Raw genomic sequence first — 460,082 nt, 5'->3', positions numbered from 1 at the left:
AAGGTGATGGTGCCGGCATCAAAGTTGATGTGGCTGCGCGTCAGATACTGGTCGGTATATTTGACGTAATCCTTCGGCCCGGCGATCAGAACTTCGTTCAGACCCCAGATATTTTCGATGTTGTGGGCGAACTGCCCCATCAGAATGTCGAAGCCGTTGGTGTCTTTCACCCAGGCTTCGTTGAACTCATCGCTTTTTTTACCGGAACAGGAAATCAATAAAGGTGCTATCACTAGCAAAGCTAAAATTTTCTTCATCTTAAGCCGTATTTTGATGAATGTAATCGGGCATTGCAGGGGCCAGCGCCGGCCCCGAAACAGGTTATTCGCTCGGCGGCGTGTAGCCTTCGATGTGGACGTCGTGGCCCTCAAACAGGAAGCGCACCATCTCCGCCTCCAGCAGCTTGCGGTCGTCCGGGTTCATCATATTGAGCTTTTTCTCGTTGATCAGCATGGTCTGTTTCTTCATCCACTCGCCCCAGGCTTCTTTCGAGATTTCGTTGAAGATGCGTTTACCCAGCTCGCCCGGATACAGTTGGAAATCCTGCCCTTCGGCGTCGCGCTGCAGGTAGGTACAAAAAATGGTTCTGCTCATGCTAGTTCCTCATCGGTGGCGCTGTTGCCAAATAGATTCGATTGGGTCGGCGGCTGCTTGACCAGCTGTTGCAGCAGGCGCTCAACAGGTGCGGCCAGCCCGACCGACGGCGGCTGCGCTAAGTTATACCAGAGACCGTCGCCTTCATCCATGGCGCCGCCGGCGTTGTCGAGCGGCAGCCACATCGGCACGATATCCAGATGGAAATGGCTGAAGGTATGGCGAAACGCCGTCAGCTGCTGCGCGTGCTCTGCGTTCAGACCCCGCTGCTGCAGCCAGAGTTCCATCTCCTGCCGGACGGCGAACTGCGGGAAACAGAACAGGCCGCCCCACAGGCCGACCGCCGGGCGCTGCTGCAGCCAGACGCGTTCGCCCTGTTGCAGCAGCAGGAAGTAGGCGGTTTTTTCCGGCAGCGTCTGCTTCGGCTTCTTGCCCGGATAGTTGGCCCAGCTGTGGTTGGCATAGGCGATGCAGCCGCCGCTGAGCGGGCACAGTTCGCACTTCGGCTTCGAGCGGGTGCAGACCATCGCGCCGAGATCCATCATCGCCTGGTTAAACTGGCCGACGCCCTGCGCCGGGGTGACCTCGCCGCTGAGCTGCCACAGGCGGTTTTCCACCGGCTTTTTACCCGGCCAGCCTTCTACCGCGTAGCAGCGCGCCAGCACGCGTTTGACGTTGCCGTCGAGGATCGGATAGTGCTGCCCCAGCGACAGCGATAAAATAGCGCCGGCGGTGGAGCGGCCGATGCCGGGCAGCGCGGCGATTTCTTCGAAGCTGGTCGGGAATTCGCCGCCGTGTTGTGCGACAATGGTCTGCGCCGCCTTGTGCAGATTACGCGCGCGCGCGTAGTAGCCAAGCCCGGTCCACAGATGCAGCACTTCGTCCAGCGGCGCGGCGGCCAGCTGGCTGACGGTGGGAAAACGCGCCATAAACCGCTGAAAGTATGGAATGACGGTGGCAACCTGGGTCTGTTGCAACATCACCTCGGAGAGCCATACTTGATAGGGCGTTTTATCTAATTGCCACGGCAGCGTTTTGCGCCCGTAGCGTTGGTACCATTCAAGCACCTGGTGCGAGAACTGGCGGGCTTGCATCATAATCGGGTTTCGTATCAGACAGATATTGATGCGCGATTGCAGCATAGTGCGGTGGTGGTGTAAACCGGAACTTTCCGACGCTGACGCTATCCGCGTCCCCGGCGGCGGGAAAGATGCCGCACAGAGAAGATGAACACTTGCTAAACCGGACTATCTTTGCATAATGCGCCTTTCCCTAATTGGCAGCCAAACAGACAGAAAGCACTATGATTAATGACGTCATCTCCCCGGAATTCGATGAAAACGGCCGCGCCATGCGCCGCATCCGCAGTTTTGTGCGCCGCCAGGGGCGGCTGACCAAAGGCCAGCAGCACGCGCTGGACCACTACTGGCCGGTGATGGGCGTGGAATATCAGACGCAGCCTGTCGACCTGACCGCGCTGTTCGGCCGCGATGCGCCGGTGGTGCTGGAAATTGGTTTTGGCATGGGCGCCTCGCTGGTGACCATGGCGGGCAACAACCCGCAGCAGAACTTTTTAGGGATAGAAGTCCACTCGCCGGGCGTGGGCGCCTGCCTGGCCGACGCTCATGAGGCGGGGCTCAGCAACCTGCGCGTGATGTGTCATGACGCGGTGGAGGTGCTGGAGAATATGATCCCGGACGGCTCGCTGGAGATGGTGCAGCTGTTCTTCCCGGATCCGTGGCATAAGGCGCGCCATAATAAACGCCGCATCGTGCAGACGCCGTTTGTCGAGCTGGTGCTGCGCAAGCTGAAGGTCGGCGGCGTGTTCCATATGGCCACCGACTGGCAACACTATGCGGAACATATGTTAGAGGTGATGAGCGGCGTGGAAGGCTACCGTAATCAGTCGGAAACCGGCGATTACGTCCCGCGTCCGGCATCGCGTCCGTTAACCAAATTTGAATTACGCGGCCAGCGTCTGGGACATGGCGTTTGGGATTTGATGTTTGAGAGGAAAGCATAATGGCTAAGAACCGCAGTCGTCGTTTACGTAAAAAGTTGCATATCGAAGAGTTTCAGGAACTGGGCTTCTCCGTCGCCTGGCGCTTTGCCGAAGGCACCGCGGTTGAGGATATCGACGCAACCCTGGACGCCTTTATTGATGAAGTGATCGAGCCTAACGGTCTGGCCTTCGACGGCAGCGGCTATCTGCAGTGGGAAGGTCTGATCTGCCTGCAGAAAATGGGGCACTGCACGGAAGAGCACCGCGAGCTGGTGAAAAAATGGCTGGAAGCGCGCAATATGGCGGACGTGAAAGTCAGCGACCTGTTTGATATCTGGTGGGACTGATCGCCGGTTGTGAATAACGGAGCCGGCTGCGTCCGGCCCGTCATACCGCGGAATTGTCGGAAGGTGCCTGAGGGCGCCTTTCTTTTATCCGGAGAATAAAGAGTTGGTAACAGCATTGGATAACGCGCTGCTGGCGGAGATTCTGCAGCAGGTGCGTCCGTTGATCGGCAGCGGCAAGGTCGCTGACTATATTCCCGCGCTGGCGGAGGTGCCGGCGGAGCGTTTAGGCATGGCCGTTTGCACCGTCGATGGCGCGCTGTATCAGGCCGGCGACGCGGCGGAACGTTTCTCCATCCAGTCGATTTCCAAAGTGCTGAGCCTGACGCTGGCGCTGACGCGTTATCAGGAGAGCGAGATCTGGCAGCGGGTGGGCAAAGAGCCTTCCGGCCTGCCGTTCAACTCGCTGCTGCAGCTGGAAATGGAGCAGGGCAAGCCGCGCAACCCGTTTATCAACCCCGGAGCGCTGGTGGTGTGCGATATGCTGCAGACCCGCCTGAGCGCGCCAAAACAGCGGATGCTCGAAGTGGTGCGCCAGCTGGCCGGCGAAGACGACCTGGCCTATGACGCGCGCGTCGCCCGCTCTGAGTTTGAACACTCCGACCGCAACGCGGCGATCGCCTATCTGATGAAGTCGTTCGGCAACTTCGAAAATGACGTGCTGACCGTGCTGCATACCTACTTTCACTACTGCGCGCTGCGCATGAGCTGCGTTGAGCTGGCGCGCAGCTTTGTCTATCTGGCCAATAACGGACGCGATCTGCAGGGTAATGCGGTGATCTCCCCGCTGCAGGCGCGGCAGATCAATGCGCTGATGATGACCAGCGGCATGTACGACGGCGCCGGCGAATTCGCCTACCGGGTCGGTATGCCGGGCAAGTCGGGCGTCGGCGGCGGCATCGTGACGATCGTGCCCGACGAGATGGCGATTGTCGTCTGGTCGCCGGAGCTGGATGCCTCCGGCAACTCGCTGGCGGGAACTGCGGCGCTGGAATTGTTGTCTCAACGGATTGGTCGTTCGATTTTTTAGATCCCGCAGTTGGTTACCCGCCTGACGGGTATACGGTTGGAAGGGAGTCTCAGGAGAAATTATGTTGAAGAAAACCGCTTTGGCGTTATTGCTGTTTACCGCGGCGCAGGCGCACGCCGCCTACCAGTGCAATGTTAAACCTCAGGACGATGTGATTATCAGCCCGCAGAGCGTGCAGGTGGTGGGCGCCAGCGGCAATCTGCAGATCTCGCCGGACGGCGATGTGACCCGCGACGGCCAGGCGCTGACGCTGAGCGACAGCCAGCGCCAGCAGGCCTTCCGCTACCAGACGGCGCTGCGTAAAGAGCTGCCATGGATCGATAACGGCGCGCAGCAGCACCTGGAAAAGGCGCGTGCGGCGCTGGACAAGGTGATCGTCAAGGAACTGGGCAGCGACAGCAACGTGCGTAACCGCCTGACCACCCTGAACGGCCAGCTGAAGCAGCAGATGAACCGGATTATCGAACACCGCAGCGACGGCCTGGCGTTCCACCACAAGGCCATTGCGCAGGTGGAGCAGGACGGCCGCAATCTGGTGCAGCAGAGCATGGGCGGCGTCCTGCAGGACAGCCTGAACGAAATGGGCGTCAAGCAGGCGGCCAACAGCGGCGGCAACCCGCTGCAGGCGATTATGGGCAACCTGGGCGGCCTGCAGAAGGCAATTCAGAACGAGTGGAACAATCAGGAGCAGGACTTCCAGAACTTTGGTCACGACGTCTGCAACCGCGTCACGTCGCTGGAAGAACAGCGTAAGGCGCTGCTTGGCTCGTTAAAGTAGCTGTGCATTTATTGTGGATAATGCGCTTGCCATAGGGTGGGGATTCTGACAGGCTGGTTAATCTATAATCAACGAAAAAGGAATGACGTTGATGCCTGTTGTATTACGTTTTCGCGGGTGCCGGTTTTTCTTCTATTCGAACGAAGGCAATCCGTTGGAGCCAGCGCATATTCATGTCAGGGATGCCGAGTGCGAAGCTAAGCTGTGGCTTATGCCTGAGGTGCGGCTGGCATATAACGACGGCTTTAGCGACAAGATGTTGAAAGTGCTGATGGCGGTAACGCAAGAGCATCATGCTCTGTTTCTGGAGGCGTGGAATGACTATTTCGGCTAAAAATGTTCGCTTTGATGATGTTTCGATGTGGGTGGAACTCAGCGATGGCAGAACGCTTGGCGTGCCGTTGGTTTGGTTTCCTCGTCTGCAGCATGCGAGTTCTGCTGAACGGGAAGAGTATGAACTCAGCGCCAGAGGTATCCATTGGCCGTTACTGGATGAAGATATCTCAATTGCCGGATTGCTCAAGGGGCGGGGGGATATGACCCGGCGGCCCCACCATGCAGCCTGATAAAAAAGCGCCGGATTCGGCGCTTTTTTTATGGTTACTCGTCGGCTAAAAACAGCTCCAGCAGCGAGTTAAGGAACAGCTTGCCATGTTCGGTAATCTGCCAGCGGTCGGCATTTTCCGTCAGATAGCCTTGCGCCAGCGCCCGATCCAGCTGCGGGCGGATAACGCTCTCATCCAGCCCGGTATAGATGCGGAACTCGTCGCGCGGCGCGCTTTCCAGCAGCCGGAAGCGGTTCATAAAGAACTCAAACGGCCGGTCCGCCGCCGCCACCTCATGCTGCTTCGCCAGATAGTTGCCCTGCATAAAACCGCGCGGATGCTTGGTTTTCTCGGTGCGTACAATGCGTCCGTCGCTGAAGGTCAGCTTGCCGTGCGCGCCGCAGCCAATGCCCAGATAGTCGCCGAAGCGCCAGTAGTTCAGGTTGTGCCGGCACTGGTAGCCCGGCTTGGCGTAGGCCGAGGTTTCATACTGCTGGTAGCCGGCGGCGGTCAGCAGCTCGTGACCCTGCTGGAAAATATCCCACAGCGCGTCGTCATCCGGCAGCGGCGGCGGACGCGAGCCGAACAGGGTATTCGGCTCAATGGTCAGCTGATACCACGACAGGTGCGGCGGATTCAGGGCGATGGCCTGACGCAAATCATCCAGCGCTTCTTCCAGCGACTGGTCCGGCAGGCCGTGCATCAGATCCAGGTTAAAACTGCGCAGGCCGAGGCCGGTGGCCAGCTGCGCCGCGCGTTTGGCCTCTTCCGGCCCGTGGATACGGCCAAGACGCTCCAGTTTCTCGCTGCTGAAACTCTGCACGCCGATGGAAATGCGGTTCACGCCGGCGCGCTGATAGCCGCTGAAGCGGTCGGCCTCAACGGTGCCGGGGTTGGCTTCCATGGTGATTTCGGCATCCTTGGCGACGGGTATGCGCGCCCGCACGCCGTCCAGCAGGCTTTGCATCGCCTCCGCGCTCAGCAGGCTGGGGGTGCCGCCGCCGATAAAGATGGTGCTGACGGTACGGCCGCCGGTGAGCGGCAGGTCGGCATCCAGATCCGCCAGCAGATGGTCGACGTACTCCTGGTGCGGCACCTCGCCCTTCAGCGCATGCGAGTTAAAATCGCAATAGGGGCATTTCTGCACGCACCACGGAATATGGATGTACAGGCTGAGCGGCGGCAGTTGCACGGCGTTACTGGGCATTGCGCATCGCTTCCAGCAGCAGTTTCAGCGCCTGACCGCGGTGCGACACGGCGATCTTCTCCTCGCGCGTCAGCTCGGCGGCGGTGCGCTGCAGCGCCGGCACGTAGAAGATCGGATCGTAACCGAAGCCGCCGCGGCCGGCGGAAGTGGTGGTGATCTCACCGGCCCAGCTGCCGTGGAACACCAGCGGCGTCGGGTCGGCGGCGTGGCGCAGATAGACCAGCACGCAGTGGAAGCGGGCGCCGCGCTGCCCGGCGGGCACCGCCTGCATGGCGTCCAGCAGCTTGTCCAGGTTCTGCTGGTCGCTGGCGTCTTCGCCGGCGTAGCGGGCGGAATAGATGCCCGGCGCGCCGCCGAGCGCGTCCACCGCCAGACCGGAGTCATCGGCGATCGCCGGCAGGCCGGTGACCTGCGCCGCGTGGCGCGCCTTCAGAATGGCGTTTTCGATAAACGTCAGGCCGGTTTCCTCGGCGGACTCAACGCCCAGTTCGGTCTGCGCCACGATGTCGAGGCCGAAATCGGCCAGCAGCGCGGCAAGTTCGCGTACTTTGCCGGGGTTGCCGGTGGCAAGAACGACTTTTTGCATAGTAATACCTTGAAGCTTTAATCAATCAGCGCCGCAATAACCGGCGGGCGCTGTTGCGGATGAATAATGCGTAACTGTTTATGCCGCCCCAGTTCGCCTTTTTCGATAGTGATGTTGCTCTTCGCCACTTTGAACTGCTTGGCGAGAAACTTGACCAGATGGGCGTTGGCCTGGCCGTCCACCGGCGGCGCGGTGATGGCGACTTTTATTTCGTCGCCATGCAGACCGATAATCTGGTCACGGCTGGCCTTCGGCTGAATATACAGCCTGATGACCAGCCCGTCCGGCAGCAGGGTGACGGCGCTCACAGCAGGAACCAGATCTCGCCGAACAGATCCATGCCCAGGTAGTTGATGAGATACAGGATCAGAATCACCACCATCGCCGAGAAATCAATGCCGCCCATGGCCGGAATGATGCGGCGGATCGGCGCCATTAGCGGCTCGGTCAGCTGATACATCACGTAGTCAATCGGGCTGCGGCCCTGGCTGATCCAGCTCATCAGGGCGCGGATAATCATCACCCAGAAGATCAGGTAGCCGGCGGACTTCACCAGCGAAATCAGGCCGAACAACAGATTATACGGGCTGAGCGCCATGGCGCCGCCCTGAATCAGCAGCAGCAGCGGATACTTGATGGTCATCAGCAGGAACGCCAGCAGCAGCGAGGCGCTGTCGATCGGCCCCAGCGAAGGCAGCACGCGACGCAGCGGGCCCACCACCGGCTGGGTGATTTTCACCACGAACTGGGAAAACGGGTTATAAAAATCGGTGCGCGCCCACTGCATCCAAATGCGCAGCAGCAGCACCATAACGTAAATATCAATAACGGTCTTGACCAGAAAAGTCAGCGTCAGCATTGCGTGGTTCGCTCCTTAATTAGAATGATTTTTCCATTTCCTGCGCACGGGAAACGGCCGCCTGCATCGCCTGAGCGACGGTTGCCGGCAGGTGTTGTTCGTTAAACACGCGCAGCGCTTCGGCGGTGGTGCCGCCTTTGGACGTTACCTGCTCGCGCAGGGTCGACAGCGATGTCTCCGGGTTGGCTTCCACCAGCGCCGCCGCGCCGCTGGCCGCCTGCTGCACCAGTTCGCGCGCCTGCTGACGGCTGAAGCCCATCTGCTCGGCGGCCTGCTGCATGGACTCCATAAACAGGAAGAAGTAGGCCGGCGCGCTGCCCGCGGCGGCAATCACGCCGTTAATGCCGTTCTCGTCGTCCACCCAGCAGACCTTGCCCACCGAGCCCATCAGCGCGCCGGTGAAGTCGCGATCCTGCTGGCTGACCTGCGGCGGCGCGTACAGGCCGCTCATGCCTTTTCCGACCAGCGACGGGGTGTTCGGCATAATGCGCACAATATTGAGCGACTGGCCGAGCAGCTGATAGAAACGCTCAACCTGAACGCCGGCGGCGATCGACAGCACCAGCTTGCCGTCAAAACTGACCTGGCCCTGCAGCGCCTGGCAGACGTCGGCCATCAGCTGCGGTTTGACCGCCAGCACCACCACATCGGCCTCCTGCGCGCAGGCGGCGTTGTCGGCGCTGCTGATAATGCCATAGTCGGCGGCCAATGCATCGCGATTGTTCGGCGACGGCGCGCAGACGCTAATCAGATTGGCCGGATAACCGCCGCTGACCAGACCGGCGATGATAGCGCGCGCCATATTGCCGGCGCCAATAAAAGTAATCTTGCGGTGTTGCATATCGTTCCTCGTCTGTGCTGTCAGGCCTGCGAATAATCACGGGCGCCAAATATCGCGGTGCCGATGCGCACCAGGGTGCTGCCGGCGCTAATCGCCGCGGACATATCATCGGTCATGCCCATCGACAACGTATCCGCCTGCGGGTAGTGCTGCTGCAACTGCAAAAAGGCCTGCTGCATGCGGCCAAAGACCTCCCGCTGCCGCTGAGGATCGGTCTCCGGCGCCGGGATGGCCATCAGCCCGCGCAGCGTCAGGCGCGGCATGGCGGCGACGGCCTGCGCCAGCATCTCCAGCTCGTCCAGGCCGATGCCGGATTTGCTCTGCTCATCGCTGATGTTGATCTGGATTAACACGTTGAGCGGCGGCATGTCGGCCGGACGCTGGTCGTTCAGCCGCTGGGCGATTTTCAGCCGGTCGACGGTGTGACACCAGGCGAAGTGTTCGGCGACCAGGCGGCTTTTATTGGATTGCAGCGGGCCGATAAAGTGCCACTCCAGCGCTGCGCCCTGTGGCTGCGCGCTGAAATGCTGAATTTTGTCGACGCCTTCCTGCACGTAGTTTTCACCAAAGGCCCGCTGTCCGGCCGCAATGGCTTCTGCGAGCGCCGCCACAGGTTTGGTTTTACTGACGGCAAGCAGCGTCACCTCTTCCGGAGCGCGTGCGCAACTTTCGGCAGCGCGAGCAATACGGCTCCTGACATCCTGCAGATTCTGTTGGATAGTGCTCATTCTTGACCCGGGAGATAGATATGGATATCGATGAATTTGTGGCCCTTAGTGTAAAGCATAATGCTTCCGATCTGCACCTTTGTACCGGCCAACCGTTGATGATGCGCATCGATGGTGAACTTCAGCCGCTGGCGGGCGGCGCCGTCCTGCCCGCCGAGGCGGTGCAGCGGCTGTGCGCGGCGCTGCTTGACGAGCCTCAGCAGCGGCAATTACGGCGCGCCGGGCAGCTGGATTGCGCATTGACAACCGCGGGCGGCGCGCGGCTGCGCGCCAACTTTTTTTATCAGCGCGCCGGCGTGTCGCTGGCGCTGCGTCGTATTGCGGAATGCTGTCCGACGCTGGAGCAGCTGCAGGCGCCGGCGATTATCCCGGCGCTCACCGAGCGTGAGGAGGGGCTGATTCTGGTCACGGGCGCGACCGGCAGCGGTAAATCCACCACGCTGGCGGCGATGATCGACCATATCAACCGTCATCAGCGGCGGCATATTCTGACGCTGGAAGACCCGATTGAGTTTATCCACCACAGCGCGCTGTCGCTGATTCAGCAGCGCGAACTGGGGCGCGACACCCGCAGCTTCGACGCGGCGCTGAGCGCCGCGCTGCGCGAAGATCCCGACGTGATCCTGGTCGGCGAGCTGCGCGACAGCCTCAGCATCCGGCTGGCGCTGACCGCCGCGGAAACCGGCCACCTGGTGCTGGCGACCCTGCATACCCGCAACGCGCCGCAGGCGGTTGAGCGGGTGATCGACGTCTTCCCGGCGGAGGAGAAAGCCTACGTGCGCGCCCAGCTGGCCAGCGGTTTGCAGGCGGTCATCGCGCAGAAATTATTGCGCAGGGCCGAAGGCGGCAGAACGGCGGTGTTTGAGATCCTGACGGCGACGCCGGCGGTAAGCAGCATGATCCGTGAAGGAAAAACGCATCAGCTGGCCAGCGTGCTGCAAAGCGGCGCGCAGGCGGGCATGCAAACCTTTGCTCAGGGAATGCAGCAACGTATTGCGCAGGGAATTTTATAATGACACAATCCCGACGCGAGAATGATAATATGGATGTTGTGGTCTTTTATTTATAATTGGGCTGTTGCTCTTCCTTACGGTTATTAATTTCCCGGGAGGGCATAGTTATATTCTGGTTTTCTTGCCCATGAATAAGGATATTCTTATGGATACCTGGCTGGTGGTTGACGATCACCCGGCAATCTGTTTTGCCGTCAAAACAATGCTGGCGCAATTAGGTGATAATGTAATTATAACGGCGAATGGCGGCACCGAGGCGCTGGCGAAAATAAAAGAGAGCCGGCCCGGCATGGTGATTCTGGATATCATGCTGAATAAAATGGACGGCCTGCAGGTTCTCCAGCGCATTCGCCAGTTGGACAGCGCTATCAAGGTTATTGTCTATACCGGTCTCCCCGCAGAGAACTACGCGGAGCGGGCCATGCGCGCCGGCGCGCGCGGTTTCTTTCATAAAGATCGGGATATCAGCCAGCTGGTGCCGCTGTGCCAGCTGGTGCTGCAGGGTTACGCCTGTTTTCCTCATGATGCGGTGACGCCGCTGCTTAATACCTCGGTGCGAAATAATAATGCGTTGGCGCGCCTGTCCGATCGTGAATTAACGGTGCTGCGTTATTTGTCTGAGGGGCTGAGTAATAAGGAGATTGCCGACAGATTATTGCTGAGCAATAAAACTATCAGTACTTATAAGAGTCGTCTGATTGAAAAGTTCAATGGCAAATCATTAGAGGAAGTTTATGCGCTATTGAATGAGCAGGGAAGCTCGGAGACTCATGGCTAGATATCTATTATTTTTTTTGGCGCTGTTTTCCGGCGGTGTTTATTCCGTCACGCTATCGCCAAGCCGGGAAATCAATTTGGTCAGCCGCGGGCAGCAGGTGCAATTGGCGGATCCCGATCTGAGCAGCGACGACTGGCTGTGGCTGCGGCGTAAACGGGTATTGGTCTTCGGCCTGGCGCCGCCGAATTACCCGCCGTTTGATATTACCAGCGGCGCCAATGATTATGGCGGCATCAATGCCGATTATCTCGGCATTCTCGCTTATAACCTCAACGTGCAGATCAAGGTGCGTTACTACGAAAATGACGCCGCTCTGCGGCAGGATCTGCTGAAAGGCGTGGTGGATATGGTCGGCAACGTGGCGGCGATGGGCGCAGAAGACCCCGGCCTGCGGCTGACCAGAGCCTATGTGCCGGCGGCGCCGGCGCTGGTGCTGCGCACCGACAGCCTGCTGCGCTTCCAGCCGCTGAAGGAGATTGCGATTGAGAGCCTGTACCGCAATAACCCGCGCATACTGCAGCGCTTCCCCGTTGCGCACTACCAGAGCCTGGACGTTCCCCGCCGCGCGCTGGAGGCGCTGTCTTTCAAGAACCTCGACGCCTTTATCGGCGATGCGACGGTCGCCCGCTATCTGATTAATCAAGGTAATCTGAACAACCTGCGCATTCAGCTGCTGCCGCCGCAGGAGGTGCGCGGCTTTTCCTTCGGCCTGGCGCCGGACAACGTGCGTCTGCAGAAGATCCTCGATGCGGTGCTGTCGATCATTCCCGAAAGTACGCAGGCGGAGATCCAGAGCCGCTGGAACGGCGGCATTCCGATGTCGCAGGGGGGAGAGCACCTGCTGCTGACCTCGCTGGAGCGCAAGTGGGTTGAGGATCATCCGCACGTGCGGGTGGTGGTCAACGGCGACTTTCCGCCGCTGAGTTTCTTCGACGTGCAGGGCGGGTTTCGCGGGCTGAGCGCCGATGTGATGGACGCCATCTCCGACCGGACCGGCCTGAAATTCGATATTATCCGCGCCCGCTCGCTCAAGGACTCGCTCAATGCGGTGCACGCCGGCAAGGCGGACGTGGTGGTAGGGCTGACGCTGGATTCCGTCTGGCCAAACGGCCTGATGACCACCCGCTCGTTTCTGATCAACTCCTGGGTGTTAGTCGGGCTGGAGAGCCAGAAGGCGCAGGGCGAGCCGCAGGTGATAGCGCTGGTGGACGGCCATCCGCTGAAGGCATTTTTGCAGGAGCGCTACCCGGAAAGCCGCATTGTCAATGTGGACTCGCCGCAGGCCGGCATTGACGCCGTCAAAAAACGCCGGGTGGAGGCGTTGGTGCTGCCGATGATTAGCGCGGATTTCTTCCTGGCGCATGAACAGCCGTCCGGGCTGCATATTCTGGAGTCGCTGGATACCGAGCCGGCGCACTTCGTGATTGGCGTCGCCGGCACCGAATACCCGCTGGCGACCATTCTGGATAAGGCGCTGCTCAATATACCGCCGGAAGATATCCACGCCATGACCAGCAACTGGTACAACAATACTTACCTGCTTGAAGGGGCGCGCAGCAGCGGCAAGCGCTGGTTCCGCTACTATCCCGCGCTGCTGTTCGGCACCAGTCTGATGCTGATTCTGCTGGCTACGGCGTATTTCATCAGCCAGGTGCGCAACAAGCGGCAGCTGAGCCGGCGTTGCCAGCTGGTGATGGACGCCGTGCCGCTGCCGATCTATATGACCAACCTGCAGGGGCAGATCGTGATGGCGAACGCCTCGTTTTACCGCGCCATCGACGCTACGGCTGAGCAGATTATCGGCACCTCGCTGGATGATATCCCGCTGGGGCTGCCCGGCGCGTCGGACATTGCGCTGACCGACGGCGAAAAGGGCAAGGGGATGTTCGTCACCCGCTATTTACAGAGGGGTGAGCAGCGCCACACCCTGCAGCAGTGGAACTCGCTGTGGATCACCGAAGGGCATCGGGCGGAGGGGAAAATCGGCGGCTGGTTCGACGTGACCGAGCGCGACCGGCTGATCGAGCAGCTGAGTCAGGCAAAAGAGCATGCCGACCGCGCCAACCGCGCCAAAACCACCTTCCTGGCGACGATGAGCCACGAGATACGCACGCCGCTGAATGCCATTATCGGCATGCTGGAGCTGCTGCTGAACCGCCAGCCGGGCGATGAGCTGGCGGATATCGAACTGCTGGGCGTGGCCCATGAGTCGGCGCACTCATTGCTGACGCTGATCGGCGATATTCTGGATATTTCGCGCATTGAGGCCGACCGTCTGGTGCTGCACCCGCAGCGCACCGATATCCGGCGGCTTATCGAGTCGATGGCCATGCTGTTTGACGGCCTCGCCCGGCAGAAAGGACTGGATTTCAGGCTGGAGATCGATGCGGAAATTACCGGCGACGTATTGGTCGACCCGGTGCGCTTCAAGCAGGTGCTGTCGAATCTGGTGAGTAATGCGATCAAGTTTACCAGCCAGGGGCAGATCACGCTAAGCGCGGTGGTGGAGAAGGTCACCAAAGAGCATTTCGATCTGCGCCTGCAGGTTTCCGACACCGGCAAAGGCATCGATGCCCGCACGCTGAAGCGACTGTTCCAGCCGTTTACTCAGGGGCAGAACGACGTTGGCGGCGCGGGGCTGGGCCTGTTCATCTGCCGTAAGCTGGTGGCAATGATGGGTGGTTTTATCAGCGTCAACAGCGAGGTCGGGCTGGGCAGCGAGTTTACCGTGGCGCTCTCCGTGGCGCGCCTGCTGCAGGTGCAGGCGCCGCCGCCGAACGACAGGGCGCTCCCCAAGCCGGCGCGGCGTCTGCGGGTGCTGGTGGCGGAAGATCACCATGCCGGGCGCATGCTGCTGAGCCGGCAGCTGACGTATCTCGGCCACGCTCCCACCGCGGCGGAGGATGGCGAGCAGGCGTTGGCGCTGCTGGAACAGGCGCATTTCGACCTGGTCATCACCGATTGTCATATGCCGAATATGGACGGCTATAGCCTGAGCCGGCGGATACGGCTGAATGAGCGCGAGCGGCACCTTGCGCCGTCAACCATCTGGGGGCTGACCGCCAACGCACAGGAGAGCGCGCGCGAAGCGTGCCTGCGGGCCGGGATGGACGATTGCCTGTTTAAGCCGGTCAATCTGGCGATGCTGCGCAAGAAACTGCAGCGCCTGCCGGCGAGGGCGCCGGCGCATCAGGAGGATCTTCTCGCCCGGCTGCCGGCGGAGCTGCAGCAGCCGGCGGTGCTGCAGGAGTTTATCGCCACGCTGCTGGGCTGCCTGCATGAGGACGGCGACCGGCTGCGTCAGGCCATGCGGCGGCGGCCCGTGCCGTGGGACGATATACAGGCGCTGGCGCATAAGCTGGCGGGCGCCGCGCGGCTGCTGCACGTCGAGGCGTTGGACCAGGCGTGCCGGGCGCTGCAGCAGAGCCGCGATATGGCGCTGGTTGAAGCCGTGCTGGATGAAGCGGCGCGGCTGGCCTCACGGCTTGAGGGACTACAGGAGAATCATCCTTTCCTACAGCGTGATTAAGATGCCGTTGGCTTTTAAGGTAAGCGGCAAAACTCTAGACTTGTTGTGGACAGGAAGGGGGGCATCGGGCTCTCCGCGTCCATGTAATGTTTAAGGATAATATGATGAAAAAGATGACTAAAATGGCGGTTCTGCCAGTAGTTATGGCGCTGGGTGTTGGTTTCTCTTCCATGGCGTCAGCCGCTTATAACTGCGACGCGAAGCGTTCTGCAATCGAATATCAGATCCAGCAGGCGGAAAAATACGGCAACTACAACCGCGTAGCCGGCCTGAAGCGCGCGCTGAGCGAAGTCAATGCCCGCTGCTCCACCGGCAGCGCCGTGGTTGACGTACAGAAGAAAGTCGAAAAGTTAGAGCGTAAGCTGATGGACAAGAAAGAAGACGTCCGTGATATCAAGGCCGATCTGCGCGAAGCCCAGGCGAAAGGCGACGTGAAGAAAGTGGCTAAATATCAGCGTAAGCTGCGTGAAAAGCAGGCTGAAGTTAAAGAAGTGGCCGCTGAACTGCGTCAGGCAAAGGCTGAGCTGGCGGCAGCACGTAAATAACCCGACCGACGGCGTTCGCGCACGGAAAGCGGCGAACAACCTGAGTGAGGAGCGAGGCGCTACTATTGCGCCTCTTTTTGGCGTTGAGAAAACGCCGGAACAGTGTGGTTGATACTCAAGGAACGAATGAAGCCCGCCCTGCGTTTTACCTTACTGCCTTTGGCATTTGCCACCACTTGCGCGCTGGCGGAAGTGAACAAGATTTACCTTATTTTTAACGATACCTATAAAGGCCGCGCGGCCATTGAGCTGGATGCGGCGGGCGCACCGTGCGTGACGCCGAGCCTGCTCAGCGAGTGGGGCGTGCGGCAAAGCGTGGCCGCCAGCCTGGCGACCACGCCCGGGGGCTGTATATCGCCCGACGAACCCGGCGTGCAGCTGTTTTATGAACCGGTATCGCAGCTGTTGACGGTGGACGTTGCGCCGCGCATGGTTGGCGGCGGCGATATCAGCCACCGCTGGGACGACGGCGTCAACGCCGGTTTTATCGACTACCAACTCAACTATGGTCACTACTCCGCCGAACGCTATCGGGACGCCGAACGGCGCTATAGCCTGTTTGCGGAGTGGAATACCGGGCTGAACCTGGGCGCCTGGCGCCTGCGTTACCAGCCGATCTACCAGAAAGACGCCTGGGGGCAGCCAAGCTGGCATACGGAAAAAGCGCTGGCCTACCGCGACCTGAAGGCCTGGCGCGCGTTGCTGAGCATCGGCGATAACCATACGCCGTCGACCCTGTTTGATAACGTGAAGTACCGCGGCATTCAGCTGGCGTCGGACGATCGGATGCTGCCGGAGAGCCTGCGGCAGTTTTCACCGTGGATCCGCGGTATGGCGCGCAGCAACGCGGAGATTAAGGTGCGGCAAAACGGCGAGGTGATTTATCAGACCTTTGTCTCCCCCGGCGCATTTATCCTCAAGGACGTTTACCCGCCGGACCCCGATGGCGACATTACCGTTACCGTGCGTGAAAGCGACGGCACGGAAACCGAGCGCAAGCTGCCTTACTCGTCGATGCCGAATCTGGTGCACGGCGGCAGTTTCAGGTACGACCTGACGCTGGGTAAATACCAGCCCTATTTCGGTATCGAACAACAGCAGCCGCAGTTTGGCCAACTGTCCGTCAGCTACGGCCTGCCGGCGAAAACCACGCTGTACGGCGGCGTATTGCTGTCCGGGCTGTATCGCAGCGCCGCCGTGGGCGTTGGCAAAAGCTTTAACCAGTGGGGAGCGCTGTCGGCGGATTACAACTACGCCGCCGCTCGCCAGCCGCGCCGCGGCGCCGACGATCGCGGCGGTATGTGGCGTCTGCGCTATGCCAGAACGATCCCATCCTGGGAGTCCTCCGTCAGCCTGTTGGCGCAATACTACCCGCGGCAGCGTTACCGGACGTTTGGCGATGCGGTGGAGCAGCAGACGCTCTACTGGTGGGATTGGGAGGACGATCTGTTTATCGGCGACTTCGACGCCGAGAAAAAATACCGTCTGGAAGCGCGCTACAATCAGTACTTCTCCGAGTCGGACAGCCTGTATCTGACGCTGGCGCGTGAGGCAAAGCGCGGGCAGGATAAAGGCGAAACCAGCGTGGAGCTGGGGTACAGCGCAACCTGGGGCGAGGTGGACGTTAACCTGTATGCGGAATACAGCCGCAGGAATTACGGCAAAGAGCAGGGGCAGATCGGGCTGTCGTTTTCAGTGCCGCTGGGCAAGCTGGCGCTGCCGCGTATGAAGTTGAACTACGATCACCGGCTGGCGAAAAACGGCGCCGACAGCCGACGGGTCGGCGTCAGCGGCACGCTGCTGTCGGACTACAGCCTGAGTTACGATCTTAGCACCAGTCAGAGCCAGAGCGCCGGCAGCAGCCAGGATGCCAGCGCCAGCTATCAGTACAACGCCGGTTCGCTGCGCCTTGGCTACGCGCGCGGCCGCAACTATCGTCAGCAGAATATCGAGCTGGCCGGCAGCCTGATGGCGCACGCCGGCGGCGTGACCCTGGGGCAAACGCTGGGGGAAACCATGGCGATTGTACAGGTGCCCGGTGCGGCAGGCATCGGCATCGACAACCAGTACGGCGTCACCACCGACTGGCGCGGCTATGCGGTGGTCAGCACGCTGACCCCTTATCGGGTAAACCGGCTGTCGCTGGACACCTTCGAACTGCCCGACGATGAAGAGCTGCCGCAGCCGGAAATCGAGGTGGTGCCGACGGCGGGAGCCATCATGTTCAGCCGCTTCGCGCCGGCGCAGAAGCTTACGCTCCAGGATGCTGCTCGAACCAGCTCTCCAGAATAACCACCGCCGAGGCGGAATCCACGCTGCCTTTATCCAGCGCGCGGAAGCCGCCGCGGTCAAACAGGTGCGAGCGCGCTTCCACGGTGCTCAGACGCTCGTCATGCAGTTCCACCTTCACGCCGAAGCGGCCGTGCAGGCGGTTGGCGAACTTGCGCGCCCGGGCGGTCAGCGGCTGTTCGCTGCCGTCCATATTCAGCGGCAGGCCGACGATAACCAGATCCGGCTGCCACTCCTGCAGCATTTTTTCAATTTTCAGCCAGTCCGGCGTGCCGTCCTGCGCCTTAAACGCCGTCAGCGCACGCGCGGTGCCGGTAATTTCCTGGCCGATGGCCGCGCCGATGCTTTTGGTGCCGAAGTCAAAGGCGATGAGGGTGCGGTTGCTCATCAGGCGTGCCCTGCATGGTTGGCGATGCTGCGGATATCGACGCCGAGACGGTTGGCCGCCTCGCGCCAGCGGTTGGCGATCGGCGTATGGAACAGGATTTCGCTGTCGGCTTCCGCGGTCAGCCAGGCGTTTTCCAGCACTTCCTGCTCCAGCTGGCCTTTTTCCCAGCCGGCATAGCCGAGGGCGACCAGCACTTCCTGCGGCTGCTCCGGCGTGCCCAGCGTCTCCAGCACGTCGCGGGAGGTGGTAATCATGGTCTCCGGCGAAATCTGAATGCTGGCGTCGAAGCCAGGCTGCGGCGTATGCAGAATAAAGCCGCGGTCGTCCGCCAACGGACCGCCGGCGTACACCGGCTTATCCAGGCTAATGGCCGGATCGCGATCGGCCGGCGCAATCTTCAGCTTCTCCAGCACGCTTTCCACCGTAAACTGCTCCACGGGTTTGTTGATCACCAAACCCATAGCGCCTTCTTCATTATGCTCGCAGATATAAATCACCGAGCGTTTGAAGCGGGGATCCTGCATGGTTGGCATGGCGATAAGAAAGTGGTGCTGTAAATTCATGGCGGTCTGTCGATTAGTGAGTAGGGTGGATAGTGGCGCCGCCGCACCGATATGGGCGGAAACGATGTGCAATCGGTAGCGCGGACGCAAACGCCCGCGCTGCCGTCAGCTTAGCGCGTCGCCAGACGTTTTTCGATAGCATCCATCAACATACCGGTGATGGAGATCGGGAAGGCCGCTTCGATTTCACGCACGCAGGTCGGGCTGGTGACGTTGATTTCGGTCAGGCGGTCGCCGATAACGTCCAGGCCGACGAACACCAGGCCTTTTTCTTTCAGCGTCGGCGCCACGGTGCGGGCGATCTGCCAGTCGCTTTCGCTCAGCGGGCGTGCTTCGCCACGGCCGCCGGCGGCCAGATTGCCGCGGGTTTCCCCCTGCGCCGGAATACGCGCCAGGCAGTAAGGCACCGGCTCACCGTCGACCACCAGAATGCGCTTGTCGCCCTCTTTGATCGCCGGCAGGAAGTTCTGCGCCATGCAGAAGCGGCTGCCGTGTTCGGTCAGCGTTTCGATAATCACCGACAGGTTAGGGTCTTCCTGTTTCACGCGGAAAATCGAGGCGCCGCCCATGCCGTCCAGCGGCTTGAGGATGATATCGCCGTGCTGCTGGTGGAACTTGCGGATGTGCGCGGCGCTGCGGCTGACCAGCGTATCCGGCGTCAGCTCCGGGAACCAGGCGGTGAACAGCTTTTCATTACAGTCGCGCAGGCTCTGCGGTTTGTTGACGACCAGCGTGCCTTTAACCTCGGCGCGCTCCAGAATATAGGTCGCATAAATGTATTCGGTATCGAACGGCGGATCCTTACGCATCAGGATCACGTCCAGCTCCTGCAGCGCCAGATCCTGCTCGGCGCCGAAGCTGAACCACGCTTCCTTATCTTCCTTTACGCTCAGCACGCGCGTACGGGCGCGGCCGTCGCCGGCATGCAGATAGAGGTCGTCCATCTCCATATAGTGCAGCTCCCAGCCGCGACGCTGCGCTTCCAGCAGCATGGCGAAGCTGGTGTCTTTCTTGATATTGATGGATGAGATCGGGTCCATCACTATGCCGAGCTTAATCATTGTGCTTTCTCCTTTAACCCAGATCGCCGAAACGTACCTGGAGGGCGGTAATTGCGGTGAGCGCGGTGGTTTCGGTACGCAGAACGCGTGGCCCCAGCAGGATATCGGTAAATCCGTGCCCCGAGGTCATGGCGATTTCATCGGCGGACAGGCCGCCTTCCGGCCCGATTAACAGGCGGACGTGGTTCACCGGCAGCGGCAGCGTATTGATGCTGTGGCTGGCGCGCGGGTGCAGATTCAGTTTCAGGCTGTCGTCCTGCTCGGCGCACCAGGCCTCCAGCGCCATGGCCGGGCGCACCTGCGGCACGCGGTTGCGGCCGCACTGCTCGCAGGCGGCGATGGCGATTTTCTGCCACTGCTGGAGTTTTTTCGCCAGCCGCTCGCCGGACAGCGAGACGCCGCAGCGCTCGGAAAACAGCGGCGTAATGGTGTTGGCGCCCAGCTCGATAGATTTCTGGATGGTAAATTCCATCTTGTCGCCGCGTGAGATCACCTGCCCGAGGTGCAGGTTCAGCGGCGATTCGCGATCTTCCAGCCGGCCTTCGCCGACGCGCACCCGTACGCTTTTTTTATCCGCCTGAGTGATTTCGGCGTCGAACACCTGGTTACTGCCGTCGAACAGCTGCAGCGCCTGGCCCTGACTCATGCGCAACACGCGTCCGACGTGGTTGGCCGCGTCTTCGCACAGGGCGACTTCCGAATGGGAACTCAGCGGTTCCGGGTGATAGATGCGAGGTATGCGCATAGTGACGTTCTAATCCTGACGAAATTCGCAGCCGTTAGCGCTGCGTCCTGAAAGACCAAGAGTATATACCCAAAGGCGGCCGAGCGGCAGCGGCGCCGTGGCCGCTGCCCTTATGCAGACTATTTAGCTTTTACGCTGCTGGCAAGCCTGCTGAATATACGGGTTATGGTTTCCCTGTACCTTAGCGATGCGTGCCTCGCGGCGACATTCCCAGTCGCTGACCGGATACTGCCGGTCCCAGACCTCAAACAGCCGGGTCTGCTGGCGCGACAGGCGCAGCTGGTAGCGATCGCGCATATAGAAATAGGTGCGGGCGATGGCGCCGCGGGCGCGGGCCGGCGGCTCCGCCTGCTTGTGCTTGAAGTCGACCTTCATCGGACACTGGCCGTACTGGCCTTCGCCGCCGCGCCACTGACTGTACATAAAGTTATTGCGGTCGCCGTTCACTTCGCCAATCGCCGGCTGCAGGTTGTGCAGATCGGTTTCAATTTTACGGTACGCCGGATCCTTGTTGCAGTTTTTGCGCCCGCCGTCGCGCCAGCACTGCAGCTGGTGGCCGAACTGCCAGGCCGGCACCACGTGTTCCCACTCGATGCGGCCGGCGCGCTGGGCGTTTTTACGCGCCTGATAGCCGCAGCCGCTAAGATCGGGAACGCCTTTCTTGCCGTGCCACTGGATTTGGCAGCCGCAGTAGAAGCTGCCGGGGGCGTCCTGATTGATTTTTACCGCTGCCGCTTTGGCCTGGGAGAAGTTGTTGATGCCATGCGCGTTCACCGCGCCAGAAAGGAAAACCATTGCGAACAAAATTTTGCGAAGCATATTCCAAAACAGCTCAAAATCGGAAAAGCACGCAGGGTAGCGGAAGTCACCGGCAGTGGCAAATCAGGCTAATTATTTGTTTCTTCGGCAGAGTTGCCGGTGCTGGGCGAGCGGGGCGCTCCGGCCGCTGACGCAGAGCGGCGGCCGGGGGCAAGTTAAGGATCTCTGGGGCGGTCAGTCGCGCAGCTCGCGCGTTTCGCCGGCGGCGAACACCAGTTTCTCGCCGCAGCGGCGGCAGCGATACTCGCTTTCACCGCGCTGGATGCGGTTATGACGACGCACCGTCAGCTGATGCAGCTGGCAACGGCACTGATAGGGGAAGGTTTTGCTCTGCACCGAGGCGATGCCGAACTGATGGGTGCGGCTGGCCGGCGTCTGCAGCACCTCTTCCATCATCCGGCGCCATTCGCTGCCGTGCGGCGCCGCCGCCTGACCGAAACGGCGGTACACCAGCAGGTGCGCCAGTTCGTGCGGCACCACTTCATCAATAAACGCCTGCTTGTTTTCCATCAGCAGCACCGGGTTAAGGCGGATCTCCCAGTCTTGCAGCCAGGCGGTGCCGGCGCTGGTGCCGCGCTGTTGGTAAACGACCTTGGGTTCCGGGAAGTCTTCGGCAAAATGTTGCCGCGCCAGCTGCAGTTTTTCCCGCAGACAGCGCATCACTGCCTGTTGCAGTGCGATAGGGATTCTGATTTTGTTCATCGCCGTTAGCATACGACGCGGCGCGCGGGGCTGGCAATACGCCTCAGGCTGAAAAAAACGTATCGGTTTATGTAGGCGTACGTGCTTTTTTCATCACAATGCTAAGCCGATCGAGCGCTGCGGATTGTAATGAAGGTGTTAACTGCGGGATAATAAAACGTGCCAGATAAGTCTGTACCCGCAGTTCTCACAGGACGTGGTCGAAAAAGCTCAAACGGCGTAGCGCCCGCGATTCAGGGGCGTTTTGCGATTTAGCGCAATAACCGGCTACCTAAAAATAAGTAAGGTGTGGTGAGTTTTTTTGACGCAGCGACCCGAGTCATGCGCTGAAAGTGTGAATTTAACGCAGCTAATTGTTGCAAGTGAGAGATAAATGTCGAATAAACCGTTCCATTATCAAGATCCGTTTCCACTGAAAAAAGACGATACCGAATACTATCTGTTAAGCCGCGACCACGTTTCCGTCGCCGAATTTGAAGGGCAGGAAGTCCTGAAAGTTGCGCCGGAAGCCCTGACCCTCCTCGCCCAGCACGCCTTCCACGACGCATCCTTTATGCTGCGCCCGGCGCACCAGCAGCAGGTTGCCGATATCCTTGCCGACCCGGAAGCCAGTGAAAACGATAAGTACGTTGCGCTGCAATTTCTGCGTAACTCAGAAATCGCCGCCAAGGGTATTTTGCCAACCTGCCAGGATACCGGCACCGCGATCATCGTCGGTAAAAAAGGCCAGCGCGTCTGGACCGGCGGCGGCGATGAGGCCGCGCTGTCGCGCGGCGTGTACAACACCTATATCGAAGACAACCTGCGCTACTCGCAGAACGCCGCGCTGGATATGTACAAAGAGGTGAATACCGGCAGCAACCTGCCGGCGCAGATCGACCTTTACAGCGTCGACGGCGACGAATACAAATTCCTGTGTATCGCCAAGGGCGGCGGTTCCGCCAACAAAACCTATCTGTATCAGGAAACCAAGGCGCTGCTGTCGCCGGGCAAACTGAAAGATTACCTGGTGGACAAGATGCGCACCCTGGGCACTGCGGCCTGCCCGCCGTACCACGTGGCCTTCGTGATTGGCGGCACCTCCGCCGAGGCAACGCTGAAAACGGTCAAGCTGGCCTCCACCAAGTATTACGACGGACTGCCGACCGAAGGCAACGAGCACGGCCAGGCGTTCCGCGACGTGGCGCTGGAAGAGGAGCTGCTGAAAGAGGCGCAGAACCTGGGGCTGGGCGCGCAGTTCGGCGGTAAATACTTCGCCCACGATATCCGCGTGATCCGCCTGCCGCGTCACGGCGCGTCGTGCCCGGTCGGCATGGGGGTTTCCTGCTCCGCAGACCGCAATATCAAGGCTAAAATCAACCGCGACGGCATCTGGCTGGAGAAACTGGAGCACAACCCGGGCCGCTATATCCCGCAGGAACTGCGTCAGGCCGGGGAAGGGGAAGCGGTGAAGGTGGATCTGAACCGTCCGATGGCCGAGATCCTCAAGCAGCTGTCGCAATATCCGGTTTCCACCCGTCTGTCGCTGAGCGGCACCATTATCGTTGGCCGCGATATCGCGCACGCCAAGCTGAAAGAGCGCCTAGAGCGCGGCGAAGGGCTGCCGCAGTATGTGAAAGACCACCCGATTTATTACGCCGGCCCGGCTAAAACGCCGGACGGCTATGCATCCGGTTCGCTGGGGCCGACCACCGCCGGACGGATGGACTCCTACGTGGATCTGCTGCAGTCTCACGGCGGCAGCATGATTATGCTGGCGAAGGGCAACCGCAGCCAGCAGGTGACTGACGCCTGTAACAAGCACGGCGGCTTCTACCTCGGCAGCATCGGCGGCCCGGCGGCGGTGCTGGCGCAGCAGAGCATCAAGAGTCTGGAATGCGTGGAATATCCGGAGCTGGGGATGGAAGCGATCTGGAAAATTGAAGTGGAAGACTTCCCGGCGTTTATCCTGGTGGATGACAAAGGCAATGACTTCTTCCAGAAGATTCAGAGCTCGCAGTGCACCCGCTGTGTGAAATAACGCGGCGGAAATAAAACGGGGACGGGCTGTGCGCCCGTCCCCGGATAAGTTTTCCCTACCAGGGCGCGGCGAAGGTCGCGCCCTGGTCTGTTTTAGCGTGAGCCGATATCGCGCAGCGCTTTGCCGGACATCAGATTACGCTCGATATGCTCCAGCGAAATGTTTTTGGTTTCCGGAATCAGCACGATGGTCAGCACGATAAACAGCAGGTTCAGCGCGGCGTAGACCCAGAAGGTGGGCGCGCTGCCCAGGCTGTTCAGCATGGTCAGGAAGGTGGCGCCGACGATCATGTTGGCGATCCAGTTCACCGCCGTGGAGCAGGTGATGCCGAAATCGCGGCCTTTCAGCGGCTGAATCTCCGAGCACAGCACCCAGATCAGCGGGCCGGCGCTCATGGCGAAACCGACGATAAACATCAGCAGCATCAGGACGGCGAAGTACTGTGCGGCGGTGCTGGCGATGCCGATATTCATCATGGTGCCGAGTACGCCCATGCCGATCGCCATCACCAGGAAGCCCAGCTTCAGCGTCGGCTTGCGGCCCCAGCGGTCAACCAGACCGATGGCGATAAAGGTCGCCAGCACGTTGACCAGGCCGACGATCACGGTGCCCCACATTTGCTGCGAGGTGCTGGCAAAGCCGGCCAGATCGAAGATTTTCGGCGCGTAGTACATGATGACGTTCATGCCGGTAAACTGCTGCATCACCTGCAGCAGAATGCCGAGGTATACCGCGCGGCGGAAATTCTTGTTGTCTTTGAACAGCGCCCAGCCGCTCTGTTTGATCTTCAGGCTTTCGCGGATCTCATCCAGTTCGGCCTTGGCCTGCGCCGTAGTATCACGCAGCATCTCCAGCACCTGGCGCGCTTCTTCATGCCGGCCGCGTGACGCCAGCCAGCGCGGGCTGCGCGGCAGGAAGATCACGCCGATCAGCAGCAGCAGCGCCGGGATGGTGATGATGCCGAGCATCCAGCGCCAGGCGCCGCTATAGCTGAACGCGGTATCCGACAGGTAAGCCGCCAGAATACCGATGGTGATCATCAGCTGGTACATGGAAATCATACTGCCGCGAATGCGCTCCGGGGCGATTTCCGACAGGTACAGCGGCGCGGTGAAGGAGGCGATGCCGACGGCCAGCCCCAGCAGCACGCGGGAAACTACCAGCACTTCGACGTTGGGGGCGAAGGCGGAACACAGTGAACCGATGACAAACAGCACGGCGCCGATCATCAGGCTGTATTTACGTCCCAGCCGGTAAGAGAGCCAGCCGCTGCCGACCGCGCCGACCGCGGCGCCGAACATCATGGAGCTGACCACCCATTCCTGCTGGTGGGCGGTGATTTGGAACTCATCGGCAAGAAACGGCAGCGCCCCGGCAATCACGCCGATATCGAGGCCGAATAGCAGACCCGCCAGTGCGGCGAGGAAGCAGACAAAGAAAGTCATCTGGGCATTTGACCGGCTTTTGCCTGTGGTTGTTACGGTACTCATAACGTCTCCAAAAGGGGAATATAAAACGCCGAATGGCTTTGAGGGTATGTTATTGATCACGGTGATTATTGAAAGTGCGCCGGATCACATTGATGTAATCGGTTACATTTTCAGCCGTTTTTAAGACGATTCTAATCATCGAGAAGGCATTTTGGAAAGCCATCATGGCCAAATAAGCGGCAGTGTCCTGATTGTAATCGTTTTCAGTCTGGCGGGCACGGGCGTGCGCCAGCGTCAAACGGGGGGCCGCCCCGTTGTTTCAGGCAGGATTATGCCACATCAGTGGCGGCGCCCGCCGCTGCGGGACGGATATTTTTTTGCTGCACGATATCGGCCATGACCGCCAGGGCGATTTCCGCCGGGGTTTTACTGCCGAGCGCCAGGCCGATCGGCGCATGGATGCGGCTTAGCTGCTGCGGATTAAATTCGGCAATGTCCTGCAGCCGCTGGCGCCGGCGGGCGCTGTTCTGCTGCGAGCCCATAGCGCCGATATAAAACGCCGGGGTATGGATTGCCTCCATCAGCGTCAGATCGTCCACGCGCGGATCGTGGGTCAGGGCGACCACCGCGGTGTTGCCATGGCAGCCGCCTTCCTCAATAAATTTGGCCGGGAACTGCCGCACCAGCGTCACCGCCGGCGTTAACTGCGCGGCGAAGTTTTCCAGCGCGTCGGGGCGGTTTTCACACACCAGCACTTCAAAGCCCAGCGCGGCGGCGAATTCTGCGCAGTACAGCGCCACGCTGGACAGGCCGGCGATCAGCAGGCGCGGCGCGGCGGCGATATGCAGGACGATCTCCTCGCCGCGGCGTTCAACCCGGGTGGCGCTGGCAAAGGTGGTTTCTTGCAATGCGCTACAGGCGTACGGCAGCGTCAGGCGTTTGACCAGCGCGTGGTGGCCGTCCAGCGCCGCGGCCATCTGCGCCAGATAGCGAATGCTCTGTTCACCGGCCGGCAGGTACTCGATCAGCACGTCCAGCACGCCGCCGCAGGGCAGCGCCACGTTCGGCGTCAGGCCGCCTTCGCCGTAGCGCACCACCTGGCTGGCCGCCTGATAGTCGCCGGCGGCGATGCGCTGCAGAAAATCCTCCTCCACGCAGCCGCCGGACAGCGATCCGCAGTAGCGTCCGTCGGCGCCGGCCGCCATCAACGCGCCGGGAGCGCGCGGCGAAGAGCCATAGGTGGCCAGCACGGTGCACAGCCAGACCGGCTGTTGCTGCAGCCAGGACATGGCCTGACCGACGACGGTGATATCGAGATGTTGCATGGGTTATTCGTTGTCCGCTAGCTGAGAAGGGAGATCAATATCCATGACGATGGCCGGGTTATCAACCGAAATCAGGTGCACCTCGCGGCCAAACAGCACGGAACGTCCACCGTCGTCGCCGTGCAGAGCGCACAGCGCGTTGCGCAACGCGGCGGAAAAGCCGACGGGATGCCCCGGACGGCCGTTAACGCAGGGGCGGACGATCGCATGCTGCTGCAGCGCCGCCGCGGTCTGCCGGAATATATCCGGCGGCACGAAGGGCATATCCGCCAGATGGATCAGCCAGCCGTCCCACTGCGGACGGGCCGCCACGCCGGCGGCGATGGAGTCGCCCAGGCCGTGGCTGTCCAGCAGCACCGTCTCAACCTGCTGTTCGGCGCAGTGCCGGCGTACGCGCTGATTGTCCGGCCGGGTCACCACCACCAGCGGCAGGCCGCTGTCTTGCGCCTGTTGCAGCGTGCGGGCGAACAGGGTGCGTTCGCCCAAGGGCGCATTCAGTTTATTTCCGCTGCCGCCCGCCCGGATAAAGCGTTCACTGCGGCCGGCGGCGGCAATCACAATACCTGTTGTCATACCGATCACCTGCGTTTGCGTAACCACAACCGATTACCAAAACAGTAAAGATGTTAGGGGATCATTATGAGCAATTTTAACGCCTCATGGCGACGTTTTCTCAACGGCGCGGTGATTGCGGGGCCACATTACCAATTATCCGCCGGCGGTTCGCCAAACAGCGGCATGCCCTGTTCATCCCACTCCAGGGTTTTGATGCGCGTATGGCGGTTAGGGTCGTACAGCGGATCGCCGTCGATCTCGGTGTAGTTGCGGGCGTGGTACACCAGCACGTCGCTGCCGTCTTCATCCCGGGTGAAGCTGTTGTGGCCGGGGCCGAACTGGCGGTTGTCGTAGCTGGTGCGGAATACCGGCTGCGGCGATTTATGCCACTGCGCCGGGTCGGTCAGCTCGGCGTCGATGTCCGCCCACAGCAGCCCGAGGCAGTAATTCTCGTCGGTGGCGCTGGCGGAGTAGCTGATGAAGATCCGTCGCCCGTGGCGGATCACCGCCGGCCCCTCATTGACCCAAAACCCCCGCGTTTCCCATGGCAGTTCCGGTTTGCTGAGCATCACCGGTTCCCCCTGCAGCGTCCATGGGTTGGTCATCTCCGCCAGATAGAGGTTGGAATTGCCGCGAATGGCCGGATCCTTCTGCGCCCATAAATAGTAGTGCCTGCCGCGATGATGAAAGTAGGTGGCGTCGAGGGAAAAACTGTCGAGATGGCTGTAAATGCGACCTTTTTCCTGCCAGACGCCGGTGAGCGGATCGGCATCGCTGCACGCCAGCGCGAACATGCGGTGCTGGAACAGGCCGTCTTTGATCGCCGGGCTGTGGGCGGCGGCGAAATAGATGTACCAGACGCCGTCGATCATATGCAGCTCCGGCGCCCAGATCAGGGCGCTCATCGGCCCGCTGGCCGGCTTGCGCCAGATAACGTGCGGCGTGGCCTGCGCCAGGGCGCTCAGGCTGGCGGCGCGGCGCAGCTCCAGCCGGTCGTATTCCGGCACTGAGGCGATAAAGTAGTAGTTGCCGTCGCTATGAAGCAGGATAAAGGGATCGGCGCGTTGCGTAATCAGCGGATTGGGATAGGTTTTCATCGTGCTCTCTCTTAGCTGTGCCGGGTTTCAAGCTGGCGCTCACGGTAGTCGGCCAGCTCCTGGTAGTTGGCGCGGCGTTTGGCCAGGTCGCTCTGGATTTGTTGCATCAGGGTGCGATCCACCTTCAGCAGCCGCACCACGCCGGCGGTGATCAGGTAGCCGATGCCGGGGATAACGGTAAACAGCAGGACGATGCAGTCGAGCGCGCCGGCGCTCTGGCTGGCGGCGTCGGCCTGGTAGCCGGACAGAGACATCAGGAAGCCGACCATCGCGCCGGCCACCGCCAGTCCTACTTTCAGGAAGAACAGATTACCGGAGAAGCTGATGCCGGTGATGCGTTTGCCGGTTTTCCACTCGCCGTAATCATCGACGTCGGCCATCAGCGACCAGTGCAGCGGCGACGGGATTTGGTGCAGGATGTTCAGCAGGAAATAGGCCGCCACGATGCCCCAGGTCAGCTGTGGGTTAAGGAAATAGAAGGCGCAGGAGAACAGCGCCAGCGCAATGTTGGTCCAGAAGAACACCTGCAGTTTGCAGAAGCGGTCGGTGAGCGGCTTGGCCAGCGCGCTGCCGATCATCATGCCGACCACGCCGAGCGCGATAAACAGGCTGGCGAAGGACGATGACTGCTGCATGACATAGGTGACGTAGTACATGGTGGCCGCCATGCGGATAAAGCCGGGGCAGACGTTGCAGAAGGTCAGCAGCAGGATGCGTACCCACTGGTCGTTTTTCCAGACGTCTTTCAGATCGGCTTTTAACGCGTCGTTGGTCGGCACCGCCGGGCGGATGCGCTCCTTCACCGTGGCGAAGCAGAACAGAAACATAAACAGCGCGATCAGCGCCAGCACGCCCATCGCCATCTGGTAGCCGCGCGCCTTGTCAGCGCCGCCGAACCATTCGGCCAGCGGCAGCAGCGTCAGCGACAGCAGCAGGGTGGCGATGCCGACCATGATAAAACGGTATGACTGGCAGGAGACCCGTTCGTGCGGATCGGCGGTGATTACGCCGCCCAGCGAGCAGTAGGGAATGTTGATGGCGGTATAGGTCAGCGACATCAGAAAATAGGTGGCGAAGGCGTAGATTACCTTACTGTTATAGCTCCAATCGGGGGTGGTGAACATCAGCACGCTGAACAGCACGTAGGGCAGGGAGATCCACAGCAGCCAGGGGCGGAAGCGCCCCCAGCGGCTCTGGGTACGGTCGGCGATCGCCCCCATAATCGGGTCGGTGACCGCGTCCAGTACCCGCACCGACAGCAGCAGAATGCCCACCAGCGCCGGCGTCAGGCCGAAGATATCGGTGTAAAAATAGTTGAGGAACAGCATGATGGCGCCGCCAATCATATTGCATCCGGCGTCCCCCATGCCGTAACCGATCTTTTCTTTTATCGAAAGGGCATTGCTCTTCATGGACATTTTCTCCGCGCTGACAGGATCGGACTCAATGATGATGATTATTGTCTTGCCCGGCGGGGGGCGGTCAGGAGCTGATGGTTATAGAGATGGACAAACCCGCCATGGCGGGAGAAGTGTGAGCTTGCTAGCAAACTTGGCCGGGGAAGGGGAGCGGCAACGGCAAACAGCACGGTCGCAAGCCGTGCTGTCGTCAGGATAAGGCCGCTTTCAATGGCTCACGATATGGGAGCTGCCGAGGCGGTGTCCCGGTTTGAAGGCGTATTCGCGGGACGACCAGGCGATGGCGAACGAGATGGCCAGCAGGATCAGCAGCGCCCAGGGAAAAGAGCGGGCTCCCCAGGACTCCAGCAGCATGCCGCCGATGACGCCGCCGCAGGCGATCGCCGAGTTCCAGGCCACCACGTTCATGGAGAGCGCCACGTCGGCGCCGTCTCCCGCCGCATCGGCAAGCGCGGTTTGCAACAGGGTTGCCGCGCCGCCGAAGGTAATGCCCCAGATGATTACGCCCAGATAAATGACGGCGGGGTCTTGCGCACCGACGCCGAAGACCAGCGCGATCAGCGCGAAGGCTGCGAGGCTGGCCAGTACCGAGGTGCGCAGGTGGCGCTCCAGCAGCCTGCCGATGAGCCAGATGCCGGCGAGCGCCGCCGCGCCGAAGGCGAACAGCACCAGATCGGTTCGGTCTGCCATGCCGGCCGGCGCGATAAACGGAGCGATGTAGGTATAGAGGATGTTATGCGCCAGCATCCAGGTGATCACCACCGCCAGAACCGGGCGTACCCCGGGCGTGAGAAAGACCCGGCGCAGCGGCATGCGCTCATGGGCCGGCTGACCGGCGTAGTCGGGGACTTTGGCGTATACCCAGACGATCAGCAGCAGCGTCAGGGCCGACATGATCCAAAATGCGCTGCGCCAGCCGATAAGCGATCCCATAAAGGTGCCCAAAGGCACACCCAGAGAGAGGGCGATCGGGGTGCCCACCATGGCAATGGCCAGGGCGCGTCCCTGCTGAAAAGGCGCGACCATCCGCCGGGCATAGCCGGCCAGCAGGCTCCAGGCCAGTCCGGCGGCAACGCCGGCAAAGAAGCGGGCGATCAGCGTGACGAGGTAATGGGTCGAGAGCGCCGTCGCAGAGTTGAAGAGCAGAAAGCCGACAATGGTCAGCAGCAGGACATTACGCCGCCGCCAGCCGCGGGTGGCAATCGTCAGCGGGATCGCCGCCAGCAGTGAGCCCAGCGCGTATGCCGTCACCATTTGTCCGGCCAGCGACGGGTTAACGCCGAGGCCCTGACTGATTTGCGGCAGCAGGCCGGCGGGCAACGTTTCGGTCACGATACAGATAAAGCCCGTCATGGCCAAAGCCAGCAGGGCGGCGACGGGCAGGCGATCGGCGTTAGCCGGTATCGCCTGAGTGGATGAGTTATTCACGCAAAAGATCCTTTCGACGATGAGAAGTTTCCGGTCGCGCTGGGGCAGCCGGCGTCTGAAATATATCGATATCTATACCGATCGGTATAAATGTAATCATCATCGTCGTCACATTGTCAATGAATTATATATCGATTAGTATATATATCGTGAAAGATAAGGAGTCAGCGATGGCGCAGATGGGACGTCCCCGCAGCTTCGATCGCCAACAGGCCATCGAGCAAGCGATGTACCTGTTCTGGGAACAGGGCTATGAATCAACCTCGCTCAGTCAGCTGAAGGCGAGCATCGGCGGCGGCATTTCCGCGCCGAGTTTCTATGCGGCTTTCGGGTCGAAAGAGGCATTATTCAAAGAGGCCGTGCAGTGTTATCTGGAGAGCTATGCGCGCGTTACGGCGTGCCTTTGGGATGACGCGCTGGCGCCGAGAGAGGCCGTTGAACGGGCGTTGCGCCAATCGACGACCATGCAGTGCGAACCGGGACATCCGAAGGGGTGCATGGTTGCTTTCGGCGCCATGAGCGCGCCGACGCCCGCGCATGCCGACGTGGCCAAACCGTTGGCGGAATCGCGTGCGCGGACGTACGCCGGATTTATCCGCTGCGTCGAACGCGCCATTGCCAGCGGCGAGCTTGCCGCAAGCGCCGATGCCCGGACGCTGGCTACCGTCTTTAACAGTTTTTTGCTCGGCGTCTCAATATCGGCCCGGGACGGCGTTGAGGTCTCAACCTTCCTGGGGGCGATTGCCGAAGTGATGAAAGTCTGGGATGCGCTGCGTAAGCAGACGTAGCGGGCGGGACAAGGTATAAAAGGAAGCAGGCCCGCATCGGCGGGCCTGCGGAAAATCAGCGTACGGTGCTGCCGAGCGCCCGCTGGCTGCGCTGCTTGATGGCGTAGCCTACCGCCAGCACCGCCACCCAGAGCGGGATCAGCAGCACGGAGATGCGAATGCCCGGCGTCAGATACATAATCACCAGAATACCGGCCATAAACATCAGGCACAGGTAGTTGCTCAGCGGATACCAGAACGCCTTGAACTTCGGCTCCACGCCTTCACGGCGTTTTGCCGCGCGGAACTTCAGGTGGGCCAGGCTGATCATCGCCCAGTTGATCACCAGCGCGGACACCACCAGCGCCATCAGCAGTTCAAATGCGCGCCCCGGCAGCAGATAGTTAATCAGCACGCAGAACGCGGTCGCCAGCGCCGAGACGCCGATAGCGACGACGGGCACGCCGCGGCCATCCACCTTCAGCAGGCTTTTCGGCCCGTTGCCCTGCTGAGCCAGGCCGTACAGCATGCGGCTGTTGCAGTAGACGCAGCTGTTATACACCGACAGCGCCGCCGTCAGCACCACGATATTCAGCACCGTTGCCACCAGGTTGCTGTTCAGCGCGTGGAAAATCAGAACGAACGGACTGCCGCCTTCCACTACTTTGCCCCACGGGTAGAGGGAGAGCAGAATCGTCAGCGAACCGATATAGAAGATCAGGATGCGGTAGATTACCTGGTTGGTGGCCTTGGGAATGCTTTTGGCCGGGTTATCCGCCTCGGCGGCGGTGATGCCGACCAGCTCCAGGCCGCCGAAGGAGAACATGATCACCGCCATCGCCATCACCAGCCCGCTGATGTCGTTAGGGAAGAAGCCGCCCTGCGCCCACAGATTAGTGACCGTGGCCTCCGGGCCGCCCATGCCGCTCAGCAGCAGGTAGGCGCCGAAGACGATCATGCCGATAATCGCCACCACCTTGATAATGGCGAACCAGAACTCCAACTCGCCGTACACCTTGACGTTGGCCAGGTTGATGGCGTTGATCGCCAGGAAGAATACCGCGGCGGAGACCCAGGTGGGGATTTCCGGCCACCAGTACTGCACATAGATGCCGACCGCCGTCAGTTCGGCCATCGCCACCAGCACGTACAGCACCCAGTAGTTCCAGCCGGAGGCGAAGCCGGCAAAGTTGCCCCAGTATTTGTAGGCGAAGTGGCTGAACGAGCCGGCCACCGGCTCTTCCACCACCATTTCACCCAGCTGGCGCATAATCAGAAAGGCGATAAAGCCGCCGATCGCGTAGCCCAGGATAACTGACGGGCCGGCCATTTTTATTGTTTGCGCGATGCCGAGAAATAACCCGGTGCCGATTGCGCCGCCTAAGGCGATAAGCTGAATATGGCGGTTTTTCAGCCCGCGTTTCAGTTGGTCGCCCTGTTGTTGACCATCCATCAGTGTTTACCCTCTGTCGTTGCAAATGCTCACACGTTGTAAATGCGTGATTACGATGTCTGTATGTTTTTGTTTACGGCGTTATCGCTATTAATTAAACGGCGCCGCTACCGTTTCATGAAGAATAATGTTATGCGGGAAAGTTTGCATCTCCTTTGTTTTGCTGGTGATTAAGATTTCAGCAGTTTAGGCAACAAAATGCGGATTGTGTGATGAGAACGGCCGTTGTGTGCATGAAATAAGCAATAAATCACATAATTCGCAAAAAGATTGTTCTTACCTTCAACCGATGTCTCATCTTGCTGCTTCTCTGCGGCGGCTAACTCTTTATGGTCATAGCTATTCACCAAAGCGTCATAAACATGCAATAAATCTCCGGCATTGGCGGTTCACTCTGGAAGGATAACGGCGTGCCTCAACGAGGCAATGTGATCTGCGTCACATAAGAAGCCAGGGCGCGCGGGTAAAGCTTTGTAAATGGTATTACCACTGTAGGGGTAGCCGGCAGCGGCGGCGGGGTATTTCAGGTAGTAAAACGTGCGGGCCGTACGGTTTTCGCCAGGGGGCCATATGGACAGGAGGTGAATACTTTGTTACTTTTACCACCACCTTTGTGAAATTGGTATTACCAATTGACTCCGCGCTATTCGCAGAGAAGAAATCACCCATGGCCTATAGCAAAATCCGCCAGCCCAAGCTGTCAGACGTTATCGAGCAGCAGCTCGAATACCTGATACTCGAGGGTACGCTGCGCCCAGGAGAGAAATTGCCTCCGGAGCGTGAATTGGCGAAACAGTTTGACGTTTCCCGCCCTTCTCTGAGAGAGGCAATCCAGCGCCTGGAAGCAAAGGGGCTGCTGTTGCGCCGTCAGGGCGGGGGAACCTTTGTGCAAACCAACCTCTGGCAGAGCTTCAGCGATCCGCTGGCTGAACTGCTGGCCGATCACCCTGAATCGCAGTTCGACCTGCTCGAAACCCGTCATGCGCTCGAAGGCATCGCCGCCTATTATGCGGCGCTGCGCGGCACCGACGAGGATCTGGCGCGCATCCGCGACTGCCATATCGTGATTCAGCAGGCGCAGGACAGCGGCGATCTGGACGCCGAAGCCGACGCGGTCATGCAGTATCAGATTGCCGTTACCGAGGCGGCGCACAACGTTGTGTTGCTGCATTTGCTACGCTGCATGGGGCCGATGCTGGAACAGAACGTCCGACAGAACTTTGAATTGCTCTACTCGCGCCGTGAGATGTTGGCAAAAGTGAGCAGCCACCGCGCCGGGATTTTTGAGGCGATAGTGGCGCGCGAGCCGGAAAAGGCCCGCGAAGCCTCTCACCGCCACTTGGCGTTTATTGAGGAAATCTTGCTGGATCTCAGCCGGGAACATACCCGTCGTGAGCGATCGTTACGGCGGCTCCAGCAACGCAAGGAGTAAGAGCGGTTCCCGTCTTGGGGTAACACCAGCCCAATATCAGGGATAAAGCTCGCAGTGCTTAGTTAAGCACTTTAGCGGCAACTAAACTGATGAGCCTGTCTTCGTGCGCTTTGCCGCAGAGCGCAGGAAGACAGGCTCCAAATAAACCATTAGACAGATAAGGAATACCACCATGTCAGAACGTTTAAACAATGACGTGGATCCGATCGAAACCCGCGACTGGCTGCAGGCGATCGAATCGGTCATCCGTGAAGAGGGTGTTGAGCGAGCTCAGTTTCTGATTGATCAGGTATTGGGTGAAGCCCGCAAAGGCGGCGTTAATGTAGCGGCCGGTTCCGCTGCTAACGACTACATCAACACCATCGCGGTGGAAGACGAGCCTGACTATCCGGGCAACCTGGATCTGGAACGCCGTATCCGCAGCGCGATCCGCTGGAACGCCGTGATGACCGTTCTGCGTGCTTCCAAGAAAGATCTGGAACTGGGCGGCCACATGGCTTCCTTCCAGTCTTCCGCGACCTTCTATGAAGTCTGCTTTAACCATTTCTTCCGCGCACGCAACGCGAAAGATGGCGGCGATCTGGTGTACTTCCAGGGCCACATCTCTCCGGGCATTTACGCACGCGCCTTCCTTGAAGGCCGCCTGACCGAAGAGCAAATGAACAACTTCCGTCAGGAAGTGCACGGCAACGGCCTGTCCTCTTACCCGCATCCAAAACTGATGCCGGAATTCTGGCAGTTCCCGACCGTCTCCATGGGCCTTGGCCCGCTGAGCGCCATCTACCAGGCTAAATTCCTGAAATATCTGGAACACCGCGGCCTGAAAGACACCTCCGCACAGACCGTTTACGCCTTCTTGGGCGACGGTGAAATGGATGAGCCGGAATCCAAAGGCGCCATCACCATCGCCACCCGTGAAAAACTGGACAACCTGGTATTCGTCATCAACTGCAACCTGCAGCGTCTGGACGGCCCGGTGACCGGCAACGGCAAAATCATCAACGAACTGGAAGGCATCTTCGCCGGCGCAGGCTGGCAGGTGCTGAAAGTGATCTGGGGCGGCCGCTGGGACGAACTGCTGCGTAAAGACACCAGCGGTAAACTGGTGCAGCTGATGAACGAAACCCTGGACGGCGACTACCAGACCTTTAAATCCAAAGACGGCGCTTACGTGCGCGAGCACTTCTTCGGCCGTTATCCGGAAACCGCCGCGCTGGTTGCCGACTGGAGCGACGAGCAGATCTGGGCGCTGAACCGCGGCGGCCACGATCCGAAGAAAGTCTTCGCCGCGCTGAAAAAAGCGCAGGACACCAAAGGCAAACCAACCGTTATCCTGGCTCACACCATCAAGGGTTACGGCATGGGCGACACCGCGGAAGGCAAGAACATCGCCCACCAGGTGAAGAAAATGAACATGGAAGGGGTGCACCACTTCCGCGATCGTTTCAACGTGCCGGTAGCCGATGCCGACATCGAAAAACTGCCGTACGTGACCTTCGAGAAAGATTCCGAAGAGTACAAATACCTGCACGAGCGCCGCGAGAAGCTGGAAGGCTACCTGCCGAGCCGTCAGCCTAACTTCAGCGAGAAGCTGGAGCTGCCTTCTCTGGAAGACTTCGGCCCGCTGCTGGAAGAGCAGAACAAAGAGATCTCCACCACCATCGCCTTTGTGCGCGCCCTGAACGTGATGCTGAAGAACAAGTCGATCAAAGATCGTCTGGTGCCGATCATCGCCGATGAAGCACGTACCTTCGGTATGGAAGGCCTGTTCCGTCAGATCGGTATCTACAGCCCGAACGGCCAGCAGTACACCCCGCAGGACCGTGAGCAGGTGGCTTACTACAAAGAAGACGAGAAAGGTCAGATTCTGCAGGAAGGGATCAACGAACTGGGCGCCGGCGCGTCCTGGCTGGCGGCTGCGACCTCTTACAGCACCAACGACCTGCCGATGATTCCGTTCTACATCTACTACTCGATGTTCGGCTTCCAGCGTATCGGCGATCTGTGCTGGGCGGCGGGCGACCAACAGGCGCGCGGCTTCCTGATCGGCGGCACCTCCGGCCGCACCACGCTGAACGGCGAAGGTCTGCAGCACGAAGACGGCCACAGCCACATTCAGTCGCTGACCATCCCGAACTGTATCTCTTACGATCCGGCGTATGCTTACGAAGTGGCGGTCATCATGCATGACGGTCTGGTGCGTATGTACGGCGAAGCGCAGGAGAACGTTTACTACTACCTGACCACGCTGAACGAAAACTACCACATGCCGGCCATGCCGCAGGGCGCCGAAGAAGGCATCCGCAAGGGTATCTACAAGCTGGAAACCCTGGAAGGCAGCAAAGGCAAGGTACAGCTGATGGGCTCCGGCTCTATCCTGCGTCACGTGCGCGAAGCGGCGCAGATCCTGGCGAACGACTACGGCGTCGGCTCCGACGTGTTCAGCGTGACCTCGTTCACCGAACTGGCGCGCGACGGTCAGGACTGCGAACGCTGGAACATGCTGCACCCGACCGAAGAGCCGCGCGTGCCTTACGTTGCTCAGGTGCTGAGCGATGCGCCGGCGGTTGCGTCTACCGACTACATGAAACTGTTCGCCGAGCAGATCCGCAACTTTATCCCGGCCAGCGATTACCGCGTACTGGGCACCGATGGCTTCGGTCGTTCCGACAGCCGTGAGAACCTGCGTCACCACTTCGAAGTGGATGCATCTTACGTGGTGGTTGCGGCCCTGGGCGAGCTGGCTAAACGCGGCGAAATCGATAAGAAAGTGGTTGCCGAAGCAATCGCTAAATTCGATATCGATGCCGATAAAGTTAACCCGCGTCTGGCCTAAGAGGTAAAGAAGAATGTCTATTGAAATCAAAGTGCCGGATATCGGTGCAGATGAAGTCGAAATCACCGAAATTCTGGTGAAGGTCGGCGATAAGGTCGAGGCTGAGCAGTCGTTGATCACCGTGGAAGGCGACAAGGCTTCCATGGAAGTGCCATCGCCGCAGGCCGGCGTGGTGAAAGAGATCAAAGTGGCGGTCGGTGATAAAACCGAAACCGGCAAGCTGATCATGATCTTTGATGCTGAAGGCGCAGCGGCGGCTGCCCCGGCGCAGGAAGCCAAGCAGGAAACGGCTCCGGCTGCGGCGCCTGCTGCTGCGGCGGCGAAAGACGTTCAGGTGCCGGATATCGGCGACGACGAAGTAGAAGTCACCGAGATCATGGTCAAGGTGGGCGACACCGTGACCGAAGAGCAGTCGCTGATCACCGTGGAAGGCGACAAGGCCTCGATGGAAGTGCCTGCGCCGTTTGCCGGCACCGTTAAAGAGATCAAAATCAACACCGGCGATAAAGTGAAGACCGGCTCGTTGATTATGGTGTTCGAAGTTGCCGGCGCAGCGCCGGCAGCCGCTCCGGCTCAGGCTGCAGCACCGGCGGCCGCAGCGCCGGCGGCAGCGGCCGCCAAAGACGTGGCCGTGCCGGATATCGGCGGCGACGAAGTCGAAGTGACCGAAGTGATGGTGAAAGTGGGCGATAAAATCGCCGCTGAGCAGTCGCTGATCACCGTGGAAGGCGACAAGGCCTCGATGGAAGTGCCTGCGCCGTTTGCCGGCACCGTCAAAGAGATCAAAGTCAGCACCGGCGATAAAGTGAAAACCGGCTCGCTGATTATGGTGTTTGAAGTGGAAGGGGCTGCGCCAGCCGCCGCTCCGGCAGCCAGCGCCGCTGCGCCTGCACCGGCTCCGGCCCAGCAGGAAACCAAGGCCGCTGCGCCGGCCGCGAAAGCGGAAGGTAAAAACGAATTCACCGAAAACGATGCCTACGTGCACGCGACGCCGGTTATCCGTCGTCTGGCGCGCGAGTTCGGCGTCAACCTGGCGAAGGTCAAGGGCACCGGTCGTAAAGGCCGTATCCTGCGCGAAGACGTTCAGGCCTATGTGAAAGATGCGGTGAAACGCGCCGAATCCGCACCGGCTGCCGCTGCGGGCGGCGGTCTGCCGGGCATGCTGCCATGGCCGAAGGTGGACTTCAGCAAGTTCGGCGAGATCGAAGAAGTGGAAATGGGCCGTATCCAGAAGATCTCCGGCGCCAACCTGAGCCGTAACTGGGTGATGATCCCGCACGTTACGCACTTCGACAAAACCGATATCACCGAGCTGGAAGCGTTCCGCAAGCAGCAGAACGAAGAAGCGGCCAAGCGCAAGCTGGACGTGAAGTTCACCCCGGTGGTGTTCATCATGAAGGCGGTTGCCGCAGCGCTGGAGCAGATGCCGCGCTTCAACAGCTCGCTGTCGGAAGATGGCCAGAAGCTGACGCTGAAAAAATACATCAACATCGGCGTGGCGGTAGATACGCCAAACGGTCTGGTGGTTCCGGTGTTCAAGGATGTTAACAAGAAAGGCATCACTGAACTGTCCCGCGAACTGATGGCGATCTCCAAGAAAGCGCGCGACGGCAAGCTGACCGCCGGCGAAATGCAGGGCGGCTGCTTCACCATCTCCAGCCTGGGCGGTATCGGGACAACCCACTTCGCGCCGATCGTCAACGCGCCGGAAGTGGCTATCCTGGGCGTCTCCAAGTCTGCAATGGAGCCGGTCTGGAACGGTAAAGAGTTCATGCCGCGTCTGATGATGCCGATGTCGCTCTCCTTCGACCACCGTGTGATTGACGGTGCCGACGGTGCGCGCTTTATCACCATCATCAACAATATGCTGTCTGACATTCGCCGTCTGGTGATGTAAGGAAAAAAGGGCGCAGCATGCTGCGCCCTTATCGCTTCGGTAGCAGTTTTGTCGGTTTTTGCATGATTCGACAAGATTGTTGAGACACGGGTCACTTCGAACATGCTTTGCAGATTATTAACAATTCTGTAAACTGCTCGCGGTGTAAGCGTCCCGGTGGATGAAGGGCGTTATGAATTCGATTAAAAATATACCCTATAGATTTCACATGGCAGCCAGGCGGCAAATTTGTGAATTCCCAGGCTAAGTGGCTGGGGTGAGCGAATGAAGCCAACAACGCGTCCAGGTGAAAGATGACGGGTATAAAAATGACGTCTGACCCGCCGGACAATAAATTAAGAGGTCATGATGAGTACTGAAATAAAAACTCAGGTCGTGGTACTTGGGGCGGGCCCAGCGGGTTACTCTGCTGCCTTTCGTTGCGCTGACTTAGGTCTTGAAACCGTTCTGGTTGAACGTTATTCCACGCTGGGCGGGGTTTGCCTGAACGTGGGATGTATCCCTTCCAAAGCACTGCTGCACGTTGCCAAAGTGATTGAAGAAGCCAAAGCGCTGGCTGAACACGGCATCGTCTTCGGTGAGCCGAAAACCGACATCAACAAGATCCGTACCTGGAAAGAGAAAGTCATCACTCAGCTGACCGGCGGTCTGGCGGGTATGGCTAAAGGCCGTAAGGTGAAAGTGGTGAACGGTCTGGGCAAATTTACCGGCGCTAACACCCTGGTTGTTGAAGGCGAAAACGGCCCAACCACCATCAACTTCGATAACGCCATCATTGCCGCAGGTTCGCGTCCGATCCAACTGCCATTTATCCCTCATGATGACCCGCGCGTGTGGGACTCCACCGATGCGCTGGAGCTGAAAACCGTCCCAGAGCGCATGCTGGTGATGGGCGGCGGCATCATCGGTCTGGAAATGGGCACCGTTTACCACGCGCTGGGTTCCCAGATTGATGTGGTGGAAATGTTCGACCAGGTGATCCCGGCGGCGGATAAAGACGTGGTGAAAGTGTTCACCAAGCGTATCAGCAAGCAGTTCAACCTGATGCTGGAAACCAAAGTGACCGCGGTAGAAGCCAAAGAAGATGGTATCTACGTCACGATGGAAGGCAAAAAAGCGCCGGCGGAACCACAGCGTTACGACGCGGTGCTGGTGGCTATCGGCCGTGTGCCGAACGGCAAACTGCTGGATGCTGACAAAGCGGGCGTGGCGGTTGATGAGCGCGGCTTTATCAACGTTGACAAGCAGCTGCGCACCAACGTGCCGAACATTTTCGCCATCGGCGATATCGTCGGTCAGCCGATGCTGGCGCACAAAGGCGTGCATGAAGGCCACGTGGCGGCTGAAGTTATCTCCGGTCTGAAGCACTACTTCGATCCGAAAGTCATCCCATCCATCGCTTACACCGAACCGGAAGTAGCATGGGTAGGCCTGACCGAGAAAGAAGCGAAAGAGAAAGGCATCAGCTACGAAACCGCCACCTTCCCGTGGGCGGCGTCCGGTCGTGCTATCGCTTCCGACTGTGCAGACGGCATGACCAAACTGATCTTCGACAAAGAAACCCACCGCGTTATCGGCGGGGCGATTGTCGGCACCAACGGCGGCGAGCTGCTGGGTGAAATCGGTCTGGCCATCGAGATGGGTTGTGACGCGGAAGACATCGCGCTGACCATCCACGCTCACCCGACCCTGCACGAATCAGTCGGCATGGCGGCCGAGATGTACGAAGGCAGCATCACCGACCTGCCTAACCCGAAAGCCAAGAAAAAGTAATTTTTCCGGCCTGAACGGTTGATAAACGGCTCCTGAAAAGGGGCCGTTTTTTATGGCGGCGGTAAAAGGCCGCTCAGCGAGCGGCCAGTAGCTTACTTGTTCTGGACTATCACGTTCAGCGTCAGGCTGTTGCCGTTGACCGACCAACCGCCTTTATCAACCCCAAACGCCGCGCCCAGTACAATGAGCAGGATAAATAACGAACTCCTTTTCATTGCGCGATCCCTGTGGAACCACGACCACCGCGATTTCACCGGAAAAATCCCGGCGGAACAAGCGCTTTGTGACGCTCGCATCGCGGTTGTTGCAGCACTGTTCTCAAGCCCGGTGACCGGCTGCTAAACCGGCAGAACAGACCCGGAGAGATAGTAACGTGGAATCACCTTTTCCACATTCTTTTTGTTGATTTTTTAATCGTTATTGCGCAGAATGTCTCTGCTTTGTGGCGCTTGTATCGTACCTAATCGATGTAAGTATTCCGTCCGGCGCCTGCTAACGTCGTACGGAACAAAGAAACCGCCTTAACGGCGGTTTTTTTGTTTTTGTCGCCGGCGTTTTTTCCGCTGTTCAAGCAGTAGTTATTGTAATAGTGTGGACATTATGATGCGCCTGACGGGCGGGGCGCATCTGTCCGGCCGCCTTGTCCTGCCTGCATCGCAGCCGATTACTCTGTGCTCAACGATTCAGCAAAGATTTAATGTTGCTTTTATGTGAACGAATTAACAACCGATTCAAATCCTGATATGCTGGCTGGGCGGAACCGGGCACTGTACCTTACAGTCCAGGACATCGACAGCAGTGCCTCGTAATATCGCCGTGCGCTAAAAAACCCGGTTTGATAACAAATCCGGAGTCTCAGAGGCAGCAGCCGACAGCGCTGCCGCTTCAGCGACGCAAGGTATGGACGCCAGGCACAATAAATGACAATGAGAGCGAGGAGAAAGTCGTGCTAGAAGAATACCGTAAGCACGTGGCCGAGCGTGCTGCAGAGGGCATCGTCCCTAAGCCATTAGACGCATCACAAATGGCAGCGCTGGTCGAATCATTAAAGAATCCGCCGCAAGGCGAAGAAGAATTCCTGTTAGACCTGCTGATTAACCGTGTTCCACCAGGCGTCGACGAAGCCGCCTACGTCAAAGCAGGTTTCCTGGCAGCCATCGCCAAAGGCGAAGCCACCTCCCCCCTGATTACTCCGGAAAAGGCCGTTGAACTGCTGGGCACCATGCAGGGCGGCTACAACATTCATCCGCTGATCGAAGCGCTGGACAACGACAAACTGGCGCCTATCGCCGCCGAAGCGCTGTCTCACACCCTGCTGATGTTTGATAACTTCTACGACGTGGAAGAGAAGGCCAAGGCGGGCAACGCCTACGCCAAGCAAATCATGCAGTCATGGGCCGATGCCGAATGGTACCTGTCCCGTCCGGAACTGGCGGAAAAACTCACCGTTACCGTCTTTAAGGTGACCGGCGAAACCAATACCGATGATCTGTCTCCGGCGCCGGACGCCTGGTCGCGCCCGGATATTCCGCTGCACGCGCTGGCAATGCTGAAAAACGAACGTGACGGCATCGTCCCGGATCAGCCGGGCAGCGTCGGCCCGATTAAACAGATCGAAGCGCTGAGCGAGAAAGGCTTCCCGCTGGCCTACGTCGGCGACGTTGTCGGCACCGGCTCCTCCCGTAAATCCGCCACCAACTCGGTGCTGTGGTTTATGGGCGACGACATCCCGCACGTGCCGAACAAGCGCGGCGGCGGCGTAGTGCTGGGCGGTAAAATCGCCCCGATCTTCTTTAACACTATGGAAGATGCCGGCGCACTGCCGATCGAAGTGGACGTGTCCGAGCTGAATATGGGCGATGTGATCGACATCTTCCCGTACAAAGGCGAAGTGCGTAACCACGAAACCGGCGAGCTGATCGCCAGCTTCGAACTGAAAACCGACGTGCTGCTGGACGAAGTGCGCGCCGGCGGCCGTATCCCGCTGATCATCGGCCGCGGCCTGACCACCAAGGCGCGTGAGTCGCTGGGCCTGCCGCACACCGACGTGTTCCGCGTTTCCAAGCCGGTTGCGGCCAGCAACCGCGGCTTCTCGCTGGCGCAGAAAATGGTTGGCCGCGCCTGCGGCGTAGCCGGCGTGCGTCCGGGCGAGTACTGCGAACCGAAGATGACCTCGGTCGGCTCTCAGGACACCACCGGCCCGATGACCCGCGACGAGCTGAAAGACCTGGCCTGCCTGGGCTTCTCGGCCGATCTGGTGATGCAGTCCTTCTGCCACACCGCCGCCTATCCGAAACCGGTTGACGTGACCACCCACCATACGCTGCCGGACTTTATCATGAACCGCGGCGGCGTCTCGCTGCGTCCGGGCGACGGCATTATCCACTCATGGCTGAACCGCATGCTGCTGCCGGATACCGTCGGCACCGGCGGCGATTCCCACACCCGCTTCCCGATCGGCATCTCCTTCCCGGCCGGTTCCGGTCTGGTGGCGTTTGCCGCGGCGACCGGCGTTATGCCGCTGGATATGCCGGAGTCGGTGCTGGTGCGCTTCAAAGGTAAAATGAAGCCGGGCATCACGCTGCGCGACCTGGTGCACGCCATCCCTTACTATGCGATCCAGCAGGGCCTGCTGACCGTCGAGAAGAAAGGCAAGAAAAACATCTTCTCCGGCCGCATTCTGGAAATCGAAGGTCTGCCGGAGCTGAAGGTTGAACAGGCCTTCGAACTGGCGGATGCCTCCGCCGAGCGTTCCGCCGCCGGTTGCACCATCAAACTGGATAAAGCGCCGATCGAAGAGTACCTGAACTCCAACATCGTGCTGCTGAAATGGATGATCTCCGAAGGTTACGGCGACCGTCGTACGCTGGAGCGCCGTATTCAGGGCATGGAAAAATGGCTGGCGGATCCGCAGCTGCTGGAAGGCGACGCCGATGCGGAATACGCGGCGGTGATCGAGATCGACCTGGCGGAAATCGACCAGCCGATCCTGTGTGCGCCGAACGATCCGGACGATGCGCGCCTGCTGTCCGACGTGGCCAACAGTAAAATCGACGAAGTGTTTATCGGTTCCTGCATGACCAACATCGGCCACTTCCGTGCGGCGGGCAAGCTGCTGGATCAGCACAAAGGCCAGCTGCCGACCCGCCTGTGGGTGGCGCCGCCAACCAAGATGGATGCGGCTCAGCTGACCGAAGAGGGCTACTACAGCGTATTCGGCAAGAGCGGGGCGCGTATCGAGATCCCTGGCTGCTCGCTGTGTATGGGTAACCAGGCGCGCGTCGCCGACGGCGCGACGGTGGTGTCGACCTCAACCCGTAACTTCCCGAACCGTCTGGGCACCGGCGCCAATGTATATCTGGCATCGGCAGAGCTGGCGGCGGTGGCCTCACTGCTGGGGCGCTTACCGACGCCGGACGAGTATCAAACCTATATGGAGCAGGTGGATAAGAGCGCGGCCGATACTTACCGCTATCTGAACTTCAACCAGCTGGAGCAGTACACGGAAAAAGCCGACGGTGTGATCTTCCAGACCGCCGTGTAATTACCGCACGCTGTGAAAACCCGAATCGGGGGAGCCGCCAGGCTCCCCTTTTTTATGTCTGAAGTGTGACCATTTCCGCATTTGGTGTTTCCTAATAAATTGAAGTTTATAGGCTATTTTAAATTATTACTCTTAGGCTAACGGTGTCGCCGGGAGCTTGATTGATGGTAAATAGTTAGCGTCCTAACCTAATCCTGTCCGTAATTCTTACTGCGTGAAGCGTAAATCAATTAAACCGGGGAGGTTTAGCTATGTCGCTTTATCAACAGCCCGCACGCGTCTGGGATACCCGGCGTCAGGAGAAGCAGCGCCGGCTGGCCAGCGTGCAGGGGCAGGTGCAAGGAAAGGTGATCCCCACGGCGGAGCTAACCGCGGTGCTGGAACGGCTGATCGTGCCGGGTGACCGCGTGGTGCTGGAAGGGAACAACCAGAAACAGGCGGATTTCCTTTCCCGCACGCTGGCGCAGGTCGACCCGTCAACCGTGCACGACCTGCATATGATTATGCCGAGCGTCGGCCGCGCCGAGCACCTGGATATCTTCGAAAAGGGCATCGCCCGTAAGCTGGACTTCGCCTTTTCCGGTACCCAGAGCCTGCGTATTTCTCAGCTGCTGGAAGACGGCCAGCTGGAAATCGGCGCCATCCACACCTATATCGAGCTTTATTCGCGCCTGTATGTTGACCTGGTGCCGAACGTGGCGCTGGTGGCGGGCTTCAAGGCCGACCGGCAGGGCAACCTGTACACCGGCCCCAGCACCGAGGACACGCCGGCGCTGGTGGAGGCCGCCGCATTTAAAGACGGGATCGTCATCGCCCAGGTTAACGAACTGGTGGACGACGAAACCGACCTGCCGCGGGTCGATATTCCCGGCTCGTGGATCGACTTTGTGGTGGTGGCGGATCGGCCCTTCTTTATCGAACCGCTGTTCACCCGCGATCCGCGCCTGATCAAACCCGTCCACGTACTGATGGGCATGATGGCGATCAAGGGCATTTACGCCGAGCATCAGGTGCAGTCCCTCAACCACGGTATCGGCTTTAACACCGCCGCCATTGAATTATTGCTGCCGACCTACGGCGAACGCCTGGGGCTGAAAGGCAAAATCTGCAAGCACTGGACCCTGAACCCGCATCCGACCCTGATCCCGGCGATTGAAAGCGGCTGGGTGGAAACCGTGCACTGCTTCGGCGGTGAACTGGGGATGGAGGATTACATCGCCGCGCGTCCGGATATCTTTTTCACCGGCCGCGACGGTTCGATGCGCTCCAACCGCGCATTCTGCCAGATGGCGGGCCAGTACGCGGTGGACATGTTTATCGGCTCCACGCTGCAGATTGACGCCATGGCGCACTCGTCCACCGTGACGCGCGGGCGGCTTTCCGGCTTCGGCGGCGCGCCGAATATGGGCCACGACCCGCACGGCCGCCGCCATGCCACTCCGGCCTGGCTGGATATGATCGAAGAGCCGGATCCGCTGGCGCGCGGCCGCAAACTGGTGGTGCAGATGGTGGAGACCTTCCAGGCCGGCGCGAAGCCGACCTTTGTTGAAAAGCTTGAGGCGATCGACGTCGCCGAAGAGGCCGGCATGCCGCTGGCGCCGGTGATGATTTACGGCGATGACGTCACCCACGTGCTGACCGAAGAGGGCATCGCCTACCTGTATCGCGCCCGCTCACTGGAGGAGCGCCGGGCGATGGTCGCCGCGGTGGCCGGCATCACCGATATCGGGCTGGGGGTGGACGCCGCCAGGGTGGCGCAGCTGCGCCGCGAAGGCAAAGTGGCATACCCGGAAGATATGGGCATCCGCCGCACCGAGGCCGACCGTTCGCTGCTGGCGGCGGGCAGCGTGGCCGATCTGGTGGACTGGTCCGGCGGCCTGTACAACCCGCCGGCTAAATTCCGGAGCTGGTGATGAAACTTTCCCCCTGCAGCAAGGCGGCGCAGGCCGATGCCCTTGCGCTGCGTCTGGCGGACGCCGCCACCCAGGCGCTGATCGACGAGGCGCGCCTCAGCCCGAAGCCGGGGCTGGTGGACGCGCGCGGCAGCGGCGCGCATCAGGATCTGACGCTGGCGCTGATGGAGCGCTCAGCCCTCAGCCTGCATGACACCTTTTATGCGCTGGCCATCGCCGGCTGGCAGCGCCCGGCGGATGGCGCGCTGCGTCAGGAGATTGGCCGCATCGGCCGCGAGGGCGAGCGGCAGATGATGGCGGCGACCGGCGGGGTGAATACCCACCGCGGCGCCATCTGGGCGCTGGGGCTGCTGGTGACGGCGCTGGCGATGCGGGAGGGACGCGCCGACGCGCGACAAACCTGCCTGCGGGCGGCGCAGCTGGCGCAGTTGGCGGACCCCGCCAGCCCGAAGTCGTTCAGCAAAGGGCTGCGCGCCTCGCGGCGTTACCGGGTGCCCGGCGCGCGGGAGGAGGCGCAGCAGGGGTTCCCGCACGTGATGCGTCTGGCGTTGCCGCAGCTGTGGCGCAGCCGGGCCGCCGGCGCCGACGAGCAGGCGGCCAGGCTGGATGCGCTGATGGCGATCATGACCAGCCTGAGCGACACCTGCGTGCTGTCGCGCGGCGGCTGGCCGGCGCTGCAGGCGATGCGGCAGGGCGCGCAGGCGGTATTGCTCGCCGGCGGTTACCAGCGGCCGGCGGGACGGGCGCAGCTGGCGCGGCTGGAGCAGCGGTTGCTGGCCTGTAACGCTTCGCCGGGCGGGGCGGCGGATCTACTGGCGGCGGCGCTGCTGCTCGATCGGGCGGCGGGCTGCTGAACATCTATTCGAGAGGACGTTATGGAACATATTGAATTGAGCTATCCGGCTACGGAACGTGTGGTCGGCCAGCGGTTGGCCGGCGTGGTTGGCTCCGGCGATATGGAAGCGCTGTTTGAGCCAGCGGCGGGCGACGTGCTGCGGGTGGTGATTAAAACCTCGGTCGACGGCAGTCAGCAGCGCTGGCGGCATCTGTTTGAGCGCCTGGCGGCGCTGCGCAGCCTGCCGGCGGGGCAGTTGGAAATCAACGATTTCGGCGCGACGCCGGGGGTGGCGCGTCTGCGGATTGAGCAGGTGTTTGAGGAGGCCGGCCATGCGTGAAGATCTCAGCTTTATTGAACTCAGCGCCCGTGAACGGGCGCGGCAATTACTCGACGACGGCAGCTTCCGCGAGCTGCTGGGGCCGTTTGAACGAATCACCTCGCCGTGGCTGGAGCCGCAGGGCATCGTCACCCAGGCGGATGACGGCATGGTGGTGGCCAAAGGCACCCTGAACGGTCAGCCGGCGGTGGTGGCGGCGGTTGAAGGGGCGTTTCAGGGCGGCAGCATGGGCGAAGTCTCCGGCGCCAAGATGGCGGCGGCGCTGGAGTTGGCGGCGGAGGATAACCGCAACGGCATTCCGACGCAGGCGGTGCTGCTGCTGGAAACCGGCGGCGTGCGTCTGCAGGAGGCCAATCTGGGGCTGGCGGCGATTGCCGATATTCACGCCGCCATCGCCGACCTGCGGCGCTATACCCCGGTGGTGGGCATTATCGCCGGCACCGTCGGCTGTTTCGGCGGCATGTCGATTGCCGCCGGCCTGTGCAGCTACCTGATCGTCACCCGTGAAGCGCGTCTGGGGCTTAACGGCCCGCAGGTGATTGAGCAGGAGGCGGGGATTGAGGAGTACGACTCCCGCGACCGGCCGTTTATCTGGAGCATGACCGGCGGCGACGTGCGCTACCGCAGCGGTTTCGCCGACGTGGAGGTGGAGGATGCGTTGCATCAGGTGCGCGTCGCGCTGCTGGCATGCCTGGCGCGCGGCGTGCCGGCGCGGCACCGCAGCGAACGCCATGACTATTACCTGTCGAAACTGACGCAGTTTGACAGCCGTCAGCAGGCGGACGCCGCCGTGGTGGCGCAACTTTTTGCACGGGAGGAACGCCCATGAGCACACAGACAACCAGCCGCGGTGACTATTGGTTCTCGCTGCTGACGCAGGGAGCCGCGGAGCGGCGCGGGCAGTGCGCCTCGGTCAGGGTGGCCGACGGCGACCTCGACGGCCAGGCGGCGCGTTTTATCGCCGTAGTGCCGGATGCCGATAACCACTACCCGCGCGCCGCGCGCGGCGAGGTGGGGCTGCTGGAGGGATGGACGCTGGCGCAGGTGGTCAGCGAGGCGGTGGAGGCGGATCGGCACCAGACGCAAAAGCGCGCCATCGTGGCGATTATTGATGTGCCGAGTCAGGCCTACGGCCGCCGCGAAGAGGCGTTCGGCATTCATCAGGCGCTGGCCGGCGCGGCGGGCGCCTATGCCGCGGCGCGGCTGGCCGGGCACCCGGTGATTGGGCTGATCGTCGGCAAGGCGATGTCGGGGGCGTTTTTGGCGCACGGCTACCAGGCCAACCGGCTGATCGCCTTTAATGACGACGGCGTCATGATCCACGCCATGGGCAAGGAATCCGCCGCGCGCATTACGCTGCGTTCGGTCGAGGCGCTGGAGAAACTGGCCGCCACGATCCCGCCGATGGCTTACGACATCGGCCACTACGGCTCGCTGGGGTTGCTTGATCAACGGCTGGATATCCGCGATCCGCTGCAGGCGACGCCGCAGGAGCTGGCGCTGGTGCGCACGGCGGTGGTCGAGGCGATCGCGGACAGCCGGCGGCAGGGCTGCGGACTGGAAAACCGCCTGGGGGCGGACAATCGCCGCAGCTCCGCGCTGGTGCGCGAGCGTATGCGCGCCGAATGGTAACAGCGGCTTTTGTTAACGTCAGTTCGTCATAACCGGGCCGGAGAGGGGCAAGCCCTTTCCGGCTGATAACAACCAATCTCTACCTTCATCTGCATCTTGGCTGCGGGCAACCCCCAAACCAGTAATAAGAAACACATCGCACCTGAACTGACTGAAGTTTTTCTTTTTAACAGGTGATTTATGACTTACATCATTATTCATGCGCTGGCGCCAATCTTTGTCATCATGCTGCTGGGTTTTTACGCCGGCAAGACGAAAATGGTCGATAACCAGAATGTTTCTTTGCTCAATATCTTTGTGATGGATTTTGCGTTGCCCGCGGCGTTGTTCAGCGCCACCGTACAGACCCCGTGGCTGGGCATCGTGCAGCAGTCGCCGCTGATTGTGGTGCTGGTGTTGGCGATGTGGCTGACCTACGCGGCGATTTACTTTGCCAGCACCCGGCTGTTCCATAAGTCGCCGCAGGATGCAGCGGTGCTGACGCTGACCGTGGCGCTGCCCAACTATGCGGCGCTCGGCCTGCCGATCCTCGGCAGCGTGCTGGGTGAATCGCCGGGCACCTCGCTGTCGGTGGCGGTCTCCATCGCCTGCGGCTCGGTGCTGATGACGCCGTTCTGCCTGCTGATTCTGGAGCGGGAAAAAGCCCGCGCCGCTGGCGGCGTACAGCAGGCGGGAGCGCGCATGCTGCCGCTGTTGATGTGGCGCTCGGTGATTAAGCCAATCGTCTGGGGGCCGCTGCTGGGCGTGGTGCTGTCGGCCGTTGGCGTGCGGATGCCGGAGATGGTGCTGGCGGCGATCAAGCCGCTCGGGCTGGCGGCCACCGCGGCGGCGCTGTTCCTGACCGGGGTGATTTTGTCGGCGCGCCGGCTGCAGATTAATGCCTCGGTATTGCTGGCCAGCGTCACCAAGCTGCTGATCCAGCCGTTTATCGCCTGGGGCATCGTGCTGGTGCTGGGGCTGCACGGCAGCGTGGCGATCACCGCGATCCTGATGATTGCGCTGTCGGCGGGCTTCTTCGGCATCGTGTTCGGCAACCGCTTCGGCGTGCAGTCGCCGGATGCGGAAGCCACGCTACTGATAAGCTCGGTGCTGTGTATTCTGACGCTGCCGCTATTTATCACCCTGACCGCCGGTCTGTAACGGAGGAAACCATGATACGTCCGCATGACCTGCTATGGACGGATAACGCCGACGCGCTGATCTTTCCCGGCGCCGCGCCGGCATGGGCGACGCAGCGCCGGGAACTGCCGCTGGTGGTGCGGCGCGATTTGCCGCGCGACGGCGCCATTCCGGTAGGCATCCGCGGCGCGACGCGCGGCCAGCGGGCGGCGGCCTGGCTGCCGCCTGCGGCAGTGCGCCGGCGGGTAACGCCGCAGGCGCTGGTGGCCGGGCTGTCGGCGGCGTCGCCGTTTGCCGATTTGCCGCCGGTGCGGGCGCTGCTGAGGCTGGCGGCGCAGCCGTGGCGCTGGACGTGGGGCGTGACCGGCAGTTGCGGCTATGCGCTGGCGACCGGCCTGCCGGTGATGCATGCGGACAGCGATCTGGACCTTACCGTGCGCTGCCCGCAGCCCGTCGATCGTGCGGCGCTGCAGGCGCTGGCGCAGCGGCTGCGTACGCTGCCGTGTCGGGTCGATATGCAGATTGAAACCCCTCACGGCGGCTTTGCGCTCAACGAGTGGCTGCGCGACGGACGGGTACTGTTAAAAACCAACGGCGGCCCTTATCTGACCGATGCGCCATGGTCGGCGCTGCAGGAGTGATGATGAAGATTCTTTTTACCTTTCCCGGCCAGGGGCCGCAGACGCCGCAGATGTTGCACCAACTGCCGGACACTGCCGTCAGCCGCGAACTGCTGACGCAGGCGCGTCAGACGTTGGGGGAGGATCCGCTGGCGCTGGACGGTGCGCAGGCGCTGCAAAAAACGCGTGCGGTGCAGCTTTGCCTGTTGATCGCCGGCGTCGCCTACGCCCGCGAGCTGGAGCAGCACGGCGTGACGGCCGACTTTGTCAGCGGCCTGTCGATCGGCGCGTTTCCGGCGGCGGTGGTGGCCGGCGCCTTGAGCTTTGAGGACGCGCTGCGGCTGGTGGCGCTGCGCGGCGAGCTGATGGAGCAGGCCTATCCGCAGGGCTATGGTCTGGCGGCGCTGGTCGGTCTGCCGCAAAGCCGGGTGGAGGCGTTAATCGCGCAGGTGAACGGCGAGCAATCGCCGCTGTATCTGGCCAATATCAACGCCGATGACCAGATGGTGGTGGCCGGCAGCGATGAGGCGCTGAGCCGGGTGATGACGCTGGCGAAGCAGGCCGGCGCCGCCAGGGCCAGCCGTCTGGCGGTCAGCGTGCCGTCCCACTGCGCGCTGCTGGCGCAGCCGGCGGCCAGGCTGGCGGAGGCGATGCAGGCGGTGACGCTGCGGCGTCCGCGGGTGGCCTATCTGAGCGGCAGCAGCGGACGGGTGCTGTGGCAGCCTGAGCGCATCGCCGACGATCTGGCCTATAACATGGCGCGCACCGTGCGCTGGCACGAGGCGATGCGGGCGGCGTATGAGCGCGAGGTGCGGCTGGCGATTGAGATGCCGCCGGGCGCGGTGCTCAGCGGCCTGACGCGCAAGGTGATGACCGCGGGGGAAGCGCTGTCCCGCTGTCAGCTGGGGTTGGCGGCGGTAGTCGGCATTGTCGAACGCTACCGCCGTCAGGCTTAGCGGGGCCGCTCTGTGCGGGCGTACATGCGGCTCTCCGCCGTCAGCGCCAGCAGGTTCGGGTCCTGCTGCTGATTGCGGTTAATCACCAGCGCGATGGTCTGACGCATCTGGTAGCGTTCGCACAGCGGCATCAGCCGCACCGTGTGTTCGTAAACCTTTTTCATCCGGCCGGGCAGCAGCGTATAGCCGACGCCGGCCTGCACCAGACTGAGCATCGAGAAGATATCGTTGACCCGGGTGACGATTTCCGGCTCAAAACCGGCAATCTGAAAGGCCTCGGTAAAGCCGTGATAGGTGGCGAACCCTTCGGTCAGCGAAACGAATTTCTGGCGGCGGAAATCCTGCAGGTCTGCCGGGCCGTCAACCAGCAGTTCAGAGCTGGCGGGCGCGGCAAGAAAAATATCGTCTTTAAACAGCGGCTGGGTCTCAAAGCGCTGCGGGTCCACCTGGCTGTCGGAAACGGAGATCAGAATGGCGTCCAACTGCTGCGTCTGCAGCTGCGCCAGCAGCGCGGCGTTGGAGCCCATTGTCAGATTGATTTCCAGCTCCGGACGGCGCAGTTTCAGCCCCATAATCAGGCGCGGCACCGTTTCCAGCGTCAGCGAGTAGAGCGTGCCGAGCCGCAGGCGCTGCTGCCCGAAGCCGGCCTTCAGCCGCGTCTCCTCAATGCCTTTCTGGGTCAGCCCGACGATATCGCGGGCGTAGTCCGCCAGCGTATGGGCGGCGGGCAGCGGCTGCAGACTGCGTCCCTGATGAATAAACAGCGGGCAGCGGATGCCGGCCTCCAGCGTATGCAGCGCGCGGTGGACGCTGACGCTGCTCAGCGCCAGCCGTTCGGCGGCGCGGGCGATGTTTTCCGTCTCCATAAAGGCCAGAAAGATTTCCAGTTTTTTCAGGGTAATTTCACTGTCGATCATTGGCGCATCCCTTGGCGGTTTCAGCCCACCATCATAACAACAATCGCGGCGGGCGGCTTCCCATTGCCGCGCCAAGCCGCTATATTGCCCGCCGCAAAAAAAGAGCTGAACTTTGCGAGCGCTCGCTGAAATCGGGGCCGAATAACGCTGTACACTTATCATATACCCTAAATAATTCGAGTTGCAGGAAGGCGGCAGGAGAAGGCATCCCGATGAGCTTACAGCGGTAAGTGATTCGGGTGACTGAGCGCAGCCAACACACCTGCAGCTTGAAGTATGACGGGGAGAAATAGGCCTGGGGAGGGCGCACGATGGATTACGAATTTCTGCGGGATGTGACCGGTCAGGTAATCGTCAGATTTTCTATGGGACATGAAGCCATCGGCCATTGGATCAATGAAGAGCTGAAAGGCGATCTGAATCTGCTGGACCGGATTGAGAGCGGCGCGGCGCAGGTGAAGGGCAGCGAGCGTCAGTGGCAGCTGGAAGGCCATGAATATACGCTGCTGATGGATGGTGAAGAGGTGATGATCCGCGCCAATCAGCTGCTGTTTGAAGGCGACGAGATGGAGGAGGGGATGAGCTATTACGATGAAGAGAGCCTCTCCTTCTGCGGCGTGGAGGATTTTCTGGCGGTGCTGAAGGCCTACCGGCACTTTATGCTGAACTACTGAGCGGGGCCGTTGCCGAGCGGGCGGCGTTCTCCGCCCACACACCTACCCTTTTTGATTAAATAAAATCAAAAAATCATTTATCGGTCGTGATAACTGCGATCGCGCTCTCTATTTTTTATAATTTGATTCAATATAATCATTGTGATTAAAATAAATCAAAAATGTGAGGGTGCGATGAAACTGAAAGCGGCAATAGAGAAGATCCCCGGCGGGATGATGGTCGTCCCGCTGGTGCTTGGCGCGCTGTTGAATACTTTTACACCAGAGGCTTTAGAGATCGGCGGTTTCACCACCGCGTTATTCAAAAACGGCGCCGCGCCGCTGATCGGCGCTTTCCTGCTGTGCATGGGGGCCGGCATCAGCTTTAAGGCGGCGCCGCAGGCGCTGCTGCAGGGCGGCACCATTACCCTGACCAAACTGCTGGTGGCAATGGCGCTGGGGCTGGGAGTGGAGCGGCTGTTTGGCGCTGACGGCGTCTTTGGCCTGACCGGCGTGGCGATTATCGCGGCGATGAGCAACTCCAACGGCGGCCTGTATGCGGCGCTGGTCGGCGAGTTCGGCAATGAGCGCGACGTCGGCGCCATCTCCATTCTGTCGCTCAACGACGGCCCCTTCTTCACCATGATCGCGCTGGGCGCCGCCGGGATGGCCAACATTCCGCTGATGGCGCTGGTTGCGGTGCTGGTGCCGCTGCTGGTGGGGATGCTGCTGGGCAACCTCGATGCGAATATGCGTGAATTCCTGACCAAAGGCGGCCCGGTATTGATCCCGTTCTTCGCCTTTGCCCTCGGCGCCGGCATCAATCTGGAGATGCTGCTGCAGGGCGGGCTGGCGGGCATTCTGCTCGGGGCATTGACCACCTTCGTCGGCGGTTTCTTCAACATCCGCGCCGATCGGCTGGTTGGCGGCTCCGGCATCGCCGGAGCGGCGGCCTCCAGCACGGCGGGCAATGCGGTGGCGACGCCGCTGGCGATAGCGCAGGCCGATCCTTCGCTGGCGTCGGTGGCCGCGGCGGCCGCGCCGCTGATTGCCGCCTCGGTGATCACCACGGCGATCCTGACGCCGATCCTCAGTTCCTGGGTGGCGAAGCGTAATGCGGCGGTGAAGGAGAAGGCGGTATGAAAATGATCGTGATTGCCGATGATTTTACCGGCGCTAACGATACCGGCGTACAGCTGGCGAAAAAGGGCGCGCGCACCGACGTGCTGCTGAATGACCGGCAGCCGGCGCCGCGCCGCGGCGATGTGCTGGTGATCAATACCGAGAGCCGCGCGCTGCCGGCGGCGGAGGCGGCGCGCAAGGTCAGCGATGCGCTGCGCCCCTACTGTGGCGGTGAGCAGCCGCCGCGGGTGTACAAAAAGATTGATTCCACCTTTCGCGGCAACGTCGGCGCGGAAATCGCCGCGGCAATGCAGGCCAGCGGCGCACGGCTGGCGATTGTGGCGGCGGCGATACCGGCCGCCGGCCGGGTGACGCGGGACGGCGCATGCTGGGTGCACGGCGTGCCGCTGTTGGAGACCGAATTTGCCAGCGATCCGAAAACGCCGATCGTCTCGTCGCAGATTAACACCCTGATTAGCCGGCAAACCGATATCGCCATTGAACAACTGGATCTGGCGAGGGTGCGCGGCGCGGCGCTGGACGAGCGGCTGGCGCAGCTGGCGCGGCAGGGCGGCATTGTGGTGGCGGACGCCGAACTGGACAGCGATCTGGCGCTGCTGGCGCAGAGCATCGGCCGGCTTGCCACGCCGGTGCTGCTGGTCGGCGCCGCCGGCCTGGCCAATGCGCTGCCGTCGGCCTGGTATCTCAGCGAGCGGCAGCGGCTGCCGGTGCTGGTGGTGGCCGGTTCGATGAGCGAGGCCACCCGCCGGCAGATTACCTTCGCCGAACAGGAGAAATCGCTGGGCATTATCGATATCGACGTGCGGGCATTGCTGTCGGCGCAGGGCGCACAGGCCTGCGAGGAGATTGCGCAGCAGGCGGCGGCGATACTGCAGGCGCATCGGCACTGCGTACTGCGCACCTGCCGCGACGGCGATGCGCGCCGGCAGGTGGAGCAGCTGTGTGCTGAGCTGGACGTCAGCCGCCAGCAGCTGGGCGACCGCATCAGCCAGTCGCTGGGGGAGATGACGCTCGACATTATCAACCGTACGCGGATTGGCGGCCTGTTCCTGACCGGCGGCGATATTGCGATTGCCGTCGCCCGGGCGCTGGGGGCGGAAGGCTACCGTATTAACGGTGAAGTCGCGCCCTGCGTACCGTGCGGCACCTTTATCAACAGTGAGATTGACGACCTGCCGGTAATTACCAAAGCCGGCGGTTTTGGCGGCGAAACCACGCTGCGCGACGCGCTTTATTTTATTGAGGAGATGTACAGTGGCAAATAACACCATCGCGATTACCATGGGCGACCCGGCAGGCATCGGGCCGGAAATTATTATCAAGGCGTTGGCCGAGGGAGAACTGTCCGGCGCCCGCGCCGTGGTGGTCGGCTGTTTGGCCACGCTGCGGCGCATTCAGGCGCTGGGCATCACGCCGGCGGCGGAGCTACGGCCGATAGAGACGGTGGCGCAGGCGCGTTTTGCGCCGGGAGTGATCAATGTGATCGACGAGCCGCTGGCGGATCCCGCCGCGCTGCAGGCGGGGAAAGTCCAGGCGCAGGCGGGGGATCTGGCCTACCGCTGCGTCAGACGCGCCACCGAACTGGCGCAGGCCGGCGAGGTGCAGGGCATCGCCACCGCGCCGCTGAACAAAGAGGCGCTGCATCTGGCGGGGCATATGTATCCCGGCCATACCGAGCTGCTGGCCACGCTGACCCACAGCCGCGATTACGCCATGGTGCTGTATACCGACAAGCTGAAAGTGATCCACGTATCCACCCATATCGCCCTGCGTAAGTTCCTGGATACGCTGAGCGCCGAGCGGATCGAAACGGTGGTGTCGATGGCGGATACTTTCCTCAAGCGGGTGGGTTTTAGCCAGCCGCGCATCGCCGTCGCCGGCGTTAACCCGCACGCCGGGGAGAACGGCCTGTTTGGCGATGAAGAGATTAAGATCGTCAGCCCGGCGATTGCAGCGGCGAAGGCGCGCGGTATTGATGTCTACGGGCCTTGTCCGCCGGATACGGTCTTCCTGCAGGCTTACGAAGGCCAATACGATATGGTGGTGGCGATGTACCACGATCAGGGGCATATTCCGCTGAAACTGCTGGGCTTTTATGACGGGGTGAACATTACCGCCGGGCTGCCGTTTATCCGCACCTCCGCCGACCACGGTACGGCCTTTGATATTGCCTGGACAGGCAAAGCCAAGTCTGAGAGCATGGCGATCTCGATACAATTAGCCACGCAGCTTGCCTAATCAAGGGACTATGAAGCCACAACATCGTCTGGACCAGATTCTGGACTATTTAAAGGGCCATAATCTGGTCACGGTTGAACAACTGGTTACGGCGATCGACGCATCGCCGGCCACCATTCGCCGCGATCTGATCAAACTGGATGAACAGGGCGTGATCAACCGCAGCCACGGCGGCGTGGCGCTCAACCGCTTTATCCCCGCCCAGCCGACCACCAATGAGAAACAGCTGCTCCATCTGCAGGAAAAGCGCGCTATTGCCCAGCAGGCGCTGGCGCTGATTAAGCCCGGCGATGCGGTGGTGCTGGACGCCGGCACGACCATGCTGGAACTGGCGCGCAACCTGACCCATCTGCCGCTGCGGGTGATTACCGCCGACCTGCGCATCGCCCTGCTGCTGTCGGAGTTCAAGCAGATCGAGGTCACCATTATCGGCGGCCGCATTGATGACAGCAGCCAGTCCTGTATCGGCGAGCACGGTCGCCGCCTGCTGCGCGGCGTCTATCCGGATATCGCCTTTATCAGCTGTAACTCCTGGAGTCTGGAAAAGGGCGTCACCACGCCGACGGAAGAGAAGGCCGGGCTGAAGCAGGATCTGGCGGCAAACGCACGCCAACGGGTGTTGCTGGCGGACAGCAGCAAATACGGTGCCTATTCACTGTTTTGCGCGACGCCGCTGGCCGGGCTGACCGATATCGTGACCGACGGCGCCCTGCCGGCGGAGGTGCAGCAGCAGTTAACGGCGCTGCCCGCGCGGCTGCATCTGGCCCAGTAGAGCGCAATGATGGCGGGCGTCATGCCCGCTCGACGTTATTTCCTTTCCCCGCACTTTTTACCGGCGGACAACGTGAGCTGCCCCCGGTTTAACGTTGATTTGTTTTGTATCCCTACCATTTTTAGGTTACATCTTGTTAATAAATATAATGCTTATTGTTACAAGCATACAACGGTAGGGGGAAGGGATGGATTGGGTAATCGCGGGGTTGTCGGCCGTTAACGGCGTGGTATGGGGCGTCCCGATGCTGATCGGTATTCTGGGCATCGGTATATTTCTGCAGATTCGGCTCTCTTTTTTGCCGATTCGCCGGTTAGGCACCGGCTTTAAGCTGCTGTTCGAGCGCAATCACCACCGCGGCGACGGACAGATTTCACCGTTCAACGCGCTGATGACCGCGCTGTCCGCCACCATCGGCACCGGTAATATTGCCGGCGTTGCCACGGCGGTGGTGCTCGGCGGCCCCGGCGCGCTGTTCTGGATGTGGATCACCGCGCTGGTGGGCATGGCGACCAAATATTCCGAGGCGGTGCTGGCGGTGCGTTTTCGCGAAGTCGACGCGCGCGGACACTATGTCGGCGGGCCGATGTACTACATCAAGCACGGACTGGGTAAAAAGTGGATGTGGCTGGGAACGCTGTTCGCCTTTTTCGGCAGTATTGCCGGCTTCGGCATCGGCAATACCGTGCAGGCCAACTCGATTGCCGAGGCGCTGAACAGTAACTTCGGCGTCTCCCACGCGGTGACCGCCGGCGTGCTGGTGGTGCTGGTGGGCGCGGTGTTGATCGGCGGCATTAAGCGTATTGCCGACGTGGCGGGGAAACTGGTGCCGCTGATGACGGTGGGCTATTTTGGCGCCGGCATTATCGTGCTGGGGTTGAACGTGAGCGAGATCCCGGCCGCCTTTTCGCTGATTATCACGTCCGCCTTTACGCCGGTGGCGGCGCAGGGGGGCTTTGCCGGCGCGGCGGTCTGGGCGGCAATTCGCTTCGGGGTGGCGCGCGGCGTGTTCTCCAACGAGGCCGGTCTCGGCAGCGCGCCGATCGCCCACGCGGCGGCCAAAACGCAGAACCCGATTCGTCAGGGGCTGATCGCCATGCTGGGCACCTTCATTGACACTATTATCGTGTGTTCCATCACCGGCCTGACCATTATTATCAGCGGTAAATGGATCAGCGGCGAGACGGGGGCGGCGCTGACCTCGACGGCCTTCTCATCCTCTCTGCCGGGCGGTAACTACATCGTGGCGGTGGCGCTGGCGATTTTCGCCTTTACCACTATTCTGGGCTGGAGCTTTTATGGTGAGAAGTGCATCCAGTATCTGTTCGGGCCGAAGATGATCGTACCGTTCCGCATTGCCTGGATCATTGCGCTGCCGATTGGCGCCACGCAGTCGCTGGAGTTTGTCTGGCTGCTGGCGGACACGCTGAATGCGATGATGGCGATCCCGAACCTGATTGCGCTGGCGCTGTTAAGCCCGGTGGTGTACCGCCTGACGCGCGAACATATTCATGATGTGAACGCGCCCTCGGTTCAGGTTGACGGTACCAATCAGTAGCGGCGGGGGGACTCAAACAGCGGGGCAGCCTTGGCTGCCCCGCGTGGTTTACAGATGCGGAATATTCCGCCCGTAATAGATCTCCTGCATCTCTTTCCACAGCAGATCGGTAATCCGTTGTCGTTCTTCCTCGCTCAGCGCCTCGGGTTTGGCGTTGAACAGATAGTGCTTCAGATCGAAATCTTTCAGCAGCATCTTGGTGTGGAAGATATTTTCCTGATAAACGTTCACATCCATCATGTGGTACAGCGCCTTCATATCCTCAGACATAAAGTTCTGGATCGAATTGATCTCATGATCGATATAGTGCTTCACGCCGTTGACGTCACGGGTGAAACCGCGCACGCGGTAATCCATGGTGACGATATCCGATTCCAGCTGGTGGATCAGATAGTTCAGCGCCTTCAGCGGGGAAATCACGCCGCAGGTTGAGACTTCAATGTCGGCGCGGAAGGTGCACAGGCCGCCTTCCGGATGGCTCTCCGGGTAGGTGTGTACGCAGATATGGCTCTTGTCCAGGTGTGCCACCACCGTATTGGGCAGCGGGCCGGGGTGTTCCGAGGTATCAACGTCTTTCGGATCGACCGGTTCCTCGCTCACCAGAATGGTGACGCTGGCGCCTTGCGGCTCATAGTCCTGACGTGCGATGTTCAGAATGTTGGCGCCAATGATCGAGCAGGTCTCGCTGAGGATCTCGGTCAGGCGGTTGGCGTTGTACTGTTCGTCAATGTAGGCGATATAGCCGTCGCGGTCGTCCGCGGTTTTGGCGTAACAAATATCGTAAATACAAAAACTCAGGCTTTTGGTCAGGTTATTGAAGCCGTGCAGTTTCAGCTTTTGCAATTTGGTTCACCCCCTTTGTTTCTCTCGGGTCTAACGTGGAATGCGCTCTTGCGCCGCTTATGCCGGTGATTCGGCCAGGGCGTTGAGCAGGTATTGCGGCAAGGCAAAGCTGCCGCCGTGGACCGCCGGGTTGTAATAACGGCAGTGTAAACCGCTTTGGTTAAAGCGTTGTTGCAGCGTGGCGAGGTCAAGCTGACGCAGCGCCGGGTTCTGGCTGGCCCAGGCAAAGGTCATGATGCCGCCGTAGTAGGTCGGGATTGCCGCCTGGTAAAAGCTGACGTCCTGGAAATAGTGGCTTAACCGGGTGTGGCTGTTGACGGCCTCATCCTGCTGCAGGAAGCAGACGCCGTTCTGCGCGACGAAAATGCCGTTCTCATTCAGACAGCGGGCGCAGCCTTCATAGAAGGCCGAGGTGAACAGGCTTTCACCGGGGCCGATCGGGTCGGTGCAGTCGGAGATAATCACGTCGAATTTTTCATCGGTCTGATTAACGAAGTTGACGCCGTCGTCGATCACCAGTTTGAAGCGCGGGTCGTCATAGGCGCCGGCATTGTGGTTTGGCAGGTACTGACGGCAGAACTCCACCACGCCGGCGTCGATTTCCACCATGGTGATCTGCTCAACGCCGCGGTGACGGCTGACTTCACGCAGCATGCCGCCGTCGCCGCCGCCGATAATCAGCACTTTCTTCGCCTGGCCGTGGGCCAGCAGCGGCACGTGGGTCATCATCTCGTGGTAGATGAACTCGTCGCGCTCGGTGGTCTGCACCACGCCGTCAAGCGCCATCACGCGCCCTAACACCGCGTTTTCAAAGATCACCAGATCCTGGTGTTCGGTTTTTTCACGGTACAGCTCTTTCTCTACCGTGAAGTACTGACCGAAGCTGTCGTGCAGCGTTTCATACCAAATTTCTTTTTGGGCCATGTCGGGATGCTCCGTAATAACAGCCATGAAAAATCGGCGCAACATAATAGCTAACTCTGCTACAGGTTGCACGGTGGAATTTCACACAATCGGCGGGAAAGGACGAGCGGCGGCGTAGGGCCGGCCGCCTTTAGTTGGCGTAGGCCAGCAGGCTGAGGGAGTCGCGCGCCAGCGATTTGCACTTGGTTGGCGTAGGGATGGCAATGCCGCTGAGATCGCGGTAGCTGTCCTCGCCCAGCGCCTTCATATCGAAGTGGTCATAATTGCTGAGATCCCAGCGGTTCTGTTGGGCAAAATAGACGATGGCGCGCTTTACCTGCTCGTTAGGCAAGTCTTTGTAACCACAGTTGTTTTTCAGATAGACGAACACCGCAGTCAGATCCGCCAGGTCTTCCGCCTCTGATTCATTGAGCGCCAGGCTGGCGTTGGAAAAGCCCAGCGTACTCAGCAACAGTATCAATAAAGTGGTCTTTTTCATCATGACAATGGGGCCGTTGGTTGTCTGCAGACGTTACCACACTTTTTCCTTTCCCACTCTACTTTCGTCCGCAGGGCGGCTTTACAGCCGATTCGGCCTGCACGTATGATTTCTGTGCGTTTCGCAGGAGGATTAACACAAGGAGTGTATAACGATGACGGCATTAACTTTTCCCTGTACGGTGTTCGAAACCCAGAAACGGATGGATGACTATGGCGCGGCGGATATGCGCAGCGGTGACCTGACGTCCGGGCAGTTAAAGACGCAGTTTCGTTTGACGGACGTTTCCACCAGAGTAGCCCCCTATACGCTAAGGCGCATATTCTTAATGATAAGACTGTAAATAGTTCATTATTAAAAATAAGAAATGCTTTGGATGAAAATATCGATAGGGTTAATGGTTATTTTCTCAATGATAAGCTCTACAGGATAAGGGAAATTATTCTTGAGGGAAGGCTGCCCAAGTTCGATCGGTTGCAGGATAATTTTAACGGTATGGGGATAACCGTTCATGATACATGGGCAACGCACATTACTATAAAGTCGCTCCATATTGAGAATGGCGGCTATCGTGTCGCAGTGAACTACAAAGTACAGGATCACTTCGGTTTGGATACAGAGGATATTTTAAAGTTCAAGTTTAATCAGTTTCGTTTTTTTCGCATCTGGTTTGTACTGCAGCGCTATAACCAGTTTGGTTTTAAGCCGTTTATGACAAATATGGAAGCGGATGTAGAGTTGCAGGGGACGTGGTGATGAAGGGAAAATGTAAGGTAACGTTTGTTGCTTTGGTTGTCGTCATACTGCTTGGATTATTGATATGGATATTGGTTCGTCCGGTAAAAATTGTTGCCGTACATAAAAAAGGGGAGTTTGCTTCTGTTTTAGTTGAAAACTTCCCGCTTAGCGACCGGGGGAAAATGAATTGGTGGCTCAAAAACCAAAAAACACTAACAGAGCAATATGGGATTCCTGCCCCGGCAAAAGATAGCTACTTTTATGTCACATTTTGGAAATTTGGTGACGGTTACAAAGAAGAGGGCAAGTACGATCGACTGTGCTTTGACGATATGAAAGCGCCAAAGAACTGCATTGAAAAAGATGCGGTTTTCTCTGTCAGCCACAGCCGTAATCTGGGCACCGTTTTTACCACCTATGAAGGACGCTACAAACTGCAAGAAAACGGTGAGATTGTCGCATATAAGAGTACGTTTGAAGCCCGATGACGGGAGCGCGGGAGCCGGTGCCTGAATAACTTGACGTAACCTAACAAAACAAGACAAATCAAACTATTATTGAACTTGACCTTCCACCAAGGGGAGGGTTTACGCTGGCCGGATATTTTTATGTAACTGGAAAAGGGAGTCAGCTATGTTACGTCGTGATTTTATTAAATATACCGCCGCATTGGGCGCGGTCAGCGCATTGCCGCTCTGGAGCCGGGCCGCGTGGGCGGCCGATCTGCCCGCGCTGCCGATACCGCCGCTGTTGACTCCGGATGCGCAAGGCAAGCTGGCGCTGGCGCTGCAGACCGGCGAGATGAACTGGCTGCCGCAGGCGGCGACCAAAACCTGGGGCGTCAACGGCGCCCTGCTGGGGCCGGCGGTGCGTCTGCAACGCGGAAAAGCGGTGACGGTCGATATTAACAACCGGCTGCCGGAAGCCAGCACCGTTCACTGGCACGGGCTGGAGATCCCCGGCGACGTCGACGGCGGCCCGCAGGCGCTGATTGCGCCGGGCGCCACCCGCACCGTCCATTTCACCATCGACCAGCCGGCGGCCACCTGCTGGTTCCATCCGCATACGCACGGTAAAACCGGCCATCAAGTGATGATGGGGCTGGGCGGCCTGGTGCTGCTGGAAGATGAAGAGAGCAGCAAACTGCCGCTGCCGAAAACCTGGGGCAAGGATGATATCCCGGTGATTTTGCAGGACAAGCGGCTGGGCAAAGATGCGCAGATTGAGTATCAGCTCGATATTATGAGCGCGGCGGTGGGCTGGTTCGGCGACCGCATGTTCACCAATGGCGCGCAGTACCCGCAGCACGTCGCGCCGCGCGGCTGGCTGCGCCTGCGCTTTCTCAACGGCTGTAACGCGCGTTCGCTGCAGCTGGCCGCCAGCGATCGGCGTCCGCTGTACGTTATCGCCAGCGACGGCGGTTTCCTCGGCGAGCCGGTGAAGCTGACGGAACTGCCGATGCTGATGGGCGAACGTTTTGAAGTGCTGGTCGACGCCAGCGACGGTAAACCGTTTGATATCGTCACCCTGCCGGTCCAGCAGATGGGGATGACGCTGGCGCCGTTCGACCAGCCGCTGCCGGTGCTGCATATTCAGCCATCGCTGGCGCAGGGGATCAAATCGATGCCGGACAGCCTGGTGAAACTGCCGCCGCTGCCTGCCGCCGCCGGCGCACAGCAGCGCGAGTTCCGCCTGATGATGGATCCGAAACTGGATATGCTGGGAATGAAGGCGCTGATGGACCGCTACGGACATCAGGCGATGGCCGGCATGAGTATGGACCACGGCAGCATGGGGCACGGCGCGCCGGAGAGCGGCGGCCAGATGGCCGGTATGGATCACGGCAAGATGGACCATGGCAAGATGGCCGGGATGGATCACAGCAAGATGGATCACGGCAGCATGGCCGGCATGGACCACGGCAAGATGAAGCACGGTGAGCAGCCGTATGATTTCAGCCATGGCAATACCATCAACGGCAAGGCGTTCGACATGAACAAGCCGATGTTTGCCGCCAAACGCGGGCAGTATGAGAAGTGGGTCATCTCCGGCGAAGGCGACATGATGCTGCATCCTTTCCATATTCACGGCACCCAGTTCCGTATTTTAAGCGAAAACGGCAAGCCGCCGGCGGCGCATCGCGCAGGCTGGAAGGATACGGTGCGGGTGGAAGGCGCGCGCAGCGAGGTGCTGGTGCAGTTCAACCATGAGGCCAGTGCGGAACACGCCTATATGGCGCACTGTCACCTGCTGGAGCATGAAGATACCGGCATGATGATGGGCTTTACCGTCGCCTGACGGTAAAAATGGCAGGGCGGCGCACTCGCGTCGCCTCTGCTGTCAGGCTATGCTAGAATCTGCGCCTTTCTTCCGGCAATAGACCTGAATACTATGAAACACACTGTAGAAGTAATGATTTCCGAGCAGGAAGTTAAGACCCGAATCGCCGAACTTGGCCGCCAGATCACCGAACATTACCGCGACAGCGGCAGCGATATGGTGCTGGTCGGGCTGCTGCGCGGCTCTTTCATGTTTATGGCGGATCTGTGCCGCACCATCGAGGTGTCGCACGAGGTCGATTTCATGACCGCCTCCAGCTACGGCAGCGGCATGTCCACCACCCGCGACGTGAAAATCCTCAAAGATCTCGATGAAGACATCCGCGGCAAAGACGTGCTGATCGTGGAAGACATCATCGATTCCGGCAATACGCTGAACAAAGTGCGTGAAATTCTGGCGCTGCGCGGCCCGAAATCGCTGGCGATCTGTACGCTGCTGGATAAACCGGAGCGTCGTGAAGTAGAAGTGCCGGTCGAGTACGTAGGCTTCTCTATTCCGGACGAGTTTGTGGTCGGCTATGGCATCGACTATGCCCAGCGCTATCGCCACCTGCCGTACGTCGGCAAAGTGGTGCTGCTCGACGAGTAAGCAAGATCGGGGGCGACGTGGTTAAACGCGCCCCCGTCAGTTTGGCGTGAGGCAGCAGCCTTATGCCTGCGGCGGCTGTAAGCCTTTGCTCTGCAGCAGCGTCGAAATGCCTTTGCGGTAGCCCTGTTCCAGGCTTTCGCGGCTGGTGGCCGTGACCTCCAGATCGCGCAGGCGTCCGTCCTGAATGCCGTATACCCAGCCGTGAATCATCACTTTCTGGCCGCGCTGCCAGGCGGACTGCATGATGGTGGAGTGGCCCAGGTTATGCACCTGTTCGATCACGTTGATCTCGCACAGGGCGTTGAGGCACTCTTCCTTTTCGAGTTTTTCCAGTTGCGGGCTATGCTTGTACCACAGATCGCGGATATGCAGCAGCCAGTTGTTGATCAGCCCCAGCTCCGGGTTTTCAACCGCCGCCTGCACGCCGCCGCAGCCCAGGTGGCCGCAGATAATGATATGTTCAACCTGCAGCACATCGACGGCGTACTGCACCACCGACAGGCAGTTAAGATCGGTGTGAATCACCAGGTTGGCCACGTTGCGGTGCACGAACAGTTCTCCCGGCTCCATTCCGGTCAGACGTTCGGCAGGCACGCGGCTGTCAGAACAGCCAATCCACAGAAAACGCGGTTTTTGCGCCTGCGCCAGTCGTTCAAAGAATTCGGGGTCTTCCTGGTTGATGTTGGAGGACCACGCTTGGTTATTGGCAATCAGCCTTTGTATCTCTTTCATGGAGGTTATGCGCCTGTAATGAATACTTTGCGTTGGAGTAATATAGGACAAGCGTCACAGTTTTGAAATCGGAACAGTGAATTTAACCGCACGGATTCAACTCGGCAGGCGCGCCGTTGATGGTAAGATCAGGGGAATTATTCAATAACATCAGTCTCGAATACATGGTCATAGGGTACCCTTATCGCTTATGAATTATGCACTGGAATTAACACAGTTGACCAAGACCTACGCCGGCGGGGTCAAGGCGTTGCGCGGTATCGACCTGCGCGTCGAAGCCGGTGATTTCTATGCTTTGCTGGGGCCGAACGGCGCGGGCAAATCCACCACCATCGGGATTATCAGCTCGCTGGTGAATAAAACCTCCGGCAAGGTGCAGGTGTTTGGCTATGACACCGATAAGGACATCGTCAACGCCAAGCGTCAGCTGGGGCTGGTGCCGCAGGAGTTCAACTTCAACCCGTTTGAAACCGTGATGCAGATTGTGGTCAACCAGGCGGGTTACTATGGCGTGACGCGGCGCGATGCGCTGTCGCGCGCGGAAAAATACCTGACGCAGCTGGACCTGTGGGAAAAACGCAACGAGCGGGCGCGCATGCTGTCCGGCGGGATGAAGCGCCGCCTGATGATCGCCCGCGCGCTGATGCATCAGCCCAAGCTGCTGATCCTCGATGAGCCGACCGCCGGGGTGGATATCGAACTGCGCCGCTCTATGTGGGGCTTCCTGAAAGATCTCAATGCGCAGGGCACCACCATCATCCTGACGACCCACTATCTGGAAGAGGCGGAGATGCTGTGCCGCAATATCGGCATTATCCAGAACGGCGAGCTGGTGGAGAACACCTCGATGAAAGGGTTGTTGGCGAAGCTGAAGTCGGAGACCTTTATCCTCGATCTGGCGGCGAAAAGCCCGCTGCCGACGCTGGACGGCTATCACAGCCGGCTGGTCGACACCTCAACGCTGGAAGTGGAAGTGATGCGCGAACAGGGGCTGAACGGCCTGTTCAGCCAGCTGAGCGCGCAGGGCGTGCAGGTGCTGAGCATGCGCAACAAGGCTAACCGGCTGGAAGAGCTGTTTGTCACCCTGGTTAATGGTAATGGAGAAAAAGCATGACACGTTTGTACTGGGTGGCATTGCAGAGCATCTGGGCGAAAGAAGTGCACCGTTTTGCGCGTATCTGGGTGCAGACCCTGGTGCCGCCGGTGATCACCATGACGCTGTATTTTATTATCTTCGGTAATCTGATCGGTTCGCAGATCGGCAGTATGCACGGCTTCACCTACATGCAGTTTATCGTGCCCGGCCTGATTATGATGGCGGTGATCACCAACTCTTACGCCAACGTCGCCTCGTCGTTCTTCAGCGCCAAATTCCAGCGCAATATCGAAGAACTGCTGGTGGCGCCGGTGCCGACCCACGTGGTGATCGCCGGTTACGTCGGCGGCGGCGTAGCGCGCGGCATCTGCGTGGGCGTGCTGGTGACGGCGATCTCGCTGTTCTTCGTGCCGCTGCAGATCCACGCCTGGTGGGTGATTGCCGCCACGCTGCTGCTGACGGCGATTCTGTTCTCGCTGGGCGGCCTGCTTAATGCGGTCTTCGCCACCACCTTTGACGATATCAGCCTGATCCCGACCTTTGTGCTGACGCCGCTGACCTATCTGGGCGGGGTGTTCTACTCGCTGTCGCTGCTGCCGCCGTTCTGGCAGGCGGTGTCGAAGCTGAACCCGATCGTGTATATGATCAGCGGTTTCCGCTACGGCTTCCTCGGCGTGCACGACGTGCCGCTGACGCTGACCATGGCGGTGCTGCTGGCGTTTATCGCCGTGTTCTACCTGCTGGCCTGGTATCTGATCGAGCGCGGCCGCGGTCTGCGCACCTGATGGCCGTTCCCCCTCCCGCCGGCGTGCTGCGGGAGGGGGAAAGTCCGTTATCCCGCCTTTTTCTCCCCACTGTAAATCGTGCTATGCTGATGCACCCTCGACTTTTGGTCATTACGCACGGTTAAAACACTCTCATGCGGTTTCACATCAAGATAGCGGCAACGCTGGCCGGCGTGTTGACGTCGCTGCTGGCGCCGGCGGCGTCGGCCGGCCTGGTGTCGGCAGACAACGCGCTAAAATCCGGTTATATGGAAGCAAAACGCGACAGCGAGATCTATTCGCTGATCGGCGAACAGGTTATTCCGGTGGGCGAAGTGAAGGAAGGGCAGTTGGTGCAGGTCTTTCCGGCGGACGCGGAATATTATGAGCTGAAGTTCGGCCACGGCGTGGGGTTTATCGATAAGGACGACGTCGAGCGCCTTAACCGGGCGCAGGCGGAAAAGGTGAAAGATCCGCTGGGGGAGCTGAATAAGCCGCTGACCAACCAGAACCTGATCACCCGTCAGGCGATCAACGTTTACACCGCGGCGGATAACAAAAGCGAAATCTTCGGCATTCTGGAAGAGAACCTGCGCTATCCGATTATCGGCAGGCTGAAGGATCGGCTGAATAACACCTGGTATGAAATCAATCTCGGCGATCGGCTCGGCTACGTCAGCGAACTGGACTGTGAAGTCGATAATGGCATTCCGGTGCTGACCTATCACCACCTGCTGAAGAACGACGAGAACAAGCGTTTTCGCCACACCTCCACCACCACCTCGGACGTGGCCTTCAGCAATCAGATGACCTACCTGAAGCAGGCCGGCTACGACACCATTTCGCTCTACCAGCTGGAAGCCTATCTGAAGAACCGCATCAACCTGCCGGGCAAGGCGGTGGTGCTGACCTTCGACGACGGGCTGAAATCGGTGTATCGCTACGCCTATCCGGTGCTGAAGCAGTACGGCTTCCGCGCGACGGCGTTTATTGTCTCGTCGCGCATCAAGCGCCATCCGCAGAAGTGGAACCCGGATTCACTGCAGTTTATGAGCATTTCGGAGCTGAAGCAGCTGCAGGATGTGTTTGATATCCAGTCGCATACCCACTTCCTGCACCGTATCGACGGCTATAAGCGGCCGATCCTGCTGAGCCGCAGCCTGCACAATATCACGTTTGATTTTGAGCACTCCCGCCGCGCGCTGTCGCAGTTCAACCCGCATGTGCTGTATCTCTCCTACCCGTTCGGCGCCTATAACCAGAAGGCGGTGCAGGCGGCGGAAGACGCCGGTTTCCATCTGGCGGTGACGACGGTGCAGGGGAAGGTGAAGCCGGGCGACAACCCGTATAAGCTGAAGCGGCTGTATATTCTGCGCACCGACTCGATCCAGACGATGGCGGACCGCATCGCCAATAAACCGGGCACGGTGGTGCAGTAACGCCGATAAAAAAGGGGCTGAACCCGGTTCAGCCCCTTGCCATGTTTTCCGACCGTCAGGCAACCTGTACCGGCACCGCTTTCGCTTTGCGCTGCAGCTGGTTGTCCCCTTCAAAGTAGGCGACTTTCGGGTGATGCTGGCGCGCATCGGCATCGCTCATCTGTACGTAAGAACAGATAATCAGCAGGTCGCCGACGCAGGCGCAGCGGGCGGCCGCGCCGTTGACGGAAATAATGCGCGAGCCGCGTTCGGCGGCGATGGCGTAGGTGGAAAAACGCTGACCGTTATCAACGTTATAAATATCGATAGCTTCATATTCCAGGATGCCGGCGGCATCCAGAAAATCCTGGTCGATGGCGCAGGAGCCTTCATAATGCAGGTCTGCCTGGGTGACTTTCACCCGGTGCAGTTTGCCTTGCAGCATAGTACGTATCATAGCGTTACCTTTCACAGGCGTGAGTTAAGTTCCGACAGCGAACCGCCATATCGTCACCGATCTCCCCGGACTTGTCTACTTGGAAGGTCGGGGGAGTAGTGACGACTGTGCAAAAAATAGTTACTCGGTCAGATCGACCTGCTGATTATCAATCAGTCGGGCTTTGCCCAGCCAGGCGGCCATCAGCACCACCGCGCGCCGGCTGTCGGCGCTGAGCGGCTGCAGGCTGTCGGCGTCGCGGATAAACAGCTCGTCCGGGGTGAAGCCGGCGTCGCGCAGCTGCTCGGCGGTCTGCGCCAGCAGTTCGTCAATCTGCCGCTCGCCGTTGCCCAGCCGCTCGGCCAGCTGGTTCATGATGCGGCTGAGCTGCGGCGCCTTCTTGCGTTCGTCCGCCGTCAGGTAGCCGTTGCGCGAGCTGAGCGCCAGACCGTCCTTGGCGCGCACGGTCGGCACGCCGACGATCTCGATGTCGTAGCCCATATCGGCCACCATTTTGCGGATCAGCGCCAGCTGCTGGTAATCCTTCTCGCCGAAGCAGGCCAGGTCCGGCTGCACCAGGTTGAACAGCTTGCTGACGATGGTCGACACGCCGCGGAAGTGGCCGGGACGGCTGGCGCCCTCCAGCATGGCGGAGATGCCGGGCACCTCGACGAAGGTCTGCTCGCCCAGCCCCTGCGGATACACTTCCGCCGGCGCCGGCGCAAACACCAGATCGACGTTGTTGCGGGTCAGCTTCTCACAGTCTTCCTGCAGGGTGCGCGGGTAGTTGGTCAGATCTTCCGGCCGGTCAAACTGCATCGGGTTGACGAAAATGCTGACCACCACGATATCGCCGCGGGCGCGGGCCTCGTCGATCAGCGTCATATGGCCGTCGTGCAGATTGCCCATGGTCGGCACCAGCGCGATGCGTTTCCCTTCCTGCCGGTAGCGGCGAATATGCTGGCGCAGCAGCGGCAGGGTCTGAATAATTAACATGTTGGCTCCCGGTTCAATAGGGCTGACGCTTAGTTAAATGAGTGCTCGGCCGCAGGGTAAATACCCTGTTCGACTTCCTGAATATACTGTTGCACCGCGCTGCGCAGGTCGCCGCTCTGGGCGAGGAAGTTTTTGGCGAACTTCGGCGTGTGGCCGCCGGTGATGCCGAAGGCGTCGTGCATGACCAGGATCTGGCCGTCGGTGCCGTTGCCCGCGCCGATGCCGATCACCGGAATGGACAGCATGGCGGTGATTTTGCGCGCCAGCTCGGTCGGCACGCACTCCAGCACCAGCAGCTGAATGCCGGCCTGTTCCAGATTCTTCGCGTCTTCAATCAGCTGGTTGGCTGCCGCGTCATCGCGGCCCTGCACCTTGTAGCCGCCGAAGATATTCACCGACTGCGGGGTCAGCCCCAGATGGCCGCACACCGGCACGGCGCGCTCCACCAGCATCTTCACCGTATCGCACAGCCAGCTGCCGCCTTCGATTTTGATCATATTGGCGCCGGCGCGCATCACTTCCGCCGCGTTGGCGAAGGTCTGCTCCGGGGTGGCGTATCCCATAAACGGCAGGTCGGCCAGCAGCAGGCAGGCCGGCGCGCCGCGGCGTACGGCGCGGGTGTGGTAGGCGATGTCGGCCACGGTGACCGGCAGCGTGGAGTCGTGCCCCTGCAGCGTCATGCCCAGTGAGTCGCCGACCAGCATGAGTTTGATGCCCTGTTCTTCAAACAGTCTGGCGAAGCTGGCATCGTAGGCGGTCAGCGTCGCAAACTTGCGCTGCTCCTGTTTCCACTGGCGTAAGTGGGTCACGGTGGTGGGTTTCATCACAACGTCTCCTTGGTAGCGCCGAGTGGCGTGCACCGGCGCTGGCGGAAAAAAAGTGCTGTCATTCTACTGTAACCCTCCGGGGGTGGGTAGCGACGATAGTTATGGTTAAGATGTTCTTAAGAACCTTATGATGTAATAAGTAAATCTCTCTTTACAGATGCCCTGGCCCAGGCGAAAAAATGGCCGCCCGCGGCGAAAATAAGGACGTGCATGAGAATTCTGCTGATTGAAGACGACAAGATTATCGGCGACGGCATCAAGGTCGGGCTGAGCCAGTTGGGCTTTACCCTCGACTGGTTTAGCGACGGCAAGCTCGGCAAACAGGCGCTGGGCAGCGCGCCCTATGATGCGGTGATCCTCGATCTCAGCCTGCCGGGCATCGACGGTCTCGATCTGCTGCGCGAATGGCGGCAGGCCGGCGAGGACGTGCCGGTGCTGATCCTGACCGCGCGCGATGCGCTGTCGCAGCGGGTAGACGGCTTGCAGAGCGGCGCCGACGACTACCTGTGCAAGCCGTTTGCGCTGGCGGAGGTGGCGGCGCGTCTGCAGGCGCTGATTCGCCGCCGTCACGGCAGGCTGAGCGCTCAGCTGACGCACGGCCGGCTGGTGTTCGACACCGCGGCGCGCAGCGTCACGCTGGACGGCGCGCTGGTGACGCTGACGCCGCGCGAGCTGGCGGTGCTGGAGCTGTTTTTACATAACAAGGGGCGGGTGCTGGCGCGGCCGCTGATTCAGGAAAAGTTGTACAGCTGGGACGATGAGGTGAGCAGCAACGCGGTGGAGGTGCATATCCACCACCTGCGCCGCAAGCTGGGCAACGGCTTTATCCGCACGGTGCACGGCGTGGGCTACACGCTGGGGGACGCCGAGTGAAGCGGCTGAGCCTGCGGCTGCGGCTGATTATCCTGTTCAGCCTGTTGGCGCTGCTGACCTGGGGTGTCGCCAGCGCGGTGGCGTGGAATATCACGCGCCACAATCTGAATAAGGTGTTCGATACCCAGCAGATGCTGTTCGCCAAACGGCTGGCGACGGCCAATCTCGGCGATATCTCAAGCGTCGGCAGCCTGCCGAAGACCAAAAAGCTGGTGCGCCACGGCAAGCGCGGCCAGCAGGATGACGACGCGCTGGCGTTCGCCATTTTTGACCGCCAGGGGCGCATGCTGCTGAACGACGGGGAAAACGGCGAGGATATTGTGTTTGACGCGCGGACGGACGGCTTTGTCGACGGCCGCCTGAAAGGGGATGACGACCGCTGGCGGCTGGTTTGGCTGACCAGCCCGGACGGCCGCCAGCGCATCGCCGTCGGCCAGGAGATGGAGTACCGGCAGGATATGGCCTGGGCGCTGGTGACCGGGCAGCTGACGCCGTGGCTGGCGACGCTGCCGCTGCTGATGCTGCTGATTGCCGTGGTGGTGGGGCGTGAGCTGCGTCCGCTGCGCAGCGTGGCGCAGGAGCTGCATCGCCGCGCGCCGGATGATGACGCGCCGCTTCAGGCGCACCGGGTGCCGAGCGAAGTGCGCCCGCTGGTGGACGCGCTCAACGCGCTGTTCGCCCGCATCGGCGCCATGCTGCAGCGCGAACGGCGCTTTACCTCCGATGCGGCGCATGAGCTGCGCAGCCCGTTGGCGGCGCTGCGGGTGCAGACCGAAGTGGTGCAGCTGGCCGGCGATAACGCCGAGGTGCGCGCCCCCGCGCTGGAGAAGCTGACCATCAGCATTGACCGCGCCACGCGGCTGGTGGACCAACTGCTGACGCTGTCGCGGCTGGATGCGCTGCCGGACCTGCACCAGCAGGAGCGCATCGACTGGCATCAGCTGGTGACGGCGACGCTGGCCGAGCAGGAGCGCGATGCCCATCGCGCGGGGATGACGCTGCGCTATGAGGCGCAGGGCGCCCCGACGCCGCGGCCGGGGCAGGCGCTGCTGCTGTCGCTGCTGGTGCGTAATCTGGTGGATAATGCGCTGCGCTATACGCCGTCCGGCGGCACGGTGACAGTCACGTTAACGCCGCGCGCGCTGACGGTGGAGGACGACGGGCCGGGGGTGACGGACGAACATCTGGCGCGGCTGGGGGAGCGCTTCTACCGGCCGCCGGGGCAGGAGCAGACCGGCAGCGGGCTGGGGCTGTCGATTGTGCAGCGCATTGCGGCGCTGCATGGCTTACGGGTCAGTTTCGCCAACCGGCAGGAAGGGGGCTTTGAGGTTCGGGTGATGCTGTAGCGGCAGGGCGCCCGCGGTTAACGGGCGTCAGGCCGGCTGCCACAGCGTCATGCCGTTCATCGGCACGCGCTGCAGACAGGCGGACAGCGGTTCGCCGTCCGGCAGAATCAGGTCGGGGGCGATCTCCGCCAGCGGGTAGAGCATAAACTCGCGCTGTTTCAGGCCGTAGTGCGGCACCGTCAGGCGCTCGCTGTCGATCACGCTGTCGCCGTACAGCAGCATATCGAGATCGAGCGTACGCGGTCCCCAGCGTTCATCCTTGCGCACCCGCCCCTGGTTGCGCTCAATCTCCTGCGTGTGATCGAGCAGCTGTTCGGCGGGCAGCTGCGTATCCAGCGCCGCCACGGCGTTGAGGAAGTCCGGCTGGTTCTGCGGCCCCAGCGGTTTGGTGCGGTAGAACGAAGAACAGGCGACCAGCCGGCTGCGCGGGAGATGCTCCAGCGCCTCCAGCGCGGCCTGAACCTGTTGCAGCGGCTGCGCCAGGTTGCTGCCCAGCGCGATATACACGCGGATCATTATGCCCCTTCTTTACGCGGCGCGCGGCGGCGCGGCCGGCGCTGACGTGAGCGGCGCGGCGCCGGGTCTTCGCCCAGCGAACCGAGCATGGTTTTCTGGCTTGCCGGCGTTGCGTCCTGGAACTCGGCCCACCATTCGGCCAGACGCTGCATCTCCGGGTTGTTCTCCACCTGGGCGCGCAGCGCCAGCAGATCGTAAGCGGCGCGGAATTTCGGATGTTCCATCAGCTTGTGCGCGCGCTTGCCCTGACGACGCGACAGACGCAGCTGCAGCTGCCAGATATCGCGCACCAGCGTGGTGATGCGTTTCGGGATCGCCAGCGAGCGGCACTGCTCGTCCAGCACGTCGTTCATCGCCAGCGCGAAGGCGTCGTAATAGGCCAGGCCGCTCTCCTGCGCCAGCTTCTGCGCGTGCTCCAGCAGCGGATACCACAGCATGGCGGCGAACAGGAACGCCGGGTTGACGCGCATGTTGTTCTGCAGGCGATGATCGGTGTTCTTCAGCACCTGCACCAGGATACGCTCCATCGGCGTATTGTGGTTCGGCGTGAACTGACGGGCGATCAGCGGGAACAGCGGCTGGAACAGCTGGTATTCGCACAGTTTCAGGTAGGTCTGGAAACCGTAGCCGGACTGCAGCAGTTTCAGCGACTCTTCAAACAGGCGCGCCGGCGGAATATCGTGCAGCAGCGATGCCAGGCGCGGGAGCGGCTCGGCGGTTTCTTCGCTGATGGTCATATCCAGCTTGGCGGCGAAGCGCACCGCGCGCAGCATGCGCACCGGGTCTTCGCGGTAGCGGGTTTCCGGATCGCCAATCAGGCGAATCACCCCCTGCTGCAGATCGCGCAGGCCGCCGACATAGTCGCGCAGAGCGAAGTCCGCCACGCCGTAATACAGGCTGTTGATGGTGAAGTCGCGACGCTGGGCGTCCTCTTCAATGGAGCCGAAGATATTGTCGCGCAGCAGCATGCCGCTCTGGGCCTGCTGCGAGGAGTTCTTGTCGTGCTCCGGATTCTGCTCGTGGTGGCCGCGGAAGGTGGCGACCTCGATGATTTCCGGCCCGAACATCACGTGCGCCAGACGGAAGCGGCGGCCGACCAGACGGCAGTTGCGGAACAGCTTGCGCACCTGCTCCGGCGTGGCGTTGGTGGTGATGTCGAAGTCTTTCGGTTTCTTACCCAGCAGCAGATCGCGCACGCCGCCGCCGACCAGATAGGCCTCAAAGCCGGACTTGTTCAGGCGATACAGCACCTTCAGGGCGTTCTCGCTGATATCTTTGCGCGAAATGGCGTGCTGTTCGCGCGGGATGACGGTCATCGGACGCGTGCCCTCGGCTGCGGATGACGGCGCGCGTTTGCGCGGCGCAGAGCGACGGCCGGCGTGCTCCCGCCCTTTATCGGCAGAGCGCTGACGCGGCGCGGCGGGTTCCTGGGCCGCGGCCTGCTCTTCGCGAACCGGCGCTTTATCGTTGGCCGGCGCATCATCGCGGGCCGATTTGTCATCGCCGGTGAGTACCTTACGGCAAAAATTGGCTACTCGGGTAAAAATGGTACACCTCGATAGTGACGGATAAAAATGGCGCGCCCTTGCCGATGGCAAACCACAGCCGTATGGGGCCGCTGTGGTTTGACATCACTCGGGCTTATAAAAAAATAGCGGCTAATCATAGCTCACCATGGCGCCTTTGAGAATGCCGTTATGTTTTGCGGCAGGGCGAGGGCGGTCTGGCGCGGCACGTTCGCCAGCGTCCAGTGTTCGATGGCCCAGCTCAATAATAATGGCAGATCAAGATCTTGCCAGCTTTCCGGCAGCGGTTGCCGCAAAAAATGCAGCGCGGCGATCAGCACCGGTCGCGGGTCGCCGTCCGGCAGCGGCGGGGCGTGATTTTGCTTCGACAGCTTCAGACCGTGCTCCCCCAGCGCCAGCGGCAGGTGGATATAATCCGGCGTCGGCGCCTGCAGCTGGCGGTACAGCGCCATCTGGCGCACCGTCGGCTCAATCAGGTCGGCGCCGCGTACGATCTCCGTCACGCCCTGAAAATGGTCGTCGACCACCACCGCCAGGTTATAGGCGAACAGGCCGTCGCGCCGGCGGATGATAAAATCCTCCTGCGCCAGCGCCGGGTCGGCGCACAGCTCGCCCTGCAGGCCGTCGTGGAAGCGGTAGACCGGCGCGCTCTGGCGCAGGCGGATGGCGGCGTTCTGCGGGCCGAGCCGCCGTTCCCGGCAGTGGCCGTCGTACAGGCCGCCCGCCTGCTGAATGCGGCTGCGGGTGCAGGTGCAGTAATAGCTGAGCCCCTGGCGCTGCAGCCAGTCCAGCGTAGCGCGGTAGGCGTCGTGACGTTGGGATTGATAAAGCACCTGCCCGTCCCAGTGGAGGCCGTAGTGCTCAAGCGCGCGCAGAATACGGTCGGCGGCGCCGGCGACTTCACGCGGCGGGTCAATATCTTCAATGCGAAGCAGCCACTGCCCGTGGCGGGCGCGGGCCTGCAGAAAACTGCCCAGGGCGGCGATCAGCGAACCGAAGTGCAGATCCCCGGAAGGAGAGGGGGCAAAACGCCCCACATAATGACTTTCTGGCATAATAACTCTGTGCGGCGCGCCGGTAAGGCACGCCGCGGGTAATAACGACTGAATCAGCCGGCCATCTGCTTTTCGCGGATCTCGGCCAGAGTTTTACAGTCGATGCACAAATCGGCCGTCGGACGCGCTTCAAGGCGGCGAATGCCGATCTCTACGCCGCAAGATTCGCAGAAGCCGAAATCATCGTCTTCCACTTTCTTCAGCGTTTTTTCGATCTTTTTGATCAGTTTGCGTTCACGATCGCGGTTACGCAACTCGAGGCTGAATTCCTCTTCCTGAGTGGCGCGGTCCGCGGGATCAGGAAAGTTTGCTGCCTCTTCCTGCATGTGCGACACAGTACGGTCTACTTCGTCCCTGAGCTGGTTGCGCCAAGCTTCAAGAATGCGCTTGAAATGCGACAGCTGGGCGTCGTTCATATACTCTTCGCCCGGCTTCTCTTGATACGGCTCCACCCCAGCGATGGCGAGAATGCTCAAGGACGAGGTTTTACGGTTTTGCCCTTCTTGCATGTTGCTTCTCCTACATACACACGCACTATCGAATCCCCAATGCGGGGGAAAAACAGGCCGCTATAAATAACAGATGGTGAGTAGGTTGGCAATTATTCCTGTCGCCCGCTTGACAATGGTGTGAAGGAAGGCGTATTTGGCGATCTAATCGTCGGCGGCCGATTTATTGACGGCCTGACGCTTTAATCGATAAAAAACGGTAACTTATCGGTGAGACAAATACCGTCAGGTGATAATTTAGCCCCATAACACACCACTTCTACTCCCGCCTGCTGAACCTGCGCCAACAGTGCCGCATAATGCGCATCTATATGATGAGCCGGGGCGACTTGGTCAATACCGCTGTGCAACACGGCAAAGAACAATACCGCACGCTGCCCGCTTTCCACCACGTTTTGCAGTTCGCGCAGGTGCTTCTGACCCCTGAGCGTCACGGCGTCAGGAAAGTAACCACGCTGTTGTTGCAGTAACGTGACAGACTTAACTTCAATATAGCAGTTAACCCGGTTTTCTGCCTGTAATAACAAATCGATACGGCTGTTCTCGCTGCCGTACTTCACTTCGCCGCTGATTTTACTGTAACCAGATAATTCACTGATTAAATTATGTTCGATGGCTTCGCGCACCAGCGCGTTGGCGCGCAGGGTATTGACGCAGATCCAGTCCCCCTGTTGGGTATGGGTCAGCTCCCAGCTGTGGGCGTATTTGCGCTTGGGGTTGTCTGAGATGGAATACCAGACGGTGTCGCCGGGGGTGGCGCAGCCGGTCATGGCGCCGGTATTGGCGCAGTGCAGGGTAAAGGTGTCGCCCTGCGGCGTGACGACGTCGGCCAGAAAGCGTTTGTAACGTTTAATCAGGGTGGCGGATTGCAGCGGTGGCGTGAATTGCATGCGGTGTCTGTCCTAGCTGAGCGCCCACTGTTCCAGCGGGTGGTAACGGGTGCGGCCGTTGTCAAACGACGACTGATATAAGGAAAAATGCGTCACCGGCAGGTTCCAGCCCGGCGTTGACGGCGGCAGCGCCACCGGATGCACCGCAGCGCGCAGCAGGGTGATATGCGGGTGAAACGGCAGCGGGCTTTGATAGCAGCCGCTGCGCGCCGCCTGCGAGCGCAGCATCTGCGCCAGCTGCAGCAGGCCGCGCGGCGCGCGCTTGCAGCCGAGCCAGACCACGCCGGGGCGCGGCCAGTGGCCGAGATCGTCGAGCTGCAGGCTGAAGCCGGGCTGGCTGATGCGTCCCGCCAGCCTTTTTAGCGCCGCCTCCTTCTGGCTGCTGACCTCACCGAGAAACGCCAGCGTCAGGTGCAGGTTGGCGGCGGCGACCGGGCGACCGTCCTGCGGCGCGAAGGCGTCGGCGCGCCAGCGGATGACCTGCTGCTGCAGGCTGTCCGGCAAGGGCAGAGCAAAAAACAGACGGCGCGAACTGGACATGTTTCCTCGGTAACTGAATGAATCTCTGGGCGCAATGCTACAATGAGCGCCGTTGATTAACTACCCCGTGGAGTGTTTTGTGTCTTTATTGCCCGTCAGCCAGGTGCTGGATGAGTTGCTTGCCGCGCTGCGCAGCGCGCCGCAGGTGTTGCTGCACGCGCCGACCGGCGCCGGTAAGTCCACCTGGCTGCCGCTGCAGATCCTGCGGCAGGCCAACCTGCCGGGGCGCATCATCATGCTGGAGCCGCGGCGTCTGGCGGCGAAAAACGTCGCCTATCGCCTGGCGCAGCAGCTGGGGGAAGAGCCGGGGCAAACCGTGGGCTACCGCATGCGCGCCGAAAGCAAAAGCGGGCCGGCGACGCGGCTGGAGGTGGTCACCGAAGGCATTCTGACCCGCATGCTGCAGCAGGATGCGGAGCTGCAGGGCGTCTCGCTGGTGATCTTGGATGAATTCCATGAGCGCAGCCTGCAGGCCGATCTGGCGCTGGCGCTGCTGCTGGACGTACAGCAGGGGCTGCGTGACGATCTGAAGCTGCTGATTATGTCGGCGACGCTGGATAACGCCCGGCTGTCGCAACTGCTGCCGGCCGCGCCGGTGGTGGTGTCGCAGGGGCGCAGTTTCCCGGTGGCGCGCCACTATCAGCCGCTGGCCAGCCATCAGCGGCTGGAGGACGGCGTCGCCTCGGCGGTCAAGCGCCTGCTGGCGGAGCAGCCGGGATCGCTGCTGCTGTTTTTACCGGGCGTGGCGGAGATTTTGCGGGTGATGGAGCGGCTGCAGGGCGAGGTCGCCGGCGATGTCGACCTGTGTCCGCTGTACGGCGCACTGCCGCTGGCGCAGCAGCAGCGGGCGATTCAGCCGGCCGCCGCCGGACGGCGCAAAGTGGTGCTGGCGACCAATATTGCTGAAACCAGCCTGACGATTGAGGGCATCCGGCTGGTGGTGGACAGCGGCCTGGAGCGCACGGCGCGTTTTGACGCGCGCAACGGCCTGACGCGTCTGATTACCCAGCGCATCAGCCAGGCGTCGATGGTGCAGCGCGCCGGACGCGCCGGGCGCCTGGAAGAGGGCGTCTGCTGGCACCTGTGCGCCAAAGAGCAGGCCGAGCGCGCCGCCGAGTACGCCGAGCCGGAAATACTGCACAGCGATCTCAGCGGCTTCTGGCTGGAGCTGCTGCAGTGGGGCTGCGTTGACGCCGGCCAACTGAGCTGGCTGGATCTGCCGCCGCCCGCGGCGCTGGCGGCGGCTCAGCGGCTGTTGCAGACGCTGGGAGCCGCCGATGAACAGGGCAAACTGACGGCGGAGGGGCGCCGGATGGCGACGCTCGGCTGCGAACCGCGGCTGGCGGCGATGCTGTGCGCCGGCGCGGCGCTGGGGGAGAACGGCCTGGCGACCGCCGCCTTGCTGGCAGCGCTGCTGGAAGAGCCGCCGCGTAACGGGCAATTGGATATTGATTACTGGCTCAGCCGGCCGCAGCCGCACTGGCAACGGCGCGCGCGCCAGCTGGCGCAGCGCCTGAAGGGGCGCGACGGCCGCGTGGACGCCGAACTGGCGCCGCGGCTGCTGGCGCACGCCTTTGCCGATCGTATCGCCCAGCGGCGTGGGCAGGACGGCCGCTATCTGCTGGCGAACGGCATGGGCGCGGCGATGAATCAGGATGAGGCGCTGTCGCGCGCGCCGTGGCTGATCGCGCCGGCGCTGCTGCAGGGGGCGAACAGCCCGGACGCGCGTATTCTGCTGGCGCTGCCGCTGGACGTTGAACGGCTGGCGGCGCAGCTGCCGGAGATGGCGCAGCAGCGCACCGCGGTGGAGTGGGATGAAGAAAAAGGCACGTTGCGCGCCTGGCAGCGTCTGCAGATCGGCCGTCTGACGCTGCGCGCCCGGCCGCTGGCGAAACCGGCGGACGACGAGCTGCAGCAGGCGTTGGTGGACTGGGTGCGCGCTCAGGGCCTGGCGGTGCTGAACTGGGAGGGCGCCGCCGGCCAGCTGCGCGCGCGTCTGCAGTGCGCGCGGGAGTGGCTGCCGGAGGCCGACTGGCCGGCGGTGGACGATGAGGCGCTGCTGGCGGAGCTGGAGCGGTGGCTGCTGCCGGCGCTCGGCGGCGTGCGCGATCTGCGCGGTCTGCGGCAGGTTAATCTCGCCGAGGCGCTGAGCAACCTGCTGGACTGGCAGCAGAAACAGCGGCTGGATAATGCGCTGCCCACTCATTACACTGTGCCGACCGGCAGCCGCCTGCCGATCCGCTATGAGGCCGGCAAGCCGCCGCTGCTGCCGGTGCGTCTGCAGGAGATGTTCGGCGAGCAGCGCAGCCCGATGCTGGCGGAGGGTCGCATCGCGGTGGTGCTTGAGTTACTCTCTCCGGCGCACCGGCCGCTGCAGATCACCGCCGACCTGGCGGCGTTCTGGCAGGGCGCCTACCGGGAAGTACAGAAAGAGATGAAGGGGCGCTACCCGAAGCACGTCTGGCCCGACGACCCGGCCAACGCGCTGCCGACGCGCCGCACCAAGAAGTATCAGTAGCTGAATTCGGATGTTTCTTCTGTTCAGTCGGCTGATGCGGGAACAGATTAAGCACAAACTTGAACGGCCATCCTGGCCGTGCAGCGTGGAGAGTGACAGCAATGGCCGGGGATGACCGCGAGCCCATCGGGCGCAAAGGGAAACCACCCAAGCGCAGCGCGCCGCGCAGGCCGCCGCGCCGTCGTCTGGATGACGACGATGATGACTACCAAGCAAATAACTTTCAGGATGAGTATGACGATGATGAATATAACGACGAGGAAGAACGCATGCCGCGTAAGGTAAAGGCCGCGCCGCCTCGTAAGAAACGCCGTTGGCTCGGCTTGATGCTGAAAATCATACTGGTGATCGCCGTGCTGCTGGCCGGCTACGGCGTCTATCTGGATTCGCAGATCCGCAGCCGCATCGACGGCAAGGTCTGGCAGCTGCCGGCGGCGGTGTATGGCCGCATGGTCAACCTGGAACCCGGCATGCCGTACAGCAAAGGCGAAATGGTCAAGCTGCTGGAAGGCATGCAGTACCGCCAGGTCAGCCGGATGACGCGCCCGGGCGAATTTACCGTGAAGGGCAACAGCATTGAGATGCTGCGCCGTCCGTTTGACTTCCCGGACGGTAAAGAGGGGCAGATCCGCGCCCGTCTCGACTTCCAGAACGACCGCCTGGCGAAGATTGAAAACCTGGACAACCAGCGCAGCTTCGGCTTCTTCCGTCTGGACCCACGGCTGATCACCATGCTGCAGTCGCCGAACGGCGAGCAGCGCCTGTTCGTGCCGCGCAGCGGCTTCCCGGATCTGCTGGTGGACACGCTGATCGCCACCGAAGACCGCCACTTCTACGAGCATGACGGCATCAGCCCTTACTCGATCGGTCGTGCGGTGCTGGCCAACCTGACCGCCGGCCGTGCGGTGCAGGGCGGCAGTACCCTGACCCAGCAGCTGGTGAAAAACCTGTTCCTGACCAACGAGCGCTCGCTGTGGCGTAAGGCCAACGAAGCCTATATGGCGCTGCTGGTGGACTACCGTTACAGCAAAGACCGCATCCTGGAGCTGTATCTGAACGAGGTGTACCTCGGTCAGAGCGGCAGCGACCAGATCCGCGGTTTCCCGCTGGCCAGCCTGTACTACTTCGGCCGTCCGGTGGATGAGCTGAGCCTCGACCAGCAGGCGCTGCTGGTGGGGATGGTGAAAGGGGCGTCGCTGTACAACCCGTGGCGCAACCCGAAACTGGCGCTGGAGCGCCGCAACCTGGTGCTGAAACTGCTGCAGAACCAGGGCGTGATCGACGCGGAGCTGTATAACATGCTCAGCGCGCGTCCGCTGGGCGTTCAGCCGAAGGGCGGGGTGATTACGCCGCAGCCGGCCTTTATGCAGCTGGTGCGTCAGGAGCTGCAGAGCAAGCTGGGGGATAAGGTCAACGACCTGTCCGGCGTGAAGATCTTCACCACCCTGGATCCGGTGTCACAGGACGCGGCGGAAAAAGCGGTTGAGGCCGGCGTGCCGGCGCTGCGCGCGGCGCGTCACGTGAAAGATCTGGAAGCGGCAATGGTGATTGTCGACCGCTTCAGCGGCGAAGTCCGCGCGATGGTCGGCGGCGCCGAGCCGCAGTTCGCCGGCTTTAACCGTGCGATGCAGGCCCGGCGTCTGGTGGGGTCGCTGGCCAAGCCGCCGACCTACCTGACCGCGCTGTCCGAACCGGACAAATACCGCCTGAACACCTGGCTGGCGGATGCGCCGCTGTCGCTCAAGCAGCCGAACGGCAGCGTCTGGCAGCCGAATAACTACGATCGTCGTTTCCGCGGCAAGGTGATGCTGGTGGATGCGCTGGCGCACTCGCTGAACGTGCCGACGGTGAATCTGGGGATGGCCGTCGGTCTGGATCAGATCAGCGCCACGCTGCAGCGCCTGGGCATTCCGAAGTCGGAAATTAATCCGGTGCCGTCAATGCTGCTGGGCGCCATCGGCCTGACGCCGATGGAAGTGGCGCAGGAGTACCAGACCATTGCCGGCGGCGGCAACCGTGCGCCGCTGTCCGCAGTGCGTTCGGTGATTGCCGAGGACGGCAGCGTGCTGTACCGCAGCTTCCCGCAGGCGGAGCGCGTAGTGCCGGCACAGGCGGCTTATCTGACGCTGTACGCCATGCAGCAGGGCGTCGCGCGCGGCACCTCGCGCTCGCTGTCGGTGAAGTTCCCTAACTACCATCTGGCGGCGAAAACCGGTACTACCAACGATCTGCGCGACAGCTGGTTTGCCGGCATCGACGGTAAAGAAGTGGCGATCGCCTGGGTCGGACGCGACAACAACGGCCCGGCCAAGCTGACCGGCGCCAACGGCGCACTGACGCTGTACCGCCGCTACCTGGAAAACCAGACGCCGCTGCCGTTGCAGGTGCAGGCGCCGGAAGGGATCAACCAGATGAGCATCGATTCCGACGGCAACTTCCTGTGCGGCGCAGGCGGCTGGCGCACCATTCCGGTGTGGACCGACAACCCGGACGGCCTGTGCCAGGCCAGCCAGGCCGCGCTGCAGCAGCAACAGCAACAACAGCAGCAGGAGCAGGAAGAGCAGAAAGGCTCTGACGGCGTTGCCGGCTGGATTAAGGATATGTTCGGCCAGTAAGGCCGGCGTGAACGGCGGCCGCGACAGGCGGCGCGCCGATGCTAAAAACCCGTAACGGACGTTGCGGGTTTTTTTATTTTTCCGCTTAAGTTATTTCCATAGGGTTAACGGGGCTGAGTCAACGGCCCGGCGTCGGCCGGCGCGCCGAAATGCGCTTGCAGTTAAACTTCCCTTCTGCATAAAATGCGACGCTTATAATAATTATTATCGTTTACATTCTTCATTCAAATACATCAGAGAAACTATCATGGCTACCAAGCGTCCATCTCCATCACCAACGGTGTTCAACCGTTTCCCCGTGCGCGGCAGCGCGCTGGCCATCGCCGCCGCGCTGGGTGCCCTGAGCCTGTCGGCGCAGGCCGCTGACGGGGCGAAAGAAGATACCCTGACCGTGGTCGGCAGCGGCAGCCAACAGCAGGAAAGCGCCTGGGGGCCGGTCGGCACCTATGCCGCCAAGCACAGCGCTACCGGCACCAAAACCGATACGCCGCTGGTGAAAACGCCGCAGTCGGTCTCGGTGGTGACGCGCGAAGAGATGGAGATGCGTCAGCCGGACACGGTGAAAAGCGCGCTGGGCTACACGCCGGGCGTGATGGTGGGCAACCGCGGCGCTTCCACCGCCTATGATTCGGTTAATATCCGCGGCTTCAGCTCGGTCGGCACCAATCTCTATCTGGACGGCCTCAAGCTGCAGGACGACAACTATTCGATTTATCAGGTCGATCCCTATTTCCTGGAGCGCGCCGAGGTGCTGCGCGGGCCGGTTTCCGTGCTGTACGGCAAAAGCAACCCGGGCGGGCTGGTCTCGCTGGTCAGCAAACGGCCGACCGGCGAAGAGCTGCGGGAAGTGCAGTTCAAAATGGGCAGCGATAACCTGTTCCAGACCGGCTTTGACTTCGGCGGCACGCTGGATGACGACGGCGTTTACTCCTACCGCCTGACCGGGCTGGCGCGCAGCGAAGACCAGCAGCAGGTGGGGGAAAAATCCAAGCGTTACGCCATTGCGCCTTCCTTCAGCTGGCGGCCGGACGACCGCACTACCTTTACCCTGCTGAGCAGCTTCCAGGACGATCCGGACGTCGGCTACTACGGCTGGCTGCCGAAAGAGGGCACGGTGGAAAACGGCGTCAACGGCAAGCTGCCGACCAGCTTTAACGACGGCGAACCGGGTTACAACAACATCTCGCGCAAACAGCAGATGATCGGCTACAGCTTCGATCATGCCTTCAACGACGTGTGGAGCGTGCGGCAGAACCTGCGCTACACCAAGATGGACGTCGACTATCGCTCCATCTACGGCCTTGGCATCAGCGCGACCAACCCGAGCGAGCTGACGCGCGGCGTGATGAATTCGAAAGAGCATATGTCCAGCTTTGCGGTTGATAGCCAGGCGCAGGCCAAATTCGCCACCGGCGATGTGGATCACACCCTGCTGATGGGCGTCGACTATATGCGCATGCGCAACGATATCGTGTATGAGTACGGCACCGCATCCAACCTGAGCGTGGTGGCGCCGAACTACGGCAACGACAGCTACACCATTACCGGCAGCGCCAATCAGGTGAACCGTCAGGAGCAGACCGGCCTCTACCTGCAGGATCAGGCCGAGTGGAACAACTGGGTGCTGACGCTGGGCGGCCGCTACGACTGGAGCCAGACCTCCACCACCAACCGCGCGGCGCAAAATACGCGCAGCGAGCAGAACAACAGCGAATTTACCGGCCGTGCCGGGCTGAACTATGTGTTCGACAACGGCATTGCGCCGTACTTCAGCTACAGCGAGTCGTTTGAACCTACCGCCGGTACCGATGCCTTCGGCAAGCCGTTCTCGCCGTCGAAGGGCAAACAGTACGAAACCGGGGTGAAGTACGCGCCGGCCAACCGGCCGATCACCGCCAGCGTGGCGCTGTACCAGCTGACCAAGACCAACAACAAGGTCGCCTTCCCGGATAACCCGGTGTTCAGCATTCAGGGCGGTGAAATCCGCTCCCGTGGGGTTGAGGTCGAGGCCAAGGCGGCGCTGTCGGCCAACGTCAACGTGCTGGGCTCGTACACCTATACCGACGCCGAGTACACCAAAGACACTACCAATCAGGGCCATACGCCGGCGGCGATTCCGAAGCATATGGCGTCGCTGTGGGCGGACTATACCTTCCATGAAAGCGCGCTGAGCGGCCTGACGTTAGGCTCCGGCGTGCGCTATGTCGGCTCCAGCTACGGCGACGAAGCGAATACCTTCAAAGTTAAAGATTACACGGTGGTCGATGCGGCGGTGAAATACGATCTGGCACGATTCAACCTGCCGGGTTCATCCGTTGGCATTAATATCAACAACCTGTTTGATAAAGAGTACGTCTCCAGCTGCTTCAATACCTACGGTTGCTACTGGGGCGCGGAACGTCAGGTGGTTGCGACCGCAACCTTCCGTTTCTAACCGGACAACCCCGGCGCGGCCGCGCTGCGCCGGGTAAAAATAGGGCCTATGCAGGATAAACATCTTCTTCAACAGGCGACGTTCACGCTGGATAACGTGAGCTTCGCCGTTCCCGGCCGCATACTGCTGCAACCGCTGTCACTGACCTTTCCGCACGGGAAAGTCTGCGGGCTGATTGGCCATAACGGCTCCGGCAAATCCACCTTACTGAAAATTCTCGGCCGTCATCAGGCGGCGACCGGCGGTCAGGTGCTGCTGAACGAGACGCCGCTGGCGCAGTGGGACAGCAAGGCGTTCGCCCGCGAAGTGGCCTACCTGCCGCAGCAGCTGCCGGCCGCCGAGGGCATGACGGTGCGCGAGCTGGTGGCCATCGGCCGCTATCCGTGGCACGGCGCGCTGGGGCGTTTTTCCGCCGCCGACCGTCAGCATGTGGAAGAGGCGATCGCGCTGGTGGACTTAAAGCCGCTGGCCGGCCGGCTGGTGGACAGCCTGTCCGGCGGTGAGCGTCAGCGCGCCTGGCTGGCGATGCTGGTGGCGCAGGACAGCCGCTGCCTGCTGCTGGATGAACCGACCTCGGCGCTGGATATCGCCCATCAGGTCGAGGTGTTGGCGCTGATCCAGCGTCTGAGCCGCGAGCGCGGCCTGACGGTGATTGCGGTGCTGCACGATATCAATATGGCCGCCCGCTACTGCGACCACCTGGTGGCGCTGCGCGGCGGGGAGATGATCGCCCAGGGCGCGCCGCTGGAACTGATGCAGGGGCCGGTGCTGGAGCAAATCTACGGCATTCCGATGGGCACGCTGCCGCATCCGAGCGGCGGTTCACCGGTGAGCTTTGTTTACTGATGCAACAGACTTCTTTTGACCCTTTTCGCCGCCGTCTGCTGACGGCGCTGGCGCTGTCGCCGCTGCTGAGCGCGCTGCCGGGCCGCGCGGCCGCACTGCCCGATCTGGGGCGCATCGTCGCGCTGGAATGGCTGCCGGCTGAACTGCTGCTGGCGCTGGGCGTAACGCCGCTGGCGGTGGCCGATATTCATAACTACAACCTGTGGGTGCGCGAGCCGGCGCTGCCGGCGACGGTGGTTGACGCCGGTCAGCGCACCGAACCCAACCTGGAGCTGCTGCAACAGCTGCAGCCGTCGCTGGTGCTGCTGTCGCAGGGCTATGGCCCGTCGCCGCAGCTGCTGGCGCCGATTGCGCCGACCATGGAGTTTGCCTTTAACGACGGCAGCGGCAAACCGCTGACCGTCGCCAAACGCTCACTGCGTCAGCTGGCGCAGCGGCTGGGATTGGAGAGCCGCGCCGAGCAGCATCTGCAGGACTTTGACGCCTTTCTCGGCGGCGCGCGCCAGCGCCTGCGGGCCTACACCCGCCAGCCGCTGCTGCTGTTCTCGCTGATCGATAACCGCCACGCGCTGGTGATCGGCCATCAGAGCCTGTTCCAGGAGGTGATGGACCAGCTCGGCATCGCCAACGCCTGGAGCGGGGAAACCAACTTCTGGGGCTCGGCGATCGTCGGTATCGAACGTTTGGCGACGGTGAAGAATGCGCGGGCGATCTACTTCGACCACGGTAATCAGCGGATGCTGGCGCAGGTGAGCGCGACGCCGCTGTGGCAGTCGCTGCCGTTTGTGCGTCAGCAGCAGCTGCGCCGGCTGCCGGCGGTCTGGCTGTACGGCGCCACGCTGTCCGCGATGCGCTTTTGCCGGTTGCTGGAACAGGCACAGGAGGCGCGCGCATGAATAGCAGACGGCGTATTTTACCTATCGCGCTGCTGGCGTTGCTGGCGGCTGCCGCCGGCGGCCTGAGCCTGTTCAACCTGCTGCAGCAGCTGCCGTTGCCGCAGTGGGGGCAGGCGCTGCGGGCGCCGGATATCGATAACGTGCAGCAGATGGTGTTCCATTATAGCCTGCTGCCGCGTCTGTGCATTGCGTTGCTGGCCGGCGCCGGCCTGGGGCTGGTGGGCGTGCTGTTCCAGCAGGTGCTGCGCAACCCGCTGGCCGAGCCGGCGACGCTCGGCGTTTCGGCCGGCGCGCAGCTGGGGCTGACCATCGCCACGCTGTGGATGCTGCCGGGCGGCGCGTTGACCGAACAGCTGGCCGCGATGGCCGGCGCGATCGTGGTCGGCGCGCTGGTGTTCGGCGTGGCCTGGGGCAAGCGGATGTCGCCGGTGACGCTGATCCTGGCCGGTCTGGTGCTGGGGCTGTACTGCGGTGCGGTCAGCAGCCTGCTGGCGCTGTTCAACTATGAGCAGCTGCAGGGACTGTTCCTGTGGAGCACCGGCTCGCTGAACCAGCAGGACTGGAGCGCGGTGCAGTTTATCCTGCCGCGCCTGCTGCTGACGGCGCTGCTGGCCGCGCTGCTGATCCGTCCGCTGACCCTGCTGGGGCTGGATGACGGCGTGGCGCGCAATCTGGGGCTGGGGCTGGCATTCGCCCGCTTCAGCGCGCTGGCGCTGGCGATCGTGTTCAGCGCCATGTTGGTCAACGCGGTGGGGGTGATCGGCTTTATCGGCCTGTTCGCGCCGCTGATGGCGAAAATGCTGGGCGCGCGCCGGCTGGCGCACCGGATGATGCTGGCGCCGCTGCTGGGGGCGCTGCTGCTTTGGCTGACCGATCAGCTGATGGTCTGGCTGGCGCTGGTCTGGCGGGAAATTCCGACCGGCGCCGCTACCGCGCTGATCGGCGCGCCGCTGCTGCTGTGGCTGCTGCCGCGGCTGCGCAGCGCCGCCACGCCGCCGCCGATGAATTTGGGCGACCGGGTGCCGGCCGAGCGTCAGCATCTGCCGCGCTGGCTGCTGCTGGGCGGCGCGCTGCTGCTGGCCGGGCTGGCGGTGGCGCTGATGCTGGGGAAAAACGCCGCCGGCTGGCACTGGAGCGTCGGCGCGGAATTTGAGTCGCTGTGGCCGTGGCGCTGGCCGCGGGTGCTGTCGGCGCTGGCGGCGGGCGTGATGCTGGCGGTGGCGGGCACGCTGATTCAGAAGCTGACCGGCAACCCGATGGCCAGCCCGGAAGTGCTGGGCATCAGCTCCGGCGCGGCGTTCGGCGTGGTGGTGATGATGTTTATCGTACCGGGCGACGCCTTTGTCTGGCTGCTGCCGGCGGGCAGTCTGGGGGCCGCGCTGACGCTGTTGGTGATCACCGTGGTCGCCGGGCGCGGCGGCTTCTCGACCGAACGGATGCTGCTGGCGGGGATTGCGCTCAGCACCGCGTTTACCACCACTATCTATCTGCTGCTGGCCAGCGGCGACCCGCGCATGGGCGGCCTGCTGACCTGGATTTCCGGTTCGACCTATGCGGTGACCGCGGCGCAGGCGATACGCACCGCGCTGATTGCCGCGCTGCTGGTGCTGCTGGCGCCGCTGTGCCGCCGCTGGCTGACCATTCTGCCGCTGGGCGGCGCGACGGCGCGTTCGGTCGGCATTGCGTTGACGCCGGTGCGCCTGAGCATTCTGCTGCTGGCGGCGACGCTGACCGCGATGGCGACGCTGACCGTCGGCCCGCTCAGCTTTGTCGGCCTGATGGCGCCGCATATGGCGCGCATGCTGGGCTTCCGCCGCGCGCTGCCGCAGCTGCTGATCGCCGCGCTGCTGGGCGGCCTGCTGATGGTGTTTGCCGACTGGTGCGGGCGGATGGTGCTGTTCCCTTACCAAATCCCGGCCGGCCTGCTGGCGACCTTTATCGGCGCGCCGTACTTCGTCTATCTGCTGCGCAGGCAGACTTCGTAGCGGCTTTACTATTCCTCTCAAGGGTCCAGCATGCTGGACCCTTTTTTATCTCTGCATGAACACCACCTCCTATGGAGGTGGTCAGCAACAAGTTGGCTCTGCCAGTAATGCTACTCATGGGAAAATCCGAATCTGTTATCCCCATAACTGATAAGGATTTAACCATGAGTAGATTCCAGAAAGCATCTCATGTGCTCTGGTGTTGTCAATATCATATTGTATGGACACCCAAGTACCGATTTCGCATCCTTAGGAATAATGTTGGCAAAGAGGTCTACAAGCAGATAAGGATCTCAAGTGAGCAACTCGGGATAGAAGTGGTAGAGCTGAATGTTCAGATAGATCATGTCCATTTACTGGTAAAAGTCCCGCCACGTCTTTCTATTTCACATGTGATAGGTCATTTGAAAGGTAAAACAGCCCTTAGGCTGTTCAGCAAATTTCCCTATCTGCGGAAGAACAAGTTGTGGGGAAATCACTTCTGGGCGCGGGGTTACTGCGTAGATACCGTAGGTATAAATGAAGAAATGATAAGAAAGTACGTGAAGTATCAGGAAAAGCATGAAGTTGAAGAGAGCCAGCTTCCACTAAAAGAGGTGTGAAGCGAAGGCTCTCAGAGTCTGAGCTAAGTACGCCCCTCTGGGGCGCTATCAATGCCACCTGCTATGCAGGTGGTTTTTTACGCCGCTGGCGGATCGCGCTGCCAGTAAAGCGGCTCGCCAAACGCCTCCACATAGTGATCGATCACCGCCCTGACGTTCAGCGGCGGACGGCGGGCGTGCGGATAGATGGCGGCGATCTGCTGCGGCTCGGTTTTTATCGCCGTCTCAAACTCCGGCAGCAGCCTGACCAGCTCGCCGTTTTGCAGCCGATCGCCCATCAGCCAGTCGGGAAACAGCACCAGCCCCATGCCGCCCAGCGCGGCGACCAGCAGCGTTTCCGCATTGTTGGAGGTTAACAGCGGGGAGAGCGGGTAGTGCACCCAGGCGTCGCCGGGGGCGCGGAACAGCCAGCGGTTCGGCCCGGACGAGCCGCGATACACCAGACAGCGGTGGCGGCTGAGATCCGCCGGGCTGTGCGGCGCGCCGTAGCGGCGCAGGTAGGCCGGCGAGGCGGCGAGGTAGTAGCGCTGCTCGCCAAACACGCGGGCGTGGAAGGAGGAGTCCGTCAGCGTGCCGATGCGGAAGATGACGTCCGCAGCGTCGCGGTGCGGGTCGATATAGTCGTCGGTCTGCACAAGATCGATCAGCAGGCGGGGATAGCGGGCGGCCAGCGCGGGCAGGGCGGGTGCCACGTGGCGCTGGCCGAAGAACACCGGCGTATTGATGCGCACCAGCCCGGACGGCTCCAGCGCCCGCTCCTGCAGCTCTTTGCGCGCCTCGTCGAGCTGTTCGGTCATGCTGCGCGCATAGTCGATAAACAGCCGCCCGGACTCGGTTGGCATCACCGCGCGCGTATTGCGGTAAAACAGCTGCTGCCCCAGCGCGTCTTCCAACTGGTGAATGATGCGCGAAACCTTGGAGGCCGAAATGCCGCGCCGCCGCGCGACAGCGGAGAAGTTCTGCGCGTCGAAGACCTCGATAAAAATCTTTAATGCGCTGACATTAATCGCGTCGCTATCCAGCATTGATGCAAATCCTGCAAAGGTGTTTAACAGATTATACCGTTTTTTCCCCGCTTTCGCCGCTGTAAGCTGCGGCGTCTGATTGAGCGGAGAGCGTTTGCTATGCAACTTTTACTTATTTTACTGGTTATCGCGGGCGGGATGGGCCTGTCGGTGGAGGCGGGCCTGCTGGGGCCGTTGGGCGGCGAGGTCGGCGATCTGTGGGCGACTTTCAGCATCTTTGGCGTCGGCGCCGCGCTGACGTTTCTGCTGATGCTGTTTTTCAGCCCGCGCAACAGCCCGTCGTTTTTTGCCCAGCCGGGCTGGCAGCTGCTGGGCGGCGTGCTGGGGCCGGTTTATGTGGTGATCCTGACCGTGGCGACGCCCGCTATCGGCGTTGCGCTGACCATGATCGGCATTCTGGCCGGGCAGGTTTTCAAAAGCCTGATTATCGACCACTTCGGTCTGCTGGGGACGCCGCACCGCAAAATAGACGCCAGACGCATTCTCGCGCTGGTTTTCATCATCGCCGCGCTGGCGCTGGTCGCACAGGGTTAAGGGGGACGACATGACGATATTGATGATTCTGCTGGCGGTGGTCGGCGGCGCGATGCTGAGCATTCAGGCGGCGATCAACGGCCAGCTGGGCAGCAAGGTGGGCGTGTTCCGCAGCGCCTTTCTGACCTTTTCCGTCGGCGCGTTGATTACCGCGCTGCTGATTTTCTTCTTTGAACCCAAGCAGGCGGTCAGCCTGCTGGATGTGCCGAAATGGCAGCTGCTGGGCGCGCTGTTCGGCGTGCCTTATATTGTGATTATGGTGCTGGCGGTGCAGCGCATCGGCACGGCGGTAGCGACGGTGGCGGTAATTTTCGGCCAGTTGACGATGAGCATGCTGATCGACAACTTCGGCTGGCTGGGCAATGCCGCCATGGGTTTCTCCGCCAGCCGGCTGGGGGCGATTGTCTGTCTGGCGATCGCGCTGGGCTTTATCTACTCCAGCAGCCGGACGAAATCGGCGTAAGGGACGACGGCAGGATAAAAAAAGGCCGGGCATGATGCCCGGCCTCAGTCGATTGACAATGCCTGTTATTAGGGAAAGCGTGGCGATGGGGTCGTAGCGGCGTTAGCCGCCTGACAAATTTGCCGGGAGCAAATTTGAACAACCGTAAGGTTGGCCCGTAGGGTGGGACGCAGGGATGCGTCCCATAATGCCCCTCGTTACGCTAGGCCCGAGTATCTCGGGCTATCAGACAACTTTGCCATTAACCTCGCCTTTCTGTTTGGCGCTGATTTATTTCAGGCCGGCGGCGTCGCGCAGCAGGGCGGCCTTGTCGGTCGCTTCCCACGGGAAGTGTTCACGGCCGAAGTGGCCGTAGGCTGCGGTTTCGCGGTAGATAGGCTTGAGCAGATCCATCATCTGAATCAGGCCGTACGGACGCAGGTCAAAGAACTCGCGCACCAGCAGGGTCAGCTGCTCGGTCGGCACTTTCTCGGTGCCGAAGGTTTCCACCATGATGGAGGTCGGCTCCGCCACGCCGATGGCGTAGGAAACCTGGATTTCGCAGCGGTCGGCCAGGCCGGCGGCAACGATGTTTTTCGCCACGTAGCGCGCGGCGTAAGCGGCGGAACGGTCAACTTTGGACGGATCCTTACCGGAGAAAGCGCCGCCGCCGTGGCGCGCCATGCCGCCGTAGGTATCAACGATGATTTTACGCCCGGTCAGGCCGCAGTCGCCCATCGGGCCGCCGATAACGAAACGGCCGGTCGGGTTGATGTGGTACTTGGTGCCGGCGCTCAGCCACTCGGCAGGCAGAACCGGCTTGATGATCTCTTCCATCACCGCTTCTTGCAGATCTTTTTGTGCAATCTCTTCAGAGTGCTGGGTGGACAGCACCACCGCGTCGATGCCGACGATTTTACCGTCGTCATACTGGAAGGTAACCTGGCTTTTCGCATCCGGACGCAGCCACGGCAGGGTGCCGTTTTTACGCACTTCGGACTGGCGCTGCACCAGACGGTGCGCATAGGTGACCGGCGCCGGCATCAGCACGTCGGTTTCGTTGGTGGCATAGCCAAACATCAGGCCCTGATCGCCTGCACCCTGTTCCAGCGGATCGGTACGGTCCACGCCCTGATTGATATCCGGCGACTGTTTGCCGATCGCGCTCAGCACCGCACAGGAGTTGGCGTCGAAGCCCATATCGGAGTGCACGTAGCCGATGTCGCGAACGGTGTTGCGGGTGATCTCTTCGATATCGACCCAGGCGCTGGTGGTGATTTCACCGCCAACCAGCACCATGCCGGTTTTCACGTAGGTTTCACAGGCAACGCGGGCTTTCGGATCCTGCTCCAGGATGGCGTCGAGTACGGCATCGGAGATCTGGTCGGCAATTTTATCAGGATGTCCTTCGGAAACGGATTCAGACGTGAAGAGGTGTTTAGCCATTGTATTCTTTACCTTGCATAAGACGGGTGGAAATTACTGCACAGCGCTGGAGATCCGGGCATCGAAGCGAAGGGTCTTCCGCTGATGGCGCGAGATGCATCCTGCAACGCCCCTCAGGCAAAGCCGTTAAGCAGTTTTTTCGGTTAACCAGTATATCCCTTCGTCTTCCACTCAGGCGGCGTCGTTGGCAGCCCGTTGACGTTCATCAGGTATATAGATGGATTAACATCTGGACGTCTATTTTAGGTTATGCTTTAGCCGGATTGCCAGTATTTTTTTGTCGTTTATCACTTTTCCGCCGCCGCACTGACGCCATTTTCATCGCTTGAAACAGTTTGCGGCAAATTTTCATTTTGCATTTTGCCCGTGTTATCGGTATAAACTGCGCGCACGGCTCATTTGCTGGCCAATACGGCGACAGAAGTTGTAAAGGTCTGTGAATCCGCTGCAGGCGTCCCGACGGACGCTGCCGCTTCATAGAACGGTCACGTTCTTACACTACTATTTAGAGGTCTGGTCGTTCTGCGGAACGACGCGCGTGGAGGTGGTTGGATTAATGATCCGTTGTCTACCGGCTGTTGGTTCCCGACAGCAGTGCCAGTCCGGCACCAATTCTTCAGTTATCTCCCGTCTTTTCTCTATATCACCTACCCGGTGTGATAAACACCTGGGCGCTACTCAGGATTCTCGGGCCGGCTAAACCCGCCTGACCGACGTTGCCGTCAGGCTGCGCCGGGCCGGCTGGTATTTCGCTCGTCTGAAGCACTGAACAAGGGTAGCCTGCAGCCTTCCTGTGGGATGTTTCTTGGCCTGATTCACGAGGTTTGAACAGGGTGTCTTACAATTATAGCGTTAACCAACCGATCGCCAGATGCGAACGGCCGGCCGATATGCCGCCGCCGCGCCAGGCTGGGTTGTTCTCGCGGGATGTAGCTGCGATAGTGGCTGACTACGTCGTCAGAACGGGAAATGAGGCAAATTAATGTCTGATGATCGACTAAATAACCGCGCGTCAGCAGCGGGTGAACCAGTTTCTTTGCGCTCCATGCAGGAGGTTGCCATGAATGATCGTAACGCCAGCAAGATGCTGCGTACCTATAACGTCGCCTATTGGGGCAATAATTATTATGACGTCAATGAGCGCGGCCACATTAGCGTGTGCCCGGACCCGGACGTTCCCGGTGCGCGCGTCGATCTTGCTGAACTGGTAAAAGAGCGTCAGAAAGAGGGGCAGCGCCTGCCGGCGCTGTTCTGCTTCCCGCAGATCCTGCAGCATCGCCTGCGTTCGATTAACGCCGCCTTTAAACGGGCGCGCGAGTCGTTCGGCTATCAGGGCGGCTATTTCCTGGTGTATCCGATCAAGGTCAACCAGCACCGGCGCGTGATCGAGTCGCTGGTCAACTCCGGCGAACCGCTGGGGCTGGAAGCCGGCTCCAAGGCGGAGCTGATGGCGGTGCTGGCGCATGCCGGCATGACCCGTTCGGTGATTGTCTGTAACGGTTATAAAGACCGTGAATATATTCGTCTGGCGCTGATCGGCGAAAAACTGGGGCACAAGGTGTACCTGGTGATCGAGAAGATGTCGGAAATCAATCTGGTGCTGGAAGAGGCGGAACGGCTGAACGTGGTGCCGCGCCTGGGCGTGCGTGCGCGTCTGGCCTCCCAGGGCTCCGGCAAATGGCAGTCCAGCGGCGGCGAAAAATCCAAGTTCGGCCTGGCGGCGGTGCAGGTGCTGAAGCTGGTGGAAACCCTGCGCGAGGCGGGGCGTCTGGACAGCCTGCAGCTGCTGCACTTCCACCTCGGGTCGCAGCTGGCCAACATCCGCGATATCGCCACCGGCGTGCGCGAGTCGGCGCGTTTTTACGTTGAACTGCACAAACTGGGCGTCAATATCCAGTGCTTCGACGTGGGCGGCGGCCTGGGGGTCGATTACGAAGGCACCCGTTCGCAGTCCGACTGCTCGGTCAACTATGGCCTGAACGAATACGCCAATAACGTGATCTGGGGCATCGGTGACGCCTGTAACGAGCACGGCCTGCCGCACCCGACGGTGATCACCGAATCCGGCCGCGCGGTCACCGCGCACCATACGGTGCTGGTGTCCAACGTGATCGGCGTGGAGCGCAACGAATTCAGCGAGCCGGAGCCGCCGGTGGCGGACGCGCCGCGCGCGCTGGAAAGCATGTGGGAAACCTGGCAGGAGATGAACGAGCCGGAAAACCGCCGCTCGCTGCGCGAATGGCTGCACGACAGCCAGATGGACCTGCACGACGTACACACCCAATACGCGCACGGCATGCTGGATCTGACCAAGCGCGCCTGGGCGGAGCAGCTGTATCTGAACATCTGCAACAAGATCCAGCAGCAGCTCGACCCGAGCAACCGCGCCCACCGGCCGATTATCGATGAGCTGCAGGAGCGGATGGCGGACAAGTTCTACGTCAACTTCTCGCTGTTCCAGTCGATGCCGGACGCCTGGGGGATCGACCAGCTGTTCCCGGTGCTGCCGCTGGAGGGGCTGGATCAGCCGCCGGAAGGGCGTGCGGTGCTGTTGGACATCACCTGCGATTCGGACGGCACCATCGATCATTACGTTGACGGCGACGGCGTGGCGACCACCATGCCGATGCCGCCGTACGATCCGGAGAACCCGCCGGTGCTGGGCTTCTTTATGGTCGGCGCCTATCAGGAAATCCTGGGGAATATGCACAACCTGTTCGGCGACACCGCCTCGGTTGACGTGTATATCTTCCCGGACGGCACCATTGAAACCGAGCAGTCCGACGACGGCGATACCGTGGCCGACATGCTGCAGTATGTGCAGCTGGACCCGACGGCGCTGCTGGCCAAATTCCGCGATCAGGTGAAAGAGACCGACCTGGACAATGCGCTGCAGGCGCAGTTCCTGGAAGAGTTCGAAGCCGGCCTGTACGGTTATACTTATCTGGAAGACGAGTAATGCTGCGGCGCGGATGGCGTCATCCGCGCCGACTTGAAGCCTGAGGCAAATCAGGCGATAATTCAGGCCATCAGCAGCGCTGAAAAGAACGTTTAAATAAATCCCTTCCTCGTCGGGCTAACGACGCGGAAGGGATTTTTTTTTGTTGGGCCTGTGACGTTGCGCCGCGGGCGAAATGTTGAACGATGAGGATTTACTATGAGCACCTTAGGTCATCAGTCCGATAATTCTTTAGTGTCCAATGCCTTTGGTTTCCTGCGCTTTCCGCTGAATTTTATGCCGTATGACAGCGATGCGGAGTGGGTGATCACCGGCATTCCCTTCGATATGGCGACCTCCGGCCGCGCCGGCGGGCGTCACGGGCCGGCGGCGATCCGTCAGGTGTCCACCAACCTGGCCTGGGAAGGCAACCGCTGGCCGTGGAGTTTTGACCTGCGTGACCGGCTGAACGTCGTTGACTGCGGCGATATCGTGTTCAACTTCGGCGATGCGCAGGATATGAGCGATAAGCTGCAGGCCCACGCTGAGAAACTGCTGCGGGCCGGCAAGCGCATGCTCTCCTTCGGCGGCGACCATTTTGTCACGCTGCCGCTGCTGCGCGCGCACGCCAAGCACTTTGGCAAGATGGCGCTGGTGCATTTTGATGCGCACACCGACACCTACGCCAACGGCAGCAAGTTTGACCACGGCACCATGTTCTATCATGCGCCGAACGAAGGCCTGATCGATCCGCATCACTCGGTGCAGATCGGCATCCGCACCGAATTCGACCATGATAACGGCTTTACCGTGCTGGATGCGGCGCAGGTGAACGACCGCGGCGTGGACGATCTGCTGACCCAGATCAAACAGATCGTCGGCGATATGCCGGTATACCTGACCTTCGACATCGACTGCCTGGATCCGGCCTTTGCGCCCGGCACCGGCACGCCGGTGATCGGCGGTCTGACCTCCGATCGCGCGCTGAAGCTGCTGCGCGGCATGCAGACGCTGAACATCGTCGGCATGGACGTGGTGGAAGTGGCGCCGGCCTACGATCAGTCGGAAATCACCGCGCTGGCCGCGGCGACGCTGGCGCTGGAAATGCTGTACCTGCAAGCGGCGAAAAAGCAGGCGTAAGCGAGAGTTGTGTAAACCCCGGTCTTGCCAGAGGCCGGGGTTTTTATGGAGACAGATATGCTGGCCAAACCATCTGTACGTCTGAACAAATATATTAGCGAAAGCGGGGTCTGCTCGCGTCGCGATGCCGATCGTTATATCGAACAAGGTAATGTTTTTATTAATGGCAAGCGTGTGGCGCTGGGCGATCGGGTATTTCCGGGAGACGTGGTCAAGGTTAACGGCCAGCTCATCGAGCCGCGTAGCGAAGACAACCTGGTCTTCATTGCGCTGAACAAACCGGTAGGCATTGTCTGCACCACGGAAAGCGGCGAAAAAGACAACATTGCCGATTTTGTGAATCACAGTACGCGTATTTTCCCGATCGGGCGGTTAGATAAAGACTCGCAGGGGCTGATATTCCTGACTAACCACGGCGATCTGGTGAACAAGATCCTGCGGGCCGGTAACGAGCACGAAAAAGAGTATCTGGTGACGGTCAATAAACCGGTCACCGATGAATTTATCCGCGGTTTAGCGGCGGGCGTACCGATGCTGGGTACGGTGACCAAAAAATGCAAGGTGAAGAAAGTCTCCGCCTCGGTGTTTCGCATCGTGCTGGTGCAGGGGTTAAACCGCCAGATCCGTCGTATGTGTGAACATTTTGGCTATGAGGTCACCAAGCTGGAGCGCACCCGCATTATGAACGTCGGGCTGGCCGGCTTACCGCTGGGAGACTGGCGGGAATTGACGGATGATGAACTGATCGCGTTGTTCAAACTGATTGAGGACTCCTCGTCGGAAGCAAAACCGGCGAGCCGCAAGCCGGCGGTCAACAAGGCCAAAAAAGCCAGTAAACCCGCCGAAGCGCCGGCCGGGCGCAAGCGGTTCACCCAGCCGGGCCGTAAAAAGAAAGGGCGTTAACGGCAGTGCTGCGCTGCCGGCAAATCCATCCGGCGGCGTAGCCGCTACTTTCAGCCGTCTGGAGGCGTCCGCCCTTTATCGTTGGCCGCCGGGATGAACGGCCGATTAGAGGAAACGCCTTTAAGATCCGCGGCTTCGTTGCTTACGGGCGCTGCAGCAGCGCCCGGGCCTGGCGCATTTTGCCCAGCAGCACGCCGCCCGCCAGCAGCGTGACCAGCTGTGAGGCGATCAGCACCGCAAACCCGGACGACACCGTGCCCTGAGCGGCCATCACCCATCCCATCAGCAGCGGAATAAAGGCGGAAAACAGATTGCCGATTCCGTTGATAATGCCATAGGCGCTGCCGACCGCCTGCGGCCTGGCGTAGTGCTGCAGCAGCGTCGGGATCGCCGCGCCCTGCAGGCCCCAGCAGGCGTTGGCCGCCAGCAGGAAAAAGGCGATCCAGCCGGTCTGGCCGCTGTTCATCAGCCCGGCAACGCACAGCGCGGTGGCGCCGCCGCCGATGACGAAGATCAGCGGCGCCTGCTGCGGACGCATCCGGTCGAGCAGCGCACCGCCGAGATATTTCGCCCCGATGCTGACGATAAACGGCAGTGACGCCATGGCCCCCATCTGCTTCAGCGAAAAGCCTTTTTCATCGATCAGGTAGGCCGGCAGCCAGGCGCTGGAGCCCCACAGATAGCTGAGGGTGGCGATCTCCACCAGCATAATCCAGCCGAGCATCGGCGTATGCCAGGCGTCGCTGAAGGTGCGCCAGACGCGCGCCAGCACCGGCGTTGCGGCGCGCGGCGGCGGCGTGTTGTGCGCCGGACGGATAAACGTGCGGATCAGCCACAGCCCGGCCAGCAGATTGAAACCCGCCAGTAAATAAAACGACATCGCCCAGCCGAAGTGGGCCATCAGAAAGCCGATCAGCGGAAAGCCGATCGCCAGCCCGAGCGAGACGCCGAGCGCGCTGACGGCGTTGGGCTTGCCCAGCTCATTGGCGGCAAAGTGGTCGCTGATATACATGGTTTTCAGCGAAAACAGCGGCCCTTCGCTGACGCCGAGCAGGGCGCGCACCAGCAGCAGCCACAGGACGCTGCCCGCCAGCGGCGAGGCGGCGGTCAGCAGCGCCCACAGCAGCACGCTGAGCGTCAGCGCGCGTCGGTATCCCATCAGCGTTTCCAGAAACGGCGTCAGCAGCAGCGCCGCCAGGCCGTAGCCGAGCAGAAAGGCGGTCATCAGCGTGCCCTGCTGCAGCCGGCTCTCCCCGAGGCCGAAGTGGTGCAAAAACGCCGGATTGACCACCATCACGGCGATATTTACCCGGTCGATATAGGCGATCACGATCAAAAACAGCAGGGCGAACACGCCGTACCAGCGCTGACGAGCATTCACAAAGCACTCCTTAACACGGTGATAAACCTGTGCGGCGGGCGAACGGGCGTTCGCCGGGCCTGAAGGCGGGATTATGGGTCTGGATGTTAAATTATTGTTTCAATAAACGCGCCTCTCACGGCGAGAGAAAACTTTTACGCCGCTTGCCATGCAAAAATCAACGCGTTTTTGCATATAAATTCACGATGTAATGCATAAATACCATCGTATTTTCATATCGGTGCATTTTTTCGTGATCTCCTCCGCATTTGTAATCTTTAAACAACCTTTTATTAACAATTGTCGCCTTGCTCCCTTGACGAAACATTCGCCAGTTTTATAGTGGGCGTATTAAATAAGAAACTGAGTTTCATATATGAAACAAAGAGATAGAGGGTTTTAGCAATGAGCTGGAAGAACGTGTGCGAAGTGTCTCAGGTTAAAGAAGATTTCCCTTACTCGGCGACGGTAGACGGCAAAGAGATCGGGGTGTATCTGATCGACGGGCAATATTACGCGCTGGAAGATGTCTGCCCGCACGCCTACGCCTTGCTCAGCCAGGGGTTTGTCGACGACGGCAAAGTGGAGTGCCCGCTGCATGAAGCGCTGTTCGACGTACGCACCGGCCAGTGCCTGCGCGAACCGGGCGGCCGCGATCTGCAAACCTTCGCCACCCGCGTGATTGACAACCAAATCCAGATCACCGTCATCGAGGAGGAGTAATTGATGCAACACATTACCGATTTCAACCCGTGGCTGCCGGACACCCAGCAGGTGATCCCGGCGCGCGAGGGCGGCAACGGGCAGATCCATCAGCCGGGCCACTATCAGAATGTGATCTGGCAGACGCGCGCCCGCGTGCCGGACGGCTTTGAAACCGCGCTGGTCGCCGCGCTGGAGGAGATCTTCGACGGCGGCGCCAGCGAACTGGATCAGATCGTCAGCGCGCTGAATCAGCGCCGGCTGTTCGATCGCAACGGCCAGCCGTGGAACGAAGCGGCGTTCCGCGAATTCCTTCACGTTAACGGTTTCTGAGCAGCACTGGGAGAAGACAATGACAGCAAACACAACATCCTCCGCGCAGACTTTACAGAACTACCTTGACCAGGGCTTACGCGGTATGTGGTATCCGGTGCTGGCCAGCTGGGAAGTGGGCAACAACCCGGTCGGCATCACCCGACTGGAGCAGCAAATCGTCCTGTGGCGCGACGCGCAGGGCGCAATCCACGCGCTGGAAGACCGCTGCCCGCACCGCGGCGCGCGGCTGTCGATGGGCTGGAACCTCGGCGATCGCATCGCCTGCTGGTATCACGGCGTTGAAGTGGGCGGCGACGGCGAGGTGAAAGACGTGCCGGCGGTGGACCGCTGCCCGCTGGTGGGGCAGAAATGCCTGCGTTCCTACCCGGCGCAGGAGGCTCACGGCGCGGTGTTCCTCTACTTCGGCGTCACCGCCGACGAAGCGCCGCCGGAACTGATCTTCCCGCAGGAGCTGGCCGATGAAGCTGCTTACAGCAACTTCCTGTGCACCGCCAGCTGGGACTGCAATTATCAGTATGCGTTGGAAAACGTGATGGACCCGATGCACGGCACCTATCTGCACTCTTCGTCGCACTCGATGGCGGAAGGCGACCGCAAGGCGGATATGGCCCTGGAGCCGACCGACAGCGGCTTTATCTTCAAGAAAAACGGCCAGATCGGCGTCAACTTCGACTGGGTGGAGTTCGGCAACAGCGGCGCCTACTGGATGCGCCTGTCGATCCCGTACAAACAGCGCTTCGGGCCGGGCGGCCACTTCTGGATCATCGGCATGGTGGTGCCGGAAGACAAGGATCACTGCCGGGTATTCTTCTGGCGTATCCGCAAGGTGAAGGACTGGCAGCGCGATCTGTGGCGCTTTATGTACCGCAACCGTCTGGAGGCGCTGCACTGGGACGTGCTTGAGCAGGATCGCATCGTACTGGAGAACATGGCGCCGAACGCCCGCAGCCGCGAATACCTCTATCAGCACGACGTCGGCCTGTCGCGTCTGCGCCGTATGATGCAAAAAGAGGCGCAAAAACAGCTGGCGATGCTGAGCGAGCTGGAGGCGGCGCAGTGAGCGGCCTGCTGGCGGACAAACGCATCGTGGTCACCGGCGCGGCGCGCGGCCTTGGCCGCAGCTTCGCCGCAGCGATCGCCGAGGCCGGCGGCCGGGTGGTGATGTGCGACATCCTGGCGGACGAGCTGCAGAGCGCGGCGGCGGCGCTGCGCGAGCAGGGCGCGCAGGTTGAAACGCAGACCATCGATCTGGCGTCGCCGGACTCGATTCGCAACGCCTTCAGCGCCATTGGCGCAGGCGGCGCGATCGACGGTCTGGTGAATAACGCCGCGCTGGCGACCGGCGTCGGCGGCAAAACCATGATGGAATACGATATCGAGCTGTGGGACCGCGTGATGCAGGTCAACGTGCGCGGCACCTGGCTGGTCAGTCAGGCGGCGGTGCCGCTGCTGGCGCAGCGGCCGCACGCCAAGATCGTCAACGTGGCGTCCGACACCGCGCTGTGGGGCGCGCCGCGCCTGATGGCCTACGTGGCCAGCAAGGGGGCGCTGATTGCGATGACGCGTTCGATGGCGCGCGAGCTGGGCGAACAGAACATCTGCGTCAACGCCATCGCACCGGGCCTGACGCGGGTGGAGGCCACCGAATATGTACCGGCGGAGCGCCACCAGCTGTACGAGCAGGGGCGGGCGCTGAGCGGAGCGCAACACCCGGATGATGTGACCGGCAGCGTGCTGTATCTGCTGTCGCCGCTGGCGAACTTCGTCACCGGTCAACTGCTGCCGGTGAACGGCGGTTTCGTATTCAACTGACCGCCCGACGGCGAGAAGAAGGAACAGAGCATGGCGGATGAACAAACGTGTAAATATCTGATCCCCGGACTGGATCGCGGTCTGCAGCTGCTGCTGGCGTTTGGCGAGCAGCACAAGGAGATGACCTTTGCGGAGCTGCACCGTCTGGTCGCCATGCCGAAGGCGACCGCCTACCGGGTGGTGCAGACGCTGGAGCATCTGGGCTTTCTGGAGCGCAACCCGCGCACCAACACCTTCTCGCTGGGCATCAAGGTGCTGCGGCTGGGGTTTGAGTATATCGCCTCGCTGGACGTAGCGCAGGTCGGGCAGCCGGTGATCGAGCAGCTGCGCGATCGCAGCCAGTGCAGCAGCCACCTGGCGATCCGTGACGGACGCGATGTGATCTATATCGCCCGCGTCAGCGCCGCCGGTTCGCAGATCAATCAGGTCAGCGTCGGCACGCGCCTGCCGGTGCATCAGACCTCGCTGGGACGCATGCTGCTGACCCGCACCACGCGCGAGGAATTCGAAGGTCTCTATCCGCAGCAGAGCCTGCCGGGCAGCGGGCCGGGCACGCCGGCCGACCGCGAGGCGCTGTGGCAGATGGTGCAGCAGGATAAGGCGCGCGGCTATGTGATCGGCGAGTCGTTTTTCCGCCACGGCATTTCCTCGATCGTCTACCCGATCTTTAACCGCGATCTGCAGGTGGAGGCGGTGGTCAGCATTATGGTGCCGTTCGATCAGATCCCGGCCGAGGATCGCGAGCGGCTGCGGATGGAGGTGCGCGACGCCGCCGGGAAGATTTCCGACTTCCTTGGCGCGCCGCCGCGAGCCGAGGTCGGCTAGCACTATTTTCATGTGCGGCGGGCCGCTGCCCGCCCACGGGTTTTCCCAACGGCAAGGTTTAGCGACCGCGTGAGGCGCCTGAAAACGGGCGTCGGGGAACGATCATGCCTGAAACAGGCGTTTCAGAGAACGTGAGGCACAAACAATGAGCGTGATTGGCATCGAACAGCTGGAATTTGGCGTTGAAGATCTGCCAAAGTGCGAGAAATTTATGCGGGACTTCGGCCTGCAGGCGGCGGCGGATCGGCCGTCGGCATTTACCACCCTGAGCGGCGCCGGCGTGCAGCTGCGTCCGCTGGACGACGATGAGCTGCCGCCGGCGTTCGAAGGTGGCTCGACCCTGCGCCGCATGACCTGGGGCGTGGCCGGCCCGGCGGAGCTGGCGGAACTGGCAACGCGGCTGGCGCAGGTGCCGGGCTTTCAGCGTCTGGGCGAGACGCTGGAGTGCCGCGATCCCAACGGCATGACGCTGCGCTTTGTGGTCAGCCGTCAGCGCGAGGTGACGCTGCCGGTCACGCCGATCAATCAGTGGGGCGACGTGCGCCGCATCGACCAGCCCAGCCCGGTCTATGAACAGGCGCAGCCGATCAATATCGGCCACGTGGTGTTCTTTGTCGATGACCTGGCGGCTACCGAGCGCTTTTACCGCGAGGCGCTGGGATTTCAGGTGTCCGATCGCTATATCGACCGCGCGGTGTTCCTGCGCACCCAGGCGCGCGGCGGCCACCATAACCTGTTCCTGCTGAAGCTGCCGAACCGCCCACGCGGGCTGAACCACGTGGCGTTCACCGTACGCGATATTCATGAAGTGATCGGCGGCGGTCTGGCGATGAATAAAGAGCAGTGGAGCACCTTTATCGGCCCCGGCCGCCATCCGATCTCCTCGGCCTACTTCTGGTACGTCAACAGCCCGACCGGCGGCGCGTTCGAGTACTACACCAATGATGATTTCCTGACGGAGAACTGGCAGCCGCGCGAGCTGGAGCATTCGCTGGTGTCGTTTACCGAATGGGCGGTGGAGGGCGGCATCGACCACGACACCCGCCGCCAGCATAAACCGGTGGAGGCGCTATGAGTCAGCCGATTTCCGCAGGCATCGTTATCGTCGGCGGCGGTCAGGCCGGCGGCTGGGCGGCGAAAACGCTGCGCGACCGCGGTTACGACGGCACCCTGTCGGTGGTGAGCGATGAACCCTACGATTTTTATGAGCGCCCGCCGCTCTCCAAGGCGGCGCTGCTGGACGATAAGGCGCCGCTCAGCCGCCTGTTCAGCGCCGAGACGGTGGCGGCGCTGGAGATTAACTGGTATCGCCCGCTGCGCGCCGAGCGCGTGGACGCCGCGGCTCAAACGCTGCAGCTCAGCGACGGGCGGCAGCTGCATTTTGACCAGCTGCTGCTGGCCACCGGCGGCCGGCCGCGCCTGCCGGACGCCAGCTGGGCCGACTGCCCGCAGGTGATGACCCTGCGCTCCTGGGACGATGCCGCGCGCCTGCGTCAGGGGCTGTTGCGCAGCCGCCGGCTGGCGATTGTCGGCGGCGGCTGGATCGGGCTGGAGATCGCCGCGTCGGCGCGCAGGCTCGGCGTCGAGGTGACGGTGTTTGAACGCCAGCCCGCGCTGTGCATGCGCAGCGTCGGCGCGGCGGTGTCACAGGCGCTGCTGGCGCTGCATCAGCAGCAGGGCGTGACGCTGCACTGCGACTGCGGCGATATCCGCCTGGAAACGCGCGGCGATGAGGCGTGGATCGCCAGCGCCGTCAGCGCGGCGCAGCCGTTCGATCTGGTGGTGGTCGGCATCGGCGTAGAGCTGAATCTGGCGCTGGCGCACAGCGCCGGGCTGCAGCTGGACGGCGGCGGCATCGTGGTCGACAGCCAGGGACGCACCAGCCATCCGGCGATCTTCGCCGCCGGCGACGTGGCGCGCCATCCGACGCTGGGGCTGTGTCTGCAGTCCTGGGCCTACGCGCAGAATCAGGCCATCAGCACCGCCGGCGCGATGCTTGATGCCGACGCGCCGGCCTACGACGACGTCGCCTGGCTGTGGTCGGATCAATATGACGCCAATATCCAGATCCTCGGCGTGCCGATCGGCGGCGTGCATCAGGTGACGCGGCGCACGCCGCAGTCGCAGGTATTTTTCACCCTGAACGCTGACCGGCAGCTGGTGCAGATGGTGGCGTTTAACGACGCGCGCGCCATCAAACTGGGTAAGCGCTGGCTGGCCAGCGGACGGGTACTGGATCCGGCGCAGCTGGCGGATGCGGAATTTTCTCTGATGGCGTTGAAGTAATCCCGGCGGCTTGCAGGCAGCGCCTGTAAGCGCCAGAGGATAACGCCCAAGCGACGGGAGCGTTTCATGACTCTGCAACACATCGACGCCCGCGACGGCCGGGTGGGGGAGGCCGTTGTCGAAAATCAGCCGCAACGGGTGCGCTGGTCGGTGCCTATCGCGCTGTTTGCCTGCGTACTGCTGGCGTTTTTCGACAAGATCAGCATTGCGGCGCTGTTTTCCGACGCCGGTTTCCAGCAGGCGCTGGGCATCAGCTTTGACCCGACGCGTCTCGGGCTGCTGATGAGCGCCTTTCTGTTTTCCTACGGCTTCTCCTCGATGCTGCTGAGCGGCATCGGCGACCGGCTGAACCCGGTGCGGGTGCTGATCGGCATGATGGTGGTCTGGGCGGTGCTGATGGTGATGATGGGCTTTACCCGCTCGTATCACACCATGATGACGCTGCGCATTCTGCTCGGCATTGCCGAAGGGCCGCTGCTGCCGATGGCCTACGCCATTATCCGCCAGGCGTTCCCGCAGCGCCTGCAGGCGCGGGCCACCATGCTGTGGCTGCTGGGCACGCCGCTCGGCGCGGCGCTGGGCTTCCCGGTGACGCTGTTTATTCTCAACACCTTTCACTGGCAGGCGACCTTCTTCTTTATGGCGTTGCTGACGCTGCCGGTGATGCTGCTGGTGCTGTTCGGCCTGCGTCATCTGAAGGTGCAGCGGACGGCGCAGGGGAACCAGAGCACGCCGGCCGAGCGCAAACAGCACCGGCAACAGCTGCTGCGCAGCCCGCACTTCTGGATGATCTGCCTGTTTAATATCGCGTTTCTGACCTACCTGTGGGGCATGAACGGCTGGCTGCCAAGCTATCTGATCGAGGGGAAAGGCATCCATCTGGAACACGCCGGCTACCTCTCCTCGCTGCCGTTTATCGCCATGCTGCTGGGGGAAGTGCTGGGGGCCTGGCTGTCGGACAAGCTCGACCGCCGCGCGCTGGCCTGCTTCCTGTCGCTGGCGGGCGCCGGCGTGGGGCTGGCGGCGGTGCTGCAGCTGTCGGGCACCTACAGCGTGATTGCCGCCATGGCGCTCAGCACCTTTATGTGGGGCGCCGGGGCGCCCAACATCTTCGCCCTGCTGGCCAAGGCCACCAGCAGCCAGGTGAGCGCCACCGCCGGCGGCATTTTCAACGGCCTGGGGAATTTTGCCGGCGCGCTGGCGCCGGTGCTGATGGGGGCGTTGATCGCCGCCAGCGGCAATATGGACAGCGGCCTGCTGTTTTTGGTGGTGACGGCCTTCGTCGGCTGCATCATTTTGCTGCCGCTGCTGAAGAAATACTGAGTTTGCCAAATCAATTGAGGAGTGAAAACCATGTCTCAGGTTGACAACAAAGCCGGCGTCAAGCCGCAGGATATCGCGATGGCGGACTGGGTGGAATCACGCATCGCCCGTTTTGAAGGCCGCAAGTATGACTGGAACGCGCTGAAGTTTCAGGCGGATTTCGATCCGAAATACCGCCGCGCGCAGATGCGCTACATCGGCACCGGCGCCACCGGCGTGGCGAGCGACACCAATACCGTGCCGGCCGGCAACTTCACTTTCTCCACCATGGTGCTGCCGTCGAAGTGCGAAGGGCCGCTGCACCTGCATGACGACGTGGAGGAGGTGTTCTTTATGCTGAAAGGCACCATCACGCTGATGATTCAGGACGGCGAGGAGTATTACGAGACGGTGCTGAAGGAGCGCGACCTGATTTCGGTGCCGGCGGGTATTTACCGCGGGCTGTTCAACCACGGCGAGGAAGAGGCGCTGATGTGCGTGATGCTCGGCACCGCCAAGCCGGAGATCCCGACCTATCCGGCGGATCACCCGCTGTCCAGCGTGAAGCGCAACGGATGAATGCGCTGCCGGAACGCCAACAGGCGGTCTGCGGCGGCCAGCGGCTGAGCTGGCGTGAGGCCGGTCAGGGGCGGCCGGTGCTGCTGCTGCACGGCATCAGCTCCGGCTCCGCCTCGTGGCTGAAGCAGTTTGCCGACGCGCAATTGCTGGACGGCCACCGGCTGATCGCCTGGGATGCGCCGGGTTACGGCGCCAGCGACGCGCTGGCGAGTGCCGAACCGTTGGCCGCCGATTACGCCGGCGCGCTGGCGGCGCTGGTCAGCCATCTGGGCCTGCATCAGCCGCTGCTGGTGGGGCATTCACTCGGCGCGCTGATGGGCAGCGCCTATGCCGCCGCCTGTCCTGACGGCCTCTGCGGTCTGGCGCTGGCTGACCCGGCGCAGGGCTATGCAATGGCCGATGCGCAGAAGCGCCGCCAGGTGTTCGAACAGCGTCAGCAGATGATGCACACGCTGGGACCGCAGGGCTACGGGGAACAGCGCGCTGCGGCACTGCTGCGCGCCGACGCCGACCCGCAGGATATCGCCTGGGTGCGCCGCGGCATGCAGCAGCTGCATCCGGACGGTTTCCTCAGCGCCGCCTGGATGCTGGCCAACGATGATATCAACGGCTATCTGGCGCGCTATCGTGGCCCGCTGCAGGTGTGGTGCGGCGAACAGGACGCCATTACGCCGCCGGCGGCGGCAGAGGCGCTGGCCGCGCGGCAGGATGCGCCGCTGCACCTGATCGCCGCCGCCGGGCACGCCAGCTATCTTGACGCGCCGGCGAGCTTTAACCGCCTTGTGCGGGACTTTACGGGAGCAATTCAACCATGAATTTCCAGATTGAAAACCGGGTGGCGGTGGTGACCGGCGGCTCGTCGGGCATCGGTTTTGAAACCCTGCGGCTGCTGCTGGCGGAAGGGGCCAGGGTGGCGTTCTGCGGCCGCAGCCAGGACAAGCTTGACGGTGCGCTGGCGCAACTGCAGGCCGAGTTTCCGCAGGCGCAGATCCTGGCGCAGTGCTGCGACGTGCTGGATCCCGAGCAGGTGACGCAGTTCGCCGGACAGGTCGAGGCGCGCTTCGGCGGCGTGGATATGCTGATCAACAACGCCGGGCAGGGGTACGTCGCCCATTTTGAGCAGACGCCGCGCACGGCCTGGCTGCACGAGGCCGAACTGAAACTGTTCGGCGTGATTAACCCGCTGCAGGCGTTTCTGCCGGCGCTGGAGCGCTCGGATATCGCCTCGATTACCTGCGTCAACTCGCTGCTGGCGCTGCAGCCGGAAGAGCACATGATCGCCACCTCGGCGGCGCGCGCTGCGCTGCTCAATATGACGCTGACGCTGTCGAAAGAACTGGTGGACAAGGGCATCCGCGTGAACTCCATCCTGTTGGGGATGGTGGAGTCGGGCCAGTGGCGACGCCGCTTTGCCGAGCGCAGCGACCGCGAGCAAAGCTGGGAATCCTGGACGGCGGCGATTGCCGAGCGGCGCGGCATCCCGATGAAACGGCTGGGCAAGCCGCAGGAGCCGGCGCGCGCGCTGCTGTTTCTGGCCTCGCCGATGGCGTCGTTCACCACCGGCGCGGCGCTGGACGTGTCCGGCGGCTTCAACCGCCATCTGTAAGCCGGGAGCAGAACTGATGAAGAAAATCATGATGATTGGCTACGGCGCGATGGCGAAGGAAGTGTTGTCCCGCCTGCCGGAAGGGGTAGAACCCGGCTGGATCGTGGCGCGCGAGCCGCATCATGCGGCGATTGCCGCCGCGTTCGGCGGCCGGGTGCAGGCGCTGAGCGATCCGCGCGACTGCGACGGCCGGCCCGATCTGGTGCTGGAGTGCGCCAGCCAGCAGGCGGTCGCCGAATTTGGCGAAGCGGTGATGCAGCGCGGCTGGACGCTGGCGGTGATTTCCACCGGCGCGCTGGCGGACGCCGGGCTGCAGCAGCGTATCCAGCAGGCCAGCCGCGACCATCACGGCCGCGTCTGGGTGCTGTCCGGCGCGGTGGCGGGCATGGACGGGCTGGCGTCGGCGCGGGAAGGCGGGCTGACCTGCGTCACCTATCAGGCCAGCAAAAGCCCGGCCAGCTGGCGCGGCAGCCCGGCGGAAACCCTGATCGACCTTGATGCGGTCAGCGAGGCGCAGGTGTTCTTCGAAGGCAGCGCGCGTGAAGCGGCCAGGCTGTTCCCGGCCAACGCCAACGTGGCGGCCACCATTGCGCTGCACGGGCTGGGGATGGATGAGACGCGGGTGCGCCTGCAGGTGGATCCGCATACCCGGCGCAATACGCACCGGCTGCAGGCGCAGGGCGCCTTCGGCGAATTTCAGATTGAATTAAGCGGCACGCCGCTGGCCAGCAACCCGAAAACTTCGACGCTGGCGGCGCTGAGTGCGGTGCAGGCCTGCCGCCGTCTGCTGGACGGCGAACTGACGGCATAAAGGGGAATAACAGGATGGCGATACAAAAGATTTTTCTGGCCGGGCGCTGGTGTGAAGGGCGCGGCGAGCCGATGCGCTCCACCTTTCCGGCCGACGGTTCGCTGAACGCCGAACTGCGCGCTGCCGACGTGAACGACGTTAATGAGGCGGTCGAGGCGGCGGAGCGCGCCTGGCGCGACCCGCAGTGGCGCGGACTGGTGCCGCATCAGCGCGCGGCGGTGTTATATCGCGTCAGCGATCTGATTAACCAACAGCTGGAGACGCTGGCGCAGCTGCAGACGCGCGACAACGGTAAGCCGCTGGCGGAAACCCGCGGTCTGGTGGCCAGCGCGGCGGCCACCGCGCGCTATTTCGCCGCCGCCTGCGAAGTGCTGGAAGGGGAGCTGCCCACCCAGCGCAATAGTGAAGTGATGACGCTGAGCCAGTACCAGCCACTGGGGGTGATCGCCGCCATTACGCCGTGGAACTCGCCGATCGCCAGCGAAATGCAAAAGGTGGCGCCGGCGCTGGCGGCCGGCAACGCGGTGATCCTGAAGCCGGCGGAGGCCACGCCGCTGATGGCGCTGAAGCTGGCGGAGCTGTTTGAACAGGCGGGGCTGCCCGCCGGCTTGCTCAGCGTGCTGCCGGGCAAAGGCTCGGTGATTGGCGAAGCGCTGGCGCGCCACCCGCTGGTGAAAAAAATTTCCTTTACCGGCGGCACTGGCACCGGTCGCCATCTGGCGCATATCGCCGCCGAGAAGCTGATCCCCACTTCGCTGGAGCTGGGGGGTAAGTCGCCGACCATCGTGCTGGAGGACGCCGATCTGGAGCAGGCGGCGCGCGGCATCTGCTACGGCATTTTCAGCTCGGCCGGCCAGGCGTGCATCGCCGGCTCCCGGCTGTTTGTGCACCGTTCGCTGTATCAGCCGCTGTTGACGCGCCTGTGTGAGCTGGCGGGCGGGCTGCGCCTTGGCGATCCGCGGCAGCCGGGCGTGCATATGGGGCCGCTGATAAATGACAAACATCGACAGAGCGTGGCGGCGTACGTGGCGCTGGCGCGTCAGGAGGGCGGCCGGGTGCTGATCGGCGGCGAAGCGCCGGCGGATCCGCAGCTGGCGGACGGCAGCTATTACCTGCCGACCATTATCGACGGATTGAGCAACGACGCGCGGGTCTGCCAGGAGGAGATCTTCGGGCCGGTGCTGGTGGCGATGCCGTTCGACGATGAGCAGCAGCTGGTCGCCATGGCCAACGATTCGGTCTACGGCCTGGCCGCCGGCATCTGGAGCCGCGATTTCCCGCGCGCCATGGCGCTGGCGGAGCAGCTGGAGACCGGCACCGTCTGGGTCAACACCTACAAGACATTCTCGATTTCCACGCCGTTCGGCGGCGTTAAGCAGAGCGGCCTGGGACGGGAAAAAGGGCTGCACGGCATCAAGGCCTATATGCAACAGAAAAGCCTGTATCTGGCGCTGACCCATCAGGTAAACCGCTGGAGCGACTGAGCGCGGCGCGCGACCTATCCCTACGCATTAATATGATAAGAAGGCAGATGATGAGCGATAAAATAACGGTTGGTGAGGCGATAGCCCGGACTCTGGAGCAATACGCGGTGTCGGCGATGTACGGCATCATCTCGATTCATAATTTGCCGATCGCCGATGCCGTCGGGCAGCGCGGGGCAATCCGCTTTGTGCCGGCGCGCGGCGAGGCGGGCGCGGTGACGATGGCCGACGCCCACGGCCGTTTTTCCGGCCTCGGGGTGGCGCTGACCAGCACCGGCGCCGGCGCGGGTAACGCGGTGGGGGCGATGATTGAAGCGCTGAACGCCAATACGCCGCTGCTGCACATCACCGGCCAGGTGGAAAAGGCGTATCTGGATGCCGACGCCGGTTTTATTCACGAAACCAAAGATCAGATGGGCTTCCTGCGCGCCTGTGCAAAACGCGCCTATCGGGTTAACAGCGCCGAGCAGGCGGTGGCGGTGATCCAGCGGGCGATTCAGGAGGCGCAGACCGTACCCTGCGGCCCGGTGGCGGTAGAGATCCCGATTGATATCCAAAGCAGCCTGGTCTCCAGCGCGGTGCTGACGCCGGCCGTTGCGCCACCGGCCCTGCCGGCGGCGGATGCGGCGGCGGTGGAGCGTTTGTACCAACGTCTGAAGACCGCCAAACGGCCGCTGCTGTGGCTGGGCGGCGGCGCGCTGGGCTGCGCGGCGGCGGTGCAGCGGCTGGCGGACGCCGGCGTGGCGGTGATGTCCAGCACCCACGGCCGCGGCATTCTGCCGGACAGCCATCCGCGCAGCCTGCGTGCTTTCCATAACTCGCCGAGCGTGGAGCAGATCCTGAACCGCTGCGACCTGACGCTGGTGGCCGGTTCACGCCTGCGCAGCAACGAAACCCGCACCTGGACGCTGCCGCTGCCGCGCCCGCTGGTGCAGATAGATATCGACCCGGCGGCGGCCAACCGCAACTATCTGGCGGATGAGCAGGTAAACGGCGACTGCGGTGCGCTGCTGACGGCGCTGGCGGCGCGCTTTACGCCGGGTGAGAAGGTCGATGCCGCGTGGGACGCCGACATTGCCGCCGCGGTGCAGCAGGCGGAACAGGCGCTGCGCGAGCAGTCCGGCGAATATGCCAAGCTCAGCGACGCCATCGCCGCCGCCCTGCCGGATGACGGTCTGCTGGTGCGCGATATCACCGTTTCCGGCAGCGTGTGGGGCAGCCGGCTGTTCCGCGCGCTGGCGCCGCTGTGCAACATCCACTCGCTGGCCGGCGCCATCGGTATGGGGCTGCCGATGGCGATCGGCACGGCGATCGCCAACCCGCAGCGTAAGGTGGTGGGGCTGGTGGGGGACGGCGGGCTGGCGCTGGGGCTGGGGGAGCTGGCGACCATGGCGCAGGAGCAGGCCAATATCACGCTGCTGATCATGAACGACGGCGGCTACGGCGTGATGCGTGGTATTCAGGACAAGTACTTCGCCGGCCGTCAGTATTACAACGAGCTGCATACTCCGGCATTCGCCCAGGTGGCGGAGGCGATGGGGCTGAAGGCCTGGAAGATAGACAGCGCCGCACAGTTCGGCGGGGTGCTGGCGGAGGCGATCAACTACCCGGGGCCGTCGGTGGTGGAAGTGGATATGAAACAGGTCGGGCCGTTAACCTTTGCCGGGCCGCCGCAAAAGACGCTGTACTGAGTAAGCGCCGGGGACGGTCTGCCGTCCCTGTTTGCGTGATATGCATGGGGTGAACGCCTCCGGGAACCGCTGCGCATTTTTGTCCACTTAACGCCAGTGTGATGACTAACGCTATCGTTTAAGGAGATAACCATGCTTAACGTTTCCAATACTACAAGCGCGGCGCGTAACGCCGCGCTGTCCGCCACTGCCGCCGCCGGCGCACAATTTACCGAGGTCGCCGCCTTAGGGCAGAAGATCGGCGAAGGCAGCCAAAAGGATGTGTTCCACTCGCTGCAAAACGCCAATCACTGTGTTTGTTTGTTCCGTCCCGGCACCACAGGTGTACAGTCCGCCGAACAGGTCGCGCAAAACGAGCAGGCTGCCACCCATAAGCTGAAAGAATTGGGGTTCCCGGTGGTGGACGTACATGGATTGGTTTCCCATAACGGGCAGTTTGGCTTGAGTAAAGAGTTTATTCGTCAGGCCATTGATGCTGCTGATATCACCCAGGGTAAACGGGAATTACCCGAGGAGAAAGGTTTCAATAAAAACGTGGAACAGGACTGCAACGATATTATTAAGCAGCTAAAAAGCCACAATTTGCATATCGATGATTTGCAGTTTCTGATCGATGAAAACGGCAGGGTGCGGATTAACGACCCGCGCAAGATAGAGTCTTCATCGCCGGAGAAAAGTATTGCGAAGGTAAAAGAGTTGAAAGGGTTTGCGGTGAATAATCTCTTGAGCGACAGCGAGTAATCTTGGTCGTGAACGGGGGCCGCAGCCCCCGTCAATAGTACGATTACTTGCCTTCGGCGGCGATGCGATCGCGGATATGCTGCGCGCGCGCTTCGGAAGACGGGTGATCGTCAAACATGCTGCTCTGACGTCCGGCTTCCATCTTGGCCAGTTTTTCGAAGCTGGTGACCAGCCCGTTCGGGTTGATGCCGCGCTTCTTCAGCAGATCGAACGAGTAGTCGTCCGCTTCGCTCTCTTGCTTCTGGGAGAACTGGGCGCTGACCAGCTTCTCGCCGATATCCGCCAGCTGCGACTGCGACAGCGAGCCGATGATGCCGCCGGTCGAGGCCGCCGCGGTGCGCAGCGCGACCGTGCCGTACGCCACCTGCATCGCCTTGCGGGTGTGGCCCAGCGCTACGTGGCCCATCTCATGGCCCAGCACGCCTTCCACTTCGTTGTCGTTCATCATGTCCATCAGGCCGCTGTAAACGCGGATACAGCCGTTGGCCATCGCCCAGGCGTTGACGTCTTTGGTGACGTACACCTTGTAGTTGGCCGGAGTGCCGTCGATATTATCGCCCAGCGCCGCCGCGATTTTATTCAGACGTTTGGCGTAGGTGCTGTTGGCCGGCGCGATTTTCGCCTTGCTGTCCATTTCGACGCAGGATTTATCACTTAACGCTTTGACATCGTCGTTGCTCAGGGTCGCCGCCTGGAACGCCTGCGCGCCGGATTGCATCAGGGTGTTGGGGTCGAGGTTTTGGCAACCGCTGACCAGCGTTGCAATACCTAATGCAATCAAAGAGGTACGGATCTTCATAAAGCCATCTTCCTGTGATAGTAACAAGGTTATTTATACTATTGAGCTGAAACAATTTCGCTCGCAACAGCCTAGTGTACGACACTCGACGGCAAAATAGTGTTATTCCGAAAAACGGGCCAATCGTGCTAATAAGTTGTGAACTCGCTCTCATTTACTATTAGGGATTGCCGGATTCATGCCGAGTCTGAGAAAATGCCAAACTTGACTGCTTTTTTCATCCGACTTGGAGTAAAACATGTCCTCTCGTAAAGAGCTTGCCAACGCCATCCGCGCCCTCAGCATGGATGCCGTACAAAAAGCAAAATCCGGTCACCCGGGCGCCCCGATGGGTATGGCCGATATCGCCGAAGTCCTGTGGCGCGACTACCTCAGCCACAACCCCACCAACCCGCACTGGGCCGACCGCGACCGCTTCGTCCTCTCCAACGGCCATGGCTCCATGTTGATTTACAGCCTCCTGCATCTCACCGGCTACGACCTGCCGATGCGCGAGCTGGAAAACTTCCGTCAGCTGCACTCCAAAACCCCGGGCCACCCTGAGTACGGCTACACCGCCGGCGTCGAGACCACCACCGGTCCTCTCGGTCAGGGCATCGCCAACGCCGTCGGCTTCGCCATCGCCGAACGCACCCTGGCCGCCCAGTTCAACCGTCCGGGCCATGACATCGTCGACCACAACACCTACGTCTTTATGGGCGACGGCTGCATGATGGAAGGCATCTCCCACGAAGTCTGCTCCCTGGCCGGCACCCTCAAGCTCGGCAAGCTGACCGCCTTCTACGATGACAACGGCATCTCCATCGACGGCCACGTCGACGGCTGGTTCACCGACGACACCGCCAAGCGCTTTGAAGCCTACGGCTGGCACGTGGTGCGCGGCGTGGACGGCCACGACGCCGACGCCATCAAGGCGGCGGTCGAGGAAGCCCGCAAGGTCACCGACAAGCCGTCCCTGCTGATGTGCAAGACCGTTATCGGCTTCGGCTCGCCGAACAAGGCCGGCACCCACGATTCCCACGGCGCGCCGCTGGGCGAGGCCGAAGTGGCCGCCACCCGCGAGCAGCTGGGCTGGCACTACCCGCCGTTTGAAATCCCGCAGGACATCTACGCCCAGTGGGACGCCAAAGAGGCCGGTCAGGCGCGTGAAGCCGCCTGGAACGACAAGTTCGCCGCCTACGCGCAGGCCTTCCCGGAGCTGGCCGCCGAGTTCACCCGCCGCATGAGCGGCGAGCTGCCGGCCGACTGGCAGGCGCAGGCCAAGGCCTACGTCGAGCAGCTGCAGGCCAACCCGGCCAACATCGCCAGCCGCAAGGCGTCGCAGAACGCGCTGGAAGCCTTCGGCAAACTGCTGCCGGAATTCCTCGGCGGCTCCGCCGACCTGGCGCCGAGCAACCTGACCATGTGGTCCGGCTCCAAACCGCTGAACGAAGACCCGGCGGGCAACTACATCCACTACGGCGTGCGCGAGTTCGGCATGACCGCCATCACCAACGGCATCGCGCTGCACGGCGGCTTCCTGCCGTACTCGGCGACCTTCCTGATGTTTGTGGAATACGCGCGTAACGCGGTGCGCATGGCGGCGCTGATGAAGCAGCGCAACGTGTTCGTCTACACCCACGACTCCATCGGTCTGGGCGAAGACGGCCCGACCCACCAGCCGGTGGAGCAGCTGGCCAGCCTGCGCGTCACGCCGAACATGAGCACCTGGCGTCCGTGCGACCAGGTGGAGTCGGCGATTGCCTGGCAGTACGCCATCGAGCGCAACGACGGCCCGACGGCGCTGATTTTCTCGCGTCAGAACCTGGCGCAGCAGCCGCGCAGCGCAGAGCAGCTGGCGAACGTGTATCGCGGCGCCTACGTGCTGCAGGACTGCGACGGCACGCCGGACGTTATCCTGATTGCCACCGGCTCGGAAGTGGAGCTGGCGGTCGAGGCGGCGGGTCAGCTGACCGCAGCGGGCCGCAAGGCGCGCGTGGTGTCGATGCCGTCAACCGACACGTTCGACAAGCAGGATGCGGCCTACCGCGAAGCGGTGCTGCCGGCGGCGGTAACGGCGCGGGTGGCGATTGAAGCGGGCATTGCGGACTACTGGCTGAAGTACACCGGCCTGAACGGCGCGGTGGTGGGCATGACCACCTTCGGCGAGTCGGCGCCGGCAGACCAGCTGTTCAAGGAGTTCGGCTTCACCGTGGAGAACGTGGTGGCGCAGGCGCAGGCGCTGCTGAAGTAACCGGCGGCTAGCGGCCATCATAAACGGCCTTGGCAACCAGGACCAATGCCGGTCAGTGAAAGCTGACCGGCTTTTTTATGCGCGCTTCACGTGCCGGGCTATTACACGCCGTTATGTTTATGTCATGATTGACCGGTGTGACATCCATACGTCTGTAGATGAGGGAACTATGAAAAAAACAGTTGTTGCGCTATCTGCGCTTTTCCTGGCCGCTCCGGTGTTTGCCAACACGGTTACCCATGCATCCGATGAGGCCGTAGCTGAAGCGCATAAAGGTGCTAACACGGCAAAAGAGACGTTGCATCAGGCGCAGAATAAAGGCGAAGCGCTGAGATCTGAGCATGCAGCGGAAGGGAAAAGTGACACCATGAGCCACAAGGTGAGTGAGAAATCTCAGGAAACCTGGCACAAGGCCAAAGAAGGCACAGAAAAGGGGTGGAACAGTACCAAAGAAGGCGCCGAGAAAGGCTGGAATAAGACGAAGGAAGGTACCGGCAAGGCCTGGGACAAGACCAAAGACGTGTCTGAAAAAACCTGGGATAAAACCAAAGAAGGCGCTGAGAAAGGCTGGAATAAAACGAAGGAAGGTACTGGCAAGGCCTGGGATAAAACCAAAGAAGGCGCCGAGAAAGGTTGGGATAAAACCAAGCAGGGCGCTGAAGAGCTGAAGAAAAAAGTGACCGAATAATCATACCGATTCGGAACATTAACAGCCCACGCGATGCGTGGGCTGTCGCGTTTATAGCATCCGCCAGACAAAACCCACTTTCAACATCGTCTGGCGATGAGCGCTGCTGCTGGAAACGGCGGTATTTTTTAACTCAATAAACGGCGCCAGGCTGGGGGTAAGCCGGTAGCTGACTTGCAGTTTTCCTTCCACGTCTTCCCGGTGGCCGCGATACAGCGGCTGATTGCTTTTCTTATATTTAACGCCGTAATTCAGCGTTACCCCGGCTATTTTATCGCCGTTCATTAACTGCCAGATTTGCGTCTGCTTACGTGCTTTTCCCGTGGTTCTTTTTATTTCATAGCGATACATCAGCGACAGCTTTTGATGTTTCGTATAGCGGTAGCTCAATTTCAGCTGCGGCTTATATTTACGGGAGTTGGCTTTTCTGCTCCAGCCCATCTCCGGCGTGACGTCCAGTAATGAATACGGCTGAAATTTCTGCTTCAAATGATATTTTAATTCATCGTGGCCGCCGTGGCGCCATGCGGCGCTCCCTGATTCCCGGGCCGCGCGTTTATATTCCAGACCGGCGCCGAAGCCGCCGGAAAAGCCATGGCTGATGCCCAGGCTCTCCTTATGGATCTTATCGACATCGGCAACCTCATGGTAATACTTCAGTTCCAGCGCATAAGCGTGGTGGACCGCACCGCTCAAGCACAGCAGCAGCGAAATAAGATATTTCATGATGGATGAGCTCCGCGCCGCGGTATTGCGGCGAAGCGGCCCGCAGGGAAAGGGTTCCGCTGCGGGCGTTTAGTCAGCGGTGATTACCACTCAGAGTGCCAGCCGATGTCCGGCAGCGCGTCTGAATCGATAGCCTTATGCATATGTTCCAGGCTGGAGGACAGCGGGCAGAGCGTACCCACGTCGGTGGTGCGGCACCCCGGGGCGCGGTATTCGGTTTTCAGCAGCGGATGCTTTGGCCCCGGCGGCGTCAGATTGCGGAGCTGATCCAGGCTCTGGGACTGGAACAGAATACGGATATAGCGCTGCCCGCTGTCGTTGTCGCGCCAGCGTTCGAATACCAGGCTGCCAGCCGGCGGAATATTGCCCTGAGGGTAGTTTCCCTGCTGCCAGTTAAAGCCCAGCAGAGTCCGCAGAAACGCAATATTGGTGTCATGGGCCACAATCAGCAGCCAGCGCGCTTCAGGCGGCCCTTTCGGGTCACGTTTGCCGGGCTGTAGCGCCAGCGCGATCTGGTTGAGCAGCACCGAGCCGCCGCGCCGGGCTACCAGCGGAATATCATTGGTCAGGCTGTACCGCAGGGTGAGCAGCGGCATCAGGGCGGCGACCTCAGTGGCGTTGCGGGCATGTCCAAAAGCGACCTGCTCCGGCGGTAGATTTTCGCTCCAGGCCAGGCGAATAGTCTCGGCCATATTCGACAGGACATTCAGCCCCTGAATCGCGACCTTGCCGTTGGCGCTGACCTGCGGCGTCCAGGGCTCATCGAATACCGGACAGTGGTCTGCGGCGCAGACCGCCTGCTTCAGGCGGGCGATATCACCGGCATAGCGCTGTTTTAACCGCTCGGGAGAGCCCTTCATCGCCTGGTCGATAGCGGCCTTGGCCTGCTGCGGATCCAGCGTGACCAATCCCATTTTCAGCGCGTGGAACAGCGGGTCGTGCTCGCCTTTCAGACCGTGAATCGCGACACCGCAGCCGGGGAACGCGCCGTCGGTCAATGCTCTGGCGGTAGCGCGGGTACGTTGCAGCGGGCTGGCCCAGACATAGAGATCGCCCGGAGCGGGGCATCCCGCCGGCAACAGGCCGTGCTGGCGCCAGTTCTCCGCTTCGGCCTGGCCTTTCAGCAGAGCGGCGGCATAGCCGTGACCGGTGAGCTCGCCGTCCCGGTTGTACCAGACCGGCCAGGCGCGCCCGCTCCCGGCCTCCATGGCGCTGCGGTTGCCCGCCGTTGGGGGACGAACTCCGTGGCGGCTGACTTCCACGACTTTTTCCAGCGTCCAAGAGGAGGCGGCCAGCGCGCTGTTGATGGAAATGGCAGTAAAGAACAGCCCCGCCAGTAATTTACGTAATCTAAACATGTTGTTGTCCTTATTGATTAGAAGTCGACCTGAATCAGTCGCTGACGGAGTGCCTGAGACTGTTGCGTCGGATAACAATAGCGGCGGTGATACAGGACATTGATAACGTCGCGCTATTTCGGTGGCGATTTCCGTGGGCAATTCTGTGGCCGTATGTCGTTTTCTTAGTATTGCACACGTGTGCAGATAGGGGTAAAAAAAATGCCCGACCGGCGGAAGGCAGTATGGGCATATTTCCGACCCGGTTCTGTGATCCTTGCCAAATAAAATAAATATTCTTTTCTTTGTGTAAATAAAATAATAATTCCGATTTACAGCGGGTAATCAACCGAACGGGAATTGCCTTCTTAACCGACGGGTGTCGATCGTCGCCCATACTCCGGATAAGCAGTGATACGGCTTCAGAGGCCGGTTGTTCCACATTCTGGCACTGGGGAGCAACGGCTGGGCGGCATATCCGGCTGCGGAGGGGGAAGTCGGCGTAACGGGGTATCAATATCATGACGCTTATGATTTCCAGGACTGAAAACCGAAAAACTGTTGTCATCGAATAAAGCTGTTCTATCTGACGGGCCGGAGCCGTTGCAGATATTCCGCCAGCTGTCGTCAAACTCCGATGGGGTGGTGCGTCGCTAGTCTGAAGGCGCCGTTGCGGCGCCTTTTTTATGCTGTGGCAGGGCCGATCAGGCTTTGGATGGCTCCAGTTGGGTCAGCTTCTGCACGTTCAGGCTGGCCAGTTTGCCGTCCAGCACCGCCAGGAAGTCATCGTGATAGCTCATCGCCACGTGCTCTTTCAGCGCCTGTTCGGAGACCCAGCGCTCAATAAACACGAAAGAGGTCTGGCCCTGATTCTGCAGATCGCGCACGTCGGGGATTTCGCGTGTTTCATGCAGGTCGTACTGCAGGCAGCCCGGCTCATTATGAGTTTGCGGCACCATGTTTCTGGCTGCCGTTCTGACAGCATCAACATATTCTGGTCGCGGGGTCAGGGTAGCGACGATCTTAACTTCACTCATTATTAGCTCCTTGTAGATGCCCGTAAATGTAAGGCGCGTGGGAAAAGACAGAGGAAAAACGGATCGGCGGCAGGCTGTTGCTAGTGGGCAAAAGTGTGCGCTAGATCATTTTATTACCGCAAAATGTCCGCGAGTTGCCGGACAAGGTGTCGGATCTGTTCCTTTTCAAAAAACTTTGGTTTATGCTCGGCTGAAGCGTTTCAGTTGGTGTGAACGGCCGCTGAAAATAACGCAGTGAGCGGTTATTTTTACGCATTCAGTTGGTGAATAATATTACTCGGTGATTCACAGCAGGCGGTTCGCTAAAGTATTCTATATAGATTAGCAGGATAACTCGTCAGCGCCACCCGCAATCCGGCGAATAAGTCTGGAAGGGTGGGCCATTTAGCAGGAACAAGCATGACCATCCGCATAGCGATAAACGGCTTTGGCCGCATTGGCCGCAGCGTTTTACGCGCACTGTATGAATCAGGGCGACGCGCCGAAATTTCCGTGGTGGCAATCAATGAGCTGGCGCATGCCGAAGGGATGGCTCACCTGCTGAAGTACGACTCCAGTCACGGGCGCTTTGCCTGGGACGTGCGGCAGGAGTGCGACGTGCTGACGGTGGGCGACGACGCGATTCGCCTGCTGCATCAGCCGGCGCTGGAGCAGCTGCCGTGGGGCGAGCTGGGCGTGGACGTGGTGCTGGACTGCAGCGGCGTGTACGGCAGCCGTCAGGACGGCGAGGCCCATCTGGCGGCCGGCGCGAAGAAGGTGCTGTTCGCCCATCCCGGCGGCAACGATCTGGACGCCACCGTGGTATTCGGCGTCAATCATCAGACGCTGCGGGCGGAACATCGCATCGTTTCCAATGCTTCCTGCACCACCAACTGCATTATTCCGGTGATCAAGCTGCTGGACGATGCCTACAGCATCGAATCCGGTACGGTCACCACCATTCACTCGTCGATGAACGATCAGCCGGTGATCGACGCCTATCATACGGATCTGCGCCGGACGCGTGCGGCGAGCCAGTCGATCATTCCGGTCGATACCAAACTGGCCGCCGGCATCACCCGCATTTTTCCGCAGTTCTGCGATCGCTTTGAAGCGATCTCGGTGCGGGTGCCGACCATTAATGTGACGGCTATCGATCTGAGCGTCAGCGTGAGTTCACAGGTGAAGGTGACAGAGGTCAACCAGCTGCTGCAAAAGGCCGCACGGGGATCATTTCGTGGTATAGTTGACTATACGGAACTACCATTAGTCTCGATTGATTTTAACCATGACCCGCACAGCGCCATCGTCGACGGCACGCAGACGCGGGTCAGCGGACAGCACCTGATCAAGACCCTGGTCTGGTGCGATAACGAATGGGGCTTTGCCAACCGGATGTTGGATACCACCCGGGCAATGGCCGCAAGCGGTTTCTAGTACGGCGGCGCCGTTGGGGCGCGGCCGTGTAAACCCGCAGGATTCCAGGCGACAGGTCTGAAAGAGGCGGGGATAGGCAACTTTTAAGAGAATCAACCAAGAGGGTTCACCATGTCTGTAATTAAGATGTCCGATCTGGATCTGGCAGGAAAACGCGTTCTTATCCGTTCTGACCTGAACGTACCAGTGAAAGACGGTAAAGTGACTTCCGACGCGCGTATCCGCGCTTCCCTGCCGACGATCGAAGCTGCGCTGAAGCAGGGCGCGCGCGTGATGGTAACGTCCCACCTGGGCCGTCCTACCGAAGGCGAGTACAACGAAGAATTCTCTCTGCTGCCTGTTGTCAACTACCTGAAAGATCATCTGAGCAACCCGGTACGTCTGGCGAAAGACTACCTGGACGGCGTTGACGTTGCCGAAGGTGAGCTGGTAGTGCTGGAGAACGTGCGCTTTAACAAAGGCGAGAAAAAGGACGACGAAACCCTGTCTAAAAAATATGCGGCGCTGTGCGACGTGTATGTGATGGACGCCTTCGGCACCGCGCACCGCGCGCAGGCCTCCACCCACGGCGTGGGCAAGTTCGCGCCGGTCGCCTGTGCCGGCCCGCTGCTGTCCGCCGAGCTGGAAGCGCTGGGCAAGGCGCTGGGCAACCCGGCCCGTCCGATGGTCGCCATCGTCGGCGGCTCCAAGGTTTCCACCAAACTGACCGTGCTGGACTCCCTGTCTAAAATCGCCGATCAGCTGATCGTCGGCGGCGGCATTGCCAACACCTTCGTGGCGGCGCAGGGCAACAACGTCGGCCAGTCTCTGTATGAGCCGGATTTGATCGACAACGCCAAGAAACTGCTGGAAACCTGCGACATCCCGGTGCCAACCGACGTGCGCGTGGCCACCGAGTTCTCTGAAACCGCGACGGCGACGGTCAAGCAGGCCAATGAAATTCAAGACAACGAGCAAATTCTGGATATGGGCGACGTTTCAGCCGAGCGTCTGGCCGTTATCCTGAAGAACGCCAAAACCATTCTGTGGAATGGCCCGGTTGGCGTGTTCGAGTTCCCTAACTTCCGTAAGGGGACCGAAATCGTGGCGCGCGCCATTGCAGACAGCGATGCATTCTCCATCGCTGGCGGCGGCGACACCCTGGCGGCGATTGACCTGTTTGATATTGCCGACAAAATTTCCTACATCTCCACCGGCGGCGGTGCGTTCCTGGAATTTGTTGAAGGGAAACAGCTGCCAGCGGTAGTGATGCTGGAAGAGCGAGCTAAGCAGTAATTCTGACAACGGGGGGCGCAAGCCGCCCGTTTGTTTTATTCCGCGCCGGTTGCGGCTCGGAGTAGCAACGATTTACATCCATCTACCTGATGACTCTTGTCCGGACGCCCGGCGTGCGGACGGGGAAAGAAGGTACAACGGCAGACGAAACGGGACAAAGTAACATGTCTAAAATTTTTGATTTCGTAAAACCGGGTGTCATCACTGGCGATGACGTTCAGAAAGTCTTTGCAGTTGCTAAAGAGAACAACTTTGCGCTGCCGGCGGTAAACTGCGTCGGCTCCGATTCCATCAACGCAGTACTGGAAGCCGCGGCTAAAGTACGTGCACCGGTGATCGTGCAGTTCTCCAACGGCGGCGCCGCGTTTATCGCCGGCAAGGGCCTGAAGACTGACGTTCCTCAGGGCGCAGCGATTCTGGGCGCAATCTCTGGTGCTTACCATGTGCATCAGATGGCTGAACATTACGGCGTGCCGGTTATCCTGCATACCGACCACTGCGCGAAGAAACTGCTGCCATGGATCGATGGCCTGCTGGACGCCGGTGAAAAACACTTTGCCGCCACCGGCAAACCGCTGTTCTCTTCCCATATGATCGACCTGTCTGAAGAGTCGCTGGAAGAAAACATCGAGATCTGCTCCAAATATCTGGCGCGCATGGCCAAAATCGGCATGACCCTGGAAATTGAACTGGGCTGCACCGGCGGTGAAGAAGACGGCGTGGACAACAGCCATATGGACGCCTCTGCGCTGTACACCCAGCCGGAAGACGTGGCTTACGCGTACGAAAAACTGCACGCCATCAGCCCGCGCTTCACCATCGCCGCTTCGTTCGGCAACGTACACGGCGTGTACAAGCCGGGCAACGTCAAGCTGACGCCAACCATCCTGCGTGATTCTCAGAAATTCGTTTCCGAGAAATTCAACCTGCCGCACAACAGCCTGGACTTCGTGTTCCACGGCGGCTCCGGCTCCAGCGACGCAGAGATCAAAGAGTCCGTCAGCTACGGCGTGATCAAGATGAACATCGATACCGATACCCAATGGGCGACCTGGGACGGCATCCTGCAGTACTACAAAGAAAACGAAGCTTATCTGCAAAGCCAGCTGGGTAACCCGAAAGGCGCCGATCAGCCGAACAAGAAATACTACGACCCACGTGTCTGGCTGCGCGCTGCACAGTCAAGCATGGTGACGCGTCTGGAACAGGCCTTCAAGGATCTGAACGCGATCGACGTTCTGTAATCCCCCCGGCCGGTGCGGCGCGCCGCACCCGTTGCCTGATGCTGAAAAGGCTCCCCTGGCGGGAGCCTTTATTTTTGGGGCCTATCCGATATTTTTGCCTCGCTTTTGCTGGCAGAGTTGGCAACGCGCGCCATTGTTGGTTACCCTTACCCGGTGGTTTCCGCATCGGTTAATGCGATGTATTTTTGCGATTTCTCCCGCTGGGAGCTTGTTTAATTAGGACGTTAGAATGGAAGATCTCAACGTAGTAAACGGTATTAATAATGCCAGCAGCTGGCTGGTAAAAAATCAGGATCTGCTGATTCAGTATGCGGTGAATATCGTTGCTGCTATCGCGATTCTGATTGTAGGTATGATCGTTGCCCGCGTGGTCAGCAATGCGCTGAACCGGGTGATGAAACTGCGCGGTATTGACGCCACGGTGTCCGACTTCCTGTCGGCGATGGCGCGTTACGCCATCCTGGCCTTCACCTTTATCGCGGTGCTGGGGCGCGTCGGCGTGCAGACCACTTCGGTGATCGCCGTACTGGGTGCCGCCGGTTTGGCGGTAGGTCTGGCGCTGCAGGGCTCGCTGTCCAACTTTGCCGCCGGCGTGCTGCTGGTGGCGTTCCGTCCGCTGCGCGCCGGTGAGTACGTCGACCTTGGCGGCATTGCCGGCACCGTCGATCAGGTGCAGATTTTCTCCACCACGCTGCGTACGCCGGATAATAAAACCATCGTAGTGCCGAACGGTAAAATCATCGCCGGCAACATCACCAACTACTCGCGCGAGCCGAACCGCCGAGTGGATATCGTCGTGGGCGTCGCCTATAACGCCGATATCGACGTGGTGAAAAAGGTGCTGGGCGACGTGATCGCCGCCGACAAGCGCATCATGCACGATAAAGGCGTGACCGTTCGTCTGACCGAAATGGCGCCGTCTTCCCTGAACTTCGTCACCCGTTCCTGGACCACCAACGCGCAGTACTGGGACGTGTATTTCGATCTGATGGAAAACTTCAAGCGCGCGCTGGATGCCAACAATATCGGCATTCCGTTCCCGCAGATGGACGTTCATCTGTATCGTACCGAAGGCGCTTCCGCCAAAGCGGAATAACGCCGCCAGGGGCCGTCAGGCCCCTTTTTTTATCCTCTCGCCCGGTCATTAATCTTGTTAATACCTAATTAGAATTATCAATTTCACCTAATAATGACTTCTTCGTATGATGCGCCCGGTTAATCGACGTATCGGATGAGGACTTGTCATGCTTGCCGTTTTTCTCCAGGGCTTCGCCCTGAGCGCCGCGATGATTTTGCCGTTGGGGCCGCAGAATGTGTTTGTGATGAATCAGGGAATTCGCCGCCAGTATCACCTGTTGGTGGCGTCGCTGTGCGCGCTCAGCGATATCGTACTGATCTGCGCCGGTATTTTCGGCGGCAGCGCGCTGCTGCATCGTTCGTCGCTATTACTGATGTTGGTGACCTGGGGCGGCGTCGCCTTCCTGTTATGGTACGGCTGGGGCGCGTTCCGCACCGCCTTTAGCCGCCATATCGACCCGGTCAGCGTGGCGGAGCTGGCGCAGAGCCGCTGGCGCATCGTGGTGAGCATGCTGGCGGTCACCTGGCTGAATCCGCACGTCTATCTGGATACCTTTGTGGTGCTGGGCAGTCTGGGCAGCCAGTTTGCGCCGGAGGTGCGCGCCTGGTTCGCCTTCGGCGCGGTCAGCGCCTCCGCCGCCTGGTTCTTCGCGCTGGCGCTGCTGGCGGCCTGGCTGTCGCCGTACCTGAAAACGCAGCTGGCGCAACGAACCATCAATATTCTGGTGGGGCTGGTGATGTGGGCCATCGCCGCGCAGCTGGCCTGGCACGGCATGCAATAACGCCGCCGCCGGGGGCTGGATCATAATTTGGCACTAATCTGAATCAAAAAAACCGGACGATATGCTAGGGTTGATGGCAAGGATCTGATTGTTGATGCCGGACGACGGCCGCGTAAATGAAGGTAAATTGCCTTTCGCCGCGGTGAAAGATCGGCATGAATAAGCAGGAATCAGAACAGCCTGTCATTTAAGGAGACACTGTGAAGCTAAAAGCATTGGCTATGGCCGCAATGGTTGGATTAGGAACGTTACCGATGGCGCTGCAGGCGGCGGAAGTGCCGGAAGGGCCGCACGTGGTGACCTCCGGGACGGCCAGCGTCGACGCCACCCCGGATATCGCCACCCTGGCGATTGAAGTCAGCGTATCCTCCAAGGATGCGTCGCAGGCGAAAAAACAGGTTGATGAGCGCGTTGCGCAGTATTTCGATTTCCTGCAGAAAAACGGCATTGAGAAAAAAGACATCAGCGCCGCCAACCTGCGCACGCAGCCGGAATACGATTACCTGAAGAGCGGCGAATCGGTGCTGAAAGGCTATCGCGCCGTGCGTCAGGTGCAGGTGACGCTGCGCAAGCTGGATAAACTGAACGAGCTGCTGGACGGCGCGCTGAAGTCCGGCCTGAATGAGATCCGTGCGGTGGAACTGGGGGTTGCGAATCCGGACGAGTACCGGCAGAAGGCTCGCCAGCAGGCGATTGAGAACGCCACCCAGCAGGCGGCGTCGCTGGCCCAGGGCTTTAAGGCCAAGCTGGGGCCGGTGTACAGCATCCGCTACCACGTCGCCAACTATCAGCCGATGCCGGTTGCCCGGATGTATAAGGCCGCCAGCGCCGCGCCGGAAACCAGCGCCGCGCAGACCTATGAGCAGCAGAGCATCCATTTTGACGATCAGGTTGACGTGGTGTTTGAACTGCAGCGCGGCGGCGCGCAGTAAGCCGCAGACAGTACAGCAGGGCGCCGGTAACGGCGCCTTTTTTAATCCTGGCGCAGCACCTGGCGGCCGTGCTCCAGCAGGGCGTCGGTCACTTTGCGCATCATGCGGCTTTCCGGCGCGAAGCGGTGCCAGAACAGCATCCGGCGCTGGAACAGCCCCGGGGTCAAATCGATCAGTTCGCCGGACGCCAGCTCCTTCTCGATCTGCAGGTGCGGGATCATACAACAGGTGGTGCCCTGACGCGCCAGCTGCACAAAGGCCTCCGACGAGTTAACGATATGGCAGGGCACGCTGCCCGGCGAGAGATCGAAGTTTTGCTGCAGGAAGGCCTGATGCATGTCGTCCAGATGATCGAAGGCGACGGCCGGCGCTTTCAGCAGCGCCGAGCGGGTGACGCCGTTCGGGAAGTAGCGCTCGGCAAAATCCGGCGAGGCGACGAACAGATAGTCCAGCGCGCCCAGTTGATCGACCAGACAGCTGGGCAGCGGCTGCGGCTGAATACTGACCGCGCCGACCACTTCGCCGCGGCGCAGGCGCTCCTGGGTGCGGGTTTCATCTTCCACCTGCAGGTTCAGACGGATCGGCGAGTCGGCCAGCACCGGTTTTAACGCCGGCAGCAGCCAGGTCGCCAGACTGTCGGCGTTGACCGCCAGCGACAGCAGCAGCGGCGTATCGACGCCGGTATCGTTGCCCAGCCACTCCTCTTCCAGCAGTTCCACCTGGTGCAGCAGCGCCAGCAGTTTCTGCCCCTGCTCGGTGGGGCGCGGCGGCACGGTGCGGACCAACAGCGGCTGGCCAAACAGGTTTTCCAGCTGTTTGATGCGTTGAGATACCGCCGATTGGGTGATGCAAAGTTTTTGTGCCGCGCGTTCGAAGCCGCGTTCACGGATCACCGCGTCCAGCGCTTGTAGCGTTCTGTAGTCTGGGCGTTTCATCGGAGAGATATCCCTTAATGTTAATGGTTTCTGGCACTATACCTTAAATAGCGCCGCTTGCATCACCGAGCAGGCGTGACGTCAGGCGTGCACGGGCCACAATTTGCGATCCATACCTGCATGCAGCGGAGCGATTTACCCTATAATACGCATACGTTTTCGTATATAGGCAATGGAAAATAGCATGACGCAGGATGAACTGAAAAAAGCGGTAGGCTGGGCGGCGCTGGAATACGTGAAGCCGGGCACCATCGTCGGCGTGGGCACCGGGTCGACCGCCGCTCACTTTATTGACGCGCTGGGGTCTATCAAGGATCAAATTGAGGGTGCGGTGTCCAGCTCCGACGCCTCCACCGCCAAGCTGAAAAGCCTCGGCATTCACGTATTCGACAGCAACGAAGTGGATTCGCTGGATATCTACGTCGACGGCGCGGACGAAATTAACGGCCATATGCAGATGATCAAGGGCGGCGGCGCAGCGCTGACGCGGGAAAAAATCATCGCCGCCATCGCCCGCAAGTTTATCTGCATTGTGGATGCCTCCAAGCAGGTGGACGTGCTGGGCAAGTTTCCGCTGCCGGTCGAAGTGATCCCGATGGCGCGCTCCTACGTGGCGCGCGAGCTGGTGAAATTGGGCGGCCTGCCGGAGTATCGTCAGAACGTGGTCACCGACAACGGCAACGTGATCCTCGACGTGCACAACCTGAGCATCACCGATGCGGTGGCGTTGGAGAACAAAATTAACGGCATCGCCGGCGTGGTTACCGTCGGGCTGTTCGCCAACCGCGGCGCCGATGTGGCGCTGGTCGGCACCGCAGACGGCGTCAAAGTGGTCGAATAACCTGCGGCCGCAGATGCGGGCTGCGTCGTCCGGCGCGGCCCGTTGCCGGCATAATTCTCAGCAGAAAACATCTTTTCTTTAATTCGCCAAATTTGGTGACATATATCACATTTTTGTCATAACCTCGGCTAAGCTGCTGCCAAATTCTGCCTGCATGGCATTTTCAACCAGAATCCGCTGCCTGAACTGCCCCTTGCGCCACGGGCTGAGCAATCGTTTGTATTGCCGCCCGCGTTATTTTTGCTATGTTGGTGGTCGAGCTGTTTTATCTCTTCCCGTCATCCGGCTGCCGGCAAGGTGAAAACCCTGCGGGGCGCCCGCGAGCGGAAGAGGGGACAGCCGCTTCTGAAGTCTGAACATAGGGTCGGGTAAATGGCAAAAGTATCATTGGAGAAAGACAGGATTAAATTCCTGTTAGTGGAAGGGGTTCATCAAAGCACGGTGGATAATCTGCGCGCTGCCGGTTATACCAACATTGAATATCACAAAGGTGCGTTAGACACCGAGTCACTCAAGGCATCGATCCGCGATGCGCATTTCATCGGTATCCGATCGCGCACGCATCTGAGCGAAGAAATCTTCGCCGCGGCCGAGAAACTGGTGGCGGTAGGCTGCTTCTGCATCGGCACCAACCAGGTGGATTTGAAAGCGGCGACCAAACGCGGCATCCCGGTGTTTAACGCACCTTTCTCCAATACCCGATCCGTCGCCGAAATGGTGCTGGGCGAGCTGCTGCTGATGCTGCGCGGCGTCCCGTCGGCCAACGCCAAGGCGCACCGCGGCGTGTGGAACAAACTGGCCGTAGGCTCGTACGAGGCGCGCGGCAAGAAACTGGGCATTATCGGCTACGGCCATATCGGCACCCAGCTGGGCATTCTGGCCGAAGGGCTGGGGATGAAGGTGTTCTTCTACGATATTGAGAACAAACTGCCGCTGGGTAACGCGCAGCAGGTGCGTCATCTGTCCGACCTGCTGAATATGAGCGACGTCGTTACCCTGCACGTGCCGGAAACGCCATCGACCAAGAACATGATGGGCAAGGACGAGATGGCGCTGATGAAGCCAGGCTCGATCCTGATCAACGCCTCCCGCGGCACCGTCGTCGATATTCCGGCGCTGTGCGAAGCCCTGTCCAGCAAGCACCTGGCGGGCGCGGCGATCGACGTGTTCCCGGAAGAGCCGGCGACCAACAGCGATCCGTTCAATTCGCCGCTGTGCGAGTTTGACAATGTGATCCTGACGCCGCACATCGGCGGCTCCACGCAGGAAGCGCAGGAAAATATCGGCGATGAAGTGGCCGGTAAACTGGCGAAGTATTCCGATAACGGCTCTACGCTGTCAGCGGTTAACTTCCCGGAAGTGTCGCTGCCGGCGCACAGCCCGAACGCCAGCCGCCTGCTGCATATCCATGAAAACCGCCCCGGCGTGCTGACCCAGATTAACCAGATCTTTGCCGAAGAGGGCGTTAACATCGCCGCGCAGTATCTGCAGACCGGCCCGGAAATTGGTTATGTGGTGATTGATATCGAAGCGGAAACCGAACGCGCCGACGCAGCGCTGCAGCGGATGAAGGCCATTGCCGGCACCATTCGCGCCCGCCTGCTGTTCTGATTCGCGTTTCAGCGCTGATAAAAAGGCCGGGCTTGTCCCGGCCTTTTGCTATTGGGCGATTTGCCAGGCCCAGACTTTGGACGGGGTGACGATCTCCGGCAGCGGGATATCCCAGTGTTCGCTCGGGATGCTCTCCACCTGCTGACAGTCGTGCGCCAGTCCGATCGGATAGGGGCCGCCGTGCTGCCACTGCTGCAGCGTGCGGTCATAGAAGCCGCCGCCCATACCCAGGCGCTGCCCCTGAGCGTCGAACGCCACCAACGGCGCCAGAATGACCGCCAGCTGCGAGGTTGGCAGCACGTTACGCACGTCCAGTTCAGGCTCGAGAATATTAAAGCGGTTGGGGCGCAGCACGCTGCCGGCATGATAGTGCAAGAACAGCAGATTCCCCGGGCTGAACGGGTGCAGCACCGGCAGATAAAGCCGCTTGCCCATGCGCCACAGGCGCTCGATCAGCGGGCGGGTATCCAGCTCGCCGTCAAAAGAGAGAAACGCCGCGACGCTGTCGGCGGCAACAATGCGCGGATGGGCGGCGATGCGCTCGGCAGTCTGCTCGGCGAAAAGCTGCTGTTGCTGGGCGGAAAGCGCACGGCGTCGCTGACGGATTTGCTGACGGATAGCCTGTCGCTGCTGGGCGAACTGAGGTTGGAAATGCATCATGGGCATGATCGCATGGCGCGTTAAAGGCCGCGTAAACCTGAGAAAAGGGGGAATCTCCGAGATGCCGTCGCAGGCTGTAACCCTTGAACCCGAGGTTCAAGGTGAACGTACCGTCGCAATCTTAAGGCTTCTCGACAAGCGAGCATGCTCACCGATCGCGGAGCAATACATTCTGTTTGTACTAAATATCGGCTCAGGGGACTGGCCCGCTGGCAAACATCTCAGAGAAATTTTTTACTCATTGCCGAACCGTTAGCGTTCAGCAACTTATGTTATTCGAATTGTGCATCATCCTGACGGTCAGAGATGCGACCTTGTTCAAGCAGCGCCTGTTCAATGGTCTGTTGCAGCATACGGATGCGCTGTTCCATATTGGCCGCATAATCACGAGTTTTCAAGCGTTCTTGCGCAAGTTCGTGACAAACATTCAACGCGGCAATGAAAACCAGCTGTTCAGTATTTGTGACTCTAGTGCGAACTTTGAGATCTTGCAACCGCTGGTTAAGATCGTCCGCCGCCATGTTCAACGCATCTTGTTGTTCTGGCGGGCAATTTACCCTTAACGAACGGCCAAAAATTTGAATATCTACTGGTTGTGCAGACATGCCACCTTCCTGCCTAAATTTCGCGCCGGCTCCGGTCTATCGAAGCGGGGCGCCACTATATATACCTCGGCACCAAGATACAACCCCTTAAAACCCGGCATCTTATCCCGTGGTTATTCAGTAACCTGATGATAATCTACTGTGCGTTGCGGCGGCAGTCAAAAAAATAGCCAGACCGCGGCGAACGTTGCCATCATCCCGGCCAACCCTGACACAGACGGACTGTCACCGGCCACTGAAGGGGCGTGCTTATCTGGTATAACCACGGACCTTGGTGGTAGCATAACACGAACTTATCCTGCCAACGATGACGAATACGCATGTCTATACAGAATACACAGCTAAATTACTTCACTTTGTCCGCCGCGCTGAACCAGCAGGCGGTGGCGTTAACCGCGGCGGAAATGCACGGTTTAATCAGCGGTTTGCTGTGCGGCGGCAACAATGACGCCAGCTGGCGCACGCTGGTGCACGACCTGACCAATGAAGGCGTGGCGTTCCCGCAGGCGCTGAGCCAGCCGCTGCAGCAGGTGTACGATCAGATCCGCGAAACGCTGGCCGATGACGAATTTATGTTCCAGCTGATGCTGCCTGAAGGCGAGGCGGTCACGGTGTTCGAACGTGCCGATGCGCTGTCCGGCTGGGTTAACCACTTCCTGCTGGGCCTTGGCATGATGCAGCCGAAGCTGGCGCAGGTGAAGGATGAAGTGGGTGAAGCGATTGACGACCTGCGCAGCATCGCGCAGCTGGGCTACGACGAAGACGAAGACCAGGAAGAGCTGGAGCAGTCGCTGGAAGAAGTGGCGGAATACGTCCGTATGGCGGCGATCCTCTGCTATAACGAATTCAACCGCCGCCAGCCGACCGCGGTGGAAAACGTCAAACCTACGCTGCACTAAAATTCGTATCGACCGTGCGCTTCGGCCGACTTGATTTCAGGAGAAGGACATGACTCAGCAGGAATTTCAGAACCGCCGCCAGGCGCTGTTGGCGAAAATGGCGCCGGGCAGCGCGGCGGTGATCTTTGCCGCGCCGGAAGCCACGCGCAGCGCAGATTCAGAATATCCTTACCGCCAGAACAGCGATTTTTGGTATCTGACCGGTTTTAACGAACCGGAAGCGGTGTTGATTCTGATTAAGAGCGACGAAACGCACAGCCACAGCGTCCTGTTCAACCGGGTGCGCGATCTGACGGCGGAAATCTGGTTCGGCCGCCGTCTGGGGCAGGAGGCGGCGCCCGCCAGGCTGGGCGTGGACCGCGCGCTGCCGTTCGATGAAATTCATGAGCAGCTGCATCTGCTGCTTAATGGCCTGGATGTGGTGTACCACGCGCAGGGCGAATACGCCTATGCGGACCAGATCCTCTACGCCGCGCTGGATAAGCTGCGCAAAGGCTTCCGCCAGAACTTCCAGGCGCCGGCCACCGTGACCGACTGGCGGCCGTGGCTGCACGACCTGCGGCTGTTTAAATCGGCCGAAGAGCTGGCGGTGATGCGCCGCGCCGGGGAAATCAGCGCGCTGGCGCACACCCGCGCGATGGAAAAATGCCGCCCGGGCATGTTCGAATACCAGCTGGAAGCGGAGATTCACCACGAATTTACCCGCCTCGGCGCCCGCTATCCGTCGTATAACACCATCGTTGGCAGCGGTGAAAACGCCTGCATTTTGCATTACACCGAAAACGAAAGTGAGATGCGCGACGGCGATCTGGTGCTGATCGACGCCGGCTGCGAGTACCAGGGCTATGCGGGCGATATTACCCGCACCTTCCCGGTCAACGGCAGGTTCAGCGCGCCGCAGCGCGCGGTGTATGACATTGTGCTGGCCTCCCTCAACAAGGCGCTGACGCTGTTCAGACCCGGCACCAGCATCGGCGAAGTGAATGCGGAAGTGGTGCGCATTATGGTCACCGGGCTGGTGGAGCTGGGCGTGATGAAAGGCGACGTCGAGCAGCTGATCGCCGAACAGGCGCACCGCCAGTTCTTTATGCACGGCCTGAGCCACTGGCTGGGGCTGGATGTGCACGACGTCGGCCATTACGGTTCGCCGAACCGCGATCGGCTGCTGGAGCCGGGCATGGTGCTGACGGTGGAGCCGGGGTTGTATATCGCGCCGGACGCCGACGTGCCGGAGGCCTACCGCGGCATCGGCATCCGTATCGAGGACGATATCGTGATTACGCCGGACGGCAATGAGAACCTGACCGCCAGCGTGGTGAAAGACGCCGATGCGATCGAAGCGTTGATGGCGGCGGCAAGATAAGATGAGCGTAATTATCGTTGGCGGCGGGATGGCCGGAGCGACGCTGGCGTTGGCGCTGTCGTCGCTGACGCAGGGCCGGGTGCGCATTGACGTGGTTGAAGCCACGCGGCCGGGCGACCGGATGCATCCGGGATTTGACGCACGCGCCATTGCGCTGGCGCAGGGCACCTGCCAGCAGCTCAGCCGCATCGGCGTCTGGCCTGCGCTGCGCGACTGTGCGACGGCGATTTCTCAGGTGCACGTCAGCGACCGCGGCCATGCCGGCTTCGTCAATCTGTCGGCGCAGGACTATCAGGTCGAGGCGCTGGGGCAGGTGATCGAACTGTACGACGCCGGCCAGCGGCTGTTTGGCCTGCTGGAAAAAGCGCCGGGCGTGACGCTGCATTGTCCGGCCAAGGTGGTCGACGTGACGCGCAGCCGCGAGCAGGCCGTGGTGCAGCTGGACAACGGGCAGCGCCTGAGCGGCCAGCTGCTGGTCGCCGCGGACGGCTCGCGTTCCGCGCTGGCGCGCGCCTGCAACGTGCAGTGGCGGCAGCAGGACTACCCGCAGTTTGCCACCATCGCCAACGTCACCAGCGAGCAGGATCCGCAGGGGCGCGCCTTTGAGCGTTTTACCCGTCACGGGCCGCTGGCGCTGCTGCCGATGTCGCAGGGGCGCAGTTCGCTGGTCTGGTGTCACGACCGCGACGATCGCGAGCGGGTGGACGCCTGGGACGACGCGCGTTTTCTGCAGGAGCTGCAGCAGGCGTTCGGCTGGCGTCTGGGGCGGATGCTGCAGGTCGGCAAGCGCCACAGTTACCCGTTGAGCCTGCTGACCGCGCAACAGCACGTATCCCACCGGCTGGCGCTGGTAGGCAATGCGGCGCAGACGCTGCACCCGATCGCCGGGCAGGGCTTCAACCTGGGCCTGCGCGACGTGATGTCGCTGGCGGAAACCGTGGCGCAAGCGGCGCAGGCCGGCGAAGATCTCGGCGCCTATGCGGTGCTCGGCCGCTACCAGCGGCGACGTCAGCAGGACCAGCAGGCGACCATCGGCGTGACCGACGGCCTGATCAAACTGTTCGCCAACCGCTATGCGCCGCTGGTGGTTGGGCGTAATCTGGGCCTGATGGCAATGGAACATTTACCCGTGGTGCGCGATGCCTTTGCCAAACGCACCCTGGGCTGGGTCGAGCGCTAGGCTGACGCCCGCGATGCCGCTCCCCATTATTTAAGGCGTTTTTAAGGAATCAGCAGCATGCAATCATTCGATGTGGTTATCGCCGGCGGCGGTATGGTGGGGCTGGCGCTGGCCTGCGGCCTGCAGGGCAACGGCCTGCGCGTGGCGGTGCTGGAGCACCGTCAGCCGGAGCAGGGCGTTCCGGAGCAGTTGGCGCTGCGCGTTTCCGCCATCAACGCGGCCAGCGAACGTCTGCTGCAACAGATTGGCGTCTGGGACGATATTCTGCAGCTGCGCGCCAGCGCCTACAATGCGATGGAAGTGTGGGACCGCGACAGCTTCGGTAAAATCGCCTTCCGCGGCGATGAGTGCGGCTTCAGCCATCTGGGCCATATTGTAGAAAACAACGTGATTCAGCAGGCGCTGTGGCGCAAGGCGCAGACGCTGTCGGACGTGACGCTGCTGACGCCGGCGGCGTTAAAACAGGTCGCCTGGGGCGAGAACGACGCCTTTATCACGCTGGAGGACGGCCGCATGCTGAGCGCGCGGCTGGTGGTAGGCGCCGACGGCGCCAACTCCTGGCTGCGTCAGCACGCCGATATTCCGCTTACCTTCTGGGACTACCGCCACAGCGCGCTGGTCGCCACCATCCGTACCGAAGAGCCGCATCTGGCCACGGCGCGTCAGGTGTTTCACGGCGACGGCATTCTGGCCTTCCTGCCGTTTGGCGACCCGCACCTGTGTTCGATCGTCTGGTCGGTGGCGCCGGAAGAGGCAGAACGGCTCAGCCAGCTGTCGCCGGAGGCGTTTAACCGCGAGCTGAGCATGACCTTTGATATGCGTCTGGGACGCTGCACGCTGGAAAGCGAGCGTCTGACCTTCCCGCTGACCGGACGCTATGCCCGCAACTTTGCCGGCCACCGTCTGGCGCTGGTGGGGGACGCGGCGCACACCGTACACCCGCTGGCCGGGCAGGGCGTCAACCTGGGCTTTATGGACGCCGCGGAGCTGATTGCGGAGCTGAAGCGCCTGCAAAGGCAGGGCAAGGATATCGGCCAGCACCTGTATCTGCGGCGTTATGAGCGCCGGCGTAAACACGGCGCGGCGGTGATGCTGGCCAGCATGCAGGGGTTCCGCGAACTGTTTGACGGCAATAACCCGGCCAAAAAGCTGCTGCGCGATGTCGGCCTGCGGCTGGCCGACAGCCTGCCGGGCGTCAAGCCGAAGCTGGTGCGTCAGGCAATGGGGCTGAACGATCTGCCGGAGTGGCTGGCTTAACGTTGCTTCGTCAGAGAGTGTGATTCACACAGGGGCGCTATCATGGCGCCCCTGTTTTTTTATGCTTTCAGCCATCACTTTTCCTTATATTACCCTTCATTTGAAATAATCTAATTTAACGCCCGATAACCCATTAGTTTTTGTAATCCGATGAAAAAAAAGCCCAGGCCATAACTCCTTCTGTTACAGCGTGTTTGTTATATAACATCGGACATTTGCCGCTTTAATTGTTAATTTTGTGCCTTAAGGCGCATTTTTCCAGTGAAAAACTCTGCACACTAGCGCGACATTTTCCCTGCCGCACAGCGCGCCGGGCCTATTTTAACTTATGGTTAAAAACGACGTTCGGTGATAAGTTCAGGTAAAGGGTATCGTTTGCGTCGTGCTGATGGGCGCCGTTTTCGCCCCGGTCTCGCACGGCATTTTAACCCCGGAACAGAGTCAGCCTGCCGCAGCGCGGCCGGGTGATGACGGGGACATGGTGAAAAGAGGGATAAGATGGCAAAGCAAACCCCACTGTATGAGCAGCACGTGGCATGCGGCGCTCGCATGGTCGATTTTCATGGTTGGATGATGCCGCTGCATTACGGCTCGCAGATTGATGAGCACCACGCCGTGCGTCAGGACGCCGGCATGTTCGATGTCTCCCACATGACCATCGTCGATTTGCACGGCGCCCGCACCCGGGAGTTCCTGCGCTATCTGCTGGCGAACGACGTTGCCAAACTCACCCAGCCCGGCAAGGCGCTGTACAGCGGCATGCTGAATGCCTCCGGCGGCGTGATTGACGATCTGATCGTGTACTTCCTGACGGAAGACTATTTCCGCCTGGTGGTGAACTCCGCTACGCGCGATAAGGATCTGGCGTGGATTGAGCAGCACGCGGCGCCGTATGGCGTAGAGCTGCGGGTGCGCGACGACCTGGCGCTGATCGCGGTGCAGGGGCCGCAGGCCAAAGAGCGCGCCGGCACCTTGCTGAGCGCCGAACAACAGCAGGCGGTGGCCGGCATGAAACCGTTCTTCGGCGTACAGGCCGGCGAGCTGTTTATCGCCACCACCGGCTATACCGGCGAAGCGGGCTATGAGATCGCCCTGCCGCAAGAGCAGGCGGCCGACTTCTGGCAGCGTCTGCTGGCAGCGGGCGTGAAGCCGGCCGGCCTTGGCGCGCGCGACACGCTGCGCCTGGAAGCCGGGATGAACCTCTATGGCCAGGAGATGGATGAAGGCGTATCGCCGCTGGCGGCCAATATGGGCTGGACCATCGCCTGGGAGCCGCAGGACCGTCAATTTATCGGCCGCGACGCGCTGGAGCAGCAGCGCGAGCAGGGCACCGAACAACTGGTCGGATTGGTGATGACGGAAAAGGGCGTATTACGTAATGAGCTGCCGGTGCGTTTCACCGATGAAGCCGGCCAGACGCAGGAAGGGGCGATCACCAGCGGCTCGTTCTCACCGACGCTGGGCTTCAGCATTGCGCTGGCGCGGGTGCCGGCCGGCATCGGCGAGCAGGCCATCGTGCAGATCCGCAACCGTGAAATGCCGGTGAAGGTCACCAAGCCCGGTTTTGTACGTGCCGGTAAGTCACTGATTGATTAATTACTTTTTGATTTTATTTTGAAGGAGTCGCGGGCGATGAGCAATGTACCAACTGAACTGAAATACGCTACCTCTCACGAGTGGGTGCGCAGCGAAGGCAATGGCGAATATGTGGTGGGCATCACCGAGCATGCGCAAGAGCTGCTGGGGGATATGGTGTTTGTCGATCTGCCGGAAGTCGGCGCCACCGTTGCCGCCGGCGACGACTGCGCGGTGGCGGAGTCGGTGAAAGCCGCGTCCGACATCTATGCGCCAATCAGCGGTGAAATCATCGCGGTGAATGAAGAGCTGGACGGCTCGCCGGAGCTGGTTAACAGCGATGCCTATGGCGACGGCTGGCTGTTCCGCATCAAGGCTTCTGACGAAGCGGAACTCAGCAAACTGCTGGATGCCGCCGGCTATCAGAAGTCCATCGACGAGTAATGGTTACCACGCCCCGTACGCCGATGCGCCGGGGCGTTTTAGTTGTTAAGGCTACATCCCGTACCACGCAAGCATTCAGGAATTTGTCGCAATGACTCAGACACTCAGCCAACTTGAACACAGCGAAGCGTTCATTGAACGCCATATCGGCTCTTCTGCACAGCAGCAGCAAGAGATGCTGGAGGCGGTGGGCGCACGCTCGCTCAGCGCGCTGATCCAACAGATTGTGCCGGCAGACATTCAGCTGCCGGGGCCGCCGCCGGTTGGCGATGCGGTGACTGAACATCAGGCGCTGGCCGAACTGAAGGCGATCGCCGGCCAGAACCAGCGCTACAAATCCTATATCGGCATGGGCTACAGCTCGGTGCTGACGCCGCCGGTGATCCTGCGCAACATGCTGGAAAACCCGGGCTGGTACACCGCCTATACGCCGTATCAGCCGGAAGTGTCGCAGGGCCGTCTGGAAGCGCTGCTGAATTTCCAGACCGTGACGCTGGATCTGACCGGTCTGGATCTGGCCTCCGCTTCGCTGCTGGATGAAGCGACCGCCGCCGCCGAAGCGATGGCGCTGGCCAAGCGCGCCAGCAAACTGAAAGACGCCAACCGTTTCTTCGTCGCTGACGATGTGCATCCGCAGACGCTGGACGTGGTGCGCACCCGCGCCGAAACCTTCAACTTTGACGTGATCGTCGATAAAGCGGAAAAAGTGCTGGAGCTGGACGGCGTGTTCGGCGTACTGCTGCAGCAGGTGGGCACCACCGGCGAGCTGCACGACTACAGCGCGCTGCTGGCCGAGCTGAAATCCCGCAAGATTATTACCAGCGTGGCGGCCGACTTTATGGCGCTGGTGCTGCTGACCGCGCCGGGCAAGCAGGGCGCCGACGTGGTGTTCGGCTCCGCACAGCGCTTCGGCGTGCCGATGGGCTACGGCGGCCCGCACGCGGCCTTCTTCGCCTGCCGCGATGAGTTCAAACGTTCGATGCCGGGCCGGATTATCGGCGTTTCCCGCGATGTTGCCGGCAATACCGCGCTGCGCATGGCGATGCAGACCCGCGAACAGCATATCCGCCGCGAAAAGGCCAACTCCAATATTTGCACCTCGCAGGTGCTGCTGGCCAATATCGCCAGCCTGTATGCGGTGTATCACGGCCCGCAGGGGCTGAAGCGCATCGCCGAGCGTATTCACCGCCTGACCGATATCCTGGCCGCCGGGCTGCAGCAGGCCGGTCTGCAGCTGCGTCATGACAGCTGGTTCGATACCCTGACGGTAGAGGTCAAAGATAAGGCGGCGGTGCTGGAGCGCGCCCTGAGCTTCGGGCTGAACCTGCGCACCGACATTCACGGCGCGGTCGGCATCACGCTGGATGAAGCCACCTCGCGTGAAGACGTGCAGACGCTGTTTGCGGTGCTGGCCGGCGACGGCCACGGGCTGGATATCGACGCGCTGGACGCGGCGGTCAGCGCGGCGAGCGCCTCCATTCCTGCGCCGATGCTGCGTCAGGAACCGATTCTCACCCACCCGGTGTTCAACAGCTATCACAGCGAAACCGAAATGATGCGCTATATGCATCGTCTGGAGCGTAAGGATCTGGCGCTGAACCAGGCAATGATCCCGCTGGGTTCCTGCACCATGAAGCTGAACGCCGCGGCGGAAATGATTCCGATCACCTGGCCTGAATTCTCCGATATGCACCCGTTCTGCCCGCCGGAGCAGGCGACCGGCTACCAGATGATGATTGGTCAGCTGTCGCAGTGGCTGGTGCAGCTGACCGGCTATGATGCGGTCTGCATGCAGCCGAACTCCGGCGCGCAGGGCGAATATGCCGGTCTGCTGGCGATTCGCCGCTACCATGAAAGCCGCAATGAGGCGGGGCGTCACGTCTGCCTGATCCCAAGTTCGGCGCACGGCACCAACCCGGCCTCCGCCCAGATGGCGGGCATGAGCGTGGTGGTGGTGGCCTGCGACAAAAACGGCAACATCGATCTGCACGATCTGCGGGTCAAGGCTGAACAGGCGGGCGCGGAGCTGTCGTGCATCATGGTGACCTACCCGTCCACCCACGGCGTGTATGAAGAAACCATCCGCGAAGTGTGCCAGATCGTGCATCAGTTCGGCGGCCAGGTGTACCTGGACGGCGCCAACATGAACGCTCAGGTCGGCATCACTACGCCGGGCTATATCGGCGCGGACGTTTCCCACCTCAACCTGCATAAAACCTTCTGCATTCCACACGGCGGCGGCGGCCCGGGCATGGGGCCGATCGGCGTGAAAGCGCATCTGGCGCCGTTTGTTCCCGGCCACAGCGTGGTGCAGATCGACGGCGTAACCACCCAGCAGGGCGCAGTGTCCGCCGCGCCGTTCGGCAGCGCGTCGATTCTGCCGATCAGCTGGATGTACATCCGCATGATGGGCGCGGAAGGCCTGAAGCAGGCCAGCCAGGTGGCGATCCTCAACGCCAACTATATCGCCACCCGTCTGAAGGATGCGTATCCGATTCTGTATACCGGCCGCGACCACCGCGTGGCGCACGAATGCATTCTGGATATTCGTCCGCTGAAAGAAGAGACCGGCATCAGCGAGATGGATATTGCCAAACGTCTGATCGACTATGGCTTCCACGCGCCGACCATGTCGTTCCCGGTTGCGGGCACGCTGATGGTTGAACCGACGGAGTCGGAGAGCAAGGTAGAGCTGGACCGCTTTATCGACGCGCTGCTGTCGATCCGTGCGGAGATGGAGAGCGTGAAGCAGGGCGCATGGCCGCTGGACGACAACCCGCTGGTGAATGCGCCGCACGTGCAGGCCGAGCTGGTGGGCGACTGGCAGCATGCCTACAGCCGCGAGCTGGCGGTGTTCCCGTCTGCGGCGGTGCGTGAGAACAAATACTGGCCGACCGTGAAGCGGCTGGATGACGTTTACGGCGACCGCAACCTGTTCTGCTCCTGCGTGCCGATCGGCGAATATCAGTAACGCGTCAGCGAAGAGTGACAACCCAGGGACACCGCATTATGCGGTGTCCCTTTTTTATTGGCGGCGTTCAGCAGTCGCAGACCAGATGAATATCCTCCGGCTCGCGGGCGAACAGTTCGGCATCGGGTTCGGCAAGCAGGCGACATCCCTGCGCCAGATAAAAATCGACGGTGCGCTTATTGGGGATGGAAGAAACGTACAGCCCGGCGGCGCCATGCTGCTGCAACTGCTGCAGGCAGTGCCGAAACAGCATTTTCCCCAATCCCTGACCGCGCCGCTCGGCGCTGACGTAGAAGAACAGCAGCTGGCGTAAATTTTGTTCCGGCCCGCGCGGCACGCTGTCCAGCGCCGCCGCTGCGACGATGATCTCCTGATCGAACAGGGCGAAGAAGCTGCCGCCGCGGTCAAAGCTCTCTTCATGCAGCGGCGTGTAGACTTCACGATCGTGCGGATCCCAGCCGCGGACGTCGTAGTAGTCGGCGTAAGCCTGCAGTTGTCCGTTCTGCAGCCGGTACAGCGTGGTAATTTCTTCACGGCGGTCAATCTGCCAGAGTAGCTCAAGCTGATCCCGCGCCAGCGTTATGGGCGTCGTCATGTCACGTTACTCTTGTTGGGGCGGTTGCGTATCACCGCCTGACAAGCGGCTATGCATCGTGCAGCAGCGCGCTGCGGAAGGAGAGGATATGCGCCTGCGCCGCGCTTTCCGCCGCGTCCGCGTCCTGCTGCGCCAGCGCGGCGATAATCGCCCGGTGTTCGTCGATCACTTCCTGCATATGGCCCTGCCGGGAGAGCGAGGTCGCCCAGAAGCGCTGGGCGCGCGCGTGCAGTACGCTGAGAATATCCGCCAGCATGGCGTTGCCGGCGATCTGCGCCAGCGCCTGATGGAATTCATGATCCAGCGTCATCATGCGTACCCGGTCGCGCGCCTGGCAGGCGGCGTCGATCTGCCGGTTGATCGCCTCCAGCCCGGCGATCTGCGATGCGCTGGCGCGCTTGCTGGCCAGCCGCATGCACAGCAGCTCATTGGCCAGCCGCACCTCGATCAGCTCCAGCGCATCGTCGATCGACAGCGGCGCCACCATCACGCCTTTACGCGGGATCACCTGCAGTAATCCCTCATTCGCCAGCCGATGGATCGCCTGATTGATCGGCGTGCGCCCCATTGCCAGATCGTCCATCACCTGCGCCGTATTCAGATATTCGCCGGGCTTGTAGCTCAGCGTCACCAGCGCCTGTTTAAAGCGGCGATAGGCCAGTTCGTTCTGCGACAGGCCGGCTTCCTCTACCGTCGGGAATTCCCGGCGCTCTGCGTCAACGGTCTTCACACTTTGCTCCTGCAACCAGAAAGTTTTTAGACATAGTACACAAAAACATGGCACGGAAATCGCTTATTTAGCAACTGAAGATATAGTGAAATTTCACTGTTATTTAACACCAAGGAAACAGATGCCATGCAACTAACCTTCACTTTACCTGAATCAGCGGGGGCTGAGGCGCTGAATGTGGCGATCGATCATCTGGTGATCGCCGGCTGGACCGGACGCGACCACGAGGCCATTTTGCACCACATCAGGGAGCTGGCGGCGCTGGGCGTGCCCCAGCCGAGTGCAATCCCGCTGTTTTATCGCGTGGCGGCCAACCAGCTTAGCCAGAGCGCCAGCGTCGAGGTGGTCGGCGGCGCCAGCTCCGGCGAAGCCGAACCGCTGATCTTTATCCACCGCGGCGAGCTGTACGTGTCGCTGGCCTCCGATCACACCGACCGTCAGCTGGAGGCGCACAGCGTTGCGCTGTCGAAGCAGCTGTGCGTCAAGCCGGTCGCCACGGCGGCCTGGCCGTTGCATGAGGTGGCGGAACACTGGGACAGTTTAATTCTGCGCGCCTGGATCTATGAGGAGGGGGAGTTCCGCCTCTACCAACAGGGCACGCTGGCCGGCCTGCGCACGCCGGGGGATTTGCTCGAGCGCTATCTGGGCGGCATGCAGACGCCGGAATGCCTGACGATGCCGCAGCCGCCGGAAGGGCTGGCGATGACCTGCGGCACCCTGGCGGCGATTGGCGGCATCCGCCCGGCGGCGGAGTTCCGTATGGAGCTGGTGGACGAGGTATTGGGACGCACCATCAGTCACGCTTATCGCAGCATTGAATTACCGGTGGTGGCGTGATGGAAAACAGGACATTACGCCAGGCCGCCGCCGCGCTGGCCTGCGGCGATGTGACGTCTGAACGGCTGACCGCCGCCGCGCTGGCGCGGATTGACGATCCGCAAGGGGAAGGGGCGCGCGCGTTTATCAGCGTCTATCACGACTGGGCGCGCCGGCAGGCGCGGGATGCTGACCGCCGGCGTGCGGCCGGGCAGCCTCTCTCCGCACTGGACGGCGTGCCGGTGTCGGTGAAAGACCTGTTCGACGTGGCGGGCGAAGCCACCCGCGGCGGTTCACGGGCGCTGGCGCACGCGCCGGCGGCGCAGCGTCATGCGGCGGTGGTACAGCGGCTGCTGCAGGCCGGCGCGGTGGTGATCGGTAAAACCAATATGACCGAATTCGCCTATTCCGGCCTGGGCATTAACCCGCACTACGGCACGCCGGCCAACCCGTGGCGACGCCAGGAGCGGCGCATTCCCGGCGGTTCTTCGTCCGGCGCGGCGGTGGCGGTCAGCGACGGCATGGGCTTTGGCGCGATTGGCAGCGATACCGGCGGTTCGGTGCGCATTCCGGCGGCGTTCTGCGGCCTGACCGGCTATAAGCCCAGCGCCAGCCGCATCGATATGGCGGGCGTACAGCCGCTGTCGCCGTCGCTGGACTCCGTTGGTGTGATTGCCCACGGCCTGGAGGACTGCATCGCGCTGGACGCACTGATTGCGCAGCAGCCGCTGCAGCCGCTCGCCCGGCCGCTGGCGCAGGCGCGTTTTGCACTGCCGCAGACGCTGGCGCTGGATGATCTGGACGAGGCGGTATCCACGGCGTTTCAGCGTGCGCTGCGGCAGCTGAGGCAGGCGGGCGCGCAGATTGACGCCCTGCCTTGCGACGAGTTTGCCGAACTGGCGGCGATCAACGCCAGCGGCGGCTTTACCGCGCTGGAGTCCTGGCAGTGGCATCAGACGCTGATTGCCGAGCAGGCGGCGGCTTACGACCCGCGGGTGCTGTCGCGCATCCGTCGCGGCGCGGCGCTGGGCGACGAGGACGGCAACCGGCTGCGGGAGCAGCGCCGCGACTGGCAGCGGCGGGTGACGGCGTCGCTGCAGGGCTACCATGCGCTGCTGATGCCCAGCGTGCCGTTTGTCGCGCCGACCATCGCCGAGCTGGAGGCGGACGAGGCGCTCTATTTCCGTATCAACGGCGCTGCGCTGCGCAACCCCTCCATCATCAATTTCCTGGACGGCTGCGCCGTGTCGCTGCCGATTCAGCCGCCGGGCGAGGCGCCGGTGGGGCTGATGGTCGCCGGCCTGACGCAGCAGGATGAAGCGCTGCTGGGCTGGGCGCTGTCCATTGAGCGCTGCCTGGCCGGCGCATAACCTTCGGCGGGCGCGCCCGCCTCATAAATGAGCTAACAGGAGAGTCCCATGACCGGAACCCCGAACGGAATGCTGTTTGTCGCCACCGACGTTGCCGCGCAGGATGAGGCGGAGTTCAACCGCTGGTATGACCGTGAACACGTAGAGGAACGGGTGCGCATCGACGGCTTTTTAAGCGGCGCGCGCTATCAGGCGCTGCAGGGCGGACGCAAATACCTGGGCCTGTATAAAACCGTCTCGCTCGACAGTTTTACCTCGCCGGCCTATCACGCGGCGTTCACCCGGCAAACGCCGTGGTCGGTGGCCAGCCTGGACAAAATGGTGAACCCGATGCGGCGGGTCTGCGCCGTGCAGGCGGTGACCGGCTTCGGCAGCGGCAGCCATCTTGGCGTGATCGCGCTGCCGACGGCCGACGCCGCGGCGTTAACGCAGCGCGTCCGCCAGCTCGGTGAGGCGCTGTCCGCCGAGGCGGGTTTTGTCTGCAGCAGCCTGCTGCTGCCGGATGCGGCGCTCAGTACGCCGCTGCCGAAAGAAGCGCCCGATAACCGCACGCTGTCGCCGATGCTGCTGATCGAGAGCAGCAGCGCCGCGGCCGGCGAACGTCTTAACGCGCTGGCCTGTCAGCGGCTGGATATCGCCGAAGAGTCCGCACTGCACTACGCCCTTGGCTGGCAACTCACCGCACAGGAGCTGAAACCATGAATACTTCAACCACCGACGCGCCGCTGGATAACGCGGCCCAGCGCAGCGAGAGCGCGCCGAACACCGGCAAACTGGCGGCGGCCAGCTCCATCGGCACCGCGCTGGAATGGTACGACTTCACCGTTTACAACATTATGGCGGCGCTGATTTTTAATCACGTTTTCTTCCCCTCCTTTGACCCGCTGGTGGGCACCATCCTGGCGTTTTCCACCTATGCGGTCGGCTATGTTTCGCGGCCGATCGGCGGCATGGTGTTCGGCCACCTGGGCGACGTGCTCGGCCGGCGCTTTGTGTTGGTCACCACGCTGCTGATTATGGGCGGCACCACCGCGCTGATGGGCATGCTGCCCGGCTATGCCAGCTGGGGCATCTGGAGCCCGCTGCTGCTTGTGACGCTGCGCTTTATTCAGGGTATCGCGCTGGGCGGCGAATGGGCCGGCGCGGTGCTGCTGGCGATGGAGCACGGTAAACCGCAGCAGCGCGGACGCAACGCGTCGTTCGCCCAGGTCGGCCCTTCCTGCGGAACGCTGGTAGGCACCGGGTTTATCACCGTGGTGACGTTGGCGATGTCGGCGGAGGATTTCCAACAGTGGGGCTGGCGCATTCCATTCCTGCTGAGTCTGGCGCTGGTGGCGTTCGGCCTGTGGCTGCGGCGCGGCGTGGGCGAGACGCCGGCGTTTTTGCAATTGGCGGCGAACCGCGATGTGACGCATGCGCCGCTGCGTGAGGTCTTCAGCCACCATAAGCGTCCGCTGCTGATTGCCGGCGGCTCACGCATCGGCTCCGACGTGCTGTACGCGCTGGTGGTGGTGTTTACGCTGACCTATGTCACGACGGTGCTGAACCTGCCGCGGCCGCTGGCGCTGGCCGCCACCATGTTAGGCGCGGTGGGCAACGCGATTACGGTGCCGCTGTTCGGCGCGCTGTCCGACCGTCTGGGCCGCCGGCCGGTGTATATCGGCGGCGCGCTGGCGGGGGTCGTCTGGGCCTTTGTGTTCTTCGTGCTGCTGGACAGCACCCAGCCGGTGCTGATCTGTCTGGCGGTGGTGGTGGGGCTGCTGATCCATGCGGCGATGTACGGCCCGCAGGCGGCGTTTGTCACCGAACAGTTTCCGACGCGCGTGCGCTATGCCGGTTCGTCGCTGGCCTACACGCTGGCGGGGATTGTCGGCGGCGGCTTTGCGCCGCTGATTATCACGTCGCTGTACAAATCGTATGACAGCACGCTGGCGATCTCGGCCTATGTAACGCTGACGCTGTTGATCACCCTGTGGGCGGTGTGGGCGGCCAGGGAGACCGCCCATAAGCCGCTGTAATGCCGACGCCGGGCGCAGGCCCGGCGCGTTATTACTTCAGCCAGCCTTTGCGCTGCGCGTCCTGCAGGTGGTGCAGCAGGTGTTGCCACAGCTCCGGATAGACCTCGGCAATCGTCTCGTTGCGCGACAGCACCTGCTCCAGCGAGATGCCGTTCTCCACCCAGCTTTGCCCCTCATTATGCAGGTTCATCAGCATCGGCATGGTGCGGTCCAGCACCAGCGCAAAGCGCGCGTCGGCGGTTTCGGCATCTTCATATTCCTGCCATAAAGCGGTGAAATACTCGCGCTGTGGCTCCGGCAGCATGCCGAACAGGCGGCGCGCGGCGGCGACTTCCTGATCGTGCACGGCGGCGCGGGCCGCCAGGTCGTACACCAGCACGTCGCCGGCGTCGATCTCAACGATGTCATGCAGCAGCGCCATCTGGATGACTCGCTGGATATCAACGTCCTTGCCGGCGTAAGGCGCCAGGCTCATGGCGGCGATGGCGAAGTGCCAGCTGTGTTCGGCGGAGTTTTCCTGACGCTGGGTGCCCAGCACCTTGGTGCGGCGCTGAACGCTTTTGAGTTTGTCGATTTCCATCAGGAACCGGATGACTTCGGTCATGGCGCCAAATTCTAATGCGGGTACGGCAGATGACATGGTACAGCCTCGGTGTAGGTGACGTTAAAACCCAGCGATTGTAGACCAGCGTCGGGGGGATTTCGATATTTTCAGCATGTTACAAGCGTTCACATTTTTATTTTAGCGTACACGTGTACACTGGAATTATTCTCAGTTAAGCTGCTTTTGCGTTAATTGCGAGCAATGCAGACGTTTTTGAGGGCTGGAATATTATGGGTAAAACGGACGTGGCGAAAGCCGGGACGCAGGCGGAAAATACGGCGAAATCAGCCTATCCATGGGCGGAAGAGATCGCCAACAGCGTCAGTCACGGCATTGGTTTGGTCTTTGGCATCGTCGGCCTGGTGCTGCTGCTTGGCCAGGCGATCGACACCGGCGCCGGCGCGACGGCGATCACCAGCTACAGCCTGTACGGCGGCAGCATGATCCTGCTGTACCTGGCCTCAACGCTGTACCACGCCATTCCTCATCAGAAGGCCAAACACTGGCTGAAAAAATTTGACCACTGTGCGATTTACCTGCTGATTGCCGGCACCTATACGCCTTTTCTGCTGGTGGGGCTGGGGTCGCCGCTGGCGCGTGGGCTGATGGCGGTTATCTGGGGCATGGCGCTGCTCGGCGTGTTGTTCAAGCTGGCGTTCGCCCACCGCTTTGAGGCGCTGTCGCTGGTGACCTATCTGACCATGGGCTGGCTGTCGCTGATCGTTATCTACCAGTTGGCGACACGGCTGGATATCGGCGGCGTGACGCTGCTGGCGGTCGGCGGGGTGGTGTACAGCCTGGGGGTGATTTTTTACGCTTCCAAGCGCTGGCGCTTCGGGCACGCCATCTGGCACGCCTTCGTGCTGGGCGGCAGCGTGTGCCACTTTATGGCGATCTATCTGTACGTCTGAGGTGGTTTGCCGCCCGGCCGCGCGCACTGAGCAACGCGGCCGGGCGGGCGAGGGTTACTTCTCTTCGACCAGCGAGTAAGGCAGCGGCATGATGCTGAGCTCGCCGCCGGCGTCCTCGCGCAGCCGCAGCGTGCTGTCCGCCTCCAGGTCATTATTCAACACTGCCTGCACCCACAGCGTACCGTCGGCCAGCTGGCTGGCGGCCAGCACGGTGCCGGTACGGCGCCAGTTCTCCCCCAGCTGCAGTTCCAGATCGTCCGCCGCGGCCGGCACCCGGCTGCCTTTCCCCGCCAGCCAGTACAGCGCGCGCTTGTTGGCGCCGCGGAACTTGGCGCGCGCCACCATTTCCTGACCGGTATAGCAGCCTTTGCTGAAGCTGATGCCGTCCAGCGCCTGCAGGTTGGTGGCCTGCGGGATCAGCTGCGCGCTGGTGGCCGCGTCGATAATCGGATAGCCAGCTTCGATATCCAGCGTCAGCCACTGACGGCTGTCGTTTTGTTCGGCCTGCTGCTGCAAGCGGCTGACCAGCCGTTCGGCGACCGCCGCGCTGGTGACCAGCAGAAAGCGCTCCGCCGGCTGGCTGAAGTGCAGCAGCGTGGTGTCACCGTCCTGCGCCACCGGATGCTGCGCATCGGGCAGCTGGCTGAAGACGTCCGCCAGCGCGGCGCGCGCCTGGAAGCCGGCCACGCCGAGCAGCACCACGTCATTATCGGCGGCGATGGTCACTTTTGAGAACACCGCATATTTTTTGATCTCCGCCAGCTGGCTGTCCAGCAGGCTGCGGCGCTCCAGATAGGCGAAGCCCTCACCGCGCCGGAACAGGCGCAGGTTGCTCCACATTTTTCCCTTGGCGTCGCAGTGCGCGCAGAGAACGTGCTGGTCGTCCGCCAGCGCCTCAACGTCGGCGGTAACCTGCCCCTGCAGGTATTTCACCGTGTCGGGGCCATTCATCGTCACCAGCGCCCAGTCTTCCAGCGAAATCAGCGTCAATGGCAGATGGGAAGAGGCGGAAGGCTGACGAGGTGGAAAAGGAGTCGTGAACGTCATAGTCGGTTCCTGATTTACGTTATATCCGGCCGGGTTCACCGCGGCGGCCGTCGCATGATGCCGGATATCCAGCGTGCCTGAAAGAGTCGTTCCTCCATGGTAAAAGAGGGCGCAGGCTTTGCAAACAGTTATTCCGCCGCAGCGCTTTTTTTGACATTTCGCGCTAACATTCTTCCCGCCGTGTATGTCAAATTGTTACTCTATACGTTTATGGCTCATGCTACCCTTGCACATCGTTCGTGAGCCGACGGAATTATATTGCGCGTGTGTTGCCATACGGTGTGTCGGTTGAACCCTATGCTGGCTTTGCCACGCTGAACAGAGGTTGGTCATAACAACATGGATATTAATAACAAAGCGCGTATTCACTGGGCTTGCCGCCGGGGAATGCGTGAACTGGACATCTCCATCATGCCGTTTTTCGAGCATGAGTACGATTCATTGAGCGACGACGACAAGGCGCTGTTCGTGCGTCTGCTGCAGAGCGACGATCCCGATCTGTTTAACTGGCTGATGAATCATGGCGCCCCGCAGGACGCCGAACTGCAAAGAATGGTGACGCTGATCCAGACGCGAAATAAAGATCGTGGCCCAGTGGCGATGTGATGTCCGCATCTCCTGGCGTACTCAGCTTGTCTCGCTGTTGGCGCATGGCGCGCTGATACTGCTGATTCTGATCTCGCCGTGGCCGGAAAGTTACGACCCGATCTGGCTGTTGCTGCTGACGCTGGTGGTTTTCGAATGTATTCGCAGTCAGACGCGTATTGCTTCGCGTCAGGGGGAGCTGCGCCTGCTTTCCGCGCCGCAGCGGGTGATTTGGCAGGGCAAGGAGTGGCGGCTGGCCCGTCGCCCCTGGATGCTGCGCGGCGGCATGCTGCTGACGCTGCAGGCGAGCGGCAAGCGCAAACGCCGCCGACTATGGCTGGCGTCGGACTGTATCAGCAGCGCCGAGTGGCGGCAGTTGTGCCAGCGGATGCAGCTGGCCGAGGATGAGTCTGAAGGCTAGGTTCGGGGGGCGCAGAGGCGCCCCTCGACGGTTACAATAGCGGTTCCATCTCCAACAGGATCTGTTCGCACCATTGCTGCAGACGATCTTCACTCATCTCATATTGGTTGACATCATCCAGCGCCAGGCCGACGAAGCGTTTGCCGTCGGCGGCCAGCGGTTTCGGGCTGGTGAACTCAAAACCGTCGGTCGGCCAGAAGCCGATAAACTGTACGCCGAGCGGTTTCAGGTGATCGTGCAGCATGCCCAGCGCGTCGAGGAACCATTCGCCGTAGCCGAACTGGTCGCCCATGCCGTACATGGCGACGATTTTACCTTTCAGATCGAGCGTGGCGAGTTGCGGCCAGACCGCTTCCCAGTCCTCCTGCAGCTCGCCGAAGTCCCAGGTCGGGATGCCGAGAATCAGTACGGAATAGTCTTCCATCAGCGTGGGGGAGACGTCTTTCAGATTATGCAGGTCGACCAGATCCTCACCCAGAATTTCACGGATTTTTTCCGCCGCCATTTCGGTGTAGCAGGTGCTGGAGCCGTAAAACAGACCAATCTTCATGTTTAAACCGTTATGTTGCCGTTCATGGAATTGCAACCAGTGTACCATAAGGCATAATGCCTCAGGTTGAATCAAATCAAGAGGGGTTGGCGTGCAACGGCAGGAGAATGCGCTGGTTGAGCAATTTTTAGATGCGCTGTGGCTGGAACGTAATCTGGCTGAGAATACGCTCGCCTCTTATCGTCTGGATCTGCAGGCGCTGACGGCCTGGCTGGCCGGGCGCGGCCGCACCCTGCTGGACGCCGAGGCGCTGGACCTGCAGGCGTTTCTGGCCGAACGGGTGGAAGGCGGCTATAAGGCGAGCAGCTCCGCGCGGCTGCTGAGCGCCATGCGGCGGCTGTTCCAATATCTGTATCGGGAAAAGCAGCGCGCCGACGACCCGACCGCGCAGTTGGCCTCGCCCAAGCTGCCGCAGCGCCTGCCGAAAGACCTGAGCGAGGCGCAGGTCGATGCGCTGCTGCAGGCGCCGTGCGTCGATCAGCCGCTGGAGCTGCGCGACAAGGCGATGCTGGAAGTGCTGTACGCCACCGGCCTGCGGGTGTCCGAACTGGTCGGCCTGAGCATCAGCGACGTCAGCCTGCGCCAGGGCGTGGTGCGGGTGATCGGCAAGGGCGACAAAGAGCGGCTGGTGCCGCTGGGCGAAGAGGCGGTGTACTGGATCGAAAATTATCTTGAACACGGCCGGCCGTGGTTGGTGAACGGGCAGGCGCTCGACGTGCTGTTCCCCAGCCAGCGCTGCAAGCAAATGACCCGGCAGACCTTCTGGCATCGTATCAAACACTATGCGATCCTAGCCGGCATCGACAGCGAACGTCTGTCTCCGCACGTGTTGCGCCACGCGTTCGCCACCCATCTGCTGAACCATGGCGCAGATTTACGTGTCGTACAAATGTTGCTGGGGCATAGCGACCTCTCCACGACGCAAATTTACACGCATGTAGCAACCGAACGACTGAAACAGCTACATCAACAGCATCACCCGCGCGCCTGAGGCACCGGGTTCGAAAGGAATGGAAGAATGAAAAAAGGTTTAATGCTGCTCTCCCTGCTGGTGGCTTCGGTGACCGGTTCCGCACATGCCGACGATGCGGCGATCAAATCGGCGCTGGGCAGCCTGGGCATCAAGCAGGCTGACGTTCAACCCTCCCCGGTGGCGGGGCTGAAAACCGTGCTGACCGACAGCGGCGTGCTGTACGTCTCCGAAGACGGTAAGCACGTGCTGCAGGGGCCGCTGTATGACGTCAGCGGCAAAGAGCCGGTAAACGTGACCAATAAGCTGCTGGGCAGCAAGCTGGACGCGCTGAAAGACCAGATGATCGTCTACAAGGCGGCGAAGGAAAAACACGTGATCACCGTGTTTACCGATATCACCTGCGGCTACTGCCACAAGCTGCATCAGCAGATGAAAGAGTATAACGATCTGGGCATCACCGTGCGTTACCTGGCGTTCCCGCGTCAGGGGCTGAACTCCCAGGCGGAAAAAGACATGCAGTCTATCTGGTGCACCGCCGATAAGGCCAAGGCGTTTGACGCGGCGATGAAGGGCGACGCGGTGTCGCCGGCGACCTGCAAAACCGATATCAGCAAACATTACGAGCTGGGCGTGCAGTTCGGCATCCAGGGGACGCCGGCCATCATCCTGCAGAACGGCATGGTGATCCCGGGCTATCAGGGGCCGAAAGAGATGGCGGCGATGCTGGACGCGCATCAGGCCGCGCTGCAAGCCGGCGGTTAATGGCCGGTGAGTATTATTAAAACCCAATTACGCCGCCGTGAGGCGGTGGGCGACGTGCAGCTTTCCGCTCAGCTGCACCCTTTGCTGCGCCGGCTGTATGCGCTGCGCGGGGTCAGCGAAGAGCGGGAACTGGAACGCAGCGTCAAAGGCATGCTGCCGTGGCAACAGCTGGACGGCATCGACGCGGCGGTGGATATTCTGCAGCAGGCGCTGGCGGACGGCCGGCGCATTATGATCGTCGGCGATTTTGACGCCGACGGCGCCACCAGCACCGCGCTGACGGCGCTGGCGCTGCGCAGCATGGGCGGCGGCGACGTGCAGTATCTGGTGCCGAACCGCTTTGAGGACGGCTACGGCCTGAGCCCGGAAGTGGTGGAGCAGGCGGCGGCGCGCGGCGCCGAGCTGATCGTCACCGTGGATAACGGCATCTCTTCCCATGCCGGCGTTGAGGTAGCGCATGCCAAAGGCATACAGGTGCTGGTGACCGATCACCACCTGCCGGGCGAGACGCTGCCGGCGGCCGAGGCGATCGTCAACCCCAACCTGCGCGGCTGTGCGTTTCCGTCGAAGGCGCTGGCCGGCGTCGGCGTCGCGTTCTATCTGATGCTGGCGCTGCGCGCCCGGCTGCGTGACAGCGGCTGGTTCGAACAGCGCGCGCTGGCGATGCCGAATCTGGCCGAACTGCTGGATCTGGTGGCGTTAGGCACCGTGGCCGACGTGGTGCCGCTCGATGCCAATAACCGTATTCTGGTGTATCAGGGGCTTAACCGCATTCGCGCTGGCAAGTGTCGGCCCGGTATCCGCGCGCTGCTGGAGGTGGCCAACCGCGAGGCGCGCAACCTGGCGGCCAACGATCTGGGCTTTGCCCTCGGGCCGCGGCTGAATGCGGCGGGGCGGCTGGACGACATGTCGATCGGCGTGGCGCTGCTGCTGAGCGACGACATTGCGCAGGCGCGCATGCTGGCTAACGATCTGGACGCGCTGAACCAAACGCGCCGCGAGATAGAGCAGGGCATGCAGGTTGAAGCGCTGCAGCTGTGCGACCAGCTGGAGCGCAGCAGCACGGCTCTGCCTTACGGCCTGGCGATGTACCATCCGGAGTGGCATCAGGGCGTGGTCGGCATTTTGGCCTCGCGCATCAAAGAGCGTTTTCACCGCCCGGTGATCGCGTTCGCACCGGCGGGCGACGGCATTCTGAAAGGCTCCGGCCGCTCGATTGCCGGCCTGCATATGCGCGATGCGCTGGAGCGGCTGGACACGCTGAACCCCGGGCTGATGATGAAGTTCGGCGGACACGCGATGGCCGCCGGCCTGTCGCTGGAAGAGGCGCGCTTTGACGAGTTTCGCCAGCGCTTTGGCGAACTGGTGGGCGAGTGGCTCGATCCGGCGATGCTGGAGGGCGTAATCTGGTCCGACGGTGAACTGGCGATGCAGGAGCTGACGCTGGAAACGGCGGAGCTGCTGCGCGAAGGCGGGCCGTGGGGGCAGGCGTTCCCGGAGCCGACGTTCGACGGCAAGTTCCGCATTCTGCAGCAGCGGCTGGTGGGCGAGAAGCACCTCAAGCTGATGGTGGAGCCACTGGGCGGCGGCCCGCTGTTGGACGGCATTGCGTTCAACGTGGACACCACGCTGTGGCCGGACAGCAGCGTGCGAGAAGTCGAGCTGGCTTATAAGCTGGACGTCAACGAATTCCGCGGCAACCGCAGCGTGCAGCTGCTGATTCAGCACCTGTGGCCGCGCTGAGGCGCAGCAAAAGATAACATCCAGGGGCGCCGCACGGCGCCCTTACTTTTCCCTGGATAAACGCTATAAACTGTGGTCTGGATCCGTTAGAATTAACGGTTCTATGGCGATTGGGTCGCCTATATTCTCTCTGGTTCACGCCGCATTGCGCCGGCTCCCTTGCCGGGGGATATACAACCTCTAACGAAAGAACGCGAAAAACCATGTTTGAAATTAATCCGGTAAAAAACCGTATTCAGGACCTGTCTGAGCGTACCGCCGTTCTTAGGGGGTATCTTTGACTATGATGCCAAGAAAGAACGCCTGGAAGAAGTAAACGCCGAGCTGGAGCAGCCGGACGTGTGGAATGAGCCTGAGCGCGCACAGGCGCTGGGTAAAGAGCGCTCGGCGCTCGAAGCCATTGTTGAGACCATCGACGGTCTGCAACAGGGTGAGGAAGACGTCCTCGGCCTGCTGGAGCTGGCGGTGGAAGCCGACGATGAAGAAACCTTTAACGAAGCCGTGGTTGAGCTTGATCAACTGATCGTCAAGCTGGAACAACTAGAATTTCGTCGTATGTTCTCCGGAGAATACGACAGCGCCGACTGCTACCTGGACATTCAGGCCGGGTCAGGCGGTACTGAGGCGCAGGACTGGGCCAGCATGCTGCTGCGCATGTACCTGCGCTGGGCCGAGGACAAGGGCTTTAAAACCGAAATTATCGAAGAGTCTGACGGTGACGTCGCGGGGATCAAGTCCGCCACCATCAAGATTATTGGCGACTACGCCTTTGGCTGGTTGCGTACTGAAACCGGCGTTCACCGCCTGGTGCGCAAGAGCCCGTTCGATTCCGGCGGTCGTCGCCACACCTCGTTCAGTTCGGTGTTTGTTTACCCGGAAGTGGACGACAATATTGATATCGAAATCAATCCGGCGGATCTGCGCATCGACGTTTACCGCGCTTCCGGCGCGGGCGGCCAGCACGTGAACAAAACCGAGTCTGCGGTGCGTATTACCCACCTGCCGACCAACATCGTGGTGCAGTGCCAGAACGACCGCTCACAGCATAAAAACAAGGATCAGGCATTCAAACAGCTGAGAGCGAAGCTGTATGAATTCGAGATGCAGAAGAAAAATGCTGATAAGCAGGCGATGGAAGACAACAAGTCCGATATCGGTTGGGGCAGCCAAATCCGCTCTTATGTGCTGGATGACTCCCGGATCAAGGATTTGCGCACCAGCGTAGAAACGCGTAACACGCAGGCCGTATTGGATGGCGACCTGGATAAATTCATTGAGGCAAGTTTGAAAGCCGGGTTATGAGGAACAAAAATGTCTGAGCAACAACCACAGGGCGCCGATCAGGCGTTGGATCTCAATAACGAGCTGCAGTCACGTCGTGAAAAACTGGCGGCGCTGCGCGAGAACGGCATTGCGTTCCCGAATGATTTTCGTCGTGACACCACGTCCGACAAGCTGCACGCAGCATATGACGATAAAGACAACGAAGAGCTGGAAGCGCTGGGCGTAGAAGTGACCGTCGCCGGGCGTATGATGACCCGCCGCATTATGGGCAAAGCCTCTTTCGTTACGCTGCAGGACGTTGGCGGCCGCATTCAGCTGTACGTCGCGCGCGACGATCTGGCGGAAGGCGTGTACAACGAACAATTCAAGAAGTGGGACCTGGGCGATATTCTCGGCGCGCGCGGCAAGCTGTTTAAAACCAAAACCGGCGAGCTGTCGATCCACTGCACCGAGCTGCGTCTGCTGACCAAGGCGCTGCGTCCGCTGCCAGACAAGTTCCACGGCCTGGCCGATCAGGAAACCCGCTATCGTCAGCGCTACCTGGATCTGATTGCCAACGAAGAATCACGTCACACCTTCAAGGTGCGTTCCCGCATCATGTCCGGCATCCGCAACTTTATGGTGGGCCGCGACTTTATGGAAGTGGAAACCCCGATGATGCAGGTGATCCCGGGCGGCGCGTCCGCGCGTCCGTTTATCACTCACCACAATGCGCTGGACATCGATATGTACCTGCGTATTGCGCCGGAGCTGTATCTGAAGCGTCTGGTGGTCGGTGGTTTTGAGCGTGTGTTCGAGATCAACCGCAACTTCCGTAACGAAGGGGTATCGCCGCGTCACAACCCAGAGTTCACCATGATGGAACTCTATATGGCGTACGCGGATTACAAAGATCTGATTGAGCTGACCGAGTCGCTGTTCCGCACGCTGGCGCAGGACGTACTGGGCACCACCAAGGTGCCGTACGGCGATGAAGAGTTCGACTTCGGCAAGCCGTTCGAAAAACTGACCATGCGCGAGGCGATCAAAAAGTATCGTCCTGAAACCGACATGGCGGACCTGGATGACTTCGACAAGGCGAAGGCGATTGCCGAGTCTATCGGCATCAAGGTAGAGAAGAGCTGGGGTCTGGGCCGCGTAGTGACCGAGATCTTTGAAGAGACGGCGGAAAGCCATCTGATTCAGCCGACCTTCATCACCGAATACCCGGCGGAAGTTTCCCCGCTGGCGCGTCGTAACGATGAGAACCCGGAAATTACCGACCGCTTTGAGTTCTTCATCGGCGGCCGCGAAATCGGCAACGGCTTCTCCGAGCTGAATGATGCGGAAGACCAGGCGCAGCGCTTTGCTGACCAGGTTGCCGCGAAGGATGCCGGCGATGACGAAGCGATGTTCTACGACGAAGACTACGTGACCTCTCTGGAACACGGCCTGCCGCCGACGGCTGGCCTGGGCATCGGTATCGACCGTATGGTTATGCTGTTCACCAACAGCCATACCATCCGCGACGTTATCCTGTTCCCGGCGATGCGTCCGACTGCCAAGTAATCCGGCAGCCACCTTGAACAACCGGTGCGGGCAACCGCGCCGGTTTTTTTACGCCCAACGATAACTAACCGCTTAAAACATCGGCAGTTATGCGTTAACTCCGCTTGCCCGCCGCCCAGAAGCGGTTATAATGCCAAACGCACACCTAAGCGGGTGTAGTTCAATGGTAGAACGGCAGCTTCCCAAGCTGCATACGAGGGTTCGATTCCCTTCACCCGCTCCACGCCTTCTCAATAAATAATTCTACGTATAATCATTAAATTAGCTAAGGCTTCCTTGTTAATTACGCTGATATTTAACGTACGACCTCACCGATTTTTTTAACGTTCCGGATAGCCTTTCACTTTTCTCTATTAATAGCAGCCTGAACGAATGCGTAGGTGTTACGAGGCAATCCATTTTGGGGCTTACCATGTTTAAGTCTGCGGCACTGTTTATCGCCTGCTTTGTGATGCCGTGTGCTTAAAATAGCCAATGAAAAGGGCGCATAGCGCCCTGGATAGACGTTGCCAGAACTCGCTTCCATGGCGCCTCAAATCCCGCTGAACCAGTTATAGCCCTGATCCTCCCAATAGCCGCCGGGGTTGGTGTCGCTGACGAAAATGGCGGCGATATGCTTGGCGTTTTTAAACCCCAGCTTGGTGGGCACCCGTAGCCGCAAGGGGTAGCCGTATTCCGCCGGCAGCGCCTTACCGGCAAAATCCAGCGCCAGAATGGTTTGCGGATGCAGCGCGGTGGCCATATCGATGCTGGAGTAGTAGCGGTCCGCGCATTTAAAACCGACGTAACGTGCATTGAGATCGGCGCCGACATGCTGCAGAAAGATGCGCAGCGGCACGCCGCCCCACTGGCCAATCGCGCTCCAGCCCTCAATACAGATTAAGCGGGTGATCTGGCTCTGCTGCGGCAGGCGCTGCAGTTGCTCCAGGGTCCACGGCGCCGTTTTCGCCACCTTGCCGGAGACTTCCAGCTGATAACCGCTCAAATCGACTTCCGGCACGTTGTATTCCGGGTAGTAGGCGTTAAACGGAAAGGGATGCGTGATCTGATCAGGGCGGTAGGTCTGCGCCAGGCGCTGTCCGCTGAACAGCCAGGACTGGACCCGATCGTTCCAGCGGGACATCGCCCACAGCACTTTATCGACCTGATCGCCATCTTGCAGATTACAGCCGGTCAGCATCGCCACGCCGCCCAGGGTCAGACCGGAGCGAAGCAGCAGCCGGCGCTGCAGATTCACCAGCTGTTTTCTCTGATCCGGTTCCAGCGTCGGTGCGCGGGGCGACGATTTTTTATCCTTCACGTTTACCTCCTGACAGCATGGCCCACAGCGTGCGCGGTACGATCATCACCATCAGCAGGTGAATGATGACAAACAGTCCGACCGCCGCCATGGCGAAAAAGTGCACATAGCGCGCGATGTCAAAACCGCCGAACAGCGCCACCAGCCAAGAGAGCTGCACCGGCTTCCAGATCGCCAGCCCGGAGAGCACCAGCAACAGGCCGAGCACCAACACGCCGAGATACATCAGCTTTTGAATCGCATTGTATTTGCCGTCGCGGTGTTGTAGCCGCAGCGTCAGCGCCAGCCAGATATCACGCCGCAGCGCGCTCAGGCGCAGTGGCAGCAGGTCGCGACGGAAGTGGCCGCTGAACAGGCTCCACAGCAGATAGCACAGTCCGTTGAGCGCCAGCAGCCACATCAGCGCCAGATGCCAGCCGATGGCGCCGCCCAGCCAGCCGCCCAGCGTGACGGCGGGCGGAAAGCGGAAGTCGAACAGCGGCGAGGCGTTGTAGATTTCCCAGCCGCTCATAAACATGCACGTCATGGCGAACAGATTAACCCAGTGGGTGATTCTGACCGGCCAACGATGCACCGGTCGCGACAGTGAGTCTTTCATCGCGGCCTCCCGCATTACATCGGCGGCACGGTACCGTCTTTACCGGCAGAAATGCGCGTGGCGACGCGTTCACCTTTGTCGTCAGTGGCGGAGAACAGCACGATATGCGCGCCGGGCTTCAGCAGGCTGCGATCGCCGGGATCGAGCGTCACAATCGGCGTGCCGTCCGGCACGATGACGGTTTTCTGCTGGTTGTTGTAATTGACCGTCAGGGTGCGGCCGTTGGCGTTCACCAATTTACCGACGGTGCCGTTGGTCATGGTATCGACTTTGCCATCGGCGGATTGCCAAGGGGAGTGGCCCTCACCGGAACCGCGCAGGCTGGCGGCGAAGACGTGCACCTCCAGCGCTTTTAAACTGCCGTCGGCCTGCGGGACGGCGGCGGTGCCAATAAAGCTGTCGGGTTTGATATCGGCAGTTGAGCCTTTCGATACGCTCAGCACTTTGGTCTGGTCGTTGAGTTTTACGCTGACTTTTTCCCCTTTACGGTCGGTCAGCTGCAGGCTGCTATCGGAAACCTGATCGATAGTGCCGCGCAGCGGGGCGATGACTTTGCCGGGCATTTGGGCGGCGGCGATGCCGCTGCACATCAGCAGGCTGGACAGCAGTAAACCGGCAATACGACGTTGAGTAAGCATAATGTTCTCCTGTGGTTGATTGCCGATTAAGCATGGTTGAAGGATTGGGACAGCACCATGTCTGTTTGATGACATTAATGTCATCAAGTCTTCTGGCGGAAACTGCTAATCTGTTGGCAGGTGGAATGAGGTGGCGAGAATGCGCATATTAGTGGTTGAAGACGATACCAGCACCGGCGACTACCTGAAAAAGGGGCTGGGAGAGGCCGGATACGGCGTTGATCTGGCGCGTAACGGCACCGATGGTCTGTTCCGGGCGTTGGAGCATGGCTACGACGCCATCGTGCTGGACGTGATGCTGCCCGGGATTGATGGCTGGCAGATTATTGAGGTGCTGCGCAAGAAAAGCGACGTGCCGATTTTGTTCCTGACGGCGCGCGATGGCGTGCAGGACCGGATCCACGGCCTTGAGCTGGGCGCCGACGATTACCTGGTCAAACCGTTTTCCTTTACCGAACTGGTGCTGCGCCTGCGAACGCTGCTGCGTCGCGGCACGGTGCGTGAGTCCGATCACTACGCGATTGCCGACCTGCACATCGATGTGCTGCGGCGCAGGGTAACGCGTCAGGAAACGCTGATTCCGCTGACCAATAAAGAGTTTATGCTGCTGCATCTGCTGGCGCGGCGGGAGGGGGAAGTGCTGTCGCGCACCATGATTGCCTCTCAGGTCTGGGATATGAATTTTGACAGCGACACCAACGTGGTGGATGTCGCCATCAAGCGGCTGCGCGCCAAAATCGACCGGCCGTTTGCGACCAAGCTGATTCATACCGTGCGCGGTATCGGCTACGTCTGTGAGGCGCGCCCGTGAGCGTGCTGGCCGAGCGCTGGCGGACGATGTCGCTGACGCTGCGCAGCGCCATCCTGTTCGCCGTGGTGGCGGCGCTGGTGGTCAGCGCTGCCGGCGGTTACCTGTACGGTGCGATGCGCCAGGAAATGGTTAACCGCAGCGATCTGCAGGTGACCGGGCGCATCGACTATTACCGCAAACTGTTGAGCCAGCGTTTTCTGGTGGAGCGGCTGGTTGCCAATACCGGGCTGTTTGAAAACATGCTGGGTAATGAGCAGGACGTATTGATTTTCCAACTGCAGGGGCAAAAACCGTTAATCAACGTAAACCCGGCCAAGCTGACGCTGCCGCCGGTGGTGCCGACGCCGGTCGGCCAGCCACAGCGGTTGGCGGCAGTGCGCGGCGGGGAGACGCCGCAGGGCGTGCCGATCCGGCTGGCATCGGCGCTGGTGCGGTTGGAGGACGGCAGCGTCCTGCAGATTTCCGTCGCCCATGTGATGGCCAACGAGCAGAAAATGCTGGCGCGTTACCTGTGGCGCGTGCTGGCGGCGGTGGGGATGGCCTTCGTGCTGATTGCGCTGCTGGGATATTGGGTGATGCGGCGTGAGCTGCGGCCGTTAAGACGCATGGCGGCGCAGGCGGCGGCGATTGCGCCCAGCACGCTGTCAACCCGACTGAGCGAGCAGGGCGCGCCGCAGGAGCTGCAGCAGCTGATTGCATCATTCAACGCCATGCTCGACCGGCTGAACGAAGGCTACCAGCGCCTGACGCAGTTTTCCGCCGATCTGGCGCATGAGATCCGCACGCCGGTAGGGGCGTTGATGGGGCAGTGCCAGGTGGCGCTTTACCAGTCCCGCAGCGTGGAAGAGTATGAAACCCTGCTCTCCACCAATATGGAGGAGCTGGAGCGCATCTCGCGCATGGTGGAGAATATTCTGTTTCTGGCCCGTGCCGGCAATGCGCACTCTGCGCTGAATTACCGTACGCTGGATATGGCGGCGGAGCTGCAGCGGGTGGCCGATTACTTCGAAGGCCTGGCGGAAGAGCGCGGTATTCACCTGGCGTGTCAGGGAGGCGGCCGGCTGTGGGCCGACGCCATGCTGTTTCAGCGGGCGCTGAGCAATCTGGTCGCCAACGCGGTGCGTTATGCCGATGAGAATAGCCACATCATACTGTGGGCCGGTACGGAGGGCGACGAACGGGTGGTGCGGGTAATCAATCAGGGGCCGCCCATTGACGCCGCGCACCTGGATAAACTGTTCGATCGCTTCTACCGCGCCGATGCCGCACGCAGCAGCCAGGCCAGCGGGCTTGGCCTGTCCATTGTGCGCGCCATTATGACGCTGCATGACGGCGAGGCAAGCGCCCAATGTATTCCGCAGCCGCCTGCCGCCCGCATCGTTTTCAGCCTGACCTTTCCGGCCCAGCCGCAGAGACAGATGTGACGGGTAAGGGGATATTCCCCCTTGGATAAAGCGGCGTCTTAAGCCCTGAGTTCTTCGTAAGACACCATAACGTGTTCGCGGAAGGCGGGGCGTTCCGTCAGCCGATCGTAGTAGCTGCGCAGGTTTGGCAGTGGTTGTCGGTCGATGTCTATATCGTAGTAACGATACAGCACGTGCCCGAATTGGATATCCGCGGCGGAAAATGTGTCGCCAGCCAAAAACGTCTGGCCTGCGAGGAGCGGTTCGGCAATCATCAGTTTGTTCTCAAAGGCCTGCAGCGCCTGGCCGATCGCAGCGGGATCGCGTTCAGCTGCGGGAGTACGCACCACGCGCCAAAAGATCGGCGCGGTAAACAGCAGCGCCACGTTAAGCTTTGACCATTCCATCCAGCGGTCTACATGGGTTCTGGCGATTAAGTCGGCGGGCCAGAATTCGTCCGGCGCATAACGGTTTGCCAGGTAGCGCAGGATGGCGCCGGTTTCCCACAGCGGCGGGAGGTCGCCATCCCGGAGTACGGGAATGGTGCGGTTCGGGTTCAGCGCATAAAATTCGTCGCTGTCCGTGCCGCCGAACCGGTGGCCGACGTCATGTCTTTGATACGGTAAACCCAGCTCGCCAATGCACCACATAAGCGCCTGTACATTGGATGAGCTTTTTCTTCCCCAAACTTCCAGCATGAACCTGTCCTTCGTGTAAAATGAATGCCCGCTAATGGGGCCGCCCGCTTTTTGACTGACCGTTTTCAGGTGTTAACATAGACGGTTATTATGCACCTTGCGTATACCATTATTGACATACGGCTGATTGAGGATAGGTTTTGAGCAGAGGGAACATATCTGCGGTGTGGCGCCGTTTGGCGGTGTGTCTGACGCTTGGCCTGTTGCTGGCGGGTTGTTCAGGCAAAAATAACTACAACCGTGATTATGATAAATTGCCTAAAGGCAGCTACAGCGGCAGCACCTATACCGTCCAGCGCGGCGATACGCTGTATTACATCGCCTGGATTACCGGCAATGAAGTCAGTACGCTGGCGCGCACCAACAATATCCGCCCGCCTTATAGCCTGGCGGTCGGACAAAAATTAAGAGTCAGCCCCGGCGCGACGGCAAAAAGCACCAGTCGCAAATCCGGCGGCAGTGTGCTGACGAAAAGCACGCCGCCGCCGGGCGTATCCCGCTGCTGGCGCTGGCCGACCGACGGCAGGATCGTCGCCCGTTTCTCCACCACTGACGGCGGGAACAAGGGCATCGATATTGCGGGCCGTCGCGGCCAGCCGGTATACGCCAGTTCCAAGGGCAAGGTGGTGTATGTCGGTAACCAACTGCGTGGCTACGGCAATCTGATCATGATTAAGCACGGCGAAGATTTCATCTCGGCCTATGCGCATAACGACACCACGCTGGTGCGTAACGGCCAGAATGTGAAAGCCGGGCAGAAAATTGCCACCATGGGCAGCAGCGGCACCAATTCCGTTCGCCTGCATTTCCAGATTCGCTATCGCGCGACGGCGCTGGATCCGCTGCGCTACTTACCGCCGCAGGGGCGTGTTCCTTCCTGCTGAACATCGGGGCCGGCATTTGCCCGGCCCCGTCTGCTTTACAGCGCCTTAACCAGCGAATCGCGGGTGATTTCGCCGATGGTTTTGGCGCCGGTCAGCGTCATCGCTACCCGCATCTCTTTATCAATCAGATCCAGCAGGTTCGCGACCCCGGCTTCGCCGGCTGCCGCCAACGCATACACGAAGGCGCGCCCCAGCAGCACGCTGTCGGCGCCCAGTGCAATCATCCGCACCACGTCCAACCCATTGCGGATGCCGGAGTCGGTCAGAATGGTAATATCACCTTTGACCGCGTCGGCAATTGCCGGCAGGGCGCGGGCGGTGGACAGCACGCCGTCCAGCTGGCGGCCGCCGTGGTTGGAAACCACAATGCCGTCGGCACCGAAGCGCACGGCGTCTTTGGCATCTTCAGGATCCAGAATGCCTTTGATGATCATCGGGCCCTGCCAGAACTCGCGGATCCACTCCAGATCTTTCCAGGAAATTGACGGATCGAAGTTGGCGCCGAGCCAGCCGATATAGTCCTCAAGGCTGGTTGGCGTACCGCGATAGGCCGATACGTTGCCGAGATCGTGCGGTTTGCCGTTAATGCCGACGTCCCACGCCCATTGCGGATGGGTCATCGCCTGCAGGATACGGCGCATGGAGGCATTCGGGCCGCTCATGCCGGAGTGCGCATCGCGATAGCGGGCGCCGGGCACCGGCATATCGACGGTGAAGACCAGCGTTTTCACCCCGGCCGCCTGCGCGCGTTCCAGCGCGTTACGCATAAAGCCGCGGTCTTTCAGCACATACAGCTGAAACCACATAGGCCGGTTGATGGCCGGCGCGACTTCTTCGATCGGGCAAACCGAGACGGTCGACAGCGTGAAGGGAATGCCTTTGTTGGCGGCCGCGCGCGCCGCCTGTACTTCACCGCGCCGCGCGTACATGCCGGTCAGGCCGACGGGCGCCAGCGCTACCGGCATCGCCAGCTTTTCGCCGAACAGGGTGGTTTCCAGACTCAGCTCGGACATATTGCGCAGCACGCGCTGGCGCAGGGCGATATCGGCCAGATCCGCCGTATTGCGCTGCAGCGTGTGCTCAGCATAGGCTCCGCCATCAATGTAGTGGAACAGAAAAGGCGGAAGTTTTGCCTGTGCTGCGGCCCGGTAGTCGGTTGAAGCGGAGATGATCATAATGCGTCCTTTACTTTATCGTTAACTTAAACTTACTGTGCTTCGCTCAGAATGCCAGTATCAGCGCCATGCCGGCGGCGATCGCGCCATAGGCCAGCATGGGCAGTACGGTTTTTCTGATGATCTTGCCCTCGGCCTGGGTAATGCCGAGGATTGAGCAGACGGCGATGATATTGTTCAGGCAAATCATATTGCCCATCGCGCCGCCTACGGACTGCAATGCCAGCGTCAGGTTGACGTTCAAACCGCTGCTGACGGCGATGGAGTGCTGGATACTGCCGAACGTCAGGTTGGAGACGGTATTTGAACCGGAGAAGAACGAGCCGAGCGCGCCGAGAAAGGCGGAAAACAGCAGCCAGCTGGCGCCGGTGGCGTCGGCCAGCGCCCGGCCGATAATCATTACCGGCGCGTTATCCCCGCCCAGCATCAGCAGATTGACCATGATCAGCGCGCCGAGCAACGCGATAAACGGCTTGCCGATGCTGCGGGTGGTCGCGCCGAAGATCTGGCCTACCTGCCGTCTGTTTAACCTGAACAGCGGAATGGCGAGTAACACCACCAGCAGGAAAGGGATCAGCGCCGGCACGTACAGCGTTTTATAGGCGGCCTGGGCGCTGGTGCCCAATACCTGCTGCAGTTCGATAATCAGCGCCTTGCTGATGCTGAGTTCTCCAAGCCAGCCCAGGCTGCCCTGCCACAGCAGGGCGGTGCTGTTAAGCAGGGATTTCAGCCCCAGCTGGTGAATGCGCGTGACGATCAGAATCACGATCAGCAGCAGCGTCGGCGCCATAGCTTTCAATACTTGGGCAAAGGGAACCGGCTGAGCGGTGGACGGAGTTCTGTCGCGTGTCAGGCCGATATTGGCGCGGGCCAGCAGCACCGATAACGTCAGGCCGATGGCACCGCCCAGCAGCGCCGGAAACTCGTAGTTAACCTGCGCCAGCAACAGGTAAGGCAGCGTACAGCTGAGCACGCTCAGCAGAATAAACGGCAGGTTTTGGCGGATCTGCTGCCAGGAAACGATAAAGCGCAGTGCCAAAATCGGAATGATCAGTCCGGCGACGGTATGGATCAACGCGGTTTGGCGGCCGATTTCCAGCAGGTCGGCGTCGCTCAGCCCCAGGTTGGCAAAGCCGAACCAGGTTGGCGTGCCTACCGCGCCGAAAGAGACCGGCACCGAGTTCATAACCAACGCCAGCATGGCAACGCGCAACGGGTTGAATCCCAGCCCAACCAGAATTGGCGCGGCGATGGCGGCCGGCGTGCCGAAGCCGCTGGCCCCCTCAATCATAAAAGCAAATGTCCAGCCGATAATCATTAGCTGGGCGACAGGGTTGGGGCTGATGTTTTCCAGCCAATTGCGCACCACGTTTTCCGCCCCGCTGATTTGCATCAGCTTATTGAGCAAAATGGCGCCGGCGATAATGGTGATCGGGGTGAAAACCGCCACCAGCGCGGTAATCACATTGGCATGTAATAGCAGTAAATCACCGTTGAACCACAGCAGCTGTAAGGCATAGACCACCAGGGCGGTTAACGGCAGAGCAATATAAGCGGGGACGCCTTGGTGTTTCGTCATCATCCATATCAATAAGATGATCGGAGCGATACTGAAAAACAGGGACATAGGATCCTCAGCGGTTATTATTTTTATGCGGTAGGGTGAGCGGAAAACGTCAATATCTGCGACGACATTATTCTAATCACAACATTATTCGATGTTCTATGTTGCATTTTTGCAACATTTGCGAAGCAGGCGTGCCAGGCAGTTAAGAGTGGAGGGGAAAGGAAAAAGATGAGGTATTTATCTTGTTTTAAATCATTGGGTTAATGCGTTGTTTTGTGTGATAAACGCGCGGAATCACATTTATTAGGCGTTAATTAGCCATAGATTATCGCCTAAAATCGCCTAATCAAATGCCCGTTTGCGGCAGCAAGGCGGGAAATAACGTGACGGCCTTCAAAAATAATGACTGATTTTTTTATAGCTGCTGATGATATGTTCGATCAGCAGGCGGGTTTTTAACGGTAAATTACGCGTGTAGGGGTAAACGGCATAGACGCCGAGCACCTTTCCGCAGTGGCCGGCTAATATTTCCACCAGCTTTCCATCCTGCAAATCTTCATACACCATGCAGCGGGGAACCATCGCGATGCCATGGCCGGCGATCACCGCTTTGCGAATGGCGCGGGCGTTATTGGCGGACAGATTGCCGTTAACCTGTAGTTCCTGGATCGCATCGTGGCCCGGCTGTTTGACCAGCCAGTTGGCGGTGCCGCTTTCCTGATAGGTATAGGTCAGACAGTTATGCGCCAGCAGATCGGTAGTGGTCTGCGGCTGCGGATGCTGCTTGAGGTAAGCGGATGAGCAGACGATCACCCAGCGAGAATCCAGAATATGCCTGGCGATCAGGCTGGAGTCAGGCATGGTGCCGGTGCGAATGGCTAAATCGATGCCTTCGTTGACCAGGTCGACAAAGCGATTTTCCAGCCGCATTTCAACCTTGAGCTCAGGATGTAACGCGCAAAACTCGGCGACGCTTTCACTGAGCAGCAGTTCGCCGGAAATGGTGGGTACCGACATCCGTATCGTGCCGGTCAGCGCCTCGCTTTTTTCACTGACGGCATACAGCGCTTCCTGCATTTGCACGCTCAGGGTTTTGGCGTGGCGGTATAGCATTGCGCCGCTTTCGGTGGGCGTCAGGCTGCGGGTGGTGCGGTACAGCAGGCGGGCGCCGAGCGATTTTTCCAACTTGCCGATCCGTTTACTGATGACCGAGCTGGTGATGCCGGCGCTTTCCGCCGCTTTACTGAATGAGCCGCAATCGACGATAAGTGCGAAGAGTATCAGATCGTTGGCGTATTCATGGGTTGGCAACATAGCGGCCGGATGTCCTGTATTAATGCAGTGGCGGATAGTGTACGGGCTGACGATGGGGAAGCAAACCATTACGGAGACGTTTTAACCGGGTTGCCTGGCTAACTGGTCGGAGCAGAACGCATCCTAAGATTCATAGAGATTATGCAAGAATAATCCTTTCTGTATTTATGTGTTGTATATAGCTATAAATCTGCATTTATTTTGTTTTTTGTTCTGATTATTGGTTTTTTGTGAGAAATATCCTGCATTCTTACTGCGTCAAAGTAGGTTATGACTTAATGGTTAGATGAAAATCTTATTGATATACGTATTCCTGATGGTTATTATTCTTTTAACTTTCATACACCAATAATTCCATAAATAGGAAACTGCATTTTAATAAATGTGGGTTATTTTCACGTTTGTTAAAAATAATCATCCCCCTCAGGATGAAGTAATGGTAATTTGTAGCAGTTAAACATAAGGATATAGTAATGAAAAAAGTAACTCTGCTGGCAGCGGAAGCGGTGATTGGCGGCAAGTGCAAAAAAAATTGCACTGACAGCTTTGAATGGGTTGGAACGGAGCCAAATGAGGTATGTACCATGATACGTACCTGTACTGACAAGTATGGTAAGGTACACCAAACGTCTATGCCGGCAGTTGACAGTAAACAATGTCGCAAAGATGGCTAATTGATTTTTTGATAACAGATATGAATTGATGTTAAAAATTACGGATGTGGCACGCTTTGCCGCATCCGCTTTTTGTGTTGCTGGACTTAAAGCATATAAACATGCTCTAAAAATAAATCTCTGTAATTTTTTATATATTTATTGAATTTGATGGACTCTCGTTTGCTTTCAGGATGAATAATTATGTTTAAAAAGCCATTAGCCCTTATAGTCTATACACTATTTATTATTGTAGTTTCTTCACTGATCACCACCGCTTACATCCATTATTTTGTGATGGGGGCGCATAGTGACGATGACGTACCGGCGCTGACGTTTATCAGCGATGAGCAGATTAAAAATAGCCCGTTAACCGATGAAAATACGATTGTCGAGATTTTCTCTTACGGCTGCCACTACTGCGCGGTTAATGAAAATAACGTGAAAGACCTCGAAGCTCAGCTGCCGCCGGGCAGCAAGCTGGTCCGTCTGCATATCGGCAACCCGCAAAACAGCGGCCTGTCCGCCTATGCGCCGCTGTTCGCCACGCTGTCGGTGATGGGGCTGGAAGATAAATACCGTGAAAGCGCCTACCAGGCGATTATCAAAGAACGCCAGGACCTCAGCGACCCGGCGCAGCTGGGGCAATGGCTGCTGGATAACGGCATCGATCGTACGGACTATCGCAGCGCCAGCCAGTCGCAGGACGCCAAGGATCTGCTGGCTTATATGACGGCGGTGAGCAGCTACTACAAAGTGAACGCGACGCCGAGTTTTATCGTTAATAAAAAATGGTTGGCTCAGCAGGATAGCGATTTCCCGACCTTTAGCAAAAAGCTGCTGTCGCTGCTGAAAAACGATAGCCCGCAGGAACCGTAATGCGTTTCTTTGCGGTATGGGTTTACCTGAGCGCCTGTAACCTGTGGGACCGTGCGATCGGCCAATGGCATCGGGTGCTTTGGCTGCGTGCTCGGTTGCTGTGTCTGATACTGCGGCATACCGACTACCGTCTGACATTGGCGGTGAGCGAGGCCAGCCGTTGGCTGCCGTTCGTCAATCGCGGGCTGCGGGGGCGCGCCGCAGTGGCGCGCGCCAATCAGCGTTCCCTGCTAGGCGACGGACCGCAGGTGGACTTTATTCGTCAGATGCGTCGCCGGCAGGTGTTGGAACTGGCAGCGACCTACGGGCGCAATCCTCAACTGCTGGCGGAGATGGCGTCCTGCAGCGCCCAACTGAATCAGGTTGTTGCGCCGCTGCATGCCGCCGGTTCCCCGGTGATACTGGCGCCGCTGCATATGATTTCCGATATTCTGGCCGGGATGGTGGGCGGCGAAGTATCCCCCGGTAAAGCGACGGTGATCGTATCGTCCGGCGCTGAGGTGTATCAGGAGCAGGCGCGCAGGCAGGGCGGCGTTAATCTGGATTACTGCTCGATTCATGATGATAAGCGCGCTATTGCCGGCAACCTGACGTCCTCCCTGATGGATGCGGCCGACAATCAGAGAAATATCATTATCTTTCCTGATATTACGCCAGATTACACGGTAACCACCAACCGCGCCAGAACGGCGAAACTGCCTTGTCGGTTGTTCGACCGTCCTGCCAACGTGCACAGCGGCGTGGTGCGTTTGGCGCGCGCGCTGTCCGCCAGCGTGGTGTTTTATTACCTCTACTATGACCGCGGTATCAGAATTCATATTTTCCCGCCGGTAGAGGCAGCCGCACTGCCACAGGCTCTGCCTGAGGTTATTGAAACCGCACTGCGGCAGCGTCCTGAGGACTGGATGCTCTGGCATGCGCATTCGTTGTTTTTTATCAATGAATAACCTGGAACTGTAAAAAGAGATCATGGAAAAGATAATCCCGACGCAGGTGTTTCAAAGCGAAACCAACGAATGCGGCCTGGCCTGTATTGCGATGCTGGCGGAAACCCAGGGCATTGATGCGCCATTGGAAGAGTTGCGCACGCGTTTTCCAGCCTCCCAGCATGGGATGTCGCTGGCGACCTTAACCACCATCCTCGGCGAGCTGGCGATTCCTGCCTATCCGGTCTCCTTTGAGCATCAGGAGTTGGCGGAACTGCCGCTGCCGGCAATTTTGCACTACGGCGCCAGCCATTACGTTTTGTTGGCCTATCGTAAGGGCAATCACGTCTGCGTGATGAACCCGGCGATCGGGCAGCAGCTATTGCCGCTGGAGGCGCTCAAACAGGAAATCAGCGGCTATGCGCTGGTGCTGGATCATGAAACGCAACCGGATGCCGCCGCGCTGGCCGGCGTGAAGCGCAGTCAGCGTTTCAGCGCGCTGGAGTGCATGAGCATGCGGGAAACCTCGCGCCTGCCGGGCATTTACCGCCTGATGACGCTGGCATTTCTGATTTCTTTGACGCTGTTTATCATGCCAGTGATGGTCAGCAGCGCGATTAATGATGTCTTTTCGAGCGCCGGTGAGACCGACTTCCCTTATTTTTACTACCTGTTGGCGTTTGTTATTTCCACCTCGCTGGCCTTTGGCGTACGGCTGATTACCGAACGCTTTATCAAACGGTTTGTGGTACTCAACAGCGTGGCTGGTTTTTCCAGGCTGTTAGCCAACTCGTTAAACTTTTTTGATAAACGCGCGCCCGGCGAGATTTTCAGCCGTTTTGCCAACTGGCAGTCGGCCGCCGGACAAAAGATAGAGCTGGATAACGGCCTGCGTACCGACTGGATCGTCGGGGCGATCGCGCTGGGGGTGATGTGTTATATGAGCCCGCTGCTGGCGCTGGTATCCGTCGTCGGCGTAACGATGATGGGGCTGGTCAGCGTATGGGCCATTTACCGCGACCGTTACTATACCCAGCAGCTACAGGAAAAAAGCGCCGAGCAGAGCGATTTTATTCTGGAGACCATCCAGGGGTTCTCCACCATCAAATCTGCCGGACTGGCCAGCCTGCGCAAAGGGGCGTTTGCCCAGTATGCGTTGTCGCTGTTTACCTGCCGGCAAAAGCAAAAAATCTATGAGCAGATCAAGGGCAGTATCTATCAGCTGATCGGCAGCCTGGAGATGGTGTTCTTTATGCTGCTGGCGCTGCCTTTGCTGAAAAGCGGCGCATTGAGCCTGGGGGAGTTTTTTGCCTATAGCTTCGTGCGGGAGATTTTTACCTCCTACATCACCAAAATCTTCTTCGCCATTTTGCAAAAAAACCAGCTGCACGTGATCGACAAACGTGCGCGCGACCTGTTCCCGGCAGATGCAGAAACTGCGTCGATGCCGGCGGCCGTACCGCCATTTGCCCGTAGCCTGGTTTACCACAATATTGTGTTCGCCTATGACGCCCAGCAACCGGTATTGCAAGGCATGTCATTTTCGCTGCGGCGGGGGGAGAGCGTTGCCATTGTCGGCGAGTCCGGCGCCGGTAAAAGCACGCTGCTGAAAGTGATGTGCGGCCTGATGCCGCCGCAGCAGGGCGATATCGTCGTTGACGACGCCCCGATTGATTACCGTCAGGCGCACGCGCTATTTTTCCTGCAAAGTCAGGAAGATATCCTGTTTAATGCCTCTGTGCTGCAAAATATCACGCTGTTTGATGAAGGCTTTGATGAAAGCCGGAGAGCGCGTATCGAGCACTCTTTACGCGGCCTTAATCTGGAGCCGGCGATTGCCAGGTTGCCGGGCGGCATGAACGCGCTGATTCGTGAAAGCCACGCCGGGTTGTCGCTGGGGCAGCGTCAGCGCCTGCTGCTGGCGCGCGCCATGTACAGCAATCGGCCGATTCTGGTACTGGATGAACCTACCGCCAACCTGGATGAAGAGACGGCGCAGCAGGTGATGGATACCTTGCTGACGCACTGCAGGGAACAGGGAAAAACCCTGATTACGGTTACCCACAGTGAAAGCGTGCTGCCGAAGTTTGATCGGGTTTATCGGATAGCGGAAGGCCGGATCGCGGCGCTGACGCCATCAACGGTGCGCCCGATACCGTCAGCGACGCTGTGTGGCGAGGTCTGCTGATGCTGGTACGAAAAAATCGCAAGGCTGCTCTGGTACTGCTGCTGTTGCTGGCGTTGGCTATCGCCGCAGTCGTCAGTTTCTCTCTGCGCGGCTCGGCAGAACAAGCGTCGATGCCGACTGCCGCCGTCAGCCGGGGAGATATTGAAAAAACCGTGCTGGCGACCGGTATTCTTAAGCCGTCGCTGCAGGTTAACGTCGGTGCACAGGTTAATGGTCAGCTGACCAGGCTGTATGTCAAACAGGGTGACCGCGTGACCAAAGGTCAGTTGCTTGCCGAAATTGACCCGACGCTGCAGGAAAATGAAGTGCGCAAGTCGCAGGCTCAACTGCAAAGCGCGGTCGCGCAGAAGCAGGCATCAGAAGCAAGCCTGCAGCAGTATCAGCTGGAGTTAAAGCGCCAACGTCAGTTGGATCGCGAGGGTGCCGGGGTGAAAAGCGATCTGGAAAAAGCGCAGGCGCAGTATTCCACTCAGGTTGCCCAGGTGCGGATGAACGAAGCGCAAATCGTACAAATGGAAATGGCGCTGGAGACGGCCAAGGCCAACCTGGGCTATACCCGCATTCTGGCGCCTATTGATGGCGAAGTGCTGGGGATTGTCACCAAAGAGGGACAGACGGTCGTGTCGTCGCAGAGCGCGCCGACGATTCTGGTGCTGGCGAACGCCGACACCATGACGGTGCATACCCGCATCTCTGAAACCGATATTTTGAAAGTACGCGTCGGGCAACCGCTGTGGTTCTACGTGGTGGCCGATCCCAAACGCCGCTATGACAGCGTAATGGGTTCAATCCAGGAAGCGCCGAATGAGGCGCTGCGGGAAGACAGCCCGGCCTCCTCTTCCAGTCAGCAGCCGACGGCGGTGTACTACAACGGCGTATTTGCCATTGCCAACCTTGAGCGTCAGCTGCGTACGTCGATGACTGCACAGGTGTTTATCATCACCGCTCAGGAGAAAAATGTCTTGCGGATCCCGCTGGCGGCGCTGGGGCAACCGCAGGGGAAAGAGCGTTATCAGGTTCAGGTCAAGCGGGGCGCGAAACTTGAAGCGCGCACGATCGTCACCGGCATCAGCGACCGGCAGTTCATCGAAGTGAAAAGCGGGCTGAAAGAAGGGGAAGACGTGGTGCTGACGCAGATAGCAGGGGGGCAATAATGGCCGCTGCGGAGCCTATCATTGCGTTAAATAATATCTCACGCCATTTCTCGTCAGGTCCGGAAACCGTCGCGGTGCTGAAAAATATTTCGCTGACGATTAATGCAGGAGAAATGGTGGCGATCGTCGGTGCCTCAGGCTCTGGCAAATCGACCCTGATGAATATTATCGGCTGTCTGGATAATCCGACGTCGGGCGAAATGCGTATCAAATCAGTCTCTACGCAGTCGGCCAGCGGCGAACAGCTGGCCCAGCTGCGCAGCCAGTACATCGGTTTTATCTTTCAGCGTTATCACCTGATGCCCTATCTGAACGCCGCGGAGAATGTGGCGATTCCCGCGCTGTATACCGCGATGCCGGCGGGCGAGCGTCAGACGCGGGCCGAGTATTTGTTACAGCGGCTGGGGTTGCCGCATCGCATGGCATACAAGCCTGCCCAGCTTTCCGGCGGTCAGCAGCAGCGGGTCAGCGTTGCCCGGGCCCTGATGAACGGCGCCGAAATTATTTTGGCCGATGAGCCGACGGGGGCGCTGGACCGCAGCAGCGGTCAGGAACTGATGGAAATATTGCATTCGCTGCATCAGAGCGGCCATACCATCATCATCGTGACCCACGATCGCGACGTTGCCAGACAGGCGCAGCGCATTATTGAGATCAGCGACGGTGAAATTATTGCCGATCGCCAGAATGACAGCGTCACTCAAGGCGCTAAGCCGCAGACGCTGCCTGCGGCAACGGCAACCGGCCGCGCACCTTTGTGGCAAGGCGTACGCGAGGCCGTGCGCATGGCCTGGCGCTCGCTGTTGGGCCACCGGGTGCGCGCTTTTTTATCGATGCTCGGCATTATTATCGGCATCTCATCGGTGGTATCCGCCATCGCCGTAGGGGAAGGCGCGCGCCAGAGCATTCTGGATAAGATCAGCCAGCTGGGCACCAGCACCATGGAGATACGGCCCGGTCTGGGCTGGGATAAGCCGCGTCCCGATTTTGAACGTTCGCTGACGATAGACGACGTAGAGATGTTGGCGAAGCAGCCCTATATCGACGCGATTTCGCCGCAAATCAACAAATATATCAGCATTATCCGCGGAGGAAAGCAGGTGATGACATCGCTTTCCGGCGTCAGCGAGGACTATTTTCACGTGCAGGGGGTGACGTTGCTCAGCGGTAATGCGTTAACCAGGCGCGACCTCGATGAACGCGAACCGGTGGTGATTATTGATGCCGAACTGGCGAAAACCCTGTTCCCAGACGATGAGCAACCGCTTGGTGCGATCGTGCAAATCGGCGGCACGCCGTTTCGCGTTAGCGGCGTTGCGGTGAAGAAGGGGGCGTTTATGGGCGGGCGGCTTAACGCCTGGGTGCCGTATACCTCATTACAGGAGCGCCTGGCGGGTGACGCGCCGCTGGAGTCCATCTCATTGCGGGTGGTCGACGGCTATGCGCTGGCGCAGGCGCAAAAAGACGTAGAGCTGCAGCTGGAGATGTTCCACGGCCGTCGCGACTTCTTTACGCAAACCAACGATCAGATGACGCAGACCATTCAGCAGGCGTCTGACTCCATGCAGCTGCTGATCACCGCAATTGCCGGTATTTCTCTGCTGGTCGGTGGGGTTGGCGTGATGAATATCATGCTGGTGTCCGTGACCGAACGGACGCATGAAATCGGCATTCGCCTCTCGGTCGGCGCCCGGCCGCTGGACATCATGCGCCAGTTTTTAATTGAGGCGATGGTGATCTGCACATTGGGGGGGATGGTTGGCATCGCCGGCGCGATGTTGGCGGGCGTTATGTTCTCCTGGTTTACCGACGAGTTCACCATGCTCTTTACCTGGCCGCCGATTGCGCTGGCCTGCGGTTTCTCTGCGCTGATCGGGCTGGGATTCGGCTTTTTCCCCGCGCGCAATGCGGCGCGGCTTCACCCTACGGAGGCGCTGGCGCGCGAATGAGACAGAGAAAAACCTTGGCGCTGTTGGGCTGTTTGATGTTGTCCGGCTGTGGCGCGCTGGTGAAGAGCGAATATCAGCAGCCGCAGGTAGCGGTTCCGGCGCAGTGGCGTACGGAAATTACCGGGCCGGCTTATTTGGCCGGTAGTGAACGGTGGTGGGATAGCTTCAACGATCCACAGCTTTCGCAGTTAATCACGCGCGTGTTAAGCAGCAATAACGATCTGGCGAAGGCGGGGCTGCAGTTGCAGCAGGCGCGTTTGGAAGCCGGGTTGACCAATACCAATTTGACGCCGGACGTGACGCTGAGCGGCGGCGCCAGCAATAGCAAGAACGTGCGCGGCGGCGGCGCCAGCGAAGATTACCACAGCTCACTGAGCCTGAGTTATGAGCTGGATCTGTGGGGGAAACTGGCGCGCAGGCGTGAACAGGCGAGCTGGCTGGTGCAGGCTACCGAGCAGGATCGGCAAAACGTCGCGCTGACGCTGATTGGCAATACCGCTGATTATTATTGGCAAATTGCCAGGCTTAATCAGCAGGTTGATGTGCAGCAACGGATGATGGACAACGCGCGGGAAACGCTTCGTCTGGTGCAGGCTCGTCATGCCGCCGGCGCTGCCAGTCAAATAGAACTTTTACAGGCGCGTCAATCCATTATCGATCGGGAAAATCAGCAGCAAAATCTGCAGCAGCAGCGTGAAGCGGCGCGTAACGCCCTGGCTATTTTATTCAATAATTCGCCGGATATGCGTCAGCCGGAGCGCCCTGGGCTGGATGCTGAACAGGAAGTGCCGATCGCCGCCAGCGTACCACTGGCAGTCATCGGTCGCAGGCCGGATGTGCAGGGGGCGGAAAGGCGCCTGCGCGCCGCACTGGCCGGCTCTGATGCCGCACGGCTTAATTTTTATCCGTCGCTCTCTTTGACGGCCTCGCTGAGCGCCGGCAGCGCCCTGTTTCAGCAGTGGTTCAGTCAGCCGGTCAGAGCCTTGGGCAGCAGCGTCGCCTTGCCTTTTGTACAGTGGAACACCATGAGGCTTACGGCAGAAAAAGCTCAGCTTGATGTGCAGCAGCAGATCGTGGCGTTTCGCAGCGCGGTGTATAACGCGCTTTCTGATGTGGATAACGCCATGGCGCAGCGGTTGAGCTATCAGCGGCAGAAACGACGTATGCAGGAAAACCTGCGGCTAAGCCGGCAGCGGCTGACGCTGGCCGAGAGCCAATACCGCGCCGGTGCGGTGTCGTTGCAGACATTGCTTGATGCGCAGGATGCCCGCTTGAGCAGTGAAAACAGTTTGGCGGACATGCAATACAACTACCTGAACGCCACGATGAAATTATGGTTGGCATTGGGGGGCGCAGTGGATAAGGACGAAAGGACAGAGGGAAATGCTCATGAATAATATGTCTTCGCCACGTCGGGTGGTGGTCACCGGTTATGGCGCGGTAACGCCGCTGGGAGAGAATGCGCAGCAGAGTTGGGCGGCAATAATGGATCAGCGGCTGGGCTATCAATATCACGATCGCTCCGCCGCAGGGATTCAGTCGCGCTTCTTTGGGCTGGTTGCGTCAGAGCCAGATCTGAAGTCTGTACCGGCGGCGATTCGCCGTCGCCTGCCGCGCTTTGCGCGTTTGGCGCTCGGGGCGGCCAAAGAAGCCGTCGAGATGGCCTTTCAGGGGGCAGCGCCCGTTGATTACTACGATCCGCTGGAGTGCGGGGCGATTATCGGCAGCGGCTGGGCCGGGCAGGATGAAAGTTACGACAATTTTGATATGTATCAGCGCAGCGGGTTAGGGTCGCCCTTTGCCTGTTTCCTTTCCATGCCAAACGTTGCGACCGCCGCCTGCAGTTTGCTGTGGGGACTGCGCGGCTATCAGAATACGCCGATCGCCGCCTGCGCGACCGGCACTATCGCTATCGGCGAAGCGTTTGAGGCGATCCGTTATGGGCGCGCCAGCATGATGTTGGCGGGGGCCGGTGAATCGCTGCGCTCCGATCCGGCGGTGTGGGATATTGATGTGCTGCGCGCTTTGGCGCGTGAGCAGCAGGATGCCGCCAAAGCCTGTTGCCCGTTCAGTCTGGACCGTAACGGGTTTGTGCTTTCGGAAGGCGCGGCGGTGCTGTGCCTGGAAGAGCGTGATGCCGCACTGGCGCGCGGCGCGGTGATTCTCGGCGAGATAAAGGGCTACGGCAACTATTCCGACGCGTTTGATTTTACCGCGCCGGCCGACGATAAGGTCGCCCGGGTAAAGACCATCCGGCGGGCGTTGGCGCAGGCCGGTATCGGGGTGCATGACGTGGATTACATCAATGCACACGGAACATCGACGCCGCTGAACGATCTGAATGAGACCGAGGCGATCAAACTGGCCTTTGGTAAAGCGGCTTATACCACGCCGCTATCGAGCACCAAGTCATATTCCGGCCACCTGATTGCCGCCGCCGGCAGCTTTGAATCGATTATCTGCTTGCAGGCAATGGAACATCAGCTGATGCCGGCGACCTGTAACCTGAAAAATCCCGATCCGGCCTGCGATCTGGATTACATCAGCGAAGGTCACCGTGCGGCGACGCTGCACAATACGCTAAACCTGAGTTTCGGCTTTGGCGGCGCCAATGCGGCACTGGTGATTGGCAGGGGGAACGATGCGGTTTAACTATACGCGTAACGATGCGGAGCAGTGGGCGGCATTTTCCGGTGACTACAACCCGATACATTTTGACCTGCAATGGGCGCGCAAGCTTGGCAGTGAGCGGCTGACGGTGCACGGCATGCGTGCGATGCTGGATATGAAGCAGGCTCTGAGCGAGGCGTTGCGGCCTGCGTCGTCGGATGCGCATTTTTTCCGCTTTAGCGCCCGATTGCGGCAGCCGGTACGCTGCGATCTTGATTATCGCCTGGACGTTGCCACAACGGAACATCAGGCAAGCGGCAGACTGTTGGATGAGAGCAACGATGAGTGCTGTTTCAGCGCCAAATTACTCCCTGCGGCGGCGTTTGACATCGCGGATGCTGCCCCTATCCAGCGTCTGGAGCGGCGGGATGTTGAGGTGCTTGGCCGGCGTTTTCCGGGGGACCCGCTGCTGCAGTGGAGCTTTTTGGATGCGCTGTTGTTCCAACGCATCGTGTCATCGGCGGCAATCTTGTCGGCAATAAAACAACGATTGCCGGCACTGCAGGCGCGGACGCTGATTGATGTGTTTGCGCAACTGTCGGTGGTGCAAACGCATCATGATGTGCATTTCAACGCCGGTTTGTTGACGCCCGGCGTACTATTTTCCGCTGAAGATACGTTGTCTTATGCCATCTTGCCGCCGCTGGTTGTTGGTGATGGCGACAGCGGGCTGGTGGTGAGGATAGATGTGCAGTGCTGGACGCCGCAAAGCCCGTTAGTGGCAAGTGCGATAACGTTAAAAACGGCGAGTTATGCACAACGGTAAGACTACATAAAAACATATTGATAAATAAGGATATAACCATGGAAAAATATCAACAAGTTTATGACACCCTGTGCGAGATGATTTGTGATGCCAAAGATCTGGATGCGTCTCAGCTTTCTCCTGACATGCCGCTGCTCCAGTTGAAACTGGACAGCCTGGACTATGTTGAAATGATGGTGCTGGCGAAACGGGAGTTCGGCGCCACGTTGAACGCAGAAATGTTTATTGAGCATCCCAATATGACGTTGGGCGAGCTGTGCCACGTGCTGGCCGAACAGAAAAAATAAGCCGATGGATAACTGGGTATTAGTGACCGGCGGCAGTCGGGGAATTGGTCGTGCGCTGGTGGAAGAACTGGCGCAGCGTTGGAATGTCGTTTTTACCTGGCGTAACGACGAGCAGGCCAGTCACGAGGTGGTTGCCGCCTGCGCCGATTTGCCTGGCAGGGTGAGCGGGTATCAGTGTGACGGCAGCAAGCAGGATGATGTCGATCGTCTGGCGCCTGAATTACTGGCCCGTTATGGTGCCCCCTATGCGGTTATTCATAACGCTGGTGTGACGTTGGACGGATTACATATTCAGCAGCTCGGGGATACCTGGCGTCAGGTCATAGAAACCAACCTTAATGCGGTATTCTACTGGAATAAGCATCTGTTGCCGGCAATGATGTCGCAGGGAGAGGGCGCATTGTTGCTGATGTCCTCGGTCAGTGCGATTAAAGGCAATGTCGGGCAAACCGCCTACGGAGCCAGTAAGGCGGCGATGGTGGGGTTGGGACGCTCTTTGGCACAGGAGTTGGGGCGCTTTGGTATTCGCGTCAATTGCCTGCTGCCGGGGATTATCGACAGCGATATGACGCGCAACATGCCGCCGGAAGCGTTAAGGGGGCTGCGTAAACAAGTGCCGTTGCGGCGGTTGGGAACAGCACAGGAGGTCGCCGCTGCGGCGACGTTTATGGTCGGTGCTGAGAGCCGCTATATGACGGGGCAAACGCTGGTGCTTGATGGTGGGCTGACTGCCTGACGTAATCTGCTTTTTTGACGATTGAACAAAAGGAACAAGCCTGCCTTGTTCCTTTTTTTTACCTGAATAAACGCTAATCGCTATTATTGATGATACAGGTGTTGATTTTGATAATTATACCTGCGATATATCGACGTCTAACCGGAGTTTTCAATAACTTTAGTGAATGTCATAGGGTGTTGATTGGCGTATTTTTTCACCTTCAACTAAGACTTTTCTCTTTTACCACCGCGGTTGTGCGGTTTCCTTATGGCTGCTTCCTCTGATTATCTATAAGAAAAATCACGCCAGAAATCTCTTTTTTATTGATTTGCATTGCGTTTTTACATGTTTAAGATTTTCTTTGTTTCTCACTGTTTTTAATAAACTGCCGATTTCATCCTTTACCGGGAATATCAAATTTTTGATCTGGTAAGAAAAAGCTTCTTTATTGATTAATAAACGATCGCTCGGCAGGTTTAGACGGATATGGCTGTTACCTGCAAGCAAATCCGTTATACTCGCCACAGGATTGAGGACCTATCCTTTTAGATGGAGTAACGGCTCCAAACATCGGTTGTGGACATAAAGAGGGAATTAATAAATCCACACTTTCTTTGTGAGAAACAATGAGGCGCTATGAAAAACCGCAAGCATCTAACCCCATCCGAAGTCGAAAAATTACTCGAGGCAACGTTGAAGGGGAAGAACCCGGAGCGAGATTACTGCTTGATTTGGATGTGTTTTATTCATGGGTGCCGCGTCAGTGAGATCAACAGTTGGCGGTTGTCAGACATCGATCTGGAAGGGGGGAATATCTATATCCATCGTTTAAAAAATGGTTTTTCAACCATTCATCCAGTATACGTGCGTGAAAAAAAATGTTTGCAGCGTTGGCTGGCGAAGAGAAAAAGCTACCGCGGCGCAGACAGTGAGTGGTTATTTCTTTCCAACCGAGGTTCCCGACTTTCTCGTCAGCGGATTTACTGGTTGATTAGAAATTATAGCCAGGCGGCAAATCTTGAAGTTAATGCGCATCCTCATATGCTACGTCATGGTTGCGGATATGCATTGGCCGACCGCGGCATTGATACGCGTTTGATTCAGGATTACCTGGGCCATAGAAATATTCAGAATACTGTCTTATATACAGCGAGCAATGCCGGGAGGTTTAAAGAAGTTTGGTAATCATGCGGTAACTAAATATTACTAATGAGTCATTTTGAACTAAATTGCAACATACTCTAAATTCGCCCCCAAATAATGTCAACACTCGCAGTGACAGAATTCCCCTCTCTGTGAAAAATCCTTTTTAAACATTGTGTTATCTGCGATTTTTCCGCCCCTTCCCGCTCAGAGAAAACAGGGAGTCTTCCCCACCAAAAAAACAGAAGAATCCCAGATAAAATCTGACAGCCAATTATCCGGGTGATTCGTCTTAATTTTACAAATTATTCAGTGTTATATGTTGTCTTCTGTTTGTTTTTCCTGGATTTTTGGTTGAATATTTTAAATGAGTCATTTTAGTTCAAAATGAATCGTTTGGTTGGAAAAGTTAACACTGCCCAAACTTACGGCTGAGGTGGCTTCCGCGGTTCATGAACTAAATATCAAGGAATGGCGTAACGTTACGCCAGGAATATTCAAATGCATATCAATGCATTAATTTCTAAAGGAAAGGAAGTATGAAAAAGAATCTGCTCGCTGTTGCTGTGTTGGCCGCATCTGCGTTTTCCACCGCTGCTCTGGCTGCTGATGGTCAGGTTAACTTCACCGGTTCTATTACCGATGTAGCTTGTGAAATCGATGCGAACTCCAAGAACCAGACCGTTAACATGGGCAAGATTGCCACAACTGCGTTTGCTGGCGCAGGCTCTACTGACAAAGTCACCGCAGGTGACAGACGCTTCAGCCTGATTCTGAAAAACTGCCCGACTTCTGTAACGGCAGCTACCGTACGCTTCGGCGGTAAAATGGTTCCTGGCGCCGACGGCGTACTGGCACTGACCGATGCAGCAGATATGGCGGAAGGCGTTGGTATTCAGATTACCGATGAGCACAACAACGTGATCAACCTGGGTCTGGACTCTGCCGTATTCCCTCTGGTTAGCACCGCAGATAACAAACTGAACTTTATGGCGAGCTACTACGCGCTGGCTAGCCAGGTAACTCCTGGTTCTGCTAACGCTGTAGCACAGTTCACCATCGTGTATCAGTAAGGTTTTAACCGCCTGATTTTAGATCAGGCGGCGTAAATCCAGCCAGGGTAGTTCAGGCTGCCCTGGTTGTTTTCTTCACGGTTTAACCAGGCAGGCAATACGAATGAAAGTTTGGCAGAGTGCGTTGGTCGCAGCGTTATTGATGACAATGGGTGCTCAGGCTCAGGCCGGTGTGATTATCGGTGGAACGCGCGTGGTCTACGACGGAGGGAAAAAAGAATCCTCCCTGAGCATCAGTAATCCGGACAAGGTGCCGTATCTGGTTCAGTCCTGGATTGATGCCGGCGAAGACATCGCCGTTAAGGCACCGTTCGTTATTACTCCCCCTTTATTCCGTCTGGACGATGGACAAAATAATATCCTGCGCATAGTGCGGGCCGGCGGCGCGCTGCCGGAAGATAAAGAGTCTTTATATTGGGTCAATATTAAATCGATCCCTTCCGCACCAAAACAGGACAATACGCTGCAAATTGCGGTGAAAACGCGTATCAAGCTGATTTACCGGCCAAGAGGGCTGGAAGGAACGCTGAATGACGCCGCGCAGAAGGTGACATGGCAGCGTAATGGCAATGCCCTGCAGGTTTCCAACCCCTCGCCTTATTACCTCACTTTTTTCGACGTTAAGGTTAATGGCGTGGCAGTAAAAGACGCCACGATGGTTGCTCCGCGTTCCAGCGCGCGTTTCACCTTGCCAGCAGGTAATGCCGGCGGCGCATTGACTTGGAAAATTATTAATGACTTTGGTGGGGCCAGTAAAGCGTTCACGGCCAATTTATAAGGCATTTTGACCGTCTTTACATAAATATCCTGGGCACAGGCAGTGCCGGGGAAGGACGCGACCGCCGGCGATGCGGCGTCGCTGAAAAATGGAGTTATAAGGATGAATAACCCGAAGCGTAGCAGCCCTCGAGGGTTCAGACAAACCCCGCTTGCTTGGCTGATCTCTTGCCAAGTGGCGATGTTGATGGGCTTTTCCGGCTTGGCGCAAGCTCGTGACTACTTTAACCCCGCGCTGTTGGAAATTGATAACCCTGACCAACGTGGCGTAGACCTTTCGGTATTCGAGGAAGGTGATACCCAGGCGCCGGGGAAATATCGCGTGGATATTTATGTTAACCGCGAAATGGTGGAGACCCGCGATATTGATTTTTCTCTGAGCCGGGACCGCAGCGGTCGGAACAGCTTGCAGCCATGCCTGGACGGTGAATTGTTGGAAGCCTTGGGAGTGCGTGTCGATGCAATTCCTGCCATTAAAGCCGGTGGAAAGTGCGTTGATATCGCTCAGGCGATTCCTCAGGCGTCATCCACTTTCCGTTTTAACCAACAGCGTCTGGAATTAAGCATTCCCCAGGCAGCCCTTAAGATACGGGCGCGTGGTTACGTTTCACCAGAAAAATGGAATTCCGGCATACCGGCACTGTTGGCCAACTATAGCTTCAGCGGTGCGAATAATAAGGCGCGTCGCGGCGACAGTCGTGACAGCGACAGCTATTATCTGAACCTGCGCTCCGGGCTTAACCTGGGGGCGTGGCGTCTGCGGAACTATTCTACCTGGAACCGCGACAGCAATGGCGAGAAGCAGTGGCGCTCCATTAATACCTATCTACAGCGCGATATTATTGCGTTAAAAAGCCGCCTTACCCTTGGCGATAGCAGTTCGTCCAGCGATGTGTTTGACAGCGTGCCGTTCCGTGGCGCCCAATTAGCTTCCGATGACGATATGCTGCCAGACAGCATGAGAGGCTATGCGCCAGTGGTGCGCGGCATTGCCAAAAGCAACGCGCAGGTCTCTATTCGACAAAACGGCTATGTGATCTATCAGAGCTATGTGCCGCCAGGGCCGTTTGAAATTAATGACCTTTATCCGACGTCGGGCAGTGGCGACCTGAAGGTCACAATTAAAGAAGCGGATGGCAGCGAACAGAATATCACGGTGCCGTTTGCCTCGGTACCGGTGCTGCAGCGTGAAGGGCGTTTCAAATACAACATCGCCAGCGGTCAATTCCGTTCTTACCTTAATGACGTAGACAAGCGGCCATTCACCCAGGCGACAGGCATCTATGGCCTGCCGTGGGGGGCGACGATTTATGGCGGCATTCAGGCTGCCAGTAAATATCAGGCGTTGGCGTTGGGCTGGGGGCAGAACCTTGGTCTGTTGGGGGCCTTGTCAGCCGATGTGACGCAGGCCTGGACCAAGCCAGAGTTGCAGCCAAAAGAGCATGGTCAATCATGGCGTCTGCGCTACGGCAAGAGCTTTGCCGAAACGGGCACCAGCTTCAGCCTGGCAAGCTACCGTTATTCGACCAAAGGCTTCTACACCATGCAGGAAGCGTTGGAAACCTATACCAACGGTGCGTCGATCCGCTTCCCATTACATAAGAAGAGCCGTTCTGAGCTCACCATGAACCAAAACCTGTGGGAAGGCGCCGGGGCGTTGTCGTTGAGCCTGATGAACGAAGAGTTCTGGAACGACAGCCGCCGCAGCCAGTCTGCCAGCGTGGGCTACAACAACAGTTGGTCGGGCGTCAGCTACGGGCTGTATTACACCTATGCCAAGAATGGTTATAACAGCGATGGTTATCGTACTAATAACGAAGACCACATTGTGGCCTTCAACGTTAGCGTGCCGCTCAGCCGTTGGTTACCGGGTGCTAATGCGACCTATAGCGTTAACAGCAGCCGCAACGGTAATACCTCGAACCGGGTTGGGTTACATGGCACCGCGTTGGAAAGGAGTAACCTGAGCTACAGCATCAGTCAGGGCTATACCAGCCAGGGGCAAGGGGCCAGCGGTAATGCCAGCGTTGACTATCGCGGCGGCTTGGGGCAGGCGAACGTGGGTTACGGCTATGACCGTGATAGCCAGCGCCTGAGCTATGGCCTTCAGGGCGGTATCTTGCTGCATGAAAACGGTTTAACGCTGTCTCAACCGCTGGGTGACACCATTGCGTTGGTCAAAGCGCCGGGTGCCAAGGGCGTTCGTATTCAAAACCAGACCGGTGTGAATACCGACTGGCGGGGTTACGCCGTAGTGCCATATCAGTCACCGTATCGTCGTAACAATATCAATCTGGATACCACGACGCTGCCGGACGATGTTGATATGACATTAACCAGCCAGTCGGTGGTGCCGACGCGGGGGGCCGTAGTACGTGCAGAGTTTAAAGCCAACATTGGTCAGCGCGTGTTGATGACGCTGTTACGCCAAGGTGGCGCCGCGGTGCCGTTTGGCGCCACCGTTACCGATTTGCTCAATACGGATAACAGCGCGGCAATCGTCGGCGATGCTGGCCAGGTATACCTGTCCGGTCTGGCGGACAGCGGCAAGCTGAATGTGAAGTGGGGCAACGGGGCCTCGCAGCAGTGTCAGGTGACCTATAGCTTGGGAGCCAAAGTGCAGAACTCCACCATCCGTACGGTCAACGCTCAGTGTTTATAAGGTTTTAATTATGAAGCTTAAATCAATATTCAGGAAATTATCAGTTGCCTCAGTTTTGGCCGTTGCGGGAACTTATATTCCACAGGCATTGGCTGCGCCAATGCCTGGAACCTGTGAGAGGCGTGAGGGCGGAGCGCAGGAGTATCCTTTTTCTTTTAACGCATCGTTTACTGAGCCGGATCAGAATACGACAGGAAAAATTATTGAAAATGCGGCTGGAGGTGAATGGAATAGACCTGAAAGATATACGGTGACATGCGGTTGTACAAATATGCGAGAGGCATATGTTACAGCTATACCACTATTGAAGGAGTTGGATTATACCGGTGGTACCGATATAGAGGGTACTCCTTTGTCATATTATGCTCTGAATAATTTTTTGTCGGTGGCCAGCATGGTATATGTGGGCGGGGATGTTGAACAAAATATAGCCGTGCCATTCTACAACAAAGATAACAGAAACACAGGGACGCCGGTTTCATGTAGTGGGGCAAGAAACACGTTTAAGAGCGGCTCTCGAGGTCAGATTAACCTGCGTTTTCGTCGGCCTTTCGTTGGCGTGCAAGTCATTCCGCCGACGCGTTTGCTTGAAGTATATCTGTCATCAACTCCAGGGGTTAGTAGCCCGACCCCGGTATCCTATGTCACGATGAGCGGTACGGTGACAGTCCCACAAAACTGTGAAATAAGTCCGCAACCGGTGGTTATCAACTTTGGCGATATCATGTCAACGGATTTTAAACGTAAGGGGGAGATGCCGAAAAACTTCACACCGCATCAGCGGGATTTGACGTTAGCGTGTCGTAATATCTCAGATGGAGTGAAGGTCAGTCTTTCATTCCAGGGGGAGGCCGATCCTAGTGATCCGTCGGCATTAAAGAGTACGAATAAAGATATCGCTGTAAAAATTGAAGACTCGTCATCGAATGCTGTTATTTCGCCAAATAATGGGCGTCTTCCTGTGATGATGAATTATATGGATCAAACTGGAAAGACAGGAATAAATGTATACCCGATAAACACCTCAAATGAAATGCCAGAGGTCGGTGTTTTTAACTCGACGGCAACGATTCGTGTTGAGATTGAATAAGTTTTCATAGGTGTAGTTAAGCTGTGTGTTGTAAGTGTTTTATAAGGATATTACTAATGAAGGAACTTAAATTGAACGTGATCAAAGGTAGCATTGCGGCATTGCTGGCCGCGACCTTGGGGATGAGTCATGGAGCACTGGCGAACACCCAGTTAAATATTACCGGTACCATTAAGGCTTCACCGTGCATCGTGGCAGATGATAACGGCAGCGGCATTACGGTCGACTTGGGTAACGGCAGTGCCATCCAGGCGGCGACGTTGGCAGGAAAAGGTATAGGGACTGATTGGGTACCATTCAAATTGACGCTGAAAGATTGTCCGACCACCACCACAACGGCCACGGCAACCTTTAGCGGTACGCCGGCGGATGAAGGCCCTAATTTGTATAAAAATACCGGCGATGCAAAAAGCGTACAGATTGAATTGAAAGATGTTGCTGAAACTACCGAATTGGGCAACGGTGGTTTCCTGAAGCAAAGCATCGTGAATAATACCACGACCTACGACCTGAAGGCCCGTGCCTATACTACCGAGGGGGGCGCAACGCCAGGTTCTATCGTGGGTACGGTCATGGTTGCCTTTACCTACGAGTAAGTAAAGCCTTACTCATAATAAAGCTCCTTCGCATAGTGGAGGAGCTTTGTTAGAGCTTTATACGGTGAGGTATATTAAATGGAATTAATCATGCTGTTCTCATTTTTGCTTTTTTTATTTATCAGCATATTTTCTTTTTATATGCATGCGAGATTTATGGCAAAAAGAACAATTCACTCCGTCAGGATGATTATTAATAGTTAGTGCTGTTTCTGTTGCATCTGTAAATGTGAAATAGAGATCCCACAAGGAACAGGGAGAATTGCTATGACGACGGCTCATACTTATCAGCGGGGGAGCGCCCACGCACCTGGCATCAATGGAAAAAGCGAACAGGGCGTGATTGTGATGGAAGCCTGTCCAATGACGGCCCTCGGTATGCGCAATATTCTTGCGCAATCCTGTACACAGTCAGAAAACATCAAACAGGTTAATAACCTGGCTGCCATTCCTAATTTGATGCGCAGCCAGCCGACCTCATTGTTGATCATGGAACTGTGCGGCGAGTCTGAATCCGTGTTAGACGGGTTACGCCTGATCTCGCTGTGTCTGGAACACTGGCCCTCAACGGCGATCGTCGTTTGCACCGCGCTTGATGACCCGCGGGTCTTGCAGTTGCTTACCGTCTCAGGTGTCAAAGGGTTAGTGCTGAAACAGGAGCCGGCTATTGCGCTGGCGCAGTGTGTTCAGCAGGTATTGGCCGGGCGTCGTAGCTATAGCCATAAGGTACGTCAGCTACTGGCTAATCAGTCTATCGGCGGTAAGGCGCTGACCGCGCGCGAGTTGGATGTGCTGGCATATTTATTCTCTGGTAAAAGCGTCACTGCCGCCGCGTTGATGATGCACCGCGATGTACGCACCGTCAGTACACATAAGCGCAACGCCATGCTGAAGTTGGGGTTTCACAATGATGGTGAACTCTTTCTGCAAGGGAAATGGATGGCGAAAACTGGTCCGGTATTTGCCAACTGATTCTTTAATGGCGGAAGTTTTCTCTCGAATGGGTTATGCAAGTTATTGAGACAGGAGGTCTATATGCAGCCTTTAACGCCAAATTCTACCACTATCGCCTTAATGGACCGCTGCCCGTTAACATTAGTCGGGTTATCGAGCTTCATTGAAGGTCTTAATGCTCCAAGTCAGATAGTTGTGCAGGAAACCAGCATGTCGGCAGTTTCTGAAGCACTGCTGTATCAGCCTACAGACATCCTTATTACCGAACTGAGTGGGTTGAATGAGACAATTGCCGAGGGGCGGAAAAAATTATTAGAACTATGCGTGCAACTTCCGTCGCTGAGGGTCATTGTGTATACCCGTTGTCAAGCAGGTGACGAGTTAAAGGCGCTGTTGGAGCAGGTTAATATCAGTGTCATTGCCCGTGATGATACATTACCTCAGGTCGGTGAGTTCTTTACGCGTGTTTTTGATGGAGAACGCGTGCTGAGCCCATTAATAGGCACCTGCCTGGCGCGCAATGACAGCGAAGAAATTTACAACCTGCACCATTTAACGCGTTGTGAAAATGATGTGTTGACCTTTTTATTTAATGGTATGAGTTTACGCCAGATCGCGGAGCTGCAGAGGCGCAGTATTAAAACGATCAGTGCGCACAAATGTAACGCCATGCGTAAATTACAGGTGAAAAACGACAGCGAGCTATTTTCACTCAAGAAAAATATCACTCAGCAGTTTGTTGTGAGTGAGTAATAACATCGGCAGCGTTTGTAATAGTCGTTGAGACTTAATTGGCGTAGTGGTTATTTGCCTTTCACGGATAAGGATATGACGGTAGAGAGCCAATCAATATCGCGCATCGCACTATTCGTCTCCTGTCAGTTAACCGCTTACGGGCTTGAGCTGTTGTTGACACGTAGTTTGTCAAAGAAGCGAGAGTTTTGGCATTTAGGTTCTCTGTCCGGCGCTTGTCGGCGGTTATTACAGCATGCCGATATGCTGGTTATTTCTTTCAGCATGCGGCAGTCGGATTGGCACGCACGCTTACTGATGCTGGAAGCGCTGCGTAACCTTCGGCCGAAAATGCCGATTGTAGTCATCATTGATGGCTATATCCCATTTTTATTGCAACAGCTGAATGCCCTGCATATTGATGGGATTGTCAGCCAGCATGACTCATTAAATGAAATTAAAGATGTATTGACGCAAATTTGTGTTGAGAGAGACCCTGAACACCACGGTTTGAAAAGCACATTGGCAGTCCAGGTGGACGCCTGTGCGTTATCCCAGCGGCTCAGCATGTCGGAACTACAGGCGCTGCGTTATTTGCTTAACGGTCATTCATTGCTGCAAACGGCCACGAAGATGCGACGTAATAAAAAGGCGATCGTCGCGCTGAAAAATAAAGCTATGCGCAAGTTGGGAATTAGCCACAGCGCTGAACTGGTTGCGATGCGTGGCATGTTGGAAAACCAGTACCGTCAACGGTTGCCGCTGTCCAAATTGTGTATTGATAGCCGAACGTCAGTCATGGCGGGTCGCTAGGGTGTTAACGGACAGGTCGATTGAGAAACAGTAAAAACAAGGTTGCCGCCGCTAATGATGGCATAGGCCAGGGAAGCAACTACAGGTCATCCTCCAGTAAGAAAGGAAAAGGTAAATAGTGAAACATTTGCAGATAACCAATGGACATGCGCGTTTACTGATCGGCGTCATGATGGCGGGGAGCCTGTTGCTTACCGGTTGCCAGAGTAAAAAACCACGCAGCCTGGTATCTCCACCTGTGACGGTTACGCCAGCGCCGGCTCCGGCAGCCCCGCCGCCACCGCCGCCAGAAAAGAAAGAGAGCCGTATTAGCCTGTGCCAAAGTGAGCTGGCCTCGCTGAAGAAGGTGAACCCTAAAGCCTATGCGTTGCGCAAAGCCTATTTTGACAGCCTGGTGAATAGCGTATCGGTGTATGGCGCCGTGCGCGGTGATGTTAATGCCCTGACCAAAGATACGCTTGATGCGCTGTATAAATACAAAACGAATCAGGCCTGTTCGATGATTGAGCGTGATGTGCTTGATGCGTTGATCCGTAAAGGGGAGAGCGTGAAGTGAATCAGGGGATTAAGTATGGCTTTTTGTTTGCTCTGGCGTTGCCGTTTGGCGTCGGGGCAGCGGACAGCTTCAGTGATGAGCAAACGTTACAGTCGCTGGATGCCATCACCCGCAGAGTTGACGATGCGCCGGCACTCTTGCTACTGACGCCTTCTCAACTGGAAGCCATTGATTCGCCACCGGAACAGAAGACGGCACAACAAGCCAGAAGTAGTAACCAGTTGGATAAGCGAGCGGCGAAGCAAAACGCCGCTTCTTTACGAGAGCTGAAGTCGCAGCAGGCGAAAATCAATCAGCTCAATGCCGCGTTGGCTAAACAGAACAGAGAGCTAAAAAAGCTGCGCGAGGCTGCACGGGCGGATGGTGATTCACGTGCCGAAGTAGATCGTCTGAAAAAATCATTGCAGGAAAGCTTACAAAAAACGGAAAACATGCAGCAGCAGCTGTCGGCAATGAATGCGACGAAAAGTGACAAGCAGCAGGATAGCGCCAGATTACGGCAAGCGCTGGAGAAGAGTCAGCAACAAAGTTCAGAGTTACAGAAACAGGTAGCTGCATTGACCATAGCGCAGGATGAGCGGCTCAAACAGCAGAAATCTATGCAGGCAACGCTGGATGAAAGCCAAAAGCATGCTGAAGAGTTGCAAAAGCGATTGACGGCATTAACCGATCAGCGCAAACGCAAGGATAAAGGTAGCGCGGTGTTGCAGAGCGCTTTGGATGAAAGCAAGAAGCACGGCACGGAGTTACAGAAACAGCTGACGGCTCTGATATCCCAAGGCAAGGCAAAAGAAAAAGATGCTGCTGCATTGCAGAAGGCATTGGATGAAAGCAACAAGGAGCGCGGAGAGCTGCAAAAACAGCTGACGGCGCTGGCTGCGCAAGGCAAGACAAAAGAGAAAGACGTGACCGCGCTGCAGAGCGCGCTGGAAGAGAGCAAGAAAAGTGGCGCTGAGCTGCAGAAACAGCTGACGGCGCTGGCTGCGCAAGGCAAGACAAAAGATAAGGACGTCGCCACGCTGCAGAGCGCGCTGGAAGAGAGCAAGAAAAATGGCGCTGAGCTGCAGAAACAGCTGACGGCGCTGGCTGCGCAAGGCAAGACAAAAGATAAGGACGTCGCCACGCTGCAGAGCGCGCTGGAAGAGAGCAAGAAAAATGGCGCTGAGCTGCAAAAACAGCTGACGGCGCTGGCTGCGCAAGGCAAGACGAAAGATAAAGACGTCGCCACGCTGCAGAGCGCGCTGGAAGAGAGCAAGAAAAGTGGCGCTGAGCTGCAAAAACAGCTGACGGCGCTGGCTGCGCAAGGCAAGACGAAAGATAAAGACGTCGCCACGCTGCAGAGCGCGCTGGAAGAGAGTAAGAAAAGTGGCGCTGAGCTGCAGAAACAGCTGACGGCGCTGGCTGCGCAAGGCAAGACGAAAGATAAAGACGTCGCCACGCTGCAGAGCGCGCTGGAAGAGAGCAAGAAAAATGGCGCTGAGCTGCAAAAACAGCTGACGGCGCTGGCTGCGCAAGGCAAGACAAAAGATAAAGACACCGCCGCGCTGCAAAACGAGCTGGAGGAGAGCAAGAAAGGCGTGCTGGCGCTGAAAAAGCAGCTGGCGACGCTGGCGGATCAGGCAAAAGGACAAGAAAAAGAACATGCAGCTCTACAGCAGGAGCTGGCTGCGCTGAAAAAAGAGCGGGCTGCCCGCAAAGATGTTGTGGCTCCGCCGAAAACGGCTAACGAAATCCGCGACTATGCTATCGGCAGTTCATTAGGTAATGACGTGCTGGCGCTGTTGCAAGAGAAGATCGCTCAGGGCATCAAAATCAATGAGCGAATGGCGTTTTCCGGCGTTCAGGATGCTTTAGTCGGCCAAAACAAGCTGGCTCAGGACAAAATCGCCAAAGCGCTCTATGAAACAGAAATGGCGCTGAACGAGAAGGAGAAGAAGTTAAAAGCAGAAACTGAACGACAAGGTTTACGCTATGTTGAACAGTTCAGAAAAAATAAGAGCGTCAAGAAATCTTCCAGCGGTTTTTATTACCGGATCGATTACCTTGGTGCCGGGAAGATAGATAATAGTGATACGGTCGCCGTGGTTGTGAAGGAAAGCCTGACCAACGGTAAAGTGATTAAGGATATGGATATTGCCGGCACCTCAATTTCACAGCCGCTTAGCAGTTATCCGGCTATGTTCCGTGACGCCATCAAGCAATTGCAGAATCATGGCACGATGACAATGGTGGTACCGCCTGAACTGGCATATGGCGATAAGGGGCTGGCTCCGGATATCCCTCCGGGATCCACCATGGTTTATAACATCAGAATCCTTGATGTATTGCCAGCAGACGGCGCAGCTGGCAATAAAAAATAGCGTTTATCGCTAGAGTAATCATGTGGGCGCGTTGAGGGTTGGCTTAGATATGTATGGCCCGAAAGCGCTCAACATTACTCGCGGTATAGATGACAGTATTTTGGATATTTCGATGCCCGAGGTAATCCTGGATTAGCCGGGTATCGACGCCTTTGTCCGCCAGGGCAAAGCCGCAGGAGTGGCGCAGCATATGCGGGTGCACCTGAACGCTGATGCCGGCGAGCTGCCCATAGGTTTTCATCAGGCGGTAAAGCTGTTGGCGTGATATCTGTCCGCCATGGCGTGACAAGAACAGCCATGGGCTGTCGGCTTCCAGGTAGCGTGGGCGTTGTTTGAGCCATTGTTTGATCGCCAGGCGTTCTCTTATCTGAATCGGGTGTTGAACGGAAAAGCCGTTTTTCAACCGGGCAACGTGCAGGCGGTTGGTATTAAGGTCAATGTCTTCTAACCGCAAGCCGCGTAGTTCACTAACGCGTAAACCGTGGATAAAACACATGAGTAACATGCAGCGGTCGCGGGCAGAATTGGGGCCGTGGGGAACGGCATCTATCATTTGTTCGACTTCTATATGAGTGAGGTATTTGCGTTTTTTCATACTCTTCCTTGATGAAAACAAAGAAACCATCATGGTTGCCTTGTGACTGAATTAAAACACTCAGACCATTTGTTAAGCAAATAAATAAGAAGTCATGTAAATAGGAATTATCTGTAAAACTGGTTTGTGGGCTGGGTAGGGGAATGCCATGGAGGTAAATTTAATGTGAGAAAAAATAGCAAATCAGATCATAATTTGATCAGGATTGCTCTGTTTTTAACGTGATGGTATACGGCTAAGCGGCGATTACTTTTTGAAGAGATGTATGATTTTTTTATGCGGTTGTTAATTGTTGTTTTGTTTTTGTGATATTTTTTTTGGGTTTGTCGGCTTTTCTCTTCCCTCATCTTAAAACTCTAATATTTAACCCGCTATTTATTGGTTTGTCTATTATTCATGAGTGAATGCTTATCGGCATGAGTTCCAGCGCGGCTTTTTTATGACTCTGAAAGCGGCTGGCGGTAGGGCTGCGGAAGCAACTACGAACTTCCTACGCCGCGCCATGGCGATGAGAATTGTTATTGCTATCACTCCCATGCTGATTACAATGCCAGCCATTGCATTCTGTTTAGAGGTGACTCATGGAGTTGCTACGGGTGGTGTACCACCAGTATCGTTGGCCGTTTCTGGCGGTGATGGCCCTGACGCTGGCCAGCGCCGCATTGGGGATCGGCATTATTGCCTTTATCAATCAACACTTAATGGCGGCCGCGGCCGAGAGCCCATTGGCGATATTGCCGCAGTTTCTCGCTCTGTTGGGCGTTCTGATGGCGGTCACCTTAGGGTCGCAGTTAGCGTTGACCACGCTGGGTCACCATTTTGTCTATCGTTTGCGCGGTCGGTTGGTGAAAAGCATCCTGGACACCGATATTGAACGTATTGAACACCTGGGCAGCGCCTCTTTACTCGCCAGTCTATCCAGCGATATTCGCAACGTCACCATGGCTTTCGTGCGTTTGCCGGAGTTGGTGCAAGGCGTTGTGTTGACGATTGGCTGTGCGGCCTATCTGGGGTGGCTGTCGCCGCCGATGCTGGCGGTGACGGCCGTTTGGGTCGCGGTCACCATTTTGGTCAGTTGGCTGTTGGTTTCTCGCGTATACAAACATTTAACCCAGGTGCGTGAAGCGGAAGAACAGCTGTACCAGGATTACCAGTCGGCGATTGACGGTCGGAAGGAGTTGGCGTTGAATCGCGATCGTGCGCAGCGCTTGTATCAGCAGACTTATCGGGCTAACTCCGATGAATACCGGCACCACATTATTCGTGCGGATACGTTTCATCTCAGCGCGGTGAACTGGTCGAATATCATGATGCTCGGCGCTATCGGGCTGGTGTTCTTTATGGCCAATGGTCTGGGATGGTCGGATACGGCAGTTGCCGCGACCTATTCGCTGACGTTGCTATTTTTACGTACCCCATTGCTGCAGGCGGTGGGCGCCTTCCCGATGCTGCTTGGCGCCGAGGTGGCGTTTAAAAAAGTAAAATCGCTCAAGCTGGCCGAGTATCAGCCCGATTTCCCGCAGACGGTCGCCATGCCTTGGCAAACGCTGGAGCTGCGCGATGTATCATTCCACTATGCGGCGGGTGAACAGGCGCAAGGGTTTGCCGTTGGTCCGTTGAACCTGACGCTTACCCGCGGGGAGCTGGTGTTTTTAATCGGCGGCAACGGTAGCGGCAAGTCGACGTTGGCGAAGCTGCTGACCGGGCTTTATCAGCCGGTCAGCGGGCAGATCCTCATTGACGGCGTGGTGCTGCAGCCGGCGGATCGCGATAATTATCGGCGTCTGTTCTCTGCTATTTTTACCGACTTTTATCAGTTCGATCGGTTACAGGGCGTGGACGGCGGGGAGCCGGATGCGGAACTGGTGGCTAGCTGGCTGGAAAAACTCAATATGCAGGACAAACTGGAGTTTGACGGCGTACGCGTTACCAATCCTCAGCTTTCGCAGGGGCAGCGTAAGCGCTTGGCGCTGCTGCTGGCGGTGGCGGAGCAGCGGGATATTTTGCTGCTTGATGAGTGGGCGGCCGATCAGGATCCGCAGTTCCGCCGAATCTTTTATCGGGAACTGCTGCCGGCGTTACGCGCGCTGGGTAAAACGGTGTTTGCCATCAGCCATGACGATCACTATTTTGAACATGCCGATCGGCTGTTAGAGATGCGCAACGGCAAGCTCAGCGAACTGACCGGCAGCGAGCGTGAACGCGCCAGCCGGGATTCCGTGGCGCAAATCGACTGATTGCCTCTTCCCGGCGCCGTGAGTGCGCCGGGTTAGGCGCACATTCCTCTTCCCCCGCATCGCTTTCCCGCCATAGTAGAATTCGTGATTAATAAATATCAATAGGGAATAACGGCGTTATCTATAGCTTTAAGCAATCGATGGTTTGTTCGTAATTAGTGTAATCTATAGCCGATAAACTATTAAACAGGCATGGGTCGGCGCGTTGAACGCGTTTGCCATGTGCCTACACAGTAGTAATTTAAATTGGGCTACGGCCGTGTAGTGAATGACTGGATTTTTTCTGTTTAGGGAAAAGCAATGGATAAGAAAAAAATTGAGGCGGAGAAGCCGTGCGTGCGCCGCAATAAAACGAAAATTCCGCCGTCGTGGCAGTTGAATGAGGCGCAGCGTGAGTTTATTGAAGATCTCTGGCAGGACGATGCGCCGGAATCGCCGACGCCCCGCCCGGCACAAAAGGATGCCCCTTAGCGAATTGTCACGCCGGCCGACTGCCTGGCAGCCGGTCCGGTTTTATCTGTTCTCTGTAACAATCTCTTGTTTGCCCGTCTTCCTGGCTGCCCTTCAGCCTGCTTTAGGCAATGCGTCTGGTGCGATCCGGGCGGGACTTTCCGACTGATGACTAAGCCGCCAACAGGTTTGGTGATACTTCGCCACGCTGTTGCGGTGCGCGACGCTGACCAGCGTGACATCCGGCAGGGTAGTCACCAGGCGCTCATACATCAGCTGTTCGGTTTCATCGTCCAGCGCGCTGGTGGCCTCGTCGAGGAATAAGATGTCCGGCCGGGTGAGTATGGCGCGGGCGAAGGCCAGGCGCTGCTGTTCGCCGGGAGAAAGGCGCTGGCTCCAGTTGTTGGCCGTACCCAGCCAGCGTTGCAAATGTTGCAGACGGCAGCTTTCCAGCACGGTCAGCAGTTGCTCGTCATGGTAGGTGCCTGCCGGGTGCGGATAACTCAGCGCTTCCCGCAGCGTGCCGATGGGCATATAGCTGCGCTGCGGCAGGAACAGGGCGCGCAGTGAGGCATCGCGGCGGATACTGCCCGCGCCGTAAGGCCAGATACCGGCGATGGCGCGCAGCAGCGTAGATTTACCACCGCCGGAAGGGCCGGCTATCAGTACGCGCTCGCCGCGCTGCAGCGTTAACGAGACATCGTGCACCAGCGGTTGGCCATCCGGCAGCTGCAGGCTGAGGCGGTTTAGCGCCAGCGGATGGGTGTCGTTGTCCTCCAGAACAATGCCGCGGGGTTGGTGATGCGCCTGTTCTACGGCGGCGTTAAAGCCGGCCAGACGGTTAACGCAGGCTTTCCAGGCGGCCAGGTCGTTAAAGGCGTCGATAAACCATGACAGCGCCCCTTGTACCTGCCCGAAGGCCGAGGCGATTTGCATCAGTCCCCCCATTTGAATGGCGCCGGAAAAGTAGCGCGGCGCGGCAACCAGTAACGGAAAAATAATGGCGAACTGGCCGTAAAAGTTGCTGGCGATGTTCAGGCGGCGGGTGATGCGCATAATGGACCACCAGTTATTGCGGATGGTGGCGAAACGTTCGCCCAGCTGTTGCTCTTCCTGCTTTTCCCCCTGATACAGCGCAATGGCGTCGTGGTTTTCCCGGATGCGGATCAGGCCGAAACGAAAGTTCGCCTCATAGCGTTCCTGATCAAAGCCCAGCCGCACCAGCGGTTTGCCGACCCAGCCGATGATCAGCGATCCCAGCAGCGCATACAGCAGGGCAAACCACACCATATAGCCCGGCAGCGTAAAGGCGTGTCCGTGCAGGGCGAAACTTAACGGCCCGCTGACGTGCCACAAAATGCTGACGAAGGAGAAGAGAGTCACCAGGCTGGACAACAACCCCAGCGACAGCGAGAGCGTGTTGCGCGTCAGGACATTAAGATCTTCGGCAATACGCTGGTCCGGGTTATCGACCAGCTGTTGCTGTTCGCTGTGGTAATAGGCCTGATGCGCCAGCCATTTACCCATAAACTTTTCCGTCATCCAACTGCGCCAGCGCATCTGCAATCCCTGCGTCAGATACACTTTCCACACCGCCAGCACGATAAAGATCAGCGCCAGATAGGTAAAACGCCACAGCTGCTGTTTGAATACCGGATAGTTTTTATTCTGCAGCGCATCATAGAACACCTGATTCCACTGATTGATCAGTACGCTGATGTAAACCAGCCCCAGCGACAGTGCGACAATGGCGATAAGCATCAGCCAGGCGCGTCCCTTTTCCTCGGAAACCCAAAACGGTTTAATCAACTGCCAGACGGCATGTTTTTGTGTGCTGTTCATAAGTTCTCGCCGTAAAAAACATGTTCAACAGCATCGCCAAGCTGGGGGCAACAAGCAAATCGCCAGTTGTAAGCAGGTTTAACACCCTCTAATCATAAGGAATATCAGGCTGAACCGTGAAGGGTGAAGCCGGCGAGCCGGCCGGTTATACTGGCGGAGATTTGAAACGGACCCCGAGAAGGAAGAGGTATGAGGGCATTGTTGCCGCCGCTACTGGCCTGTGGTGCTTTGGCAAGCTGGCCGGCGCTGGCGCAGATTGATGAACCGGATATTCACGCCGATTGCCAGAAGGTGGCCGGCTACGCCGAGCTGGGCCGCAGCGCTTACCAGAGCGGTGATTATATGAAGGCGGCAGGTATTTTTCGCGATCAGGCGGCCTGGAGCGAATTTTGCGGCTTCAGCGAGCGCGCGACGGCGACGGCGTATAACAACGTGGCATTGGCGCTGATGCGTGCCGGACAGTTGCTGAAAGCGCGTGCCTATCTGCTGCTGGCGCCGGACGACGATAAATCACGGCACAATATGGCGTTGTTAGAGCAGCGGCTGGCACAACAGCCGCCGGAGACCGGCCCAGCCGGTGTTTATTGGCAGTATGCCGGCCGCGGCGTCTGGAGCGAAGTGACGGTGGTTGCGCACGGTGAGCAGTGGCAAATCGACTATGCCGGTTACTACATGCCGGGTATGGGGCTGTATTACGGCCCCAATATGGGCGAGTTTGCCGATGTGTTGCCGATCGAGGACGGGAAAGCGCTGTACCATCAGGATGACGAGGATGATGAATCGGCCTGCGACGTGAGCATTGCCTTTAGCGACGATGCCGTGGAACTGGATTCTCAGGGCGACTGCGGTTTTGGCCATAACGTTCAGGCGGCAGGGCGTTTTATCCGGGTCGAGTAAAACGCCGCGCCGCCTTACGCTAAGGCGGCGGCGCTGCTCAGCATGGCTTTCCAGCCCGCAACGTTGTCCAGATAGTTGCCTGCCGCGATGGTATGCAGATCGCCGTTGCTGTCCTGCAGGGCGAAGGTCGGGAACCCCTGGCCGTGTACTTTGGCGAGAAAGGCCCGGCTTTCGGCGATATGCTGGGCGGTGGGGGCGCCGCGGTTAAAGCGCATCTCGGCAATAAACGGCGCCGAAGGCAGCCCCAGTTCGCGCGCCAGCGCCTCCAGCACCGGTAAATCCGCGATGCGCCGTCCTTCCTGGTAATGCGCCCGCTGAATCAGGTGCAGCATATCCAGCCCCCGGCCGGCCAGCTGTTGCGCCGCGAGGATGGCGGTTGTCGGCGGTTCGGAATCCATGATCGCCGTGTTGTCGCACAGCAAGCCGTTAAAGTAGGCTTCACCGAAACTCTGTCCGGTGAGTTCGGCGATGCGTTTATCCTGTGGAATAACGTAGCTGCGCCACTCCGGGGTGATTTGACGGCGGTTGCCGCCGGTCAGCATGCCGCCGCCGTGCAGGGCGATCGTCAGGCCGGGAATGGCCTGCGCCGCCTTGACCAGCGGGGTGGCGCCGTAGCACCAGCCGCACAGCGGATCGTAGACGTAATGCAGCGTGACGTTGCTCATGGGAACCTCTTTTGTTATCGGCGCTGCGTCGGGCAAGCGACGCAGCATGCCGGCAGTTTGTTTCAGCGGCGCGTTACTGCGGCCATTTCATCTCGCCTTTCAGCACCTTGGCGCTCAGCTCCAGGCTGGAAACGTCTTTCAGCGTCGGGTAGTGTTTTTCCATCGCCGTCACCAGCTGTTTGGCGTCCTTGGCCTGCGGCAGTTCGGCTTCCAGCACCTTCAGGTAGTTCTGGGTAAAGGTGACGGATTCCAGCGTTTGCGCCGCGCCGGGCAGGTAATGTCCGGGGACGACCCGCTGCGGCTGCAGCGTTTGAATGCTGGCCAGCGTTTGCTGCCAGTGCGCGCGCGATTCAGCGCTCTGGTTATCGGCAATCCACGGGTGGATATTGTTGCCGGCGACGGCCACGCCGCCCACGACGGCTTTCAACGCCGGGATCCACACATAGGTGCGCGCCGGCGTCGGGCCGTTCAGGCCTTTCACCTCAACCTGTTGACCGTCGATGGTGAAACTGTCGCCCGTAAGCGGCTGCGGCACGATCACCTGGGTCGGCGCATTCTCTTTCAGAATAGGGCCCCAATAGGCGACCTTGCCGTCTTTGGTGGCGTTGATTTCTTTAATGGTGCCCGGCGTCGCGATAATTTTTGCGTCGGGGAACGCGGCCTTAATCACGTCCAGACCAAAATAGAAGTCCGGATCGGAGTGGCTGATATAGACGGTGGTCAGTTTTTTTCCGGTCGCCTTGATTTTCTCCACCAGCTGCTGCGCATCGTTGCGCTGGAACTGGGCATCGATCAGCGCCACTTCATGCTGGCCGCTGATGATTTCAGAAGAAACCGGGAACACGCTGCTTTCACCGGGGTTGTAAACCTCCATCGTCAGCGCGTCTGCGGCGCTGGCATAGGTGCTGACGGCGGCGACGCCGGTCAGCGTCAGAGCGATAAGTGATTTCTTAAACATTGTCGGGGTTTCCTGTCGGTTTTAACGTTGCATAGATGTTAGGTTGCATGAATCGAATAAAAAACCGGATAATATGCAATTATTGATTGCATAAAACGGACGAATTATGGATCGCATTACCGCCGCTGAGGTTTTTGTCGCCATTGTTGAGCGCGGCAGCATGATTGCCGCCGCAGAGGCGCTGGATATGTCGCGCGCCATGGTGACGCGCTATCTGGCGCAGATGGAGCAGTGGGCGGGGGCGCGTCTGCTGCACCGCACCACGCGCAAACTCAGCCTGACCGATGCGGGCGAACGCACGCTGGAACGCTGCCGCCAGATGCTGGCGGTCGCCGGGGAGATCGATCTGGTCGAGGCGGAAGCCAATGTGGAGCTGCGCGGTCTGCTGCGCATCACCTGCTCACAGTCGCTGGGGCAAACCACGCTGGCGGCGGCGGTGACGCACTATCTACGGCGTTATCCCCAGGTGGCGGTCGATTTGCAGATGAACAACCGGGCGGTCAATTTGGTGGAAGAGCGTATCGATTTGGCGCTGCGTATCACCAATGAGCTGGATCCGAACCTGATCGCCCGGCCGCTATCGCGCTGCGCCTCGGTGGTTTGCGCGACGCCCGCCTATCTGGCGGCGCACGGAACGCCGCGCCAGCCGCAGGATCTGGCGTTGCACAATTGCCTGACCTACTCCTATTTCGGCAAAAGCCTGTGGCATTTTGAACATCGGGGCGTGCAGTCGGCGGTGGCGGTCAGCGGCAACCTGAGCGCCAACGAATCGGTGGTACTGCTGGCCGGCACCCTGCAGGGAGCCGGTATTTCATTACAGCCTTACTACTCCGCGGCGCCGCTGCTGGCCAGCGGCGAGCTGGTGGAACTGATGCCGGAGTATCGGCCGCAGTCGATGGGGATTTATGGTATTTACACTTCGCGCCGCCAACTGCCGGCAACCTTGCGCACCATGCTGGATTTCCTGGTGGAGTGGTTTGCCAGCGATGAGAAGTGGCTGGCGACCCTGCGCGACTAGTATGCCGTCTGCGTAACATATCGTCACAGTTTTCATCGTCAGGCCATTCAAGCGCTTAGCGCGCGAACGCCGGCTTTTTATGCGCGCCGGACGACCCACGCTGGTTTTTCGCCGGCGCGGCATGGTATTTCTATAGCGTGCAAATGGCTATTTATGCTTAATAATTATAAGGTTATATCCTTTATTTAGCCCGGTTTCACACCTCTATCACCCTTATTGACGGGCGGCCTTTCAGGTCGACCGCGTTTGTTATTGTTTGTCTCTGGTCCACGGCGTCAGACGTCGGGACGGTTTAAGATTGGGAGCGTAATACATGCCTGTTTCTCTGCTGGCGCTGGCACTGAGTGCCTTTGCTATCGGCACCACCGAGTTTGTCATTATGGGGCTGTTGCCCGACGTGGCGGGCGATCTGCAGGTTTCCATTCCCGCAGCGGGGTGGTTAATCAGCGGCTACGCCCTCGGCGTGGCGATCGGCGCGCCGATTATGGCGCTGCTGACCGCAAGCCTGCCGCGTAAAAAGACGCTGCTGTTGCTGATGGCGATTTTTATTGTCGGCAACGTGATGTGCGCATTGGGCTATAACTACGGCTTCCTGATGCTGGCGCGCATTATCACTGCCCTGTGTCACGGCGCCTTCTTCGGCATCGGCGCGGTGGTGGCCGCCAATCTGGTGGCTCCTAACCGCCGGGCTTCGGCGGTGGCCCTGATGTTTACCGGCCTGACGCTGGCCAACGTGCTGGGCGTGCCGCTTGGCACTGCGCTAGGGCAGGCGCTGGGCTGGCGTTCCACCTTCTGGGCGGTGGCGTTGATCGGCGTCGCCTCCCTGCTGGCGCTGTACAGCAAGTTACCGACGGTGAAGGATGAAGCGCCGACTGAGCTGAAAAAAGAGCTGGCGGCGTTGCGCGGCGCTGGCGTCTGGCTGTCGCTGTTGATGACGGTGGCCTTTGCGGCCTCAATGTTTACGCTGTTCACCTATATCGCGCCGCTGCTGACCGAGGTCACCGGCGTATCGCCGCAGGGCGTCAGCTGGACCCTGCTGCTGATGGGCGTCGGCCTGACGCTGGGTAATATTCTGGGCGGCCGCCTGGCGGACTGGCGGCTGGGGGTGACGCTGGCGGGGATCTTCCTGGCGATAGCGCTGTTTGCCGCGCTGTTCAGCTGGACCAGCGGGGCGCTGATCCCGGCGGAGATTACGCTGTTCCTGTGGGCTGCCGCCTCGTTTGCCGCGGTGCCGGCGCTGCAGATCAACGTGGTGACCTACGGCAAGAAAGCGCCGAATCTGATCTCCACCCTGAATATCGCCGCCTTTAACCTGGGCAACGCGCTGGGCGCCTGGCTGGGCGGCCTGGTGATTGCCCAGGGGCTGGGGCTGACGGCGGTGCCGCTGGCGGCGGCGGCCATGGCGTTGGCGGGGCTGCTGCTGTGCCTGATTACCTTTGGGCAGGCGCGTCGCCGGGCTGCCGTGCAATAACCGCCGCCAGACGGGCGGGGAAAGACGCCGCCTGCTGGTGTAAATGTTCGGCGAAGGCGGTGACCAGCGCCGAGGAGGGGCGGTGCAGCGGCCGGATCAGGCTGACGGTGAACGGCACCTCGATGCTGAACGGACGCAGCTCCACGCCGCCGGCGGCGGCATAGTCCAGCGCGGTCAGCGGGTTGACGATGGAAAGGCCGACTCCGGCCTGCACCATGGCGCAGACCGAGGCCGCGCTGTGGGTCTCCATGACCATGCGGCGGTTGACCTGCCGCTCGCTGAACAGCGCGTCCAGCAGCTGCCGGTAACTGTCGGTATTCGACAGGCTGATAAAATTTTCGCCGTTGAAGTCCTGCGGCGTGAGTTGCTTCCTGGCCAGCAGCGGATGCCCGCTCGGCAGTACGCAGACCTCATTCAGCGTCATCAGCGGAATACGCTCCGTGCCGGCCGGCGTCAGCGTATTTTCGGTCAGGCCCAGATCGTGGCGCTGCGCCGACAGCCACTCTTCCAGCAGCGGCGACTCCTGCGGCACCACGCTGAAGCTGACGTCCGGATAGCGTGCGAGGAACGGTTGGCACACCGCCGGCAGCAGCGACTGTGAAAATACCGGCAGGCAGGCAATGGAAAGCTGCGCCTGGTGAAACTGGCGAATGCCGTCCGCTGCGGTTTTAATGCGTTCCAGGCCGTAATAGGAGCGCTGCACTTCTTCAAACAGCCGTAATCCCTCAACGGTCGCCACCAGACGCCCCCGGACCCGATCGAACAGCCGCAGCTGCACCCGCTTTTCAAAGCGCGCCAGCTCGCGGCTGACGGTGGGCTGCGAGGTGTGCAGCAGCGCCGCCGCTTCGGTGAGGTTGCCGGTGGTCATCACCGCATGGAAGATTTCAATCTGGCGCAGGCTAATGGCGGACATGGCTTCTCCGATGCGGGCTGAGGCGTAAAGCCATATCATAAATGAATAGACTGCCGCTAAATAGATATTTTTCTCCCGGAGCGGCCTGCGGCACAATGGCGTCAACAGAATCAATAATGACTTGGGAACCACCGCCATGCCACGCGCTTTACATGACACCACCACCGCGTTGAACGCCGCCAACTTACTCACGCTGCCGGCCCGCTTCGGTTGCCCGATTTGGGCCTACGACGCGCAGATCATCCGTGAACGTATCGCCCAGCTGCGTCATTTTGACGTGATTCGCTTCGCGCAGAAGGCCTGCTCGAATATCCATATTCTGCGCCTGATGCGCGAGCAGGGCGTTCGAGTGGACTCGGTATCGCTGGGGGAAATTGAACGTGCGCTGCACGCCGGTTATCAGCCGGGCGGGGAAGAGATTGTCTTTACCGCCGACGTGCTGGATCAGGCGACGCTGGCGCGCGTCTGCGAACTGAAAGTGCCGGTAAACGCCGGCTCAATCGACATGCTGGAGCAACTGGGGCAGCACGGCGACGGGCATCCGGTGTGGCTGCGCATCAACCCGGGCTTTGGTCATGGCCATAGCCAGAAAACCAATACCGGCGGTGAAAACAGCAAGCACGGCATTTGGTATGCCGATTTACCGCGGGCGGTGGAGGTGATTCAGCGGCACGGTCTGCAGCTGCTGGGCGTGCATATGCATATCGGCTCCGGCGTGGACTATCAGCATCTGGAGCGGGTGTGCGACGCTATGGTGCAGCAGGTGATGGCGCTGGGGATGGATATCCAGGCGATTTCCGCCGGCGGCGGCCTGTCGATTCCGTATCAGGCCGGCGAAGAGGCGATCGATACCGAACACTATTTCGGCCTGTGGAACGGCGCGCGCGAGCGCATTGCCGCCCATCTGGGGCATCCGGTGAAACTGGAGATCGAGCCGGGGCGCTTCCTGATGGCCGAGGCGGGCGTGTTGGTGGCCGAAGTGCGGGCGGTCAAAGATATGGGCAGCCGTCACTTTGTGCTGGTGGACGCCGGGTTTAACGACCTGATGCGGCCGGCGATGTACGGCAGCTACCACCATATTTCACTGCTGCCTGCCGACGGGCGCGCTACCGACGGCCAGCCGCTGCGCGATACGGTGATTGCCGGGCCGCTGTGCGAATCCGGCGATGTATTTACCCAGCAGGCGGGCGGCGGGGTGGAAACCCGGGCGCTGCCGCCGGTGCGGGTGGGGGACTATCTGGTGTTCCACGATACCGGCGCTTACGGCTCTTCCATGTCCTCCAACTACAATAGCCGGCCGCTGTTGCCGGAGGTGCTGTTTGATCAGGGCGAGGCGCGGCTGATTCGCCGCCGGCAGACCATTGAGGAACTGATCGCGCTGGAACAGGTATAACCCCGGCGCGGGCGCCCGCTACGCGACATAGGGGCCGGGCGCCACCGACTCGCGCAGCTTCAGTTCGCCGGTAAACGGCGTCAGAGGCTGCACCTCTTCGCCGTTCAGCAGCCGCAACGCCTGGGCGATGGCGGCTTCAATCATCATATCGATCGGCAGATAGACGGTAGAGAGCGCCGGCTGTAGGTAGGCGGCGCTCGGCTCGTCGTCGAATCCAAAAATAGACACGTCCTGCGGCAAACGCTTGCCGGCCTGGCACAGCGCCTTCATCGCGCCGATCGCCATATCATCGTTGCTGGCAAACAGCGCGCTGAAGGCGGCATTGGCCGCCAGCAGCGTCTTGCAGCCGTGATACCCGCTGGGCACGCTGCTGTCGCCGTGCGCCACCCGCGCCGGGTCAAAGGCAATCTGATGATGCGCCAGCGCCTGCCGGTAGCCCGCCAACCGCGCCTGGGCGGTCGGCGTGTCAATCGGGCCGGTAATGCAGGCGATGTCCCGGTGGCCCTGGGCAATCAGATAGTTAACCGCATCGAACGCCGCCGCCTGCTGCTCGAAGAATACGCAGCGCTCGCGCGCCTGGGGCAAATCGCGGTTGATCACCATCAGCGGCACCGGCAGGCGTTCAAACAGCGCCATCAGCGCCGCCTCGTCAGTGAAGCGGGTGTAGAGAATAATGGCGTCGCAGCGGCGGTCGGCCAGCAGCTGCACCGCCTGCAGCTCATCCTCCGGCGTATCGTGACCGTCGGTCACCACCAGATGCTTGCCGCTGGCTTCAATCTGCTTGGCGGCCTGACGCAACAGCCGGCCGAAATAGGGGCCGTCGAAATTGGACACCACCAGGCCAATGCTGTTGGAGCTTTTGTTAGCCAGCGACTGGGCGAGGAAGTTCGGCCGGTAGCCCAATTCATCCATCGCTTTGAACACCGCTTCCCGGGTGCTCTTTTTCACCTGTCCGGTGCCATTTAACACGCGCGATACCGTGGCTTTTGACACGCCCGCGCGAATGGATACGTCCAACATGGTGATCATGACCGGCTAACCTCTGTCTGCAAACGTCCGCTGTGGAAATGCTGGCAGTCTAGCATAGCCGCCGGCCAAGGGCAGCGCGCAGCTTCACGCCTGATGCGCGAACACTTCCTGGCGCAGCAGCACGATCTCCTGCGCCAGATCGTGACACAGCATGGCGGTCATCAGATGATCCTGCGCGTGCACCAGGATCAGATTCACCGGGATCTTGCCGGCGCCTTCATCCAGGCCGATCAGCTGCGTCTGTACGGCATGCGCCGCGCGGGAGGCGGCCTGCGATGCCGCCAGCGCCTCCTCCGCCTGCGGCCACTGTCGCTGGCGGGCCGCCTGAATCGCCGTCATGGCGTGAGATCGCGCTTCACCCGCGTTGATCAATAGCTCCATCACCGTCTGTTCCAGATCTATGCTCATTATATGCTCACCGGTATGCCAAAATTGGTTTTTTCATCATATTGGAATTCCAATATTGACTTGTGAGAGTGCGATCACAGAAAAATAATCCAGTTAACCTATTTTTTGGTATGCCAAATCGCGAGAGACGCGGTACGCGAATCGGTCATCTGAGCAAGCACAACACAATAGGGGCGTGTCATGTCATTTCGGGACCGGCTTATAGACTCTCTGGGAGCCTTTGCCAATAAATTCAACAGTTACAGATATATAATGGCTATCAAGGCATCGTTTATTACGCTGATGCCGGTAATTATCGTCGGCGCTTTTTCGGTGCTGATCTCGAATATGGTGATGGATCCCAAGAATGGCCTGGCGAGTTTCGCCATGTTCTCATTCCTGACGGATCTGAAGCCGATCATGAGCAGCATCAACTACGCCACGCTGAGCTTTCTCAATATCGGCGCGGTGTTTTTGATTGGCATTGAGCTGGGCAAAATCAACGGCTCGCGCTCGCTGTTTCCGGGGCTGCTGGCGGTCATCTGCTTTATCGCCGTTACGCCGACCACCGTCGAGCTGATGGTGAACGACCAGATGCAGCTGGTGAAAGACGTGCTGGCCAAGCAGTTCTCCGATACCCGCAGTCTGTTCCTCGGCATGTTTATCGCCATTTTATCCGTGGAGATCTATTCCCGGCTGGAAATGCTCGATCGCCTGAAGATCAAAATGCCGGAAAGCGTACCGCCTAACGTCTCCGCCTCTTTCTCGGCGCTGATCCCGGCGATTATCACCGTGGTGGCGGTCGCCTCGCTGGGCTTTATCTTCCACCGCATTACCGGCATTTATCTGTATGACGCCGTTTATCAGGTGGTGCAGCGTCCGCTGGAGACGGTGGTGCAGAGCCTGCCGGGGATCCTGATCCTGATGTTTGTCGCCCAGCTGTTCTGGGTGATCGGCATTCACGGCAATCAGATGGTGAAGCCGATCCGCGAGCCGCTGCTGCTGGGCGCCATCATGGTCAATATGACCGCCTTCGAACAGGGGAAAGAGATCCCGAATATCATCACCATGCCGTTCTGGGACGTCTATATGAGCATCGGCGGTTCCGGCATTACGCTGGGGCTGCTGTTTGCGGTGATGATCGCCACCCGGCGCAAAGAGATGCGTGAAATCAGCAAACTGTCGCTGGGGCCGAGCTTCTTCAACATCAACGAGCCGGTGATCTTCGGCATGCCGATCATGCTCAATCCGATCCTGGCGATCCCCTTCATTATCACGCCGCTGATCACCGGCACTATCGGCTATTTCGCCACCAGTATCGGCTTTGCCGGCAAGGCGGTGGTGATGGTGCCGTGGACCACGCCGCCGATCGTCAACGCCTGGCTGTCCACCGCCGGCTCGATGGGAGCGGTGGTCACCCAGCTGATTTGCATCGTGGTCGCCACGATTATCTATCTGCCGTTTGTCAAAGTGGCCGCCCGCCGCGCGGAACAGGCCGAGCAACCCGTTATTCAGAACGCATGAGGTGAGCAATGAGTCAGATTTCCATGGAGATACCCCAGGACTTTATTCTCGGCGCGGCGGCTTCCGCCTGGCAGACCGAGGGCTGGAGCGGCAAAAAACAGGGGCAGGACTCTTACCTCGATCTGTGGTACCGGCACGATCGCCACGTCTGGCATAACGGCTATGGCCCGGCGGTGGCGACGGACTTTATCAACCGCTACCGTGAAGACGTGGCGCTGATGAAGCGCAGCGGCGTCGGTCACTATCGCACCTCCATCAACTGGTCGCGGTTTCTGACCGACTACGAGCAGGGCGTGGTGGATGAAGAGTATGCCGGCTATATCGACGCGCTGCTTGATGAGATGAAGCAGCAGGGCATCGAGCCGATGCTGTGCCTGGAGCACTATGAGCTGCCGGGCTACCTGTTGGAAAAATATGACGGCTGGAGTTCCAAACGGGTGGTGGAGCTGTTCGTGCTGTACGCCCGGCGGGTGTTCGAACGCTTTGGCGGCAAGGTGAAGCGCTGGTTTACCTTTAACGAGCCGGTAGTGGTGCAGACGCGGGTTTACCTCGATGCCATCCGCTGGCCGTATGAACAGAACACCGGCAAGTGGATGCAGTGGAACCACCATAAAAACCTGGCGACCGCCAAGGTGGTGCAATGTTTCCGCCAGATGGGCTGCGCCGGCAGCATCGGCGTGATCCTCAACCCCGAGGTTACCTACGCCCGCTCCGGCGCGCCGCACGACCGACGCGCCGCAGAGCTGTACGATCTGTTCTATAACCGGGTGTTCCTCGATCCGGCGATTCACGGCGCCTATCCGGCCGAACTGCTGAGCCTGCTGCAGCAGCACGAGGTCAGCGTAGACTGGACGGCGGAGGAGATGGCGATAATCCGCGACAACACCGTGGATGAGGTAGGCATCAATCTTTACTATCCGCACCGGGTGAAGGCCCCGAGCCGTGCATGGTGCAGCGCCACGCCGTTTCATCCGGCGATGTACTACGAGCACTTTGAACTGCCGGGACGGCGGATGAACCGTTCGCGCGGCTGGGAAATCTACCCGCGCATCGTGTATGACATGGCGCTGCGCCTGCGCGATGAGTACGGCAACATTCCGTGGTTTATCTCGGAAAACGGCATGGGCATTGAGCACGAAGAACAATTCAAAAATGCCGAAGGAGAGATTCAGGACGATTACCGCATCGAATTTATCCGCGAGCATATTTACTGGGCGCTGAAGGCGCGTGAGGAAGGGGCAAACTGTCAGGGCTATATGCTGTGGGCCTTTACGGACAACGTTTCGCCGATGAACGCCTTTAAAAACCGCTACGGCCTGATAGAGATAGAGTTGCACAACCAGCGCAACCGGCGGCAGAAAAAGTCGGCGCACTGGTTCCGCGCGCTGAGTGAGAGCCGCTGCCTGAGTTTCACCCTCGATGATGAAAACCGATAAGGAGTGCCCCATGAAACGTATCGTACTGGCCTGCTCGGCGGGCATGTCCACCTCGCTGGTGGTCACCAAGATGGAAAAAGAGGCGCAGGCGCGCGGGCTGGAACTGAAAATTTACGCCATCCCTGAGCAGAACCTGCGTGATGAGCTGCAAAGCTACGCCGGCGATATTATAGCGGTGCTGCTGGGGCCGCAGGTGCGCTTCAAACTGGCGGAAAATAAAAAGCTCACCGATGCCTATCAGATCCCGCTGGCGGTGATCGATTCTGTGGCGTATGGCACGTTAAACGGCGCAAAAGTACTCGATCAGGCGCTGGGTTTGGTAGACTAATCTGATTGTGAACCTACACAGGCCAGATACCCCGCCGTCGGCGGGGTACGGCATGGACAGACGTTTTTCAGGGTGAAACGGTGGATAAAGTCGTGATTCCGCAGGAAAAAAAGCAGTATCAGGAAATTGGCCGGGACCTGCGGCAGAAAATTCAGCAGGGCCATTTCGCCATCGGCACGCGCCTGCCCCCGGAGCGCAATATTGCCGAAACCTACGGCGTCAGCCGTACTATCGTGCGTGAAGCGCTGTTAATGCTGGAGCTGGAAGGGACGGTGGATATACGTCAGAGCTCCGGCGTGTATGTCATACGCATTCCCAACGAAAGCGTGGAGGAGGACGATCCCATCCTGCACGGCGAGGTCGGGCCGTTTGAAATGCTGCAGGCGCGCCAGCTGCTGGAAAGCAATATCGCCGCCTTTGCCGCCAAAATGGCCACCAAAACGGATATTGAAAACCTGCGCCGCACGCTGGAGCAGGAGCAGCGCGCCATCGTCGCCAATGATGAAAGCGGCGACAACGACAAGATGTTCCATTTGTTGATTGCCGGCGCCACGCAGAATCAGATGCTGCTGGATACGGTAAAAAGCATCTGGCAGCGGCGGGAGGCCAGCCCGCTGTGGCAGCAGCTGCACAGCCGCATCGCCACCAAAGGCTACCGCCTGAAGTGGCTGGCGGATCACCAGAATATTTTGGCCGCGCTGCGTCGCCGCGACGTGATGGGCTCCTACCAGGCGATGTGGCAGCATATGGAAAACATCAAAGGCACGCTGATGGAGCTTTCCGACGTCGATGCGCCGGAATTTGACGGTTACCTGTTTGAATCGGTGCCGATCTTCCAGGGCAAGCTGGTGTAATTCGGCGTTCAGCGCTGGCCTGGGCCGGCGACGGAGTGACGTCGCACCAGCGTCGGGCTGAACATATTGGTGACTTCCGGCAGCGGCTGGCCGTTGGCCAACGCCAGCGCCAGTTCCGCCGCCTGCGTCGCCATGGCGACCACCGGGTAGTGGATGGTGGTCAGCCTGGGGCGCAGATAGCGGGAAATCAGCACGTCATCAAAGCCGATCAATGACATCTGGCCCGGCACGTCGATGCTGTTATCGCTCAGCACCGACAGCGCGCCGGCGGCGACCGGGTCGTTATAACAGGTGACGGCGGTAAATTTTTTGCCGCGGCCGAGCAGTTCGGTCATCGCCTGCTCGCCGCCGATCTCATCCGGCTCGCCATAGGCAATCAGCTTCTCATCCACCGCAATACCGTGTTCCCGCAGCGCGTCCAGATAGCCCTGCAGGCGGTCGGCGGCGTCGGAAATCTGGTGGGTGGAGCAGATAATGGCGATGCGCTGGTGGCCCTGCTGAATCAGATGGCGCGTGGCCAGCCAGGCGCCGTAGCGGTCGTCCAGCGCGACGCAGCGCGGCTCAAACCCTGGCAGCGTACGGTTAATCAACACCATGCCGGGGATCTGCCGCATCCAGCCGCCCAGTTCGTCATCGGTCAGCTTTTTGGCATGCACCACCAGCGCGGCGCAGCGGTGGCGCACCAGCTGTTCAATCGCCTGACGCTCTTTTTCCGCTTCATGGTAACCGTTGCCAATCAGCAGGAAATTATGTGTGGCATACGCCACCTGTTCGACGGCCTTCACCATGGCGCCGAAGAACGGATCCGACACGTCGGACACCACCAGACCAAGGGTTTCGGTAGATTGCTGCGCCAGCGCGCGGGCGTTGGCGTTCGGGTGATACTGCAGCTGTTCCATGGCGGCCCGCACCGCGTTGCGCGAGGTTTCGCTGGCTTTGGGAGAGTGGTTTATTACGCGAGACACCGTGGCTACGGAAACACCCGCCAGCCTGGCAACATCCTTTATCGTAGCCATATTTGCTTCAACTTATTCCTAGGGTAATCGCTTACATTCCTCAGTCTTGCGGAAAACCGGGCGGGCTGCAAGTTGTTGCCGGCGTATCTGTGGCGTCACCGGCAGATTTTTGTCGGCGAGCCGGCTTTCTTGCAGGTAAAAGCCAGTGCGTTAGCGAAAAGTATGGGTGAACATGCCGCCTTGGGCGGTTGCCGAGTCGGCGAAGCTGAAGAAACGGCATGGTTATTCTGCCGCGATAAATAACGTTTTTATTGCTGCCAACAATATAAAAATATCGATATTAATAATTAACTCATTCTATTTCTTGATATATAAAAGGAGAAAACCATCGGCCGTATCATGTTTATTATTACCGATTGGCCTTACACTGTTTTTTTAAATTATTTATTAATCAAGGAGAGAGTAATGAAAAATATATTGGGGAAAGGAAGGCGTTTGTCATTATTTGCCGCAGCGGCATCGATATTATGCGCCTCCGCGTTGACGCCTGCCACTTCATTGGCCCAGAGTAAGTTTAACCTGTCAGGTTTTTTACAGCAGAATCCGGACTTTAAGCCCGGCGCCGCCAACTGGTCAGCAGAAGGTTTGATGCCAGGCATGTCTTACTACGTTAAAACCTACACCGATAATGGATTAATCCTGGTTAAACTCTCGCTGGAGAAGTATAGCAAATTCGGTAATCATGCCGTTTTACATCAGTGTGAAAGGATCGGGGAGAAGTATATCCGCTGCGGTTTTTCTTATCAGCCGTACAGCGCCGGCTCCCGGCCTGTCAGCTATCGAGTAACCTATATGCGGACTGAACCCAGCTATTATCCGAATATATTAAGGTGTTCTGTCGATGGCTACTTTAATTACGGCTATAAGGAGTGCGTAACGAAAAATGACTGGCGCGGCTTATTAAATTGACGGCCTCGCGGCGGGCTGTCCGGCCCGCCCTGTTGACCTGGTCAGGCCCGGCGCCGCGCTGAGGCGATTTGTTCTTGGGCGCGACGCGACGGCGGTGTTATTTTAGGGGCATCATTTGTTACCTGAGTACATCATGCCGATTAAACGTTATCCGCAACTTGCACACTGGGGGGCGTATACCGCCGTGGTGGAAGATGGGCGGCTGATCCGCTGTGAGCCTTTCGCCGCCGATCCGCACCCTTCGCCGATGCTGGACGCGATTGTTCCGATGACCTATTCGCCGACGCGCATCCGCAAGCCGGCGGTGCGGCGTTCATGGCTGCAAAAGCGCGAGGGCAGCGACCGCACGTTGCGCGGGCGCGAGGACTTCGTCGAGGTCGACTGGGAGATGGCGCTCGATCTGGTGGCGGAGGAGAACCGCCGGGTGCGCGATCGCTACGGCGCGTCGGGCCTGTTTTGCGGCTCTTACGGCTGGTCTTCCGCCGGACGGCTGCACCACGCCAGTTCGCAGCTGCGCCGCTTTTACTTCGCCGGCGGCGGCGGGGTCGACCAGATGGGCAACTACAGCTGGGGTGCGGCGCAGTTCTTTCTGCCGTATGTGATCGGCAACTTTGCGCCGCTGACCGGGCAGGCGACCAGTTGGCCGAACGTGGTGGAGCACTGCGAAATATTCCTGGCATTTGGCGGCCTGGCATTGAAAAACGCGCAGGCATCCTTCGGCGGCGCGGCAGAGCATTCGTTAAGGGGATGGCTGGAGAAGCTGACGGCCAAAGGCACGCCAATCATCAGCATCAGCCCGACGCGCGACGACACCCCGGCCTTTGTTAACGCCGAGTGGATCCCGATTCGCCCCAACACTGACGTGGCGCTGATGCTGGCGCTAGGTTACGAGATTCAGCGCAGCGGGGCGCTGGATAACGACTTTCTGGCCAGCCACTGCGTGGGCTATCCGCAGCTGGCGGATTATCTGTGCGGCGCGAGCGACGGCGTGGCCAAAACGCCGCAGTGGGCCAGTGCGATCACCGGCATTCCGGCCGCGCGGATTGAGCGTCTGGCGCAGCAGCTCGGCGGCGCGCGCAGCTTTCTGACCTGCTCCTATTCGGTACAGCGCGCCCACCGCGGCGAACAGCCTTACTGGATGATGATCGCCCTGTCGGCGATGCTGGGGCAGATTGGCCTGCCGGGCGGCGGTTTCTCCTTCGGCTACGGCGCGATGAACGGCGTGGGCAACCCGCGCCTGAACACGCCGGCCCCCAGCCTGCCGGTTGGCGCCAACCCGGCCGGGCTGGCGATACCGGTGGCGCGTATCTGCGATATGCTGCTGCAGCCGGGCGAGCCCTATACGTTTTGCGGCGAAACCCGCGAGTATCCGGATATCCACCTGGTGCACTGGGCCGGCGGCAACCCGTTCCATCATCACCAGCAGCTGAACCGGCTGGTGGCCGGCTGGCAAAAACCGGATACGGTGATCGTGCAGGACATTTGGTGGACCGCCGCAGCGAAAATGGCGGATATCGTGCTGCCGGCGACCAGCGCGCTGGAGCGTAACGATATCGGCGGATCGGCGCGCGATCCCTATATTCTGGCGATGCATCAGGCGATTGCGCCGCAGCATCAGGCGCGCAATGATTTTGATATTTTCGCCGATCTGGCGGATCGCCTCGGCTATCGCCGCCAGTTTACCGAGGATCGCAGCGAGCGGCAGTGGATTGAGCATATTTATCAGCGCTGCGGACAGGCGCAGGAGCAGGCCGGCGTCGCATGGCCGACGTTTGAGGCGTTCTGGCGCCAGGGCCATGTGAAGCTGCCGCCGCCGGAGCAGGACGCGGTGTTTCTGGACGCGTTCCGCGCCGATCCGCAGGCGCATGCGCTGCAAACGCCCAGCGGCAAAATCGAGCTGTTCAGTGAAAAAATCGCCGGCTATCGCTACGACGATTTTGCGCCGCATCCGCAGTGGCAGCCGCCGGTCGAATGGCTGGGGGCCGAGCAGACGAAGCAGTGGCCGTTGCATCTGATTACCGTTCAGCCGGCCGATCGTCTGCACAGCCAGTTAGATCCGTCGCCGCAGGCGCAGGCCAATAAAACCGCCGGGCGCGAAACCCTGCTGATGCATCCGCATGATGCGGCACAGCGCGCACTTGCCGACGGCGCAGCGGTGAAGGTGATCAATGAGCGCGGCGGCTGTCTGGCCGGGGTGCGGATCACGGACGGCGTGACGCCCGGCGTGGTGGTGATGGCGACCGGTGCCTGGTTCGATCCGGGCTTCGGCGCGGAGCGCCATGAGCTGGAACAGGCCGGCAACCCGAATGTGCTGACGTTGGATATCGGCACCTCGCCGCTGACGCAGGGGCCGAACGCCATGAGCTGTCTGGTGGAGGTCTGCGCGCTGTAGGTTTCAGCGGGGAAGGCAGAGAATTCATAGCGTTATTAATCAGGATAACCAGAAATTTACAGCTGGTTTCATTTCGAGCATAACTCTTGCGATTCCCCGGTAGTTTCTTAATCGGCACCTCTCTAAAGTAGGTGATCCCAGAGGTATTGATTGGTGAGAAATCAACATACTCTGTATGTTGAAACCATTTTCAATTGCACCAACCTACGCGGATGCGTAGGTTTTTTTTTGCCTGTCGTATAGTATTCTTTCCCTTACAACGTGTTATGCCGCCCAATGACTGGGGGATAACGTATAAACGCTTATCCGGCTTCGTTGCCGGAATGCTACAGGGAGAGTCGTATGTTTATGTCCGTTATGCGCGCGCTGTTTCGCCTGCTGTTTCGCGTGCGTGTTGAAGGGGATGCCCGGCATCTTAATCAGCAGAAGCTGCTGATTACCCCCAACCACGTCTCATTTTTGGATGGCGTGCTGTTGGCGCTGTTTTTGCCGATCAAGCCGGTATTTGCCGTCTATTCCAGCGTCTCCGACAGCTGGTTTATGCGCTGGCTGAAGCCCTACATCGATTTCGTCTTCCTCGACCCGACCAAGCCGATGGCGGTCAAACATCTGGTGCGCGAAGTGCAGCAGGGCCGGCCGATCGTGGTCTTTCCCGAAGGGCGCATTACCGTTACCGGTTCCCTGATGAAAATCTATGATGGCGCGGCGTTTATCGCCGCCAAGTCCGGCGCGACGGTGGTGCCGATCCGCATTGACGGGCCGGAGTTCAGCCCGTTTGGCCGCATGAAAGGGATCTTTAAGCTGCGCGCCTTCCCGCAGATCACCCTGCATATTCTGCCGCCGACGCTGTTGCCGATGCCGGAGGCGCCGCGCGCCCGCGAGCGCCGCGAGCTGGCGGGCGACCATCTGTATCAGATCATGCTGCAGGCGCGCATGGCGACCCGTCAGCCGCAGACGCTGTTCGGCGCGCTGCTGGCGGCGCAAAAGCGTTACGGCGCCGGCAAGCCCTGCATTGAGGATATCGCCTTTAAGGAAGACAGCTACCGTACGCTGATTAAAAAATCTCTGGGCGTCAGCCGTATCCTGCAGCGGTTTACCGCCGAAGGCGAGCATGTCGGCATGCTGTTGCCGAACGCTACCATTACCGCCGCGGCGATCTTTGGCGCTTCGCTGCGCCGGCGTATCCCGGCGATGCTGAACTACACCGCCGGTTCCAACGGCCTGAAAAGCGCGATGACCGCAGCGACCATTAAAACCATCGTTACCTCGCGCCAGTTTTTGGAAAAGGGCAAGCTGACCCACTTACCGGAGCAGGTGCCGGAGGCCAACTGGGTCTATCTGGAAGATCTGAAAGATACCGTCACGCTGGAGGATAAGCTGTGGATCCTGCGCCATCTGCTGCAGCCGCAGCGCGCCATGCTGCCGCAGCAGGCTGATGACGCCGCGCTGGTGCTGTTTACCTCCGGCTCGGAAGGCCATCCGAAGGGCGTGGTGCACTCGCACGCCAGCCTGCTGGCCAACGTGGAGCAGATCCGCACCATTGCCGACTTTACCCCGCGCGACCGTTTCATGTCATCGCTGCCGCTGTTCCATTCATTCGGCCTGACGGTCGGGCTATTGACGCCGCTGATGACCGGCAGCCGGGTATTTCTGTACCCCAGCCCGCTGCACTACCGCGTGGTGCCGGAACTGGTGTATGACCTTAACTGCACCGTGTTGTTCGGCACCGCGACCTTCCTGAACAACTACGCCCGCTTTGCGCATCCGTACGACTTCGCCCGCGTACGTTACGTGGTGGCCGGGGCGGAAAAACTGGCGGAGAGCACCAAGCAGATTTATCAGGACAAATACGGCATCCGCATTCTGGAAGGGTACGGCGTGACCGAGTGTGCGCCGGTGGTGTCGATTAACGTGCCGCTGGCGACCAAGGTGGGCACCGTCGGGCGCATCATGCCGCAGATGGAGGCGCGTCTGATGCCGGTGGCCGGCATTGAGGAAGGCGGACGTCTGCAGCTGCGCGGGCCGAACATCATGAAGGGCTACCTGCGCGTTGAACGTCCGGGCGAGCTGGAGCCGCCTGCCGCCGAAGATGAAAACGGCACTCTGCAGCCGGGCTGGTACGATACCGGCGATATCGTCACGCTGGACGCACAGGGCTACTGCACCATTCGCGGCCGGGTGAAGCGTTTTGCCAAGCTGGCCGGCGAGATGATTTCGCTGGAGATTGTCGAGCAGCTGGCGCTGCGGGCGTCGCCGGACGGCCATCATGCCGCCACGGTGAAAAGCGACAGCAGCAAAGGCGAGGCCCTGGTGCTGTACACCACCGACAGCGAACTGACCCGCGATGCCCTGCTGCGCGTTGCGCGTGAGCAGGGTACGCCGGAGCTGGCGGTGCCGCGTGATATCCGCTGGCTCAAGGCGCTGCCGGTGCTCGGCAGCGGCAAGCCGGACTACGTTACCCTGCGTAAGATGGCCGAACAGCCGGAGAGTGCATCATGAGCCAGACGTTGAGCGACAACGCGCCGCTGCTGTCGCGCGGCATGATCGCGGTGATTTGCGCCCAGTTTTTATCGGCATTTGGCGACAATGCGCTGCTGTTTGCCACGCTGGCGCTGATTAAACAGCAGCTCTACCCCGACTGGAGTCAGCCGATCCTGCAGATGGCGTTTGTGGCGACCTACATCATACTGGCGCCGTTTGTCGGCCAGTTTGCCGACAGTTTTTCCAAGGGTAGGGTGATGATGGTGGCCAACGCGCTGAAGCTGGCGGGCGCGCTGGCTATCTGCCTGGGGCTGAACCCGTTCCTGGGCTACACCCTGGTGGGGATCGGCGCGGCGGCCTATTCGCCGGCCAAATACGGCATCCTGGGTGAAATCACCAGCGGCGAAAAGCTGGTTAAAGCTAACGGCTTGATGGAGGCCTCAACCATCGCCGCGATTCTGATAGGCTCGGTAGCCGGCGGCGTGCTGGCGGACTGGCATATCCTGATCGCGCTGGCGGTCTGTGCGCTGGTGTATGCGGCTGCGGTGGTGGCCAACCTGTATATCCCGCGGCTGTCGGCGGCGCGGCCGGCGCAGTCGTGGCATCCCCGCGCCATGACGCGCAGCTTTTTTGCCGCCTGCGTCACCCTGTGGCGCGACGGCCAGACGCGCTTCTCGCTGATTGGCACCAGCCTGTTCTGGGGCGCCGGGGTGACGCTGCGCTTCCTGCTGGTGCTGTGGGTGCCGGTTGCCCTGGGCATTGCCGATAATGCTACGCCGACGCTGCTCAATGCGATGGTGGCGGTGGGCATCGTGGCCGGGGCCGGCGTGGCGGCGCGCTTCGTCACGCTGGAAACGGTCAAACGCTGCATGCCTGCCGGCGTGTTAATCGGCGTCGCGGTGGCGTTTTTCGCGCTGCAGACCAGCATGTTCAATGCCTATGCGCTGCTGCTGATTATCGGGATGCTGGGCGGCTTCTTTGTGGTGCCGCTGAATGCGCTGCTGCAGGAGCGCGGTAAGCACTCCGTCGGCGCCGGCAATGCGATTGCGGTGCAGAACCTCGGAGAAAACACCGCGATGCTGCTGATGCTGGGCCTGTATTCGCTGGTGGTGAAAATCGGCGTGCCGGTGGTGGGCGTCGGGCTCGGTTTCGGCGTGGTATTTGCGCTGGCGATTAGCGTGCTGTGGTTCTCCCAGCGGTGGAGCAAATAAAAAAATAGGGCGCGGCATTAACGCCGCGCCCTGAAGCAATAACCTGTTGACCAGAATATTTTAGAGGGGTTATGAACCGGTGCCATATTTAGCGTCAGGCGCCAGCGATGCGATCGCATAAATGCAGTAGGCGACCCATGACACCAACCTGACGTGGTTAAATACCGCAGGCTGCCGGCTCGCGTTTGATTATACGAGCGGCTAACCCCTTGTCCAGTAAGCAGGATTAAATACAAGAGCATTCTATATTGGTAAGGGGTTTATTTCCTGTCGGATATCAGTGTCAGACATCTATTTATTTCAAAGCTGCGGGCCGGCTATATTTTATCAGCATCATTAATAAATAGTGGGACGGTATTTACGTCCCACTCAGACTGCTGACAAAGCCTGTTATTAGGGAGAGCGTGGCGATGGGGTCGTAGCGGCGTAAGCCGCCGGAGCGCCCCTCGTTACGCTAGGCCCGAGTATCTCGGACTCTCAGACCACATTGTCATCAACCTCAGCGGGACGCTATTTACGTCCCGCTCTGGCGCAGGGGATTAAGGCGCCGGAATGGTGAAGCGGCTGTGAATATCTTCCAACTGCTGCAGCACCTCTTCATTGAGCGTCAGATTAAAACTGTCGATATTGGTTTTTAACTGCTCAAGCGTTGTTGCGCCTAATAGCGTGCTGGCGACAAACGGCTGCTGTCTGACAAAGGCCAGCGCCATTTGCGACGGATCCAGACCGTGTTTTTTCGCCAGCGCGACGTATTCGGCAATCGCCCGCTGCGCCTGTGGCGAAGAGTAGCGGGTAAAGCGGCTGAACAACGTGTTGCGCGCCCCTGCAGGCTGGGCGCCGTTCAGATATTTGCCGCTCAGCGTGCCGAAGGCCAGGCTGGAGTAGGCTAGCAGTTCCACGCCCTCAAACTGGCTGATTTCCGCCAGGCCGATCTCAAAACTGCGGTTGAGCAGGCTGTATGGGTTCTGAATGGAGACCATGCGCGGCAGCTCATGTTTTTCCGCCAGGTGCAGATAGCGCATGACGCCGTACGGCGTTTCATTGGAGACGCCGATATAGCGTATCTTGCCGGCGCGCACCTGCTCATTGAGCGCTTCCAGCGTTTCCAGCAGCGTGACCGTTGCCATCTCATCGCTGTACTGATAGTTCAGCTTGCCGAAGTAGTTGGCGCTGCGCTGCGGCCAGTGCAGCTGATACAAATCGAGATAGTCGGTATTGAGACGCTTGAGGCTGTCGTCCAGCGCGGCGCGGATGTTTTTACGATCCAGCGCCTGCTGCGGACGGATAGCGCTGTCGTTATTGCGCGTTGGGCCGGCGACTTTACTGGCCAGCACGATTTTTTCGCGGTTGCCGCGCGCCTTGATCCAGCTGCCGATATAGCGTTCGGTCAGCCCCTGGGTTTCCGGACGCGGCGGTACCGGGTACATCTCGGCGGTGTCTATCAGGTTGATGCCCGCTGCCAGGGCGTAATCCAGCTGTGCGTGCGCATCGGCTTCGCTGTTTTGTTCGCCAAAGGTCATCGTGCCCAGTCCCAGCACGCTCACTTCTAAAGAACTGTGGGGAATTCGGTGGTATTGCATTAACGGCCTTCCTTAACTGATTTAGCGCGACGGGCGGCGCCCGGTGATACTGTTGCCGGCTCGTTTTGACGCCGGTAAGGCTATCGATACCTTGCTCGACTATAACCAAGCTGAATGGATGGCGAAAGGGGATTTATGCGACGGGAGAAGGGCAGGCTACCGCGGGGAGCGATAGCCCTGGCGGAGCGCAATCAGCGCTCGATAACCTGAGAAACCTGGTCACCGTTGATCTGGCGGCTGTTGCCTTTTTCATCTTTATAGCTGATAAGGCCGGTATCTTTATCGATCTCGGGCTTGCCCTGAGTCAGAATCATATTGCCGTCTTTGGTCGCCATCACGTAGTCGCTGGAGCAACCGGTTAAGCCAATCGCCATTGCCAGCGCGGCGGCGGCCATTACCCACTTTTTCATGCTGCGGATCCTCAATAGGAAAGAATATTTTATAAGATTAGCAAATTAATGCCGGGAACTTGTCTCAGATAACTCTTATCTAACAGAGGATAAAGAAGAAAGGCGCTAACGAAGCGCCTTTTATTGCTTATTCTGCGTTGGTCGATTTTTTGCCGCGCATCAGGTTGAGCGCTTCGACCGACATGGAGAAGAACATGGCGAAGTAGATATAGCCTTTCGGCACGTGCACCTGGAAGCTTTCCAGCATCAGGGTAAAGCCGACCAGGATCAGAAACGCCAGCGCCAGCATTTTCACCGACGGATGGCGGTCGACAAACTCGCCGATGGGCCGGGCGGCGAACATCATCACGCCGACGGCGATCACCACGGCAGCCATCATGATAAACAGGTGGTCGGACAAACCGACGGCGGTAATCACCGAATCCAGGCTGAAGATAATATCCAGCAGCATAATCTGCACGATGGCGCCGAAGAAGCTGTGCACCTTGGTGTGGTGCTCCTCTTCCGTGCCTTCAATGGTTTCGTGGATCTCTTTACTGGCCTTCCAAATCAGGAACAGCCCGCCGAGCAGCAGAATCAAATCTCTGGCGGAGATGTCATGGCCCATCACGTTGAATAGCGGGTGGGTGAGGCGAATCACCCAGGCGATGGACGCCAGCAGAGCCAGACGCATCACCATGGCGGCCGCCAGCCCCAGCCTGCGCGCTTTGTTCTGCTGCGCCTTCGGCAGCTTCGCCACCACCAGGGACAGGAAGATGATGTTATCGATACCCAAAACGATCTCAAGTATGGTCAGCGTACCTAACGCCAACCAGGCATTGGGATCCATAATCCACTCAAACATTGCCCAGCACACCTTAAAAAATTCAAAGGGGAAAATTATACGCGTTTATTGGCGCGGGGGCACCGTTGACTAAACGCAAATTAAACAAAAGCGAATTATATTAAGAAATGTCTTGCCAATAACGCCGCGGTGAAGCCTTTTTTCAGATAGAAGCCGCGCGGCAGCGTCATGATTGGCTGCCCTTGCTCGCCGATGGCTTCGGTCAGCGCCTTGCTGTTGGCGGCTTTGGGGCGCAGCTGCAGCACTTCGCCGTGGCGCGCGGTGATGCGCTCGACGTGGCCGAGCACGATCAAATCCATCAGCTCCTCCCAGTCGCGCCGCAGCATCTCATCTTCTTCCTCACTCGGGCTCCACAGCAATGGCGAGCCGATACGCCGCTGCGCCAGCGGGATCTGGCGTTCACCCTCGACCGGGATCCACAGTACCCGCGCCAGCTTATGGCGCACATGGCTGCTCTGCCAGGTGACGCCGCTGTTGCCGGTCAGCGGCGCGACGCAGACAAAGGTGGTTTCCAGCGGTTTGCCGGCGGCGTCGATCGGGATGGTTTTCAGCTCGATGCCCAGTTCGGGAAAATCCTGCTCCGGCTTGCTGCCGGCCATGGCGCCGAGATACAGCTCCAGCAGCATGCCGACCCAGCCTTTATCGCGCTTCAGGTTTGCCGGGATGGCGATCTGCGCCCGGGCGGCCAGCTCGCCAAGAGTATAGCCCGCCAGGCGCTGGGCGCGTTCCAGCAGCTGTTGTTCGTTTTCCGGCGGAGGCGGCAGGGGGGATAAAAACGCCATAAATTACAGCCTGTTTCTGGTGGTTAAAAAATGCACGGCATTTGCTCACAACCCTCACGCTAAAAGGCGGGTTGGGGAAAACAATAATAGTAGCATGATTTTTCATGGTTTTTTTTGCCGGCGGCCGGAAGGGAAACATTTGTTTTTCCGCTTGTGCACCTGAAGCCACCGACAATAAACAGGATCTTACACCTATTTATCCACAGATTTATGGGATAACCCAAATTTTTCATGATTACTGGTTCGATCTACAGCCTTGACGGCGGGCGATTTTTGCGAATTTGTCCGATTTGTGCGTAACTGGGACGAATAATCTGTGGATAAAAACGGCGTTGGTGGATCTTTCGCCAGGGTAAGAACCTGACCGTGCACAGATCACATTTTTCCCCTGTACATAACTGGCGAAAACGATTTACTATACTGTTTTTAAAGTTAAAAAATAAAATTCCCCGTCCGGGGTTTTTCGTGCGGCGTTGAGTTTTACCGGCTTATTCCTTGAGTTCTTCACACACCTATCCACAGAAAAAGTGAATAAAACCGGCCAAAAACCGCGTCCCATGTTTATAACTTTGCCAATATCTGTGAGTTATCCCAATGTTATCCGGCGCGCAGAGCCGTAAAGCAGTGGTTTACCGCCTGTAGCTTGTGTGAAACAATCAGAGCATCTTTGCGAATTTAGCTTATCGAGGTAGTCCGGTGATCGATGATGATGGCTACCGCCCGAATGTTGGTATCGTAATCTGTAATCGTCAGGGGCAGGTCCTGTGGGCCCGCCGTTACGGTCAGCACTCCTGGCAGTTTCCCCAAGGTGGGATTAACCCTGGCGAAACCGCGGAACAGGCGATGTACCGTGAGCTGTTCGAAGAAGTGGGGTTGAGTAAAAAGGATGTGCGCATCCTGGCCTCGACCCGCAACTGGTTGCGCTATAAATTGCCAAAACGTTTGGTGCGTTGGGACACAAAGCCGGTTTGTATCGGCCAAAAACAGAAATGGTTTCTGTTGCAGTTAATGTGCAGTGACGCGGATATCAATATGCAGCGCAGCAGTACGCCGGAGTTTGACGGCTGGCGTTGGGTGAGCTTCTGGTATCCGGTCCGTCAGGTGGTGTCGTTCAAACGGGACGTGTACCGCCGGGTCATGAAAGAATTCGCCGCAACCGTGATGCCGCTGCAACAGCCGTCAGCACCGCGGCAGGCGCCCGCTTATCGCCGAAAGAGAGGTTAACTCAAGCAGACTATGCTCACGCGCTTGCGAGAAATTGTTGAGAAGGTGGCCGCGGCAGCCAGTCTGACCGATGCGCTGGATATTTTGGTCAACGAAACCTGTCTGGCGATGGATACCGAAGTCTGCTCCATCTATCTGGCGGATAACGATCGTCAATGCTATTACCTGATGGCGACGCGCGGGCTGAAAAAACCGCGCGGGCGCACCATCGCTCTGGCCTTCGATGAAGGGGTGGTGGGGCTGGTGGGCAGCCGGGCGGAGCTGATCAACCTGGCGGATGCGCAGAGCCACCCCAGCTTTAAATATATTCCGCAGGTCAAAGAGGAGCATTTTCGCTCCTTCCTGGGCGTGCCGATTATCCACCGTCGCCAGCTGTTCGGCGTGCTGGTGGTGCAGCAGCGCGACCTGCGGCAGTTTAACGAAAGCGAAGAGTCTTTCATGGTCACCCTGGCCACGCAGATGGCCGGGATCCTCTCGCAGTCCCAGCTTAATGCGCTGTTTGGCCGCTACCGGCAGACGCGCATCCGCGCGCTGGCGGCCTCGCCGGGCGTGGCGGTCGCTGAAGGGTGGCAGGACAGCAGCCAGCCTTCACTCGATCAGGTGTTTAAAGCCTCGACACTGGATACCGTCAGCGAACGTGAGCGCCTGACGCTGGCGCTGGAAGAGGCCGGCGCGGAGTTTCGCCGCTTCAGCAAACGTTTTGCCGCCAGCGCGCAGAAAGAGAGCGCGGCAATCTTCGACCTCTATTCTCACCTGTTAAACGACGCGCGTCTGAAGCGCGAACTGTTTGCCGAAATCGACGCCGGCTCGGTGGCGGAGTGGGCGGTTAAACAGGTGATCGAGGTGTTCGCCGCCCAGTTTGCCGCGTTACAGGACACCTACATGCGTGAACGCGCCAGCGATTTACGCGCGCTTGGCCAGCGGCTGCTGTTCCATCTTGACGATACCACGCAGGGCGCGACCCAGTGGCCGCAGCGCTTTGTGCTGGTGGCCGACGAGCTGACGGCCACTTTGCTGGCGGAAGTACCGCCGGACCGGCTGGCCGGGGTGGTGGTGCGCGACGGCGCCGCCAACTCCCACGCGGCGATTCTGGTGCGCGCCATGGGCGTGCCGACGGTGATGGGGGCGGATATTCAGCCCTCGCTGCTCAACCGCCGCATGCTGATTGTCGACGGTTATCGCGGCGAGCTGCTGGTCGATCCCGAACCGGTGCTGCTGCAAGAGTATCAGCGGCTGATTGATGAGGAGCTGGCGCTAAGCAAACTGGCGGAAGACGACGTCGAGCAGCCGGCGCAGCTGAAAAGCGGCGAACGGATCCAGGTGCTGCTCAACGCTGGTTTAAGCCCGGAACACGAGCAGCTGCTGGGCGGGCGCGTCGACGGCGTCGGCCTGTACCGCACGGAAATTCCCTTTATGCTGCAAAGCGGCTTCCCGTCGGAAGAAGAGCAGGTGGCGCAGTATCAGGGCATGTTACAGCTGTATCCGACCAAGCCGGCGACGCTGCGCACCCTGGATATCGGCGCGGACAAGCAGCTGCCCTATATGCCGATCAGTGAAGAGAACCCCTGCCTGGGCTGGCGCGGTATCCGCGTGACGCTCGATCAGCCGGAGATCTTCTTGATCCAGGTGCGGGCGATGCTGCGCGCCAATGCCGGCACCGGCAACCTGGGGATCCTGCTGCCGATGGTCACCAGCCTGGATGAGATCGACGAAGCCAAAAGCTTGATCGAGCGCGCCGGGCATGAGGTGGAAGAGATGCTGGGCTATGCGATCCCCAAACCGCGCATCGGCGTGATGCTGGAAGTGCCGTCGATGATCTTCCTGATCCCGCAGCTGGCTGAGCGCGTTGATTTTATTTCGGTCGGCACCAACGATTTAACCCAGTACCTGCTGGCGGTCGATCGCAACAACACTCGCGTGGCGTCGCTGTATGACAGCCTGCACCCTTCCATGCTGCGGGTGCTGCAGACGATCGTCGAACAGGGCGAGGCCGCCGGATTACAGGTCAGCCTGTGCGGCGAGCTGGCCGGCGACCCGATCGGCGCGCTGCTGCTGGTGGGGATGGGCTATCGCCACCTCAGTATGAACGGGCGCAGCGTGGCGCGTATCAAGTACCTGCTGCGGCATATCGAGCTGGCGGACGCTCAGCGCCTGACGCAGCAGGTGCTGCGCGCCTCGCTGACCAATGAGGTGCGCCACCTGGCCGCGACCTTTATGGAACAGCAGAATATGGGCGGCCTGGTGCGCGGCGGGCGCTGAATCGCATTCAGACTGATTTTTTTACAGAACTTTTCCCTGCGGCCCTCCCCGGGCGCCGTTAAGCTTATGTTATGATGCGGACCTTCCGCGGCGCGCCGCGGAAAGGACCCATCTAGCGATGTAGACCCAAGATTATTCAGGTTGCCGCCGGTCGGCAACGGACTGCGACCCCGTTGGGGAAGAATAATAGACGAGTTGTGGTGATAGATGAGCAATAGCTATCTGAGATTTCCTGAGTTTGATCCGGTGCTTTTTTCCATCGGCCCGGTCTCCTTGCACTGGTACGGTCTGATGTACCTGGTTGGCTTTGTCTTTGCCATGTGGCTGGCGATTCGCCGGGCTAACAAGCCGGGCAGCGGCTGGACGAAAGACGAAGTGGAAAACCTGCTGTATGCCGGTTTCCTCGGCGTATTCGTCGGCGGTCGCGTAGGGTATGTCCTGTTCTACAACCTGCCGTTATTCCTTGAGAACCCGCTCTATCTGTTCAAAGTCTGGGACGGCGGCATGTCGTTCCACGGCGGCCTGATGGGCGTGATTCTGGTGATGTTCTGGTTTGCGCGGCGTACGAAGCGCACGTTCTTCCAGGTCTCTGATTTTATTGCCCCGTTGATCCCCTTCGGCCTCGGCGCCGGCCGGCTCGGCAACTTTATTAACGGCGAACTGTGGGGCCGCGTGACGACGGATACGCCATGGGCGATGCTGTTCCCCGGCTCGCGCAGCGAAGATATCGCCATTGCCGCCGCCGACCCGGGCAAGTGGCTGCCGCTGCTGAACCAGTACGGCGTGCTGCCGCGCCACCCGTCGCAGCTGTATGAACTGCTGCTGGAAGGCGTGGTGCTGTTTATCATTCTTAACCTGTTTATTCGCAAATCGCGGCCGATGGGCGCGGTGTCCGGCCTGTTCCTCATCGGTTACGGCGCATTCCGCATTATTGTCGAGTCGTTCCGCCAGCCGGATGCACAGCTGGGGCTGTTTGACGGCGTTATCAGCATGGGGCAGATTCTGTCGATCCCGATGGTGTTGGCCGGTATTATTATGATGATCTGGGCGTACCGCCGTCGCCCGCAGCAACAAACTTCGTGAGGAAACATGAAACAGTATCTGGATTTAATGAAAAAAGTGCTCGATGAGGGCACCCCAAAAGCAGACCGCACCGGCACCGGCACGTTGTCGATTTTCGGTCACCAGATGCGTTTCAATTTGCAGGAAGGCTTCCCGTTGGTGACCACCAAAAAGTGTCACCTGCGCTCGATTATTCATGAGCTGCTGTGGTTCCTGAAAGGGGACACCAACATCGCCTATCTGCGTGAAAACAAGGTTACCATTTGGGATGAGTGGGCCGATGAAAACGGCGACCTGGGTCCGGTTTACGGTCAGCAGTGGCGCGCCTGGGGCGCAGCGGACGGTCGTCAGATCGATCAACTGAGCAAGGTGCTGCAGCAGCTGAAACAGGATCCGGATTCACGCCGTATCATCGTCTCCGCCTGGAACGTCGGTGAACTGGACCAGATGGCGCTGGCGCCTTGCCATGCGTTTTTCCAGTTTTACGTGGCGGACGGCAAACTGTCCTGTCAGCTGTATCAGCGCTCTTGCGACGTCTTCCTCGGCCTGCCGTTCAATATCGCCAGCTATGCGCTGTTGGTGCATATGATGGCGCAGCAGTGCGATCTGGAAGTGGGCGACTTTGTCTGGACCGGCGGCGACACGCACCTGTACAGCAACCATATGGAGCAGACTCAGCTGCAGCTGACCCGTGAGCCGCGTCCGCTGCCGAAGCTGGTGATTAAACGTAAGCCGGATTCGCTGTTCGATTACCGTTTCGAAGACTTTGAAATTGAAGGTTACGACCCGCATCCGGCGATCAAGGCGCCGGTGGCGATCTGATATCAAACGAGGCTTCTTTCAGGGCGCAACGTCGGTTGCGCCCTTTTTCGTTGTCGCCCGCGCTCGCTTGCGACCCCGCTAAACGTTGCGTATAACGCCGCATTTTTCCTGTATCTCCTCATCATTTACTTTTTTGTTTGCGCGCCGTTTTCCAGGCGGTAACCGAGACGCTGTTATCGTCCATTTTGGCGATTACACTCGTCGCCATGAACGATAACTTTCACCACGGCGTCAGCCGGCAGCGCGGCATCACGCTGATGGAGCTGCTGCTGGCGGTTCTGATTAGCGCGATGCTGAGCGGCTGGGGCGTCAGCCACTGGCGGCAGCACCAACAGGCGCTGCGGCTGGAGCAGGCCGCCCAGCAGCTGCTGGTGTTTCTGCAGCGCCTGCAGGCCGACGCCAACTGGCGCAACCGCACCGCCTTGCTGTGGTTTAAACCGCATGGGCGCTGGTGCCTGGGCAGCGGCGCGGAACCGGCTGACTGCCGGCAGCCGGCAAGATGGCGCTTCACGCCGCCGAGCGATGATATCCGGCTGCTCGACTTCACCCGTAAGGAGCTGGGCTTTTACGGGGTGCGCAACAGCGCGCAGGCCGGGCATATCCGCCTGGGCAATGACGCCGGCCAATTGCAGGTGGTGCTTTCCGGCCAGGGGCGCTTGCGCATTTGCAGCGTGGGGAGCGCGCTGCGCGGGATCCGCGCATGCTGACGCCGTCGCGCGGCTTTACCCTGCCGGAGGTACTGCTGGCCATGGCGGCGGGCAGCCTGATTATGCTGGCGGCGACGAAGGCCTATCCCGCGCTGCGTCAGCAAAGCGCGGCATTTCTCGGCGCCTATCAGCTGGAGCTAAGGCTGCGGCAGGCGGCGTTCGGCATTGAAAAAGATCTGCGCCGCGCGGGGTTCTGCGCCGGAAGGTGCGCCGGGCGGCCGCTGACTATCGCCCGGCATGCCGGGGAGGCGGCCGACAGCTGCGTCATCGTCGCCTATGACCTGAACCGCAACGGCCGCTGGGAAACGGCGGGCGACGAGGCGGAGAAGTTCGGCTACCGACTGCGCGCGGGCCGGCTTGAGCGCCAGCGCGGCGTCAGCCAATGCAACGGCGGCGGCTGGGAGAATCTGTTTGAGCGCGATGAAGTGCGTATTGAAACCTTCAGCATTCGTCTGCTGCCGGGTAACCACGGCCGGCGTCTGCTGCGCCTGACGCTGAGCGGCCGCTCGGCGAGTGCGGCGGGGCATGCGCGTTCAGTACGCTGGGATATCAACGTGGAGGCGCCGTCATCGTGAACGGAGCAGATTATCAACGGGGCAGCGTGCTGGCGGCGGTGATGCTGGTGTTGCTGATGGGCTTGCTGCTGCTGGGCGCTCAGCAAAAACAGCTCGATAGCGCGCTGTTGCTGGCGGTGGAACAGCGGCGTTATCTGCAGGCGTATAATCAGGCGTCGTCGGCGCTGAACTGGGGGCTGACGCAATCCTGGCCGCCCGCGTTGCTGAACGCCGGCGTCTGGCGCTGTCAGCGGCAGTTTTCGGCGGGGCTGCAGGCCTGCGTCAAGCGCGCTTCCCGGCCGGGCGTTATACTGCTGCGCGGGCTGGGGGAGATGCCCGCGGCGGAACCGCTCTGGCTGTATCAGCTGGCCACGCCGGACGCGCGTGGGCGGCTGCGGGCGGAACCGGGCGGCTGGCTGGACTTTTGCCCGGAAAAGGACGCGGCGGCCTGTGCGGACTAACGGCATCGGCGGAGCGGCCCGGCGTCAGCAGGGCTTCAGCCTGTCGGAAGTATTAATTGCGGCGCTGTTATTCTCGGTGTCGCTGCTCGGCCTGTTACAATACCATCAGGTATTATTACAGGGGCTGCAGCGGCAATGGCAGTATCGGCAGGCCTGGTCGCTGGCCCATCAGCAGCTGGAGCGGCTGGCCGCCGGCAGCGACGTAGACGACGCCCTGGCGTCCGGCTGGCGGCGCGAGCTGCAGCACGGCGAGGTTGACGGCGTTTGTCGGCAGCTCACGGTCACGATAACAACGCCGCTGCGTCAACAGGCCCGGCTCAGCCGCTGGTATTGCGGCGACGACTAACCCGGCGCGTATAGGATTTTCAAGGAGCCTCATGTTTACGGTTTATCATTCCAATCAGCTGGACGTGCTGAAAACGCTGACCAGCGTCCTGATCGCCAGAGAACCGTTGGCCGACCCTTTCCAGCAGGAGGTGGTGCTGGTGCAAAGTCCGGGGATGGCGCAATGGCTGCAGATGCAGCTGGCCGAGCAGTTCGGGATTGCCGCCAATATCGAGTTTCCGCTGCCGGCGACCTTTATCTGGGAAATGTTTACCCGCGTGCTGCCGGGCATCCCGAAAGAGAGCGCCTTCAGTAAGGACGCCATGACCTGGAAGCTGATGTGGCTGCTGCCCGATATGCTGACGCAGCCCGAATTTGCCCCGCTGCAGCACTATCTGACCGATGACGGCGATAAGCGCAAGATCCACCAGCTTGCCGGACGCGTGGCCGACCTGTTTGACCAGTATCTGGTGTACCGGCCGCAGTGGCTGGAAAGCTGGCAGCGCGGCGAATTGGTCGCCGAGCTGCCCGAAGCGCAGCAGTGGCAGGCGCCGCTGTGGGCGCGGCTGGTGCAGTATACCCAGGAGCTGGGGCAGCCGGAGTGGCACCGCGCCAACCTGTATCGCCGCTTTATCGCCACGCTGGAACAGGCGCAGCAGTGCCCGCCGGGGCTGCCGAAACGGGTATTCATCTGCGGTATTTCAGCGCTGCCGCCGGTCTATCTGGAGGCGTTGCAGGCGCTGGGCAGACATATTGATATTCACCTGATGTTCACCAACCCGTGCCGCTACTACTGGGGCGATATTCAGGACTACGCGTTTCTGGCGCGCTTGCAAAGCCGCAAGCGGCGTCGCCACCATCAGGCGCAGGAGCAGGGACTATTCCGCGATCCCGCGCAGGCGGCGCAGCTGTTTGATGCCGAGGGGGAGCAGCAGCTGAGCAACCCGCTGCTGGCGTCATGGGGCAAGCTGGGGCGCGATCACCTGTATCTGCTGGCGCAGATGGAAAGCCTGCAGGAGGTCGACGCCTTTGTCGATGTGCCGGCAGACAATCTGCTGCACGGCATACAGCGCGATATGCTGGAACTGGAGGATTGCGCGGTGATCGGCACCACGCCGGACACCTTTGAACGCAGCGACGCCAAACGCCCGCTTGACCCCGACGACCGCTCGCTGAGCCTGCACGCCTGCCACAGCCCGCAGCGCGAGGTTGAGGTGCTGCACGATCAGCTGCTGGCGATGCTAGCGGACGATCCGCAGCTGAGTGCGCGCGATATTATCGTGATGGTCGCCGATATCGACAGCTATACGCCGTATATTCAGGCGGTGTTCGGCAATGCGCCGGCCGATCGCTACCTGCCGTTCGCCATTTCCGACCGCAAGGCGCGTCAGGCGCATCCTGCGCTGCAGGCCTTTATCTCTCTGCTTGATTTACCGCAGAGCCGCTTTACCTCTGAACAGGTGCTGCTGCTATTGGAGGTGCCGGCGCTGGCCGCGCGCTTCGCTATTCAGGAGGAGGGGCTGCGCCTGCTGCGCCACTGGGTGGCGGAGTCCGGCGTGCGCTGGGGGCTGGATGACGATAACGTGCGCGAGCTGGCGTTGCCGGCCACCGGCCAGCACACCTGGCGTTTTGGCATCACCCGCATGCTGCTGGGCTATGCCATGGACAGCAACGTCGGCGACTGGCAGGGGGTGCTGCCGTACGACGAGTCCAGCGGACTGGCGGCGGAGCTGGCCGGCCAGTTGGCGGAACTGCTGACGCAGCTTGCCCAGTGGCGTCAGCGCCTCAGTGAAACGCGCACCCTGGCGGAATGGGCGCCGCTGTGCCGCCAACTGCTGGAGAGCTTTTTTGCCGCCGATGGCGACACGGAAGCCGCGCTGGCGCTGATAGAAAAGCAGTGGCACCAGGTGTTGGAACACGGCACCAATGCCCGCTATCCCGACGCGGTGCCGCTGAGCCTGCTGCGTGACGAGCTGGCGGCGCGTCTTGATCAGGAGCGGATCAGCCAGCGCTTTCTGGCCGGGCAGATCAACTTCTGCACGCTGATGCCGATGCGCTCTATCCCGTTCAAAGTGGTGTGCCTGCTCGGCATGAACGACGGCGTTTATCCGCGTACGCTGCCGCCGCTGGGGTTTGACCTGATGGCGCAGCAGGTAAAACGCGGCGATCGCAGCCGCCGCGACGACGACCGCTATCTGTTCCTGGAAGCCATTTTATCCGCGCAGGAAAAGCTGTATATCAGCTTTATCGGCCGTTCGATTCAGGACAACAGCGAACGTTACCCGTCGGTGCTGGTGACGGAGTTGCTGGAGTATCTGCAGCAGAGCTACTGTCTGCCGGGGGACGAAGCGCTGGATGTGGACGCCAGCGCGCGTCGGGTTAGCGAACATTTACTTCGCTGGCATGCCCGGATGCCGTTCGCGGCGGAAAATTTCATACCGGACAGCGAGGCGCAAAGCTACGCCGCCGAATGGCTGCCGGCCGCCGACGGGCGCGGCCAGGCGCACCCTGAGTTTAATCAGCCGCTGCCGGCCGAACACCGCGTTGAGATCGCGCTGGATGAGCTGCTGCGCTTCTACCGTCACCCAATCCGCGCATTCTTCCAGCAGCGCCTGGGCGTGAGCTTTGTGCTGGAAGAGACCGAGCTGCCGGATGAAGAGCCGTTTACGCTGGATAACCTCAGCCGCTATCAGTACAACAATCAGCTGCTGAATGCGCTGATTGACGGCGACGATGCGGCGAAGCTGTATCAGCGCATCAGGGCCTCTGGCGGCTTGCCCTACGGCGCCTTCGGCGAGATTTACTGGCAGAAGCAGCAGGAAGAGATGGAGGAGCTGGCGGCGCAGGTGCGTGAGGAGCGTCGGGAGAGCGGCAGCCTGGAACTGGATATCAGCGTGGCGGGCGTGCATATCGGCGGTTGGCTGCATCAGGTGCAGGAGGATGGCCTGCTGCGCTGGCGGCCGGCTGCCCTGTCGGCGGTGGACGGCATTCTGCTGTGGCTGGAGCATCTGCTGTATTGCAGCGCGGGCGGCCAGGGTGAAAGCCGCATGTTGGGGCGCAAGAATTCGGTCTGGCGCTTTGCCGCCCTGCCGGCGGACGCGGCGCAGGCGCAGCTGGCGGAGCTGGTGGCCGGCTATCAGCGCGGTCTGTGCCAGCCGCTGATGCTGCTCAATAAGAGCGGCTGGGCCTGGTTAAGCCAGTGCTATCAGACGGAAAATCAGGCAATTGACTGGAGCGAAGAGGCGCAGGCCAAAGCGCGCGCTAAACTGCTGCAGGCCTGGCAGGGCGACCAGCGCATTCCCGGCGAAGGGGAGGATCCTTATGTTCAGCGGGTGCTGCGCCAGCTGGATAATGAGGCCCTGGCGCAAATTTTAGCGGAAACAGAACGTTACCTGCTGCCGGTCGCCAGACACAATCTGGGATAATGGGCCCGGGTGGTGCGCCGTGGCGGGAGGTGGTAAAACTAGGTCTCGCCGTAGGTGAATAGCGGGTTTTAGCGTGACAGTAAGTACTTACCGGGGAGCTGTCGCTACGGCGTATTGTGACGCGTCGACCTGCCCGGTATGACATTTTTGTTGTTTTTTGATCGGCCTTGCCGGCGTCCTGGAACGGACGCAGCGGGGCGGAAATAGGGGTTTAATTTGGATATGCGCAGACGTTGGGCCCGCCTTTGCGGGGTAATGTTGTTGGTAGTATTCTGGGCGCCGTCAGGCTGGGCCGGGCAGGGATGGCAGCCGCTGGCGGAGAAAATCCATAAAAGCGAGCACGATCCGCGCCATTACCAGGCCATCAAGCTGACGAACGGCATGACGGTGCTGCTGGTCTCTGATGAGCAGGCGCCCAAGTCGCTGGCCGCGCTGGCCCTGCCGGTCGGTTCTCTGGAAGATCCTGACAGCCAGCTGGGGTTGGCGCACTATCTGGAACATATGGTGCTGATGGGCTCCAAACGCTATCCGGATCCGGAAAACCTGTCCGAATACCTCAAAAAACACGGCGGCAGCCACAACGCCAGCACCGCGTCGTACCGCACCGCCTACTATCTGGAGGTGGAAAACGATGCGCTGGAGCCGGCGGTGGACCGCATGGCCGATGCGATAGCCGAGCCGCTGCTGGACCCCGGCAATGCGGATAAAGAGCGCAACGCGGTGAATGCCGAGCTGACCATGGCGCGTTCGCGCGACGGCATGCGTATGGCGCAGGTCGGGGCGGAAACGCTGAACCCGGCGCATCCGAGCGCGCGCTTTTCCGGCGGCAACCTCGATACGCTGAAGGATAAACCCGGCAGCAAGCTGCATGAGGCGCTGACGAGTTTCTATCAACGCTATTACTCCGCCAATCTGATGGTCGGGGTGCTCTACAGCAACCAACCGCTGCCGCAGCTGGCGGCGCTGGCGGCGAAGACCTTCGGCCGGGTGCCGAATCATCAGGCCGACGTTGCGCCGATTACCGTACCGGCGGTGACCAAAGCGCAGCAGGGCATCATCATCAATTACGTGCCGGCGCAGCCGCGCAAGCAGCTGAAGGTCGAGTTCCGTATCGATAACAACAGCGCGGCTTTCCGCAGCAAGACCGATACCTATATCAGCTACCTGATCGGCAACCGCAGCAAAAATACGCTGTCTGACTGGCTGCAGCAGCAGGGACTGGCCGATGCCATCAACGCGGGCGCCGATCCGATGGTGGATCGCAACGGCGGGGTGTTTGTCATCAGCGTGTCGCTGACGGATAAAGGCCTGGCGCAGCGTGACCAGGTGGTGGCCGCGATCTTTAACTACCTGAACATGCTGCGTCAGCAGGGCGTCAAAAAAAGCTACTTTGATGAAATTGCGCACGTGTTAAATCTGGATTTCCGCTACCCGTCGATTACCCGCGATATGGACTATATCGAGTGGCTGGTGGATACCATGCTGCGCGTGCCGGTCGAGCATACGCTGGATGCGCCTTATCTGGCGGACCGTTACGACCCTGACGCCATTAAACGGCGTCTGGATGAAATGACGCCGCAAAACGCCCGCGTGTGGTTTATCAGCCCGAACGAGCCGCATAACAAAACGGCGTACTTTGTCGATGCGCCGTATCAGGTGAATAAAATCACCCCGCAGCGTTTTGAACAGTGGCAGCGCCTGGGACAGGGGATTTCGCTGTCGCTGCCGGCGCTGAACCCGTATATCCCGGATGACTTTACCCTCACCGCGCCGTCGCACCGTTTTACCCAGCCGGAAGTGGTGGTGAACCAGCCGGGGCTGCGCGTGCTGTATATGCCGAGCCGCTATTTTGCTGATGAGCCGAAGGCCGACGTAACCGTCGCCTTCCGCAACGCTGAAACCATGAATTCGGCGCGCAATCAGGTGTTGTTCTCGCTGACGGATTACCTGGCCGGTATCGCGCTGGATCAGCTGAGCTATCAGGCTTCGGTCGGGGGCCTGAGTTTCAGCACCTCGCCGAGCAACGGCCTGCAGTTTAACGCCAACGGCTTTACCCAGCGCCTGCCGCAGCTGCTGACGTCGCTGATTGAAGGCTACGCCGGCTTTACGCCGACCCAGGCGCAGCTGGATCAGGCCAAGTCCTGGTATCTGCAGCAGCTGGATGCTGCTGAAAAAGGCAAAGCCTTCGAACTGGCGATCCAGCCGATTCAGATGGTGTCGCGCGTGCCCTATTCGGAACGCAGTGAACGGCGTGAAGTGCTGAAAAACCTGACGCTGAAAGACGTGCTCGCCTACCGCGACGGCCTGCTGAAAAACGCCACGCCGGAAATGCTGGTGGTGGGCAATATGAGCAAGCCTCAGGTTGACCAGCTGGCGTCCGCGCTGAAGCAGAGCCTCGCCTGCCGCGGCGTGACATGGTGGCACGGGGAAAATGTCCGCGTTGATAAAAAACAGCTGGCAAATCTGCAGCGCGCCGGCAGCAGCACCGACTCGGCGCTGGCGGCGGTCTATATCCCAACCGGATATGATGAAATCAGCGGCATGGCGCACAGCTCACTGCTGGGACAGATCATTCAGCCCTGGTTCTATAGCCAGCTGCGCACCCAGGAACAGCTGGGGTATGCGGTGTTCGCCTTCCCGATGTCGGTCGGGCGGCAGTGGGGCGTCGGTTTCCTGCTGCAGAGCAACAGCAAACAGCCGGACTACCTCTATCAGCGCTATCAGGACTTCTATCCGAGGGCAGAAAAACGGCTGCACGCGATGAGCGCTGCGGACTTCGCCCAGTATCAGCAGGCGCTGATTAATGAACTGAAACAGCGGCCGCAAACGCTGAGCGAGGAGGCAGGGCGCTTTAGCAATGACTTCGAGCGCGGTAATTTTGCCTTTGACACGCGTCAGAAGCTGATCGCACAGATAGAGCAACTGACGCCGGCCAAGCTGGCGGACTTCTTCCATCAGGCGGTGATGCAGCCTCAGGGGCTGGCGGTGCTGTCTCAGGTCAGCGGCAGCAGCCAGGGCAAAGCCGATTATGCGGCGCCGCAGGGCTGGACCGCTTATCCGAACGCGTCCGCGCTGCAACAGACCATGCCGCGTCAGGTGGTTAAACCATGACGACTCTGACTCCGCAAACGCTCGATCCGTTAACGCTGCCGCTTTACGGCGAACGGCTGATTGAAGCCTCGGCGGGGACCGGTAAGACCTTCACCATTGGCGCGCTGTATTTGCGCCTGCTGTTGGGGTTGGGTAAGCAGGCGGCGTTTTCGCGCCCGCTGACGGTAGAGGAAATTTTGGTGGTGACCTTTACCGAGGCCGCCACCGAAGAGCTGCGCGGCCGTATCCGCAGCAATATTCACGGGTTGCGCATCGCCTGCATTCGCGGGCGGGAGCACTGCGACAACCCGCTGTTTGCCGCGCTGATGGCGGAGATTGACGATCTGTCGGACGCGGCGGCGCAGCTGCTGGCCGCCGAGCGGCAAATGGATGAGGCGGCGATCTATACCATCCACGGTTTTTGTCAGCGCATGCTGACCCAGAACGCCTTTGAGTCCGGCATTTTGTTTGAACAAACGCTGGTGCAGGACGAGCTGCCGCTGCGCCGGCAGGCCTGCGCCGACTTTTGGCGTCGCCATTGCTATCCGCTGCCGCTGGACGTTGCGCGCGCGGTCAGCCAGGAGTGGAGCGGGCCGGAAGCTTTGCTGAGCGATCTGTCCGCCTATCTGCACGGCGAGGCGCCGACGCTGCGTCAGCCGCCGCAGCAGGATGAAACGCTGCTGATGCGCCACCAGAAGATTGTGGCGCGCATTGACGCCATCAAGGCGCAATGGGTCGCGGCGGCGGCCGATCTGCACGATCTTATCAGCAGCTCCGGCGTCGATAAGCGCAGTTACAGCAGCAGACATTTGCCCAACTGGCTACAGAAGGTCGGCGAGTGGGCCGGGCAGGAGACGCTGGATTATCAGCTGCCGAAAGAGCTGGAAAAGTTCCGCCAGTCGACGCTGCTGGAGAAAACCAAGAAGGGCGAGGCACCGCGTCACGCCCTGTTTGACGCCGTCGACGGCCTGTTTGCCGAACCGCTGACGCTGCGCGACCTGGTGATGGCGCGCGCGCTGAGCGAGATCCGCACCTCGATTCAGCAGGAAAAGCGCCAGCGCGCCGAGCTGGGGTTTGACGATCTGTTGAGCCGGCTGGACGGCGCGCTGCAGAGCGCCGGCGGCGATCGGCTGGCGCAGGCGATACGTCAGCGTTATCCGGTGGCGATGATCGATGAGTTTCAGGATACCGACCCGCAGCAGTACCGTATTTTCCATAAGTTATATGTCGGTCAGGCGGAGTGCGGACTGCTGCTGATTGGCGATCCCAAACAGGCGATTTATGCGTTCCGCGGCGCGGACATTTTCACCTATATGCGTGCACGTTCTGAGGTAAGCGCACACTATACGCTGGAGACCAACTGGCGCTCTTCGCCGACGATGGTCGGCAGCGTCAACCGGCTGTTCTCGCGGCTGGAAAAACCGTTCCTGTTCGGCGAGATCCCGTTTATTGAGGTGGCGGCGGCGGATAAAAACCATCAGCTGGCGTTTGAACTGCATAACCGGCCCCAGGCCGCCATGCACTTCTGGCTGCAGCCGGGCGACGGCGTGGGAGTAAGTGACTACCAACAGCAGATGGCGCGGCTGTGCGCGACGCAAATCCGCGACTGGCTGAACGCCGGGCAGCGTGGGGAGGCCTGGCTGGCGGATGGCGACAGGCGGCGGCCGGTGCAGGCGTCGGATATCACCATTCTGGTGCGCAGCCGGGCGGAGGCGGCGCTGGTACGCGATGCGCTCAGCCTGCTGGCGATCCCTTCGGTCTACCTGTCAAACCGCGACAGCGTGTTCGATACGCCGGAGGCCAAGGATCTGCTGTGGCTGCTGCAGGCGGTGCTGGCGCCGGAGCAGGAGCGCACGTTGCGCAGCGCGATGGCGACCGGCCTGCTGGGGCTGGATGCGCCGACGCTGGACGCCCTGAACCATAACGAGCGGGCGTGGGACGCGCTGGTTGATGAGTTCGACCAATACCGCACGCTGTGGCTGCGGCGCGGCGTGCTGCCGATGCTGCGCGAGGTGATGACGCAGCGGCACCTGGCGGAAAACCTGCTGGCCAGCCCCGGTGGTGAGCGTCGGCTGACCGATGTGATGCATCTGGGGGAACTGCTGCAGGAGGCGTCGGCGCAGCTCGACAGCGAGCATGCGCTGGTGCGCTGGCTGGCGCAGCAGATCGCCCAGCCGAACAGCCAGTCGGACAACCAGCAGCTGCGTCTGGAAAGCGATCGTCACCTGGTGCAGGTGATGACGATTCACAAGTCGAAAGGGCTGGAGTATCCGCTGGTCTGGCTGCCGTTTGTCGGCAACTATCGCCAGCAGCAGCAGGTGCTGTATCACGATCGTCACAGCTTCAAGGCCCTGCTGGATCTGAATGCCGATGAAGAGAGCATCGCCTGGGCGGAGGAAGAGCGGCTGGCGGAGGATTTGCGCCTGCTGTACGTCGCGCTGACGCGTTCGGTGTACCACTGCAGCATCGGCATTGCGCCGCTTATTCAGGGCACGCGTAAAAAGCAGGGAGAGACCGATTTACATCGTAGTGCGCTGGGATATCTGGTGCAGGGCGGTCAGGCGGGGGACGCTGCCTGTTTGCAGAGCTGTCTGCAGCAACTGGCCGATGAAAGCATTGCGCTCTCGCTGCTTGAGACGCTTGATGAGCAGCCCTGGCAGCCGCAAAGCGTGAGGGCGGAGCAGCTGGCGGCCAGACAGGTCAACCGGCAGATGCAGGATTTCTGGCGGGTAACCAGCTATACCGGCCTGCAGCAACACGGCGCCGGGCTGATGCAGGATTTGCTGCCGCGGCTGGACGTCGACGTCGCGGGCGAGCAGGCGGTTGAAAGTGAGCCATCACTGACTCCGCATACCTTTCCGCGCGGCGCGGCGCCGGGCACCTTCCTGCACAGCCTGTTTGAGACGCTGGATTTTACCCAGCCGTTGGACCCCGTCTGGTTGGCGGAACAGCTGCAGCTGAACGGCTATGACGCATATTGGCAGCCGGTGCTGCAGACGTGGATGGAGACGCTGCTGCACACCGTGCTGAATGACAGCGGCGTTACGCTGGCGCAGCTGATGCCGCAGGCGAAACAGGCGGAACTGCAGTTTTATCTGCCGATCGGCCAACTGCTGCAGGCCACGCAGTTGGATGCGTTGGTGAAGCGCTACGATCCGCTGTCGGCTCGCTGTCCGGCGCTGGATTTTCAACGGGTGCAGGGGATGCTGAAAGGCTTTATCGACCTGATTTTCTGCTGGCAGGGGAAATATTACCTGCTCGACTATAAGTCCAACTGGCTGGGGGACGACAGCAGCGCCTATACGCAGCCGGCGATGGCGCAGGCGATGGCGGAACACCGTTATGACCTGCAGTATCAGCTGTATACCCTGGCGCTGCATCGCTATCTGCGTCACCGTCTGGCGGACTATGACTATCAGCGTCATTTTGGCGGCGTGATTTATCTGTTTTTGCGCGGCGTCGACGGTCAGCATCCCGGCAACGGCATCTTTGCCTGCCGGCCCGCCGCCGAACTGGTTGAGGGCATGGATCGGCTGTTCAGCGGCGACGACAACCCGGGAGACTCTGAAGCATGATGCAGCTACTACAACAGGCGGTCGCGCTTGGCGTGCTGCGTCCGTTGGACGTGCAGTTCGCCCAGGTGGTCGCCGGGCCGGAACGGCCGGATATGTTGCTGGCGGCGGCCTGCCTCAGCGCGGAAGCCGGTGCCGGCCACGTCTGTCTGCAGTTGGAGCAACTGCTGCCGGAGACATTATTCGGCGCCCGCCAGCCTGAGCTGGCGCAGGCGGTCTGGCGGGCCGCCGGTCAGCCGGACGTTGAGGCGTGGCGAGCCCTGCTGCTGTCGTCATTGGCGGTCAGCGACGGCAGCTTGCCGACGCCGCTGGTGCTGCAGCAGCAGCGTCTCTACCTGCAGCGCATGTGGCAAAGCGAAGGCGAGGTGGCGGACTTTATCGGCAGTGAGGATACGCCGCAGCCTATCGACCCACAGCGTTTACGGCCGATCCTGGATCGCCTGTTTGGCGAGGCGGAAGCGACGCCGGACTGGCAGAAAATCGCCGCCGCCGTTGCCGCTACGCGGCGCATTGCGGTGATTTCCGGCGGGCCGGGCACCGGCAAAACCACCACGGTGGCGAAACTGCTGGCGGCGCTGGTGCAGCTGGCCGATGGTGAACGGCTGCGCATTCAGCTCGCCGCGCCGACCGGGAAAGCGGCGGCGCGCCTGACCGAATCGCTCGGCAGCGCCAGCCGCCGGCTGGGGCTGACGCCGCAGCAGCTGAGCCTGTTTCCTTCCGAAGCCGCCACGCTGCACCGCCTGTTGGGCGCGCAGCCGAACAGCCAGCGCATGCGTTACCATCGCGGTAATCCGCTGCATCTGGACGTGCTGGTGGTGGATGAGGCGTCGATGGTGGATTTACCGATGATGGCGCGGCTGATCGCCGCCTTGCCCGCACATGCCAGAGTGATTTTCCTTGGCGACCGCGATCAGCTGGCCTCGGTGGAGGCGGGCGCGGTGCTGGGGGATATTTGCCGCTTTGCCGAGCAGGGCTACAGCGAGGCGCGTGCGGCGCAGCTCAGCCAGCTGACCGGCTGCGTGCTGCAGGGGCAGCCGGCGCAGGCGGCTGCGGCGGTGCGCGACAGCCTGTGCCTGCTGCGTAAAAGCTACCGTTTTGACGCCAACTCGGGCATTGGACAGCTGGCGTTCGCGGTTAACGCCGGCGATGTCCGGGGCGCGCGCGTGGCGTTGGACGGGCGTTTTGACGATGTGGCCGGCTATCCGCTGGCGGAGACGGTGGACTATCAGGCGCTGCTGGATGCCTGCGTGGCGGGCTACCGCGACTACCTGACGCAGGTGGCCGCCGGCGTTGATGCGCAGCAGGTGCTGGATGCGTTCGGGCGTTTTCAGGTGCTGTGCGCCCTGCGGGAAGGCCCGTTCGGCGTCAGCGGGCTGAATGAACGCATTGAAACCGGCCTGCAGCGCGCAGGATTGATCCGGCGTGCGTCCGGTGCCGCGGGGCGTTGGTATCGGGGGCGACCGGTGATGATCGGCCGCAACGACAGCGCGCTGGGGTTGTTTAACGGCGATATCGGTATTGCCTTGCCGGATGCGGCAGGGGAATTGCGCGTTCACTTTCAACTGCCGGACGGCAGCATCAAATCGGTGCAGCCAAGCCGCTTACCGGCGCATGAAACCGCCTATGCGATGACGGTGCATAAATCACAGGGATCGGAGTTTGACCATACGGTGCTGGTGCTGCCCAACCATTATCTGCCGGTGCTGACGCGGGAACTGGTGTATACCGCCATTACCCGCGCGCGTCAGCGGCTGTCGCTGTACGCTGCCGATAAGGTTTTGATGAGCGCCGTACGTACGCCGACGCAGCGCCGCAGCGGGCTGGCCGAACGCCTGCTGCTGGCGAGCGATGAACAGGGGCGCTAACCGCGCCCCTTAACGGTTTACAGGTCGGCCAGCAGGATTTTTGAGCGGCGCTGATAGTTGTACAGCGCCTGTTTCTGCATCGGCAGCACGTCCACCTCCGCCGGCGTGAAGCCGCGCTCCTGGAACCAGTGAATGCTGCGGGTGGTGAGCACGAACAGTTTTTGCAGCCCCATCTGCCGCGCCTGGCTTTCCACCCGCTGCAGCAGCATTTCGCCGCGCGATGAGCTGCGGTAATCCGGATGCACCGCCACGCAGGCCATCTCGCCAATCTTCTCTTCCGGGAAGGGGTAGAGGGCCGCACAGGCGATGGTCAGGTTATCGCGCTCAATAATGGTGAACTTGTCGATTTCCATCTCCAACTGCTCGCGTGAGCGGCGCACCAGAATACCCTGCTGTTCCAGCGGGCGAATCAGCTCGAGAATGCCGCCGATATCATTGATGGTCGCCCGCCGCACCTGCTCGGCGCTTTCCATCACGATCTGCGTACCGATACCGTCGCGGGAGAACAGTTCCTGCACCAGCGCGCCGTCTTCCTGATAGCTGATCAGGTGGCAGCGCCGCACGCCGCTGCGGCAGGCTTTGACCGCGCCGCGCAGGAAACGAACGGTGCCGGAGTGGTAGTCGCCGTTCTCCTCCAGCGCATCAAGGCGTTTCTGCGCATCGTTGGGGAACAGCTCGGAGATGATTTCGCCCTCGGCATCGGTCACCCCTTGCGAAGAACAAAAGCCGATCATCTTTTCCGCTTTCAGCTTGCTGGCCAGCTGGGTCGCCACCTCTTCAGAGGTCAGGTTGAAACTTTCACCGGTGACGGAGACCGCCACCGGGCCGATCAGCACGATGGCGCCGCTGTCCAGCTGGCGGTGAATGGCCTCTTCATCAATACGGCGGATACGTCCGCTGTGGTGGTAGTCCACGCCGTCATCAATGCCCAGTGGCTGGGCGATAATAAAGTTGCCGCTGACCACATTGATATGCGCGCCCTGCAGCGGCGTATTGTTCAGGCTCATAGACAGCCGGGCGGTGATATCCAGCTGCAACAGGCCGGCCGCCTGTTTGACCAGCTCCAGCGTCGGCGCATCGGTCACGCGGGTATGCTTGTGATAAGTCGGCTCGAGATGATGCAGCGCCAGATTGGCGTCAATCTGCGGACGCGCGCCGTAGACCACCACCAGGCGAATGCCCAGGCTGTGCAGCAACCCGATATCGTTGACGATATTAGTAAAGTTTTCATGCTCAATCGCCTCGCCACCGAGCATCACGACGAATGTCTTGCCGCGGTGGGCGTTGATATAGGGAACTGAGTGACGGAATCCTTGAACCAGCTCTGTACTACGTTCCTTCACGGCAAACCTCATGTGAATACTTATACGGTATTTTTGTATTTTTATTCTTTTCTGCCGCCGATAGCAAGGGGGAATTTGCGTTGTTTTCCCCGCTAACACTGTTAAATCGTTAATAAATTGAAAACCCATAAAAAGATTTTCTGATGACAGCGCCGAATGGATTCGTTAAAGTTTTCGCCATTGTCTCTATTTTGCTGTTTTTTTAGTCTACTGCTATTGGTTGGAGCCGCATGTCAAACGATAATCACAATCTGGGTCGCCGTCGTCTGTTGCAGGGGGTTACCGCAACCTGGTTGCTGAGCGTGAGCCGTGTCGGTTTTGCCGCGTCATCGCATGTCATTGCGGTGCGCGTCTGGCCTTCATCTACCTATACGCGCGTGACGCTCGAGTCCAACGTGGCGCTAAAGTACAAACAGTTTGCGCTGACCAATCCCGACCGGATTGTGGTGGATATTGAAGGCGTACAGCTGAACAGCGTGCTGAAAGGCATTGCCTCTCAAGTGCAAAACAGCGACCCCAACCTGAAGCAGGCGCGCGTCGGCCAGTTTGATAAAGACACCGTACGTCTGGTGCTGGAGCTGAAGCAAAGCGTCAGCCCGCACATGTTCACCCTGGCGCCGGTTGCGGAATACCGCAACCGTCTGGTGCTGGATATGTATCCCAGCAAGCCGGCGCCGGGGGATGATGAATATGATCCGCTGTTGGCATTGCTGGAAGATTACAACAAGGGCGATCTGGAACGGACGCTGCCGGCGCCGGCGCAAGCGCCGCAAACCGGCAAGGCGGGGCGTGACCGGCCGATCGTCATTATGCTCGACCCGGGGCATGGCGGTGAGGATCCCGGCGCGATCGGCAAGTACAAAACGCGCGAGAAAGATATCGTGCTGCAGATTGCCCGCCGCCTGAGAACGATGATCAAGCGCGAACCGAATATGAAAGTCTTTATGACGCGCAACGAAGACGTCTTCATTCCGCTGAAGGTGCGGGTGGCGAAAGCGCGCAAGCAGCGCGCCGATCTGTTTGTCTCCATCCACGCCGATGCCTTTACCAACCGCGCGGCGCGCGGCTCGTCGGTGTTTGCGCTGTCGACCAAAGGGGCGACCAGCGCCGCGGCGCGCTATCTGGCGCAGACGCAGAACGAATCAGATCAGATTGGCGGCGTCAGTAAAAGCGGCGACCGCTACCTGGACCACACCATGTTCGATCTGGTGCAGACGGCGACCATCAATGACAGTCTGAAGTTTGGCAAGGAAGTGCTGAATCGGATGGGCGGCATCAACCGGCTGCATAAGAACCGTGTCGATCAGGCCGGCTTTGCGGTGCTGAAGGCGCCGGACATTCCTTCCATTTTGGTGGAGACGGCATTTATCAGCAACGTGGAAGAAGAGCGTAAGCTGCGTACCAGCCGTTTTCAGCAGCAGATTGCGGAATCCATACTGGCAGGCATCAAGGCTTATTTCGCCAACGGCGGGGCGAGACGCTAACGGGAAAGCAGGGCGCTGGGCTGCGGCCCGGCGTGATGATTTTGGCGTTTTGCGGATTTCAGATACAAAAAAACACCCCTGAGGGTGCCGATTGTCATCAATTGATTTTGGTTGCGGGGGCCGGATTCGAACCGACGACCTTCGGGTTATGAGCCCGACGAGCTACCAGGCTGCTCCACCCCGCGTCCGTCTTGATGCTTGTGCGTTGTCTGTCGTTTGGTTGCGGGGGCCGGATTTGAACCGACGACCTTCGGGTTATGAGCCCGACGAGCTACCAGGCTGCTCCACCCCGCGTCCGTTTAACGCATCTTTCTCGAACCCAACCCATAATAAGATGCCGCTGGTACAGCATCGGTTGGTTGCGGGGGCCGGATTTGAACCGACGACCTTCGGGTTATGAGCCCGACGAGCTACCAGGCTGCTCCACCCCGCGTCCGATGGATGCGCACTATACTCTCCATGCGTTATGTTGCAACCCCTTTTTGCAGATAATCGGCCTAAAGCCGTTTTTTGGCTTATTTAGTCCGCACATTGCTTTCTTTTTCATCACCCTGCGCGCCGAGGGATTTTTTATTGGCAGCGATTCCTTTCTCCCAAGTGGTTTGTTATCTTTCGCCGGTATCCCCTTTATTTTTCAAGCTGCAGATGCGCGATGGGGCGGCCCGCCGTCTGCACCTCGAAATGTCTTGGGTGAAAGTCACACCTGTTTTTTTTAAGAGAGCGCGCGATGAAAGGACGTTGGGGTAAATACCTGCTGGGCGGGTTAGTGATAGCAATCTTGGCGGGCTGTTCGTCAAAGCCGACCGACCGGGGTCAGCAATATAAAGACGGGCAGCTGGAGCAGCCGCTGGCGCTGGTGAATCAGCCGAACACCCGCGGCGTGCCGATGAACGGCAATGATTACGCCAACCAGCTGCTGGAGATCCAATATGCGTCTCCTTCTTTATTCAGCCGTAACAGCAACACCTACCAGGCGGTAAAGAGCTGGATGGCCTCCGGCGCCGATACCCGCCAGCTTAGCCAGTTTGGCCTCAGCGCCTACCAGATGGAAGGGGCGGACAACTACGGTAACGTACAGTTTACCGGTTACTACACGCCAGTGGTGCAGGCGCGCGCCACCCCGCAGGGCGAGTTCCGCTATCCGCTGTACCGCATGCCGCCGAAGCGCGGCCGTCTGCCGAGCCGCGCAGGCATTTATAACGGCGCGCTGGATGACCGCTACATCATCGCCTACAGCAACTCGCTGATGGACAACTTTATGATGGAAGTGCAGGGCAGCGGCTATGTCGACTTCGGCAACGGTCAGCCGTTGGTGTTCTTCGGCTACGGCGGCAAAAACGGCCATGCTTACCGCAGCATTGGCCGGGTGCTGATCGACCGGGGCGAGGTGGCTAAGGCGGATATGTCGATGCAGGCGATCCGCAAGTGGGCGGACAGCCACAGCGAGGCGGAAGTGCGTGAACTGCTGGAGCAGAACCCGTCCTTTGTCTTCTTCCGTCCGGAATCCTTTGCGCCGGTGAAAGGCGCCAGCGCGGTGCCGCTGATTGCCAAGGCGTCGGTGGCGTCTGACCGCTCGCTGATTCCTGCCGGCACCACGCTGCTGGCGGAAGTACCACTGCTGGACAACAAGGGTAAATTCACGGGAAAATATGAGATGCGCCTGATGGTGGCGTTGGACGTCGGCGGCGCAATTAAAGGCCAGCACTTTGATATCTACCAGGGGATTGGGCCGGACGCCGGCCACGCGGCCGGTTTTTACAACCACTATGGCCGGGTGTGGGTATTGAAGGGCGGCAGCGGCGCGCCGCTGTTCAGCGCCTATCAGCCGAAGGTCAATCAGAGCGGGGGCCTGCTGGCGACGCGTTAATGGTTAACGTTCGTCGTCGCTAACCCGCAAGGGCCGGATTTTCCGGCCCTTATCATTTGCATAATTAAGGTAATTACAGCGTTATGAGCACACCCTATTCAGAAGCCTATCTGCAGCGTTTTGGCGGTACGGCGCGTTTGTACGGCCAGCAGGCGTTGGCGCTGTTCGCCCGGGCGCACGTCTGCGTGATTGGCATTGGCGGCGTGGGCTCATGGGCGGCGGAGGCGCTGGCGCGCACCGGCATCGGCGCCATTACCCTGATTGATATGGATGATGTCTGCGTCACCAATACCAACCGCCAGATCCATGCGCTGCGCGGCCACGTGGGCCAGTCGAAGACGGAAGTGATGGCCGAGCGTATTCTGGCGATTAACCCGGAGTGCCGGGTAACCTGCATCGACGATTTTATTACGCCGGATAACGTGGCGGAGCTGCTGGACAACGACTTTAGCTATGTGATCGACGCCATCGACAGCGTGCGGCCGAAGGCGGCGCTGCTGGCCTACTGCCGCCGCTTCAAGATCCCGGTCGTGACCACCGGCGGCGCCGGCGGGCAAATTGATCCGACGCGCATTGAGGTAGCGGATCTGGCCAAGACCATTCAGGATCCGCTGGCGGCCAAGCTGCGCGAGCGGCTCAAACACGATTTCAACGTGGTGAAAAACAGCAAGGGCAAACTGGGCATCGACTGCGTCTTTTCCAGCGAAGCGTTGGTGTATCCGCAGCCGGACGGTTCGGTGTGCGCGTCGCGCAGCACCGCGGAAGGGCCGAAGCGGATGGACTGCAGCGCCGGCTTCGGCGCGGCGACCATGGTCACCGCGACCTTTGGCTTTGTCGCCGTTTCCCATGCGTTGAAAAAGATGATGGCGAAAGCCGCCCGTCAGGCATAACGCGCGGCAATGTCTTTGACCGCCGCGGCCAGCGCTTCCAGACCGCTGGCGCGGGTGGCGCTGAGCTGGGCGCGCAGCCCCAGGGTGTCGAACAGCGCCAGGGGATCGGCGGCCAGCAGCTGCTGCGGAGTTTGTCCTTCCACGGCGGTTAACAACACCGCCAGCAGGCCGCGTACAATGCGGCCTTCGCTGTCGCCGTAAAAATGCAGGCGATGGTCGTCAAGCAACTGATGTCCTAACCAGACGCGGTTTTCACAGCCGCTTAGCTCTATCTCCGTGCTGCGCAGCGTTTCCGGCAGCGCAGGCAGCTGTTTCGCCAGCATCACCAGCTGGCGATAGCGGTCTTCCCACTGTTTCAGCGCGCCGAATTTTTCTGTCAGGGCCGCAGCGGTAATGTCGCGGCCGAAGGGATGGGGGGCAAGCATAGCGTCTCCGAAATAGCTGTATCTCAATCCGCCAGCAGGTCGACGGCATTCACCATGGCGTCGACCAGTCTGTCGACGTCTTCCGGCGTATTATAAGGGGCGAACGATGCGCGCAGGGTGCCGCTGACGCCCAGCGCCGCCATCAGGGGTTGTGCGCAGTGCTGCCCGGCGCGCAGCGCGATACCTTGTTCCGCCAGCAGCGTGACGATATCGCTGTGATGAATACCGGCGATATCGAACGCCAGCAGGCTGGAGCCGGAACAGCGGAAACTGCGAAAGCCCGTCAGTTGCGCCAGCCGATGCTCGGCGTCGTCGGTTAACTGACGGGCGTAGGCTTCCGCCGCCGGCAGATCCTGCTCCTCCAGCCAGCTCAGCGCCGCGCCCAGACCCAGTACGCCGGCGATATTCGGCGTGCCGGCCTCAAAGCAGTAAGGCGGTTTTTGCGCGACAAAGCCGTCGAACGAGGCCTGGGTCAGCATTTTTCCGCCGCCTTGCCACGGCGCCATCTGCGCCAGCAGTTCGCTTTTGCCGTACAGCACGCCGATGCCGGTCGGGCCGTACAGCTTATGGCCGGAAAAGGCGTAAAAGTCGATGTTTAACCGCCGCACGTCCGCCGGACAGTGCACGATGCCCTGAGCGCCGTCGATCATGACTTTGGCGCCGACGCCGTGCGCCAGTGCGATCGCCTGCGCCAGCTCCGGACAGCCGCCGGTAACGTTGGACATCTGCCCCAGCGCCAGCAGCCGGGTTTGCGCTGTCAGCAGCGCCGGCAGCTGTGTGAGGTCGGGCAGCCGGTCGGCCCCCAGCGGCAGTTTTATCACGCGGGCGCCGGTCTGCTGCGCGACCATCAGCCAGGGGATCAGGTTGGCATGATGCTCCGCCTCGCTGACGATGATCTCATCGCCGGGCTGCAGGCGCGGGCGCGCATAGCTTTGCGCCACCAGATTAATTGCCTCGGTGGTGCCGCGCGTCCAGACAATCTCTTCGGCGGCGGCGTTAATCAGTGCTGCCGCCTGATGCCGCGTCTGTTCAAAGCGGGCGGTGAGATCCTGAGCCGCCTTATGCTGGCTGCGGTGCACGGTGGCTGCGTCGCTGCTGTAAAACTGCTGGGTGGCGGCAATCACCGCCTGCGGCTTCAGCGCGGTGGCGGCGCTGTCCAGATAAACGCCGGGCTGCGCCACTGCGGGAAACTGGCGGCGGAAAACTGAGGGATTAAACGACGACATAGTGGATTATCATTGGTCGGAACACCTGCCGATCCTGTCCTATTTTGCCGCGACTGACAAGTCCATTGCGGCGCTTGCCTGGCATTCCGGTGTGAGTTTGTTATGCTGTTTCTACGGGTGCGCAACCTTGCCTTTAGGTATCTAAAGGTCTTTTACAGCATTTTTATCTACAAGGAGTCCAAGATGAAGAAGACGGCCGCAGTTATCTCTGCTCTGATGTTGACGTTCACGCTGGCTGCCTGTTCCAGTAACTATGTGATGCACACCAACGACGGGCGAACCATTGTCGCCGACGGCAAGCCGCAGGTTGATGAAGATACCGGGATGATCAGCTACAAAGATGCCAACGGCGTCGAGCAGCAGATTAACCGTGCCGACGTGAAAGAGCTGGCGGAAACCGATCAGTAAACGTCAGGCAAAAAAAAGCACCGCAATGTTTGCGGTGCTGCATAAATCACTATGGACAGACAGGGTAAATGTACAGGAAGTGAAAAAACAGTAGCTTAGCTACCATGTCCGGAATCGCCGGACAATTTGCAAACACAACATCACAACCACAAGCCAAAAGTTCATCGGCGTCCTCGACACCCAATCCCTTTTCGTTCCGGCCCGGGAAGTGCCGCCACTATAGGTATTTGCTGGCGTCTGCTCAACGGACAATTTATAATGCATCGGATAAAAAAAACTAATGAAATAAGCGCGTGGGAAGCGAGCTGACGCGCGTCTGTCAACGCAACCTGCTTTTAGGGTTGATTGTGTTGTAATTTTGTTACACAAAAGTAGCTAATTAATGTCTAAACGTTTACCGCCCCTTAATGCACTGCGGGTGTTTGATGCGGCAGCCCGCCATCTCAGTTTCACCAAAGCGGCCGAAGAGCTTTTCGTCACCCAGGCTGCGGTGAGCCACCAGATCAAGTCTCTGGAGGATTTCCTCGGCCTTAAACTGTTTCGCCGGCGCAACCGTTCCCTGCTGCTGACCGAAGAGGGGCAGAGTTATTATCTGGATATCAAAGAGATATTCTCCTCGATCAATGAAGCGACGCGTAAGCTGCAGGCGCGCAGCGCCAAGGGCGCATTAACGGTCAGTTTGCCGCCGAGTTTTGCCATTCAGTGGCTGGTGCCGCGTCTGTCTGGCTTTAACTCAGCTTATCCGGGGATTGATGTTCGTATACAAGCCGTTGACCGGGAAGAGGATAAACTGGCCGATGACGTTGACGTCGCCATTTTCTATGGCCGCGGCAACTGGCCGGGGCTGCGCGCGGAGCGCCTGTATGCCGAATATCTGCTGCCGGTGTGTTCCCCCAGCCTGCTGACCGGCGAGCGCGCGTTAAAATCGCCGGAGGATCTGGCTAATCATACGCTGCTGCATGATACTTCACGCCGCGACTGGCTGGCCTATACCCGGCAACTGGGGCTGCAGCATATTAATGTGCAGCAGGGGCCGATTTTCAGCCATAGCGCGATGGTGGTGCAGGCGGCGGTGCACGGGCAGGGCATTGCGTTGGTGAACAACGTGATTGCGCAGACGGAAATCGAAGCGGGCAGGCTGGTATGTCCGTTTAATGATGTTCTGGTCAGTAAAAACGCTTTTTATCTGGTATGTCATGACAGCCAGGCAGAACTGGGTAAAATAGCCGCCTTTCGCCAATGGATCCTGGCGCGTGCTGCCAGCGAGCAGGAAAAATATCGTTTCCGCTATGAACAATAAACCGGCGGCCTCAGGCGGCCGGTTACCGACTAAAGGTAAATAACGATGAGCAGTCGTTCGATGCTGATTTTTGCCGCGATCAGCGGCTTTGTATTTGTTGCTTTGGGGGCGTTTGGCGCGCACGTGCTGAGCGGCACGCTGGGCGCCAATGAAATGGCGTGGATCCGCACCGGGCTGGATTATCAGGGGGTGCATACCCTGGCGGTGCTGGCGTTGGCGGTGGCGATGCAGCGCCGCGTCAGCCTGTGGTTTTACTGGAGCGGGGCGCTGCTGGCGCTCGGCACCGTGTTGTTTAGCGGCAGCCTGTATTGTCTGGCGCTGTCGCACCTGAAGGTCTGGGTCTATATCACGCCGGTCGGCGGCGTGTGTTTCCTGATCGGTTGGGCATTGATGTTGATTGGCGCTTTGCGTCTGAGGAAAAAGGCCGAGCGCCATGAATAAAGTTGCATTGTACTGCCGCCCCGGGTTTGAAAAAGAGTGCGCGGCGGAAATTACGGATAAAGCGTCTCAGCTGGAGATTTTCGGCTTTGCCCGGGTGAAAGAGAACAGCGGCTACGTGCTGTTTGAGTGCTATCAGCCGGACGATGCCGATCGGCTGGCGAAAGAAATTCCTTTCCGCGAACTGATTTTTGCCCGCCAGCTGATTGTCGTCGGTGAACTGCTGCGCGATCTGCCGCCGGAAGACCGCGTGTCGCCGATTGTCGGCATGCTGATCGGCGTCGTCGATCGCGGCGGCGAGCTGCGGGTCGAAGTGGCGGACACCAACGAAAGCAAAGAGCTGATGAAGTTCTGCCGCAAGCTGACGGTGCCGCTGCGCGCCGCGATGCGCGAGCAGAAAGTGCTGATGGCGCGTGAAAACCCGTCACGGCCGGTGGTGCACGTGTTCTTTATCGCGCCGGGCTGCTGCTATGTGGGTTACTCCTACAGCAACAATAACTCGCCGTTCTATATGGGCATTCCGCGGCTGAAGTTCCCGGCCGATGCGCCAAGCCGCTCAACCCTGAAGCTGGAAGAGGCGTTCCACGTGTTTATTCCCGCCGATGAGTGGGATGAGCGCCTGGCCAGCGGCATGCATGCGGTGGATCTGGGCGCCTGCCCCGGCGGCTGGACCTACCAACTGGTGAAGCGCAGCATGATGGTGCATGCGGTGGATAACGGCCCGATGGCGCCGAGCCTGATGGACACCGGCCAGGTGACACACCATCGCGCCGACGGTTTTAAATTTGAGCCGAACAGCAGCAAAATTTACTGGTTGGTGTGCGATATGGTGGAGAAGCCGGCCAAGGTCACCAGCCTGATGATTCAGTGGCTGGTCAAAGGCTGGTGCCGCGAGGCCATTTTCAACCTGAAGCTGCCGATGAAGAAGCGTTACGAAGAGGTCGCGCAGAATCTGCAGAGCATCCGGGAAGCGTTGGGCGCGGCCGGCATTAGCGCAGATGTGCATGCCAAACAGCTGTATCACGATCGCGAGGAGATCACGGTGCACGTGCGCCGCATGTGGTCCGCGGTGCCGGGCCGCCGCGACGAGCGGGATTGATGCGATAAGGGCGCTGCTTGCAGCGCCCTTAGTTTATCGGCAGCCGCAGCTGTTGCAGGTTGCCGTCCAGCGTCAGGTCAGTGCGCAGCGTGGCGATCTGCTTGCTGACGTAGGCCATTTCACGGTGCTGCTCCAGTTTATTGCGCCACTTTTCCGGCACTGCCGCCAACTGCTGATACAGCGTATCCAGATCCGTCGCCTGCTGTAGCAGCTGCACGGCGGTTTTCGGCCCGATGCCGGCGACGCCGGGGATCTTGCTGCTGCTGATGCCGGCCAGCCCCCAGTAATCCGTCAGCTGTTGCGGCGCCACGCCAAACTCTTTCTGCACGAAGGGCAGATCCAGCCAGCGTTTTTGAAAATAGTCGCGGATCTGCACCTGCGGCGCCAGCAGTTGGCAGTAGCCTTTATCGGTCGAGACGATGGTCACCTGGTGGCCGCCGCCGGAAACCTTAGCGGCCAGCGTCGCCGCCAGGTCGTCCGCTTCGTTGCCGGGGGAGTGCCAGCAGGCGACCCCCAGGCCGGCAAACGCCTCGCGCAGCTGCGGCATTTCCTGCTGCAGGTTGTCTGGCATGGGCGAACGGCCGGCCTTGTAGTCCGGCAACAGTTGGTGACGCCAGCTGTCGCCCCGGTCGTCTTCGTCAAAGACCGCCACCGCGTGGGTCGGCGCGCTGTGCTGAATCAGCTGCGCCAGCGCATGGCGGCAGGCGTCAACGCACGGCGAGCCTTGCACGGCGTGAATGCGGCGAATCAGATTCAGGGCGTCGACGATCAGTAAATGTATGGCCATGGTGATTTAGGTCGTAAAAAGGCAGGGCGGCCTGGCGCCGCCCTGCGGTTGGTCAGGTAATGATTTCATAGCAGGGCACATAGGCGCTGCCCGGCAGCTTCATGCGGTGCTGGGCAACAAAACCCTGCAGCAGCTGATCCATCTGCTTCATCATTTGCGGATCGCCATGCAGCTTGTACGGGCCGAACTGCTCAATGGCGTGAATGCCGTTCTCTTTCACGTTGCCGGCGACGATGCCGGAAAACGCGCGGCGCAGCGCGGCGGCCAGTTCTTCCGGCGGCTGCTGCGGCGACAGGTTGAGGTTGGCCATATTCTCATGGGTCGGCTCAAACGGCAGCTGCAGATCCGGGGCGATGCGCATCGACCAGTTAAAGCTGTAGGCGTCGCCGGTATTGCGGCGGTTTTCTTTCACCAGCGGCATCGCCTTTTTCATCTGGCGCGCCACTTCCGCCGGGTCGTCGATGATAATGGTGTAGTGGCGGCGCGCCGCGTCGCCGAGGGTATTCATGATGAACTCATCCAGTACCCGGAAGTAGTCGGCGCTCTCTTTCGGCCCGGTGAGGATCAGCGGCAGCACCTGCTCGCTGTTTTCCGGGTTCATCAGGATGCCCAGCAGGTACAGCAGCTCTTCCGCCGTGCCGACGCCGCCCGGGAAAATAATGATGCCGTGCGCGATACGCACGAAGGCTTCCAGACGCTTTTCGATATCCGGCATGATCACCAGTTCGTTGACCAGCGGGTTCGGCGGCTCGGCGGCGATGATGGACGGTTCGGTCATGCCGATAAAGCGGCTGTTGCGGTAGCGCTGCTGGGCGTGGCCGACCGCCGCGCCCTTCATCGGCGCTTCCATGGCGCCCGGGCCGCAGCCGGTGCAGATATTCAGTTCGCGCAGGCCCAGCTCGCTGCCGACTTTACGCGCATACAGGTATTCGTTCTGATTGATCGAGTGGCCGCCCCAGCACACCACCATATTGGGGTCTTCGTCCAGATGCAGCGTGCGCGCATTGCGCAGAATCGAGAACACCAGGTTGGTGATATGGACGGAGTTTTCCAGATTCAGGTGCTGGAAGCGTCCGGCGCTGGCGATTTGCCCGTGCACGAACAGAATATCGCGCAGCACCGCGAACAGGTTGGCCTGCAGGGAGCGGATAATGCGTCCGTCGACAAAGGCGTCTTCCGGCGGGTTGACCAGTTCGAGTTTTACGCCGCGTTCACGGCGCAGTACGTTGATATCAAACGTTTCATAGCGCGACAGCAGCTGCTTGCTGTTGTCGGTCTGGCTGCCGGAGTTCAGCACCGCCAGCGAACAGTTACGGAATAAACGATACAGGTCGCTGCTGGCGGTACGCTTCAGCATGTCGACTTCCAGCTGCGACAGCAAATCCATTGAGCCAAGCGGGCTGATATGTGTAATCAAGGTAACTCCTTTGCACCCATGGCGGGGCGGTAGTAATCCATACGGCAGGACCGCCTCTCGGTATGGCGACCCCGCTTGCACACGCTGCGGTGAATAACGCCTGTCTGCTCTGCGGCCCCGTAATACGCGCGGGCGCCGAGATTTAACCTTACCGCCGTCCCCTGATTTTTACCAATGCAAACCTGCTATTAGCTCAGTTGTTGAGCAATGCTTCGCATTATTGGCGCGCCAGGCGGCCGTGCGTCGGCGCAAAATCGGTATTGCTGCGCCATGGGTTGATATCCAGGCCGCCGCGGCGGGTATAGCGCGCATAGACCGAGAGGCGCTCAGGCTGACAAAAACGCATGATGTCGTTGAAAATGCGCTCCACGCACTGTTCATGGAACTCATTATGATGGCGGAAAGAGACTAAATAGCGCAGCAACGCTTCGCGGTTAATCTGCGCGCCGCGATAGGCGATCTGTACCGAACCCCAGTCGGGCTGGTTGGTGATCAGGCAGTTGGACTTCAGCAGATGGCTGACCAGCGTTTCCTCCACCACCGGGCTGCCTGCCGCCGCGTCCTGCAGGTAGTCGGCGTTGAACTGATAGTCATCGATGCTGATGTCCTGCTGGTCGAGGTTTTCGCCCTGCAGTTGCGCGATGGGGCGTCCTTCAATTTCATCCAGACGGAACAGTTTCACCGTCACCTCGCCCTGCGCGCAGGCCGCCAGATCGCGCAGCAGCGTGCAGCGCACCGCTTCCCAGTTCTCAAAGCGGGTCTGGTTAAAGCTGTTGAGATAGAGCTTGAAGCTCTTGGACTCGATCAGGTTCAGGCTGAAGGCGTCGAGGCTGATTTCGCCCACCGCCACCTGCGGCAGCCCTTTGGCGTTGAGCCAGGAGAGTTCGTACAGCGTCCAGATATCCGCGCCGTGAAACGGCAGGCTGTCAGGATAGAGCCCCAGCGGCTCGCGGTTCATGCTGCGCGGCACCGGCTGCAGCAGCGCCGCGTCGTACTGGTCGTGGTAAGCGGTGGGTTTACCGAGCGTCAGCCCTGATAATGCCTGATGATTTTGATAGGAGGACATCTGCTGTCACCTTACTCCGGTTAGTGCTGAAAATTGCGTTGCAGCCGCGGTAACGCGCTTAACGCCGCGTCGCTGCAAGCAAGTATGCAAGGTTATGGGTACAATAGCCGTCAGTTTACCGTATGCGAGAGAAAATATGGACCATGATGTTACCCACGCTTTGCGTGAATTTACGCAGCGCTATGTGGCGCTCTGGCAGCAGCAGCGTGGCCATGCGCCGGCCAGCCGCGAACTGTACGGCGTACCCTCACCGTGCGTAGTGGAAAATCGCGATGAAGAGGTGCTGTGGTTGCCGCAGCCGTTTACGCCTGCGGCGACGCTGGAAAAGGTGGAAACCGCGCTGGAGCTGCGGCTGCAGCCGGATATTCACGCCTTTTATACGCAGCAATACGCCGGCGATATGGGCGCGCAGTTCGGTGAGCATCGGCTCAGCCTGCTGCAGGTATGGAGCGAGGATGATTTTATTCGCCTGCAGGAGAATCTGATTGGTCATCTGGTGACGCAAAAACGTCTGAAGCTGTCGCCGACGCTGTTCCTGGCAACCACGGAATCGGAGATGGAGATGGTGTCGCTGTGCAATATCAGCGGTAATGTGGTGCTGGAGCAGTTTGGCAGCGACCGGCGTACGCTGCTGGCGGCGACGCTGGGCAATTTCCTCGATGCGCTGCGTCCGGTGGCCGATAATTGAGCCAACGGCCAAAAGGTTTGTGAGAGATCTCGCACAAGGCTTGTGCGAGATCGCTTTTAATTTATCGGCGTCTAACTGCAAAAATTGATTTATTACCAGATGTATCAGTTGGTTAACGAAACGGCAAACGCTAACGTGTAACGCCTTTTTGTACTTTTGTCTCACAATCCCTTGTGGTGAGAAAGGAATTAAGCGATCTTATACCTGCCGAATGGAAGGCGGCTGGAGTCGGAAGCAGCGGGATGTTGCAGACTTCTGGATGAAGAAGCGGAAGCGCCCACTGAAGGGCGGCGGATGGCGTCAGGGCGATGCTCAGGATGTTTCAGGAAAGAAAGCAGGGACACCTCCAGGACGGAGATTGAGAGCCGGTACGGGATGGCCGGTGGGTCAGGGAGACTGAGGACCGCGTCAGGATGATGCTAGTTAAAGGATAGGCATGGACGTTGGGTCAGGATGGCCGCAGGAAAAGTTTTCAGGGATTGAGCAGGGAGCATTCCGTGTAGCGGGAAAGCTATAAAACGAACCGGGGGCACTGTTAATACAGTGCCCCCAACTTTTTGCCCGTCTTAAATGTTTAGCCGATCGCCCCCAGCGTATCCCCCTGGCCCTGTTTCTTTGGCAGCAGGAACAGCGTGGCGTAGATATCCAGCAGGTAAATGGCGGCCAACAGACTGATGGCCGCGGTGAAGGAGACCTGCGTCACCAGCGCGCCAATCACCAGCGGCCCCAGACCGCCAACGCCGCGTCCCAGATTAAACAGGATATTTTGCGCCGTGGCCCGCGCCTGCGTCGGGTAGATGTCTGAAATCAGCGCGCCGTAGCCGCCAATCATGCCGTTGACGAACAGCCCCATTACCGCGCCGGCCAGCAGCATCCAGGTCGGGTCGCTGAGTTGCGCGTAACACACCACCATCACCACCGCGCCCAGCTGATAAGCAATGAATATTTTCCAGCGGGCAAAGCGGTCGGCCAGTACGCCGAACAGCCAGATGCCGAAGGTCATGCCGACCACCGTTACCGCCGTCCAGATGCCGGACTTGGTCAGGGAGAAACCGAAGTTGCTTGCCAGATAGGTGGGCATCCAGATCATCAGGCCGTAGTAGCCGAAATTCTGCACCGAGCAGAGAATAAAAATACCTACGCTGGCGCGCCCGGTGGCGCGATCCTTAAACAGCAGCCCCAGACGCTGGCGGAAAGATAGCGCAGGCGCTGCGCTTTTTTGTCGCACGAACGCTTCCGGCTCCCCCAGCGTGCGGCGGATCAGGAAGGAGGCCAGCGCCGGCACCAGACCGACCAGGAACATGCCGCGCCAGCCGATGTGCGTCAGCAGCAGCGGCGTCAGAAAGGCCGCGGCCAGCACGCCAAGCTGCCAGCCCATGCCGACATAGGCGGAGGCGCGGTTGCGTTTTTCCGCCGGCCAGGCTTCGGCGATCAGCGCCATGCCGATGCCGAACTCACCGCCCAGCCCGACGCCCGCCAGCGTGCGATAGGCCAGCAGATCCCAATAGCCGACCGCCAGCGCGCACAGGCCGGTAAACAGTGAAAACATCAAAATGGTGACGGTAAGGATGCGGATACGGCCGAAGCGGTCGCTGAGGTGGCCGAAAATCACGCCGCCCAATACCGCCCCGACCAGCGTCCAGGTGACCAGCGAGCCGGATTCGGCAGAGGTGAGGTGCAGCTCGGCGGCGATAACCGGCAGCATAAAGCCCAGAATAAGCAGATCGAAACCGTCCATGGCGTAGCCGGTCACCGAAGCCAGCATGGCTTTACCGGGCGTTGCGTGTTGCTTTACAGCTGAAGTTGCGCTCATGTGTATCATCTTGTTTATTGGTTTACTTGATGGATATTGTGCCGCGCACGCCGCATCGTCACCAGCGCAAAATCTGTCGCGTCGATGGAATTTGGGCTATAACCGGTTAAATGCTATGCTCTGCCGCCTTTCAGCCCGCGCGCTGAGTTTTATCGCTTTGAACGATCGGAAATGCAGATGACTATACATAACCAGGTTCGCCTGTACTTGCAGGCTATCGAACAATCCATGCGCGATCTGGCGTTGTGGCAGGCTACGCCGCCGGCGCCTGAGGCGTTTAACAGTAGCGAACCGTTTTGCATCGACAGCATGCAGGCGGAGGAGTGGCTGCAGTGGGTGATGCTGCCGCGCATGTACGCGCTGCTGGACGCCAATGCGCCGCTGCCGACGCGCTTTGCCATCACGCCTTATTTTGAAGAGGCGCTGAAAGACAAGGAGCCGGCCTGTCTGCCGCTGTTGGTGGTGCTGCAGCGCCTGGACGACCTACTGAACCAAGAGCCGCAGTAATGCTGGAAATTCTTTATCAGGACGAGCACCTGGTGGCGGTGAATAAACCCGCCGGCTGGCTGGTGCACCGCAGCTGGCTGGACCGCCATGAGAGCGTATTTGTGATGCAGACGGTGCGCGATCAGATCGGCCAGCACGTCTTTACCGTTCACCGGCTCGATCGGCCGACGTCCGGCGTGCTGCTGATGGCGCTGTCCAGCGAGGTCGCCCATCTGTTGTCACAGCAGTTTGAACAGCATCAGGTGCAGAAAACCTACCATGCGGTGGTGCGCGGTTTTGTCAACGACGCGGCGACGCTGGATTATCCGCTGACGCAGGAGCGGGACAAGATCGCCGATAAATTTTCCGATGCGGATAAAGCGTCGCAGCCGGCGCTGACCCACTATCGGCCACTGGCGCAGGTGGAAATGCCGGTGGCGATCGGACGCTATGACAGCGCGCGCTACACGCTGATGGAGCTGCAGCCGGAGACCGGTCGTAAACATCAGCTGCGGCGCCATATGACGCACCTGCGCCACCCGATCATCGGCGACAGCAAGCATGGCGATCTGCGGCAGAACCGCGGTATGGCGCAGCATTTTTCCTGCCCGCGCCTGATGCTGCATGCCAGCCATCTGCGGCTTAATCACCCGGTAAGCGGGCAGCCGCTGCAGATTTCCGCCCGCTGGGACCAGACCTGGCAGGGGGTAATGTCACAGTTTGGCTGGCTGGAGGTTGTCCCTGAGCTTGCCAGGGTTGAGTTTCCGGCGGCTTACGGTCAAGCTAGCTAAGAATTTTTTCAGAGCATTAAGGGAGTTGTAAGCATGGCTCAGGTCGGTATTTTCGTCGGCACGGTATACGGTAATGCGTTGTTGGTGGCGGAAGAAGCGGAAACCATCCTTGTCGAGCAGGGGCACGAGGTCAAACTGTTCGAAGAGGGGACGCTGGAAGAGTGGCAGGCCTATCGTCAGCACTATGCGCTGGTGGTGACCTCGACCACCGGGCAGGGCGATTTGCCGGACAGCATCGCGCCGCTGTTCGCAGCGATTCGCGATCGGGTCGGCTATCAGCCGGAGCTACGCTACGGAGTGATTGCGCTGGGCGACAGCAGCTATGACAACTTCTGCGGCGCTGGTCGGGCGTTTGATGCGCTGCTGCAGGAGCAGGGTGCGACGCGCGTGGGAGAGATGCTGGAAATTGACGCCATGGAGCAGCCGGAACCTGAAGTGGCGTCCTGCCCGTGGGTGGAGCAGTGGGCGGCGCTGCTGAAGTAAAGCCTGCAGGGCGCGATAACCGCGCCCTGATGATTATTTGCCGCGGGTCAGCTTTTCCAGATCGGCCTCAATCTCGGCAATCTTGTGCGACACCACGCCTTCCAGATGACGCAGGTCTTCGAGGATTTTGCGTTTCAAATCGACTTCCACCTGATCGCGCTGGCACAGCTGATCCAGCTCATCGATCACATAGCGCAGGTTGGGGTTTATCTCGTGGATCTCTTTGTAGCCCTGGCCGGCGTTGTCGGCCACCACGGTTTTACGCTGACGCGGATATTTGAATTTCACGCTTTTGGCAAAGAACTCGCCTTTATCCTTGCGGAAATAGATCTTGAGGATGTCGTTATTGGCCTCTTGCCGCAGGCTATAACGATCGATATCTTCCGGTTGATTAATACCCAAGCTTTTCAAATTATCGTACATACGTCGCCCCTAGTAATAAGTATTATTCCACGTTAGTGAGGATGCCCGCGGTGCTTCAGATAAAAAAATAGCGGGTGAATCACCCGCTATTTAGCTTAGTCGATGGTGCGTAATAACTCATTAATGCCGACTTTGCCGCGCGTTTTGGCGTCCACTTTTTTGACGATCACCGCACAGTACAGGCTGTAGGTGCCATCTTTGGACGGCAGGTTGCCGGAGACTACGACGGAACCCGCCGGGACACGGCCGTAGTGGATTTCGCCGGTTTCGCGGTCGTAAATACGGGTGCTCTGGCCGAGGTAAACGCCCATGGAGATCACCGAGCCTTCTTCCACGATCACCCCTTCAACCACTTCGGAGCGCGCGCCGATAAAGCAGTTGTCTTCGATGATGGTCGGGTTGGCCTGCAGCGGCTCCAGTACGCCGCCGATGCCGACGCCGCCGGACAGGTGAACGTTTTTGCCGATCTGCGCGCAGGAACCGACGGTGGCCCAGGTATCGACCATGGTGCCTTCGTCAACGTAGGCGCCGATATTGACGTAGGACGGCATCAGCACGGTGTTGCGTGCGATAAATGCGCCCTGGCGTACGGTGGCCGGCGGCACGACGCGGAAGCCTTCTTTCTGGAAGCGCGCTTCGTCATAGTCGGCGAACTTCATCGGCACCTTGTCGTAATAACGGGTTTCAGCCCCGTCCATCACCTTGTTGTCATTGATGCGGAAAGAGAGCAGCACGGCTTTTTTCAGCCACTGATGGGTTACCCACTGGCCGTCAATCTTTTCGGCGACGCGCAGGGCGCCGCTGTCCAGCAGGGCGATGGCCTGGTTTACCGCTTCGCGCGTTACGGTGTCCACGCTCGTCGGGGTAATGTCCGCGCGACGTTCAAAGGCGCTCTCGATAACGTTCTGTAGTTGCTGCATTCTGTTCTCTGTCCTGATGTAGTGGTTCAACAAAAAGTTACTTGTATCACATTTTATCGTTTGGATTGAGGGCCTCTGTCAACCGTTGTTCCAACTTTCTGCGCGTTTGGGCGTTTAAAGCGCGCCGATCGCCGTCGGCCAGAATAAATAAATCCTCAACCCGCTCGCCGATGGTGGAAATGCGCGCGCCGTGCAGGGACAGCCCCATATCGGCAAACACTTCGCCGACGCGCGCCAGCAGGCCGGGCTGATCCAGCGCTGTCAGCTCCAGATAGCTGCGCCGGTCGGTATGGGTCGGCAGAAAACTGGCCTCCGTCGGCACGCTGAAGTGGCGCAGTTTGGACGACGGCCGGCGCACCCGCGGCGGCTGATAGTCGCGCTGGGTGATCGCCTGCAGCAGCGCCTGACGAATGGCGTTGTGGCGATCCTGCGCCAGCGGGCTGCCGTCCGGCTCCAGAACGATAAAGGTGTCCATCGCCATCCCGTCGCGGTTGGTGAAGATCTGCGCGTCGTGCACGCTCAGGTTGCGGCGGTCCATCTCGCCGGCGACGGCGGCGAACAGATACGGCCGGTCCGGGCTCCAGATAAAGATCTCGGTGCCGCCGCGCGTCGCCTGCCGACTGACCAGCACCAGCGGTTTGGTGGAGTCATGGGCCAGCAGGTGGCGGGCGTGCCAGGCCAGCTGATTGGGGGAGTGGCGCAGGAAGTAGTCGGCGCGGCAGCGGCTCCAGATACGGTGCAGCGCCTCTTCGTCGATATTGTCCATACGCAGCAGCGCCAGCGCCTGTAAACGGTGGTGACGCACGCGTTCGCGCAGGTCCGGGCTGTTTTGCATGCCGCGGCGCAGCTGCTTTTCCGTGGCGAAGTAGAGTTCGCGCAACAGGCTCTGTTTCCAGCTGTTCCACAGCGTTTCGTTGGTGGCGCAAATATCCGCCACCGTCAGGCAGACCAGGTAGCGCAGCCGCGTTTCGCTCTGCACTTCGGCGCTGAACTGTTGGATCACCGTCGGGTCCTGGATGTCGCGCCGCTGGGCGGTGACCGACATCAGCAGATGGCAGCGCACCAGCCAGGCGACCAGCTGAGTTTCCCGCGAATTGAGGCCGTGCAGCGCGGCGAATTCCACCACGTCCTCCGCCCCCAGAATGGAGTGGTCGCCGCCGCGTCCCTTGGCGATATCGTGGAACAGCGCGGCGATCAGCAGCAGCTCAGGGTGGGGCAGCCGCGGATAGAGTTCGACGCACAGCGGGTGGCGCGGCCGGGTCTCTTCATCGGCGAAGCTTTCCAGCTTCTGCAGCACGCGGATGGTGTGTTCATCCACGGTATAGGCGTGGAACAGGTCGAACTGCATCTGGCCGACGATTTTGCCCCACTGCGGCATATAGGCCCACAGCACGCTGTGGCGGTGCATCGGCAGCAGGGCGCGCGCCACCGCGCCCGGGTGACGCAGAATCGCCATAAACAGCTCGCGGGCTTCGGGAATGGTGCACAGCGGCTGTTTCAGATGACGGCGCGCATGGCGCAGCTGGCGTACGGTGGTGGAGTAGATGCCGCGGATGTCGCGGTTGCGCACCATCAGATAGAACATGCGCATGATGGCCTGCGGCTGGCGCTCAAACAGCGTCTCGTCGCGCAGGTCGATCAGATCGCCGCGCAGCTGGAAATCATCGTTCAGCGGACGCGGTTTCTCCGTGGCGTCCAGCGCCAGAATCGCTTCATCAAACAGCTGCAGCAGCATGTTATTCAGTTCGCTGACGCGGCGCGTTACGCGGTAGAAATCCTTCATCATGTGCTCTACCGGCTCGTTGCCGTCGCCTTTATAGCGCAGCCGCTGCGCCACGCTGAGCTGACGGTCGAACAGCAGACGGTTGTCATAGCGCGTCAGCTCCAGATGCAGCGCGAAGCGGATGCGCCACAGCAGGCTCTGGCACTCGTTCAGCTCATTGCGCTCCGCCTGCGTCAGAAAGCCGAAGCCGACCATTTCATCCAGCGAGGTGGCGCCGAAGTGGCGCCGCGCCACCCATAGAAGGGTATGGATATCGCGCAGGCCGCCGGGGCTGCTTTTGATATCCGGCTCCAGGTTGTAGCTGGTGCCGTGGTAGCGCTGGTGGCGCTCCTGCTGCTCATCAAGCTTGGCGTGGAAAAAGTCGGGGGAGGGCCAGAAGCCGTCGCTGAAAATGTGTTTTTGCATCTGCAGGAACAGCGCCACGTCGCCGCAGATCATCCGCGATTCGATCAGGTTGGTGGCCACGGTCAGATCGGCCAGCCCTTCCAGCAGGCACTCTTCCAGCGTGCGGACGCTGTGGCCGACCTCCAGCTTCAGATCCCACAGCAGGGTGATAAATTCGCCGACCCGCGCCGCCTGCGGCTCGCTCAGCCGCTGCTGGCTGAGCACCAGCACGTCGATGTCCGATAAAGGATGCAGCTCGCCGCGGCCATAGCCGCCCACCGCCACCAGCGCGGTTTCGGCAGCCTGCTCAAAGCCGTAAAAGCGCCACAGGCGGCGCAGCAGGCGATCGACGAACTCACTGCGCGCCGCCACCAGGCTTTCGGCGCTGGCGCCGGCGTCAAAGGAGGTCGCCAGCCAGTCCTGAAACTGTTCCAGCCGCTGCTTCAGCGCGCCGCACTCCAGATCGTCATCGCCATAGGTATCGGGAGAGGCGGGCGGCGTCAGCTGCGCGACGGCCGGCGGGGCAGGTGCACGAAAATCTTCAGACATGGGATGACCTATAAAAAAGGCCGGCAAAAGCCGGCCTGTGTAATGCGTTTAGCGTACGGCGCTGCCGCCGCGCTTACATGTCATGCGTAATGATGTTGGGGATGGTGTCATCCTTGCGCAACGTCATTATCTCGCAGCCGTTTTCAGTCACCACAATAGTATGCTCATACTGCGCCGACAAGCTGCGATCTTTGGTTTTTACCGTCCAGCCGTCTTTCATGGTGCGAATGCGGTAGTCGCCGGCGTTAACCATCGGCTCGATGGTGAAGGCCATGCCCGCCTGCAGCACCACGCCGCCGTCATCGGCGTCATAATGCAGCACCTGCGGCTCTTCGTGGAACACTTCGCCGATGCCGTGCCCGCAGTACTCACGTACGACGGAGAATTTCTCGGCTTCCACAAACTGCTGAATAGCCTTGCCCAGCGTGCGCAGGCGGATGCCCGGCTTGACCATTTTCAGCGCCAGGTACAGGCTTTCCTGCGTGATGCGGCACAGGCGCTCGCCCAGAATCGTCGGTTTGCCCACCAGGAACATCTTGGAGGTGTCGCCGTGCCAGCCGTCTTTAATTACGGTGACGTCGATGTTGACGATATCGCCGTCTTTCAGCACTTTGTCATCGCTTGGGATGCCGTGGCACACCACTTCGTTCACCGAGATGCAGACGGATTTCGGGAAGCCGTGGTAGCCCAGGCAGGCGGAGATCGCCTGCTGCTTTTCCGTGATGTATTCGTGACAGATACGGTCCAGCTCACCGGTGGTGACGCCGGGTTTGACGTAAGGCTCGATAATTTCCAGCACTTCGGCGGCCAGGCGGCCGGCTACGCGCATTTTTTGGATGTCATCAGCGTTTTTGATTGAGATTGCCATGAAATTCGTCCGAAGGTGTCGAGCTTGCCGACAATTAAGAAGATAGAAGCAGTCTGCTATGGTATCAGCCCGCCGGAGGGCTGCCAAATTTGATTTGCGCGCGCGGGCGGCGTTAAGGGGTTATACTGCAACAAAAGTTGGAGTCAGCGGCGGGTTTATGGTATAAAGCGCGCCGGCGATCCGCGACTTGCGTCCAAAAGACGTTGGAGCGGTGAGGCTGAAACTACTTAACTGCACTCAATTGTGTAAATAACACACACGTATCGGCACATGCGCCGGGGTGCCTCAGGTGAGAATCTCGCTCTGGGGTCGGCGTTATGGGATACGTGGAGGCATAACCCCAATCTAATCTATAGAGGTTTAATCATGGCAACTGTTTCCATGCGCGACATGCTCCAGGCCGGTGTACACTTCGGTCACCAGACCCGTTACTGGAACCCGAAAATGAAGCCATTCATCTTCGGCGCTCGTAACAAGGTTCACATCATCAACCTGGAAAAAACCGTACCAATGTTCAACGACGCTCTGGCTGAGCTGAGCAAGATCTCTGCCCGTAAAGGCAAGATCCTGTTTGTTGGTACCAAGCGCGCAGCAAGCGAAGCGGTAAAAGACGCTGCCAACAACTGCGACCAGTTCTTCGTGAACCATCGCTGGTTGGGCGGTATGCTGACTAACTGGAAAACCGTTCGTCAGTCCATCAAACGTTTGAAAGATCTGGAAACCCAGTCTCAAGACGGCACCTTCGACAAGCTGACCAAAAAAGAAGCGCTGATGCGTACCCGTGAACTGCAGAAGTTGGAAAACTCTCTGGGCGGTATCAAGGATATGGGCGGTCTGCCAGACGCTCTGTTCGTTATCGATGCCGATCACGAACACATCGCGATCAAAGAAGCCAACAACCTGGGTATCCCGGTATTCTCTATCGTTGATACCAACTCCGATCCAGACGGCGTTGACTTCATCATCCCTGGTAACGACGACGCAATCCGTGCAGTAAACCTGTACCTGACCGCCGTTGCTGCCGCAGTACGTGAAGGTCGCTCTCAAGATCTGGCCGTTCAGGCGGAAGAAGGCTTGGTAGAAGCTGAATAATAAGGCAAGCTCGACATCGAGCCCTTATTAACCAGGTATTGACATATGTTGGTTAGGGGGGCCTTAAAGGCCCCCTTTGCTTATCTGAATGAGAACCCTGTCCGATAGGTTCCGCGTTGTTGCCCGGCGCGACGGCGCGAAAGATATCGGGTAAATCTCCGAGTGGGATAACCGAGGAATTTAAAAATGGCTGATATTACCGCTGCCCTGGTAAAAGAACTGCGCGAGCGTACTGGCGCTGGCATGATGGATTGCAAAAAGGCGCTGGTTGAATCCAACGGCGACATCGAGCTGGCCATCGAGAACATGCGTAAGTCTGGTGCGATCAAAGCAGCGAAAAAAGCAGGCAACGTAGCTGCTGACGGCGTGATCAAAACCAAAATCGAAGGCAACTACGGTGTGATTCTGGAAGTTAACTGCCAGACTGACTTCGTTGCCAAAGATGGCGGTTTCCAGGCATTCGCTGACAAAGTGCTGGACGCGGCCGTTGCCGGTAAAGTGACTGACGTCGACGTACTGAAAGCGCAGTTCGAAGAAGAGCGCGTTGCGCTGGTGGCGAAAATTGGTGAAAACATCAATATCCGTCGCGTAGCCGTACTGGAAGGCGACGTGTTGGGCAGCTACCTGCACGGCGCACGTATCGGCGTTCTGGTTTCCGCTAAAGGCGCTGACGAAGAACTGGTTAAGCAGATCGCAATGCACGTTGCGGCCAGCAAGCCTGAGTTCGTGAAGCCTGAAGACGTTTCTGCCGAAGTGGTGGAAAAAGAGTATCAGGTTCAGCTGGACATCGCCATGCAGTCTGGCAAGCCGAAAGAAATCGCAGAGAAAATGGTTGAAGGCCGCATGAAGAAATTCACCGGCGAAGTTTCTCTGACTGGTCAGCCTTTCGTTATCGAGCCAAGCAAATCTGTTGGTCAGGTGCTGAAAGAGCACAACGCTGACGTGATTAACTTCATCCGCTTCGAAGTGGGCGAAGGCATCGAGAAAGTTGAAGCTGACTTTGCTGCTGAAGTTGCAGCAATGAGCAAGCAGTCTTAATGACTGTTAATGGAACCGCCGTCTGGCGGTTCCATTTTATATCCGCCGTATTTCAGGCCGCGCGCAGGGCGTCTTTTTCCTGCAGCCTGAATTATTTAGGATATATCTTTATCCAGATCCAGCCAGATTTACTCCGATGGCGGGCCCTGCCGGGTTATACTCTGCGCAGGCGCATTTCATCGGCCGAAACCCCCAATACTATTACTGCTGCTTAGGACAGAATAACCATGGCAACCAATGCAAAACCCGTATATCAGCGTATCCTGCTCAAACTGAGTGGCGAAGCCCTGCAAGGCGCAGAAGGTTTTGGTATCGACGCGAGCGTTTTGGATCGCATGGCTCAGGAAGTGAAAGAGCTGGTCGAGCTGGGCATTCAGGTCGGTGTAGTTATTGGCGGTGGCAACCTGTTCCGCGGCGCGGGCCTGGCGCAAGCCGGGATGAACCGCGTAGTGGGCGACCACATGGGAATGCTGGCTACCGTGATGAACGGCCTGGCTATGCGTGATGCACTGCACCGTGCCTATGTGAACGCCCGCCTGATGTCGGCTATCCCGCTCAATGGCGTATGTGATAACTACAGTTGGGCGGAGGCGATCAGCCTGCTGCGCAACAACCGCGTAGTGATTTTCTCCGCCGGTACCGGCAACCCGTTCTTCACCACCGACTCCGCCGCCTGCCTGCGCGGGATCGAAATTGAAGCGGATGTGGTATTGAAAGCCACCAAAGTGGATGGTGTATACTCCGCCGATCCGGTGAAAAACCCGGACGCTACGCTGTATGAACAGTTAACCTATCAGGACGTGCTGGAACGTGAACTGAAAGTCATGGACCTGGCCGCGTTTACGCTGGCGCGTGACCATGGCCTGCCGATCCGCGTGTTCAATATGAACAAGCCGGGCGCGCTGCGCCGCGTCGTGATGGGTGAGAACGAAGGTACATTGATCGGCAAGTAATTGCTGCTCGATACTGATTAAGCGGAGCGGGTGGCGACGTGCGCGCCTGCTCCCGGCAAGTAAAATTCACGGGCTATAATAAGCCTGCCAAGTAACCCGTTTCCAAAGGTTCGCAACGTGATTAATGACATCAGAAAAGATGCTGACGCACGCATGGAAAAAAGCGTCGAAGCATTCAAAAACCAAATCAGCAAAATCCGCACCGGCCGCGCATCACCAAGCATTCTTGACGGCATCATGGTGGAATACTACGGCGCTGCCACCCCGCTGCGTCAGCTGGCCAACATCACGGTGGAAGATTCCCGCACGCTGAAAATCAACGTGTTTGACCGCTCTCTGAGCCAGGCGGTGGAAAAAGCCATCATGTCCTCTGACCTGGGTCTGAACCCGTCTTCCGCCGGTTCCGACATCCGCGTTCCGCTGCCGCCGCTGACCGAAGAGCGCCGTAAGGATCTGATCAAGATCGTACGCGGTGAAGCAGAGCAGGGCCGCGTGTCCGTGCGCAACGTGCGTCGCGACGCCAACGACAAGGTCAAGGCGCTGCTGAAAGACAAGGAAATCAGCGAAGACGAAGAACGTCGTTCACAAGACGACATTCAGAAAATGACCGATGCCTACATCAAGCTGGTCGACGCCGCTCTGGCGGAGAAAGAAAAAGAGCTGATGGAATTCTAATCGGCTTTGCGCTGAACAAAGCGTCGCTTAGGCGGCGCTTTATTTTTTGCAGCTCAGATCTCGTTTTATCGTACTGAAAGATCGTGGACATCCGGTGCGTAAGGTTTCACACTGGAGCACCATCGATCTTATCAGACAGTTACTCAGAGCGAACTCATGAAGCAACTGACTATTCTTGGCTCCACCGGTTCCGTCGGCACCAGCACGCTGGCCGTTGTGCGGGAAAATCCTGAACGTTTCGCCGTGAAGGCGCTGGTTGCCGGCCGCAATGCGGCAGTGATGGCGCAGCAGTGCCTGGAATTCCGTCCGGCCTATGCGGCGATGGCGGATGAAGCCGCCGCCGGCCAGCTGCGTACGCTGCTGGCGGAGCAGGGCGTGGCGACCGAGGTGCTGGCGGGCGAACAGGCCGCCTGCGAGCTGGCGGCGCTGGATGACGTCGATCAGGTGACCGCAGCCATCGTCGGCGCCGCCGGGCTGCTGCCGACGCTGGCGGCGATCCGCGCCGGCAAGCAGGTGCTGCTGGCGAACAAAGAGTCGCTGGTGACCTGCGGACGTCTGTTTATGGACGCGGTACGGCAGAGTCAGGCGCAGCTTTTACCGCTCGACAGCGAGCATAACGCGATTTTTCAGAGTTTACCTGAGAGTATTCAGCGCCAGTTGGGATACTCTTCACTGGAAGATCATGGTGTTTCGCGCATTGTGTTGACCGGTTCCGGCGGCCCGTTCCGTACCACGCCGCTGGAACAGTTCGCCGCGATGACGCCGGATCAGGCGTGTGCCCATCCCAACTGGTCGATGGGGCGCAAGATCTCGGTGGACTCCGCCACCATGATGAATAAAGGTCTGGAATATATTGAGGCCCGCTGGCTGTTTAATGCCTCGGCCGAACAAATGGAAGTGATTCTGCACCCGCAGTCGGTCATCCACTCGATGGTGCGCTATGCCGACGGCAGCGTACTGGCGCAGCTGGGCACGCCGGATATGCGTACGCCAATCGCCCACGCGATGGCCTATCCGCAGCGCGTGAACTCCGGCGTTGCCGCGCTGGACTTCTGCCGCATTGGCGCGTTGACCTTCTCCGAGCCTGAGCGTGAGCGCTACCCTTGTCTGCACCTGGCCATCGCGGCCTTTGACGCAGGCCAGGCGGCGACCACCGCGCTCAATGCCGCCAATGAAGTGGCGGTGGCCGCCTTCTTGCAGGCGCAGATTCGCTTTACCGATATCGCGGCGGTGAACCAAAAAGTTGTCGAACGGCTGTCGTTGCAGGAACCGACCTGCGTTGACGCGGTCTTAGATATCGATCGCCAGGCGCGTGCGCTTGCCGCTGAGGTGGTGAAGACGCAGTACGCCTGAGCCCGCGATATTGTCTGATTTTGTTCGTAAATTGCGCGCGCCGCTCCGGGCCTGTTTGTTCAGGCTTCGCTGAGGTGATATAGTCTGCGCCACCTGTCAGCGGTTATACCGTTGAATAATGGCCTGATTGGTATGTCGAATACCTATTCGTTCCAGACGATGTCTGGGCTATCAGGACGTGCAGACGAAAAAGCCGTGTCGGGCACACGGCTTTTTTTGCGCGCAAGGGCCTGAAGTTCCGGAAAGGCTGTTGTGTTTCTATCGAGGAAATAAGTACGAGTTATGTCGTCCGCAAATCAACAAGAAGCTAATCCGTCCATTTCAGGGCCACGTCACGTTGCCATCATTATGGACGGTAACGGACGTTGGGCTAAACGTCAGGGCAAGTTGCGCGTCTTCGGTCATAAAGCAGGGGTGAAATCGGTGCGCAGGGCCGTCAGCTTTGCCGCCAGCCATCATTTGGATGCGCTCACGCTTTATGCCTTCAGCAGTGAGAACTGGAATCGTCCGGCGCAGGAGGTCTCCGCACTGATGGAGCTTTTTGTGCGTGCTCTGGACAGTGAAGTGAAAAGCCTGCACAAACATAACGTCAGGTTGCGCGTAATTGGCGATGTCAGCCGGTTCAGCGCACGTCTGCAGGAGCGTATCCGTCGCTCTGAGCAGCTGACAGAAAATAACGATGGCCTGACGCTCAACATCGCTGCCAACTACGGCGGCCGTTGGGATATCATGCAGGGAGTAAAGACTTTGGCCGAGAAAGTGCAGGAAGGTTTGCTGCGCCCGGACCAAATCAGTGAAGAGTTGCTGAGTGAACAGGTTTGCATGAGCGATCTGGCGCCGGTGGATCTGGTGATCCGCACCGGCGGTGAACACCGTATCAGCAATTTCTTACTGTGGCAGATTGCTTATGCCGAGCTTTACTTTACTGATGTACTCTGGCCTGATTTTGATGAACTTGTCTTTGAAGGTGCGCTGAATGCATTTGCACAACGTGAGCGTCGCTTCGGGGGAACAACACCTATCGGCGCCAATGCGTCCTAGGGGGAACATTTGCTGAAGTATCGCCTCATAACTGCTCTGATTTTAATACCGATCGTTATTGCAGCACTGTTTTTGCTGCCTCCGGTGGGATTCGCCCTGGTAACGCTGGTAGTGTGCATGTTAGCTGCGTGGGAGTGGGGCCAGCTGGCCGGTTTTGCTTCCCGTTCTCAACGTATCTGGTTGGCGATACTCTGCGGCTTTTTGCTGGCGCTGATGATGCTGAGCGTACCGGCCTATCATCAGTCCGTCCACCTGCTGCAGGTGGGCGGGCCGCTGTGGATGTCGCTCGGATGGTGGCTGGCGGCGCTGCTGCTGGTGCTGTTTTATCCGGGCTCCGCGGGGCTGTGGCGTAATTCGCGCCCGCTGCGGCTGGTGTTCGGCATCCTGACCATCGTGCCGTTCTTCTGGGGCATGCTGGCACTGCGTCAGTTCGGCTATGAGCAAAACCATTTTACCGGCGCCTGGTGGCTGCTGTATGTGATGCTGCTGGTCTGGGGCGCGGATTCCGGCGCCTATGTCTTCGGCAAGCTGTTCGGCAAGCACAAGTTGGCGCCGAAGGTCTCGCCAGGGAAAACCTGGGAAGGCCTGATCGGCGGTCTGGTGACCTCGGCGCTGATCTCCTGGCTGTTCGGCCGCTATGCGCCGCTGAACGTGGTGCCGGCGACCCTGCTGGTCTGCTCGGTGACCGCCGCGCTGGCCTCGGTGCTGGGCGACCTCACCGAGAGCATGTTCAAACGGGAAGCGGGCATCAAGGACAGCGGCCATCTGATTCCGGGACATGGCGGGATACTGGATCGTATCGACAGCCTGACCGCCGCCGTGCCGGTATTTGCCTGTTTGATGCTGTTAGTGTTTTAATCCGTCCGTGACGGGGAGTGTAGGGATGATGTTCAGCGTGCTCTGGAACCTGGTAGCGTTTATTATTGCACTCGGTATATTGATTACCGTGCATGAGTTCGGGCACTTTTGGGTGGCCCGCCGCTGCGGCGTCCGCGTTGAACGCTTCTCTATCGGCTTTGGCCGCGCCCTGTGGCGCCGCACTGACCGTCACGGCACCGAATTTGTTATCGCGCTGATTCCGCTGGGCGGCTACGTCAAAATGCTGGATGAGCGCGTGGAGACGGTGGCGCCCGAGCTGCGTCACCGGGCCTTTAACAATAAGACCGTCTGGCAGCGCGCCGCCATCGTCAGCGCCGGGCCAATCGCCAACTTCCTGTTCGCCGTGGTTGCCTACTGGCTGGTGTTTATCATCGGCGTCCCCAGCTTTCGTCCGGTTATTGGCGAAATATCACCACAATCTATCGCCGCTCAGGCGCAAATTTCACCCGGAATGGAACTAAAGTCCGTTGGCGGTATCGAAACGCCTGATTGGGAAGCTGTTCGTCTGGCGCTGGTGACCAAGATTGGCGATGACAAAACCGAGGTGGGCATTGCGCCTTTCGGCTCATCGCAGGTGGTGAATAAAACCCTGGATTTGCGCCAGTGGAAGTTTGAGCCAGACAAGCAGGATCCGGTGGTGTCGCTGGGGATGATCCCCCGCGGGCCGCAGATTGAATCGGTGCTGGCGCAGGTGCAGTCCGGTTCGGCAGCGCAAAAAGCGGGTTTGCAAGCCGGGGACAGGATCGTTAAAGTCGATGGTCAGCCTTTGGGGCGTTGGCAAACGTTGGTGAAACGCATTCACGACGGCCCGGGGCAGCCGCTGGCTTTAGAGATTGAAAGAAACGGCGCGCCGCTGTCGTTAACGCTGGTTCCGGACAGCAAGACGGCGGATGGTCAACGTATCGGCTTTGCCGGCATTATTCCGAAAGTGTTGCCGCTGCCGGATGAGTACAAGACGATTCGTCAGTTTGGACCGTTCTCGGCGCTGTATCAGGCCGGGGACAAGACCTGGCAAATCATGCGCCTAACGGTCAGCATGCTGGGTAAATTAATCACCGGTGATGTGAAGTTGAACAACCTGAGCGGCCCGATTTCTATTGCACAGGGCGCCGGGGCTTCAGCCGGGGTCGGGTTTGTGTACTACTTGATGTTCCTGGCGTTGATTAGCGTCAACCTTGGGATCATCAACCTGTTCCCATTACCGGTGTTAGATGGTGGGCACCTCCTCTTCCTGGCGATAGAAAAGCTGAAGGGCGGCCCGGTATCCGAGCGAGTACAGGACTACAGCTACCGCATAGGCTCGATTTTGCTGGTGCTGTTAATGGGTCTTGCACTTTTCAATGATTTTTCTCGCCTGTAAGGGCGGGGATAGGTTAGGAAGAACGCATAACAACGATGGCGATGAAAAAGTTGCTCATAGCGTCGCTGCTGTTTGGCAGCGCCACCGTATACGGTGCAGACGGGTTCGTGGTGAAAGACATTCATTTCGAAGGCCTGCAGCGGGTCGCCGTCGGTGCGGCGTTACTCAACATGCCGGTTCGCGTAGGCGATACCGTCACTGACGATGACATCAGTAATACCATTCGTGCCTTGTTTGCCACCGGCAACTTCGAGGACGTGCGCGTACTGCGCGATGGTAATACGTTGATCGTGCAGGTTAAGGAACGTCCTACCATTGCCAGCATCACTTTCTCCGGCAACAAGTCGGTGAAAGATGACATGCTCAAGCAAAACCTGGAAGCCTCCGGCGTCCGGGTCGGCGAAGCGCTCGACCGCACCACGATCTCCAGTATTGAAAAAGGTCTGGAAGACTTCTACTACAGCGTCGGTAAGTACAGCGCCTCGGTGAAAGCCGTGGTGACGCCGCTGCCGCGCAACCGTGTCGACCTGAAACTGGTGTTCACGGAAGGGGTTTCCGCAAAAATTCAACAGATCAACATCGTCGGCAACCATGCCTTCACCAACGATGAACTGATTTCACGCTTCCAACTGCGTGATGAGGTGCCGTGGTGGAACGTGGTCGGCGATCGCAAATACCAGAAGCAGAAACTGGCGGGCGACCTTGAGACCCTGCGCAGCTTCTATCTGGACCGCGGCTATGCGCGTTTCAACATTGATTCGACGCAGGTCAGCCTGACGCCGGACAAGAAAGGCATCTACATCACCATCAATATCACCGAAGGCGATCAGTACAAGCTTTCCGACGTGGTGGTGAACGGCAACCTGGCGGGCCATTCGGCCGAAGTCGCCCAACTGACCAAGATTGAGCCGGGCGAACTGTACAACGGCAGCAAAGTGACCAAGATGGAAGACAACATCAAGAAGATGTTGGGCCGTTATGGTTACGCTTACCCGCGCGTACAGACCCAGCCGGAAATCAACGACGCGGATAAAACCGTCAAGCTGCATGTCAACATCGACGCGGGCAACCGCTTCTACGTGCGCCGCATCAAGTTCGAAGGCAACGACACCAGTAAAGATTCCGTACTGCGCCGCGAAATGCGTCAGATGGAAGGGGCGTGGCTGGGCAACGATCAGGTTGAGCAGGGCAAAGAGCGTCTGAACCGCCTGGGCTACTTCGAGACCGTGGACGTTGAAACGCAGCGCGTACCGGGCACCGCCGATCAGGTTGACGTCACCTATAAGGTGAAAGAGCGCAACACCGGTACCTTCAACTTCGGCGTCGGTTACGGCACGGAAAGCGGCGTCAGCTTCCAGGTCGGCGTTCAGCAGGACAACTGGCTGGGCACCGGCTACTCGGTGGGCGTCAGCGGCACCAAGAACGACTATCAGACCTATGCGGAGCTGTCTGCCACCAACCCTTACTTCACCGTTGACGGTGTGAGTCTGGGCGGTCGTATCTTCTATAACGACTTTAAGGCCGACGACGCAGACCTGTCTGACTATACCAACAGCAGCTACGGCGTTGACGGTACGCTGGGCTTCCCGATCAACGAGAACAACTCGCTGCGCGCCGGCCTGGGCTATGTGCATAACAGCCTGTCCGACATGCAGCCGCAGATCGCCATGTGGCGTTACCTGAACTCGATGGGGCAGGATCCGAACACCATGGATCGCGCCAGCTACAAGGCGGATGACTTCACGCTGAACCTGGGCTGGACCTATAACAACCTTGACCGTGGTTACTTCCCGACCTCCGGTAACCGCACCACCCTGAATGGTAAAATCACCATTCCTGGCTCTGACAACGAATACTACAAAGTGACGTTGGACAGCGTACAGTACGTGCCGATCAACGACGATCGCACCTGGGTGCTGTTGGGCCGCGGCCGTCTGGGTTATGCCGACGGTCTGGGCGGTAAGGAAATGCCGTTCTATGAGAACTTCTATGCCGGCGGCTCCAGCTCCGTGCGTGGCTTCCAGTCCAATACCATTGGTCCGAAGGCGGTGTACTACAATTCCAACTCCTACAGCTGCAGCAACGGCACCAAGCTGTGCGGCTCTGACGATGCGGTCGGCGGTAACGCCATGGCGGTCGCCAGCATGGAGCTGATTACGCCTACGCCGTTTATCAGCGAGAAATATGCCAACTCGGTACGCACCTCGCTGTTCGTCGATGCGGGTACCGTGTGGGATACCAACTGGGAGAAGAGCCAGACCGCAGGGTATGACATTCCGGATTACAGCAAGCCAGGCAATATTCGCGTGTCTGCCGGTATTGCTCTACAGTGGATGTCACCGCTGGGGCCGTTGGTGTTCTCTTACGCCAACCCGCTTAAGGATTACGAAGGCGATAAATCCGAGCAGTTCCAGTTTAATATTGGTAAGACCTGGTAACGGTTTTACCTCTGCGTAAAACGTTGCTAAGAATCGCAATGGCCAGACTGTCGAAACGGCAGAGGGAGAAAAGTCTCATTGTTTCGTGAGATAAGTCTGGCAGATTGTGTATTTCACGTGTCGAATGACACAAACGGTGATGGTAAGGAGTTTATAGTGAAAAAGTGGTTGTGTGCCGCAGGCCTCGGTTTAGCAATGGCTGCTTCAGCGAGCGTTCAGGCTGCTGACAGTATTGCTGTCGTTAACGTTTCCAGCATTTTCCAACAGTTGCCAGCTCGTGAGACCGTGGCGAAACAACTGGAAAACGAATTCAAAGGCCGTGCAAGTGAACTCCAGAACATGGAACGCAGCCTGCAGACTAAAATGCAGAAACTGCAGCGTGACGGCTCTACGATGAAGGCAAGCGAGCGCAGCAAGCTGGAAAAAGACGTGATGGCGCAGCGCGAGCAGTTCTCCAAGAAAGCCCAGTCTTTCGAGCAGGACAATCGCCGTCGTCAGATGGAAGAGCGTAACAAGATCCTGAGCCGTATTCAGGATGCAGTGAAAACTGTTGCCAGCAAAGAAGGTTATGACGTGGTGATCGACGCCAACGCCGTAGCTTACGCAGGTTCTTCCAAAGACATTACTGCTGACGTGCTGAAACAGGTTAAATAACACATGCCTTCAATTCGACTGGCTGATTTAGCGCAGCAGTTGGATGCACAATTGCACGGTGATGGCGATCTCGTCATCACCGGCATTGCTTCTATGCATTCCGCACAAACTGGCCAAATTACCTTTTTGTCCAACAGCCGCTATCAACAGCAGCTGTCTTCCTGTCAGGCCAGCGCCGTGGTGCTGACCGAAGCAGATTTACCACACTGCCGCAGCGCGGCGCTGGTGGTGAAGAATCCCTACCTGACCTACGCGCGCATGGCGCAGCTGATGGATACCACGCCGGCACCGGCTCAGGATATCGCGCCGAGCGCGGTCATCTCTCCTGAGGCGCAGCTTGGGCAAAACGTGGCCGTCGGCGCCAATGCGGTGATCGAGTCAGGCGCCGTGCTCGGCGATAACGTGGTTATCGGTCCGGGCTGTTTTATCGGCAAGAATGCTCGCCTGGGCGCCGGTACGCGCTTATGGGCAAACGTCACCGTGTACCATGAGGTTGAAATCGGCCAAGGCTGCCTGATTCAGTCGGGTACGGTGATCGGCGCAGACGGTTTCGGCTACGCCAACGAGCGCGGCAACTGGGTGAAGATCCCCCAGCTGGGCACGGTGATCATCGGCGATCGCGTCGAGATTGGCGCCTGCACCACCATTGACCGCGGCGCGCTGGATAACACTCTGATCGGAAATGGTGTTATCATCGACAACCAATGCCAAATTGCGCATAACGTGGTAATTGGTGAAAATACCGCCGTTGCCGGCGGCGTTATCATGGCCGGCAGTCTGAAGATTGGCCGCTATTGCCAGATCGGCGGCGCCAGTGTGATCAACGGTCACATGGAGATTGCCGATCAGGTGGTGGTCACGGGAATGGGAATGGTTATGCGACCAATCACCGAACCTGGGGTATACTCTTCGGGTATTCCGTTACAACCCAACAAAGCCTGGCGTAAAACCGCCGCGTTGGTGATGAATATCGATGAGATCAGCAAGCGTTTGAAAGCTGTCGAACGAAAAGTCGGTAAAGACGACGATTCCCAATAAGCTTGCCCGCTGCATCACGGCGTATTCAGTCCCAAAATGAAATACTGCAGGCAATATCGTGCACGTATAGGGAAACGAAGTGCAAAATAAAGATGCAGCTTGCAGGATGATGGGTATAATCACCGCCGCCCGCCTAACTGGGTAGAAAAACGAAACGCGTTGGCCGCTTGCGGCTAAAAGCGCAAAGAGTTGTGAATTTGCGGCCTGCCTGATGATCTCCTTTTGGGGTCAACGCAGGCCGTGTTGTTGATGCCATCAGTTTTTAGAGACAGGAAGAGTATTTTGACTACTGACACTCATACTCTAGATATTGCAGAAATTTTGGAATTGCTCCCTCATCGTTACCCATTCTTGCTGGTTGACCGTGTACTTGAGTTTGAAGAGCATAAATATCTGCGTGCGGTAAAAAACGTTTCCGTTAACGAGCCGTTTTTCCAGGGCCACTTCCCTGGCAAGCCGATTTTCCCAGGCGTATTGATCCTGGAAGCCATGGCGCAGGCCACCGGCATTCTGGCGTTTAAAAGCGTCGGCAAGCTGGAGCCGGGCGAGCTGTACTATTTTGCCGGTATTGACGAAGCGCGCTTTAAGCGTCCGGTCGTGCCTGGCGATCAGATGATTATGGAAGTTACTTTCGAGAAAACTCGTCGTGGCCTGACGCGCTTTAAAGGCGTGGCGACCGTCGACGGTAAAATTGTCTGCGAAGCAACCATGATGTGTGCCCGCAGCCGGGAGGCATAATCCGTGATAGACCAAACCGCCTTTATCCACCCAAGCGCGATTGTTGAAGACGGTGCCGTTATCGGCGCCGGAGCGCACATTGGCCCATTCTGTTACGTCGGCTCCCAGGTGGAAATCGGCGAAGGCACGGTGCTTAAATCCCACGTCGTGGTCAATGGCATTACCAAAATTGGCCGCGAAAACCAGATTTATCAGTTCGCCTCCATCGGCGAAGTGAACCAGGATCTGAAATATGCGGGCGAGCCGACGCGCGTTGAAATCGGCGATCGCAACCGCATTCGCGAGAGCGTGACCATTCACCGCGGTACGGCGCAGGGCACCAACGTGACCAAAGTCGGCAACGATAACCTGCTGATGGTTAATGTGCACGTGGCTCACGACTGCGTGGTGGGGAACTCCTGCATACTGGCCAACAATGCCACCTTGGCGGGCCACGTGGAGATTGACGACCATGCGATCATCGGCGGTATGACGGCTATTCACCAGTTCTGCATTATCGGCGCGCACGTCATGGTTGGCGGCTGCTCCGGCGTTGCGCAGGACGTGCCGCCTTTCGTTATTGCCCAGGGCAACCACGCCACGCCGTTCGGCGTGAACGCCGTTGGCCTGAAGCGTCGCGGCTTCGATAAGGATGAAATGCAGGCGATTCGCAACGCTTACAAAATCCTGTATCGCAGCGAAAAAACGCTGGACGAAGCCAAGGCGGAAATCGAAGCGCTGGCGCAGCAGCAGCCGGTGGTTCAGCAGTTCCTCGATTTCTTTGCGCGTTCCACCCGCGGCATTATTCGCTGAGTTATGTCAACACGTCCATTGACTATCGGACTGGTCGCCGGCGAGACCTCCGGCGATATTCTTGGCGCCGGATTGATTCGCGCGCTGAAGGCCCGTCACCCGGACGCGCGCTTTGTCGGCGTCGCCGGCCCGCTGATGCAGGCCGAGGGGTGCGAAGCCTGGTATGAGATGGAGGAGCTGGCGGTGATGGGCGTGGTGGAAGTGCTGGAGCGCTTGCCCCGCCTGTTGAAGATTCGCAAGGATCTGACCCGCCGCTTCAGCGAACTGGCGCCTGACGTGTTTGTCGGCATCGATGCGCCAGACTTCAACATCACGCTGGAAGGCCGCCTGAAACAGCGTGGTATCCGCACCATTCACTATGTCAGCCCGTCCGTCTGGGCCTGGCGTCAAAAGCGCGTTTTCAAAATTGGCAAGGCGACCGACCTGGTGTTGGCGTTTCTCCCTTTTGAAAAGGCGTTTTACGATCGTTTCAACGTTCCCTGCCGTTTTATCGGCCATACCATGGCCGATGCGATGCCGCTGCAGCCGGACAGGCTGGCCGCGCGCGCCGCACTGGGCATTGCGCCCGACGCGCGCTGCCTGGCGCTGCTGCCCGGCAGCCGCGGTGCGGAAGTGGAGATTCTGAGCGCCGATTTCCTGCAGACCGCGCAGCTGTTGCGCACCCGCTACCCGGATCTCGAGGTGGTGGTGCCGCTGGTGAACGCCAAGCGACGCGAGCAGTTCGAGCGCATCAAGGCGCAGGTTGCGCCGGACCTTCCCGCCCACCTGCTGGACGGCAAGGCGCGCGAGGCGATGATCGCCAGCGATGCGGCGCTGCTGGCTTCCGGCACCGCCGCGTTGGAGTGCATGCTGGCCAAGTGCCCGATGGTGGTGGGTTACCGCATGAAGCCGTTCACCTTCTGGCTGGCGCAGCGGCTGGTGAAAACGCCGTACGTTTCGCTGCCGAATCTGCTGGCGGGGCGTGAAATCGTCACCGAGCTGCTGCAGCATGACTGCGTGCCGGACAAACTGGCCGCGGCGCTGCTGCCGCTGCTGGAAGAGAGCCCGCAGGCGGAGCAGTTGAAACAGACTTTCCTTGAACTGCATCAGAGCATCCGTTGCGGTGCCGACGAACAGGCCGCTCAGGCTGTGTTGGAGCTGGCAAACAAATGACCGAAGCCTTTATCTATCCCGACGCCCGGCTGATCGCCGGCGTGGACGAAGTCGGGCGCGGCCCGCTGGTCGGCGCGGTGGTTACCGCGGCGGTGATCCTTGACCCAGCGCAGCCGATCGCCGGCCTGGCCGACTCGAAAAAGCTCAGCGAAAAGCGCCGGCTGGCGCTGTATGATGAGATTATCGCCAAGGCGCTCTCCTGGAGCCTGGGACGCGCCGAGCCGGAGGAGATTGACCGTCTGAACATTCTGCATGCCACGATGCTGGCGATGCAGCGGGCGGTGGCCGGGTTGCATATTGAGCCGGATATGGTTTTAATCGACGGTAACCGTTGCCCGGCATTGCCGATGCGTGCGCAGGCGGTGGTGAAGGGCGACAGCCGCGTGGCGGAAATCAGCGCGGCGTCGATTCTGGCGAAAGTGACGCGCGACCGTGAAATGACCGAGCTGGATCGCGCCTTCCCGGAATATGGCTTTGCCCAGCATAAAGGCTATCCGACCGCTTTCCATCTTGAGCGGCTGGCCGCGCTGGGCGCCACCGAACATCATCGCCGCAGCTTTGCCCCGGTAAGACGGGCGCTGGAGCTGTAATCTGCGGGCCGAACCTGGCCTGACAATACGCTGGAGTTAACCCGGGTTCAGCCTGCTGAGCCCCCCATTTTGGTATCTGGATATGGCCGAACCTCGTTTTATTCACCTGCGCGTTCACAGCGACTACTCCATGATAGATGGGCTCGCCAAGACCGGTCCGTTGGTGAAGCGGGCCGCGGCGCTGGCGATGCCGGCGCTGGCCATCACCGACTTTACCAACCTGTGCGGCCTGGTGAAGTTTTACGGCACGGCGCACGGCGCCGGGGTAAAGCCGATCATCGGTGCGGATTTCCACGTGCAGAGCGAAGTGCTGGGCGATGAGCTGGCCGAGCTGACCGTCCTGGCGGCGAACAACGCCGGCTATCAAAACCTGACGCTGTTGATTTCCCGCGCTTACCAGCGCGGCTACGGCGCGGCAGGCCCGATTATCGACCGCGACTGGCTGATCGAACACCGCGAAGGGCTGATTCTGCTGTCCGGCGCGCGCATGGGCGACGTGGGCAAGTTTATGCTGCGCGGCAATCAGGCGCAGGTCGATCAGTGCCTGGAGTTTTATCAGCAGTATTTCCCCGACAGTTACTACCTGGAGCTGATCCGCACCGGACGCCCGGATGAGGAGAACTACCTGCACGCGGCGGTGGCGCTGGCGGCCGAACGCGGCCTGCCGGTGGTGGCCACCAACGATGTGCGCTTCCTGGTGGAAGATGACTTTGACGCGCATGAGATTCGCGTCGCCATCCACGACGGCTTTACCCTCGACGATCCCAAACGTCCGCGCAACTATAGCGTGCAGCAGTATATGCGCAGCGAAGATGAGATGTGCGAGCTGTTCGCCGATATCCCCGAGGCGCTGATCAACAGCGTCGAAATCGCCAAGCGCTGTAACGTCACCATTCGCCTCGGCGAGTATTTCCTGCCGCAGTTCCCGACCGGTGAGATGACCACGGAAGACTTCCTGGTTGCCAAGTCGCGCGAGGGGCTGGAAGAGCGCCTCGAGTTCCTGTATCCGGACCCGGAGGAGCGCGCCCGGCGGCGGCCGGAATATGACGAACGTCTGGATATCGAGCTGAAAGTCATCAACCAGATGGGCTTCCCCGGCTACTTCCTGATCGTGATGGAGTTTATCCAGTGGTCGAAGGATAACGACGTGCCGGTAGGGCCGGGGCGAGGTTCCGGCGCCGGCTCGCTGGTGGCCTATGCGCTGAAAATCACCGATCTGGATCCGCTGGAGTTCGACCTGCTGTTCGAACGTTTCCTGAACCCGGAACGCGTCTCGATGCCCGACTTCGACGTCGACTTCTGCATGGAAAAACGCGACCGGGTGATTGAGCACGTGGCGGACATGTACGGCCGCGAGGCGGTATCGCAGATTATTACCTTCGGCACCATGGCGGCGAAAGCGGTTATCCGCGACGTGGGCCGCGTGCTGGGGCATCCGTACGGCTTTGTCGACCGCATCTCCAAGCTGGTGCCGCCAGACCCGGGCATGACGCTGGAGAAAGCCTTCGCCGCCGAGCCGCAGCTGCCGGAAATCTACGAGGCGGACGAAGAGGTCAAGGCGCTGATCGACATGGCGCGCAAGCTGGAAGGCGTCACCCGTAACGCCGGTAAACACGCCGGGGGCGTGGTGATCGCGCCGACCAAGATTACCGACTTCGCGCCGCTGTACTGCGACGCCGAAGGGCATCACCCGGTGACCCAGTTCGACAAGAACGACGTGGAATACGCCGGGTTGGTGAAGTTCGACTTCCTGGGGCTGCGTACCCTGACCATCATCGACTGGGCGCTGGAGATGATCAACGCCCGGCGCGCCAAGAGCGGTGAGCCGCCGATCGATATCGCGGCGATCCCGCTCGACGACAAGAAAAGCTTCGACATGCTGCAGCGCTCGGAAACCACGGCGGTGTTCCAGCTTGAATCGCGCGGCATGAAAGACCTGATCAAACGTCTGAAGCCCGACTGCTTCGAAGATATGATCGCACTGGTGGCGCTGTTCCGTCCGGGGCCGCTGCAGTCCGGCATGGTGGATAACTTTATCGACCGTAAGCACGGCCGTGAAGAGATCTCCTACCCGGATATCCAGTGGCAGCACGAGACGCTCAAACCGGTGCTGGAGCCGACCTACGGCATTATCCTGTATCAGGAACAGGTGATGCAGATTGCCCAGGTGCTGGCCGGCTATACGCTGGGCGGCGCGGACATGCTGCGTCGTGCGATGGGTAAGAAAAAGCCGGAAGAGATGGCGAAACAGCGCTCGGTGTTTGAAGAGGGCGCGAAGAGCATGGGCATCGACGGCGAGCTGTCGATGAAAATCTTTGACCTGGTGGAGAAATTCGCCGGTTACGGCTTTAACAAATCTCACTCCGCCGCCTATGCGCTGGTGTCTTACCAGACGCTGTGGCTGAAGGCGCACTATCCGGCCGAGTTTATGGCGGCGGTAATGACCGCCGATATGGACAACACTGATAAGGTGGTCGGCCTGGTGGACGAGTGCTGGCGCATGGGGCTGAAGATCCTGCCGCCGGACATCAACAGCGGTCTGTACCACTTCCACGTCAACGATGACGGCGAGATCGTTTACGGCATCGGCGCGATTAAAGGGGTGGGCGAAGGGCCGATTGAGGCTATTCTTGAAGCACGCAACAGCGGCGAGCAGGGCTATTTTAAAGATCTGTTCGACCTGTGCGCGCGTTCGGATATTAAAAAGCTTAACCGGCGTATTCTGGAAAAGCTGATTATGTCCGGCGCTTTCGACCGGCTGGGGCCGCACCGCGCCGCGCTGATGAACTCGCTGCCTGACGCGTTGAAAGCGGCGGATCAGCATGCCAAGGCCGAGGCGATCGGCCAGGTGGATATGTTTGGCGTACTGGCGGAAGCGCCGGAGCAGGTGGAGCAATCCTACGCCAACGTGGCGCCGTGGCAGGAGCAGGTGGTGCTGGACGGCGAGCGGGAAACGCTGGGGCTGTACCTGACCGGCCACCCGATAACCCAGTATCTGAAGGAGATCGAACGTTACGCCGGCGGCATGCGTTTGAAAGATATGCACCCGACGGACCGGGGCAAGATGACCACCGCCGTCGGGCTGGTGGTTGCCGCGCGCGTCATGGTCACCAAGCGCGGCAATCGCATCGGTATTTGCACCCTGGATGACCGTTCCGGACGTCTGGAGGTGATGTTATTTACCGACGCGTTAGAAAAATACCAGCATTTGTTGGAAAAAGACCGTATCCTGATTGCCAGTGGACAGGTCAGCTTTGATGACTTTAGCGGTGGGCTTAAAATGACCGCCCGCGAGCTAATGGACATCAGTGAAGCCCGTGAAAAATATGCGCGCGGGCTTGCTATCTCGCTGACGGACAGGCAAATTGATGACCAGCTTTTGAACCGTCTCCGCCAGTCGTTGGAACCGCATCGATCGGGGACGATTCCAGTACATCTGTACTATCAACGGATCGACGCTCGCGCCAAGCTGCGTTTTGGCGCAACCTGGCGAGTGACGCCCACGGACCGCTTGTTGATAGACTTACGGACTTTGGTCGGTAATGAACAGGTGGAACTGGAATTTGACTAATATAGGAATGCTATGAGTCTGAATTTTCTTGATTTTGAACAGCCGATTGCAGAGCTGGAAGCGAAAATTGACTCGCTGACTGCCGTCAGCCGTCAAGACGAAAAATTAGATATTAATCTGGACGAAGAAGTTCAGCGCCTGCGTGAGAAGAGCGTTGAGCTGACGCGCAAGATTTTCTCCGATCTTGGGGCCTGGCAAGTTGCTCAACTGGCACGCCACCCGCGCCGTCCTTATACCCTGGATTATATCGAACATATCTTTACCGATTTTGAAGAGCTGGCGGGCGATCGCGCCTATGCCGATGATAAAGCCATCGTCGGCGGCATCGCGCGTCTGGACGGCCGTCCGGTGATGATCATCGGCCACCAGAAAGGCCGTGAGACGAAGGAAAAGATTCGTCGCAACTTCGGCATGCCGGCGCCGGAAGGCTACCGTAAGGCGCTGCGCCTGATGGAAATGGCCTCGCGCTTCAACATGCCGATCATCACCTTTATCGATACCCCGGGCGCTTATCCGGGCGTGGGTGCGGAAGAGCGCGGCCAGTCGGAAGCCATCGCCCGCAACCTGCGTGAGATGTCACGCCTCAACGTGCCGGTGATCTGTACGGTTATCGGCGAAGGCGGTTCCGGCGGCGCGCTGGCGATCGGCGTGGGCGACAAAGTGAATATGCTGCAGTACAGCACCTATTCGGTGATCTCACCGGAAGGCTGCGCCTCTATTCTGTGGAAGAGCGCGGATAAAGCGCCGATTGCCGCTGAGGCCATGGGCATCACTGCGCCGCGTCTGAAAGAGCTGCAGCTGATCGACTCGGTGATCCCGGAGCCGCTGGGCGGCGCCCACCGCGATGTGCCGGCGATTGCCGAATCGCTGAAGGCGCAGCTGCTGGCGGATCTGACCGATCTGGACGGCCTGAACAAAGAAGAGCTGCTTAACCGCCGCTATCAACGCCTGATGAACTACGGCTACTGCTGATCCGCTTGCCGACAAAAAACCGCCTGCGGGCGGTTTTTTTATGCCTGCGATTTACCGCGGCGCTCTTCTTCCACCAGGGCGTTTTCAGCCGTTTCCCCGTTGACGTCGGTCATGGCGGCCGATATGTTGCCAAGGGTCTGAATAGAAGGAGAAAACCATGCTGGCATTACGTCAGGTGCACCATATTGCGATTATCGCGTCCGATTATGCCGCCAGTAAGCACTTTTACTGCGATATTCTGGGTTTTACGCTGCAGGGGGAGTATTACCGCGCGGAGCGTGACTCCTGGAAGGGCGATCTGGCGTTGAACGGCCAGTACGTGATTGAGCTGTTTTCTTTTCCGTCGCCGCCGGCGCGGGTCAGCCGCCCGGAAGCCTGCGGCCTGCGCCATCTGGCGTTCAGCGTCGACGATATTGAGCAGGCGGTGGCGCAGCTGCAGGCCGCCGGCGTGGCCTGTGAACCGGTGCGGGTTGACCCTTACACCGAGTCGCGCTTCACATTCTTCAGCGATCCGGATGGCTTGCCGCTAGAATTATATGAACAATGAATGCTTAATCGGCGCGTAATGGCTCAGGTTGCGGGCTGAATATGCTATTATCGCGCGCCTGCCTTGGGTTCTCTTTGAGTTATTTCCGCCATGCAACAGCCTGTTTTTCGCGTCGGAGAGTGGCTGGTTACGCCGGCTGACAACCAAATCAGCCGTGACGGGCGTCAGAAGACGCTGGAGCCACGCTTAATCGATATGCTGTTCTATTTCGCCCGGCACCCGGATGTGGTGCTGAGTCGGGATGAACTGATCGAAAATGTCTGGAAACGTAATATCGTCACCAACCATGTGGTGACGCAGAGCATTTCTGAGCTGCGTAAGTACCTGAAAGACGGCGATGAGCAGAGTCCGGAATATATCATCACGGTGCCAAAACGCGGCTATAAGCTGGCGGCGCCGGTGATATGGTGCAGCGCCACCGCAGAGACGCCGTCGGCATCGCCGCAGGTGGCGGTGATTATGCATGAGCCGGAAGACGGCGATGAAGACGATGATGCGCCGGCCTATGTACCGCCGCCGCCGACGGCGGCCAAAGCGTCTGAACGCGCCGGCCGGCGGTTTTATCAGCGCTCGCCGTTCTGGGTATGGCTGTGCTTCCTGACGGCGCTCAGCGCCTGCGTGGCGTTTGTCGGCGTAGCCACGCTGTCATCGCGGGTGCCGGTGGCCAGCATGCCGATGCTGCTCAACCCGCGGGATATCGATATCCGCATCCAGGGCGGCAACAGCTGCAGCAACTGGATGCCGCAACTCTCCTACGTGGTGGGCATCAGTGAACTGATTGCCGATTCGCTCAACACCTACTCTACCTTCCTGGTGCATGACCAGACCAACTATAACTACGCGGGGCCGAGCAGCTCCGGCAAGTCGCTGACCATTGAGTTCGTCAACCAGCGCCACTATCGCGCCCAGCAATGCTTCCTGTCCGTACGGCTGGTGGATAACGCCGACAGCTCCATCATGCTGGATAAGCGCTATTTTCTTACCAAGGACAATCAGCGCACCATCCTGCTGGACCTGTTGGGCAATATGTCCGCCGTGCTGAAACAGCCGTGGCCGCCGCAGCTGCTGACGCGTCTGGATAAGCTGCTGCCGAAACAGGGGCCGGCCCTGCAGCAGTTCTATCAGGCGCACCAGCTGTTGATTCAGGGCGATATGGCGTCGCTGACGCGCGCCAGCGCGCTGCTGGATGAACTGATGCGGAGCGCGCCAGATTTCCTCTACATTGCCGCGGAAAAAACGCTGGTCGATTTATTACGTAACTCTTATCAGCCATTCAACAGCGAGCAGCTGGCTCAGCTGCAGCGCGATATTCAGCGTCTGGCGTCGGTGCCGGAATTACAGGACAGCCCGATTCTGCAGCAGATCTATACCGTAGAGGCGTTAGGGCAGGGGCGGGTTGACGAGGCGCACCGGGCAATAAATAAAGCGATCGATGTGCAGATGTCATGGCTGAATTATGTTCTGCTGGGTAAGGTGTATGAAATGCAGGGGCAGAACCATTTGGCTGCCGACTCCTATATTACCGCATTTAATCTACGCCCCGGTGAAAATACGCTGCACTGGATTCATAACGGCATATTCCAGACCTCGGTCAGCGCCGTGGTGCCCTATCTGAATAACTATACGCAACAATAAATAACGCGTACTGACCGCACCGCGAATGAAGATTGGCGGTGCGGTTATTTTTTTTGTTGGTTATTATATTTATTTTGTTAACGTAATGATGGGTTTTATTGATGTAAAGATCGGCTTTAATTAACAATCAATATTTGCTAATTGGCTGTTTTATCTGGTTGTTTATCTTTTCTTGACCCCTTGATATGTTAACCAAAAACCTCAGGTTATCATTTGTATGATCATGAGCGTAATATCACTTTATCTTTAGGACTTTATTTCCTTGCCTGTTTAACATCCTGAGCATCAAGTCAGGCGGCGCCGTCCGTTATTTCCATGCTGACTTATAAAAAATAACACTCAGGAGAAACTAACCATGGCTTCATCCAAGAAAATTGGGCTTATTGCCTGTACCGGCGTAGTAGCCGGTAATATGATGGGGAGCGGGATTGCGTTATTACCCGCGAACCTGGCTAGCCTCGGCGGTATCGCCATATGGGGATGGGTAATCTCTATTATTGGCGCAATGTCTTTAGCCTATGTCTATGCCCGCCTCGCCACCAAAAACCCACAGGAAGGCGGCCCCATCGCCTACGCAGGGGAAATTTCTCCGGCGTTTGGCTTCCAAACCGGCGTGCTTTATTACCATGCCAACTGGATTGGTAATTTAGCCATCGGCATTACCGCCGTTTCTTACCTTTCCACCTTCTTCCCCGCCCTGAATAACCCGATTCCGGCAGGCATCGCCTGTATCGCCATTGTCTGGGTCTTTACCTTTGTGAATATGCTTGGCGGTACCTGGGTCAGCCGTCTGACCACCATTGGGCTGGTGCTGGTGCTGATCCCGGTGATTGTGACTGCCGTTGCCGGCTGGCACTGGTTTGACATCGCCACCTATCACGCCAACTGGAACACCTCCGGCACCACCGACAGCCATGCGGTGATTAAAAGTATCCTGCTGTGCCTGTGGGCCTTTATCGGGGTGGAATCCGCCGCCGTCAGCACCGGCATGGTGAAAAATCCAAAACGCACCGTGCCGCTGGCCACCATGCTGGGCACCGCGTTGGCCGGCATTATCTACATCGCCGCGACGCAGGTGATGAGCGGTATGTTCCCCGCCAGCCAAATGGCCGCCAGCGGCGCGCCGTTCGCCGTCAGCGCCTCCGCCATTATGGGCAACTGGGCCGCACCGATGGTTTCCGCCTTTACCGCGTTCGCCTGCCTGACCTCGCTGGGGTCGTGGATGATGCTGGTGAGTCAGGCCGGGGTGCGCGCCGCCCATGACGGCAACTTCCCGAAAGTGTACGGCGAGCTGGATAAAAACGGCATTCCGAAAAAAGGCCTGCTGCTGGCCAGCTGCAAAATGACCGCGCTGATGGTGCTGATTACCGTGATGAGCTCCAGCGGCGGCAAGGCATCCGACCTGTTTGCTGAACTGACCGGTATCGCGGTGCTGCTGACCATGCTGCCTTACTTCTACTCCTGCGTGGATTTGATCCGCTTCGAAGGCGTTAACGTACGCAACCTGCTGAGCCTGATTGCTTCCGTCTGCGGCTGTGGCTTCTGCTTTATCGCGCTGATGGGCGCCAACTCCTTCGAACTGTCCGGCACCTTTATCGTCAGCCTGATCATCCTGATGTTCTACGCCCGGAAAATGAACACCCGTCAGGTCGCCAAACAGGCGGCTATCGAAGACAGCACCGCGGCGAAAGCACACTAAGCCGCACTCGCTAACCTACTGATATTTATCCAGTCCTTTTCCTGCCGACCTGTCTGCCGTGACGGGAAGGGGCTGGCTTTGCCAGGAGAAATACTATGAACGTTATTGCCATCATGAATCACATGGGCGTCTACTTCAAAGAAGAGCCGATCCGTGAGCTGCATCAGGCGCTGGAAACGCTGGGCTTCCGCCTGGTTTATCCCAACGATCGCGCCGATCTGCTGAAGCTGATTGAAAACAACGCCCGCCTGTGCGGCGTCATCTTCGACTGGGACAAATACAACCTGGAACTGTGTGAAGAAATCAGCCAGCTCAATGAATATATGCCGCTGTATGCCTTCGCCAACACCTATTCGACGCTGGACGTCAGCCTGAACGATCTGCGTATGCAGGTGCGCTTCTTCGAGTATGCGTTAGGCGCAGCGCAGGACATCGCCGCCAAGATCAAGCAGAACACCGATGAGTATATCGACCGCATTATGCCGCCGCTGACCAAGGCGCTGTTCAAATACGTCCGCGAAGGGAAGTACACCTTCTGCACGCCGGGCCATATGGGCGGCACCGCCTTCCAGAAAAGCCCGGTCGGCAGCCTGTTCTATGATTTCTTCGGCCCGAACACCATGAAGTCCGACATTTCGATTTCCGTTTCGGAGCTGGGATCGCTGCTGGATCACTCCGGCCCGCATAAAGAAGCGGAAGAGTATATTTCCCGCGTCTTCAACGCCGAGCGCAGTTTTATGGTGACCAACGGCACCTCAACGGCGAACAAAATCGTCGGCATGTACTCCGCGCCGGCGGGCAGCACGGTGCTGATTGACCGTAACTGCCACAAATCGCTGACGCACCTGATGATGATGAGCGACATTACGCCTATCTACTTCCGTCCGACCCGTAACGCCTACGGTATTCTCGGCGGTATTCCGCAGAGCGAGTTCAGCCGCGCCACCATCGCCAAACGGGTGAAAGATACGCCGAACGCCAGCTGGCCGGTGCATGCGGTCATCACCAACTCCACCTATGACGGCCTGCTGTACAACACCGACTTTATCAAGAACACGCTGGACGTGAAGTCGATTCACTTTGACTCCGCCTGGGTGCCTTACACCAACTTCCACCCGATTTATCAAGGTAAATGCGGGATGAGCGGCGACCGCGTGGAAGGTAAGGTGATTTATGAAACCCAGTCCACCCACAAACTGCTGGCGGCATTCTCGCAGGCGTCGATGATTCATGTGAAAGGCGATATCAACGAAGAGACCTTCAACGAAGCCTACATGATGCATACCACCACCTCGCCGCACTACGGCATCGTGGCGTCCACCGAAACCGCGGCGGCGATGATGAAAGGCAATGCCGGTAAGCGCCTGATTGAAGGTTCCGTTGAGCGTGCGATCAAGTTCCGTAAAGAGATCAAGCGGCTGAAAGTCGAGTCCGACGGCTGGTTCTTCGACGTCTGGCAGCCTGAGCATATCGACGAGGCCGAATGCTGGCCGCTGCGTTCCGACAGCGCCTGGCACGGTTTCAAAAACATCGATAACGAACATATGTACCTCGACCCGATCAAGGTCACTATCCTGACGCCGGGGATGAGCAAAGAGGGTGAGATGCAGCCGTTCGGTATCCCTGCCAGCATCGTGGCGAAATACCTGGATGAGCACGGCATTATCGTTGAAAAAACCGGGCCGTATAACCTGCTGTTCCTGTTCAGCATCGGTATCGATAAAACCAAGGCGCTGAGCCTGCTGCGAGCCCTGACCGAATTCAAACGCGCGTTTGACCTGAACCTGCGGGTGAAAAACATGCTGCCGTCGCTGTATCAGGAAGCGCCTGAGTTTTATGAAGAGATGCGTATTCAGGATCTGGCGCAGAATATTCACCGTCTGGTTGAGCAGCACAATCTGCCGGATCTGATGTACCGCGCGTTTGAAGTGTTGCCAAGCATGGTGATGAACCCGTATCAGGCCTTCCAGAAAGAGCTGCACGGCGAGGTGGAAGAGGTGTACCTGGAAGAGATGATCGGCAAGGTGAATGCCAACATGATCCTGCCATACCCACCGGGCGTACCGCTGGTGATGCCGGGCGAGATGCTGACCGAAGAGAGCCGTCCGGTCCTGGAGTTCCTGCAGATGCTGTGCGAAATCGGCGCGCATTATCCGGGCTTTGAGACCGATATCCACGGCGCCTACCGTCAGGCGGACGGGCGTTACACCGTGAAGGTGCTGAAAAACGAGAAATAAGCGTAATCAGTCATTGGGAGGCGTTCGCGCCTCCCTCTGTTTTTTCGGCCTCCGACTGATGGGAGACACCTATGCAAACACCCACACAGCCGCGCGCTATCTACTATGTCGTAGCGATACAAATTTGGGAATATTTCAGCTTTTACGGCATGCGTGCGTTACTTATTCTCTATCTTACCCACCAACTCGGCTATTCCGACGCCCACGCTATCGGGCTGTATAGCGCCTACGCTTCCCTGGTTTATGTAACCCCCATTCTCGGCGGCTGGCTGGCCGACCGCCTGTTAGGCAACCGCGCGGCGGTGACCGCCGGTGCGCTGTTAATGACGCTCGGCCATGTGGTGCTGGGCTTTAGCGGTGCATCCAGCCAGTCGCTGTACCTGGCGCTGGCGATCATTATCTGCGGCTACGGCCTGTTTAAATCGAACATCAGCTGCCTGCTGGGAGAGCTGTATCAGCCGCATGACGCCCGGCGCGAAGGCGGGTTCTCGCTGCTGTACGCCGCCGGCAACGTCGGCTCGATACTGGCGCCGATCGCCTGCGGGCTGACGGCGGAGCGCTACGGTTGGCATATCGGCTTTGCGCTGGCGGGGATCGGCATGTTTGCCGGCCTGACCATCTTCCTGTGCGGCGGACGCCATTTTCACGGCGTGCGCGGCGTCAATCTGGTCCAGCTGCGCGCCGTTCGATGGGGCGTGCCGAACTGGGGCTGGCTGGCGGCGGCGTTGCTGCTGGCTCCGCTGTTTTTCACTCTGTTGCTGCTTTATGACCTGTCCGGCTATCTGTTGATGCTGGTTTGCCTGGTGGCGGCAGCGTGGCTGGCGCGTATCCTCTGGCGGGCGGAAGCCGCCCAGCGGCGGGCGCTGTGGCAAATTATCAGCCTGATGCTGCTGGGGACGCTGTTCTGGGCGTTTGCGCAGCAGGGCGGCAGCTCTATCAGCCTGTTTATCGACCGTTTCGTTGACCGGCGCTGGTTTGACTGGACGGTGCCGACCGCGCTTTTCCAGTCGGTCAACGCGCTGGCGGTGATGCTGGGCGGCGTGGCGCTGGCCTGGCTGGCGGGCAGCGGCGAAACGGGCCGCCGTGCGCTGCGTATCTGGTGCAAGTTCGCTTTTGGCCTGTTGCTGATCGGCTGCGGCTTTATGCTGATGGCGATCAATGCGCGGCTGGGGCAATTAGGCAAACAGAGCTCGATGGGCATGATGATCGCCGGTCTGGCGCTGATGGGGGCGGCCGAACTGTTTATCGATCCGGTGGCGATGGCACAGATCACCCGCTTGAATATCCCCGGCGTCACCGGCGTGCTGACCGGCATTTATATGCTGGCAACCGGCGCGGTGGCGAACTATCTGGCGGGCGTGATTGCCAACCATACCGTGGAGCAGCAGACCAGCGGCGCCGCCGTACAGGCCTATACGCACTTCTTCGCGCAGGTGGGCTGGTGGGCCGGCGGCAGCGCCTGCGTGGTGATTGTGCTGCTGGGCGGCTGGTGGCTGGTGGCGCGTCGCCAAACGCGGGCGGTTAATGCTTGATTGATAATGGCCGGCGGGGTTACCTTGCAGCCATGTCGAGACGATAGAACCTATTCATGGACACCAATCAATTGATCGCCCGGCTGGCGGAACAGCTGGGAGAGCGCCGGCAGCTGATGCTGGCCTTCAGCGGCGGGCTGGATTCCAGCGTGCTGCTGCACCTGCTGGTGCAGCTGCGCCGTCAGCGTCCTGAATTGCAGCTGCGCGCGCTGCATGTGCACCACGGCCTCAGTGCGTTTGCCGACCGCTGGGTGGCGCACTGCCGGCAGCAGTGCGAGGCATGGCAGGTGCCGCTGACGGTGCGCCGGGTGCAGCTTGACCCGCGCGACGGCGGCATTGAAGCGGCGGCGCGCGATGCCCGCTACCAGGCGCTGCGGGCGGCGCTGCAGCCGGATGAATGCCTGCTGACCGCCCAGCACCTGGATGACCAGTGCGAAACCTTTCTGCTGGCGCTCAAGCGCGGCAGCGGCCCGGCCGGACTGTCGGCGATGGCCGCCTGCGGCGCGCTGGGGGAGCATACGCTGCTGCGTCCGTTGCTCGGCGTCAGCCGTCAGCAGCTGGAGCACTATGCCCGGCGGCATACCCTGAGCTGGATTGACGACGACAGCAATCAGGACGCGCGTTTCGACCGCAACTTTTTACGTTTGCAGGTCCTGCCGCTGTTGCAGCAGCGCTGGCCGCACTTTGCCGAAGCGACGGCGCGTAGCGCCAGCCTGTGCGCCGAGCAGGAACAGTTGCTGGACGAGCTGCTGGCGGAACAGTTACAGACGCTGCAGGACGATGCGCGTTCGCTGGCGATCGACGGCCTGAGCGTTTGCTCCGCCGCGCGCCGCTTTGCCCTGTTGCGCCGCTGGATCGCGGGGTTTGCGGTCAGCATGCCGGCGCGGGAACAGCTGCAGCGGGTGTGGGACGAGGTGGCGCTGGCGCGCCGCGACGCCGAGCCGCAGCTGCATCTGGGAGGCTACCAGATCCGCCGCTTCCGCCAGCGGCTGTACCTGCTGCCGCCGCTGGCGGATTTGCACGACCAGCGCCTGGCCTGGACGGGGGAGACGCCGCTGACCCTGCCGGACGGCCTGGGCGTGCTCAGCCGCGAGGGCGGGGCGGATCGCGTGTGTGCGCCGCTGCCGCAGCAGCGCGTCAGCGTGCGCTTCGGCGTCAGCGGTACGCTGCGCATCGTCGGACGTGCGCATTCGCGTGCGGCGAAAAAACTGTGGCAGGAGCTGGGTATTCCGCCCTGGCAGCGTGAACGTATCCCTTTACTCTATTATGATGAGCAGTTGATTGCCGCGCCCGGCGTGTTTATCACCGAGGCGGGGCGGCCGCAGCCGGAACGGGCGTTCTGGTCGCTGCGGTGGCAGAAAACTTAAGTCCCAATAGAGGAACGGCAATGAAATTTGTGAGCGTTGTTATTGCAGCCGCCGGGCTGCTCTGCCTGCCGGCGCTGGCCGCGGGCGATGCGGCGGCAGGCAAGAATAAATCCGCCAGCTGTCTGGCCTGCCACGGCGCGGCGGGCAAGGTGTCGGTGCCGATGTACCCGAATCTGGCCGGACAAAATGCTCTGTACCTTGAGCATGCGCTCAAGGCGTATCAGAGCGGCGACCGCTCCGGCGGCCAGGCCGAGGTGATGAAGGCGTATGTCTCCGGCCTGTCGGATGCGGATATTGCGGACCTGGCGGCGTATTACGCCAGTCTGAAGCCTTAAAGGACGACGAGGGCAGCCGTCCGGCTGCCCTGTAAAACGAAGGGGGCGGGTGTTCAGTCGGAAAGGCTGACGACGACGGTGCCGATTTCCGGATGACTGAAACTGCTGATGTGGTCCAGGCGCAGATCGCGCTGCTGGCCGTTCTGTTCGATGGTTAAATATTCAACACGCTTTTTTTGCAGCATATCGACGGCTTTGGCTTCGAACGCTTCGCCATCGCGTAACTCCAGCTTCAGAATAAGTTTATGCTGACAGGCGAGTTCCAGGTTGTCGTAATCATCGCAATTGATGGGTTGGTACTCATCATTCATCAACATAGTCGCTCACCAATAAGTTAGCGGCGGCAAAGGCCGCCTGTTCCCGAACGGAGGACGGCAGTGCGCCGTTGGCGGCCACATCGTCCAATGCCTTCAGTACACAGGTTAGTGCATCAGGCACGTAGCCAAGATCTCCGCTGCCGATCCCGGCGTAAAAACGTCGTACTAACTCACAGTATTGTTGCACAATTTCCTCCCTTAAGAACCGCAGAGCCATCAATAGTGCTAATGCGATGGCGCGCAGGTTTGCGGAGTTTGTCGATCCCCAACGACTATAGCACGCTGTTATTAAGTTATCAGCACCCCCGATTAGCGCGGCTGTGCCCCAGCTTTCCCTGCGTAAGCGGATGAAATCAAGTACACTGTGCGCTGGAAATAAGAGGTTACTCATGGCACTGAAAGCAACAATTTATAAAGCCACGGTCAATATCGCGGATATGGATAGGCACTTCTATCACGACGCCGCGCTTACCCTTGCGCAACACCCCTCGGAAACGGAACAGCGCATGATGCTGCGCCTGCTGGCGTGGATTTGCCATGCCGATGAACGCCTGACGTTTACCAAGGGATTAAGCGCCGATGATGAGCCGGAGCTCTGGCAGCGCAACGATCACAACGGTCTGGAGCTGTGGATCGAACTGGGGTTGCCGGACGAGAAGCGGCTGAAAAAAGCCTGCAACCAGTCGCCGCGCGTGGTGCTGTATGCCTACGGCGAGCGCGCCGCACAGGTGTGGTGGCAGTCGATGCAGAACAAGACGGCCGGCTACCGCAACCTCAGCGTGCGTTTTTTAAATGATGAGCAACTGGCCCGGTTGGCGGCGCTGGCCAGCCGCAATATGACGCTGCAGGCAACGCTGCAGGAGGGAACTATTTGGTTGTCCGACGCTCAGAGTAGTCTGGAAATCCAGTTTGCCGAGTGGCAACGGGCCGGAGAGTAAAGCGTGCTGGCGCTATCGCGAAACGTCGCCATTGCGGACCATGAGATCGTGCTGACGGCCATCCGCGCACAGGGCGCGGGCGGCCAGCATGTGAACAAAGCCTCAACGGCAATTCATTTGCGCTTTGACATCCGGGCCTCCAGCCTGCCAGAGTATTATAAAGAAAGATTACTGGCTTTTACGCATCATCTGATTACCAGCGAAGGGGTGGTGGTGATCAAGGCGCAGGAATACCGAAGCCAGGAGCTGAATCGCGAAGCGGCGTTGGCGCGCCTGGTGGCGCTGATTCATCAGGCGATGGTGGTGGAAAAAACGCGCCGGCCGACCCGGCCAAGCAAAGGCTCACAGCGGCGCCGCGTGGAAAGCAAAGTACGTAAAGGCGCAACCAAAGCGCTACGAGGGAAGGTTCGTCCCTGACATCTATCATCGAGATAAGAAGCACAGTAGGAGAAAAACTGTGAAAAAAATAACTATTGCCCTGTTATTAGCCGCAGGGACGCTGTCATTGTTCGGTTGTAATAATCATTATCAGCCCAAGGAGCAGGCGCTGCAGCCCATGAAGCAGAGCTATCAGGGCGTATTGCCGTGCGCCGACTGTGAAGGCCTGGACACCTCGCTGTTCCTGGATGAAGACGGCACTTTTGTGCTGCAGGAAACCTACCGCGGCAGCCGTGACGGCGATAAAACCTTCGCCAACTACGGCAAATGGGCGCGTACGGCGGACAAGCTGGTGCTGACCGACAGCAACGGCGATAAGCGCTATTTCCATCCGGTGGGGAAAAACCTGGAGATGCTGGACCAAAGCGGCGCGCCGATTGACTCCAAGCTGAACTATCAGCTGCAGCCGGTAGAAAAAGCGCTGCCGAAAACGCCGATGGCGCTGCGCGGCAGCTACACCTATATGGCGGATGCGGCAGTGTTCAAAGACTGTGCGACCGGTAAAACCTTCCCGGTGGATAACAACCTGGCGCTGGAGCGCGGTTACGCCAACAGCGGCGTGGAAGGCGGCGAGCCGGTATTCCTGATGCTCAGCGGCCACTTCAGCGTACAGCCGTCGATGGAAGAGGGAATGATGGAGAAAGCGCTGGTGCCGGACGGCAACATCAAGTTTGATAAGGCCAAGAGCTGCGACAACTGATTGCGGTAATAGCCAAACGATAAAAACCCCGTCACACCGTGACGGGGTTTTTTATTACCTGTCAGAATGCACCGGCGGGCTTGTCTGCTGCCGATACGGCGCGATTATTGGCCTGCGATTTTGCGCGTAAATATATGCCTGGCTTGATATGGCCGATATAGGCCAGCGACTGGCTTGGCGGCAGAGTGGCAATATCTCCTTCCCGCATATGCAACAGGTCTCCGGGGCTTATCCAGCCTGGCTCAGCCTGGGTCAGAGGATGTCCTGCCTGTTGATAGGCCGCGAGGACGAACTGTGAGCAGAAGTAGCTGGTTTCATCACCCGTTGGCGAGCTGAGCTGCGCCGTAGCCAATCCCTGCACGCATTGCTGGCGAAAATCCTGTGAGAAAGGATTTAGCGAACACAGCTGTTTGGTCATCATAAAGGGCATCATCTTGATAATCCCCCGGTAGTTATAGCGGCTTCCGACCTTTTGCCTGGCGAACGCGGCAATCTGAGCGGCTTGCTCATGGCTTAAGCCCGGCAGACGCAGCGCGAACAACTTATCGCTCTGAGCGAGTGCATTCTCCAGGCTGACAATTTGCACGCCATTGCCGACGGCTTCAGCAACCTGGCCTTGGCCAATATAGATGGCGACATGGCTGACAGAAGAGGCGCTGAACAGGCGGATGCCCAGTGAGTTCAGGCCGATGGTTGAGGAAAACAGCAGATCGCCCGCTTGCAGGGCCGCCGGATCGATTTCCTGGAAGTTGTCACGCGGTGCAGAGCTGATGGCTTGAAACTGAATGTTGACCGGCCGCAGAGGGGTGAATTTCTCTCGTTCAGACAGTGCAATATTCATGGTGCAGCCCGCCAGCAAAACGATGGGCAATAAAGCGAGCAGGGGAGTGAGTGATGTCATTGCTTAATCCTTTAAGTCATGGCTTCCATAGCAAAACACCCTGCGTTACAGGGTGTTTTATCTAGCGCTAGATGCAATCAGCGTTTTATCTGCTCAACCAGATAGGCAACGATATCGCCGGTCTTGAGCATTTGCTTCTCGCCGCCGCGGCGGTTCTTGTACTCGATCTCATCGTTGTCCAGGTTGCGGTCGCCGATGACGATAGAGTGCGGGACGCCAATCAGTTCCATATCGGCGAACATCACGCCCGGACGCTCTTTACGGTCGTCGAGGATCACGTCGATGCCGTGGCTGCGCAGCTCGGCGTACAGTTTCTCCGCCAGCTCCTGCACGCGGAACGACTTGTGCATGTTCATTGGCAGAATCGCCACCTGGAACGGCGCGATAGCGTCAGGCCAGATAATGCCGCGCTCATCGTGGTTCTGTTCGATAGCTGCCGCCACCACGCGCGTGACGCCGATGCCGTAGCAGCCCATGGTCAGCACCTGGTTACGGCCGTCTTCACCCTGGACGGTCGCCTTCATGGCTTCCGAGTATTTGCTGCCCAGCTGGAAGATGTGACCCACTTCGATGCCGCGTTTGATCAGCAGCGTGCCCTGACCGTCCGGGCTGGCGTCGCCTTCAACCACGTTACGGATATCGGCCACCTGCGGCAGCGGCAGATCGCGCTCCCAGTTGATGCCGAAGTAGTGTTTGTCTTCGATATTGGCGCCGGCGCCAAAATCGCTCATTGCCGCCACGCTGCGGTCGATAACCACCGGCACCGGCATGTTGATCGGGCCAAGCGAACCAGGGCCGGCGCCCACGATGGCGCGAATCTCATCTTCGGTGGCGAAAGTCAGCGGCGTTGCCACCTGCGGCAGTTTCTCCGCCTTGATTTCGTTCAGCGCGTGGTCGCCGCGCACCAGCAGGGCAACCAGCGGGTGTTTGCTCTCTTCGCTGGCGCGCACCAGCAGCGTTTTCACGGTTTTTTCCACCGGCAGCTGGAATTGTTCAACCAGCTCGGCGATGGTTTTGGCGTTTGGCGTATCGACAATGCGCAGCTCTTCCGTGGCAGCCGCGCGCGGCTGTGCCGGCGCAACGGCTTCGGCCAGCTCGATGTTGGCGGCAAAATCGGACACGGTGGAGAAGACGATATCGTCTTCACCGCTGTCGGCCAGCACCTGGAATTCGTGAGAGGCGCTGCCGCCGATGGAGCCGGTATCCGCCAGCACCGGACGGAAATCCAGCCCCATGCGGGTGAAGATCTTGCTATAGGCTTCATACATGGCGTCATAGGTCGCCTGCAGTGATTCCTGCGTGGTATGGAACGAATAGGCGTCCTTCATCAGGAATTCACGGGAGCGCATTACGCCGAAACGCGGGCGTACTTCATCGCGGAATTTGGTCTGAATCTGGAAGAAGTTCAGCGGCAGCTGCTTGTAGGAGCTGATTTCATTGCGAATCAGATCGGTAATCACTTCTTCATGCGTAGGGCCGAGTACGAACGGACGCTCGCCGCGATCGACGAAGCGCAACAATTCCGGGCCGTACTGCTCCCAGCGGCCGCTTTCCTGCCACAGATCTGCGGGTTGAACCACCGGCATGGAAACTTCGATCGCATTGGCGTTGTTCATTTCTTCGCGAACGATGTTTTCAACTTTTTTCAGAACCCGCAGGCCGGTCGGCAGCCAGGTGTAAAGACCGGAGGCCAGCTTGCGAATCATCCCGGCGCGCAGCATCAGCTGGTGGCTGTTCACTTCGGCATCGGCAGGGGTCTCCTTCAGAGTGGAGAGCATATATTGGCTAGTACGCATGGTGTTTTTGTTCCGTTAGAACTGCAAATTGCAACGGGCTGCCGGCAAGGCGGCCAAAATTGTCAAAAGTGGTTTAGTTTAACAGCGTGAGACGGTTGCCAAAAGAGAGCGGGACGAATTTTAACGCGGCTCCAGCGACAGCACCTCGGTCATGCCGGCGACGACCCGCCAGCGCACGTTGAAGTCCAGCAGCCAGACGGCGTAATCCCGTTCGGCGTCTTCCCCTTTACGGTAGGCCGGACGCGGGTCCTGCGCCAGTACCTGAGTAATGAAACGACGCAGCTGAGGGTAGCGCGTTTGCTGCTGTTGCAGCTGCTGTTCCGCCAGCGGTGAAAAGCTGACGGGCATATCCGCCGCCGGCGCCGCCTGGGCAAAGCCGGCGACGGCCTGCGGCTGGCTTTCGGCAAACGGCAGGTAGGGTTTGATATCCACTACCGGCGTACCGTCCACCAAATCCAGACTGCCGAGCTCCAGCACCACCTCTCCGCCCTGAATGCGCACTTTTTTCAGCTCGACCAGCGACATGCCGATCGGGTTGGGGCGGAAGGTCGAACGGGTGGCGAAGACGCCCATGCGGGCATTGCCGCCGAGACGCGGCGGCCGTACGGTGGGGCGCCAGCCGCCATCCATGGTTTGGTGGAAAATAAACATCACCCACAGATGGCTGAACGCCTCCAGGCCGCGTACGGCTTCGGCCTGATTGTAAGGCGGCAGCAACAACAACTCCCCGCCGCCGTCTTCTACCAGCCCAGGCTGCCTGGGAACGGCGAACTTTTCTTTATACGGCGAGCGGATAGTCCCGATCTGGTTGACAACAAATTCACTCATTTGGACGAAACGTTAAGTGCAGATCCCTGGCAGACGGCCTGCTGGTAGCAGCCGGCGACGCCTTTGACGATTTGGCAGTCGTGCAGCAGTACGGCGTTGGCCTTCATATAGGAGGCGCGGATTTGCATACGTTTACGTGCGGTCGTCATGTTCGGCGGGGAATCCTGGATGGTGGTCTGGCAGGATTCGCCGGAGACTTCACCCAGATCGCGGAATGGCTTGCCGACCAGCTCTTCAGCGCTTTTATACAGTTTTACCGGCGCAGGACGGGGTGCAGGCGTAGGCTTGCTTGACGTGGTGGTCGTGGGTTTGCTGGTACTGTTTGTCGGGGTTGATTCGGTATGCAGCATGGAGCAGCCGCTAAGCGCAAGCGCTAACAAACAGAGAGGTAAAGCACGCATAGAGATTCCTCTGCCTTTTCATAAAAGTGGCGCTATTGAAGCAATCTATGGTGAAAATAACAAGACGGGCCGAAGCCCGTCTTGCAATTATAGGAACAAAATAGCCTTAAGATTACGAGCTATCCGATGTAATTCCACCGCTTACAGCGCGGAATTACCAGCCTTTCACCGCGCCGCCGTTGAAGATCTTGTTTGCGGCTTCGTTGACTTCGTCAGACTGATAGGCCTGAACGAATTTTTTCACGTTTTCCGCATCCTTGTTGTTTTCACGCGCAACCAGCAGGTTGACGTAAGGCGAGTCTTTGCCTTCAACAAACAGACCGTCTTTGGCCGGGGTCAGACCAATCTGGCTGGCGTAAGTGGTGTTGATCACCGCCAGCGCGATTTGCTGGTCGTCCAGCGAACGCGGCAGCTGCGGCGCTTCCAGCTCAACCAGCTTCAGGTTTTTCGGGTTCTCGGTGACGTCCAGAATGGTCGGCAGCAGGCCCACGCCGTCTTTCAGTTTGATCAGCCCTTCGGACTGCAGCAGCAGCAGAGAGCGGCCCAGGTTGGTCGGGTCGTTCGGCAGCGCGATTTGCGAGCCAGGCTGCAGTTCGCTCAGCGATTTGATTTTCTTCGAGTAACCGGCGATCGGGTAGACGAAGGTATTGCCGACCGGCACCAGTTTGTAACCGCGGTCTTTGATCTGCTGATCCAGATACGGCTTGTGCTGGAAGGCGTTGACGTCGATATCGCCTTTGCTCAGCGCTTCGTTCGGCAGGACGTAGTCGTTGAAGGTCACCAGCTCGACGTCAAGGCCGTATTTGTCTTTCGCCACTTTCTGCGCGACTTCCGCCACCTGCTGTTCTGCGCCGACGATCACGCCGACCTTGATATGGTTTGGATCTTTTTCGTCCTGACCGCAGCCAGCCAGAGCCAGAGAGCCGATCAGTGCGCCGATTGCCGCGATGGATTTAAATTTTAACGACATATCCCTTCCTCTTAATAGACTCGCATACAAAGATGCTGTGCGCGTTGCTGTGAAACTTATTTATGGGTAACGGCTTTGACAATGCGATCGCCGCAGAACTGGATCAGATACACCAGGATCACCAGTAATACTAATACGGTATTCATTACCGTGGCGTTATATCCGATATAACCATACTGATAACCGATCTGTCCCAGACCGCCGGCGCCGACGGCGCCGCCCATGGCGGAGTAGCCCACCAGGGTGATCAGCGTGATGGTCGCGGCGTTAACCAGGCCCGGCAGCGCTTCCGGCAGCAGGACTTTCTTGATGATCTGCAGCGGCGTGGCGCCCATGGCGCGCGCGGCTTCCACCAGGCCGGACGGGATCTCCAGCAGGGCGTTTTCCACCATACGGGCGATAAACGGCGCCGCGCCGACGGTCAGCGGCACAATCGCCGCCTGCAGGCCGATGGAGGTGCCGACGATCATCCGGGTGAAAGGAATCATCCAGACCAGCAAAATAATAAACGGAATGGAACGGAAAATATTCACCAGCGCGGACAGCACTTTATACAGCGCCGGGTTGGCGATAATTTGCCCCGGGCGGGTGACATACAGCAGCACGCCGACGGGCAGGCCGATGATAAACCCGAAGAAGCCGGAGACAAAGGTCATCATGACGGTTTCCCACACGCCACGCGCCATTAACCACATCATTGCCTCAGACATAACCCAGAACCTCTACTTTGACCTGATTTTCTTGCAGGAATTTAATGGTCGCCAGTGCGTCTTCATCGCTGCCGTGCAGCTCTGCCAGCATCACACCGAATTTCACTCCGCCCGCATAATCCATCTGCGCGCTGATAATATTGTTATTGACGTTAAAGCGACGCGCGGCTTCGGACAGCAGCGGCGCATCCACCGACTGGCCGGTAAACTCCAGGCGCAGCAGGGGTTGGCGGTCGCCGCTGCGTTCCGGGCTCAGGCGCTCGGCGTAATCGTCAGGAATATCCAGATGCAGCGTGGACTGAATAAACTGCTGCGCCAGCGGTGTTTTCGGGTGTGAGAACACTTCGCTGACACTGTCTTTTTCAATCAGCTGGCCCTGGCTTATCACGGCGACCTGATCGCAGATGCGTTTCACCACGTCCATTTCGTGGGTGATCAGCAGGATGGTCAGCCCCAGACGGCGGTTAATGTCTTTCAGCAGTTCCAGAATGGAACGGGTGGTGGCCGGGTCCAGGGCGCTGGTGGCTTCGTCGCACAGCAGCACTTTAGGCTGGCTGGCCAGCGCACGGGCGATCGCCACGCGCTGTTTTTGGCCGCCGGACAGGTTGGCCGGGTAGGCGTCGTGCTTATCGGCCAGGCCGACCAGCTCCAGCAGCTCGCCGACGCGCTTTTTGATGTCGGCGCGCGGGGTGTTATCCAGCTCCAGCGGCAGCGCAACGTTGCCGAAAACGGTGCGGGACGAAAGTAAGTTGAAGTGCTGGAAAATCATGCCGATCTGGCGGCGTGCGCGCGTCAGTTCACTTTCTGACAGGGCGGTGAGATCCTGGCCGTCTACCAGAACCTGGCCTGATGTCGGGCGCTCAAGCATATTGGCGCAGCGGATAAGCGTACTTTTACCGGCGCCCGATGCGCCGATAACGCCGTAAATCTGCCCGGCAGGGACGTGGAGGGTCACGTCGGAGAGCGCGTTAATGGTACGCGAGCCCTGCTGGAACACTTTGGTAATGTTAGAGAGTTTAATCATATTCTTCTTATTTTAGCGTGGTTGCCCGTGGCTAGATAAAAGTAAACCTTGGCGTGGCACCAAGGTATGCTCAGATGTTAAGGCGTCTAGACGTCCAAGTCAACGGGGGCGCTTTCACCGGCGTTCTCAGCATGGGGTAAAACATGCGATACTGTCCGCGTTTTCAGGCCCTCAGGAGCAAACCGGTGACACAAAGCGTTCCAGCTATTTTTTTAGATCGTGACGGCACGATCAATGTCGACCATGGCTATGTCCATGAAATCGATGACTTCCAATTTATTGATGGTGTGATCGATGCATGCCGTGAATTGAAAAACATGGGCTTTGCGCTGGTGTTGGTAACCAATCAGTCGGGCATTGCGCGCGGGATGTTCAGCGAAGATCAGTTTATGTACCTCACCGAATGGATGGACTGGTCGCTGGCCGATCGCGGCGTCGACTTCGACGGCATCTATTTCTGCCCGCACCACCCGGAGGCGGTGGTTGAAGAGCTGCGCCAGGTGTGCGACTGCCGTAAACCGCAGCCGGGCATGCTGCTGCAGGCGCAGCAGGAACTGAATATCGATATGGCCGCTTCTTATATGGTGGGCGATAAACTGGAAGATATGCAGGCCGCCGCCGCCGCGGGCGTAGGCACTAAAGTTCTGGTCCGTACCGGTAAAGCGGTAACGGCGGAAGGGGAGCAACAGGCCGATTGGGTGTTAAACAGCCTGGCTGAGCTGCCGCAGGCGATAAAACAGCGGGTTTAATCGGCGTTGTGGCGTAATAGTGAGCGGTTGAGAAAAAAGTGAATATTAATCCTTGTCATTCTGAATCGCCTCCCTATAATGCGCCTCCATCGACACGGAACATGTGAACAACTTCACAGAGTATCCGGGGCCGACAGAGAAAAAATCCTGAAAAAACGGGTTGACTCTGAAAGAGGAAAGCGTAATATACGCCACCTCGAGTTAGCAAGCGAAAGCGCGTAACTCACTGCTCTTTAACAATTTATCAGACAATCTGTGTGGGCACTCACAAGACGATATCCAGCATCTTCGGATGCAAAAAAAATATCAAGTCTTGAAGAGTGACTAACTGAAGTAAAATTCATGCAGTAAATCTTTGAGCAACAGCTATTAATTTAGCGAATCAAGCTTTTAATTGAAGAGTTTGATCATGGCTCAGATTGAACGCTGGCGGCAGGCCTAACACATGCAAGTCGAGCGGCAGCGGGAGGAAGCTTGCTTCCTCGCCGGCGAGCGGCGGACGGGTGAGTAATGTCTGGGGATCTGCCCGATGGAGGGGGATAACCACTGGAAACGGTGGCTAATACCGCATAACGTCGCAAGACCAAAGTGGGGGACCTTCGGGCCTCACACCATCGGATGAACCCAGATGGGATTAGCTAGTAGGTGGGGTAATGGCTCACCTAGGCGACGATCCCTAGCTGGTCTGAGAGGATGACCAGCCACACTGGAACTGAGACACGGTCCAGACTCCTACGGGAGGCAGCAGTGGGGAATATTGCACAATGGGCGCAAGCCTGATGCAGCCATGCCGCGTGTGTGAAGAAGGCCTTCGGGTTGTAAAGCACTTTCAGCGAGGAGGAAGGTGGTGAACTTAATACGTTCATCAATTGACGTTACTCGCAGAAGAAGCACCGGCTAACTCCGTGCCAGCAGCCGCGGTAATACGGAGGGTGCAAGCGTTAATCGGAATTACTGGGCGTAAAGCGCACGCAGGCGGTTTGTTAAGTCAGATGTGAAATCCCCGAGCTTAACTTGGGAACTGCATTTGAAACTGGCAAGCTAGAGTCTCGTAGAGGGGGGTAGAATTCCAGGTGTAGCGGTGAAATGCGTAGAGATCTGGAGGAATACCGGTGGCGAAGGCGGCCCCCTGGACGAAGACTGACGCTCAGGTGCGAAAGCGTGGGGAGCAAACAGGATTAGATACCCTGGTAGTCCACGCCGTAAACGATGTCGATTTGGAGGTTGTGCCCTTGAGGCGTGGCTTCCGGAGCTAACGCGTTAAATCGACCGCCTGGGGAGTACGGCCGCAAGGTTAAAACTCAAATGAATTGACGGGGGCCCGCACAAGCGGTGGAGCATGTGGTTTAATTCGATGCAACGCGAAGAACCTTACCTACTCTTGACATCCAGAGAACTTTCCAGAGATGGATTGGTGCCTTCGGGAACTCTGAGACAGGTGCTGCATGGCTGTCGTCAGCTCGTGTTGTGAAATGTTGGGTTAAGTCCCGCAACGAGCGCAACCCTTATCCTTTGTTGCCAGCGGTTCGGCCGGGAACTCAAAGGAGACTGCCAGTGATAAACTGGAGGAAGGTGGGGATGACGTCAAGTCATCATGGCCCTTACGAGTAGGGCTACACACGTGCTACAATGGCGTATACAAAGAGAAGCGAACCTGCGAGGGCAAGCGGACCTCATAAAGTACGTCGTAGTCCGGATTGGAGTCTGCAACTCGACTCCATGAAGTCGGAATCGCTAGTAATCGTAGATCAGAATGCTACGGTGAATACGTTCCCGGGCCTTGTACACACCGCCCGTCACACCATGGGAGTGGGTTGCAAAAGAAGTAGGTAGCTTAACCTTCGGGAGGGCGCTTACCACTTTGTGATTCATGACTGGGGTGAAGTCGTAACAAGGTAACCGTAGGGGAACCTGCGGTTGGATCACCTCCTTACCTAAAGATATCCTGACTGTGCAGTGTCCACACAGATTGTCTGATGAAAAAGTAACGAGCAGAAATACCTTTATAGGCTTGTAGCTCAGGTGGTTAGAGCGCACCCCTGATAAGGGTGAGGTCGGTGGTTCAAGTCCACTCAGGCCTACCACTTCTCTCCTATGCTGCGTTATGGCGCCGCTCGCATATTTCAATATGCGTCGCGACCCCACGCCTTGCCTAGAAGAGAAGTAGTAAACCGAAGGTCTCTGTCAGTGACTGTATGGGGCTATAGCTCAGCTGGGAGAGCGCCTGCCTTGCACGCAGGAGGTCAGCGGTTCGATCCCGCTTAGCTCCACCATATAAGTCCGAATATCAATACTTCAGAGTATATTGGCGACAGTATGCTGCGAAGTATTTTGCTCTTTAACAATCTGGAACAAGCTGAAAATTGAAACATGACGGCTGAAACTTGTCCCTCCGTAGAAGTTTGGGATGAGGAGTAACCTGTCATAGAGTCTCTCAAATTTATTACAACCCCTAGCAGGTTGAGCGAGCTAAGTGAAGTCAAGGCGCCCAGCGCGGAGGAAGCGGAGTGGACTTAATGTCCATGAGCATTCCGAGCACTGCGTAACGCAGAATTCACGACGCGCAGCCAACCGGCCAGACAGAAGAAACATCTTCGGGTTGTGAGGTTAAGTGACTAAGCGTACACGGTGGATGCCTAGGCAGTCAGAGGCGATGAAGGGCGTGCTAATCTGCGAAAAGCGTCGGTAAGGTGATATGAACCGTTATAACCGACGATACCCGAATGGGGAAACCCAGTGTGTTTCGACACACTATCCTGTCATGAATACATAGTGGCAGGAGGCGAACCGGGGGAACTGAAACATCTAAGTACCCCGAGGAAAAGAAATCAACCGAGATTCCCCCAGTAGCGGCGAGCGAACGGGGAACAGCCCAGAACCTGAATCGGCTTGTGTGTCAGTGGAAGCGTCTGGAAAGTCGCACAGTAAAGGGTGATAGTCCCGTACACGAAGATGCACAGGTCGTGAGTTCGATGAGTAGGGCGGGACACGTGTTATCCTGTCTGAATATGGGGGACCATCCTCCAAGGCTAAATACTCCTGACTGACCGATAGTGAACCAGTACCGTGAGGGAAAGGCGAAAAGAACCCCGGCGAGGGGAGTGAAATAGAACCTGAAACCGTGTACGTACAAGCAGTGGGAGCATCCTTCGGGGTGTGACTGCGTACCTTTTGTATAATGGGTCAGCGACTTATATTTTGTAGCAAGGTTAACCGAATAGGGGAGCCGTAGGGAAACCGAGTCTTAACTGGGCGTCTAGTTGCAAGGTATAGACCCGAAACCCGGTGATCTAGCCATGGGCAGGTTGAAGGTTGGGTAACACTAACTGGAGGACCGAACCGACTAATGTTGAAAAATTAGCGGATGACTTGTGGCTGGGGGTGAAAGGCCAATCAAACCGGGAGATAGCTGGTTCTCCCCGAAAGCTATTTAGGTAGCGCCTCGTGAACTCATCTTCGGGGGTAGAGCACTGTTTCGGCTAGGGGGCCATCCCGGCTTACCAAACCGATGCAAACTCCGAATACCGAAGAATGTTATCACGGGAGACACACGGCGGGTGCTAACGTCCGTCGTGAAGAGGGAAACAACCCAGACCGCCAGCTAAGGTCCCAAAGTCATGGTTAAGTGGGAAACGATGTGGGAAGGCACAGACAGCCAGGATGTTGGCTTAGAAGCAGCCATCATTTAAAGAAAGCGTAATAGCTCACTGGTCGAGTCGGCCTGCGCGGAAGATGTAACGGGGCTAAACCATGCACCGAAGCTGCGGCAGCGACGCTTAGGCGTTGTTGGGTAGGGGAGCGTTCTGTAAGCCGTTGAAGGTGGCCTGCGAGGGTTGCTGGAGGTATCAGAAGTGCGAATGCTGACATAAGTAACGATAAAGCGGGTGAAAAACCCGCTCGCCGGAAGACCAAGGGTTCCTGTCCAACGTTAATCGGGGCAGGGTGAGTCGACCCCTAAGGCGAGGCTGAAAAGCGTAGTCGATGGGAAACAGGTTAATATTCCTGTACTTGGTGTTACTGCGAAGGGGGGACGGAGAAGGCTAGGCTAGCCGAGCGACGGTTGTCTCGGTTTAAGCGTGTAGGGGGGTGTTCCTGGTAAATCCGGAACGCTGTTAACCCTGAGGCGTGATGACGATGCACTACGGTGCAGAAGTAGTTGATGCCAAGCTTCCAGGAAAAGCCTCTAAGCTCCAGGTAACATCAAATCGTACCCCAAACCGACACAGGTGGTCAGGTAGAGAATACCAAGGCGCTTGAGAGAACTCGGGTGAAGGAACTAGGCAAAATGGTGCCGTAACTTCGGGAGAAGGCACGCTGGCGCGTAGGTGAAGTCCCTTGCGGATGGAGCTGAAGCCAGTCGCAGATACCAGCTGGCTGCAACTGTTTAATAAAAACACAGCACTGTGCAAACACGAAAGTGGACGTATACGGTGTGACGCCTGCCCGGTGCCGGAAGGTTAATTGATGGGGTTATCCGTAAGGAGAAGCTCTTGATCGAAGCCCCGGTAAACGGCGGCCGTAACTATAACGGTCCTAAGGTAGCGAAATTCCTTGTCGGGTAAGTTCCGACCTGCACGAATGGCGTAATGATGGCCAGGCTGTCTCCACCCGAGACTCAGTGAAATTGAACTCGCTGTGAAGATGCAGTGTACCCGCGGCAAGACGGAAAGACCCCGTGAACCTTTACTATAGCTTGACACTGAACATTGAGCCTTGATGTGTAGGATAGGTGGGAGGCTTTGAAGTGTGGACGCCAGTCTGCATGGAGCCATCCTTGAAATACCACCCTTTAATGTTTGATGTTCTAACTCTGCCCCATAATCTGGGGTGAGGACAGTGTCTGGTGGGTAGTTTGACTGGGGCGGTCTCCTCCCAAAGAGTAACGGAGGAGCACGAAGGTTAGCTAATCACGGTCGGACATCGTGAGGTTAGTGCAAAGGCATAAGCTAGCTTGACTGCGAGAGTGACGGCTCGAGCAGGTGCGAAAGCAGGTCTTAGTGATCCGGTGGTTCTGAATGGAAGGGCCATCGCTCAACGGATAAAAGGTACTCCGGGGATAACAGGCTGATACCGCCCAAGAGTTCATATCGACGGCGGTGTTTGGCACCTCGATGTCGGCTCATCACATCCTGGGGCTGAAGTAGGTCCCAAGGGTATGGCTGTTCGCCATTTAAAGTGGTACGCGAGCTGGGTTTAGAACGTCGTGAGACAGTTCGGTCCCTATCTGCCGTGGGCGTTGGAAGATTGAGAGGGGTTGCTCCTAGTACGAGAGGACCGGAGTGAACGCACCACTGGTGTTCGGGTTGTCATGCCAATGGCACTGCCCGGTAGCTAAGTGCGGAAAAGATAAGCGCTGAAAGCATCTAAGCGCGAAACTTGCCTCAAGATGAGTCTTCCCTGGGACTTCGAGTCCCCTGAAGGAACGTTTAAGACTAAGACGTTGATAGGCTGGGTGTGTAAGTGCAGCGATGCATTGAGCTAACCAGTACTAATGAACCGTGAGGCTTAACCTTACAACACCGAAGGTGTTTTAGAGAGACATGACAAAATCGTCGGGAACGATTTTGAACAACGCGGAGCGTTGGCCCCGAAGGGGTGAGTATCAGGATGATACGAATAATTTTCAGCCTGTTCTGTGATTGAAGTCCGAAGGATTTCGCGCTGAAGCAAGGCGGCAAGCGATGGCGGAGCAGGAGCATACATGAGTATGTGACTGTGACGACAGAGAGCGGCCAACGCGGCAGCAGCGTGAAAGACACAGGACGGGTAAAAAAGAATTTGCCTGGCGGTAATAGCGCGGTGGTCCCACCTGACCCCATGCCGAACTCAGAAGTGAAACGCCGTAGCGCCGATGGTAGTGTGGGGTCTCCCCATGCGAGAGTAGGACACTGCCAGGCATCAAATAAAACAAAAAGCCCCGTGCATCAGCACGGGGCTTTTTGTTTTGTCTGTTGGCAGGTGTTCTGCTCGAGCATGACATGCGACAAAGGCGCGATAGCGCGTTTGAACGCCGCTTGCGGCGGCCCCGCAGGGGCGAGGCTCGAAGAGCCGAGTAAAGTAGGACACTGCCAGGCATCAAATAAAGTAGAAAGCCTCATGCGAAAGCATGAGGCTTTTTGCGTTTGGTCGGAAAAATAAAATTTGCTGATAGTTCCCGAGCTAAGAGTGCGCCTGTAGCAACGCACTGTAACAGTGCGCGACTTTCATCCTACTGTTTAATGCCCATCACAAAAATCCCGCGAATATTCTTAGCCTGCTATCCACTAAGTTGTTAATTTATTGTAAACAACAAAGTAACAATATGCAGGGTGCCAAAACATTGGCTTGGAGAACAGATAATGACTGAAACAACCTCATCACTCGGGGATGCCGCTACGTTAGAGGCTCAGGATAAGAAAAAACGCATCTTTGCCATTGTCGGCGCTTCATCGGGAAACCTGGTGGAGTGGTTTGATTTTTACGTTTATTCCTTCTGCTCGATCTATTTTGCCGCCGCCTTTTTTCCGGCGGGCAACAGTACCACCCAGCTGCTGCAAACCGCCGGCATCTTTGCCGCCGGCTTTTTTATGCGGCCAATCGGCGGCTGGCTGTTCGGCTATATCGCCGATAAGCACGGCCGTAAGAACTCAATGCTGATTTCTGTCTGCATGATGTGCGCGGGATCGCTGGTGATCGCCTGCCTGCCCACTTACGCAGCGATCGGCAACTGGGCGCCGGTGCTGTTGCTGGTTGCACGCTTGTTCCAGGGGCTGTCGGTCGGCGGCGAATACGGCACCAGCGCGACCTATATGAGTGAAGTGGCGGTGAAAGGCAAACGTGGTTTTTACGCCTCTTTCCAATATGTCACGCTGATCGGCGGCCAGCTGTTGGCGTTGCTGGTTTTGGTAGTGCTGCAGCAAATCCTGTCTCATGCCGAGTTAGTGGCCTGGGGCTGGCGCATCCCGTTTGCGTTAGGGGCGGTACTGGCGGTGGTGGCACTCTATCTGCGCCGCTCGCTGAACGAAACCTCTGACGCTTCAACCCGTAATCATCAGGATGCCGGCTCGCTGCGAGGGCTGTGGAAAAACCGTAAGGCGTTTGTGATGGTGCTGGGCTTTACCGCGGCAGGGTCGTTGACGTTTTATACCTTCACCACCTATATGCAAAAATATCTGGTTAATACCGCCGGTATGGACGCCAAACTGGCCAGCGGCATTATGACGGCGGCGCTGTTCGTCTTTATGCTGCTGCAGCCGGTGGCCGGGGCGCTGTCGGATAAGATCGGTCGTCGTAACTCGATGTTGATCTTCTCTACGCTGGCGACGCTGTTGACGGTGCCAATTCTGTTTACCTTGAAAAACGTCTCCAGCCCCTATGCCGCCTTTGGTTTGATTGTGGTTGCTCTGGTGATCATCAGCTTTTATACCTCGATAAGCGGCCTGCTGAAGGCGGAAATGTTCCCGCCTGAGGTACGGGCGTTAGGCGTAGGGCTGTCTTATGCGGTGGCGAATGCAATGTTCGGCGGCTCGGCGGAATACGTCGCGCTGTCGCTGAAGTCGTTCGGTATCGAAAACGCCTTCTTCTGGTATGTGTCCGGCATGAGCCTGTTGGCGCTGCTGGTCTCGCTGAGGCTGCACCGTAAAGGGAAAGAGATTCAGCTGTAAGTCAGTGGGCGGCGTGGTACAGGCTATAGCCTGCCGCCGCGCCGGCAACGTCCCAGGCAAAATCCTTCCAGCTCCAGCCGGTGCCACCTTCGCGGCTGTCATACAGCTCTTTGGCGGCGCCGATGCTGATGGCGAACATCAGGCCGAAAGTGCGGCTGTGAGGCTCGCTCCAATTCTGATGGTCACCATAGGCGCTGCCGGCGGCGGCCAGCGCCGCGGAACCGATAAAATGCTGGGCTTTGTCCTTGCCGGTCCAGCTGTCGTTGGCCAGATGGCTGCAGCCGCTGGTGAATAACAGTGGAATAAGCAGGCAGAGATGTAATACACGCATAATGAAAACGTCCTGTCGTCATGGCGTACAAAAACCCCGGCATGTGCCGGGGCCTGGAAAGGTAATTATAGCGGAATCAGAGTATACGGCTAATCAACCGGTCGATGCGGATACGGCGTAACCGGCGGATCAGCTTACGGACTTTGACCGGGTACTGCTGAATGCTTTCCAATTCCTGATAGTGGCCGACCACGGTGGTATGGGCGCGGATGCATTCCAGCTCTTGGGCGCGCTGCTCACGCATTTCCTGGTTAGGGTCATGGATCAGAATGGCGTTTTCCAAATCCAGCCGCCAGGCGCGCGGGTTGAGGTTATTACCGGTGAGCAGCTGCCACTCGTCATCGACCCATATGCCTTTCAGGTGATAGCTGTTATCGCCGTCTTTCCACAGGCGAACGATCAGCTGGCCGGTATCGACATAGCGCTGCAGGCGGGTGATAAAGCGGCGCAGGTTGATTTCATACAGGTACGGCAGCGCGCCGATAATCTTGAACGGCTGATCCTGTGGAATATAGAAGTCGTTGGCGGTTTTGTCGCCGACGATAATTTCCACCTGTTTGCCCTGGCGCAGCAGATAAATGATATTGCGCACCAGCAGCGCCGGCAGATTGAAGTAAGGGGTGCACAAGGTCAGCTTTTGATCGGTGCAGGCCATCAGGTGATGGATGGTCTTGTTCAGCACGCTTTGCTTGCCCAGCCCGACCAGCGGCGTAACAGCCAGCTCATCGTTGCCCGCGTTGCCGCTGAAGCGGTAGCCGTCGTGGCGCAGGGCAAGGCGAAACTGCCGCGTTTCGTTTTTGATTTCCGGGCTTTTCGGGCGATCGCAGCGGTCCAGGCGCTGCACGGCGCCGGCGGTCAACAGATGCTGCCTGATGTAATCGACCATCGCGTTGGCCAGCGCAGCGTTGTTAAGCAGTTGGTAACGATCGTAACGGTATTTATCGTGCTGATGCAGATAGACATCGTTGATGCTGGCGCCGCTGTAGATGACGGTATCGTCAACGATAAAGCCTTTAAGGTGCAGAACGCCCAGTGCTTCACGGGTATTCACCGGCACGCCGTATACCGGCACGCTGAGGTCCGGGTGCTGCTGCGCCATGGCGCAGTACCAGTCGGCGTTGGTATTGGCCGCGGCGGCGCCGATACGGCCGCGCTGTGCGCGATGCCAGTCCACCAATACGCATATTTCCAGTTCAGGGCGCAGCTGCTTTGCCTGATACAGCGCGTTGAGAATATCACGGCCGGCATCGTCGTGCTCAAGATACAGGGCGACCAGATAGATGCGCTGCGTGGCGCTGGCGATCGCATCAAGTAAGGCGGTGCGGTAATCCGACGGCGCGTATAGCGTACGAACATCAGCTACCGACTGGGGAATTTTGGGCAGTTGTGCAAGGTGTTGTTGATGTTTGCTACGTTTAAATTTTGACAACATCACAGTGCGCTTCTTCTCTCATGATTAGATGGCCGGAACGCCACATGCAGACAACATAAAATCGAACAAGTGGTCGATAATACCATTAGTTGCCCCGATTGTGCGTATGTTTTGGCATTAAATGGTGGATTTGTAACGTGTTGCGACATAGCTCACCCCGGTTTGCCGGGCTTGAGCGGCAACGTCAGATTCACGACGCCGTCTTCCAGCTGCACGTCCACCATAAAGCCCAGCTTCTCCGCCAGCGCCACCATACCGCGGTTATTGGGCATGGTGATACCGCTCAGGCGCTGCAGACCGCGGCTGCGGGCATAGCCGATCATCTTTTCCAGCAGTTGACGACCCAGCCCCAATCCTTTCAGATCGGAGCGCACCAGGACGGCGAATTCGGCGTCGGTATTGTCCGGGTCGGACAGCGCGCGCGTGACGCCGATAATCTGCGCATCCTCGGCGACCGCAACAAACGCCATTTCACGATCGTAGTCGATTTGCGTCATATTGGCTAAGTCATCATGACTAAACTCATTGATCTCACTGAAATATCGGTAATAAAGATCTTCTTTGGTCACGCGGTCGATAAAGTGCTTCAGCGCCGGTTCATCTTCCGGCAGGATCGGCCGGAACAGGCAGTGCGCGCCGTTCTTCAGCGTGATGCTTTCTTCTAACTCTTGCGGATAGGGGCGGATGGCCAGCCGCGCCTGCGGGTCGCCGCTGAACGGCGCCAGCTGCATCGACACGTCCAGCAGCGTAAATTCGCTGCCGGTTGCCAGCACCGGATGAATATCCAGCCGGGCGATCTCCGGGCAGTCGAGGATCAGGTTGGATACCTGCACCAGCAGCCGGCTGAGGCCGGGAATATCCAGCGGGCGCAGGGCGCTGCGACCGCGGATCTTGCCGCCTTTTACCGCCTGCAGCACCAGATAGCGCGCCAGCGCCATATTGAGCGGCGGCAGGGCGACGGCGGCCTGATGCTCCTGTCGCCACTCTACGCCGCCTTCACCCAGCATAATCAGCGGGCCGAAGATCGGATCCTGTTCAACGGCGATCCGCAGCTCCTGCGCCCCGGCGCGGTTCGCCATGCTCTGGACCAACAGGCCGTGGATGCGCGCCTGCGGATAGGTGCGCTTGACGCGGTCGAGAATCGCATCGGCGGCGCGCTGCACCTCGGTGGCGGTGCGCAGATAGAGCATGACACCCTGAACCTCGGATTTGTGCGGAATATCCGGCGAGCGCAGCTTCAGCGCCACCGGGTAGCCGATCTGCTCGGCGATATGCACCGCTTCGGCGCTGTCGCCGGCAATCCAGGTCGGCAGCGTGCTGAGGCCGTAAGCCTGCAGGATCGGCTGCACCTCATGGGTATCCAGCTGGCTGGCGCCCTCGGCCAGCGCCTGATGAATCAGCTGGTGCGCGGCGGCGGTATTGGCGGTCAGGCCGACCGGCAGAGCCGGGGTTTCCTTCAGCTGTTTCTGATTGCGGCGGTACTCCACCATATGCATAAAGGCGGTCACGGCCCCTTCCGGCGTGCGGTAGGTCGGGATCCCGGCGTCGGTGAACAGCCGGCGGGCTTCCTGCGAGGAGTATTCGCCGCACCAGTTGGTCAGCAGGGTAATGCGCTTGCCGCGCGGGTGCCGGCGAATCGCCGCGACCAGCTGTTCCGCGGTGGCGGTGCCGGGCGCGGCGGCGCTGGGGGCGTGAATCAGCAGCAGCGCGTCGTAATCGTTGCTGTCCAGCAGCACCTGCAGCGCCGCCAGATAGCGTTCCGGCGTGGCGTCGTCATGCAGATCGAGCGGGTTGTTCAGCGCAATAAAGTCCGGCAGCGCTGCGGCAAGCTGCTGCTGCGTCTCTTCACTCAGCACGGCCGGTTTGCCGTTGCGCGCCAACAATTGGTCGAGCGCCATCGCCGCCGGCGCGGCGCCGTTGCTGAGAATCATCAGGCGCTCGCCGCGCAGCGGGTGCATATGGCTGAGGGTTTCCACCGCCGAGAACAGCTCGTGGGTATCCTGCACGCGCAGCAGGCCGGCGCGCTGGATAGCGGCGTCGTAGGCGGCGTCCAGCCCTTGCTGGCCGTTCAGCAGGCGCTGGGCCTGCTGGCTGCGGCCGCTTTTGATCACCAGAATCGGCTTATTGCGGGAAGCGCTGCGCGAGGCCGACAGGAAACGGCGCGCATCGTGAATATTTTCCAGGTACAGCAAAATGGCGCTGGTTTTGGCGTCGCGCGCCAGGAAGTCCAGCAGATCGTCGACGTCGATATCCTGGCTGTCTCCCAGTGCGACAAAGTAGGAAAAGCCGACTTCGCGCTGCTGCGCCCAGTCGAGAATGGTATTGGCGACGGCGGCGGACTGCGAAATAAACGCCAGCCGGCCCGGCAGGATCGGCACCGGCGAGAAACTGGCGTTGATGCCTTGCCACGGCGCCAGCAGGCCAAGGCTGTTCGGCCCCAGCAGGCGTATGGCGTAACGCTGGGCGCAGGCCTTCAGCTCGGCGAACTGTGCCGGCTGGGCGGAAAGAATAATCACCGCTTTGCAGCCGCGTTCGCCCAGCGCCGCCAGCAGCGCCAGATTGCGTGAGTCGTGAGTACAGAGTATCGCCAGGTCGGGGGCGATCGGCAGGCTGGCGACGTCGGCATAGGCCATCACGCCGCATACCGCCTTATAGCGCGGCGTCACCGGTAAAATCGGCCCGCTGAAGCCGCCGGCGAGCAGATTGTGCATCATCAGGTGGCCCGAGCGCCCCGGCCGTTGCGACGCGCCCAGCACGGCGATGGATTTGGGACGTAATAGCGCTTCCAGGCCTCGCTGACTCATAACCTCACTCCTTGAACGGCAACGTTGTCGCCTGATTTTAGGCGTTTTATGGCGATGTTGCTGTGATCGATGCCGCTGGACGCGTAGGTTTGCCGGCCAGATAGCGCTGGCGGAAATAGCGAAAGTGCTGGCTCAGGCCGATTGCGGCCGCGTCGTCGCCCGCCTGCTGCAGCAGCGCGGCGGCAACTTCGGCGGTGCAGTGCTGCTCGGCGCGGCTGGCCTCGCGCAGCTGATAGTCGGATGCGGCGGCGACGTCCAGTGAAAAGACCGGGAACTGATTGAGGTAAGGGCTTTTGCGGAACATTTTACGGGCTTCCGACCAGGTGCCGTCGAGCATGATAAACAGCGGCGGCTTGCCGCCCGTCGGCAGTTGGCTGTAGACCGGCCGTCCGGCATCGGCGTAAGAGGCGGGAAACACCACGTACGGCTGACGGTTCGGATCGCCGATCGCCGCCAGCAGCGCCGGATCGACCTCGGTGCGCGACCAGAGAAAAGCCTGGGTGTCCGGCAGAATATCGGCGATCAGCCGGCCGGTATTGCTGGGCTTGAGCGGTTCAGCGCCGAACATGATCAGGCAGAAACGGCTGGCGGCAGACTGGGGGTTAATGGTCTCGCACAGGCAGTTTTTCTGCGGCAGCAGGCAGCCCTGGCAGCGGGCCACGCGGCAGCCGCGCGCCAGAAAAGGGCGGGTGGCGCGATCCAGGCGAAGCTGGCGCAGGCGAAGTACGGCATTGTCGGTCATAGCGATCCTGGGTAGGCCGGAACACGGCGGCGTCCGGGGTAAAAACCGCTATTGTAACGCAGAAAGCGTCAGGGGGGGATGGGCGCCGCCGCCCGTGACGGCGCGGCGGCGGGTTTTGCGTTACACTGATTCATCAAGCCAGTTGTCAAACGGCGCTTTAGGCATGGCGCCGTTTAGCATATCCACCATTTTCCCCTCGCGGAACAGCATGATGGTCGGGATGCTGCGGATGCGGAAGCGCGCGCTGAGTTCAGGCTCGGCCTCGGTATTGACCTTGACGAAACGGACTTTGCCCGCCCGCTCGGCGGCGACGTCTTCGAAAATGGGCGCAAAGTTGAGGCAGGGGCCGCACCACGGCGCCCAGAAATCGACCACCACCGGCAGGCCGTCCTGCAGTAATTTGTCCAGCGTCTCGGCGGTGGCGTTGATCACCTCGCCATCGAATAATTCATGGCCGCAGCGGCCGCATTTGGCGCCGTCGCTCAGACGGTCTTCCGGGACGCGGTTGGTGGCGTTACAAGCGGAGCAAACTGTATTCATGGGAACCTCGGGTACGGGTAGCTGACATGGCGCGCAAGCGTTGCGGCAATGTTTCGTTAATGCTGTTTATTATCGGCAAAAGCGTCTTGGTGAACAAAGAGGTTTGTTCAATGAATGTAATAGCCCGGATCTTATTCGTCCAAGTTGGTGGCTTAGCAGACCGACATCAGGTAATCTTCGCGCCTGCGCGTTGGTGGAGAAGACAATGAACGACTCATTTAGTGGCAAAAACGGCAAAGTTAAAGTGATGTACGTCCGCGGTGACGAAGACGGCGGCGACGATCGTAACAACAAACGTCCGGCAGGCAAAGGCCGTCCGGCGGACAAGTCGCGCTCTGGGCGCGGCGCTCAGGATAACAAGGCGCGCAGCGGCGATCGCGGCGGGCGTCGTCCGGCACGTGCGGAAGGGCGCGGCGGCAATGATTCGCCGTGGAAAACCGTATCGCGCGGCCCGGATGCGGAGCCGGCGTTCGACCATGGCGGCATCAGCGGTAAAAGCTTTATCGACCCGGAACAGCTGCGCCGCCAGCGTGCGGAAGAAACGCGGGTATATGGCGAGAATGCCTGTCAGGCGCTGTTCGCCAGCCGTCCTGACGCCATCGTGCGCGCTTGGTTTGTGCAGTCGGTGACGCCGCGCTTCCGCGAGGCGCTGCGCTGGATGGCGGCCAACCGCAAGGCTTACCACGTGGTGGATGAAGCGGAGCTGGCGAAAGCGTCCGGCACCGAGCACCACGGCGGCGTCTGTTTCCTGATCAAAAAGCGTCAGGGGCTGGATGCGACCACTTACCTGAAGACGGCGCCGGCCAGCGACTGCGTGCTGGCGCTGGAGGCGGTGGGCAACCCGCATAACCTGGGGGCGATCATGCGCTCCTGCGCGCACTTCGGCGTGAACGGCGTGCTGCTGCAGGATCCGGCGCTGCTGGAGTCCGGTGCGGCGGTGCGTACCGCAGAAGGCGGCGCGGAGCATATCAAGGCGATCAATGCCGACGATTTCCTCTCGGTGCTGGATACCTTCCGTCGGGCGGGCTACACCATCGTCACCACCTCCAGCCATAAAGGCGTGGCGTTGGCGCAGGCCAAACTGCCGGCCAAAATGGTGCTGGTGCTGGGCCAGGAGCGCGACGGCCTGAGCGACGGCGCCTGGCAGCAGGGGGATATGAACGTCTCCATTGGCGGCACCGGCAAGGTGGAAAGCCTGAACGTCTCGGTCGCGACCGGCATTCTGCTGGCCGACTGGTGGCGTCAGAATCAGGCGTAATGGCCAGATTGCGGTAAAAGAAACGGGCGCCTCAGGCGCCCGTTTTTTATCTCTGCATGAACACCACCTCCTATGGAGGTGGTCAGCAACAAGTTGGCTCTGCCAGTAATGCTACTCATGGGAAAATCCGAATCTGTTATCCCCATAACTGATAAGGATTTAACCATGAGTAGATTCCAGAAAGCATCTCATGTGCTCTGGTGTTGTCAATATCATATTGTATGGACACCCAAGTACCGATTTCGCATCCTTAGGAATAATGTTGGCAAAGAGGTCTACAAGCAGATAAGGATCTCAAGTGAGCAACTCGGGATAGAAGTGGTAGAGCTGAATGTTCAGATAGATCATGTCCATTTACTGGTAAAAGTCCCGCCACGTCTTTCTATTTCACATGTGATAGGTCATTTGAAAGGTAAAACAGCCCTTAGGCTGTTCAGCAAATTTCCCTATCTGCGGAAGAACAAGTTGTGGGGAAATCACTTCTGGGCGCGGGGTTACTGCGTAGATACCGTAGGTATAAATGAAGAAATGATAAGAAAGTACGTGAAGTATCAGGAAAAGCATGAAGTTGAAGAGAGCCAGCTTCCACTAAAAGAGGTGTGAAGCGAAGGCTCTCAGAGTCTGAGCTAAGTACGCCCCTCTGGGGCGCTATCAATGCCACCTGCTATGCAGGTGGTTTTTTACTGGAAAATCAGTGGGCGCCGTCGCCGCCCCCGCCGCTGGAACTGAACGGCGGTTTGGCGAACCACACCAGCGCCAGCAGGATCAGGAACACCCCGGCCGACAGCCAGAAGATTTCGTTGGCCGAGATAATCAACCCCTGCGCGGTAATCTGCTGGGCGATATATCCCGAAGCCTGCTGCTGAGTCATGCCCAGCTGCTCAAGCTGACGGTACATCTCCTGCGACTGCGGGTTGTAAGGGTTCACAAACTCCGTCAGCTGCGAGTGGTGCATCGACTCGCGCTGCGTCCACAGCGTGGTGGTGATCGAGGTGCCGATCGAGCCGGCCAGCGTACGCACAAAGTTCGACAGGCTCGACGCCGCCGCCATGCGTTCCGGCGGCAGGCCGGACAGGGTAATCGTCGTCAACGGCATAAAGAAGCAGGCGATGGCGAAGCCCTGAACGAACTGCGGCCAGGCGGACGCGCCGAAATCCATACCCGGTTCAAAGGTATAGGCGCGCCAGTAGAAGCACACGGCATACATGATAAAGCTGAAGGTCACCAGCCGGCGCATATCCAGCCGGTGGCCGAACTTACCGATCAGCGGCGACAGCAGCACCGGGATCAGGCCGACCGGCGCCGAGGCCAGACCGGCCCAGGTGGCGGTGTAGCCGTACACCTCCTGCAACAGCTGCGGCAACAGGACGATAGCGCCGAAGTAGAGCATATAGGCCAGGCTGATGCACAGCACGCCGATGGTAAAGTTGCGCGACTTGAACAGCGACAGGTCCACCACCGGGTGGTCGTCCGTCAGCTCCCAGACCACCAGGAACAGCAGCGCCACCACCGCCACCACCGTCAGGGTGATGATTTCGGTGGAGTTGAACCAGTCCAGCTCTTTGCCCTGATCCAGCATCACCTGCAGCGAACCGATGCCCACCACCAGCAGAATCAGGCCGATGGTGTCTATCGGCTTGATCTCGGTTTTGGTTTCACGGCCACGCAGCGTTGCCAGCGCGGCGAAAATCACAAACAGTCCGATAGGAATGTTGATGAAGAAGATCCAGCCCCAGTGATAGTTGTCGCTGATGTAACCGCCGAGGATCGGGCCGAAAATCGGCGCGACGATCACCGTCATCGACCAGAGCGCCAGCGCCATGGCCCGCTTCGCCGGCGGATAGTTATTCAGCAGCAGGCTCTGGGACAGCGGGATCAGCGGGCCGGCCACCAGCCCCTGGATCACGCGGAAGAAGATCAGCATGCCCAGGCTGTTGGAGATGCCGCATAGCCAGGAGGCAATGGCGAACAGCGCGGTGGACCACAGGAACAGCTTCACTTCGCCGAAGCGCTTCGCCAGCCAGCCGGTAATCGGGATCGAGATGGCGTTCGCCACCCCGAACGAGGTGATGACCCAGGTGCCCTGCGAGTTGGATGACCCGAGGTTACCGGCAATGGTCGGTATTGCCACGTTGGCAATGGTGGAGTCCAGCACCTGCATAAAGGTCGCCATGGCGAGCGCGACCGTCATCCAGGCAAGCTGGGCTCCCTCAAGCGGTTTTTGTGCTGCCAAGGTAGCCTCCCGCTCGCTTAACCGGCGTTAGCATGGATAACATCGGCGATCATCTGGTTGACCGGCGCCAGCTGCAGCGTCAGCGCATCGCTCTGATAGCGCGGCTTGTCGTTGACCACGTTGGCCAGCATACGGCCGTTGAGGTCGCTGGTATCGACGTTCACCAGCGTAGACAGACCGATGCGCAGCGGATGATCGGTAATCTGCTTGGCGTCCAGTTCGATACGTACCGGCAGGCGCTGCACCACTTTAATCCAGTTGCCGGTGGCGTTCTGCGCCGGCAGCAGGGAGAAGGCGCTGCCGGTGCCCATATCGATGCCGACCACTTTGCCGTGGTACACCACGTCATCGCCGTAGACATCGCTGACCACGGTCGCCGGCTGGCCGATGCGCATATTGGCGATCTGCGTTTCTTTAAAGTTGGCGTCGACCCAGACGTGATCGGCCGGCACCACCGCCATCAGCGGCGAACCGGCGGCGATTTGCGCGCCGACCTGCACGCTGCGGCGTGAGACATAGCCGGTGATCGGGCTGACCACGCGGGTACGCTGCAGCGCCAGCCAGGCGTCGCGCATCTGCGCGGCGGCCTGTTGTACTGCCGGCTGCTGTTCCAGCGGCGTATTGAGCACCATCGCCTGGTTGGCGTTGTATTGCTGCACGGCCACTTCCAGCGCGGCTTTGGCGCTGGCGACGGCGTCGCGTGCGTGTTGCAGCTCTTCACGACCGATAGCGTCGACGCTGCCCAGCACCACGCGGCGCTTGAGGTCGTTCTCCGCCTTGCTCAGATCAGATTTGCGCAGGGCGATATTGGCCTGATATTGCTTGCTGTTGATGATCAGCTGGTGGGTCTGGCGCACGCTGTTGGCCAGCCCGGTTTTCGCCCGCTCGAACGCCTGTTCGGCATCGGTCGGGTCCAGCGTCAGCAGCACGTCGCCCTGTTTGACGTAGTCGGTATTATCAAAATTGATGCGCGTTACGCTGCCGCCGACCTGGGACATAATCTGCACCTGGTTGCCCGCCACGTAGGCATCGTCGGTTTCCTGATGATGACGCAGCACCAGGAACCAGTACGCTAAATAAGCCACCCCAATAACAATAAAAATCACCGTCAGCAGAAGCAGCCAAAATTTACGCTGTTTCTTTTTGCCTGTCGGTTGCTGCGGGGTTTGTGTCTCCGCATTTGTGCTCATGGTTTTCTCCACGTTTTTCCTTGCTGGTTCAGGCGACGACGCACGCCGGCCGCCGTGAGACCGCTTTAATTATTTTGGCTAGCGTTATTATGCTTTTTTATCCGCGACCGCCGGGGCCTGATAGCCGCCGCCCAGTGCGCGGATCAACCCTATCTTCGCCTGCATCATATTGCTGCTGGCGCTGAGCTCAGTCAGCTGCTGCTGGATCAGCTGCGTCTGACTGGATAACAGATCGTCACGCCCGATAATCCCTGCCCGGTAACGGGCGTTGGCGACCTGATAAACCTGCTGCATAGACTGCGAGGCCGAGGAGGCCTGCTGCAGCTGCTGGGCGGTGCTTTGCTGAACCGTAATGGCGTCAGCGGTTTCCTGCAGCGCATTGAGGATGGTCTGGTTGTAGGATTCCACCGCCTGATCGTAGAGGGCGGACTCTTCACCCAGCTTGCTGCGCAGCGCGCCGGCGTGGAAGATCGGCAGCGAAATCGCCGGGGCGATATTCCACGCCTGGCTGGCGGCTTCGAACAGGTTCGGGCTGGTGCCGCCGACGTTGGTGGTGGTCAGGCCGGCAAAGGCGGAAATCGACAGACTCGGGTAAAACTCTTTACGGGCCGCGGCGACTCGCTGGTTATAGGATTCCACCAGCTGACGCTGGGCCGCGATGTCCGGGCGTTTACCCAGCAGGTCGGCGGTCAGTTCGCCTTTCGGCGCCAGCAGTGAATCGGCCGGCAGTTTCACCGGACGTAAATGCTGCATCGCATTCGGCCCCTGGCCGCTCAAGGCTGCCAGCTGGTGTTTTAACTGCTCGATCTGCGACTGCAGCTGCAGAATCTGCTGTTTGGCTGCGTCGGACTGCGCTTTGGTCTGTTGCGGTACGTCGACGCCGGTCATCCCGGCCTGATATTGCCGCTGGCGCAGCTGCGTCAGGCGGTCGTTGTTCGTCACTTCCTGTTGCAGCAGCGTTTCCTGCGCGTAGTAGTTCTGCAGCAGGTAGTAGGCCGAGGCCACGGAGCTGGTCAGCGTCAGCGCCGCCTGTTCCTGCTCGGCGCGCGCGGCGTCAACCTGCGCCTTGGCGGCGTTGACCTGATTGCGGTACTTGCCCCACCAGTCAAATTCATAGGCCAGGTTCAGGCCGAGCGAGTTGGAGCTGGAGTATATGGGCTTTTGGGGATAGCCCAGGCCGGAGTTGACGTTCTGCGGGGTGCGCTGGCGGGTGGTGCCGGCGTTGAGGTCCAGGTTCGGGCCGTTGGCGGCGCTGGCTTCGCCCATCACGCTGCGCGCCTCACGCACGCGTGCGGCGGCCTGCTTGAGCGACGGCGAGTTTTGCAGCGCCTGAGTCATCAGGCTATCGAGCTGCGGGTCGTTGAGGGCGCGCCACCACTGCGGGCTGATGGCCAGCGAGCTGACCTTCGGCTGCGCCAGCTGCAGGTTTTGCGGATCCATCAGGGTAGACTGCGGAGCTATATTATCGGTAGAGGCGCACCCTGCCAGCAGCAAAACGGCGAACAGCGGGGTGAGTCTCCAATTTAATGGGGATCGCATAAATTTGGTTACCTGAACAGATAATGAAGAATTAGGATAACTGTTCTGTGACTTCCATTTGATCCAGACGTGCCAGTAGCTTGCGCGTCAGCTGTTCCAGCTGGCGTTGCTCGTCGTCATTGAGTGTGGACCAAAGGAAATGCAGACATTTGTGCTGCGGCGGCAGCAGTTGCGCCAGGAATTCTGTGCCTTTTGGCGTCAAGTGCAGATGCAGACAGCGGCGGTCGTTGTCGCTTTCCTTACGTTCAATCCACCCGCGTTTTTCCAGCTCATCGGCGATGCGCGTCGCATTGGTGCGCGAAGAGCCGAGTGCGGAGCTGAGCTCCGAAGGCTGAATGCTGTGGTTTTCCTGCGCATCCAGCGTAATCAGCGCCATAAACAATGTTTCGTTTATCCCTTGGGCCTTCAGCATTTTGTTGCGATTTTCCAGCAGCTTGCTCTGCATATGCATGCACAGCCGCGTCAGCAGAATTTCCTGATAGGGAAAGTCCTTCTGACGTTTGGCGCGGAAATTCAACATGTGTTCTATGGGAGTAAACGAGTTTTCCATCATTTGGGGGCCTCATTAATTACGTTTGGTATAGTAACGACAGTGATTAATAATGTAAATCTTCAGCTTGGTGAATAATTTAACAATTTGTGTCATTCATTCGCCGTGATTGCGCCATTAATCGCCACATTGCGTATGGTTATGTGAGGGGGCGCACATCATGGCCCACTCCCTTAACCCAAAATAATAAGTGTTTTTAAAGTAATGCCAAACGCCAGCGCGCCTATCAGCGTAGCGTAAATAATGCTTTTTGTGCGGTAGAAGCACAGCGCCAAGGCGGTAAAACCGGCCAGCGTCGGCACGAGTCTGGCGTGATCGCGCATCACCTCCGGGGTGCTGGAAACCACCAGCAGCGCGCAGATGGAGGCGATGCCGATACTGTCGAGCAGCAGGGCGATTTTGCCGCGCGGCATGCCCGGCCGCTGGCGCGCCGGGGCGAGCCGCAGGGGCAGATAACGGAACAGATAATTCGCGCAGCCCACCACCAGACCGATAAGCAACACATCAGCGTTCATCGACGTTCTCCGCTGTCGCCGGCGTTAACAGCGCCGCCAGGCAGCCGGCGCCGATGCCGCAGAGAATCGCCGCCGGAATGGAAAAACACAGCAGCCCCAGCAGCGCGCCGGCCAGTGACGCGGCGACGATCGCGCTTTGCGGGCGGGTGAAGGCGGCCAGCAGGAAGCTGAGAAACAGCGCGGGCAGCATAAAGGAGAGGGAGGCTTCGATAACCGGGAACTGCTCCAGCGGGCCATTGCCGAACAGGGCGCCTAGCGCCGTGCCCGCCACCCAGGAGAGCCATGAGCTGAGCGCGATGCCAAGCATCCAGTTCTCGCTCCAGCTGCGGCGGTCGCGGATCAGTCTGGCGCTGGCGGCGGCGAACACCTCATCGGTCAGGCCGAACGCCCACAGGGCGGTTTTTCCTGGCGACAGGCGGGCGTTAATGCGGTGGCGCAGCGCCGGCCCGTAGAGAATATGGCGGATATCCATCGCCATCACCGTCAGGGCGGAGACCCACAGCGACATCCCGGCGCTGAGCAGCGCGGTGATAACAAACTGGCTGGCGCCGGCATAGATGATGCAGGAGAAAAACAGGCTTTCCAGCGGCGAGAACCCCAGCTTTACGGCGCTGAGGCCAAAGGCGAACGCCACCGGCAGGTAGCCGATAACGATCGGCAGGCTGTCAAAAATGCCATTGGCGAAAGTAGAACGTACGGCGGAAGGCGTCAGGTTCTCGGAAGCTTGGCTTTGCATGTTGTCGGCGGCACAGAATAGGAGACCAATAGTTTATCTCCAGAACATTACCAGAGAGTGAGTAATGTTTATACCCTGTGCCGCTAATAAATTTCACTCGTTATTGTTTTCTTGCTAATCAGATTTTGACTGCCACTGCGGGTCGTGCCGCTGGCCGCGCCACCAGATCAACAGGCTGACGACGCACAGCGCGACCCCGACGGCGGCAACGCCGTACCAGCCCGCATGTTGATAGGCGGAGGCCGACAGCAGCGACCCCAGCGCGCCGCCGATAAAATAGCTGGTCATATAGCCGGCGGTCAGACGGTTGCGCGCGTCGGGCATCACGCGGTAAATCACGCTCTGGTTGGTGACGTGCACCGCCTGCACCGCCAGATCCAGAATAATGATGCCGATTAATAGTGCCCACAGTGATTGTTTAGCCAAAGCGATGGGTATCCAGGATAACAGCAGCAGGATCAGGCCGGCGCTGGTGGTGAACCCGGCCCGGCCTTTATCGGTCTGCTGACCGGCGTGGGAGGCGGCCAGCGCGCCGGCGGCGCCGACCAGGCCGAACAGACCGATAACCCCCTCGGAATAGCCGAACGGCGGCGCGGCCAGCAGAAACGCCATCGACGTCCACAGCACGCTGAAATTGGCAAATGACAGTGCGCCGAGCAGGGCGCGGGTGCGCAGCAGCGGCGTGGTGCCGAACAGTACGAAGATCGACTTCAGCAGCTGCGGGTAATTCAGCCCGCTGTGCTGTTTATAGCGCGGCAGCGCGCGCCACAGGATCAGCGCCATCACGATCATCAGCGCGCTGGCAACCCAGTAAATGGTGCGCCAGCCGCCGATGGAGGCCAGCGCGCCGGCAACGGTGCGCGCCAGCAGAATACCGAGCAGCAGGCCGCTCATAATGATGCCGACGGTTTTACCGCGCTTTTCCGGATGCGCCAGCGTCGCCGCCAGCGGCACCAGAATTTGCGCCACCACGGAAAACAGCCCGGTGAGCGCGGTGCCGAGGATCATCACCGCCAGCGTGCTGGAGGTGGCGGTGATCAGCATGCCGCCGGCGGCCAGCAGCGTCATAAAGACGATCAGGCCGCGCCGTTCGAACATATCGCCGAGCGGCACCAGGAACAGCAGGCCGACGGCATAGCCCAACTGGGCAGCGGTGACGATAAAGCCGGCCTGATTCACCGACAGGTTAAACTGATGGGCGATGGTTTCCAGCAGCGGCTGGGCGTAGTAGTTACTGGCGACGGCCAGACCGGTCGCGATGGCGATCAGTGCGGTCAGCGCCGGGCTGAGCCCCGGATGTTCTGTTGTTGTTTTCATCGTATGTCAGATAACTGGAAAAAGTGCGCAGAGTATCGGGCAGGAAAGCTGACAAATCCAATGTATAATTTTCATTTTATTTATCTCATTTCGCGATAGATGCCATGAACCTGAAACAGATCCGCTATGCGCTGGCGGTGGCGGAGGAACAGAGTTTTACCCGCGCCGCCCAGCGTTGTCATACCGTCCAGTCGGCCCTCAGCCACCAGATTGCCAAACTGGAGGAGGAGCTGGGCTGCGCGCTGTTTGAGCGCACGTCGCGCCGGGTGTCGCTGACCTCGGCCGGGCGCGCGTTTATTCTGCCGGCGCAGCGGCTGCTGTCGGCCCGCCAGACGCTGGTGGATGAGGTGGTGTCGGCCAGCGGCACGCTGTCCGGCACGCTGACGATTGGCACCATCTCAACACTGAATGCGATAGATCTGACGGAAAAGCTGGCTGCGTTTCATCGCCACCATCCGGCGGTCAATATTCGCCTGTACGTCGGCATCAGCGAGCTGCTGCTGGAGAACATCCGTCAGCAGCAGACCGACGTGGCGTTTGTCGGCCTCTGGCCGGGAGACAAAGATATGCTGCCGGTCTCGCACCGCCTGCTGAGCGATGAGCCGCTGGTGGCGCTGGTATCGCCCCGTCATGCGTTGGCCGGCAGCCGGCAGGTGACGCTGCAGGCGCTGGCGGAGGTGCCGCTGGTGGACTTTTACAGCGGCACCGGCGCCCGGCGGCAGACCGATCGCGCCTTTCAGGCCGCCGGCGTCAGGCGGCACGTCAGCTTTGAAATCGACCATATTGAATGGCTGGAGAATCTGGTGCGCAGCGGCCTGGCGACCGGCATCGTGCCGGTTTCCACCGCGCTGCGCCTGAGCGGTCTGGTGGCGGTGCCGATTAAGGATGGCCCGCGGCGGCAGGTGTACTGCGCCTGGCAGCAGCCGTTGTCCCGGGCGGCGGAACGCTTTTTACAGTTTAGCGGCCTGGGGCCGGCGGAGGCGTAGGAAGCGGCCCTCCCGTCGGGGAGAGGGCCGTGGGGAGGGGTTACTTCTTCGCGGCGGCCTGTTCGGCGGTTTTCACCCAGCCGTCAAAGGTCGCCTGGTGCGCCTTGATCCAGCCGTTAACGTGATTTTCGATATCGGCTTCAGACGCCTGGCCTTCGTGCATACGCAGGTTTTGGGCGTTGATATCGGCAATCGGCAGTTTCATGGTGGCGAACAGCTTGGCGGCCGCCGGGTTCTTCTCTGCCCACTGCTTGTTGGCGGCAATGCGCATGGTATTGACTGGGAAGCCGTAGTTGGCGCCGTTAGGCAGTTTGGTGTCGACGTTCTTCTGTTCGCCCGGCAGGGAGGAGAACGGCACCTGCAGCCAGACCACATCGCGCCCCGGCACCAGCACGTCGCTTACCCAGTACGGCGTCCAGGTGTAGTACAGGATCGGCTTGCCTTCCTTGAAGCGGGTGATGGTGTCGGCGATCATCGCCGCGTAGTTGCCCTGGTTGTGCGTCACGGTTTTTTCCAGGCCGTAGGCGCCAAGATGGTGGTTAATCACCGCTTCGCAGCCCCAGCCCGGCGTACAGCCGGTCATATCGGCCTTGCCGTCGCCGTTGGTGTCGAACAGCTTGGCGATTTTCGGATCTTTCAGCTGCTCGACATTGGTGATGTGGTACTTGTCGGCGGTTTTCTTGTCGATCAGGTAACCCTGTGCGGCGCCGCTGACGTACACCCCTTCGCGGTAGAACTTGGCATCGCCGCCGGCGGCCTTGTATTGGTCAGCGTGCAGCGGATCCCAGTTGACGGCGAGGAAGGTGGCGTCGCCGGAGGCGATCGAGGTATAGGCGACGTTGTAGTCGACTTCACGCGGTGGTTTAACGTCGTAGCCCAGTTTTTCCAGCGCCTTGCTGACCAGCAGGGTCTGGAAGGTCTCTTCTGAAATGGTGCTCTGCACCGGTTGTACCGAGATACCTTTTCCTGGCAAATCAGCAGCGGAAGCAACCTGTGAACCAATCAGTGTGGTAAGGGCGATAGCCCAGATTCCTGTAGTGCGCATAGTCTTTCCTCTGTGTTTGATGTTGTGGCGTGGTGGCCCGCCGGAACGCTGCCGGCGGGAAAACTTCTCAGGCTTTTTTCATAAAGGGCCGGGTTAGCAGACCGACGGGGCCGTGGGTATACCAGCGGCCCGCGCTTTTGCTGCGGCTGTCGCGCCCCAGCGACTGGGTGAGGCGATCGAGGATGATGGCCAGAATCACGATGCCGACGCCGCCGACGGCGGCCAGGCCCATATCGAGGCGGCCGATGCCGCGCAGCACCATCTGCCCCAGACCGCCGACGGCGATCATCGAGGCGATCACCACCATCGACAGGGCCAGCATCAGCGTCTGGTTAACCCCGGCCATAATGGTCGGCATCGCCAGCGGTAGCTGTACTTTGAACAGCAGCTGGCGCGGGCTGGAGCCGAATGACTCCGCCGCCTCGATCAGATCTTCCGGCACCTGATTGATCCCGAGGATCGTCAGGCGCACGATCGGCGGCAGGGCGAAGATAATGGTCACCACTACGCCCGGCACGTTACCGATGCCGAACAGCATGACGATCGGCACCAGATAGACGAACGCCGGCGTGGTCTGCATGGCGTCGAGCAGCGGCCGGATGATTTTGGCGGCGTGCCTACTGCGCGCCAGCCAGATACCCAGCGGCAGGCCGATAACGATGCAGAAGAACAGCGCCGTCAGCACCAGCGCCAGCGTGACCATCGCCTGCGACCAGGCGCCGATTGCGCCGATGGCGATCAGCGACACCAGCGTGGCGGCGCCCATGCCGAGGCCGGACAGCTGCCAGGCGATCAGCGAGAACAGGATAATGGCGATCGGCGCCGGCATGCCCAGCAGCAGCTGTTGGAAACCGCTCAGGATAAAATCGACCGGCACGCGGATGCCCTGAAACAGCGGGCGGAAATGCAGCACCAGCCAGTCGATGCCCTGCGTGACCCAGGAGTCGAACGGCACCCAGGCCTTGTGGAACGGGTCAAGCAGGTTGAAATGCTCCGGCTGGGCCGGTGCGCTGTTCAGCCAGTCCGCACCGCCCTGAGCGGCCTGCTGCCCGGCATCGTGCGCGGCGGGCGGCGGGTTGGCGGACCAGGCGTCGGCGCCGTGGCCGGCCGGCGCCTGGGCGGGCGCATCGCCGGCGGAGCCGCCGGTTGACCAGGGATCGCCGCTGCCGCCTGCGGGGGCGTCATGCGCCGGGGGATTGTGTGCCGGCGCGTCATGAGCCGGTGCGTTTTGCGCCGGGGCGTCCGGCTGTTCAGAGGCGTTTGCCCATGGATCCTGGTTTTTATCATCACTCATTCGCTGGGCCCTCTTTATCTAAAGCCTGCAGCAGCATGGCTTTGGAGATGATTCCGATATAGGTGTGCTCGTCATCGATAACCGGTACGGCGCAGGGCGCCTGCGCCACCAGCGAAATCAGTTCGCTGAGCGGCATATCGGCGGCGACCGGCGCCGGAGCCTCCAGCAGCGCGTCATCGAGGCTCTGATTGGCCTCCAGCGCTTTTTCCAGAGAATCTATCGACACCACGCCGACAAACTTCTGTCCGCGGTCGAGCACATAGCCATAGCCGCGGTCTTCGTCGCGCAGCAGACGCAGCGCCGAACGCGGGCCGAAACCGGGGGTCTTGCGAATCAGGGTGACCGGACGGCGCTGGGCGATATCTTTCGCGCTGAAGACGTGGCTGATATCGACGCCGCGGAAGAAGGTACGGACATAGTCGTTGGCCGGATTATTGAGAATTTCATCCGGCGTGCCGACCTGAATCACTTCGCCGCCCTGCATAATGGCGATGCGATCGCCAATGCGCATGGCTTCATCCAGATCGTGGGAAATAAAGACGATGGTGCGCTGATGTTTGGCCTGCAATTTCACCAGCTCATCCTGCATCTCGGTGCGAATTAACGGATCGAGCGCCGAGAAGGCTTCGTCCATCAGTAATATATCCGGATTATTCGCCATGGCGCGGGCCAGGCCGACGCGCTGGCGCATACCGCCGGACAGTTCATCCGGGTAGGAGTGGGCATAATTTTCCAGCCCGACCTGGCGCAGCGCCTCCAGCGCTTTTTGCTGCCGCTCCTGCAGCGGAATACCGGCCAGTTCCATGCCGAAGGCCGTATTATTGATGACATTCAGGTGCGGCATCAGAGCAAATGACTGGAACACCATGCTGATTTTATTTCTGCGTACCGTGCGCAGCGCAGACTCCGATATTTTTGCAATATCTTCGCCGTCGATGCGTACTTCGCCGCGGGTCGGGGTGATCAGACGATTGAGAAGGCGTACCAGGGTTGACTTCCCTGAGCCGGAAAGCCCCATGATGACGAAGATTTCGCCTTCTTCAATGGCCAGATTGGCATTTTTCACGCCAAGTGAAAGTCCGGTTTTTTCAAACAACTGGTCTTTGCTGAACCCTTTGTCTATCAGCTTAAATGCGCGATCCGGATGTTCGCCGAATATTTTATATAGATTCTTGACTTCTATTTTAATTGACATGCAATGTGCTGTTTCCTCTGGTTTATTTCAAACGATAAAGAACTTCCTAATACAAAAATAATAGTGCTTCATACCCTAACACAGTGAGCATTTGAGACAAGTCTCAATGTTATAAATGCCTGGAGCGGCGGTTTACATCAGGCATTATCTTGGCTATGGTAAAATTGCCAATGATTAAAATTATTGGCGGTGATGGCAAAATATTCCACTGCAGAGGGCGAATTTTATTATAAATATCCGCAGCCTGCGGAAGAAGGGGGGGCGATATTTATCAGGAAAAAACTGGCCTGCATTCAGGCTATTTTTTCGTGCAGACTGGCGGCGCGGTGGGTAAATTTCCGCTCGGCGGAAATAATAAAAAACCCGGCGGATGGCCGGGTGAAATTCATCAGTATTCAACAACAGACGTCGACATCGAGGGGATATCGCCGGGGCAGTGTAACCGGCGACTGTGACAGCCTGATGTCAGGTTACGCCTTGCGGTACAAACGTCTGGGATGGCCGATATTGCCGTACACCATCTCAACCCGGACGAACTGCGTACTGACGCAGTACTCCAGATAGCGGCGCGCGGTGGTTTTGCTGATGCCGGCCTGTTCGACGATATCTTCGACCGCATGGGCGTAATCCGGCCGGCGCAGAAACAGAGCCTGCACCAGTTCCAGCGTATTGGGTTCAATGCCCTTGGCGCTCGGCTCGGTGGAGAACTGCTTGGACTGCAGGTTGTACAGGGCGTCGACGTTGCTCTGGTCGATCACTTTAAAGGTGCGCTGGGTCTGCACAAACTGCATAAAACGCTCCAGCGAGTTGCGCAGCCGTTTATACGACAGCGGTTTGATAATGTAATCAAAGGCGCCGTTGCGAATGGCCTGGCTGCAGGTGTGCATATCGCTGGCGGCGGTGATAAAGATCACCGAGCAGCCGGGGTTTTTAACCGCTGGCTCTTCCATCAGATCAATGCCTTGCCCGTCCGGCAGGTAATTGTCCAGCAGGATCAGGCGCGGCCGCTGCGCGTTGACCTTGGCCCGCGCCTCGCTCAGGGTGGCGGCATAGGCGACGACGCGCAGGTTAAAATTCTTTTCGATAAACTCTGCATGCAGCGTTGCCAGCTGCGGTTCATCTTCGACGATCAAAACGTCCAGTGCTTCAGGTTGCATGCTTCGGGTGCCCGTTCGTTATCAATGCTTGGGGATAAACAGGGAAAAAATGGCGCCGTGCGGCTCATTGTCCGACACTTCGATACTGCCGTGCGCCTGGGCGACATAGCTGGCGACCAGGTGCAGGCCGATGCCGTGATCGCCGTGCGGTTTGGTGGATACGCCCTGGTCAAACAGCGTCTCGCGTATCTGCGCCGCGATGCCGCTGCCGTGGTCGGCGACCTCAATCACCAGCTCATTGCCGTTATCGTTGATATAGAGTTCTACCGCGTCGTGCGGCGCAGCGCAATGCAGGGTTGCTTCCACCGCGTTATCCAGCAGGTTGCCGATAATCGACATCAGTTCGGTTTCATTCAGCGCGGCCGGTATCTGGCGCAGCTGGCAGGCGGGGTCGAAACGCAGTTCTACGCCTTTCTCCCGCGCGCCGGCGTATTTGCCCAGCAGCAGGCCGCACAGCGCGGCGGAACTGAAACGCTGCGAAATAAAGTCGAGGATCTCCTGCGCGCCTTCCGACTGGGCCTCGACGTAGCGTATTGCTTCATCATAGCGCTGCATATGCAGCAGCCCGGCGAGGGTGGCGGTCCAGTTAAGCTGCTCGTGGCGCATGATGCGCAGGCTGTCGGCGTAGCGCTTCACCTGGCTGAGCTGGCTGCTCAGCGTATTGATGTCATTTTTATCGCGGAAGCTGATGACCCAGCCCTGCAGGCGATCGTCCTGCATGATGCGCACCCGGTTGGCGATCACCCGGACGTGGTTAAAACGGCAGACTTCGTCGTGGCAATCCTGGGCGAGCTGCGCCGGGCTGAAGAAATCCGGCTGCGCCTGGATCACCTCGGCGATATCGCGTCCCATCAGGCTGCCGGCCGGCTGACGCAGATCCAGCAGCTCGCGCGCGGCGTGGTTGATGGTGATGATCTTCTGCTGGGGATCGATGGCGATCACCCCTTCATAAATGGCTTCCAGCAGCGCCTTTTGTTGGCGCACCAGCAGGGCGATATCCTGCGGCTCCAGCCAGAACATCTGCCGTTTAAGATTTTTAGACAGCAGCCAGGAGAAAATAAACAGCGCGATCAGCAGCAGAATAATCGAACCGATAATTTGCGTCAGGGTGCGCGCATTTAAATTATCGATATGTGATTTAAGGTAGCCGACCGAAACAATACCGATCACCTGATTATTGTCATCGACGATCGGCGCTTTACTGCGTAATGAAATGCCGATGCCGCCTTTGCGAATAGAAATAATACTTTTACCTTCCAGCACCTCTTTATTATCGCCGCCGACCATTGCCGTGCCGTAACGGCCGGGATATTCGGAATGATACAGGTGGCGCGCGTGGCGATCGCCGATCACAATATAACTGGCGTCGCTGCTGGCGCGGATCTTTTTCAGCAGGGCGGCGATGGCGTGGGGATCCTGCCGCTGCACCGCCTGCGACAGCGAGGGGATCAGGGCGATTTCCCGGGCCTGCACCTGCGCCCGCGCGCCCAGATCGCGGTGCAGCTGGGCGTCCAGCTGGTAATAGGTATAGGCGCCGATCAGCGTCAGCAGCAGGCAGGAAAACGCGACCAGACACAGAAACAGTTTGATTTGAAATGAGAGTTTTCTACGCATGGCGGCCGTCGTTCGGGAAGCTGATTGGGTGCTTACCCTATCACGAGATGCGTCGTAAGGCGTATTGCGTTCGATCAAGTTGTGATCGTCGCCGTCGCTTTATACTTGCCGTGGTGAATTCGGCGCTATTGTTTATAATTCAGTAAAGTTTAAATTAAATTATCTTTAAAACCATTAACACCACGCTGTATTTGACATAATCTGAATAAACACCATAGAAACCATAACCACCATTAAAAACCCTTTTTATCTTTGAACAGAATCACAGCGAATAATCTGTTGCATTATCTATGATGGCTGAACAAACCAATAAGAGGCCAGATTATGAGCACAACTGATGATTCTTATCTCGTTGCCGGCGATAAGACCGCAGACGTTCCGCTGCGGGAAAAGTGGTGGCGGATTTTGGACAATTACAAAATAGGCATTATTCCGCTGCCGTTCTTTTTGCTGGCCGGCGGGCTTATTTTGCTCGACTGTCTGGCGGGTAAGCTGCCCAGCGATATCGTGGTGATGGTGGCGACGCTGGCCTTTTTTGGTTTTGCCTGCGGCGAGTTCGGCAAGCGCCTGCCGCTGGTGGGGAAAATGGGGGCGGCGGCGATCTGCGCGACCTTTATCCCTTCCGCGCTGGTGCATTACGGCCTGCTGCCGGACGTGGTGGTGGAGTCGACCACCAAATTCTATAAGTCGACCAATATTCTTTATCTCTATATCTGCTGCATTATCGTCGGCAGCATTATGAGCATGAACCGCCAGGTGTTGATTCAGGGCTTCCTGCGCATTTTCGTACCGATGCTGTGCGGCGAGATCGTCGGCATGCTGGTGGGTATGGGCGTCGGTATGGCGCTGGGGCTGGAGCCGTTCCAGATCTTCTTCTTCCTGATCCTGCCGATCATGGCCGGCGGCGTCGGCGAAGGGGCGATCCCGCTGTCGATGGGCTACGCGACGATCCTGCATATGGAGCAGGGCGTGGCGCTGGGGCGCATTCTGCCGATCGTTATGCTCGGCAGCCTGACGGCGATCATTATGGCCGGCCTGCTGAACCAGCTGGGCAAGCGCTATCCGCACCTGACCGGCGAAGGCAGCCTGATGCCGAGCAAGGCGGGCGACGGCGAAATGTCGGCGGTGGAAAAAGTCAGCGGCAAGGTTGACGTCAGCACCCTGGCCTGCGGCGCGCTGCTGGCTATTCTGCTGTATATGGTAGGGATGTTGCTGCACCGTATGATTGGCCTGCCGGCGCCGGTCGGCATGCTGTTTGCCGCGGTGGCGGTCAAACTGGCGCACGGCGTGTCGCCGCGGATTCAGGAAGGCTCGCAGGTGGTGTACAAGTTTTTCCGCACTGCGGTGACCTACCCGATTCTGTTCGCCGTCGGCGTGGCGATTACCCCGTGGCAGGAGCTGGTGGACGCCTTTACCCTGCAAAATCTGATCGTGATCGTCTGCACCGTCGGCGCGCTGGTGGGCACCGGCTTCCTGGTCGGTAAGAAAATCGGCATGCACCCGATCGATGTCGCCATCGTTTCCTGCTGCCAGAGCGGGCAGGGCGGCACCGGCGACGTGGCGATCCTGACGGCGGGCAACCGCATGTCGCTGATGCCATTCGCCCAGATCGCCACCCGCATCGGCGGCGCGATCAACGTCTCCCTTTCTCTGCTGGTGTTGTCGCATTTCTTTGCCTGAGGCTATTCCTTAGTTTGTTCTTTGCCTTGCCCCGTCCCCACGGGGCTTTTTTTTAGCTGCTTAAAACGCCCAGTCTTCATCCTCGGTGATCACCGCCTTGCCAATCACGTACGACGACCCCGAACCGGAGAAGAAGTCGTGGTTCTCATCGGCGTTGGGCGAGAGCGCCGACAGAATCGCCGGGTTGACCTCCGCCATGGCGGCCGGGAACAGCGCCTCGTAGCCGAGGTTCATCAGCGCCTTGTTGGCGTTGTAGTGCAGGAAGGTTTTTACCTCTTCGGTCCAGCCCACCTCGTCGTACAGCTCTTCGGTGTAGTGCACTTCGTTTTCGTACAGATCCTGCAGCAGGTCGAAGGCGAAGCGCTTCACCTGCTGACGGCGGGCGGCGTCGACCCGCTCCAGCCCTTTCTGGAATTTATAGCCGATGTAGTAACCATGCACAGCCTCATCGCGGATGATCAGACGGATCAGATCGGCGGTATTGGTCAGCTTGGCGCGGCTGGACCAGTACATCGGCAGATAAAAGCCGGAGTAGAACAGGAAGGATTCCAGAAACACGCTGGCGACCTTTTTCAGCAGCGGATCGTCGCTGCGGTAGTGCGCCAGGATGATATCGGCCTTTTTCTGCAGCGCGCGGTTCTCTTCGCTCCAGCGGTAAGCCTCATCGACGTCGCGGGTCTGGCACAGCGTGGAAAAAATCGAGCTGTAGGAGCGCGCGTGCACCGCTTCCATAAAGCTGATATTGGAATAGACCGCCTCCTCGTGCGGGGTGATGGCATCGCCGATCAGCATCGGCGCGCCGACGGTGTTCTGAATGGTGTCCAGCAGCGTCAGACCGGTGAAGACGCGGATGGTCAGCTGTTGCTCCTTCGCCGTCAGCGTGCCCCAGGAGGGAATGTCGTTCGACAGCGGCACCTTCTCCGGCAGCCAGAAATTGGCGGTCAGCCGGTTCCACACTTCCAGATCTTTATCGTCTTCGATTTTATTCCAGTTGATCGCCTGGACTCTCTGCAGTTTCATCATGTTCCTCACAGTGCGCAGGACACGCAGCCCTGAACTTCGGTGCCTTCCAGCGCCATCTGACGCAGACGGATGTAATAGATGGTCTTGATGCCCTTGCGCCAGGCGTAGATCTGCGCCCGGTTGATGTCGCGGGTGGTGGCGCTGTCGCGGAAGAACAGCGTCAGCGACAGCCCCTGGTCGACATGCTGGCTGGCGGCGGCGTAGGTATCGATGATTTTTTCCGGGCCGATGTCGTAGGCATCCTGGTAATACTCCACATTGTCATTGGTCATATAGGGCGCCGGGTAATAGACGCGACCGATCTTGCCTTCCTTGCGGATCTCGATGCGCGAGACGATCGGGTGGATGCTGGAGGTGGAGTTGTTGATATAGGAAATCGAGCCGGTCGGCGGCACCGCCTGCAGGTTTTGGTTGTACAAACCGTGCAGCATCACCGACTGGCGCAGCGCCTGCCAGTCCGCCTGCGTCGGGATAGCGACCCCGGCGTCGGCAAACAGTGCGCTTACCCGCTCGGTCTGCGGCAGCCACTGACGGTCGATATATTTGCTGAAGTACTCGCCGCTGGCATAGGCCGACTGTTCAAAGCCGCCGAAGCTGCATTGGCGCTCGATCGCCAGCCGATTGGAGGCGCGCAGGGCGTGGTAGGCGACGCAGTAAAAATAGATATTGGTGAAGTCGATCCCCTCCGGCGAGCCGTAGAAGATGCGCTCGCGCGCCAGATAGCCGTGCAGGTTCATCTGGCCGAGGCCAATGGCGCGTGAGGCGCGGTTGCCTTCGGCAATGGAGGGCACGGCGCTGATATCGCTCATCTCGGCCACCGCGGTCAACGCGCGGATGGCGGTTTCCACCGTGTTGCCGAAGTCCGGCGCGTCCATGGTTTTAGCGATGTTCAGCGAGCCCAGATTGCAGGAGATATCCTTGCCGATCTGCTGATAGCTGAGGTCGGCGTGGTAATGGCTGGCGCGGTTGACCTGCAGGATCTCCGAACACAGGTTGCTCATATTGATGCGGCCGGCAATCGGGTTGGCGCGGTTTACCGTATCTTCAAACATGATATAGGGATAACCGGACTCAAACTGAATTTCCGCCAGCAGCTGGAAGAACTCACGCGCGTTGATGCGCGACTTGCGGATGCGCTTGTCGCCCACCATTTCCCGGTATTTTTCGCTGACGCTGAGTTCCGACAGCGGCATGCCGTACACCCGTTCGACGTCATACGGCGAGAACAGGTACATCTCTTCATTGTTTTTCGCCAGCTCGAAGGTGATATCCGGGATCACTACGCCGAGGGACAGCGTCTTGATACGGATTTTTTCGTCGGCATTTTCGCGCTTGGTGTCCAGGAAGCGCAGAATGTCCGGATGGTGGGCGTGCAGATACACCGCGCCGGCGCCCTGTCTGGCGCCCAGCTGATTGGCGTAGGAGAAGGCGTCCTCCAGCATCTTCATGATCGGGATCACTCCGGACGACTGGTTCTCAATCCGCTTGATCGGCGCGCCGGCTTCGCGGATGTTGCTCAGCAAAAAGGCCACGCCGCCGCCGCGCTTCGACAGCTGCAGCGCGGAATTCACCGCCCGGCCGATCGACTCCATATTGTCTTCGATGCGCAGCAGGAAACAGGAAACCAGCTCGCCGCGCTGTTTTTTACCGCTGTTGAGGAAGGTGGGCGTCGCCGGCTGAAAACGTCCGGCGATCATCTCTTCCACCAGACGCTGCGCCAGCGTGGTATCGCCGGCCGCCAGCGTCAGCGCCACCATGCATACCCGGTCCTCATAGCGCTCCAGGTAGCGTTTACCGTCGAAGGTCTTCAGCGTATAGCCGGTGTAATACTTAAAGGCGCCGAGGAAGGTGGCAAAGCGGAACTTCTTGGCATAGGCCTGCTTGAACAGCTGCTTGATAAACGGGAATTCATACTGTGTCAGCACCTGCGGCTCGTAATAGCCTTCATCCACCAGATAGCGCAGCTTTTCCGCCAGATTGTGGAAAAACACCGTGTTCTGGTTCACGTGCTGCAAGAAATAGTGGCGCGCCGCCTGTTTATCCCGCTCAAACTGGATGCGCCCTTCGGCGTCGTAAAGATTGAGCATGGCGTTGAGCGCGTGGTAGTCCAGCGTCTCAGCGCCGGGTCGGATCAATTCTGTCGTTGCCAAAATGCGGTTACTCCCTGTCGTACGTTTGCAACGTCTTGTGCGGTGCCGAGCAGTTCAAAGCGGTAGAGAAAAGGCACCTGACATTTTTGGGCGATAATCTCGCCGGCGATGCCATACGCTGCGCCGAAGTTGGTGTTGCCGGCGGCGATGACGCCGCGCAGATAAGCACGATTGTGCGGATCGTTGAGAAAGCGGATCACCTGGATCGGTACCGCGCCGGTGGCGCTGCCGCCGCCATAGCTGGGTACGACCAAAATGTAGGGTTGATCCAGCTGCAGCTTTTCGCGGCTGCCGGCGATGGGAATGCGGATCGCCGGCAGCCCAAGTTTTTCAACAAACCTGTGCGTGTTCTCCGAACTGCTGGAGAAATAGACCAGTGGGTTCATCAGCCTGGCTCATGATGCCGCGGCGTGAAGCAGCGCGCCGATCTTGTCGGGGCGAAAACCCGACCAGTGATCGTCGCCGGCAACGATCACCGGAACCTGCTGGTAGCCTAATGATTTGACATGGTTGAGCGCTTGCCGATCCTGAGTGAGATCGACCACCTGATAGGCAATTCCCTGCTTATCGAATGCGCGATAGGTTGCGTTGCACTGGACGCAGTCCGGTTTACTGTAAATAATAATACTCATGATTCGCATTTACCTTTTGGTCTGAAGGAAAGGCGGTAAAGTCAGAAAGCGCAAACGGGTTTGGCATTTCCTGACGCGTCATCAACCCGTACGCTGTCCCCGTGGTTGATGTTTAAGATACTAGATATTGATCTTAATTTTATCAACCACGCTATATATGGTGTTTTGTCGGGTTTTGGCCTGAGGCCGCGCCGGGGCTGGATCGGCGGCGGAAAATTTTTTTATGGCGGTAAACGCAGGGGGCACCCGGCTGGCTTGGCGCTGAGTCGGCGGTGTTACGGAGGGATGAAAGTAAGTGGCCCGCGGTTTCCCGCGGGCCAGACGCACATCTGTTTTATCTTTATGACTGCAAGGGGTGTTAACGCCGGGCCGGCAGCGCGTCGGGCGTAATGCCCACGTTCTGCCAAGGTTTGTCATGCACATATTCATCAGCACATCTTGATAGTGTAGACCATTTTTTCAACTGCGCATCGGCAAGTGTGATAGTCAGCGTCCGCGGGTTTGTACATTTGGTTACTCAAGGAAACCAATCACTCACGGAAAGGCGACGGTGCTTCTTCTAGTATCTGCTGCAACGGCCCACGGGGGCTTACCGAAGAACGTACTGAGGAATGTAATGATGAAAAAATTATTAGCTCTGGCTGTTGCGGCAACGATGGGTCTGTCTTCTGTTGCTTTCGCGGCTGAAACCGCGGCTGCGCCGGCAACCGCTGCTGCACCTGCGACCGCTGCCGCACCGGCAGCTGCTGCGACTAAAGCGCCGGCAAAAACCAGCCACAAGAAAACTCACCACAAGAAAGCGCATAAAAAAGCCGCAGAGCAGAAAGCTCAGGCTGCAAAAGCGAAAAAACACGCTAAAAAAGCCCCGGCGCAAAAAGCGCAGGCCGCTAAAAAACATCACAAAAAAGCCGGCAAAGGCAAGAAAGCCGCTTGATTAACTGATGGTAATGCCAGACGCCAGGCGTCTGGCTGATTGAGTCTGATCCCGACACCCGGTCCCCCCCGGGTGTTTTTTTTAGGGCCGCCGGTCATGATAAATCGCTATCTGTTGGCGCTGATCTGCAGCGTACTTACCCTGTGCGGGCTGCTGGTGGCCTGGTGGCTGTTTCTGAACCACTTTTTGTAAGCGCCACTGCCGTCTGTCGGCGCACGTTTGCCCCTGGCAGATCCCGCATAACTTTCCCTCTCGCTGCACCGCCAAACGCCTGTCTGGCATGGCAGAAAGCTGCGCCATGCCGCCGTAAACCGTGCGTCAAGAATAGTCTGAAACCCCCGCGTAGAGGGCGAAAAATTATTGTTTCAGCCAATGATTCCGGTAAGGTCGCACGGCAGTCAGGAATGAGAGGAGAAAGCGATGTATTTACGGCCGGATGAAGTGGCTAAGGTGTTGGAGAGTGCCGGCTTCAAGTGCGACTCGATGAGCGACCAGGCTTACGGTTACCGTAAGGATGAGCACTATGTGTATGTGAACCGGGAAGCCCGGATGGGCAGAACCGCGCTGGTGATACACCCGGCGTTAAAAGAGCGCAGCCGCTATTTTGCGACGCCGGCGTCGCCGGTGCGCGCCAGCGAGCAATACCTTGAATTCCCGCAGGACGTCAGCGGCCAGCGTTACGGCATTCCCCACGGTTTCAGCTCGCGCGAAGCGCTGACCCGCTACCTCTACAGCATGTTTCTGTAATTCCGGCGCTGCGGGTTGCGTTGCGCCGCCAATCAGCCGTTGGCTACCGCGTCCAGATTAAAGCGCGCATTATAGGCGCGGCGGAACTGCGCCAGTTCAAACGCATCCAGATCCAGCTCGGCAAAGTAAAACAGGGCGGATTCCGTGTATTCCGCGTTCAGCTCCGGCGACAGGCCGGCGCGGATCAGCATATCGCGCCACTGGGCGAGCTGGACGTCGTCCGCCTCCTTGATAAAGGCGACGTAGATAAACAGCAGGTAGGCGGCCCGGTGCATCTCTTCGGTATAGCCATTATTCAGCATACGAATAAACGCCTGGCTGTTGCGAGCGCCCATCTCCTGCATCATCGACTCAATCAGCATGGGTTTGACCCGCAGCCACTGGGCCAGCGAGTCAACGGCCTTGCGGGTGTCGGACGTCAGGATCCGGTAGCCGGCGATAAATACGACGATCAGGACAGCGATGATAATCCACGTCATGGCGGTAGTTTCTACTCAGTGATGACCTGAGGCGCCGGGGCGGCGCCCGTCGTCTTAGTGTTGTTCGCCGCTGAAGTTCCCTGCGGCCTGCTGTTGATTTTGCAGATGGTGGTTGAACGTGGCGGCGTCTTTCGCCAGCGCGTCCAGATGTGCGCCCAGCATTTTGATCTGTTTTACCAGCGCATGCTGCTGCGGAACGGAAGTGGCGGTGCTCAGTTTACGCGCCAGTTGCTCATTTTGCGCATGCAGCGCGGCCTCACGCCGTTTGGCTTCCTCCAGCAGCGCCATTTCACGCTGTTTGGATTCTTCCAGCTGTTGTTGCAGAGCGTCATAGCTTTGTTGCCATTCGCGGTGCTGCCTTTCGAAGCTGGCCTGCAACTCATTCATTGCATTTTGAAACTGGATTTCCAGCTCGCGCATAGTCATGGTCTTCTTCCCTTTGCGGCACTCAGTAGTCTGTCTGCAGTATAACGAAAAGCGCGCGTAAGCTCACCCGTTGCGAACAAATGCAGACAAACTCCCGGTGTGCATCCGGAACTTGCAACCTGGCGACAGGGTCTTACAATCAACCAAATCCCCCGCAGCACAAGGAGCCACAGGTCGTTTCCGGTATCAATCCCCCAAGTGAGTGGCAGCGAGATGAGCAACGAAGATAAAGGCTTTTTTGAGCAGGCGATGGCGGACGTCATCCCGTTATCCGGGCGGCAGCAAACGCTGTATCTGCAACCGCAGTCCCAGGTCGATAAGCGCGCCCGGCGCGACGCGCTGGCGCAGTCAGAGGAAAACCCGCTCAGCAGCGATTTTTTGACGATTATTCCCGGCGATACGCCGCTCGAATACAAATGGGAAGGCATCCAGCAGGGCGTGCTGGATAAGCTGCGCAGCGGACGCTATGCGCCGCAGGCCAGTCTGCACCTGCTGAGGCGGCCGGTGGAGGCCTGCCGACAGGAACTGTACCGGTTTATCATGCTGGCGGAAAAACAGAACCTGCGTTCGCTGCTGATCGTGCATGGCCGCGGGCGTGATGATGAGAGCCATGCCAACATTGTGCGCAGCTACGTCGCCAAGTGGCTGGCGCAGCTGGAGCAGGTGCAGGCCTTTTGCCGCGCGCTGCCGCGTGACGGCGGCGAGGGCGCCTGCTATGTGACGCTGCGTAAATCCGCGGCGGCCAAAGCGGACAATTTCGAGCGTCACGCCAAGCGCAGCCGCTAACGTCGTGCGCTCAGGCTGACTGTAGATTGGCGATTTCCAGCAGGTTGTTATCCGGATCGCGCAGGTACAGCGAAAGCAGGGGGCCAATCGCGCCGGTGCGCTCTACCGGTCCCTCCTCAATGATGACGCCGAGGTCGTCCAGCTCTGCGATCACCTCGGCGAGCGGGGTGGAGGTAATAAAACACAGGTCGGCCGAGCCGGCCGTGGGGCGGTGGGCCTTTGGTTCAAACTCATGCCCCTGCCGGTGCAGATTAATTTTTTGCTGGCCGAAGCGCAGGGCCTTGCGGTCGCCGCGAAAGGTGATGATGTCAAACCCTAGTACCTGCTGGTAAAACTGACAGCTGCGTTCAATATCCGCCACCGTTAACACCAGGTGGTCCAGTCGTTCTATTTTCATGATTATCCGTATGGTCGCGCAGGGCGGCCGATGACGCAGGGCGCGTTAATCGGCCGCGGTGAACATTATTTACCGAACAGTTTATGGTCCAGCGAGTAGCGTCCGGCGCCGGTAACCGCCAGCAGCAACAACCCGCCGATAATGCTGACGTTTTTAAAGAAGTTAATTTCGTTGCCCATCATTTCCGCCCCCGTCATCTGCCAGAACGGATGGCCGATAAAGGCGGTGCCCAGCACGTACAGGGCGAACAGCAGCGCGATAGGGCGGGTAAAGATCCCGACGATCAGCGCGATGCCAAACAGGAACTCCACTACCACGGCGATAATGGCCGCCAGATAGGGCATCGGGGTGCCGTAACCTTCCATGGAGGTGACGGTTGCGCCGAAGTTGGTCAGTTTCATCCAGCCGAAAATGATAAACAGGATCATCAACAATATTCTGGCCAGCAGAATAACGCCGTCTTTTGAACTTTCACCCATTGCTAACTCCTTAGCCTCTGATAAACGTATGTTGTGTTGCTGCTTAAAGCGTAGACCATGTATCGTGGAATTCGAGGCATGGCGCGGGCTGACGGTTGGCAGAGGGGGGATATGGCGCACGGGCCTTCCGGGGGGAGGCGGCCTCCCCGAAAACGGCAGTGTTGAAAGAAGGTAAGGTGGGAAAAGAAAGGGTTAACGCGCTTTCTGTGCGGCCAGAATGAAAATCATCGGACGCTCTTGTTCTTCATCCAGCGCCGGGTTGTCACGGATTTGCTGCGCGGACGGCCCCCACTCATTCAGGTAATTGATGGTGAAACCTTGCTGCACCAGCATATTCAGGTAGCTGCCCAGCATGCGATGCTGCTTGATCACGCCCTCCGCCAGCCAATTGGAAATGCGCTGCCCTTCATGCTGATAACCGTTGACCGGCCAGGATTTTTGCCCGTCTTCGGCCACCAGCCAACCCTGCTGCCGCGGCGCGGTGTAGATGGGATGCTCCGCGGTGAAAATAAACCGGCCGCCGGGACGCAGCGCCTGAAAAACGCGGCTGAACAGCGCCGGCAGCTCAACGATGTAGTGCAGCGTCAGCGAGCTGTAAACCAGATCGGCGTGCGCCGTCGGCAGTTGAACCGTTTCCAGATCCTGCTGCTGATAGCGGATAGCGGCGTCGTCAGTCATGGATTGCGCTTTCTCAAGCATCTTGTGTGACAGATCGATACCAAGCACCTCACCGGCCCCTTGTTCGCGGGCATAGCGACAGAACCAGCCGTAGCCGCAGCCCAGGTCGATGACGTTTTTTCCCTGCAGCGCCGGCAGGATCTCGCGAATGCTGGCCCATTCCGGCGCGCCGTCGAGGCCGTGCTGCGAGCGGCTGAGCTGCGCGTAACCGTCAAAGAAGCGCTGATTGTCGTAGATATTTTGTGACATGGAGACTCCAATATTCAGGTTTAACACTGATTTATTTGATGGATAAATCGTCTGCCATAGTAAGTAGGTATAAGACTTTTTTCCAGTGTGGTTAATCACGGGACGATTGCCATGTCCGGCTGAAATTTATATAACAGCCGTTGCGCTAACATTGGATTTCACCTTACAGACAGGATGGTTTATGCCGTTGTTTTACCGTCGTTTTTATCGAGTTTTTCTGGTATTGCTGCTGGGCCTGTGTGCGACGGCGCCCGCTGCCGCCAGGCCGGATTTGGATCGCCGGATTGGCGCTACGGTGGCGGACAGCGGGACGCCTGACTATGCCTTCAGCGACTTTCGTCTGGCGTCGGCGGATGGTGAACGCCATTACCGCATTCGCATCGCCAAGCCCAAACAGGCCGCGCCGGCCTCCGGCTATCCGGCGATCTATTTCCTGGATGGCAACGCCGTCTTAATGCAGCTGAACGCAGGACTGCTGAAGCGGCTGGCGCAGGCGGAGCATCCGCCGCTGCTGGTGATGCTGTCGTACGATAACGATCTGCGTATCGATGCGGCGGGGCGCGCCTATGATTATACGCCAGCGCTGCCCGCCGGGCTGCGCGGCCACCCGGAGCAGATGCGCCACTGGCGCAGCGGCGGCGCCGATGCGTTTGCGACCTTGCTTGAGCAGCGCATCAAGCCGCAGGTGGCGGCGCGCGTCGCCGTGGATCCGCAGCGGCAAACGCTGTGGGGGCACTCATACGGCGCGCTGTTTGTGCTGCATACGCTGTTCCAGCGCCCGCAGTCGTTCCAGCACTACATTGCCGTAGAGCCTTCGCTGTGGTGGGGGAAGGGGGAGATTCTTCAGGAGGCGCAGGAATTTATGCGCCGGCCGCCGGCGTTGCACGCCCGTCTGCAGCTGTGGGTGGGGCAGCAGGCTCCGCAGACGCAGCCACACCCGGATGCGCGCTCATCGCAGCCGGCCGATGCCGCGCGTCAGCTGGCGCAGCGCCTGAATGCGCTGCCGGGCCTGCAGGCTGATTATCGTCAGTGGCCGGGGCAAAGTCATGGCGCGATGCTCAATACCGCCATCCTTCCGGCACTGGAAGCGGTGGCAACCGGTCTATAACCGATAAGAGAGCAATAAAAAGCCCGCAGGCTGAGCCGCGGGCTTTTTTATTAGCGGTCAGAAGACCGGGTGGGACGTTAGGCGATGGTCAGGTCGGCCGGTGCGGCGCTGGCTACGCCGTTAACGCTGACATCGGTGTAATGCAGGCTGTTAACCAGAGACTGGTGGTTCTGGTTAGTCAGGTAGATCACGCTGTCGGAATTATCGAGCGTACCGTTGTCGTTGTTATCGATGATGACATAACTGGCGTCTTTGCCGCCGTCGAATGCCACCGAGGCGATACCGACTTTCGAGGTCAGCGAGTTGCTGTTGCCCAGACCCAGAATGCCGCCCAGCAGGCCGACGACGCCGTTGGTCAGGCCACCAACCAGCGAGCCCAGCAGGCCGTCCATCACGTCAGCGGAGCGCAGACCGTAATCCGCCACCGAGCTGCCGGCCGCGCCGGAGAGGTGTACGCCGGAGGTGGTGTCAACGATGCTGTCTTTAGTGCTGTTGAAGTCGGTAATGGTGATACCGGCTTTGGTGGTGCTGCTCTTCAGCTCATAGGTGTTGTGGCCAGCGCCGCCGGTTACGGTGGTGTTGGCGGCTACGCTGAAGGTGTCGTCAGCGCCGGTGCCGGTCACTTTCATCTGGTAACCGTTCAGGCCCAGCGTGTTCAGCAGCGGGGTCAGCAGTGCGGTGGTGACGGAGCTCAGCGGCAGAATGTTCAGCAGCTGCACCAGGATGCCGTCGCCGGTACCGCCGTGCGCGGAATCCAGGTTGATGCCGCCGGTGTTGCTGGAGGCGTCAATGGTGCGCACGTTGCTGTAACCGCTGCCCAGCGTCAGATCCAGGTTGTGGTCGCCGGTCACTTTCAGGGTTTGTACCTGAGAGTTGGTGCCCACCAGATCCAGGATGTTGCTGAAGTCGCCCTTACCGCCGGAGGCGATATTGACGTTGGTCAGCGAGGTGCCGCCCAGCGCGCTGCTGCTGCTCGACAGGCTCAGGGAGCCGGCGTCGATGTCTTTGCTGCTGGTGGCGTTGAAGTTGATGTCGAATTTGTTGGTGGCGTTTTGACGCAGACCGATGCTCAGGTTGCTGTCAGCGCCGGCGTTGCCGGTAACGCTCAGCGCAGCGGCAGTGCCGCCGCCGGCGTTGATCACTTTGACGTTGTCTGCTTTGCCGGACAGTTCAAAACCTTGCGAACCCAGGTTGGTGGCTTTTGCCCCCTGGGTGACGCTGCCGCCGCTGGTGCCTTCCACGGTGGCGGTGCCGTTCAGCAGGCCAAAGTCAAAGGTGTGAGCGCCGGTAGCTACCGCCTGACCGTTCAGCGTGCCGCCTGATTTACCGACGTAGCCCGCCAGATCGATTTTTTCGAAATTGCTGAACTTGTCGGCGTTGCTGGTGATGGTGCTGCTGCGGATACCCAGCACGTTGCTGGTGGTGGCAACGGATTTGGTGATGAAGTTGGCGGAAATGGTGTCCGTGCCGTCACCGCCGTTGGCGCTGATTTTGCTGGATACGCTGTTGGCGCCGCTGGTGGCGTTACCTGCCCAGATCAGTGAGTCATTGCCTTTGCCCAGGTTAAAGGTGCCGGAACCATTGGCGATATTGGCGCTGGCGGATACGTTGACGGTATCGTTGCCGGAGCCGCCGTTCAGAATGACATTGGCGTTGTTCAGCGCGATGTTGACGCCGCTGTTGGCGCCGTTATCGGACAGGTTGACCGTTGCTGCGGCGCTGCCGCTGATGGTCAGTGCGCTCAGGTTATCGGCGAATTTCAGGTTCACGCTGCCGGCTTTATCCGCGTTGAGCTGTACCTGTTTCAGGATTGCGGTTTCCGCATTGGTCAACTGGTGGCTGCTGCCGGTGTTGACCGTGCCGGTCGCGTTGCCGCCGCCTTCGCTGACGTTCAGGCTGGCTGCGGTTTTATACAGCAGGTTTTCGCCGATGCGCGCTTCGAAGGCGTGCTGCTGAGTGATGGTGGTATCGTTGGTTGAGGTGGAGTCGCGCAGGTCGCTGATGATGGATTCAATGATGGTCTGCTTATTCGGCAGCGAGGTGTAAGCTGCCAGCTGTTCGGCGGTTGCCGCCACGCCGTGTACGATGGTGTACACGTGCTGGGCTAATTCGGTACCGTCGAGCTGACCAACTGTACGCTGAAACTCAGGGTAGTCCAGCAGCGTTTTGGTCAGGTAATTGACGCTGGTACCTTTGGCCAGCGCTTTACTCCAGGCTTCCAGCGACAGTGAGAATACGCCGCGGTCGGCAATGCCCAGCGCCAGAGAAACGGCGTCTTCCTGGTAATTCAGGGATGGCATGGTGGAGGCATCGCGATACAGCAGTTTATCAATGCTGTTTTCGAAGGTTGCCTGTTTGGTCAGGGTGGCGCTGTCAAAACCGTCATAAGTCAGCAGGTTATCGACCAGCGTGGCCAGCGCCTGAGCGGTAGAGCCGGTTCCCAGCAGTTGGGTGACCTGAGCGGCTGATGGCGTTTCACCATAAGCACGGGCATACACCTGCGAGATGATCTGTTCGCTACTTTGGCCTGCGTACAGCTGTTGTCCTTTCGCTGAGTTCAGGAAGTCTGAGGCTAACGCGGCGACCGTTTTTGCTCCGCTTTCCAACTGGTTGGCGTAGTAGTTAAACGCGTCGTTGGTCGTGGTGGCAGTCCCCAGAATCGAATAGTAAATAGACGCAGCTTGTTGCTGTGATGGTAATACGGAAGCCATAAGGGCATCACCTCATATCAGTTCAAATGGATACGAATTGTTGTGACATTTGCAACTTTTCGACGTATCTCTCCCCCTGAGATATTGCATGTCCCCAGAACACAAAAGAATCAGCAGGGCGAGTAATAAGCGACAATTGACGCACTGAGGGCATCATTGGCACCCTGTAAAAGAAAGTTCAACGAATGCAAGCTGTCAACGTTGGTTTCAGAATAAGAGAAATTTTCTCCTGTAATCTTCGCTGACAATAGAAGAGGGAAATTTTGTTTTGGTGAAAAAATAACGGGAATAATTAAGAAAAACGCCAGAGCAGAAAAACAACTGGTAAGATGAGTTGGTTGTGTGACGTTTCTATTGCGGAAATACTTCATTGCTGAGTAAATCTCTTATTTTTTATTATTAAATCATCATTATATTGTTGTTTTTATTGTATTTTCATGGTGTTGGCTAGCGCGATGGATATGGTGCGAATAATATTTATGCGAAGGAGTTGAAACTGATGGGGTTGATATCTTAAACATCCCCCTCTCAAGTGTGGTTATTGGCGGTTTTGACGTGGGAAGGATATTTTTTCTCTAGGTTTTTAGCGCATGATATATCACCGCGATATATTCCTGCTTCATCTGTATGGATATTTAAATAATTGTTTTTGTTTTTTTGATTCTTATAAAAAATCAATGTGAGATTAATCCTAATATTATATTTGATGTGCGCATGCATTTTGGTGAAAAATAAGACTGCAAATGCGTCTTGTTATCATCAATGTCGAGGTGGGATCTGAACGGCGCTAAAAAAGAAAAAACCCGCAAAGGATCTTTGCGGGTTGGTGCTACTTGCCTTGGACGAGCGGGCTTCTCTTGCGGCGTGCCTTAGGCAATGGCCAGATCGGCCGCTGGTGCATTAGCGATGCCGTTAACGCTTACTTCCGTGTAATGCAGGCTATCGAGCAGCGACTGGTGGTCCTGATTGGTCAGATAGATCACGCTGTCAGAGCTGTCGAGCGTGCCGTTGTCGTTGTTATCGATAATGATATAGCTGGCGTCTTTACCACCGTCGAATGCCACCGAAGCAACGCCGACCTTCGAGGTCAGTGAGTTGCTGCTGCCCAGGCCCAGGATGCCGCCCAGCAGACCGACCACGCCGTTGGTCAGGCCGCCAATCAGGGATCCCAGCAGGCCGTCCATGATATCGGCAGAGCGGATGCCATAGTCCGCCACCGAACTGCCGGCCGCGCCGGAGAGGGTGACGCCGGAGGCGCTGTCGATGATGCTGTCTTTGGCGCTGTTGAAGTCGGTGATGGTCACCCCGGCCTGGCTGGTGCTGCCTTTCAGCTCATAGGTATTGCTGCCGGCGCCGCCGGTAACCGTCGTGTTGGCGGCAATGTTGAAGGTGTCGTCGGCGGCGGTGCCGGTCACTTTCAACTGATAGCCGTTCAGGCCCAGCGTGTTCAGCAGCGGGGTCAGCAAACCGGTGGTGATGGCGCTCAGCGGCAGAATGTTCAGCAACTGCACCAGAATACCGTCGCCGGTGCCGCCGTGCGCAGAGTCTAAATCAATACCGGCGGTGTTGCTGGAGGCATCGATAGTCCGCACGTTGCTGTAACCGCTGCCCAGCGTCAGATCCAGTTGATGATCGCCGGAAACGTTCAGCGTCTGCACCTGAGAGTTGGTGCCGATCAGCTTCAGAATATTGCTGAAGTCGCCCTGACCGCCCGAAGCGATATTCACCGTACCGAGCGCGGTGCCGCCAAGGGTGCTGCTGCTGCTGATCAGGCTCAGGGAGCCGGCATCGATATTCTGCGTGCCGACGGCATCAAAGCTGATATCGAACTTGTTGGTGGCGTTTTGGCGGAAAGCGATTTCCAGGTTGCTGTCGGCGCCGGCGTTGCCGGTAACGCTCAGGGCTGCGGCCGTACCGCCGGCGGCGTTGATCACTTTGACGTTATCCGCCTTGCCGGACAGGGCGAAACCTTGTGAGCCGAGGTTGGTGCCCTGAGCCGCCTGAGTGATGGTGCCGCCGTTGGTGCCTTCTACGGTAGCGGTGCCGTTCAGAATACCGAAGTCAAAGGTATTCGAGCCGGTGGTGACCGCCTGACCGTTCAGCGTGCCGGTGGATTTACCGATATAGCCCGCCAGATCGATCTTTTCAAAGTTGCTGAAGTTGTTGGCGTTGCTGGTAACGGTGCTGCTGCGGATACCCAGCACGTTGCTGGTAGTGGCAACGGATTTGGTGATGAAGTTGGCGGACAGCGTATCCGTGCCGTCACCGCCGTTGGCGGTGAAATTGCTGGAAACGCTGTTGGCGCCGGTGGTGGCGTTGCCGGCCCAGGTCAGCGCATCGTTGCCTTTGCCCAGGTTAAAGGTGCCGGTGCCGCTGGCTACGTTAGCGCTGGAAGAGAGATTAATGGTCTCATTGCCAGAGCCGGCGTTCAGCGTGATATTGGCATTGTGGACGGCGATGGCGGTGTCGCCGCGAGCGCCGTTGTCAGACAGGTTCACGGTGGCTGCCGCGCTGCCGTTGATGGTCAGATCGCTGAGTTTATCGGCAAACGTCAGGTCTACCGTGCCGGCCGCGTCGGCTTCCAGCTGTACGGTTTTCAGTACGGCGGTTTCGGCATTGCTCAGCTGGTGGCTGGTCTGCGTATTCACCGTGCCGGTCGCGTTGCCGCCGCCATCGGTGACGCTCAGTTTGGCTGCGGTTTTATACAGCAGATTTTCCCCGATCAGCGCTTCAAACGCGTGTTGCTGGGTCAGGCTGGCATCGTCTGTGGCGGTAGAGGTGCGCAGATCGTTGATAATGGCTTCAATAATACTTTGCTTGTCTGCCAGGGCGCCGTAGGTGGCCAGCTGTTCCGCCGTGGGGGCGGTGCCGTGCAGCGTGGTGAACACCTGGGTGATCAGTTCGCTGCCTTCCAGCTGACCGACGGTACGTTGGAATTCAGGGTAATTCAGCAGCGTTTTGGTCAGGTAGTTAATGCTGGTGCCGTTATCCAGCGCTTTGCTCCAGGCTTCCAGAGACAGGGAGTAAATACCACGGTCGGCAATGCTCAAGGCCAGAGAGACGGCTTGTTCCCGGAGTTCCAGCGAGGCCAGGTTATCGGCATCGCGGTACAGCAGATGGTTTACGCCGCTTTCAAAGTCTTGCTGTTTCGCCAGCGTGGCATCATCAAAGCCCTGATAATTCAGCAGGTCATCAATGAGGCTGGTCAGCGCCTGCTCTACCGTGCCGCCACGCAGCAGCTGGGTGAGCTGTTCCGCCGTTGGCGCTTCACCGTGCACCCGCTCATATACCTGAGAGACGATCTGCTCATTGGTTTGGCCTGCGTACAGCTTTTGTCCTGCGGCTGAGTTGATGAACTCGGCGGCCAGACTTTCTGCGGTTTTAGCGCCGCTTTCTAACTGGATGGCATAGCTATTGAAGGCATCATGCGCCAGCGTATTTGACCCCAGGATTGAGTAGTAAATGGAAGCAGCTTGTTGCTGTGATGGTAAAGAAGCCATAAGGATGTTACCTCATAAGTTCAAAAGGATACGAAATATCTTGTGACACTTTTAACTTCGGGCACGTAGCTTCCCCAGAGAGGCATGAGACTCTCAGAGAATAATGGCAATGGGGAGCAACGGGTGATTGCGGCACCGTGGTAACTGCGCCGTTTTCACCTGTATAAAAGAAAGTTCAACTAATAAAAACTGTCAATGTTTACATTAAGAAATATTTTGTTAACACCGTTTTTAAGGCGTTAGTGGCTGGTTTTTACTATTTAAAAAACTGATTTTATCAGGTTTTTATTGTGGGTTTGATTTGTTATTCAGGCTAATAGTTTTATGTTTTCGTGCTTATTCATGCTTGTTTTTTATTTTAATGTATTGATTTTTAATGTTTTTTCTGTGGTTTTGTGTGGTTGGTGTTGTTTGTTGCTTTTAGTTATTATTTAATTTTTAATGATTTGCTGTTTTTTACCATAAAATACTCTCGTCTCATTTTGTTTACGTTTCCTGTACTTCTTTCATTTACAAATTGGTGTTTTTGATGAAATAAGTTAACCCCGCGGTGGTTTTTATCTTTATTTTATGGGTTATATATCGTCGTAAAATAAATTAGCATACCTTCTTTAAATGGGAAAATAATCCATTGCTTTATGAGCAATTACAGAAAATCAATATCAGATTAGTCTTATTTTAATGATGGCGGGTGTCGGCTAGCGATGTGGAGGTAGTTGGTTTACAAAGAGTTGCGTGGATATGCGTTAGACGGGAAAAGGGGAGGTAAGATGCCAGAGTTGATGGTTACAAGAGGAGGGGGTAGGGAAGGTGCCGGCGTGGAAGCGGACACTGTAAGGTAGGGGCTTTCGTGATGGGCTGGTGCTGTGGAATGGGGGCCTACATACGCCCTCGGTGCCGCTGATAGTGATTTTTACGCTGTATGGCGGCTATTGCGGCGTATACCATCGCCGCTACGGCGCTAAACAGTCGGACCCCGAGACTTGAGAAAGTGCGGGCTTTATGCCATTACAAAGCATTTGCCTGCATATCTTCAGCCGCTTTTCCTGTTTATGCTGCTGAAGCAACTGTGTATGGCGTTGGTGCTGAAGGCAATGTCGAGCGGTGAAGAAAGCGGGAAGGGAAAGGGGGCTTCGGTTGGGCCGATTGAGACGACGTGGTGGCTTTGGCGTATATCGAGGTTCCGGATTTTTGGGAAGGGGAAATCATTGTGACTTGCGTCAACAGAAATTGACGGCGGATAGAAAAGCTGGGTGGCATTGGGTAGTATTTGCTCAAAATGGACGAGTATAGGGAGATCATATGGCCATTAAGCAACTTACACCTCATAACGTGAGCCGAGAAATAAAATTAACAAAATTTCACCTGTGAGGTTTCAATGAGGATTAAAACTTCTTTGGTTGCTTTTCTGATGATTCTAATCCCAATAGCTGCTGTAGCCGCTAACGGAATAGAATATCAAGATAAAGCGACAGAGGACGCGGCTAACCTGGTAACTAAGTATACGCTTTCTGGTGACGGGGAAAGGGGGAAGTATCTAAAACAGTTGGAGAAAATGACTGCTAAGCACCCAGGGAATAACAATGTCAGGAACATGTATGCAAGCATATTAATTGCTGAGAGAAATTACCCCATGGGGTTAGAGCAATTAAAAATAATAAATAAAGATAATCCCAAGCCCGGTTCAAAACTGACAGAGTGTATGCTGATGGAAAAAACGGGTGAACGTGCTGGTGGCTGCTATCAGGGCGTCGTATCGCTATTTGAAGAGAGCCATACAGAAGATGACAACTATATCATAGCCCTTTACTTGTCTGGTAATCCTAAATTTGAAGCTGAGAAAAATAAGCTGATGGATTCAGGAAGACTAACGGAAGAGGAGAAAAATATATTGTCATTGAGCAGGGATAAGTTGATAGGCTCCGTGCTGCCTTGAGGCTGGTGCTTAGCTTGCAGTTTTTATGTCTCGGCTTTTTTGACATGCTGCGGTAGAGTCTGTGGGAATGAAAAGGTTTTGTAAGCTTTGCTAAGACGACGGCAGCTGCACGGTGATTAAGTGAGTAAGGGGATACCTTGGTCGAACTTATTCACATCATTAAATTTGATGCGGAACTTTACAATGACGAACGCTCAAAGCGGCTATCCATCCCTTTCTTTGCTTATCGATTTTTTGCGTGATTTTACCCGGGATCGCTGTACGCCAATCACTGCGCAGACATATCTTGAAGAAGATCTTGGCATTACCGGCGATGATGGTGCGGAGCTTTTAGAGGTGGTTGCACTGAGGTTTGGTGTGCTCTTGCATACGGACGAGGACGGTTATCAGACCACATTCGGTTTGGGAGATAACGAGTATCTTTTTCATTCAGAAGGGTTTGACCCACTTTGTATCGGTAGGTTGATAGGTTGGCTGCGTAATAAACCCCGTCCTGTTATTCGCGATCTGTCAGTGGGTGAGTTGCACCGTGCCTTGGTTGCGGCACAGAGGATTCAAAATTGACCCTGCGATTTTCCAAGATATTAAAGGGACACAAAAAAGCCCGCGAGCTGAGCTTGCGGGCTTTTTCGTCATTATCACCGGGTCTATCTGGTATCACCGGTGACCTATTTGGTGGAGCTGGGGGGATTTGAACCCCCGTCCGAAATTACTACACCGTCGGCACTACATGCTTAGTCCAATCTTTACATTCGCCGGCCAGCTGCGGATGGACACGCTACTGACAAACTAGCCTGATTGGATTTAACGCTTCAGCCCCAGGCAGGACGTCCACGCGATCTCTTTTGGGTTTGACCTCTCTTGATCCCCGTCCTAAGAGCGGAGGCTAGGGAGAGAGGGCTCTGAGCAGGTTATTAAGCTGCTAAAGCGTAGTTTTCGTCGTTTGCGACTATTTTTTTGCGGCTTTTTACGAGGCCAACCGCCCCTCGGCATGCTCCTTGGGCTTCGCAAATCCCGTCGAATCCAGAATCAGCCCCAAGTAACTGTCAGGCAGTATATCAGAAGTTTACGCTGCTATGCCAGCGGCTTAACGATTTGCGTTCTTCATGATACGGGCTTTCGCCGTCTGCCATTCGCGATCTTTGATGTTATCGCGCTTGTCGTGCTCTTTTTTACCTTTGGCAACGCCGATTTTCAGCTTGCTCCAGGCATTTTTCCAGTACATGGAAAGGGCGACGACGGTGTAACCGTCACGGTTGACGCGGCCAAGCAGCGAGTCCAGCTCGCGTTTTTTCAGCAGTAGTTTACGGGAGCGCGTTGGGTCGCATACCACATGTGATGAGGCCACGTTCAGCGGCGTGATGGTGGCGCCGAACAAATAGGCTTCACCGTCACGGAACATCACGTAGCTGTCACTGATATTGGCTTTGCCAGCACGCAGTGATTTTACTTCCCACCCTTGCAGAGACAGGCCGGCCTCAAGCTCTTCTTCAATGAAGTACTCGTAGCGGGCGCGCTTGTTCTGCGCAATGGTGGCTGAGCCGGGTTTGTATGCTTTTTTCTTTTTCATAAGGTGCTCATTATACTGGATGCCGCGGTGAAAGAAATCCTTTAGCGTTCAACGGATGCGCAAATTTTTGCGTTGGCGGGCGGCGGCCCGCGTAGCAGATTTTTTGTCTGACGCCAGATAAATGTTATTATCTGTGCGATTTATGTTGCTCAGGAAATGATATGCCCCAGATTAGTCGATCTGCGCTGGTGCCGTTTAGCGCTGCGCAGATGTACCAGTTGGTCAACGATGTTCACGCCTATCCCGAGTTCTTGCCGGGCTGCACCGGCAGCCGGGTGCTGAATGCGACGGACAGTGAAATGACCGCCGCCGTGGACGTTGCCAAAGCTGGTATCAGCAAAACTTTTACAACGCGTAACACGCTGCAGGATAACCATCGTATCAACATGCAACTGGTCGATGGCCCGTTCCGCAAGCTGATGGGCGGCTGGCAGTTTACGCCGCTCAGCCCGGAGGCGTGCAAGGTTGAACTGCATCTGGACTTTGAGTTCACCAATAAACTGATCGAACTGGCGTTCGGCAAGGTGTTTAAAGAGCTGGCCAGCAATATGGTGCAGGCTTTTACCCAGCGCGCCAAAGAGGTTTACAGTGTCTGAGATCCGCGTAGAGGTGGTTTACGCGCTGCCGGAACGCCAGTATCTGCGCCAGGTCAAGCTGGCGGCGGGCAGTACGGTCGAACAGGCGGTCGTGGCCTCCGGGCTGCTGGAGCTGCGCAAGGATATCGATTTGGCGACCAACAAGGTCGGCATCTATAGCCGTCCGGCTAAGCTGGGTGATGTGCTGAATGATGGCGACCGGGTGGAAATTTACCGGCCGCTGATTGCCGACCCGAAAGAACTGCGTCGGCAACGCGCGGAGAAAGCAAAAAAATAAGGCGCTGAGAGCGCCTTATTTTTTGAACCTCACCTGCCGAGTTGCAGCCTGTGACTGTCATACAAGATTAACCGCCTCTTGCATGGGCCGGCGGGCGGCCTGCAATTACTTGCCGGTCAGCGCCGGTTTGTTCTGAATATCCGTCAACACGCCGGCGCTGTCGAAGGTCAGGGTCAGCGTTTGCTGGGTGATCTTCTCATGGCCAGGCTGTTGGCGGAACACGTAGAACCAGGTCTGCGTGCCAAACGGGTCTTGCAGCATTGGCGTACCCAGAGTGTAAGCAACCTGCTGCTGAGTCATGCCTTTGTGGATTTTGCCCACGTCGGCGGCCGTCAGGTAGTTCCCCTGATTGATATCAGGGCGATAAACGATTTTTTCGAAAGTCGAGCAGCCTGCAGTCAGCATCACAAGAACCACAGCGGCAGCAGTCAGCATTTTACAGCGCATAGTAATCATATTCCTTTAGGGCATAGGATGCCGATGATAATAGACCTTGCAGCAGTTGGAAACCTTTATACCCTTCAACTTTCAAGCGGCTGCGGCGACAGCCGTGCATGCCTGCTCTGCGGGGCGGAACTTCGCCGCCCCTCAGGCCCGTCGGGCGGACGCTATGCAGCAAGTTGAAATCATTCAGGTTTACAGCGCTACATTCAGACCGCGGGAATATGAAAAAGTTGAGTTTTTTACGCGGCCAGCAGCTCTTTTGCGTTAGCCAGCGTATTCCGCGTGACTTCGCTGCCGCCCAGCAGGCGCGCCAGTTCCTGCAGGCGCGCGCGTTTACCCAGCGGCGACATCTGCGTTTCCGTCGCGGTGCCGTCGGTCTGTTTGCTGACGAAGAAGTGCTGATGCCCGCAGCCGGCGACCTGCGGCAGGTGGGTCACGCACATCACCTGGGTGGACTCGCCGAGCTGGCGCAGCAGGCGACCGACGATGGCGGCAGTCGGGCCGCTGATGCCGACGTCTACCTCATCGAAAATCAGCGCCGGCGTCTCCATTTTACGCGCGGTGATCACCTGAATCGCCAGCGCGATGCGCGACAGCTCGCCGCCGGAGGCGACCTTCGCCAGCGCCTGCAGCGGCTGGCCGGGGTTGGTGGACACGCAAAATTCAACGCGGCTTGCCCCTTCGGCGCCCAGATGTTCCGGCTCGAAGTGCACGTCGATACTGAACTGGCCGTGCGGCATCGACAGCGCGTGCATGCTGTCGGTAATCAGCAGGGTGAGTTCCGCAGCATAGTGCTGCCGCTGCTGATGCAGACGTTCCGCCAGCGCCATGGCCTGCTGATGGTGCTGGGTTACCGCGTCGTTCAGCTGTTGGTGGTCGCTTTCATACTGGGCCAGCAGTTCCTGCTCTTCCAGCAGTTGCTGATGCAGGGTCGGCAGCTCTTCCGGCGTGACATGGTGTTTGCGCGCCAGAGCGATCTGGCGTGAAATGCGCTGTTCCAGTTCATACAGGCGGTTGGGGTCAAGATCCATACGTTCGGCGTAGTGACGCAGTTCGTCGCCGGCCTCGCTGATTTGAATCGACGCCTCTTCCAGCATATCCAGCAGGCCGCTCAGTTTGTCATCCATGCCGATCAGCTCCAGCAGCAGGTGTTTGACGCTGTGCAGCTGGCTCAGCATGTTGTGCTCGTCGCTGTCGGCCAGCAGCTGCAGCGCCTGCTGGCTGAGCGTCAGCAGCTGGCCGCTGTTGGCCAGGCGTTTATACTCGGTGTCGATCTGCTCAAACTCGCCGCTCTGCGGCGCGAACTCGTTCAGCTCTTTCAACTGGTACTGCAGCAGCTGCTTGCGCGCTTCGCGTTCGATGGACTGCTGCTGATGGTGCGCCAGCTCGCGGCAGCTCTGGTGCCAGCGCTGGTAGGCCTGACGCATCTCCGCCATCAGCGCCGCTTCGCCGGCGTAGGCATCCAGCAGTGATTTTTGGTGGTCCGGCTTCAGCAGCAGCTGATGCGCATGCTGGCCGTGGATTTGAATCAGACGCTGGCCCAGTTCCCGCAGCTGCGACAGCGGGACGGAGGTGCCGTTGATAAAGCCGCGCGAACGGCCGTCGGCGCCGATCGTCCGGCGCAGCAGGCATTCGTTGCCGTCGTCCAGATGGTTTTGCTCCAGCCACTCGCGGGCGGAAGGCGTGTCGGCCAGGGAGAAGCGCGCGCACAGGTCGGCGCGGGAGGCGCCCAGCCGCACCGCGTTGCCGTCGGCCCGGTTGCCCAGGCACAGCCCCAGGGCATCAATCGCAATCGACTTACCGGCGCCGGTTTCACCGGTAATCGCCGTCATACCCGGTTGAAAGTCGATCTCCAACTCACGAACGATAGCAAAATTGCTGATGGTTAATTGCGACAGCATGGGAACCTTCCTGTGTATAAACACATAACTGTAATTTCATACAGTATAAACTGGTTTTATATACAGTAAAGTAGCTGAGCAAGATTTTAGAACAATTTTTTGGACCAGCCGAGTTTGGTGCTTAACGTATTGAAATAGCTGTAATCCTTTGGGTGAATAAGATTCAGGTGGAAATCACTGCGGCGAATGAGCACTTCTTCTCCCTCCTGGATTGGCAGGGCGATCTGGCTGTCGCAGCTGATCTCCAGATCGCTGCTGACGTGGGAAAACTTCAGCCGAATGGTGCTGTCGCCGTTGATCACCAGCGGACGGGCGGAGAGGGTATGCGGGAACATCGGCACCAGCGCGATGGCTTCCAGCGACGGCGTCAGTATCGGGCCGCCGGCGGACAGCGAATAGGCGGTGGAACCGGTTGGCGTGGCGATAATCAGGCCGTCGGATCGTTGGGAAAAAGCGAAGCGGTCGTCAATATACACCTCAAACTCGATCATATGCGCCACTTTGCCGGGGTGCAGCACCACTTCATTGATGGCGGTGCTGATGCGGCCCGGCTGCTGCCCGCGCTGGACGATGGCTTCCAGCAGGAAGCGCCGTTCGTTGATGTATTCGCCTTCCAGCACGTCCGCCAGCTGCTGCAGGGCGTTATCCGGGTCCAGATCGGTCAGGAAGCCGAGGTTGCCGCGGTTGACGCCGATGACCTTAATCTCGTAACGCGCCAGCACCCGCGCCGCGCCGAGCATATTGCCGTCGCCGCCGACTACCACCGCCAGGTCGGCCTGCTGGCCGATCTCCGCCAGGCTGCCGGTTACTGCTTCTTTCAGCCCCAGGTCCTTGGCGATTTGCTGTTCAACCATCACGTTATACCCGCGGGCGACCAGCCAGTGGAACAGCATCTCGTGCGTTGCCAGCGCCGATGGGTGACGCGGGTGGCCAACAATGCCAATGCAGTTAAATTTTTTATTCATTGTTGCGTTTTCCCTCACCGGGGCCAGATTATGTCTTACATTGTGACCGGTTGACTTGAAACCCCGGTTTTGATCCCCATAATAAGCCAAGTTGCGGGATTAATGCTAAAACGCGGAGATATTCATGAGTAGTAAAGAACACAAGACGCCAAACGAGCAAGTCTCGGAAGAAATGGAACACGCTCAGCACGAAGACGTGCAGCAGGAAGCAGGTGTCGATCTGCGTGATGCGCGCATTGCCGAGCTGGAGGCCCAACTGGCGGACGCTCAGCAACGCGAGCGCGAAAGCCTGCTGCGCGCCAAGGCTGAAGTAGAAAACATTCGTCGTCGTACCGAGCAGGATATTGAAAAGGCGCATAAATTCGCCCTGGAGAAATTCTCTTCCGATCTGCTGCCGGTGATCGACAACCTGGAACGCGGGCTGGAGCTGGCGGACCGCAGTAATCCGGAGCTGACGGCGATGGTTGAAGGTATCGAACTGACGCTGAAGTCCTTGCTGGACGTGGTGCGTAAATACGGTATCGAAATCGTCGGCGACGTGAACGTGCCGTTCAACCCGGATGTGCACCAGGCGATGAGCCTGATGGAGTCTGCTGACCATGAGCCTAACCAGGTGATGATGGTGATGCAGAAAGGCTACACCCTCAACGGCCGTCTGCTGCGCCCGGCGATGGTGGCCGTTTCCAAATAATCGTTGCATAGCGTTATGCAATGATGAAGAAAAGGCACCCCAGGGTGCCTTTTTGCCGTCTGGCTTACTGCTGCGGTAAATGCGGCATCCAGTCGATCGGCGTCAGCCCCTGCTGCTCCAGCAGTTGGTTGGCCTGCGAGAAGTGCCGGCAGCCCAAGAAGCCGCGGTGGGCGGAAAGCGGCGACGGATGCGGCGCTTTCAGCACGTGATGACGCTGACGGTCGATAAAGTTGCCCTTTTTCTGCGCGTGCGAGCCCCACAGCAGGAAGACGACGCCTTCACGGTTCTCATTCAGCGCGGCGATCACCTTGTCGGTAAATGTTTCCCAGCCCAGGTTGGCGTGCGAGTGCGCGCGTCCTCTTTCCACCGTCAGCACGGTGTTGAGCAGCAGTACGCCCTGTTCCGCCCAGCTTTGCAGGCAGCCGTGATCGGGGCGCTCGAAGCCCGGAATATCCGTTGCCAGCTCTTTATACATGTTCACCAGCGACGGCGGCGCCGGCACGCCGGGCAGCACGGAAAATGACAGGCCGTGCGCCTGATTCGGACCGTGGTAGGGGTCCTGACCGAGGATCACTACCTTAACGTCGGCCAGTTCGGTGAAGCGAAAGGCGTTAAACACGTCTTTTTGCGGCGGATAGATGGTTTTGCCGGCCTGACGCTCATTGGCAACAAAGGCGAGCGTGTCGACAAAATAGGGTTGCTCTTTCTCCTTGCCAATAACGTCATGCCAGGTGAGGGGAGTGGACATTAACGCTCTCCTTTGTTTTTGTTAATCATTCGTCGGGCATAGCTTACCGTTTAGCTGTACGGAGCGAAACCCGCATTTAACATTCCCTGTCGCCCTGCGGCGGTGCCGGCATGAATTGTAGTTTTTGTTGAAAATTTACAAAAATAATTGCGATTTCCGTTTGGGCAAATCTTGATGTAAAACATAAATTTACCCTTTTTTAGCATGTGGGCTTTGTGCGAAAATTGACTTTAATCAAGGAATTGCCGGGGTCGGGCTGGTATACAGAACGATAAATGGTTGATGGCTCAAACCTTGCTTGGCTCATCAATGACATCGTTTTTTTCGCCCTTGTACGGAGGCAATAACATGATTACCGGTATTCAAATTACTAAAGCAAACAATCAGGCGCTGGTGAACTCTTTCTGGCTGCTGGATAACGAAAAATCAGAAGCGCGCTGCGTGTGCGCCAAAGCCGACTATGCCGAAGACCAGATCGTGCCGGTCAGCGAACTGGGCGCCATCGAGTATCGTGAAGTCCCGATGGAAATGCAGCCAACCGTGCGCGTTGAAGGCGGTCAGCACCTGAACGTTAACGTTCTGCGTCGCGAAACGCTGGAAGACGCCGTGAAGCATCCGGAAAAGTACCCGCAGCTGACCATCCGCGTTTCCGGCTATGCGGTGCGCTTTAACTCACTGACGCCGGAACAGCAGCGTGACGTGATTGCACGTACCTTTACCGAAAGCCTGTAATTAGAGGCGCGGGTTTAGCGGGGGAGCTTAGGCTCCCCTTTTTTATGCCCGGCAATCAGAATTTAGAGCGGGATCACACTCTGGTGTTACAGAACTGCTCCGACCTGCCGATAGCTAATCTGGCGCTGGCACTCAGCGCGATGACTGAACTATCGACAAGGAGTCGGCATGAGCATGTCTTTAAGCTTTACCTCGGCGGCGTTGCCTGCCGTATCCCTGCCAGTGGTTCCCGAGCGGAGCGCGACAGTCCCGGCTTCGGCGGAGCCTGCCGCAGCCGAGCGGTTGCCCGCGGCGGCACAGGCGTCCGCGTCGCCACAGAGTCGGCAAACGCAGCAACTGCTGCATTCGCTGGTCAATGACGTCGCCGCGGCCGCCGCGCCGGCCAAGAGCGGACTGACGCGCGGGCAGGCGCCGCAGCAGGGGGATTATACGCTGGCGCTGCTGGCGAAGGACGTTTACAGCCTGGATGGGAAGGGGGCAGAAAATTTCAGCCGCCTGAGCGATGCGGCGTTGCTGGGCGCCGGTATTGAGCCTGCCGGCCTGCATGATACGGCATCGGGCTTTCAGGCGGGCATCTACCATGACGGGCAACAGTATGTGCTGGCTTTTGCCGGCACCAATGACTGGCGCGACTGGTTAAGCAATGTGCGCCAGGCGACGGGTTACGATGACGTGCAGTACAATCAGGCGGTATCCTTGGCGAAAAGCGCCAAAGCGGCGTTTGGCGAGCAGCTGGTGATTAGCGGGCACTCACTGGGGGGCGGGCTGGCGGCCACGGCCGCATTAGCCACCGGTACGCCGGCGGTCACCTTTAACGCCGCCGGCGTATCCGATCATACCCTGAACCGCTTTGGCATCGATCCGGCAGCCGCCAGACAGGATGCGGAAGCCGGCGGCATTCGCCGCTACAGCGAGCAATACGACATGCTGACGTCAACGCAGGAGTCGACATCGCTGATCCCGAACGCTATCGGCCATCACATCATTCTGGAAAATAATGATACGTTAAGCGGTATTGACGACTGGCGGCCGAGCAAGCATCTGGAACGCAGCCTTGCCGCGCATGGCATCGATAAGGTGATTAATTCAATGATGGAACAAAAACCGTGGGAGGCACAGGCCAATGCCTGACAGAGTACGCTGGCCGATATTACTGATGTTATTGATATCGTTAGCAGTATGGGCGTTGTCGGGCAGGGCCGGGGAGCAGCAGATGAATCAGCAAACGACGCCGTTTAACGGTCTGGACAGCCAGCCGCTGGCGCTGGCGGTGGCCGCCGGCGATACGGCGCGCATTGCCGCTCTGGCGACGCCGCAGGCGCTTGGCGAGCGCGGTGAACAGGGTATTACGCAGCTGCAGTGGGCAATTTTACGTCAGCAGCCGGGCAGCGTGCAGGCGCTGCTGGACGCTGGCGCCGACGTGGCGCAAACCGGCATGGACGGCAACAGCGCGCTGCATATTGCGGCGATGGTGGCGGATGCCGGTTATCTGGCGCAACTGCTGGCGCAGCAGCCGGCGGTGATTGATGTGCGCAATGCCGTCAGCGGCGCCACGCCGCTGGCCGCCGCGGTGCTGGCCGGCCGGCCGACGCAGGTGCGTCAATTGCTTGATGCCGCCGCTGACAGCCGCCTGGCCGACCGGGTCGGCGATACGCCGCTGCATATCGCCGCCAGAATCAATGCGCCGCAGGTGGCGCTGATGCTGTTGCAAAACGGCGCGGACGCCGCGGCGGTTAACCAGCAGGGGCTGACGTTTCAGGCCTATTTCGCCCAGACGCCGCGGCATCTGCAGAATGATGCCATGCGTCAGGCGCGCCAGCAGCTGGATGACTGGCTACAGGCGCACCGGCTGGCGGCGCGCTATCGCGTATCCTGAGGAGATAAAAAAAACCGCCGGAAGGCGGTTTTTTTATATGGCGTTATTCGCCGTCGGCTGCCGGAGCGCCTTTCGGCTGGCGGCGTTTACCGACGTTTTTCGCCTCGCGGTGGCGAATTTTCACCTTGGCTTTCTCTTTGCTTTTGGCTTTGTTCTTATCCGCCGCACGCTTGGCCAGCACTTTCTTGGACGGCTTGCCGTTGCTCTTTTCGCTTGGCACGCGGGTTTTCGGCCGCAGCTCGTCAATCACCCGCGCCTTCAGCGGTTCATTCAGATAGCGGCCGACCTTGCCCAGCAGCAGGTGGTCGTGGGCCTCAACCAGAGAAATCGCGGTGCCTTTACGGCCGGCGCGGCCGGTGCGGCCGATACGGTGCAGATAGGTATCGGCGGTGCGCGGCATATCAAAGTTGAACACGTGGGTGATGTCCAGAATGTCCAGACCGCGGGCGGCGACGTCGGTGGCGATCAGCACGTTGACGCGGCCGTCCATCATGCGTTTCACCGCCTCGTTACGCTTGGCCTGCACCATTTCGCCTTCCAGATAGCAGGTGTTGATGCCCGCTTCCCGCAACCAGGTGGCCAGCTCATGCACGCGCTCGCGCTTGCGCACGAAAATGACCGACTTCTGCACATCCGGCTGCTGCAGCAGATGGATCAGCAGGGCGGTTTTATGCTGCACGTCGTCAGCGCGGTAGTACCACTGCAGAATTTTTTTACGCTCACGGCGGGAAGGGTCGGCTTCGACTTCCACCGGCTCGTTCAGAATGCGCTCTGCGAATTCGCGGATGGCTTCGCCTTCCAGCGTGGCGGAGAACAGCAGGGTCTGGTTACGCCAGCGCGTTTCGGCGGAGATGGTTTCAATATCCTGGGCGAAGCCCATGTCCAGCATGCGGTCGGCTTCATCCAGGATCAGCGTTTCCACCGCGCGGCAGTCGAAGTTCTCTTCTTTAATATACTGCAGCAGGCGGCCGGTGGTGGCGACCACCAGATCCTGGTTTTCGCTGAAGACTTCCGCGTGGTTCATATAGGCCACGCCGCCGGTAATGGTGGCGATATCCAGTGAGGTATGGGCCGCCAGCTCACGCGCCTGATCGGCGACCTGCATCGCCAGTTCGCGCGTCGGGGTCAGGATTAACACGCGCGGCGGGCCGGACTTCTTGCGAGGGAAGTCCAGCAGATGCTGCAGCACGGGCAGCAGGAAGGCGGCGGTCTTACCGGTACCGGTCGGCGCCGAACCCAAGACGTCGCGCCCGTCCATCGCCGGTGGGATGGCTTCGGCCTGAATAGCGGTCGGGCGGTCGTAGCCTTTATCACGCAGAGCGTTGATCAGGCGTTCATCGAGATCGAGTTCGGAAAAATTGGTTGCTGTCATGGTCTACCTCTACTTGGGGCGCCGATTATAGACGGGTTGGCCGCCGGGTTCATCCTTTTTAAGGCCGGAACGCTTTCACCACCCCGCAGATTGCCTTATGCTACGCCGGTTTTCCAGTCAGGTGCCTATCGTGAACAGTCAGTCAAAAGCCAGTTTCAAACCGCGCCGCGGCGGTTTTACCTTCAAGCAGTTTTTTGTCGCGCACGATCGCTGCGCCATGAAAGTCGGCACCGACGGCGTTCTGCTCGGCGCCTGGGCGCCGGTGAAGGCGGTCCGGCGGGCGCTGGATATCGGCTGCGGCAGCGGACTGATCGCGCTGATGCTGGCGCAGCGTACGGCGGATGAAGTGCAGATTGACGCCGTCGAACTGGATGCCGCTGCCGCCGTGCAGGCGCATGACAATGCGGATGCGTCGCCGTGGCCGCAGCGTATTTGCGTACACCAGCAGGATATTGAGCCGTTTTCCCGCCAACAGAGTGCAGCTTACGATCTGATTGTCAGCAATCCGCCCTATTTCGCCCCGGCGGTAGCCTGCCGTGACCGGGCGCGCGATGCGGCGCGCTATACCGAAACGCTGACCCATGACGTGCTGCTTGACTGCGCCGAACGGCTGTTACAGCCTGACGGCACGTTGTGCGTGGTGCTGCCGTATGAGATTGGCGAGGCCTTTGCCGCCGATGCGCAGCAGCGCGGCTGGCATCTGGCGCAGCGGGTGAACGTCAGCGATCGGGCGGATACTGCGCGCCACCGCATATTGCTGGCGCTGACGCGCACGCCGCAGGCGTGTGTCGAGAGCGATCTGGCCATCAAGCAGGCGGATGGCGACTACAGCCCGCCGTTCCGCCGTCTGATCGCTGATTTTTACCTGTTTTACTAAGGCTGCAGAATGGTCGGGCGCGCTTCCGGCAGCTGTTCCGGATAGTCCAGCGTGTAGTGCAGGCCGCGGCTCTCCTTGCGCGCCATGGCGCTGCGCACCATCAGCTCGGCCACCTGCACCAGATTGCGCAGCTCCAGCAGATTGTTGGAGATGCGGAAATTGGCGTAATACTCGTCAATTTCCTGCTGCAGCGTGTTGATGCGGCGCAGTGCGCGCTCCAGCCGTTTGGTGGTGCGGACGATGCCGACGTAGTCCCACATAAACAGCCGCAGCTCGTGCCAGTTATGCTGGATCACCACGCGTTCGTCCGAATCATCCACCCGGCTTTCGTCCCACTGCGGCAGCGTGCTGGCCAGCTTGATGGCCGGCAGGCGGCGCACAATATCCTCGGCGGCGGACCAGCCGTACACCAGGCACTCCAGCAGCGAGTTTGAGGCCATGCGGTTGGCGCCGTGCAGCCCGGTATAGCTCACCTCGCCGATGGCGTACAGCCCGTCAAGATCGGTACGGCCGTGCTGGTCAACCATCACGCCGCCGCAGGTGTAATGCGCCGCCGGTACGATCGGGATCGGCTGTTTGGTCAGGTCAAAGCCCAGCGTCAGCAGCTTGTCATGGATCATCGGGAAGTGCTGGATGATAAATTCGGCCGGCTTATGGCTGATATCCAGATACATGCAGTCGGCGCCGAGGCGCTTCATTTCATGATCGATAGCGCGGGCGACAATATCGCGCGGCGCCAGTTCGCCCCGCGGGTCGAAGTCCGGCATAAAGCGGCTGCCGTCCGGGCGCAGCAGATGGGCGCCTTCGCCGCGCAGCGCTTCGGTCAGCAAAAAATTGCGCGCCTGCGGGTGGAACAGGCAGGTGGGGTGGAACTGGTTAAACTCCAGGTTGGCGACCCGGCAGCCGGCGCGCCAGGCCATGGCGATGCCGTCGCCGGAGGAGATGTCCGGGTTGGTGGTGTACTGGTACACCTTGGCGGCGCCGCCGGTCGCCAGCACCACGGTTTTGGCGCGGTGCGTCTCTACCCGCTCCAGTTCGCGGTTCCAGACGTAGGCGCCCACCACGCGGCGGGTGCCGGGCAGGCCGATTTTGCTGGAGGTGATCAGGTCGACGGCGTTGCGGCGCTCCATGACGCAAATATTCGGATGGGCGCTTGCTTTCCCCACCAGTGTGGTCTCTACTTCCTTACCGGTGGCGTCTGCGGCGTGCAGAATGCGGCGGTGGCTGTGGCCGCCTTCACGCGTCAGGTGATAGCGCTCCTCGCCCTGGGCATTGGTTTCGGTATCGAACAGCACGCCCTGATCGATTAACCACTGGACGCAGTGGCGCGCGTTGCCGGCGATAAACTCGACCGCCTCTTTATCACAAAGCCCCGCGCCGGCAATCAGCGTATCGTCAACGTGCGACGCAATGCTGTCCGTTTCATCAAACACCGCGGCGATGCCGCCCTGGGCATAAAAGGTGGCGCCTTCGTTGAGCGGGCCTTTGCTCAGCACGGTGACCTTACCGTGTTGCGCCAGCCGCAGAGCCAGTGACAGGCCCGCAGCGCCGCTGCCGACGATCAGTACATCGCTAACATATTCAGAAGATGGTTGCATAACGTATGATGTGTGCAGAAGAAGAGTGAAAATCATGTTAGCCTAATTGTCCGGGCAAATGCCACGGATAGGGCGACATCAACAGAAAAAACAATGGCCGTATGGAACTTTGATTTCCATATGAACTCCAAGCGAGTGCTTGCTCAGGAAAAATGTATGGCTGGCAGTACAATTTCACGCGTGGAGACAGATTTGGGGAGAATTTACCTCGGATGAGCGAGCAGTTAACGGATCAGGTGCTGGTTGAACGGGTCCAGAAGGGCGATCAGAAGGCGTTTAACTTACTGGTGGTGCGCTACCAGCATAAAGTGGCGAGCCTGGTTTCCCGCTATGTGCCGCAGGGCGATGTGCCCGATGTGGTGCAGGAGTCGTTTATTAAAGCCTATCGCGCGCTGGAGTCTTTCCGCGGCGACAGCGCTTTTTACACCTGGTTATATCGAATCGCTGTGAATACAGCAAAAAATTACCTGGTTGCTCAGGGGCGGCGTCCGCCGGCAAGCGATGTGGACGCCAACGACGCTGAAAACTATGAAAGCGCCGGTGCATTGAAAGAAATTTCGAACCCTGAGAACTTAATGTTGTCAGAAGAGTTGAGACAGATAGTTTTCCGTACCATTGAGTCGCTCCCTGAGGATCTGCGTATGGCGATCACCTTGCGGGAGTTGGATGGCCTAAGCTACGAAGAAATAGCCGCCATCATGGATTGCCCGGTCGGGACCGTACGCTCGCGTATTTTCCGCGCTCGGGAGGCTATCGATAATAAAGTTCAACCGCTGATTCAGCGTTAGCGATGGCGGATACAGGAAGGGTATTTAGGCATGCAGAAAGAAAAACTTTCCGCTCTGATGGATGGTGAGTCGCTCGATAACGAACTGCTGAGCTCTTTATCGCAGGATCGGGCGCTTCAACAAAGCTGGCAGAGCTATCACCTGATACGTGACACGCTTCGGGGTGATGTAGGACAAGTAATTCATCTCGATATCGCCGAACGTGTTGCCGCTGCACTGGAGAAAGAGCCTGCTCGTCTGGTTCCCTCTGCGGTGCCTGAATCTCAGCCGCAGCCGGAAACCTGGCAGAAAATGCCTTTCTGGCACAAAGTGCGCCCGTGGGCCAGCCAGCTGACTCAGGTCGGGGTTGCCGCCTGCGTCTCTTTGGCGGTGATCGTCGGCGTTCAGCACTATAATCAGCCTGATGCCACGCAGCCTGGCTCTTCGGAAGCGCCGGTGTTCAATACGCTGCCGATTATGGGTCAGCCGTCCCCGGTAAGCCTGGGCGTGCCGGCAGACAGTTTCTCAACCGGCAGCGGCCAACAGCAGCAGGTTCAGGAACAGCGTAAACGTATCAATGCGATGCTGCAGGACTATGAACTGCAACGCCGCTTGCATTCAAACCAGTTGCAACTTGATCAAGGCACGCCGCAGCAGGCCGCCGTTCAGGTTCCAGGCACCCAGTCTTTAGGAATGCAGCAGCAGTAATGAAGCAACTTTGGTTCTCCGTTTGTCTATTGACGGGCAGCCTGCTCTACTCAAATACCGCCCCGGCGCAGACCGCGTCCGGGGCGTTGTTGCAACAGATGAGCAGCGCCAGCCGTTCACTCAATTACGAGCTTGCCTATATCAGCATCACCAAGCAGGGGATAGAGTCGTTGCGCTATCGTCATGCTCTGGTTGAGCAGCAGGCGCTCGGTCAGCTATTGCATATGGACGGCCCGCGCCGTGAAGTGCTGCAGCGCGGCGACGGCATCAGCTATTTCGAGCCGGGTCTGGAGCCGTTTACCCTGTCGGGCGATCATATCGTTGATGCGCTGCCTTCCATCGTGTACGCCGACTTTACCCGTCTGGCAAAATACTATGATTTTATCTCCGTCGGCCGCACGCGGATTTCCGATCGCCCTTGCGAGGTGATTCGCGTGGTGGCGCGCGACGGTTCGCGCTACAGCTATATTGTCTGGATGGATGAAGAGACCAAACTGCCGCTGCGGGTGGATCTGCTTGACCGCAACGGCGAAACGCTGGAACAGTACCGGGTGATTTCGTTCACCGTGGGCGAAGAGGTGCAGAATGCGCTGAGCGGACTGCTGAAAGCCTCATTGCCGCCGCTGATTTCCTTGCCGGCGCTGGACAATGTTAAGCTTGGCTGGGATACGGCCTGGTTACCGGCCGGCGTCAGCGAAGTGGCGCGCAATCGCCGCAAATTGCCGAACGTTTCCGTGCCGGTGGAGACGCGGTTATACAGCGACGGCCTGTTCAGCTTCTCGGTCAACGTCAGCCCGGCGGGCAGCGGCGTTGGCACGCAGCTCTACCGCCAGGGGCGGCGGACGATTCAGACCGAATTGCGCAACGGCAAAGAGATTACCATCGTCGGCGAAGTACCGCCGTCAACCGCCAAGCGTATTGCTGACGGTATTTCCTTCAGGGGATCGTCGAAATGATGAAAGAGTGGGCCACGGTTGTTTCGTGGCAACAGGGCGTCGCGCTGTTGCGCTGCGAGCCGAAAGCGGGCTGCGGCAGCTGTAAGGCCCGTTCGGGCTGCGGTACGCGCGCTCTGAACGAGCTGGTGCCGGAGACCGAGCATCAGCTGCAGGTGCAGATTGAGCAACCGCTGGAGCCGGGGCAACGGGTCGAAGTGGGCATTACTGAAGGCAGCCTGCTGCGCTCGGCGATGCTGGTCTATCTGACGCCGCTGCTGGGTATGATGCTCGGCGGCGGTGCGCTGCAGCTGTGGCTGGCGACGGACGGCGCGGCGGCGCTGGGCGCGCTGTTCGGCGGCGTGGGCGCCTTTTTGCTGGCGCGTAAACTTGCCCGCCGTCTCGGTGAACAGGACGCCTACCAGCCGGTAGTGTTACAAATTGGCCTGCCTCCTACCGCGCTGCGTCTGCAGCCGGAATCCCCCCTGTCTGATTAAATAACTGACCGCGTCATCGCCGGGTTACGGTAGGCGGGGATGCGGTTGTTAATCATATGCTCCAGCAACGCAATAAACAGATCGGCGCTCAGCAGTGAAAAGTAGCACAGCGTGGCCAGCGTCTGGCCCTGCGCGTCACGCAGGCGGATCTCGCCGTGTTGCGGCTGGCTGTCCAGCGAGTGAACCTGCGCAATATCGATGCTGCCCTGCGGCGTGACCAGCGTTTTGGCGCTTAGCCGCAGCGTTTGGCCCGGCAGGCGATGCGGTTTGCCGCCGAGCAGCCAGGTGAGCCAGCGGCCCCGGCCGGTAAGGTAGTGAAAGGGCAGTTCTTCGCCCTGATACAGCGCATTGAGGGCGACCGGCCCGCGCAGGAGGATTTGCTGGCTGATGATGGTGTCGCGCAGCGCCCAGGCGTGGGACACGTTGCTGTATACCGTGCACCAGGGTTGATCGGCGGCGGTACGGAACGCCATGGCTTCACACAGGCCGCCGCACAGGTTGCCCAGCAGCGGCACGCCGCGGGTGCGGTAGACATCGACGATTTTCTCAAACGGAATAAAGCGTTCCTGGTGGTTATGGCTGTTGAACACTCTGACGCCGTGTTCATACAGGCGATAGGTCTGCGTGGGGCGCAGGAAATGACGCAGCGCCAGCAGGATACACGCCAGTAAGATGGTTACCGCGCCGGTTTGCAGCAAGGTCAGGATGCCGCGCTCTTCCATATTGCTCATCAGCGGCAGCATTAACAGCGCGCCGCCGATGGTTAACAGCAGCGCCGCCGCCGCCAGAATGCCCCAATTGACCTTTGAAAAATCGTGCCGGCTCAGCATCTGCCCTTTATCGATCATACGCACCTTCCAATCAACCTACAGAGATATGCTGGTGAACTCCGGTGGGCTTGCCGATGTAGTGCCCTGATTTCATCATTTTATGCGGAGCTCACCTCCTTTCTATCGAGGCGCGGGCGTCAGGTATATGGGTTTTTTCCTAAAGGGCGGCGGCAGATAATTAACTGATATTCAGCCTGTTTTTTCGCGGGTTTAAGAGTGCGTTGATTGCGCGGCGGCGCATTATGTATTAAGGGGCGGTGCAGCGTGCGTTTTTACCGATCTTTCCCCGGCCCGGCAAAATGTTTTTCCGATTAACATTTGTTTGCATCCACGGCTAGCCCCGACCCTATTAAACAGCGCATAATAGAATGTTTTCGCTGCAGCGATCGCTAGGTTTTCGCTGTTACGGCATGTAGAATGCAGCGATTCAGGCGAAAGACGGCCTAACCCAACTCACTGTCGCTTTAGGTCCATGCGGGTTTCCATAGGCGAGTAATTCAGAAATACCAAGGCAGAAAAACTTTTATAATGAAGCATATACGAAATTTCTCCATTATTGCCCATATTGACCACGGTAAGTCGACGCTGTCGGACCGTATTATCCAGATTTGCGGCGGCCTGACCGATCGTGAAATGGCCGCGCAGGTGCTGGACTCCATGGAGCTGGAGCGTGAACGCGGCATTACCATCAAGGCGCAGAGCGTCACGCTGGATTATAAGGCGCCCGATGGTGAAACCTATCAGCTGAACTTTATCGATACCCCGGGTCACGTCGACTTCTCGTACGAAGTCTCCCGCTCGCTGGCTGCCTGTGAAGGTGCACTGCTGGTGGTGGACGCCGGCCAGGGCGTAGAAGCGCAGACGCTGGCCAACTGCTATACCGCCATTGAAATGGATCTGGAAGTGGTGCCGGTGCTGAACAAAATCGACCTGCCGGCCGCCGATCCGGATCGCGCAGCGCAGGAGATTGAGGATATCGTCGGCATTGACGCCGCTGATGCGGTGCGCTGCTCCGCGAAGACCGGCGTCGGCGTGCCGGAAGTGCTGGAGCGCCTGGTGCGCGACATCCCGCCGCCGGAAGGCGATCCAGAGGCGCCGCTGCAGGCGCTGATCATCGACTCCTGGTTCGATAACTATCTTGGCGTGGTCTCGCTGGTGCGGATTAAAAACGGCACCATGCGTAAAGGCGACAAGATCAAGGTGATGAGCACCGGCCAGGTTTACAACGCCGACCGTCTGGGTATTTTCACCCCGAAACGCGTCGACCGCGACGTGCTGAATTGCGGCGAAGTCGGCTGGCTGGTCTGCGCGATTAAAGACATCCTGGGCGCGCCGGTGGGCGATACCCTGACCACTGCGCGTCAACCGGCGGAAAAAGCGCTGCCGGGCTTCAAAAAAGTGAAGCCGCAGGTTTATGCCGGGCTGTTCCCGATAAGCTCCGATGACTATGAAGCCTTCCGCGATGCGCTGGGCAAACTGAGCCTGAACGATGCCTCGCTGTTCTACGAGCCGGAAAGCTCCAGCGCGCTGGGCTTCGGTTTCCGCTGCGGCTTCCTCGGCCTGCTGCATATGGAGATCATTCAGGAGCGTCTGGAGCGTGAGTACGATCTGGATCTGATCACCACCGCGCCGACGGTAGTCTACGAAGTGGAAACCACCGGCGGTGAAACGGTGTATGTCGACAGCCCGTCCAAACTGCCGCCGCTCAACAATATCGCCGAGCTGCGCGAGCCGATCGCCGAATGTCATATGCTGATGCCGCAGGAGTACCTGGGCAACGTGATTACGCTGTGCGTGGAAAAACGCGGCGTGCAGACCAATATGGTGTATCACGGCAATCAGGTGGCGCTGACCTATGAGATTCCGATGGCGGAAGTGGTGCTCGACTTCTTCGACCGCCTGAAGTCTACCTCGCGCGGCTACGCGTCGCTGGATTACAACTTCAAACGCTTCCAGGCGTCTGACATGGTGCGCGTCGACGTGCTGATCAACAGCGAGCGCGTGGATGCGCTGGCGCTGATTACCCACCGCGACAATGCGCAGTACCGCGGCCGCGATCTGGTGGAGAAGATGAAGGATCTGATCCCGCGTCAGCAGTTCGATATCGCCATTCAGGCGGCTATCGGCACGCATATCATCGCGCGTTCAACGGTGAAACAGCTGCGTAAGAACGTTCTGGCCAAGTGCTACGGCGGCGACGTCAGCCGTAAGAAAAAGCTGTTGCAGAAACAGAAAGACGGTAAGAAACGCATGAAGCAGGTCGGCAACGTTGAGCTGCCGCAGGAAGCGTTCCTGGCCATTCTGCACGTAGGTAAAGACGGTAAGTAAGAGCGAAGGCTCGATAACAAGGGAGTTTGCATGGCGAATATGTTTGCCTTGATCCTGGCGATTGCCACGTTGGTGACCGGGATCATCTGGTGCCTGGAACGCTTTAAGTGGGCGCCGGCTCGCCGGGCGAAAATTGCGGCGGTAAATGAACAGACCGACGGCACGCTGGATGACAAGACGCTGGCGAAAGTCGCCAAGCAGCCGGGCTGGGTAGAAACCGGCGCCTCGGTCTTCCCGGTGCTGCTGCTGGTCTTCGTGGTGCGCTCGTTTGTTTACGAGCCGTTCCAGATTCCATCCGGTTCGATGATGCCGACGTTGTTGATCGGCGATTTTATTCTGGTGGAAAAGTACGCTTACGGGATTAAGGATCCGATCACCCAGACCACGCTGATCGAAACCGGCCATCCGAAGCGCGGCGATATCGCGGTATTTAAATATCCGCTCAATCCCAAGCTGGATTATATCAAGCGCGTTGTCGGTCTGCCGGGCGATAAGGTCAGCTACGATCCGGTGAATAAGCGCGTGACGGTACAGCCGGCGTGCGACAACGGCCAGTCCTGCGATAAAGCCCTGGCGGTCACCTATAATCAGGCGGCGCCGAGCGATTTCGTGCAGATGTTCAGCCGCAGCGGCATGGGCGAGGCCAGCAACGGCTTCTACAATATTCCGCTGAACGACAGCGTGCCGCAGGGCGGTATCCGCCTGCGTGAGCGTAACGAAACGCTGGGCGACGTGACGCACCGGGTGCTGACCGTGCCGGGGACGCAGGATCAGGTTGGCGCCTATTACCAGCAGCCCGGCAATCAGCTGGCCGAGTGGGTGGTGCCGGCCGGTCATTACTTCATGATGGGCGATAACCGCGATAACAGCGCCGACAGCCGTTATTGGGGCTTCGTACCGGAGAAGAACCTGGTAGGTAAAGCCACGGCAATCTGGATGAGTTTTGAAAAGCAGGAAGGTGAGTGGCCGACCGGCGTCAGATTAAGCCGTATTGGCGGTATTCACTAATTGCTATTTCTCCCCGTTCTGCCGGCGTCGTATTAATTTAATGCGGCTGAAGCAGGGCGGGGAGATAAACGCAGCATTCTGTTGCCGCTCGTTGTAGAATATCAGGCGATAAAAGTTGGTTCTGTTTGGAGCCACTGCAAACGAAACAGCTTTGGAAAGCAGGTCTGTTCCGTATGCTGTAAAGTTTTTGACGCATTCTTGATCTATTGGTAACTCATGAATCCCATCGTAATTAACAGGCTGCAGCGCAAGCTGGGCTACACTTTTCAACAGCAAGAACTTTTGCTGCAGGCGCTGACTCACCGCAGCGCCAGCAGTAAACATAATGAACGTCTTGAGTTCCTGGGCGACTCTATTTTGAGTTTTGTCATCGCCAATGCGCTCTATCACCGTTTTCCTCGCGTTGACGAGGGGGATATGAGCCGCATGCGCGCCACGCTGGTGCGCGGCAATACGCTGGCGGAGATGGCGCGCGAGTTTGACCTGGGCGAATGTCTGCGCCTGGGTCCCGGCGAGCTGAAAAGCGGCGGTTTCCGCCGTGAGTCGATTCTGGCCGATACGGTGGAAGCCCTGATTGGCGGCGTCTTCCTGGACAGCGATATTCAGACCGTCGAACGGTTGATTCTTGACTGGTATCGCAGCCGGCTGGATGAAATCAGCCCGGGCGACAAGCAGAAAGACCCGAAAACCCGTTTGCAGGAGTTTCTGCAGGGGCGTCATCTGCCGTTGCCTTCTTATCTGGTGGTGCAGGTTCGCGGTGAAGCGCACGACCAGGAGTTTACCATCCACTGCCAGGTGAGTGGTTTGAGCGAACCGGTGGTAGGCACCGGCTCAAGCCGCCGTAAAGCCGAGCAGGCGGCAGCGGAACAAGCGCTGAAAAAGCTGGAGCTTGAATGAGCGAAGAAACACAATACTGCGGATTTATCGCGATCGTTGGGCGTCCCAACGTGGGCAAATCCACGTTGCTGAACCAACTGCTGGGGCAAAAAGTCTCCATTACCTCGCGTAAGCCGCAGACCACGCGTCACCGCATTATGGGTATCGACACCGATGGGCCTTATCAGGCGATCTACGTGGATACCCCGGGGCTGCACATCGAGGAAAAGCGCGCCATCAACCGCCTGATGAACCGTGCGGCCAGCAGCTCAATCGGCGACGTAGAGCTGGTGATCTTCGTGGTGGAAGGCACCAACTGGACCGACGACGACGAGATGGTGCTGAACAAACTGCGCAGCCTGAAGTGTCCGGTGCTGCTGGCGATCAACAAGGTCGACAACGTTACCGACAAATCCAAGCTGCTGCCGCACATCGCGTTCCTCAGCCAGCAGATGAACTTCCTCGACGTGGTGCCGATCTCCGCCGAGAAAGGGATGAATGTCGACACCATCGCCGGCATTGTGCGCAAGCTGCTGCCGGAAGCGGAGCACCACTTCCCGGAAGATTACATCACCGATCGTTCCCAGCGTTTTATGGCCTCGGAAATCATCCGTGAAAAACTGATGCGCTTCCTGGGTGAAGAGCTGCCCTATTCGGTAACCGTTGAGATTGAGCAGTTCGTTGCCAACGATCGCGGCGGCTATGACGTGCACGGCCTGATCCTGGTTGAGCGCGAAGGCCAGAAGAAAATGGTGATCGGCAACAAGGGCGCGAAGATTAAAACCATCGGCATTGAAGCCCGCCAGGACATGGAACAGATGTTTGAAGCCAAGGTGCATCTGGAACTGTGGGTGAAGGTTAAATCCGGCTGGGCGGACGACGAACGTGCGCTGCGCAGCCTGGGCTATGTTGACGACCTGAAGTAACCGCCGATGGACGGCTGGGAGCGCGCTTTCGTCCTGCATGGGCGACCGTACAGTGAAACCAGCCTGATGCTGGATCTGTTTACCGAAGGTCACGGGCGGGTGCGATTGCTGGCCAAAGGCGCGCGCAGCCGCCGTTCCAACCTGAAGGGCTGTCTGCAGCCCTTTACTCCTCTGCTGGTCCGCTGGGGCGGGCGTGGCGAAGTCAAAACGCTGCGCAACGCCGAAGCGGTCTCCCTCGGTTTACCTCTCAGTGGCATGATGCTGTACAGCGGCCTGTATGTTAACGAGCTGCTGTCGCGCGTGCTGGAGCAGGAAGCCAACTATTCGGTGCTGTTCTTTGATTATCTACAGTGTTTGCAGACGCTGGCGGCGTCGGACGGTTCGCCGGAACATGCGCTGCGGCAGTTTGAGCTGGCGCTGCTGCATCACCTGGGTTACGGGGTGGATTTTCTGCACTGCGCTGGCAGCGGCGAAGCGGTCGACGACGGCATGACCTACCGCTATCGCGAAGAAAAAGGCTTTATCGCCAGCCTGGTGGTAGACCACTACAGCTTTACCGGCCGTGAGCTGCGTGCGCTGGCCGAGCGTCAGTTCCCGGATGCCGACACCCTGCGCGCCGCCAAACGGTTTACCCGCATTGCGCTGAAACCCTACCTTGGCGGCAAGCCGCTGAAAAGCCGCGAGCTGTTTCGTCAGTTCGTCCGTAAGCAACCGCATACGCCGGTTGACGACGCCTGACGTCCTTTCTGCTTTTGCCACTTTCTCCCCGGGTGTAAACTGCGGGAACGAAAATTTCACTCTAAGAGGTTGTCATGGCTGATTTGCTGCTTGGCGTTAATATCGATCATATCGCCACCTTGCGTAACGCGCGCGGAACCCAATATCCCGATCCGGTACAGGCGGCGTTCACGGCGGAACAGGCCGGTGCGGACGGCATCACGGTGCATCTGCGTGAGGATCGCCGTCACATTACCGATCGCGACGTGCGTATTTTGCGCCAGACCATCCAGACGCGGATGAATCTGGAAATGGCCGTGACCGACGAAATGCTGGCTATCGCCTGCGAGCTGCAGCCGCAGTTCTGTTGCCTGGTGCCGGAAAAGCGTGAGGAAGTGACCACCGAAGGCGGGCTGGACGTCGCCGGCCAGCTGGACAAAATGACGCTGGCGGTTGAGCGCCTGACGCAGGCGGGCATTCAGGTTTCGCTGTTTATCGACCCGGACCACCGTCAGATTGATGCGGCGGTAGCGGTGGGCGCGCCGTACATTGAGATTCACACCGGCGCCTATGCGGAAGCGCAGGGCGAGCTGGCGGTGGAGGCGGAACTGCTGCGCATCGCGCAGGCGGCCCGCTATGCGGCGGAAAAGGGTCTGAAGGTCAATGCCGGTCACGGCCTGACTTATCACAACGTACAGCCGATCGCGGCGCTGCCGGAAATGCATGAGCTGAATATCGGCCACGCCATTATCGGGCAGGCGGTGATGAGCGGCTTGGCGTCAGCGGTTGCCGAGATGAAGCTGCTGATGCGGGAAGCGCGTCGCTAATGGCGGTACTTGGCCTTGGCACCGATATTGTAGAAATCGCACGCATTGAGGCGGTGGTTGAGCGCAGCGGCGATCGGCTGGCGCGACGCGTGCTGAACGCGGCCGAATGGGCGCTCTATCAGCAGCATCAGCAGCCGGTGCGTTTTCTGGCCAAGCGCTTTGCCGTCAAAGAAGCGGCGGCCAAGGCGTTCGGCACCGGCATTCGCAACGGGTTGGCGTTCAATCAGTTTGAAGTGTTTAACGACGGATTGGGCAAGCCGAATATTCGCCTGCATGAGCGGGCCGCGGAGCTGGCGCAGGAGATGGGGGTGACGAACATCCACGTTTCACTGGCCGATGAGCGTCGTTACGCCTGCGCGACGGTGATTATCGAAAGCTGATAAGGTGATGATAGACGGACGCCGCCGGGCGCAGCGTCCGTGAATTACAGCCTGTCGGCGTGGTGCAGCACCACGAATTTATCCCACAGCTGTTCCTGGCTTTCCGTATGCTGCGGATCGACCACGATGGTGTTATCAATCGGGCATACCTGCTGACAGGTGGGCGTATCATAGTGGCCGACGCATTCGGTGCAGCGCTCGGTATCAATCTGGTAGATGTCCGCGCCCATTGAGATGGCCTGATTCGGGCACTCGGGTTCACACATATCGCAGTTGATGCATTTCTTGGTAATCAGCAGGGCCATAGTAATAACATTTCCATCTTACAAATCAGGGAGCGCGCAGCAGCTATTCTGCCGCCGCGCACTTTACCATAAAACCATTTTCATTCTGGTTGTTTTTTGTCCTTTTCGGCGATTTTTATCGACGAGATCAAGCTTATTCCTACTGGCGCGGTATGGCGGTTGCTTTACCTGCACGGAGGTTGCGCCGGGCGCGGATAGCGACTGTGTATGGTCTAAAAGGCGACGCTAAATCAGGATGGCCTTTCTATCCGGAGCCGTGTATATCCGGATAGCTTTTAAAGGGCGTTTTATGCATGATAAGGCTTTCATGTGCCATGTATGGCGATATATATCAGTGATTGATATAAATGGAGTTTATTTGTGAAAAATGAATGCTTTAATCCCGGTTATTATCATGAAGACGAACTCAGAGAGTGTGGGTTTAAGTCGGTAGGGAAAAATGTGTTAGTCGCTAAGAATTGCACCATAGTCGGCGTTGGAAATATCTCGTTGGGGGACAGTGTCAGAATTGACGGTTTCTCGACAATTATTGCGGCCGGTGATGGTTTTCTTGATATCGGTTCTTATGTCCATATTGGCGGCTATGCTGCAATTTTCGCTGGCGCCGGCGTTATTATGCGTGATTTTTCCGGCATATCGCAATCGGTAAAACTTTACTCAAAAAGTGATGACTATAGCGGCAGGTTTATGACCAATCCTACCGTACCCGCCGAGCTTACGGGCGTCGTCTCCGGAACGATTGTACTGGAACGGCATGTGATTGTTGGTGCTCAATCTATTGTCATGCCGGGGATCACCTTGGCTGAAGGAACGTCAGTCGGCGCCAACTCATTGGTGATGAAAAATACCGAAGAGTGGACGATGTATTTTGGCTCGCCGGCCAAGAGAATTAAAAACAGGAAAAGGAATCCGCTGGAATTAGAGAAACAATTACGCTGAATACGCGGCGGGGTGTTTTTATACATAGCTCTCCCAGCATGCCTCTTCATGTTGTTATGTCGGGAGAGTCGCGCCAGAATGATTTTTACGAGGCGACAACCATCATTGCCGGCTTCTGCACTGCGGATAGAGGCAGTGGTTAATAAATAAAGTTTATTTAAACCAGTTTTTTCATCAACTGTTCGCTATGTTTAATTCGCACCCGGGCATGATCCAAATCATGCTGAATTAACGCCATAAACAGCAAATCGGTGAGGGCGTATTGGGCGGTGCTGGAGGAAATGGCGGCGCTGCGGGTGCTTGGTTCTTCGGCAATGGTGTACAGGCAGTGGTCCGCACGCTGCTGCAGGCTGTTGGGGGAAAAGCAGGTGAGCGCCAGAACCTGTGCGCCGGCCGCTTTGGCTTCGTCGGCGGCCAGATTGATCTCACGCCGCTCCCCGCTAAAGGAAAGCGCAACCAGCAAGTCTTGCGGCTCCAGCGCCTGCACCGCGGCCAGCTGCGCATGCATATCGGCTTCAGCCACCGCCATCACGCCGATTTTCAGCAGCTTGAATGAGAAGTCTTTGGCCACCAGACCCGAGGCGCCGATTCCCATCAGGAACACCCGCCGCGCGCCGCGCAGCATGGTCAGCGCCTGATGCAGGCGTTCCTCACTGTTAATGTCCAGCGTCGCGCGCAATGCCGCCTGTTTTTCCAGCAGCAGTTTTTCGCCGACGGTTTTAAGCGTATCGCTGCTGAGAATGCGGTTATGCACGGTCACCACCGGCTCCGACTGCGGCTGCGCCAGCGTTTCACTCAGCGCCAGCTTCAGCGCCGGGAAGCCTTTATACCCCATCTTCTGTGCAAACTTGACCACGCTGGACTGGCTGACGCCGGCCACCTGGGCCAGTTTTTGTGAACTCAGATGGCGAGCCTCTTCGGCGTTGTGCAGCAGATAATCCGCCAGTTTGCGATCGTTCTGCGCCAATGCAGGATACATTTGACGAATGCGAAGAAGAGTACTCATGCCGTTATTCCTAATAGTGCCCGTGGGGGAGATGTTGCCATAACGGCGCGCTGGCGCGCAGTAAAAATTTTTGTGAGCGCGCCGGTATAAACTAGCAAATAGTGCTCGCTTTGTTGAATTAAATATTCAAATATTGGTATGTGTTTTTGAATTAAAAATTCCAGAGGCTACCCCATGAATTTAGGCGCACTAGTATCCGAAACCCGCAACCCAGAGACGATGACGTTGGATGAGATGTCGACGCTGGAGATGGTGACCTGTTTTAACCGTGAAGACCGGAAAGTGCCGCAGGCGATTACGGCGGTACTGCCGGAGATCGCTCAGGCGGTCGATTTGGCGGCCTCCGCGCTGCGGGCCGGCGGCCGGCTGATTTATCTGGGGGCGGGCACTAGCGGTCGCCTGGGTGTGCTGGACGCGTCTGAGTGTCCGCCAACCTTCGGCGTGCCGCACGGCGTGGTGGTGGGGCTGATCGCCGGCGGTCCGGAGGCGATGTTCAAAGCGGTGGAAGGGGCGGAAGATGACGCGGCGTTGGGGGAGCGTGACCTGCAGGATCTGGCGTTAACGCCGGTTGACATGGTGATCGGACTGGCGGCGTCCGGCCGTACGCCTTATGTGATCGGCGCATTGCGCTATGCGCGCCAGCTGGGCTGCCCGACGGTGGCGATCTCCTGTAATCCCGGCTCGCCGATCGCCGCGGAAGCTCAGGTGGCGATTTCCCCGGTGGTCGGCCCGGAGGCGCTGACCGGCTCGACCCGTATGAAGTCTGGTACGGCGCAAAAGTTGGTGCTGAACATGATCTCAACCGGCGCGATGGTCAAATGGGGCAAGGTGTACCAGAACTTGATGGTGGACGTGAAGGCGACCAACGTGAAGCTGGTGGATCGCGCCTGCCGCATCGTCGTCGAGGCGACCGGCGCGGAACGCAGTCAGGCTGAAGCTGCGCTGGCGCAGACTGATTTCGAGGTGAAGCCGGCGATTCTGATGCTGTTGGCCGGAGTCAGCGCCGAAGAGGCGCAGCGGCGTTTACAGGTGCACCACGGCTACCTGCGTGCGGCGTTGGCGGATTAATGGCTCATTGAGGTGATCAATGGATAAGACGGCGGCACTGGCCCGGCAGATTTTGGCGGGCGTCGGCGGCGAGGGGAATATCCTCAAGCTGGAAAACTGTATGACGCGGGTGCGCGTCGAAGTCAGCGATGAACAGCGGCTCGAACTGCCCCAGCTGCAACGGCTGGAGGGCATCAAAGGGTACATCAAGCAGGGCGAGCAGCACCAGTTTATCGTTGGGCCGGGCGCCGCCGCCAAGGTGGTGGATGAGATGCGCACCTTGCTGAGCGAGCCGGAGGCGGGCGTCGACGTCGGCGATAAGATTGCCGAAAATAAAGCCGCCGCCAAAGCCAAATATGCCGCGCCAATGAGCGGGGTGCTGAAAAAACTGGCTAATATCTTTATACCGCTGATACCGGCGTTTATCGCTTCCGGTCTGATTACCGGCATTATCAATCTCCTGAAGCGGCCGGATATTGCCGGCGATATCGCCCTGAACTACCCGAATATACTTGGCCTGCTGGCGATCTTCGGCAGCGCGGTGTTCACTATTATGAATATTCTGGTTGGCGTTAACGCCGCGCGGGTGTTCGGCGGTTCGCAGGCGATGGGCGGGGTGATGGCCGGCATTCTTTCCAGCCCGCAGCTGGCGCAAATCACCCTGTTCGGCGAAGCGCTGCAGCCGGGGCGCGGCGGGGTGATCGCCGTGCTGCTGGTGGTGGCGCTGATGTGCTGGCTGGAAAAACGCTTGCGCCGGCTGCTGCCGGAGTCGGTTGAGCTGATTTTAAATCCGCTGCTGACCACGTTGATTACCGCGTCGCTGGCGATTGTGCTGCTGCAGCCGCTGGGCGGCTATATTTCCGATGCAATAACCCACGGCGCCAACCTGGCGCTAGACAAGGGCGGGCTGCTGGTGGGCGCGCTGCTGTCCGGCCTGTTTCTGCCGCTGGTGCTGTCCGGGCTGCATCAGGGGCTGGTGCCGATCCACGTTGAGCTGGTGCAGGCGCACGGCGCCAATCCGCTGCTGCCGATTTTGGCGATGGCGGGCGTGGGGCAGGTTGGCGCCACCCTCGCCGTGCTGCTGAAAACCCGTAACGCACGGCTGAAAAAGGTGATTAAGGGCGCGCTGCCGGTCGGGATTCTCGGCATTGGCGAGCCGCTGATCTTCGGCGTAACGCTGCCGCTGGGCAAACCGTTTATCGGCGCCTGCCTTGGCGGCGCGGTCGGCGGCGCGCTGATCAGCTACTGGAAGGTGGCGACGGTGATTACCTTCGGCCTTTCCGGGCTGCCTTTGGCGCTGACCATCGTCTCGGGCAAGGTGATGTTGTATCTGGCCGGGATGCTGATTACGATTGTAGCAGGGTTTATTTTCACCTGGATTATGGGGTTTAACGATCCTGAGGAGTAGCGTTTGAGTGACCAACCACGCCAGAAGGCCGAAGAGTCGCGCCGCATTGTGTTCTTCGATCTGGACGGCACCCTGCATCAGGAAGATATGTTTGGCAGCTTCTTGCGCTTTTTATTGCGGCACCTGCCGCTGAATCTTGTTTTGGTGTTCCCGCTGCTGCCGTTGGTGGGTGCGGTGATGCTGATCGCCGGGCGTGCGGCGCGCTGGCCGATGAGCCTGTTGCTGTGGGCGATCACCTTTGGCCATTCGGAGACGCGGCTGCGGGCGCTGGAAGCGCGCTTTGTCAGTTATTTTCGCGCCAAGGTGACCGCATTTCCGGTGGTGCAGATGCGGCTGCGTCAGTACCTCGACGCGCATGATGCGCAGGTGTGGCTGATTACCGGCTCTCCGGAAAGGCTGGTGGAACAGGTATATCAGGATTCGCGGTTTTTGCCGCGCGTGCGGCTGATCGGCAGCCGGATAAGCCGCCGCTATGGCGGCTGGGTGCTGGAGATGCGCTGTCTGGGGGCGCAAAAGGTGGTGCAGCTGGAGCAGCGCATCGGCGCGCCGTTAAAACTGTACAGCGGCTACAGCGACAGCAAGCAGGACAACCCGCTGCTGTTCTTCTGCGAGCATCGCTGGCGGGTCAGTAAGGAAGGCGAGCTGCAGCAGCTGGAATAACGGAAAAGGGCAGGATGTGAATCCTGCCCTCTTTGTTTGAGCCGGGAAGCGAATACCGCCCGACGCGGAGTTTTACATTGCCGCTTTAAAGATGGCGACAATCTGCTCGTGGCTGGCCTGAATCGGGTTGGTGAAGCCGCAGGCGTCTTTCAGCGCATTGGCCGCCAGCGTATCGAAGTCTTCCTCTTTCACCTGCAGATCGCGCAGCCCGGCCGGGATGCCGACATCCTGCGCCAGCTTGCGGATGGCTGCGATACAGGCCGCCGCGCCCTGGCTGTCGTTCAGATTGCTGACTTCCAGCCCCATCGCCACGGCGACGTCTTTCAGGCGGCCGGCGGCGACGGAGGCGTTGAACTCCTGCACGTGCGGCAGCAGCACCGCATTGCAGACGCCGTGCGGCAGGTTATAGAAACCGCCCAGCTGGTGCGCCATGGCGTGCACGTAGCCCAGCGAGGCGTTGTTGAACGCCATGCCGGCCAGGAACTGGGCGTAAGCCATATCTTCACGCGCCTGCATATTCTTGCCGTCGTTCACCGCATCGCGCAGCGAGGCCATAATCATGGTTACCGCCTTCAGCGCGCAGGCGTCGGTGATCGGGTTGGCGGCGCTGGAAACGTAAGCCTCGATGGCGTGCGTCAGCGCATCCATGCCGGTAGCCGCCGTCAGCCCTTTCGGCATGCCGGCCATCAGGTGCGGATCGTTAACGGACAGGATCGGCGTTACGTGCTTGTCGACAATCGCCATTTTGATATGGCGCACTTCGTCGGTAATGATGCAGAAACGGGTCATTTCCGATGCGGTGCCGGCGGTGGTGTTAATCGCCACCATCGGCAGCTGCGGCTTGGCGGAGCGGTCAACCCCTTCATAATCTTTGATATCGCCGCCGTTGGTGGCGACCAGCGCGATGCCTTTGGCGCAGTCGTGCGGAGAGCCGCCGCCAAGAGAGATGACGCAGTCGCACTGATGCTCACGCAACAGCGCCAGCCCTTGTTCAACGTTGCTGGTGGTTGGGTTGGGGTGAGTGCCGTCGTACACGCAGCTTTGGATATCCTGCGCGGCAAGCAGCTGTTGCACCTGCGCCACCACGCCGATGTCGTTCAGCACCCGGTCGGTGACGATCAGGGCATGGCGCAGGCCTTGCTCTTGCATGGTTTTAGCCGCCTCTTCCAGGCAGCCGGAGCCAATCATGTTGACGGAAGGAATATAAAATGTTGCAGCAGCCATTGTGCGCTCCTTGAAGTTATTGATTTTATAGCTACTACGTTACGCCGTCCGGGCAGCGGGAGTTATGATCTACCACAATGATTTGGCGAATAAAACGCGTGCGCCGGGAAAAAGGACGGATGAAACCACGCCGCTGCGGACTGTCCGGCGACAAAAGAAGAGCGGGAATCGGCTACTGTGTATAATGCCCGCCGCAAAGCGCACGAGGAGCGAAATAATGAGCGAATATAATGATGATTACTGGATGCGCCAGGCGCTAACGCTGGCCCAGCGTGCGCAGGAAGAGGGCGAGGTGCCGGTAGGGGCGCTGCTGGTGCTGGACAATCAGGTCATCGGCGAGGGCTGGAACCGGCCGATCGGCCGCCACGATCCCACTGCCCACGCGGAGATTATGGCGCTGCGGCAGGGCGGTGCGGTGCTGCAGAACTACCGTCTGCTGAATGCGACGCTGTACGTGACGCTGGAACCGTGCGTGATGTGTGCGGGCGCGATGGTGCACAGCCGCATCCGGCGTCTGGTGTACGGCGCGTCGGATGAAAAGACCGGCGCGGCGGGTTCGCTGGTGGATATTCTGCGCCATCCGGGGATGAATCATCAGGTGGAGATCACCGCCGGCGTGCTGGCGGAAGAGTGCGCCGCGACGTTGAGTAACTTTTTCCGCCTGCGGCGTGAACAGAAAAAGGCGCTGAAGCTGGCGCAGCGTGCGGCCGGCGCGGCGGATTAGTCGAGGCTGAGCGCCAGCTTGGCCGGCACCGCCGGGTAGCTCTGCATCATGGCGGCCTGCGTCTGCCGCTCCTGCTCGGCTTTTTTCTCTTTCTCCTGCAGGTATCCCACCAGGCTGACCTGATAGCGGCGGATGTTTTCTACGTAGTTATAGGCTTCCCGTCCGCGCGCATAGCCGTAGGTCAGCTGCGGGTAGTAGCGCTTCTGGCTGAGCATCGGCAGGCGCTGCTTTACATCGACCCAGCTGTCCGGATTGCCGCTTTGCATTTTGGTCAGCTTGCGCGCATCGAGCATATGCCCCCAGCCGATGTTATAGGCCGCCAGCGCAAACCAGATCCGCTCGTCCTCCGGCACCGTCGTCGGGATTTTCGCCATCAGGCGCTGCAGATAGAGCGCGCCGCCCTGAATACTCTCCTCCGGATCGAGGCGGTCGCTCACCCCAAGCCCGTCGGCGGTGGCGCGGGTCAGCATCATCAGGCCGCGCACGCCGGTCGGCGAGGTTGCCAGCGGGTTCCAGTGCGACTCCTGGTAGGCGATCGCCGCCAGCAGACGCCAGTCAAACGCCGTGGCGTATTTCTGGAACAGCGGCTGGTAGGTGGGCAGCACGGAGTCGATTGCCGACAGGAAGGTCTTGGTGTCCACATAGTCGAAGCTGCCGACATGGCCGAGGTATTTTTCTTCCAGGCGCGCCAGCGTGCCGTCTTCCACCATTTGGCTGTAGAAGTCCAGCATGGCGGCGTACAGGCTGTCGTCGCTGCTGCGTTTCAGGTACCAGGTGACCGGCTCCTCGTCGGCGACGTCGAAGGCCACCGCCAGCTGCGGATGGATGCGCTGCAGCAGCGCGATGCTGACCGAGTCGCCGATGGTGTAATCCAGTTTACCGGCGGCCACCTGTTCCAGCAGCTCGCGCGAGGTCAGATCGCTGGAGGATTCCCACTGCAGGTCGGGGAATTTGTCGTGTTTCAGCTGCTTCAGGGTGCTGACGTGGGCGGAGCCGGAGGCCACCGCCAGTTTGCCTTTTATATCGGCGAAGGTTTTCGGCCGCGCGTTGCCCAGCCGGTATACCAGCTGCTGAGACACGGAGTAGTAGGCCGGGCCGGTGCGGGCGCGGCTCAGACGCTCCTGATTGTAAATCAGGCCGGCGGCCAGAATATCGGCGTCGTTGTCGTCGAGATCGTCAAACAGATCGTTAATGTTTTGATGTGGCAAAACGACCAGTTTCACGCCCAGGTAATTGGCGAAGCGTTTCGCCAATTCATAGTCCAGGCCGCTCGGGCCTTTGGGCGTTGTGAAATAGGTTAACGGCGAGTTGAGCGTACTGATGCGCAGCTCTCCCCGGGATCTGATCTCTTCGAGTTGCCCGCCCTGTCCGCTGCGCCAGGGGATGTTCGGCCAGAGCGCGAGAGCCAGAAGCACGGCGATAACGCCGATGAGAATGTAGTTTAGCTTTTGGTGTTTCAAATAGTTATCTCGCGGCGACGCCTGTCTGCATCGGCCGGAAAGCATTTATTAGTATGGGGATATCGACAGTATTCGCGGGCATTTTGCGTAACAAAACGCCAGTGTGCAACTTTATTGACACAATATGACAATCAGACGGCAGAATTAGGAATTATCAAGAATCGCCACGCAAACGGTTTCGTCGGCGGCGCGGATTCTCTATAATGGCGCGCGTTTTCCCCTGTTGCGCCCAATGAAGCGCTGAAACCAGCTGCTTCGAAGACGAGAGAACTTTGATTATGGAAATACTGCGTGGTTCGCCCGCTTTGTCGGCTTTTCGTATTACCAAACTGCTGTCCCGCTGTCAGGACGCACAACTTCCGGTCAGTGATATCTATGCCGAGTACGTCCACTTTGCCGATGTTAGCGCACCGCTAAGTGCCGAAGAACATGCCAAACTTCAGCGGTTGCTCAAGTATGGTCCCTCTCTCGCCGAACATGCCCCGACAGGCCGCCTGCTGCTGGTGACGCCGCGTCCGGGCACCATTTCCCCGTGGTCCTCCAAGGCGACCGACATTGCCCATAACTGCGGCCTGACGCAGGTACTGCGTCTGGAGCGCGGCCTGGCGTTTTACATCAGCGCGCCGACGCTGGACGAGGCGCAGTGGCAACGGCTGGCCGCGCTGCTGCACGACCGCATGATGGAAACGGTATTTGACGATCTGCAGCAGGCACAGCAGCTGTTTGCCCATCATCAGCCGGCCCCTTACCAGACGGTGGACGTTCTGGGTGAAGGGCGCGGCGCGCTGGAGCAGGCCAACCTCAAGCTTGGCCTGGCGCTGGCGCAGGATGAAATTGACTACCTGCTGAATGCCTTTACCGGTTTGGGGCGCAACCCGACGGATATCGAACTGTATATGTTTGCGCAGGCCAACTCTGAGCACTGCCGCCATAAAATTTTCAACGCCGACTGGGTGATTGACGGCGAGCAGCAGCCGAAATCGCTGTTCAAAATGATTAAGAACACCTTTGAACAGACGCCGGATCACGTGCTGTCGGCCTATAAAGACAACGCCGCGGTGATGGAAGGTTCGCAGGTCGGCCGCTTCTTCGCCGCACCGGGCAGCGACCGCTACGATTACCATCAGGAAGACGCACATATCCTGATGAAAGTGGAAACCCATAACCACCCGACCGCCATCTCGCCATGGCCGGGCGCCGCAACCGGCTCCGGCGGCGAGATCCGCGATGAGGGCGCCACCGGACGCGGGGCGAAGCCGAAGGCCGGTCTGGTGGGCTTCTCGGTCTCCAACCTGCGCATCCCGGGCTTTGAACAGCCGTGGGAGCAGGACTTCGGCAAGCCGGAGCGCATCGTGACCGCGCTGGACATCATGACCGAAGGCCCGCTGGGCGGCGCGGCGTTTAACAACGAATTCGGCCGTCCGGCGCTGCTCGGCTACTTCCGTACTTATGAAGAGCAGGTCAACAGCCATAACGGCGTCGAGCTGCGCGGCTACCATAAGCCGATTATGCTGGCCGGCGGCATCGGCAACATCCGCGCCGACCACGTGCAAAAAGGTGAAATCACCGTCGGCGCCAAGCTGGTGGTGCTGGGCGGCCCGGCGATGAATATCGGCCTGGGCGGCGGCGCGGCGTCTTCCATGGCCTCCGGCCAGTCTGACGCCGATCTGGACTTTGCCTCGGTACAGCGCGACAACCCGGAAATGGAGCGTCGCTGTCAGGAAGTGATCGACCGCTGCTGGCAGCTCGGCGCGGAAAACCCGATTCTGTTTATTCACGACGTCGGCGCCGGCGGTTTGTCCAACGCCATGCCGGAGCTGGTCAGCGACGGCGGCCGCGGCGGTCGTTTTGAACTGCGCGACATCCTGAACGATGAGCCGGGCATGAGCCCGCTGGAAGTGTGGTGTAACGAATCGCAGGAGCGCTACGTGCTGGCGGTGGCGCCGGAACAGCTGGCGCAGTTTGATGAAATCTGCCGCCGCGAGCGCGCGCCGTACGCGGTGATCGGCGAGGCGACCGAAGAACAGCACCTGACGCTGAACGACGCGCATTTCGACAACCAGCCGATCGATATGCCGCTGGACGTGCTGCTGGGTAAAACGCCGAAGATGACACGCGACGTCACCCGGCTACAGGCGCAGGGCGAGCCGGTGGCGCGCGAGGCGATTACGCTGGCGGACGCGGTGAAGCGCGTGCTGCATCTGCCGACCGTGGCGGAAAAAACCTTCCTGATCACCATCGGCGACCGCACCGTCACCGGCATGGTGGCGCGTGACCAGATGGTCGGCCCATGGCAGATCCCGGTTGCCGACTGCGCGGTGACCACCGCCAGCCTCGACAGCTACTACGGTGAAGCAATGTCGATCGGCGAACGCGCGCCGGTGGCGCTGCTGGACTTTGCCGCTTCCGGTCGTCTGGCGGTCGGTGAAGCGCTGACCAATATGGCGGCGACGGAAATCGGTTCGCTCAAACGCGTGAAGCTGTCCGCCAACTGGATGGCCGCGGCGGGCCACCCGGGCGAAGACGCCGGCCTGTATGAGGCGGTGAAAGCGGTGGGTGAGGAGCTGTGTCCGGCGCTGGGCATCACCATCCCGGTGGGTAAAGACTCGATGTCGATGAAAACCCGCTGGCAGGAAGGCGACGAACAGCGTGAGATGACCTCGCCGCTGTCGTTGGTGATCACCGCCTTTGCCCGCGTGGAAGACGTGCGCCACACCGTGACGCCGCAGCTGCGCACCGACAAGGGTGAGACTGAATTGCTGCTGATCGACCTGGGCAACGGCCACAATGCGCTGGGCGCGACCGCGCTGGCGCAGGTGTATCGTCAGCTGGGCGACAAGCCGGCGGACGTGCGCAATGTTGAACAGCTGGCGGGCTTCTTTAACGCCATGCAGCAACTGGTGGCCGAGCGTGCGCTGCTGGCATACCACGACCGTTCCGACGGCGGCCTGCTGGTGACGCTGGCGGAAATGGCCTTTGCCGGCCACTGCGGCGTGGAGGCGGATATTCAGGCGCTGGGGACGGATACGCTGGCGGCATTATTTAACGAAGAGCTGGGGGCGGTGATTCAGGTCAGCGCCGACCGGGTCGAGGCGGTGCTGCAGGCGTTTGCACAGCATGGCCTGGTGGATAACGTGCACCGCATCGGCCGCGTACTGCAGGGCGATCGCTTTGCGATCAACAGCGGCGGGCAGCCGGTATACAGCGAAAGCCGCAGCACCCTGCGCACCTGGTGGGCGGAAACCACCTGGCAGATGCAGCGCCTGCGCGATAACCCGTCCTGCGCCGATCAGGAGCATCAGGCCAAACAGAACGACAGCGATCCGGGGCTGAACGTCAAACTGACCTTTGCGCCGGACGAGGACATCGCCGCGCCTTATATTGCCCGCGGCGCGCGTCCGAAGGTGGCGGTGCTGCGTGAGCAGGGCGTCAACTCGCACGTAGAGATGGCGGCGGCGTTCCACCGCGCCGGCTTTGACGCAGTTGACGTGCATATGAGCGATCTGCTGTCCGGGCGTCGCGGCCTGCAGGACTTCCACACGCTGGTGGCCTGCGGCGGCTTCTCGTACGGCGACGTGCTGGGCGCCGGTGAAGGCTGGGCGAAGTCCATTCTGTTTAACGATCGGGTGCGCGATGAGTTCACCGCGTTCTTCCATCGTCCGCAGACGCTGGCGCTGGGCGTGTGTAACGGCTGCCAGATGTTGTCTAACCTGCGTGACCTGATCCCAGGCGCCGAACACTGGCCGCGCTTTGTCCGCAACCTGTCGGACCGTTTTGAAGCGCGCTTCAGCCTGGTGGAAGTGGCGGCCAGCCCGTCGCTGTTTATGCAGGATATGGCCGGTTCGCGGATGCCGATTGCGGTTTCACACGGCGAAGGCCATGTGGAAGTGCGTGACGCGGCCCATCTGGCGGCGCTGGAGAGCCATAATCTGGTGGCGCTGCGCTTCGTGGATAACGCCGGTCAGGTAACGGAGAACTACCCGGCCAACCCGAACGGCTCGCCAAACGGCATCACCGCGGTGACCAGCGCCAGCGGGCGTGCGACGGTGATGATGCCGCACCCTGAACGCGTATTCCGTACCGTCAGCAACTCCTGGCACCCGGAAGAGTGGGGCGAGGACAGCCCGTGGATGCGGATGTTCCGCAACGCCCGTCGCCAGCTGGGTTAACGGGACTTTTCAGGTCGGGCCGCAGCAGGCCCGGCCGGTGCGAGATAAAGGGAACGGTGACGTTCCCTTTTTTAATTCCTTGAATCTAGATGTTTTTATCGGACGTGTCGGTATTTTGCGACAGTTGTGACTTGTACTGTCGCTAAAAGGTGACACTTAACCTATTGATTTATAATGGTCATGGTCGAATTCACTTAAGGTGTCGGGTTTTGGCGACGGCATGGCGAAGAAAGCAGCGACCGTAAGGCGCCGATGTTCGGATTGAAAATAGACAATAAAAATTAAATTTAAATAAAATCAATATATTAAAAATATTATTGAAAACTTGGCATGATGTGTGCATTATTATCTGCAGTTGCTCATTCAACTTTTTATGACGGCGCCGCCAGAGGGCGGACATCCTGCCTCATAAGCCTCCGAATGATGCCAAAGAAATGGTGCCTATCGTCCAACCAAACCGATAATTGCCGCTGACGCGACTTTATCAAGCATCGGGCGACACGTGGAGTGAGGCACCGCCTGTATCCAACTGTGATGAGCCTTTTCATCAATTCCGGATACATTAGGATGCTATTCGTCCTGTTCGATGCCAGCGTTCGCGCTACATCACCCAGGGGACGAGGCCAACGGGCATCCACATCTTCCTTGCGCTGGGGCGTCATGCCCCAACGTCAATTCTCAGCCTCCTTCGCGCCCACATTTTCCCGTCATTATTCGCTTAAACCGCATACCCGGTAAAACTTCGCAACCGATTCCGGCGTTCAGGCTTTTCTCTTGCTGAAGACTCGGTTAGCATCAGGGCAGATAAGGGACAATGAGATGATTTCGTTGAAAAGATGGCGTTTATTCCCCCGCTCGCTGCGCCAGCTGGTGCTGATGGCGTTTCTGCTGGTGCTGCTGCCGTTGCTGGTGCTGGCTTATCAGGCCTACCAGAGTCTCGATCATCTCAGCGCGCAGGCGGCTGACATCAACCGGACGACGCTGGTGGATGCGCGCCGCAGCGAGGCGATGACCAGCGTAGCGCTGGAGATGGAGCGCAGCTATCGTCAGTACTGCGTGCTGGTCGACCCCACGCTGGGGCGGCTGTATCAGAATCAGCGGAAGCAATATTCGCAAATGCTCGATGCGCATGCCCCGATCCTGCCCGATGAACGCTATTATCAAACCCTGCGTCAGCTGTTAACACAGCTGGCGACCATCCAGTGCCAGAGCAGCGGTCCGGATAAAGAGGCCTCGGCCCTGCTGGAGTCCTTCTCCAGTTCCAATGCGGAAATGGTGCAGGCGACGCGGGCGGTGGTGTTTTCCCGCGGCCAGCAGCTGCAGCAGGCCATCGCCGAGCGGGGCCAGTATTTCGGCTGGCAGGCGCTGCTGCTGTTTCTGGTCAGCGTGCTGCTGGTGGTGCTGTTTACCCGGATGATTATCGGGCCGGTCAAGGCGATCGAACGGATGATTAACCGGCTGGGGGAAGGGCGGGCGCTCGGCTCCGCCGCCACCTTTAAAGGGCCGCGCGAGCTGCGCTCTTTGGCGCAGCGTATTATCTGGCTGAGTGAGCGCCTGGCCTGGCTGGAGTCTCAGCGCCATGAGTTCCTGCGCCATATTTCTCACGAGCTGAAAACGCCGCTCGCCAGCATGCGTGAAGGCACCGAGCTGCTGGCGGACGAGGTGGCCGGCCCGTTGACCGCTGACCAGAAAGAGGTGGTGACGATCCTCGACCAGAGCAGCCGCCATCTGCAGCAGCTGATCGAGCAGTTGCTGGACTATAACCGCAAGCTGGCCGACGGCCCGTCGGAGCATGAGGCGGTGGCGCTGACGGAGATGGTGGAGCAGGTGGTGGCCGCGCACAGCCTGCCGGCCAGAGCCAAGCTGATTCGCACCGATATCGCGCTGGAGGCGAAAAACTGCTGGGCAGAGCCTACGCTATTAATGCGCGTGCTGGATAATCTCTATTCCAATGCGGTGCACTATGGCAAGGAATCCGGTAACATTTGGATTCGCAGCCGTCAGGCTGGGCAACGGGTGCAGATTGACGTCGCCAACACCGGCACGCCGATACCCGAAGCCGAACGCGCCATGATTTTCGAGCCCTTTTTCCAGGGGAGTCATCAGCGAAAAGGGGCGGTAAAAGGAAGCGGACTGGGACTGAGCATCGCCCACGACTGCATCCGCCGGATGCGCGGCGAACTGCAGCTGGTTGACGTCGACGATGCCGATGTCTGCTTCCGTATTGAATTGCCATTAACCGCCGAGAACGAATAAATAATGTACACATGGTCTAAACGCGCTCGTTTACCGCAGACCGCACCTTCAACGTGCGCACAACAACGCGCTTTGCTCGGCAAACGTCCGCTCTCTTTATTGGGGACGCTGCTTTTTGTCCCGCTGTTGCTGGCCGGCTGCGCCGATCGCGCCGTCAGCGGCGGTTTGGGGCTGCAGCCGGAGGAGGCGGTGCCGGACGCCAAGGTGGTGGATTACCATATCGCGCCTTGCGACACCCTGTGGCAGTTGGACGGTAAAGACGCGCTGAATAATTCTCTGTACTGGCTGCGCGCCATGGACTGCGCCGAACGTATCGGTTCCACGCAGGCGCGCGCGCAGGTAAGCACTCTGCCGGCCGACAGCTGGGACGGCGTCTTTAAGCAAAGCATTCTGCTCGGCAGCGCCGAGCCAACGCCGGCGGAGCGTCGTCAGATGCTCGACCGGCTCAACGGCTATCGTCTGGATTTCCCAAGCTCTCTGCGTCCGTTGCTGCAGCTGTGGCGTCAGCAGCAACAGCAGCAGGTAGCGCTGGCGGAGGAACGCCTGCGCTACCAGCGCCTGCAGGAAAACAGCGATAGCCAGGTTGATGCGCTGCGTCAAAGCCAGGCGCGGCTGCAGAAACAGCTGCAGGAAACTTCGCGCAAGCTGGAGAACCTGACGGACATTGAGCGCCGTCTCTCCTCGCGCAAACAGCTGCAGGGGGAACTGCCGGACAATGGCGCAGCGCAGGGCAAGGCGGGTAGCGGCGCCGTGCGCAATGCGGCGGAGCCGGAAAGCCAGCCGGCACGAGGCACCGCGATCCCCGTCGAGCCGGAAGATACTTACGCGCCCCCTGAGGCCAATAAGGAGTCCGACGCGCAATGACAGCACGAAAAGCGGCCAATTTACTTCTGGTCGATGACGATCCCAGCCTGCTGAAGCTGCTGGGCATGCGTCTGACCAGCGAAGGTTTCCACGTGACGACCGCCGAAAGCGGGCAGGAAGCGCTGCGCCTGCTGGCGCGCGAGCAGATCGATCTGGTGATCAGCGACCTGCGTATGGATGAGATGGACGGCATGGCGCTGTTTGCCGAAATTCAGAAGCGTCAGCCCGGCATGCCGGTGATTATTCTGACCGCGCACGGCTCCATTCCGGACGCCGTGGCGGCGACCCAGCAGGGGGTCTTCAGCTTCCTGACCAAACCGGTCGATCGCGATGCGTTATACAAGGCGATCGACGAAGCGCTGTCGCTGTCGGCGCCGGCGGGCGATGACAGCTGGCGTGAAGATATTGTCACCCGCAGCCCGGCGATGCTGCGCCTGCTGGAGCAGGCGAATATGGTGGCGCAGTCGGACGTCAGCGTGCTGATTAACGGCCAGAGCGGCACCGGTAAAGAGGTGCTGGCGCAGGCGATCCACCGCGCCAGCCCGCGCGCCAAGAAAGCCTTTATCGCCATTAACTGCGGCGCGCTGCCGGAGCAGCTGCTGGAGTCGGAGCTGTTCGGCCATGCCAAAGGCGCCTTTACCGGCGCGGTGAGCAGCCGTGAGGGGCTGTTCCAGGCGGCGGCGGGCGGCACGCTGTTTCTCGATGAGATCGGTGATATGCCGCTGTCGCTGCAGGTTAAGCTGCTGCGCGTGCTGCAGGAGCGCAAGGTGCGGCCGCTGGGCAGCAACCGCGATCTGGATATTGACGTGCGCATCATCTCGGCGACCCACCGCGATCTGCCGAAGGCGATGGCGAAAAACGAATTCCGTGAGGATCTGTACTATCGCCTGAACGTGGTGAACCTGAAGATCCCGGCGCTGAACGAGCGCGCCGAAGATATTCCGCTGCTGGCCAACCATCTGCTGCGCGAGTCGGCCAAACGGCATAAGCCCTTTGTCCGCAGCTTCTCCACCGATGCGATGAAGCGTCTGATGACCGCCAGCTGGCCGGGCAACGTGCGTCAGTTGGTGAACGTGATCGAACAGTGCGTGGCGTTGACCTCGGCGCCGGTGATCGGCGAAGCGCTGGTTGAACAGGCGTTGGAGGGTGAAAACACCGCGCTGCCGACCTTTGCCGAGGCGCGCAACCAGTTTGAGCTGCACTACCTGCGCAAACTGCTGCAGATCACCAAGGGCAATGTGACGCAGGCGGCGCGCATGGCGGGCCGTAACCGCACCGAGTTTTATAAGCTGTTGTCGCGCCACGAGCTGGACGCCAACGATTTTAAAGAATGATACTTTCCTGAACCTGCCCGGGCAGGTTCGCAACCAACTAAGCGGGCGTGATTCCTCCAGCCGGCGTTGCAAACGACGCGCTGAAGGGGAGACACTCCGGTTTGTGATGCATGGCAGAGCATAAAGTTATGAGCAGATCACTTTCCATTGCGTTGGCCCAGCTGAATTTGCTGGTGGGCGACATTGAAGGCAACAGCGAACGCATGTTGCAAATCGTGCAGGAGCAGCAGAAGGCGGGAGCCGATCTGGTCATGTTCACCGAGCTGGCGCTGTCCGGCTATCCGCCGGAAGACCTCCTGTACCGCGATGACTTTTATCAGCGCTGTGACGTGCAGCTGGGCCGCCTGCAGCAGGCGTCCGGCGACGTGGCGATTCTGGTCGGCCATCCGTGGCGCGAAGCGGGCAAACTGTACAATGCCCTGTCGCTGTTTGCGGAAGGTAAACTGCAGGCGCGCTACTTCAAGCAGCAGCTGCCCAACTACGGCGTTTTTGATGAAAAGCGCTACTTCCATGAAGGCGATGCCAGCTGCATCGTTGAGCTGAAAGGCTACCGTCTGGGGCTGCTGATTTGCGAGGATCTGTGGTTCCCGCAGCCGATCGACGCGCTGAAAGCCGCCGGCGCGGAGATCGTCCTGTCGATCAACGCCTCGCCGTATAACCGCGAGAAGCCGTATATCCGCAAAACGCTGATGGCCGGCCACTGCCGCCGCACCGATCTGCCGCTGGTGTATCTGAACCAGATCGGCGGTCAGGATGAGTTGATTTTCGACGGCTGTTCGAAGGTGTTTGACGCATCCGGCAATATGACGCACCGCCTGGCGGCCTTTGCCGAGCAGGTTACCCTGCTGCGCTTCAACGAGCTGGAGGTCGAGCCGATGACCGCGCCGGCCGCCGAACTGCCGCAGCTGGCGCAGATTTACGAGGCGCTGGTGCTGGCGGTGCGCGACTATGTGAATAAGAACGGCTTCCAGGGGGCGGTGCTCGGCTTGTCCGGCGGCATCGACTCGGCGCTGACGCTGGCGATTGCCGTTGACGCGCTCGGCAAAGAAAAAGTGCAGGCGCTGATGATGCCGTTCCGCTATACCGCCGATATCAGTATCGCCGACGCGAAAGAAGAGGCGGAAATTCTGGGCGTGGAGTTTGACGTGGTGTCCATCGAGCCGATGTTCGACGCCTTTATGGGGCAGCTGGCGCCGATGTTCGCCGGCACCGAGCGCGACACCACCGAAGAGAACCTGCAGGCGCGCTGCCGCGGCGTGGTGCTGATGGCGCTGTCCAACAAGCGCCGCAGCATCGTGCTTACCACCGGCAACAAGAGCGAGATGGCGGTGGGCTATGCGACGCTGTACGGCGATATGGCCGGCGGTTTCGACGTGCTGAAAGACGTGCCGAAAACGCTGGTGTTTAAACTGTCGGAGTACCGCAATACCGTCTCCTATGTTATCCCGCAGCGGGTGATTGACCGTCCGCCGTCGGCGGAGCTGGCGCCGGATCAGGTCGATCAGGACAGCCTGCCGCCGTATGACATTCTTGATGCGATTCTGGAAGGCTATGTCGAACACGATAAGTCGGTGGCCGATCTGGTGGCGGCCGGCTTTGACGAGGCGGTGGTGCGCAAGGTGATCCGTCTGGTGGATATCAACGAATATAAACGACGTCAGGCCGCCGTCGGGCCGCGTATTACCGCCCGCAACTTCGGCAAGGACCGTCGCTATCCGATCACATCCGGCTTTGGCCGCAAAAATTGGTAATTAAGGAACAGACATGAAGAAGATTGACGCGATTATCAAGCCGTTCAAACTGGATGACGTGCGTGAAGCGCTGGCGGAAGTCGGCATTACCGGGATGACCGTCACCGAGGTCAAAGGCTTTGGCCGCCAGAAGGGGCATACCGAGCTGTACCGCGGCGCGGAGTATATGGTCGACTTTTTGCCGAAGGTGAAGATTGAGATCGTGGTGGCCGACGATATCGTCGACACCTGCGTGGAAACCATTATGCAGACCGCGCAGACCGGCAAAATTGGCGACGGCAAGATCTTCGTCTTTGACGTGGCGCGCGTGGTGCGAATCCGCACCGGCGAGCAGGACGAAGAGGCGATTTAAACGATGCGCCGGGCAGGGGAGCCTGCCCGGCGGCGAGCCTTACAGGACTTTATGCGGGCCGAAGCATTCGTAATGCATGCGTTCGGCGTCGACGCCCATCTCCAGCAGCTGTTTGGCGACAAACTGCATAAAGCCGACCGGGCCGCAGAAGTAGTAGTGCATCTGCGGATTGACCAGCGTAGCGCGCAGCGCGCCGAGATCCATCAGACCGCTGGACTGATAGTCACGGCCTGCCACATCGTTCTGGCCCGGTTCACGGTACCAGACGTGACGGCTGAGGTTCGGCATCTCGGCGGCGATGGCCGCCACTTCATCGGCAAAGGCGTGCACCTGGCCGTTTTCCGCCGCGTGCAGCCAGTGCACCTCGGCCTGATGCTGCCCGGCGTGCAGCGTGTTGAGCATGCCCAGCATCGGCGTCTGACCAACGCCGGCGGAGATCAGCGCCACCGGCGTGTTCGGTGTGACGTCGAGGAAGAAGTCGCCGTGCGGCGGCGCGATATCGATGACGTCGCCTTCCTGCGCTTTCTGATGCAGGTAGTTGGACACCAGGCCGCGATCCTCGCGCTTGACCGCAATGCGGTAATATTCGCCGTTAGGGGCGGCGGTCAGGGAGTATTGCCGGATCTCCTGATGCTCCAGGCCCTCGTCCTTGATATACACCGCCAGATACTGTCCCGGCTTAAAGTCGACCACCTTGCCGCCGTCCACCGGCGCCAGAATAAAGCTGCTGATGATCTCGCTCTGCGGCTGTTTCTTCACAATGCGGAACGCGCGGCGATCGCGCCAGCCGCCGTCGCCATCGGCGCTCTCCTGATAGATTTGCCCTTCACGCTGGATAAATACGTTGGCCAACACGCCGTAGGCTTTGCCCCAGGCGTCCAGCACCTCCTGACCCGGGCTGAACATCTCATCCAGCGTCGCCAGCAGGTGGGTGCCGACGATCTGGTATTGCTCCGGCTGGATATTGAAGCTGGTGTGTTTTTGCGCGATGCGCTCCACCGCCGGCAGCAGCGCCGCCAGATTTTCCAGATTGCCGGCATAGGCGCAGATGGCGTCGAACAGCGCCTGCCGCTGGTCGCCATTACGCTGGTTGCTCATGTTGAAAATATCTTTCAACTCGGGATTGTGGGTAAACATGCGGTCGTAGAAATGGGCGGTCAGTTTGGGGCCGGTCGCCGCCAACAGAGGAATGGTAGATTTGACGGTGGCGATGGTTTGTTGGTCCAGCATGGTCATACTCCTGTATATGTCCGGCCTGCATCGGGGATCAGGCGGGTCATCAGTTTACCCCCACGGTGCTCCCTGTTTTTGCCGGGGCGCGGGGCAGCCTTATAATGCATCTTTAATGTTGTATTTTAAATGAATCTTATAGGCTTCTTAACAGGTTGTAAATACCCGCTTTTTTGTTGCGTGTTTGTTAACTGGCGATCCGCCTCACAGAACATGAAAAAAGCGCATCGGGCTGATGAGAAAATATCCGTTGAAATGCGGGAAGCGTAAATGGATTAAAGCCTTGCGCAGCCTCAAGCCAATCGTTTGCGTAAAAACCTCTGTCAAGGCCTATCCTCAATGGGGGAAAACAGTTTACACTGTGGCCCACAACCCAATACGGGTGATTTTAAGTTAGCTGATTGAGTCGGGAGATGCCGGATGTTAAAGCGTGAAATGAACATTGCAGATTACGATGCCGAACTGTGGCGCGCAATGGAACAGGAAGTCGTTCGTCAGGAAGAGCACATCGAACTGATTGCCTCTGAAAACTACACCAGCCCGCGCGTGATGCAGGCTCAGGGTTCTCAGTTGACCAACAAATACGCAGAAGGCTATCCGGGCAAGCGTTATTACGGTGGTTGCGAATATGTGGATATCGTCGAGCAGCTGGCGATTGACCGCGCGAAGGCGCTGTTCGGCGCCGACTACGCCAACGTGCAGCCGCACTCCGGCTCTCAGGCCAACTTCGCCGTGTACACCGCGCTGCTGCAGCCGGGCGACACCATCCTGGGGATGAACCTGGCGCACGGCGGCCACCTGACTCACGGCTCTCCGGTTAACCTGTCCGGCAAACTGTACAACGTGGTGCCTTACGGCATCGACGAGCAAGGCCAAATCGACTATGACGACCTGGCTCAGCAGGCGCAGACCCACAAGCCGAAAATGATCATCGGCGGTTTCTCCGCTTACTCCGGCGTGGTTGACTGGGCCAAAATGCGTGAAATCGCCGACAGCATCGGCGCCTACCTGTTCGTTGACATGGCGCACGTGGCCGGCCTGATTGCCGCAGGCGTCTACCCGAACCCGGTTCCTCATGCGCACATCGTTACCACCACCACCCACAAAACGCTGGCCGGTCCGCGCGGCGGCCTGATCCTGGCGAAGGGCGGCGACGAAGAGCTGTATAAAAAACTGAACTCCGCCGTGTTCCCTGGCGGCCAGGGCGGCCCGCTGATGCACGTGATCGCCGGTAAAGCGGTGGCGCTGAAAGAAGCGATGGAGCCAGAGTTCAAGGCTTATCAGCAGCAGGTGGCAAAAAACGCCAAGGCGATGGTGGAAGTCGTGCTGGAGCGCGGTTACAAAGTGGTTTCCGGCGGTACGCACAACCACCTGTTCCTGCTGGCTCTGGTAGACAAAAACCTGACCGGTAAAGAAGCCGACGCCGCGCTGGGCCGTGCCAATATCACCGTCAACAAAAACAGCGTACCGAACGATCCGAAGAGCCCGTTCGTTACCTCCGGCATCCGTATCGGCACCCCGGCGGTTACCCGTCGCGGCTTCAAGGAAGCTGAAGTGCGCGAGCTGGCCGGCTGGATCTGCGACGTGCTGGACAACATCAATGACGAAGCCGTTATCGAACGCACCAAACAGAAAGTGCTGGATATCTGCGCCCGTCTGCCGGTTTACGCGTAACCCGCGTTGCCGCACCCTGAAAAAACCCGCTGCGGCGGGTTTTTTTACGCCTGCTGCCGGGCAAAGTGTGAGGTATTTGGCACTATCACCTTATAGGTCGTAAGCGTTATTGCGGGCCGGTGTGAGCTCTGTCAAAGTATCGTCCACACACCGGAGGGAACATGGTTCTGCAATCAACACGCTGGCTGGCGCTCAGCTATTTCACCTACTTCTTTTCTTACGGCATTTATCTCCCGTTCTGGAGCGTCTGGCTTAAGGGCGAAGGGCTGGAGCCTGATGTCATCGGTATTTTACTGGGCGCCGGTCTGGTGGCGCGCTTTCTCGGCAGCCTGCTGATTGCGCCACGGGTAAAAGATCCCGCCAATCTGGTGACGGCGCTGCGTATTCTGGCGCTGCTGACGCTGGCCTTCGCCGTCGGCTTCTGTTTTGGCAACGCCTGGGGCTGGCTGATGTTGGTTATTGCCGGCTTTAACCTGTTCTTCTCGCCGCTGGTGCCGCTGACCGACGCGTTGGCCGGCACCTGGCAAAAGCAGATTACGCTGGACTACGGCCGGGTGCGGCTGTGGGGATCGCTGGCGTTTGTGATTGGCTCCGCGTTGACCGGCCAGCTGGTGGCGGCTTGGGGGCATAGCGCCGTTTTATACTGTTTGCTCGCCAGCCTGTTGGCGATGCTGCTGGGCATGCTGCTGAAACCGACGGTGATGCCGCAGGGGGAAGCGCGCGTGCAGAACCAGCCGCAGCGCTCGTGGCGTGAACTGCTGACGGAAGGGCCGGTCTGGCGCTTTCTGCTGTGCGTGACGCTGCTGCAGGGCGCGCATGCCGGCTATTACAGCTTTGCGTCGATTTACTGGCAGGAGTCCGGCTATTCGGCCGCCGCGATCGGCTATTTCTGGTCGCTGGGGGTAGTGGCCGAGGTGATCATTTTCGCCAGCAGCAGCGTACTGTTCCGGCGCTGGAACGCGCGCAGTCTGCTGCTGCTGTCGGCCTGCTGCGGCGTGCTGCGCTGGGGATTGATGGGGGCCACTACCGAACTGGGATGGCTGTTGCTGGTGCAGATCCTGCACTGCGGCACCTTTACCGTCTGCCATCTGGCGGCGATGCGCTTTATCAGCGGACGCAGCGGACCGGACGTGATCCGCCTGCAGTCGGTCTACTCCGGCCTGGCGATGGGCGGCGGTATCGCGGTGATGACGGTGGTTGCCGGCTTCCTGTTTGAACACTGGCAGGGCGGCGTGTTCTGGGTGATGGCGGCGCTTGTGCTGCCGGCGCTGTTTATCCGGCCGCCGGCGGTCAGCGCAGCGCGTTAAGGGGTTTCCAGCAGCGCGCGCAGGGTCTTGCGCTGCCCGCGCGCCAGCGGCAGTTCGGTGTAGATCAGCGGCGGCTGGGTTGCCTGCATCGGCGTCGCGTAAGGAGTGATCACCAGCGTGACGTCTTGCGGCGCGCCGGAGCGCAGGAAGTCGCGCAGCGGCTGATATTTGATATTGAGCGGCAGCAGCGTCAGTTCACGCAGTTGATACTCCAGCTCCTCCTCCAGTTGCGGATTGTCCAGCGTCAGCAGCAGCACCTGTTTTTCCTGCAGGGCGTTGCCCTGCATCAGCCAGGCGCCGAAGCTTATCGCCACCAGGCCGGCCTCCTCGCGTGAAAAGGCAATGCCATACTCCTGCTCAAACGGCTCCAGCGCCTGCTGCGTGGTGCGCATCAGCCGCGGATATTTACGCACCACCTCTTCCAGCAGCATATTATCGATGCCAATGGCAAAGTGGCAGCGCTCCACCGCCGGCGCCAGATGGGCGAACAGGTGGGTGATCAGATCCGCCCGGCTGCTGAAGTTCATGCCGGAAAGCTGTTGGAAGCGCTCAACCATCCGTTCGATCGCCGCCATCAAACGTAAGTCTTCGTCGGAGTGGTCGCTCTCATAGCTGTGGTTTTTCAGCAGGGTGAACATCAGCACCAGAAAGTCCTGCTCATCGGCATGGGACGGCCGGCCGGACAGCGCCAGCAGCAGCGGGTAAAGCCGGGCGGCGGCCTGTTGCTCCGGCTTCTGATGCAGCCAGGCGCGCTGAGCCTCAGTAAACGACGGGTGGCGCTGCCGGCGGATTTCCCACAGGCAGTAGCAGAGATAGGGCGGCAGGAACAGACGGATGCGTTCCTCAATCGGCTGTTTCAGCGTGGCGACGCAGCGCTCCAGTTCGAGCTGCAGCCGGGCAGCCTGCGCATTGTCGAGGGTCAGCGCCTGATGCAGCCGCGGGCTGAAGGTCTCTTCCACAAACTGCGGGCAGCAGCGCAGCGCCCGCCGCAGCCAATGGATCAGGCAGAGGCGTTGATTCAGCGTGCTCCCTGTCAGCTGGTAGCCCTCTTCGGGGCTTCCGGCGATCGCCAGATGGTGGAATCGCTGGATTTCACTGTTCACCTCGGCAATATCCTGCCGGGCGGTGGGGAGGTCGACGCCGTTGATTTGGCTGATAGTCTCCAGTTTTACTGTGGGCGGCGGTGTATACAGCAGCAGCAGCAGGCGGCAGCGCCGCTGTTGACTGGAGAGCTCAGGCACGGGGGAGGTGTCCAGGCTCATAGGGGTATCCGGCAGATCACATTGATATGGGTTTAAGCATAGCAAAAGGTGTTAAAGCGGCGCGGTTCTGGCATCTGGTTTTACTTCGGCTTATAACTTTCGTCACAATTCTGGCGGGGTGCGATGCTGATTTTGCCATTTATTGTGTTATGTTATAACAAATTTACGGGTTGAAATGATGAAGCTAAGAGATTTACTGGTCGGTTTGGCGGCGTGGTATAGCCTGGATGCGGCGGCGCATCCGCACAGTTTCATCGATATGAACACCACCTTCGTGGTGCAGGAACGGCAGCTGGTCGGTTTGAAAATGGTGTGGGTGATGGACGAAATGACCTCGGCGGACCTGCTGTACGATGCGCAGAATGCCAAAAGCGACTCGGAAACCTGGAAGAAGCTGGCGGCGCAGGTGATGGCCAACGTGTTGGGCCAGCACTACTTTACCGATATCTACCGCGACGGCAAACCGGTGAAATACACCAATCTGCCGCCGGAATACCGGCTTTCCCGTCAGGGCCACAAGGCGGTGCTGGAGTTTGTCCTGCCGCTGGCGCACCCGCAGCCGCTGGCGGGGAAACCGTTCAGCATCTCCACCTACGATCCCACCTATTTTGTCGACATGAGCTACCAGGCTTCCTCCGCGATTCATCTGCCGGCCGAGATGGCGCAGCAGTGCCGCTTCGAGCTGTTTACCCCCAAGCCGGACGCCTCGCTGCAGGCGTATGCGCTGTCGCTGGATAAAAACGATTCGCCGGGAGAAGACCTGCAGCTTGGCCAACAGTTTGCCCAACGGATTACTTTACAATGTCACTGAACCTCGGGACTTCGTCGCTTCGCCGCCGCCACTGGGCTGTCAGCCTGTGGCCATTACTGTTGCTGCTGGTGGCGCTGGCGGCCGGCGCGCAACTGGTCTGGCACTACTGGCCGCAAATCATGCTGCAGAGCGTGGCGTGGCAGAAAACGCTGAACCAGCAGCTGGCGGCGCTGCTGCAGCAGGTGAAGGCCGATCCGCAGCGCGCCGGAATAACGCTGATGCTGTTCAGCCTGAGCTACGGCGTGCTGCACGCGCTGGGCCCGGGCCATGGCAAGGTGGTGATCTCAACCTATCTGGCGACGCACCCGACGCGGCTGAAAAGCAGCCTGAGGCTGACCTTCGCCGCCTCGCTGCTGCAGGGGCTGGTGGCGGTAGCGCTGGTGGCGCTGCTGCTGGGCGTGCTGCAGCTGTCGTCGCGTCAGCTGCATCAAAGCAGCTTCTGGCTGGAGCAGGGCAGTTACCTGCTGGTGGTGCTGCTGGGCGCGCTGCTGAGCTGGCGGGCGCTGCGCCGTCTGGCCGCAGCGCTGAAGGCGCTGAAACCGGCGCCGGCGCTGCGTATCCAGCGTCTGGAGCCGCTGGCTGACGATCACGTGCACAGCGCGGACTGCGGCTGCGGTCATCGTCATTTACCCAGCGACAGCGAACTGCAGGCCGGCGGCGACTGGCGCACGCGGGCGGCGATCGTGCTGGCGATGGGCATCCGCCCCTGTTCCGGCGCGATTCTGGTGCTGCTGTTTTCCAAGGTGCTGGGCGTGTTTGCCTGGGGCGTGGCGTCAGCGCTGGCGATGGCGCTGGGCACTTCGGTGACGATTTCACTGCTGGCGCTGTTGGTGCATTACGGCCGCCGGCTGGCGGAGCGCATCAGCGTGTCGCGCGCGTCGGCACATTGGCAGGCGGTGGCGTGGGGATCGCTGGCGTTGCTGGGAGGCGTGCTGCTGCTGTTCGCCGGCGTCATGCTTTACCTCAGCGCGCAGCCGGAGTTCAGCGGCGGGGTGCGGCCTTTCTCGCGTTAAGACGGCAGATATAACAAGGGCGAGGCATTAGCCTCGCCCTTGTTGGTGCTGACAGCGATTAACGCTTCAGCGCTTCGCTCAGTTCTTCGCGCATGGTGCCCAGCAGCGCTTTAACGACGCGCGGGTTACCGGCGACCACGTTGCCGGAGCTGAAGTAGTTGTGACCGCCGACGAAGTCGGTGACCACGCCGCCGGCTTCACGCACCAGCAGCTCGCCCGCGGCGAAGTCCCACGGCTTCAGGCCGATCTCGAAGAAACCGTCAACGCGGCCGGCGGCCACGTAGGCCAGATCCAGCGCGGCGGAGCCGGTGCGGCGGAAGTCGGCGCACTGGGTGAACAGTTTACCCACCAGGTTGATATAGGCCGGCGCGTGCTGCTTCGCCTTGAACGGGAAGCCGGTGGCCAGAATGGTGCCGTCGAGATCTTTGGCGCTGGTGCCGCGCAGACGGTAGCCGTTGAGCTGTGCGCCCTGACCGCGGGTAGCGGTGAACAGTTCGTTGCGCATTGGATCGTAAACCACCGCCACTTCGGTGCGGCCTTTGATGCGCACGGCGATAGAGACGGAGAAGTGTGGGAAGCGTTTGATAAAGTTGGCGGTGCCATCCAGCGGATCGATCACCCATTGTACATCGCGATCTTCGCCAATCAGCTCGCCGCGTTCTTCACTGATGATAGTGTGTTGCGGGTAAGACTTGCGGATGACGTCGATGATCAGATGCTCTGCATCGCGATCGACGTTAGTGACGAAATCGTTACTCCCTTTTTGGCTCGCTTCTACAGCGTCCGGAGTCTCGTAGTTTTTGGCAATCAGGTTACCGGCCTTGCGCGCAGCGCGCACGGCGATAGTCAGCATCGGATGCATGGGTATCTTCCACTAGGATGTTAAAGAACAGGAAACGGCGCGGAGTATAGCAGGTGTTCTGCCAAATGCCTAACCTCTTCACGGGTTAAATTGCAGACAGGCGTAACGCGCATGCCATTAAGTTGTCTCCTGTGATAGGATACTGCGATTTCCGACACCGCTCAGAGTTTGTATGCTGCACAATATCCGCATTGTTCTGGTTGAGACCTCTCATACCGGCAATATGGGCTCAACGGCCCGAGCCATGAAAACCATGGGTTTAACCAACCTGTATCTGGTCAATCCGCTGGTAAAACCTGATTCTCAGGCCATCGCGCTGGCCGCCGGCGCCAGCGATGTTATCGGCAATGCCACCATTGTTGACACCTTTGACGAAGCGATCGCCGGCTGCGGCCTGGTGGTGGGCACCAGCGCGCGCTCGCGCACCTTGCCCTGGCCGATGCTTGAACCGCGCGAATGCGGCGTGCAGGCGGTGAAAGAGGGCGAACAGGCGCCGGTGGCGCTGGTGTTTGGCCGTGAACGCGTCGGCCTGACCAACGACGAACTGCAAAAATGCCACTACCACGTGGCGATCCCGGCCAACCCGGATTACAGCTCGCTGAACCTGGCGATGGCGGTGCAGATCCTCGCCTACGAGGTGCGCGTCGCCTATCTTGACCGCCAGCAGGCGGATGCGCCGGCGCAGCCTGAAGAAGAGGCTTATCCGCTGGTGGATGATATTGAGCGTTTCTATCAGCATCTGGAACAGACGCTGCAGCGCAGCGGATTTATCCGCCCGACGCATCCCGGCCAGGTGATGAACCGCCTGCGCCGCCTGTTTACCCGCGCGCGCCCGGAAGCGCAGGAGCTGAACATTCTGCGCGGTATGCTGACGTCGATAGATAAGCTTGGTAAATGATTGAAATGTCAGTATTCGTTATGATTAATATCAAAACGTGCTAATACTTGAGTGAATTACTCGGTTAAATAGTTGACTGGATTACTAGGGAATGTCAGACTTTCCGCTATGTTTGACCAACAGGTAACCATTGACTATGAGACTGACATCCAAAGGCCGTTATGCCGTAACCGCTATGCTTGACGTGGCATTGCACTCCCAGGAAGGGCCCGTACCATTGGCTGATATTTCAGAGCGACAAGGAATCTCGCTCTCTTATCTGGAGCAATTATTTTCCCGTCTGCGTAAGAACGGTTTGGTAGCCAGCGTGCGCGGCCCGGGTGGTGGTTATCTGCTGGGCAAAGACGCCGGCGAGATTGCCGTCGGCGCGGTGATTACCGCCGTTGATGAATCGGTTGACGCCACCCGCTGTCAGGGGAAAGAAGGCTGCCAGGGCGGCGACCGCTGCCTGACGCACACCCTGTGGCGCGACCTGAGCGAGCGCATCAGCGGTTTCCTGAACGGCATTACGCTGGCTGAACTGGTCAACAATCAGGAAGTGCTGGATGTCGCCGACCGTCAGAATAATGACACGCGTCGTTCCGCCAACGGCCGCCAGGAAGAGACGATCATCAACGTTAATCTGCGCGCATAAGCAGCTGACGAATACTTGAGCATTTTGTTTTGGAAGTGATGTACGGAGCACAAGAGCAATGAAATTACCGATTTATCTGGATTATTCAGCAACGACGCCGGTTGATCCGCGCGTTGCTGAAAAAATGATGCAGTTTTTGACCCTGGACGGCACCTTCGGTAACCCGGCTTCCCGTTCCCACCGTTTCGGTTGGCAGGCTGAGGAAGCGGTAGATATCGCCCGCAATCAGATTGCTGAACTGGTGGGCGCCGATCCGCGTGAAATCGTGTTTACTTCTGGGGCGACCGAATCCGACAACCTGGCGATTAAAGGCGCTGCCAATTTCTATCAGAAAAAAGGCAAGCACATCATCACCAGCAAAACCGAACACAAAGCCGTGCTGGACACCTGCCGTCAGCTGGAGCGCGAAGGGTTTGACGTCACCTACCTGGCGCCGCAGAGCAACGGCATCATCGACCTCAAAGAGCTTGAGGCGGCGATGCGCGATGACACCATTCTGGTGTCCATCATGCACGTGAACAACGAAATCGGCGTGGTGCAGGATATCGCCACCATCGGCGAAATGTGCCGCGCGCGCGGCATCATCTACCACGTTGACGCTACCCAGAGCGTGGGCAAACTGCCTATCGATCTGAGCCAGCTGAAAGTGGACCTGATGTCCTTCTCCGGCCACAAAATCTACGGGCCGAAAGGCATCGGCGCGCTGTACGTACGCCGCAAGCCGCGCATCCGTATCGAAGCGCAGATCCACGGCGGCGGCCACGAGCGCGGCATGCGTTCCGGCACCCTGCCTGTGCACCAGATCGTCGGCATGGGCGAAGCGTACCGCATCGCCAAAGAAGAGATGGACAGCGAGATGGCGCGCCTGCGCACGCTGCGCGACCGTCTGTGGAACGGCGTGAAGGACATGGAAGAAGTGTACCTGAACGGCGACCTGGAGCAGGGTGCGCCGAACATCCTGAACGTCAGCTTCAACTATGTTGAAGGTGAATCGCTGATTATGGCGCTGAAAGACCTGGCCGTTTCCTCCGGCTCTGCCTGTACCTCCGCCAGCCTGGAGCCATCCTACGTGCTGCGCGCGCTGGGAATGAGCGATGAATTGGCGCACAGTTCGATCCGTTTCTCGCTGGGGCGTTTCACCACCGAAGAAGAGATCGACTACACCATCGATCTGGTTCGCAAGTCTATCGGCCGTCTGCGCGATCTTTCTCCGCTGTGGGAAATGTTCAAGCAGGGCGTAGACATCAACAGCATCGAATGGGCACATCATTAATTCTCAGGATTCAGGAGCAAGGTCATGGCTTACAGCGAAAAAGTAATCGATCACTACGAAAACCCGCGTAACGTAGGTTCTTTCGACAATGAAGATCCGAGCGTCGGCAGCGGCATGGTCGGCGCGCCGGCCTGCGGCGACGTGATGAAGCTGCAGATCAAGGTGAACGACGCCGGCATCATCGAAGATGCGCGTTTCAAAACCTACGGCTGCGGTTCCGCCATCGCCTCCAGCTCGCTGGTGACCGAATGGATGAAGGGCAAGTCGCTGGATCAGGCGGAAGCCATCAAAAACACCGAAATTGCGGAAGAACTGGAACTGCCACCGGTAAAAATCCACTGTTCTATCCTGGCGGAAGACGCGATCAAAGCGGCGATTGCTGATTATAAAAGCAAGCACGACGCCAAGTAATTTCAGGTAGGGGCGTAGCATGCTGCATGCTGCGCCCGCGTTTATTGGGACGCTGTCTGGCGTCCCGGGGCCGGTCCGCTCCCCGACGCCGGTTTGCCAGATGCAGGGGATATTGAGTGTGAGGTTGTTATGTCGATTACTATGAGCGACAGCGCTGCGCAACGCGTTCAGGCGTTCCTGAATAACCGCGGCAAAGGTCTCGGCCTGCGTCTTGGGGTTCGCACCTCCGGCTGTTCCGGGATGGCGTACGTGCTGGAATTTGTTGACGATGTGAATGACGACGACGTTATTTTCGAAGACAAAGGCGTTAAGGTGATCATTGACGGCAAGAGCCTGGTCTACCTTGACGGCACCGAACTTGATTTCGTTAAGGAAGGCCTGAACGAAGGCTTCAAGTTCAACAACCCGAATGTCTCAAGCGAGTGCGGCTGCGGCGAAAGTTTCAACGTCTGATAGCCCGTCGTGTTCTTCCGCAGAGGCCTTGCGGATGGATGAGATGCCCCCCGCACGGCGCGGGGGACCCGAAACCCTCACGATAACGCCCAGAGCACGCTATGGATTACTTTACTTTATTCGGGCTGCCAGTTCGCTATCCCGTGGACGGCAGCCTGCTTGCATCCCGCTTTCAGGATCTGCAACGCCAATTCCATCCCGACCGCTTTGCCAGCCAGCCGGAGCGCGAGCGCCTGATGGCGCTGCAGCAGGCGGCGACCATTAATGAAGCCTACCAGACCCTCAAGCACCCGTTAAAACGCGCCGAGTATATGTTATCGTTGCACGGCTTTGACCTGGGTAATGAACAGCATACCCTGCGCGATACGGCGTTCCTGATGGAACAGCTGGAGCTGCGCGAAGAGCTTGACGCCATTGAGCGTAAGGCGGATGACGCCGCGTTGACGGCCTTTGGCGAACGCCTTGCCGTCGCCGTCAGGCAGCGCAGCGCCCAGATGGTGCAGCAGTTGGACGACGAACAGTGGACCGACGCCGCCGATACCGTGCGCAAACTGCGCTTTTTGGACAAACTCCAGCAACAGGTTGAACAACTCGAAGAAAAACTGCTGGGTTTTGAGTGATTTTTTTAATTCTGGAAGCTCGACATGGCCTTATTACAAATCAGTGAGCCCGGCTTAAGCGCCGCGCCACACCAGCGTCGTCTGGCGGCCGGCATCGATCTGGGCACCACCAACTCGCTGGTCGCCACGGTGCGCAGCGGGCAGGCTGAAACGCTGCCCGACGCCGAAGGGCGTCACCTGCTGCCGTCGGTGGTGCACTACGGCGAGCAGACTACGCAGGTCGGCGTCGCCGCGCGCGCGCAGGCGGTGCAGGATCCGGCCAACACCATCAGCTCGGTCAAACGCATGATGGGCCGCTCCCTGGCCGACGTACAGCAACGCTATCCGAACCTGCCTTATCAGTTCCAGGCCAGCGAAAACGGCCTGCCGATGATCGCCACCGCCGCCGGGCTGCTTAACCCGGTCAGCGTGTCCGCCGATATCCTCAAGGCGCTGTCCGACCGGGCGCAGCAGGCGCTGGACGGTGAACTGGACGGCGTGGTGATCACCGTTCCCGCTTATTTTGATGACGCGCAGCGTCAGGGCACCAAGGACGCCGCGCGTCTGGCGGGCCTGCACGTGCTGCGTCTGCTGAACGAGCCGACCGCCGCGGCCATCGCCTACGGGCTGGACTCCGGCCAGGAAGGCACCATCGCCGTGTACGATTTGGGCGGCGGCACCTTTGATATTTCTATTTTGCGCCTCAGCCGCGGCGTGTTCGAAGTGCTGGCCACCGGCGGCGACTCCGCGCTGGGCGGCGATGACTTCGACCACCTGCTGGCCGACTGGCTGCGCGAACAGGCCGGCGTGGCCGACCGCAGCGATCACGGCCTGCAGCGCCAACTGCTGGATGCCGCAATCCAGGCCAAAATCGCGCTGAGCGACGCCGAGTCCGTGACGGTGAACGTCGCCGGCTGGCAGGGCGACGTGACGCGCGAGCAGTTCAACGCCCTGATCGCCACGCTGGTCAAACGCACGCTGATGGCCTGCCGCCGCGCGCTGAAAGACGCCGGCGTCAGCGCGGAAGAGGTGCAGGACGTGGTGATGGTGGGCGGCTCTACCCGTGTACCGCTGGTGCGTGAGCAGGTCGGCGCCTTCTTTGGCCGCACGCCGCTGACGTCGATCGACCCGGACAAAGTGGTTGCCATCGGCGCGGCCGTTCAGGCCGATATCCTGGTGGGCAACAAGCCGGACAGCGAAATGCTGCTGCTGGACGTGATCCCGCTGTCGCTGGGGCTGGAAACCATGGGCGGTCTGGTGGAGAAAGTCATCCCGCGCAACACCACCATTCCGGTGGCGCGCGCGCAGGAGTTCACCACCTTTAAAGACGGCCAGAGCGCGATGATGATCCACGTGCTGCAGGGCGAGCGCGAGCTGGTGCAGGACTGCCGTTCGCTGGCCCGCTTTACGCTGCGCGGCCTGCCGCCGCTGCCGGCGGGCGGGGCGCATATCCGCGTCACCTTCCAGGTGGATGCGGACGGCCTGCTGAGCGTGACCGCGATGGAGAAATCCACCGGCGTCGAGGCGTCGATTCAGGTGAAACCTTCCTACGGCTTGTCGGATGACGAGATCGCCGGAATGATCAAAGATTCGATGGCCCACGCGCAGAGCGACGTCGGTGCGCGCATGCTGGCGGAGCAGCGGGTGGAAGCCGCCCGCGTGCTGGAAAGCCTGCAGGGCGCGCTGGCGAGCGATGCGGCGCTGTTGGAGGCGCAAGAGCGCCAGGCCATCGACGCCGCCGTGGCCGCCTTGCAACAGGCGGTACAGGGCGACAAGCCGGCGGCCATTGAAGCCGCAATAAAAACATTAGATGCGACTACGCAAGATTTTGCCGCGCGCCGTATGGATGCCTCCATTCGACGGGCGCTGGCTGGCCATTCTGTGGATGAGGTTTAACCATGCCTAAAGTTGTTTTCCTGCCCCATCAGGACTTATGCCCGGAAGGGGCGGTATTGGACGCGGAACAAGGGGAAACCATCCTCGATGTTGCGCTGCGCAACGGGATTGATATCGAGCACGCCTGTGAAAAATCCTGCGCCTGCACCACCTGTCACTGCATCGTGCGTGAAGGCTTTGACTCGCTGGAAGAGAGCAGCGAGCTGGAAGACGACATGCTGGACAAAGCCTGGGGGCTGGAGCCGGAAAGCCGTCTGAGCTGCCAGGCGCGCGTCGCGGACGACGATCTGGTGGTGGAGATGCCGCGCTATACCGTTAACCACGCGCGCGAGCACTAATTGTTAGCCGTCAGCCTGAACGGGAGATCATAATGGGACTGAAATGGACCGACAGCCGCGAGATCGGCGAAGCCCTGTACGATGCCTATCCGGACACCGATCCGAAAACCGTGCGTTTTACCGACATGCATCAGTGGATTTGCGAGCTGGAAGAGTTCGATGACGATCCGCAGGCTTCCAACGAGAAAATACTGGAAGCGATTTTGCTGGTCTGGTTAGATGAAGCAGACTAGCGACTAATAGCGTAACGGGCTGCCATGGGCGGCCCGTTTATTTTGTATCCGACCGATAAAAACGAATCTACCCTCAATAATTCGGGTGACCGGGCGCAGCCAACACCGCCGTCACCTGAAGTTATGACGGGCATAAAGCATATACGGAGTAGGCTATGACGACTGAAACCATGCAGATTACCCTGTCCCACCAGCCCGCCGATGCGCGCTGGGGCGAAAAAGCCCTGCTGAGCACCAACAACGACGGCATCACCATTCACCTGACCGGTAACGGCAAACTGGGCGCAATTCAGCGCGCGGCGCGTAAAATCGACGGCCAGGGCATCCGCCAGGTGACGCTGGCCGGCGAAGGTTGGGGCCTGGAGCAAAGCTGGGCGTTCTGGCAGGGGTTCCGCGGGCCGAAGGGCCAGCGCAGCGTTGAATGGCCGCAGCTGTCCGCTGACGACCGCCAGGAGCTGGACCGCCGCCTGAAGATCGTCGACTGGGTGCGCGACACCATCAACATGCCGGCGGAGGATCTGGGGCCGGAGCAGCTGGCGACCCGCGCCGTTGACCTGATGTGCGACGTCGGCTGCGATGCGGTCAGCTACCGCATTATCAAAGGCGAAGACCTGCGCGAGCAGAACTATGCCGGCATCCATACCGTCGGCCGCGGCTCTTCGCGTCCGCCGGTGCTGTTGGCGCTGGACTACAACCCGGGCGGCAATCCGGACGCGCCGGTATTCGCCTGCCTGGTCGGCAAAGGCATCACCTTTGACACCGGCGGCTACAGCCTGAAGCAGAGCGCCTTTATGGATTCGATGAAGGCCGATATGGGCGGCGCGGCCACGGCGACCGGCGCGCTGGCGCTGGCGGCGGCGCGCGGTCTCGACAAGCGGGTGAAGCTCTACCTGTGCTGCGCGGACAATATGGTCAGCGGCAACGCCTTCAAGCTGGGGGATATCATCCGCTATCGCAACGGTAAAACCGTCGAGGTGATGAATACCGACGCCGAAGGGCGCCTGGTGCTGGCCGACGGCCTGATCGATGCCTCCGAACAGCAGCCGGAACTGATTATCGACTGCGCCACCCTGACCGGCGCGGCGAAAACCGCGCTGGGCAATGACTACCACGCGCTGTTCAGCTTCGACGACGCGCTGGCGCAGGATCTGCTCAGCAGCGCGCAGGAAGAGCACGAGCCGTTCTGGCGTCTGCCGCTGGCGGAGTTCCACCGCAGCCAGCTGCCGTCCAACTTCGCCGAGCTGAACAACATCGCCGGCGCGGCCTACAGCGCCGGCGCCAGCACCGCAGCGGCCTTCCTGTCGCACTTTGTCACGCGCTATCAGCAGGGCTGGCTGCACATCGACTGCTCCGCCACCTACCGCAAAGGCGCGGTGGATCAGTGGTCCGCCGGCGCGACCGGGCTGGGCGTGCGCGCCGTCGCCAACCTGCTGCTGAGCAAAGCGAAATAACGCTGAACATATCGTTAATAGATGTAAGGGGCCGGAGCGTTGGCCCCTTAATAATTGGAGTTGGTCATGAGTTCCCACCATCACGATACCGTCGCCGCTGACGACAATGAACTGGAGCGCCTGCTGAAGCTGGCGGTCAGCGAGGCGGCGCACCGGCCGGCATTTTTCCGCGAGCTGCTGGAGTCCACCGTTTATATTCTCGGCGACGGCGAGCAGGTGCAGCAAGAAGGCAATATTACGCTGGATGCCGATACGCCGGTGAACATTCAGCACTGGGAAAAGCAGGACGGCAGCAGCGTGGTGCCGTTCTTCTCGTCGCTGCGTCTGCTGCAGCAGGCGGTGGAGGACGAACAGCCGTTTATCGCCATGCCGGCGCGGGTGCTGTTTGAAATCACCCAGGGCGCCGAACTGTTCCTGAACCCGAAGGCCGAGTACGGCAAAGAGTTTTACCCGGAAGAAGTGGCGCAGCTGCTGGCAAACGGCGGGGTGAGCAAGCCGGTTGAACACTACATCGACAAGGATTCGCAAATCCTGCTCGGCCAGCCGGAGGTGTATCCGGCGGCGATGGTGGATGCGCTGACCACGCTGTTCAGCCAGCGTAAGCCGGTGCGCCGGGCGTTTCTGGCGCTGATGCACGATCGCGCGCTGGATGAGAAACCCAACCTGCTGGTGGGGGTGGAAGTGGACGGCGATGCGGCCGAGATCGACGCGCTGATTCAGGAGGCGGGCAGCGTCGCCAGCGAGGCGCTGGCGGATGACGAACCGGTGGACTTCTGCCTGGTGTCGGAAAAAGAGCGCGGCGTCAGCCACTACCTGATTGCCCATACCCAGCCGTTCTATCAGCGGCGCTGGGGCAGCTGGCTGCGCAATATCATTCCTTCCACCGATACCAGCCAATAACGGCGCAGCGTGACGCGCCTGCGGGCTTTGGCGGCGAAATCGACGCCGGCGCTAATATTTTTTTAAAGAAATGTTGGTTTTCCCGTAGGCAAGCGTTAATAGCGCACATATAATTTGCGCCACTTGAACAAGGCCGGCGGATTTTTTCTGAGTCCGGCCGTATTAGGAAGTCAGACTGAGGCCATTATGACCGTAGAACGTACCTTTTCCATCGTTAAACCAAACTCCGTAGCCAACAACGACATCGGCGCTATCTATGCGCGTTTCGAGCGTGCGGGTTTCAAAATTATCGCCGCTAAAATGCTGAAGCTGAGCCGTGAGCAAGCTGAAGGCTTCTACGCTGAGCACAAAGGCCGTCCATTCTTCGATGGTCTGGTTGAGTTCATGACCTCTGGTCCAATCATGGTGCAGGTTCTGGAAGCGGAAAACGCTATCCAGCGCAACCGCGACATCATGGGTGCAACCAACCCGGACAACGCGCTGGCCGGCACCCTGCGTGCTGACTTCGCTGACAGCTTCACCGCTAACGCGGTGCACGGTTCCGACTCCCCGGAATCTGCTGCGCGTGAAATCGCTTACTTCTTCAACGACAGCGAAATCTGCCCGCGTTGATAGCGTTGGTTTCTTCCGACGAAAGATCATATTCACCGGCTGAAACAATAAAAATGCCCTGAATGCGTTCCCGTCGTGGAAACTCGCTACTAAAATTTGTACAATGCCGCGCCCTGGATGAGTCAACTTGTCCAGGGCGTGTTTTATCCCGCCAGAGTCCGCCGCCCAGAAAGCGCCGGCAGGGATAACAACACACTTCGCCCATTCTTGTTCCCGAGAGGGAGCCAGCCATAACGTGTAATAACGAGGCTAAAGATCATTATGTTAGAACCCATCGCGTCCGAGCACACCGTGTCTGAAAATAATTCTATGCAAGATCAATCCGTTAAAACGGAGCAACCGGCTGCCGCCAAAATTAACCTGCTGGACCTGAACCGTCAGCAGATGCGTGAGTTTTTCGCCTCGCTGGGGGAGAAACCGTTCCGCGCCGACCAGGTCATGAAGTGGATCTATCACTACTGCTGCGATGATTTCGAGCAGATGACCGATATCAATAAGGTGCTGCGCGGCAAACTGCAGCAGATTGCCGAAATTCGCGCGCCGGAAGTGGCCGAAGAGCAGCGCTCGAGCGATGGCACCATCAAGTGGGCGATCAAAGTCGGCGACCAGCAGGTCGAAACCGTCTATATCCCGGAAGCCGACCGCGCGACGCTGTGCGTCTCCTCGCAGGTAGGCTGCGCCCTGGAGTGTAAATTCTGTTCCACCGCGCAGCAGGGCTTTAACCGCAACCTGCGCGTATCGGAAATTATCGGCCAGGTGTGGCGCGCGGCGAAAATCATCGGCGCGCAGAAGGTTACCGGCCAGCGTCCGATCACCAACGTGGTGATGATGGGCATGGGCGAGCCGCTGCTCAACCTGACCAACGTGGTGCCGGCGATGGAAATCATGCTTGACGATTTCGGCTTCGGCCTGTCGAAGCGCCGCGTCACGCTGTCGACCTCCGGCGTGGTGCCGGCGCTGGACAAGCTGGGCGACATGATCGACGTGGCGCTGGCGATCTCGCTGCACGCGCCGAACGACGCGGTGCGCGATGAGATCGTGCCGATTAACCGCAAATACAACATCGAAGCCTTCCTGGCCGGGGTGCGCCGCTATCTGGCAAAGTCCAACGCCAACCAGGGGCGGGTGACGGTGGAGTACGTGATGCTGGATCACGTCAACGACAGCACCGACGACGCGCATCAGCTGGCGGAAGTGCTGAAGGATACGCCGTGCAAGATTAACCTGATCCCATGGAACCCGTTCCCGGGCGCGCCGTATGGCCGCAGCTCCAACAGCCGGGTCGATCGTTTTTCCAAAGTGTTGATGGAATACGGCTTTACGACTATTGTTCGTAAAACCCGCGGCGATGATATCGACGCGGCCTGCGGCCAGCTGGCGGGCGAGGTGATTGACCGCACCAAGCGCACGCTGAAAAAGAAAATGGCCGGGGAACCTATCAAGGTGCAGACGGTCTGAAATCTATAGGAAGATTTTAGTTATCTAACAGCCTGTTATGTAAACAGCAATCCCTCAGGCGATCGGGTAACATCGTACAAGGAGTTTAAACGGCATGAAGCTGAAACCCTGGGGATGGTTGTTGACGGCAGGCCTGTTGGCCGGCTGCGCCGGCTCCGCGCCGGACAACCCGGCGGCGGCGCAGACGCGTTTGCAGCTGGGTTTGGCGTATCTGCAGCAGGGCAACCTGGAGGCGGCGCGCAAAAATCTGACGAAGGCGGCGGACGCCGCGCCGCAGGATTACCGGACCCAGCTGGGAATGGCGCTGTATCAGCAGCGCGTCGGCGCGTCCGACGCCGCGCGGCAGCGCTATCAGCAGGCGCTGAAATTGGCGCCGGGCAATGGTAGCGTCTTGAATAATTACGGTGCGTTTCTTTGCAGTTTAGGGCAGTATGTAGAGGCGCAACAGCAGTTTAGCGCAGCGGCATCAGCCGCCGATTATGGCCGGTTCGCCGACAGTCTGGAAAACGCGGGTTACTGTTTTTTCCAGGCGGGTCAGTACGATCGGGCGCGGCCGCTGCTGATCAAGGCCTTAAAGGCTGAACCGGATAAAGGTTCGCCGCTGTTGGTCGAGGCTGAAAAGCAATTTGGTGCGGGGAAACGTGCGCAGTCGCAGTTTCTATTGGATGTTTATCAGCACGTTCTGCCGGCCAGTGCCGACAGTTTATGGTTACAGATTCGTTTCGCCGCGTTAGCCGGCCGCCAGGACAGCGTTCAGCGTTATGGCAGGCAGTTGGCGCGAAGTTTTCCACAATCCAAACAGTACCAGCAGTTCTTAGCCGATGAATACTGAAGCCTCCCAAGACAAAACCGTATCCATGACGACAGGCGAGCGTCTGCGTCAGGCCCGAGAGCAGCTCGGGCTGAGTCAGCAGGCCGTTGCAGAACGCCTGTGTCTCAAAATGTCGACCGTACGCGATATCGAAGCGGACAACCTGTCGGACGATCTGGCTTCGACCTTCGTGCGCGGTTACATCCGCTCTTACGCCAAGCTGGTGCATGTGCCGGAGGATGAGCTGTTGCCGGCGATGGCCAAACAGGCGCCGGTAAAAATGGCCAAGGTGGCGCCGATGCAAAGCTTTTCATTGGGCAAGCGGCGCAAAAAGCGCGACGGCTGGCTGATGAGCTTTACCTGGCTGATCCTGTTTGTGGTGGTCGGTCTGACCGGCGCCTGGTGGTGGCAAAACCACAAGGCGCAGCAGGATGAGATCGCCAACATGGCCAACCAGTCGTCGGCGCAGCTGTCGCAGCAGAGCGAAGGCCAGTCGGTGCCGCTGACGGACAATAATGCCGATACGCAGACGCCGGCGGCGGATGCCGGTTCGGCGCCAGCGCCGGCCGATAGCACGGCAGCCGCGCCTGCGGCCTCCGCACCGGCGGCGGGCGGCGATGCTGCCGCACAGCAGCAGCCTGCGGTAGTGGCGCCAAGCCAGGCCAGCATCCCTGATGCCGCGCCGGCCGACAACGGCGCGTCTCTGCCGACCGGCGATGCCGCGGTTGCCGCACCGGCGGTCGATCCGAATGCGCTGGTGATGGATTTTTCCGCCGATTGCTGGTTGCAGGTGACCGACGCCAGCGGTAAAACGTTGTTCAGCGGCATGCAGAAAAGCGGCGGCAAGCTGAACCTGACCGGTACAGCGCCTTATAAACTGACCATCGGCGCGCCGGCGGCAGTACAGATTCAATATCAAGGTAAACCGGTAGATTTAAGCCGGTTTGTGAAGTCAAACCGTGTTGCCCGTCTGACCGTTGCCGCGCAGTGATTGCGCGGCTGGCGTCTTGAGTGATGAGCAGCAATGGAGAAGAGTAAGTGATGCATAACCAAGCACCCATTAACCGTCGCAAATCAACACGCATTTACGTCGGCAAGGTGCCCATTGGCGACGGCGCGCCGATTGCGGTGCAGTCGATGACCAATACCCGTACTACCGATGTCGCAGCCACGGTTAACCAGATCAAGTCGTTGGAACGCGTCGGCGTTGATATCGTCCGCGTTTCCGTACCGACCATGGACGCCGCCGAGGCGTTCAAGCAGATCAAGCAGCAGGTCAACGTGCCGCTGGTGGCGGACATTCACTTCGATTACCGCATCGCCCTGCAGGTGGCCGAATACGGCGTTGACTGCCTGCGCATCAACCCCGGCAATATCGGCAACGAATCGCGCATTCGCTCGGTGGTTGACTGCGCGCGCGATAAAAACATCCCGATTCGTATCGGCGTCAACGGCGGTTCGCTGGAAAAAGATCTGCAGGAAAAGTACGGCGAACCCACGCCGGAAGCGCTGCTGGAATCCGCGATGCGCCACGTCGATATTCTCGACCGTCTCAACTTCGACCAGTTCAAGGTCAGCGTGAAAGCCTCCGACGTTTTCCTGGCGGTGCAGTCGTACCGTCTGCTGGCTGCGCGTATCGATCAGCCGCTGCACCTGGGCATTACCGAGGCCGGCGGCGCGCGCAGCGGGTCGGTGAAATCGGCTATCGGCCTGGGGCTGCTGCTGTCGGAAGGCATCGGCGATACGCTGCGCATCTCGCTGGCGGCGGATCCGGTGGAAGAGGTGAAGGTCGGCTTCGATATTCTGAAATCGCTGCGCATCCGTTCACGCGGCATCAACTTTATCGCCTGCCCGACCTGCTCGCGTCAGGAGTTTGACGTTATCGGCACGGTCAATGCGCTGGAGCAGCGCCTGGAAGATATCATCACGCCGATGGACGTCTCAATCATCGGCTGCGTGGTGAACGGCCCGGGCGAGGCGCTGGTTTCGACCATGGGCGTGACCGGCGGCCACAAGAAAAGCGGTTTCTACGAAGACGGCGTACGCCAGAAAGAGCGCTTTGACAATGAGCAGATGATTGACCAGCTGGAAGCCAAAATCCGCGCCAAAGCGGCGATGATGGATGAAAGCAAGCGCATCACGGTCAACATGCTGGAAAAGTAAGCACTATTGCCGGGCAGGCCTGATGTCTGCCCCCCAGATGAACCCGGGGGCGCTTGCGCATTGAATCGCGCAGGCGAAAGTCCCTATAATCGGGTTCATTTTTATATAAAACGAACAGAGAACTCACGTGGCAAAGAACATTCAAGCCATTCGCGGCATGAACGATTACCTGCCGGCAGAAACGGCATTATGGCAGCGTATTGAGAGCACCCTGAAGCAGGTGCTGGGCAGCTACGGTTACAGCGAAATCCGGTTGCCGATTGTAGAGCAGACCCCGTTGTTTAAACGCGCCATCGGTGAAGTGACCGACGTCGTGGAAAAGGAGATGTATACCTTCGACGACCGCAACGGCGAAAGCCTGACGCTGCGCCCTGAAGGGACGGCGGGTTGCGTACGCGCCGGTATCCAACATGGTCTGCTGTACAATCAGGAACAGCGTCTGTGGTATATCGGCCCGATGTTCCGTTACGAACGTCCGCAGAAAGGCCGCTATCGTCAGTTCCATCAGCTGGGCGCCGAGGTGTTCGGCCTGCAGGGTCCGGACATCGACGCCGAACTGATCCTGCTGACCGCACGCTGGTGGAAAGCGCTGGGCATCGCCGAGCACGTTAAGCTGGAGCTGAACTCCATCGGTTCGCTCGAGGCGCGCGCCAACTACCGCGATGCGCTGGTGGCGTTCCTGGAGCAGCACGTCGAGGTGCTGGATGAAGACTGCAAGCGCCGTATGTACAGCAACCCGCTGCGGGTGCTGGACTCGAAGAACCCGGACGTGCAGGCGCTGTTGAACGACGCGCCGCGCCTGTCCGAGTACCTGGATGACGAGTCGAAGACCCATTTCGACGGCCTGTGTGAACTTTTAACCGCCGCCGGTATCCCATATAGCGTTAATGAGCGTCTGGTGCGCGGCCTGGATTACTACAACCGCACGGTGTTTGAGTGGGTCACCACCAGCCTGGGCGCGCAGGGCACCGTGTGCGCCGGCGGCCGTTACGACGGCCTGGTCGAGCAACTGGGCGGCCGCGCCACGCCGGCGGTCGGCTTCGCCATGGGGCTGGAGCGTCTGGTGCTGCTGGTGCAGGCGGTGAACCCGGAATTCCAGCCCGATCCGACGGTGGATATCTATGTTATCTCCTCCGGCGCGGGTGCGCAGAGCGCGGCGATGCGTCTGGCGGAGCAGGTGCGCGACGCCGCACCGCAGCTGAAATTAATGACTAACTACGGCGGCGGCAACTTCAAGAAGCAAATCACCCGCGCGGATAAATGGGGCGCTCGCGTGGCGCTGATCCTGGGTGAAGACGAAGTGGCGCAGCAGCAGGTGGTGGTGAAAGACCTGCGTAGTGGTGAACAAGAAACGCTGGCGCAAAGCGAACTCGCGGCGAAGCTGGCTTTGATGTTAGGTTAAGGAGAAGGACACCGTGGAAGTCTATACCACCGAAAACGAACAGGTTGACGCTCTCCGCCGCTTCTTTGCCGAAAACGGCAAGGCGCTGGCGGTTGGCGTGGTGCTTGGCATTGGTGCCCTGGTTGGCTGGCGTCTCTGGCAGAGTCATCAGGACTCCAATATGCTGGCTGCCTCCCAGTCTTATCAGCAGACCAGCGAAGCGCTGGCTGCCGGCAAATCGGGCGACGTCGCCGCTGCGGAGCAGTTTATTCAGGCGAACGGCAACAGCTACGGCGTGATGGCGGCGCTGGAGCTGGCGAAGCATTTCGTTGAACAAAAAGATTTTGCGAAAGCGGAACAGCAACTGGTATTGGCGCAGGGGAAAGCGAAAGAAGATAACCTGTTGTCAGTGGTTAACCTGCGTTTGGCGCGCGTCCAACTGCAGGAAAAAAAGCTGGATGAAGCGCTGAAAACGCTGGATGGCGTCAAGGGCGAAGGCTGGGCGGCGATGCTGGCGGATATCCGCGGCGACGTACTGCTGGCGAAAGGCGACGCCAAAGGCGCGCGTGAAGCCTACAGCAAAGGTCTTGAATCCAATCCTTCTCAGGCTCAGCAGGCGCTGCTGCGCATGAAATTGAATAACTTGTCCAGCTAAGGGGAATTCCCAATGCAATTGCGTAAAACACTCTTGGTCGGGCTGGTTTCCGCCGCCCTGCTGAGCGGTTGTTCGCTGTTCAACAGCGAAGAAGACGTGGTCACCATGTCTCCGCTGCCAAAAGTTGAAAATCAGTTTACTCCGAGCAAAACCTGGAGCACTTCGGTCGGCGACGGCATCGGCGAATACTATTCGCACCTGCGTCCGGCCTACCAGGACGGCACCGTGTATGCTGCCGACCGTCATGGCATTGTGAAGGCGCTGGACGCCGACAGCGGTAAAGAAAAGTGGAAGGTTGACCTGTCCGAGAAAACCGGCTTCTTCTCAAGCAACCGTTCAGCCCTGCTGTCCGGCGGCGTGACGGTTGCCGGCTCCAACGCCTATGTGGGCAGTGAGAAGGCGGTGGTTTACGCGCTGAACACCTCTGACGGCACGCTGGCCTGGCAGGCCAAGGCCGCCGGTGAAGTGTTGTCCCGTCCGGTGGTGAGCGACGGCATGGTGCTGGTGCACACCAGCAACGGCCAGCTGCAGGCGTTTAACGAAGCCGACGGCGCGGTGAAGTGGACCGTTAACCTGGATATGCCGGCGCTGTCGCTGCGCGGCGAATCCGCACCGTCCACCGCCTACGGCGCGGCGATTGTCGGCGGCGATAACGGCCGCGTCAACGCCGTACTGATGCAGCAGGGCCAGCTGATCTGGCAGCAGCGTATTTCCCAGCCGAGCGGCGCGACGGAAATCGATCGTCTTAACGACGTCGACACCACGCCGGTGATCGTTGACGGCGTTGTCTACGCATTGGGGTATAATGGCAACCTGGCGGCGCTGGATCTGCGCTCCGGCCAGATTATGTGGAAGCGCGAGCTGGGCTCAGTGAGCGACTTTATCGTTGATGCCGGCCGTATCTATATGGTTGACCAAAACGACCGCGTGATCGCCCTGAGCACCGAAGGCGGCGTGACCGTCTGGACGCAGAGCGAGCTGCTGCACCGTAACCTGACGCCGCCGGCGATGTATAATGGTTATCTGGTGGTGGGCGATTCCGAAGGCTATCTGCACTGGATCAACACTACCGACGGCCGTTTCGTCGCTCAGCAGAAAGTGGACAGCTCCGGCTTCCTGTCTGCGCCGATGGTGGCGGGCGAGAAGCTGGTGGTGCAGGCCAAGGGCGGCGAGGTTTACGCATTTACCCGCTGAGCCCGGTCGCTCCGGCTCTGAGACCCGCAGGCCAGGGCGTCATCGCCTGACGCCGTGCGGGCACAACGGCTCCTGAAACGTTCAGGGGCCGTTTCGTATTTTTATAAGCTGCGCTGCCGGTGTCCATCCGTAGCGTGGTAACGCATTGATAATTTAAGTAATAGAGGCTTCAACAATGATACCTGTCGTCGCGCTGGTCGGGCGCCCGAATGTGGGTAAATCCACCTTGTTTAACCGTTTGACACGTACGCGCGATGCGCTGGTGGCGGATTTCCCCGGGCTCACGCGTGACCGCAAGTATGGTCGTGCCGAAGTAGAGGGCAACGAATTTATCATCATCGATACCGGCGGCATTGACGGTACCGAAGATGGCGTCGAAACCCATATGGCCGGCCAGTCGCTGCTGGCGATTGAAGAAGCGGATATCGTGCTGTTTATGGTGGATGCGCGCGCCGGGCTGATGCCGGCCGATCAGGGCATTGCCCAGCATCTGCGCAGCCGTCAGAAGGCGACCTTCCTGGTGGCCAACAAAACCGACGGCATCGACCCGGATATGGCCAGCGCCGATTTCTATGCGCTGGGTCTGGGCGAGGTATACCCTATCGCCGCCTCACACGGCCGTGGCGTCACGCAGCTGATTGAACACGTGCTGGTGCCGTTTGTGCCGGAAAAAGAGCAGGAAGTCGAGCTCAGCGAAGAAGAGGCCAACGCCGCCTACTGGGCGGAGCAGAACGGCGAGCTGGAAGAAGAAGGCATTCCGGCTGACGAGGAAGAAGACTTTAACCCGCAGGATCTGCCGATCAAGCTGGCGATTGTCGGCCGGCCGAACGTCGGCAAATCCACGTTGACCAACCGTATCCTCGGTGAAGAGCGCGTGGTGGTGTACGACATGCCGGGCACCACCCGCGACAGCATCTACATTCCGATGGTGCGCGATGAGCGGGAATATGTGCTGATCGATACCGCCGGCGTGCGTAAGCGCGGCAAGGTGACGGAAACCGTTGAGAAGTTTTCGGTGATCAAAACGCTGCAGGCGATCGAAGACGCCAACGTGGTGCTGCTGGTGATCGATGCGCGCGAAGGCATCTCCGATCAGGATCTGTCGCTGCTCGGCTTTATCCTCAACAGCGGGCGCTCGCTGGTGATTGCGGTCAACAAGTGGGACGGCATGAGCGAAGAGGACCGCGAGCACGTCAAAGAGATGCTCGACTTGCGTCTGGGCTTCGTTGACTTTGCCCGCGTGCACTTTATTTCTGCGCTGCACGGCAGCGGCGTCGGCAACCTGTTTGAGTCGGTGCAGGAAGCGTACGAGTGCGCCACGCGCCGCGTTAACACCTCGCTGCTGACCAAAATCATGAATATGGCGGCGGACGACCACCAGCCGCCGCTGGTGCGCGGCCGTCGCGTGAAGCTGAAGTACGCCCACGCCGGCGGTTACAACCCGCCGATCGTAGTGATTCACGGCAACCAGGTGACCGATCTGTCGGACTCCTATAAGCGTTACCTGATGAACTACTTCCGCCGCTCGCTGAACGTGATGGGGACGCCGATCCGCATCCAGTTCAAAGAGGGGGAGAACCCGTTCGCCGGCAAACGCAACACGCTGACGCCGACCCAGATGCGCAAGCGCAAACGCTTGATGAGCCATCTGAAGAAAGGCAAAAAATAAACCGGATATACCTAAACCAAGAGGTATGGCGGAGAGAACAGGGCGCGGCGTTGACTGCGCCCTTTTTTATTTAGCCAAAATCGTTTTATTATCTGAGTATTATTGTTGCCGCATTAAGTCTGAAGGAACACCATGTCCTGGGAAACCTGGAATTTCGCATTCAGCGTTACCGTACCGAATTTACTGATGATGCTGCTGGGAGTGTTCCTGCGCCAGCGGCGACTGATGGACGACCGTTTTATCGACGGCACCAGCAAACTGGTGTTCAACCTGGCGCTGCCGTGCCTGCTGTTTTTCAGCATTGCCACCAACCACCCGCACATTCTGGCTAACCTGCCGCTGGTGATGTACGGCGCGCTGGGCACCGTCGCCACCTTCCTGATGCTGGAGATCGCCGCGAAGTGGCTGGTGAAAGAGCCGCGTGAGCGCGGCGTCTTTGTGCAGGGCGGCTTCCGCGCCAATACCGCCATCGTCGGCCTGGCCTACGCGATGACCGCCTACGGCGAAGAGGGCGTGGCGCTGGGTTCGCTGTACCTGACGGTCACTGTGATTTTGTTCAACGTGCTGTCGGTGTTCACCCTGACGCGCAGCCTGCAGGGCGGGCCGGATAAGAAAGTCAGCCATCTGTCCCTGCTGCGCGGCATCGTCACCAATCCGCTGATTATCGGCCTGGTGTGCGGGCTGGCGTATGCGCAGACCGGGCTGGGTATCCCGCAGGTGCTTGTACAGACCGGCGGTTATATCTCCGGCCTGTCGCTGCCGCTGGCGCTGCTGTGCACCGGCGCCAGCCTCGATCTGCGGGCGATGTTCCGCTCCTCCAACGTGGCGGCGCTCTCCTCGGCGGCCAAGCTGTTTGTGGTGCCGCTGCTGATGACGCTGGGCGGCTGGCTGTGCGGCTTCGAGGGCGCGGCGCTGGGGATTATTTTCCTGTTTTCCGCCACGCCGACCGCCTCCGGCAGTTACGTGATGACGCGGGCGATGGGCGGCAATGCGACGCTGGCGGCCAATATTATCGCCATCACCACCGTCGGCTCTTTCTTCACCACCGCGCTGGGGATTTACTTCTTACGTTCCTGGGGCGCAATCTGACAGGAGAAAACGGATGGACGCACTGTGTCCCGACTGCGGTCAGCCGATGACGTGGGTGAACGGTCACTTTCATTGCCAGGGTTGCCGGCGCGACTACCGGCAACTGGCGGACTGCCCGGAGTGCGGGCAGCCGCTGCAGGAGCTGAAGGCCTGCGGCGCGGTGGATTACCTGTGCCAGCACGGCCACGGGCTGATTAGCAAAAAGCGCGTGCGCTTTCGCTATCTGCCGTTGGACTGAGACGCTGGCGCCGCGCGGCTATTTATCCACCTGGCCGGTCTCCCACAGATCGACCAGCGCCTGCGGCGCCTCGCTTTCCGGGATCAGCAGCACGATCTGGCTGCTGCCGTCCCGATCGGCGTAATCGATCTGCACGCGAAAGTAGCGCTGGTCGCCACAGCCGGGAGAGTCGGGCTGTCCTTCCTCGCGGGCGTAGGGCAGCGACTGATTGAGCAACTGCTCCAGACGCGCGCATTCATCCGGCGAGATATCGGCGATAACGATGCGCCGCAGCCCGGCCAGCTTGGGGATAAAGGCAAAGCCGCCTTCCCGGGCCAGCTCAATCACCGTTCCCTGGCTGAGCGCCGGCAGCGGACGCATTACTCCACCCCCACTTGCCGCCAGGCTGCCTGTACTTTATCCGCCACCTGTTGGCTAAAGCGTTGGCCGGCGTGTTTCACGGTCAGCCTGGCGAAGGTGGCGAAGTCGGCATCCTGCGGCAACGCTTTGTCGCACAGCGTGTCGTACCACACCACGCCGGCCTGTTCCCAGGCGTAGCCGCCCAGGGCGCTGGCCGCCAGATAAAACGCGCGGTTGGGAATGCCGGAGTTGAGGTGTACGCCGCCGTTATCCTCTTTGGTGTCGATATAGTCCTGCATGCTGGCGGGCTGCGGGTCCTTGCCCAGCAGCGGATCGTCATAGGCGGTGCCGGGGGCGGACATCGAGCGCAGCCCTTTGCCGTTGATGCCCTTGGCCAGCAGGCCTTCACCGATCAGCCAGTCGGCCTGGTCGGCGGTCTGCTTCAGATGGAACTGTTTGACCATTGAGCCGAAGACGTCGGACAGCGACTCATTCAGCGCGCCGGCCTGCTGAAAATAGACCAGCCCGGCTTCGCTTTCGGTGACGCCGTGCGCCAGTTCGTGGCCGACGACGTCAATGGCGATGGTGAAGCGGTTAAAGATTTCACCGTCGCCATCGCCGAATACCATCTGCTGGCCGTTCCAGAAGGCGTTCTGGTATTCGCGGCCGTAATGCACGCTGCCGGTCAGCACCAATCCCTGGTTGTCCAGCGAGTTGCGCTTAAAGGCCTGCCAGAAGAAGTCGTAGGTGACGCCGAGGTAGTCGTAGGCTTCGTCCACCGCCACGTCATGATTGCTGGGTTGACCCTCTTTGCGCACCGCCTTGCCCGGCAGCTGGGTGCCGTTTTGCGCGTCATAGATATCGCGCATCACGCTGCCGGCGGCGGCGCTCTGGCTGCCGGCGGCGCGCAGCGGCATATTGCCGAGCAGGCTCTGTACGTGGTTCAGCGTATGCTGGGCGCAGTCGCGCTGCGGTACGCTGCCGTGTTCAACGATCCGTCGCAGGATATAAGGCGGAATAACGGAACGAGCAAGCAGGTCAGACATTATGGCTCTCCTTAGGCTGTCGCGCCTGTTAACGCATCAGATACACGCCATTAAGTGTAGTTCACGCGTCGTAGAGCTTGTGGTGGTAAGTGCTCACCGCCGGCGTCGCCTGCTGCGCGTTGAGGCGCTTGACCGATTCGCGGATCGCCAGCCGCCCCTGCAGCAGCTGGTTACAGACCGGGGCGTCCGGCCGCAGCATGCGCCGCTGCAACAGCTGGATGGCTTCAAAGCCTAGCTCGTCGCGCGGCACGTGCAGCGACGTCAGCGGCACGTCGTGGATTTCCGCCAGATTAAAACCATCCATGCTCATCACGGACATATCGTTGGGTACGCTGAAGCCGAGCCGCTGCAGGGCGTTAACCGCGCCGACCGCCATATAGTCGCCGCCGGCCAGCACCGCCGTCGGCAGCGCGTCGCGGTCGCCGAGCTGGCCGATAAACGTCGTGAGCGCCTGCTCGGCCTCCGCGCTGCCAAAGCCGGAGGTGGTGACCAGCTGCCGGCTTTCATCGAACGGCATATGCTGCTGCAGATACGCCTGGCGAATACCGGCCAGCCGCAGCTCCATGGTGTGGCGGCGCAGACACTGCAGGTGCAGGATGCGCTGGTGGCCCTGCTGCAGCAGATAGCCGGCGGAAAATTCGCCGATGCGCTGGTGGTCGGGAGAGATGCTGTCGAGCCGCATGCTGCGGTCGCTGCAGTTGATTAATACGCAGGGCTTATGCAGATCGGCGGCCAGCGCGTGGATATGCTCATCGTCGATGCCGATAATCAGCGCCGCCTGGGTTTGCGCCTCATTCATCTTGCTGAGGAACAGCGCCCCGTCGCTGTGCGTCTCTTCCAGCGCGCAGTAGCGGATCCGGACCTCGTGCTGCGCCAGCGCGGCGATAATCCCCTGAATCACCCGGTAGTAAAAAATATCGGTGCGCACGTCAAACGCGCGCTGCGGCGCAAACACCATCACGCTGTTGAGCATCAGCCGTCCGCTGGAAATCGCCTGCAGAATGCCGTTGCGCTCGGCGCACTCCAGTACCTTCTGCCGCGCGCTGCTGCTGGTATTGGCCTTGCCCGCCAATACCCGGGAAACCGTACTGATCGACAGACCGGTTTGGCGGGCAATTTCCTGCACTTTCAGCTTTCCGTTCATTTTGTGATCCCGTTCAAATCGCGCGATGAAAATTTTTTCATCAAGGCGGATTAGCGTATTTACTGGCGTTACCGACCTGCAGCGCCGTTGTTACTTAATGTATGAGAATTTTTGCAAAAAACCACGTTTCTCTCCTTACCGCGGGCCGATAGTCTGATCTGGTTCACCAATTTGCCCGAGTTATCAGGCCAATTTGGCGGTTTTACTGCACCGGATTGTCGTAACAGGGCGGGGTTTGTACGCCGCTGTTAATCCCTCCGAATAACACATGTACCCATAAATAAGGCCGAGGTGACATAACCGACGCCGCGGAGCAGAGAAGATGAGTGTTGAGATAAACCAGGAAGCCGTACACAGCGGACGGCGCAAGTTCAAATCGTTACGCTGGTGGATGCTGGCGCTGTTTCTGCTGGGGGTAACGGTCAACTACATTACCCGCAACTCGCTGGGCATTTTGGCGCCGGAGCTGAAGACCAGCCTGAATATGACCACCGAGCAGTATTCCTGGGTGGTCGCCGCTTTCCAGCTGGCGTACACCCTGTTCCAGCCTCTGTGCGGCTGGCTGATTGACGTGATTGGCCTGAAGATGGGCTTTCTGATTTGCGCCAGCGTCTGGGCGCTGGTCTGTATGCTGCACGCCGGCGCGGGCAGCTGGCTGCAGCTGGCGATCCTGCGTTTCTTTATGGGCGCATCGGAAGCCGCCGCCACGCCGGCCAACGCCAAGGCGATCTCCGACTGGTTCCCGAAAAAAGAGCGGCCGATCGCCGCCGGCTGGGCCGGGGTGGGCTTCTCCATCGGCGCGATGCTGGCGCCGCCGATTATCGTGGTGGCCCACGTTTCGTTCGGCTGGCAGGGGGCGTTTCTGTTCTCCGGCGCGCTGGCGATGGTCTGGGTGCTGCTGTGGTGGCGCTTCTACCATGCACCGCAGCAGCACCCTAATCTGAGCCAGCAGGAGCTGGCGTTGATCGGCGCGGACAATGAGCCTGAACTGGCGCGCCTGCCGTTCTTTAAATCCCTCAAGCTGCTGGCCAAAAATAAAAAATTCTACGGCATCGCCATTCCGGCCTTTCTCGCCGAGCCGGCCTGGGCGGTCTTCAGCTTCTGGGTGCCGCTGTATCTGGCCAGCGAACGCGGTATGGACCTGAAGCAGATCGCCATGTTCGCCTGGCTGCCGTTCTTGGCGGCGGATATCGGCAGCGTCGCCAGTGGCTATCTCACCACGCTGTACCGCAAATGGTTCGGCTGCACGCGCGTGAATTCGGTGGTCGCCAGTTCGGTGACCGGCGCTTTCATGATGGTGTCGCTGGCGTTTGTGGCGATCACCAAAGATCCCTACCTGGCGATCCTGCTGATTTCGATCGGCGGCTTCGGCCACCAGGTGATCTCCTGCATGCTGAGCGCGCTGGTGGTGGAGTCGTTCGACAGAAACCAGGTGGCGACGGTTAACGGCATGCGCGGCTCCAGCGCCTGGATCGCCAGCTTCCTGTTTACGCTGCTGATCGGCGCGGTGTCCGACACCGTCGGTTTTGGCCCGTTGTTTGTGGCGATGGGCTTTTTCGACCTGATCGGCGCGCTGTTCCTGATTGCCCTGATTGCCGAACGCGGCAAGAAAAAAACACTTAACCCGTAAGATGGATGCCTATGAAAACGCTAAAGAACTGGACCCTGGCCGGCCAATATGACGACCGCATCGAGCTGCTGGTGGATGGACAGCACCTGTTTTGCCTCTACGTACTGGAAGAGGATCTGTTCCGCGTATTGCTGAAACGCAACGGCGAGCTGGCGCTGGACCGCACCTGGAGCATTGCGCCGCAGCAGGACGTGCCGTGGGAAGGGCGCGACCGCCTCAGCGTGGCGGGCTTTGGCCTGCCGGGCTACCGTCTGGAACAGCATGACCAGCGGCTGGTGGTGGCCAGCGCCGCGCTGCGGGTGACGGTGCACCAGCCATTGTGGCTGGAGTGGGAGTATTGCGGCGCCGACGGGCAGTGGCGCCCGCTGGCGGCGGACCGGCCGACCAGCGCCTATCTGCTGAATGCGCACGGCGACGGCGTGGCGCACTATCAGCGCCGCTTCGGCGGCGAGCGCTATTACGGGCTGGGGGAGAAATCCGGCGATCTGGAGCGCAGCGGCCGCCGTTTTGAGATGCGCAACCTGGACGCCATGGGCTACAACGCCGCCAGCACCGATCCGCTGTATAAGCACATTCCCTTTACCATCACCCGGCGCGAGGACGTCAGCTTCGGCCTGTTCTACGACAACCTGAGCAGCTGCTGGCTGGATCTGGGCAATGAGCTGGATAACTACCATCCGGCCTACCGCCGCTATCAGGCGGAGGCGGGGGATCTGGATTATTACCTGTTCCTCGGGCCGCAGGTGCTGGACGTAACCAAAGCGCTGCTGCGCCTGACCGGTAAAACCCACTTCGGGCCGAAGTGGAGCCTGGGCTACAGCGGCTCCACCATGCATTACACCGATGCGCCGGATGCGCAGCAGCAGCTGCAGCAGTTTATCGCCCTGTGCCGCCAGCATGAGATCCCCTGCGACTCGTTCCAGCTCTCCTCCGGCTACACCTCGATTAACGATAAACGCTACGTGTTCAACTGGAACTACGACAAGGTGCCGCAGCCGAAGGCGCTGAGCGCGGCGTTTCATCAGGCGGGGCTGAAGCTGGCGGCGAATATCAAACCCTGCCTGCTGCAGGACCACCCGCAGTACGCCGCGGTGGCGGAGCAGGGGCTGTTTATCCGCGATTCACAAAGCGACGCGCCTGAACGCTCAAGCTTCTGGGATGACGAAGGCTCGCACCTCGATTTTACCAACCCGGCGACGGTGCGCTGGTGGCAGCAGGGCGTGACGCAGCAGTTGCTGGAGATGGGCATTGATTCTACCTGGAACGACAACAACGAATACGAAGTGTGGGACGGTGAAGCGCGCTGCCACGGGTTTGGCCGGCCGATCGCCATCAAGCATATCCGCCCGGTGATGCCGCTGCTGATGATGCGCGCCTCGATGGAGGCCCAACAGCGCTTTGCGCCCGGCCTGCGGCCGTACCTGATCTCCCGCTCCGGCTGCGCCGGCATGCAGCGCTATGTGCAGACCTGGAGCGGCGATAACCGCACCAGCTGGCAGACGCTGCGCTACAACATCCGCATGGGCCTGGGGATGAGCCTGTCCGGCCTGTATAACGTCGGCCATGACGTCGGCGGCTTCTCCGGCGACAAGCCGGACGCCGAGCTGCTGGTGCGTTGGGTGCAGAACGGCGTGATGCATCCGCGCTTTACCATCCACTCCTGGAACGACGACGCCACGGTGAATGAACCCTGGATGTATCCGGCGGCGACGCCGATGATCCGTCAGGCGATCAACCTGCGCTATCGGCTGATGCCGTATCTGTATACGCTGCTGTGGCAGGCCTGCGCCGAAGATGAGCCGATGCTGCGGCCGACCTTCCTGGATCATGAGCAGGACAGCCGCGTCTGGTGTGAGAACGACGACTTTATGCTGGGGCGCGATCTGCTGGTGGCCAGCGTGGTGGAGCCGGAGCAGCGTGAGCGTACGGTGTACCTGCCGGATAACCAGATGGGCTGGTACTGCTTCTACAGCGGGCAGTGGTTCAGCGGCGGGCAGAGCGTAACGCTGCCGGCGCCGCTGGAGCGTTTGCCGCTGCTGGTGCGGGCCGGTGCCGCTCTGCCGCTTTCGCGCCGTCTGGCGCACGTTGACGTGGCGGCGGATGACCAGCGCGAACTCAAGCTGTTCCCGCTGCAGCAGGGGGAAAGCTCGGGGCTGCTGTATGAAGACGACGGCGAGAGCGACGCCTGGCGGCAGGGCGGCGCGCTGTGGCTGCGCTGGCGCATGCGCTGCGACGCGCAGCGCATTACGCTGACGGTGAGTTGTGAAGGGGATTTCCGTCCGGCGTGGCGGCAGCTGGCGGTGACGCTGCCGGCGGCGGAAACGCGCGAACTGTGGATCAACGGCGAGCGGGCGAGCGGTTATACGCTGGACTAAATAAAACGGGCGCCGTGACGGCGCCCGCTGATGACTATTCCGCCGCGCGCTTCTTGCGCGGCTTTTTCACCTTACTGATGGTTTTCACTTCGCTTTCCAGCCAGCCGTCCTGCAGACGGGTTTTCAGGATCTCGCCCACCTGCGCCTGTTTGGTGGTTTTCAGCACTTCGCCGCGCGGGGTTTGCGTCACGCTGTAGCCGCGCGCCAGCGTTGCCAGCGGGCTGACCGCTTCCAGCTGGCTGCAGGCGACGCCGAAGCGCTGACGGTAGCCGTTCAACTGACGCTCCAGCGCCTGCTGCAGCCGGTATTCCTGCTGCTGAATGCGCTGCTGGCCGCGGTGAATGCGCCCCAGCGGCTGCACCTGATTCAGGCGCTGCTGCAGGCGTTCGCTGCGGCGTTCGCTGTGGCGCAGCTGATGCTGCATGCCTTCTTCCAGCCGGCGCTGCAGCTTGAACAGCAGCGTCTGCTGACGCGCCAGCCGCAGGTGCGGATGCTGTTGCTGCAGACGGTGGTGCAGGCGGCTGAACTGCTGCTGGCGCTGCGCCAGATAGTAGTCCATCGCCATTTCCAGCCGCTGCTGCTGCGACTGCAGCTGGCGCAGCAGCTCCAGCTGATTGCGGCTGACCAGTTCGGCGGCGGCGGAAGGGGTAGGGGCGCGCAGGTCGGCGACGAAGTCGGCGATGGTGACGTCGGTTTCATGGCCGACGGCGCTGACTACTGGAATATGGCTGGCGAAGATCGCCCGCGCCACGCGTTCGTCGTTAAAGCTCCACAGATCTTCCAGCGAGCCGCCGCCGCGGCCGACGATCAGCACGTCGCACTCATCGCGTCGGTTGGCGGCTTCAATCGCCCGGACGATTTGCAGCGGCGCGTCCGCGCCCTGCACCGAGGTGGGGTAGATGACGATCGGCAGCGACGGATCGCGGCGCTGCAGCACCTGCAGAATATCGTGCAGCGCGGCGCCGCTGGCGGAGGTGATCACGCCAAGGCGTTTGGCCGGGCTGGGCAGCGGCTGTTTAAACTGCTGGTCGAACAGCCCTTCGGCCGCCAGCTGCTGCTTGAGCTGTTCAAACTGCTGCTGCAGCAGGCCGTCGCCTGCCGGCTGCATGTTTTCGGCGATCAGCTGATAGTCGCCGCGCGGCTCATACAGCGTGATGCTGGCGCGCACCAGCACCTGCTGGCCGTTTTGCGGGCGGAAATTGACGCGGCGGTTGCTGTTGCGGAACATCGCGCAGCGTACCTGCGCGCGGTCGTCTTTCAGCGTGAAATACCAGTGGCCGGAAGCGGGCTGGGAGAAGTTTGAGATCTCGGCGGAGAGCCAAATCTGCCCCATCTCCATTTCCAGGAGCTGTTTAACCGTCTGATTCAGGCGGCTTACGGTAAAAATGGACGGTGCGGTAGGTAGCGACATGTGACCCAGATCAAATTTCAAAACAACCACTTAATTGACTGATACTACATGCCTCAAACAGCTAATCAAGAGTTTTTGTAAGAAAGTGCTGGAGGCAACCGATTCCGCTCTGTATAATGCCGCGGCAATATTTTATCTTTTCCGCATCCACCCTGGTGAGATATTGCCCATGCTACGTATCGCTAAAGAAGCTCTGACGTTTGACGACGTTCTCCTGGTTCCAGCCCACTCCACCGTTCTGCCGAACACCGCAGAATTAGGCACTCAGCTGACCAAAACTATCCGCCTGAATATCCCTATGCTGTCCGCAGCGATGGATACCGTCACCGAATCCGGCCTGGCCATCGCGCTGGCGCAGGAAGGCGGCCTTGGCTTCATCCACAAAAACATGTCTATTGAGCGTCAGGCTGAAGAAGTCAGCCGCGTGAAGAAACATGAAAGCGGCGTAGTGACCGACCCGCAGACCGTAACCCCGTCCACCACGCTGAAAGAAGTCAAAGAACTGACCGAACGCAACGGCTTTGCCGGCTACCCGGTCGTGACCGAAGACAATGAGCTGGTCGGCATTATCACCGGCCGCGACGTGCGCTTTGTGACCGACCTGAACCAGGCGGTGACCGCGGTTATGACGCCGAAAGATCGTCTGGTGACGGTGAAAGAGGGCGAAGCGCGTGAAGTGGTGCTGCAAAAAATGCACGAGAAGCGCGTTGAGAAAGCGCTGGTGGTTGACGAAAGTTTCCACCTGCTCGGCATGATCACCGTAAAAGATTTCCAGAAAGCCGAACGTAAGCCTAACGCCTGTAAAGATGAGCAGGGTCGCCTGCGCGTCGGCGCGGCGGTCGGCGCCGGCGCCGGCAACGAAGAGCGCGTTGACGCGCTGGTTGCGGCAGGCGTTGACGTACTGCTGATCGACTCCTCCCACGGCCACTCTGAAGGCGTGCTGCAGCGTATTCGCGAAACCCGCGCCAAATACCCGGATCTGCAAATCGTCGGCGGCAACGTCGCGACCGCAGCCGGCGCCAAAGCGCTGGTTGAAGCCGGCGTCAGCGCGGTGAAAGTGGGCATCGGCCCTGGCTCTATCTGCACCACCCGTATCGTGACCGGCGTCGGCGTGCCGCAAATCACCGCCATCTCCGATGCGGTTGCAGCGCTGGAAGGCACCGGCATCCCGGTTATCGCCGACGGCGGCATCCGCTTCTCCGGCGATATCGCCAAGGCGATCGCGGCGGGCGCATCCTGCGTGATGGTCGGCTCCATGCTGGCGGGCACCGAAGAATCTCCGGGTGAAATCGAGCTGTATCAGGGCCGTTCATTCAAATCCTACCGCGGTATGGGCTCGCTGGGCGCGATGTCCAAAGGCTCTTCTGACCGTTACTTCCAGACCGACAACGCGGCGGACAAACTGGTGCCGGAAGGCATCGAAGGCCGCGTGGCGTACAAAGGCATGCTGAAGGCCATCGTACACCAGCAGATGGGCGGCCTGCGCTCCTGCATGGGTCTGACCGGCTGCGGCACCATCGACGAACTGCGCACCAAGGCGGAATTCGTGCGCATCAGCGGCGCCGGCATCCAGGAAAGCCACGTGCACGATGTGACCATCACCAAAGAGTCGCCAAACTACCGTATGGGCTAACCCACGGCAGAGATGTTTATGCGTAGCGGCGTGGCGTGCCACGTCGCTGGCCCCGCAGAGCGGGGCCATCACCACGCGCTTATTGTTGTTTTTTCTCCTTTTGTTGCTGGAATTCGCCTCACATGACACAAAATATTCATAAGCATCGCATTCTTATTCTGGACTTCGGTTCGCAGTACACCCAACTGGTAGCCCGTCGCGTGCGCGAAATCGGCGTTTACTGTGAACTGTGGGCCTGGGACGTCAGCGAAGAGCAGATCCGCGAATTCAACCCGAGCGGCATCATCCTGTCCGGCGGTCCGGAAAGCACCACCGAACACAACAGCCCGCGCGCGCCGGAATACGTCTTCAACGCCGGCGTACCGGTGCTGGGCGTGTGCTACGGCATGCAGACCATGGCGATGCAGCTGGGCGGCCAGGTACAGGGCTCCAGCGAGCGTGAGTTCGGCTATGCACAGGTGGAAGTGACCACCGAAAGCGCGCTGATCCGCGACATTGAAGACGCCATTAGCCCGGCAGGCAAACCGCTGCTGGACGTGTGGATGAGCCACGGCGACAAAGTCACCGCCATCCCGTCTGATTTTGTCACCGTCGCCAGCACCGACACCTGCCCGTTCGCCATTATGGCCAACGAAGAAAAACGCTTCTACGGCGTGCAGTTCCACCCGGAAGTGACCCACACCCGTCAGGGCCAGCGTATGCTGGAACGTTTTGTCCTGGATATCTGCCAGTGTGAAGCGCTGTGGACCCCGGCCACCATCATCGAAGATGCGGTTGAACGCATCCGCGAGCAGGTGGGTGAAGACCAGGTGATCCTCGGCCTGTCCGGCGGCGTGGACTCTTCCGTTACCGCGATGCTGCTGCACCGCGCCATCGGCAAGCGCCTGACCTGCGTCTTCGTTGACAACGGCCTGCTGCGCCTGAACGAAGCCAAGCAGGTGATGGAGATGTTCGGCGACCACTTCGGCCTGAACATCGTTCATGTGGAAGGCGAGCAGCGCTTCCTGGACGCGCTGAAAGGCGAGAACGATCCAGAAGCGAAGCGTAAAATCATCGGCCGCGTGTTCGTTGAAGTGTTCGACGAAGAAGCGCTGAAGCTGGACGACGTGAAATGGCTGGCGCAGGGCACCATCTACCCTGACGTGATCGAATCCGCCGCTTCCGCCACCGGCAAAGCGCACGTGATCAAGTCGCACCACAACGTGGGCGGCCTGCCGAAAGAGATGAAGATGGGTCTGGTTGAACCGCTGCGTGAGCTGTTTAAAGACGAAGTGCGCAAAATCGGTCTGGAGCTGGGCCTGCCGTACGACATGCTGTACCGTCACCCGTTCCCGGGGCCGGGTCTGGGCGTGCGCGTGCTGGGCGAAGTGAAGAAAGAGTACTGCGACCTGCTGCGCCGCGCCGACGCCATCTTTATCGAAGAGCTGCATAAAGCCGACCTGTACAACAAGGTCAGCCAGGCGTTCACCGTGTTCCTGCCGGTGCGCTCCGTCGGCGTGATGGGCGACGGCCGTAAGTACGACTGGGTTGTTTCGCTGCGTGCGGTGGAAACTATCGACTTTATGACCGCGCACTGGGCGCACCTGCCGTATGAGTTCCTCGGCCGCGTCTCCAACCGCATCATCAACGAAGTAGACGGCATTTCCCGCGTGGTGTACGACATCAGCGGCAAGCCGCCGGCGACGATTGAGTGGGAATAACTCCACGCTGATATCGCCCGTTTGATGGCATACAGATAAGACTAAGCCCGCTTAATAGCGGGCTTTTTTTTGCGTTGTCTGCAGTACTACTATTCGCTGTTGCTTGTACGGTCCGCATACTGCCTAAATCTGCTATGGGTTGCGGGTTCCGCTCTGTGTCTCTGCGATAGTCCGATAGCCAGCGGCGCGGCGGTCGTATGCGATCAGGGATAACAGCAGTGCCAGGCCCAGTACCGAGACCATCGCGCCGGTCATGCCCGTATAGCCGATGCCGATGGTTCCGATCGTTACGCCGCCCAATACTGAACCCAGGGCGATGCCAGAGTTGAAACCCGCGATATTCAGGCCCGCAGCGACGCCAAGGGCGTGTGGCGCATGCCGTTCGGCGATATGGATAAGGCGGGCCTGTAGAGCCGGTACGGAAGCGAAGCTAAACAGACCCAGCAGTGCAATCAGTATGCCCATGGTTACCGCAGAGGAGGCGAATAGCCACATTCCCAGCACGACCAGGGTTATGGCGGAGATAACGACCACGCTTGCATGGTTGACGCCCATCCGGTCGGTTACCTTGCCGCCGATGATGTTGCCGATGGCCGCTAATACACCGTAGGCCAGCATAAACAGGCTGACGGTGGCGGGACTAACCTGCGTTACGTCGGTCAGCAGCGGCGCGATGAAGGTATAGGCCGTGAACGAACCGGCATAGCCCAAGACGGTAACCAATGCGGCCAGCAGCAGAGCCGGGTGGAAGATGGCCTTCAGAGCCAGTGCAACAGACTCGTTGCCTGTATGTTCCCCATTTCGAGGCGGTTCCTTCATGCCTAGCAGCAGGCCCAGGAAGCCCAGAGCCCCGAATGCGGCAATCGTGCCGAGTACCGGTCGCCAGGCGCTTACCCCTCCCAGATAGGTACTGATGGGAACGCCGATCGCCATAGCGACCGTAAAGCCGCAAAATACCACCGCGACGGCGCTGCCCGCTTTTTTGGCGCCGACGAGGCCTGCTGCCGTGCTGGAGGCGGCGGCGAGGAACAGACCGTGTCCGAGTCCGGCAATGAAACGCGCCACCAGCAGCATTGAAATGCTGGTGGCAAGCGCTGCGGTCAGACTGCCGATGGTGAAGATCAGCATCGTCATCAGCATGGTCCGCTTGCGTGACCAGCTAGCCGTCAAAGCGGTCAGCACCGGTGCTGCAAAGGTCGCCCCCAGGGCATACCAGGTCACTGCGTGGCCGACGCGTTCGATGTTGACGTTCAAACTTTGTGCCATGACGGCAGTCAGACCGATAGGGACGAATTCTGCCAGGCCCAGCGCAAAGGCGCTGAGCGTGAAAATATAGATGATGATTGGCATGACGCACTCTCTCAATAAATCGGGGGAAACGGCCATTGGCCGCCGCTGGCAAGCAGGGTAGAGAGCGTTGTGAGATATGAGAAATTATTATTTAATCTATAATCGATAAATATTTTTATAGCTTGGCGGCCCGCGGCTGATTATGCACCGACGTAGCCGAAAGGAAGACGATATATGAGCCATCTCGACCACCTGCGCACCTTTATTGAGGCCTACCGACTGCAGTCGTTCTCGCGGGCGGCCGAATCCTTGGGCATGACACAGCCTGCGGCATCTTTGCATATTCAGGCGTTGGAAGCCTTTGTTGGCAAACAGCTGTTTGTACGGCGAGCGCGCGGCGTTGCCGTAACGGAAGCGGCCGATGAATTGGCGCGGGCTATCGGCCCGATGATCGATAGTTTGGAAACAAGGATGGCCTCCTACCGCAGCGGCGGTGAACTGGGGGGAACGGTGCATATTGCCGGGCCGTCTGACTTCATCTATTCCAGAATTGCGGCAGGACTGGCTCCGCTGATGGCTCAGGGATTCCGCATTAGGATACATACCGGCAACCGGGAACGAATCTACGCACTGTTAAATAATTCCACGGCCGATCTGGCAATTACTGCCTCGATGCCGGATGAACGTTCACATGGTTTCGCCCGATTGCTGTCAGAACGTTTTTTGCTGGTGTTGGCGCCGGAGTTGGCGGAGCAACTGGGGCAGCGTCCCAGCGCCGAACAGTTTGCAGACCTTCCGCTGATTGCATTTGACGAAGATTTACCGCTGATTCGGCCCATTTGGACCGCACTGTTTCAATTAGCGCCAACCCTGCAGGCGACCTTAACCATTCCTGATTTGCGCATCATCCAGGATCTCGTCATTAAGGGGCAGGGTTGGAGCGTGCTCCCTGATTATCAGTGCGTCGATGCACTGGCATCGGGAGCGTTGGTTTCCCTCACCCCGCTCGAAGACGCGCCGACCAATAATCTGTATTTGGTTTGGAATAAGACAGCAATGCGTAATCCGCGCATTGCGCACGTGCGTGATTTTATGCTTGGCCTGTTTGACAAGGGGCATGACTGAGAGTGGGCACCCTCCGTTATTCACCGATATCAAATCAGGCTTAACCCGCTTAATTGAGGGATTTTCTCCGCTAATATTATGTCACTATTCCATCTAACGCGCGTTGCCCACCAGAATACCCGCGCCAGCAGGAGTAGGCGTTACATTTCCATCAAACTCTCTCGCTGCTGCCCTAAATCAGTATTAAGCAGAAAGCCATCACCTTCACGCCTCTTCTTGAACATAGTTTTACCACCGGCTGCTGGCTGGTTTTCATTATCCTGTATTTCCTCGGCTGAGTGCTCAATTACGTTATCTCACTTTGTGATTAATAGAATGCTCAAATGTGAACCATATCTCAAAAAATACGGCCATCTATTTAATGTGTTAATAGCCATATCGGGCTTTCACTTTTCGGTGGAAAACCGAAGGAATTAAACAACGTGCTGGTTTTTCAGGCCAGGTTCAGCGACAGTGGACATGGCCGGTGAGTTGCCAATCTCCCCGTTGGCTATAGTCCTATATAAGGCCTTTGTCACCGTGCTCACGGAAATAAAAAAACATAATTAATAAGTACAAAAACGTAATAGATTACCAGCCGTAATCTGTGTCAGAAAGTATTCCGCGTTCACAAACCAGGCAGGAGATGTGATAAAAATGAGTGAAAACATAATGCAAAGTCAGCACGATGAGTATCATAAACTAACGCGTGGAGAACGCATTGGTTATGGGCTGGGTGACTTTGCCCAAAATCTTGTTTTTGGGACAATAGGCGGTTTTCTTGCTCTACACATGTTGACTGTTAATGCAATCAGCACCGCAGCCGCGGGGTTTATATTTCTTTTTGTCAGAATTCTCAATGTGTTTTGGGACCCGATGGTCGGAACTTTTGTTGATAAAAGGAGTTCAGCGTCCGGGAAATACCGTCCCTGGCTGCTAAGAGCCGGTATTCCACTTGTTATTCTCTCCGCCTTGCTGTTTGCACCTATTCCTGAAGTGCGTGGCTCCGTGCCTTTTGCCTTCGTCGTTTATCTGGCGCTGGATTTGGTTTATTCGGTGGTGAATATTCCTTATGGTTCTCTTAATGCTTCATTAACCAGAGATCCTGTCTCAATCGATAAGCTGACGAGTACGCGCATGATGCTGGCCAATAGCGCCAACCTTCTTGCCTATACCTTATTTCCCATGTTCGTACAAATGGCTGCTCCCAAAGATCGCAGCATCAAGGATACCGGGTTTTTCGGGCTTAAGCTGGAACTGGGGAACTATACCGATCCGTCCGCCAGCTACGCGTGGTTTGGCGTTTATTCTGTGTATATGATCGTCGGGGCGGCGGCGCTTTTCCTGTGTTATAAATTAACCAAAGAGCGCGTTGTCGCTACGGTAGAGCAATCTGCCAATGTAAAAGCGACGGATTTATTCCTTGAACTCAAAAATAACCGGCCGCTTGTCATTCTCGGCGTGTTTTTTATGCTGGCCTTTACCTTCATGTTTTTTATGAATACGGTTAATGGTTTTTTCAATCAGTTTGTTGTCGGCCATTCGGAATGGATGGGCGCCGTTGGTCTTGTCGCCTCAATTCCAGGCATTTTATTCCCGGTTTTTTGGCCAAGACTCAAGAAAATATTTGGTAAAAAAGGGTTCTTCCACCTTTTTCTTGGCATGTTTATCGTGGGGGAATTGCTGACATACATCTGGTCACTCGATGGCATGCATGATGAACTCTGGCTAGCTTATATCGCAACATTTATTAAACAGTGGGGGTTAACGTCGGCGACCGGCTTTATGTGGGCGCTTGTCCCAGAGGTTATTGCGTATGGCGAATTAAAATCAGGCAAGCGAAACGCCGCAATTATTAATGCCATTATGGGGCTTTTTTTCAAAGTCGGCTTTACTCTTGGCGGCGCCATTCCGCTTTGGCTGCTGGCCGCTTATGGCTTTAACGAAGTCGCTGCCCAACAAGATGCAAACGCTATTGCTGGAATCAATATGACGGCGATTTGGATCCCGATAGCGCTAGCCTTTGTGTCGATGATCGTTATTCAATGCTATCCCATCTCAGATAAAAACATCACGGATATCAACCGTCAGCTCGATGAAATACGCATATAATTAAATGATTGATAAATAAGATAAATTTATTAAGAAGGTAAAGCCCTATGTCACTGATTCAAAACCCTATATTGCCTGGATTTAATGCAGACCCAAGTATTATCCGCGTCGAGGACACTTACTATATCGCAAATTCGACCTTTGAGTGGTTCCCCGGCGTTCGTTTACATGCGTCAAAAGACCTGGAGCACTGGAGTCTTCTGCCGAGTCCATTGTCAACAACGGCGCTTTTGCAGATGAAAGGGAACCCTTCATCAGGTGGGATCTGGGCTCCGGCCCTCTCTTATGCCGATGGCAAATTCTGGTTGGTTTATACGGATGTGAAAGTCACCGAGGGCGCCTTTAAAGACATGACCAACTACCTGACCACCGCAACGGATATCCGTGGTCCATGGGCCGATCCCATCAAACTGAATGGCGTCGGTTTTGATGCTTCGCTTTTCCACGACGATGATGGCCGTAAATACCTGGTGCAACAAACCTGGGACCACCGAGAGTACCGCCACCCTTTTAACGGCATTACGTTAACTGAATTTGATGCCGATACGCTGAAATTAAAACCGGAAACGGCGCGCACCATTTATCGGGGCACTGCGGTTGCGCTGGTTGAAGGGCCACACCTCTACAAACTGAACGGATACTATTATCTTTTTGCCGCTCAGGGGGGAACTGTCTTTACCCACCAGGAGGTTGTTGCCCGTTCAACCAGCCTGGACGCTGACAGTTTTGTAACGGCTCCGGGGGAGGTCTTCTTAACCAACGTAGATACTCCGGACAGCTATATCCAAAAACAGGGCCACGGCAGTCTGGTGTCAACCCCCGAAGGTGAATGGTATTACGCTTCACTCTGCGCGCGTCCCTGGAACCATGCCGGTGAGTCTGTCTACGATCCGCGCGGGTGGTCAACGCTTGGCCGGGAAACGTCGATTCAAAAAGTTTATTGGGATGAAGAGGGTTGGCCACGTATTGAGGGCGGCCACGGAGGAAAAACCTTCGTCGAAGGGCCAAAAGGTGCCGTTGGTAGCCACAGCGCAAGGGAGCATAGTCAGCAAGATGATTTTAAATCGTCGACGCTCGATCTCAACTGGAATACGCTCCGTGTTCCGTTCACCGAAAAAATGGGTACAACAGGCGACGGAAAATTGACGTTAATCGGACAAGGTTCTTTAGCGAATACTCATGACCTGTCGCTGATTGCCCGGCGCTGGCAGGCCTTCTATTTTGATGCGCAGGTTAAAGTTAAATTCAATCCATTTAATTACCAGCAAATGGCAGGTTTGACGAATTACTATAACGATCGTCACTGGAGCTTTGTATTCATTACCTGGAATGAAATTAATGGTGCGGTTATCGAGGTAAGTGAGAATAATCGTGGTAAATATACCTCGTATCTGAAAGAGGATGCCATAAAAATTCCGGAAGGTAGCGAGTATGTCTGGTTCCGCACAAGAGTAAGAAAGGAAAGTTATACCTATGAGTATAGCTTTGATGGGATTAACTTCAGTGAGATTCCGGTCACCCTGGATGCCGCTGTTCTTTCTGACGACTATGTATTGCAAAGCTATGGCGGGTTCTTTACCGGTGCGTTTGTCGGCCTGGCGGTCGTAGACTACTCCGGCTATGCCGCCAGCGCAGAGTTTTATAATTTTTCCTATCAGGAACATGGTGATTCGTTAATGGCAAATGGCAGTTATAGCTGGGAAGCCAGTGAATCACGCTTTAATTAAAGGCTAAAGTTGTAATTAAGATAATAAGTACAGCGTCAGTCGGGGGCTAATTCGTCCCTGACTGATTATGCGCACCCTCTGTGAAATTAACGCGGGTGCTGGCAGCGAAGTGTCCGATAGATACCTTACCGACCTGTTAACTGTTGGCATGACGTAATCACGTCCGTCAATATCTGATTGTTCTGACTATGGAGGATATTATTACGCCGATGTTATCACTGTACCTCTGAGAAATAAAAATAAAATCAACTTGTTTTGGTGGCGTCATTTCTATTGGCACCAGAACGGGATGGTTATTTTCTTAAAATATAATGAATTTGAGATAGCCATGAAAACTGTAAATAAAATCCCTTTAGCTATGGCGGCTATCGCCGCGCTGTGCCCTGTTTCCGTACTGGCGCAGGAATTCACCCAGGAACAGATTGACGCCATCGTGGCTAAAGCGGTCGATAAAGCGTTGGCCGAACGGCAGGTGAAAATTGACGCCGCAGCCGATAAAAAGATTGATGTCATTACCACCCCGCAGACCACCGCGGCCTCGCCGGACTTGGCGATCCCATTCGGCCTTAAATTCAGCGGCTATGCCCGCTATGGCGCCCACTTCCAGACCGGCGATCAGAAATATGTCGGCGTCGACGGTTCCTATAACGGCGCCTCGGCGATCGGCCGTCTGGGTAACGAAAGCAACGGCGGTGAATTCCAGATAAGCAAAGCCTTCAAAAGCGCCCAAGGGGCGATCTGGGATATTAACGTCATGTTTGACCACTGGAGTGACGAAGTGAACCTGAAAAAGGCCTACGTGGGCGTCACTAACGTGCTCGAATCTAACCCGAATGCCTACCTCTGGGCCGGCCGGGACTTCCACCAACGTCCGCAACAGGGGATCAACGATTACTTCTGGATGAACCACGACGGCCAGGGGGCCGGGGTGAAGAACTTTGATATTGGCGGCGTACAGTTTGACATGGCGGCGGTGTCGCAGGTGAAATCCTGTAGCCCGGAAGTGATGGCCGATGAGACGAATCCATCACGCATCACCTGCACGGGCAGTTCCGATACCGGCGATAACGGTCACTACGCGCTGACCACCAAAACCCACGGCATCAAGGCCGGGCCGATCGACGTTGAAGTGTACGCCAACTACGGCTTTGACTCGAAAGCGGTGGATAGCGACGAGCGACTCAAGGCCTGGCAGGGGGGACTGGTACTGAGCCATACCAACGACAGCGGGGTGAACAAGCTCATACTGCGCTACTCCGACAACGCGGATAACAGCGTTTACAGCAAGACCGACGATCTGACCACGGTCTACGCCAGCTTTGAGGGGAGCCATAAATTTACCCAGCAGGCGCAGGTCGAATATCTGCTGGCCTTCCATGATTATGATAACGGCAAGGACAACACCGACAACCGTAAAAACTATGGCGCCATCGTACGGCCGATGTACTTCTGGAACGACGTGCACTCCACCTGGCTGGAAGCAGGCTACCAGCGCGTAGACTACGATCGGGGCGGGGATAACAAGGGCTGGAAGCTGACGCTGTCGCAGAATATTGCCATTGGCATGGGGCCGGAGTTCCGTCCGATGTTACGTTTCTACGTCACCGGCGGTCAGGTGGAGAACGAACATACTGCCAAAGTTAATGGCGCCAGCAACGAACGTTTGGATTCACTGAACGTTGGCGGCATGTTTGAGGCGTGGTTCTAAGTTGGCAGGATAGCCTCCCAGGGAAGGGGCTTTGACGTCGCGTCAACGTACGCCGCTCCTCTTCTGCCAATAATGAATGCCGGCCCCAGGCCGGTTTTTTAAATTCTCAGCCTTAAAGATCGACTATAGCCCCTGCGGGCATCACTTGCCGTTCGCCCCATAACGCCGCGTTGCCCACCAGAATAGCAGCGCCAGCAGGCTGACCGCGGCGCCGAGCAGGCATACGCCCTGCCAGCCGGCGTAGGCGTAGGTCGCCGTGGTGCCGATAGCTCCCAGGCCGCTGCCGAGCGCGTAAAACAGCATATAGAGGCCGACCAGCCGGCTGTGGGCTTCGGGGCGGGTACGGAAAATCATGCTTTGGTTGGTGACGTGCAGCGCCTGTCCCCCCAAATCGAGCAGTACGATGCCGATCATCAATGCGCCCAGCGACCATGGCATCAGCGACAGCGGCCACCAGGCCAGCAGCAGCGCCGCAAGCGCCGCCGCACTGGTGCGTTGGGCATATCCCCGGTCGGCCCAGTGCCCGGCCCGTGCGGCAGCCAGCGCCCCCACGACGCCCGCCAGGCCAAAGGCGCCGATGGCGGTGTGCGAGAAGTTATAGGGTGGGGCGCTTAACGGCAGCACCAGCGCGCTCCAGAAGATATTGAACGCGGCAAACATCAGCAGCGCCAGCATGCCGCGCACCTGCAACACTTTTTCCTGCCGCAGCAGCGCCAACATTGAAGCGAGCAGGCTCAGGTAGCGCATCTTGTGCGGCGCGACCGGCAGGCGGGGCAGCCGCTGCCAGAGCGGTAGTGCGATCGCCAGCATCAGTACTGCGGCGCACAGGTAGACGCCGCGCCAGCCCGCCAGATCGCTGATGCCGCCGGCAAACACCCGCGCCAGCAACAGGCCGATAAACACGCCGCTTTGCGCCGCGCCAACCACGCGCCCTTGCTCATGGGGCGCAGCGGCGCTTGCCGCATAGGCAATCAGGCCCTGGGTCATCGCGGTGCCCAACAGGCCCACGGCGAGCATGCCGGCCAGCAGGGCGGGAGCGGAACGCGCCAGACCCACCGCGACCAGCGCAGCCGCAAGGGCAAGCAGCTGTATGGCGATCAGACGGCGGCGATCGCTCCGATCTCCCAGCGGCACCAGCAACAGCAGGGCCAGGGCGCAGCCGAGCTGGGTGGCGGTGATCACGCCGCCGACGGCCGCCTGGCCGATGCCGAAGTCCAACGCCAGCGCGTCGAGCAGCGGCTGGGCGTAATAGACGTTCGCCACGCTCAGCCCGCTGGCGACGGCGAACAACCACACCAGGCTGCCGGGCATCTTCACCGGCTGAGTCAGCGCGTTGTCCGGTGGTAACGGTGAGGCAACAGAACTCTTCATAGCAACGTCCTTGCAATCTGGTTGCAAAAAGAAACTGATTGAATGCTAGGTCAGGCAGTTTTAAAATGCAACCAGAAAACCAACGGCCGCTGAGGAGGCGCTATGCCATCGCGTAAACCAATGCACGATGAACCCTGTCCGGTAGCACGCTGCGTCGATCTGATCGGCGATCGCTGGTCGCTGCTGATCGTTCGCGACGCCTTTGACGGCCTGCGCCGCTTCGGCGACTTTCAACGCAGTCTGGGGATGGCGCGGAATATTCTCTCCGACCGGCTACGCAAGCTGGTTGATGCCGGCGTGCTTGCCCTGCAGGGCGCCTCGGACGGTTCGGCGTATCAGGAGTATGTGCTGACGGACAAGGGGGAAAGCCTGTTTCCCGTAGTGGTGGCGCTGCGCCAGTGGGGGGAGCAGCATCTGTTCGAACGCGGCGAGCGGCACTCGCTGCTGATTGATAAGCACACCGGTGAACCGGTTCCTTTAATGAGTCCGACCGCGCGGGACGGCGGCGTGCTGGCGGCCAGCGCGACCGAAGTGCTCAAGGTAAAGTAAAAACATGCGTCTGGCGTGTTCAGCCGGCATCAATGTCTGCGGGGCCACGAAAGGTCCGACGCCATTCACTGGGGCTGACGCCAAACCGGGTCTTGAAACTTTGTCTGAAAGAAACGGGGGACTGAAACCCCGCCTCATCCGCTACGCTTTCAATGCTGTTATTGGTCGTTTCCAGCAGCTCCTGACTTCGTTGCAGACGCTCGGCATTGAGCCATTCCCCCAACGGGATGCCGGTGGCTTTCACAAAATGGCGCGTCAGCGTGCGCCTGCTCATATTAACAAAGCGGGCCAGTGAGTCGAGGTCGTGCGGCTTGTCCAGATTACGCCGCAGATAATCGATGAGCTCGTTGATTTTGCCGTCGCGGGTATTCACCGGAATGGGGCGTTCAATAAACTGGGCTTGCCCGCCCTCCCGATAGGGGGGGACCACCATTCTTCTGGCGACCCGGTTGGCAATGGCGGTGCCGTAATGGTCGCGGACAATATTGAGGCAGCAATCGATACCGGCGGCCGTACCGGCAGAGGTAATCAGACGTTCATCGGTGGTGTACAGTGAGTTGCTGTCCAGATGAACCTCCGGGAAGCGCTGCGTGAAGTCGCTTTCATACTCCCAGTGCGTTGCCGCGCGGTGTTGATCAAGCAAGCCGCTGTAGGCCAGCACGTAAGTGCCAAGACACAGGCCGACCACTTCTGCGCCGCGCTGCCAGGTGCTGACCAGTTTATCAAGCAGTAACTGAGAAGGCTTTTCATCCGGATCATGCCAGAAGGGCACGATAACAATATCCGCGCTGTCGAGTCGCTCCAGCCCATGCTCCACAGTGATGGACAGGCCAATATCCGACAGGACGACACCTGGCGTTTCCGCGCAAATATCCACCTGAAAGAGATTCGGTTCCGGCATCGCCGTGCCAAACAGGATGCAGGGCACCGAAAAATGAAACGGGCTGAACCCATTGGTGACAATCACCGCTACTTTCAGCGCAGGCATGGTGAACCTCACAGTTGTTGTTACCGCTCGTTTTCGACAGGCTGCGGCATACCCGCTGCATGATATTTTACCGCAGAACCGGCGGAGAGGGCTGCTCAGAAAGTCAGGGTTTCGCCATCGGCCGGAATCAGCACCTTATCTTCAATACCGTGTTCAAGAGTATATTCGCGTAACTCCGCACGGGTCAGCAGGCAGTGGTTAACCGACTCCATATGGGAAGCTACCACGGTCGTTTCGGGCAGCACCTGCAATGTGCGCAGCGTATCCTCTTTACCCATGATGATTGAACCGTAGTCATTGATCACGGCATCCCCGGTATTCAGCACCACAACATCCGGCCGGAAGCGCTGCAGGCTTCTGACATACGGTTTTACCCAAATGGTATCGCCGGCAATATAAAGCGTTTTTTCATCGTGATGGGTAAATACCAGACCGCATGCGTCACCCAGCAGCTCGGCCATGACGGTATTGGCATACAGGTCGTTGCTGCCGTGTTGGCCGTCGGTGGTGAAAATCGTCAGCCCATCAACGAAGCGGTTTTCGTCTGCTAGCGTACGGACGTTGATAAACCCTTGGGAACGGACCAGGGCGGCATCGTTATCGTTCTGGGTATAAATCAGCATGTCTTTCGGCACTAACTGCTGCGCCGCCTCGTCCCAGTGGTCGGTATGGGTATGGGTGATAATCACCGCATCAACGGCCAGCAGCTCTTCAATGGCGACGGGCAAGGCCACCATCGGATTGCGCAGATGCGAGCGCGCGCTGCCGGCAAAGCCATCCCAGGCATCCTTTTCCGCGAGCATCGGGTCAATCAGGAATTTTTTACCGGCATATTCCAACACCAGCGTGGCATTGCGGATTTGAGTCAGTTTCATGTTTGCTCCGGGGTGTATCTCGTTAACAGGTGCGGCTACCGCGATAACGAATTGCTCTGGCGGCGGCTGCGAGGTGCTTAACTGTACGGGGAGGGCGGCGCGGAGTGTGATATGTCCACAGGACATAAAGCGATGTAATCGGGTCAATCGAAGGTTTGGCGAATAATTCCGGCCGTGGCACACTGCTTTTTTCTTATTCAACCGTGGCTTGATGATGATCCGAGATTTTTGCACGTCTGATTCAGAGTCCGTACTGGACATTTGGTTACGCGCGTCAATGCAGGCGCATCATTTTGTCGCCCCCGAGTTTTGGCACAGCCAGCTTGACGCGATGCGCGACGTCTACCTGCCCAGCGCGATCACCCGGGTGTTGGAGGCCGATGGTGCGGTCATCGGGTTCTGCTCTGTTTATCAGCAGACGCTGGCGGCGCTGTTTGTTTCCCCTGAGCATCAGGGAAGGGGAGTTGGTGCGCAATTGCTGGCCGACGCCATGTCAGCCAAATCGATGCTGGAACTGTCGGTGTATGCCGCGAATGCTTCCGCCATCCGTTTCTACGAAAAGCAGGGATTTGTCACCGTCAGAGAGCGGCTGGACGAGCATACGGGCCAACCGGAGAAGGTGATGTGCTGGCGAGCGTTATCGTGAACATATCGCGCAGCGATGCCTGGCCGGGACCGTGCCCGGCGTTTCATCTATACCCCGCCGCACAGGTCGGTAAAACTGCCGGTGACGAACGAGGCTTCATCGCTCAGCAGCCACAAAATGGCATAGGCGACTTCTTCCGGCGTGCCGCCCCGTTGCATCGGGAAGTTTTTGGCAATCCGGTCCACCCGCTGCGCCTCGCCGCCGTCGGCATGAATATCGGTGTAAATGCCGCCCGGACGCACGCAGTTGACGCGGATGCCGTCAGCGGCGACCTCTTTCGACAGGCCGGTGGTGAAGGTATCGACGGCGCCTTTCGACGCGGCATAGTCAACGTATTCGAAGGGGGAACCGCTTTTCGCTGCGCCGGATGACACGTTGACGATGGCGCCTCCGCGCCCCCCGCGGGACAACGACATGCGTTTGATCGCCTCGCGTGAGCAGTAAAAATGGCTCATGACGTTGGTCAGCAGCACCTGTTGGAAGCGCTCGCCGTCCATATCAATCATCGCCATTTTTTGCTTCAGGATGCCGACGTTATTGACCAGATGGGTAATGGCGCCCAGCTGGCGGTCGATATCGTCAAACATGGCGATGACCTGACGCTCATCGGAGACATCGGCGCGGATGGCGATGCATTTCCCGCCCCGGCTTAAAATTTGATCGCGAACGTTAACTGCGGATTTTTCATCGTTTAAATAGTTCAAACAGATTGAATAACCCCGTTCTGCCGCCAGTAATGCCGTCGCAGCGCCAATACCGCGCCCTGAGCCCGTTATCAATAATACGTTATCGTTAATCATCATCCTGTCTGGTGCCTTATATTAGGAATAAAAAACAGAAGGTTAATTGCAAACAAATAAGAAAATACGGCGCTGTTAATATATAACCGACCAGGCTGAATAAATCGAATTTTTGCGGCGCGGTTCAGACGGCGCCCGACCGGGCAAAGTACGGCGACGGGTCGAAATTTTGGGAGCAGCAGCTGCTTAACACGCCGGTGCCGGGAAGCGCATAAGCGGCGTATCGCTTGCCGTCCGGCATCGGTTAATTCAGCCCGCGATAGCGCGGGCTTTTTTATTGCCGCCACGGCGGCATGCTATGCGGCGCCAAAACGTTCGATCACCTCCGGCAGCGCAATATGACCGCTGCAGGCGCCGCTGCCGGGCTGCATGTCGCCGCTTTCCAGCGCGGTGGCATAGATTACCGCGGGATCGGCCTCAAGGCGGCTTCTCAGCGCGGCCAGCTTCGGCCAGCGCGTTGATGCGGCCACCTGATGAATGTCGAGCCAGCGGGCGACGCCGATCAGAATTGCGTCCGCCAGCGTCGGACGATCCGCGAGCAGAAAAGGCATCTCACCGATCATCGCCTCGAGCTGGTCGTGACGCTTGATCACGGACTCGCGGCCCCATGTCTGCAACACATCCTTCATCATCGGGTTGGGCGGGGACATCTCCATCGCCGCCCAGAGCGGGCTGAAGGCGGCGGTGAAGCCGGTGTTGATAAACGCCATCAGCTGGTGCATACGGTCGGCGCTGGGCGACTGCGGGTCAAAGCTGATGCGGCGCGCGCTGTCCCGCGCCTCCAGCCAGGCGGCGATCGCCAGGTTTTCCGTCAGCACTTCTCCCCGTTCGGTGATCAGCGCCGGCGTCTCCACCCGCGGGTTAAGGCGCTGATAGGCCGGCTCGCGCATTTCGCCTAACATATCGACGCGGCACAGTTGGTACGGGCGGCCCAGCCATTCAAACGCAGCGACAAGCCCCATAGAACTTCCCGCCGGGAAGCCGTATAGCAGAATTGGTTCCATACTTAGGTTCTCCAGGATTGAGAGTGATGGCGCTGCGCAGCGATGTGTTACTGTAGCAGCCGGTTCCCGTAAGTAAATTACGCACTTTTTTGTTACCACGAGCCCCGATATGAAAGACCTGGTTTCCCGTTGCCCGATAGAAGAAGTGATGCAGGTTCTCAGCGGCCGCTGGCCGACGTTGCTGATCTACTACCTGCAGCATGGTTCCAGACGCTTTAACCAGCTGCGTCGGGATAACCCGACGATCTCGCACAAGATGCTGACGTTGGAACTGCGCAAGCTGGAGGATGCCGGCATCGTTCATCGCACGGAATTTGCGGGCTACCCGCGGCGCGTCGACTACGCGCTGACGCCGGCAGGAGAGCGGCTGGTGCCGCTGATTGATGCGCTGGGAGCGTGGTGGGAAGAGACGGATAGTCAGGGTGAAGAAAACGCATTGCGTGATGTCTATTCGGCGATGTAGGGCTATTCCGTTGGTCATCAACCAATTAGCGGTGTCGGCCGATTACTCTATTTTATTGGCGTAATAAATACGCCATATTCGCGTTGTTCATAATAAATTTATTGCTCGCCTTGCCATTAGCTAGAATTTATTCTACTTCGGCGTCAGGGAAAATAATTAACTAGCTGGCTGAATATTTTTTTAGCAAATCTATTGTGTGCTACTTTATTATTTTGTCTTGATATATATAACCTTTCATATTGTCTTACATTTTTATTTATTATCTCTGTGCATCTTGTATGTTGGCGGCGGTTTTTTCTGCTAGGTTTTTTTAACCCCCCAATATTAAGCGTGATAACCATGGAAAATGAAATTTTCCCAGGAGAGAGTTGCGCTCTGGCGACGCCGGTCAGCGATAGATTAGCCCTATTTCGTGAGCGACACTTTATCTATTTTCCTGCCTGTGAGCTTGGCGTCGGCAATAACGCAGTCGCGGAGGAAGCTCTGGTTTCAACATGGGAAAATTTACCCGTTGATAAATATTTACAGGGGAGCAGGCTGCGCCGGCGGCGTATTTGCAAATTTGATCTCAGCCAGCAGGGTGAGATAACGCCGTTGCAGGACTGTCATTTTTTTCAAAGCTCACAGGTCAATGGTCTATTAGGTGGCATTGAGCGCCTGTATCCCCGCAGCGAAAACGATTTTATTTCCTCATCGGTCGTTCAGCAGCTGCTGGCCCATCACCATGCGTTACTGACCCGTTTGGTGGGTAATCAGCGTTGGCTGGTGACGTGCCACCAACTGCGCGTCTGCTGTGATGCGCAGCAGGCGGGGCTGGCAGCGCCGGAAGGGCGTCATTCTGACGGACATGATTATATTTTTCAGCACCTTATTCAACGCAGCAACGTATTAGGCGGCGCCAGCGAAGTGTATGACCGTGATGGCAGGCAGGTGCTGACTCGGGTATTACAGGGTTTTCTCGACACGTTGCTGCTTGATGACCGCATGATGCAGCACGATGTCACACCGCTATATCCTGACGATCCGCTCAGGGCGGCATTTCGCGACATGCTGATTATTGATTTTGACCAAATACGCTGAGAGAAATATGGAAACGTCACTGATTTTGCAGTCCGACCCGATGATGGGGGAAGCCGACAGCTTGAGACAGCGATTCAGCGCTGCAAAGCAGCGGCGTGAAGCGACGATTTCGCTGACGGCAAACGAAAATGTGCTGTCGGAAAGTGCGCGTTGGGTAGGGCAAAGCCGGCATTATGACCGTTACTATTTCAACGGCCTGCTTAACGACGACTGCCGCTATGCCGCGCACTATAACGGTATGCAGTTTGAAGCGTTTCCTGAGGTGGCCTGGTTACAGGCGGAGGCCACCGCCGCGGCGCAGCGGCTGTTTGACGCTCCTTACATTGAGTATCGCGCGCTGTCGGGCGTACATTGTACGCTGGCGATGATCGCCGCCCTGACCGAACCAGGGGATGGTGTGTGGTCCCTGTCGCCGGCATGCGGCGGTCACTTTGCCACGGCGGCGCTGGTGGAGCGGTTGGGCCGGTGCAGCGGTTTTATCACCCTGACCGACGACGGCGAGATCGATCTGGCGGCACTGGCGTCAATGCTGCGTCAGCCGCCGGCGGCTGTCGTTCTCGACCACGGTCTGACCTGCCATGGCTTTGCGGTTGCGCCACTGCGCCAATGGCTGGACCGCCACGGCCTGACAGAGGTGCTGATTTTGTATGATGCATCGCATCCGTTGGGGCTTATCGCCGGTGGCGCGCTGGCTAATCCGTTGGATGACGGGGCCGATATCCTACAGGGCAATACGCATAAATCATTCCCCGGCCCGCATCGCGCCATTATTGCTACCCGCAACGCTTCCCTGGCGGCGCGTATTCAGGGGGGGCTGGATGCCGGTCTGGTGTCTTCGCCCAACTTACCTTGTTTGCTACAGCTATTCGTTACCCTGCGGGAAATGGCGTGTTTTGGCGCCGACTATGCGCGGCAGATGTGTCGCAATGCCTGGCTATTGGGGGAGCGGCTGGCGGATCTGCCGGGATGGACCGTGCTGCCGACGCAGACCCATATGTTACTGCTACAGGGGGAGCAGAGCGCAGCGGCGGCTGCCGCCCTTAATGAACTGGGCATCCGGGTCAATAATAAAATGCGCTTTGGGCAACCCTGTTTGCGGTTGGGGCTGCAGGAGGTGACCCGGCTGGGAATAAGCGATGAACAGTTGGGGGCGCTATCGGACATCTTGCGCCAGGCGTTGCTGAATCCGACGAACGACAGGTTGCGCCCGCGGGTACAGGCGCTGGGCATGCAGTTACGGCAGGTGCATTACAGTTTTGATACTGAGGGGCGATGATGAAGGGCAATGCGTGTTTGATTATCGGCAATGTGCGCGAGGGTGAATATGAAGGCCTGTTGGCGGACGGCGTTGAGGTGCTACTGCTGGCGGATACCAAGCCGACGGCGAAAATCGCTGACGCCAGCCATCTGCAGCCGGTTGCCCGCTATGATTTTTCTAAGGGGTACGGCGAGGAGCTGCGACAGCTGGTGGCGGCGTTGCATACGGAGTATGCCTTTACCAGCGTGTTGAATTTTCGGGAAAGCTATGTGGCGGTCAGCGAGCAAATTTGTCAGGGGCATCCGGCGCTGCGGCATTTGCAGCGTCATGTCTCCCGCACGCTGGATAAGTTGCAGCAGCGCGCCTGTTTCAACGCCAGCGCCAATCGCGACTTACATGTGACATCCCGCCGCGCAACGATGGAAGCGCTACTGCAGCAGGCTGACGCGCTGAGCTGGCCCTGCGTGCTGAAGCCGGCCAGTCTATACAGCAGCCTGTTCGTCAAATGTTTACACAGCGCGCAGGATCTGGCGCGCTACGCACTGGAGGAGTGGCCAGAGCTGCAGGCGTACGTCGCGGGGAAAAGCCGGGAAACCAGTGAATTACTGCTGGAAGAGTACCTGAGCGGTTCCAATCACTCGATTGACTGCGCGATTACGCCGGACGGTGAGATAACAACTTTTCCGATTGTCGATGTGATCGCCGGCGTAGATATTCAGCGGCCGGATTTCCACCATTTTGCCCGCTATTCCCCCTCAACGCTGCAAAGTAATGAGGAGATGGTGGCGCGTTGTCATCGGCTGGCTCGGGATGCCGTCGCGGCGCTGGGACTGCGCGGCACTTTTGCACACGTGGAATTTATCCTCACCGCCGCCGGCCCGCGTATTCTTGAGGTCGGGGCCAGGCCGGGGGGCAGCCGTATCTATGTGATACGCCAGGCCTGGGGTATCGCAATGGATGCCTGTTACCACCGCGCGCTTTCTGGCCAGCCGTTACGCTTACCGGAGACGCCGGCGAGCGCTTTTGGCATCGCCACGCCGTTCGCACGCCACAATATTGTCTGGCAAGGGCTGCGGCATGAAGCGCAGATACGCCGGATCGCCGGGTTTCAGCAGTGGTATGCGTGGGTCGAGCCGGGGGCGACGATCGGCCCGGTCGGCAACGGTTTCCAGAATTATGTCTACATCGAGTTTCGAGGTGCGGATACCGCGGCGCTACGAGAGTCGCTGCTGCAGGTGGCGCAGATCGACGTATACGGTGAGAGGGAGCGGCCGGCGGTGATTGTGGTTGGTGGGCGAGACTCATCAATAAATTGGCCCGGCAGCGCAGAGATTGACGTGACGCTGATTCAGACGCCCGCGCAGTTGACCCCTTATCAGCGCCAGCATGCGGAAGTGTTGCTGACGGAGCGATTGGACGATTTGGCGCATTGGCTGCCGATATTGCAGGAGCGGCATCGACAGCGCCCTTTTAGCGCGATTGTTTCTTTCAATGAGCTGGGGTTGATGCCCGCCGCGCTGGCCGGCGAGCAGTTGGGCATCTGCCATAACCCCCGCCGCAGCGTAGAGCAGAGCCGCGACAAACTGTTGTTTCGACAGCTGCTGGTCGACGGGCCTTGGGCGCTGCCCGCCAGCCGGGTTGACGACCGCGCGCAGGCGCTGGCCTTTGTGCAGCGTCACGGCGCGTCAATTATCAAACCGATCGCCGGCTCCGGGAGCCAGGGGATATACGCAGTAAATAATGAGCAGGATTTGCGCGATATTCCGTTTGACGGCAATCAGCAGATTGAGGCGTTTGCCCGCGGTGAAGAGTTTAGCGTGGAGACGCTGAGCCTGGATGGCGAGCACCGCTTACTGGGAATCACGCGCAAATACACCACCGGCGCTCCCCACTATGTGGAGACCGGGCATGATTTTCCGGCGCCGTTGGCGCCAGAGGATGAACGGCTAATCGCTGAGGCGGTGCTGTGGCTGTTGCAGGCGCTGGGACATCGCTGGGGGCCGGCCCATACCGAAGTGAAATTGGACGGGCAGCGTGTGCAATTTATCGAAACCCAGACGCGTTTTGGCGGCGATCAAATTTGGGAAATGGTCTGGGGCGTGACCGGTGTACATCAGGCCGCCGCCACCATTGCGGCGATGGCAAAGACCGCGCTGCCGGCGACGCCCGCCGCCTATCAACGGATGTCGATCCGCTTTCTGAACGCAGCGGAAGGAGCCGCGCCGCAGGCGCCGCTCCCGGCCGGGTGGTTGATCCGCACCAGCCTTCAGCCGGAGAAATTCGGCAGGCCGGTGCGTTGCTCTTCAGAGCGCCATGGCTATTGGCTGTTTGGCTGTCAGGCATCGGACGAAACGGCGTTTCTCGCCGCCTTGGCCGATATGAATGTTAACCCTCAATTCAGCGAGTATTCCGATGAGTGATGTTCTCTACCGTATTGAAGGCGAAATGCATGAGGCGTTTCCTGTTATCTCCTTTTCGACCAATGTATATGACAATCCGGCAGATATTTTCGACTCTATCGAACGTCTGGCGCAGTACTTCCAGGCGGTAGAGTTTGAAATTGGCGAAGCCGCCGAGGAGGTATTCTGGCAACTGGACTGCGAACAGCGTTTGGCGCTGGCGGCGCAGATTAAGGCATTTACCACGCAACGCGGCGTGACCTTTACCGTCCATGCGGGCTGGTGGGGAAGGCAGTATAACCTGTGCTCGCCGGACGCCGAGGAGCAGGCGCAGGCGATTGAGTGTCTGGGGGCCGCGGTGCGTTTTTCTTTGGCTGCGGGGGCAACCAGCGTGACCTTCCACCCCGGCTACAAGGATAAGTATGACAACACCACGCTGTTGAACTGCCTGATTACGGCCATCAATCGGCTGCAGGAGCAGGTTGACTGTCGCGGTATTGCCCTGTGCCTGGAAAATATGGGCGGAGAGCGGCCTAAATACCCGGTGTTCAGCGTTGAGGAACATCTGCGTTTTCATCGTGAAACCGGGTGTTATATCACCATTGACGTGACGCACCTGTGCTCGCTGTATCCATACGGCGATGCGCTGTTCGACGCCATCGCCCGCCTGGCGCCGGTGACGCGTCATCTGCACATTGCCGATTTACAAGGCACGCATCACCAGCATCTGCCGCTGGGGGAAGGCAATCTGCCGCTGAGCGATGTCTTGAACCGTTTTGCGGCCGGCGGCTATCGCGGCGTGGCGGTGGTGGAGGAGTTTATCCCCAAGTACAGCACGGCCTTTTATCTTGAGAAGGCGCGCGAGTATCAACGACGGCTGGAGTCCATGCGGCATGTCCCTGCATGAACAGCAACTGACGCGCAGCGGCGGCAAGCATGATGTTTTACGCGGGCTGGCCGACGCGTCGCCCTTTGTGTTCTCGTTGCTGCTATCGTTTACCGTCATCGGCCTGCTGGCTTACCAGCAGGGGTTGAGCGGCGTGCATTCGGTGATTTTTAGCGGTGCGCTGATGTCGGCGCCGCTGCAAATGACCCTGCTGGAAGCGCCGCAACAGTCGCTTTCGCTGCTCACCGTGCTGCTGTCCGCACTGAGTATCAACCTGCGTTTTTTGGTGTTTACACTCAGCCTGCGCAGCAGCATGCGCGACGGCCCGCTGCGCGGCTATATTCCCGCGTTATTGGTGATGGCTAACGCCGCCTTTACGCTGATGTCGCTACGGCGCGAGAGCGCGCCGCTGACGCGGGCCTACTGCAACACCGTCAGCTTTACGCTCTATGCCGCCGCCTTGTGCGGCACCCTGCTGGGCTATCTGTTTGCTTCGCTGGCCGATCGCCATCTGGTGGAGCATATGTCGGTGATCATCGCAATTTTCATTGCTTCATCGCTGGGCAAACTGGCGCGC

413 protein-coding genes, 6 tRNA genes, 3 rRNA genes, 2 other RNA genes and 1 pseudogene (2 of these 425 only partly in view) are annotated in these 460,082 nt (G+C 59.2%); 275 read left to right on the top strand and 150 right to left on the bottom strand.

Features of this window, described 5'->3' with window-relative positions:
* The 3 genes from mltC to mutY form a co-directional block, all read right to left on the bottom strand.
* A protein-coding gene (mltC, locus tag I6G83_RS02905) for a membrane-bound lytic murein transglycosylase MltC (RefSeq protein ID WP_054305184.1) crosses the window boundary here: on the bottom strand, window positions 1–257 show its 5' end (the start). It extends 820 nt beyond the left edge of the window; 257 of the gene's 1,077 nt are visible here — the first part of the coding sequence; its start codon is at window positions 255–257; its stop codon lies off the left edge, out of view.
* 64 nt (window positions 258–321) lie between these two features.
* Window positions 322–594: an oxidative damage protection protein gene (locus I6G83_RS02900; RefSeq protein ID WP_015673808.1), complete on the bottom strand. Its 273-nt coding sequence runs from the start codon at window positions 592–594 to the stop codon at window positions 322–324.
* Window positions 591–1,736 (bottom strand): A/G-specific adenine glycosylase, encoded by a 1,146-nt coding sequence (gene mutY / locus I6G83_RS02895; protein WP_054305185.1) that lies wholly within the window; start codon window positions 1,734–1,736, stop codon window positions 591–593. Before mutY ends, I6G83_RS02900 begins: the two co-directional genes overlap by 4 nt.
* Window positions 1,737–1,897: 161 nt before the next feature.
* On the opposite strand from mutY, the gene trmB reads away from it, so the two are divergent.
* The 6 genes from trmB to I6G83_RS02865 all read left to right on the top strand — a co-directional run bounded on the left by trmB (window position 1,898) and on the right by I6G83_RS02865 (window position 5,314).
* Complete coding sequence (gene trmB / locus I6G83_RS02890) at window positions 1,898–2,617, top strand: tRNA (guanosine(46)-N7)-methyltransferase TrmB (protein WP_054305186.1); 720 nt, start codon at window positions 1,898–1,900, stop codon at window positions 2,615–2,617.
* Window positions 2,617–2,943 carry a YggL family protein gene (locus I6G83_RS02885; protein WP_015673805.1) on the top strand — a complete coding sequence of 109 codons (327 nt, stop codon included), beginning with the start codon at window positions 2,617–2,619 and terminating at the stop codon, window positions 2,941–2,943. The genes trmB and I6G83_RS02885 overlap by 1 nt, the downstream gene beginning before the upstream one ends.
* A gap of 103 nt (window positions 2,944–3,046) precedes the next feature.
* Window positions 3,047–3,970, top strand: coding sequence for a glutaminase B (glsB, locus tag I6G83_RS02880; RefSeq protein ID WP_054305187.1), 924 nt, complete (start codon window positions 3,047–3,049; stop codon window positions 3,968–3,970).
* Between the two features lie 61 nt (window positions 3,971–4,031).
* Window positions 4,032–4,748 (top strand): YggN family protein, encoded by a 717-nt coding sequence (locus I6G83_RS02875; protein ID WP_054305188.1) that lies wholly within the window; start codon window positions 4,032–4,034, stop codon window positions 4,746–4,748.
* Window positions 4,749–4,839: 91 nt separating this feature from the next.
* Window positions 4,840–5,082 (top strand): DUF4160 domain-containing protein, encoded by a 243-nt coding sequence (locus I6G83_RS02870; protein WP_054305189.1) that lies wholly within the window; start codon window positions 4,840–4,842, stop codon window positions 5,080–5,082.
* Window positions 5,066–5,314: a DUF2442 domain-containing protein gene (locus I6G83_RS02865; RefSeq protein ID WP_072186072.1), complete on the top strand. Its 249-nt coding sequence runs from the start codon at window positions 5,066–5,068 to the stop codon at window positions 5,312–5,314. Before I6G83_RS02870 ends, I6G83_RS02865 begins: the two co-directional genes overlap by 17 nt.
* Before the next feature lie 34 nt (window positions 5,315–5,348).
* Here I6G83_RS02865 and hemW read toward each other — a convergent pair whose 3' ends face one another.
* The 6 genes from hemW to I6G83_RS02835 are packed head-to-tail and all read right to left on the bottom strand — an operon-like array spanning window position 5,349 to window position 9,514.
* A complete protein-coding gene (gene hemW, locus I6G83_RS02860) occupies window positions 5,349–6,500 on the bottom strand; it encodes a radical SAM family heme chaperone HemW (protein WP_054305190.1) in 1,152 nt (383 codons plus the stop codon).
* Window positions 6,490–7,086, bottom strand: a complete 597-nt coding sequence (locus I6G83_RS02855) for an XTP/dITP diphosphatase (RefSeq protein ID WP_015673799.1) — start codon at window positions 7,084–7,086, stop codon at window positions 6,490–6,492. Before I6G83_RS02855 ends, hemW begins: the two co-directional genes overlap by 11 nt.
* Window positions 7,087–7,103: 17 nt before the next feature.
* Window positions 7,104–7,394 (bottom strand): DUF167 family protein YggU, encoded by a 291-nt coding sequence (yggU, locus tag I6G83_RS02850; RefSeq protein ID WP_015673798.1) that lies wholly within the window; start codon window positions 7,392–7,394, stop codon window positions 7,104–7,106.
* The gene (locus tag I6G83_RS02845; RefSeq protein ID WP_015673797.1) at window positions 7,391–7,945 is read right to left on the bottom strand and encodes a YggT family protein; all 555 of its coding nucleotides are present in this window, start codon (window positions 7,943–7,945) and stop codon (window positions 7,391–7,393) included. Before I6G83_RS02845 ends, yggU begins: the two co-directional genes overlap by 4 nt.
* A 19-nt stretch (window positions 7,946–7,964) precedes the next feature.
* Window positions 7,965–8,786, bottom strand: coding sequence for a pyrroline-5-carboxylate reductase (proC, locus tag I6G83_RS02840; protein WP_054305191.1), 822 nt, complete (start codon window positions 8,784–8,786; stop codon window positions 7,965–7,967).
* A gap of 20 nt (window positions 8,787–8,806) precedes the next feature.
* Complete coding sequence (locus I6G83_RS02835) at window positions 8,807–9,514, bottom strand: YggS family pyridoxal phosphate-dependent enzyme (RefSeq protein WP_054305192.1); 708 nt, start codon at window positions 9,512–9,514, stop codon at window positions 8,807–8,809.
* Between the two features lie 20 nt (window positions 9,515–9,534).
* Between I6G83_RS02835 and I6G83_RS02830 the strand changes: the two genes are divergently transcribed.
* From I6G83_RS02830 to I6G83_RS02810, 5 genes are all read left to right on the top strand, one after another.
* The gene (locus tag I6G83_RS02830) at window positions 9,535–10,527 is read left to right on the top strand and encodes a type IV pilus twitching motility protein PilT (protein WP_054305193.1); all 993 of its coding nucleotides are present in this window, start codon (window positions 9,535–9,537) and stop codon (window positions 10,525–10,527) included.
* Between the two features lie 64 nt (window positions 10,528–10,591).
* Entirely contained in the window at window positions 10,592–11,305 is a 714-nt protein-coding gene (locus I6G83_RS23630) for a response regulator transcription factor (protein ID WP_138111830.1), read from the top strand.
* Window positions 11,298–14,834, top strand: a complete 3,537-nt coding sequence (locus tag I6G83_RS02820; RefSeq protein ID WP_161805773.1) for an ATP-binding protein — start codon at window positions 11,298–11,300, stop codon at window positions 14,832–14,834. The genes I6G83_RS23630 and I6G83_RS02820 overlap by 8 nt, the downstream gene beginning before the upstream one ends.
* Before the next feature lie 122 nt (window positions 14,835–14,956).
* The gene (locus tag I6G83_RS02815; RefSeq protein WP_232238940.1) at window positions 14,957–15,379 is read left to right on the top strand and encodes a DUF1090 domain-containing protein; all 423 of its coding nucleotides are present in this window, start codon (window positions 14,957–14,959) and stop codon (window positions 15,377–15,379) included.
* Window positions 15,380–15,505: 126 nt separating this feature from the next.
* Window positions 15,506–17,671 (top strand): fimbria/pilus outer membrane usher protein, encoded by a 2,166-nt coding sequence (locus I6G83_RS02810; RefSeq protein ID WP_054305196.1) that lies wholly within the window; start codon window positions 15,506–15,508, stop codon window positions 17,669–17,671.
* Here the strand turns inward: I6G83_RS02810 and ruvX are convergent.
* The 6 genes from ruvX to I6G83_RS02780 form a co-directional block, all read right to left on the bottom strand.
* Complete coding sequence (ruvX, locus tag I6G83_RS02805; protein ID WP_054305197.1) at window positions 17,631–18,056, bottom strand: Holliday junction resolvase RuvX; 426 nt, start codon at window positions 18,054–18,056, stop codon at window positions 17,631–17,633. The two genes, I6G83_RS02810 and ruvX, sit on opposite strands and share 41 nt — an antisense overlap.
* Complete coding sequence (locus I6G83_RS02800; protein ID WP_015673788.1) at window positions 18,056–18,619, bottom strand: YqgE/AlgH family protein; 564 nt, start codon at window positions 18,617–18,619, stop codon at window positions 18,056–18,058. Before I6G83_RS02800 ends, ruvX begins: the two co-directional genes overlap by 1 nt.
* Before the next feature lie 110 nt (window positions 18,620–18,729).
* Window positions 18,730–19,680 carry a glutathione synthase gene (gshB, locus tag I6G83_RS02795; RefSeq protein WP_015673787.1) on the bottom strand — a complete coding sequence of 317 codons (951 nt, stop codon included), beginning with the start codon at window positions 19,678–19,680 and terminating at the stop codon, window positions 18,730–18,732.
* Window positions 19,681–19,693: 13 nt separating this feature from the next.
* Window positions 19,694–20,425 (bottom strand): 16S rRNA (uracil(1498)-N(3))-methyltransferase, encoded by a 732-nt coding sequence (gene rsmE / locus I6G83_RS02790; RefSeq protein WP_015673786.1) that lies wholly within the window; start codon window positions 20,423–20,425, stop codon window positions 19,694–19,696.
* A gap of 123 nt (window positions 20,426–20,548) precedes the next feature.
* Window positions 20,549–21,244, bottom strand: coding sequence for a deoxyribonuclease I (endA, locus tag I6G83_RS02785; protein ID WP_015673785.1), 696 nt, complete (start codon window positions 21,242–21,244; stop codon window positions 20,549–20,551).
* Window positions 21,245–21,418: 174 nt separating this feature from the next.
* Window positions 21,419–21,946: a SprT family zinc-dependent metalloprotease gene (locus I6G83_RS02780; RefSeq protein ID WP_054305198.1), complete on the bottom strand. Its 528-nt coding sequence runs from the start codon at window positions 21,944–21,946 to the stop codon at window positions 21,419–21,421.
* A 373-nt stretch (window positions 21,947–22,319) separates the two neighbouring features.
* Here I6G83_RS02780 and fumA point away from each other — a divergent pair, with 373 nt between their 5' ends.
* On the top strand, window positions 22,320–23,966 hold the full coding sequence (gene fumA, locus I6G83_RS02775) for a class I fumarate hydratase FumA (protein ID WP_015673783.1): 1,647 nt from the start codon (window positions 22,320–22,322) through the stop codon (window positions 23,964–23,966).
* A 92-nt stretch (window positions 23,967–24,058) separates the two neighbouring features.
* Here fumA and I6G83_RS02770 read toward each other — a convergent pair whose 3' ends face one another.
* The 7 genes from I6G83_RS02770 to I6G83_RS02740 form a co-directional block, all read right to left on the bottom strand.
* The gene (locus I6G83_RS02770; RefSeq protein WP_054305199.1) at window positions 24,059–25,456 is read right to left on the bottom strand and encodes a sugar porter family MFS transporter; all 1,398 of its coding nucleotides are present in this window, start codon (window positions 25,454–25,456) and stop codon (window positions 24,059–24,061) included.
* Window positions 25,457–25,505: 49 nt separating this feature from the next.
* The gene (locus I6G83_RS02765; protein ID WP_054305200.1) at window positions 25,506–25,694 is read right to left on the bottom strand and encodes a hypothetical protein; all 189 of its coding nucleotides are present in this window, start codon (window positions 25,692–25,694) and stop codon (window positions 25,506–25,508) included.
* A 31-nt stretch (window positions 25,695–25,725) separates the two neighbouring features.
* Window positions 25,726–26,721 (bottom strand): XdhC family protein, encoded by a 996-nt coding sequence (locus I6G83_RS02760; RefSeq protein WP_054305201.1) that lies wholly within the window; start codon window positions 26,719–26,721, stop codon window positions 25,726–25,728.
* A gap of 3 nt (window positions 26,722–26,724) precedes the next feature.
* A complete protein-coding gene (locus I6G83_RS02755) occupies window positions 26,725–27,294 on the bottom strand; it encodes a nucleotidyltransferase family protein (RefSeq protein ID WP_054305209.1) in 570 nt (189 codons plus the stop codon).
* Between the two features lie 128 nt (window positions 27,295–27,422).
* Entirely contained in the window at window positions 27,423–28,373 is a 951-nt protein-coding gene (locus I6G83_RS02750; protein ID WP_054305202.1) for a glycoside hydrolase family 43 protein, read from the bottom strand.
* An 11-nt stretch (window positions 28,374–28,384) separates the two neighbouring features.
* A complete protein-coding gene (locus I6G83_RS02745) occupies window positions 28,385–29,785 on the bottom strand; it encodes a glycoside-pentoside-hexuronide (GPH):cation symporter (RefSeq protein ID WP_054305203.1) in 1,401 nt (466 codons plus the stop codon).
* 213 nt (window positions 29,786–29,998) lie between these two features.
* Window positions 29,999–31,219, bottom strand: a complete 1,221-nt coding sequence (locus I6G83_RS02740; protein WP_054305204.1) for an MFS transporter — start codon at window positions 31,217–31,219, stop codon at window positions 29,999–30,001.
* Between the two features lie 170 nt (window positions 31,220–31,389).
* On the opposite strand from I6G83_RS02740, the gene I6G83_RS02735 reads away from it, so the two are divergent.
* Window positions 31,390–32,007 (top strand): TetR/AcrR family transcriptional regulator, encoded by a 618-nt coding sequence (locus I6G83_RS02735; RefSeq protein ID WP_054305205.1) that lies wholly within the window; start codon window positions 31,390–31,392, stop codon window positions 32,005–32,007.
* A gap of 55 nt (window positions 32,008–32,062) precedes the next feature.
* Here the strand turns inward: I6G83_RS02735 and I6G83_RS02730 are convergent, their stop codons facing one another.
* Entirely contained in the window at window positions 32,063–33,439 is a 1,377-nt protein-coding gene (locus tag I6G83_RS02730) for an amino acid permease (RefSeq protein ID WP_054305206.1), read from the bottom strand.
* 667 nt (window positions 33,440–34,106) lie between these two features.
* On the opposite strand from I6G83_RS02730, the gene pdhR reads away from it, so the two are divergent.
* From pdhR to lpdA, 4 genes are all read left to right on the top strand, one after another.
* The gene (gene pdhR, locus I6G83_RS02725) at window positions 34,107–34,871 is read left to right on the top strand and encodes a pyruvate dehydrogenase complex transcriptional repressor PdhR (RefSeq protein ID WP_015673774.1); all 765 of its coding nucleotides are present in this window, start codon (window positions 34,107–34,109) and stop codon (window positions 34,869–34,871) included.
* A gap of 172 nt (window positions 34,872–35,043) precedes the next feature.
* Window positions 35,044–37,707, top strand: coding sequence for a pyruvate dehydrogenase (acetyl-transferring), homodimeric type (gene aceE, locus I6G83_RS02720; protein ID WP_054305207.1), 2,664 nt, complete (start codon window positions 35,044–35,046; stop codon window positions 37,705–37,707).
* Window positions 37,708–37,720: 13 nt separating this feature from the next.
* A complete protein-coding gene (aceF, locus tag I6G83_RS02715) occupies window positions 37,721–39,604 on the top strand; it encodes a pyruvate dehydrogenase complex dihydrolipoyllysine-residue acetyltransferase (RefSeq protein WP_062779238.1) in 1,884 nt (627 codons plus the stop codon).
* A 348-nt stretch (window positions 39,605–39,952) separates the two neighbouring features.
* Window positions 39,953–41,377 carry a dihydrolipoyl dehydrogenase gene (gene lpdA, locus I6G83_RS02710; RefSeq protein WP_054307927.1) on the top strand — a complete coding sequence of 475 codons (1,425 nt, stop codon included), beginning with the start codon at window positions 39,953–39,955 and terminating at the stop codon, window positions 41,375–41,377.
* Window positions 41,378–41,469: 92 nt separating this feature from the next.
* On the opposite strand, the gene I6G83_RS23625 is transcribed toward lpdA, so the two are convergent.
* A complete protein-coding gene (locus I6G83_RS23625) occupies window positions 41,470–41,592 on the bottom strand; it encodes a hypothetical protein (protein ID WP_255265501.1) in 123 nt (40 codons plus the stop codon).
* Window positions 41,593–42,323: 731 nt separating this feature from the next.
* Between I6G83_RS23625 and acnB the strand changes: the two genes are divergently transcribed.
* From acnB to mdcH, 9 genes are all read left to right on the top strand, one after another.
* The gene (gene acnB, locus I6G83_RS02705; RefSeq protein ID WP_054307925.1) at window positions 42,324–44,921 is read left to right on the top strand and encodes a bifunctional aconitate hydratase 2/2-methylisocitrate dehydratase; all 2,598 of its coding nucleotides are present in this window, start codon (window positions 42,324–42,326) and stop codon (window positions 44,919–44,921) included.
* A 251-nt stretch (window positions 44,922–45,172) separates the two neighbouring features.
* Window positions 45,173–46,834, top strand: coding sequence for a malonate decarboxylase subunit alpha (gene mdcA, locus I6G83_RS02700; protein WP_054307926.1), 1,662 nt, complete (start codon window positions 45,173–45,175; stop codon window positions 46,832–46,834).
* Complete coding sequence (locus tag I6G83_RS02695) at window positions 46,834–47,688, top strand: triphosphoribosyl-dephospho-CoA synthase (protein WP_062779235.1); 855 nt, start codon at window positions 46,834–46,836, stop codon at window positions 47,686–47,688. Before mdcA ends, I6G83_RS02695 begins: the two co-directional genes overlap by 1 nt.
* A gap of 21 nt (window positions 47,689–47,709) precedes the next feature.
* The gene (gene mdcC, locus I6G83_RS02690; RefSeq protein ID WP_054307859.1) at window positions 47,710–48,009 is read left to right on the top strand and encodes a malonate decarboxylase acyl carrier protein; all 300 of its coding nucleotides are present in this window, start codon (window positions 47,710–47,712) and stop codon (window positions 48,007–48,009) included.
* Window positions 48,002–48,838 carry a biotin-independent malonate decarboxylase subunit beta gene (locus I6G83_RS02685; RefSeq protein ID WP_054307860.1) on the top strand — a complete coding sequence of 279 codons (837 nt, stop codon included), beginning with the start codon at window positions 48,002–48,004 and terminating at the stop codon, window positions 48,836–48,838. Before mdcC ends, I6G83_RS02685 begins: the two co-directional genes overlap by 8 nt.
* Window positions 48,835–49,641: a biotin-independent malonate decarboxylase subunit gamma gene (gene mdcE / locus I6G83_RS02680; RefSeq protein WP_054307861.1), complete on the top strand. Its 807-nt coding sequence runs from the start codon at window positions 48,835–48,837 to the stop codon at window positions 49,639–49,641. The genes I6G83_RS02685 and mdcE overlap by 4 nt, the downstream gene beginning before the upstream one ends.
* A 180-nt stretch (window positions 49,642–49,821) precedes the next feature.
* Complete coding sequence (locus I6G83_RS02675) at window positions 49,822–50,781, top strand: AEC family transporter (protein ID WP_054307862.1); 960 nt, start codon at window positions 49,822–49,824, stop codon at window positions 50,779–50,781.
* Between the two features lie 11 nt (window positions 50,782–50,792).
* Entirely contained in the window at window positions 50,793–51,401 is a 609-nt protein-coding gene (locus I6G83_RS02670) for a malonate decarboxylase holo-ACP synthase (protein WP_062779232.1), read from the top strand.
* Window positions 51,402–51,403: 2 nt separating this feature from the next.
* Window positions 51,404–52,336: a malonate decarboxylase subunit epsilon gene (mdcH, locus tag I6G83_RS02665; RefSeq protein ID WP_054307105.1), complete on the top strand. Its 933-nt coding sequence runs from the start codon at window positions 51,404–51,406 to the stop codon at window positions 52,334–52,336.
* Here mdcH and I6G83_RS02660 read toward each other — a convergent pair.
* Window positions 52,333–53,253 carry a LysR family transcriptional regulator gene (locus tag I6G83_RS02660; protein ID WP_054307104.1) on the bottom strand — a complete coding sequence of 307 codons (921 nt, stop codon included), beginning with the start codon at window positions 53,251–53,253 and terminating at the stop codon, window positions 52,333–52,335. The two genes, mdcH and I6G83_RS02660, sit on opposite strands and share 4 nt — an antisense overlap.
* Before the next feature lie 311 nt (window positions 53,254–53,564).
* On the opposite strand from I6G83_RS02660, the gene yacL reads away from it, so the two are divergent.
* From yacL to I6G83_RS02630, 6 genes are all read left to right on the top strand, one after another.
* Window positions 53,565–53,927 carry a protein YacL gene (yacL, locus tag I6G83_RS02655; RefSeq protein WP_054307103.1) on the top strand — a complete coding sequence of 121 codons (363 nt, stop codon included), beginning with the start codon at window positions 53,565–53,567 and terminating at the stop codon, window positions 53,925–53,927.
* Window positions 53,928–54,101: 174 nt separating this feature from the next.
* Entirely contained in the window at window positions 54,102–55,049 is a 948-nt protein-coding gene (locus tag I6G83_RS02650) for a 2-keto-3-deoxygluconate permease 1 (RefSeq protein WP_015673759.1), read from the top strand.
* Window positions 55,046–56,314, top strand: coding sequence for a D-threonate kinase (dtnK, locus tag I6G83_RS02645; RefSeq protein WP_054307102.1), 1,269 nt, complete (start codon window positions 55,046–55,048; stop codon window positions 56,312–56,314). The genes I6G83_RS02650 and dtnK overlap by 4 nt, the downstream gene beginning before the upstream one ends.
* A gap of 16 nt (window positions 56,315–56,330) precedes the next feature.
* Entirely contained in the window at window positions 56,331–57,287 is a 957-nt protein-coding gene (locus I6G83_RS02640) for a D-threonate 4-phosphate dehydrogenase (RefSeq protein ID WP_041412200.1), read from the top strand.
* Between the two features lie 10 nt (window positions 57,288–57,297).
* A complete protein-coding gene (locus I6G83_RS02635) occupies window positions 57,298–58,059 on the top strand; it encodes a DeoR/GlpR family DNA-binding transcription regulator (RefSeq protein ID WP_054307101.1) in 762 nt (253 codons plus the stop codon).
* A 187-nt stretch (window positions 58,060–58,246) separates the two neighbouring features.
* Window positions 58,247–59,617, top strand: a complete 1,371-nt coding sequence (locus tag I6G83_RS02630) for an alanine/glycine:cation symporter family protein (RefSeq protein WP_015673755.1) — start codon at window positions 58,247–58,249, stop codon at window positions 59,615–59,617.
* A 48-nt stretch (window positions 59,618–59,665) separates the two neighbouring features.
* Here I6G83_RS02630 and speD read toward each other — a convergent pair whose 3' ends face one another.
* The 3 genes from speD to I6G83_RS02615 all read right to left on the bottom strand — a co-directional run bounded on the left by speD (window position 59,666) and on the right by I6G83_RS02615 (window position 61,862).
* A complete protein-coding gene (speD, locus tag I6G83_RS02625) occupies window positions 59,666–60,460 on the bottom strand; it encodes an adenosylmethionine decarboxylase (RefSeq protein WP_015673754.1) in 795 nt (264 codons plus the stop codon).
* 57 nt (window positions 60,461–60,517) lie between these two features.
* On the bottom strand, window positions 60,518–61,384 hold the full coding sequence (speE, locus tag I6G83_RS02620) for a polyamine aminopropyltransferase (protein ID WP_054307100.1): 867 nt from the start codon (window positions 61,382–61,384) through the stop codon (window positions 60,518–60,520).
* A gap of 130 nt (window positions 61,385–61,514) precedes the next feature.
* Entirely contained in the window at window positions 61,515–61,862 is a 348-nt protein-coding gene (locus tag I6G83_RS02615) for a YacC family pilotin-like protein (RefSeq protein ID WP_015673752.1), read from the bottom strand.
* Between the two features lie 154 nt (window positions 61,863–62,016).
* On the opposite strand from I6G83_RS02615, the pseudogene I6G83_RS02610 reads away from it, so the two are divergent.
* The 4 genes and pseudogenes from I6G83_RS02610 (at window position 62,017) to hpt (ending at window position 65,528) form a co-directional block, all read left to right on the top strand.
* Window positions 62,017–62,618, top strand: a pseudogene (locus I6G83_RS02610) (YPO3983 family protein).
* On the top strand, window positions 62,618–63,088 hold the full coding sequence (locus tag I6G83_RS02605) for a DUF943 family protein (protein ID WP_054307097.1): 471 nt from the start codon (window positions 62,618–62,620) through the stop codon (window positions 63,086–63,088). Before I6G83_RS02610 ends, I6G83_RS02605 begins: the two are co-directional and overlap by 1 nt.
* Window positions 63,089–63,233: 145 nt before the next feature.
* The gene (gene cueO, locus I6G83_RS02600; protein ID WP_054307096.1) at window positions 63,234–64,898 is read left to right on the top strand and encodes a multicopper oxidase CueO; all 1,665 of its coding nucleotides are present in this window, start codon (window positions 63,234–63,236) and stop codon (window positions 64,896–64,898) included.
* A 93-nt stretch (window positions 64,899–64,991) separates the two neighbouring features.
* Complete coding sequence (gene hpt, locus I6G83_RS02595) at window positions 64,992–65,528, top strand: hypoxanthine phosphoribosyltransferase (RefSeq protein ID WP_015673748.1); 537 nt, start codon at window positions 64,992–64,994, stop codon at window positions 65,526–65,528.
* A gap of 60 nt (window positions 65,529–65,588) precedes the next feature.
* Here the strand turns inward: hpt and can are convergent, their stop codons facing one another.
* Window positions 65,589–66,260: a carbonate dehydratase gene (can, locus tag I6G83_RS02590; protein WP_054307095.1), complete on the bottom strand. Its 672-nt coding sequence runs from the start codon at window positions 66,258–66,260 to the stop codon at window positions 65,589–65,591.
* 190 nt (window positions 66,261–66,450) lie between these two features.
* Here can and I6G83_RS02585 point away from each other — a divergent pair, with 190 nt between their 5' ends.
* The 3 genes from I6G83_RS02585 (at window position 66,451) to I6G83_RS02575 (ending at window position 69,559) form a co-directional block, all read left to right on the top strand.
* Complete coding sequence (locus I6G83_RS02585; protein ID WP_054307094.1) at window positions 66,451–67,374, top strand: ABC transporter ATP-binding protein; 924 nt, start codon at window positions 66,451–66,453, stop codon at window positions 67,372–67,374.
* Window positions 67,371–68,141, top strand: coding sequence for an ABC transporter permease (locus I6G83_RS02580; RefSeq protein ID WP_054307093.1), 771 nt, complete (start codon window positions 67,371–67,373; stop codon window positions 68,139–68,141). The genes I6G83_RS02585 and I6G83_RS02580 overlap by 4 nt, the downstream gene beginning before the upstream one ends.
* A 134-nt stretch (window positions 68,142–68,275) precedes the next feature.
* A complete protein-coding gene (locus tag I6G83_RS02575; RefSeq protein ID WP_015673743.1) occupies window positions 68,276–69,559 on the top strand; it encodes a polysaccharide deacetylase family protein in 1,284 nt (427 codons plus the stop codon).
* 55 nt (window positions 69,560–69,614) lie between these two features.
* Here I6G83_RS02575 and panD read toward each other — a convergent pair whose 3' ends face one another.
* The 3 genes from panD to panB all read right to left on the bottom strand — a co-directional run bounded on the left by panD (window position 69,615) and on the right by panB (window position 71,794).
* Window positions 69,615–69,995: an aspartate 1-decarboxylase gene (gene panD, locus I6G83_RS02570; RefSeq protein WP_015673742.1), complete on the bottom strand. Its 381-nt coding sequence runs from the start codon at window positions 69,993–69,995 to the stop codon at window positions 69,615–69,617.
* 120 nt (window positions 69,996–70,115) lie between these two features.
* Entirely contained in the window at window positions 70,116–70,970 is an 855-nt protein-coding gene (gene panC, locus I6G83_RS02565; RefSeq protein ID WP_054307092.1) for a pantoate--beta-alanine ligase, read from the bottom strand.
* 29 nt (window positions 70,971–70,999) lie between these two features.
* Window positions 71,000–71,794, bottom strand: coding sequence for a 3-methyl-2-oxobutanoate hydroxymethyltransferase (gene panB / locus I6G83_RS02560; protein WP_015673740.1), 795 nt, complete (start codon window positions 71,792–71,794; stop codon window positions 71,000–71,002).
* 213 nt (window positions 71,795–72,007) lie between these two features.
* Here panB and qseB point away from each other — a divergent pair, with 213 nt between their 5' ends.
* Both qseB and qseC read left to right on the top strand, forming a co-directional pair.
* Window positions 72,008–72,670 (top strand): quorum sensing response regulator transcription factor QseB, encoded by a 663-nt coding sequence (gene qseB / locus I6G83_RS02555; RefSeq protein ID WP_015673739.1) that lies wholly within the window; start codon window positions 72,008–72,010, stop codon window positions 72,668–72,670.
* Window positions 72,667–74,016 carry a quorum sensing histidine kinase QseC gene (qseC, locus tag I6G83_RS02550; protein WP_054307091.1) on the top strand — a complete coding sequence of 450 codons (1,350 nt, stop codon included), beginning with the start codon at window positions 72,667–72,669 and terminating at the stop codon, window positions 74,014–74,016. Before qseB ends, qseC begins: the two co-directional genes overlap by 4 nt.
* 27 nt (window positions 74,017–74,043) lie before the next feature.
* On the opposite strand, the gene folK is transcribed toward qseC, so the two are convergent.
* The 6 genes from folK to thpR all read right to left on the bottom strand — a co-directional run bounded on the left by folK (window position 74,044) and on the right by thpR (window position 79,052).
* Window positions 74,044–74,532 (bottom strand): 2-amino-4-hydroxy-6-hydroxymethyldihydropteridine diphosphokinase, encoded by a 489-nt coding sequence (gene folK, locus I6G83_RS02545; RefSeq protein WP_015673737.1) that lies wholly within the window; start codon window positions 74,530–74,532, stop codon window positions 74,044–74,046.
* Window positions 74,532–76,079 carry a polynucleotide adenylyltransferase PcnB gene (pcnB, locus tag I6G83_RS02540; protein WP_071889387.1) on the bottom strand — a complete coding sequence of 516 codons (1,548 nt, stop codon included), beginning with the start codon at window positions 76,077–76,079 and terminating at the stop codon, window positions 74,532–74,534. Before pcnB ends, folK begins: the two co-directional genes overlap by 1 nt.
* A gap of 122 nt (window positions 76,080–76,201) precedes the next feature.
* Window positions 76,202–77,113, bottom strand: a complete 912-nt coding sequence (gluQRS, locus tag I6G83_RS02535; RefSeq protein WP_054307090.1) for a tRNA glutamyl-Q(34) synthetase GluQRS — start codon at window positions 77,111–77,113, stop codon at window positions 76,202–76,204.
* A gap of 53 nt (window positions 77,114–77,166) precedes the next feature.
* Complete coding sequence (gene dksA, locus I6G83_RS02530; protein WP_015673734.1) at window positions 77,167–77,622, bottom strand: RNA polymerase-binding protein DksA; 456 nt, start codon at window positions 77,620–77,622, stop codon at window positions 77,167–77,169.
* Between the two features lie 182 nt (window positions 77,623–77,804).
* Window positions 77,805–78,512, bottom strand: coding sequence for a DNA/RNA nuclease SfsA (gene sfsA, locus I6G83_RS02525; protein ID WP_054307089.1), 708 nt, complete (start codon window positions 78,510–78,512; stop codon window positions 77,805–77,807).
* A gap of 12 nt (window positions 78,513–78,524) precedes the next feature.
* Window positions 78,525–79,052, bottom strand: coding sequence for an RNA 2',3'-cyclic phosphodiesterase (gene thpR, locus I6G83_RS02520; protein WP_015673732.1), 528 nt, complete (start codon window positions 79,050–79,052; stop codon window positions 78,525–78,527).
* A 79-nt stretch (window positions 79,053–79,131) separates the two neighbouring features.
* Here thpR and hrpB point away from each other — a divergent pair, with 79 nt between their 5' ends.
* The 7 genes from hrpB to tnpA (I6G83_RS02485) all read left to right on the top strand — a co-directional run bounded on the left by hrpB (window position 79,132) and on the right by tnpA (I6G83_RS02485) (window position 90,948).
* Window positions 79,132–81,570 (top strand): ATP-dependent helicase HrpB, encoded by a 2,439-nt coding sequence (gene hrpB, locus I6G83_RS02515; RefSeq protein ID WP_174545412.1) that lies wholly within the window; start codon window positions 79,132–79,134, stop codon window positions 81,568–81,570.
* A gap of 101 nt (window positions 81,571–81,671) precedes the next feature.
* On the top strand, window positions 81,672–84,185 hold the full coding sequence (gene mrcB / locus I6G83_RS02510; RefSeq protein WP_054306579.1) for a bifunctional glycosyl transferase/transpeptidase: 2,514 nt from the start codon (window positions 81,672–81,674) through the stop codon (window positions 84,183–84,185).
* A 247-nt stretch (window positions 84,186–84,432) separates the two neighbouring features.
* A complete protein-coding gene (fhuA, locus tag I6G83_RS02505; protein WP_054306580.1) occupies window positions 84,433–86,619 on the top strand; it encodes a ferrichrome porin FhuA in 2,187 nt (728 codons plus the stop codon).
* Between the two features lie 48 nt (window positions 86,620–86,667).
* Window positions 86,668–87,465 carry a Fe3+-hydroxamate ABC transporter ATP-binding protein FhuC gene (gene fhuC, locus I6G83_RS02500; protein WP_015673728.1) on the top strand — a complete coding sequence of 266 codons (798 nt, stop codon included), beginning with the start codon at window positions 86,668–86,670 and terminating at the stop codon, window positions 87,463–87,465.
* Window positions 87,465–88,361, top strand: coding sequence for a Fe(3+)-hydroxamate ABC transporter substrate-binding protein FhuD (gene fhuD, locus I6G83_RS02495; protein ID WP_054306581.1), 897 nt, complete (start codon window positions 87,465–87,467; stop codon window positions 88,359–88,361). Before fhuC ends, fhuD begins: the two co-directional genes overlap by 1 nt.
* A complete protein-coding gene (gene fhuB / locus I6G83_RS02490) occupies window positions 88,358–90,346 on the top strand; it encodes a Fe(3+)-hydroxamate ABC transporter permease FhuB (protein ID WP_054306582.1) in 1,989 nt (662 codons plus the stop codon). Before fhuD ends, fhuB begins: the two co-directional genes overlap by 4 nt.
* A gap of 164 nt (window positions 90,347–90,510) precedes the next feature.
* Entirely contained in the window at window positions 90,511–90,948 is a 438-nt protein-coding gene (tnpA, locus tag I6G83_RS02485; protein ID WP_032751944.1) for an IS200/IS605 family transposase, read from the top strand.
* Between the two features lie 77 nt (window positions 90,949–91,025).
* Here tnpA (I6G83_RS02485) and I6G83_RS02480 read toward each other — a convergent pair whose 3' ends face one another.
* Window positions 91,026–91,973 (bottom strand): LysR family transcriptional regulator, encoded by a 948-nt coding sequence (locus tag I6G83_RS02480; RefSeq protein ID WP_054307961.1) that lies wholly within the window; start codon window positions 91,971–91,973, stop codon window positions 91,026–91,028.
* Between the two features lie 99 nt (window positions 91,974–92,072).
* Here I6G83_RS02480 and I6G83_RS02475 point away from each other — a divergent pair, with 99 nt between their 5' ends.
* Complete coding sequence (locus I6G83_RS02475; protein WP_054307960.1) at window positions 92,073–92,507, top strand: DMT family transporter; 435 nt, start codon at window positions 92,073–92,075, stop codon at window positions 92,505–92,507.
* A gap of 10 nt (window positions 92,508–92,517) precedes the next feature.
* Entirely contained in the window at window positions 92,518–92,970 is a 453-nt protein-coding gene (locus I6G83_RS02470; protein ID WP_054307959.1) for a DMT family transporter, read from the top strand.
* Window positions 92,971–93,240: 270 nt separating this feature from the next.
* Here the strand turns inward: I6G83_RS02470 and metK are convergent, their stop codons facing one another.
* Entirely contained in the window at window positions 93,241–94,395 is a 1,155-nt protein-coding gene (gene metK, locus I6G83_RS02465; protein ID WP_015673721.1) for a methionine adenosyltransferase, read from the bottom strand.
* Between the two features lie 982 nt (window positions 94,396–95,377).
* On the opposite strand from metK, the gene speA reads away from it, so the two are divergent.
* The 3 genes from speA (at window position 95,378) to rluF (ending at window position 99,376) form a co-directional block, all read left to right on the top strand.
* Window positions 95,378–97,354, top strand: a complete 1,977-nt coding sequence (gene speA / locus I6G83_RS02460) for a biosynthetic arginine decarboxylase (RefSeq protein ID WP_015673720.1) — start codon at window positions 95,378–95,380, stop codon at window positions 97,352–97,354.
* A gap of 198 nt (window positions 97,355–97,552) precedes the next feature.
* Window positions 97,553–98,473 (top strand): agmatinase, encoded by a 921-nt coding sequence (gene speB, locus I6G83_RS02455; RefSeq protein WP_054307344.1) that lies wholly within the window; start codon window positions 97,553–97,555, stop codon window positions 98,471–98,473.
* 57 nt (window positions 98,474–98,530) lie between these two features.
* The gene (gene rluF / locus I6G83_RS02450) at window positions 98,531–99,376 is read left to right on the top strand and encodes a 23S rRNA pseudouridine(2604) synthase RluF (RefSeq protein ID WP_054307345.1); all 846 of its coding nucleotides are present in this window, start codon (window positions 98,531–98,533) and stop codon (window positions 99,374–99,376) included.
* Window positions 99,377–99,518: 142 nt separating this feature from the next.
* Here the strand turns inward: rluF and I6G83_RS02445 are convergent, their stop codons facing one another.
* Window positions 99,519–100,757: an MFS transporter gene (locus tag I6G83_RS02445; protein ID WP_054307346.1), complete on the bottom strand. Its 1,239-nt coding sequence runs from the start codon at window positions 100,755–100,757 to the stop codon at window positions 99,519–99,521.
* A 384-nt stretch (window positions 100,758–101,141) separates the two neighbouring features.
* On the opposite strand from I6G83_RS02445, the gene I6G83_RS02440 reads away from it, so the two are divergent.
* From I6G83_RS02440 to hopBF1, 15 genes are all read left to right on the top strand, one after another.
* Entirely contained in the window at window positions 101,142–101,459 is a 318-nt protein-coding gene (locus tag I6G83_RS02440) for a Rieske (2Fe-2S) protein (RefSeq protein ID WP_015673716.1), read from the top strand.
* A gap of 3 nt (window positions 101,460–101,462) precedes the next feature.
* Window positions 101,463–101,771 (top strand): recombinase-like helix-turn-helix domain-containing protein, encoded by a 309-nt coding sequence (locus tag I6G83_RS02435; protein ID WP_054307347.1) that lies wholly within the window; start codon window positions 101,463–101,465, stop codon window positions 101,769–101,771.
* A 19-nt stretch (window positions 101,772–101,790) separates the two neighbouring features.
* The gene (locus tag I6G83_RS02430; RefSeq protein WP_015673714.1) at window positions 101,791–102,834 is read left to right on the top strand and encodes an aromatic ring-hydroxylating oxygenase subunit alpha; all 1,044 of its coding nucleotides are present in this window, start codon (window positions 101,791–101,793) and stop codon (window positions 102,832–102,834) included.
* Complete coding sequence (locus I6G83_RS02425; RefSeq protein ID WP_062779342.1) at window positions 102,831–103,586, top strand: SDR family oxidoreductase; 756 nt, start codon at window positions 102,831–102,833, stop codon at window positions 103,584–103,586. Before I6G83_RS02430 ends, I6G83_RS02425 begins: the two co-directional genes overlap by 4 nt.
* 30 nt (window positions 103,587–103,616) lie before the next feature.
* A complete protein-coding gene (locus I6G83_RS02420) occupies window positions 103,617–104,411 on the top strand; it encodes an IclR family transcriptional regulator (protein ID WP_015673712.1) in 795 nt (264 codons plus the stop codon).
* Window positions 104,412–104,556: 145 nt separating this feature from the next.
* Window positions 104,557–105,486: a VOC family protein gene (locus tag I6G83_RS02415; protein WP_054307506.1), complete on the top strand. Its 930-nt coding sequence runs from the start codon at window positions 104,557–104,559 to the stop codon at window positions 105,484–105,486.
* Entirely contained in the window at window positions 105,483–106,697 is a 1,215-nt protein-coding gene (locus tag I6G83_RS02410; RefSeq protein ID WP_054307505.1) for an NAD(P)/FAD-dependent oxidoreductase, read from the top strand. Before I6G83_RS02415 ends, I6G83_RS02410 begins: the two co-directional genes overlap by 4 nt.
* Before the next feature lie 66 nt (window positions 106,698–106,763).
* Window positions 106,764–108,020 carry an MFS transporter gene (locus I6G83_RS02405; protein ID WP_054307504.1) on the top strand — a complete coding sequence of 419 codons (1,257 nt, stop codon included), beginning with the start codon at window positions 106,764–106,766 and terminating at the stop codon, window positions 108,018–108,020.
* A gap of 30 nt (window positions 108,021–108,050) precedes the next feature.
* Window positions 108,051–108,578 carry a cupin domain-containing protein gene (locus I6G83_RS02400; RefSeq protein WP_054307503.1) on the top strand — a complete coding sequence of 176 codons (528 nt, stop codon included), beginning with the start codon at window positions 108,051–108,053 and terminating at the stop codon, window positions 108,576–108,578.
* Window positions 108,575–109,393 (top strand): alpha/beta fold hydrolase, encoded by an 819-nt coding sequence (locus I6G83_RS02395; protein WP_054307502.1) that lies wholly within the window; start codon window positions 108,575–108,577, stop codon window positions 109,391–109,393. The genes I6G83_RS02400 and I6G83_RS02395 overlap by 4 nt, the downstream gene beginning before the upstream one ends.
* Window positions 109,390–110,184, top strand: coding sequence for an SDR family oxidoreductase (locus I6G83_RS02390; RefSeq protein ID WP_054307501.1), 795 nt, complete (start codon window positions 109,390–109,392; stop codon window positions 110,182–110,184). Before I6G83_RS02395 ends, I6G83_RS02390 begins: the two co-directional genes overlap by 4 nt.
* 16 nt (window positions 110,185–110,200) lie before the next feature.
* A complete protein-coding gene (locus I6G83_RS02385) occupies window positions 110,201–110,995 on the top strand; it encodes an aspartate dehydrogenase (RefSeq protein WP_054307500.1) in 795 nt (264 codons plus the stop codon).
* Window positions 110,996–111,009: 14 nt separating this feature from the next.
* Window positions 111,010–112,479, top strand: coding sequence for an aldehyde dehydrogenase (locus tag I6G83_RS02380; protein ID WP_054307499.1), 1,470 nt, complete (start codon window positions 111,010–111,012; stop codon window positions 112,477–112,479).
* A 50-nt stretch (window positions 112,480–112,529) separates the two neighbouring features.
* Window positions 112,530–114,170: a thiamine pyrophosphate-binding protein gene (locus I6G83_RS02375; protein WP_062779339.1), complete on the top strand. Its 1,641-nt coding sequence runs from the start codon at window positions 112,530–112,532 to the stop codon at window positions 114,168–114,170.
* A 132-nt stretch (window positions 114,171–114,302) separates the two neighbouring features.
* Window positions 114,303–114,911 (top strand): T3SS effector protein kinase HopBF1, encoded by a 609-nt coding sequence (hopBF1, locus tag I6G83_RS02370; protein ID WP_054307965.1) that lies wholly within the window; start codon window positions 114,303–114,305, stop codon window positions 114,909–114,911.
* A gap of 43 nt (window positions 114,912–114,954) precedes the next feature.
* On the opposite strand, the gene loiP is transcribed toward hopBF1, so the two are convergent.
* Window positions 114,955–115,710 (bottom strand): metalloprotease LoiP, encoded by a 756-nt coding sequence (loiP, locus tag I6G83_RS02365; protein WP_015673701.1) that lies wholly within the window; start codon window positions 115,708–115,710, stop codon window positions 114,955–114,957.
* 238 nt (window positions 115,711–115,948) lie between these two features.
* Between loiP and tkt the strand changes: the two genes are divergently transcribed.
* A complete protein-coding gene (gene tkt, locus I6G83_RS02360) occupies window positions 115,949–117,943 on the top strand; it encodes a transketolase (RefSeq protein ID WP_128143749.1) in 1,995 nt (664 codons plus the stop codon).
* A gap of 169 nt (window positions 117,944–118,112) precedes the next feature.
* On the top strand, window positions 118,113–118,631 hold the full coding sequence (locus I6G83_RS02355; RefSeq protein WP_054306497.1) for a hypothetical protein: 519 nt from the start codon (window positions 118,113–118,115) through the stop codon (window positions 118,629–118,631).
* A gap of 51 nt (window positions 118,632–118,682) precedes the next feature.
* On the opposite strand, the gene I6G83_RS02350 is transcribed toward I6G83_RS02355, so the two are convergent.
* The 3 genes from I6G83_RS02350 to I6G83_RS02340 form a co-directional block, all read right to left on the bottom strand.
* Window positions 118,683–119,357, bottom strand: coding sequence for an oligogalacturonate-specific porin KdgM family protein (locus I6G83_RS02350; RefSeq protein ID WP_054306496.1), 675 nt, complete (start codon window positions 119,355–119,357; stop codon window positions 118,683–118,685).
* Window positions 119,358–119,440: 83 nt separating this feature from the next.
* Entirely contained in the window at window positions 119,441–120,715 is a 1,275-nt protein-coding gene (locus I6G83_RS02345; protein ID WP_054306495.1) for a histidine-type phosphatase, read from the bottom strand.
* A gap of 683 nt (window positions 120,716–121,398) precedes the next feature.
* Entirely contained in the window at window positions 121,399–121,731 is a 333-nt protein-coding gene (locus I6G83_RS02340) for a putative quinol monooxygenase (RefSeq protein WP_015673696.1), read from the bottom strand.
* Between the two features lie 399 nt (window positions 121,732–122,130).
* Here I6G83_RS02340 and epd point away from each other — a divergent pair, with 399 nt between their 5' ends.
* The 6 genes from epd (at window position 122,131) to I6G83_RS02310 (ending at window position 128,457) form a co-directional block, all read left to right on the top strand.
* Complete coding sequence (gene epd / locus I6G83_RS02335; protein ID WP_054306494.1) at window positions 122,131–123,147, top strand: erythrose-4-phosphate dehydrogenase; 1,017 nt, start codon at window positions 122,131–122,133, stop codon at window positions 123,145–123,147.
* Window positions 123,148–123,258: 111 nt separating this feature from the next.
* Window positions 123,259–124,422 (top strand): phosphoglycerate kinase, encoded by a 1,164-nt coding sequence (gene pgk / locus I6G83_RS02330; protein WP_015673694.1) that lies wholly within the window; start codon window positions 123,259–123,261, stop codon window positions 124,420–124,422.
* Window positions 124,423–124,586: 164 nt separating this feature from the next.
* Window positions 124,587–125,666, top strand: coding sequence for a class II fructose-bisphosphate aldolase (gene fbaA / locus I6G83_RS02325; RefSeq protein ID WP_015673693.1), 1,080 nt, complete (start codon window positions 124,587–124,589; stop codon window positions 125,664–125,666).
* A 229-nt stretch (window positions 125,667–125,895) separates the two neighbouring features.
* Window positions 125,896–126,762, top strand: coding sequence for a small-conductance mechanosensitive channel MscS (gene mscS, locus I6G83_RS02320; RefSeq protein ID WP_054306493.1), 867 nt, complete (start codon window positions 125,896–125,898; stop codon window positions 126,760–126,762).
* Window positions 126,763–126,910: 148 nt separating this feature from the next.
* A complete protein-coding gene (gene argO / locus I6G83_RS02315) occupies window positions 126,911–127,525 on the top strand; it encodes an arginine exporter ArgO (protein ID WP_054306492.1) in 615 nt (204 codons plus the stop codon).
* Window positions 127,526–127,725: 200 nt separating this feature from the next.
* Window positions 127,726–128,457 (top strand): oxidative stress defense protein, encoded by a 732-nt coding sequence (locus tag I6G83_RS02310; protein ID WP_015673690.1) that lies wholly within the window; start codon window positions 127,726–127,728, stop codon window positions 128,455–128,457.
* Between the two features lie 41 nt (window positions 128,458–128,498).
* On the opposite strand, the gene I6G83_RS02305 is transcribed toward I6G83_RS02310, so the two are convergent.
* Entirely contained in the window at window positions 128,499–129,392 is an 894-nt protein-coding gene (locus I6G83_RS02305; RefSeq protein WP_054306491.1) for a LysR family transcriptional regulator ArgP, read from the bottom strand.
* 184 nt (window positions 129,393–129,576) lie between these two features.
* Between I6G83_RS02305 and rpiA the strand changes: the two genes are divergently transcribed.
* Together rpiA and serA are read left to right on the top strand one after the other, a co-directional pair.
* Complete coding sequence (rpiA, locus tag I6G83_RS02300) at window positions 129,577–130,233, top strand: ribose-5-phosphate isomerase RpiA (protein WP_015673688.1); 657 nt, start codon at window positions 129,577–129,579, stop codon at window positions 130,231–130,233.
* 372 nt (window positions 130,234–130,605) lie between these two features.
* Entirely contained in the window at window positions 130,606–131,844 is a 1,239-nt protein-coding gene (gene serA, locus I6G83_RS02295; RefSeq protein ID WP_015673687.1) for a phosphoglycerate dehydrogenase, read from the top strand.
* A 48-nt stretch (window positions 131,845–131,892) separates the two neighbouring features.
* Here the strand turns inward: serA and I6G83_RS02290 are convergent, their stop codons facing one another.
* The 3 genes from I6G83_RS02290 to zapA form a co-directional block, all read right to left on the bottom strand.
* Complete coding sequence (locus tag I6G83_RS02290; RefSeq protein ID WP_054306498.1) at window positions 131,893–132,501, bottom strand: 5-formyltetrahydrofolate cyclo-ligase; 609 nt, start codon at window positions 132,499–132,501, stop codon at window positions 131,893–131,895.
* Window positions 132,502–132,553: 52 nt separating this feature from the next.
* Window positions 132,554–132,735, bottom strand: a non-coding RNA gene (gene ssrS, locus I6G83_RS02285) — 6S RNA.
* Window positions 132,736–132,776: 41 nt separating this feature from the next.
* Window positions 132,777–133,109, bottom strand: coding sequence for a cell division protein ZapA (gene zapA / locus I6G83_RS02280; protein ID WP_015673685.1), 333 nt, complete (start codon window positions 133,107–133,109; stop codon window positions 132,777–132,779).
* A gap of 320 nt (window positions 133,110–133,429) precedes the next feature.
* Here zapA and I6G83_RS02275 point away from each other — a divergent pair, with 320 nt between their 5' ends.
* The 7 genes from I6G83_RS02275 (at window position 133,430) to gcvP (ending at window position 142,798) form a co-directional block, all read left to right on the top strand.
* On the top strand, window positions 133,430–134,008 hold the full coding sequence (locus I6G83_RS02275; RefSeq protein WP_054306489.1) for a YecA/YgfB family protein: 579 nt from the start codon (window positions 133,430–133,432) through the stop codon (window positions 134,006–134,008).
* A gap of 49 nt (window positions 134,009–134,057) precedes the next feature.
* Window positions 134,058–135,371 (top strand): Xaa-Pro aminopeptidase, encoded by a 1,314-nt coding sequence (gene pepP, locus I6G83_RS02270; RefSeq protein ID WP_054306488.1) that lies wholly within the window; start codon window positions 134,058–134,060, stop codon window positions 135,369–135,371.
* A gap of 1 nt (window position 135,372) precedes the next feature.
* On the top strand, window positions 135,373–136,551 hold the full coding sequence (ubiH, locus tag I6G83_RS02265; RefSeq protein ID WP_054306487.1) for a 2-octaprenyl-6-methoxyphenyl hydroxylase: 1,179 nt from the start codon (window positions 135,373–135,375) through the stop codon (window positions 136,549–136,551).
* A gap of 57 nt (window positions 136,552–136,608) precedes the next feature.
* Window positions 136,609–137,808, top strand: a complete 1,200-nt coding sequence (ubiI, locus tag I6G83_RS02260) for an FAD-dependent 2-octaprenylphenol hydroxylase (RefSeq protein WP_054306486.1) — start codon at window positions 136,609–136,611, stop codon at window positions 137,806–137,808.
* 498 nt (window positions 137,809–138,306) lie between these two features.
* A complete protein-coding gene (gene gcvT, locus I6G83_RS02255; RefSeq protein ID WP_015673680.1) occupies window positions 138,307–139,404 on the top strand; it encodes a glycine cleavage system aminomethyltransferase GcvT in 1,098 nt (365 codons plus the stop codon).
* A 36-nt stretch (window positions 139,405–139,440) separates the two neighbouring features.
* Window positions 139,441–139,827, top strand: a complete 387-nt coding sequence (gene gcvH / locus I6G83_RS02250) for a glycine cleavage system protein GcvH (protein WP_015673679.1) — start codon at window positions 139,441–139,443, stop codon at window positions 139,825–139,827.
* Window positions 139,828–139,918: 91 nt separating this feature from the next.
* Window positions 139,919–142,798: an aminomethyl-transferring glycine dehydrogenase gene (gene gcvP / locus I6G83_RS02245; RefSeq protein ID WP_054306485.1), complete on the top strand. Its 2,880-nt coding sequence runs from the start codon at window positions 139,919–139,921 to the stop codon at window positions 142,796–142,798.
* Window positions 142,799–142,865: 67 nt separating this feature from the next.
* Here the strand turns inward: gcvP and I6G83_RS02240 are convergent, their stop codons facing one another.
* Window positions 142,866–143,393, bottom strand: coding sequence for a GNAT family N-acetyltransferase (locus I6G83_RS02240; protein WP_054306484.1), 528 nt, complete (start codon window positions 143,391–143,393; stop codon window positions 142,866–142,868).
* A gap of 49 nt (window positions 143,394–143,442) precedes the next feature.
* Window positions 143,443–144,123, bottom strand: coding sequence for a GntR family transcriptional regulator (locus tag I6G83_RS02235; protein WP_015673676.1), 681 nt, complete (start codon window positions 144,121–144,123; stop codon window positions 143,443–143,445).
* A gap of 126 nt (window positions 144,124–144,249) precedes the next feature.
* Between I6G83_RS02235 and I6G83_RS02230 the strand changes: the two genes are divergently transcribed.
* From I6G83_RS02230 to I6G83_RS02215, 4 genes are read left to right on the top strand one after another with little or no spacing between them, the layout of a single operon-like run.
* Window positions 144,250–144,960 (top strand): DUF2848 domain-containing protein, encoded by a 711-nt coding sequence (locus I6G83_RS02230; protein WP_015673675.1) that lies wholly within the window; start codon window positions 144,250–144,252, stop codon window positions 144,958–144,960.
* Window positions 144,960–146,309: an amidase gene (locus I6G83_RS02225; RefSeq protein WP_062779293.1), complete on the top strand. Its 1,350-nt coding sequence runs from the start codon at window positions 144,960–144,962 to the stop codon at window positions 146,307–146,309. Before I6G83_RS02230 ends, I6G83_RS02225 begins: the two co-directional genes overlap by 1 nt.
* 48 nt (window positions 146,310–146,357) lie before the next feature.
* The gene (locus tag I6G83_RS02220; RefSeq protein WP_062779296.1) at window positions 146,358–147,011 is read left to right on the top strand and encodes a DUF4286 family protein; all 654 of its coding nucleotides are present in this window, start codon (window positions 146,358–146,360) and stop codon (window positions 147,009–147,011) included.
* Entirely contained in the window at window positions 147,008–148,327 is a 1,320-nt protein-coding gene (locus I6G83_RS02215; protein WP_054306181.1) for an MFS transporter, read from the top strand. Before I6G83_RS02220 ends, I6G83_RS02215 begins: the two co-directional genes overlap by 4 nt.
* Before the next feature lie 31 nt (window positions 148,328–148,358).
* Here the strand turns inward: I6G83_RS02215 and I6G83_RS02210 are convergent, their stop codons facing one another.
* Window positions 148,359–148,967 carry an HD domain-containing protein gene (locus I6G83_RS02210; protein WP_054306180.1) on the bottom strand — a complete coding sequence of 203 codons (609 nt, stop codon included), beginning with the start codon at window positions 148,965–148,967 and terminating at the stop codon, window positions 148,359–148,361.
* A 194-nt stretch (window positions 148,968–149,161) separates the two neighbouring features.
* On the opposite strand from I6G83_RS02210, the gene trhA reads away from it, so the two are divergent.
* Complete coding sequence (gene trhA, locus I6G83_RS02205; protein ID WP_015673670.1) at window positions 149,162–149,842, top strand: PAQR family membrane homeostasis protein TrhA; 681 nt, start codon at window positions 149,162–149,164, stop codon at window positions 149,840–149,842.
* 54 nt (window positions 149,843–149,896) lie between these two features.
* On the opposite strand, the gene ygfZ is transcribed toward trhA, so the two are convergent.
* Window positions 149,897–150,889, bottom strand: coding sequence for a tRNA-modifying protein YgfZ (gene ygfZ, locus I6G83_RS02200; RefSeq protein WP_054306179.1), 993 nt, complete (start codon window positions 150,887–150,889; stop codon window positions 149,897–149,899).
* Between the two features lie 339 nt (window positions 150,890–151,228).
* Between ygfZ and sdhE the strand changes: the two genes are divergently transcribed.
* Both sdhE and I6G83_RS02190 read left to right on the top strand, forming a co-directional pair.
* Window positions 151,229–151,495 (top strand): FAD assembly factor SdhE, encoded by a 267-nt coding sequence (sdhE, locus tag I6G83_RS02195; protein WP_054306178.1) that lies wholly within the window; start codon window positions 151,229–151,231, stop codon window positions 151,493–151,495.
* A complete protein-coding gene (locus tag I6G83_RS02190) occupies window positions 151,476–151,895 on the top strand; it encodes a protein YgfX (protein WP_054306177.1) in 420 nt (139 codons plus the stop codon). Before sdhE ends, I6G83_RS02190 begins: the two co-directional genes overlap by 20 nt.
* A gap of 31 nt (window positions 151,896–151,926) precedes the next feature.
* Here I6G83_RS02190 and fldB read toward each other — a convergent pair whose 3' ends face one another.
* Complete coding sequence (gene fldB / locus I6G83_RS02185; RefSeq protein ID WP_041411867.1) at window positions 151,927–152,445, bottom strand: flavodoxin FldB; 519 nt, start codon at window positions 152,443–152,445, stop codon at window positions 151,927–151,929.
* Window positions 152,446–152,536: 91 nt separating this feature from the next.
* Between fldB and xerD the strand changes: the two genes are divergently transcribed.
* The 6 genes from xerD (at window position 152,537) to I6G83_RS02155 (ending at window position 158,978) form a co-directional block, all read left to right on the top strand.
* Complete coding sequence (gene xerD / locus I6G83_RS02180) at window positions 152,537–153,436, top strand: site-specific tyrosine recombinase XerD (RefSeq protein WP_015673665.1); 900 nt, start codon at window positions 152,537–152,539, stop codon at window positions 153,434–153,436.
* Window positions 153,437–153,463: 27 nt separating this feature from the next.
* Window positions 153,464–154,180 (top strand): bifunctional protein-disulfide isomerase/oxidoreductase DsbC, encoded by a 717-nt coding sequence (gene dsbC, locus I6G83_RS02175; RefSeq protein WP_054306176.1) that lies wholly within the window; start codon window positions 153,464–153,466, stop codon window positions 154,178–154,180.
* Window positions 154,181–154,192: 12 nt separating this feature from the next.
* Entirely contained in the window at window positions 154,193–155,923 is a 1,731-nt protein-coding gene (recJ, locus tag I6G83_RS02170) for a single-stranded-DNA-specific exonuclease RecJ (RefSeq protein WP_054306184.1), read from the top strand.
* Window positions 155,924–156,126: 203 nt separating this feature from the next.
* Window positions 156,127–157,225 (top strand): peptide chain release factor 2 gene (prfB, locus tag I6G83_RS02165; protein WP_015673662.1). Its coding sequence is split into 2 segments (ribosomal slippage): window positions 156,127–156,201 and window positions 156,203–157,225, totalling 1,098 coding nucleotides; the frame shifts between segments, so codons are not numbered across the junction.
* Window positions 157,226–157,234: 9 nt separating this feature from the next.
* Entirely contained in the window at window positions 157,235–158,755 is a 1,521-nt protein-coding gene (gene lysS, locus I6G83_RS02160) for a lysine--tRNA ligase (protein WP_054306175.1), read from the top strand.
* A 149-nt stretch (window positions 158,756–158,904) separates the two neighbouring features.
* Window positions 158,905–158,978, top strand: a tRNA-Gly gene (locus tag I6G83_RS02155).
* Window positions 158,979–159,287: 309 nt separating this feature from the next.
* On the opposite strand, the gene I6G83_RS02150 is transcribed toward I6G83_RS02155, so the two are convergent.
* From I6G83_RS02150 to I6G83_RS02140, 3 genes are read right to left on the bottom strand one after another with little or no spacing between them, the layout of a single operon-like run.
* On the bottom strand, window positions 159,288–160,055 hold the full coding sequence (locus I6G83_RS02150; RefSeq protein WP_054306174.1) for a molybdopterin-dependent oxidoreductase: 768 nt from the start codon (window positions 160,053–160,055) through the stop codon (window positions 159,288–159,290).
* Window positions 160,045–160,653 carry a cytochrome b/b6 domain-containing protein gene (locus I6G83_RS02145; RefSeq protein WP_054306183.1) on the bottom strand — a complete coding sequence of 203 codons (609 nt, stop codon included), beginning with the start codon at window positions 160,651–160,653 and terminating at the stop codon, window positions 160,045–160,047. The genes I6G83_RS02150 and I6G83_RS02145 overlap by 11 nt, the downstream gene beginning before the upstream one ends.
* Before the next feature lie 14 nt (window positions 160,654–160,667).
* Entirely contained in the window at window positions 160,668–161,291 is a 624-nt protein-coding gene (locus I6G83_RS02140; RefSeq protein ID WP_054306173.1) for a DUF5666 domain-containing protein, read from the bottom strand.
* 139 nt (window positions 161,292–161,430) lie between these two features.
* On the opposite strand from I6G83_RS02140, the gene I6G83_RS02135 reads away from it, so the two are divergent.
* Entirely contained in the window at window positions 161,431–162,102 is a 672-nt protein-coding gene (locus I6G83_RS02135; protein ID WP_054306172.1) for a heavy metal response regulator transcription factor, read from the top strand.
* Window positions 162,099–163,526 carry a heavy metal sensor histidine kinase gene (locus I6G83_RS02130; RefSeq protein ID WP_054306171.1) on the top strand — a complete coding sequence of 476 codons (1,428 nt, stop codon included), beginning with the start codon at window positions 162,099–162,101 and terminating at the stop codon, window positions 163,524–163,526. The genes I6G83_RS02135 and I6G83_RS02130 overlap by 4 nt, the downstream gene beginning before the upstream one ends.
* Before the next feature lie 38 nt (window positions 163,527–163,564).
* On the opposite strand, the gene I6G83_RS02125 is transcribed toward I6G83_RS02130, so the two are convergent.
* Window positions 163,565–164,203 (bottom strand): glutathione S-transferase family protein, encoded by a 639-nt coding sequence (locus I6G83_RS02125; RefSeq protein ID WP_054306170.1) that lies wholly within the window; start codon window positions 164,201–164,203, stop codon window positions 163,565–163,567.
* A gap of 140 nt (window positions 164,204–164,343) precedes the next feature.
* Between I6G83_RS02125 and actS the strand changes: the two genes are divergently transcribed.
* A complete protein-coding gene (gene actS / locus I6G83_RS02120) occupies window positions 164,344–165,087 on the top strand; it encodes an amidase activator ActS (protein ID WP_054306169.1) in 744 nt (247 codons plus the stop codon).
* Window positions 165,088–165,122: 35 nt separating this feature from the next.
* On the opposite strand, the gene lldD is transcribed toward actS, so the two are convergent.
* From lldD to I6G83_RS02105, 3 genes are all read right to left on the bottom strand, one after another.
* Complete coding sequence (lldD, locus tag I6G83_RS02115; RefSeq protein WP_054306168.1) at window positions 165,123–166,262, bottom strand: FMN-dependent L-lactate dehydrogenase LldD; 1,140 nt, start codon at window positions 166,260–166,262, stop codon at window positions 165,123–165,125.
* 46 nt (window positions 166,263–166,308) lie between these two features.
* A complete protein-coding gene (locus tag I6G83_RS02110; RefSeq protein WP_054306167.1) occupies window positions 166,309–167,889 on the bottom strand; it encodes an L-lactate permease in 1,581 nt (526 codons plus the stop codon).
* Window positions 167,890–168,222: 333 nt separating this feature from the next.
* Window positions 168,223–169,143 (bottom strand): LysR family transcriptional regulator, encoded by a 921-nt coding sequence (locus tag I6G83_RS02105; protein ID WP_054306166.1) that lies wholly within the window; start codon window positions 169,141–169,143, stop codon window positions 168,223–168,225.
* A 473-nt stretch (window positions 169,144–169,616) separates the two neighbouring features.
* On the opposite strand from I6G83_RS02105, the gene I6G83_RS02100 reads away from it, so the two are divergent.
* The 22 genes from I6G83_RS02100 (at window position 169,617) to I6G83_RS01995 (ending at window position 194,089) form a co-directional block, all read left to right on the top strand.
* Window positions 169,617–169,817 carry a DUF4762 family protein gene (locus I6G83_RS02100; RefSeq protein WP_072186116.1) on the top strand — a complete coding sequence of 67 codons (201 nt, stop codon included), beginning with the start codon at window positions 169,617–169,619 and terminating at the stop codon, window positions 169,815–169,817.
* A 183-nt stretch (window positions 169,818–170,000) separates the two neighbouring features.
* Complete coding sequence (locus I6G83_RS02095; protein WP_054306165.1) at window positions 170,001–170,675, top strand: thiol:disulfide interchange protein DsbA/DsbL; 675 nt, start codon at window positions 170,001–170,003, stop codon at window positions 170,673–170,675.
* Complete coding sequence (locus I6G83_RS02090; protein ID WP_054306164.1) at window positions 170,675–171,622, top strand: lysophospholipid acyltransferase family protein; 948 nt, start codon at window positions 170,675–170,677, stop codon at window positions 171,620–171,622. The genes I6G83_RS02095 and I6G83_RS02090 overlap by 1 nt, the downstream gene beginning before the upstream one ends.
* 22 nt (window positions 171,623–171,644) lie before the next feature.
* Complete coding sequence (locus I6G83_RS02085) at window positions 171,645–173,789, top strand: peptidase domain-containing ABC transporter (RefSeq protein ID WP_054306163.1); 2,145 nt, start codon at window positions 171,645–171,647, stop codon at window positions 173,787–173,789.
* On the top strand, window positions 173,789–174,943 hold the full coding sequence (locus I6G83_RS02080) for an efflux RND transporter periplasmic adaptor subunit (RefSeq protein ID WP_138111795.1): 1,155 nt from the start codon (window positions 173,789–173,791) through the stop codon (window positions 174,941–174,943). Before I6G83_RS02085 ends, I6G83_RS02080 begins: the two co-directional genes overlap by 1 nt.
* Window positions 174,943–176,892 carry an ABC transporter permease gene (locus I6G83_RS02075; RefSeq protein WP_054306162.1) on the top strand — a complete coding sequence of 650 codons (1,950 nt, stop codon included), beginning with the start codon at window positions 174,943–174,945 and terminating at the stop codon, window positions 176,890–176,892. The genes I6G83_RS02080 and I6G83_RS02075 overlap by 1 nt, the downstream gene beginning before the upstream one ends.
* Window positions 176,889–178,289, top strand: a complete 1,401-nt coding sequence (locus tag I6G83_RS02070) for an efflux transporter outer membrane subunit (protein ID WP_054306161.1) — start codon at window positions 176,889–176,891, stop codon at window positions 178,287–178,289. The genes I6G83_RS02075 and I6G83_RS02070 overlap by 4 nt, the downstream gene beginning before the upstream one ends.
* Window positions 178,282–179,544, top strand: coding sequence for a beta-ketoacyl-[acyl-carrier-protein] synthase family protein (locus I6G83_RS02065; RefSeq protein ID WP_054306160.1), 1,263 nt, complete (start codon window positions 178,282–178,284; stop codon window positions 179,542–179,544). Before I6G83_RS02070 ends, I6G83_RS02065 begins: the two co-directional genes overlap by 8 nt.
* Window positions 179,534–180,328 carry a MaoC/PaaZ C-terminal domain-containing protein gene (locus tag I6G83_RS02060; RefSeq protein ID WP_054306159.1) on the top strand — a complete coding sequence of 265 codons (795 nt, stop codon included), beginning with the start codon at window positions 179,534–179,536 and terminating at the stop codon, window positions 180,326–180,328. Before I6G83_RS02065 ends, I6G83_RS02060 begins: the two co-directional genes overlap by 11 nt.
* Window positions 180,329–180,366: 38 nt before the next feature.
* Window positions 180,367–180,615, top strand: coding sequence for an acyl carrier protein (locus tag I6G83_RS02055; protein WP_054306158.1), 249 nt, complete (start codon window positions 180,367–180,369; stop codon window positions 180,613–180,615).
* Window positions 180,616–180,619: 4 nt separating this feature from the next.
* Window positions 180,620–181,351 carry an SDR family NAD(P)-dependent oxidoreductase gene (locus tag I6G83_RS02050; protein WP_054306157.1) on the top strand — a complete coding sequence of 244 codons (732 nt, stop codon included), beginning with the start codon at window positions 180,620–180,622 and terminating at the stop codon, window positions 181,349–181,351.
* Window positions 181,352–181,969: 618 nt separating this feature from the next.
* The gene (locus I6G83_RS02045; RefSeq protein ID WP_072186115.1) at window positions 181,970–182,518 is read left to right on the top strand and encodes a tyrosine-type DNA invertase; all 549 of its coding nucleotides are present in this window, start codon (window positions 181,970–181,972) and stop codon (window positions 182,516–182,518) included.
* Window positions 182,519–183,015: 497 nt separating this feature from the next.
* Window positions 183,016–183,549, top strand: coding sequence for a fimbrial protein (locus I6G83_RS02040; RefSeq protein WP_054306156.1), 534 nt, complete (start codon window positions 183,016–183,018; stop codon window positions 183,547–183,549).
* 103 nt (window positions 183,550–183,652) lie between these two features.
* A complete protein-coding gene (locus I6G83_RS02035) occupies window positions 183,653–184,327 on the top strand; it encodes a fimbrial biogenesis chaperone (protein ID WP_054306155.1) in 675 nt (224 codons plus the stop codon).
* 102 nt (window positions 184,328–184,429) lie between these two features.
* On the top strand, window positions 184,430–186,988 hold the full coding sequence (locus I6G83_RS02030; RefSeq protein WP_054306154.1) for a fimbria/pilus outer membrane usher protein: 2,559 nt from the start codon (window positions 184,430–184,432) through the stop codon (window positions 186,986–186,988).
* Between the two features lie 10 nt (window positions 186,989–186,998).
* Window positions 186,999–188,078 (top strand): fimbrial protein, encoded by a 1,080-nt coding sequence (locus tag I6G83_RS02025; RefSeq protein WP_072186114.1) that lies wholly within the window; start codon window positions 186,999–187,001, stop codon window positions 188,076–188,078.
* Between the two features lie 56 nt (window positions 188,079–188,134).
* Window positions 188,135–188,674 (top strand): fimbrial protein, encoded by a 540-nt coding sequence (locus I6G83_RS02020; RefSeq protein ID WP_054306153.1) that lies wholly within the window; start codon window positions 188,135–188,137, stop codon window positions 188,672–188,674.
* Between the two features lie 267 nt (window positions 188,675–188,941).
* Window positions 188,942–189,646 (top strand): response regulator transcription factor, encoded by a 705-nt coding sequence (locus I6G83_RS02015; RefSeq protein ID WP_054306152.1) that lies wholly within the window; start codon window positions 188,942–188,944, stop codon window positions 189,644–189,646.
* 63 nt (window positions 189,647–189,709) lie between these two features.
* A complete protein-coding gene (locus tag I6G83_RS02010; RefSeq protein WP_054306151.1) occupies window positions 189,710–190,381 on the top strand; it encodes a response regulator transcription factor in 672 nt (223 codons plus the stop codon).
* A 75-nt stretch (window positions 190,382–190,456) separates the two neighbouring features.
* A complete protein-coding gene (locus I6G83_RS02005; RefSeq protein WP_062779299.1) occupies window positions 190,457–191,173 on the top strand; it encodes a hypothetical protein in 717 nt (238 codons plus the stop codon).
* 118 nt (window positions 191,174–191,291) lie between these two features.
* Complete coding sequence (locus I6G83_RS02000; RefSeq protein WP_126531560.1) at window positions 191,292–191,729, top strand: hypothetical protein; 438 nt, start codon at window positions 191,292–191,294, stop codon at window positions 191,727–191,729.
* Window positions 191,726–194,089, top strand: a complete 2,364-nt coding sequence (locus I6G83_RS01995) for an FKBP-type peptidyl-prolyl cis-trans isomerase N-terminal domain-containing protein (protein WP_156484027.1) — start codon at window positions 191,726–191,728, stop codon at window positions 194,087–194,089. The genes I6G83_RS02000 and I6G83_RS01995 overlap by 4 nt, the downstream gene beginning before the upstream one ends.
* Window positions 194,090–194,132: 43 nt before the next feature.
* Here the strand turns inward: I6G83_RS01995 and I6G83_RS01990 are convergent, their stop codons facing one another.
* Window positions 194,133–194,684, bottom strand: a complete 552-nt coding sequence (locus tag I6G83_RS01990; protein WP_054307118.1) for a tyrosine-type DNA invertase — start codon at window positions 194,682–194,684, stop codon at window positions 194,133–194,135.
* Between the two features lie 581 nt (window positions 194,685–195,265).
* Between I6G83_RS01990 and I6G83_RS01985 the strand changes: the two genes are divergently transcribed.
* Window positions 195,266–196,921, top strand: a complete 1,656-nt coding sequence (locus I6G83_RS01985) for a multidrug ABC transporter permease/ATP-binding protein (protein WP_054307119.1) — start codon at window positions 195,266–195,268, stop codon at window positions 196,919–196,921.
* 300 nt (window positions 196,922–197,221) lie between these two features.
* The gene (locus I6G83_RS01980) at window positions 197,222–197,392 is read left to right on the top strand and encodes a hypothetical protein (RefSeq protein WP_167549960.1); all 171 of its coding nucleotides are present in this window, start codon (window positions 197,222–197,224) and stop codon (window positions 197,390–197,392) included.
* A 93-nt stretch (window positions 197,393–197,485) separates the two neighbouring features.
* On the opposite strand, the gene I6G83_RS01975 is transcribed toward I6G83_RS01980, so the two are convergent.
* Window positions 197,486–199,213: an ABC transporter ATP-binding protein/permease gene (locus I6G83_RS01975; RefSeq protein ID WP_054307120.1), complete on the bottom strand. Its 1,728-nt coding sequence runs from the start codon at window positions 199,211–199,213 to the stop codon at window positions 197,486–197,488.
* Window positions 199,214–199,402: 189 nt separating this feature from the next.
* Between I6G83_RS01975 and I6G83_RS01970 the strand changes: the two genes are divergently transcribed.
* On the top strand, window positions 199,403–200,110 hold the full coding sequence (locus tag I6G83_RS01970) for a hypothetical protein (protein WP_054307121.1): 708 nt from the start codon (window positions 199,403–199,405) through the stop codon (window positions 200,108–200,110).
* Window positions 200,111–200,124: 14 nt separating this feature from the next.
* Here the strand turns inward: I6G83_RS01970 and I6G83_RS01965 are convergent, their stop codons facing one another.
* Window positions 200,125–200,775 (bottom strand): DsbA family protein, encoded by a 651-nt coding sequence (locus I6G83_RS01965; protein ID WP_054307122.1) that lies wholly within the window; start codon window positions 200,773–200,775, stop codon window positions 200,125–200,127.
* Window positions 200,776–200,848: 73 nt separating this feature from the next.
* The gene (locus I6G83_RS01960) at window positions 200,849–201,733 is read right to left on the bottom strand and encodes an MBL fold metallo-hydrolase (protein WP_054307123.1); all 885 of its coding nucleotides are present in this window, start codon (window positions 201,731–201,733) and stop codon (window positions 200,849–200,851) included.
* 106 nt (window positions 201,734–201,839) lie between these two features.
* Between I6G83_RS01960 and I6G83_RS01955 the strand changes: the two genes are divergently transcribed.
* Both I6G83_RS01955 and I6G83_RS01950 read left to right on the top strand, forming a co-directional pair.
* Complete coding sequence (locus I6G83_RS01955; protein WP_054307124.1) at window positions 201,840–202,751, top strand: LysR family transcriptional regulator; 912 nt, start codon at window positions 201,840–201,842, stop codon at window positions 202,749–202,751.
* Between the two features lie 313 nt (window positions 202,752–203,064).
* Window positions 203,065–204,222, top strand: a complete 1,158-nt coding sequence (locus I6G83_RS01950; RefSeq protein ID WP_054307125.1) for an MFS transporter — start codon at window positions 203,065–203,067, stop codon at window positions 204,220–204,222.
* On the opposite strand, the gene I6G83_RS01945 is transcribed toward I6G83_RS01950, so the two are convergent.
* Window positions 204,182–205,135 carry a LysR family transcriptional regulator gene (locus tag I6G83_RS01945; RefSeq protein ID WP_054307126.1) on the bottom strand — a complete coding sequence of 318 codons (954 nt, stop codon included), beginning with the start codon at window positions 205,133–205,135 and terminating at the stop codon, window positions 204,182–204,184. The two genes, I6G83_RS01950 and I6G83_RS01945, sit on opposite strands and share 41 nt — an antisense overlap.
* A gap of 136 nt (window positions 205,136–205,271) precedes the next feature.
* Here I6G83_RS01945 and lysA point away from each other — a divergent pair, with 136 nt between their 5' ends.
* Entirely contained in the window at window positions 205,272–206,528 is a 1,257-nt protein-coding gene (lysA, locus tag I6G83_RS01940) for a diaminopimelate decarboxylase (protein ID WP_054307132.1), read from the top strand.
* 18 nt (window positions 206,529–206,546) lie between these two features.
* Here lysA and I6G83_RS01935 read toward each other — a convergent pair whose 3' ends face one another.
* Both I6G83_RS01935 and I6G83_RS01930 read right to left on the bottom strand, forming a co-directional pair.
* The gene (locus I6G83_RS01935; protein ID WP_054307127.1) at window positions 206,547–207,557 is read right to left on the bottom strand and encodes a LacI family DNA-binding transcriptional regulator; all 1,011 of its coding nucleotides are present in this window, start codon (window positions 207,555–207,557) and stop codon (window positions 206,547–206,549) included.
* An 84-nt stretch (window positions 207,558–207,641) separates the two neighbouring features.
* Entirely contained in the window at window positions 207,642–207,965 is a 324-nt protein-coding gene (locus tag I6G83_RS01930; protein WP_015673610.1) for a PTS lactose/cellobiose transporter subunit IIA, read from the bottom strand.
* A 180-nt stretch (window positions 207,966–208,145) separates the two neighbouring features.
* Between I6G83_RS01930 and I6G83_RS01925 the strand changes: the two genes are divergently transcribed.
* From I6G83_RS01925 to I6G83_RS01910, 4 genes are all read left to right on the top strand, one after another.
* On the top strand, window positions 208,146–209,468 hold the full coding sequence (locus tag I6G83_RS01925; RefSeq protein WP_054307128.1) for a PTS sugar transporter subunit IIC: 1,323 nt from the start codon (window positions 208,146–208,148) through the stop codon (window positions 209,466–209,468).
* 8 nt (window positions 209,469–209,476) lie between these two features.
* Entirely contained in the window at window positions 209,477–210,904 is a 1,428-nt protein-coding gene (locus I6G83_RS01920; protein WP_054307129.1) for a glycoside hydrolase family 1 protein, read from the top strand.
* A 10-nt stretch (window positions 210,905–210,914) separates the two neighbouring features.
* The gene (locus tag I6G83_RS01915) at window positions 210,915–211,232 is read left to right on the top strand and encodes a PTS sugar transporter subunit IIB (protein WP_054307130.1); all 318 of its coding nucleotides are present in this window, start codon (window positions 210,915–210,917) and stop codon (window positions 211,230–211,232) included.
* 80 nt (window positions 211,233–211,312) lie between these two features.
* On the top strand, window positions 211,313–212,086 hold the full coding sequence (locus I6G83_RS01910; RefSeq protein WP_054307131.1) for an FCD domain-containing protein: 774 nt from the start codon (window positions 211,313–211,315) through the stop codon (window positions 212,084–212,086).
* Between the two features lie 8 nt (window positions 212,087–212,094).
* On the opposite strand, the gene galR is transcribed toward I6G83_RS01910, so the two are convergent.
* Window positions 212,095–213,102, bottom strand: coding sequence for an HTH-type transcriptional regulator GalR (galR, locus tag I6G83_RS01905; protein WP_062779305.1), 1,008 nt, complete (start codon window positions 213,100–213,102; stop codon window positions 212,095–212,097).
* A gap of 405 nt (window positions 213,103–213,507) precedes the next feature.
* On the opposite strand from galR, the gene I6G83_RS01900 reads away from it, so the two are divergent.
* The 4 genes from I6G83_RS01900 (at window position 213,508) to lplT (ending at window position 220,095) form a co-directional block, all read left to right on the top strand.
* A complete protein-coding gene (locus I6G83_RS01900) occupies window positions 213,508–214,011 on the top strand; it encodes a hypothetical protein (RefSeq protein WP_138111786.1) in 504 nt (167 codons plus the stop codon).
* A 133-nt stretch (window positions 214,012–214,144) separates the two neighbouring features.
* Entirely contained in the window at window positions 214,145–216,403 is a 2,259-nt protein-coding gene (locus I6G83_RS01895) for a molybdopterin guanine dinucleotide-containing S/N-oxide reductase (RefSeq protein WP_054307775.1), read from the top strand.
* Window positions 216,404–216,745: 342 nt separating this feature from the next.
* Window positions 216,746–218,902: a bifunctional acyl-ACP--phospholipid O-acyltransferase/long-chain-fatty-acid--ACP ligase gene (gene aas, locus I6G83_RS01890; protein ID WP_054307776.1), complete on the top strand. Its 2,157-nt coding sequence runs from the start codon at window positions 216,746–216,748 to the stop codon at window positions 218,900–218,902.
* Entirely contained in the window at window positions 218,899–220,095 is a 1,197-nt protein-coding gene (gene lplT, locus I6G83_RS01885) for a lysophospholipid transporter LplT (RefSeq protein WP_054307777.1), read from the top strand. Before aas ends, lplT begins: the two co-directional genes overlap by 4 nt.
* A 539-nt stretch (window positions 220,096–220,634) precedes the next feature.
* On the opposite strand, the gene I6G83_RS01880 is transcribed toward lplT, so the two are convergent.
* The 4 genes from I6G83_RS01880 to mutH form a co-directional block, all read right to left on the bottom strand.
* Window positions 220,635–221,675, bottom strand: a complete 1,041-nt coding sequence (locus tag I6G83_RS01880; RefSeq protein ID WP_054307711.1) for an NADP(H)-dependent aldo-keto reductase — start codon at window positions 221,673–221,675, stop codon at window positions 220,635–220,637.
* 191 nt (window positions 221,676–221,866) lie between these two features.
* A complete protein-coding gene (locus I6G83_RS01875) occupies window positions 221,867–222,085 on the bottom strand; it encodes a YgdI/YgdR family lipoprotein (RefSeq protein ID WP_015673600.1) in 219 nt (72 codons plus the stop codon).
* Between the two features lie 127 nt (window positions 222,086–222,212).
* On the bottom strand, window positions 222,213–222,929 hold the full coding sequence (locus I6G83_RS01870; protein WP_054307710.1) for a TerC family protein: 717 nt from the start codon (window positions 222,927–222,929) through the stop codon (window positions 222,213–222,215).
* Window positions 222,930–223,024: 95 nt separating this feature from the next.
* Window positions 223,025–223,711: a DNA mismatch repair endonuclease MutH gene (gene mutH, locus I6G83_RS01865; RefSeq protein ID WP_054307709.1), complete on the bottom strand. Its 687-nt coding sequence runs from the start codon at window positions 223,709–223,711 to the stop codon at window positions 223,025–223,027.
* A 696-nt stretch (window positions 223,712–224,407) separates the two neighbouring features.
* Between mutH and rppH the strand changes: the two genes are divergently transcribed.
* The 12 genes from rppH to recD all read left to right on the top strand — a co-directional run bounded on the left by rppH (window position 224,408) and on the right by recD (window position 243,076).
* A complete protein-coding gene (gene rppH / locus I6G83_RS01860; protein ID WP_015673597.1) occupies window positions 224,408–224,935 on the top strand; it encodes an RNA pyrophosphohydrolase in 528 nt (175 codons plus the stop codon).
* A gap of 12 nt (window positions 224,936–224,947) precedes the next feature.
* On the top strand, window positions 224,948–227,194 hold the full coding sequence (ptsP, locus tag I6G83_RS01855; RefSeq protein ID WP_015673596.1) for a phosphoenolpyruvate--protein phosphotransferase: 2,247 nt from the start codon (window positions 224,948–224,950) through the stop codon (window positions 227,192–227,194).
* Between the two features lie 207 nt (window positions 227,195–227,401).
* The gene (gene lgt, locus I6G83_RS01850) at window positions 227,402–228,277 is read left to right on the top strand and encodes a prolipoprotein diacylglyceryl transferase (protein WP_054307708.1); all 876 of its coding nucleotides are present in this window, start codon (window positions 227,402–227,404) and stop codon (window positions 228,275–228,277) included.
* A 6-nt stretch (window positions 228,278–228,283) separates the two neighbouring features.
* Window positions 228,284–229,078, top strand: coding sequence for a thymidylate synthase (gene thyA / locus I6G83_RS01845; protein WP_015673594.1), 795 nt, complete (start codon window positions 228,284–228,286; stop codon window positions 229,076–229,078).
* A gap of 206 nt (window positions 229,079–229,284) precedes the next feature.
* Complete coding sequence (locus I6G83_RS01840) at window positions 229,285–229,785, top strand: prepilin peptidase-dependent protein (RefSeq protein WP_054307714.1); 501 nt, start codon at window positions 229,285–229,287, stop codon at window positions 229,783–229,785.
* Window positions 229,779–230,360 carry a prepilin peptidase-dependent protein gene (locus I6G83_RS01835; RefSeq protein WP_054307707.1) on the top strand — a complete coding sequence of 194 codons (582 nt, stop codon included), beginning with the start codon at window positions 229,779–229,781 and terminating at the stop codon, window positions 230,358–230,360. The genes I6G83_RS01840 and I6G83_RS01835 overlap by 7 nt, the downstream gene beginning before the upstream one ends.
* Window positions 230,357–230,800 carry a YgdB family protein gene (locus tag I6G83_RS01830; RefSeq protein ID WP_371851016.1) on the top strand — a complete coding sequence of 148 codons (444 nt, stop codon included), beginning with the start codon at window positions 230,357–230,359 and terminating at the stop codon, window positions 230,798–230,800. Before I6G83_RS01835 ends, I6G83_RS01830 begins: the two co-directional genes overlap by 4 nt.
* On the top strand, window positions 230,790–231,146 hold the full coding sequence (locus I6G83_RS01825; RefSeq protein ID WP_054307706.1) for a prepilin-type N-terminal cleavage/methylation domain-containing protein: 357 nt from the start codon (window positions 230,790–230,792) through the stop codon (window positions 231,144–231,146). Before I6G83_RS01830 ends, I6G83_RS01825 begins: the two co-directional genes overlap by 11 nt.
* A 31-nt stretch (window positions 231,147–231,177) precedes the next feature.
* Entirely contained in the window at window positions 231,178–234,549 is a 3,372-nt protein-coding gene (recC, locus tag I6G83_RS01820; protein ID WP_054307705.1) for an exodeoxyribonuclease V subunit gamma, read from the top strand.
* Window positions 234,550–234,771: 222 nt separating this feature from the next.
* A complete protein-coding gene (gene ptrA, locus I6G83_RS01815; RefSeq protein WP_054307712.1) occupies window positions 234,772–237,660 on the top strand; it encodes a pitrilysin in 2,889 nt (962 codons plus the stop codon).
* A complete protein-coding gene (gene recB, locus I6G83_RS01810; RefSeq protein ID WP_054307704.1) occupies window positions 237,657–241,214 on the top strand; it encodes an exodeoxyribonuclease V subunit beta in 3,558 nt (1,185 codons plus the stop codon). The genes ptrA and recB overlap by 4 nt, the downstream gene beginning before the upstream one ends.
* Window positions 241,211–243,076, top strand: coding sequence for an exodeoxyribonuclease V subunit alpha (gene recD, locus I6G83_RS01805; RefSeq protein WP_054307703.1), 1,866 nt, complete (start codon window positions 241,211–241,213; stop codon window positions 243,074–243,076). Before recB ends, recD begins: the two co-directional genes overlap by 4 nt.
* A gap of 17 nt (window positions 243,077–243,093) precedes the next feature.
* Here the strand turns inward: recD and argA are convergent, their stop codons facing one another.
* Complete coding sequence (gene argA / locus I6G83_RS01800; protein ID WP_161805810.1) at window positions 243,094–244,431, bottom strand: amino-acid N-acetyltransferase; 1,338 nt, start codon at window positions 244,429–244,431, stop codon at window positions 243,094–243,096.
* Window positions 244,432–244,649: 218 nt separating this feature from the next.
* Between argA and amiC the strand changes: the two genes are divergently transcribed.
* Window positions 244,650–245,903 carry an N-acetylmuramoyl-L-alanine amidase AmiC gene (gene amiC / locus I6G83_RS01795; RefSeq protein WP_054307702.1) on the top strand — a complete coding sequence of 418 codons (1,254 nt, stop codon included), beginning with the start codon at window positions 244,650–244,652 and terminating at the stop codon, window positions 245,901–245,903.
* A gap of 108 nt (window positions 245,904–246,011) precedes the next feature.
* Here the strand turns inward: amiC and I6G83_RS01790 are convergent.
* The 3 genes from I6G83_RS01790 to I6G83_RS01780 form a co-directional block, all read right to left on the bottom strand.
* Window positions 246,012–246,088: transfer RNA gene (locus tag I6G83_RS01790), tRNA-Met, on the bottom strand.
* 32 nt (window positions 246,089–246,120) lie between these two features.
* Window positions 246,121–246,197 (bottom strand) — tRNA-Met (locus I6G83_RS01785).
* A 62-nt stretch (window positions 246,198–246,259) separates the two neighbouring features.
* A tRNA-Met gene (locus I6G83_RS01780) sits at window positions 246,260–246,336 on the bottom strand.
* A gap of 294 nt (window positions 246,337–246,630) precedes the next feature.
* On the opposite strand from I6G83_RS01780, the gene mltA reads away from it, so the two are divergent.
* Together mltA and tcdA are read left to right on the top strand one after the other, a co-directional pair.
* Entirely contained in the window at window positions 246,631–247,770 is a 1,140-nt protein-coding gene (gene mltA, locus I6G83_RS01775) for a murein transglycosylase A (protein WP_015673583.1), read from the top strand.
* An 83-nt stretch (window positions 247,771–247,853) separates the two neighbouring features.
* Window positions 247,854–248,660 (top strand): tRNA cyclic N6-threonylcarbamoyladenosine(37) synthase TcdA, encoded by an 807-nt coding sequence (tcdA, locus tag I6G83_RS01770; protein ID WP_015673582.1) that lies wholly within the window; start codon window positions 247,854–247,856, stop codon window positions 248,658–248,660.
* Here tcdA and csdE read toward each other — a convergent pair.
* Together csdE and csdA are read right to left on the bottom strand one after the other, a co-directional pair.
* The gene (gene csdE / locus I6G83_RS01765; RefSeq protein WP_062779308.1) at window positions 248,651–249,085 is read right to left on the bottom strand and encodes a cysteine desulfurase sulfur acceptor subunit CsdE; all 435 of its coding nucleotides are present in this window, start codon (window positions 249,083–249,085) and stop codon (window positions 248,651–248,653) included. The genes tcdA and csdE overlap by 10 nt on opposite strands.
* 23 nt (window positions 249,086–249,108) lie before the next feature.
* Window positions 249,109–250,311, bottom strand: coding sequence for a cysteine desulfurase CsdA (csdA, locus tag I6G83_RS01760; RefSeq protein ID WP_054306206.1), 1,203 nt, complete (start codon window positions 250,309–250,311; stop codon window positions 249,109–249,111).
* A 183-nt stretch (window positions 250,312–250,494) separates the two neighbouring features.
* Between csdA and I6G83_RS01755 the strand changes: the two genes are divergently transcribed.
* The 4 genes from I6G83_RS01755 to rlmM all read left to right on the top strand — a co-directional run bounded on the left by I6G83_RS01755 (window position 250,495) and on the right by rlmM (window position 253,556).
* Complete coding sequence (locus tag I6G83_RS01755) at window positions 250,495–250,719, top strand: YgdI/YgdR family lipoprotein (RefSeq protein ID WP_041411862.1); 225 nt, start codon at window positions 250,495–250,497, stop codon at window positions 250,717–250,719.
* 382 nt (window positions 250,720–251,101) lie between these two features.
* Window positions 251,102–252,019, top strand: coding sequence for a transcriptional regulator GcvA (locus I6G83_RS01750; protein WP_015673578.1), 918 nt, complete (start codon window positions 251,102–251,104; stop codon window positions 252,017–252,019).
* A 45-nt stretch (window positions 252,020–252,064) separates the two neighbouring features.
* Complete coding sequence (locus I6G83_RS01745; protein ID WP_099050025.1) at window positions 252,065–252,460, top strand: DUF423 domain-containing protein; 396 nt, start codon at window positions 252,065–252,067, stop codon at window positions 252,458–252,460.
* Window positions 252,453–253,556: a 23S rRNA (cytidine(2498)-2'-O)-methyltransferase RlmM gene (gene rlmM / locus I6G83_RS01740; protein ID WP_015673576.1), complete on the top strand. Its 1,104-nt coding sequence runs from the start codon at window positions 252,453–252,455 to the stop codon at window positions 253,554–253,556. The genes I6G83_RS01745 and rlmM overlap by 8 nt, the downstream gene beginning before the upstream one ends.
* Window positions 253,557–253,584: 28 nt before the next feature.
* On the opposite strand, the gene xni is transcribed toward rlmM, so the two are convergent.
* From xni to queF, 3 genes are all read right to left on the bottom strand, one after another.
* Window positions 253,585–254,343 (bottom strand): flap endonuclease Xni, encoded by a 759-nt coding sequence (gene xni / locus I6G83_RS01735; protein ID WP_054306205.1) that lies wholly within the window; start codon window positions 254,341–254,343, stop codon window positions 253,585–253,587.
* Between the two features lie 52 nt (window positions 254,344–254,395).
* Window positions 254,396–255,760 carry a nucleotide 5'-monophosphate nucleosidase PpnN gene (gene ppnN / locus I6G83_RS01730; protein ID WP_015673574.1) on the bottom strand — a complete coding sequence of 455 codons (1,365 nt, stop codon included), beginning with the start codon at window positions 255,758–255,760 and terminating at the stop codon, window positions 254,396–254,398.
* A 217-nt stretch (window positions 255,761–255,977) separates the two neighbouring features.
* Window positions 255,978–256,826 carry an NADPH-dependent 7-cyano-7-deazaguanine reductase QueF gene (gene queF, locus I6G83_RS01725; protein WP_015673573.1) on the bottom strand — a complete coding sequence of 283 codons (849 nt, stop codon included), beginning with the start codon at window positions 256,824–256,826 and terminating at the stop codon, window positions 255,978–255,980.
* A gap of 136 nt (window positions 256,827–256,962) precedes the next feature.
* Between queF and syd the strand changes: the two genes are divergently transcribed.
* Complete coding sequence (gene syd / locus I6G83_RS01720; protein ID WP_054306204.1) at window positions 256,963–257,514, top strand: SecY-interacting protein; 552 nt, start codon at window positions 256,963–256,965, stop codon at window positions 257,512–257,514.
* Between the two features lie 574 nt (window positions 257,515–258,088).
* On the opposite strand, the gene I6G83_RS01715 is transcribed toward syd, so the two are convergent.
* Window positions 258,089–259,327 carry an MFS transporter gene (locus I6G83_RS01715; RefSeq protein ID WP_015673571.1) on the bottom strand — a complete coding sequence of 413 codons (1,239 nt, stop codon included), beginning with the start codon at window positions 259,325–259,327 and terminating at the stop codon, window positions 258,089–258,091.
* 177 nt (window positions 259,328–259,504) lie between these two features.
* On the opposite strand from I6G83_RS01715, the gene I6G83_RS01710 reads away from it, so the two are divergent.
* From I6G83_RS01710 to I6G83_RS01700, 3 genes are read left to right on the top strand one after another with little or no spacing between them, the layout of a single operon-like run.
* Window positions 259,505–259,834 (top strand): YqcC family protein, encoded by a 330-nt coding sequence (locus I6G83_RS01710; protein ID WP_054306203.1) that lies wholly within the window; start codon window positions 259,505–259,507, stop codon window positions 259,832–259,834.
* Window positions 259,834–260,604, top strand: a complete 771-nt coding sequence (gene truC, locus I6G83_RS01705; RefSeq protein WP_054306202.1) for a tRNA pseudouridine(65) synthase TruC — start codon at window positions 259,834–259,836, stop codon at window positions 260,602–260,604. The genes I6G83_RS01710 and truC overlap by 1 nt, the downstream gene beginning before the upstream one ends.
* Before the next feature lie 33 nt (window positions 260,605–260,637).
* Complete coding sequence (locus tag I6G83_RS01700; protein ID WP_054306201.1) at window positions 260,638–261,087, top strand: flavodoxin; 450 nt, start codon at window positions 260,638–260,640, stop codon at window positions 261,085–261,087.
* A gap of 33 nt (window positions 261,088–261,120) precedes the next feature.
* Here the strand turns inward: I6G83_RS01700 and I6G83_RS01695 are convergent, their stop codons facing one another.
* From I6G83_RS01695 to map, 4 genes are all read right to left on the bottom strand, one after another.
* On the bottom strand, window positions 261,121–261,510 hold the full coding sequence (locus I6G83_RS01695; RefSeq protein WP_015673567.1) for a DUF3461 family protein: 390 nt from the start codon (window positions 261,508–261,510) through the stop codon (window positions 261,121–261,123).
* 95 nt (window positions 261,511–261,605) lie between these two features.
* The gene (gene dapD, locus I6G83_RS01690; RefSeq protein WP_015673566.1) at window positions 261,606–262,430 is read right to left on the bottom strand and encodes a 2,3,4,5-tetrahydropyridine-2,6-dicarboxylate N-succinyltransferase; all 825 of its coding nucleotides are present in this window, start codon (window positions 262,428–262,430) and stop codon (window positions 261,606–261,608) included.
* 46 nt (window positions 262,431–262,476) lie between these two features.
* Window positions 262,477–265,146, bottom strand: coding sequence for a bifunctional uridylyltransferase/uridylyl-removing protein GlnD (gene glnD / locus I6G83_RS01685; RefSeq protein ID WP_054306200.1), 2,670 nt, complete (start codon window positions 265,144–265,146; stop codon window positions 262,477–262,479).
* A 73-nt stretch (window positions 265,147–265,219) separates the two neighbouring features.
* The gene (map, locus tag I6G83_RS01680) at window positions 265,220–266,014 is read right to left on the bottom strand and encodes a type I methionyl aminopeptidase (protein ID WP_015673564.1); all 795 of its coding nucleotides are present in this window, start codon (window positions 266,012–266,014) and stop codon (window positions 265,220–265,222) included.
* 366 nt (window positions 266,015–266,380) lie between these two features.
* Here map and rpsB point away from each other — a divergent pair, with 366 nt between their 5' ends.
* The 24 genes from rpsB (at window position 266,381) to I6G83_RS01560 (ending at window position 295,702) form a co-directional block, all read left to right on the top strand.
* Window positions 266,381–267,106 carry a 30S ribosomal protein S2 gene (gene rpsB / locus I6G83_RS01675; protein ID WP_015673563.1) on the top strand — a complete coding sequence of 242 codons (726 nt, stop codon included), beginning with the start codon at window positions 266,381–266,383 and terminating at the stop codon, window positions 267,104–267,106.
* 186 nt (window positions 267,107–267,292) lie between these two features.
* A complete protein-coding gene (tsf, locus tag I6G83_RS01670; protein WP_015673562.1) occupies window positions 267,293–268,144 on the top strand; it encodes a translation elongation factor Ts in 852 nt (283 codons plus the stop codon).
* Between the two features lie 227 nt (window positions 268,145–268,371).
* Window positions 268,372–269,097: a UMP kinase gene (pyrH, locus tag I6G83_RS01665; protein ID WP_004959220.1), complete on the top strand. Its 726-nt coding sequence runs from the start codon at window positions 268,372–268,374 to the stop codon at window positions 269,095–269,097.
* Between the two features lie 117 nt (window positions 269,098–269,214).
* Window positions 269,215–269,772 carry a ribosome recycling factor gene (frr, locus tag I6G83_RS01660; protein ID WP_015673561.1) on the top strand — a complete coding sequence of 186 codons (558 nt, stop codon included), beginning with the start codon at window positions 269,215–269,217 and terminating at the stop codon, window positions 269,770–269,772.
* A 156-nt stretch (window positions 269,773–269,928) separates the two neighbouring features.
* Complete coding sequence (gene ispC / locus I6G83_RS01655; RefSeq protein ID WP_015673560.1) at window positions 269,929–271,125, top strand: 1-deoxy-D-xylulose-5-phosphate reductoisomerase; 1,197 nt, start codon at window positions 269,929–269,931, stop codon at window positions 271,123–271,125.
* 282 nt (window positions 271,126–271,407) lie between these two features.
* Complete coding sequence (gene ispU, locus I6G83_RS01650; protein ID WP_054306199.1) at window positions 271,408–272,166, top strand: (2E,6E)-farnesyl-diphosphate-specific ditrans,polycis-undecaprenyl-diphosphate synthase; 759 nt, start codon at window positions 271,408–271,410, stop codon at window positions 272,164–272,166.
* Between the two features lie 9 nt (window positions 272,167–272,175).
* On the top strand, window positions 272,176–273,024 hold the full coding sequence (gene cdsA / locus I6G83_RS01645) for a phosphatidate cytidylyltransferase (RefSeq protein ID WP_015673558.1): 849 nt from the start codon (window positions 272,176–272,178) through the stop codon (window positions 273,022–273,024).
* 28 nt (window positions 273,025–273,052) lie between these two features.
* Window positions 273,053–274,405, top strand: a complete 1,353-nt coding sequence (rseP, locus tag I6G83_RS01640; protein ID WP_054306207.1) for a sigma E protease regulator RseP — start codon at window positions 273,053–273,055, stop codon at window positions 274,403–274,405.
* 35 nt (window positions 274,406–274,440) lie between these two features.
* Window positions 274,441–276,843 (top strand): outer membrane protein assembly factor BamA, encoded by a 2,403-nt coding sequence (gene bamA, locus I6G83_RS01635; RefSeq protein WP_054306198.1) that lies wholly within the window; start codon window positions 274,441–274,443, stop codon window positions 276,841–276,843.
* A 156-nt stretch (window positions 276,844–276,999) separates the two neighbouring features.
* Window positions 277,000–277,497 carry a molecular chaperone Skp gene (gene skp, locus I6G83_RS01630; RefSeq protein ID WP_015673555.1) on the top strand — a complete coding sequence of 166 codons (498 nt, stop codon included), beginning with the start codon at window positions 277,000–277,002 and terminating at the stop codon, window positions 277,495–277,497.
* A gap of 3 nt (window positions 277,498–277,500) precedes the next feature.
* Entirely contained in the window at window positions 277,501–278,535 is a 1,035-nt protein-coding gene (gene lpxD, locus I6G83_RS01625) for a UDP-3-O-(3-hydroxymyristoyl)glucosamine N-acyltransferase (RefSeq protein WP_015673554.1), read from the top strand.
* Window positions 278,536–278,817: 282 nt separating this feature from the next.
* The gene (gene fabZ, locus I6G83_RS01620; protein ID WP_015673553.1) at window positions 278,818–279,273 is read left to right on the top strand and encodes a 3-hydroxyacyl-ACP dehydratase FabZ; all 456 of its coding nucleotides are present in this window, start codon (window positions 278,818–278,820) and stop codon (window positions 279,271–279,273) included.
* Window positions 279,274–279,276: 3 nt separating this feature from the next.
* Complete coding sequence (gene lpxA, locus I6G83_RS01615) at window positions 279,277–280,065, top strand: acyl-ACP--UDP-N-acetylglucosamine O-acyltransferase (RefSeq protein ID WP_054306197.1); 789 nt, start codon at window positions 279,277–279,279, stop codon at window positions 280,063–280,065.
* A 3-nt stretch (window positions 280,066–280,068) separates the two neighbouring features.
* On the top strand, window positions 280,069–281,217 hold the full coding sequence (gene lpxB, locus I6G83_RS01610) for a lipid-A-disaccharide synthase (protein WP_054306196.1): 1,149 nt from the start codon (window positions 280,069–280,071) through the stop codon (window positions 281,215–281,217).
* Window positions 281,214–281,807, top strand: a complete 594-nt coding sequence (rnhB, locus tag I6G83_RS01605; protein ID WP_054306195.1) for a ribonuclease HII — start codon at window positions 281,214–281,216, stop codon at window positions 281,805–281,807. Before lpxB ends, rnhB begins: the two co-directional genes overlap by 4 nt.
* An 82-nt stretch (window positions 281,808–281,889) precedes the next feature.
* Window positions 281,890–285,378, top strand: coding sequence for a DNA polymerase III subunit alpha (dnaE, locus tag I6G83_RS01600; protein ID WP_054306194.1), 3,489 nt, complete (start codon window positions 281,890–281,892; stop codon window positions 285,376–285,378).
* A gap of 12 nt (window positions 285,379–285,390) precedes the next feature.
* A complete protein-coding gene (gene accA, locus I6G83_RS01595; protein WP_015673548.1) occupies window positions 285,391–286,350 on the top strand; it encodes an acetyl-CoA carboxylase carboxyl transferase subunit alpha in 960 nt (319 codons plus the stop codon).
* 157 nt (window positions 286,351–286,507) lie between these two features.
* A complete protein-coding gene (locus I6G83_RS01590) occupies window positions 286,508–286,897 on the top strand; it encodes a VOC family protein (RefSeq protein ID WP_054306193.1) in 390 nt (129 codons plus the stop codon).
* Window positions 286,898–286,987: 90 nt separating this feature from the next.
* Entirely contained in the window at window positions 286,988–288,532 is a 1,545-nt protein-coding gene (cadC, locus tag I6G83_RS01585; RefSeq protein ID WP_054306192.1) for a lysine decarboxylation/transport transcriptional activator CadC, read from the top strand.
* A 355-nt stretch (window positions 288,533–288,887) separates the two neighbouring features.
* Window positions 288,888–290,231 carry a cadaverine/lysine antiporter gene (cadB, locus tag I6G83_RS01580; protein ID WP_015673545.1) on the top strand — a complete coding sequence of 448 codons (1,344 nt, stop codon included), beginning with the start codon at window positions 288,888–288,890 and terminating at the stop codon, window positions 290,229–290,231.
* A 95-nt stretch (window positions 290,232–290,326) separates the two neighbouring features.
* The gene (gene cadA / locus I6G83_RS01575) at window positions 290,327–292,468 is read left to right on the top strand and encodes a lysine decarboxylase CadA (RefSeq protein ID WP_015673544.1); all 2,142 of its coding nucleotides are present in this window, start codon (window positions 290,327–290,329) and stop codon (window positions 292,466–292,468) included.
* Window positions 292,469–292,539: 71 nt separating this feature from the next.
* A complete protein-coding gene (dtpD, locus tag I6G83_RS01570; RefSeq protein WP_054306191.1) occupies window positions 292,540–294,000 on the top strand; it encodes a dipeptide permease DtpD in 1,461 nt (486 codons plus the stop codon).
* A gap of 56 nt (window positions 294,001–294,056) precedes the next feature.
* On the top strand, window positions 294,057–295,367 hold the full coding sequence (tilS, locus tag I6G83_RS01565) for a tRNA lysidine(34) synthetase TilS (RefSeq protein ID WP_054306190.1): 1,311 nt from the start codon (window positions 294,057–294,059) through the stop codon (window positions 295,365–295,367).
* 20 nt (window positions 295,368–295,387) lie between these two features.
* On the top strand, window positions 295,388–295,702 hold the full coding sequence (locus I6G83_RS01560; protein ID WP_054306189.1) for a c-type cytochrome: 315 nt from the start codon (window positions 295,388–295,390) through the stop codon (window positions 295,700–295,702).
* 53 nt (window positions 295,703–295,755) lie between these two features.
* Here the strand turns inward: I6G83_RS01560 and rof are convergent, their stop codons facing one another.
* Complete coding sequence (gene rof, locus I6G83_RS01555; RefSeq protein WP_015673540.1) at window positions 295,756–296,019, bottom strand: Rho-binding antiterminator; 264 nt, start codon at window positions 296,017–296,019, stop codon at window positions 295,756–295,758.
* The gene (locus I6G83_RS01550) at window positions 296,006–296,206 is read right to left on the bottom strand and encodes a YaeP family protein (protein WP_015673539.1); all 201 of its coding nucleotides are present in this window, start codon (window positions 296,204–296,206) and stop codon (window positions 296,006–296,008) included. The genes rof and I6G83_RS01550 overlap by 14 nt, the downstream gene beginning before the upstream one ends.
* 202 nt (window positions 296,207–296,408) lie before the next feature.
* On the opposite strand from I6G83_RS01550, the gene I6G83_RS01545 reads away from it, so the two are divergent.
* From I6G83_RS01545 to nlpE, 3 genes are read left to right on the top strand one after another with little or no spacing between them, the layout of a single operon-like run.
* Entirely contained in the window at window positions 296,409–296,957 is a 549-nt protein-coding gene (locus tag I6G83_RS01545; protein ID WP_054306188.1) for a YaeQ family protein, read from the top strand.
* Window positions 296,958–296,960: 3 nt separating this feature from the next.
* Entirely contained in the window at window positions 296,961–297,374 is a 414-nt protein-coding gene (gene arfB, locus I6G83_RS01540; RefSeq protein ID WP_015673537.1) for an alternative ribosome rescue aminoacyl-tRNA hydrolase ArfB, read from the top strand.
* A 40-nt stretch (window positions 297,375–297,414) separates the two neighbouring features.
* Window positions 297,415–298,095: an envelope stress response activation lipoprotein NlpE gene (gene nlpE / locus I6G83_RS01535; protein ID WP_015673536.1), complete on the top strand. Its 681-nt coding sequence runs from the start codon at window positions 297,415–297,417 to the stop codon at window positions 298,093–298,095.
* Window positions 298,096–298,156: 61 nt separating this feature from the next.
* Here the strand turns inward: nlpE and I6G83_RS01530 are convergent, their stop codons facing one another.
* The 7 genes from I6G83_RS01530 to metN form a co-directional block, all read right to left on the bottom strand.
* Window positions 298,157–298,996, bottom strand: coding sequence for a YaeF family permuted papain-like enzyme (locus I6G83_RS01530; protein ID WP_054306187.1), 840 nt, complete (start codon window positions 298,994–298,996; stop codon window positions 298,157–298,159).
* A gap of 77 nt (window positions 298,997–299,073) precedes the next feature.
* On the bottom strand, window positions 299,074–300,792 hold the full coding sequence (proS, locus tag I6G83_RS01525) for a proline--tRNA ligase (RefSeq protein WP_054306186.1): 1,719 nt from the start codon (window positions 300,790–300,792) through the stop codon (window positions 299,074–299,076).
* Between the two features lie 120 nt (window positions 300,793–300,912).
* Window positions 300,913–301,620 (bottom strand): tRNA (N6-threonylcarbamoyladenosine(37)-N6)-methyltransferase TrmO, encoded by a 708-nt coding sequence (gene tsaA, locus I6G83_RS01520; RefSeq protein WP_054306185.1) that lies wholly within the window; start codon window positions 301,618–301,620, stop codon window positions 300,913–300,915.
* Window positions 301,617–302,021 carry an Rcs stress response system protein RcsF gene (rcsF, locus tag I6G83_RS01515; RefSeq protein ID WP_015673533.1) on the bottom strand — a complete coding sequence of 135 codons (405 nt, stop codon included), beginning with the start codon at window positions 302,019–302,021 and terminating at the stop codon, window positions 301,617–301,619. Before rcsF ends, tsaA begins: the two co-directional genes overlap by 4 nt.
* A 154-nt stretch (window positions 302,022–302,175) precedes the next feature.
* Window positions 302,176–302,991, bottom strand: coding sequence for a MetQ/NlpA family lipoprotein (locus I6G83_RS01510; protein WP_015673532.1), 816 nt, complete (start codon window positions 302,989–302,991; stop codon window positions 302,176–302,178).
* A 56-nt stretch (window positions 302,992–303,047) separates the two neighbouring features.
* Entirely contained in the window at window positions 303,048–303,701 is a 654-nt protein-coding gene (locus I6G83_RS01505; RefSeq protein ID WP_015673531.1) for a methionine ABC transporter permease MetI, read from the bottom strand.
* The gene (gene metN, locus I6G83_RS01500) at window positions 303,694–304,725 is read right to left on the bottom strand and encodes a methionine ABC transporter ATP-binding protein MetN (RefSeq protein ID WP_015673530.1); all 1,032 of its coding nucleotides are present in this window, start codon (window positions 304,723–304,725) and stop codon (window positions 303,694–303,696) included. Before metN ends, I6G83_RS01505 begins: the two co-directional genes overlap by 8 nt.
* Before the next feature lie 185 nt (window positions 304,726–304,910).
* Between metN and gmhB the strand changes: the two genes are divergently transcribed.
* The 7 genes from gmhB (at window position 304,911) to I6G83_RS01465 (ending at window position 313,117) form a co-directional block, all read left to right on the top strand.
* Window positions 304,911–305,474, top strand: a complete 564-nt coding sequence (gene gmhB / locus I6G83_RS01495) for a D-glycero-beta-D-manno-heptose 1,7-bisphosphate 7-phosphatase (protein ID WP_015673529.1) — start codon at window positions 304,911–304,913, stop codon at window positions 305,472–305,474.
* A 391-nt stretch (window positions 305,475–305,865) separates the two neighbouring features.
* A 16S ribosomal RNA gene (locus I6G83_RS01490) occupies window positions 305,866–307,407 on the top strand.
* 74 nt (window positions 307,408–307,481) lie between these two features.
* A tRNA-Ile gene (locus I6G83_RS01485) sits at window positions 307,482–307,558 on the top strand.
* A gap of 113 nt (window positions 307,559–307,671) precedes the next feature.
* Window positions 307,672–307,747: transfer RNA gene (locus I6G83_RS01480), tRNA-Ala, on the top strand.
* A gap of 332 nt (window positions 307,748–308,079) precedes the next feature.
* A 23S ribosomal RNA gene (locus tag I6G83_RS01475) occupies window positions 308,080–310,987 on the top strand.
* A gap of 268 nt (window positions 310,988–311,255) precedes the next feature.
* Window positions 311,256–311,371 (top strand): 5S ribosomal RNA (rrf, locus tag I6G83_RS01470).
* The 16S, 23S and 5S rRNA genes sit together here with 2 tRNA genes alongside, the layout of an rRNA operon.
* A gap of 441 nt (window positions 311,372–311,812) precedes the next feature.
* Window positions 311,813–313,117: an MFS family transporter gene (locus I6G83_RS01465; protein ID WP_054306241.1), complete on the top strand. Its 1,305-nt coding sequence runs from the start codon at window positions 311,813–311,815 to the stop codon at window positions 313,115–313,117.
* 1 nt (window position 313,118) lies between these two features.
* On the opposite strand, the gene I6G83_RS01460 is transcribed toward I6G83_RS01465, so the two are convergent.
* The 5 genes from I6G83_RS01460 to trxC form a co-directional block, all read right to left on the bottom strand.
* Window positions 313,119–313,448: a YfiM family lipoprotein gene (locus tag I6G83_RS01460; RefSeq protein WP_054306242.1), complete on the bottom strand. Its 330-nt coding sequence runs from the start codon at window positions 313,446–313,448 to the stop codon at window positions 313,119–313,121.
* A gap of 76 nt (window positions 313,449–313,524) precedes the next feature.
* Window positions 313,525–314,880 (bottom strand): CDP-diacylglycerol--serine O-phosphatidyltransferase, encoded by a 1,356-nt coding sequence (gene pssA / locus I6G83_RS01455; protein ID WP_054306243.1) that lies wholly within the window; start codon window positions 314,878–314,880, stop codon window positions 313,525–313,527.
* 152 nt (window positions 314,881–315,032) lie between these two features.
* On the bottom strand, window positions 315,033–317,684 hold the full coding sequence (locus I6G83_RS01450) for a bifunctional acetate--CoA ligase family protein/GNAT family N-acetyltransferase (RefSeq protein ID WP_054306244.1): 2,652 nt from the start codon (window positions 317,682–317,684) through the stop codon (window positions 315,033–315,035).
* A gap of 46 nt (window positions 317,685–317,730) precedes the next feature.
* The gene (locus tag I6G83_RS01445; RefSeq protein ID WP_054306245.1) at window positions 317,731–318,426 is read right to left on the bottom strand and encodes a tRNA-uridine aminocarboxypropyltransferase; all 696 of its coding nucleotides are present in this window, start codon (window positions 318,424–318,426) and stop codon (window positions 317,731–317,733) included.
* A gap of 120 nt (window positions 318,427–318,546) precedes the next feature.
* On the bottom strand, window positions 318,547–318,966 hold the full coding sequence (gene trxC / locus I6G83_RS01440) for a thioredoxin TrxC (protein ID WP_054306246.1): 420 nt from the start codon (window positions 318,964–318,966) through the stop codon (window positions 318,547–318,549).
* Between the two features lie 205 nt (window positions 318,967–319,171).
* Here trxC and I6G83_RS01435 point away from each other — a divergent pair, with 205 nt between their 5' ends.
* The gene (locus I6G83_RS01435; RefSeq protein WP_015673522.1) at window positions 319,172–320,224 is read left to right on the top strand and encodes a tRNA/rRNA methyltransferase; all 1,053 of its coding nucleotides are present in this window, start codon (window positions 319,172–319,174) and stop codon (window positions 320,222–320,224) included.
* 165 nt (window positions 320,225–320,389) lie between these two features.
* The gene (gene tnpA / locus I6G83_RS01430) at window positions 320,390–320,827 is read left to right on the top strand and encodes an IS200/IS605 family transposase (protein ID WP_032751944.1); all 438 of its coding nucleotides are present in this window, start codon (window positions 320,390–320,392) and stop codon (window positions 320,825–320,827) included.
* Between the two features lie 88 nt (window positions 320,828–320,915).
* On the opposite strand, the gene emrB is transcribed toward tnpA (I6G83_RS01430), so the two are convergent.
* From emrB to I6G83_RS01395, 7 genes are all read right to left on the bottom strand, one after another.
* Complete coding sequence (emrB, locus tag I6G83_RS01425) at window positions 320,916–322,457, bottom strand: multidrug efflux MFS transporter permease subunit EmrB (RefSeq protein ID WP_015673521.1); 1,542 nt, start codon at window positions 322,455–322,457, stop codon at window positions 320,916–320,918.
* Window positions 322,458–322,474: 17 nt separating this feature from the next.
* On the bottom strand, window positions 322,475–323,647 hold the full coding sequence (gene emrA, locus I6G83_RS01420; protein WP_054307423.1) for a multidrug efflux MFS transporter periplasmic adaptor subunit EmrA: 1,173 nt from the start codon (window positions 323,645–323,647) through the stop codon (window positions 322,475–322,477).
* An 87-nt stretch (window positions 323,648–323,734) separates the two neighbouring features.
* Window positions 323,735–325,186 (bottom strand): efflux transporter outer membrane subunit, encoded by a 1,452-nt coding sequence (locus I6G83_RS01415; RefSeq protein ID WP_015673519.1) that lies wholly within the window; start codon window positions 325,184–325,186, stop codon window positions 323,735–323,737.
* A 31-nt stretch (window positions 325,187–325,217) separates the two neighbouring features.
* On the bottom strand, window positions 325,218–325,736 hold the full coding sequence (mprA, locus tag I6G83_RS01410; RefSeq protein ID WP_041412188.1) for a transcriptional repressor MprA: 519 nt from the start codon (window positions 325,734–325,736) through the stop codon (window positions 325,218–325,220).
* Between the two features lie 173 nt (window positions 325,737–325,909).
* Entirely contained in the window at window positions 325,910–326,251 is a 342-nt protein-coding gene (gene ygaH / locus I6G83_RS01405; RefSeq protein WP_054307422.1) for an L-valine transporter subunit YgaH, read from the bottom strand.
* Entirely contained in the window at window positions 326,241–326,987 is a 747-nt protein-coding gene (locus I6G83_RS01400; RefSeq protein ID WP_054307421.1) for an AzlC family ABC transporter permease, read from the bottom strand. The genes ygaH and I6G83_RS01400 overlap by 11 nt, the downstream gene beginning before the upstream one ends.
* Window positions 326,988–327,101: 114 nt before the next feature.
* Window positions 327,102–328,304 carry an MFS transporter gene (locus I6G83_RS01395; RefSeq protein ID WP_015673515.1) on the bottom strand — a complete coding sequence of 401 codons (1,203 nt, stop codon included), beginning with the start codon at window positions 328,302–328,304 and terminating at the stop codon, window positions 327,102–327,104.
* Window positions 328,305–328,408: 104 nt separating this feature from the next.
* On the opposite strand from I6G83_RS01395, the gene I6G83_RS01390 reads away from it, so the two are divergent.
* Entirely contained in the window at window positions 328,409–329,290 is an 882-nt protein-coding gene (locus tag I6G83_RS01390) for a LysR family transcriptional regulator (protein WP_054307420.1), read from the top strand.
* 40 nt (window positions 329,291–329,330) lie between these two features.
* Here the strand turns inward: I6G83_RS01390 and proX are convergent, their stop codons facing one another.
* From proX to I6G83_RS01365, 5 genes are all read right to left on the bottom strand, one after another.
* On the bottom strand, window positions 329,331–330,335 hold the full coding sequence (gene proX, locus I6G83_RS01385) for a glycine betaine/L-proline ABC transporter substrate-binding protein ProX (protein WP_015673513.1): 1,005 nt from the start codon (window positions 330,333–330,335) through the stop codon (window positions 329,331–329,333).
* 67 nt (window positions 330,336–330,402) lie between these two features.
* Window positions 330,403–331,629, bottom strand: a complete 1,227-nt coding sequence (gene proW / locus I6G83_RS01380) for a glycine betaine/L-proline ABC transporter permease ProW (protein WP_062779209.1) — start codon at window positions 331,627–331,629, stop codon at window positions 330,403–330,405.
* Window positions 331,622–332,824, bottom strand: a complete 1,203-nt coding sequence (gene proV / locus I6G83_RS01375) for a glycine betaine/L-proline ABC transporter ATP-binding protein ProV (protein WP_015673511.1) — start codon at window positions 332,822–332,824, stop codon at window positions 331,622–331,624. The genes proW and proV overlap by 8 nt, the downstream gene beginning before the upstream one ends.
* A gap of 470 nt (window positions 332,825–333,294) precedes the next feature.
* The gene (locus tag I6G83_RS01370) at window positions 333,295–333,981 is read right to left on the bottom strand and encodes a response regulator (RefSeq protein ID WP_015673510.1); all 687 of its coding nucleotides are present in this window, start codon (window positions 333,979–333,981) and stop codon (window positions 333,295–333,297) included.
* A 21-nt stretch (window positions 333,982–334,002) separates the two neighbouring features.
* Window positions 334,003–335,595 carry an ATP-binding protein gene (locus tag I6G83_RS01365; RefSeq protein ID WP_015673509.1) on the bottom strand — a complete coding sequence of 531 codons (1,593 nt, stop codon included), beginning with the start codon at window positions 335,593–335,595 and terminating at the stop codon, window positions 334,003–334,005.
* Between the two features lie 324 nt (window positions 335,596–335,919).
* Here I6G83_RS01365 and I6G83_RS01360 point away from each other — a divergent pair, with 324 nt between their 5' ends.
* Window positions 335,920–337,275 carry a 2-hydroxycarboxylate transporter family protein gene (locus I6G83_RS01360; protein ID WP_054305468.1) on the top strand — a complete coding sequence of 452 codons (1,356 nt, stop codon included), beginning with the start codon at window positions 335,920–335,922 and terminating at the stop codon, window positions 337,273–337,275.
* A 60-nt stretch (window positions 337,276–337,335) separates the two neighbouring features.
* On the opposite strand, the gene nrdF is transcribed toward I6G83_RS01360, so the two are convergent.
* Genes nrdF through nrdH form a run of 4 tightly spaced genes read right to left on the bottom strand, consistent with a single transcriptional unit; the run spans window position 337,336 to window position 341,080 of the window.
* On the bottom strand, window positions 337,336–338,298 hold the full coding sequence (gene nrdF / locus I6G83_RS01355; RefSeq protein WP_054305469.1) for a class 1b ribonucleoside-diphosphate reductase subunit beta: 963 nt from the start codon (window positions 338,296–338,298) through the stop codon (window positions 337,336–337,338).
* 5 nt (window positions 338,299–338,303) lie between these two features.
* Window positions 338,304–340,448, bottom strand: a complete 2,145-nt coding sequence (nrdE, locus tag I6G83_RS01350) for a class 1b ribonucleoside-diphosphate reductase subunit alpha (RefSeq protein ID WP_054305470.1) — start codon at window positions 340,446–340,448, stop codon at window positions 338,304–338,306.
* Window positions 340,430–340,834 (bottom strand): class Ib ribonucleoside-diphosphate reductase assembly flavoprotein NrdI, encoded by a 405-nt coding sequence (gene nrdI, locus I6G83_RS01345; protein ID WP_015673505.1) that lies wholly within the window; start codon window positions 340,832–340,834, stop codon window positions 340,430–340,432. The genes nrdE and nrdI overlap by 19 nt, the downstream gene beginning before the upstream one ends.
* Before the next feature lie 9 nt (window positions 340,835–340,843).
* Entirely contained in the window at window positions 340,844–341,080 is a 237-nt protein-coding gene (gene nrdH / locus I6G83_RS01340) for a glutaredoxin-like protein NrdH (protein WP_015673504.1), read from the bottom strand.
* Window positions 341,081–341,699: 619 nt separating this feature from the next.
* Between nrdH and asr the strand changes: the two genes are divergently transcribed.
* Window positions 341,700–342,014 (top strand): acid resistance repetitive basic protein Asr, encoded by a 315-nt coding sequence (asr, locus tag I6G83_RS01335; protein WP_041412187.1) that lies wholly within the window; start codon window positions 341,700–341,702, stop codon window positions 342,012–342,014.
* Between the two features lie 420 nt (window positions 342,015–342,434).
* Entirely contained in the window at window positions 342,435–342,761 is a 327-nt protein-coding gene (locus tag I6G83_RS01330) for a DUF2002 family protein (protein WP_054305471.1), read from the top strand.
* Between the two features lie 32 nt (window positions 342,762–342,793).
* Here I6G83_RS01330 and I6G83_RS01325 read toward each other — a convergent pair whose 3' ends face one another.
* Window positions 342,794–343,240 carry a DUF1198 family protein gene (locus I6G83_RS01325; RefSeq protein ID WP_015673501.1) on the bottom strand — a complete coding sequence of 149 codons (447 nt, stop codon included), beginning with the start codon at window positions 343,238–343,240 and terminating at the stop codon, window positions 342,794–342,796.
* A gap of 54 nt (window positions 343,241–343,294) precedes the next feature.
* Window positions 343,295–343,666 (bottom strand): MbeD/MobD family mobilization/exclusion protein, encoded by a 372-nt coding sequence (locus I6G83_RS01320; RefSeq protein WP_054305472.1) that lies wholly within the window; start codon window positions 343,664–343,666, stop codon window positions 343,295–343,297.
* A 213-nt stretch (window positions 343,667–343,879) separates the two neighbouring features.
* On the opposite strand from I6G83_RS01320, the gene smrA reads away from it, so the two are divergent.
* Window positions 343,880–344,452, top strand: coding sequence for a DNA endonuclease SmrA (gene smrA, locus I6G83_RS01315; protein ID WP_054305484.1), 573 nt, complete (start codon window positions 343,880–343,882; stop codon window positions 344,450–344,452).
* Between the two features lie 10 nt (window positions 344,453–344,462).
* Here the strand turns inward: smrA and I6G83_RS01310 are convergent, their stop codons facing one another.
* The 3 genes from I6G83_RS01310 to I6G83_RS01300 all read right to left on the bottom strand — a co-directional run bounded on the left by I6G83_RS01310 (window position 344,463) and on the right by I6G83_RS01300 (window position 346,255).
* Window positions 344,463–344,849, bottom strand: a complete 387-nt coding sequence (locus I6G83_RS01310) for a VOC family protein (RefSeq protein WP_015673498.1) — start codon at window positions 344,847–344,849, stop codon at window positions 344,463–344,465.
* 65 nt (window positions 344,850–344,914) lie between these two features.
* Window positions 344,915–345,328 carry a DoxX family protein gene (locus I6G83_RS01305; RefSeq protein ID WP_015673497.1) on the bottom strand — a complete coding sequence of 138 codons (414 nt, stop codon included), beginning with the start codon at window positions 345,326–345,328 and terminating at the stop codon, window positions 344,915–344,917.
* A gap of 192 nt (window positions 345,329–345,520) precedes the next feature.
* Complete coding sequence (locus tag I6G83_RS01300) at window positions 345,521–346,255, bottom strand: class I SAM-dependent methyltransferase (RefSeq protein WP_054305473.1); 735 nt, start codon at window positions 346,253–346,255, stop codon at window positions 345,521–345,523.
* 181 nt (window positions 346,256–346,436) lie between these two features.
* Between I6G83_RS01300 and I6G83_RS01295 the strand changes: the two genes are divergently transcribed.
* A complete protein-coding gene (locus I6G83_RS01295) occupies window positions 346,437–347,363 on the top strand; it encodes an alpha/beta hydrolase (protein ID WP_054305474.1) in 927 nt (308 codons plus the stop codon).
* Window positions 347,364–347,440: 77 nt separating this feature from the next.
* On the opposite strand, the gene I6G83_RS01290 is transcribed toward I6G83_RS01295, so the two are convergent.
* A complete protein-coding gene (locus I6G83_RS01290) occupies window positions 347,441–350,074 on the bottom strand; it encodes a beta strand repeat-containing protein (protein WP_054305475.1) in 2,634 nt (877 codons plus the stop codon).
* An 869-nt stretch (window positions 350,075–350,943) separates the two neighbouring features.
* Window positions 350,944–353,574, bottom strand: a complete 2,631-nt coding sequence (locus I6G83_RS01285) for a beta strand repeat-containing protein (protein WP_054305476.1) — start codon at window positions 353,572–353,574, stop codon at window positions 350,944–350,946.
* A 1,378-nt stretch (window positions 353,575–354,952) separates the two neighbouring features.
* Between I6G83_RS01285 and I6G83_RS01280 the strand changes: the two genes are divergently transcribed.
* Both I6G83_RS01280 and I6G83_RS01275 read left to right on the top strand, forming a co-directional pair.
* Complete coding sequence (locus tag I6G83_RS01280) at window positions 354,953–355,510, top strand: hypothetical protein (RefSeq protein WP_152972179.1); 558 nt, start codon at window positions 354,953–354,955, stop codon at window positions 355,508–355,510.
* 183 nt (window positions 355,511–355,693) lie between these two features.
* Window positions 355,694–356,074 carry a hypothetical protein gene (locus I6G83_RS01275; RefSeq protein ID WP_054305479.1) on the top strand — a complete coding sequence of 127 codons (381 nt, stop codon included), beginning with the start codon at window positions 355,694–355,696 and terminating at the stop codon, window positions 356,072–356,074.
* Between the two features lie 109 nt (window positions 356,075–356,183).
* Here the strand turns inward: I6G83_RS01275 and ssrA are convergent.
* Together ssrA and smpB are read right to left on the bottom strand one after the other, a co-directional pair.
* Window positions 356,184–356,547, bottom strand: a transfer-messenger RNA (tmRNA) gene (ssrA, locus tag I6G83_RS01270).
* Window positions 356,548–356,597: 50 nt separating this feature from the next.
* A complete protein-coding gene (gene smpB, locus I6G83_RS01265) occupies window positions 356,598–357,080 on the bottom strand; it encodes an SsrA-binding protein SmpB (RefSeq protein ID WP_015673473.1) in 483 nt (160 codons plus the stop codon).
* A 161-nt stretch (window positions 357,081–357,241) separates the two neighbouring features.
* Here smpB and I6G83_RS01260 point away from each other — a divergent pair, with 161 nt between their 5' ends.
* Together I6G83_RS01260 and I6G83_RS01255 are read left to right on the top strand one after the other, a co-directional pair.
* Complete coding sequence (locus I6G83_RS01260; RefSeq protein ID WP_015673472.1) at window positions 357,242–357,676, top strand: type II toxin-antitoxin system RatA family toxin; 435 nt, start codon at window positions 357,242–357,244, stop codon at window positions 357,674–357,676.
* Window positions 357,669–357,953, top strand: coding sequence for an RnfH family protein (locus tag I6G83_RS01255; RefSeq protein WP_015673471.1), 285 nt, complete (start codon window positions 357,669–357,671; stop codon window positions 357,951–357,953). Before I6G83_RS01260 ends, I6G83_RS01255 begins: the two co-directional genes overlap by 8 nt.
* Before the next feature lie 105 nt (window positions 357,954–358,058).
* Here the strand turns inward: I6G83_RS01255 and bamE are convergent, their stop codons facing one another.
* The 3 genes from bamE to nadK form a co-directional block, all read right to left on the bottom strand.
* Window positions 358,059–358,400, bottom strand: a complete 342-nt coding sequence (bamE, locus tag I6G83_RS01250) for an outer membrane protein assembly factor BamE (RefSeq protein WP_015673470.1) — start codon at window positions 358,398–358,400, stop codon at window positions 358,059–358,061.
* Window positions 358,401–358,636: 236 nt separating this feature from the next.
* Window positions 358,637–360,298 (bottom strand): DNA repair protein RecN, encoded by a 1,662-nt coding sequence (gene recN, locus I6G83_RS01245; RefSeq protein ID WP_054305480.1) that lies wholly within the window; start codon window positions 360,296–360,298, stop codon window positions 358,637–358,639.
* Between the two features lie 86 nt (window positions 360,299–360,384).
* Window positions 360,385–361,263 carry an NAD(+) kinase gene (gene nadK / locus I6G83_RS01240; protein WP_054305481.1) on the bottom strand — a complete coding sequence of 293 codons (879 nt, stop codon included), beginning with the start codon at window positions 361,261–361,263 and terminating at the stop codon, window positions 360,385–360,387.
* Window positions 361,264–361,387: 124 nt separating this feature from the next.
* Between nadK and grpE the strand changes: the two genes are divergently transcribed.
* A complete protein-coding gene (gene grpE, locus I6G83_RS01235; protein ID WP_054305482.1) occupies window positions 361,388–361,954 on the top strand; it encodes a nucleotide exchange factor GrpE in 567 nt (188 codons plus the stop codon).
* Between the two features lie 64 nt (window positions 361,955–362,018).
* Here the strand turns inward: grpE and ung are convergent, their stop codons facing one another.
* Window positions 362,019–362,702 carry a uracil-DNA glycosylase gene (ung, locus tag I6G83_RS01230; protein WP_054305483.1) on the bottom strand — a complete coding sequence of 228 codons (684 nt, stop codon included), beginning with the start codon at window positions 362,700–362,702 and terminating at the stop codon, window positions 362,019–362,021.
* A 348-nt stretch (window positions 362,703–363,050) separates the two neighbouring features.
* Between ung and grcA the strand changes: the two genes are divergently transcribed.
* The 3 genes from grcA to I6G83_RS01215 all read left to right on the top strand — a co-directional run bounded on the left by grcA (window position 363,051) and on the right by I6G83_RS01215 (window position 365,310).
* Window positions 363,051–363,434, top strand: coding sequence for an autonomous glycyl radical cofactor GrcA (gene grcA, locus I6G83_RS01225; RefSeq protein WP_015673465.1), 384 nt, complete (start codon window positions 363,051–363,053; stop codon window positions 363,432–363,434).
* A gap of 168 nt (window positions 363,435–363,602) precedes the next feature.
* Window positions 363,603–364,565 carry a DUF2974 domain-containing protein gene (locus tag I6G83_RS01220; protein ID WP_062779206.1) on the top strand — a complete coding sequence of 321 codons (963 nt, stop codon included), beginning with the start codon at window positions 363,603–363,605 and terminating at the stop codon, window positions 364,563–364,565.
* The gene (locus I6G83_RS01215; RefSeq protein WP_054306829.1) at window positions 364,558–365,310 is read left to right on the top strand and encodes an ankyrin repeat domain-containing protein; all 753 of its coding nucleotides are present in this window, start codon (window positions 364,558–364,560) and stop codon (window positions 365,308–365,310) included. Before I6G83_RS01220 ends, I6G83_RS01215 begins: the two co-directional genes overlap by 8 nt.
* Before the next feature lie 43 nt (window positions 365,311–365,353).
* Here I6G83_RS01215 and srmB read toward each other — a convergent pair whose 3' ends face one another.
* The gene (srmB, locus tag I6G83_RS01210) at window positions 365,354–366,682 is read right to left on the bottom strand and encodes an ATP-dependent RNA helicase SrmB (RefSeq protein ID WP_054306830.1); all 1,329 of its coding nucleotides are present in this window, start codon (window positions 366,680–366,682) and stop codon (window positions 365,354–365,356) included.
* Between the two features lie 130 nt (window positions 366,683–366,812).
* On the opposite strand from srmB, the gene trmN reads away from it, so the two are divergent.
* The gene (gene trmN / locus I6G83_RS01205) at window positions 366,813–367,559 is read left to right on the top strand and encodes a tRNA(1)(Val) (adenine(37)-N(6))-methyltransferase TrmN (protein WP_171020764.1); all 747 of its coding nucleotides are present in this window, start codon (window positions 366,813–366,815) and stop codon (window positions 367,557–367,559) included.
* Here the strand turns inward: trmN and nadB are convergent.
* Window positions 367,556–369,157, bottom strand: coding sequence for an L-aspartate oxidase (nadB, locus tag I6G83_RS01200; protein WP_171020763.1), 1,602 nt, complete (start codon window positions 369,155–369,157; stop codon window positions 367,556–367,558). The two genes, trmN and nadB, sit on opposite strands and share 4 nt — an antisense overlap.
* Before the next feature lie 212 nt (window positions 369,158–369,369).
* Here nadB and rpoE point away from each other — a divergent pair, with 212 nt between their 5' ends.
* The 4 genes from rpoE to rseC are packed head-to-tail and all read left to right on the top strand — an operon-like array spanning window position 369,370 to window position 372,061.
* Entirely contained in the window at window positions 369,370–369,945 is a 576-nt protein-coding gene (gene rpoE, locus I6G83_RS01195; protein WP_015673459.1) for an RNA polymerase sigma factor RpoE, read from the top strand.
* A 30-nt stretch (window positions 369,946–369,975) separates the two neighbouring features.
* Window positions 369,976–370,632 (top strand): anti-sigma-E factor RseA, encoded by a 657-nt coding sequence (gene rseA, locus I6G83_RS01190; protein WP_054306833.1) that lies wholly within the window; start codon window positions 369,976–369,978, stop codon window positions 370,630–370,632.
* A complete protein-coding gene (rseB, locus tag I6G83_RS01185; RefSeq protein WP_054306834.1) occupies window positions 370,632–371,588 on the top strand; it encodes a sigma-E factor regulatory protein RseB in 957 nt (318 codons plus the stop codon). Before rseA ends, rseB begins: the two co-directional genes overlap by 1 nt.
* Complete coding sequence (rseC, locus tag I6G83_RS01180) at window positions 371,585–372,061, top strand: SoxR-reducing system protein RseC (RefSeq protein WP_054306835.1); 477 nt, start codon at window positions 371,585–371,587, stop codon at window positions 372,059–372,061. The genes rseB and rseC overlap by 4 nt, the downstream gene beginning before the upstream one ends.
* Here the strand turns inward: rseC and I6G83_RS01175 are convergent.
* Window positions 372,058–372,909, bottom strand: a complete 852-nt coding sequence (locus I6G83_RS01175) for a hypothetical protein (RefSeq protein WP_054306836.1) — start codon at window positions 372,907–372,909, stop codon at window positions 372,058–372,060. The genes rseC and I6G83_RS01175 overlap by 4 nt on opposite strands.
* Window positions 372,910–373,419: 510 nt before the next feature.
* On the opposite strand from I6G83_RS01175, the gene lepA reads away from it, so the two are divergent.
* The 7 genes from lepA to acpS all read left to right on the top strand — a co-directional run bounded on the left by lepA (window position 373,420) and on the right by acpS (window position 379,953).
* Entirely contained in the window at window positions 373,420–375,219 is a 1,800-nt protein-coding gene (lepA, locus tag I6G83_RS01170; RefSeq protein ID WP_015673454.1) for a translation elongation factor 4, read from the top strand.
* A gap of 30 nt (window positions 375,220–375,249) precedes the next feature.
* On the top strand, window positions 375,250–376,227 hold the full coding sequence (gene lepB / locus I6G83_RS01165; protein ID WP_015673453.1) for a signal peptidase I: 978 nt from the start codon (window positions 375,250–375,252) through the stop codon (window positions 376,225–376,227).
* 216 nt (window positions 376,228–376,443) lie between these two features.
* Window positions 376,444–377,124, top strand: coding sequence for a ribonuclease III (rnc, locus tag I6G83_RS01160; protein WP_004929158.1), 681 nt, complete (start codon window positions 376,444–376,446; stop codon window positions 377,122–377,124).
* Complete coding sequence (gene era, locus I6G83_RS01155; RefSeq protein ID WP_054306837.1) at window positions 377,121–378,029, top strand: GTPase Era; 909 nt, start codon at window positions 377,121–377,123, stop codon at window positions 378,027–378,029. The genes rnc and era overlap by 4 nt, the downstream gene beginning before the upstream one ends.
* 6 nt (window positions 378,030–378,035) lie before the next feature.
* Complete coding sequence (recO, locus tag I6G83_RS01150) at window positions 378,036–378,767, top strand: DNA repair protein RecO (RefSeq protein ID WP_015673451.1); 732 nt, start codon at window positions 378,036–378,038, stop codon at window positions 378,765–378,767.
* A 74-nt stretch (window positions 378,768–378,841) separates the two neighbouring features.
* Window positions 378,842–379,573, top strand: a complete 732-nt coding sequence (gene pdxJ / locus I6G83_RS01145) for a pyridoxine 5'-phosphate synthase (RefSeq protein ID WP_015673450.1) — start codon at window positions 378,842–378,844, stop codon at window positions 379,571–379,573.
* Window positions 379,573–379,953 (top strand): holo-ACP synthase, encoded by a 381-nt coding sequence (gene acpS, locus I6G83_RS01140; RefSeq protein ID WP_015673449.1) that lies wholly within the window; start codon window positions 379,573–379,575, stop codon window positions 379,951–379,953. The genes pdxJ and acpS overlap by 1 nt, the downstream gene beginning before the upstream one ends.
* A 44-nt stretch (window positions 379,954–379,997) precedes the next feature.
* On the opposite strand, the gene I6G83_RS01135 is transcribed toward acpS, so the two are convergent.
* Window positions 379,998–380,258 (bottom strand): YfhL family 4Fe-4S dicluster ferredoxin, encoded by a 261-nt coding sequence (locus tag I6G83_RS01135; protein WP_054306838.1) that lies wholly within the window; start codon window positions 380,256–380,258, stop codon window positions 379,998–380,000.
* 360 nt (window positions 380,259–380,618) lie between these two features.
* Between I6G83_RS01135 and I6G83_RS01130 the strand changes: the two genes are divergently transcribed.
* Window positions 380,619–381,197, top strand: coding sequence for an acyltransferase (locus I6G83_RS01130; RefSeq protein ID WP_015673447.1), 579 nt, complete (start codon window positions 380,619–380,621; stop codon window positions 381,195–381,197).
* A gap of 157 nt (window positions 381,198–381,354) precedes the next feature.
* Here the strand turns inward: I6G83_RS01130 and I6G83_RS01125 are convergent, their stop codons facing one another.
* Entirely contained in the window at window positions 381,355–382,203 is an 849-nt protein-coding gene (locus tag I6G83_RS01125) for a MurR/RpiR family transcriptional regulator (protein WP_054306839.1), read from the bottom strand.
* A gap of 174 nt (window positions 382,204–382,377) precedes the next feature.
* Here I6G83_RS01125 and murQ point away from each other — a divergent pair, with 174 nt between their 5' ends.
* From murQ to yfhb, 3 genes are read left to right on the top strand one after another with little or no spacing between them, the layout of a single operon-like run.
* Entirely contained in the window at window positions 382,378–383,271 is an 894-nt protein-coding gene (murQ, locus tag I6G83_RS01120; RefSeq protein WP_054306840.1) for an N-acetylmuramic acid 6-phosphate etherase, read from the top strand.
* 19 nt (window positions 383,272–383,290) lie between these two features.
* Window positions 383,291–384,658 carry a PTS transporter subunit EIIC gene (locus I6G83_RS01115; RefSeq protein WP_054306841.1) on the top strand — a complete coding sequence of 456 codons (1,368 nt, stop codon included), beginning with the start codon at window positions 383,291–383,293 and terminating at the stop codon, window positions 384,656–384,658.
* Window positions 384,659–384,661: 3 nt separating this feature from the next.
* Window positions 384,662–385,318: a phosphatidylglycerophosphatase C gene (gene yfhb, locus I6G83_RS01110; protein WP_054306842.1), complete on the top strand. Its 657-nt coding sequence runs from the start codon at window positions 384,662–384,664 to the stop codon at window positions 385,316–385,318.
* Window positions 385,319–385,390: 72 nt separating this feature from the next.
* Here the strand turns inward: yfhb and yiaY are convergent, their stop codons facing one another.
* Window positions 385,391–386,542, bottom strand: a complete 1,152-nt coding sequence (gene yiaY, locus I6G83_RS01105; protein WP_015673442.1) for an L-threonine dehydrogenase — start codon at window positions 386,540–386,542, stop codon at window positions 385,391–385,393.
* A gap of 217 nt (window positions 386,543–386,759) precedes the next feature.
* Here yiaY and tadA point away from each other — a divergent pair, with 217 nt between their 5' ends.
* Complete coding sequence (gene tadA, locus I6G83_RS01100; RefSeq protein WP_054306843.1) at window positions 386,760–387,266, top strand: tRNA adenosine(34) deaminase TadA; 507 nt, start codon at window positions 386,760–386,762, stop codon at window positions 387,264–387,266.
* Here the strand turns inward: tadA and mltF are convergent.
* Complete coding sequence (mltF, locus tag I6G83_RS01095) at window positions 387,263–388,726, bottom strand: membrane-bound lytic murein transglycosylase MltF (RefSeq protein ID WP_054306844.1); 1,464 nt, start codon at window positions 388,724–388,726, stop codon at window positions 387,263–387,265. The genes tadA and mltF overlap by 4 nt on opposite strands.
* 275 nt (window positions 388,727–389,001) lie before the next feature.
* Here mltF and purL point away from each other — a divergent pair, with 275 nt between their 5' ends.
* The 6 genes from purL (at window position 389,002) to glnB (ending at window position 399,452) form a co-directional block, all read left to right on the top strand.
* Window positions 389,002–392,895, top strand: a complete 3,894-nt coding sequence (gene purL, locus I6G83_RS01090) for a phosphoribosylformylglycinamidine synthase (protein ID WP_174545406.1) — start codon at window positions 389,002–389,004, stop codon at window positions 392,893–392,895.
* 819 nt (window positions 392,896–393,714) lie between these two features.
* Window positions 393,715–395,151 (top strand): sensor histidine kinase, encoded by a 1,437-nt coding sequence (locus I6G83_RS01085; RefSeq protein ID WP_054306846.1) that lies wholly within the window; start codon window positions 393,715–393,717, stop codon window positions 395,149–395,151.
* Between the two features lie 3 nt (window positions 395,152–395,154).
* Entirely contained in the window at window positions 395,155–396,015 is an 861-nt protein-coding gene (gene qseG, locus I6G83_RS01080; protein WP_072186149.1) for a two-component system QseEF-associated lipoprotein QseG, read from the top strand.
* Window positions 396,012–397,349, top strand: coding sequence for a two-component system response regulator GlrR (gene glrR, locus I6G83_RS01075; RefSeq protein ID WP_015673436.1), 1,338 nt, complete (start codon window positions 396,012–396,014; stop codon window positions 397,347–397,349). Before qseG ends, glrR begins: the two co-directional genes overlap by 4 nt.
* Window positions 397,350–397,477: 128 nt before the next feature.
* Window positions 397,478–399,100, top strand: coding sequence for an NAD+ synthase (locus I6G83_RS01070; protein WP_015673435.1), 1,623 nt, complete (start codon window positions 397,478–397,480; stop codon window positions 399,098–399,100).
* A gap of 13 nt (window positions 399,101–399,113) precedes the next feature.
* Window positions 399,114–399,452, top strand: coding sequence for a nitrogen regulatory protein P-II (gene glnB, locus I6G83_RS01065; RefSeq protein WP_004847623.1), 339 nt, complete (start codon window positions 399,114–399,116; stop codon window positions 399,450–399,452).
* Between the two features lie 39 nt (window positions 399,453–399,491).
* Here the strand turns inward: glnB and hmpA are convergent, their stop codons facing one another.
* The gene (hmpA, locus tag I6G83_RS01060) at window positions 399,492–400,682 is read right to left on the bottom strand and encodes an NO-inducible flavohemoprotein (protein ID WP_054306848.1); all 1,191 of its coding nucleotides are present in this window, start codon (window positions 400,680–400,682) and stop codon (window positions 399,492–399,494) included.
* A 420-nt stretch (window positions 400,683–401,102) separates the two neighbouring features.
* Here hmpA and glyA point away from each other — a divergent pair, with 420 nt between their 5' ends.
* Window positions 401,103–402,356: a serine hydroxymethyltransferase gene (gene glyA, locus I6G83_RS01055; protein ID WP_062779203.1), complete on the top strand. Its 1,254-nt coding sequence runs from the start codon at window positions 401,103–401,105 to the stop codon at window positions 402,354–402,356.
* Between the two features lie 161 nt (window positions 402,357–402,517).
* Window positions 402,518–403,663: a 3-phenylpropionate MFS transporter gene (locus tag I6G83_RS01050; RefSeq protein WP_015673432.1), complete on the top strand. Its 1,146-nt coding sequence runs from the start codon at window positions 402,518–402,520 to the stop codon at window positions 403,661–403,663.
* On the opposite strand, the gene csiE is transcribed toward I6G83_RS01050, so the two are convergent.
* Window positions 403,660–404,925: a stationary phase inducible protein CsiE gene (gene csiE / locus I6G83_RS01045; protein ID WP_054306792.1), complete on the bottom strand. Its 1,266-nt coding sequence runs from the start codon at window positions 404,923–404,925 to the stop codon at window positions 403,660–403,662. The two genes, I6G83_RS01050 and csiE, sit on opposite strands and share 4 nt — an antisense overlap.
* 175 nt (window positions 404,926–405,100) lie before the next feature.
* On the opposite strand from csiE, the gene I6G83_RS01040 reads away from it, so the two are divergent.
* Together I6G83_RS01040 and I6G83_RS01035 are read left to right on the top strand one after the other, a co-directional pair.
* Window positions 405,101–405,736 carry a DUF1007 family protein gene (locus I6G83_RS01040; protein WP_054306791.1) on the top strand — a complete coding sequence of 212 codons (636 nt, stop codon included), beginning with the start codon at window positions 405,101–405,103 and terminating at the stop codon, window positions 405,734–405,736.
* Window positions 405,727–406,749 (top strand): nickel/cobalt transporter, encoded by a 1,023-nt coding sequence (locus I6G83_RS01035; protein ID WP_054306790.1) that lies wholly within the window; start codon window positions 405,727–405,729, stop codon window positions 406,747–406,749. The genes I6G83_RS01040 and I6G83_RS01035 overlap by 10 nt, the downstream gene beginning before the upstream one ends.
* 58 nt (window positions 406,750–406,807) lie before the next feature.
* On the opposite strand, the gene suhB is transcribed toward I6G83_RS01035, so the two are convergent.
* The gene (suhB, locus tag I6G83_RS01030) at window positions 406,808–407,611 is read right to left on the bottom strand and encodes an inositol-1-monophosphatase (protein ID WP_015673428.1); all 804 of its coding nucleotides are present in this window, start codon (window positions 407,609–407,611) and stop codon (window positions 406,808–406,810) included.
* 172 nt (window positions 407,612–407,783) lie between these two features.
* Here suhB and trmJ point away from each other — a divergent pair, with 172 nt between their 5' ends.
* The 22 genes from trmJ (at window position 407,784) to I6G83_RS00920 (ending at window position 427,967) form a co-directional block, all read left to right on the top strand.
* Entirely contained in the window at window positions 407,784–408,509 is a 726-nt protein-coding gene (trmJ, locus tag I6G83_RS01025) for a tRNA (cytosine(32)/uridine(32)-2'-O)-methyltransferase TrmJ (protein ID WP_015673427.1), read from the top strand.
* Window positions 408,510–408,645: 136 nt separating this feature from the next.
* Entirely contained in the window at window positions 408,646–409,143 is a 498-nt protein-coding gene (gene iscR, locus I6G83_RS01020) for a Fe-S cluster assembly transcriptional regulator IscR (protein WP_015673426.1), read from the top strand.
* Window positions 409,144–409,201: 58 nt separating this feature from the next.
* On the top strand, window positions 409,202–410,416 hold the full coding sequence (gene iscS / locus I6G83_RS01015) for a cysteine desulfurase (protein WP_054306789.1): 1,215 nt from the start codon (window positions 409,202–409,204) through the stop codon (window positions 410,414–410,416).
* A gap of 24 nt (window positions 410,417–410,440) precedes the next feature.
* Window positions 410,441–410,827, top strand: a complete 387-nt coding sequence (gene iscU / locus I6G83_RS01010; protein ID WP_015673424.1) for a Fe-S cluster assembly scaffold IscU — start codon at window positions 410,441–410,443, stop codon at window positions 410,825–410,827.
* A gap of 129 nt (window positions 410,828–410,956) precedes the next feature.
* Complete coding sequence (gene iscA / locus I6G83_RS01005; protein WP_015673423.1) at window positions 410,957–411,280, top strand: iron-sulfur cluster assembly protein IscA; 324 nt, start codon at window positions 410,957–410,959, stop codon at window positions 411,278–411,280.
* A 101-nt stretch (window positions 411,281–411,381) separates the two neighbouring features.
* A complete protein-coding gene (gene hscB, locus I6G83_RS01000; protein ID WP_015673422.1) occupies window positions 411,382–411,900 on the top strand; it encodes a co-chaperone HscB in 519 nt (172 codons plus the stop codon).
* A 24-nt stretch (window positions 411,901–411,924) separates the two neighbouring features.
* Window positions 411,925–413,775 (top strand): Fe-S protein assembly chaperone HscA, encoded by a 1,851-nt coding sequence (gene hscA, locus I6G83_RS00995; RefSeq protein WP_054306788.1) that lies wholly within the window; start codon window positions 411,925–411,927, stop codon window positions 413,773–413,775.
* A 2-nt stretch (window positions 413,776–413,777) separates the two neighbouring features.
* Window positions 413,778–414,113 carry an ISC system 2Fe-2S type ferredoxin gene (fdx, locus tag I6G83_RS00990; protein ID WP_015673420.1) on the top strand — a complete coding sequence of 112 codons (336 nt, stop codon included), beginning with the start codon at window positions 413,778–413,780 and terminating at the stop codon, window positions 414,111–414,113.
* A gap of 32 nt (window positions 414,114–414,145) precedes the next feature.
* On the top strand, window positions 414,146–414,346 hold the full coding sequence (iscX, locus tag I6G83_RS00985; protein WP_015673419.1) for a Fe-S cluster assembly protein IscX: 201 nt from the start codon (window positions 414,146–414,148) through the stop codon (window positions 414,344–414,346).
* Window positions 414,347–414,501: 155 nt separating this feature from the next.
* Entirely contained in the window at window positions 414,502–415,797 is a 1,296-nt protein-coding gene (pepB, locus tag I6G83_RS00980) for an aminopeptidase PepB (protein ID WP_015673418.1), read from the top strand.
* Between the two features lie 66 nt (window positions 415,798–415,863).
* The gene (gene sseB, locus I6G83_RS00975; protein WP_054306787.1) at window positions 415,864–416,697 is read left to right on the top strand and encodes an enhanced serine sensitivity protein SseB; all 834 of its coding nucleotides are present in this window, start codon (window positions 415,864–415,866) and stop codon (window positions 416,695–416,697) included.
* A 186-nt stretch (window positions 416,698–416,883) separates the two neighbouring features.
* On the top strand, window positions 416,884–417,309 hold the full coding sequence (gene ndk / locus I6G83_RS00970) for a nucleoside-diphosphate kinase (protein ID WP_015673416.1): 426 nt from the start codon (window positions 416,884–416,886) through the stop codon (window positions 417,307–417,309).
* A gap of 261 nt (window positions 417,310–417,570) precedes the next feature.
* A complete protein-coding gene (locus tag I6G83_RS00965; protein ID WP_015673415.1) occupies window positions 417,571–418,767 on the top strand; it encodes a bifunctional tRNA (adenosine(37)-C2)-methyltransferase TrmG/ribosomal RNA large subunit methyltransferase RlmN in 1,197 nt (398 codons plus the stop codon).
* Window positions 418,768–418,861: 94 nt separating this feature from the next.
* Window positions 418,862–419,599, top strand: coding sequence for a type IV pilus biogenesis/stability protein PilW (gene pilW, locus I6G83_RS00960; protein WP_054306786.1), 738 nt, complete (start codon window positions 418,862–418,864; stop codon window positions 419,597–419,599).
* Window positions 419,589–420,569 carry a cytoskeleton protein RodZ gene (gene rodZ / locus I6G83_RS00955; protein ID WP_061322541.1) on the top strand — a complete coding sequence of 327 codons (981 nt, stop codon included), beginning with the start codon at window positions 419,589–419,591 and terminating at the stop codon, window positions 420,567–420,569. Before pilW ends, rodZ begins: the two co-directional genes overlap by 11 nt.
* 50 nt (window positions 420,570–420,619) lie before the next feature.
* The gene (gene ispG / locus I6G83_RS00950; protein WP_015673412.1) at window positions 420,620–421,741 is read left to right on the top strand and encodes a flavodoxin-dependent (E)-4-hydroxy-3-methylbut-2-enyl-diphosphate synthase; all 1,122 of its coding nucleotides are present in this window, start codon (window positions 420,620–420,622) and stop codon (window positions 421,739–421,741) included.
* A 127-nt stretch (window positions 421,742–421,868) separates the two neighbouring features.
* Entirely contained in the window at window positions 421,869–423,143 is a 1,275-nt protein-coding gene (gene hisS / locus I6G83_RS00945) for a histidine--tRNA ligase (protein ID WP_015673411.1), read from the top strand.
* Window positions 423,144–423,156: 13 nt separating this feature from the next.
* On the top strand, window positions 423,157–423,777 hold the full coding sequence (locus I6G83_RS00940; RefSeq protein ID WP_015673410.1) for a YfgM family protein: 621 nt from the start codon (window positions 423,157–423,159) through the stop codon (window positions 423,775–423,777).
* 12 nt (window positions 423,778–423,789) lie between these two features.
* Window positions 423,790–424,971 (top strand): outer membrane protein assembly factor BamB, encoded by a 1,182-nt coding sequence (gene bamB, locus I6G83_RS00935; protein ID WP_015673409.1) that lies wholly within the window; start codon window positions 423,790–423,792, stop codon window positions 424,969–424,971.
* A 175-nt stretch (window positions 424,972–425,146) separates the two neighbouring features.
* Window positions 425,147–426,640 carry a ribosome biogenesis GTPase Der gene (gene der, locus I6G83_RS00930; protein ID WP_015673408.1) on the top strand — a complete coding sequence of 498 codons (1,494 nt, stop codon included), beginning with the start codon at window positions 425,147–425,149 and terminating at the stop codon, window positions 426,638–426,640.
* Between the two features lie 132 nt (window positions 426,641–426,772).
* Entirely contained in the window at window positions 426,773–427,729 is a 957-nt protein-coding gene (locus I6G83_RS00925) for an AEC family transporter (protein WP_054306407.1), read from the top strand.
* 13 nt (window positions 427,730–427,742) lie between these two features.
* A complete protein-coding gene (locus I6G83_RS00920; protein ID WP_054306408.1) occupies window positions 427,743–427,967 on the top strand; it encodes a zinc ribbon domain-containing protein in 225 nt (74 codons plus the stop codon).
* Between the two features lie 18 nt (window positions 427,968–427,985).
* Here the strand turns inward: I6G83_RS00920 and I6G83_RS00915 are convergent, their stop codons facing one another.
* The 3 genes from I6G83_RS00915 to I6G83_RS00905 form a co-directional block, all read right to left on the bottom strand.
* Complete coding sequence (locus I6G83_RS00915; protein ID WP_054306409.1) at window positions 427,986–428,327, bottom strand: protealysin inhibitor emfourin; 342 nt, start codon at window positions 428,325–428,327, stop codon at window positions 427,986–427,988.
* On the bottom strand, window positions 428,327–429,352 hold the full coding sequence (locus I6G83_RS00910) for a M4 family metallopeptidase (protein ID WP_054306410.1): 1,026 nt from the start codon (window positions 429,350–429,352) through the stop codon (window positions 428,327–428,329). Before I6G83_RS00910 ends, I6G83_RS00915 begins: the two co-directional genes overlap by 1 nt.
* Before the next feature lie 61 nt (window positions 429,353–429,413).
* Complete coding sequence (locus I6G83_RS00905) at window positions 429,414–430,496, bottom strand: LacI family DNA-binding transcriptional regulator (protein ID WP_015673403.1); 1,083 nt, start codon at window positions 430,494–430,496, stop codon at window positions 429,414–429,416.
* A gap of 322 nt (window positions 430,497–430,818) precedes the next feature.
* Between I6G83_RS00905 and I6G83_RS00900 the strand changes: the two genes are divergently transcribed.
* Both I6G83_RS00900 and I6G83_RS00895 read left to right on the top strand, forming a co-directional pair.
* Window positions 430,819–432,126 (top strand): MFS transporter, encoded by a 1,308-nt coding sequence (locus tag I6G83_RS00900; protein ID WP_054306411.1) that lies wholly within the window; start codon window positions 430,819–430,821, stop codon window positions 432,124–432,126.
* 11 nt (window positions 432,127–432,137) lie between these two features.
* Window positions 432,138–434,501 (top strand): glycoside hydrolase family 31 protein, encoded by a 2,364-nt coding sequence (locus I6G83_RS00895; protein WP_054306412.1) that lies wholly within the window; start codon window positions 432,138–432,140, stop codon window positions 434,499–434,501.
* 34 nt (window positions 434,502–434,535) lie between these two features.
* Here the strand turns inward: I6G83_RS00895 and xseA are convergent, their stop codons facing one another.
* Complete coding sequence (gene xseA / locus I6G83_RS00890; RefSeq protein ID WP_054306425.1) at window positions 434,536–435,912, bottom strand: exodeoxyribonuclease VII large subunit; 1,377 nt, start codon at window positions 435,910–435,912, stop codon at window positions 434,536–434,538.
* 169 nt (window positions 435,913–436,081) lie between these two features.
* Here xseA and guaB point away from each other — a divergent pair, with 169 nt between their 5' ends.
* Window positions 436,082–437,545 (top strand): IMP dehydrogenase, encoded by a 1,464-nt coding sequence (gene guaB, locus I6G83_RS00885; protein ID WP_054306413.1) that lies wholly within the window; start codon window positions 436,082–436,084, stop codon window positions 437,543–437,545.
* 122 nt (window positions 437,546–437,667) lie between these two features.
* Window positions 437,668–439,245, top strand: coding sequence for a glutamine-hydrolyzing GMP synthase (gene guaA, locus I6G83_RS00880; protein WP_015673398.1), 1,578 nt, complete (start codon window positions 437,668–437,670; stop codon window positions 439,243–439,245).
* A gap of 132 nt (window positions 439,246–439,377) precedes the next feature.
* On the opposite strand, the gene I6G83_RS00875 is transcribed toward guaA, so the two are convergent.
* Window positions 439,378–440,595, bottom strand: a complete 1,218-nt coding sequence (locus I6G83_RS00875; RefSeq protein ID WP_054306414.1) for an MFS transporter — start codon at window positions 440,593–440,595, stop codon at window positions 439,378–439,380.
* Between the two features lie 174 nt (window positions 440,596–440,769).
* Here I6G83_RS00875 and I6G83_RS00870 point away from each other — a divergent pair, with 174 nt between their 5' ends.
* The 4 genes from I6G83_RS00870 (at window position 440,770) to I6G83_RS00855 (ending at window position 447,186) form a co-directional block, all read left to right on the top strand.
* Window positions 440,770–441,660, top strand: a complete 891-nt coding sequence (locus I6G83_RS00870) for a LysR family transcriptional regulator (protein ID WP_054306415.1) — start codon at window positions 440,770–440,772, stop codon at window positions 441,658–441,660.
* Window positions 441,661–442,311: 651 nt separating this feature from the next.
* A complete protein-coding gene (locus I6G83_RS00865) occupies window positions 442,312–443,751 on the top strand; it encodes an MFS transporter (RefSeq protein WP_161805789.1) in 1,440 nt (479 codons plus the stop codon).
* A gap of 47 nt (window positions 443,752–443,798) precedes the next feature.
* Window positions 443,799–445,478 (top strand): glycoside hydrolase family 43 protein, encoded by a 1,680-nt coding sequence (locus I6G83_RS00860; protein WP_054306417.1) that lies wholly within the window; start codon window positions 443,799–443,801, stop codon window positions 445,476–445,478.
* A 328-nt stretch (window positions 445,479–445,806) separates the two neighbouring features.
* Window positions 445,807–447,186, top strand: coding sequence for a carbohydrate porin (locus tag I6G83_RS00855; RefSeq protein ID WP_054306426.1), 1,380 nt, complete (start codon window positions 445,807–445,809; stop codon window positions 447,184–447,186).
* A gap of 141 nt (window positions 447,187–447,327) precedes the next feature.
* On the opposite strand, the gene I6G83_RS00850 is transcribed toward I6G83_RS00855, so the two are convergent.
* A complete protein-coding gene (locus I6G83_RS00850) occupies window positions 447,328–448,557 on the bottom strand; it encodes an MFS transporter (RefSeq protein WP_054306418.1) in 1,230 nt (409 codons plus the stop codon).
* A 102-nt stretch (window positions 448,558–448,659) separates the two neighbouring features.
* Here I6G83_RS00850 and I6G83_RS00845 point away from each other — a divergent pair, with 102 nt between their 5' ends.
* On the top strand, window positions 448,660–449,106 hold the full coding sequence (locus I6G83_RS00845; RefSeq protein WP_054306419.1) for a winged helix-turn-helix transcriptional regulator: 447 nt from the start codon (window positions 448,660–448,662) through the stop codon (window positions 449,104–449,106).
* 19 nt (window positions 449,107–449,125) lie between these two features.
* Here I6G83_RS00845 and I6G83_RS00840 read toward each other — a convergent pair whose 3' ends face one another.
* Window positions 449,126–450,094 (bottom strand): GlxA family transcriptional regulator, encoded by a 969-nt coding sequence (locus I6G83_RS00840; protein ID WP_054306420.1) that lies wholly within the window; start codon window positions 450,092–450,094, stop codon window positions 449,126–449,128.
* A gap of 95 nt (window positions 450,095–450,189) precedes the next feature.
* Window positions 450,190–450,969: an MBL fold metallo-hydrolase gene (locus I6G83_RS00835; protein WP_054306421.1), complete on the bottom strand. Its 780-nt coding sequence runs from the start codon at window positions 450,967–450,969 to the stop codon at window positions 450,190–450,192.
* A gap of 211 nt (window positions 450,970–451,180) precedes the next feature.
* Here I6G83_RS00835 and I6G83_RS00830 point away from each other — a divergent pair, with 211 nt between their 5' ends.
* Window positions 451,181–451,615, top strand: a complete 435-nt coding sequence (locus I6G83_RS00830) for an N-acetyltransferase (protein WP_197910550.1) — start codon at window positions 451,181–451,183, stop codon at window positions 451,613–451,615.
* Between the two features lie 47 nt (window positions 451,616–451,662).
* Here the strand turns inward: I6G83_RS00830 and I6G83_RS00825 are convergent, their stop codons facing one another.
* Together I6G83_RS00825 and I6G83_RS00820 are read right to left on the bottom strand one after the other, a co-directional pair.
* A complete protein-coding gene (locus tag I6G83_RS00825) occupies window positions 451,663–452,418 on the bottom strand; it encodes an SDR family oxidoreductase (RefSeq protein ID WP_174545404.1) in 756 nt (251 codons plus the stop codon).
* A 293-nt stretch (window positions 452,419–452,711) separates the two neighbouring features.
* Window positions 452,712–453,377: a glutathione S-transferase family protein gene (locus I6G83_RS00820; RefSeq protein WP_232238939.1), complete on the bottom strand. Its 666-nt coding sequence runs from the start codon at window positions 453,375–453,377 to the stop codon at window positions 452,712–452,714.
* Between the two features lie 151 nt (window positions 453,378–453,528).
* On the opposite strand from I6G83_RS00820, the gene I6G83_RS00815 reads away from it, so the two are divergent.
* The 6 genes from I6G83_RS00815 to I6G83_RS00790 form a co-directional block, all read left to right on the top strand.
* Window positions 453,529–453,882, top strand: a complete 354-nt coding sequence (locus I6G83_RS00815) for a winged helix-turn-helix transcriptional regulator (RefSeq protein ID WP_054306423.1) — start codon at window positions 453,529–453,531, stop codon at window positions 453,880–453,882.
* Between the two features lie 339 nt (window positions 453,883–454,221).
* A complete protein-coding gene (locus tag I6G83_RS00810; RefSeq protein ID WP_072186125.1) occupies window positions 454,222–454,962 on the top strand; it encodes a 2OG-Fe dioxygenase family protein in 741 nt (246 codons plus the stop codon).
* A gap of 7 nt (window positions 454,963–454,969) precedes the next feature.
* Window positions 454,970–456,238, top strand: a complete 1,269-nt coding sequence (locus tag I6G83_RS00805) for a PLP-dependent aminotransferase family protein (RefSeq protein WP_062779200.1) — start codon at window positions 454,970–454,972, stop codon at window positions 456,236–456,238.
* The gene (locus tag I6G83_RS00800) at window positions 456,235–458,640 is read left to right on the top strand and encodes an ATP-grasp domain-containing protein (protein WP_054305294.1); all 2,406 of its coding nucleotides are present in this window, start codon (window positions 456,235–456,237) and stop codon (window positions 458,638–458,640) included. The genes I6G83_RS00805 and I6G83_RS00800 overlap by 4 nt, the downstream gene beginning before the upstream one ends.
* The gene (locus I6G83_RS00795; protein ID WP_054305295.1) at window positions 458,633–459,526 is read left to right on the top strand and encodes a sugar phosphate isomerase/epimerase family protein; all 894 of its coding nucleotides are present in this window, start codon (window positions 458,633–458,635) and stop codon (window positions 459,524–459,526) included. The genes I6G83_RS00800 and I6G83_RS00795 overlap by 8 nt, the downstream gene beginning before the upstream one ends.
* Window positions 459,513–460,082: the 5' portion of an AzlC family ABC transporter permease gene (locus tag I6G83_RS00790; RefSeq protein ID WP_054305296.1), read on the top strand. The gene runs 132 nt beyond the window's last position; the window shows 570 of its 702 coding nt (coding positions 1–570); its start codon is at window positions 459,513–459,515; its stop codon lies off the right edge, out of view. The genes I6G83_RS00795 and I6G83_RS00790 overlap by 14 nt, the downstream gene beginning before the upstream one ends.

The sequence above is a fragment of the Serratia rubidaea genome, assembly GCF_016026735.1.
Lineage (GTDB): Bacteria > Pseudomonadota > Gammaproteobacteria > Enterobacterales > Enterobacteriaceae > Serratia_B > Serratia_B rubidaea.
The sequence above is the reverse complement of the archived record's forward strand: the minus strand, read 5'-3'. Positions and strand labels throughout refer to the sequence as shown.

Excerpts from the sequence above, each read along its gene's own strand:
- I6G83_RS02900 (WP_015673808.1), bottom strand. The coding sequence starts at position 594 with ATGAGCAGAACCATTTTTTGTACCTACCTGCAGCGCGACGCCGAAGGG.
- mutY (WP_054305185.1), bottom strand. The coding sequence starts at position 1,736 with ATGCTGCAATCGCGCATCAATATCTGTCTGATACGAAACCCGATTATG.
- trmB (WP_054305186.1), top strand. The coding sequence starts at position 1,898 with ATGATTAATGACGTCATCTCCCCGGAATTCGATGAAAACGGCCGCGCC.
- I6G83_RS02885 (WP_015673805.1), top strand. The coding sequence starts at position 2,617 with ATGGCTAAGAACCGCAGTCGTCGTTTACGTAAAAAGTTGCATATCGAA.
- I6G83_RS02875 (WP_054305188.1), top strand. The coding sequence starts at position 4,032 with ATGTTGAAGAAAACCGCTTTGGCGTTATTGCTGTTTACCGCGGCGCAG.
- I6G83_RS02870 (WP_054305189.1), top strand. The coding sequence starts at position 4,840 with ATGCCTGTTGTATTACGTTTTCGCGGGTGCCGGTTTTTCTTCTATTCG.
- I6G83_RS02865 (WP_072186072.1), top strand. The coding sequence starts at position 5,066 with ATGACTATTTCGGCTAAAAATGTTCGCTTTGATGATGTTTCGATGTGG.
- hemW (WP_054305190.1), bottom strand. The coding sequence starts at position 6,500 with ATGCCCAGTAACGCCGTGCAACTGCCGCCGCTCAGCCTGTACATCCAT.
- I6G83_RS02855 (WP_015673799.1), bottom strand. The coding sequence starts at position 7,086 with ATGCAAAAAGTCGTTCTTGCCACCGGCAACCCCGGCAAAGTACGCGAA.
- I6G83_RS02845 (WP_015673797.1), bottom strand. The coding sequence starts at position 7,945 with ATGCTGACGCTGACTTTTCTGGTCAAGACCGTTATTGATATTTACGTT.
- proC (WP_054305191.1), bottom strand. The coding sequence starts at position 8,786 with ATGCAACACCGCAAGATTACTTTTATTGGCGCCGGCAATATGGCGCGC.
- I6G83_RS02835 (WP_054305192.1), bottom strand. The coding sequence starts at position 9,514 with ATGAGCACTATCCAACAGAATCTGCAGGATGTCAGGAGCCGTATTGCT.
- I6G83_RS02830 (WP_054305193.1), top strand. The coding sequence starts at position 9,535 with ATGGATATCGATGAATTTGTGGCCCTTAGTGTAAAGCATAATGCTTCC.
- I6G83_RS02820 (WP_161805773.1), top strand. The coding sequence starts at position 11,298 with ATGGCTAGATATCTATTATTTTTTTTGGCGCTGTTTTCCGGCGGTGTT.
- I6G83_RS02815 (WP_232238940.1), top strand. The coding sequence starts at position 14,957 with ATGGCGGTTCTGCCAGTAGTTATGGCGCTGGGTGTTGGTTTCTCTTCC.
- I6G83_RS02810 (WP_054305196.1), top strand. The coding sequence starts at position 15,506 with ATGAAGCCCGCCCTGCGTTTTACCTTACTGCCTTTGGCATTTGCCACC.
- ruvX (WP_054305197.1), bottom strand. The coding sequence starts at position 18,056 with ATGAGCAACCGCACCCTCATCGCCTTTGACTTCGGCACCAAAAGCATC.
- I6G83_RS02800 (WP_015673788.1), bottom strand. The coding sequence starts at position 18,619 with ATGAATTTACAGCACCACTTTCTTATCGCCATGCCAACCATGCAGGAT.
- gshB (WP_015673787.1), bottom strand. The coding sequence starts at position 19,680 with ATGATTAAGCTCGGCATAGTGATGGACCCGATCTCATCCATCAATATC.
- rsmE (WP_015673786.1), bottom strand. The coding sequence starts at position 20,425 with ATGCGCATACCTCGCATCTATCACCCGGAACCGCTGAGTTCCCATTCG.
- endA (WP_015673785.1), bottom strand. The coding sequence starts at position 21,244 with ATGCTTCGCAAAATTTTGTTCGCAATGGTTTTCCTTTCTGGCGCGGTG.
- I6G83_RS02780 (WP_054305198.1), bottom strand. The coding sequence starts at position 21,946 with ATGAACAAAATCAGAATCCCTATCGCACTGCAACAGGCAGTGATGCGC.
- fumA (WP_015673783.1), top strand. The coding sequence starts at position 22,320 with ATGTCGAATAAACCGTTCCATTATCAAGATCCGTTTCCACTGAAAAAA.
- I6G83_RS02770 (WP_054305199.1), bottom strand. The coding sequence starts at position 25,456 with ATGAGTACCGTAACAACCACAGGCAAAAGCCGGTCAAATGCCCAGATG.
- I6G83_RS02760 (WP_054305201.1), bottom strand. The coding sequence starts at position 26,721 with ATGCAACATCTCGATATCACCGTCGTCGGTCAGGCCATGTCCTGGCTG.
- I6G83_RS02755 (WP_054305209.1), bottom strand. The coding sequence starts at position 27,294 with ATGACAACAGGTATTGTGATTGCCGCCGCCGGCCGCAGTGAACGCTTT.
- I6G83_RS02750 (WP_054305202.1), bottom strand. The coding sequence starts at position 28,373 with ATGAAAACCTATCCCAATCCGCTGATTACGCAACGCGCCGATCCCTTT.
- I6G83_RS02745 (WP_054305203.1), bottom strand. The coding sequence starts at position 29,785 with ATGAAGAGCAATGCCCTTTCGATAAAAGAAAAGATCGGTTACGGCATG.
- I6G83_RS02735 (WP_054305205.1), top strand. The coding sequence starts at position 31,390 with ATGGCGCAGATGGGACGTCCCCGCAGCTTCGATCGCCAACAGGCCATC.
- I6G83_RS02730 (WP_054305206.1), bottom strand. The coding sequence starts at position 33,439 with ATGGATGGTCAACAACAGGGCGACCAACTGAAACGCGGGCTGAAAAAC.
- pdhR (WP_015673774.1), top strand. The coding sequence starts at position 34,107 with ATGGCCTATAGCAAAATCCGCCAGCCCAAGCTGTCAGACGTTATCGAG.
- aceE (WP_054305207.1), top strand. The coding sequence starts at position 35,044 with ATGTCAGAACGTTTAAACAATGACGTGGATCCGATCGAAACCCGCGAC.
- aceF (WP_062779238.1), top strand. The coding sequence starts at position 37,721 with ATGTCTATTGAAATCAAAGTGCCGGATATCGGTGCAGATGAAGTCGAA.
- lpdA (WP_054307927.1), top strand. The coding sequence starts at position 39,953 with ATGAGTACTGAAATAAAAACTCAGGTCGTGGTACTTGGGGCGGGCCCA.
- I6G83_RS23625 (WP_255265501.1), bottom strand. The coding sequence starts at position 41,592 with ATGAAAAGGAGTTCGTTATTTATCCTGCTCATTGTACTGGGCGCGGCG.
- mdcA (WP_054307926.1), top strand. The coding sequence starts at position 45,173 with ATGTCGCTTTATCAACAGCCCGCACGCGTCTGGGATACCCGGCGTCAG.
- I6G83_RS02695 (WP_062779235.1), top strand. The coding sequence starts at position 46,834 with ATGAAACTTTCCCCCTGCAGCAAGGCGGCGCAGGCCGATGCCCTTGCG.
- mdcC (WP_054307859.1), top strand. The coding sequence starts at position 47,710 with ATGGAACATATTGAATTGAGCTATCCGGCTACGGAACGTGTGGTCGGC.
- I6G83_RS02685 (WP_054307860.1), top strand. The coding sequence starts at position 48,002 with ATGCGTGAAGATCTCAGCTTTATTGAACTCAGCGCCCGTGAACGGGCG.
- mdcE (WP_054307861.1), top strand. The coding sequence starts at position 48,835 with ATGAGCACACAGACAACCAGCCGCGGTGACTATTGGTTCTCGCTGCTG.
- I6G83_RS02675 (WP_054307862.1), top strand. The coding sequence starts at position 49,822 with ATGACTTACATCATTATTCATGCGCTGGCGCCAATCTTTGTCATCATG.
- I6G83_RS02670 (WP_062779232.1), top strand. The coding sequence starts at position 50,793 with ATGATACGTCCGCATGACCTGCTATGGACGGATAACGCCGACGCGCTG.
- mdcH (WP_054307105.1), top strand. The coding sequence starts at position 51,404 with ATGAAGATTCTTTTTACCTTTCCCGGCCAGGGGCCGCAGACGCCGCAG.
- I6G83_RS02660 (WP_054307104.1), bottom strand. The coding sequence starts at position 53,253 with ATGATCGACAGTGAAATTACCCTGAAAAAACTGGAAATCTTTCTGGCC.
- yacL (WP_054307103.1), top strand. The coding sequence starts at position 53,565 with ATGGATTACGAATTTCTGCGGGATGTGACCGGTCAGGTAATCGTCAGA.
- I6G83_RS02650 (WP_015673759.1), top strand. The coding sequence starts at position 54,102 with ATGAAACTGAAAGCGGCAATAGAGAAGATCCCCGGCGGGATGATGGTC.
- dtnK (WP_054307102.1), top strand. The coding sequence starts at position 55,046 with ATGAAAATGATCGTGATTGCCGATGATTTTACCGGCGCTAACGATACC.
- I6G83_RS02640 (WP_041412200.1), top strand. The coding sequence starts at position 56,331 with ATGGGCGACCCGGCAGGCATCGGGCCGGAAATTATTATCAAGGCGTTG.
- I6G83_RS02635 (WP_054307101.1), top strand. The coding sequence starts at position 57,298 with ATGAAGCCACAACATCGTCTGGACCAGATTCTGGACTATTTAAAGGGC.
- I6G83_RS02630 (WP_015673755.1), top strand. The coding sequence starts at position 58,247 with ATGGATTGGGTAATCGCGGGGTTGTCGGCCGTTAACGGCGTGGTATGG.
- speE (WP_054307100.1), bottom strand. The coding sequence starts at position 61,384 with ATGGCCCAAAAAGAAATTTGGTATGAAACGCTGCACGACAGCTTCGGT.
- I6G83_RS02615 (WP_015673752.1), bottom strand. The coding sequence starts at position 61,862 with ATGAAAAAGACCACTTTATTGATACTGTTGCTGAGTACGCTGGGCTTT.
- I6G83_RS02605 (WP_054307097.1), top strand. The coding sequence starts at position 62,618 with ATGAAGGGAAAATGTAAGGTAACGTTTGTTGCTTTGGTTGTCGTCATA.
- cueO (WP_054307096.1), top strand. The coding sequence starts at position 63,234 with ATGTTACGTCGTGATTTTATTAAATATACCGCCGCATTGGGCGCGGTC.
- hpt (WP_015673748.1), top strand. The coding sequence starts at position 64,992 with ATGAAACACACTGTAGAAGTAATGATTTCCGAGCAGGAAGTTAAGACC.
- can (WP_054307095.1), bottom strand. The coding sequence starts at position 66,260 with ATGAAAGAGATACAAAGGCTGATTGCCAATAACCAAGCGTGGTCCTCC.
- I6G83_RS02585 (WP_054307094.1), top strand. The coding sequence starts at position 66,451 with ATGAATTATGCACTGGAATTAACACAGTTGACCAAGACCTACGCCGGC.
- I6G83_RS02580 (WP_054307093.1), top strand. The coding sequence starts at position 67,371 with ATGACACGTTTGTACTGGGTGGCATTGCAGAGCATCTGGGCGAAAGAA.
- I6G83_RS02575 (WP_015673743.1), top strand. The coding sequence starts at position 68,276 with ATGCGGTTTCACATCAAGATAGCGGCAACGCTGGCCGGCGTGTTGACG.
- panD (WP_015673742.1), bottom strand. The coding sequence starts at position 69,995 with ATGATACGTACTATGCTGCAAGGCAAACTGCACCGGGTGAAAGTCACC.
- panC (WP_054307092.1), bottom strand. The coding sequence starts at position 70,970 with ATGTTAATTATTCAGACCCTGCCGCTGCTGCGCCAGCATATTCGCCGC.
- panB (WP_015673740.1), bottom strand. The coding sequence starts at position 71,794 with ATGAAACCCACCACCGTGACCCACTTACGCCAGTGGAAACAGGAGCAG.
- qseB (WP_015673739.1), top strand. The coding sequence starts at position 72,008 with ATGAGAATTCTGCTGATTGAAGACGACAAGATTATCGGCGACGGCATC.
- folK (WP_015673737.1), bottom strand. The coding sequence starts at position 74,532 with ATGATCCGCGTGTATATCGCGCTGGGCAGCAACCTGGCGCAGCCGCTG.
- gluQRS (WP_054307090.1), bottom strand. The coding sequence starts at position 77,113 with ATGCCAGAAAGTCATTATGTGGGGCGTTTTGCCCCCTCTCCTTCCGGG.
- dksA (WP_015673734.1), bottom strand. The coding sequence starts at position 77,622 with ATGCAAGAAGGGCAAAACCGTAAAACCTCGTCCTTGAGCATTCTCGCC.
- sfsA (WP_054307089.1), bottom strand. The coding sequence starts at position 78,512 with ATGCAATTCACGCCACCGCTGCAATCCGCCACCCTGATTAAACGTTAC.
- thpR (WP_015673732.1), bottom strand. The coding sequence starts at position 79,052 with ATGTCCAGTTCGCGCCGTCTGTTTTTTGCTCTGCCCTTGCCGGACAGC.
- mrcB (WP_054306579.1), top strand. The coding sequence starts at position 81,672 with ATGGCCGGGGATGACCGCGAGCCCATCGGGCGCAAAGGGAAACCACCC.
- fhuA (WP_054306580.1), top strand. The coding sequence starts at position 84,433 with ATGGCTACCAAGCGTCCATCTCCATCACCAACGGTGTTCAACCGTTTC.
- fhuC (WP_015673728.1), top strand. The coding sequence starts at position 86,668 with ATGCAGGATAAACATCTTCTTCAACAGGCGACGTTCACGCTGGATAAC.
- fhuD (WP_054306581.1), top strand. The coding sequence starts at position 87,465 with ATGCAACAGACTTCTTTTGACCCTTTTCGCCGCCGTCTGCTGACGGCG.
- fhuB (WP_054306582.1), top strand. The coding sequence starts at position 88,358 with ATGAATAGCAGACGGCGTATTTTACCTATCGCGCTGCTGGCGTTGCTG.
- tnpA (WP_032751944.1), top strand. The coding sequence starts at position 90,511 with ATGAGTAGATTCCAGAAAGCATCTCATGTGCTCTGGTGTTGTCAATAT.
- I6G83_RS02480 (WP_054307961.1), bottom strand. The coding sequence starts at position 91,973 with ATGCTGGATAGCGACGCGATTAATGTCAGCGCATTAAAGATTTTTATC.
- I6G83_RS02475 (WP_054307960.1), top strand. The coding sequence starts at position 92,073 with ATGCAACTTTTACTTATTTTACTGGTTATCGCGGGCGGGATGGGCCTG.
- I6G83_RS02470 (WP_054307959.1), top strand. The coding sequence starts at position 92,518 with ATGACGATATTGATGATTCTGCTGGCGGTGGTCGGCGGCGCGATGCTG.
- metK (WP_015673721.1), bottom strand. The coding sequence starts at position 94,395 with ATGGCTAAACACCTCTTCACGTCTGAATCCGTTTCCGAAGGACATCCT.
- speA (WP_015673720.1), top strand. The coding sequence starts at position 95,378 with ATGTCTGATGATCGACTAAATAACCGCGCGTCAGCAGCGGGTGAACCA.
- speB (WP_054307344.1), top strand. The coding sequence starts at position 97,553 with ATGAGCACCTTAGGTCATCAGTCCGATAATTCTTTAGTGTCCAATGCC.
- rluF (WP_054307345.1), top strand. The coding sequence starts at position 98,531 with ATGCTGGCCAAACCATCTGTACGTCTGAACAAATATATTAGCGAAAGC.
- I6G83_RS02440 (WP_015673716.1), top strand. The coding sequence starts at position 101,142 with ATGAGCTGGAAGAACGTGTGCGAAGTGTCTCAGGTTAAAGAAGATTTC.
- I6G83_RS02435 (WP_054307347.1), top strand. The coding sequence starts at position 101,463 with ATGCAACACATTACCGATTTCAACCCGTGGCTGCCGGACACCCAGCAG.
- I6G83_RS02430 (WP_015673714.1), top strand. The coding sequence starts at position 101,791 with ATGACAGCAAACACAACATCCTCCGCGCAGACTTTACAGAACTACCTT.
- I6G83_RS02420 (WP_015673712.1), top strand. The coding sequence starts at position 103,617 with ATGGCGGATGAACAAACGTGTAAATATCTGATCCCCGGACTGGATCGC.
- I6G83_RS02415 (WP_054307506.1), top strand. The coding sequence starts at position 104,557 with ATGAGCGTGATTGGCATCGAACAGCTGGAATTTGGCGTTGAAGATCTG.
- I6G83_RS02410 (WP_054307505.1), top strand. The coding sequence starts at position 105,483 with ATGAGTCAGCCGATTTCCGCAGGCATCGTTATCGTCGGCGGCGGTCAG.
- I6G83_RS02405 (WP_054307504.1), top strand. The coding sequence starts at position 106,764 with ATGACTCTGCAACACATCGACGCCCGCGACGGCCGGGTGGGGGAGGCC.
- I6G83_RS02400 (WP_054307503.1), top strand. The coding sequence starts at position 108,051 with ATGTCTCAGGTTGACAACAAAGCCGGCGTCAAGCCGCAGGATATCGCG.
- I6G83_RS02395 (WP_054307502.1), top strand. The coding sequence starts at position 108,575 with ATGAATGCGCTGCCGGAACGCCAACAGGCGGTCTGCGGCGGCCAGCGG.
- I6G83_RS02390 (WP_054307501.1), top strand. The coding sequence starts at position 109,390 with ATGAATTTCCAGATTGAAAACCGGGTGGCGGTGGTGACCGGCGGCTCG.
- I6G83_RS02385 (WP_054307500.1), top strand. The coding sequence starts at position 110,201 with ATGAAGAAAATCATGATGATTGGCTACGGCGCGATGGCGAAGGAAGTG.
- I6G83_RS02380 (WP_054307499.1), top strand. The coding sequence starts at position 111,010 with ATGGCGATACAAAAGATTTTTCTGGCCGGGCGCTGGTGTGAAGGGCGC.
- I6G83_RS02375 (WP_062779339.1), top strand. The coding sequence starts at position 112,530 with ATGAGCGATAAAATAACGGTTGGTGAGGCGATAGCCCGGACTCTGGAG.
- hopBF1 (WP_054307965.1), top strand. The coding sequence starts at position 114,303 with ATGCTTAACGTTTCCAATACTACAAGCGCGGCGCGTAACGCCGCGCTG.
- loiP (WP_015673701.1), bottom strand. The coding sequence starts at position 115,710 with ATGAAGATCCGTACCTCTTTGATTGCATTAGGTATTGCAACGCTGGTC.
- tkt (WP_128143749.1), top strand. The coding sequence starts at position 115,949 with ATGTCCTCTCGTAAAGAGCTTGCCAACGCCATCCGCGCCCTCAGCATG.
- I6G83_RS02355 (WP_054306497.1), top strand. The coding sequence starts at position 118,113 with ATGAAAAAAACAGTTGTTGCGCTATCTGCGCTTTTCCTGGCCGCTCCG.
- I6G83_RS02350 (WP_054306496.1), bottom strand. The coding sequence starts at position 119,357 with ATGAAATATCTTATTTCGCTGCTGCTGTGCTTGAGCGGTGCGGTCCAC.
- I6G83_RS02345 (WP_054306495.1), bottom strand. The coding sequence starts at position 120,715 with ATGTTTAGATTACGTAAATTACTGGCGGGGCTGTTCTTTACTGCCATT.
- I6G83_RS02340 (WP_015673696.1), bottom strand. The coding sequence starts at position 121,731 with ATGAGTGAAGTTAAGATCGTCGCTACCCTGACCCCGCGACCAGAATAT.
- epd (WP_054306494.1), top strand. The coding sequence starts at position 122,131 with ATGACCATCCGCATAGCGATAAACGGCTTTGGCCGCATTGGCCGCAGC.
- pgk (WP_015673694.1), top strand. The coding sequence starts at position 123,259 with ATGTCTGTAATTAAGATGTCCGATCTGGATCTGGCAGGAAAACGCGTT.
- fbaA (WP_015673693.1), top strand. The coding sequence starts at position 124,587 with ATGTCTAAAATTTTTGATTTCGTAAAACCGGGTGTCATCACTGGCGAT.
- mscS (WP_054306493.1), top strand. The coding sequence starts at position 125,896 with ATGGAAGATCTCAACGTAGTAAACGGTATTAATAATGCCAGCAGCTGG.
- argO (WP_054306492.1), top strand. The coding sequence starts at position 126,911 with ATGCTTGCCGTTTTTCTCCAGGGCTTCGCCCTGAGCGCCGCGATGATT.
- I6G83_RS02305 (WP_054306491.1), bottom strand. The coding sequence starts at position 129,392 with ATGAAACGCCCAGACTACAGAACGCTACAAGCGCTGGACGCGGTGATC.
- rpiA (WP_015673688.1), top strand. The coding sequence starts at position 129,577 with ATGACGCAGGATGAACTGAAAAAAGCGGTAGGCTGGGCGGCGCTGGAA.
- serA (WP_015673687.1), top strand. The coding sequence starts at position 130,606 with ATGGCAAAAGTATCATTGGAGAAAGACAGGATTAAATTCCTGTTAGTG.
- I6G83_RS02290 (WP_054306498.1), bottom strand. The coding sequence starts at position 132,501 with ATGCATTTCCAACCTCAGTTCGCCCAGCAGCGACAGGCTATCCGTCAG.
- zapA (WP_015673685.1), bottom strand. The coding sequence starts at position 133,109 with ATGTCTGCACAACCAGTAGATATTCAAATTTTTGGCCGTTCGTTAAGG.
- I6G83_RS02275 (WP_054306489.1), top strand. The coding sequence starts at position 133,430 with ATGTCTATACAGAATACACAGCTAAATTACTTCACTTTGTCCGCCGCG.
- pepP (WP_054306488.1), top strand. The coding sequence starts at position 134,058 with ATGACTCAGCAGGAATTTCAGAACCGCCGCCAGGCGCTGTTGGCGAAA.
- ubiH (WP_054306487.1), top strand. The coding sequence starts at position 135,373 with ATGAGCGTAATTATCGTTGGCGGCGGGATGGCCGGAGCGACGCTGGCG.
- ubiI (WP_054306486.1), top strand. The coding sequence starts at position 136,609 with ATGCAATCATTCGATGTGGTTATCGCCGGCGGCGGTATGGTGGGGCTG.
- gcvT (WP_015673680.1), top strand. The coding sequence starts at position 138,307 with ATGGCAAAGCAAACCCCACTGTATGAGCAGCACGTGGCATGCGGCGCT.
- gcvH (WP_015673679.1), top strand. The coding sequence starts at position 139,441 with ATGAGCAATGTACCAACTGAACTGAAATACGCTACCTCTCACGAGTGG.
- gcvP (WP_054306485.1), top strand. The coding sequence starts at position 139,919 with ATGACTCAGACACTCAGCCAACTTGAACACAGCGAAGCGTTCATTGAA.
- I6G83_RS02240 (WP_054306484.1), bottom strand. The coding sequence starts at position 143,393 with ATGACGACGCCCATAACGCTGGCGCGGGATCAGCTTGAGCTACTCTGG.
- I6G83_RS02230 (WP_015673675.1), top strand. The coding sequence starts at position 144,250 with ATGCAACTAACCTTCACTTTACCTGAATCAGCGGGGGCTGAGGCGCTG.
- I6G83_RS02225 (WP_062779293.1), top strand. The coding sequence starts at position 144,960 with ATGGAAAACAGGACATTACGCCAGGCCGCCGCCGCGCTGGCCTGCGGC.
- I6G83_RS02220 (WP_062779296.1), top strand. The coding sequence starts at position 146,358 with ATGACCGGAACCCCGAACGGAATGCTGTTTGTCGCCACCGACGTTGCC.
- I6G83_RS02215 (WP_054306181.1), top strand. The coding sequence starts at position 147,008 with ATGAATACTTCAACCACCGACGCGCCGCTGGATAACGCGGCCCAGCGC.
- I6G83_RS02210 (WP_054306180.1), bottom strand. The coding sequence starts at position 148,967 with ATGTCATCTGCCGTACCCGCATTAGAATTTGGCGCCATGACCGAAGTC.
- trhA (WP_015673670.1), top strand. The coding sequence starts at position 149,162 with ATGGGTAAAACGGACGTGGCGAAAGCCGGGACGCAGGCGGAAAATACG.
- ygfZ (WP_054306179.1), bottom strand. The coding sequence starts at position 150,889 with ATGACGTTCACGACTCCTTTTCCACCTCGTCAGCCTTCCGCCTCTTCC.
- sdhE (WP_054306178.1), top strand. The coding sequence starts at position 151,229 with ATGGATATTAATAACAAAGCGCGTATTCACTGGGCTTGCCGCCGGGGA.
- fldB (WP_041411867.1), bottom strand. The coding sequence starts at position 152,445 with ATGAAGATTGGTCTGTTTTACGGCTCCAGCACCTGCTACACCGAAATG.
- dsbC (WP_054306176.1), top strand. The coding sequence starts at position 153,464 with ATGAAAAAAGGTTTAATGCTGCTCTCCCTGCTGGTGGCTTCGGTGACC.
- lysS (WP_054306175.1), top strand. The coding sequence starts at position 157,235 with ATGTCTGAGCAACAACCACAGGGCGCCGATCAGGCGTTGGATCTCAAT.
- I6G83_RS02145 (WP_054306183.1), bottom strand. The coding sequence starts at position 160,653 with ATGAAAGACTCACTGTCGCGACCGGTGCATCGTTGGCCGGTCAGAATC.
- I6G83_RS02140 (WP_054306173.1), bottom strand. The coding sequence starts at position 161,291 with ATGCTTACTCAACGTCGTATTGCCGGTTTACTGCTGTCCAGCCTGCTG.
- I6G83_RS02135 (WP_054306172.1), top strand. The coding sequence starts at position 161,431 with ATGCGCATATTAGTGGTTGAAGACGATACCAGCACCGGCGACTACCTG.
- I6G83_RS02125 (WP_054306170.1), bottom strand. The coding sequence starts at position 164,203 with ATGCTGGAAGTTTGGGGAAGAAAAAGCTCATCCAATGTACAGGCGCTT.
- lldD (WP_054306168.1), bottom strand. The coding sequence starts at position 166,262 with ATGATCATCTCCGCTTCAACCGACTACCGGGCCGCAGCACAGGCAAAA.
- I6G83_RS02110 (WP_054306167.1), bottom strand. The coding sequence starts at position 167,889 with ATGTCCCTGTTTTTCAGTATCGCTCCGATCATCTTATTGATATGGATG.
- I6G83_RS02105 (WP_054306166.1), bottom strand. The coding sequence starts at position 169,143 with ATGTTGCCAACCCATGAATACGCCAACGATCTGATACTCTTCGCACTT.
- I6G83_RS02100 (WP_072186116.1), top strand. The coding sequence starts at position 169,617 with ATGAAAAAAGTAACTCTGCTGGCAGCGGAAGCGGTGATTGGCGGCAAG.
- I6G83_RS02095 (WP_054306165.1), top strand. The coding sequence starts at position 170,001 with ATGTTTAAAAAGCCATTAGCCCTTATAGTCTATACACTATTTATTATT.
- I6G83_RS02090 (WP_054306164.1), top strand. The coding sequence starts at position 170,675 with ATGCGTTTCTTTGCGGTATGGGTTTACCTGAGCGCCTGTAACCTGTGG.
- I6G83_RS02085 (WP_054306163.1), top strand. The coding sequence starts at position 171,645 with ATGGAAAAGATAATCCCGACGCAGGTGTTTCAAAGCGAAACCAACGAA.
- I6G83_RS02080 (WP_138111795.1), top strand. The coding sequence starts at position 173,789 with ATGCTGGTACGAAAAAATCGCAAGGCTGCTCTGGTACTGCTGCTGTTG.
- I6G83_RS02075 (WP_054306162.1), top strand. The coding sequence starts at position 174,943 with ATGGCCGCTGCGGAGCCTATCATTGCGTTAAATAATATCTCACGCCAT.
- I6G83_RS02070 (WP_054306161.1), top strand. The coding sequence starts at position 176,889 with ATGAGACAGAGAAAAACCTTGGCGCTGTTGGGCTGTTTGATGTTGTCC.
- I6G83_RS02065 (WP_054306160.1), top strand. The coding sequence starts at position 178,282 with ATGAATAATATGTCTTCGCCACGTCGGGTGGTGGTCACCGGTTATGGC.
- I6G83_RS02060 (WP_054306159.1), top strand. The coding sequence starts at position 179,534 with ATGCGGTTTAACTATACGCGTAACGATGCGGAGCAGTGGGCGGCATTT.
- I6G83_RS02055 (WP_054306158.1), top strand. The coding sequence starts at position 180,367 with ATGGAAAAATATCAACAAGTTTATGACACCCTGTGCGAGATGATTTGT.
- I6G83_RS02050 (WP_054306157.1), top strand. The coding sequence starts at position 180,620 with ATGGATAACTGGGTATTAGTGACCGGCGGCAGTCGGGGAATTGGTCGT.
- I6G83_RS02045 (WP_072186115.1), top strand. The coding sequence starts at position 181,970 with ATGAAAAACCGCAAGCATCTAACCCCATCCGAAGTCGAAAAATTACTC.
- I6G83_RS02040 (WP_054306156.1), top strand. The coding sequence starts at position 183,016 with ATGAAAAAGAATCTGCTCGCTGTTGCTGTGTTGGCCGCATCTGCGTTT.
- I6G83_RS02035 (WP_054306155.1), top strand. The coding sequence starts at position 183,653 with ATGAAAGTTTGGCAGAGTGCGTTGGTCGCAGCGTTATTGATGACAATG.
- I6G83_RS02030 (WP_054306154.1), top strand. The coding sequence starts at position 184,430 with ATGAATAACCCGAAGCGTAGCAGCCCTCGAGGGTTCAGACAAACCCCG.
- I6G83_RS02025 (WP_072186114.1), top strand. The coding sequence starts at position 186,999 with ATGAAGCTTAAATCAATATTCAGGAAATTATCAGTTGCCTCAGTTTTG.
- I6G83_RS02020 (WP_054306153.1), top strand. The coding sequence starts at position 188,135 with ATGAAGGAACTTAAATTGAACGTGATCAAAGGTAGCATTGCGGCATTG.
- I6G83_RS02015 (WP_054306152.1), top strand. The coding sequence starts at position 188,942 with ATGACGACGGCTCATACTTATCAGCGGGGGAGCGCCCACGCACCTGGC.
- I6G83_RS02010 (WP_054306151.1), top strand. The coding sequence starts at position 189,710 with ATGCAGCCTTTAACGCCAAATTCTACCACTATCGCCTTAATGGACCGC.
- I6G83_RS02005 (WP_062779299.1), top strand. The coding sequence starts at position 190,457 with ATGACGGTAGAGAGCCAATCAATATCGCGCATCGCACTATTCGTCTCC.
- I6G83_RS01990 (WP_054307118.1), bottom strand. The coding sequence starts at position 194,684 with ATGAAAAAACGCAAATACCTCACTCATATAGAAGTCGAACAAATGATA.
- I6G83_RS01985 (WP_054307119.1), top strand. The coding sequence starts at position 195,266 with ATGGAGTTGCTACGGGTGGTGTACCACCAGTATCGTTGGCCGTTTCTG.
- I6G83_RS01980 (WP_167549960.1), top strand. The coding sequence starts at position 197,222 with ATGGATAAGAAAAAAATTGAGGCGGAGAAGCCGTGCGTGCGCCGCAAT.
- I6G83_RS01975 (WP_054307120.1), bottom strand. The coding sequence starts at position 199,213 with ATGAACAGCACACAAAAACATGCCGTCTGGCAGTTGATTAAACCGTTT.
- I6G83_RS01970 (WP_054307121.1), top strand. The coding sequence starts at position 199,403 with ATGAGGGCATTGTTGCCGCCGCTACTGGCCTGTGGTGCTTTGGCAAGC.
- I6G83_RS01965 (WP_054307122.1), bottom strand. The coding sequence starts at position 200,775 with ATGAGCAACGTCACGCTGCATTACGTCTACGATCCGCTGTGCGGCTGG.
- I6G83_RS01960 (WP_054307123.1), bottom strand. The coding sequence starts at position 201,733 with ATGTTTAAGAAATCACTTATCGCTCTGACGCTGACCGGCGTCGCCGCC.
- I6G83_RS01955 (WP_054307124.1), top strand. The coding sequence starts at position 201,840 with ATGGATCGCATTACCGCCGCTGAGGTTTTTGTCGCCATTGTTGAGCGC.
- I6G83_RS01950 (WP_054307125.1), top strand. The coding sequence starts at position 203,065 with ATGCCTGTTTCTCTGCTGGCGCTGGCACTGAGTGCCTTTGCTATCGGC.
- I6G83_RS01945 (WP_054307126.1), bottom strand. The coding sequence starts at position 205,135 with ATGTCCGCCATTAGCCTGCGCCAGATTGAAATCTTCCATGCGGTGATG.
- lysA (WP_054307132.1), top strand. The coding sequence starts at position 205,272 with ATGCCACGCGCTTTACATGACACCACCACCGCGTTGAACGCCGCCAAC.
- I6G83_RS01935 (WP_054307127.1), bottom strand. The coding sequence starts at position 207,557 with ATGATCACCATGTTGGACGTATCCATTCGCGCGGGCGTGTCAAAAGCC.
- I6G83_RS01930 (WP_015673610.1), bottom strand. The coding sequence starts at position 207,965 with ATGAGCATAGATCTGGAACAGACGGTGATGGAGCTATTGATCAACGCG.
- I6G83_RS01925 (WP_054307128.1), top strand. The coding sequence starts at position 208,146 with ATGTCATTTCGGGACCGGCTTATAGACTCTCTGGGAGCCTTTGCCAAT.
- I6G83_RS01920 (WP_054307129.1), top strand. The coding sequence starts at position 209,477 with ATGAGTCAGATTTCCATGGAGATACCCCAGGACTTTATTCTCGGCGCG.
- I6G83_RS01915 (WP_054307130.1), top strand. The coding sequence starts at position 210,915 with ATGAAACGTATCGTACTGGCCTGCTCGGCGGGCATGTCCACCTCGCTG.
- galR (WP_062779305.1), bottom strand. The coding sequence starts at position 213,102 with ATGGCTACGATAAAGGATGTTGCCAGGCTGGCGGGTGTTTCCGTAGCC.
- I6G83_RS01900 (WP_138111786.1), top strand. The coding sequence starts at position 213,508 with ATGAAAAATATATTGGGGAAAGGAAGGCGTTTGTCATTATTTGCCGCA.
- I6G83_RS01895 (WP_054307775.1), top strand. The coding sequence starts at position 214,145 with ATGCCGATTAAACGTTATCCGCAACTTGCACACTGGGGGGCGTATACC.
- aas (WP_054307776.1), top strand. The coding sequence starts at position 216,746 with ATGTTTATGTCCGTTATGCGCGCGCTGTTTCGCCTGCTGTTTCGCGTG.
- lplT (WP_054307777.1), top strand. The coding sequence starts at position 218,899 with ATGAGCCAGACGTTGAGCGACAACGCGCCGCTGCTGTCGCGCGGCATG.
- I6G83_RS01880 (WP_054307711.1), bottom strand. The coding sequence starts at position 221,675 with ATGCAATACCACCGAATTCCCCACAGTTCTTTAGAAGTGAGCGTGCTG.
- I6G83_RS01875 (WP_015673600.1), bottom strand. The coding sequence starts at position 222,085 with ATGAAAAAGTGGGTAATGGCCGCCGCCGCGCTGGCAATGGCGATTGGC.
- I6G83_RS01870 (WP_054307710.1), bottom strand. The coding sequence starts at position 222,929 with ATGTTTGAGTGGATTATGGATCCCAATGCCTGGTTGGCGTTAGGTACG.
- mutH (WP_054307709.1), bottom strand. The coding sequence starts at position 223,711 with ATGGCGTTTTTATCCCCCCTGCCGCCTCCGCCGGAAAACGAACAACAG.
- ptsP (WP_015673596.1), top strand. The coding sequence starts at position 224,948 with ATGCTCACGCGCTTGCGAGAAATTGTTGAGAAGGTGGCCGCGGCAGCC.
- lgt (WP_054307708.1), top strand. The coding sequence starts at position 227,402 with ATGAGCAATAGCTATCTGAGATTTCCTGAGTTTGATCCGGTGCTTTTT.
- thyA (WP_015673594.1), top strand. The coding sequence starts at position 228,284 with ATGAAACAGTATCTGGATTTAATGAAAAAAGTGCTCGATGAGGGCACC.
- I6G83_RS01840 (WP_054307714.1), top strand. The coding sequence starts at position 229,285 with ATGAACGATAACTTTCACCACGGCGTCAGCCGGCAGCGCGGCATCACG.
- I6G83_RS01835 (WP_054307707.1), top strand. The coding sequence starts at position 229,779 with ATGCTGACGCCGTCGCGCGGCTTTACCCTGCCGGAGGTACTGCTGGCC.
- recC (WP_054307705.1), top strand. The coding sequence starts at position 231,178 with ATGTTTACGGTTTATCATTCCAATCAGCTGGACGTGCTGAAAACGCTG.
- ptrA (WP_054307712.1), top strand. The coding sequence starts at position 234,772 with ATGCGCAGACGTTGGGCCCGCCTTTGCGGGGTAATGTTGTTGGTAGTA.
- recB (WP_054307704.1), top strand. The coding sequence starts at position 237,657 with ATGACGACTCTGACTCCGCAAACGCTCGATCCGTTAACGCTGCCGCTT.
- recD (WP_054307703.1), top strand. The coding sequence starts at position 241,211 with ATGATGCAGCTACTACAACAGGCGGTCGCGCTTGGCGTGCTGCGTCCG.
- argA (WP_161805810.1), bottom strand. The coding sequence starts at position 244,431 with ATGAGGTTTGCCGTGAAGGAACGTAGTACAGAGCTGGTTCAAGGATTC.
- amiC (WP_054307702.1), top strand. The coding sequence starts at position 244,650 with ATGTCAAACGATAATCACAATCTGGGTCGCCGTCGTCTGTTGCAGGGG.
- mltA (WP_015673583.1), top strand. The coding sequence starts at position 246,631 with ATGAAAGGACGTTGGGGTAAATACCTGCTGGGCGGGTTAGTGATAGCA.
- tcdA (WP_015673582.1), top strand. The coding sequence starts at position 247,854 with ATGAGCACACCCTATTCAGAAGCCTATCTGCAGCGTTTTGGCGGTACG.
- csdE (WP_062779308.1), bottom strand. The coding sequence starts at position 249,085 with ATGCTTGCCCCCCATCCCTTCGGCCGCGACATTACCGCTGCGGCCCTG.
- csdA (WP_054306206.1), bottom strand. The coding sequence starts at position 250,311 with ATGTCGTCGTTTAATCCCTCAGTTTTCCGCCGCCAGTTTCCCGCAGTG.
- I6G83_RS01755 (WP_041411862.1), top strand. The coding sequence starts at position 250,495 with ATGAAGAAGACGGCCGCAGTTATCTCTGCTCTGATGTTGACGTTCACG.
- I6G83_RS01750 (WP_015673578.1), top strand. The coding sequence starts at position 251,102 with ATGTCTAAACGTTTACCGCCCCTTAATGCACTGCGGGTGTTTGATGCG.
- I6G83_RS01745 (WP_099050025.1), top strand. The coding sequence starts at position 252,065 with ATGAGCAGTCGTTCGATGCTGATTTTTGCCGCGATCAGCGGCTTTGTA.
- rlmM (WP_015673576.1), top strand. The coding sequence starts at position 252,453 with ATGAATAAAGTTGCATTGTACTGCCGCCCCGGGTTTGAAAAAGAGTGC.
- xni (WP_054306205.1), bottom strand. The coding sequence starts at position 254,343 with ATGGCCATACATTTACTGATCGTCGACGCCCTGAATCTGATTCGCCGC.
- queF (WP_015673573.1), bottom strand. The coding sequence starts at position 256,826 with ATGTCCTCCTATCAAAATCATCAGGCATTATCAGGGCTGACGCTCGGT.
- syd (WP_054306204.1), top strand. The coding sequence starts at position 256,963 with ATGGACCATGATGTTACCCACGCTTTGCGTGAATTTACGCAGCGCTAT.
- I6G83_RS01715 (WP_015673571.1), bottom strand. The coding sequence starts at position 259,327 with ATGAGCGCAACTTCAGCTGTAAAGCAACACGCAACGCCCGGTAAAGCC.
- I6G83_RS01710 (WP_054306203.1), top strand. The coding sequence starts at position 259,505 with ATGACTATACATAACCAGGTTCGCCTGTACTTGCAGGCTATCGAACAA.
- truC (WP_054306202.1), top strand. The coding sequence starts at position 259,834 with ATGCTGGAAATTCTTTATCAGGACGAGCACCTGGTGGCGGTGAATAAA.
- I6G83_RS01700 (WP_054306201.1), top strand. The coding sequence starts at position 260,638 with ATGGCTCAGGTCGGTATTTTCGTCGGCACGGTATACGGTAATGCGTTG.
- I6G83_RS01695 (WP_015673567.1), bottom strand. The coding sequence starts at position 261,510 with ATGTACGATAATTTGAAAAGCTTGGGTATTAATCAACCGGAAGATATC.
- dapD (WP_015673566.1), bottom strand. The coding sequence starts at position 262,430 with ATGCAGCAACTACAGAACGTTATCGAGAGCGCCTTTGAACGTCGCGCG.
- glnD (WP_054306200.1), bottom strand. The coding sequence starts at position 265,146 with ATGTCTGAAGATTTTCGTGCACCTGCCCCGCCGGCCGTCGCGCAGCTG.
- map (WP_015673564.1), bottom strand. The coding sequence starts at position 266,014 with ATGGCAATCTCAATCAAAAACGCTGATGACATCCAAAAAATGCGCGTA.
- rpsB (WP_015673563.1), top strand. The coding sequence starts at position 266,381 with ATGGCAACTGTTTCCATGCGCGACATGCTCCAGGCCGGTGTACACTTC.
- tsf (WP_015673562.1), top strand. The coding sequence starts at position 267,293 with ATGGCTGATATTACCGCTGCCCTGGTAAAAGAACTGCGCGAGCGTACT.
- pyrH (WP_004959220.1), top strand. The coding sequence starts at position 268,372 with ATGGCAACCAATGCAAAACCCGTATATCAGCGTATCCTGCTCAAACTG.
- ispC (WP_015673560.1), top strand. The coding sequence starts at position 269,929 with ATGAAGCAACTGACTATTCTTGGCTCCACCGGTTCCGTCGGCACCAGC.
- ispU (WP_054306199.1), top strand. The coding sequence starts at position 271,408 with ATGTCGTCCGCAAATCAACAAGAAGCTAATCCGTCCATTTCAGGGCCA.
- rseP (WP_054306207.1), top strand. The coding sequence starts at position 273,053 with ATGTTCAGCGTGCTCTGGAACCTGGTAGCGTTTATTATTGCACTCGGT.
- bamA (WP_054306198.1), top strand. The coding sequence starts at position 274,441 with ATGGCGATGAAAAAGTTGCTCATAGCGTCGCTGCTGTTTGGCAGCGCC.
- lpxD (WP_015673554.1), top strand. The coding sequence starts at position 277,501 with ATGCCTTCAATTCGACTGGCTGATTTAGCGCAGCAGTTGGATGCACAA.
- lpxB (WP_054306196.1), top strand. The coding sequence starts at position 280,069 with ATGTCAACACGTCCATTGACTATCGGACTGGTCGCCGGCGAGACCTCC.
- rnhB (WP_054306195.1), top strand. The coding sequence starts at position 281,214 with ATGACCGAAGCCTTTATCTATCCCGACGCCCGGCTGATCGCCGGCGTG.
- dnaE (WP_054306194.1), top strand. The coding sequence starts at position 281,890 with ATGGCCGAACCTCGTTTTATTCACCTGCGCGTTCACAGCGACTACTCC.
- accA (WP_015673548.1), top strand. The coding sequence starts at position 285,391 with ATGAGTCTGAATTTTCTTGATTTTGAACAGCCGATTGCAGAGCTGGAA.
- I6G83_RS01590 (WP_054306193.1), top strand. The coding sequence starts at position 286,508 with ATGCTGGCATTACGTCAGGTGCACCATATTGCGATTATCGCGTCCGAT.
- cadC (WP_054306192.1), top strand. The coding sequence starts at position 286,988 with ATGCAACAGCCTGTTTTTCGCGTCGGAGAGTGGCTGGTTACGCCGGCT.
- cadB (WP_015673545.1), top strand. The coding sequence starts at position 288,888 with ATGGCTTCATCCAAGAAAATTGGGCTTATTGCCTGTACCGGCGTAGTA.
- cadA (WP_015673544.1), top strand. The coding sequence starts at position 290,327 with ATGAACGTTATTGCCATCATGAATCACATGGGCGTCTACTTCAAAGAA.
- dtpD (WP_054306191.1), top strand. The coding sequence starts at position 292,540 with ATGCAAACACCCACACAGCCGCGCGCTATCTACTATGTCGTAGCGATA.
- tilS (WP_054306190.1), top strand. The coding sequence starts at position 294,057 with ATGGACACCAATCAATTGATCGCCCGGCTGGCGGAACAGCTGGGAGAG.
- I6G83_RS01560 (WP_054306189.1), top strand. The coding sequence starts at position 295,388 with ATGAAATTTGTGAGCGTTGTTATTGCAGCCGCCGGGCTGCTCTGCCTG.
- rof (WP_015673540.1), bottom strand. The coding sequence starts at position 296,019 with ATGTTGATGAATGATGAGTACCAACCCATCAATTGCGATGATTACGAC.
- I6G83_RS01545 (WP_054306188.1), top strand. The coding sequence starts at position 296,409 with ATGGCACTGAAAGCAACAATTTATAAAGCCACGGTCAATATCGCGGAT.
- I6G83_RS01530 (WP_054306187.1), bottom strand. The coding sequence starts at position 298,996 with ATGACATCACTCACTCCCCTGCTCGCTTTATTGCCCATCGTTTTGCTG.
- proS (WP_054306186.1), bottom strand. The coding sequence starts at position 300,792 with ATGCGTACTAGCCAATATATGCTCTCCACTCTGAAGGAGACCCCTGCC.
- tsaA (WP_054306185.1), bottom strand. The coding sequence starts at position 301,620 with ATGAGTGAATTTGTTGTCAACCAGATCGGGACTATCCGCTCGCCGTAT.
- rcsF (WP_015673533.1), bottom strand. The coding sequence starts at position 302,021 with ATGCGTGCTTTACCTCTCTGTTTGTTAGCGCTTGCGCTTAGCGGCTGC.
- I6G83_RS01510 (WP_015673532.1), bottom strand. The coding sequence starts at position 302,991 with ATGTCGTTAAAATTTAAATCCATCGCGGCAATCGGCGCACTGATCGGC.
- I6G83_RS01505 (WP_015673531.1), bottom strand. The coding sequence starts at position 303,701 with ATGTCTGAGGCAATGATGTGGTTAATGGCGCGTGGCGTGTGGGAAACC.
- metN (WP_015673530.1), bottom strand. The coding sequence starts at position 304,725 with ATGATTAAACTCTCTAACATTACCAAAGTGTTCCAGCAGGGCTCGCGT.
- I6G83_RS01465 (WP_054306241.1), top strand. The coding sequence starts at position 311,813 with ATGACTGAAACAACCTCATCACTCGGGGATGCCGCTACGTTAGAGGCT.
- I6G83_RS01460 (WP_054306242.1), bottom strand. The coding sequence starts at position 313,448 with ATGCGTGTATTACATCTCTGCCTGCTTATTCCACTGTTATTCACCAGC.
- pssA (WP_054306243.1), bottom strand. The coding sequence starts at position 314,880 with ATGTTGTCAAAATTTAAACGTAGCAAACATCAACAACACCTTGCACAA.
- I6G83_RS01450 (WP_054306244.1), bottom strand. The coding sequence starts at position 317,684 with ATGAGTCAGCGAGGCCTGGAAGCGCTATTACGTCCCAAATCCATCGCC.
- I6G83_RS01445 (WP_054306245.1), bottom strand. The coding sequence starts at position 318,426 with ATGACCGACAATGCCGTACTTCGCCTGCGCCAGCTTCGCCTGGATCGC.
- trxC (WP_054306246.1), bottom strand. The coding sequence starts at position 318,966 with ATGAATACAGTTTGCTCCGCTTGTAACGCCACCAACCGCGTCCCGGAA.
- I6G83_RS01435 (WP_015673522.1), top strand. The coding sequence starts at position 319,172 with ATGAACGACTCATTTAGTGGCAAAAACGGCAAAGTTAAAGTGATGTAC.
- tnpA (WP_032751944.1), top strand. The coding sequence starts at position 320,390 with ATGAGTAGATTCCAGAAAGCATCTCATGTGCTCTGGTGTTGTCAATAT.
- emrA (WP_054307423.1), bottom strand. The coding sequence starts at position 323,647 with ATGAGCACAAATGCGGAGACACAAACCCCGCAGCAACCGACAGGCAAA.
- I6G83_RS01415 (WP_015673519.1), bottom strand. The coding sequence starts at position 325,186 with ATGCGATCCCCATTAAATTGGAGACTCACCCCGCTGTTCGCCGTTTTG.
- mprA (WP_041412188.1), bottom strand. The coding sequence starts at position 325,736 with ATGGAAAACTCGTTTACTCCCATAGAACACATGTTGAATTTCCGCGCC.
- ygaH (WP_054307422.1), bottom strand. The coding sequence starts at position 326,251 with ATGAACGCTGATGTGTTGCTTATCGGTCTGGTGGTGGGCTGCGCGAAT.
- I6G83_RS01400 (WP_054307421.1), bottom strand. The coding sequence starts at position 326,987 with ATGCAAAGCCAAGCTTCCGAGAACCTGACGCCTTCCGCCGTACGTTCT.
- I6G83_RS01395 (WP_015673515.1), bottom strand. The coding sequence starts at position 328,304 with ATGAAAACAACAACAGAACATCCGGGGCTCAGCCCGGCGCTGACCGCA.
- I6G83_RS01390 (WP_054307420.1), top strand. The coding sequence starts at position 328,409 with ATGAACCTGAAACAGATCCGCTATGCGCTGGCGGTGGCGGAGGAACAG.
- proX (WP_015673513.1), bottom strand. The coding sequence starts at position 330,335 with ATGCGCACTACAGGAATCTGGGCTATCGCCCTTACCACACTGATTGGT.
- proW (WP_062779209.1), bottom strand. The coding sequence starts at position 331,629 with ATGAGTGATGATAAAAACCAGGATCCATGGGCAAACGCCTCTGAACAG.
- proV (WP_015673511.1), bottom strand. The coding sequence starts at position 332,824 with ATGTCAATTAAAATAGAAGTCAAGAATCTATATAAAATATTCGGCGAA.
- I6G83_RS01370 (WP_015673510.1), bottom strand. The coding sequence starts at position 333,981 with ATGCAACCTGAAGCACTGGACGTTTTGATCGTCGAAGATGAACCGCAG.
- I6G83_RS01365 (WP_015673509.1), bottom strand. The coding sequence starts at position 335,595 with ATGCGTAGAAAACTCTCATTTCAAATCAAACTGTTTCTGTGTCTGGTC.
- I6G83_RS01360 (WP_054305468.1), top strand. The coding sequence starts at position 335,920 with ATGAGCACAACTGATGATTCTTATCTCGTTGCCGGCGATAAGACCGCA.
- nrdF (WP_054305469.1), bottom strand. The coding sequence starts at position 338,298 with ATGATGAAACTGCAGAGAGTCCAGGCGATCAACTGGAATAAAATCGAA.
- nrdI (WP_015673505.1), bottom strand. The coding sequence starts at position 340,834 with ATGAACCCACTGGTCTATTTCTCCAGCAGTTCGGAGAACACGCACAGG.
- nrdH (WP_015673504.1), bottom strand. The coding sequence starts at position 341,080 with ATGAGTATTATTATTTACAGTAAACCGGACTGCGTCCAGTGCAACGCA.
- asr (WP_041412187.1), top strand. The coding sequence starts at position 341,700 with ATGAAAAAATTATTAGCTCTGGCTGTTGCGGCAACGATGGGTCTGTCT.
- I6G83_RS01330 (WP_054305471.1), top strand. The coding sequence starts at position 342,435 with ATGTATTTACGGCCGGATGAAGTGGCTAAGGTGTTGGAGAGTGCCGGC.
- I6G83_RS01325 (WP_015673501.1), bottom strand. The coding sequence starts at position 343,240 with ATGACGTGGATTATCATCGCTGTCCTGATCGTCGTATTTATCGCCGGC.
- I6G83_RS01320 (WP_054305472.1), bottom strand. The coding sequence starts at position 343,666 with ATGACTATGCGCGAGCTGGAAATCCAGTTTCAAAATGCAATGAATGAG.
- smrA (WP_054305484.1), top strand. The coding sequence starts at position 343,880 with ATGAGCAACGAAGATAAAGGCTTTTTTGAGCAGGCGATGGCGGACGTC.
- I6G83_RS01310 (WP_015673498.1), bottom strand. The coding sequence starts at position 344,849 with ATGAAAATAGAACGACTGGACCACCTGGTGTTAACGGTGGCGGATATT.
- I6G83_RS01305 (WP_015673497.1), bottom strand. The coding sequence starts at position 345,328 with ATGGGTGAAAGTTCAAAAGACGGCGTTATTCTGCTGGCCAGAATATTG.
- I6G83_RS01300 (WP_054305473.1), bottom strand. The coding sequence starts at position 346,255 with ATGTCACAAAATATCTACGACAATCAGCGCTTCTTTGACGGTTACGCG.
- I6G83_RS01295 (WP_054305474.1), top strand. The coding sequence starts at position 346,437 with ATGCCGTTGTTTTACCGTCGTTTTTATCGAGTTTTTCTGGTATTGCTG.
- I6G83_RS01290 (WP_054305475.1), bottom strand. The coding sequence starts at position 350,074 with ATGGCTTCCGTATTACCATCACAGCAACAAGCTGCGTCTATTTACTAT.
- I6G83_RS01285 (WP_054305476.1), bottom strand. The coding sequence starts at position 353,574 with ATGGCTTCTTTACCATCACAGCAACAAGCTGCTTCCATTTACTACTCA.
- I6G83_RS01280 (WP_152972179.1), top strand. The coding sequence starts at position 354,953 with ATGAGGATTAAAACTTCTTTGGTTGCTTTTCTGATGATTCTAATCCCA.
- I6G83_RS01275 (WP_054305479.1), top strand. The coding sequence starts at position 355,694 with ATGACGAACGCTCAAAGCGGCTATCCATCCCTTTCTTTGCTTATCGAT.
- smpB (WP_015673473.1), bottom strand. The coding sequence starts at position 357,080 with ATGAAAAAGAAAAAAGCATACAAACCCGGCTCAGCCACCATTGCGCAG.
- I6G83_RS01260 (WP_015673472.1), top strand. The coding sequence starts at position 357,242 with ATGCCCCAGATTAGTCGATCTGCGCTGGTGCCGTTTAGCGCTGCGCAG.
- bamE (WP_015673470.1), bottom strand. The coding sequence starts at position 358,400 with ATGCGCTGTAAAATGCTGACTGCTGCCGCTGTGGTTCTTGTGATGCTG.
- recN (WP_054305480.1), bottom strand. The coding sequence starts at position 360,298 with ATGCTGTCGCAATTAACCATCAGCAATTTTGCTATCGTTCGTGAGTTG.
- nadK (WP_054305481.1), bottom strand. The coding sequence starts at position 361,263 with ATGAATAAAAAATTTAACTGCATTGGCATTGTTGGCCACCCGCGTCAC.
- grpE (WP_054305482.1), top strand. The coding sequence starts at position 361,388 with ATGAGTAGTAAAGAACACAAGACGCCAAACGAGCAAGTCTCGGAAGAA.
- ung (WP_054305483.1), bottom strand. The coding sequence starts at position 362,702 with ATGTCCACTCCCCTCACCTGGCATGACGTTATTGGCAAGGAGAAAGAG.
- grcA (WP_015673465.1), top strand. The coding sequence starts at position 363,051 with ATGATTACCGGTATTCAAATTACTAAAGCAAACAATCAGGCGCTGGTG.
- I6G83_RS01220 (WP_062779206.1), top strand. The coding sequence starts at position 363,603 with ATGAGCATGTCTTTAAGCTTTACCTCGGCGGCGTTGCCTGCCGTATCC.
- I6G83_RS01215 (WP_054306829.1), top strand. The coding sequence starts at position 364,558 with ATGCCTGACAGAGTACGCTGGCCGATATTACTGATGTTATTGATATCG.
- srmB (WP_054306830.1), bottom strand. The coding sequence starts at position 366,682 with ATGACAGCAACCAATTTTTCCGAACTCGATCTCGATGAACGCCTGATC.
- nadB (WP_171020763.1), bottom strand. The coding sequence starts at position 369,157 with ATGCAACCATCTTCTGAATATGTTAGCGATGTACTGATCGTCGGCAGC.
- rpoE (WP_015673459.1), top strand. The coding sequence starts at position 369,370 with ATGAGCGAGCAGTTAACGGATCAGGTGCTGGTTGAACGGGTCCAGAAG.
- rseA (WP_054306833.1), top strand. The coding sequence starts at position 369,976 with ATGCAGAAAGAAAAACTTTCCGCTCTGATGGATGGTGAGTCGCTCGAT.
- rseB (WP_054306834.1), top strand. The coding sequence starts at position 370,632 with ATGAAGCAACTTTGGTTCTCCGTTTGTCTATTGACGGGCAGCCTGCTC.
- rseC (WP_054306835.1), top strand. The coding sequence starts at position 371,585 with ATGATGAAAGAGTGGGCCACGGTTGTTTCGTGGCAACAGGGCGTCGCG.
- I6G83_RS01175 (WP_054306836.1), bottom strand. The coding sequence starts at position 372,909 with ATGATCGATAAAGGGCAGATGCTGAGCCGGCACGATTTTTCAAAGGTC.
- lepA (WP_015673454.1), top strand. The coding sequence starts at position 373,420 with ATGAAGCATATACGAAATTTCTCCATTATTGCCCATATTGACCACGGT.
- lepB (WP_015673453.1), top strand. The coding sequence starts at position 375,250 with ATGGCGAATATGTTTGCCTTGATCCTGGCGATTGCCACGTTGGTGACC.
- rnc (WP_004929158.1), top strand. The coding sequence starts at position 376,444 with ATGAATCCCATCGTAATTAACAGGCTGCAGCGCAAGCTGGGCTACACT.
- era (WP_054306837.1), top strand. The coding sequence starts at position 377,121 with ATGAGCGAAGAAACACAATACTGCGGATTTATCGCGATCGTTGGGCGT.
- recO (WP_015673451.1), top strand. The coding sequence starts at position 378,036 with ATGGACGGCTGGGAGCGCGCTTTCGTCCTGCATGGGCGACCGTACAGT.
- pdxJ (WP_015673450.1), top strand. The coding sequence starts at position 378,842 with ATGGCTGATTTGCTGCTTGGCGTTAATATCGATCATATCGCCACCTTG.
- acpS (WP_015673449.1), top strand. The coding sequence starts at position 379,573 with ATGGCGGTACTTGGCCTTGGCACCGATATTGTAGAAATCGCACGCATT.
- I6G83_RS01135 (WP_054306838.1), bottom strand. The coding sequence starts at position 380,258 with ATGGCCCTGCTGATTACCAAGAAATGCATCAACTGCGATATGTGTGAA.
- I6G83_RS01125 (WP_054306839.1), bottom strand. The coding sequence starts at position 382,203 with ATGAGTACTCTTCTTCGCATTCGTCAAATGTATCCTGCATTGGCGCAG.
- murQ (WP_054306840.1), top strand. The coding sequence starts at position 382,378 with ATGAATTTAGGCGCACTAGTATCCGAAACCCGCAACCCAGAGACGATG.
- I6G83_RS01115 (WP_054306841.1), top strand. The coding sequence starts at position 383,291 with ATGGATAAGACGGCGGCACTGGCCCGGCAGATTTTGGCGGGCGTCGGC.
- yiaY (WP_015673442.1), bottom strand. The coding sequence starts at position 386,542 with ATGGCTGCTGCAACATTTTATATTCCTTCCGTCAACATGATTGGCTCC.
- tadA (WP_054306843.1), top strand. The coding sequence starts at position 386,760 with ATGAGCGAATATAATGATGATTACTGGATGCGCCAGGCGCTAACGCTG.
- I6G83_RS01085 (WP_054306846.1), top strand. The coding sequence starts at position 393,715 with ATGATTTCGTTGAAAAGATGGCGTTTATTCCCCCGCTCGCTGCGCCAG.
- qseG (WP_072186149.1), top strand. The coding sequence starts at position 395,155 with ATGTACACATGGTCTAAACGCGCTCGTTTACCGCAGACCGCACCTTCA.
- glrR (WP_015673436.1), top strand. The coding sequence starts at position 396,012 with ATGACAGCACGAAAAGCGGCCAATTTACTTCTGGTCGATGACGATCCC.
- I6G83_RS01070 (WP_015673435.1), top strand. The coding sequence starts at position 397,478 with ATGAGCAGATCACTTTCCATTGCGTTGGCCCAGCTGAATTTGCTGGTG.
- glnB (WP_004847623.1), top strand. The coding sequence starts at position 399,114 with ATGAAGAAGATTGACGCGATTATCAAGCCGTTCAAACTGGATGACGTG.
- hmpA (WP_054306848.1), bottom strand. The coding sequence starts at position 400,682 with ATGCTGGACCAACAAACCATCGCCACCGTCAAATCTACCATTCCTCTG.
- glyA (WP_062779203.1), top strand. The coding sequence starts at position 401,103 with ATGTTAAAGCGTGAAATGAACATTGCAGATTACGATGCCGAACTGTGG.
- I6G83_RS01050 (WP_015673432.1), top strand. The coding sequence starts at position 402,518 with ATGGTTCTGCAATCAACACGCTGGCTGGCGCTCAGCTATTTCACCTAC.
- csiE (WP_054306792.1), bottom strand. The coding sequence starts at position 404,925 with ATGAGCCTGGACACCTCCCCCGTGCCTGAGCTCTCCAGTCAACAGCGG.
- I6G83_RS01040 (WP_054306791.1), top strand. The coding sequence starts at position 405,101 with ATGATGAAGCTAAGAGATTTACTGGTCGGTTTGGCGGCGTGGTATAGC.
- I6G83_RS01035 (WP_054306790.1), top strand. The coding sequence starts at position 405,727 with ATGTCACTGAACCTCGGGACTTCGTCGCTTCGCCGCCGCCACTGGGCT.
- suhB (WP_015673428.1), bottom strand. The coding sequence starts at position 407,611 with ATGCATCCGATGCTGACTATCGCCGTGCGCGCTGCGCGCAAGGCCGGT.
- trmJ (WP_015673427.1), top strand. The coding sequence starts at position 407,784 with ATGCTGCACAATATCCGCATTGTTCTGGTTGAGACCTCTCATACCGGC.
- iscR (WP_015673426.1), top strand. The coding sequence starts at position 408,646 with ATGAGACTGACATCCAAAGGCCGTTATGCCGTAACCGCTATGCTTGAC.
- iscS (WP_054306789.1), top strand. The coding sequence starts at position 409,202 with ATGAAATTACCGATTTATCTGGATTATTCAGCAACGACGCCGGTTGAT.
- iscU (WP_015673424.1), top strand. The coding sequence starts at position 410,441 with ATGGCTTACAGCGAAAAAGTAATCGATCACTACGAAAACCCGCGTAAC.
- iscA (WP_015673423.1), top strand. The coding sequence starts at position 410,957 with ATGTCGATTACTATGAGCGACAGCGCTGCGCAACGCGTTCAGGCGTTC.
- hscB (WP_015673422.1), top strand. The coding sequence starts at position 411,382 with ATGGATTACTTTACTTTATTCGGGCTGCCAGTTCGCTATCCCGTGGAC.
- hscA (WP_054306788.1), top strand. The coding sequence starts at position 411,925 with ATGGCCTTATTACAAATCAGTGAGCCCGGCTTAAGCGCCGCGCCACAC.
- fdx (WP_015673420.1), top strand. The coding sequence starts at position 413,778 with ATGCCTAAAGTTGTTTTCCTGCCCCATCAGGACTTATGCCCGGAAGGG.
- iscX (WP_015673419.1), top strand. The coding sequence starts at position 414,146 with ATGGGACTGAAATGGACCGACAGCCGCGAGATCGGCGAAGCCCTGTAC.
- pepB (WP_015673418.1), top strand. The coding sequence starts at position 414,502 with ATGACGACTGAAACCATGCAGATTACCCTGTCCCACCAGCCCGCCGAT.
- sseB (WP_054306787.1), top strand. The coding sequence starts at position 415,864 with ATGAGTTCCCACCATCACGATACCGTCGCCGCTGACGACAATGAACTG.
- ndk (WP_015673416.1), top strand. The coding sequence starts at position 416,884 with ATGACCGTAGAACGTACCTTTTCCATCGTTAAACCAAACTCCGTAGCC.
- I6G83_RS00965 (WP_015673415.1), top strand. The coding sequence starts at position 417,571 with ATGTTAGAACCCATCGCGTCCGAGCACACCGTGTCTGAAAATAATTCT.
- pilW (WP_054306786.1), top strand. The coding sequence starts at position 418,862 with ATGAAGCTGAAACCCTGGGGATGGTTGTTGACGGCAGGCCTGTTGGCC.
- rodZ (WP_061322541.1), top strand. The coding sequence starts at position 419,589 with ATGAATACTGAAGCCTCCCAAGACAAAACCGTATCCATGACGACAGGC.
- ispG (WP_015673412.1), top strand. The coding sequence starts at position 420,620 with ATGCATAACCAAGCACCCATTAACCGTCGCAAATCAACACGCATTTAC.
- bamB (WP_015673409.1), top strand. The coding sequence starts at position 423,790 with ATGCAATTGCGTAAAACACTCTTGGTCGGGCTGGTTTCCGCCGCCCTG.
- der (WP_015673408.1), top strand. The coding sequence starts at position 425,147 with ATGATACCTGTCGTCGCGCTGGTCGGGCGCCCGAATGTGGGTAAATCC.
- I6G83_RS00925 (WP_054306407.1), top strand. The coding sequence starts at position 426,773 with ATGTCCTGGGAAACCTGGAATTTCGCATTCAGCGTTACCGTACCGAAT.
- I6G83_RS00920 (WP_054306408.1), top strand. The coding sequence starts at position 427,743 with ATGGACGCACTGTGTCCCGACTGCGGTCAGCCGATGACGTGGGTGAAC.
- I6G83_RS00915 (WP_054306409.1), bottom strand. The coding sequence starts at position 428,327 with ATGCGTCCGCTGCCGGCGCTCAGCCAGGGAACGGTGATTGAGCTGGCC.
- I6G83_RS00910 (WP_054306410.1), bottom strand. The coding sequence starts at position 429,352 with ATGTCTGACCTGCTTGCTCGTTCCGTTATTCCGCCTTATATCCTGCGA.
- I6G83_RS00905 (WP_015673403.1), bottom strand. The coding sequence starts at position 430,496 with ATGAACGGAAAGCTGAAAGTGCAGGAAATTGCCCGCCAAACCGGTCTG.
- I6G83_RS00900 (WP_054306411.1), top strand. The coding sequence starts at position 430,819 with ATGAGTGTTGAGATAAACCAGGAAGCCGTACACAGCGGACGGCGCAAG.
- I6G83_RS00895 (WP_054306412.1), top strand. The coding sequence starts at position 432,138 with ATGAAAACGCTAAAGAACTGGACCCTGGCCGGCCAATATGACGACCGC.
- xseA (WP_054306425.1), bottom strand. The coding sequence starts at position 435,912 with ATGTCGCTACCTACCGCACCGTCCATTTTTACCGTAAGCCGCCTGAAT.
- guaB (WP_054306413.1), top strand. The coding sequence starts at position 436,082 with ATGCTACGTATCGCTAAAGAAGCTCTGACGTTTGACGACGTTCTCCTG.
- guaA (WP_015673398.1), top strand. The coding sequence starts at position 437,668 with ATGACACAAAATATTCATAAGCATCGCATTCTTATTCTGGACTTCGGT.
- I6G83_RS00875 (WP_054306414.1), bottom strand. The coding sequence starts at position 440,595 with ATGCCAATCATCATCTATATTTTCACGCTCAGCGCCTTTGCGCTGGGC.
- I6G83_RS00870 (WP_054306415.1), top strand. The coding sequence starts at position 440,770 with ATGAGCCATCTCGACCACCTGCGCACCTTTATTGAGGCCTACCGACTG.
- I6G83_RS00865 (WP_161805789.1), top strand. The coding sequence starts at position 442,312 with ATGCAAAGTCAGCACGATGAGTATCATAAACTAACGCGTGGAGAACGC.
- I6G83_RS00860 (WP_054306417.1), top strand. The coding sequence starts at position 443,799 with ATGTCACTGATTCAAAACCCTATATTGCCTGGATTTAATGCAGACCCA.
- I6G83_RS00855 (WP_054306426.1), top strand. The coding sequence starts at position 445,807 with ATGAAAACTGTAAATAAAATCCCTTTAGCTATGGCGGCTATCGCCGCG.
- I6G83_RS00850 (WP_054306418.1), bottom strand. The coding sequence starts at position 448,557 with ATGAAGAGTTCTGTTGCCTCACCGTTACCACCGGACAACGCGCTGACT.
- I6G83_RS00845 (WP_054306419.1), top strand. The coding sequence starts at position 448,660 with ATGCCATCGCGTAAACCAATGCACGATGAACCCTGTCCGGTAGCACGC.
- I6G83_RS00840 (WP_054306420.1), bottom strand. The coding sequence starts at position 450,094 with ATGCCTGCGCTGAAAGTAGCGGTGATTGTCACCAATGGGTTCAGCCCG.
- I6G83_RS00835 (WP_054306421.1), bottom strand. The coding sequence starts at position 450,969 with ATGAAACTGACTCAAATCCGCAATGCCACGCTGGTGTTGGAATATGCC.
- I6G83_RS00830 (WP_197910550.1), top strand. The coding sequence starts at position 451,181 with ATGATGATCCGAGATTTTTGCACGTCTGATTCAGAGTCCGTACTGGAC.
- I6G83_RS00825 (WP_174545404.1), bottom strand. The coding sequence starts at position 452,418 with ATGATGATTAACGATAACGTATTATTGATAACGGGCTCAGGGCGCGGT.
- I6G83_RS00820 (WP_232238939.1), bottom strand. The coding sequence starts at position 453,377 with ATGGGGCTTGTCGCTGCGTTTGAATGGCTGGGCCGCCCGTACCAACTG.
- I6G83_RS00815 (WP_054306423.1), top strand. The coding sequence starts at position 453,529 with ATGAAAGACCTGGTTTCCCGTTGCCCGATAGAAGAAGTGATGCAGGTT.
- I6G83_RS00810 (WP_072186125.1), top strand. The coding sequence starts at position 454,222 with ATGGAAAATGAAATTTTCCCAGGAGAGAGTTGCGCTCTGGCGACGCCG.
- I6G83_RS00805 (WP_062779200.1), top strand. The coding sequence starts at position 454,970 with ATGGAAACGTCACTGATTTTGCAGTCCGACCCGATGATGGGGGAAGCC.
- I6G83_RS00800 (WP_054305294.1), top strand. The coding sequence starts at position 456,235 with ATGATGAAGGGCAATGCGTGTTTGATTATCGGCAATGTGCGCGAGGGT.
- I6G83_RS00795 (WP_054305295.1), top strand. The coding sequence starts at position 458,633 with ATGAGTGATGTTCTCTACCGTATTGAAGGCGAAATGCATGAGGCGTTT.